The organism is Ekhidna lutea, from assembly GCF_900188325.1.
Taxonomy (GTDB): Bacteria; Bacteroidota; Bacteroidia; order Cytophagales; family Cyclobacteriaceae; genus Ekhidna; species Ekhidna lutea.
Genome location: NZ_FZPD01000005.1, coordinates 57,672 through 519,044, shown reverse-complemented (window position 1 = coordinate 519,044; position 461,373 = coordinate 57,672). Strand labels below are relative to the sequence as shown.

The following is a 461,373-nucleotide window of genomic DNA, read 5'->3' as shown; positions in this document are numbered from 1 at the left end:
TTCCCCCCATCTTTGATCTTCACTGTTTCCAATTGTTCGATGCTTTTCCGATCTTCTTTTGGATACCTCACCCATACTCTGATCTCATCATTGCCTTTCATGAATCGCTGAACTTCTTCTCCAAAGAAACCCTGACGTAATTGCTGTGTGATATCGCTATTGGTAAGACCAAGGAAGTAAGCCTGTGACATCAAATCCAACTGCACTTCTCTGTTCCCAATCGGGATATCATCGGTCACATCCTTTAAGGCAGGCATCTGATCCAGTTCCTCAATCAGGAATTCTTTGGCAACTGCCAGTTCCTCATAGTTTTTACCAAGGATTCTCACAGAAACGGGTTTTCCCCATCGGCTTCTGCCTCCTATAGCAAATTTTTCAGCTTCAGGTACCGGTCCTATCTCGGCTCGCATCTTATTGATGAGATCATATTGGTTGAGGTCAAATTCATCCAGCTCCTCATGAAAAATATTGACAAACCCAGTGTGTGACCCTGACTCAAACGATGAGCTTCCAATGCTTGTGAACGTATGTCTCACAATTGTCTTATCTGTACCCGCCTCCTTTTTCAGTTGGTCATTTACCCTCCATACAGCCTCTTCGAAGCGTTTAAGATAGGCCTCCACTTTATCTTCTCGCTCACCCGGCTTGAATGCGATCTCCACGTTCACACTATTAAATGCAATAGGTGGGAATAGTGTAGATGGGATAATACCCCCTTTCATCATTCCGACAATAATCAAAATGAATGCGATAACTATTGACACTGAAACGGCGCGAAATTTCATGGTAAACTGTAAGGCTTTACCATAAACTTTATATCGCAGGTAATCAATAATTCCATTTAAGAAAGATCTGATCCTAAAGCTTCTGGTATCCTCTTTTTTGACTGAGAGCACGTGCTTACTGGACAGGTGAGCCGGGAGTACAAAAAAGGCTTCTATAAGCGAAAATCCAAGACTGAAGATTACGACTATGGCCATATCTCTTAGCATTTCGAAACCACCTGTTAATAAAAGCAGTGGTGTGAATGCCACCATAGTGGTAAGAATGGAAGTGAAAACAGCCGGAACTACTTCCATGGTACCCTGCACTGCCGCTTTTATCGGGTTGCCATGCTTTTCAAAGTGGGAGTAAATATTCTCTGCAATCACAATCCCATCATCCACCAGAATGCCAATTACAAGGATCATCCCGAAAAGCGAAATCATGTTGATCGTTAGACCTACAAATGTTCCCAATATGAACATCCCAAGAAATGAAGAAGGTATACCCCATGCCACCCAAAAGGAAAGGCGAAGACTTAAGAAGAGACCCAATGAAATCAAGACCAAAAGCAGTCCGATCATCCCATTGGAAGTAAGCATGTCAAGGCGTTGATTGAGCATCGACATAAAGTCCCAGGTCATGGTCAGTTTAACTGCATCATTCCTTTCATTGAATTCCTCTACATAGTTATTGACCGTCAGAGAAATCTGCTCAAGATCTTCGCGTTCAAGCCTTCTCACTTCAACGAATACTGCTCTTTCTCCGCTTAAAAATGATTTATTGGGCTGATCAGCAAATTTTTCTTCAATAGTGGCTATATCTCTTAGTAATAGATTTTGACCATTATCATTACTTCTGATAACGATATCACCTATTTTGTCAGCATCGGTATCTTTTGACCGGGCGCGTATCAGAATCTCTTCCGTACTTGTTTTTACCGATCCGGCTGATACATCCCGGTTATTTACCCGAACCGCATTTGCTACTTCCGTAAATGTCAGGTTATACCTGCGTAGCACATCTTCTGCCACCTCAATTGAAATCTCAAGTGGCGGAAACCCTGATATCCCGACCTGAGAAATCACCCCGGTAGCCAACAGCTCATCTTCTATATCCTCCGCAAATTGTTTTAGTGTTGCTAGATCTACATCTCCGGTTAATGCCAGCCACTGAGCCGTGGTTCTTGATTTTTGCTTAACAATGATCGGCTTTTCCGCGCCTGCAGGAAACGAGCTGATGCCATCAACAGCGTTTTTCACATCCGTATAAAGCTCATCGATATCATACCCGTCAATTTTCTGAATATTGATATTCGCAAAGTTTTCCGAAGAAGTAGATGTCACCTGGTAGATCCCGATCACTCCTTTCAGGGCTTCTTCAATCTTAAGGGTTACCCCTTCTTCCATCTCATCCGGAGAGGCTCCAGGATAAGAAACGGATACCGTGATATTCTTGTCGGCCAGCGTTGGAAAGAATGATTTTTTGGTATTTATCAAGCTCACCACACCACCCACCAGGGTAAGTGCGATAAGGATATTCGCTAAAATCGGGTACTTTACGAAGTACTCTATGAGGCCCTTTATTGTACTCATGACTGTGTTTTTTAATTGGTGGATGCCTGATCAGCGCTCAGCTGCACATCCTTACTTTCACCTGTTTCCAGGTTGATGTCTTCCTGTTCTCTTTTGAATGCTTTCATATTATTGTAAGCACCTAGTAATGGTTCAATTACCAGCTCTTCACCGGAATCCAGCCCGTTGAAAATGGCGTCTTCCTCAGATAATCGAATCACATTGATACGCTTCTTTTTTAGCAGTGTGTCTTTCAATACAAAAACTTCATTTCCATTATAAATGGCATTCCTTGGCATAATCATACCGTTCTTAACCGTTCGGGCCGGAATTGCCGCCTGGAAAAATTGTCCGTCATAGATCTTTTGACCATTTGGAAAAATGGATACAAACACATCTACCGACTGGGTGTTTTGATTAACATAATCACTGATTCTGGTAACCTCACCTTTCCAATACTGCTGAGATTCTTTCGAGTAAATTTCCACTTCAGACCCTACCTGAATCCAGGGAATATCCCGTGTTTCAACAGCAGCTTTCATTTCATAAATGCCGGATCTCAATATTTTTCCTATCCTGGTTCCTGGATTGACATAAGACCCAGACTGCATTGCTACTTCCATGATACTACCAGAGAAGGGTGCAAAGTATTTGTGCTTGCTCAATCTGACTTCTGCGCTTTTAATGGAGTAATACGATGAGTAAATTCCTTTTGTAGCCAGGAAGGTCTTCTCTTTGGAAGTTTTGGTTTCCGGAAGATCTGGAAACGACTTGTTTATACTAAGCCCATCAAAATATTGCTGCCAGCGATCATAATTCTCACTAAAATCAATCTTCAAATCAGGCAGTATACCAGCTAAATCTCTTAGGAAATTACTTTTCTGAGACTTTAAATTCAATGAAGCTTCTTCATCGTCAACCTTATAGATAAGTTGTCCTTTATTAAAAGATTCACCTGCCTTCAATTTTACATTTCCTCTTGTCATTCGTCCGGAAACCTCAGATATTAAATCTAAAACCTGCGCGTTTTCTACCCGTCCGTAGGTGATAACATCCGTTTTGAGGTCGTTATACTTAACCGGTGTAGTTGTAACGTATTTTTTAGCCTGTGGTGGTTTCCGTATTTCAGGTTCCTCTTTTAGCGTACCCAGATATTCACTTAAGCCATAAGAGGCTAAAACAATTCCTACAGCAATTACAATAATAATTTGTCTCTTCTTCATTTGCGATTGTCCTTTTAAGAAAGGTTCCGAACTTTCTAATGCAAAATTGACTTACTTAGTTGCGTTTATTTGAAATTATTTGATGAAAGGAATTTTCCGTTCATAAGCAGTCAAATACCTAATTGAAATAATTATGGAAAAAATCAACAAATCTGAAGAGGAATGGAGAAAAGAGTTGTCGGATGAACAATATCACATTCTACGCGAAAAAGGAACTGAGCGGCCATGGACAGGTGCGCTTTTGGAAAACAAAGAAAAAGGGATTTACGAATGTGCTGCCTGCGGAAATGCACTTTATTCTTCAGAAACCAAATATGAATCTGGCTCAGGATGGCCGAGTTTTTATGACCCTATTTCTGCTGATGCTGTAGATTTTGAAACAGACAAATCGTTTGGTATGACGAGAACAGAAGTAAAATGTGGGAAATGCGGGGGGCACTTAGGTCATATTTTTCCTGATGGTCCGGAACCAAGCGGTCAACGTTACTGCATGAATTCAGGGGCTTTGAGTTTTAAGAAGAAGGATTAAGCGACGGTATTTAGCTTCGTAATCCGTACAAAATTTTCATCTATCATCCAGAGAAAATGAGGTGATATATTGACTACTACTCCATCCAATGTAGATTTCACAAAAAAGGCCGTTTCGTTTTGCTCATTCTCGTTTTCGAGGTAAGCATTTACAAGCTCTCCCTTCATATTTCTTACAATTGGAACCTCACCAGTGACTTCTACTCCCAGAAACTCCGAAAGAGCAGAAATAGACATGTTGGCTATCAGGTTTTCAATCTCAGCCATAAAGTCATTTCTCATCATTTTATGGTGTGAAGACCGGGAATAGGTGATGTCATCAGGAAGGTTCACCTGATTGATCAAATCCATCTCATGGCTGTTGATTATAAAGTAAAAAGCTCCATTAATCTCTCCTTTAAATGCCACTTTCATTAGGTTAACTTTAAACCTACCAAGGTCGTCAAACTCATGAAGTGGCTTAAGCACCCCTTCCCCGAACTGAATCAATTCAGGATTTACACGAATTCGAAGCATCTGCTCCATGGATTTGGCCGCTTTTGCTAGCGACTCTGAGATCATTTCCTCTATAATCTCCAAATGTATATCTGACAAACTCCCTCTGCTCACAACTGATCTATGGCGGTTTTTTTTACAAAATTATCAAAAGATAAAGTTAATCTGCTTAGAAAAGTTCATTCGATCCATCTAAACGATTAAAATACCTCTAGTGTAGTTAGGGCCTTGAGGATTGTCGTTGAAACATTAACTTCAAATAAACTAAAAACCTAAATGTATGAAGAAGATTTTCTTGGCGTTATTCATTATCGCCTTCATTTCCTTTGATGGAGAATCACAACGTAGACAAGGCAAATCATCCAACGTTTCACCAACCTACGATAGTAAACTCTACGATGGGATGCAGTGGAGAAACATTGGCCCCTTCCGAGGTGGAAGATCCGCTGCTGTAACTGGCGTTCCCGGTAAAACCAACCTTTTCTATATGGGATCAACCGGAGGAGGTGTATGGCGAACCAAAGACGGTGGCCAGACCTGGGGAAACATTTCTGATGGATACTTTGGAGGATCGATTGGAGCAGTAGCTGTGAGTGAGTGGGATAACAACGTGATCTATGTTGGAGGTGGAGAGAAAACGGTCAGGGGAAATGTTTCTTCAGGCTGGGGAATGTGGAAATCGGTAGATGCCGGCACTACCTGGCAAGAAATTGGAATGAAGAATTCCAGACATATTGCTCGGATCAGAATTCACCCTAAAAACCCTGACTTAGTGTATGCTGCGGTAATGGGAGACCTTTATAAATCCAGCTCGGAGCGTGGCGTTTACCGGAGTAAAGACGGTGGTCAAAACTGGGAAAGAGTTCTCTTTGCGAATGCAGATGCAGGAGCCGTAGATCTTACGTTTGATCCAAATAACCCTCGCATTCTATATGCGTCAACATGGCGAATCAGACGAACACCTTACAGCCTGGAAAGCGGTGGAGAAGGATCAGGACTATGGAAAAGTACAGACGGTGGCGACACCTGGACCAACATCTCTAAAAACGAAGGTTTACCTGGAGGAATCTGGGGTATTTCCGGAGTGACTGTATCGCCAGCGAATTCCAACAGGGTCTGGGCGATTATCGAAAATAATGACGGTGGTGTTTATCGCTCTGATGATGCTGGTAAAACCTGGAAGTTGATAAATAAAGAAAGGAAATTAAGACAAAGAGCTTGGTACTACACCCGAATCTATGCCGATTCGCAGGATGAGGATGGCGTCTATGTCTTGAATGTTAGATACCATAAATCAACCGATGGTGGAAAGACATATGAAACGTACAATGCCCCTCATGGTGATCACCATGACTTATGGATCGCACCAGAAGACAATCAGCGAATGATCATTGGTGATGATGGTGGCGCTCAGGTATCATTTGATGCCGGCGAAAACTGGTCAACCTATCATAACCAGCCTACTTCTCAGTTTTACAGAGTCACTACAGATGATTCGTTTCCTTACAGAATCTACGGAGCACAGCAGGATAACTCAACGGTACGCATCGATCACAGAACAAATGGCAGATATATAGATGAAGGTGACTGGGAATCAACAGCCGGTGGAGAAAGTGCACACATTGCACCTGATCCCGACAATAATGAAATTGTATATGGTGGTAGCTACGATGGATTTTTAACCAGAGTAGACCATGAAAATGAGCAAATTAGAGCGGTGAATGTATGGCCGGATAACCCGATGGGTCACGGTGCAGAAGGATTCAAATACAGATTCCAATGGAATTTCCCCATCTTCTTCTCACCCCACAATTCTGATAAGCTATATACGGCTTCAAACCAGCTTCATGTCACCACCAACGAAGGACAGAGTTGGGAGGTTATCAGTCCCGACCTGACCAGAAACGATCCAAGCAAACTTGGGCCTTCAGGCGGACCCATAACCAAGGATAATACGAGCGTAGAGTACTACTGCACCATTTTCGCAGCAGTTGAATCTTATCACGAAGAGGGTGTAATCTGGACGGGATCGGATGATGGATTGGTACATGTGACCAAAGATGGAGGAGAAAACTGGACGAATGTGACTCCATCGGGTATGCCGGAATGGATGATGATCAATAGCGTAGAGATTGATCCGTTTAACAAAGGTGGACTGTACATCGCAGGTACAAAATACAAATCCGGCGACTATGCTCCCTATCTGTATAAGACAGACGATTACGGACAGACCTGGAAGAAAATCACAAATGGAATTGCATCCGAGCACTTTACTCGGGTTCTAAGAGCTGATCCAAATCAAAAGGGATTGCTCTATGCCGGAACAGAAGCAGGAATGTATGTTTCATTTAATGATGGCGCCAGCTGGCAACCATTCCAGATGAACCTACCAATTGTTCCTATTACGGATTTAGCAATCAAAAACAATAACCTTATTGCAGCTACTCAGGGAAGAAGTTTCTGGATCATTGACGACCTCACTCCTCTTCACCAACTGAACGAAGTAAATGGTAAATCTCACCATCTATTTAAACCAATGGACAGTTACCGAATGGGCGGTGGAAATGGAAGGACTTCAAAGACTGCAGGCACCAATCATCCTGGAGGCGTTTTGGTTAATTACTTTGTGAAAGACACGGCGAGCACCGACACCATTGCAATTAGCTTCCATGATGCAAATGGTGCGATCAAAACCTACTCAACCCATCCCGATAAAGAAGCCAAGGAGGAAAAACTAGAAGTTAAGCCCGGATACAACACCATGAACTGGGACATGGAATATCCCGGAGCAAAAACCTTTGACGGAATGATCTTATGGTGGGCTGGCACTGGTGGACCGACTGCCACTCCTGGCGATTACAAAGTGAAAATGACGGTTAATGGAAATGAGGCAGAGCAAAGCTTCAAATTACTAGCTGATCCAAGAAGTGAATCAACGCAGGCAGATTATCAGGCCCAGTTTGACTTCCTGATCAAAGTAAGAGATAAACTCACCGAGACGCATGAGGCGATCATCAACATCAGAAAAGCAAAAGCACAAATCAGTGATGTGATGAAAAAGGCCGACAATGACAGTATTTCAAAACTTGGAAAAGAGATAGTCAAAGAAATGTCTGAGATTGAAAAGGCACTTTACCAAACCAAGAATGAAAGTGGTCAGGACCCACTGAACTTCCCAATCCGACTGAATAATAAACTCGGTCACCTGGGGTCTCTCATGGGTATGGGCAATAATCGTCCGACAGACTCAGCACTGGAATTCTATGATGAAGTGACTGCAATGATTGATGTACAACTTGATATGCTGAACACCATTTTTGATACCAGAATAGATGAATTCAATAAGGCAGTCAAAGAAGCTGAGGTGGATGCAGTGAAACTGGATGAGTAGAACCTTAACCACAGCGTAATGAGAGATTATTCGCGGAGAGCACAAGGCATATTAACTTGAAATTGATAGGCTCTGTGCTCTCTGTGTTTTTCTCAATGTTCTCAGCGATTAAATTATTCCATCTCGCTTATCCACTCCCGAATCAATTCCACTCCTTCTGTGTGGGTCATCTTCCTTCCCAATTCAGGCATCATCTCTCCGGGCTCTAAAGATTCAATGCGATGAATCAATATTGATTGATCAGGCTTTCCTGGAACAATACTGTACTTTAATCCCCCTGATCCCTTCCCTGCTGCAATAGGTGGCTTATTAACACCCAATCGATAAGGATCGGTTTGAGATGCAAGAAGATACAGTCCGGAGTTTTTAGCTGGGCCTTCCCTCCTGTGGCAGTGGGCACAGTTGACCTCAAGCCAGGCTCTCGCTCGATCTTCAAGTGCAGCATCTTTATTTTCGAAATTGGCAAGCTGAGGATAATGCACATTTTCAGGCACCTCCAGCCAGCCCTTTTCAACCCAATCTGTAAGCTGATTATCTCGATTCAACTGTCGTGCAGAAGGCCCGATAGGAACGAGCTTACCACCCAAATCATGGCAGCTTTTACATTGGGGTTGTGAAGGTATGGAATAGTCAATTCGTTGAAGCTCCCCGTATCGATCTGTCCATTCCACCGGAACTTTCTTCCCGAGAATGACGCGTTTAGCTTCCGTTTGCTCATCGTTCCACGCATACACAATCGCTTCCCACTTATTTTCCTCGCGTATGAGTAATCGGGTTTCTAAAATCCGTCTTTTACTTTTTGAATTCTTAAAATCTTCTGGATAGTAAAAATTCTTAATCAACAAGGTGCCTATCGGAAAATCCAGCACTTCACTTGAATCATAGGTAATGCCAGTATTCTCTGGGAGCATTATAAACCGAGCTTTAAAGGCATAGTCAGAGAATAATGCAGCATTTATTTCATAAGGAAACATCCGGTCATTTATCGGTATAAGCTCGTTCATTGGCTCCTTGTAAAGGTTCCAGTCACTAAGATATTTCGGGTAATCTTCGACCTCCGATACCCCAAGACTTACCTTCTCAACTAGAGCCGGCTGCTTTTTCTCCGGAGATGTGCATGCAGCAGCTACCAATATGAAGAGTAAATACCTCATGGATAAATGGGGTCTATGACTCCATATTCACAATCATAATCACGCCAATTAGTAGAACGGCCTTCTAAATCATTTGCTGCGTCAATGTTGGCGAAGTTGAACTCCCCATTGTTTTGCAGACACATTACGAATTCCTCGTCCTCTGGCCAGATGCCATCCATGGCGAAATCCGGTAGATTAAAGGTGAAGTACCTCAAGAAAAGCAATCCAAAATCATTCTCAAAAGTTGGAAACCAATGCTTGTTCTTGAACTCATTGTCATGGAAGTAGACATAGTTCGGATAAGGATCATATTCCTCATTGACTTTTGCATTGGCAGAATCAAGTTGTGAGCCTTCTTCTGCTCCAAATATTTCAACCAATACGTAGCTTATGAGAGCAGTTCCGATCGTTCGATTGTGATGAATGCGGTTATTGAACACCTCGATGTTACGTGTGGCCATCATCATAATTCCGGTACCCGGAGGGACAATAGCCACTACATTGCCTTCCGGCGCAAAATTTTCATGATTGTTGCTAATTACATCATTGTCATATACGCGTGTGGTATGTCCACTTTGGGTCAACCCTGGCAAATCAAAAATCAGGATTCCCCCGGTATTATGGTGTGCATTGTTGGCATAGATCTCAACCCATCTGCTATTCTCACTTTCAATTCCGGCTACATTGTGGTAGACTTCATTGTTTCGAATGATCACACTATCCGACTGCCCAACGTAAATCCCAGCATCTGATGAACCAATGGCAATGCAATTCTCAACTACTACATTTTTGCATAGCACCGGATAAAACGCATAAGCCCCATTTTCCTGGCTAGGCTCTCCTGTCCATTGTGATTTTACATTGGTAAACCGAATACCATTCGTATCTGTGATTTTGATGTTATCGCCCGCAGCATCTTGTACGGTAAAATCCTGAAAAACAAGATTTTTACAATTTGCAGCACGGATACCTTCGGCCCCACTCTCCTGCATTTCAAAAGAAAGAATGGTTTTACCCATTCCTGCTCCTTTGATAATCACATCTGATAGACCATCTAGTATTAATGGATTTTCAAACATGAAATTACCTTCCGGAATAGCAATGGTATCTCCATCCTGTGCCTGGATCAGCCAGGTTTGTAAGTCAGCCTCTATAGATTTCCATGAAAGGGGTGTTTCTTCTTTTTGACCACAAGCTACTGTGAGAGCCAAAGCAAAAATTAATAAGTACTTCATACTAGGTTGTATCTTATCAAATTTAGATGGTTTTAAGCTGGAATGAAATGAATCCATTTTCAATCAATACTTTTACCGACGATTATGGAAAAAACTCAAATAGAAATAGTACCGGGCATTGGATTAGGAGCACTTAAGTTCGGAATGAATCGTGAAGAAGTAAAATCAATTCTTGGTGAGCCCGATCATCAGGAAATTACCCATTATGGAGAGGATGATTCTGATCAAAGTGACGCCTGGGAATATCATCCATTACGTCTAGATTTAAGCTTCGAAGAAGCAGAAGATTGGCGATTAACCATCCTTTCGGTTTCTTCCGACGATTACTTATTAAAAGGCAGCTCCCTGATTGGTTTAAATCAGGAAGAGTTGATGGAAGAGCTCGAGCTATTAGGCGTAAAGGAGCTCGAAATGGAAGATTTGTCTTCTGAAGATCATCCGGAGCAACTGCTGATAGCCGCTGAAGAATTAGGTGTCAACTTTTGGCTACACAAAGGTATTTTAGAAGAAATACAGTGGGGGCCACTCTTTCAAGATGAACACACCATTAAGTGGCCTGAATAAGCCTTGCCTATCACGTGAAACCGTAACATCTTTGCAGCTGTCATTTAATCAGGTATATGTACAACGTTGTTGTGATTGGTGGTGGTATTGTTGGGCTTGCCTCCGCACTAAAGATCAAAGAAAAGAATCCTAACTACAAAGTAGCTGTCATTGAGAAAGAGCGAACCATCGCTCAGCATCAGACCGGTCACAATAGTGGAGTGATACACTCTGGGCTCTACTACAAGCCTGACAGCTTCAAGGCGAAGAATTGTGTGGATGGGTACAATATGCTGATTGACTTCTGCAACGAAGAAGAGATTCCTTATGAGCTATGCGGGAAAATAGTTGTTGCCACGAAAGAATCTCAGCTGGGAGCACTGAACACCTTGCATGAAAGAGGTCAAGCGAATGGCTTGAAAGGTATTAAAAAACTTACGGCGGAGGAACTTAAAGAATATGAGCCACATGTGGCTGGTGTAAGTGGGCTTTACGTTCCTCAAACGGGAATTATTGATTACAAACTCGTAGCAGATAAATACGCTGAAAAATTCAAGCATTTTGGAGGAGAAATCTTCTCTTCTAACAAACTAGTTTCCTTCAAAGAAGAGCGAGGATTCATCCACGTTCACACAGAAAATGAGCGTCTGACCACTCGCGTAGTTGTCAACTGTTCCGGGCTTTACACCGACAAAATTGCCAAACTTTCCGGGGCGAAAATTGATTACAAAATTGTACCATTCAGAGGCGAATACTATAAAATCAAGCCGGAGAAAGAACACCTGGTTAAAAACCTGATATACCCGGTTCCTGATCCAAGCTTTCCATTCCTTGGAGTGCATTTTACGCGTCACATCGATGGGGGCATTGAAGCAGGACCTAATGCTGTTTTAGCTTTTGCCAGAGAAGGGTACAAAAAGAGTCAGATCAATATGAAAGAACTGATGGGCACGCTCTTCTATCCCGGGTTTATGCGAGTGGCCTACAAGTACTGGAAAACTGGTTTTGGAGAAATGTATCGCTCGTATTCGAAGGGAGCCTTCACCAAAGCACTGCAAGAGCTAATCCCCGAAATTCAAAAGAGAGATTTGGTCAAAGGTGGAGCCGGTGTGCGTGCACAAGCCTGTGATCGAAAAGGCGGTTTGATTGATGACTTCCTGGTTGTAGAGCATGATAAATTCATCAACGTAGGAAACGCCCCCTCTCCAGCCGCTACATCTTCATTAGCGATTGGCGACCGTGTAGCACAGATGGCTATAGAAAGATTGAAGTGATTACCATCAAAGAAGCAAAAGTTGATGATGTAGACGAGATCATTGATCTCTTCGAATCCACTGTGAAAGCAGTAAATAAAAAAGACTACTCTCCTGAACAAATAGCCGTCTGGACTAGCGCCAAGGATCAGAATATCTGGTCTGAGAAGGTGAAAAGTCAGAACTTCTATCTCGCTAAGATTGGTAATGAGATTGTTGGCTTCTCCTCGATTGACAATTCCGGATATCTTGACTTTATGTATGTCCACAAGGACTTTCAGGGGCATGGCATTGCCAAGTCGTTACTTAATCAGATAGAATTGAAAGCCAGGGAGTTGGAACTGACAAAGATTCACTCTTCGGTAAGCAGCACCGCACAACCATTTTTTAAATCGCAAGGATTTGAGGTATATGATCAGGAGCACAAAAACATAAATGACATTGCATTCACCAATGCACTTATGCAAAAGGTGTTGTGATATGAACGAACATCAATCAATTATGAAATCAAAAATTCTATTCATCCTAATTCTATTGACACTTTCTTGTCAAAATAAAACAGAAGAATATGTGTGCAAACCTTGTGATTTATCTTGTGATGAATTGACTTTTAACGAATCTGGAATTTGTCCACATTGTAAAATGGACCTTATTAAAAAAAGTGATTTAATTCCAGAAAAAGAACTAACCATAAATGAAATAACGATTCAAGAAGGAAGTGGGAAATTTTTGATTGATGGAGGCTTACAAAAAGAAAAACAAATAATCATTCATTACTACAGACCTAAGAATCTAAAATCCGAAACGCAAGTTGTGATTGTATTACCTGGAGCCGGCCGAAATGGAGATGAATATCGGGATGCTTGGATTGAAAAAGCTGAAAAATATAATGTTCTTGTTCTTTCACCTGAATACTCAGAAAAATATTATCCTGAATTTTGGAGCTACAATTTGGCAGGAATGATTTCAGATGTGGAAATAAATGACGAAAGAACTACTATGACAGGATTTAAAATTAGCGTAAATCCTAATAAATGGATTTTCGACGATTTTGACCGAATTTTCGATTTAATAAAAGATAAACTGAATCTTAAAACAGATACTTACGATTTGTTCGGACATTCCGCTGGTGGACAAATTTTACATCGTCTTGCAATTTTTAAGTCAGATAATAAAGCCAATAGAATTTTGTCATCTAATTCTGGTTGGTACACAGTCCCAACAGATAAAGAAGAATTCCCAACAGGTTTAAAAGGCAGTTATATTACAGAAAAGGAAATGGTCTTCAGTAAAAACCTTGTACTCTTTCTTGGAGAAAAAGATGATGCCAATGAAACAAGAGGAGACTTAAGGCGATCACCAGAAGTTGACAAGCAAGGTATGCATAGGCTTGAAAGAGGGACATATTTTTATAATGAATCAAAGAAAATTGCATCTGAATTAGACTATGATTTCAATTGGAAACTAGAAATTATCCCAAATGTCGGGCACGATTATAAAGGAATGAGTAAAGCTGCTGCGGATTATTTATATGGGCTAAAAAAATAACTGCGTACAGCAAGCCCCCAACTGGCGTAAGCGTCCGCTTGTACCTATTCAATGATTAGAACATCAAGCAACCCTTTACCACCAGAATAATCAATTACATTACTCCAGTTCCAATGTGTAGGTTCACTGACAAACCCTGAAACCACTGGATTCATATGTAAGTAATCCAATCGCTGATCAAGCATTCATTATTATTCAATTCTATTGGATTTGTTTGGATTGTTTCTTTCAGCATTCTAGATGTATAACTTTTTCAAGTCACTTAAAATATCCTGCATTGGCTTATCAATGGTCCCTATGATCAAGTGAATATGACTTGGCATCAGACACCATGCTAAACCTCCCATCCTTTTTTTCTTCTGGCAATGCTTTAGTTATATATAAGGACTTCAGCGTATTCGGACCTTACGAATAAATCGATCCAATGTGATTTTAATAAGTTGGTTTTCTTAATGGGAAAGTGACTATTTTTATCAAAAAATCCCTATCACCGCCTTTTATGAAACTTATCCTAACCTTATTTTCCAGGCCAAAGAATGCCTCAGATGCTGTTATGCGTCTATGCTGGGTCCTCATCATTTTCACGGCTGTCACTTTTATCTTTAAAGATGTTCTGCCCTATTTTGGTTTTAATGAAAGCGCGATGGGCAGATGGTGGAACTATAAATGGTCACTGATCGGCCATATTTCCGGAGGGCTCATTGCAACCGTTGTTGGCCCTTTTCAGTTTTGGAAAGCCTTTAGAAATAAGTACCTGCAGCTGCATCGGCTACTGGGTCGGATTTATGTTATAGCCATTGTGATCGGATTTATTTCTTCTTCTTATCTGGCATGGACAAGTGGGTTTGCCTTAAACGTCAATTGGACTTTAGGTCTACAGGGATTAGGTATTGCCTGGATTGTGACTACAGCTATGGCATACATTTCCATCCGAAAGAAAAAGATTCAACAACATCAGGTATGGATGATCAGAAGTTATATTGTAACCTTTGGTTTCATCACATTTCGCATTTTAAATGACATCCCATTTGACACCTACTTTGGAGTTGATATAGCCGGATCTACATTGTTATGGGCATCATGGTCAGTTCCACTGTTAGTTGCAGAGGTGATTATGAGTCTGAGGAAAAGTTAATCCCGCCCCAAGCTATTCGGGACTACAAATTCGTCCCTTAAATCAACCTGTTATCCTCCTTGAGGAGGATAGGTAGACCTATGAGTCTCTGGAAATTTCAAGAAACTAAGATCCCAAGTCTATCTTCCCGTTGATCGCAAGGGAATATCGGGAAGTAAAAGACCCTGTATATCTTTAAGTATGCAATTCAACCTTAAAAAATCTATCCTTATTCTGGAGCGTACGCCAAGTGTACTTCAAGAAATTCTAAAAGACCTGCCTGAAGACTGGACTACTCCCAATGAAGGCGCGGAAACCTGGAGTCCGTTTGATGTGGTAGGACATCTGATCCATGGGGAACAAACCGACTGGATTGCAAGAACAAAAACCATTTTAGAGCACGGTGAATCCAGGCCTTTTGATCCATTCGATCGGTTTGCTCAATTTGAGAAAAGCAAGGGCAAAACCATCAATGAGTTGCTGGATGAGTTCGAACGACTTAGAGTAGCTAATCTAAAAGAATTACAGTCACTAAGTATCTCTGAGAATGATCTAAATAAAACAGGAATGCACCCAGGTTTAGGACCGGTAACACTTAGAAATCTACTTTCCGGATGGGTCGTACATGATTTGGGACACGTAGCTCAGATTTCCAGGGTTATGGCTAAACAATACACTGTTGAAGTAGGTCCTTGGACCGAATACATGAGTATTTTAAAGTAAGAAGAGGGATGATTTGGTTTGAAATAAAGTGTGTCTGATCGAATTATTTTGACTCTTAACAAAAGGATTCTTTGATTTGCTTCATACCTAATAATCACCTAATGATAAAAGAAAACGATCGCTTATCAGAACTTTTGAGTTATCAAATACTTGACACTCAACCTGAAAAGGAACTGGATGAAATTACATTTCTCGCGTCTACTATTTATGAAACACCCATTTCACTGGTTACATTCATTGATAAAAAACGACAATGGTTTAAGTCTTGCAAAGGTTTTGATTTTCATGAAACTCGTCGGGAAGACTCATTTTGCCGACATACGCTAAATAAACCAAATGAGCTATTTATTGTGGATGATGCAAAAAATGATCCCCTCTTTAAGGATAATCCTTTGGTTATGGGCAAAGAAAACATTGCTTTTTATGCAGGCGCACCATTGAAAACCGTGAATGGAAATGTGTTAGGAACCTTGTGTGTACTGGATACCAAACCCCACCAACCAACAAGCAAGCAAAAAAAATCCTTGTCAATTTTGGCAGAAAAAGTCATGAGATTTCTGGAGACGAGAAAATTAATTTAACAACAGCAATCGATTTTAACACAGCTTGGCTCCCATTTTGATCACATCACTGATCATTCACAGTTAATTCCTTTTCAATTGAAATTTCGTGGATTGAATAATTATTCATTTGATTTCATAGATAAGCCTGAACGACTACATCCAACACTGACAGAAGAGATTCTCAAAAATGACGCAAAACCATTTTTTAACTACATTCACTCTGATGATATAGACGATGTTAAAAATCATTTGAGATCTACGAAAAATGAGGTTTTAAACATTGATTTTCGCCTAACCGGAAGTCGATCAGTTAGATATGTTTCTTGTAAAGCGATTTCTAGTGAGAATGAAGATGGGAGCGTTTTTTTCAAGGGCTGCTTTGAAGACAACACAATAAGAATAAATCAAAAACAAATCTTAAATAAAATTCTTTTTGATTTCACTCATAGTATATCAAACAAGCTTGACAATATTATCTCACTAACAGACAATTTAAATTGCAAACCAGAAGATACATCCTCTAAGCAAATCATCGAAGAGATTAAAGGTTCATCCGCTGAATTAGCTGCCTATCTCAAAGAAGCTTCTGAAGAATATCGTACACTGCAAGCATAACTTAGTCGGTTCAATGACACATGCAATCTAAAAGGGAAACTAAATTGCATATTCATGTCGTTTATTACACATGAAAAATCTAATCGTACTCTGTGCAATCTTATTCTCAGGCACCTCTTGTGCCCAACAAGCAAAAGATGGAACCAAATCAACATTTCCTGCAGCTGAAAAAATCCAGAAACAAGAATCCGAATGGAAAAAAGAGCTAACAGAGTTAGAATACTATGTCTTACGCGAAAAAGGAACTGAGCGTGCCTTCACCAGCCCTTTAAACAACATTAAGGAGGATGGCCTGTTTATATGCGCTGCATGTAAGCTGCCACTTTTCGAATCCTCCACCAAGTTTAAATCCGGTACCGGATGGCCATCGTTCTATGAACCAATCAATAAAGTGAATGTGGCCGAAGAAGACGATCTTTCCTTTGGTATGGTGCGTACCGAAGTATTATGCGCCCGATGCGACGGGCATCTTGGCCATGTATTCCCTGATGGCCCTAAACCTACAGGTATGCGGTATTGCATCAACGGGGCTGCATTGAAGTTTGTGGAGAAAGAATAACTTCCTCAATAAACCTATCCGCAGCATATTCCATATAGCTCCATTCACTATTTGGGATCGTAAAACCCACATGCCCGCCTTTTTCAGGCATCTCAAGATAGATATTTTCACTTTTCTCAGCGAGTTCTATCGGATAGCATTTTTCGCCCAACATCGGGTCGTTGATGGCGTTGACAATCAGCAAAGGGATTTTAATGTCTGGTAAAAACTGATCACTCGTGATTTTTGAGTAGAAATCGTCAGCACTAGAATACTCCCGATGAACTTTTAGTGTAAACCGTTCATCCAGCTGCCTGAAGTTCTTTACATCTTTGATGCCATCAACATCCATTTCAACAATTTCAGCCTTTGCTAAAATCTTCTTTTTCAATTTGCTAACGAATCGATTCTCGTATATTCTAGCGGCACCTTTTCGAAGCATATTGGCACTGTCTTGTACGTTACAAGGCACAGAAAAAGAGATTGCACCTTTTATACGTTCATCAGGCAATCGTTCGCCCAAATACTTCTGTTGCATACCACCGCCCATGGAGTAACCAATTAATACCACCTCCTTATAGCCTTCTTCTAGTCCTCTATCGATTACAGCTGCAATGTCTTCCGTAGCTCCATGATGGTAAAATCGGGGCAGTCGATTCATCTCACCACTACAGCTCCTGTTGTTCCATGCCAGGATGTCCCAGTCTTTGTTTGAAAAAAGCTTTGCGGGGCGTTTTATATAATGTCTTTCTGAATTTCCTTCCAATCCATGGCTGAGTATAATCAGCCGATTATTGTTACCCTTGACCCAGTCAATATCAAGAAAATCACCATCTTGCAGCTCCAAACGCTCACGCGAATACTTGACACCATCAACTTCATAAAAAAGCGAAGGTAAAATCGTTTCAAAGTGACCGTTAAAAAAGTACCACGGCCTCTTATGGTAATTAGATTTTAAAATAGGCATGAACGGCGCAATTTTTGCTCTACAAAAGGACTTAAAAACATCAAAATCGAAATTAACGACTGAATGAGACTTAAACTCAAAATCTCTGTTCTTCTTTTCATTACTACCTTATTTTCTTTTTCACAAAACGCATTGATCGTAGATGAAGCATCCAGAAAACCCATTGTAGATGTCTTTATCTATCATGAAAATAAAGAGGATGTTGCCTATACAAATGAAAAAGGAATTGCAGATATTTCTGAATTTCCGAAAGGGTTGGTCTTTTTTCAGCATCCCTCCTTCCATCAACAGTCAGTTGCCTATCTTGGAAATGACCTCAAAATCGCGCTGGAAGAAAAGATCATGTCTTTTAATGAGGTGGTAATCTCTGCCAACAAATGGGAGCAAAATGAAGAAAGTGTCTCCCAGCAAATTATGACGGTTAACAGAAAGACGGTTGAGTTTCAAAACCCTCAAACTTCGGCTGATTTACTAGCTGGTTCAGGGCAGGTTTATGTTCAAAAAAGTCAGCTCGGAGGTGGTTCGCCTAAAATCCGAGGTTTTGCTGCCAACTCAGTACTCCTTGTCGTAGATGGCGTACGCATGAATAATGCGATATTCAGAAGTGGAAACCTTCAAAACGTAATAAATATTGACCCAAATGCGCTTGCAAGCTCAGAGGTGATTTTCGGCCCTGGATCAGTCATCTATGGAAGTGATGCTTTGGGTGGTGTCATGGACTTCCATACCATCGATCCAAAGTGGTCTTCAGATCACATCGCTGACGTTAGTGCCAATGCAATGGCACGATACAGTACTGCAGCAAATGAGCGAACCGGACATTTAGATGTGTCTGTAGCAAAAGAAAAATTTACCTTTTTTCATTCGTCTTCATTCACAGCATTCGGCGATTTGAGAGCCGGTGGTAAACGAACTGGTGGCTATGAAGGAGAGTTTGAACGGACGTTCTATGCTCAAAGAATAAACGGTGAAGATCAATTGGTTAGGAACTCTGATATCAATGTGCAGAAGTTTTCTGGGTACGATCTGTTTAATACTATTTCAAAAACTAAGTACCGAATCAGTAAGAATGCAGATATAAGCTACGGATTCTATTATAGCACCACATCTGATATACCTCGGTATGATAATCTGACAGAAACCATCCGACCTGGTTCTGATTCATTGGCTGCAGCAGAGTGGTACTATGGACCACAGAAATGGCAAATGCACAACCTCAAACTCAATTTTTACAAGCGTAACGCGTTGTTTGATCAAGGTAAAGTAACACTGGCCTATCAGGATTTTGAGGAAAGTAGAAATGACAGAAGGTTTGGTGATAACCAACTAAGGGTTAGAACCGAACAAGTGGATATGTATTCACTATCGTTTGATTTTGACAAAGAATTTAGTGCATCAAATCTCTACTATGGTATAGATTTCTATCACAACGATATTTCTTCCGATGCATTTAGAAGGAATATTGAGTCAGGAGAAATCACATCAACGAGCAGCCGATATCCGGACGGAGGAAGTGATTTCACTTCACTTGCTGCATATGCAAGTTTTGTAAATGAACTAACTGATCAGGTTACATTCAATAGCGGATTGCGTTTCAATACAATTCGTTTAAAAGCTAAGACAACAGAGGCGGAGGCTTTTTCAAATAACGCTTCAGAAATAGACCTACAGAACTCGGCTTTTAACGGATCTCTTGGGCTTGCTATCAATTTGAATGAAGAAAGTAAGATTAGCTACAATATTTCATCAGGATTCCGTTCACCAAATGTGGATGATGTTGGAAAAGTCTTTGATATAGGTAACAGCCTGGTGGTACCTAATCCGGATTTAAAACCTGAATACTCGTTAAGCTATGAGATAGCCTATCAAAGGAAAACAGACAGATCACTATTCAAAATAGTGGCTTTTCACAGTCGCTTGTTTGATGCCATTGTAGACGGGCCGTTTACTTTAAATGGAAGTAGTACTGCAAACATCAATGGAGAAACCTTGGATGTATTTGCTAAAGTGAATACCGGAGATGCTGAAATCTATGGAGGTAGCATGATGTATCGAGCAGAAATAGCTGACAATTGGGCACTCTCAAAGACCATAAGCTACACTGGAGGAAAGGACATTACTAATGAAGAACCATTAAGGCACACCACACCTGTGTTTGGCAAAGTATCGGTAACTCATCAGGACAAAAAGTTCAGATCAGAATTTTATATTGAATACAATAGCGACCGGGATAGAGATGAAATTCCTAGCGCAGAAATAGATCGTAAACCTTATTTATATACTGCCAATGGCAGCCCGGGATGGTATACATTAAATCTGAAATCCAGCTATCAGATCAATGAACACTTTAAAATAAATGGAGGTATAGAAAACATTCTGGATAAACACTACCGTCCGTATTCTTCTGGAATCAGTGCGCCGGGAAGAAATTTTATCCTGGCGGTGAGAGCGAACATTTAGATTACTTGAAAAATCTAAGACCTACTGTTAAATCAATTCTGTTTAAACCAAAATCTGCAGGCACTATTGTTCCATTGTTGTCAAATTCAGTTAGCCTGGCTATGTTGACTTCAGCTCCAACACCTATCCCAAAACTTTCAACCAAAATAAAGTCGTAGCTTACGCCTAGCCCAAGTCCAAAGGTGTCACCCTCCTGATAGAAAGGGAAACCATCAACTTTACCGTCTGTTTTATATGTTACTACCCCACCCGAAATGAAATACTGTACAACCTGATCATCATAAAGAAAATTTCTATACATCAGCGATACAGCTGCGTAAGAAAACCTTACTCTCTCATCCCGAATGGTTGAGATATTATATATCTGGGGGTCAAAATCTCCTTCAGCATTTGTAAAGATAAAGTTGTACTTAAGTCCCACCCCAAGGGTCTCAGATGGGAAATAGTGTACATCACTTCCTAAATACCATAACGATTGCAGCTGATTTTTGTATGCATCAGGCCAATAGTCATAACCTTCAAACTGATGGGTATAGCCTGTATTTAATGATAACCTAATTAAGGATGGCTCAAACTCATCCAATATTATTCTGTCTTCTACAGGTATCACAGGTGGACTCGGCTCCTCCTTTTGTTCTTCAGTGCTTTGCTCATAATGTTGAACATTTACCAAAGGAATCCTGGATCTCATGAGCAGTATTCCACTCTTATCAAAAACTGAAAAATGGATAAACTCATCTGTTACTCTTGTGATCTTGCAATCAATCGTATCACCTTTTGTCGTCACCACGGTATCCTGGGATATGGCGATGTGAAAGGCCAGAAAAAGAATAAGGAAAAATAGTACCTGTTTCATACACCTGATATACCTACAACAATGACGAGACTAAATAAACCTATTTTAGATCAATTTAATCTTTTTGATAGACTACAAAATAATAAGCCAATGTGAAGGTAGAAATATTACTGCCTATTAGGTCTGAGATCAAATACCCGTGTGATGTTAAACCCGTAGTGAATTTCACCATCCCAAAAATCATCAGTGGTCTCGCCAATGAAACCTTTCTCGTTCATTTGCACTGCATTTGTGAAATGAAGCTGAAAAACATGTCCTCCAGTTTCAATATCTACTCCAACAGCGAATGCATTTTGAAATTGGTCTGATTTATTGGAAAGTTGAGGGTAATATTCTGTTACAATCGCTATTCTATTAGACACCTTATACCTGCTTCCTATTCCAATTGCTATTAAGAGGTTGTCATCGGCATTAGTAGGCACCAAATTCCTTTGGATGAGTGTTGGAGAAATCTGAAGGCTAAAGTTTGAATTGAATTTTCTTCCTAAATGAACTTGGGCAGTGTAGTAATTTCTATCTAAACCATCTAACCCTACAATATCAGCTGTCTTACGTACCATGCTGGCAAATGCAGTAGCGGTAAAAGGGAAATCGTTAGACTGACGTACAATCCTGTATTTTGCAAAGAAGTCAACCGACTTATCAAAGGAAGCACGGCCTAGTCCTATGTTTAGGTTATCAGTCAAGCCATACTCCAATCCCAATCGGATAGTTGAAAAATCCAACCCATAAAAACCATCATATCCGGAATCAAGTGTACCAAACCGATGGCTAATAATAAATTCTAATACCCCATTTGACCTGGTCTCTATTGAATGTCCATTGATTACTCGTGTACTTTTAAATGTTGCGGTTGCATATCCTTTATCATCTCCTTGCTCAGACTCGAGTATCTCCAAAAGTTCATCCTGACTAAAAGCTTGGAGTGCAATTAATGTAAGAATGAATGTGCTAATTCTTTTCATATGGCTTGTAATCAAAAGTAGCCGTTACTTCCACTACCTCAGCAATATTATAAAAAACTGCTTTTGGTATTTTTATTTTAAAGTCCTCGAGACGGACTGGGAATGTGGTGTTTAAACGAATATTATCTCCCTGATAATTAATATCTCCGACAATTGACACCTCCTTAGTGATTCCATGTATTTCAAGTGTACCTTCAGCAGTAGCTTCGGTTTCTCCTACGGAACCATCCCATTCAACAATTTTTCCTTTGAATGTAGCATTCGGATATTTGTGAGATTCCAGGTAATTCTCATTGAAATGCTCCTGCATTAATTTCTTCTTGAATGAAAATGATTTGATTGGAACTACTATTACAATCGCCTTATTGTTGAGGTCAATTAAGCTACTTGCTGACTTATTTGATGCTGTGATATCCTCCAATGTAGCCTCAGAATAAAAGCTTATAAGTGACGAACTACTTTTAAATTTCTGACTAAGTCCAGCTAGACAACTGAACAAGAAGATAAGAAATACTATTTTTTTTATCATGTCTAGTTATCCTGAGCACCATCATCTACCCAGCAGGCAATCATATCAATTTGATCTTGTGTGAGCGTACCTGGAGAGCGTGGCATTGATCCATTTTGAGTTCTTGATTTTATGCCTTCTGCTTTATTCAATACATCATCCTTTTCCGTCCAGTTTCTATCTGAGCCATTATCTCCATTATGACACCCGGAAAACGTACATTGTGCCTGTAGAAGAGGCATAATATCATTGCTCAAGCTAATATTTGAGCTAACATAAATTGATTTTGTAGCGTTGCAACCCGAACCGTCTGTCACGGTAATTTCATGATCTCCTGTACTGACACCACTAAAAGTACTTTCCGTTTGACCACTTCCCTCATCTAATCTATAGGTGTATGCCCCATCTCCACCAGAAGCAGCTACTTCTATTGATCCTGTTGCATCAAGACAATCTGAATTTGTTGAAGAAAGAGTAATAGCAATACCGCCATCTGATTGTATAGTTGTATTTAGGTTGGCAGTACAGCCATCGGCATCCATAATTGTAACCGTAATATCTCCAGCCACCAATCCACTAAATTCTGTGGTAGATTGGAAGTTTGTTCCATCTATACTGTAGGTATAGGGAGTAGTTCCGCCAGAACCGCCTACTGTTATGCTCCCTTGTGTGCTACATGTTGGATTTACTAACGAAGCAATTGAAACTGATAAATCTGTTTGATCACAATCAATAGCGGGTTCCTCACTATTATTTGAGCAGCCCATGAATAGAAATAATGATCCCAAAAAAAGATAATTACATAAATTCTTCATACCCATTAGATCTTAGATGTTACATAAAGTTACATAATTAATGTAACAACATTAAAAGTAGATACCCATTAATTATTAGGTGCTCCGTCATCCGCCCAGCATGCTATGAGATCAATCTCCAGTTGAGATAAGGTTCCACCTCTTGGCATGCTACCTTCCTGAGTTTCAGATTTGATTCTGCCGGCATTTGAAATGATCTCGATATTAGTAATGAGAGTCGGAGAGCGAGATCCATTGTGACAATTGGTGATTGCGCAATTCGTTTCGATTATTGGCATAATATCTTTCTCAAGACTGACGTCCGTCTTTACAGAAACATCTTTGCTTATTATACAACCATCTTCATCCATAACAGACACTTCATGACTTCCGGCCGCTACATTCTCAAAAGAATTTTCCTCAGAAAAACTGCTTCCATCTAGTGAAAATTGAAGAATACCTACCCCTCCGGTTGCTTGTGCAGTAATAGAACCTGTTGCATTCGAACATTCTGATATGGTTGTACTAACACTCAATGAGATTCCATCAGGTTCTGACTCAAGTGTAAAAGGAATACTAGCTAAACATTCATTCTCATCTTTTACAAATAATTCAAAATCTCCTGCAAATAAATCCTCAAACACCGAAGATCTTTGAAAGGAAACTCCATTCAGGCTGTATAAATACTCCTCCTTACCTCCGATCGCCTCTACTGTAATTGAACCCGGCTTGCTACAATCAGACTTAACTGAAGATACCACAGTGAGGCTTAAATCTGAATTTGCACAATCAAAATCGGGTTCAGGTGAATTTGATTCACAAGCGACAAAAAACAGAACAACTAATATGAGGTAATACTTCATCAAAAATTCTTTCTACATAAACGAAATACGCTCTCAATTAGATTTATCAGAGCTTGACTTCAATAATTATAGGTTTCACTATTTGCTTTTATGATCTCCCATGTATGATCGGATAGTAACCTAACTTCAGCCTCAAAAGCTTCATAAGGAAAATTTTTACCCCACTCAGCGGGGCTCACCATAGAAAGCAAATCTGAGCCATCACTTTTATTATAGAGATAATAAACTTTACCGATAACCGGCTGAAACGGAACATGTGCCTGATAGATTCGCTCAGATACCTCCACTCTGTTTTGAAGATATTTGGCTTGCTCAATCAGTGTTTGCATTTGCTCATAAAGCTGTTGAAATTGTCGATCAGTTTGGTCATGCATTGCAGCAACAGCATTGCCTTTGATTCGACCCTTATCTTCGGGTTTTATAATGGCACTTCCAGCATGATGCGCATATTCAATTAACCCAGGAATATCAGAAATCTTTTCTCGTTCTTTCTCAAGATCAATTTTTGCTATATCAATCTTTTTATTACTCATCAGCTCGTTCGGTTTTGTCCTTTTGCCATGGTGCAACAGTGCGTGTGCTGAAATCAATAAGGATGAATATCATAATCAACACGAAAATGATGGCACCAATTAGAAAATATTTCTTCGACTTTGTCATTCCTGCAAATTGAACCATCAAATTTGTATAATAGTTTAGGTCTGAAGAAACGTTTTATTATAAAAAAACGTGAGCATTCATCGAATTGATCCTAACTTCGAGTTTTTTTCAGATTTTCTTGAATTGATAAAATCCTTATGATAGTAGAAGGCAAAATCGTAGAGAAGTACGACACACAAACCATCAAAGAGACATTTAAAAAACGGGAATTTGTATTGGAGTTTGCTGAAAATCCCCAATACCCGGAATTTGTGAAATTTGAACTGATTCAAAGTAATTGTGATCAGTTAGACTCCATCAATGTAGGTGATGATGTAACAGTAAATTTTAATCTGAAAGGCAGAAAGTGGACTGACCCTCAGGGACAGGTTAAGTACTTTAACAGCCTTCAGGCATGGCGAGTAGATCCCAAGTCTTCATCAGCAGGCCAGGAAACTCCTCCACCACCTTCTCAGGAATGGGCAAAGGAGGACTTTTCGCAAGATGATGATCTACCGTTCTAACGTTTTTTTCGGAAAGTAATTGGAATATAATCGTCAGTTGGTAATCCGATATGTGCAAGATCCCAATTCTTATCATATCCATTTACTAACTGGCGGATACATTCCACCCTGTCTTCAGTAGGATATGGGCAGTCATCCCAATGAAAAATCTCAACTCTGTATTGATACTGTTTTTTTATCCCATTTACACGTACCTCTACTTCAATATCCTGTTCTTCATTTAGCTGGGGTATTTCTATGCCTATGATTCCCATATGATTAATAGTTTTTATATTCAACTGGCAAATAATATACCCAAATCTGTAACCTACTATTTTTCAGTACGTTATCGTCTACCCACATGAAATCAGTATTCCAATATCGGACATTTTTTCGTTCAAAATCAGTCATAATTGTTTCATCTGCTTTAATTGCTTTAATCTGTGTGAACTGTACTTCTGATCCTGAAAAAAGGCCATCTCCATTACGATCCGATAGCACAAGCATTGGAGGTGTTGGTGCATACATTGAATTCAGTAGCCCGGGAGTCAAAGACAGAAAAATTTTTGGAGAGGGTGATGATTTTCTGGTACCCTACGATGAGCTTTGGAGAACAGGTGCTAATCACGCAACATTTATTGAAATTGCCGGTGATATGAAGATTGACTCATTTTTACTAGAAGCAGGAAAATACTCAATATTCACCATTCCAAACCGATACGAATGGACGCTCATTTTTAATAAGGAATGGGATCAATGGGGGAGCTATCAATACAAAGACAGCCTGGATGCCATACGAATGAAGATTACTCCCAGGTATGCAAATCAGTCCCAGGAGCGAATGCTATTCTACTTTGCTGATGATTCGTTAAAATTCAGATGGGATAAGGTACGATGGTCCGTCCCGATCACTAATCACCCTTAAGGGCCTCATTAACGACACGAATCTTTAATCGGGACATACTTGTGATAATGTCTTCACATTCGTGCAGCAGGAAACGTTTTTTCATCACTTTCGGATCAAAAAATCCAATATATACATCTTCGTCTTCTTGCCAAACAAGTATTTTCATTGGTAAGTCCAAAGCAGTTGTTTGCCTGCAAGAAACGAGCTCGATCATTAGATTAGGATCTTCGAACAATATCATTCTGGTAGGTGGGATTTCTACTCCATAATCAAGCGCAACCTTATCGTGCTCGACGGTCTCAAAGTAGACAAGTTTCTTCTTTTTAATAATCTCTACCAATCGCGTGACGGTTTCATCAACAGATTTGTTGCTGAGGTAGGTAGTTAAGTTTTGAGCATTGGCACTTACTATTACAATCAGGGCAAAGGCGGACAGAAGCTGTTTCATCAGTAGTTTTCGTTTGTGATGCTAAGATAATAGCTTCAATTTAAGAATGGAGCTATATTTATTCTATGGACTTATTGCATATATCACGTAGATTAGCAATGGGAACACATTATTTTTACTGCGCTAACGGATAACCCAATCTATGAACATATACGCCAAACTTACCATTCTCTGCCTATTCCTGGTTCTATTTACTGCTGGTGTTCTCTCGTTCTTCGCTGATCAAAAAGTAGAGCAGACCCTTAAGGAAGAGATTGTTAGAAGTATGACGCAGCAATCCAAAGGGATTAGTTCGGATATTGGAAGGTTTATGTATTCTCGTCTCAATGATGTGAGAATGGCAGCTCGAAATTTGTATTTTACAAATCCAAATGCGGACCCTGAAATATTAACTCAGCGACTTCAGGAATTGGAGGATATTAATAACCTGTATTACTCTTTTTCCTACTTTGACATGAACCGAGTTAGGATTGCAGATAGTAAAAGAATTTCAATAGGCAGACAACATCCCAACTCACTTTACTGGACCAAGTTAGGACCAGAGCAGAATGAAACAGTTGATGTGTCAAAATCAGAATCAGTTGGTAGGGTTATAATGCATTTTGCATCTAAGGTAAAGGCCTCTGATAATAGTGATATAGGTGTGCTTGTTGGCCGGATTTTGGTAGACGAGCTTTTTAAAATTGTAGACGAGTATACACTGAGTTCGGATACTACGCGAACTTTAGATATCCATCTAATTGATGGTGCAGGAACAGTACTATATTCCAATATCGACCCCTCTAATATTCTCAATACACAATACGAACAATTCGAGCTTATATCTTCATTGAATGAACCTGGAGTTAACTTTCTGGAAACACAGGACGCACTCTATTTTGTTACCCGAGAAACTAACTACCTGTCGTTTACGGGTAATGATTGGGCACTAATATTAAGTGTGCCTAAGGAGCGAGCTTACGCGCCGCTCAGTCAAATTAGAGAGCAGATACTCTGGGCCGTTTTGCCAGTACTGGCTCTTACTATCATATTAGCTTTGATAGCTGCTAACTTCTTCGTTAAACCAATTGTTAAACTTAGTCTTGCCGCAGAGGAATTGAGCAAAGGAAATTTGGATGTTGAGTTACCAATAGGAAGCAAAGACGAAATAGGTAAGCTTGCCAAACAGATGGCAAATACATCTCAAAGCCTTATCGGACAAATAGAAGAACAAAGACAAACAAATAAGCAGCTAATTGATCAAAAAACTCAAATTGAGATGCAGAAAAATCAGCTGGTTTCTGTTTCATCTCAAATCAGAGATAGTATTAGCTACGCAGAGCGTATTCAACGTTCAACGCTCCCACCTATTAGTACACTTAGAAGCATCTTCCCTGAATCTTTTGTAATGTACAGACCCAAGGATATTATCGGAGGTGATTTTTATTGGTTTGAGCGAGTAAGACGAGGGAACAATGAATTTATGATCGTGGCATGTGGTGACTGTACCGGACACGGTGTGCCTGGCGCTATCATGTCTATTATGGGAAGCAACCAGCTGACTAACATTGTCTACTATCAAAACTATCTTGATCCAAAGAAAATAATCTCACGCCTTGATAAAGTAATAAAATTTGAGCTTCAGCGTGAAACAGATGAAGTGAATAGAGACGGAATGGAAATCGGTATTTGTGTTATTGATCTTGACACCTTAAAAATGGAATATGCCGGAGCTGGTATACCACTTAGGCTCATGAAGCATGGTGATGACAAGCTGACAATATACAAAACTCCGAGAATGATGGTGGGAGGAATAGAGGGAGATGAACAAGAGGTGCATGCACAGCTGGTTAAAGAAGTGATCCAATTAGATGCAAAGGATAGAATCTTTCTTTCATCTGATGGCTATCAGGATCAATTTGGCGGAGAGAATGATAAGAAATTCATGTCTAAAAACTTTCATAAGTTAATTGAGGAATCTTCTGATAAGCCATTATTAGAGCAACAGAAAATCATAGAGAAAACCTTCAGCGAATGGTCGAAAAACACAAGTCAAACGGACGATGTTTGCGTGCTTGGCTTTGAGGTTAAATAGGGAAGTTGATCATATTAATGAGGAGCCAGTGAATCTTCATTTACTGTCATTTCATAAAGTTCGGATAAAGCAGTATTGAGGGACTCCATAAGGTCATCATCCATTTCTATATCTGGATTGAGGTCTTCCATTTCTTTTAATGTATGCCCCTTCTCCCTGATTTCATCTACCCTTTTTAAGCATATCCTTGTCCACGATTGCGGACTGATATTCACTGTACACCAATTCTTAAAACTACTCGCCTTTATAGCCATCCCAAATATTAGAGTTTAAAGCCTATGATAGAGATATCATCGTTTAGGCTCGATCCTGCTTTCCAGGTTTGCAGATTACTCATTAAAAATTCTCTCTGCTCTCCCATCGATTTGCCTTGCACGGATTTGAGCATCTCTTCAAATTTCTCGTAAGAGAATTTGACACCATCTTCATTCATCTGGTTGTAATATCCATTTGAATACATGTAATAAGACGCGTCAGGCTCAATGCCTATCTTATCCGCTATGGCATCTTCAAAATGATCGCCTTCATCACCTTTTAATAAGGTTGATTTAGTTCCATTGAAGACAATCATATCCTGATTGATCCCGCTAAATTGTAATGTATTTGCGTTATGATCAAATACTGCAACGGAAACTTTTAAATCACACTGAAGTTCGTCAGATCCCGCAGCATCCAGCTCATACTTGAGCTCATTTATTATTTCTCCTGAATGGAAGATTTTACGATCATGCGTGAGGTAATTTAGAACAGAATCCGCAATAAGCGTTTTCAATGACCCGACTATTCCTTTACCATCAAACTCGATCAAAGAGACAACAGTATAATCTTCCGACCTGAAATTTAGTCTGGTCGTCCATACAAACTCTTCACTAAAAAGATATTTCGTCTCAAAAATCACAAAGTGATCATGAAACTGTCTACTGAGGTATCTGTCATTTGGCAGCATACTTTGCTGGAGTAAACCAGCGTATCTAATGCTGTCAATCAATCGCTTGTTGATTTTATTTAACTCTTGGGTTCTTTCCCTTACCCTACTTTCCAACTCAACATTGCTATCCTCTAGTTCTTTGATGTGTTCTTCACTCTCAGCTGCCTGCTGATAGGTCTCAATGGCCCGCTCAAGCACACCTTTCATTTCATCAAAATTCCATGGTTTGGTGATGTATTTGAAAATACCACAACGATTAATTCCATCCTTAATTGCTTCAATATCTGTAAAGCCTGTAAGGATGATTTTTATAACATCAGGGTGATCAGGAAGTATCTTTTCCAGAAACTGAGTTCCGGTCATTTCAGGCATTCGCTGATCAGTAACGATCACCTGAATCTCTTCCTGATTTAAAATATCAATCGCTTCTATTGGGTTAGTGGAAGTGTAGACATTAAAGAACTTTCTAAAGTTCGCTTTAAAAACCCGAAGGTTTGTTGCCTCATCATCCACATATAAAAGTGAAAACTTTTTCTTTTTTGTTGGTCGATCAATCTGTTGCTGGTCATGAATCTCTTCCATCCTCACTTGGTCTTAAGTTGTTTAAATTAATTACTCTCTGCTACCTCTTGCTCTTTCTTCTTAATAGGGGTTATTTTCTTCGGTAGAGTTATGACAAACTCTGTTCCTTTACCAACCTCACTTGCAAGTTCAATTTTTCCACCATGCTTTTCAATAATACCATAGGTAATAGACATTCCCAAACCTGTTCCTACACCTACCTCCTTGGTCGTAAAGAATGGCTCCCAAATTCTATTTTTAATTTCATCCGGTATACCTACTCCGTTATCTTTTATTCTTACAAACACTTCATTGTCTGCCTCTTCGGTATAGATGGTTATTTCAGCATCTTTCTTTTCATCAGGCATTGCCTGCACAGCATTATTCAAAATGTTCATAAAAACCTGGTTAAGCTGTCCAGGGTAACATTCGATCTCATGCATGCTTTCATCGTAATGCTTGGTGATTTCGATCTTGCCTTTTGTTTTGTTACGAAGCAGTGTCAGTGTTGCATCAATGTTTTCATTGACATTTGCATTCTTAGCTTCCTCTTCATCCAATCTGGAGAATACTCTAAGTCCCTTAACGATTTCAATAGTTCTAGAAACTCCGTAATTGATGTCATTTATCAAATCATCTAGTTCATCCACTATCTCATCATATTCGTGTTCTTCTTTGAGCTCTCTCACTCCTTCCAGTACATCTTCCGGATCATCTCCGTCATCCAACCGAGTATACTCCTCTGAAATCTCTCTCATAGCCTCAATCGACATCTTCAAGGAAACCATACCACTCGAAATAAAGTTAATCGGGTTGTTAATCTCATGAGCAATACCAGCTGTAAGCTGACCTAATGATGCCATTTTTTCTGAGTGCACCAACTGAGATTGAGCTCCTTTCAGCGAGTCAAGTGCTTTTGAAAGCTCTTCTTTTGATTTTTGCTCATTTTCAAGCAATGATTGTAATTTTTTCTCTGCAAGGAAAAGCTTCTCATTATCTTGTAATTGCTTATCTGCCAGTTCCCTAATTTCAACTTCGGAATCCTGTAATTTCTTATACGCAAGGTTCAGTTCATCCTGTGCTGCAATCAGACGTTCATTAATTTTAATCTGCTCTTCTGATGATTTGAGCAACTTAGCCTCTGATTCCTCGAGCTTAAGGTTTTTCTCCTCGAGTTCTTTTCGAGATAAGTAAAGCTTCTTGTTAATAAGCTTTTGTTTTTGGAAGTTGATTTTCAGCTGCTGCTCAGATTTCTTCACTTTTACGAAAGCCTTGTTTGCTGACAAGTAATTCTCACTTGCAAGTTTAACCAGGGGTCTAAAAATGAAAAACCCTTGTATAAGGAAAATACCGACAAAAACTGAAAATCCTACATACTCTGCCAGCCCCAGACTAGCTCCCCTATTTTGTGCATTTTCAACAAAATAATCTGTTATATCAGTTGAAGCAGCGTCATATCTTCTCACTGTATTTACCAGTGCCTCGATTGACCTCCGAAGCGCAAGGAAATTTATACTTGTTCTATTATCGGTGAAGTTTACATCCAAAATATTGGATGTGTTTGTATTCATATCGAAGAACAGAAACTTTAGCTCTTCCTGCAAAGCCACGTACTCATCTGTTTGTGATGGTTGTGTAAGATTGAGGTCTGCATCGCCATTGATTAATGCCTGATGTCCCTTTTGCCATTGCGGGTACACCCTCCTCAATTCATTTTTGAAAAAATCAAAATTCTTTTGTGTTTCAGAGTAGCCCATTCCAAGAGCTGCCTTCACAATTTGTTGCCCCATGGTTGACTGATTTGCAGCAACCTGAACGACTTTAGGATCTTGATTAAATGAGTTGGTTATCTCTTTTTGGAGGACAAAGACGTAATATGCGACCGCCCCTATCAAGACCAATGCCGTTAGAATGTAGACATTGGCATATAAATCCTTCTTTAACATACCTTGATCATAGTTGGTTAAACTCTTAACTAGTTAATCTCTATTGCCTTAATGAATTAAAAAAATCCTATTAGCAAGTCCCTCAAATCTATAGTAAAAAAAGGTTTATTGGAAATATTACATTTTTATACATATTTTCCATTAGAAACAGCTAATCAAATTACCTAGTATCATTTTGGCGTTTACTTCCTATACTAAAATAATAAAGAAAACCTAATTTGCCTTTTCGTAATTTTTAATCCCGTAAGTCTAATAAAGATCATAGTTTTACATTTGGAATAATCGTGGGTTGGAGTGCTGACAACCTTAAACAATTGATAATCACCGTGAAGTTTTAGGTGATTAAACATTTGGTTTAATTAGTCATAAGTTCTTACTTTTCCAGCCCAAAGAAAATTACCCCTATTTATGGATTATCTGAGGAGCTACAAAAACATTTATGACCAAAACATTATTCTAATGTTCAAGGGTGAATTGACCTTTGATCTGGTAACTGCCATGATAGGGACATTGGAAGAAAGACTTGAGGAGTTAGAGGAAAACAGGAAAGTGAAGAAAAAATTCTACAATGTAGCTACAGAATGTATTCAAAACCTCTATTATCATTTGGATGAGGTGAATGCTGATGACATGAAAGTGAGTAGCTATGATTCAAATTCGGCCTTGATTATGATCTCCGCTCGTAAAAGATTCTATAGTCTTCAAACGGGCAACTATATACCTTCCTCTAAGACAAAAGAAATTCAAAAAAGACTTGATGATATCAATGCAGTAGATGCAGATGAATTAAGAGCATTATATAAAAAAGTACTTGCTGAGCAAGAATTTTCAGACAAAGGAACGGGAGGGTTAGGCTTTATAGATATTGCAAGAAAAACGGGTGGTCAGAAACTTAGATATAAGTTTCAACCGGTTACCGATAAAGTTAGCTACTTCACATTTCAAATTAGATTGCCAAGATTAGAAGCGTAGGACCAGAAAGTATAAACCAACAAACCGTAGAGAGATTTATGGAAAAAGTATTCATCGAACCAACAAGAACAACCCCATTGATCAATTTTGATCCTGATGAGGGTTTATTGGAAATGAGGGGTAGGTCAAGTCCTGAAAACTCTATTCAGTTTTATCAGCGTGTGCTTGACAACCTTGATGAATACGCCGTTTCTGGCGGGGATGAAATAACGACAAATATTGCATTTGAGTATTTTAATACGAGCTCTTCGAAGTGTCTCTTTGATGTCTTCAAGCGATTAAGTAAAATTGAAAACAGTGGAAGAAAGATTACTATAAACTGGTATTTCGAGGAAGGTGATGATGATATGATGGAGGCAGGCGAAGACTATAGCGATCTGCTTGATTTAAATTTTAACTTCTACGAAATAGAAGAAGATGACTTGTGACCGCAACTAAATAGATGAATAAAAACCATGAGCTTTATTATGACGAAATAGACAGTCTTAGAAAATTCAGATCTAAGATTGAAACGCATGCGATCTACAAAGAAGACCTGGATTCTTTTTCGGATGAATACGAGGAGCTCGTCGCTCAAGCCAAAGTAATTACCAGGGTTTCTGATCGATTACAGAAGAAACTGGATAATGCTAATATGCAAATCCGTGAGCAAAATGACGAAATCAAAGACAAGAACGTACAGTTAGCAGATACTGTAACCCAACTAGCGAAAGCTAAAGTTGGCAGAAAAGCTTCCACAATACTTCTTACGGTTGCCGTAGTGTTGTTTATTCTTGAACAACTTCTACTTGAACCAATCATTGATGAATATTTTGACACCCAATTTGTTAGTTTAGGAATTCTTGGCGCACTCTTTTTGCTTATCAAATTCTCTGAAGGTGCACTTGAAAATTACTTTATGAATAAAGAGAAAAGCAAAATCCTTCAGAAGGAAGAAAACGGACAATTTAATGCAACTTAATCCGAAGCAGCACAAGCTGGCCCGCCAGGTAACCAGTAATTTCAAATTTCCACTCTTTCTTGTAAAAAGTCTACCGATGGGTTGGATAGCCGGATTAAGGGTTAGAGAGCTGACTGGAAAGAAATGTGTAACATCAGTTCCCTTTAAGTATCTGACAAAAAACCCATTCAAGTCTACCTACTTCGCGGTACAAAGCATGGCTGCAGAGTTATCGACAGCTACGCCTTGCCTACTTGCCATCACGGGACAAAAACCTTCTGTAGCATTTATAATCGTTGATTTAAAAGCTACATTTAGCAAGAAAGCCACTGATAGAGTTTACTTCACCTGTGAAGATGGAGCTAAGGCTTTTGAAGCAGTTGAAAATTGTATCAAAACAGGTGAATCAGCCGAAGCTACATTTAAAACGGTTGGTAAAATGAGGGACGGAACGATTGTTTCAGAATTTGAATTTACCTGGTCATTTAAGCAGCGAAAATCATAAGTCTTTTAAAAGGACATTGCTTTCGCTTGATTTCCACTTGTCTTCAATCTTTTCTAATGCATCTTCGATCGCAACAAAAGCTTTCGTTTTACGAGGATCGAAATCCCCCATTCCCTCTTTTTCATACTTATCCAGAATAGTAAATAAATCCATCTTATGGATATCAAAACTTGGCTGATAAGCTACTTCTTCAGCTTCGACTCTAATTATAAGTCCTGATTTTTCAAGATCATAGCAGATATCAGCCAGGTATCTTCGCGGAATATTGACCATCCCACCAAGGTCATTTAATGTGAGAGGTCCCTGGCCATCGCGTTTCTCAAATTTCTTAACAATCCGATACAGTAAGAGAAGAACAAGTTTTTTTCGATGGCTCAAACTTATTTTTAGTTTCTCAGAGTTCATCTCCCACTGATTGATGTATTGAGCACCGTAGCAAATTTCCGCACCAAAGAGCACTATAAGCCAGCTAATTTGAAGCCAGATAAGAAACAAAGGAAGGAATGCGATGCTACCATAAATGGCATGGTAACGAGAAAAAGCAAACTGCAAGGAAATAAAGGCCTGTTGGTTCAACTGATAAAGTGTCCCTGCTACTATACCTGCAAAAAGTGCCGGCCAAAATTTAACACGTGTATTGGGGAATATTAGGTATATACCAAAAAGCAAGAACCACAATATGGTATAAGGCAACAACTTTAACAGAAAAATAATGCCCGATTTTAATTGCCCAAGAAACTCCAGGTTTGTAACGAACCCCTGTATAGCATCCTTTACAAAAAGGGTTGAACTACTTGCAACAATCAATAAAACCGGCCCTAACAAAATCACTGCCACATAATCTGATATTTTTCGCTCCCACCTCCTGTTTTTCTTTATATCCCACATATCATTGAATGCATTTTCAATGTTCATGAGTAGCCGAATAACAGTGTATATAAGAAAAACAGCGGAAGCTCCAACAACTATACCACCACTTTGTGTATCCAGCATTTTGTCTACAAAAGGCTGTACCTGATTAAGAACTTCAGTCTGGCCAGAGAAGTATCTTTCAAGCTCCTTTTCCATCAACTCTCGGATTCCAAATACTTTGGCGATTCCAAAAATTAGTGCAAGGACCGGAACCAATGAGAGCATTGATAAATAAGTGAGCGCAGAAGCTTTTTCAGCACACTTGTCAGCGATGAACTCCTTTATTGCTATTACCCAGACTCTGATAAATCCATATAAGAAGCGTTTTCTCTTAGGGAGAGATTTTAGTCTTAAACGCCATAGGTCAACCTCAATGAATTGTCGAACCTGATTCAGCTTTTTTGTCATTGAATCCTTGATTTTAGCGAAAAGATAAGGAAATCCATGGCAGTAACGCTCCGCCATTTAAAAGAAAAAGGGGCTGAGAGCCCCTTTTTCACCTAATCACCTGTAAAATCACCTATCATCCTATGACATGAAGATATACGTAATAACAACTCACTCCGTATCTCCCCTATCCTAAGTTCTTTTCAATTCTAAAATCGTAATCTCCGGAAGTATACCAATTCTTCCCGGATAACCAATAAACCCATAGCCTCGATTAACATAAAGTGATTGATTTCCTTCCTGATACAAATCAGCCCACTGCTTGTACCTGTACTGCACTGGACTCCACCGGAAATTCCCTATCTCCACCCCGAATTGCATGCCGTGTGTATGTCCTGCAAGCATAAGATCTATGTCCTGATATTCCTGTCTAATCTGGGCGTCCCAGTGGCTTGGGTCATGAGAAAGCAAAAGCTTGTATGGTTTTTCTTCTGCCCCGGCAATTGTCTGCTCCATATTGCCGTATTTTGAAAAGCGTCCTGCTCCCCAGTTTTCACAACCAAGTATGGCAATTTCTTCTCCATCCACTTTGATGGTTCGATTTTCATTGAGCAACAAGTCATAGCCCATGTACCTGTGCATATCATGGAGGTTTTTTATATCCTTTTGCTTAGCTGCCTCGGATGACCAACTAGTATAATCACCGTAATCGTGATTTCCCATCACCGAGTAAACACCAAGCGGTGCTCTCACTCGTTTGAAAATATCCAAATACTCCTTTGCCTCCTCGCTCTTATTATTCACCAGATCTCCGGTAAAAAAAGCCAAATCCGGCTTCTGGGCATTGAGTAGATCAATCCCTCCTTCCACTGCTGTTTTATTGAAAAAGCTACCCGTGTGTATATCTGAAATCTGAGCGACTCGTATACCATCAAAGGCTTTTGGTAGGTTAGGTGAATAAACCACCCGTTTTCGTACCCTGTAATCATGTGCGCCGGAAATAACTCCAAAGCTCATGGCGGCAATAGGAACTGCTCCTGCAATGATGGCTGACTTCTGCATGAACTCAGAGCGTGAGGTTGAATGCTTTTCTTCAACAAAGGGAAACAGATTCACAATCCAGGTAATCCCTCTTCGGATGTCTTCCAGCATCAAGAAGACCGTGGCAAACAGCTTTCCCATGAATAGAATGAAGAAGAATGTCGTAATGTAGAGCCTTAGATCTGCGAATACCTTAGGATTGATCTGACGATACAGAAGGACCCCAGCTAAAGACAGAATGCTTACCACCCAATAACTCACAAGAACCAACCTCCTCCAAATCGGAGACAACCCTTCAGCGAGTGAACGAACAGCTATGAAAACGTAGACATCCAATACCAGGTAAATGGAGACAAGAAATATGGCGAAGTATATGCGACTCATATTAACCTAATGCTTAAAGCCAGATATTTTCTCCTTTAATTCAGTCAATTGATTTTCAATTAACCTGATTCGTCTTATAATCTCTGCTCGATCAAGGAGTTCACTAGTATCTTCTTCGGTACCAGATGCAAGATCAGTTTCTAATAAAGAGTTGTAATCGACATTAAAGTATTTTGCAATTCGAATCAAAACGCTTACATCAGGTTCTGATTTTCCGGTTTCGTAATTTTGAATAGTATTCTTATTTACGTCCAAAATTTTTGCAATTGCAACTTGTGACTTGCCTCTTGACTTCCTTAGATATTTAAAATTATTAGAAAACATATCATAAAAAATCCCCTCAGAAACCCGAGGGGATTGTACTATTTAACTTAAACCTAACCGTCGATTAATTCTTGCGAAGAATAAATACATTACTGGTACGATTACTAACGTAAGGAAGGTCGCAAAGGTTAGACCAAAAATGATCGTCCAGGACATTGGGCCCCAGAACACCACATTATCACCTCCCATGTAGAAATCTGCGTTGTATTCCGAGAAGAATCTGACGAAATCGATATTTATACCGACCGCTAATGGAATCAATCCAAGCACCGTAGTGATAGCTGTCAGAAGTACTGGTCTCAGACGTGTTGCACCCGCTTCACGGATGGAAAGAATGATTTCTTCCATATCTAGTCTATCAACTCCCGTTTCCTGTCTTCTCGCTTCTCTTTTGAGCTCAATAAAGTCAATCAATACAATGGCATTGTTCACCACAATTCCAGCGAGGGATATAATTCCCAGCATGGTCATAATTACCACAAAATCCATATTGAAGAGTACCAAACCAAAGAACACACCTGTTGTACTTAAGAGTACAGAAGTCATGATGATAATAGGAGTAGTAACCTTATTGAATTGTGAAACGATAATGATAAAGATCAATCCCACTGCCAACATCAATGCATTGCTTAAGAATGCCATCTCTTTCGCCTGCTCTTCCTGCTCTCCACCAAACTTGTATGTATACCCATATGGCATTTCAAAATCCTGAAGGGCTACTTTCAACTCATCATTGATAGCAGTTGGGTTATAGCCTCCGAGTACATTTGAACTAAGCGTAATCATCCTGTCCAGGTCTTTTCGCTTCACTGAACCGTATGTGGTGCCCAATTCTACCTCGGCGACAGAGGATATCGGCACCATGTGGGTCTTCCCTGTGTTTTGATTTTTAAACGTGATGTTCTTGTTCATCAGGGCATCCACGTTGTATCGGTATTTATCCTCCAATCTTAGCTGGATTTCATAATCATCCTCTCCTTCTTTATAGGTAGATATCTCTTTACCAAAAAGAGCGGTACGAATCTCAGTACCAATCTGCCCGGTCGACAGACCGAAACGTCTTGCATTGTCTCGATCGATTTTGACAACCAATTCAGGCTTACCTGTCTCCAGATCTGCTTTTAGCTTTTCAATGCCTTGAATGCCCGTATCATTGATGAATTTTTTCAATCGTTCTGATATATCCACCAGTGTTTCAAATTCAGGACCACTGATTTCGATATTAATCGGTTTCCCCACCGGAGGGCCCGCTGCATCCTTATCAACCGTAATAGTTATACCAGGATACTGACCCACTTCATCTCGCAAACCGTTCATTATCTCTTCAGTATCTATATACTCACCAGCTTCCTCATCATATCGCTCTTTGTATTCCACAAAGTTTACGGTGATTCGAGATTTGTTCGGTGTATCACTTGCACCGAATGCGCTCGGATCATTCGGATCTGCCGTATCCTCACCAACCTTTGTAATCACTGACTCCACAATTGGCGAATACGGCTGAAGATAGTTGATCACTTTGGACTCAACATTTTCAGCAAATTCATTGGTCATCTCAATGTCGGTACCAATAGGATGCTCGATGAATACGTTGACATATTTCGGCTTATTCTCCGGGAAGTAAAGCACGTTTGGTGGAAACATGCCCATCAAAACGAAAGACAGAATCAATAAGAATACCGTTCCTGCGAAAAATACGTAAGGTTTTTTTCCACCTAGAACAAACTTTAAGAAGGATGAATACCCATTTTCTAACCTTGGTAGAAAGTTGGATTGGAACCTACGTGAAAGTGGCTCGAGTATGAATGTACTCACAACCATAATAAGACCCAATGCGATAAGTAGATTACCAAATGCTGTTCCACCTGCTAAAACAATCAATAAACCTAATCCCAACGCAATTCCAACAATTATCCAGAATCGCTTGAAGTTGATTTCAGGTTTTCCTTTTTGCACACGCATAAAAGTGGAAATCAATACCGGGTTGATGACCAACGCAACAAATAATGAGGACGATAAAGTGATGATCAAGCCCAAAGGAAGAAGCTTCATAAACTCTCCCATCATCCCCGGCCACATCATCAACGGCAGGAATGCTGCAAGGGTAGTCCCCGTAGAAGCAATAATAGGTAAGGCCACCTCACCTACTCCTTGTGCCGCCGCAACAAGTGGTTTCAGGCCTTCTTCCATTTTACGATATACGTTCTCAACCACTACAATTCCATTATCTACCAGCATACCCAATGCCATGATCAAGGAGAAAAGAATCATCATGTTGACGGTATAGCCCATAGCACCAATAATATTAAAGGCGATAAACATGGACAATGGAATCGCAATCCCTACGAAAAGGGCATTTCTTGATCCAAGGAAAAACAAGAGTACCAACACAACCAGAATTACTCCGGAAATAATGTTATTCTCTAATGAGCTTACCATGTCCCTGGTCATTTGAGACTGGTCATTGGTAATTACCACTTCAATATCTTTTGGAAGACGTTTTCTGGCTTCATCCAAAACAACGCTGATCTTATCAGTGGCAATCAACAGGTTTTCCCCGCTTCGTTTGATCACATCCACAGACACTACAGGCTTCTTCATCAGTCTTGCGTAACTGCTCTTTTCCTTGTAGTCAAAAGAAACATCTGCTATGTCACGTAAATAGACAATCGCATCGTTTTCACTTTTCACCACTACATCTAGTAGCTGAGCCGGAGCAGTAAATTCACCAACTACTCGAACCGATCTTCTCGTGCCATCAACCAACACGTCACCTCCTGAGAGGGTCATGTTTTCTTGTGCAATTGCTGATTCAATATCTCCAAAACTCACCTCACGTGCCTCCATTTTAAACGGATTCACTTTAATCTTTACCTCTTTCTCCTCTACTCCGGTGATCTCTACCTTAGAAACCTCAGAGATTTTCTCAATCTCATCCTTGATATCCTCCGCGTAGCTTTCCAACTCTTCTTTGGAATAATCTCCCGATAAGTTGACATTCATGATCGGGAACTCTGAGAAATTCATCTCAAAAACATTCGGATCTGTTGGTAAATCTGTTGGCAGTTCAGGTTTAGCTCTGTCTACAGCATCCTTTGCTTTTTGAAGGGCATCTTCAATGTCAGAATCTGCAGTAAACTCGGCGATAATCGTGGAATACCCCTGAACTGATGTGGACTTGATCTCATCAATTTCAGAAATCGTGTTTAGCTCTTTCTCAATGGGACGGGTAACCAAATTTTCCATATCCAATGGTGTATTTCCCGGGTATGGTGTCCCGATGTACACAATTGGCTGCTCAATTTCAGGATAACTATCCTTTGGCAAATTGAGATAGGTGGTAACTCCCATGATGGCGATCATCACCGTCAGGAAGAATACCGTGGTTTTATTGTTCAACGCCAGGTCGGTAAGACCAAACGTCTTTATTACCTTCTTTCTAGGTTTATCGTTAGTGTTTTCAGACATTCTACAATGTTTTAAATGACTTGAAAATTATTTTGAAGCAACTGAGGAAGTGCCTTTTCCATCGACTTTGACAGCAGCTCCATTGGAAACCTCTCGATATCCCTTGGTAATTACTGCTTCATTTCCAGTCAAACCGGAAAGCACTTCTGTCTGATTGTTTTGTGATTTACCAGTTGTTATAGACACTTTAGATGCTATGTTTTGAGCATTTCCGTTTTTCACTACATAGACAAACTTTCCATCGTTTCCGGACAAGATCACATTGGAAGGGATCACAACTGCGTCTTCACTTTTATAATCAGCAATGGTAAGAACCGTCACCTGATTTGGTCTGAACACGAATGATTCAGTCTTCGGCAATTTAGCCTCCAGCTGGAATGTTCTGTTGTTAGTGTTTAGCACGTTACTCACAGACTTCACGGTCGTTTTATACGACTTGTCTTCACCCGGAATCTCAACTGTCAATGGATCTCCAACCTGGAAACGTCCTAAATAAGCCTCTGAAACATCAGCTTTGATGTACATCTCACTTGGATTAACCAATCGAACCAACGGAGTGCCAGGTTGTACCATTTCACCGGTTTTAGCATTGACTAAATCAATGGTGCCCGAGAAAGGAGCTCGTACCCTAGCCTGGTTAAGTTGAGCTTGTAATGTGCTTTTCTTTCTTTGTAATGATTCATAATTGCTCTTGGCCTGCAGATACTGCATTTCAGTCCCAATCTTCTGCTTCCACAGTTTCGACTGTCTGTTGAACACCTCTTCCGCAAGCTCAAGTTGTGTTTCCACTTCTTTGATTGAATTAGTCAGAATATCTGCATCCATTGAAACCAACAGATCACCCTTCGATACCTTTTGGCCTTCGGTCACATATACATTCCTCACTACACCCATGGTTTCCGCGCTTAGCATCACATTTTTCTTAGACTCCACATTGGCTCTAAGCTGGAGGGTATGTACAAAGTCCTTCTTGCCGGGTACAGTAGTTGCCACGAGTATTTCATTGGCTCTTGCTTCCGGGTCTATTCTGGCAATTTCATCTTCCAATGTCTTGATATCCGTTCGAAGCGTAGAAAACTGCGTCTTCAAAGAATCAAGCTTGGCCTTTTTCTGTGCAAGGCTGCTATTGTCTTCTGATCCCCCACAGGCTACCATGAGAGTTGAAAAAATGGTTATTATGAGTATGTTGATCTTTCGCATGATCTTAGTTTTTATAAAGAGTTCCTAATGCTTTTTTAAGTTCTATTTGTGTTACTATCGCCTGGTACAAGGCATTTAAGTAATTAGTCTGAGCTTCTTTGAGGGATGCGTCAGCATCGATAACCTCAAGATTCGAGCCAACACCTTCCTGATATTTGATTTTGGTAATGTCGTACACTTCTTGTGCCAGCTCAACGTTTTGTTTCTGTACATCAAGAGTTTCCAATTGACTGTCTAGTGTAATCTCCGATTGCTCTATCTCCAGATCTATATTCTTTTTAAGAAATGACATCTGATTTTCAATCTGCTTTACCTGCAGTTTGTTTTGTTGAATTTTGTTGCTTTTTAAAAAGCCATCAAAAATTGGAATTGAAGCTGTCACGCCTAAAACCCCATTGCTCAACCATCGATCAGAATCGAAAAGCTGACTACTTTGAGATGTAGCTGTGTTCCATCCATACCCCAAGCGTGCATAAATTTTTGGCAGATACTGCACCTTGTTGTTTTTCATATCCAGAAAAGCCAAGCTACGATTCGTCTGTAATTGTGAAAATTCAATTCGCTGGCTGTAATCAAAACTCTCTGATGGAATCAATGGAATCGTAACTTCTACGTCTTCAAGATTTTCTGATAGTTGAATGGGTTGGTTTAAGTTCATTCCCATCTGAAATTTCAACAGTTTCCTACTGATATCCTTTAGTTGTTTCGTTCGACTGAACTCAACCTTGAGGTTATTGTAGTTCACTCTGATACGATCCACATCCACTTTCTCAGCAAATCCGGCTTCATACATTTGTCTTGTTTCTCTGAGAAGTGTATCCAGTCTGCCGATGTTTTTCTCTAACAGTTCAAGTTGTTCTTCAGCAATCAACGCATTGTAATATGCTTTGCTGACTGTTTCAACAATGTCAATTTGAGATTTATTGTGCTCCTTGGTAGACAATTCCTTATAAGTTCTTGCTGCCTGGAGTCCTACAAAGTACGAACCATCAAAAATGAGCTGATCAACCGATAATCCAATGTTTCCATCATAAGACTGAACAAATGAAACTTCCTGCTCAGTGCCCTCGGGTACACTAGGATCAAATGTGCTTATGTCAATTAAGCTTTTTTGCGGCTCGAAATTGTAATTCAAACCTCCGTTTACATTGGCTTGAGGTAAACCCATTGATACGGTTTTCCTAACCTCTGCGTCGGCAATTTCCCTTTCTAATTGCTTTATTTTCAACTGCTCATTATTCTCAAGCGCATAGTTGATACAATCCTCCAAAGAAAGGCTCTTGCTTTCCTGTGCTTTCACTATGAAAGAAAAGATTGTAAATATTAATAGTGTTAATAGTCCTCTCATAAAGTCAGATTATGTGATTCGTTTGATTCTTCTTGTTTTATGTATTCCTGATATTTCGATCTTCCCTTGTCAGTAAGTAGTCCATGAATAAAATGATCAAGGATTTGCAACTGTACGCTTGGGATATCAAATCCTTCCTGTATAAATGACCGGGTATTCAATGCCATTTGGACATTTTCTACACGAAGAATGGAGAGGATTTTTGCGTTAATTTCTTTTCGGAAGAAACCCTCTCTCTGACCTCTTTCGATGTTGTCCATGATGTGCCCACGAATAGTTGATTGCTTGAATTCAAGGTATTTGTCCCAGGCTGCTCCATGATACTTCTGCATATCGTATAGCAGTGATGGATTCATTCTAAACACGTGCTTTCTCAAACACTGAGATACAAGCAGTACCTCATGAATGGCATCTTTGGACTCCTCAAAAATTCCTTTAAACTCTTCTGTTTCTTTTTTGAAATGATCAACAGCTACATCCAACACCAATCCATCTTTATTATCGAAGTATTGGTAAAGTGTCTTTTTAGACATTGAGGCAGCTCTCGCAACATCGTCCATCGTCACACTCCTAATGCCATATTGGATAAACAACTCCTGCGCACTTTCCAGTATTTTCCCTTTTGCTTCCAAATTTTTCTTTATCGATCTGTTAATAAACTGATAATACAATGGAAACTTTGGTTGTTTTAAAAGTTTCCATCGTGCAAATCAACGAGAAAGGAGAGATATAGTTCATCTTTTTTAAAGATTTTTTCAGATACTAATATTCGCAGGTATTTTACCTTCCCAAATGACGAAAGTTGAATCAACCAATGGACAGTTACATTATTCCATCTATCCAGGAGGAGAAAGAATATTATTGGCTTTTCACGGATTTGGGCAGGATAATAAAATATTTGAAAGTTGGTCGAAAACTTTGGGTGATGATTATACAATCTATGCTTTTGACATCTTTTATCATGGCAAAAGCTCCCGAGACTATGGAAATCTAACCAAAAATGAGTGGGCACAATACCTGCAGAAATTCCTTCAAAACGAAAACATAAAGGAGTTTACAATTGTCGGGTTTAGTTTGGGTGGCCGATTTGCAATCTCTTCTGCACTTTCCTTTCCAACCCAAACCCAGGAGTTAATTCTCATTGCTCCTGATGGTGTTTTCCTAACTATTTGGTTTAAACTGGCAACAAATCCATCAACCCGCTGGCTCTTTAAGTATTTTATGCTAAATCCTAAAAAACTTGAACAGTTGCTTCGTTTTAATGATAAATACAAGATTGTAAGCAGCTACCTCAGAGATTTTGTTCAAAAAGAGTTGGGAAATCCTGAAAACCGAAAACGCGTTTACATTTCATGGAATCATTTCAAGACTTTAGGCTATGGCAAAAAACAATTGGCCAAAGAGTTTAAAACAGCGCAATTCAAGCGTAGAATTATCCTGGGAGAGAAGGATCACATCATCAAACCGGCAAAGATTTTGCCTATCATAAAAACAATGGGTGAATTTGAAGTAGATATTCTTCCGATGAAGCATCATCAACTTGTTAAACCTGAAATAGCTAAATTGATAATGAAAAATACAGTTTGAATAGAAAACTCAATTAATCCCCTCCTCCCAAGAGCCGGGGCAGTCCGCCGCAGCGGTGGGTTTTCATATTGTTTTCTGCCTAAAATTAATCTATTCAAAAATGATATCTTTTAGCTTACCCACCTCTTCTCCTCCCAAGAGGAGATTATGGGAATCATTTTTGAAAATATTGATTTACTAATCGCAGCTCATTTTAAATAAACCACCAAATGAAAAAATTACTTCTGCTAGCTGTAACCCTCCTCCCTTTGTTGATTACAGCACAACAACCAACGAAGGAACAAATCAAACAAGTAGCTGACGCTAAAAAAGAAGTAAAGCGAATGAAAGGCCAGCCCTTTCCAGAGTTCGAACTGGCAACCCTTGATGGAGAAACATTTACCAAAGAGCAGCTAAAGGGCAAGATATTCTTGGTAAACTTCTGGTTTACCCGATGCAGACCGTGTATCATGGAGATGCCAGAAATGAATGAAATGGTAGAAGAATTTCAAGATGAAGGTATCATATTCCTGGCTCCTACTTTTGACGATGAGTCTCAAGTACGTAAGTTTCTTGAAAAGCGTGAGTTTATCTATGAGTCCATTCCGGATGTCAAAGACTTTTGTGTGGAAATGAATGTCCGATCATATCCTACTCACTTTGTGGTGAACCGTGAGGGCATCATTGACAAGGTGGTGATCGGCTATTCAGTAATGACTGTAGGCACATTGAAAAAAAGCATTCGGAAATTGTTGAAGTAAAAAATATCGAAATACGATTAAGATTTTCGAAATGGTAATTCAGTTTGATAATACCCTTTAATTCCTGCCTTTGCCGATGCTTCGTGCAGGAAGGCCCTTTTTAGCAACACCCTTTAGGGATGGGGTGGTTTTGAAGCTTCCAGAAAATCTTAATCGGATGCTGTAATTAAAGTAAAAAGACCTGACAGGTTTTGAAAACCTCTCAGGTCAAATCCTTAATTTTGCGGACTTCAAAACGAGGTTCCTTCCATGATTCAATTCTTCCAAAATTCTGAAGACGCTGTAATTGCTGTAGGTGTTTCAGACAAACTCTCATCTGATCAAATTAACAAGCTGACCTGGTTGTTTTCAGGCGCCAAAGCAGTAAGCACAGATAACATATCTGGCAAATTCATTGGTCCAAGGAAAGAGATGATATCGCCATGGAGTACCAACGCTTCGGATATTGCGCATAATGCAGGAATTGAGACGATTTACCGAATTGAAACGTATATTTCAGAGACCTCATCCGGAGCTTTCGACCCGATGTTACAGCAAGTTTATGAAGGGCTGGATCAATCAATTTTCACACTGGATCGAGCGCCTCAACCGATTGAGCACATCCATGATATCGCTGCTTACAATCAGCAGGAAGGACTCGCTCTGAGTCAGGAAGAAATTGAATATCTGGACGGAGTTGCAAAAGAAATCGAAAGGCCACTTACTGATTCTGAAGTCTTTGGATTTTCCCAGATCAACTCGGAACACTGCCGACATAAAATATTCAACGGAACCTTTATTATTGATGGTCAGGAACAGGAGCTCTCCCTTTTCCAATGGATCAAAAAGACCTCAAAAGAGCATCCGAACTATCTGGTTTCAGCCTACAAAGACAATGTGGCCTTTATTCAGGGTCCGAAGATTGAGCAGTTTGCACCAGCCACCCAAGACAAACCGGATTGGTTCGACACCAAAGAATTTGAATCAGTAATCTCGCTTAAAGCGGAGACCCACAATTTCCCTACTACTGTGGAACCATTCAACGGAGCAGCCACAGGTTCCGGTGGAGAAATCAGAGACCGGATGGCCGGAGGACAAGGTAGTATTCCGTTAGCTGGAACAGCGGTGTATATGACCTCCTATTCCCGAACAGAGGAAGGAAGAGGGTGGGAAAAGTCCGCCAGGAAATGGCTTTACCAAACACCTCAGGAGATTTTAACCAAAGCATCAAATGGTGCCAGTGATTATGGAAATAAGTTTGGTCAGCCTCTCATTTGTGGTAGTGTGTTGACGTTCGAACATGAAGAAGGTGGAAAGAAATTCGGCTATGATAAAGTGATTATGCAGGCTGGAGGTGTAGGATACGGTAAGAAAAAAGATGCTCAGAAAAAGCATGTGAAGGCCGGCGAAAAGATTGTTGTGATGGGTGGCGACAACTACCGTATTGGTATGGGAGGAAGTGCGGTTTCTTCAGTGGATACAGGTGCTTTCAATCAAGCTCTCGAGCTGAATGCCGTGCAGCGATCCAACCCGGAAATGCAAAAACGGGTAGCCAATGCTGTAAGAGCGATGGTGGAACTTGAAGACAATACCATTACTTCCATTCATGATCACGGTGCAGGAGGACACTTAAACTGTCTATCCGAGTTGGTAGAGGAAACTGGTGGAACAATTAATCTGAAGAAGCTTCCTGTTGGTGACGAAACACTCTCAGCTAAGGAAGTGCTAGGTAACGAGTCTCAGGAACGTATGGGATTGGTCATCAAAGAACAGGATGCTGAATACTTAAAAAGGGTTTCAGAAAGAGAACGAGCGCCTTACTATGAGGTAGGCGAAGCTGGGGATAATAATGAGTTGAAGTTTGAGAACAATGGTGAGGCCTCTCCTTTTGATTTAAAGCTGCATCACCTGTTCGGTTCTTCTCCAAAGACAATACTGGAGGACAAAACACAAAGCTCTAGCTACGAAGAGGTATCATACGCTGAAAGTAAAATTGAAGAATACCTTGAAGCGGTACTGCAATTGGAGGCTGTTGCTTGTAAAGACTGGCTCACCAATAAAGTAGACCGATGTGTGACCGGAAGAGTTGCAACTCAGCAAACGTGCGGAGAACTTCAATTGCCACTCAACAATGTAGCTGTGATGGCGCTTGACTTTAAGTCGAATAAAGGGATTGCGACTTCTATTGGACACTCTCCTGTTCCCGGATTGATCAATGCAGGAGCTGGAAGCAGACTATCAATCACTGAAGCACTCGCCAATCTCGTGTGGGCGCCATTAACGCATGGACTAAAAGGTGTTTCACTCAGTGCTAACTGGATGTGGCCTGCTAAGAATGAAGGAGAGAATGCTCGTCTCTATGAAGGTGTAAAAGCCATTAGTGATTTTGCATGTGAGTTGGGCATCAATGTGCCAACCGGAAAAGACTCCATGTCGATGACTCAGAAGTATCCGGATGGCGAGAAAGTTTATGCACCAGGAACAGTGATTATTAGCTCTGTAGGAGAAGTTTCTGATATCAACAAAACGGTGAGTCCGACTATTGATTATCGTCAGAAGGATTCCAAAATCATTTACCTTGATTTTTCCGGATCTGATTTTGAGCTAGGAGGCTCATCGTTTGCGCAATCGCAATCGAAATTGGGAGTAAAAACTCCAGAGGCTAAATCAGAGGTTGTGGCTCTTGCTTTCAATACCGTTCAGGAATTGATCAATCAAGGTCTTGTTATTGCAGGTCATGATATATCCGCCGGAGGATTGATTACTGCCTTACTTGAGATGAACTTTCCTAATACCAAAGGAGGTCTTGATGTTGACTTGTCGTCACTCGGAGAATCGGATACGGTGAGAGTCCTGTTCTCTGAAAAACCTGGCGTTTTACTTCAGGTAGAAGAAGATGCAATCAAAACCATTGAAAACTCTGGTTTGAAATGGAGTGAAATCGGAAAATTGAAAGCTGAACGAAGTGTTTCGGTTACGAATGGGTCATTTACAAAGGAATTTGATATTAAAAAATATCAGAGTGCATGGTTTAAGCCTTCAGCGCTATTAGACCTGAAACAGACCAAACCTGAAGTTTCGCAAGAACGAACTAAAAATAGGTTCAGTCAGCCCCTATCCTATTCACTCCCAAAACAATTTGACGGAAAGGCTTCAACTTACAATTTAGACTTTAATCGAAAAGGAAAGTCAGGGGTGAAAGCCGCAATCATTCGTGAGCAAGGCGTAAACAGTGATCGCGAAATGGCGTATGCACTTTGGCTTGCCGGTTTTGATGTTAAGGACGTTCATATGACTGACCTGATCACTGGTCGTGAAGATTTGAGTGAAGTAAACCTGATCGTGTTTGTAGGAGGTTTCTCTAACTCCGATGTGTTGGGATCAGCAAAAGGCTGGGCAGGATCTTTCTTATTTAATGAAAAAGCAAAAGCAGCGCTCGATGCTTTCTATGCCAGAGAAGACACTTTGAGTTTGGGTGTTTGCAATGGCTGTCAGCTGATGATGGAACTTGGATTAATCTACCCTGAAATGGGTGACGACCATCCAAAAATGTATCACAACAGTTCCGAGAAATTTGAGTGTGGATTTGTAAGTGTGGATATCAAAAAAACAAACTCCATCATGCTGGAATCGATGGTTGGATCAAAGCTAGGCATCTGGCTTGCGCACGGAGAAGGACGATTCATGCTTGAAAATGAGAGCGATTATAAAATTCCAGTCAAGTACTCCTCTTCTGAATTTCCTGGTAATACCAATGGCAGTTCCTTTGATACGGCAGCCCTTTGTTCAGAAGATGGTAGACATCTGGCGATTATGCCACATTTAGAGCGTTCCTTATTTGCGTGGAACTGGCCATATAAGCAAGGATTGGAAAATGCAGAGGTATCTCCCTGGATGGAACCGTTTGCAAATGCATTTGAGTGGGTGAAGAATAAGTAGTCAATTGTAATTCTGACTTAGCCAATTCATAAGTTTCCTCTCTGAACCAACATTTCTTATCTGAGGAAAGTCATTAACTTCAGAATTATAAAAAGCTTTTTTTAGTGATACCTTATTGAACAGAAACTCAGTAAGAATATTTTTATTCCCCGCCATATAATAATCCTTTTCGTCAAACATAAACACTCCTTTGTGTTGACTAAGAGAAACCGAACCTATCTGCGCTACTTTCTTGAAATGATGCTTAACAATTACAAAGGATTCAGTTTCAAAAAGAATTTCTACGTAAGTGTTTTCATTCAATTCAGGAATATTGTAATCGGAATCAACATTGGCGATATTATCATGCGCAATCAAATAATTTCGAAACTTGAAGATGGTTTGTCTGGATTTAGTTTCCAATTCAATAGAGAGTTTATGGTTTAAGCCTCTTTTTTCGATTGTTAATGAGTTAAAAACTAGTTTATTATAATCAGAATAGTCTTTCAGATAAGATATAATGTCTTGATGACGAAGAGCAGTGGTGACTTCAATCAATCCCTGAAAAGGGAGACTATACCCCTTCCTAAATACCATTTCTCTTTGCTCCTTCTTAATGTTGAATCCCGCAATTGCATTATTGGACACTTTGTACCAAGCAACATTTTCATTTATGTAAACGCTGTTGTCAAATGGATTAAACTTCACTTTAAGTCCATCGATTTTATACCCTGATTTCAATACAATACTCCCATCAAACCAAATTGGTGAGTTACCATCAATCTCATGAGATAGAAATTGCCTAATATTTTCAATTAGCACAGCAGAATCTACCTCAGTAACGCTTCTTTGTATAAATCCAAGCTTTTCAGAAGCACCATCCTGACAAAACAGGAAGTAGTAGGATAATAGGAATAGAAATGTGAGATGAATTTTGAGAGACCGCATTTTACTATCTCCTAATTATAGAAAGCTCCAACTTGTATAGAAACAGACATGAATACATAGGCAAAGTGAAACAATACAAAAATTAACTCTTGAAATGATAGACCCTTTCTTATCCTTTAAAGAAATCCAACTCATTAATGACATTATCAAGGATATTACGGCAATAAAATATGCAATGTTATTGTATGGTTAGAATTTAACTGAATACCATAATCAACCTTATTCATATAAAATAGTAATAATTACTTTTGATCTTCATATGTTGTCATATACTAGAAACGGTCAATAACAAATCGAATCAAATAATCATCTTAAATTTCAAGACACAATTCTATCATATCGTTTTTATTTTTACTTTTTTGATCTAATTTTGCCGTCCGTTTAAACGGAAGTGAAGGACAAACACTTAAAAATTTTCCGGTATTGGCCTATGGTGTTCCCGATAGCTATCGGGAGGCAACACATTTTAAATGTGTTGAGTTAGGTAAGTACATAAGTGAGGTTGGCACTTCTAAAAAAGCAATCAACATTGGCCTATGGTGTAACTGGCAACACGTCTGGTTTTGGTCCAGAAGAGTCTAGGTTCGAGCCCTAGTAGGCCAACTAGTTCCGAAGGGAACACGATTTCAAATCCCGCTAACGAAGGCGGGATTTATTTTAGGTAAAGATGTCATCAGTAAAGATTTTCTCCGGATCAGCGCACCCAGAATTAGCTAATGCAATTGCTAATAACTACGGCAAGCCGCTGGGTCAGAGCGAAAAACAAACCTTTAGTGATGGTGAGATGGGTGTCTATTTCACAGAATCCGTAAGAGGATCAGACGTTTTCATCATCCAACCTACCGTCCCTCCTGCTGACAATGTCTGGGAACTCCTTTTAATGATTGATGCGGCTCGAAGAGCGAGTGCAAAATATGTCACTGTAGTAGTTCCATATTTTGGATATGCACGTCAGGATCGAAAAGACAAGCCAAGAGTTTCCATTGCCGCTAAGCTTGCCGCGAACGTTATTACATCAGCTGGCGCAGACCGAATCATGACTTGCGATTTACACGCTGGACAAATTCAGGGATTTTTTGACATTCCTGTAGACCATCTGGATGGTTCAGCGATCTTCTACCCCTACTTAAAAAGTCTCAAGCTGGACAACATGATTATTGCTTCTCCTGATGTAGGCGGAACTGCCAGAGCTCGGGCGTATGCCAAGTTATTTGAGGTGGATATGGTCATTTGCGATAAGCATCGGAAAAGAGCCAATGAAATTGCCTCTATGCAGGTCATTGGGGATGTAGAAGGAAAAGATGTTGTTCTGGTTGACGATATGGTCGATACAGCAGGCACCATCAGTAAAGCTTCTACTTTATTAAAAGAAAAAGGAGCAAACTCAGTGCGGGCAATTGCTACACATGGAGTGCTTTCAGGAAATGCCTACAAAAACATTGAAGAATCCGCTCTAGAGGAATTGATCATCACTGATACAATTCCGCAAAAGCAGGAAAGCTCAAAAATCAAAGTACTGACCGTGGCTGATTTGTTTGCAAAAGCAATTCGTAAGATCCACGATCACGAATCAATTAGTTCATTATTTATTAAATAAACATATTTAAATCAAATTCAATTATGAAAACTGTTGAGATTATAGGGTATAAAAGAGCAAATCTCGGCAAGACAGAAGCGAAGCGCTTAAGAGAAGAAGGAATGGTACCGTGTGTAGTATACGGCGGAGACCACCAGATTCACTTCTACGCTCCAATGATCTTGTTTCGAGACCTTGTATACACTGACGAAGCGCATTTCGCTATGTTAACAATTGAAGGGGAACCTGAGCCATTCGAGGCTATTATCCAGGATGTTCAGTTCCACCCGGTGAGTGAAATCATCATGCACGCTGACTTTTTGCAGCTATTCAGAGGTACACCTATCAAAATGAACATCCCTGTTCACCCGGTAGGTATCGCACCTGGAATCCAGCAAGGAGGTAAGTTGATCAGAAAAGTGAAATACTTGCAGATCAAAGCTCTTCCTAAGAATATGCCAGAATACATTGAGGTTGATGTATCTAAGCTTGGCTTAGGTAAATCAATCAAAGTAGGTGAGCTTGAAATAGGAGAATACGAAATTTTGAATAGCCCTCTTGTAACGCTTGCAGGTATCGAGGTACCAAGAGCACTTAAAGGAAAAGACACTGAGGAAGAGGAAGAACTGGAAGGTGAAGAAGGAGAAGGAGCAGTTGAAGGAGCTGAAGGTGGTGATGCGGCAGCAGCAGAAGCACCAGCTGAATCTTAATTCATTTCAAAATAATTATTTTAGTCCCCTGCCAGCTGGCAGGGGATTTTTTTTTGCATGTTAAATTATGAAGTACTTAATCGTAGGACTGGGAAATATAGGACCCGAGTATGAATTGACTCGTCATAACATTGGTTTTCTTGTATTGGATAGATGGGCTGATGAAGAAGGAGTAAAGTTTGAAATGAATAAGTTGGCTTATACTTCTGAAGTAAAGCATAAAGGCCGTACACTTCATTTGATTAAGCCTACCACCTATATGAACCTCAGTGGTAAAGCAGTAAATCACTACCTCCAGGAACACAAAATTCCAAAAGAAAACATGCTGGTCATCACTGATGACATTGCCTTACCTTATGGAAAGATCCGTCTCAAACCCAAAGGATCAGCCGGCGGTCACAATGGCTTAAAAAACATTGAGCAGTTGACAGGGGGTGCCAACTATCCCCGTTTGCGCTTTGGAGTAGGCGATGACTTTCACAAAGGTCAGCAAGTAGACTATGTCCTTAGTCCTTTTTCTAAACAGGAAATGGATGAGCTGGTTTTAAACATGGATCAAGCCATTGATGCAGTCAAATCATTTTGCACCATCGGATTGGAGCGAACGATGAATCATTTTAATTAGATTCCCAACCCTGTTAGGGTTAAAAACCCTAACAGGGTTGATCTTACAAATGTAACCCACACTCGGTCTTTCCCTGATTTAACCACCTCCCCTCTCGCTGGTCTCCTTTTTCGGTGCAATGCGTACAGCCCACTGATCCGTACCCCTGATAATAGAGTTTGTTCTGTGGTAACTCATAAATGGTGTGATACAAACTCACCTCCTCTGGAGTCATATCAATGATCGGGTGAAATTTGAGTAACTCATCTCTCGGTTCGAAGATTCGAAGGTGTTGGCGGTTTGCATTCTGAAACCTGAGCAGTCCCGAAATCCATATATCCTTCCCCTTCTTCAACTGGTCGGTCGGATCTACCTTATTGATAAAGCAGCATAAGTCATTTTGGTATTTCCAGGTTTGATTGTCCTGCGTGAACCGATGCTTATTTTCCTGAGCGCCAACCTCCACAATATTCAACCTAAGCTTTTGTTTGATCTCCTCTTTGTATTGAAGTGTTTCTTCAAATAAATATCCGGTATTGACCAAGTAGACCGGGTGATTCGGTGCAACCTTACTGATCATATCAAGAAGGATAGCCGAGGTGGTTCCAAAAGAAGAAGTCATTAGAATACGATCGTGATCAAATTCTGAAAAGAGGCGCTCCATCCGCTCAAGCGGACTTAAGGGATGGTAGCGCTCATTTAACCGAACCAAATTTTCTTGTTTACTAGACTTCATTTCTATCAATCAATGATTTCGTAATTCCATTTAATGCTTTCACTTTGAAAGAGAAGTCTCCTTTCAACCGATCACGAATGACCTTTAAGTTCTGAAGCAGCAAATCCGTTTCATCCGGCAATGTTTCATTCAACACTTCCTTCAATCGTTTTGAAAAAGTCGGAGACTTTCCATTCGTGCTGATTCCAATTTTTAAATCCCCTTTTTTGACGGTCGATCCTAAATAGAAATCACATAAGTGAGGAGTATCTGCCACATTTATCAATAGATGCTTCTTTCGAGCGATTGACCTAATCCGTGAATGAAGTCTTTGATCATCGGTAGCCAAAATGACCAGATCCTTCCCTTTCAAATCACTTTTTCTGAATGGGCGCTCTATCAATTTGATCTGCCTTGATAATCCTTGCCTCTGGCGTATTTCTCTGTTTATCTTTTTTGACACAATGGTCACCTGAGCTTCGTGATCGTTTCGAAGCAAGGCATCTAATTTTTCCAGCCCAACACTTCCACCACCTACAATAAGTGTGTGTATTTGATCCAGTTTTATAAAAACCGGGAATAAAGAATTTCCTGTTGTCATATTACTTCCGCTTTTTTAATAGTCTGATAATTGGTTCGGCCAGCATAAGCTGCACCTTCTCCAAAAATTAAGAGGGCCGGGGATGTTGGCTTTTGATCTCGGGCTTCATCGACAATCGAATTCACCGTACCAGCAATCACCTGTGCCTCAGCGAGCGAGCCATTGCTGATGATAGCAACAGGCAAATCTCCCCGACCTTCATTTAGATAGTGAGTAACTACCTCATCCAGCTTTGACAAACCCATAAATATCAAAGCGGTTGAGGCTGTTTTGGCCGCTTTTCCCACTTCCCCACTAACAGAACCATCTGCAGAGGTAGCAGTCAGGATTGAAAAACCCTGATTCACCCCTCGGCAAGTAAGTGGGATGCCATAAAGCCCTGGCAGCATGATGCTGCTAATCCCGATGACTACCTCTGTATCTATGCCATGTTGCTCTGCATACTGCAGCTCTTCAAACCCACGACCAAAGACAAATGGATCTCCGCCCTTTAGCCTCACGACATGTCCTTTATTCAATGCTTTATCTACAATTAAGCTGTTGATTGTTTCCTGAGAAAGGCTTGCTTTCCCTGCTCGCTTGCCAACAGGTATATGCTCCGCACAAGGAGCAAACCGTAGTAACTCGGGAGAAACCAATGCATCATACAGCACCACATCTGCTTGTTCGAGTGCTTTTACTCCTTTGATGGTGATCAGATCCGGATCCCCCGGGCCTGTCCCAACTAATGTTAGTTTGTGTTCACTCATAGTTATGCTTTGTAATAATCTTTAACCACTAATTTTTCATTGGCTCCTTCCTCTGACTGACGTCTGATCTTCAATATCCGATTGATGAAATCTTCTGCGCCAGTCAAATACACTCGGGCAAATGCCGCATTAGGCGCATACCTATTTATTCTAAGTACTTCCTTCGAGAATTGGGTTGCTACTGGCAATTCCGGATGACTTTCGAAATGCTTCTCAAAATCCTCGATAATGGCTTTATGGGTATTGCACTGAACATCTTCGCTGAGTAGCAAAGCTTTAGCTCCTATCACAAAAGCACTGTAGCTATGATAGATGGCATTTGCCCACTTCTCTTTTTCAAAATCTTCTCGAGCGTACTGAATCTTTTCCTTAGCATCACCGATGATCGTACTGACCAAATCCAAGACAACTCCGGCACATTCTCCCACTCCAACTTCCGGGGTAAACTCCTCCGCTCCTCCCCAATCCAGATATTCATTATTTTGAATGGAGGAAAGATCTGCAAGTGGCTTTAGCAACTCATAGAAATACTTCTTTCCTTCGCTTCTGAAATATTGATTGAAGTATTCGGTTTCCTCCGCATTGGCTTCAAAATCATCCAACAGAATGCGCACAGCATCAGGAATTCGCTTAGTCGGAAGCTTGATCACTTTCTCTGCGATGTACCCCTGATGGTCAGGTTCGATACCTCCTCCAATGACCACCTGCATGGCCGGCACCACATGATCTCCATTTTTGATACTGCTTCCATGAAATCCAATATTGGCAATCATGTGCTGACCACAGGAATTCATACATCCGCTTATCTTTATCTTGATCTGAGACTCGTCTATAAGGTGTACATATTCTGTTTGAATAACCTTTTCCAGCTCCGTAGCAAGTTGGGTACTATTCGTTACTCCTAAATTGCAGGTGTCTGTCCCCGGGCATGCGGTAACATCGGCCAGCGTATCAAAACCTGGTTTATTGAGATCCAACTCACCAAGTGCCGTATATAATGCTGGTAAACTTTCCACACTGACATATCGAAATAGTAGCCCCTGATTGATCGTGATTCTAATATCTGTAGATGCATAAGCTTCAGCAATTAATGCAATCTTCCTCGCAATCGTTGATGAGATATTTCCGAGAGGCACTTTGATTTTTACAGCGTAATATCCTTTTTGCTTCTGTTCAGTCACATTGGTTCGCTTCCAATTCCTAAATGCATCTACATCATCTATTTTAAAGTTGGCGTGTGGCCGCTTAAAAGCATGAAACGTTTCTTCCTCGTGAGATATCGGGTAAACCTGATTTGGTAAAGACTTATACTCCTCATCAATCAATCTGAGGAACTCATCTAAACCAATTCCTTTTTTCGGATCAAGCAGAAACTTCAATCGTGCTTTGTGCCTACGCTCTCTTTCACCGTGCCGGTCAAAAACGCGTAATCCGGCTTCAACGAATGGTATGATCTTCTCCTCGGGTAAAAACTCATAAGCTATCTGGCCGAAGAAGGTTTGTGCGCCAAGGCCCCCACCAACTACTACCTTAAAGCCTCGAATTCCACTTTTTATCTTCGGTATAAATCCAAAATCATGAATGTATGTGAAAGCATCATCCTGATCGCTGGAAGAAAAGGCAATCTTGATTTTTCTACCCATATCCTGGCAGACCGGATTTCTGAGGAAATATTTGAATGTAGCATCCGCATAGGGTGTCACATCAAATGGTTCATTAGGATCAATACCTGCTGTTGGCGATGCAGTAACATTCCTTACAGTGTTCCCACAAGCTTCTCGCAAGGTGACTCCCACACGCTCTAGTTTGTTCCAAATAGCAGGAGTATCGTCCAGTGGAATATGATGTAACTGAATGTTTTGCCTCGTGGTAAGATGCAGATTTCCATTGGTGTATTCATCTGAAATCTCCGCAACTACACGTAATTGATCCGGTGTGATTTTACCATAAGGAAGTTTTATTCTCAACATTTGTACTCCCTGCTGGCGCTGACCATAAACCCCACGTGTGAGGCGAAATGCTTTAAATCGTTCTTCAGGAATGAGCCCCAGATGAAAATTTCCAATCCTGGATTTTAGCTCTGAGATATCTTCCTGTGCTTCTTTTGATATGGATATGGTTGACATAGTTTTCTTTTTTTATTAGGTAATAAAAAACCCTGGTGTCTTCTTCAGTCACCAGGGTTTGTATTTTATTTTACAAATATCTCTTTTAAGGTGACATTTCAATAGGATTGATACGCATGTAAAAACACATGCAACAGAAACTGGTAATGGATTTTAGTTGCCTCATACTTTGATCAAATTTTCAATTCGTGGGTTTACCGTCTTTTCCTTGCTTGCCTGCAATGCTTGTTCTATATCACCCAGGATATCGTTTACATTTTCCAGTCCGACAGAAATTCGAACCAGTCCAGGTGCTATTCCAACACTTGCACGTTCCTCCTCCGTTAGTTTACTATGAGTGGTACTCGCCGGATGTGTAACGGTTGTTCGTGTATCACCTAGGTTGGGTGTTAGACTCAGCATATTCAAACTATCCAGGAATCTTACTCCTCTTTCCAATCCTCCTTTTACAATGAATGTAACGATAGCTCCACCATGCTTCATCTGTTTTTTGGCAAGCTCACACTGTGGATGGCTTTCCAAAAATGGATACTTCACCAATTCCAATTCTTCATGACCTTCCAGGTAGGAGGCGATTTTGAAGGCATTTTCACAATGCTTTTCCATTCTTACTGCCAAGGTCTCTAAGCTTTTACTCAGGACCCAGGCATTGAATGGTGAAAGACTTGGCCCTGTGTGACGAGCAAAGAATCGCAGTTCTTCAATCAAATCCTTTTTTCCAACAATGGCGCCTCCAAGCGTCCTACCCTGCCCATCGATGAATTTAGTTGCAGAATGAGTGACAATGTGTGCGCCCCATTCAATTGGGTTTTGTAGGTATGGAGTTGCAAAGCAATTGTCTACATTCAAAATCAGATTGTGCTTTTCAGCCAGTTGCCCCAGATACTCCAGATCCACAATATCCAATCCCGGATTGGAAGGTGTCTCCACAAAAATCATTTTCGTCTTCGGAGTAATTAGACTTTCCCACTTCTCAGGTCGATGCAGATTGAAATAGGAATGTTCAATGCCCCACTTTGGAAATACTTTGGTGAAAAGCTGATGAGTGGACCCAAACAAGGCTCTGGATGCCAACACATGATCTCCATGCTGAAGCAATCCAGCCATACTGGTGAACATCGCGGACATGCCTGTTGCGGTAGCTAATCCATCCTCTGCTCCTTCCAGCAGGCAAAGTTTCTGAATGAACTCGTCTGTGTTCGGGTTGGAATAACGGGAGTAAATATTCCCAGGAATCTCGTCATTAAATTTCGCTCTGGCCTCCTCGGCATTATCGAAGGTGAATGAGCTGGTAAGATAGACCGGTGCAGAATGCTCCTTCTGAGAAGCATTCGACAATTGTGTGCGAATTGCTTGCGTTTCAAAATTCATTTTGAACGGGATTTAAGAAATTGGTAAAAGAAAAATGTAGGGACGGACCTCTGTTTAGAGGCTAAAAATTAACAGCAGCAACAGCACATAGATCTTGTGTGCGTGTTGAGTAATTGGATGTCCTGAAAGTGTTTGTGTGCGTTTTTCATAATTTATATTCACTTTAAAAGTTCAGGAATTAGCACCTTGGTTTGGTTACCAGGTTGCTAGCACATCAACGAGCCTGTCTCTCCGTGCTTCTTTATAAATTTTACTCTTCATTTCTGAAAAGATGGGCCAAAGCTGAATCAAAGTTTTCGAACTTCCAAAAACTTTTTCAGAAAAAATATTCTCATCAGTTTGTAACCCAGGTCAAAAACCACAGTACAATTAGCATCAAAATGCAACTTTTCTTTATCTCAGTCATCTTTAATTAAACAGCCTGCCATGAAGCTCAAATATTACCTTAGAATCACCCTACGCAATTTTTTCCGTCACAGAGTATCTTCCCTCGTTAACCTTATTGGGCTAACAACCGGGCTCACTTGTGCCTTTTTCATCTACCTCTGGGTACAGGATGAATTGAGCATAAATAAATTTCACGAAAAGGATGACCGGCTCTTCCGGGTCATGGAATTTCAGACCTATTCCAATGAAATGTTTGCAACAAATTCTACTCCTGGAATACTTGCTGAGAATCTGAAAATTGATTTTCCTGACATCAAATATGCGGCAACAACCACCTGGGTTGGCAAGTCATTGCTTACTTACAATAACGATAAGTACTTCAAAGAGGAGAGCTTTCATGTTGGTGAGGATTATTTCAACATTTTCACGTATCCACTTTTGGCCGGAAATCCTGATGATGTTTTGAAAGACAAATCATCCATTTGCATTTCAAGAAACCTGGCAGAAAAATTCTTTGGTGATGTAGAGAGTGCAGTTGGTGAAACACTACGCTACGAAAACGATCGGGATTTTATTGTTACTGGAGTTTTCGAAAACATCCCCAAAAACTCCACTTACAGATTCGACTTTGTCCTACCATTTGAAGATTTCAAAGATGATAATGAATGGGTGAAAAGCTGGGGAAACAATGGTCCGCACACCTATGTAATTTTAGAAGAAGGAGCTGAGCAACAAGCAGTTACCGAAAAGATATCCGGATATGTAAAAAGTAAAAATGAGGACGGTGATAGCAATGTCGATCTATTCTTGAAAAAGTATTCAGAGCAGTATCTCTACGGAAAGTACACCAATGGTGTCCAGGATGGTGGTCGGATTGAGTATGTGAGGCTTTTTTCCATCATTGCCATTTTCATACTGGTCATTGCTTGCATCAATTTTATGAATCTTTCCACGGCTCGCGCTTCTAAACGCGCACATGAAGTAGGTGTAAGAAAAGCCATTGGTGCGGATAGACAAACGTTGATCAAACAATTCATTGGGGAATCTCTTTTAATCACCATTTTCTCGATGGTACTGGCATATCTTTTTGTGTTGCTTCTTTTGCCTCAATTCAACTTTATTACCGATAAAGAAATTTCGCTTGAGTTGACCCCTCAGATCATCACTTTTTCGATTGCAACGGTTATTATGACTGGTTTCTTAGCCGGAAGTTACCCGGCACTCTATCTCACCCATTTCAATCCGGTGAAAGTGCTTAAAGGAGAAATTAAAAGCTCTGCTGGTGAAATTTGGGCCAGAAAAGGACTGGTAATCTTTCAGTTTACCATCACCATCATCTTAATCGTGGGTGTAATTGTAATTCATAAGCAAACCAGCTATGCACTAACCAAAAACCTTGGATACGATCGTGATAATGTGGTCTTTTTCAGCCAGGAAGGTACGATTCAAGACAAAAGAGATGCCTTTTTCACTGAATTAAGAAAAATCCCCGGAGTAGCATCTGCAGCTGGCACCAGTCACACACTACTTCATCAAATGAACAATACTAGTGGATTGGATTGGCGAACGAAACAACCGGAAGAACGAATCCTATTCGAGAACATTCGGGTAGATCATGAATTCCAAAAAACCATGGGGATGGAGTTGATCGCTGGGCGATGGTTTGATAAGCAATTTGGGGCAGACAGTACGAAAATTGTGATGAACGAAGCGGCAGTAAAAGTGATGGGTTTTACACCGGAGGAAGCTATTGGAGAAACCATTAAACTTTGGGAGGAGCACGACTTGCAAATCGTTGGCGTGTTAAAGGATTTCCACTATCAGTCAATTCATCGTGAGGTTGATCCGGCATTCTTTTGGTTAGGGAATACCTGGAATACCGCTGTGCGTTTAGAAGCCGGCAAAGAAGTACTTGCCATGACCAAAGTGCAGGAATTATACGAAACCTTCTGTCCGGGATTCATTTTTGAGTATGAATTTTTGGATAAAAGCTATCAGGAATTATACGAATCAGAAACACGTATTGGGACACTCTCCTCCTACTTTGCGGGGTTCGCCATCCTCATTTCATGTCTTGGTTTATTCGGACTAGCCACTTTCACAGCAGAGCGAAGACTTAAAGAAATAGGCATTAGAAAAGTATTGGGAGCGTCTGTTTCAAATATTGTTATGATGCTTTCGAAAGACTTTACCAGACTGGTAGGTATTTCAATCATTATTGCCATCCCGATCTCCTACTACTTTATGGATAAATGGCTGGAAAGCTTTGCTTATAAAATTGATTTAAGCTTCTGGATCTTTGTGGGAACTGCCATTATCTCCCTGATGATTGCCTGGCTGACCGTGAGCTCTCAAGCTTTGCGAGCAGCAAATGTCAACCCATCCAAGTGCCTGAAAGATGAATGATTAGGCCTGGAGGTGGTCAGTAAATCGTTCCTGTATCTTTTTAGTTACAGAACCCACCTGACCATCTCCGACTTTCTGTCCATCAATTTTTACAATGGGTAGTACTTCTTTCAAAGTGCTGGTTAGGAATACCTCATCAGCATTTAAAAAATCCTGAAATGAAACATCTGTGATCAGGGTTGGAGAAATATCATTCGCAAAGCTCAACACATGTTTGCGTGTGATTCCGTCAAGAATCTGTTTCCCTGGGGTCATGATTTTGCTATCTTTCACGATAAACACACTACTTCTGGAAGCCTCACTAATTAGCCCATCCTTGTGATATACAACATCAATAGCACGAGCCTCTTTTTTCCTGACATGTAACATATTGCTTGTCAGGTAATTGATCGATTTGATTTCCGGATACGCACGCAGGTACTCATACGTGATTACATTGGATGATACCGGCATTTGGTGACTATTTAAATCAAGATGCAGAATGAAGAAGAGTGGCGTATATCTGTCATCCGAATCACTCCCATCTCCCAGGATCATCAGCTTAAATGCGGAATTGTTGAAATGATTTTTCTGCTGCAGTGAATGAACGGCTTCACGAATTTTATCTTTTGGAATAATTGAATCGAATCTCATAAGCTTCTGCCCGTTTTCAAATCGATCCAGGTGATCTTCCATAAAAGTCAGCTTTCCATCTCGCTCCCTGAAAAAATCAAACATCCCAAAGCCACGGTGTGCCCCTTGGTTGTTTATTGGAATGAAAGCTTTGGATTCTTCTACGATTTCTCCGCTGAAATAACAATAGGCCATATTCTTCAAATAAGTCCATGAATTTAATCTCGATTTACCACAATTACCTTTATTTGGTATGTGAAAGTAATCGTCATAGGAGGAGGCGCTGCAGGTTTCTTTACCGCCATTAATATTGCTGAAAAGCATCCGAATTATCAGGTCTCTATTCTTGAAAAATCAGGAAAGATTCTTCAGAAAGTGAAGGTCTCAGGAGGAGGCAGATGCAACGTAACCAATGAGCGGTCGCTCCCATCCGAGTTAGTGAAATTCTATCCCCGGGGAAGTAAAAAACTTCATTCACTTTTCAAGACATTTTCTACTGAAGACATGACGAGTTGGCTTGAAGAACATGGTGTACAGACGAAGGCAGAAGCAGACAAACGCATGTTTCCGGTTACGGATAACTCTCAAACCATCATTGATTGTTTTGTTAAAGCAGCTGAAAAACACAAAATAACTCTCCGTTTAAATGAAGGAGTAACCCAACTGGAACAAATCGAAAATCAATGGAAGATTACCACTTCCAAGCAAGAAATCTTTGCGGACAAAGTGGTAGTTGCCACCGGCTCCTCTCCTGCTACTTGGGAAGTGTTGGAAGAAGCAGGGCTGGAAATGACTGAAATAGTTCCGTCCTTGTTTACCTTCAATATCAAGGATGAACGAATTCAGGACTTACAAGGAGTGTCCTTTGAAAAAGCCTCTGTTAAAGTAGTCGGAACAAAGCTCGCCGAGGAAGGACCTTTGCTCATTACTCACTGGGGATTGAGTGGGCCTGCCATTCTGAAGCTCTCTGCATGGGGTGCTTATGAGCTGGCAAAGAAGAATTATCACTTTGAGGTTTTGGTGAACTTTATTGTAGCCATGAAACCGGAGGATATCAGAAGTCACATCCTCAGCTACAAACAGTCTAACCCCAAACGAAAAGTGGTCAACTACCCGCTATTTGATTTGCCCAAGAGATTCTGGGAACGAATGACGCAGTATTGTGAAGTAAGTGACCAAACCCCTTTCGGAGAACTCTCAAAAAAAATGATAAATAAGCTGGTGGAAGAGCTGGGACAGGGACGATACGAAGTGAATGGTAAGAGTACATTCAAGGAAGAGTTTGTAACGGCTGGTGGTGTAAAGCTGTCTGAGGTTGATCTGAACACATTTGAATGCCGGAGGTTTCCAAATCTCTACCTGGCTGGCGAAGTGTTGGACATAGATGCCCTCACCGGAGGTTTCAATTTTCAGGCCTGCTGGAGTGCGGGGTGGGTGATTTCGGAGAGTGTTTAGTGAGCTTTTGGAAAGTTTGAAACTTTCATAAAGTTGCAAATAACTATCTTTAGCTGATGGAGCAAGAGACACAGGTAGTCAATCTATCTGATAAATCACTTCTGATCGATTACTAAGGTTTTCATTAACCTTTTTAACCTTTTGAAAAGTTTTAAACTTTCCAAAAACTATAAGCTCGAAACATCACCCCAAAATATACCCCACCCCACTCGGCTGATAAAGCATCCAACCTGTCAGACTGTAGCGACCTACATTCGTTTTCATTACTTCGTGGGGTACATCCGCACTTTTGAACATGACACATCTACCAGCGATCGGATCAATGAGTAGCTCTTCGTCTTCTTTGTAGATCTTAAGTTCTCCCCCATCCCCTTGTTTCCATCCTTCATTGAGGTAGATAATTACCGAGATCATTCGGTTGCTACGATCTTGAAACTGATCTACATGACGCTTGTAAAAAGTCCCCGCAGGATAGCAAGCTAAATGGAATTCATACCCAGTTAAACTAAGAAAACAGTATCGATTGAGGGCAAACTTGATTTCTTCGATCAAATCAAAAGCTGGAGTCAACAATGTGTCCCTGTCTTTATCCAGCCAATAGGTAAAATCCCCTCGGATGGAAGTATCTTTCTGATTATTAAAAGCAGACCCAAGTCCTGCACGCTTGAATTCATCTACCTCAAGCTTTTGCAACAAAAACCCTCTAACCGCCTGATACAACTCAGGTGAGAGAAAATTGTCAATAACGACATAATCATTTAATGAAAGCTGATCAACCCAGTCAATCCACTTTTCTACCGAATAAAAATTCAATTTTCACAAAAAAGTATACGAAATTACATGAACATCACTTATCACCAACTATCATGGACACCACCATCCAGTCTATCCGACCATTTATTGGCGCACGAGATTATTCGCAATCGCGTAACTTTTATAAAGAATGGGGTTTTAATGAAATAATAACCTCACCCAAGCTTTCTTTCTTTCATATGAATAAAGTTGGATTCTATCTCCAGGATTTCTTTGTAAAGGATTGGATTGAAAATTCCATGCTGGTATTGCAGGTAGACAACCTCTCCGACTATTGGGAAGTATTAAAAGCGAAAAACCTTGATCAAAAATTTAAAGGAGTAAAGTTGGTTGAGCCAACTTCATTTGATTGGGGTCGGGAAGGATTTGTTTATGATCCATCCGGAGTTCTGTGGCATATTGCCGAATTTAATTCCTAGGCTATCACAACCTCGCCCCCTTCAAAAAGCACTTTATCTCCTTTGCGAAGCTTCTTTCTTCGTTGCTTTTCAACCTGTCCATTTACCTGAACCAGCCCTTCATCAATAAATTGCTTAGCCTCCCCTCCTGAACCTACCAACTGCATGATTTTCAGTAGTTTATTGAGTTCTATAAAGTCGTGTCCTTCCAGTTCGAATGTTTGCATGAAGCAAAACTAAAACCAATTTTCTGATATTTATTCTTAAAAACAGAAACATATCTATTAACCTTGCCGTATTATTAATTCTTAAAAGTAGAAAGTAATCTAACTTGTCACATTGAGCCTGTCGAAATGGACATTAAAATCAACCTATGAAAGGATACATCGGTGAATTTGAAGAACTGGTCTTACTGACCATCGCCAATCTGTCAAAAGATGCGTATGGCGTAGCTATACTCAATGACATTTCTAAACGAGCCAATCGAAAGTTGAGTATCGGTGCACTGCACTCTACACTCACCCGATTGGAAGAAAAAGGATACATCTCCTCTTACCTTGGTGAGCCTACCAACGAGAGGGGCGGCAGACGCAAGCGCTATTTCGAAATTACGGATAGCGCCAAAGCTGAACTCAGTAATATGAAAGCGCTCAGAGATCAGCTTTGGGCAGGATCTAAAGTCAACCTTTCTGTTAAATGAAACGCTCTTCAAACCCACCTATTCTTGCTGAAAAGCTACTAAAATGGCATGCTGGAAAGGCAGACCTGGAAGACATTCAAGGAGACCTGGATGAGGTCTATGGACTAACCCTTGAACAATCAGGCAAGCTGAAAGCAGGCATCAAATACTGGTATCAGGTACTTTCTCTACTTTTTTCTTATGGACTAAAAAAGCGGAAGTCAAAAGCCGCCTACTCCCCTTTCTATCACAAAAACTCAACTGCAATGTTCAAAAACTATTTCAAAATTGCTATTCGAAATTTCTCGAAGCACAAATTATTCACCTCGTTAAACATGCTGGGTCTGGCACTGGGTATGTCGATCTGCCTCTTAGCACTATCCATTTCTGTAGCTATCTACCAATCTGATTCATGGCAAGAAAATAAAGAGCGAATCTTCCAGATCAACACTTATGTAGCTGATCAGGAAGACAGCCGAACGTTTGCCTCCACTTTCTATGCGATGGGAGAGTATCTCGAAGACCAATATCCATTCGTCGAAAAGGCCGTAACCATCCGGCCGGGCTTTAGTCCTGAAATAAACCACCACGGCAACAAGATGAAGTTTCAGGGTTATTTCACCGAACAATCGTTTTTGGATGTCTTTAGCTTCAAGCTAATCAAAGGCGACCAGAAAACAGCCCTGGCCTCCCCCTCCAGCATCGTTCTTACACAAGAGGTAGCCGAAACACTTTTCAGAGATGAAGATCCTATTGGCAAAAGCCTGGAAACAGATTATGGGGTGTTCAATGTAACAGGTGTAATGGAAAACCCTAAACAAACACATTTCTACTTCCAGATACTTGGCTCAATTGATAATCACTCTCAGATGACAGCTCGCAATGCTGCAAACGAATGGATCGATTTCAAGTGGAATTATGCGTATGTGCTGCTCGATGAAGAACAATCAGAAGACAACCTAGAACAAGCATTAAATCAGGTCTCTACACATGCAGCTTCATTCAACCCGGAAAGAGAAATTGAGCTTGAATACATTAATCTGGAGGGAGTGGTGCCTCGCTGGAATATCAGCCAGGCACTCGGTATCGGCTGGGATGAGCCCTCCATGTTGTTTTTCCTTACCATCGGCCTTTTGGTACTTCTACCTGCGGTATTCAACTATACGAACATGTCAATAGCCCGCGCCCTAAAGCGTGCCAAAGAAATAGGGATACGTAAAGTGGTGGGTGCGGAGAAACATCAAATCAAAGCGCAATTTCTCATCGAAACCATCTTACTTTCTGTCATTGCCCTTACTGGCTCGTTGCTAATTCTTTATCCCATGAAGCAAGAGTTTTTGGGTATGATCATTGGTGGTGATATGCTGGACACCAATCCCAACCTTGCACAGATCCTCACATTTTTGATATTTTCCATCCTGGTTGGATTGATGGCAGGTCTTTTTCCGGCGCAATACTTTTCAAAACTCAACCCCATTCAAACTATGAAAGGAGAGATAAAAAATGGAAAGAACAATGTTTCTGGTTTCAAAAAGGGACTTTTCGTTTTTCAATTTTTTCTCTCACTGGTGTTTGTGATCGGCATAGCAGCCATGGCTCGACAACATACCTATGCACTCAATACCAACCATGGGTTTCAGTCTGAAAACATTCTATCCATCCCATTTGAAAGAATAGAAAAGCAGGTTGCAATCCACGAGCTTGGCAATCATCCGGACGTAAAAGCAATTACTACCGCATCCAGCCTTCCAGGTGTCTCACTTAATGGCTTCATAGATGTAACTTCCAATGATCAGGACACCATCCAGGCGAATGTAGTTTTCATTGGTGATCAATTCATCGAGAACCTGAACATGGAGCTAAAATGGGGAGAGAGTGAATCGTTGCAACGATCCAATCAAAATGAAGAGCTTGTGTTGGTTAATGAACAATTCATTGAAGCAATGAAAGTGTTCAATATTCAAAAAGACACCCTTCGGTTTACACTCCCTGATGGCACCAATTGCAGAATTGTGGGGATTTTAAAAGACTTCAATTACGAGCCGCTCAACGAGCTTATCAACCCATTAATGATGCGATATTCTGTAGCGAATAGTCATTTTGCATTGCTGACTGTGAGCTCATCAAACATTAAGCGAACCATTAGTGAGCTTGAAGCAATCTGGCAAGGGATAGACCAGGAAATTAACTTTCATGCATCATTCCTGGACGATGATATAGAAGATGCTTACTGGTTTCTTCGGGTACAAATGAAGTTTTTTGGTGTATTGAGTACCCTCGCAATAACCATTTCATGTTTGGGACTATTGGGAATGGTCACCTATACAACCGAAAACCGAACCAAGGAGATTGCGGTTCGCAAGATCATGGGCGCCACCAACTACAGTTTGTATTACCTGCTCACCAAGGATTTCCTGAAATTGATCATGATCTCGGCACTCATTGCCATCCCGGTCTCTTATATATTTTATGATAAAGTCCTGTTATACTTTCTTATCCGCTATGGAACAGGGCTAGGAATTCTGGAAATACTCGGAAGTGTTCTATTTCTATTCCTCGTTGGCCTGACATCCATCTATTGGCAAGCATCCAAAGTAACGAAGGCCAATCCGGCAACTAAACTGAGATACGAATAACCGATGAGAGCGGACAAACACCCACCGATTCTTGCCCAGCGGCTACTGAAATGGCACGCCGGAAAGGCTGACCTGGAAGACATTCAAGGAGACCTGGATGAGGTCTATGGACTAACCCTTGAACAATCAGGAAAACTGAAAGCGGACATCATATACTGGGTGCAGGTACTTTCTCTACTATTTTCTTATGGACTAAAAAAGCGGAAGTCAAAAGCCGCTTACTCTTCCTTTTATCACAAAAACTCAATGACGATGTTCAAAAATTATCTGAAAATCTCCCTTAGAAATCTTAAAAAGCAACGTGCGTTTACGCTTATCAATGTGCTGGGGCTATCAATAGGTATGTCCATTGCCTTACTGGCAATGGCCATGTATGTGGAACTCAAACAGTTTGACAACTATCACCCAAATGCAGAGGATGTGTACCGGGTAACCACCACGGTGGAACTTGAAGGAGATAGGGAAAAGTACTCCTCCTCTCCTCCCGCACTTACCTACCGAATGGATGAGGTGATTCCGTCCATCTACAAATCCGTTCATATCGATGAAAGTTTCACTGCACTGATTGACCATCATGGCAATAACATCCGAACTTATGGATATCATACCGAGCCCTCATTCTTTGATGTTTTTGCTTTTGAGATGGAGTCCGGCACTCCGGAAGTGCTGAATGAACCCGGGAAGGTGATCATTACCAAAGAATTGGCCACCAAGCTATTTGGTGAGCAGGAGGCCCTCGGAAAAACCCTGATGACAGAAGAATGGGGACAGCTGCAGGTAGCTGGTGTTCTCAAAGCATTTCCCAAAAGGACTCATCTAAGGTTTGATATAATAACTGGTTTTGCACTTTCTGAGAAGTTTGATGCCAACTATCAAACATCCATCTGGACCACTTTTACGCATAGCTATTACTATTTCGCCATTGAAAAAGGGAAAGCAGAAGAGGTGCAGAGCCGGATGAATGATATAGGTAAAGCAGGATTAATTGAATTCCAAAATGAAAACAGGGAGGCAACCTATCACCTGCAGTCCCTACTGGACATCACCCCGGGTGAGCTCCTCAATGACGGAATAGGTATTCAGTTTGATATGCCTACCATGCTGGTATTCTTTGGCATTTCATTACTCATATTGATACCTGCCTGCTTCAACTACGCCAACATGTCGATTGCCATAGCCCTCAAGCGCTCAAAAGAAGTGGGGATTCGAAAGGTGATGGGCAGCCATCGTAAACATATTATTAATCAATTCCTGGTAGAAACCACACTCATCTGTTTGTCTTCACTTTTCATCTCAGCATTCATCTTCAATGAGATCAAAACAGGTTTTGCAAGCATGGTCGCTGGAGGAAATGCATTGGTTTTTGATATCTCGCCAACACTCATTCTAGTTTTCATAGGCTTTGCAGTTCTTACCGGAATTCTGACAGGTCTTGGACCCGCTTTTTTTTTTGCGAAAATATCCCCGATACAGGCCTTGCGATCAGATGCTTCGAAAAAAGTATCTATCTCCGGTATACGAAAAGGGTTAATGGTCTTTCAATTTACGCTGACCCTCGGGTTCATGATCGGCATTGGCGTTCTCCTCAAACAGTACCATGAAAGCAGATCGTTTCAGTTGCCATTCACTACAGAAGATACCTTTATCATCTACACCCAGGGAATGGAAACTGAGCTGCTCAAAACAGAATTAATCACAGATTCACGGATTGAGGCGGTTAGCTTTAGTTCGAGTATCCCTGGAACATCTCTTTATAATCAGGTGTACGCTCATCACCCCGAAAATCAAGACTCTATGCGATTCAAGCAGGTATTTGTAGATGACCAATTCATCAATCACATGAATCTTGAGCTCCTCTGGGGAGAGTCGTTAACTACAGGTGCAAATACCCCTGAGAAAGTGGTGGTTAATGAAGAGATGATTAGAAGGCTAAAGCAAATGAATTTTACGGACACCTTGAATATTTTACTCAGTGGCGGGCATAGAGCTCACGTGGTAGGTATCATTGAGAATTACAATCATGAACCACTGAATGAAAGCATGGAACCCATGATGCTTCGTATTGATCCGGATCAACTCACCTATTGCATGGTAAAGCTTCCAATGGAAAACAAGCTAGCTGCTTCTAAGCTGTTGGCTAAGCACTGGGACCAGCTTTTTCCAAACGTCCCTTTTAAGGCCACCCTACTGGAGACCGAAATCGATAATGCCTACCATTTCTTTAGAGTTGGAATTCAAATATTCGGTTTTTTGGCCATCCTGGCTATCTCCATTTCCTGTTTGGGTTTACTGGGTATGGTGATTTATGCTACAGAGAATCGAACCAAGGAGGTGGCCATTAGAAAAACTCTGGGCGCAACCAAACGAAATTTGTATGGCTCACTGGCCGGTCTTTTTCTTAAATTATGGGCCATAGCCTTATTGATCGCCATCCCGGCCTCCTACCTGTTTTATGACAATGTATTGGTTTCGATATTCAACAAATACGGTGATGGTGTGGGAGTACTTGAAATCTTCCTCAGCATATCAGTCACTTTACTGTTGGGTGGAGCTGCCATCTACTGGCAGGTAAACAAGATCACACGAATTAATCCTGCAACAAACCTGAGAAATGATTAATTAACCGTCATTGCGAACGTAGTGAAGCAATCTTAATATCGAGATTGCTTCATTTCCTTCGTTACTCGCAATGACGTTGATATATCTTCGCTCCATGCCCAATACCTACTTTCAGTTCAAACAATTCCGAATAGAACAAGCTCAGTCAGGAATGAAGGTGACTACTGATGGATGTCTTTTTGGAGGTTGGGTAGCAAGTGAAATTCAGAAATTTAAAAAGGAGCCTTCTCAGATTCTCGACATTGGGACAGGAACAGGCCTCCTGTCTCTAATGCTGGCGCAGGTAAGTGAATTAAGTCGGATTGATACAGTAGAGATCAACGAACAAGCCTTCGGGGAAGCCACTCAAAATTTTAAGGAATCGAAATGGAGCGACAGACTATCCGGTCATCAAACTTCTATTCAGGATTTCCAAACAGATGAGAAATATGATCTGATCATTTGCAATCCTCCTTTCTTCAAGAACAGTAAGCAAGGTGCTGATAGCGGCAAGAATCAAGCGCTTCATTCAAGTAGCTTAGAAGCTGAAGATTTGCTTGATCACGCTATTCGCTTACTCGATCCGGATGGTAGTTTCTACCTCATCTACCCGGAGCAAGAGATGAAAGCATTCAAAACCATGGCATTAACCAAAGAACTCTTTCCTATCCGCCAGGTGATTGTAAGAAATCAAAAAAATCATCCTGTATTTCGGGTAATGACACATTTCAGGTTTTCAAAAGGGCAGGAATCAACTACTGAAATGATTATCCGGGATTCAGATCGCAAATACACAAAAGAAAGTTGGGAGTTGTTAAAGGATTATTATTTAGCATATAATTCACCTCTTTGAACTTTTTTAATCCGAGGTTACTTTTAGGTTAGAATCAGAATTAACAACCATGCTAGGACTACTCACAGGAAAAAGTAAAAAAATAAAACAATTCATTCAGGAAGACGCTACCATCATTGACGTTCGAACCAAAACTGAATATGAAGGTGGGCATCTCCGCACCAGTAAAAACATCCCTATGGACAGCATTCCCAGTTACATGGGCCAACTGGATAAAACAAAGCCTATTATCACTTGCTGTGCTTCAGGCATGAGAAGTGGACAAGTCAAACGCATGCTTAAAGCCCAAGGCTTTAAGGTGATGAACGGTGGTGGCTGGATGAGTCTGGAGAAATACGGACTTTAAATTCGCCTTTTTAGATTGAAGTATTGGGTAATGAAAGCTTTAATAAAATCTAGCTGAATCATTTCATACGTAGGTAGTCATATCTGTTACCAACATATTTCAAATGACAAATTCTGAAGGGAGAATAACCCTTGACCTGAATGCTCCGGCACCCGCATTTAAGCTTACAGACATCTTCGATCGAGAAATCGACCTTACGGATTACAAGGGGAAGAAAGTACTCATCGCATTCTTTCGACATGCCGGATGCCCATTTTGCAATACCAGAGTTCACAATTTGCTAAAGCATCATGAAGCGCTTAAGGCCAAGAGAATGGAGATGATCTTCTTTTTCGAATCAAAAAAAGAACTTTTGCTTTCAAGCAACTTTCACAAGACCATCTCTCCTATCCCACTCATAGCTGACCCTGACAAAGTTTGGTATGATGCATACGGCGTAGAAAATTCTGGTATTAAATCCGCAAAAAGTCATTTCACAAGCTTCTTCCAAAAAGTGTTCGAAGCGAAGAAAAAAGGACTTCCGATTCACTGGATGAGTGGGAATGAATCTATCAAAACCATTCCAGCCGAATTCCTGATGGATGAGCGAGGGATTATACGCAAGGTCCACTACGCAAATGGCCTAAGGGATCGGATGGCCATTGATGAAATTGTGCAGTTCGCGAATGGTTAAAATAGCATACCCGCTATCTGGCAAGTAACTAAACCGTTTTTATATATTTAAAGTGCCTGTTATAGCCTTGTGCAATCGACTACAAACACTTAATTGTCGCCTTAAGGTAGGTTTAATGGCTATGAGCACCTTAGACTAAACAAGATCCTAGACGCGCTGTGCGCATTACATTATTGTTGTGTATGCAATCGAAATGCAACAAGAACGAAAAAATAAAGATGAATTTAACGATACGTAAGGAAGAACCTAATGATTTTCATACCGTTTTTAACTTGATTGAAAAAGCATTTGAACCGGAACAAATGACCGACCACAAAGAGCAGTTTTTAGTGGATAGATTGAGAAAATCAGATGCTTTTATTCCCGAATTGTCATTAGTAGCAGAGTTTGAGAATAATATTGTTGGACATATTTTATTGACAAAACTGAAAATTAAAAATGGAGAAAATGAGTTCGACTCATTAGCACTTGCACCTGTCTCTGTCCTTCCGGAATATCAAGGAAAAGGGATTGGAGGAATGTTGATAAAAGAAGCTCATAAAAGAGCTAAAGAATTAGGGTATCAATCAATAGTTCTACTAGGTCACGAAAAGTATTATCCAAGATTCGGGTATAAACAAGCAGATAATTACAAAATAGAATTGCCGTTTGAAGTACCAAAAGAGAATTGTATGGCTATTGAATTAATCGAAAATGGACTAAAGGATGTAAGTGGAACTGTAGAATATCCTAAAGAATTTAATGAATAAAAATATGTCATTACCTTGCTTCATATCCACATGAAATGCATTCCAGGTTTGTGAAAATAAATTCACAGAACTTTATCATTTCCTCACTCGGAAATAGCGACATTAGCTTTCTTAAAATCAATAGAAACCATGGGAAAAGGACAAGACGCCAAAAAAGCTGTAAAAAAAGCTCCTGCTAAGACGGCCAAGGAGAAAAAAGCTGAGAAGAAAGAAAAGAAGAACAAGTACTGAGTTCTTCTTAACGCACTTTGTACACATCAATAGTGTTTGCCTGAAAGTTTCACCTTCTCGGGCAAACCTCAAACCACTTCTTTAACGGCAGCCAGTGCCTCTTTCAATCGCCAGTTCAATCAATCGATCTATCAAATCTGCGTAGCTCAGACCTTCTTCTTCCCAAAGTTTAGGATACATGCTTATGCTTGTAAAACCAGGAATCGTATTTATCTCATTCACCAGGATGGTTCCTTCTTCGGTTAAAAACATATCTACCCTTGCCAAGCCTTCACAATCAAGCACTTTGTAAGCTTTGACAGCTGTTTGTTTCAATGCAGGAAGATATTTTTCATCAATCTTAGCAGGAATTACAATCTCTGCATCAGACCCGGAAGCATACTTTTCCTCGTAAGAATAAAAATCGCCTGACTGCACCTCACCTACCCCTGTGGCTTTGGGATTATCGTTTCCTAATACTGCGCATTCTAATTCTCGGCCGTTAATGGCCTGCTCTACCAACACTTTTTTATCGTACGCCAATGCATCACTGATAGCGACATCCCACTCTTCTTTATTGGTCACCCGATGTACACCTACAGATGACCCCATATTGGCAGGCTTTACAAAAACTACTGATCCCAACTGCTTTTCTACCTCCTCAAAAGAAGGAGTTCCTTCTCCTTTATGTATTAGTATCCAGTTGGCTACCATCAGTCCTGAATCTCGCAAAAGTCTCTTAGTGACATCTTTGTCCATAGAAGCTGCAGAGGCAAGTACTGACGGACCTACAAAAGGGATATTCATCAAGCGTAGTAAGCCCTGAATAGTACCATCCTCACCATTGGGTCCATGCAAAATCGGAAAACACACATCAAAACCAGGTAGTTTCCCATGTTGAGTTTCGAAGCAATGAGAAGCTCCAGGCACAATCTTAACCCCCTCTCCCTGCTCATCTACGGTTTCTAAAAGCTGACCTTCGTCAAGATGTTTCCACATGCCGGCTTTAGAAATACCGATCAGTGTGATCGAATATTTAGAGCGGTCAATAGCAGCCAGAATATTCTTTGTAGACCGAACGGAAATTTCATGTTCGGGAGATTGGCCACCGCAAAGGATCAGAAGATTTCTCATAAATTCATTTCTAGATAATTAAATACCGTTTTAGTCATAGATTTCCCTAAGTTCAAAATCTTCACCCTTTCCATACTGAGTAAGGTCGCTCATTAGGTAGTTCTCCATCGAAAACAGATCCTTGAGCCGATAGTCATTTCTGCCCACCACCTCTATCAAGGTAAATTCACTCTTTTCACCATAGTTGACAAGTCGGTACTTTTTACCTACCCGCATACTCGAAAATGCCAGTCCACTCATATTCAAAGCAATATTATTCAGCCAATTTTGATTTACTTTTACTTTATGAAAAAATTTCTAACAGTTCTTGCAACAATCACGATAATCTTTACTCCCGGATGTAAGGATGATGACAGGTCAGGCTCATATGTAGGGGTCTGGGTAGGCACTAATGTGTCCGTTACAGAATGTGACACAAACAACTCGAGTAATAATCTGACATGCGATGAGACGCGGTGCTTCCGGCTGATTCTCAGTGCAGACGGAACTTACACCTACCAGGAAGGGCTTCCAATTCGTACAGGCACATGGAATACAGATGGTGGGTTGACGCTTTGTGTTGAAGAAGATGGTGAACTAGAATGTGAAACATTTGACGTCACTGTCAACAGCACTACACTGACTCTTTCGACCACCAATGAAGCTTCCGGCTGTATTACCACACATTCATTCGAAAGGCAGCAAGAAGATCCTGAAGAATCTGACGATCAGTAAAGCGAGCAATAATGGAAGGTTAGTTGAAGAGTGTAATTACTCTTCAACCAGCTGTCCCATATCATATTCGTACTCGATAGTTAAGTTCCCCTCCTGATCATACCACCGTGCAACGCCGTGGATTTTTCCTTTTTCATAATAGGACTCTTCCATCACCGTTCCATTTACATAAAATTTTTGCTGTATCCCATTTAGAATCCCACCGCTGTAATTTTTCCGCTCGATCAACTTTCTTCTGTTAAACATCAGGTACTCACCACTCAATTGATCATTGTGGTACGATGCTTTGGTCTGCACGTATCCCTGATTGTCAAAAATCAATTCAACACCATTCCTGGCACCCTCATAGTAGGTGGTGATAGATTGGACCTTTCCTTCAGAATCATAGCTGGTCCACGTTCCATGATACAGGCCATTAAGAAAATCTCCCTCACCAATTGTTACATCTCCGGCTTTAACTATAGCTTTTTGCAAATTGGGTATCGCAGCATAATCCTGCACAATTGCATCGACTGGAATTTGACTACCCTCAACAGACGTATAGGTAGAATTTGAATTTCCGCAAGCGCTTGCAACAATTGCTAAAACCCAAATAGATTTTTTCATTTTCGGTTCAAAATTTTAGGTAATACTTCATTAAAAATCTTTTCTCTATTGTTAAACACAACATAGAGACCGCAAAGAAATATGATCATAGCATAATAAAATAGCTGTCCTTTATCACCCATTACTTCTATTCCAAGTACGGTCAGGTGCATGCCAATAGCTCCAATCATAAGCCCAACAGCTAATGCCCCTCCAAGCCATGCGGTCCGTGGGATGACAAGCGTAACGGCTGCTACCAATTCAAGAATGCCCACCAGCCATCGTCCCCATGGTTCCATGCCTACAGTTGTAAAAATATAGATGGACTCAGGAGAACTTGTAAATTTGAAATAAAGTGTCTGTCCCATTATAATAGCAGCGGCAAATCGAGCAATAAAATAAGCGATCTTGGTTAGCATAGGCTTTGATTATTTCGGTGTGAAAATTATTAAAGATTTTGAAAAGGCTACAGAAGTTAAATAGAATCTATTGGATTTATGGTGGTGTCATGGGACTATTAATGGTTCTTCTTCAGGTCATTCACTACAAAGCAATGGTACGAGATATCCAAATGGAGCTTTTTGGTGGTATTATAGGATTGCTATTTCTCGTTTTTGGAATATGGCTGGGAATGAAACTTTTCAATAAAAATACCTCTGAAAAATACGATGGAAGTAAACTTGGATTGAGTAAACGTGAGGTAGAGGTGCTTGAGTTATTGGCCCAGGGGTTTTCCAATCAGGAGGTGGCAGATAAGCTTTTTGTTTCACTTAATACAGCCAAAACTCACATCTCTAATATTTATACTAAACTTAATGTCAAACGCAGAACGCAAGCAATTCAAAAGGCAAGAGATCTGGCGTTGATTCCTACTCCAAAAGGATGATTTTGATTAAATCACCCAAAAGAATGAAGTAAATCCGGACAAATAGCCGGTGATTTGAACCAAAAAAAATATGAATAAAAAAGTAGCACTTAAGTACGGATTGATCAGCGGTGGGCTGATTGTAGCGTCATGGTTCATCACACTTGGATTTGATTCGACAGATTTTGCAGGTGGTGAAATTGTAGGGTATGCCATTATGGTTGCAGCCTTAACTGCAGTATTTATGGGTGTCAAAAGCATTCGTGATGAAAAAGGATCACTATCATTCAAAGAGGGATTCTTAAACGGACTTGGAATAACCCTTGTAGCCTCCGTCATCTATGTGATCGGCTGGATGATTTATTTGCCTGCCTTCGCTCCGGATTTTGCAGATAAATATGGAGCCTCGCAAGTAGAGATGGTAGAACAATTGGATATTAGCGAAGAAGAAAAACAAAAGCAGATTGAGGACATCAATGAATGGATTGAGACCTACCAGCAACCACATGTGATGGCAGCAGTAACTTTCACAGAGATATTCCCTGTTGGGCTAATTGTGACACTAATTTCAGCTCTGATATTGAAGAGGAAATAGATTCTATCTAACTTTCCTCTATGATATCAAAATATTCTATTTGGGTAGTTGCAGGTCTGTTTTTGGCCTGCAGCTCCTCTGGTGGTGAAAGTCGCTCAACTAGTCTCAAACTAGAGAAAAGTGAATCCGGCACCTATATAAACGATGACGTTAAATCTAGCGTATCAAGTAAAAGAAGAGGCAAGTTGAACCGGCTTCAGGCCGATGGTCCTGCCTGGTTCAGCTTCAAAGTCCCTAATACATTTCAAAAACTGAATTTACAATTCTCAAACGGTTCTTCTATCACATGGAAGGTCGCAGGAACTGAAAACTTGGAAGATGATGACTCACTTCCGCTTAATATAAAGAACTCTGATTCTACAGAAACAATGATTGATGTAGTGATCACTCCTCCAACGGTAAAAATCTTTTTTAATGAAGGCGAGGAAAACTTCATTTTTAATGCTAGTAGTTTTTCTGTTGAGACCAAACTGGAGGTTTACTTAGACGAGGAGATATACGATACTCCGGGTATATTATATGACCTGGGGGATTAGTGTTATTAAATCCATAAAAGCATACTTTAAATCTTAAATCAAAGATTTATTAACGCAAAAACCATTAAACTTGAATAGAGAATCGATACACACACAACCTATGAAGTCATCTAACAAAGTACTTACTATTTTATCTCTTTTAATTTTCTTATCAGGATGTACCAGTTCATCGTCTGGAAAGGATGAAAAATCCAAAGAGGAGTTGGCCGAAGAGAAAACAATGCATGACCTGGAGCAGTTAATGGAAGATTTTCCTGATCCATCGTTAGTCCCTTTCACTTTAAAATCCATTGGTGCAGAATTTGACAGAGCACATATCAATTCACTGGATAACATAGAATCATATAAAAACAATAGAGATAAAATGGCCCTGAATATGGGTATTTACGCATCAGACATTAGTTATCTGGCAGCATATGGTCATGAAGAGGATTGCATAGATTACCTAAAGGCTTCCCACACCATTGCTGAATTCCTTGGTGACTCTGCAATCTATAATGAAGACGACCTTAACGAATTCAGGGGACACATCAGCTCACAAAATGAGGAAGAAATCGGGAGAATCTTAGGGAAGTTATTTCTGGAAACCAGTCTGAAAATGGAAGAAGACCATCACCTTACCATGGCTGGCCTTGCTCTGACAGGTAGTTTTGTTGAGGGGCTTTATCAGGCAGTAATAACACTGGAGACTTACCCAAACACTCCTGAAAATCAAAAACTACTGGAGCCATTAGTTGAAATTGTAATTGGTGAAGAACAGGCGCTTCTGGATATTCTACAGGTATTAAATGATCTTCCGTTTGATGACACCATTGCGGATATGATTACCGAATTGTCTATTTTAGACAGGCTTTACAAGGGTGACCTTCAGGACATTGAAGAAAAAATGGAGAGCGATCCCGATTTTATACTTACCAAAGATGTGATGCGAGATATTACACTTGAGGTGAAAAGAATAAGAGAGCGTATTACTCAAGAATAAATACACTTAATCTACCTAATCAGAGAAGCGTCGAATACTCGGCGCTTTTTTTATGCATAAAAAAAACCCCTGACGTTACCATCAGGGGAATGTTTGGCTTGATAATAAAGGATAATTACTTATCCTCTTTTTTCTTAGGAGCTGCTTTCTTCGGTGCAGCTTTCTTAGTTTCTTTTTTTTCAGCTTTAGGCTTAGCTTCCTTTTTCTCAGCTGCTTTTGGTTCAGCTTTTTTCTTAGGAGCAGCTTTTTTGGTTTCCTTTTTCGGTGCTTCAACCGTTTCTGCTTTAGCAGCTTTCGGTGTAGCTTCTTTCTTAGGTGCCTCAGCTTTTTCAGCTTTTGGGGCAGCTTTTTTAGACTTAGCTTTTTGCTCGAATTCTGCTTTTATCTCGTCTATGTCAACATTCTTGATAGTGGGAACCGAATTCAAACGTTTCATCGTGTTCACCCTATTCTTAGCGACATTTTTATTTTTTCTTCCTTTTCTTTCTAATCTTGTTACGGCCATTGCTCTGGTCTTCTTATGTGAAATGAGCCGCAAATTTAGGTTATTATGTAGTTTTGTCCAAAACGAAAATTGAATGTCTAAAAGTAAGCCCACTCTACCTCGAGGCACACGCGATTTCGGTCCTGAAGTTTCTGCGAAACGTACCTATATAATTGATAAAATCAAGCAGAACTTTATCAAATATGGATTCAGCCAGCTTGAAACACCATCCATGGAAAACTTATCCGTTCTGACAGGAAAATACGGAGATGAAGGTGACCAACTGCTTTACAAAATTTTAAACTCAGGAGACTACCTAAGTAAAACCAACCCCTCAGATTATGAACTGGGAAGTAAGCACCTGACAAACAAAATCGCGGATAAAGGCTTACGCTATGATCTCACGGTCCCTTTTGCAAGATATGTAGTGATGAATCAGCATGAGATTTCATTTCCTTTCAAGCGCTTCCAGATACAACCGGTATGGCGGGCAGACAGACCACAAAAAGGTAGATATAGAGAGTTTTATCAATGTGATGCCGATATTATTGGTAGTCGTGGTATCTGGAATGAAGCTGAGCTCACACTATTATTCAATGATGTCTTCAATGATCTGGGCTTAGAAGATTATGTAATAAAAATCAACCATCGAGAAATCCTTTTCATGCTTGCAGAATACGTGGAGCTAAAGGATCAGGCCGTGGCATTCTGTGCGGAGATAGACAAGCTGGATAAGATAGGTGAAGAACGAGTGATTGAGAATGTCCTTGTCCTTGGAGGGGACAATGTTAAAATGAGAGAAGTGATGGAACTACTAACCTCCAATAGCAGGGAGCACCTCATTGAAAAAGTAAGTGCCATTGACCCTGGCAACAAGGGCGTTAAAGAAATCATCCAATACTTTGAAGCGCTGGATCAATTTGCAGATAAAAATCTTAAAATCGAATTGGATTTAAGCCTGGCAAGGGGTCTCTCCTATTATACCGGGATGATCTACGAAGTGAAGCCTACAAGTGTACAAATGGGAAGTATTTGTGGAGGTGGTCGATACGACAATCTTACTGGTGTTTTCGGATTGCAGGGCATATCAGGTATAGGCATTTCATTTGGCCTGGATCGGATATATGATGTTATGGAAGAGCTTGATCTTTTTCCAGAGGAAATTACCCAAAGACTGGAAGTCCTCATTGTTCACTTCAGTGAATCAAACCTGCTTCACAGTCAAACCGTAGTAATGAAACTTCGTGAGGCTGGAATTAAGGCTGACCTGTATCCTGAATCAGATAAAATTAAAAAGCAATTCAATTACGCAGATAAAATTCAAACCCCATTTACACTGATTATTGGTGATGATGAAGTAAAAACAGGCAAATTCATGTTAAAAGACATGAAGTCTGGCAATCAAAAACCCATGACGCTGGATGAAATAATCCGGGAGTTTAAAGGTTAACTTTACGAAAGTTGTTCGTATATCTGATTGATGCACCGCTGGATACATATTATATGTTTGTTGTTTGTACCGCTAATGAACCATGCACAGGTTCTTAGCAGCAAAGGGCGGTTTTCTGTTGAATTTGATCGCGGTTGTAACCCGATGACAGTAAATATCACGGAGCTTGACTCTTTTGGAGATATTACAAGACAGTACTACTACTTTGATGGTGCTAGCATCACCAATAGCCAAACGTTCACCTACCAGGATCCAGGAGTATACCAGATTATTCAGATAGTTGGCCAGGATGGGGTTGACAAAAGAGATACTTTATTTGTGGAAGCGCTGGAATCAAGGAAGCCGGAGGTAGAAATTCAGAAATGTAACGGACAGCAAATTTCGGTCACTTCTATTGACAACTACTACGACAGTCTTCGGGTGTATTTCACCGCTACAGACTCAGTAACACTGCAGCAAAACGAAACAGCTGAATATACTTTTGGGAGTTCAAATGTAACTACCATCTCGCTCAAAGGCTTTTTTAATCATGCCGATGAGATTTGTTCGAGTTACACGGAAGATATTGTGCCAATCCCGACACTAGATGCTCCGGAAATCTTGGATGCATCAATAAAGGAAACCTGTAAGGATGTATTTACTTTATATTTAGAGTTAAGCAGCATCGATACGCTCACAAATTATCGGGTAAATATTATACAAACTGCTACCTCAACCATTTTTGATGGATATCTGGATCAGACCACACAGATATTTTATGATATACCATTTGAAAAGGCCTCTTTTTGTCTGAATGTAGAGGCTTATGACCCTTGCAACGATACCTCCGAATCCAGTTCGGATTTTTGTTCCGAATCTACCGATCTCTCATTATCTCCTTTTGAAGAGCTGTATTCAACATATGACTCTTCCGGTATTTATATCAATCTTGATGATGTTAATGTAGGCACATTCAAAATCTATCGACGGATTCAAGGAGGAACGTTTGAAGAGCGACCAGATCAAACCGGATCATTCACAGATCGTATTGGGTCCAATGGCAGGCAATATTTCTACAAAATTGATTACACTGACAGTTGTAATCAGATTCTCTATTCAGCAGAAACAAACCCACCACTCGTTGATGCTAAAGGAATTGAGACAAATGAATATAATGTTTCCTTTATTCCACCGACTAATTCCTTCACTGAAGCACCGCAAAATGCCTATCAGTCCGGAAATTCATTTTCTCAAACTTCAGAAGTTATTGCTACAGAAGAGTTCACCATCCGTCTCAACGCTCAAGATGGCAGCCCCAGGCAATTTATTACAGCTACATCTACGTATTCAAATGGAGTAACACTTCGATCAAATGCTGTTACAGTTAGACATGAATTGGTCATTTATGTTCCCAATGCTTTCACTCCAAATGGTGATGGACTTAATGATACCCTTGAATTATTTGGACTTCCAACGGAAATAGCAACAACTAACATCTATACGAGATGGGGTCAGCTCATTTATACCTCAGACCAACCATCACCCGGGTGGGATGGCACAATCAATGGCTCCTTGGCCAATGAGGGAACTTATCTGTATGAAATAATCTTTGAAACAGCAGACGGAGATATCCGGTCACAAAAAGGTACTTTTGCATTGATAAAAAAATAGAAGGATATGTTTGATATGATGAAAATGATGGGAAAAGTGAAGGAGATGCAATCCAAAATGAAGGAGGCTCAGGATCAATTAAAAGACATAACAGCTGAAGGAGAGTCCGGTGGTGGTCTTGTGAAAGCAACCGCTAACGGTAACAAAGAGTTAATCGGATTAGAAATTGACGATTCGCTAGTAAACAGCACAGACAAAAATATGATGCGTGACCTGGTAATTGCGGCAGTAAATAAAGCTGTAGGCGAAGCAGATGAAAAAGGGAAAGAGCACATCAAGAAATCAACAGAAGGCCTAATGCCTAACATTCCAGGCATGGATCTTTCAGGTATGATGTAAATGGCCACCACAGCAGTTGTCATACTTAATTATAATGGCAAGGACTATCTTGAAAAGTTCTTACCTACGGTAATAAACCATTCTACTGAAGCTGAAATAATAGTTGCTGACAATGCTTCAACAGACGACTCGATCAGCTTTCTTCAATCTCACTTCCCGCAGATTAAGCTTATAACGCTTGATAAAAATCACGGATATGCCGGAGGTTATAATGAAGCTTTAAAACAGGTTCATGCAGATTATTTTCTTTTACTCAATTCAGATGTGGAAGTAACGGAAAACTGGTTGCCGCCATTGATCCAATTCCTCGAAGAAAATGACGACTATGCTGCCTGTCAGCCTAAGATCAAAGATTACAATCATAAAAGCTTATTCGAATATGCAGGTGCCTGCGGTGGTTTTATTGACCTGCTGGGATATCCTTATTGTCGTGGGCGTATTTTTAATCACCTTGAAGCTGATTCAGGCCAATACAATGAGCAAATAGATATATTCTGGTCTTCAGGTGCATGTATGCTTATAAGATCAAAAACATTCATTGAAACAGGAGGATTTGATAGAGATTTCTTTGCCCATATGGAAGAGATTGACCTGTGTTGGCGAATACACAGTCTTGATTTTAAGATAAAGTCAATTCCATCGTCTACCGTTTACCACGTTGGTGGTGGTACGTTGGCAAAAGGAAGCCCATTTAAAACATATCTCAACTTTAGAAACGGACTTTACCTACTGATTAAGAACCTTCCATTGGCTAAACTGATACTGAGCTTACCTCCCAGGATTGTCCTTGATTGGGTAGCCGCTTTTAAATTTATGATTGGTGGTGAATTAGCCCACAGTTTGGCTATTTTTAAAGCTCATATCGCAGTACTATTCAATCTTATTAAAACGATACGAAAGCGCACAGTAACATCATCACCGTCAGTGTTAAAACTTATTGTTTTCGATTACTTTTTTCGAGGAAAAAGGAAATTTGATCAGCTTTAATAATACCAAAGTGTATTATTTCTCCTCCGCAAATGCTTTCTGAAATTCATAATGAAAGCCAGTCCAAGGTAAATAATAACGGGTGAGCCAAAGGTCAGAAATGAAGAATAAATGAAGAATAAACGGATGCTTGAGGTCGGAATACGCAATTTTTCCCCTAAACGGGTACACACTCCAAACGCATATTTTTCTATATAGTCTTGCATCGCTTAATTATTAACCACAAAGATAAACAATACATCTTTTAGATAGTTGGGTTAATAGTGCACTAAAATGATAATTTCGATTAATTTTGCCAGCACTATAACTAAGAATTATACTATTTATTGTTTGTACAATTAAAAAAACTGAATCAAATGAAAAAATTTAACCTAGCCATGGCATTTGCTGCCGGAGCGATTTTGCTTTCCGGTTGTAAGCTTGACAAGATGATAAAATTGGCTCAGGAGAATGACCTTCAAGTGAACCCTAACCCACTTGAAGTACACGGTGGTGACGTGCCATTCGAAGTGAGCGCAGTTCTACCTCCAAAAATTCTTCCATCAAACACCAGCTTTACACTTAATACAATTTATGTGTACGGTGATCAAGAGGTGAGCGTGGGAGCAATTGAGTTCCAAGCATCTGATTTTCCAAATAGCTCTTCAACAACTTCAAGAAAAGCAAGTAATTTCTCATTCCCTTATCAGGAAGGAATGAATCCAGGTACGCTATATGTGCAGGGAGTTGCTACCGACACCAGAAATGGTAAGTCTAAGCAGGGAGAGCGACTAGCTGTTGCTCAAGGTCTTATTATGACTTCCGGCTGGGTTAAAGATGTTGCAATGACATCTTATGCTGAGCACGGATACAATGATAAAGAAGAGCTGATTCCAACAAACGTTAGCTTCTACTTCGATCAGGGAAGATCCAACCTTAGAACTTCTTTGACTTATGATGGTAAGTCCAACAGAGCGAAGAGAGATGAGCTAAGTGGTTTCATTGCTGAGAAAAATGTAACAAGAACTGTAACCATCACTGGTACTCACTCACCTGAGGGTTCTGAAACAATCAACAGCGATCTTTCTGAGGATCGTGCGAAAGAAATTGAGAAGTTCTACAGAAACAGAATGGATCGATACGATTACAAAGGAGCTGCTGATTCGATTGATTTTATCCTTAAGCCTGTTATTCAGGATTGGGCTGCATTCAAAGCTGCATTAGCATCTTATGATGGCATCAGTGCTGACGAGAAGAAAGAATATAATAACATCATGAATGGTTCTGGATCTTTCGTTGAGAAAGAAAAAGAAATGCAAAAGCTTTCTACATATAAGAAAGTGTTCAATGATGTATATCCTGGTTTAAGATCAGCTAAAACAGAAGTTTTAACTGTAAAACCTAAAAAATCAAATGCAGAGATCGCTGTATTGGCTAAAGCAATTGTTAACGGTGATGCAGATGCAGACACCCTTACTATTGAAGAGTTGATGTTCAGTGCTACCCTTACTCCTTCTTTGGAAGAAAAAGCTTCTATATACAAAGCTGCTGCTGACAAGTCTGGAATGTGGCAAGCACACAACAACCTTGCAGCTACTCACATTGAGATGGCTTTAAAAGGTGACAAGTCTAAACTTGACGGAGCTTCTACTCAGCTTGAAATTGCTGCTAACAAAAATGGTAGTGCAGCTGAAGTGCAAGCAAATATGGCTGCTGTACAAGTACTTCAAGGTGACTATGATGCTGCTTACGAAACGCTTGGTGGTGTAAGCTCTTCTTCCAACGATATCAATGGCAAAGTAAGTGCTATGAAAGGTGCCGTTGAAGTAAGAATGGCAGAATACGACAAAGCAAAAGCATCTTTTACTTCTGCTAAAAACACAGAAAATGTAATGATCGACAGAGGCCTTGCTCACCTACTTAGCGGTGACTACAAAATGGCTGACGCTGAATTCAAGCAAGTTGAAAGAGCTGATGCTTACTATCTGTTAGCAGTTTCAGCTGCAAGACAAAATAACGCAGCTGACGTAGGATCAAACCTTAAGAAAGCCGTTGACGCTGAGCCTTCTTACAAGGACATGGCATTAAACGATCTTGAGTTTGCAAACTATGCTGACGCTGTAAACGAGGCGGTGAAGTAATTAAGTACATCAATAAAATTGAAAAGTCCTGCTTATCAGCAGGACTTTTTTTGTGCCTTTCATTCTACGTTTTAATGAAAAGGTTCCTTTAAATCCTCAATAATCAGCCATTCATCATTAATTTAGCAGACCGTAAAATCTAACTTAGACAATGAGAGAAATCCAGTTTAGAGAAGCATTAGGAGAAGCAATGAGTGAAGAAATGAGAAGAGACGAAGATGTCTTTCTCATGGGTGAAGAAGTTGCTGAGTACAATGGAGCTTACAAAGTAAGTCAAGGAATGCTGGATGAGTTTGGTGCTAAACGGGTAATCGATACTCCGATTACAGAACTTGGATTTGCTGGTGTAGGTGTAGGTGCTGCGATGAACGGCCTTAGACCGATTATTGAATTCATGACATTTAATTTCTCTTTGGTTGCAATTGATCAAGTCATCAACAGTGCGGCTAAAATGCTTTCAATGTCAGGTGGTCAGTACAATGTTCCAATCGTCTTTCGAGGGCCAACAGGAAACGCTGGACAGCTTAGCCAGCAGCACTCTCAAAACTTTGAAAACTGGTACGCAAATACCGCTGGACTAAAAGTGGTGGTCCCTTCTAATCCATATGACGCAAAAGGGCTTCTTAAAACTGCTATCAGAGATGACAACCCGGTAATTTTCATGGAGTCGGAACTCATGTATGGTGATAAGGGTGAAGTACCTGAAGAGGAATACCTTCTTGAAATTGGACAGGCCAATACCGTACGAGACGGTTCAGATGTTACCATTGTATCATTCGGTAAAATGATGAAGGTTGCAAGTCAGGCCGCTGAAGAATTAGCCAAAGAAGGTACAGAAGCAGAAGTGATCGATCTAAGATCCGTACGACCAATTGACTATCATGCTATTGTCGAGTCAGTGAAGAAAACCAATCGATTGGTCATTGTTGAGGAAGCCTGGCCCCTATCTTCCATATCATCTGAAATCAGCCATCATGTACAGCGAAATGCATTTGATTGGTTAGATGCTCCAATACATCGTATTACAAATAAAGATGTCTCTCTTCCTTATGCTCCAACGTTAATTGAAGAGGTACTTCCTAATGTTGCGCGAACTGTTGAAGCAGTTAAAGCTGTGACTTATCAGCTGTAAATATTAGAAGTAATTTTCCTGGCTAGCCGAATAGCTCCACTTAACTTTTGAATTGATGGTTCATTAGGCTATTTTAATCTAATGAAAAGGAATGCGATCGCATTTTTCATCCTTGCCTACTTTAACGCATTTAGTCAAATCAATTCAGATAGCATTCGCTCTGTTGCCGAAAATGCTAGCTCTGATTCCATAAAATTCAGTGCATACATTCAATTGGCTGATTTATCAGTTTATGATGAACCTTCGACATCATATGATTATGCTATGAGAGCATATCGTCTTGCGGTTGCTTTAAATTCACCAGATCTATTGAGTATTTCACTGAACCGAATTGGAAGCAGTTATTGGTCTGCTGGTGTACTTGATAGCTCGCTCTTTTACCTCAATAAATCATTGGCTCAGGCAAAAAAGATAAAGAGCAGATCCTTAATTGCTCGTAACAACGGCAACATTGCTAATGTATATGCTGCATCTGGAAATTATTTTGATGCTGTAAACTACTCAAAACAAGCTCTTGAAGAATTTAGAGTATTAAACAATCAGAATAGAATTTTTGCCATGCTCAACAATATTGGCAAATATTACCTGGATAATGGAGAGCTAGATTCAGCATCATATTATTTGAATCAGGCAGGAAATTCGATCAAACCTGAATTTGAATTCATGATCCCAATCTTTCTTTTCAATATGGCTGATTTAAAATTCAGACAGCTTAATTACTTTGATAGTGATTCTCTACTAAACGTTTGTGAAAAGAAAGCTACAAAATACCAGGACGAAAGAGCACTCATAAGAATTAAGCAAATGAAAGCTGAACTTTTCCTTTTAAACAACGAAGTTGATAAAGGGATGAAGTTAGCAACTGAAGCGTATGAAAGAGCTGTGAATACCAGGGTTAAAGACTTAATTCAAACATGTGCCGCTACGCTATCTAAAGCATTGGAGAAGGGTGGGCAGTATAAGGAGTCTCTTAAAATTTTAAATATTGGACTTGCCTACCGTGACTCACTTGAGAACAGACGGATAAAAAATCAATTGGCTATTGATAAGTTTAATAAGAAACAACTTGAAATCAGTAGACTCGAACATCGTAATTCACATTTGGTAACAGAATCTTCCTATTGGAAAAAAATCATTGTTATCCTATCGGTTTCTATTTTCATTTTTATTCTGCTGCTATATCTGATCTATAAAAGAAGGCAAGAGATAAAAAAACAGCACCAGGAATTGAAGGAGTTAAATAACTTTAAGAATAAGCTCTTTGCTATTATAGTTCATGACTTAAGGGCCCCCATCAATCAATTGATAAACGTAATTCAACTAATTGAGAACGGTGGCGATCAGCCAGAAATCTTAAAAATGGTGAAAGGTAAGGTTGAGAATCTTAACGACTTGATGAATAACCTTTTTGGTTTAGCCTATGAGTATGTGAATGAAGAATCTTTAAAAATTGAAGACATAAATCTCAACCAATTGATTGATGATGTAATCATGAGCCTATCAAGTCTTTATGAAGCTAAGGACATACAACTAATCAATCAGGTTTCAAAAAAGATACATACTAAAGCCGATGGGGGGTTAATCACAATTGTGCTCAGAAACTTGATAGTGAATGCGATTAAGTTTTCACATCAGGATTCATCAGTTTATATAATTGCCAATAAAATTCATGATACTGTTGAGGTTTCTGTCATCGATCAAGGGGTAGGAATGAGTGAAAAACAGATTAGTCGGCTCTTTACGACTGAAACAATTCATTCTACCGGCACAAAAGGTGAGCTAGGAAGTGGTTTGGGACTGATTCTATGCAAAGAGTTTATTGAAAGGAATGGAGGCACAATTAAGGTGAGTAGCATTCCAAAGGAAGGCTCTACTTTCTCATTTACCCTACCGTCTGCCTAAACCCTCCATTATTACTTTATCCCACCAAGCATATTCGCGAGCGCTCTCTTTCCTCCTGACTTATTCATCATTTTCATCATCTTGCGCATTTGCTCAAATTGCTTCAGCAATTGGTTCACTTCCTGAATTGAAGTTCCACTACCCTTTGCTATTCGCTGCTTACGAGTCCCATTCAACACTTCAGGCTGTGTGCGTTCTTTAGGGGTCATGGATTTTATGATCGCTTCAATTGGCTTAAGTGAATCGTCATCAATATCAATATCTTTGATGGCTTTTCCCATCCCCGGGATCATACCCAGCAAGTCCTTCATGCTCCCCATCTTCTTCATCTGCTCCATCTGAGCCAGGAAGTCATCAAAGCCAAATTGGTTCTTACGAATCTTCTTATTGATTCTTCTGGCTTCCTCTTCGTCATAGTTCTGCTGAGCACGCTCTACTAAACTGACAACATCACCCATTCCAAGGATTCGACTTGCCATCCTGTCCGGGTGAAACAGGTCTATGGCATCCATCTTCTCTCCTGTGGAGATATACTTGATTGGTTTTTCAACTTCCTTTCGAATGGAAAGGGCCGCTCCACCTCGAGTATCGCCATCCAATTTGGTTAATACTACACCATCAAAATTCAATCGTTCATTGAACGTGGCAGCAGTATTTACAGCATCCTGACCCGTCATCGAGTCAACCACAAAAAGAGTTTCTGCTGGATTCACTGCCTCTTTAAGATCAGAGATTTCATTCATCATCTGCTCATCCACAGCCAATCGACCTGCAGTATCAATGATCAATGTCTTCTTGCCGTTATCCTTCGCGAATTTTATGGCATTCTTAGCGATTTTAACAGCATCTTTATTTTCAGGTTCAGCATATACTTCTACCCCAATTTGCTCACCAAGAACTTTCAATTGATCAATTGCGGCAGGCCGGTAGATATCACATGCTGCCAACAATACAGTACGTCCCTGCTTCTTCATCAGGTTAGCGAGCTTCCCAGTAAATGTAGTCTTACCAGAACCCTGCAAACCTGAAATTAGGATGATGTTCGGATTACCTTCAAGACTAATAGGGACATTGGTTTCCCCCATGAGCGTGGTAAGCTCTTCAGAAACAATTTTGGTAAGAAGCTGCCCAGGAGAAACAGAGATTAATACATCACGTCCCAATGCCTCTTCCCTAATCTTATCGGTCACGTCTTTCGCGACCTTATAGTTCACATCGGCATCTACTAATGCTCTCCTGATCTCTTTTATCGTCGAAGCGATATTGATCTCGGTGATCTGCCCTTGTCCTTTCAGCGTTTTAAACGCCCTATCCAGCTTTACACTTAAACTATCAAACATAATTGCTCTTAAAAAAATCCGACTGCAAAGGTATAAAATAGTCTTTAGTGAATGATAGTTCAACCGAAATGAAACCTTTTAAAATCAATACAGTATAACTTAGTACCTTGCATAACAAAATACAACTAAAATGAAAAGGACTATTTTATCACTTGCTATTCTAATTAGTGCGTCATTTATTGTGGACGCACAAAAAGTAAAAGAAAAAGATATCATTGGTACATGGAAACTGGTGATAAACATCGAAGAAGAAATGGAAGAAGAAGCTGAAGAAGCGGATACCATGCTTGAGGAAGTGTTTATCAAGGCCATTTCCGGGTTTGTAGGCGGCATCATGGAGGATATTGAAATTTACTTTGAGTTTCAGGCCGACAATGATGTGAAGATTACGGTAAATGCATATGATGAAACAGAAACCGAGAGAGGTTCTTGGTACATCAATAAACGAGGTTATCTAGTTATAGAAGATATCGAAGATGATGACGATGACTTTCACATCAGTTCAGATGATGATGAGTGGAAGCTAATAGATGGCATTCTTGTTAGTGATGAAAATGAAAAAGATCGCTCTGTCTATATGACTAAAGTAGACAACTAAATAATCATTAATCAATAATCATTAATCACTATTTCTTTAAGGCAATCAACTTCTAGTTGGTTGCCTTTCTTATTTCATTCTCCAAACTAAAATCTCCCATCCCATACAAACTCATAAATATTGCCCCTGCCAGCATGGAAATTGCTGGATAAATATTTGGATATGGATCTTTTAAGTGAACTAGTAGAATAGCCACAATAAAATTGAATATCATGATAATTCCTGCAATCCTTACTTTCCAACCAATAATGAAAAGTATGCCGCAGATAAATTGGGCATAGACTGAAATAATCGCTGAAAATAATGGAAATGGAGCTCCAAATACTTCAAGAAAGTCTCTGAACTCCAACATTCGATCCCACGAAAAAACATTATCCTGAGTGCCATAAATCAAGTGAAATCCAACAGTCAACCGAATTGGCAAATCAGCATACTTTTTTAACTTATCCATTATCAAACAATGTTTTAACTATCACCTCAGCGGCAAGTCTGCTTCCTTTACGTGATGGGTGAAATCCATCCAAGCCGTATAAAGTGGAATCATCTGTCCGTTCAAAATAATCTTTCCATGCTTCGCCTACAGGGCAAAGTAGTGCTTCGTTCTCTATTGCAGCATCCCGATGGTTCTTTATGACACCTTCAAATGTGTGATAATTAGTCAGTGATGGCCATACCATAAAAAACACCAACTCAGTTTCATTCTGTTGACATAGCATCTGAAATTTTCTCCCGGCATCCAAAAGCATTTCTCTACCTTCCGATTGTGATGAAGGGCCCTGTTGGACGATCACATAATCGAATTTGCCACTTCGAATTCTTTTTTGAACTTCACCATCATCAAGGTGATCAATAAGTGCATAGTTTGGATATGCAATCATTGTTGTCTGTACTTTAAAGCCCTTTTTCCTGGCTTCATTTTTAACCAGTTCGGGAAGGTTATTCGTATACGTAAGGCTGTTGCCAACAAATAAAATCCTTGATTTTTGAGCAAGCGCTGATACTGATAAACTCAGCAGGAGCATGAATAATATTCGATTCATGCTCACAAAACAATCAATGAAATGATCTCCCTATCAATTGTCCAAAATGGATTTAAGATTTGCAGGTGAATAGTTAATGGACTTTAAAGTTTTATTGTCACCTACCCTATAGACGAGCCATTTGCCGTCTCTTTGTTCATAGTAAGCGTCCGTGTCTTTTTTAGTTTTGTAATGAGCTACTGTTTGTTTTGCTTCATCTTCTGTGTCACAAGCTTTGCTCATATTGGATCGTTGAACCTCTTCAAAAAGGGTTTTAAATTTATCACCCAGTCCAAACTCAAGGATTGCTCCTGAAAGTACGTATTGGATATCACATAGCGCATCCGCTATTTCAACCATATCCTTATCTTCAATGGCTTCCTGTAGCTCTTTGAGCTCCTCAGCAATCAATGACACACGGAGTTTACACCTATCTTCCGATGGTATCTGCGGTTCGGATAGAATGGGGTGTCGGAAAGTTTTGTGAAATTCTGCTACCTGATTTAAAGGGTCTATTTTATCCATTGATATTGCGTTCTTTTTTAATTGCACGTGTTAAGAAATAAATAAAGCCACCTACCACTACAGAAAGTATGATGACCATGCTCACAATTGCTCCAGTACTCATTGTTTTACAAACTTTTTATACAAGTATCCATTCAAAATTAATCCTACTACCATCACTAATGCCCATTGAGTGATTGTTGACGCATTACTATAAACACCAAATACATCCCACTGACCTTGTTCATTGAACCAGGTAGAGCTAAAATCCTGCGAAAGCCACCAGTAGATCAAAAAGAAACCCACTGCAATATTGAAGAAAATCGCGAACCTGAAAAAGCCGGAAGGCAATATCATATCTGAACCCACATCTATAGTTGAGGTTTTGAATGCGATAGGATTGTTCATAGCAACTCCAATCAATATGAAGAGACCTGTTACAATCAAGCCTACACCCCACACCCAATCCTGGTTAGAGAAATAATCAAGTGACCAGGCGGAAGGGAAGCCAAATATCACAAAGCACGCAATCACTACAATTAGTGTTTTTCGCTTAGATAAATTCAGATCAGCAACATTTTGAAGGAAAAGCTCAATCATTGGCAATAACGAGCTAAATGCTGCTACAAAAAGTGCGAGAAAGAAAAGTGCGGACAGATAGTCTCCACCCGGAACATTTGCAAAAAGCATTGGAATGATTGTAAATGTCAAGGCCTGGTTTCCAGACTGAAGGAAGGAAATTGCTTCTGCATCCGAAACTGAAAGAGCAAAAACGGCTGGTAAAATTGCCATTCCGGAAAGCAATGAAGCTGTATTATTTCCGAACGCTCCAATAAATGTATTAAGCGTGACGTCCTCGTTATCTCTTGAGAAAGCTGAGAGGGTCATCATTAAGCCCCACCCTGCTCCTGTACTCCATGCAGACTGGGAAAGGGCCTCAATCCAGATAGTAGGATTACTAAAAAGTGACCAATCTACAGCAAACATATATTCCAATCCTCTGACTCCACCATCCATATTTAAAGACACAAATACGATGATGACTAATAGAATAAACAGGGACGGGATTAAGAGCTTATTTGCCTTTTCAAGCCCATTTTTAACTCCACGTATGAGGATAAAAGCAGCAAGAAATATGACACATATATAAACGATTACAGTGATCCAATCTCCATTGGAGATGCTGCCCCAAAAATTAGCGAGGTAATCCGGGTTTGACTGAAGTGTTTCTTTCAAAGTCTCAGTCCTAAAAATATTATTGACTGAAAAAGAAAGGTATCTGAAAGACCATGCTGTAACAATGGAGTAATAAAAAGCGATACCTAGTGTACAGACGGTGATGAAGAAACCCATCCAGGTATACTTCTTCCCAGCAAATCTGGCGAAACTACCAACAACGCCGCTTTTAAATTTCTTACCAATAGCAAATTCTGATAAGAGTAATGGTATTGACCAAATGAAAAGGAACAGGATCCAAAGTAAAATAAATGACCCACCATACTGACCCGCAAGTCGCGGAAACCGCCAGAGGTTACCCGCTCCTATAGCCATTCCTAAGGCTGCAAGTACTATTCCCCACCGGTTGCTAAACTGTTCTTTACTCATAAATGACGCGTTGCAATTTTGCGATTCCGCCAAATATATGGAAAGTTTAGCAGGCTTATAGATCGATTTTTTATAAAGAGCAGTCTTGCTGATTGATAAGCAAGACTACCCAAAAAACTGAATTATTCATCTTTCAAAGTGGTGGCCGGATTGATTAGCGCCGTACTGATAGTTCTGTGGCTAACAGTAAGTGCTGCGATTAGCAAAGTCACTATAAATGCAACAGCGAAAAAACCTATTCCAATATCAATCCTAAATTGATAATCATTCAGCCATTGATTGAGAATGTAATATGCAGCAGGAGCAGCAATTAAAAATGCCACAATCACAAGCACAAAGACTTCTTTTGTGAATTTCCCAATGATACTCAGGATTGATGCTCCAAGCACTTTTCGTATCCCCACTTCTTTGGTGCGGTTAGCAGAAATAAAAGCAATAAGGCCATAGAGTCCCAAACATCCAATAATGATAGAAACGGCAGAAAAGGTAGTCATCAATGTAGCAACGCTCTGTTCCTGTTCATAATTTTCGGCCAGCTCTTCATCGTAAAACTGCCAGTCCATCACAAATTCCGGATAAACCTTTTCCCATGAATCTTCAAACTGAGTAATGGCTGTTTTCACGTTTGCTCCTTCTCGCGTTTTAAATGCCACTTCATAATACACATCAGGATCTCTAAGCAACAAGACATATTGAAATCCTTCACTTAAGTCCTGTGTATGAAAATCTTTCATGACCCCTATAACTTTGAGATTATAACCTCTCCACCCGGAAGTTAATCGTTCTCCTAAGGCTCCAGCATAATTATCCTTAAATCCCATCAGGTCTGCAATTTTCTGGTTAACAACCACATAATTGCTACTATCATTTTTACGGATGTTACGACCTGCCAATAACTCTAAGCCATAGAGCTTCATATACTCCTCATCGCACGTTTTAAAGCTTGCGTTAAAATCATCCTCCACATTTAAGGGTGGGTAATTAAAATTTGAATGAGAGTTCGAATTACCTGTTGGAGAGCTTAAAGAAAAGGTAATATTTTCGATAGCCGGATTTTCAAGCATCAATGATTTGAATCTTGCATTTTTCACCTCGTCTCTTTCAGGTAAATAGCTCTTTATGATCGCTTCCTTTTCAAACCCAAGATCTTTTTCCATAAAGTATCTCATCTGCGCAGAAATGATCACCGTACCAATAATCAAAAACTGAGAAATAGTAAACTGAGCAACCACCAAAGCCTTCCTAAGATTTAATCCTCCGGAATGCTCTTTTGCGGAAATCTTACTTTTTAATGCTTTGACCGTATTCATACCACTAAGTAAAATTGACGGATAAAAGCCCGATAAGAAGCTTACTAAAACCAGCAAAACCACAAGGAAGCCGATTGTTTCAAAACCTACAAAAAGATCAAGCGTAAGTCTGGTTCTAATTACGTCTTCAAGCTGAACAAACAGGAATTCTGCGATAGCCAACGAACAAAAAAGGGCGACAAGCGTAATCAATGTTATTTCAGTGAAAAACTGAATGACTAGCTGCCTGGAGTATCCTCCAATGGCTTTTCTAATGCCAATTTCCTTCGAGCGGCTTGCTGCTTGTGCAGTGGCCAAATTAATGAAATTGATACATGCCGTTAATACTAGAAAAATAGCTATTACTGCCAGTGCTTTAATCAGAGCAGGTGAAGTAGAGTAGACATAGTTTCCATATTCATCATCAAAATGAATTTCAGATAGCGGCTGAGAAACAAACCTTCGGCGTTCAGAAGCACCTTTTTCGTAGTTTTTCTCTACAAAATCAAGCATTTTGTTGTCGAAGGCATCTCGATGGAAGCCCGTTCCTGCCAGAAAATAGGTATTCGTGTTGGAGCTAGTGGAGTTCCATGAATTTCCTTCGTTGAAATAAGGATTCATCGCTTTCTGAGAAGTATATTCAAGCAAAATGGTAAACTTGAAATTTGTTGCTTCAGGTGGATCTGCTATTACCCCTACGATTTTGAAATCCTGCAGATTACCAACATTGAAGGTTTCTCCCATTACTTCAGCCTCTTCACCTTCTGATTTTCCAAATAGCTTTCGACTTTCAGAAGCTGAGATTACAGCAGTATTCGGTTCAGTGAGAACCGTCTCGGGATCTCCTGCTAAAAATTCAACAGTGAAAATATTGAAGAAGCTATTTTCGGTATAAACTACTCCCTCCTCCAGTAGAAACTTCTTTATATCTGTTCCATCCTTTACATTGATCTGATTTCCCCAATCATAATGAGTTCTTGCTACATGCTCTACCTCCGGAAAGTCTTGTTTAACTGACGGTCCGACAGGGTGTGGGGTACCCATGCCTTTCTCTACTTCACCAGCCCTTATGCTTTGGTGAACAATACGATATATCTTCTCAAAATTTTCCTGGTGCTTATCAAAGCTATTTTCAAAAACAATGACTTTGTAAATAACCAAAGCACAGCCGATTCCTAATGCAAGTCCTAGCACATTCAGAATGCTATACACCTTGTTTCTGGAAAGGTTCCGAAGAGCTGTTTTAAGATAATTCTTGAGCATGGTCGAAGGGTTTTCAAATCTATAGGGTTGAAAATCATGCCAGATTGACTAACTCATTGATTTACAAAAAAATACACCTGACCTCACATATAAATGTGAAGCCAGGTGTACACTTAAATCGTTCGTTATTGAACAGTTTATTCGTCGGATTTAGATACCTTAACTACCGTTTTATAGATAAAGTAGATAATCAGGCCAAAAATTATTAAACCAGGCCAGCTAGAAGTATCTTCAAATATTCTCATAGCATTAGGATCACCACCGGATTTCATCACACCCACTGTGAGCCCTGCTATTAAAATACCCATCAAGGCTTCTCCAGTGATAAGTCCAGAAGCCAATAATAAACCTGCGTTGTTTCCCTTTTCAATATTCTTGTTGGGTTTTGTTGCTTTAGTAAGCATATAAGCAAGCACACCTCCCACAAAAATGGATGAATCAAGTTCGAAAGGGAGATATAGACCAACAGCGACTGCAAGTACTGGCATTCTGAAGTTTGATCCTTTGGATTTTAAATATTGATCAAATGCAATTATAGCAGCTGCTATTCCTGCTCCGATATAAATAATATTCCATGGCAATCCGCCTCCAAAAATTCCTTGTGCAACACTCATCATCAAAGTGGCTTGTGGAGCTGCTAAAGCTTCTGGTTGCTCAGGGGTTGGCGCTCCAATACCATTTCCTATCAAAAGAATATTTAAAACTATTGGAATGGCAAGTGCTCCTGCTACTACACCTACTACCTGCATAATCTGCTGCTTGTAAGGAGTTGCTCCCAATAGATGACCTGCTTTTAAATCCTGCATGTTGTCGCCGGCAATTGCTGCTGCACAACAAACCACAGCACCAATCAAAATAGCTCCCGCTGCTCCAGCGAGTTCATTACCTGTTCCCATAAGTGTCAGCAATAGAATGGAAGCGAACAAAATGGTTGCAATAGTAACTCCAGAGATTGGGTTATTGGAGCTTCCAACAAGACCTGCCATATAGCCGGCTACCGCTGCGAACAAGAAACCTGCCACAACCATTATGAGCGTCATAGTCATTGAGACAGTTACATCCCCTATTGCAGATTGGTAAATAAGGTAAACGGGAACGATCATAACGCCAATTGCTATAATTACCCATGACATAGGTGTATCCATTTCAGTTCTTATCTGATCCTTCATGGATGTTCCTCCTTTTTTAAACGCTGAAATTCCAGCTTTAAAAGCAGTTCCTAATGATCCGGCAAGACTTAATAAAGCCCACAGCCCACCTACTACCATTGCGCCAACTCCTAAGTATCTCATTTTTGCGCTCCAAAGCGCACCGCCTAAATTATCAGCGTTTACATCACTTATTTTTTCAAAACTTCCTAAAGCAACCAGTTCTGCTGCTACTGCATCAAATCCATTTGAGCCAATGTAGATAGGCATGGCGATCCACCATGTAATAACCCCACCAAAAAACACCAGAAAAGCAATATTTAGTCCTACAATGTATCCAACTGCTACCAACGCAGGTGATAGGTTTAAACTGAAGTACCCATAAAACTTTTGTCCAACAAGCGCTGCTTTCTCAAAAAGACCACTCCATAAATTAAGAGCAGAATCCGCCAATTTGAAAAGGCCACCGATAATTGAACCCCACACTAGGTACTTTACCGCTTTTCCACCTTCTTCCCCTGTTTTCAATACCTCAGCAGTGGCAACACCTTCCGGGAATTTTAGATTTTCTTCTACTATCAGGGCTCTTCTTAAAGGAATAGTAAAAAGGATACCAAGGATACCCCCACACATTGCAATAGCCATTGTTTCAAAATAATTGAACTCTTCCCAGTAGCCCATGATAACAAGGGCAGGAATCGTGAAGATCACACCTGCAGCAAGTGACTCTCCGGCAGAGGCTGCCGTTTGCACCAAGTTGTTTTCCAGGATATTTGAATTTTTAAACACCCTTAAAAGTGCCATTGAAATCACAGCAGCCGGAATGGAAGCAGATACAGTAAGTCCTGCAAATAGTCCAAAATAAGCATTGGCTGCTGAAAGCACCACAGAAAGAGCTGCTCCCAGGAGTACAGCTTTAACGGTAATCTCAGGCAAGCTGGTGTTGGAATCGATATATGGTTTTTCCATCTAAAAAAAGGTTTGAGTTAGGTTGTATTGATTTCGATTGCCGACAAAAATGTCTATTTGTATTGGATTAAACAAAAACACATTCCATTCCCCTATTTCTAAGTTCCATCTTGCAAGTCAATATGCCTTCCATCGTCAAGCCTGTGACACATTGCCCACCAAAGTCAGTATTAAAGAACCAGCAAAACCCAGTCATGTTGTATGGTTGAAATCTTTTTTAAAACGAAAACCAAAAAAATAGAAATGAAAAACCTCGAACCTTTAAGTATTGACCAAGTGTCAGACGAAACAAAAGAAATATTCAATGGCCTAAAAGAAAAAATAGGCAATGTGCCAAACGTGTATGCTACAATTGGAAATTCTTCAAAAGCACTCGAAGGAGTGCTGGAGTTAAATCAAACCTTGTCTGAAGGGGAATTTTCAGGCAAAGAAGTAGAAACGATCGCACTATCATCAGCACAAGTAAATGAATGCAATTATTGCCTTTCTGCACATACAACCGTAGGTAAAATGCAAGGGCTTACGGAAGAAGAAACTGTAGAAATCAGAAATGGTGAAATCGAAGATAAGAAGCTAAAAGCACTTTCTGAACTAACTAAGCAAATGGTAGAATCAAGAGGTAACCCAGATCAGAAATTGATCAACAACTTTTTTGAAGTTGGGTACAATAAGGCCGCTTTGGCTGAACTGATTGGTTTAATAGCTGTCAATGCCATTACCAATTACACCAACCACATTGCTGAAACGGATATTGACTTTCCTGTAGCTCCTGAGTTAGTGCATGCTTAACAGATACGATAAGACGTCTACCAAAAATTAGGGCTGGATTATACCAGTCCTTTTTTTGTCTGAAAGGTTTCTTTTTATTTCACAAAAGACATAATCACATCCATAGAAATCCGATCCTTCAGGTTATTCCAGTAATTGGCTTTTCGCAAGACTCCTTTTTCATCAACTAAAAACTCTGCCGGAATGGTATTGAAAGACTCTTCCCCTGCCATCCAATGAACAGGAAGTTTTTTGAATTTAGCAACCAAAGTGGTTTGAATCAGAAATACAATGTGACTTTTAATTGATTTTGAACGGGAGCTTTCAACTCCAAATTTTGTATACCACACTCTTTTCGGATCAGAAATAATCGGAACCGGAGACATGTTTTCGTAGAAATGATTGGCAATCAAAACTTCCTTGGTAGATTCAAAAAAGAAGATCATTTCCATTCCCATCTTTTTCAAATGTGGATACGCCATTTGAAGTGTGTGAGCTCTAATGTTGCAAAATGGACATCCCACGTGCCTGAAAAATGCGATTAAGAGTTTTTTACCTTTTAAGGATTCCAGATCAACTTCATTGTCGAAAATATCAGTTGCTTGGATCCTCGGAACTGGCTCACTTTCTTTTAAAATATTTCTATTCAATGGGCTTTCGGTTATTTCTACTATTGCTATAATAGAAATACGAAATTATCTAACGCATTGGGTTTATAAATGAATTATTCATACTCCTGATCGCCGCTGGAAGTGGTACCAATCACCTTAACTCCTCCTCTATCAATAACCAACCTTTTTTCACCTGACCTGTTACCTACTTCCAGGTCTCCTGAAGTTGCAGTTAGATCAAAACTCAAATCATTCAAATCATTTACAAAATCAATTTCGATGTTCCCCGAGGTTGCATCAAAGTAGCAATTGTCATTTACCTCAATATCATAGCCATCAATCTCACCAGAAGAAGTCCTGACTTTAAGTGCTCCAACACCCTTTCTAATTTCTACATCTCCCGAAGTGGCTTGCACTTCAATTTTTCCATTGAAACCTGAGATAGTAATATCTCCTGAGCTTGCACGAGTTTCTATGTTTCCTTTAGAATTATAAATTTCCTGATCACCGCTTGTTGATTCAATCTCAGAATCACCAGTTAGTCCATCTATATCAATATCTCCGCTTGACGTCTCAACATCCAGATTTGCGACGATGCTTCTTAGTTTGATATCCCCACTGGTTGCTTCTATTTTGGATTCGCTGGCGCGAAGATTAGCGACATGCACATCACCAGACGAATTGTCAATGTCAAGTTTTACTCCATCAACAATCGTGATGTCTATCCTTGATTTGTCGATTCTATAGTTCTTCCAACTCCCCTTGTTTTTTCTTTCAACACGAATAACAAGTGTTTTACCCACTATGTCAGTGTCAAAACTATAATCACCCTCACCTCCATTCCCACGTATTTCTCCTTTAAAATACACTCGGTCGCCATTTGTAACATATACATCTACGAAGGAGCCTTCGACTCGCACTTCATCCACATTCTCTGCTTCAAGTTCAGACTGAGCTAATATGTTTTGAGCGTAGGTTGGAAACGCTACAATGATTGACATTATCAGGATTAATTTCTTCATGACTCTAATAGCTTTTCAATAAAGATGAAGAAATTTAGAAATAGTTGCTTAGCCCACCTTGAATTTCTTCATCGCGGCGAGAAGTTTTAAACTTTCTTTAAGATATGGATCCTTTTTGAGCTTTTCATCAATTTCATCTTTATCAACTACTTCGCCATCATCAACAGCAGTGGCCAGATCATCTTCATCATTATTTGTATTGGCTTTACGGGTCTCCAGATTTAATGAAACAGATTTTCGGTTTCGATTTTCTTTCGCTCTTTCGATATCTCTTACCAACTTTTGAAGATCCGGGTCTTTATTTAAATCTTCACGATAGAGCTCGTTTAAATAATCCAAAAGCTCTTCAGAGATAGTGTTAGTAGGGCTGTACTTTGCGCTGGCAATTTCATCCCAAGGCAAAGCATTTTCCCTGCTAGCCTCACCAAAGTTATCAGCATCATAAATAGACGGAAACTGCACATCAGGTGCAATACCCACACGCTGGTTGCTACTGCCAGTAACACGATAAAACTTGGCAAGGGTCATCTTAATCTGACCCAGATTCAATTCCGGATTTCTGATGTATCTGCTTAAATCAATGACGTTTTGGACTGTTCCTTTTCCAAAGGTGCTCTCACCAATGATGACACCTCTGCGATAATCCTGTATAGCACCAGAGAAAATTTCAGAAGCGGAAGCACTGCCCCTGTTTACTAATACTGCCAAAGGTCCGTCGTAAAACACTTCTCCTCCGTCTTCATCATCCATTTTATCTACAGACTGATCATAATTTCTTACCTGAACTACAGGGCCATCCGGAATAAACAATCCACTCATTTCAATGGCTTCTTGTAAAGATCCTCCTCCATTAAATCGAAGATCGATTAAAAGCCCGTCCATCCCCTGCCCTTCCAATTCTGTAATCAACTTCTTTACATCTCGGGTAGTACTTCGGTAATCTTCTTTTCCGGCACGCAGTTCTTCAAAATTCAAGTAGAAACTTGGCACGGTAATTACCCCAAGGTTATATGTGGTATTCCCTTCTGTTATTGGAATCATTTCAGATTTTGCCGCTTGCTGTTCAAGATTGATCTTATCCCGTACCAATCTAAGTGTATCAGGCAATGCGTTAATACCTTCACTCGCTTTCAATATCTGAAGCCTTACTACGGAACCTTTAGCTCCCCTGATTTTGGACACTACATCATCCAGTCGCCAGCCTATTACATCCAAAAATTCCCCGTCATCTCCTTGCGCTACGCCTATGATTTTATCGTCTTTTTGGAGCTGCTTACTTTTGTATGCCGGACCACCCGGAATGATTTCTGCAACCTGAGTATAGTCAAGGTTTTGCATCAACCTCGCTCCTATTCCTTCAAGGGAAAGGCTCATGTCAATTTGAAAATTTTCTGCATCCGGAGGCGAAAAATAATCGGTATGAGGATCATAGGAGTTGGTGTAAGCATTCATATAGCTTTGAAACACATCCTCACTATTGTATTGATAAATGGCTTTTTGAATACGTTGGTATCGCTTGGTTAAGCTCTCCGAAATATCATCCCACTCACGGCCTGCTAGCTTGTAGCTAAGTGCCTGGTTTTTAATAATCTTTCTCCAGACTTCATTCTGCTCCGCTTGATTTTTTGGCCATTCCACATCGTCTCTGTCAAACACATACGTTTCATCTTTTGAGAAATCAAACTCAGTCTGCAAAAGCTCAAAGACATGATCGATTTGAGATAGTGCTCGTTTACGATAGACATCAAACACATCGTAGGCAAACTGTAATTCGCCCTCGGGAATCTGATCATCTAATTCATATCGATACTTTTCAAACGCTTCAAGGTCAGAAGCATAGAAATAAGCTTTATTTGGATCAAGCGACTCAAAGTAGGTATCAAAAATCACCGATGAAATAGAATCAGAGAGTGGCAGCTTTCGGTAATGAATTCGCTTCAGCAAATTAGTAATCACATATGCTTCACTGGGATGTTCCTCTTTTGGCTCAAGAGTTTTTAGGGTGTCCCCTTCAATCAAAAATTGAATATCGTCTCCATATTCAGTGGAAACTCCAAATGAGGTGAGTAGTACAAACCCGGCAATCAACAGCAACTTGTTCATATATATGTATTTCTATTAGACGTACCTTTTCAACGCAATAATGAAAAGATTGATTTTAAAATTAGAAGTTTTTTTGTGAGTGGTAAACTCATAAAGATCAAACCATTATTTTTAAAGACCAATGAAGGAAATAATCAGATACATAGTTCCTTATTTAGGTTTTTTAACAATTCGCATTGTTTTAGGTGAACTTGGAATCAAAGTCGGGCAAACGGGATTGCTTATTCTCATTGGACTCATTTCCGTATATTATTTCATCCTTGACAACCCATATAAACCATTTAAAAAGTCTGTAATCATCCTGTTTATCGGCTTTTTGATCGTTTTAGGCTTTTCAAAAACTTATGGTTTGGGCACCTGGCTACCAGCCATTTTATCAGGAGCTTTAGCACTTGTCTATTTCAACCGATTTAAATCCAGACCAGATAAACATTGGGTGGATTACTTAAAAGTAATAGGTGTTTTTTCTATTATCCCAGCACTGTATTTTGATGTCGCTGTTATTGTATTCCCATTTCTTGCATCGATTTTTTTACTCGATAGATTAATAATTAGACCTGTTATGAATAAGACAACACAAATCATTATTTACTGCATCATATCATTGGTATGCATTACACTCTTATTATTTGCATATATCAAAGCGAATGATGCTGAAAAAAGGGCTTATGAAGCTCGAGAACTACAGATGCAGGTGATAGAACTGCAAGACCAGGTAGATGCCCTAAAGACCAAAGCTGAAGAAGCCGTTGCTGAAGCGCTAAGGCAATCGGATCTGGCAGCTCAAGCAATAGAAGATTGTGAAACCAAATAATAATAATAGTAAACAATGAAAAAGTACGTAGTAACATTGATCTTAATCATGATCACAATAACGTCCGTAATTTTCGCATATATAAAAGCAAGCGAGGCTGAAAAATATGCTGAACAAGTAGCTGTCGCTCAACAAGAAGCTGAAAGACTAAGAGATGAGGCTGTCAACCTTCAGGAAATGGCACAAGAAGCAGCTGCAGAAGCTACACTTCAGATGGCCCGAGCAGAAGAGGCTTTGAGGGATTGCCAATCTAAATGACTCACCCTTTCAGGTGATTTTTCAATTTCATTTTTAAGCCCTTTATTTTCTCGCTTTATTTGGTCTCAAATATCAAGCAACATGAAAAAACGAGTAACAGGAATTGGAGGTGTTTTCTTTAAGACACAAGACCCGGAAAAAATGAAAGATTGGTACAGAAACCACCTTGGCATTGAGTCCGATCAATATGGTGGACTCTTTAAGTGGCGGGATCATGAAGACAAAGAGAAAGAATGTACCACTGCATGGGGGCCTTTCAGTAAAGACACCACCTATTTTCAGCCAAGTGAAAAAGAATACATGTTCAATTATCGAGTTGAAAACCTTGTGGAGCTATTGGAAGCCTTGAAGAAAGAGGGCGTACAAATAGTGGGTGAAATAGAAGAGTTTGAATATGGAAAGTTTGGATGGATCATGGATCCTGAGGGACGCAAAATAGAGCTCTGGGAACCAATTGATGCCCCCTTCCTGACCTAAGTCTGCAACATCCGGTTCTTTATCAGCTTCTTATCCAGATATTGAATAATAATCACCATTACTCCAATCAAAACAGCAAGTGGGATAATTTGATCAGACATATTTTTTAATCCGCTAAAACTTTCAAACAGGGATGGTAAAAAATAGGATATTGTACCATACCCAAACCCGAAAATGACCAGCATACCAAGGGCCATTAAAAAATAAAGCTTACGCTGGTTAGACTTTTCCTTCTTACGCAGGACTAGTACAACACGATCTTTAAAATTACCACCAAGCTTAAATGATGGTTCAGTTTTTAAAGCCTCATCAATTAATTGTTCTATTTGTTTTGTCATAGCAATGCTACCTCCTTTCCGGCTTGTTCTTCTACTATTTTTTTGAGCTTCAGTCGAGCTCTATGTATATAATTCTTTACAGTTCCTTCCGGCATTCCGGTTACCTCTACAATCTCAGGATAACTAAATCCATCCAAATAAAACAACGTCAAAACCGTCTTGTAATTTACAGGCAATTGATCTACAAGCTTTAATATAAACTGCTTAGAGTCTTCTCTTTCGGTCATATCAAGTGTATCACCAACTTTAAAAGCAACACCATCCAGGTCAACCATTTCCAACTTCTTTTTCTTGGCAAAATTTACTGCTACCCGATACGCGATCGTAGCGATCCATGTTGAAAGTTTAGAATCAAAATGAAATGAGCCTAATTTATCAACCACTTTAACAAAAACATCCTGGCACAACTCTTCCCGATCCATATTATCGGGCACTACACGAGCAATCATATGAATCACTAGCCTCTCATATTTATCAATGAGCAGTCGAATTGCAGACTCGCTCCCGCTCATTACTTGCTTTACTAGTTGCTTATCATCCATGGACTAAATCATAAGTCAGGAGATGCCGGCTAAAGGTTGCAACAAAAAAAATATTTTTAACCTGCAACATTTCATTTGTTATGCATTGTCCTACGAGCAAAAGATGTTCAATTTAAAAATTACACGATATGCAAGATTTAATACCCATAGTAGCTATTATATCCGTATTTGGATCAACTATCCTTTTTGTGACGATTCTAACCAATTATTCACTGAAGAAAAAATTAATTGATAAAGACATGGTCAATACCCAAACTGCGAACTTGTTTAAAAAGCAAGACAACAAGCAAAGTGCGTTAAAATGGGGGTTGATTGTTTTGTTTGGTGGTTTGGGGCTAATTGTAATTGATTCCATGGGGCTTGATGGCGATGAGGCTATGCCTTACGGAATTGAAGCGGTCAGCATTGCAGTTGGCTTCTTAATATATTACGGGATAATGAAGAAGGAAATGGACAAAAACGAATAAAGACAATGGCGCAACTCAAAGGTCAATAAACTCAAATTCAAGAGCTTGCGCCATTTTATTTCATCTAACAAAACAATCATTTCATCTACTTATCATCGTTTTTCGCAAACGTTTTAAACCATTATTGACGAAGCTGTGTCTAAGAGGTCCTATGAAGTGGAAAATCCTAATCAAACTTCTGTACCTGGTCACCCTATTCGCCGTAGCAGCTTACAAATGGGATAAGGAATCACAATTAATTGATTCCGATCCTAAAATAGACACAAGCACTATTCAACAAGCCTACCACGAAGCGTGATCAAGCGTTTTCATTCCATCGAGTAGAAGTTATATTTGCAGCTTAAAATCTGTTATTAAACTTCAAACTCAATACAATGAAATTCAGACCTGGTGTACTTACCGGACAGGAGGTTACCGACCTTCTCAACTATGCCAATGAAAATAACTTTGCACTACCGGCAGTTAATGTAACTAGTTCAAGTACCGTAAATGCTGTGTTGGAAGCTGCCAGAGATATTAATTCTCCGGTAATGATCCAATTTTCAAACGGTGGAGCAGCGTTTATGGCAGGTAAAGGGCTTTCTAACGATGGTCAGGCAGCAGCAATAGCTGGAGGAATAGCTGGTGCTCATCATGTACATCAAATGGCTGAAGCATATGGTGTATCCGTAATCTTACATACCGATCATGCTGCAAGAAAATTGCTTCCGTGGATTGACGGATTGCTGGACGCTGGTGAAAAACATTTCGAGCAAACTGGAAAACCCCTCTATTCTTCTCATATGCTAGATCTTTCTGAAGAACCAATTGAGGAGAATATTGGTACCTGTGTTGAATATTTTAAGCGAATGAGCAAGATGGGGATGACGCTTGAAATAGAGCTTGGAGTTACTGGCGGTGAAGAAGATGGGGTAGATAATACTGGTATTGATAATTCCATGCTGTATACTCAACCGGAAGAAGTGGCTTATGCATACGAAAAGCTAAAAGAAGTGAGTGATAACTTCACCATTGCAGCTGCTTTCGGAAATGTTCACGGTGTATACAAGCCTGGAAATGTGAAGCTTACACCAATCATCCTCAAAAACTCTCAAGATCACATTGAGGAGAAACACAGTACAGACAAAAATCCGGTAAACTTTGTTTTCCACGGTGGTTCAGGATCTTCAAGAGAAGAAATCAGAGAAGCAATTGGTTATGGTGCCATCAAAATGAACATAGATACTGACCTTCAATGGGCATACTGGGATGGTGTGAAAAATTACTACCAGGCTAAAGAAGGATACTTGCAAGCTCAGATAGGCAATCCGGATGGTGATGATAAACCAAACAAAAAGAACTACGATCCTAGAGTTTGGATCAGAGAAGCTGAAAAGTCTTTTGTGGAAAGACTAAAAATCGCATTTGAAGATTTGAATTGTGTAGGCAAAAACGCTTAAAGATCAATAGAAGAAATCCCTGAACTTCCGCCTGCCGGACTGAGTTCAGGGTCTTTTTTTCCTTAAGAGTCATGGATTCTGAAACAAGTTCAGAATGACGTTTTTAAATAATCAACAAAGCATTAATGAAAAATATATCAGTTATAGGTAGTGGTACCATGGGCAATGGCATTGCTCATGTTTTTGCTCAGAGTGGGTATAATGTTTCTCTCATTGACATCAATGAATCAGCGTTAGAAGAAGCCATCGCGACAATCACGAAGAATTTGGATCGAATGGTTCAGAAGGAGAAAATTTCTGAAGCTGACAAGGAAGCTGCATTGAAGAATATTTCTACATTCACATCTACGGAAGAAGGGGTTAAAAATGCAGACCTGGTTGTAGAGGCGGCAACAGAAAATTTCGAAATCAAGAAGAAGATTTTCGAAAAGATGGACGCTCATTCACCAGAAGATGCTATCCTTTCAACGAATACGTCTTCAATCTCTATCACCAAAATTGCTGCCGCTACCAAGCGACCTGACAAAGTAATTGGGATGCACTTTATGAATCCGGTACCAGTCATGAAATTGATAGAGGTGATCAGGGGGTATGCAACATCAGATGAAACCACTTCCACTATTATGGAGATGAGCAAGAACCTAAAGAAGGTTCCTGTAGAGGTGAATGATTATCCTGGTTTTGTGGCTAACAGAATCTTGATGCCGATGATCAATGAAGCCATCATTACCTTGCATGAAGGAGTTGCTGGAGTTGAGGAAATAGATACAGTAATGAAGCTTGGAATGGCTCACCCTATGGGTCCTCTTCAGTTGGCAGACTTTATTGGGTTGGATGTATGCCTTTCTATCATGAATGTACTTTATGAAGGCTTTGGTAATCCAAAATATGCCCCATGTCCTCTACTGGTGAATATGGTGACTGCTGGGTATCTAGGCGCAAAAACAGGTGAAGGCTTTTACAAATACACCCCGGGTTCAAAAGAACTTGTAGTAAGTGGGATGTTTAATTAAAATCAAAAACACATTAAAGATGAGCAGTCTCATTTGAGACTGCTTTTTTTCATTATACCGGTTATATAATGCAATTAGGAAATTTTCATTTGAATTAGGAAATTGCCAGCCTAAATCACTTACAATGAAAACGATCAAATATCTCACCATCCTGGCTGTATTGGCAATGTCCTGTACGAATAAAAAAACAGAAGAAAAACCTATGAGACCTGATGCACCCATTGCTGCAAAGGCTGACACCTTATTGAAAGAGCACGGACAAACGCGTGTGGATCCTTATTTCTGGATGCGTCTAAGTGATGAGCAGAAACGAGCGGAAACACCTGATGCTCATACTAAAGAAGTATTGGCATACCTCAATGAAGAAAACGACTATACCAAAACGGTAATGTCTCACACAGAGGATCTGCAACAAAAGCTATACGATGAAATTGTAGGTAGAATTAAGCAGACAGATGAGTCTGTTCCTTATCTGTCCAACGGATATTGGTACTATACCCGATATGAAGAAGGTGGAGAATATCCCATCTATTGCAGAAAGAATGGTTCACTGGACGCTGAAGAAGAAATACTCATCGATGTAAACAAGCTGGCTGAAGGCTATGATTATTACGCAGCAGGAGGTTTAAATGTCAGTCCTGACAACAAGATATTGGCGTTTGCAGAAGATACGTTAAGCAGAAGGATATACACCATCCGTTTCAAAAATCTGGAGACCGGTGAGATGCTTGATGATCAGATCATAAACACGACTGGTGGTGGCGCATGGGCTAATGACAATAAAACTTTTTTCTACACGGCTAAAAATAAGGTTTCATTACTTTCTGAAAAGATTTACAGACACAAACTTGGTACCGAGCCTGAAGTAGATGTGATGGTTTATCATGAGAAAGACCCATCTTATTACATCGGTGTTTATAAATCAAAATCAGATGATTTTGTGATCATTTATAACAGTAGTACGCTGATCAGTGATTATCATGTACTCGATGCGAACAATCCTACTGGGGATTTTCAGCAGTTTATCCCTCGTGATGAAAAAGCGCATGAATACAGTATTGCTCACTTTGAAGACAAATGGTACATAGTTACCAATCGGGATGCGACCAACTTCAAGTTGATGGAAACATCTGTTAACGACACGAATGAATCTAACTGGAAAGAAGTGATTCCTCACAGAGACAATGTGCTCTTGGAGGGTGTTGAGCTTTTCAACGAATACATGGTAGTTGATGAACGAGAGAATGGCCTGACCAACCTTCGCATCATCAATCAAAAGTCAGGAGATGAGCACTACTTAGATTTTGGAGAGCCTGCTTATAATGCTTACATCTCCACCAATGCAGAGTTTAATACCAATGTCTTGCGATTTGGATATACATCCATGACCACTCCAAACTCCACATTTGACTACAACATGGAGACTAAAGAGAAGACTCTGATGAAGCAGCAAGAGGTCGTAGGCGGTCATAACCCGGAAGATTATATAACCGAGCGTGTTTGGGCTACAGCACGAGATGGCGAAAAAGTACCAATCTCTATTGTTTACAAAAAAGGCTTTGAAAAAGACGGGAATGGACCTCTGCTCCAATATGGATATGGTTCTTATGGAGCAACTATCGATGCAAGCTTTAGCTCGGTTAGATTAAGCTTACTGGATCGTGGGTTTGCTTTTGCGATTGCTCATATCAGAGGTGGCCAGTTGATGGGACGTCAGTGGTATGAGGACGGTAAGATGTTCAAGAAAATGAACACGTTCAACGACTTCATTGATTGCTCAAAATTCTTAATCGAGGAGAACTATACTTCTTCAGAGCATTTATATGCTCAGGGCGGTAGTGCCGGAGGTCTTTTGATGGGTGCCGTGGTTAACCTCGCTCCCGAACTATACAAAGGAGTTCTTGCGGCTGTTCCTTTCGTTGATGTGGTTTCTACCATGTGGGACGAAACGATCCCTTTGACCACCAATGAGTTTGATGAGTGGGGTAATCCAAAAGAACTCGAATCTTACGAGTACATGATGTCTTACTCTCCTTATGACAATGTTTCTGCGCAAGAGTATCCTAATATGCTTGTTACAACCGGGTTATTTGATTCTCAAGTTCAATATTGGGAGCCAGCAAAGTGGGTAGCCAAACTGCGAGATATGAAAACGGATAACAATACATTGATCCTGGATACAGACATGGAAGCAGGTCACGGTGGCGCTTCAGGTCGCTTCAAACGGTACAAGACAACTGCCCTTCAGTATGCCTTCTTGTTGGATTTGGAAGGAATTGAGGAGTAGCATAATCTTCTAAAAAAAAGAATCCCCGAGGCAACCTCGGGGATATTTTATTCGGTTAGTAATAATAAGAAATCTCCAATATCGATAAACTGTCCGCTATTTAAGTAGATCATAATTCGTCCCTCACTCTCATGCCTTTTGTGCGTAAAGGTTGATTGTTGTGCATCTAAATCAATTCCCTCGTAACCAGCCGCATAATACCTCCCAAATCCAACTTGACTACCTGGTGGTGAGACCATAAACACATAATCAGTTACTCCAAAAACTCCTCCGTTAAATAAATCACCTACATCGTACTGATCGCTTCCTATTCCATATGCTATTCTATGATCCAAAAATTGATCTGGAGTGTTTAAGTCCGGATAAAGCCGCTGTAGCTCCCTAAAATTAGTGACAAATACGTATTGAAAATTAACTGACAAATTTTCACCAGTTTCAATTTCCAAATCCAATTTTCCTTCAGATAATAATAGTTGATTGGCAGGGAAAATCAACCCACCATTATTTTCAACATAATTTGTTGAACCTGCCGAAGAATAATTTGTGGATGGAGTATTCGAAAATGCTGAAACAGAAAAATCAATCTTTAAGCCATCAGGCAGCTCTCCAACAAATTGAATTTTACTGGCCAGCTCTAATATTTCTTCAATTTCCGATCTTGGATTTGTAATTGAATGGGCTCCTTTTTCGTCATCACAAGAAATGAATACTCCAACAAGGATCGATATAAACAGTAGTCTAAAACGCATAGCCCAGCCTTATTTGAGCAACAATATTAGGACCCACATCTAATGCACTTCCTTGCTTTTCAGGCTCTGGCTCATTAAATCCGGCAATATCACTTTTGATCTTTGAAGGAAGATAACCAGTGTAACTAAATCCGAACCCAAACTCAGTACCGAGGTATAGTTTTTTAGCAACATAATAATCCATTCCGGCAATAGCATTGGCCCCTAATCGTACAAATCCTGATTGTGCTCCATTGATCAGCTTTGTATAGTTAACATCACTTCCATTCTGCTCTTCTACTTTTTGCGAAGAAGTCTGATAGGTTAAGTCTAGTTCGAGTCCAAAATATGGAGACATTCGCTCAGAAACTTGAATATGATTTTCAAAACCAGGACGTAAACTAATTACCAATTCGGATGTTCTTGCTTTCAACTCTTCCTGTCCTGTATCTTCCTGCTGAATAATATCGGTATCAGAATCAAGACCTAAAAAGAGATTTAGTCGTGTTACCTTGGATTCGGACTTAAACCATCTAACTCTTATTCCATTAATTCCTACAGGTGTATCCCCAAATGGAGTCAATTGAACTTCAAGTGTCTTTTCGCCTCCTATGGGTTTTATTTCACTTTCAATACTTTCCTGTCCAATTGCAAAAAAAGGAGAGACAAGCATTAGCAATACTAGTTTTCTGATCATAGTAAGTTAATTTATAGTTTGAAATAGCGCGCAAAATAGTAACTTTTAATACATCATAAGACGTTATTCAAGACCATTATAAGGTATACCACATTTAAGGGTTTGATTTAACTTTAAATCAGACAAAATTCAGGTTCGAACTCAAACTTTGTTTAGAATGATGAGCTAATGCTTTTTAAAACTCTTCAACTCTACACTTCACATATTCAAGAGCAAAAAGACTTCTATTCTGGTCTTTTGGGAACAGACATAATAGCGTCAGGAGCTGAGCAATTCGAAGTAAGAATTGGAAATACTGCCCTGATATTTAAAAAGTCCTCAGAAAACTGCTATTACCACTTCGCGATTAATATTCCTTCGTACCAAATCAAAGAAGCTCATCAATGGATCAGCGCCAAAACAAAAGTCCTTCCTTTCCATGGAGAAGAAATCGTAGACTTCAAAAACTGGAATGCTGAAGCGCTATACTTTTATGACCCCTCAGGAAATATTGTAGAATTCATTGCTCGAAAGAATCTGAATATACCTTCTGATTCAAAATTTGATTCAGGATCTTTTATGCACATCAGCGAAATTGGATTGCCAGTAAGTGATGTACGATCTACCTATGAATTTCTAAATCGTGAATGCGGACTTGCAAAATTTAGTGGCGATTACCAGCGGTTTTGTGCAATAGGCGAAGAAACTGGTCTTTTTATCACTATAGACTATAATCAAAAAGATTGGATTCCGAATGATGACAAAGCTTACCCTTTTCCTTTTGAGGCTGAATTTGTAAATCAAAACCGTTCGTTTCAAATGATTTTTGAAAATGCAGGGATCAAAATATATTAATTGTTGTATTCTCTAAAATATTCTCCCTTAATCATTCCTATTTGGTATAATTTTTGAGGAACTTTGCGTCATTCTATCGCGTGATTCTATTCGCCAGATAAATTGGTACAAATCACACCTCATAATACGATTAGGTTAAGTTATATTTAGAGTAGATAGAAGGAAGCCCCGATAACGTTCGGGGCTTTTTTTATTGAAATCAAATTGGGATTTCTTAATTCAGCCGGCATTATTATCTTACAAATACAAACCTAACCTTATTACCGATGAATTTAGAAATCAAGTATCAGGAGCGATACTCCCGAGGAGAGCTTTTGCTTCGTACCATCTTTGGCACAATTTACATAGCAATTCCACACATTTTCTTACTATTTTTTGTTTCGTTGTGGGGTATGATTCTTTCGTTTATTTCCTTTTGGATAATCCTGTTTACAGGAAAATACCCGCAAAGTTTTTTTGAATTTCAGGAAGGTCTTTATCGCTGGAATTTGCGTGTCAATGCACGGTTATACAACTTAAGTGATGGGTATCCTTCCTTTGGAATTGGAGGAACTGACGACTTAACAACACTAGAAATTCCATACCCTGAACGATTGAGCAGAGGAATTCTACTTCTGAGATTCTTTTTAGGAGGAATATATGTGATTCTACCACACGGATTTGTTTTAATTTTCCGAACAATTGCAACTTTAGTATTGCAATTTCTAGCATGGTGGGTAGTGCTTTTCACTGGTAATTACCCTCAAAGCTGGCATGAGTTCAACGTAGGAACATTAAGATGGGCCACAAGAGTAAATGTTTACATGTCAAATATGACAGATGATTACCCTCCATTTTCAGGCAAACCATGAGTAGCGAATATCACTCCATTCCACAACCAAACGAATTAAGCGATAGAGAAAAAGATGATGCCATGGGGTCTTACCTTATGATGTTTGCATCGGTGGCCATAGGCCTCCCTTTGCCGATCATTAACCTTATCGCTGCTATAGTTTATTACTTCACAAACAGATCGAAGGGTCTGTTTGTGCATTTTCACTCACTTCAATCACTGATTAGCCAGCTCCCAACAACTATCATCAATGCAATTGGGGTGTTCTGGGGAATCAGAATCTATTTCTTTGACTGGGAGCTTTCAGATTCATTCAAAGGATATATAATCATGGCTATAATCTTTAATCTGGCTTATTTCGTATTTAGCATTGTAGGAGCTGTGAAAGCCAAAAAAGGAAGAATGTATTATTTTCTCTTTTTTGGAAGACTATCCTATGAAGCTGTTTTTAAGAAGAAAGATGAAGATATGAGTGAAATTCAAAATTTGCCCCCTCGATGAAAATATGGCGTGAGCTTCTCATTTTAGTATTGGTTTTTGGGCTAATCTGGCTGGCATTCACCTGGAGACCCTTGAGTCTTCCAGATTCTGACTTTAACCTTAGCAGTGAGCGTGAGGAAGATTTAGCCGAACTGATATTGGACGACATAAAGAATCAGTATGAATTTTATGATGATTCAATAACTAATATGCTACTCTCTCCTATCACATCCAGGTTACTTGATTCTTTAAATCCAAAAAAATACGAATACAGGTTTCATCTCATTGACAGCAGTGGAGAAATTAATGCTTTTGCTACTATTGACGGACATATCTATGTATTCTCTGGCTTGTTGAAGTTTGTTGATAACCCTGAGCAACTTGCAGGCATCTTGGCTCATGAAATTGGGCATCATGAAAATGGCGATCTGGTGGATCGATTGATGAAGGAATTAGGACTTAGCGTACTTTTAGCAGTAATGACAGGAGGAGATGCAGTCATGGTTTCGGAAATCAGCAAGATTCTTATTTCTACCGGATTTGACAGAAAACAAGAAAGAGAAGCAGATGAATTTGCTTATAATTTGATGATCAAATCTCAAATAAATCCTGCTCGACTCGCCCACTTTTTTACAAAACTCAAAGCCGAAGAAAAAAGCTATCCAGACAACATGGAAATCATTGCTTCACATCCCAATTCAAAAAACAGAATAGAGGGTGCACTCTCCCACCCTCTTCCAAAGGCTTTTGAAGAAAGAGAATTTGAGATAGAGTGGAAGAAGTTAATTGAAGAAATCTTGTAATCATTCATCCTTTAACGAGTCTACAGGATTAGCCATAGCCGCTTTGGTGGATTGGAAACTGACCGTAATCAAAGCTATGAGAAGCGCTCCCACTCCTGCAAATACAAAAACCAGCCAGCTTACTCCTGTGGAATAAGCGAAGTTTTGAAGCCAGCTATCTGCCCAAAAATAGGCAGCAGGAATGGCGATCAATGTGGCAATAAGAATCAATTTGAGTATGTCTTTAGACAGCAAAAAAACGATCGAAAAAACGCTCCCACCCAACACTTTCCTCACTCCTATTTCTTTTCTTTTTTGATTGATAATGAAAGCAGACAAACCTAGCAAGCCAATACAAGCGACTATGATAGCTAATGAGGTGAAGGCTGTAAATAATTTACCTGATGTTTGCTCAGACTGATAAAATTGCTCAAGACTTTCATCCAGAAAATAGTACCTAAACGGTGCATTAGGAACAAAACGACCCCATACTTCTTCCATACTTGCAAGTGCTTGTTGAATATTATCACCATCGATTTTGATTGCATACTTGTTTACAAAACTTTGTGCTGATCCCATTTTTGTAATTATCATAGGTTCCACCTCCGTATGAAGTGATTCGAAGTGGAAGTCATCAACAACGCCAACAACCGTATAAGATACCTGTGAAGAATCGTCCACATGAATAATCTTCTTCCCGATCGGATCAGTAAATCCTAATTTATCTTTTGTAGTCAGGTTAATAATCACTGATAAAGAGTCATTATAATTTTTAGAAAAATTTCGACCTTCCAATATCTCCATATTCATATTGGTCAAAAAATCATCATCTGCAGAAATCATTCTGGTTACCAAACTCTCTTTCTCGCCATATCCGGGCACACGGACAATAAAACCCTGGAGGATATCTCCCGGAAGCGCAGATGTATAGCCGGCTCCTGCAATATTTGGTAAGCTAGCAATCTCATTCTTGAAGGTCTCAAAGCGCTCCCAGTTCGGGTTATTCGGATCGTTATTGATGCTGAAACCATTTTCAATCACCACTAACTGTTCCTTTTCAAAACCTAGTGGTTTCTTCAATAAATAATCCATCTGATTATAGATTAAAAGAGTAGCCGAGATTAAAGCAATAGATATAGTGAACTGCAAAACCACTAGAGCATTTCTAAGTCCAACCCCTTTTTTGGAAGTCTTTAGATTTCCTCTCATAATACCTATTGGTGAGTAAGAAGAAATAAAGAAGGCAGGATACAAGCCAGCTAAAATCCCGATAATCAGCACAGAAACAATGAGGATTATAATATTTGGAGTGGTTAAAAATTCGAGTAATGAAAGATTCTTTCCTGCAAGCTGTGCAAAGTTCCCTTCAGAAAGATACGTGATCAACAGTGCAATTACTGCGCTAATGACAGCAACGAAAGTCGATTCAGACAAAAACTGAGCAACCAGCTGTTTTTTATGAGAGCCCATAACCTTACGTATTCCTACCTCCTTCGCTCGTTCCACCGATCTCGCTGTGGCCAGATTCATGAAATTGATGCAGGCGATTAGTAAGATGAAAGCTGCAGCAATTGAGAATATATAAACATAAGTAATGTTCCCGTTTGGTTTAAGCTCTCCGGAAATATGGCTTATCAGATAAATATCTTTAATCGGCTGTAAATAATAGTTGTAGCCGTTTCCTGCAGCAATATATTCGTCGTAGGATATTCCATTTCGTTGTTGTATTTCCCCTTCCGCATATTGCTTAATAAATGCTGGTATCTTTTCTTCAAAATCATCCGGGTCAGCACCATCTACCAGTTCTATGTAAGTCAGGGTAGAAAATCCCGCCCAGTTACTTTGTCTGAAAAACGGAATGGAATGGAGTGGAATGATGGCTCCAAATTCAAAGTGAGATTTATTCGGATAATCAGCAACTATCGCTGTTACTTCCACACTATTTCCACCTGGTGTCCCAAGTATTTTTCCAATGGCCGATTGGTCTCCAAAAAACTTCTTCGCTGTGCTTTCCGATAGGACAATTGAATTATCCTCTACCAGTGCAGTTTTAGGATCACCTTCAATGAATTCAATGGACATAATTGAGAATATAGTAGAGTCCCCTATGACGAAATGCTCTTCCGTGAGTGTCTTATCTTCGTATTGAAAGGTTGCCACATTGTTCGGTTTAAAGAAACGCGCCTGACTTTGTACTTCAGGAAAATCCTTCACCAACTGTGGTCCGATGGAATGTGGGATAAAAGTGTAATCAACCTCTCTTTCAGGATACACACGGTTCAATGCTATCCTGTAAACATTATCCTTCTGGAATTCATCGAAGGAGATTTCATGATTAACGTAGAGTAAAATAGTTAAGCAGGTAGCCATGCCAAGGGCGAGTCCCAAAATATTAATGGCTGAAAAAGCAGGTTTCTTTCTTAAGCTTCTTAGCGCCGAAACTATCAGGTTTTTAAACATGGGGAAGAATTATAGTCTGATCCATTATACTCTAAAAATGCATTCGGGTTTCGTACAACTATCTCGACTTAGCAACATCCTAGGTATGTCTTATGTCATATTAATATCAGAAAACTCAAAAAGGATGATAAAGAACTACCTAACAATTGCGATTCGAAATCTATGGAAGCATAAGTTATTTACCGGCTTAAACATATTTGGACTTTCACTGAGTATGTCCATTTGCCTTGTCTTAATTCTGCTGGTTTATGATCACTTTCAATACGATAAGTTCCACCCACATGGCGATACCACCTATAGAATCACAACTTACACTGAAGGTCAGGAAGGGATGTTCGATGAGGGTTATGCAACATCCTCATTGCTTTTCAAAAAGCATCTGATTGATGATTACTCTTTCGTAAAAACAGGCACGAATCTAAATAGTGATTTCAGGGGAGAAATACGATCCCCACACAAAATTCTTAATACGCAATCACTATATGCCGATCATGATTTTTTTGAAGTTTTTGGTTTTAAACTGGATGAAGGTGATCCTAACAAGGCATTAAGTGATCCATTTAGTGTGGTACTGAGCCGTGAGCTGGCAGATAAACTGTTCCCTGATGAGTCGGCTTTTGGTCAAACTATTGAATTTGAGGACCATGGAAGCTATAAAATAACTGGTATTGTATCACCAGTAAATGAGCATACACACCTTGAGTTTGAGGCACTCGCTTCAATGTCTACCCTACCTATATTGGCAGAGAAAGATCTTATAAGCGATCGCTATGATGAGTGGGAAAACGTATGGGACAATTACAATTACCTGGTATTAAACACCACTTCTGATAGAGCAAAAACAGAACAAATCATAAATGAAATTGCACAGGCAAACCTTGAAATTCCGGAGGATAGACCCAATCGTGTTTTTCGGCTTCAGGCCCTAAATGAAATTGTTCCCGGACGAATAATGTCCAATGAAATTTCTTTTGCTCTCCCCTGGTTTATTTTAGCCTTTTTTGGACTCCTAGGTCTTATTGTCCTGATTACCGCTTCAATCAACTACACCAATTTGTCAATTGCCAAATCGCTAAGCAGAGCAAAGGAGATTGGAATTAGAAAGGTAAACGGTGCTAGCAGAAAACAGATCATCTTTCAGTTTTTAACAGAATCTATACTTACGGCTCTTATTTCACTCGTCATATCTGTCTTCATTTATCGGTATCTCATCAATGTATTTAATGAAATCTGGATATTTAACCAGGTTGGAATCACACTCCAGGATTCTATTGGTACATATGGTTATTTCATACTTTTCACGATTATTTTGGGACTTTTTACAGGCATAGGACCAGCCTTATTCTTATCTAGAATTAAAGCAGTTAATTCACTTAAAGGATCCCTTTCCAAATCATTCACTAAGCGAAAATCATTTGTCTCACTTTTCACAGGTAAAAGAACGCTAATAAGCATTCAGTTTTGCCTTTCAATTCTAATGCTTGTAACCATTTTAATTTTGCATAAACAGGCCAATTTTTTGGTAAATGCAAGCTATGGATTTAATGAATCGGAGGTGTTTTATGTAAACACACATGATCATGACCCAGAATTGATAAAGTCACATTATAGTAAGTTGGCTGGGGTGGAGCAAGTGTCATTCACATCACATCACCCTGCGGTTGGAAGATCTCATGGAAACCGGGCAAAATGGAAAGAAGATCAAGAACCAATAACGCTTTATCATTTTTCCGTTGACCCTAATTATGTAGACATAATGGAATTGGAACTTGTAGCTGGGAATAACTTCCCAAAAGCCAGTGATCAAAATGAAAAGTTCTTAATTATTAATGAGACCGCAATAAAGACCTATGGATTTGAATCAGCCAGTCAGGCTATTGGAGAAACGCTTCTATTAGATACGCTTGGACTTACAATTACAGGAGTTGTCAAGGATTACCATTGGGAGCCCCTGATGAAATCCATTCGGCCAATGGGATTAAGAATTCAGCCGGAGCGATATGAATATGCTTACCTTAAAGTCAAAAGTGATGACATGGTCAATGAAGCCAAGCGTTTTGAGAATGCGTGGATTGCTTTCGACCCCACAAGAGAGTTTGAAGGAGGATTTTTAGATGAGCAGTTGGATGAGTTTTACCAATTCTATTATGATTTTGGAGACATCCTAACGTACATCGCATTAATTGCTCTTTCCATTACCGGATTAGGGTTCTTGGGGATGGTCAGCTTTGAGCTAAAAACCAAGATAAAAGAAATAGGCATTCGCAAAGTTTTGGGTGCATCTTTCAAATCATTGACATTTTCAATGGCCAGGGGCTTTATTGTCATTATCATTATGAGTTCTATTATTGCGATCCCATTTGCTCTATGGGTCAACAGCTTATGGGTCAATGAGATAGCCTTTCATGCGCCAATAGATGCAACTATTATAATCCCGACCGTTGCAATAATTCTCAGCATCGCTGCTGCGACTATCATTTCGCAGGTTTGGGTAAATGCCAATAAAAATCCCACGGAAACATTACGGGCGGAGTGATCACTTAAAAATACACTCCCCGTTTTCTTTTGAAATTTGGATCACGGCTTCAGGAATTTCCTGATCGCTGAATGTATTTTTCATATCCTGAATTCGAATAAAAACAATTCCCGAATCTGCAATATCGCGCATGTTTTCTTCGGTCATCTGATAGGTGATTTCGTACCTTGTTATTTTACTTCCGAAATCATCAATGATTTCAGGGTTAGCACTTTCAATAGCTTTCATCCGGATAACCTCTCCATTTCCTGCTCTCATGATCAATTCGCTATCCTGTGGAATGGTATTATCCAGCTCCCCGTAATCTCCCACCTCCACATTAAACTTATAGTCATCTCCATTTCTGATATAAGAAAAGTAGTAGTAAGGCGTAGGCCCTGTCAGACGGGTTCTGACTGTCCGTATAATGTCATCTGTTAGTGGATCCTGTTCATTTACTACATACTTACAAATTTGAGAAGAGCCCTCAAAAGTCAATAAACAGAATAGTAGCAGTGGTAATAGCCTATTTTTCATATTCTATACTTATGTATGATAAAACTACAACAAATGAATTTTAGCAATAACTTAAGTAACCTAAAAATTCTTTTTTTTAGAATTACCCATTCTTTAATTTACAAATACCTCTTGTAATTAAATTGAATAAGTACTAGCTTGGAAAGTCATCTAACCAACCTAATCAATGTCAGAAATTAAAAACCTGATTTCGATACTGCCATGGCATCCTACCAGAAGATGGGGAGTACGGCAACTTTCGTCTATCAACAAAATCATTATTCACCAGGAACTTGGCGAAGCAGATGTGGAAGATGTGAATAATTACCACATCAAACCCAACCATATTTCTTCCAAAGGCTGTCCACATATATGTTATCATTATGCGATACGCAAAAATGGAGAGATCATACAAGCCAATGAGCTATCCAGTGTGACCTGGCATTGTAAAGGACAAAATATTGAAGCAGTTGGAATCATGGCTGTTGGAAACTTTAATGGACCCGGATACGATATGGGTAGTTCAGAACCTACGAAAGAGCAAATTGACTCGATCGACTTTTTGGTAAACTATCTTCAGAAGTCATTAAAACTTACAAACCAGGATCTATACGGTCATTATCATTTTGGTAAGCCTGCATGTCCCGGTTATGAACTTCAAAAATACGTGGAGTCCAAAAGAGAGAATATTGTTAGTGTCGAGTCCAAAGTGAATAAATCTATAAATGAAGTCCAGAAGAGACTCAATAAACTTGGCTTTGCTGCAGGTCCAGTAGATGGAGTCCACGGAATAAAGACGCTAGCGGCTATAAGAAAATTCCAAGCTGCTCAAGGCTTGCACGCAGATGGTATCGTAGGTCCAAAGACATGGAGCAGATTATTAGAACTCACTAAATAAACCACAATGGAGAAACCAGAAAAAGTATTTATCGGAGAAGATGGCTTTTGGTCCAAGTGGTTCTCAAAGCTACTTTTCACACTCATAAGCGTGAAGGTATGGGGGTTAGTAGCAGGAACCTGGATTTCCACCTATTTACTTCTGAACCAAAAAGTCATTGATATTGGAGGCAAGACCTTCGAACTGAGCTTTAGCAGTACACAGTGGGTCACTTTCAACACGACCATATGGGCGCTGATCTTTGGTATGAAAGAAGTCTTTCGTATCTCTGAAAAAAGAGATAAGAATGAGAAAGCTGCGCTTGATAAGCGCCTGGAGACCAAAGAAAAGGTGGCAGCCATGATACAGGCACCAAACCACCCGTCTACAGTGAAAGTGAACACAGATGGAACCGAAACTGTAGGATCAGAACCTGATTGATATGAGCAAGTCACTAAAAACAATTATAATAGTAGCGCTAGCTGTAGGAGTAGTGATTTTACTTGTGTTTAAAGGCGAGTCTGTTGGCGAGTATATCGGCCAAATCTTTGCTGTACTGGCAGGTGGATTTGCCGCCTTTAAAGCGAAACTCTTTAACTCTTCCAAAATCAATGTGGAAGAGGAAATTGAAGCAATAGAAACCGAACATGCAACTAAGCGTCAAAACTGGGAGCTCATCCGTGAGGAGTATGATAGCAAATTCAGAGCAATCAAAGCACGTATGGACTATCTCGATTACAAGTCAGCCACCATATCTAAACAACTAGGAAATCTCGATGCTGCTGAAAAAGAAGCGCTAAAGAAAAACACCGATCTCAGTGACGATGAGTTGCTAGACTGGCTCAGAAATTGATCTTATGAAGAATTTAATATTATTTGTCTTTGCGACATTGGTTTCGCTCCTCTCTTTTTCACAAAACACAACCGGAATGATCCGACCAGCAGAGAGTTTCAGAAACCCTTTTGACTTCAACCTGTTTTATATGCCTAGAGAAAAGGTAGTAGAATTCAAAAACCTTGAAACGAAAGCAGAATTTGATTCACTACGAATCGTACTTTATCAGGAAAAGCTTAAAACATACGAGGAGCGCATATTTCTTGCTGACAGTGCCACTCAACTTAGAAAAATGGAGGCTGACTTTTGGAACTCAAAGCTATTAGCAAATGATGCTATGCTGGAAGAAGAGCGAAAAACAAATGTTCATTTAAGAGCAGATATCCAACGAATCAGGCAATCCCGAATCTACTATTTCTTGGGTGGAATTATAGCCACTTCTGTGGTAGTTGGTGCTTTAAAATAAAAAAACTCTGGCCCGCCTATATCAAACCTCTTATTAGAAGGATTATGATGCAAGTCGATACATTCGATGATCCCCATAGTGGGCGTGATCTAGCGAATCGAACAAGCTCATTTATTGTTACATTCTCAGATTTGTATACTGCTGAACCAGAGCTGGGGTAAAGGTAGGATTTTGGATCAGAAATAGATGCTTTTAAACAAAAAAACCCACTCAAACGAGTGGGTTCTGAGAGCCTCCAGTCGGATTACTTATACCCACAGCCATACGCTTTGCCCCTCGTGAAGCTGCGCTTTCGAACCACTTCGTTGGTTCTCATCCGAATATAAAAACAAAAAACCCACTCAAACGAGTGGGTTCTGAGAGCCTCCAGTCGGATTCGAACCAATATAGCTTTATTTGTCATTAATTGGCTTTTAATTGATTTAAATGCTTTTTTTAAATTTTCGTTGACGTCTATACACTGCTATTGACGTCTATAAACTTGACCTATAACTTGACCTATTGTATTATATATTTGGGTCATGGCAACAGTAAAAGCACTCATAAGACAGAACAAGGTTAATAGCAACGGCCAGGCTGTTATCTACCTCAGATATGGACATCATCAAAAAGTAAAAGACATCAGCTCAGGCGTCAAAGTAGTGGCTTCTCAATGGGATGAAAAAAATCAAAAGGTAAATTCAACTAAAGGGATTCGTAAGACAAAACTGAATGAGGATCTCATTGAGTCCAAAAGACAATCAGACCTTATCGTCAATACAAAAATTGAACATGCTAAGTCCAGGATTCTGCAAATTGCACGGAAGCTCCAACTAAACAAGATTGATCCAGAAGTAGGTCTGGTCAAAAACAAGTATTTTGAAAAGGAGTCCCCTACACCTAGGGTTGATCTGGAGCTCATCCCATTGTTTGAAGATTTTGTTAAGAAAACTTCCAAAAGCGATGGAACAAAAGCAAACTATAGAACGGCTATCTATCATTTAGAAAAATACCAAACAGCTAAACTTAAATCGCCACTAAGGTTATCAAACATCAGTCTTGATTTAATAGATGATTTCAGAAGATTCCTACATAATGATCTTGTTAAACCAGGAGGAAAAGAAAAAGGCATTTCTGACAACTCCGCTGGCACATCCCTAAGGAATATAAAAGTGTTTCTCAACTACCTTATTGATAGAAATTATGATGTACCTGATATCGCCTCAAAAATAAAGGTGCCTCGAATTGACAAGACAATTATTTATCTCACAGAAAACGAAATAGATCAGTTATACTATCATACTTTCCAAAAAACAAAATATGAACGAGTTAGAGATGTTTTTGTATTGAACTGCTACACTGGTCTGCGCTACTCAGATTTACAAAGATTAAATAAAAATCATATCCATGATGAGGCCATTGTAATGAGAGCATATAAAAATCAGAACGATCTCTTTGTTCCATTGACAAAACGGCCACTTGAAATACTAGATAAATACAACTATGAGCTTCCTCAACTCTCGGAACAAAAATTCAATTCCTATATCAAAGAAGCTTGTGATATAGCCAAAATTCATAGTCAAGTAGAACTGATTAAAACATCCTCCGGAAATAAGTCATACAAGTATGAACCCAAATGGAAAACAATCACTTCTCACATAGCTATCAAGACCTTTATTTCATTGTGCGGAAAGAAAGGCATTTCTCCTAAAGCTGTATCAGAGATTACCGGTAAAAGCGTTGAGATCATCATCAAACACTATTATGGAATAGACAAGGAAACAATTAAGGAGCAGATGAGAAGCGCTTTTTCATAATTTCAAATACGATTAAATTGATAACTGCTTCTCTAGGTCAAGCCTAGTAAAATTCAGAGGTAATTCAAGGGAAGTTATTCACAATATCAGATATACCGGCTAGGTTGAAAGGCAAGAACCTATTTCATGGTCAAAATCACAAACATTCACTTGGAAATAAGTTGCTCATGACCTAGTTAAATCCTTCTTGTCCTAACCAATATACAAAGCACAACTGCTTGCATTAATACTTATAATATCTGATTTTTATAGGAGTGTTGCTTAAACATCTTAATAACAAAAATATCATTGCCTTTATTGTTACATCAATCTTAGGCACAGTACTATATTCATATTTAGGGGGGATCCCTCTTCACTCGATCAAGCTATCAGAAAAACGCATCAAAATAAATCCAAATAATAGCTCTTTGCTTCGTGACTTGGATGGTGATGGAATTACGGAGGAGATTCTGAAAAAGAATGAATTAGATAATCATGCATCTATACATATTATCACTGAATCTGGCGATTACCAAAGCAATTTTAGAATTAATTGGCTAGAATCAGAACCTTTATTTTTTGGTGATTACAACAAAAATCAAATTTTGGAAATCTATGGTTTTCAGTTTGCAAATGATAGTCTATTTATTAGTGGTTTAGAATATCCCAATAAAATAATTATAGACTCCGAATATATTACGTCGGGGTTTTCAGATCTCCCATCCTCACAATTCAAAGGAGAAATTTTATCTCTGAAAAAATCTGGAAAAGATCACTTAATCATTTCTGTAATGAGCGGATATGGAGCCAAGCCAAGGAACATCTTTATGTATGATTTTGCAGGGGACTTTTGGATCAAAACTCCGGATAGCTTGCAGAATTATCAGCAATTTTTTGGTAGTGATGACATCAACAATGATGGCAGGAATGAACTTATTACCTGGGGTAGAGCACCAGACAATAATCATGATGGAGCCAGATTTAGCGACCAGAACAGTTACATAATGGTCTATGATCAGGAGCTAAAGCTAATCGATTGGATGAAAGCTGAAGGATTACCATCTTATTCATTCTATATAAGTGACTCTATAAATAAATATATGGGTCTGTATTCCGGAAGATCTAAAAAAACGGAAATATATAGTTATCAGAGTTCTGGAAGAAAAGAACTAGTTGAGACACTCAACTCAAATAGAATTTTACAATACAGTAATGTACATAACTCTTCTGTTTTCCAAATGATTGAGGACGGAAACTTCTGTTGGATTAGCATTGGTGAAGAATTTGAGATTATCAATAAAATAGATTTGGCTGAAAATCATAATGTAATTAGGTTGTTAAAGGATCAAAGTATTATCTACTTTGATAGGAATAATCATGATTTGTATTATGCTGCCTCTGTAAATGCAATTCCGATCAAAATTGATGGGATTGAATACAAACCAGGGGTCCAATATAGTATTGGATTTAGGGAAAGTCAGCGCGTACTATTGGTCAGTCATCTATTTGAAAACTACTATTATACGATATCAGATATTCCTTTAATTAAGTACAGGTTTTGGGTTGCTATGCTATCAGTCTTATTAATCTTTGGAAGTTACTTACTTGTACCATGGCACCTGATCAAGTTAAAAAAAATAAAGAAGGTAAATACACTCCGCTTAAATACTCGCACAGGATTTGAGATAATTCCTCAAGATGAAATTTTGTTTTGCAAAGCTGATGGGAAATACACAGTCGTTCAGACCACAGATAATGGTGGTATCATTTCCAGTTCTAATCTAGGTGCAATTCAAACTAGTTTGAACAATCAAACCTTCATAAGGTTAGGCCGATCGATAGTTGTCAATAAGAAGTACATTAGGAAGGTAGATCGCAAGAACCCTAAAGTAATCTTTAAGACTCCAGCTGGAATCAAGGAGGTAAATCTCAGTGCCAATGAGGCAAGAGAGCTCGCTCAAAGCTTTTAAACTGTTTCGATTCGTTACTTATCTTATGGACTTGATTACTTAAACCACCCTAATTGAGTTTGAGATTACAAAAATATAAGCTGATTTCATCAAATTGTAGACGGCCTATTTTTTATCTTTATTATGAATCAAACTCTAAAATCCCTCGCTTTATTATTTACCACTGTCCTGATGTTTTCTTCATGCAAAGAAGAAACCCAACAATGTGAAGCCAATAATACTGGAAGTGTTGTATTTATAAATAATACTTCTACAGAATATGCCTATGTCTTTTTAGGAGATGAGGAGTTTGGCTTTTCAGTTGAAACGGAATATTTCCGTCAATTAACTCCAGATGAATATGTTTACAACTACAGAAATGCGGAAATAATTTCTTTCACAAATGGTTCATTTACTATAGCTCAATGTGACCGAATAGAAGTTAGGCTAAACTAGATGAAAACGATTTATTACTTATTCATTTGTATAATTTTTGTTGGTCCTTTATTCAGCCAACCGAGCGACCCAATAGATCCTATATATTCTAGATTTATTATCACAGATAATAAATCCCAGAAAATTGAAATGAAGTATTCGCAATCTAAACTTTTGACAGAAAGAATCATCTTTACTTTAGATTCTTCAATAAACAGATGGATACCTCAGAGTAAGGTCGAGAATGATTACAATGTTTATGATAGTGTTACAAACATTAGATATTATTATTATTCAAATGAGGCTGAAACATGGATTCAATGGAGGGATGACTCCTTTACATACGACGGAAGAAAATTAATATTAGAAGAGGTTTATACATGGGAAGAGTCTGGTAGATCTTGGCAGCCTCAATCAAAAATTGAATTAATTTATGATACATCAGGTTTGCTAATAGAGAATGCTAAATATTTTTATAGCTCTATAGATGAATTATGGTTACCAAGTTTTAAGACTGTTTATGAATTTGATTCAGTAGGCAATAGAAACAGGTGGCACTACTCTAGCGCATTCAATAACAAGTATGAATGGGGTGATCCAATAAGGTACTATGAGATATTTAATGAGCTAGGTCAAATCACTAAAATCGAGGATTATAATGGCTCAACACTATTCGGTACTGAAATTTATCAATACAATTCTTTAGGAAAAATCTCGCTTTTTGAAGAATATCATTATGATGACAAAACTGATAGAATTGAGTACTATTATGACGCACTAGGATTGTTATCAAGAGAAGTTAGATATAAATACGGAGAATTTAGATATCCCCATGAAGAAGAGCTTTTCGATTATTTCGAGAATACTAATCTTTTAGAGGAATATTACCTTTTAACATATGACTCCTTTTCCTACCCAAAGGATGCATATAGATTACTCAATCAGTATGATAATAATAATTTCTTGATTAAGAAATTACATATGACAACTGACAAAGAATATAATCAGTTTTATTATCGCGATACGAACATAATAACTCGAGAAGAGGAATTTGAATATGACCCTGTAGGCAGATTGGTGGAAGAAAAAAGCACCACGTATTTAGAAGATATTATAGGGGACTATTTAAAAAAATATTTTTATGATCCTCCCAAAACGCAAGAAATAGACTTTCCTTTACCAGAGTTCTTTTATGTGAATAGCAATCAAAAAATGGATGCAAATGCCACTTCAGAGTTACAAATTACCTATATAATAGAATCTGAAAATGCTGAGTTGATATCCAAGGATACTCTCTTAATAACAAATGAGGGTGAAGTTAAGATTACAGCCACACAAGAAGGCAACGGTTTTTGGCAAGAAGCAAATCCAGTTTCAATAACTTTTAACTCAACTATATTATCATCAAATTTTAAAAACAACAGCAAAATATACCCTAACCCTGCAAACAATAGTTTATCTATAGAAATAGAGGAGTTCCAAAAAGCCTCAATCTATGACTTAAAAGGAAAGGAAATTCAAACCAGTAATCGGTCTAAGTTTGATTTATATATACCTTCAGGTACTTACTTGCTTAGAATTAAGAAGACAAATGGTTCTATCATTTCTATTAAATTAGTTAAAAATTAAACTCTAATTGAAGAACTACCATCCGCCAATGACTCTCCGGATGGATCAAATTGAACCTCCCTCCCCTTACATCTTCACATCTATATTTTAGGAATGCTCTTTTTAATTCTTGAAGATGCAAAGACTCAAACTCCAGATCATAATTGACTGAAACTACTCTGATCAATCGTATGGGTTTGAAAATCCTGGTCCAGTCAGCCCCTCTACCATTCAGCTCACTAAGGATAGCAAGGTTTAAATTCTTTGTAGTACCTACAAAATACTTCTCATCTTCCAGTTCCAACGTAAACACACACCTTTCAATAGTGGATATATCAATACCATCCTTAACTTTAACAGGGCAAATACAGTTGCCTAGATTACTATCCTGAATAAGATGAAGGTAGTGTTGCTCCTCATCCACATAGATATAATCTCCACCCCTTACATTCTTCCATCCAAACTCATGAATACATCGTAGCGTGCATTCATTCTCATACTTAAGTGCTAAGTCCGGGTCATTCAAGCCGGTCCGGAAACGCCTAAGAATTTCGATCGGTCGGTGAAGTCTAGTCCATTCTGCTCCCGATGATTTGGAATGGTGATTCCTGAAACGACGTGTAAGATCATTTGTCTGTCCAACATAATACATCCCATTTTCAAGTCGTAATACATAGATGAAGATCTCATCTGCACTTTGGTTTTTCATCTGATTTAATGGTTACATGAAACAATGATTAATTGAGTCATGTACAGGTCACGAGGGTGTGCAAACCAAATGGAAGTCTGAGAGACGAGGATTTAAGGCGGGTTGAATCAGTAAGGTTAAACCGAGAAGCGAAGAAGCGATTTGGTAGACTGAGCTTGGCCGTGACCAACCTTTACTCAATTCATTCATTTTTCGAATTGAGTTCACCTACAGGTTTATCCCTTGCTCTTTACCTTTATCACCTTTCTGCAAACTATCAATATTGCTTTTGGCCAGTCTAAGTTCATCCATAAATAGGCTACCAACATCTCTCGTGAATTGTGATAAATCAGGGTTCTTTCCAGATGCTTGGGTTTGAAAAATGACCTGAAAAGAACGCTGAACTTTTAACCTCACCTCATCAAACCTTTTTAAAGTTTTCTTATCCTGCAATTGCTCATTCTTAAGTTCTTTGATTTCTTTTTGAAACTTAGTCAATAGAAGTTTTTGATCTTTTGTAGTTTGCTTGAGCAATTCAATGGTTGCTTCTTGATTTACCCTGTTTTTACCTAGTAAACCTTTCTCTGTTACTTCTAGTTTTTCCATTGACATATTGAGAAGTTTCTCCAACTCTTTACCTCTCTGTTCAATTTTATAAGTCAATGGATCCAAGTGTTTTCTGCTAGAGCTTCGTCCTCGTTCCATTTCTAACTCCTGAGAAACAATTGTCTGCATTTCCCGAAGGTCATTCTTTTTTAGGTCTATACTTTTACCAGTCTCGGAATTTGTCCAGTCAGCAACCAGGTGAGCGTGGTAATTTGGTAACCATACTGCATTGGGCTGAGGTTTTATGTGAGGAGTCTTCGTTTCTAAAGTAATATTTTCACGTTTAGGATCCACCCACCTTCCTTCATCTCTATGGATGTGAATTTGAAATACGTCAACATTTAATTCTCTCTCTAGTCGAGCAGCTACACGCCGACAATCCTCTATAGTATGATGCTCTTCCAAATTCATAACCGCTTCTCGAATTGGCTTTGAATTGGAAGGCATATTTCTACCTACCATTTTTTTATATTTTTCTCGAATTATTAAACCTCTTTGATGGATTCTCTGAATAACATAATGATCATTATTATCAATTAAATCTTTACGAACATAATCTGGTAATTTTTGATCTGACTTCCCTTCTTTAGTCATTGAAGCTTCTCTTTCATTATGGATTTCAGAGGATGCTTTCACACCTTGAAAGTTGATGCTTGATTTGCTCATGATTCTATTGTTAAATACTTATAACCCGAAGGGCGCACGGGGTTTGTACGACTTTCAGCTCTGCTGATTGGAGGGAGAACCCCTAGTGCGCTAGGGGATTAAATCTATCCCGCTGTAGTAGCCCGAACTAAAGCCTTGTTCGCTACAAACCAAATCCTTTCCCATGCTGATTATTCCTTTTAATCAAACGCGTTAAGTGATCATTCAAATCCTTGCTTAAATTGTAGCTATCTGATTTATCAATTACCCGATTACCACAAGCTTTCATGAATTTTTCAGACCCCATTCTGCCTGCTGAATCATTATCCAAATACAACTCAATATTGTGGCTTAGACCAGTACCTTTGAGGTATGAAATTGCTCGGTCGGTCATTGCAATTGAGTTCAAAATAAGATGCGTCTTATATGGTCTATTTGGGTATAATTCGAGGTAAGAAAGAAAGTCGAAAAAGCCTTCAAATACAGCAATGTCTTGACCTTCTCCATTCACAATAGAGATATCTTTATTACCCAGACAGATGGCCTTCTTCATGAGTTCATTTCTAATTTCGAAACCCGAACTTCGGTTTTCGAAAGCCAGTGCATAATAAACACCATTTGTATTCTTGTATCTAACCTCATTAATTAGTTCATACACTGTTCCTAAGTTGATTCCTCTTTTCTTCAAATACCTAATCAAAGGCTCTGATCCTACTTTTGTAACTGACAATATTTCATAGGATTTTTTAATTAAATCTACCGGTTTAGGATTAGATCCTATACTCGGAATAATACCATAGGTCCTGATCCTCTGAAGCATACTTAAAACCGATTTTTCTCCCATTATTCGCATCACTAGATCTACCATCTTACCTCCTTCTCCTGTACCATAATCGATCCATACCCTCTTTTTTCGGTTTAGAGAAAGAGAAGGATGGGAATCATCTCTATAAGGTGCTCTGTACAATAGTTCATTTCCATTACGACGAACCGGTTCATGCCCTAACTCACGAAGCAATATCTCTGGATCCATGTTATTCAATTGTTTACAGTTCATTGTTTAAGATTTTAGGAGTTTCGTGACAGGTTCTTAAATGGGCATTTCTAGCATGTATAGAGGGTAAGTCAGCATGACATCTTGGACATCTCTTTTTATCATGCTTTGCAATAAGCTCGCTGACGCTTGCTGAAAGCTTGCTCACTCTTACTTGTAGTTCGCTCTCTTTCTCTTTTAGCTGGCTAAGAGAAAAAGATAACTTGCTGAGGCTTTGCTTCTCTTTCCAGGCGGATATGAAAATATGATTAAAACCGTAATCAAAAATTCCAAGAAATAGGGTGATAGTGATCTTGAAGAAGATGCTTAGTTGATACGGTTCATTCTCCACACCACCCTCCCAGCAGCGCCAAAAGAAAAAGTTCACAGTGATTGTGAAAACAAACAGAGCAACTTTTATCCAGGATCCACTATCGTGTTGGTGAACCTTAAATCTGTCTAGATTGGCACTAAAGATTAATAAAGTAAATACTACTACAAAAGCAATGAGGTGAGATGCAATTTGAAGTATTGAATCACTTAGTGGCAGATACCTTTCAAATAGGGATTGAACTTCAAAAAATCTGTAGGAGAGGAAAATTAGTAATCCCATTACTACAGCATCGAAGCTTGTCAAGTAGTTGGATATTCTAGTCATTTTTGATGATTTTGATTAATAAGCGATTGGTTTTCAGATATATAGAAGATCATCTAATAGTCATCTTTTTATCATCTTTTGAGATTGCAGATGATGAATTTTCATCTTTCTATTTCTGATGAATCCTAGATGAACGATAGATGAATATTTAACAGGTTGATATTCAGTATCTTATAACTGACTCTCATCTGTCATCATCTTTCCTTCATCTTTTCGTTTAGTAGCTCTTTAGAGATGGTGTAGTATCTCCCTTTTTGCTGAGATCTGGCTACAATGGCACCTCCCACTAGCTCATATCGAGTGTAGGTATATGAGTTTTCTCTGCTTGAAAGATTCCATTCCCCTTCAAAAATCTGTTTAATTTCAAACCTTGAGGCTTTTATTGAAGATTGCTTTAAAAATGGCAGAAGATCCGTCAGGCAAACTTGAATCTCTTCCAACTCAAAGTCTTCAACAATTCCATTCAAAATCATGAGTACTTCTACTTGAAGATGAGTTCTGTTTCTATAGATAACCTTTTTTAACGCTTCGGTCCGTAGAATTGACTCCTCAAACCACATACGAGTCTTTCGTTTACTTAAAATCTTTCTATTGAGTAGATGAAATAGGAAAGCTGGTATTTCCTCTTTCAACCGTTGTAATAGGTTTATATCTTCTTTTTCAAATCGTGGTATTTTTCTAATCCAATATCTTGTCTCCCCCGAATCAATTTGAATGAAATTATCTTCATGATTACTGCAAAGAATGAACTTTCCGAAAAACTCAGACTCAACGCGATCTTTACCCTTCGCCTCAGATTTGAAAGAAGATGCTGTTGCTAGATTTTTAATTCGTTCACTGTCTTCTCTCCTATCCAGAAGAACCTCATCAACACAAATAAGTAGTTTTCCGGCCCAATCTGAATTAAACTGACTCCTGAAATCCTCGTTCGTATTATAGGTCATGTTCTCAGAAAAAATCAACTTCATAAAATCAATAAATTTGGTTTTACCTGTTTTTCTTTCTTTACTCACTAGACATAAAATGGGAAGCATTTGAGTAGGGTATCTATACAAAATTGTCAGGTAGTCTAAGCCAATTTCGTACTGCTCACCAAAAATGTGTTTAAGGAAATAAACTGTAGTTTCAAACATTCCTTCTTTTGGAAGGTATGGCACGCGCTTATATAAATTGAGGAAATTATTATGTTCCTCTTTATATTCTAAGTGATTCGGAATATTGCAAAAACCGTCAAACTTCTTGATCTTAGATAGGATTTTTGATGGATGATCATGAAGAATCGTCTGTCTACTCCAGGGAACAAGTCTTCTTATCTTATCTCCTGAAATTAATGGTATATCTACATACTTATAGTAGGTCGTACCAACTCTGATGTATTGAGTATCTTTAGACGAACTCATAAGACATCATCAGTTTGTTTCTCCAAAAAGATTTGATTGATCTGGTCAACTCTTAGAAATACCTTACCAGACGGTTCTCCCTTTTTGTTGACGTCCATATAGTACATTTTAAGACGTCCCTTTCTTGCCAACTTATAAGCCCATTCCTTACTGATTTGAAGCTCTTCAAGGACAGCCTGAAGCGGCATGTATTCTAATTTTCGTTCTGTATCTCGCATCGTGAATAGTTTTGTATAGATGCGAATGTGCACTGTAGTACAATAGAAAAAACGAAACTTACAGACCTGTCTAGAGTATCTAAAATACTAGATAGAGTATCTAATTTATTGAATCAAAAACCTTATCAAGTTTATCTCTATTCGTGGAGCTAATGATCTCACCAAATTGCTGAAACTTCTTATTGGAGGGTCCAGTGTAATCATATTTCCAGTTAAATAAGATCATTATGGACTCCCCTCTCATTTGATGATCTTTGGTCTTCAGTTCTAAAACACCATTATCCTCTAAAATATATTGGGAAATAGCTGCCAGCCTGATTATCTGTTGTTTAGGGACGTTATTATCAAAATGAAACAAATCATTTTGGCAGTCTATCCACCCAAGAACTTGAGCAACAGCCTTAATGAAATCAAAGTACTTGTTATAGATAAGATCAAAAAGCTGTTCGTGAAATTTATGATTTGAAAATTCAAATTTGTTGGGGTATTTCAGCTTACTTAGTAATTCATCTCTGGTTGGTGAGGAATGATCCTGAGAGGCGACCAATGATCTAATAGAATCATAAAGTTTATCGTAGTACTTAAATTGAATAAAGTGAAGTTCATAATTTAGTTCATCTAGCGATTTTTGACATTGATTTAAGAAAAACAGCCTATTCCTTTTAACTAGGTTAAGTTTAAGTTCCAGTAATTCGCCCCTATAGCTTTTGAGTTGTTTCTCTTTCTTTCTGAATCGTCTCCGATTTAGTATTTCGATACCAACATAATGACTCAATCTGTCAGCAGAAATTTGAAACTCCAAAAACTCTCTAAACCTTGAATGATTCTGACTTTCATCTAGTGGATCATAGAATTTCAAATACAACTTCTTAAGATCGAGTGTGCGAAAAATGTATATAATGTATGGGCTGAGTAGATAAATCAATAAAGTAAGTGCTACTATCAAACAACTAACAACAAAAAAGTCCATATGTATGATTATTTACATCAATGTTAAGACTCAGGAAATAAATGTTTACGTATTAGTGAATGTTTCAACCATTTAGCCTTGAAGCTTCTTGCCAGTCATCAGGGAATTTGTTCTTCCAGGCTCTATGCCATTCTGACTCACTTCACTATCAGGGATCACAATTTCAGTTTTTTTTATGTGACCAGTGATGTACTTTGAAATTACCACATTTTGTAATTAATGGTGACCCAATGCTCCTTTGGTTGCTTCAACTCTTACGTCATCTACTAATGCAACTTCATATCTCAAATAGTCTTGATGAAAACGATCAATACCTCAATAGAATGTTAAGTGATCTTGAACTACTCATATTTTGATTTTGCATCTGTAATCAATTCAATTATCCTATTTCGAAATGATTCTGGTTCCAATACCTCAACATGACTATGAAAAGAGAGTATTAGGTTTTCTAATTCATAATTAGGGATTACTTCTAACTCAACCAACAAGCTACCGTCATCCAAAGACCTTTCCTTTTGTGATCCGTGAATTGGTTTAGTCAGAATGTAATCTGACATCTTTTTGGAAAACTTTAATTTAACATTGATTGGCTTTACATCTTTCTCCTTCCAGATTCCAATCAAATCCTCAAAATAGTCTACGAAATCAAACCTTTCATTGTCTATAAAGCTATCATTCTTAACAACCTCAACTTTATTAATTCTATCAACGCCTAAGGTGATCAGGTCATCAATATGCGGTAAATAGCCTAAGATATACCACCTACTATCATATTCTTTTAAATGATACGGATGAACTTGATGAGTTTTCTCTTTGCTGCTTTTGAATTTTTGATACGATATTTTCAGAACTTTCTTTTTAACAATAGCATGGAATATTGGTCCAATAAAATTTTTACCCTTAAGAAATTCGCTTGAATCAAATGATATAACATTAGGATCACCAGATTCTTTGAATGTACCGATTTCAAGCTTTGATGTTATATCATGTATCCAATCAAACCCTGGAACACCAGAGAACTTACTAAGTATATTGGCTGCATCCCTCAAGTGTTCAATTTCTTCTTGATTTAGTGGTTGATTTCCGTAAGAATAATTAGGATCTGAATATTTAAAGTAGGTCCTATTCCCTTTTTGCACCTTCTCAATTGGGGCATTGAATTGAAATTCTAAATCATTTATATCTGTATATATAGTTGTTCTGCTTTTTATTGGTTCTACTCCCCTATCAATCAACTCTTCGTTAACTGCAGCGAGCAACTCAGACAACCCATAATCTCTTGCTGTGTTACGAATACAACGGTCAATTATTATGTACCTGATCGAAGGTTTTTTATTGTCGGGCATAGCTGAAAATTAATCAAAATCAAAAGTTGTTCACAATCATTGAACAACCTCCTATTAGTCTTGCTACATCAAAATAATTACCTGTCTCTAGGTGTTCCATTTGATCCTATCCAGGTAAACCACCCATTTAGACAAAGGCCGATTCTCAAGGAGTTTCGGTCTTTTTTTTATGTTTTTATCAGTTGTTCAGCATCACTGAACAGGTACGCTAAACATTTGTAGTATCAATAATTGTCTAAATGCTTAAAGGATAAGAAAATGGAAATATTAATTACATCAATTGTTTGGCTGGTGGTCTGCGGATTGATCAGCGTTCACCTATTGCGTAAGCAAAGTGTTTCCTTAACAGTAGTAACTGTTGAAAAGGAGTATGTCCGAAAGGATATTCATGAAACTGTCTTAGCCGACAGGAATGAGAAGGAATATGAGTTGACAAAACTGAGAACTGAAAACGCGGTTTTGGGAACCCAGTTAAAAAACGAGGTGGCCAACGTTGAGAAAGAAAAAGCGAGGCTAAAAGAAATACAAGCGGAGATGATGTCTCAATTCGAGTCAATGGCCTCTAAGATAGCTAGGACTAATTCCGACAACTTCAAAAAGGATTCGTCTGAGCAATTGGATCAAATCCTGAAGCCACTGGGTTCATCTCTGGAGAAGATTGAACGACAGATTAAGGAAACGAATGAAAGCAGAATTAAGGATACCACTTCATTGAGAGGTGAATTGCAGCAACTTGGCAAGTTGAATCACGAATTGCAAATGGAAGCAAGTAATCTAACCAATGCGCTGACTCTGAATCCTAAACATCAAGGAAACTGGGGCGAGCAAATTCTTGAAACGCTCCTGCAAAAAGCAGGTCTCGTGAAAAAGCTTCACTATGAAAGAGAAGTGGCTGGTGTAACTGATGAGCACCGACTAAGAGCGGATGTCATAATAAATCTACCTGATGATAGACATCTTGTTATTGACTCTAAGGTGTCGCTGAATGCATATACTCGTTTTTGCAGCACTAAAGGAGATGAGGCAAAAGCCGAGCTGAAGGATCATATCAAGAGCTTGCGAAATCATATAGACAAACTGGCCAAGAAGAGATACGAAGACCTCTATCAAATCAATTCACCAGATATGATCTTCATGTTCCTGCCCATTGAAGGAAGTTTGATTGCTGCAATCCAGGCTGATCCGGACTTATTTCAATATGCCATAGAACGAAATGTGATGATAACCACCTCTTCCACTTTGTTCGTGTCATTGAAAATTGTCTCTGACTTGTGGCAAAGAAATAAGCAGTATGAAAACGCGGAGCTTATAGCTGAGGAGGCAGGAAAACTACACGGTCAAGTCATGAAATTTCTGGAAGACATGCACACAGTTGGAAAAGGACTTGACAATGCTAAGACTGCTTATGAAAGTGCATACAAAAGGCTTTCTACTGGAAGGAATAATGTGATCAAGGTGGCAACAAGAATAGAAGATCTTGGAGCAAAAGTTAAGCCAGGAGGCGATCGACAAGAGCTTCTAAAGAAGATGGCGAGCTGAGAAATGATTAATTTGGTATAAAACGACTCGTTATGAGACCAAGGTATTTAACAAAGTCAAGGTTTAAGCAAGCACTGGAGTGTCCCACAAAACTCTTCTACACTGGTAAGAAGGATGAGTATGCGGATAATTCTCAGACGGATGATTTCCTAATGGCACTAGCCAAAGGCGGCTACCAAGTGGGTGAACTGGCTAAGTATTACTTTTCCGGAGGCCATGATATTGATTCACTCGATTATGAAGAATCCTTGAGTCAAACTGAAGAATTGCTAAAGCAAGAAAATGTCATCATCTATGAAGCGGCGATCAGGTTTGAAAATTTGTTTGTCCGTGTAGATGTGCTTGTGAAAAAAGGGAACCATGTGAAGTTGATTGAAGTAAAATCCAAGTCACTCAGAACGGTCGATGAATTTTATACCCAAACCGGCATCAAATCAGAATGGAAGCCATACTTATACGATGTTGCCTTTCAGAAACACGTTTTGACTAAAGCATATCCTGAGTTTACCGTGGAGGGAATGCTCATGCTTGCTGACAAAACAGTGAATGCTACCGTGGATGGCCTGTATCAACGATTTTTAATCAATGATACTGGCACTGGCAGATTATCCATTACTGCAAAAGATACGGATGATTTAGGTGTTCCGATCCTAAAAGCGGAGAATGTAGATCATGCCATTGAGCTAATCTGGAACGGAAAGGAAATGCTCGGTGATGAAGAACTTTCGTTCGCAGACTATGTGCATGCACTTTCAGAAGCCTATGCTGCTGATAAGAAACTCGAGTTTGGCGTTTCGGGAGCTTGCAAAAGCTGTCAATTCCGCTCAGAAAATGGCCTAAAAAGTGGATTTCATGAGTGCTGGACTTCTATGACGCCATTATCCAATGAACAAGTATCACAGCCATTGGTTACGAGTATTTGGAACTCCAGAAAAACAGATAGCTTCATAAAGGATGGGATATACCTCCAAAAAGATGTGGATCCTGAGGAGTTAGGGAATATCAAAGCAAATCCACCAAAATCAGGCCTTCAGTCAGCAGAGCGCCAACGCATGCAGGTCGAGAAATCACGCGAAAAGGACAACTCTATTTACTTGGATCGAGAGGGTTTGGCATTCGAAATGTCTCAAGTGACCTATCCTCTTCATATGATAGATTTTGAAACAACAGCTGTGCCTATTCCTTTTCACAAAGGAACAAGACCTTATGAGCAACATGCGTTTCAATTTTCTCATCACATTATTGAAAAAGATGGATCGGTGAGACACTCGACACAATGGATCAATGAAGTGCCTGGGAGATTTCCCAATTTCGAATTCGTTCGGGCATTGCGAGATGCTTTGGCCAACGATAGCGGCAGTGTATTCAGATACTCACACCATGAGAATACTATATTAAACGCCATACGGAGGCAGCTAGTGGTCTCGGATGAGACTGACAGTGATCGACTGATTAAATTCATTGATTCCATTACACATCGTACAGAAGGCAAGGGAAAGGATGCTGCAGAATTTGCCGGCCCAAGAGATATGATCGACCTGTGCGATTGGGTGCAGCGATTCTATTACGATCCGGAAACAAATGGCTCCAATTCGCTTAAAGCGATACTTCCTTCCATTCTCAATAGAAGTAAAAAGCTGCAAGGAAAGTACGGTGAACCGATCTATGGTAGTGAAATCGAAAGTTTGAATTTCAAGGATCATATCTGGCTGCAAAAGGATGGTGATTGGCTTTTAAGCCCATACAAACAGCTTCCCAAACTATGGGAAAAGCATGATAGAGATGAGGTGGATCGATTGATCAATCCAACGGATGAATTGGAAGACGGAGGAGCAGCGATGACCGCTTACAACTACATGCAGTTTGATGAAATGAGTGAAGTAGAAAGAAAAGCCACCATCGCGGCGCTTTACCATTACTGCGAGCTGGATACACTGGCCATGGTGATGCTTTGGGAGGGGTTTCAGGATTTAATAAGTAACTAATCAAGTACGAATATGGCAACAAATAAACCATACGGAGATAACGCCAGAAAAGGGGCAGTGAGAGGGAGATCTCAAACCCAAAACACCAAGACGCATCAGTGGGTAAAGCGGGATGTTGAAACAGGGAAGTTTATGGATGTAAAACAAGATGGCAAGCCCTTCAAGGGAGTTAGAAAGGAGAAGTGATGGAACGAAAAGAATGGAAAATTGTCATTTGGGTAATTGTAATCGTTGCAATAATCCTATTGGCCACCTACTTCTTGGCAAAGGCTCCTACTGATGCTGTATCAAGTAAAGTGAGTAGCTTAAAGAAAAAGATAAGTGATGATTTGATTCGGTTGAAATTAGCTAGAGAGAAACAAGCCCAGCTGGAGAAAAAAGCACAAACTATGTTTCGAATGATTGCATGCCTTGTCATAGTTGTTTTTCTGGGAGTCAATGGTTTTCTGATTTATTTTGGTATTCCTTGGATCAGTGCTCTGGAAGGAACGATGCTGGTGGTCACTCTTCTAACTTCTATATCATCCTTTATTGTTTTTAATAGATTAAGTGTCAATGCGCTTCTTGATCTTGTTCAAAAACAGGTCATGTTGTGGATTTATAAAAGGAATGGATTTTCAGCAGAAGTCATTAAAATGATAGAGCTGAGGATTGCATCAAAGCAAACAAAATTTAGTCAAACTGGAAATGGGTAGGATCAAGCAAAAATCTGATGGAAAAGGGAGTCTGAGAGACATTCAAATCTTGATTAACCATCATCCCGAATTTCTTAATAATGAACTTTCCAAGCAATTTCCAAAACTGAAGGAATTTGAATGGCTTTCACCAATAAAAGAAGATGAGTTTGCAGAGTATCGAGATGAGAATTTCATTCAAAAGATAGGTGTTCAGCCAACTCATCCGTTGAAAGAATTCTGGCCATCTAGAGGACCACAGTGGGATGCTCTTGGTAAATCAGGTTCTTCTCCAATTCTAGTTGAAGCAAAAGCAAATATCCCAGAAATCGTAAGTCCGGGGACGCAAGCAAGTGATGTGTCTTTTCAATTAATTCAAAAAAGCCTAGAAAGAGTAAAAGCAGATTTAAATGTCAAAAATGAGTATGACTGGACCAGCACCTTTTATCAATACACTAACCGTATTGCACATTTATGGTATCTGAGAACTCTTAATAATATTCCAGCTTATCTTATCAATGTTTATTTCATCAATGATGAAACTGTGAAAGGTCCAAAGACGAAAGAAGAATGGGAAGGTGCTATTGCACTCATGAAGTCTTTCCTTGGAATCCGCAGGCACAAATTATCGAAATATATGGCAGATATTTTTATCAATCTGGAATTAATGAAGGCTACAAAAGTTTTGTGGGATCAGAGATGTAGCTGAAGGAGAAATCTTTATTGATCGTAATACTACTCCTATCCATTATGGGTGACTTTGAAATTTGTTTTCTATTAAGTTGCGTTCCTGTACTGCCTAAATCATATAACCAAACATCATTTCTCTGATTGATAATTACCGCATGTCTACGGCTAACCTTGTTGGTTGGAAATTCCAAATCATTTTCATAATCTAATCGACCAATCCGATAGATGGCTTTTGATATTTCGCTGAGATGGCCTGTTGTACTTTCTGCAGACTTTGAAATCCAAAAGCTATTTGCTCCATCCCTTAATCGATCGAATCGATATTCTTGAAATAACAATTTGGACTTTAAAGATGGCTTACCATTCCGAGAAAAAGTTTCTTTATCTTCAGATATAAGTTTTAGATGGTATTGTATAAAAGGATTAGGAGATCTAAGTAGATGGTCGAAAGAACATTTCTCCCTCATTATTTCGCAAATCATTTTATTATTAACTAGGCAGTCCAATTTCATGGATTTTGTTGAAAGTAATTCGTTGGCTAAATCAATTGCATATTCATATCGTCCTGTCTCATAATAGCACCTAATTAGTGCATTATAAGCTTCCAGATCTAAGCCAGACCGAGATAGATGATCATTAATTAAGCTAATGGCTTTGGTATGATTTCCTAATTCCAATTGACAAAGTCCGAGCTCTTTTTGAATATCAACCCTTGGGTTAATCTTAACAGCCTTAGAAAGCGTTGAATATGCATTAGCTAAATCATTCCTTTTAAGAAAGAAGGCTCCAGATGCTCTTAGGACTGATACATCATCAGCATATTCTATCAGCCCGGCATCCACGACTGACCTAGCTTTAGCCCACTTTTTCTGACGTGAAAGATTATCTATTTTCTTCGCTAATGCTCCGGCAAGTAACTTTCTTTTATTTAAAATCGAGGGTATACTTTTTGCTTCTAGTGCTTCTGCAAATTCTAGTGTTGATTGAAACCTCAACTCCGGTATTCTATGCATAGACTTCAGAATAACTTCCTGCAACCACTCTGGGGTATCGGCCATCCAAATGTCCCCAGCTAAGTGCTTTTCAATAATTTGTTCTCTTTCAAGATCGTAAAAAGGATTAGTACCACACAGCAACTCCAAAAGTGTAAGACCCAAAGCATACACATCACGCCTTGGGTCCTGCAGTGTGGTGAATTCACCAGCAAGGAACTCAGGAGGCATAAATGCTATTGTGCCACGATAAAGGTTTGCACAACCAAAGTCGCTAATCTTAGCAATCCCATTATTAGAAATTAGAATATTACCTGGTTTCAGGTCATTATGAAACACTCCCTCATCGTGCAATTTTGACAAAGCATATGAGCAATCTGTAATCCATCTAATTATTTCTTGCTGTGTACCCTTCCCTTTATATAAATCTCCTCGTTCACAATATTCCATCACAAAGTGAATCTTATTATCATGAATTATTGGATGATAGTAATTCACAACATTGGGTTGATCAAGTTTTGCAATCAATTGAATTTCATCAATTAACTCTTGCTGAACATCAGGATCGTCATTTTTTAAAGACTTTATAGCGACGAGTCTTCCTGAAACATTTTCTTTGGCTAAATAGACATTACCAAAACCCCCTCCGCCTAATTTGGAAATGGTTGCATAACCGGGAAGATTTGGGAGCTGTGCCATGGTACTAACTTAAAATTTTCATTAACCTCTCCTCAATTAATGTCCAATGTTGATTTAGATCTACAGTCCTAATTTGAATTGGATGTTTATCGTATTGGTATACTAAATTATACTCCTTGTCTATGGTGGGGTATAATAAAATACCCTTTGTTTTTGACGACCCTTCCGTACCATCTCTCTGGTTTAGCAGATAGGAAAATATCTGATATAGGTTTACGGACTTGACCTTTTCAGTATCATAAAATGAGGACAAAGTCTCCTTGTAATACTTTGCATCAATGATTGTCTTTTGACCATTCCTTTCGATGGTAATATCCGTCTTCATTTGAGGAATGTATTTGTGATCGATATCATTGGTGGAAGTAAACTGCCATTTGATATGATCCCTTCTCACCTGACTTTTTGAATAATGTTGACGATAAAAATTGAATATAAAATGTTCAAAAAGCTGATTCATCTTTCGTTCATCCTTAGTGAAATCAATGAATGAGTATTCACCCTTGTTTTCCGCGGGGAGAATCGAATCGAAGATGATTTTGCATACATCTAGTAAGAAACCATAAAACTGATTGTTTCGATGTAACCGGACTGACTCAAAATGATTTTTGGATAGAGCGATATGAGATACTTCAGGAAAGCGCAAAATCAATCCTCTAATTTGTTTCTTGAGCTCTTTATCAACTGTTTCAATCCTTAGTATACTGTGCATTGTAGCTACCAAAATCTGGTTGGTAACTACATCAGAGGAAAACTCATCAAATTCACATGTAGCTTGGAGTTGAGCAAATTGGTTTCTTTTAAGGGAAGTGCCAAAATCAATCTTCCCTTTCACCCCATTTATCGTTTCTACTTTGGTCTTGTAATTACTATCCAGTCCTCTTTTTAAGAGTATTCTGGTTCCATTTATCAAAATCTTCGCAAATAAATCCACAAGATTAGTCAGATCATCTCCATCAACTTTGACATGATCTTTTTCATCTAGCTTGTTCCACGCATAGCATAGCAGATAATATATATTTTGAATAGGAATCACTATCAAGCAATGGTTAATGCGGATAACATCTTCGACACCTGATCTGAATCATCAAACCATATCTCGTCCAGCAATGGATGTATTTCGAATCTTATGATACTCTGAAACCATTCCTGCTCATTGGTAATATTTTCAGAGGGACAGAAATAACTATGACCAATTTGAAAACCATCACCTAAATTATCATCTTCTCTTATGGATTTATTTACTCCTTCAAGTGCTTGGGAAAGCTTCTTGCCAAAATCTGGACTCACATTCTTGCTTTTTAAGAATTCAAGAAATACTTCACCAAAATTGGGTTTAAGGCTGATAAACGAAAACCTTCTACGCAAGGCATAATCTACAATTGACAATGATCGATCCGCGGTGTTCATTGTCCCTATCAGATAAAGATTTTCTGGAAGATAAAAGGACTCTTCTTCGTCTTCAGCATAGGTGAGTTTGATGGCATTATTGGAAGATCGCTTATCATGCTCAATGAGCATCATCAACTCTCCGAAAATCTTACTAAGGTTACCTCGATTGATTTCATCTATGATGAAAAAGAACTTTCTATCAGGATGCGCATGTGCTTGCTTTGCAAAAGAATAAAAAATGCCATTTTTCCTTTTGAACCCTGATGTGGATGGCCGAAGGCCTTGAATAAAATCTTCGTACGCATACGACTGATGAAATTGCACCATTTCAATTTGCGAATCATTGGCCTCTTTCATGATTTCGTACGCAATCCGCTTTGCAACAAAGGTTTTTCCAACACCAGGAGGTCCCTGAAGAATAATATTCTTTTTTCTCAGGAGCAGCTGGGTAATCGAATGAAACTCATCAATAGGAATAAATGGTTTATCGGCATCTTCTTCATAGGTGTACGCCTTTTTCTTAGCCCCTACCTGTTTCTTTTCATACTCAATGTTACGGCTATCCACCAGGTCACGGATGATGTCAAACTCATCTTCTGTAAGCTTGAAAAGGCTGCCTTGATTGTTAATCAACACCTCGCATTCGATCAATCCTTTGATGTCAATTAACTCACTCCAGTCAATCGGAATTTCGAGTTTTTCCAGTAACTCAAACTCAATGACTTCTCCTTCTTCTTGGGTAGTATGCAGTCCTTTGGTGATCTGAAATAAGGCCTTCACTTGTTTGACAGGACTACTCTCATAACCTATCATCAAATCGCCGGGTTTCACCGCCTCAAAATGCTTATAAATTCTTCGCTTGTTCCCTCTCTCATTGCGAGAGGTATAAGTCTGGACATCACCCACATTATGAGAGGTAATGCTCCACATTTTGGGATTAGCATTCAACCACCAGAATGAAGCTTCCTCACCAACTTCCTCCTCAATTTCATCAACTTCCTCTTTCGCTTTCTCCGATGCTTTGGTGATTGGTTTCACTTCTATCTTGTCCTTGGCAAAAACAGTAGTGAGTTCTGGATATAGACGTACATACTCAGAAAGTAAAAAGTCCGAAATCAAAACCGGACTAAATGTGTCAGGTCTGAAAAGGTTTTTGTATCCCTTCAAGTCATTGGACTTATATTGGTAGACCTTATCCACTATCCATTTCACCTCTCTTGTATGTCGGTAACTATCGGTACTTGTATTGTACTCGTACTTACTGTCAATCACGCCGACTCCAAGACAAGTTGAAACTCCTCGTGTGGCAAATAGGACATCCCCTTTGTTGGCATTGAAGAAATGCCACAAATTCCAAGTCTTATTGGACTGACTGTCTTCCGGAAGCCCTGCTGCTACATTGAGTTCAGCCAGCGAGCCATACTGACTGATATCGCCCACCTCCAATTCGCTAAAGTCCAAGGCGGCTATGTTCTGAGATCGAAACGTTTCCCATTCAGCTGCCTGTGGACCCGGGGCGAACTTGAAGAAGTTTTTCAGCCCTTTGTTAATGGTAATCACCTCTTCCTTTACCGATTGAAAATAAGATAAGGCATCTTGGTAGCTGTCCACTTTCTTGAACTCAAACTTTTTAGGCTCTCGAACCTCACTACCTGCCACCACACTGATGTCAATGTTTGCACCAATAGTCATGAAAAATTGGTATGCGTTTTTGTGCGATTCCTTGACCTTCGGGTATAAGGCAATCCATGATCTGATGTCACCAAAATTATTTGAGCCGTAAAAATCTACCGTGTGATAATCGTAATCAATCACTTCTAGATCTTCTCTCAGAGTGCTTGCTATTTGTTCTAAATAAATATTGGTTGTTTCTCTGATAGTACCCTTAAAAAAGAACGGATGCAGTACAGTCCAGAGTCTCTGCCAGTTGGCAAAGACGTCTCGCTTTTTGTACTCATACGCCTGGAATTCCTGAATGTATTTTTCATCATACCCTTTGAATAGGTCTACTTTCTTAGCTCTGATGTTTTCCTTTATTTCTTCAATGGATTCTTCATTTACAGCACCTTCTGCCAAAAGTTTTTTGGCAATCTCTGCACGCAAAAGATTCACCGGTTTGAAACGATCGTTGGAGCTGCCATACTTTTCCTTTACTTCTGCTAGGTCTTGCTCACTTAATTGATTGAGATCATCAATTAGTTTAGATGGATCTTCGTTATAGCTATCGTAGGTCTTGGCTAAGTCGTGAATGTAGGATAGTTGTTTTTCCATTTTGATTTGAATGATTTAAGCAAGCGAGTGATGTCGATGATTTTTCAAAAGAGCGTCTAATTGGCCTCCTTTGGATTTGTAGCCAATGACCAATTCATCAGCTAATTCTATGATTTTATGATTCCTGATTTCAGCCGTTTTTCGAGAGACACGGGAGACAGAGGGTTCGAAAGGGGATAACACCAAAAGCCTTTTTTCATCAATAGCTTCAAGTACACGAGCATCCCATACCTTCATCATTCCTCTGGCTAACACCAATATCATTGGTTGAACTCCTCTGATCAGAATATCGAAAACATCTTTTTCTATTTGTGAATGATTACCAATGATCACACAGTGTCCTTTATCTCTTTGCACTTTGGCCCAATCAAAGCATGATATGACAGCACTTGCTGTGCATCTCTGGGAACATAAGAATCCAACTTTGTGATGTTTTAATATGTCTTGATTGCCATGGTAAATCATATCCTTTTTGTTCTATCGAACATCTCAACACCAACATCTTCGACCAATATATTGTGATGTGTTATTAATTCTTTATTCCTTCCATTCGGTGTTTTGTTTCTCATACACTGGCTGAATCCTTTTTATGTTCACTTACTAATTGGTTAAAGAAATCATCTTTCACGCCCCATTCTAAGAGATCATTATCTATTCGGTTTTTCAATTCTACCCTTTCAGATTCATTTTCAACACCGTATCCTCTTTTTAGTAAACGCTGGAAATACTCTCTCACTGGGTGAGGACCAATGCCATCAGTCAAATTATAGGCTAGATTCTTAATCATCGCGTAATCAAGAAAGTAGCTTAAATCATATTCAACTCCATTTTTTACAGTTTTCTTCTCGATAGTATTATCCCCCCACCAAATCTTTCCAGCTGTAAAAAAAGAATTATAATATATAAGGGTCTGCTCGTGATTGGATAGTTGAACTCTAATCAGTTTCACATACTCATAGCGATTCTTATACTCTATGCTCTTATCGATATTATCAAGAATTGAATCAGTAGTTGCCAGCTTTATGGCTTGATAAAGATGTCTGAAATAATGGGCCAGCTTAGATACATGGCCATCAAAGGGCTCAAAATTTACCTCCAGAATGTATTTTTCTGGCTCTTCAAATAGATTCTCTTCAAGTTCTGTCCATTCATCCTTTTTTAATTGTGCCACATGCTCCTGGTGTGCTTTCAATCGATCCAATACTTTCTTAATAAGGTCATTATCGAAATCTCCAGTGAAATACTCAATACCTTTATCGGAGATTTCTCCAACCCCGAAAAAGAAGATTATATAGGCGAGTTCAGTAATTTTTCGATCATCATACTCCATTAGTTTTTTCCCTGCAATCTTTCGATCAGAGTCAATGAGATCATGGTATGATTTACACAACCTATAGATGAAGCGGAATTCCTTATACATCCAAACAAAGGATTTTCTACCCCTATACTTGCCATCGATATCAACCTCAGACACATTCTCCTTATGCAGCTTAAGAAGCTCATAAAACTTTGTCTCGAAACGCTCATGTTTGAATTGATTCCGGATTTCGTCATTGGCTTTGTATTGCACCCAGAATGCCATAAAGGTCAGGCCTGCAGCTACAATTGCTATGTATGGCCCAAGGATTCCTCCGAAGGTATCACCCATCCAGCTTGTTGATTCATCAATAGATAATTGAAAGAAGCCAAGCCAACTTTTCTGCGTGAACCAAAGCGGGAAGAACATAATGATTCCCAAGACCACCAAAAAGGGTAGAAATACCCTCCAAAAGTCCCATCCGAAGTTCTTCATCCTTCCTCCCCCTCTCCATCATCTTCACCAAAGAGTGCCTTGCCCATGCGGTACTTGATGTCATAGTTGATAATGAAATCCAGCTCCTCCTCCGTAAACCCATAATGCTTCGCCAGCTCTTTGTCTATTTCATCTATGATGTGTTTGGATTTAGCCGGATAAAAACTGTCAAATTCTTGACTGCCACTATCCTTTGAGGATCTTTTATATCTTATTGAATTACTTTTCAAATCACGCATTAGCGCTAGACATAACCTCGACATTTCTTCAATTGGAAGGGTACTGCACTGAATAGGAAAGCCAAGTACTTCACGGTTTGTCAGATGCCAACAATCAGAAATTGAATAGAAATACCAGTAGAATAGATTGGAATTAAGTGTTGATATTATTTTATGTGAACAGTTCTCTTTTGTGCAAATTGTTTTGACTTGAACGCTTTGTTTAACCCCATCCCTATCACTGTAGAAATATGGTACGAAATCAAATACTTTATTCCAGTAAACCGGAGCATTGTGATAATGAACTTTTTCTTTTGATGCTTTAGTTGTGTAGTCAGATATTGTTTTAGGTTTCTTGTTTAGTTTCTCACTAATTGATCTTTCTAATTCAGATGACAATTTTGAATTGCTGGCCATGTAGGTGATTTTTGATTCAAATAAATGATTCCTTTCATTTGCTGACCATCTCAAAAAACTAGTATTATTCTGCTTCGTGCTTTCATCCTTCTTGTAAAGGATGATTGATAGTCTTTGTTTTACTCCATTAAACAAAGTTGAGGGATGAGCAGATGCAGAGTAATAACTAACAAATGAATTCATTCTTTGAATTATTTCAATCAAGGCCTTCATTCTAGGTGTTACAATACCACTTAGTGGAATGATCATTCCCAGATAAGAATTAAGATGTTGAATATTGGCTGATCTCTCAATACAAGGTGCGTATAGGTTTCCGCTTTGCTGAGTCTCATAATTTTGGAGTGAGTATATTTTCTCTATTTTGCTGTACTCAACATACGGTGGATTACCAATGATCACATCAAATCCACCATCAGCAGCTACTATTTGGTAAAAATCCGAGAACCAATGGAAGGGCTGGTGCGACATAAGCCACTCTTCATATTTCTTGGGTTTCTTTTTGGCATCTATGCCATAGTTGCTGGCCAGATAGACGTTCAGTTTGTTATTAAGTGCCTTCAGCCGTTCGTTAAGTTGCTCCTTGGCTTTTTTGAAGTCATCAGATCCCTGGTTATTGATCAGCTGAGCATCCTGAAAGCGCTGATAGGCTTTGCTTACCAGATCGCTTTCTTCTTTAAACTCATCCAGCTTATCCTGCGCAAAGAGGTTGTCATGCTTTTGGATGGTCGTCAGTAATTCCTCCTCAGTGGCAAAGCCTACCAGTGTATTGCCTGCTCGGATATTGAAATCTATATCCGGCAAGGGCTCCAGGCCAAAGTTGGGTTTTCGGGGGTTCACCTCCACTGTGCCCATCAGCTTGAGGAACAGCCTGAGTTTGGCAATCTCCACGGCTTCCTTCATGATGTCCACTCCATACAGGTTGTTGATGATGATGGACTTGTAGATAAAGTAGGGAAGATTGGGGTGTTCTTCACTGTTTACCTTGGCCAGCTCTTCTTCAAAGAACTTGTGCTTGCCAGGTGCCTCCGAGGTAAACTGCTCCATGCGCACAATACAGGCTTCATAGAGTGGCTCCAGTATATTGAGTGCCGCAAACAAAAAGGCACCAGAACCACAGGTAGGATCGAGGATGGTTACTGAGCGAATGGCTTTATAAATCTCCCTGATCGTGTCTGCATCGCGTGCATACTCTACATAGTCTTGTATAAACTGACGGATGTTGAGATTATAGGTAATGAAGTCATTGATACTGGTGAGCTCTCCGTTTTCAATCTTCTCCCTTACCACAAAGTAGCGTTTCCACCGCTCGATGGTTTCCCGCCATATCTCGGTAGGTAGTCCCAGATGTTCTGGAGTTTTGGTATTCCAGTCTTTTCTGCGCTCCAATAAATTTGGGCTCTCAGCATCAAGACCCATTTTGATATTGTCGGGAATGGCAAGATCTTCCATAGAAGCTGGATAGTTACCATCTTTTGAAGCCTCTTCGATCCCTTTTTTTACAGCATCGTAGATGTAAAGATCACTGCTATTTTGCAAGAACTGCCATAGATCACCATCAGCCTTGAATGGTTTAGCATGGTGCCGTTTCGTTTCGTCTAGTAAATAAGGAATGATGCAGTTTTTACTGATGTAATCGGTAATATCTTCTTTGGTGTAGTAGGCACCCATGCCCGATCGGTCATTGATGTATCGCTCGAAGATGAATCCAATCACATCGGGGTTGATGTCCTTACCCTCAGCTGCCGCACGATTGTCCAGGTGCCAGTTCCATTGATCGAAGAAATCAAAGATTTGCTTAAAGGCATCATCCGAAATCGTGATTTTATCAAACTGTTTTTCCAGCTCATGCACATCGAAAAGGCCACCGTTTAGGTAGGGTATTTTGCCCATATCTATGGTGACTTGCTTGTCTCTATTCGGCTCAGGGGTGCCAAGTGCATCGTGAAAGAGCTCGAGTAGAAAGCTGCGATAAAACCCGTAAAAATTATCGTCTCCCTCGTGTTTTTGGCATTCGGCCAGTTTGTCTTGGAGGTAGTTGAGATTCTGATCGAGAAATCCTTTCTTCTGTATGAAGTAACAGAACATCAGTCGGTTGAGCATGAGCGAAACATACCATTCTTTGTTCTTATTGTCCTTTTTGATGTGATCGTCTATTCCCTCAATGAAACTGAGAAATGAGGAATGCTGTTTTTTGAATTCTTTGTAGAAGTTGTTGGTAATCTTGTCGGTATTCTTACCTAAACCTGCTTCTACTTTTTTCTTAACATCCACGATAGTGAGGCCATCTTCTTCAGAAAGGGTGAAAAGCAAATTTTTCATTCGCTGAAAAAGCGCCTCAGTGTCCTGATGACTGTGCCATGTGACTTCCCGTGTCTGGCGTGGTTTGTTATCTTCTGTGACTACCAGCTGCCAGATTTGTTGTTTCTGAGCAGCGTCGGTATAGATAATCAGGTGCTCCTGGTAGCTATCAGTAACCTTCTTCTCTATCTGCTTTCGAATAGCACTTAAAGGCGGCTTTCTATTGGCCAATGGTGGGCAATGCAGGATCGCAAAACCTTTCTTTTCGGCTACTCCATTGAGGGTATAAATTTCATCACCGATCTTTTTAGGCAATGAATCATGGAAATTGTCCCAGCCTAACTCATTGAACAGTGTTTCAAAATTGAACTCCTTGATGAGCTTTGAAAAATGTGCTTTCTTCATATTAATCTACTTTCAAGCCCAGTGAACAAATAATTAACGGATCCTTACGCACCAGCTCATCTTCATTGATGATGCTGAGTTTGCCATCTTCACGCAGGCTCACCACAAGCATCGCCAGGTCTTCATCCGTTACGCCCATTTTGAGCTGCCGATTGATGGTTTCACGAGCATATTCTCTCATGGGATAGTCGTAAATGTCCTGAATTGCACGCTTCAATTCATCGGTGACCCAAAGTGTCCCTTCATTTCTGGTGATGTAGTTATTCAGCCTGTTATAGGCTCGATAGCGTGCACCTGATTTTTTGCCTAGTTGCCCACCGATCTTGGACTCTGTATCCTTGATGTGTTCAAGGCCAAACTTCACCAGTTCATGGTGTTGATCAAAACGGTCTAAAGCTGGTTCGGCGGGTCCACATTTCACCGACTTTAATATCTCAAATTGTGATTGCGTGACGATGTTTTTGTTTTGATCCACCCAGGCCAAAACGTCATTGTCACTCGAAGTTTTGGTGTAAACTATTGATCCATTCAGTTTTTGATCTGGTTCGGCTTTCTTGGCAGAGTAAATAACGTCAGGAAGGTCTGGTATTAGTTTCAGTAAGCTTGGATCGCTATCTGTTGCATTTTTCCAGATTTGGAACGCATAGGATGCCAGGTCTACTTCAATGTCTTCATCTTCATCAAGAATTCCGGATTTCTCGTTGTAGAGATCAGCTACATTGATAGGGTCGCCATCAAAAAACACTTCATCAGAGCCCACTGTTTCCGCATTCTCCCTGATCCTTTGAGTAAGCCTACCCCGGAGATTAATGATGTCTTCAATGCCATCTTCAGGTAAGAATGAATAGCAGAATATTTGGTCATGTTTCTGTCCAATCCTATCTACCCTACCTGCTCTTTGGATAAGTCTAATAATTGCCCAAGGCAGATCATAATTGAGGACGATGTGTGCATCCTGAAGGTTTTGCCCTTCGCTTAACACATCGGTAGTTATGAGAACTCGAATTTGCTGACTTTCAGGAAAATCTTTCTTATTGCTGACCGGGCTAAATCGATGAGCAAATCCAGTTGGGTTTTCATCTGCACCTGTAACGCAAGCAATCTTTTCAATACCCCGAGCATGAAGTGATTCGTACAGATAGTTGGCAGTATCTGAGAACTGGGTGAAGATCAATATTTTTTCATTACTGTGCTTATCATTGATCAGATCGAATAAGGCCTGCAACTGGCGGTCTTCACTCTGACTCCAGTTCTTGCCCATTTCTAAGATCTTCATGAGCTCAGTACTGTCCTGTTCCAATGTCTTTCGGAGTTTCTTATTGAAATGCTCACTCCTTATCCAATCGTATTTCTTTTCCTTCAACAAAAGGGATTTATAATATGATTCTGCCTGCTTCATATACTCCTCCGGTGTGAGCATCAAATCAATTTTATCGTCCCCATTTGGATCTTCATCAGAATACATGAAGTCATCTATAAGGCCACTTTCCTGCTTGCCAATGGGAAACCTCAGTCCTTTTTCTATGGCATAGATAAAGAGGTAGTTTCTAAGAATATGTCGACTGACTGAAAGTAAAAATGAGTACCCGCTACTTTCCAGTCGTTTGAAAAGGTTGGTTCGTGCAAACCCAATAAGCCGAGTACCTGCGCGACTCAGGTTCTCTCTAATTAAGCTTTCTTCTGCCGTTATATTTATTGATGGATTTTTCTCTTCATAGCTGGTCTGACCTATTCCATATCTTGGTAAAACAAGGTTATCTATTATATCAACTACTGACTGGCTATACAGCTTGGCATATTGATCCTCAGGATCATTTTTATCAAAAGCGTATTCTACTTTTCTTGGAAGTCTATCAGGGAAGTAGGAACGATCTCCATTGGGAAATTCCAAATAGGCTCTGTTCTTGGCAGGATCATTCTTGGCATAATTCGATTTAATAAAACTCCTGGTTCTTCTTACCAAAAATAGTCTCATCAATTCTGCCCAATCATCCGAAAAGGAACTCTTTTCAAATGCGCCCACTGAATGCTCTGGAACCTGATGGTTGGCCTGAAACTCAACTCTCCCACCAATATTTTCGATATATCTTTCTGGGCCAATTCCCAAGTTATAATCCTCATCCAGAAACAACCTTAGTTGGTTACTCAGGTCTAAATATGTTTTGTTGTAGGGAGTAGCAGTAAGTAGAATGACCTTACTGTCATTGAGCTGGATATATTCCTGAATCGCACGATAGCGTTTGCCATCTTTGTTTCGAAGGTTATGGCTCTCATCTATAATCACCAGTCTGTATCGCCGTTCATCGGATAGTTTAGTTTGAGCCTTAGTCACAGAAAGCACCTTTGCCCTTAATTGGTATTCATGGGCATAATCTTCCCACATTTCAACAAGATTCTTGGGACAGATGATCAATGTTTCCAAAAAGAAATCATCCTCAAACATCTTCGCAAGAGCTGTGGCTGTGATTGTTTTTCCTAAACCCACCACATCGCCAATAATAACTCCCCCTCTGTGATGTAAATGATGAGCTGCAACTTTTACTGCACTTTGTTGATAGGCTAGCAGCCTGTCCTGAAATACTTTTGGCAACTGAAATTCTGATATCCCCGCTCTGGCCTCCCTTGACAAGTGGTAAGCCATTTTGAGGTAGATATGATAAGGAGGGATCAGTTGAGTAGACGCCCAGCTATTCTCGAGTATTTCAATCAGTTCCTCTGTTATATCTATACTCCACCTGTCATCCCACCGATCTTGAAACCATTTGGCCAATTTATTAGCAGCATCTCCTTCTACAACGTCGACATTCAATTCAAACTGTTTTGAGATTCCAGCAAAGGTGAGATTGGAGCTTCCCACAAATCCAACCAAAGGCGTGTTATAATCTTCTCTATGGGCTAAGTAAAGCTTGGCATGTAATGTCTTCTTGAGATGTAGTTTAACAATTACTTTCTTGGATTTCAATTGATCCAATAATTTCTTTAATGCCTTTTCATCTTCATTAGTTGGGTTCCCAATAATCAACTGCTCTTTAAACTCGGCAGCAATTTTTGATTTCAAACGTTTAGCTTCTGCATTGTCCAAATTTCCAAAATCAACAGAATAGAATTGTCTTATTTCTTCCTGTGGAAGTCGTTGCATTCCGATCAGAACTCTGGTGTGGTAATGGGTGTCATCCTCAAATTCATCGGGAAGCACACCCCCTTTAAGTTGATCTACATTTTCAGCAATTTTTTTCCAACCTCTAAGATTGAAATAGCCAATACAAAAATCAGCTCGAAAAGATGTTTCCAGGGTTTTATTTAGACCTTCTTCGAGATGATTCTCTATGTTGTCGTATATAGTTGGCATTTGAGTGATTAGGACTAAAAAGAAACTGAAATTAATGAAATGGTATGAAACTGTTGGTGATTGAGCGTTTAACTTTTAGCAAACTCAATCAAAGGTGATAATTCTCCATTATCGGTAAGCTATTGAGGTGGGGCATGTTCTAGGTAAATGGTAGTTTGCCTGGAGCACTTACTTGGCTTGTCAATTGTCGTTCCTTCAAAAGAAATAAGATTACATGTTTCTCTCAATCTGCTTCTAACTCTGCTGCCTTAAAGCTTTTCAATTTCATCAGAGTCTTCTCCCTTTGAAAAGATCTAACTAACTTAAAATACGCATAAAATTTAAGCCATGGGATCGCACAGAAATTATAATTTAATGATAGAAACCTTGGTGATATTCAAAAGGTATTTATCAGGGGACAGTCCTTTAGAATCCAAACTAAGAAAGTTGGAATTTTCGTCGATGAATGAAGAGGATAATCTACCAACCAATCAGGAACTATCTAAAGAATTAGAAATTCCTAGGGTAAAACTCAATAAGGAATTAAGAGTTCTATATGAAAAATTTATTGAAGGCACCTGGGATAGTCCTCCCGAGATTAAAGAAGTCTTTCACACAATAGTGATTTCCATACCCTATGATGAACGAAAACAGAAACATGGAAAAAACTGGTATTATGAACCAGATGAGCGATCAACACATTTTCGTTTAAAGTTGACGCATACTCCACGAATTGGTGAACAACTAGACCTAAGTTTTATTGAGAGGAATGAAAAATTTAAAAGAGGGTACGTATATGACATAAGTCATTGCATTTATGGTGATGTCCATGATATTCAAGTGCATGTTCATCCATTTAAGAATTATTATCACCAATGGGAAAAGATGAAAGACGAACATGAATGGTGGGAACGACAAAGGAGAAATTGGTGAAGTTACAATGCCTACTATTTATTTATCATTCTAAATTAATAACTTGTATTTATGAATACACAAGTACATATAAGCGTAACATTAGTTCAAAGTGAAACTGAAAAAGTTGGAAAAGATCTAGATGAAGCTGCTGACAAGGTGTGGACTTATTCAATTTTAAACTCATAAGGTGCTATAATTCATCTTTTAGTATGGAATGATAGTCCTTTAAAGTACAACAAATAACTTGACCCATAACTTGACCCAAAAACAAAAAACCCGCTTCATTTGATTTGAAGCGGGTTTTTATTACTTATAAGAGCCTCCAGTCGGATTCGAACCAACGACCCGCGCATTACAAGTGCGCTGCTCTGGCCAGCTGAGCTATGGAGGCTAATACTTTTATAAATAACACCTCTCTTTTGAGGTGGGTTCTTCCAAGTGCGCTGCTCTGGTCGAAACGTCGAACCGCAGCTGAGCTATGGAGGCTAATACTTTGTTTCCCCAGTCAGGGTCAGCTCTTTTACTGAGCCCTCCTGCCGGCAGGCAGGTATGGAGGCAATACCTTTGATTTGTTGTTCTGCCGTTGCAGCTCTCAAAATCGGATTGCAAAAATAGCAGTGTCTAGCTATTTAGCAAATGTATTTATCAATTTTGTGCAGAAATTGCTGCCAGCTGTGACTTAAGATCCTCAAGCTCACTTTCTGCCTTATCAATCTTGTCCTGCATATCTGCTTTTAGCTTGTCTGCAGTAGCAGAATCAGCGAAAAATTCCATGTTAGTGTTCCAGGTAGATATATCGTTTTCAATAGAAGAAATCTTTCGCTTTATAGAGTGTTCCTTACGATGAAGCTTTCGGTCACCACCAGGCGTATTTTTCAATCGACCCATTTGTATGTGGTTTCTCAAATCAGTGCGATCATCTTCATGAATCGCCTCATTGGAAAGAATCATCTCTTTCACCTGATCAAAACGAGACCGAATTTTCTTTATCGCATTCTTTGGCACAAACCCAACCGAGGTGTAGTTGTCAACCAGATCATACAAATCATCCAGATTTACTTCATCAGCATTCGCCGCAGCTTCCAGTTGATCACATATCTGAAGTTTCAGTTTTAGGTTTTCTTCAAACTCCTTGAACTGCTCCTTATTCTGCTCTCGCCTTTTGTTAAAGAAATGATCACAAGCAGCTTTAAACTTTTTATAGGTTTCATTCCGCACCTTCTCAGGTACCGGCCCGATATCCTTCCAAACAGTTTGGAGGTGCTTTAGTTTATCTGCTGTCGAGTTCCAATCTTCGCTATCCTTAAGCTCGTTTGCCTTTTCAATCAGCTCCTTTTTCTTTTCAAGATTTTCCTCTCGCTTCGATTCCAGCTCTTTGAAAAACTGATTTTTATTTGCGAAAAACCCTTTGAAGGAATTCCAGAATGATTTATTGGTAGCTTTTGCCTTTTCTTTTGGAACACCACCAATCGCTTCCCATTTTTTCTGAATATCCAAAATCTCTTTTGTTTTGGAATTCCATTCAGTAATGCGATCAGAATTGAACTTGGTAAACTCTTCCACCTCTTTGATTAAGGCTTCTTTCTCTATCAGGTTTTTATCAAACTCCTCTTTTAAATGCTCAAAGTATTCTTTACGTTTCGCATAAATCGCATCGGAAGCAGCTTTAAACCTTTGCCATAATGGCTCTTGATTTTCTTTTGGTACAGGACCAATGTGCTTGTATTCATCATGAAGATCGTTTAGCTGGATGATGGCCGCCTTCATATCCTCAACCTTATTCAAAGCCTCGGCTTTTTCACAAAGCTCTTCTTTGAGCTTCATATTCTTTTTGCGGTCCAGGTCTTTTAGCTCAAAATAGATACTCCTATTGTCGTAATAACGATCAAGAAGCGCATTGTAATTGGCCCAAAGAGTCTTATTCATTGCCCCTGGAACAGGGCCTACTTTTTTCCATTCAGACTGTAGCTCACGAACAGAATTGATGCTATTTGAAGATTCCTCTCCATCTACAATCTCCCGAAGTTCATTGAGAAGTCGTTCCTTCTTCTTCAGATTGTCTTCCTTCTGATTTTCAAGGTCCTTGTAGTGTTTGTTACGTTTGGACTTAAGCTGTCCGTAAAGCGTACTAAATTCCTTGTCAATTTCATCCCCATGATATTCAAAGGCATCCGCCTCGTTACCTTCCGAAACAAATTTCTGTAATGCTTCATTTTTAGAGATTTCATAAAGTTCATCAAATCGAGGTTTGATGGCTTTTAAAACACGGTCCAGCGACCGAATATTATCTTCGTTTTTAATCTCGCGGATTTTGGAAATCAACTCTTCCTTATCAGCATGATCAAAATCCAATTCCTCCTCCTGATCATCATGATCTTCCTCCTCATGCTCCTCAGTACCTTCAGATGACTCATCTGATGACTTTTCATCAGCAGCTCCTTCAGTCGTGGTAGACTTTTCCGCCGATGAATTTGATTCCTTTTTCTTCTCAGCGGGTTTCTCTTCAACCGCTTCAGGAGATTCCTCTTCTACCTTTTTCTCTTCAACTTGAGACTTTTTCTCTATTTTTTCCTCCACTTCATCCACCTCCTTTTCCTCACTCTCGGGTTGGTTTTCATTACTTAATTCAGCTTGAATCTGAACTTCTTCAGGAGCTTCATTCGAAACATCCTGCAATTTCTCTGCATTATCCATTATGGAACCTGTTACTTTATCCTTTAAGACACAAAACTAACCAAATACCCTAATTCATTCGGGGATCTTTTGGATAGTTAGACATTAGGCGATACTTACCACCCATAGTGTTTAGACACGCTTTCCATAGATCTTGGTTGTCCCAATCAAAAATCATTTCTGGTGTTGGATTTTTTAGTACAATCCATGATTTAGCTTTCATTTCATCCATCAGCTGACCGGGAGCCCAGCCGGAGTAGCCAATAAAAAATCGAACATCCTCAGCGCGAATGGCTCTCGTATTCATCATTTCTGTCAATTTATTGAAATCACCTCCCCAATAAACTCCTTGAATAACTTCTCGAGAGGTTGGTATTAACTCTGCTTCCCGATGAATAAAATGAAGCGTGTCATGCTCCACTGGACCTCCAACAAAAAGATCGGCCGGATAGTCCCCTACCTCATCAATTACTTCTTTCAGCCCCACATTTGCCTTATTATTTAGTACAAAGCCAAACGTACCATTGTCATCGTGTTCGCATAGAAATACTACAGTCCGATCAAAATTTGGGTCGGGTAAATAAGGCTCTGATATAAGCAGGTCACCTTTTTCAGGTTTGACCAGTTTGTCTGTTGAAAAATAATCCATCTAATGCAATGCCGGTCTAATCTCAAGGTTGTTTAGGATAACTCCCTCTTTTTCTTTCATTTCTTCTAATCTATTGTATACGTCATCCTCCTCAAAATAATTGAGCGCCATTCGCACAAAGACTTCTCCGTGTCTGGCTTCAGATGCCCACAGTCTATGATAAAATTGCTTTAGTTCTTCATCCTCTAAGGCCTCATATACCAATCGAAATCGTTCAGCCCCACGTGTTTCTACAAGCGATGCTAAAAGCAATCGATCCATAAACCGTTCTTCTCTTCCATCCCTACATATCTTTAGTAGCTGTTGAATGTAAAGGTCTTTTGGTATTTCATGATTGAGTTGCAATCCTCTTCGCTGCATAATCGCATACACATCCCTGAAATGCTCCAGTTCTTCTACTGAGGTATCGATCAGTTCAGGAATGATTTCAGTCCTGTTCGGATACTTTGCAACAAGGCTCAATGCCATACCTGAAGCTTTTCTTTCGCAATCTGCATGGTCTTGCAGGAAAGCATTAAAGTCATTTAGCACAGCATCGACCCACTCTTTTTTTGAGTCTACCGTCAAGTCTATTCTAAACTTCATCGATTTTTGATTTTAACCTTTTTACCTTCGCTCATGATGAGTTTCAAAAGTAAAAGGAATAGGGAACATGAGAGAAGATATCGCATCATTACGGAATGAATACTCCAAAGAAGAGCTTGATGAACAATCAATAGAAGTAAATCCGTTCAACCAGTTTGATAAATGGTTTACCGAGGCAGTTGCTTCAGAAATATTGGAGCCTAATGCGATGGTGGTCAGCACAGTAAGTAAAAAAGGAGTTCCATCTCAACGAACCGTTCTTCTGAAGGATGCCGACAAGGAAGGTTACACGTTTTATACGAATTACGACAGTAAAAAAGGGCAAGAGCTTGAGCATAATGCCAACATCAGTTTACTTTTTCCATGGTACGAATTGGAGCGACAGGTGATCATTACTGGTAAAGCACAAAAGGTATTGAAAGAAAAGTCAGTCAAATATTTTCATTCGCGTCCCAGAGAAAGTCAGCTGGGGGCATGGGCTTCCAATCAAAGCAGTGAGATTACTGACAGATCTGTATTGGAGGAAAAACTCAAAATGCTTGAAGAACGCTTTCTCAACAAAGAAATACCACTACCGGAAAACTGGGGCGGGTACCTGGTTATCCCTGAAACATTTGAGTTTTGGCAGGGACGAAAAAGCAGATTACATGATCGCATCTTCTACCAAGATGAAATGGAAGGTACATGGAAAATTAGCCGTCTCTCTCCCTAATGTCGATATATCTGGAGCGGTATGCCTGGCCGCATAAACTCTTTCCTGAATATGAGCCACCTGAGAATTTATCGCTCATCGTGGTTATTCCGTGTTTTAAAGAACCGGATCTGATTGGGTCTTTGGACTCGCTCAATGCCTGTGATTTACCACAGGATGAAGTACTCATTATTGTTGTTGTCAATGAACCGGAAGATGCATCTTCAGAAATCAGATCCGCGAATGAAGAAACATTAAAGCAGCTGAAAAACTATCACTCCAATTTCCCTCTTCTCTTCACACATCAAAAACTTCCAACTAAGAAGGCGGGTGTAGGATTAGCCAGGAAAATTGGAATGGATGAGGCTGTAAGAATATTCAGAAAGTCCGGTAATGATGGAGGAATCATCTGTTACGACGCAGACTGTAGATGTGATGTTAACTATTTGGATGAAATCGAACTTGCCTATTCAAATCCAAACACAAATTCGGGAATTGTTTTTTACGAACACCACCTTCATCGTGAGCATCATCCAGCTATTGTGGACTATGAATTATACCTAAGGTATTACATCGGAGCGCTGCGCATTGCAAAGTTTCCTTATGCTCACCAAACCCTCGGCTCCTGTATCACTGTGAGAGCTTCGATGTATGAAAAAGTAGGCGGTATGAACACCCGAAAGGCTGGAGAAGATTTCTATTTCCTTAACAAAACCATTCCGCATGGAGGATTTGCGGAGATCAATACAACAACCATCCGCCCTTCTGATCGAGTGTCTGACCGAGTTCCGTTTGGGACAGGAAAGGCAGTAAATGAAATCATTCAGACCGATGATGAATATTACGTCTATCACCCAAATACATTTGAAGATCTGAAGCTTCTATTCAGTAAAGTTGATACAATCTGGAAAGAAGACACCTGGAGGCTTCCGATGACCGTCACAACTTTTCTAGGTGACGATTGGGAGGACCAAATCAATGAGATCAAGAACCAAGTAAGTTCATCTGAACAATTTCAAAAGCGCTTCTTCCATTGGTTTGATGCCTTCAAAATCTTGAAATTTGTCCATTTCTGTAGAGATGAGTTTTATCCGAATGTAGAATTGGTAGAGGCACTACAATGGTTAGGCACCTACCACTTTTTGCTCAAAGGCTCAAAAGAGTCTCAATTGATTCAACTGAGGTATCTGGATCGACAATACCAAGCTAATATTTAAACGAAATCTGAACCAACATAGCGAACGAAAGCGGGTTCATCAATTCCTGTTGTGTGGAGGGATTAATAACATATTGTACGTCAGGCTGAAGTAAAAACCAGGAAGCCAAAGGTAGTGAGTATGTAAATTCGATTACTGTTTCTGTTGTTTCAGAACTCCCCTGAATCTCCTGAAATTCTGCTCCATTGATGCCCGATGAGAATGCCAACCCAAAATTGTCGTCCATTGTAGTTATGGGATTGCTGACTACCACACCACCTGAAAGAGCTGACCCAAAGCGATTAAACCGTGAGCTTGCTACCCCATATCTACCAAAAAGAGAAGCAAAATCACCTTTTTCTCCTATAGGCATATATTTCTGAGCCCCTATATAAACCCCATAGTTTCCGTGTGAGGAAGATTGATCATTAATAGCTTCAAATTCACTCGTATAATACCATCCACCAATGTTGACCTTATCATTTTTGTAGACCTCATGCTCGCGCCCCACTTTTCTTCTACGTGTAACATAAGAACGTTCGATATTTAGATTATTTTCACTAAAACTTGCATCAGTATAAATGGAAACCTCACCGGAAATCAATGCTCCCTCCTTCCTGCTTAGGTGAATTTCATTGCTTTTGAGGTTTTCAGGATCACCGGATACAGCATCTAAAATGGCCAGCCGAACCCGTGTCCTATCACCTATAAAAGTGGCCATGCGAATACCTAAAGAGGAAATTGGGAAAATTGAAGGACCATTAAGCCCGCTCTGTGCGTATTCTGCACCTATTCCGAATGAGCTGTTAATGAACAAGGTGCCCGGCCGCAATACATCAAACTCAGAATTCAAGTCATATAAACCAACTAAAACAGAAAGTCTGTCATCCAAAAAATTATTCTGAATCCATAATTCAAAAACCCTCCACGCCTTTACTGCTTCAATATTGCTGGCGACTTGAAAATCTCCCATTAGATCGGTAGCTCTATCCCCATGATTACCTAATCCATAAACAAATAATGAAAAGTTGTCCTTGAGATTCAGGAGCTGATCAAAGTTGATCTTCGCTGTGACATCCGCATTGTCCATGTAAACAAATCCAGTTTCCAAACCTCCATGTGCATTAAACCACGGAAGAGCAGAATAAACAGCTTCCAACTCCAGCCACGATTTAGTGGAGTCAGATTGCGCATTGATGAAAAGGCTATACAATGATAAAATCGTGACTAGGACCTTTCGATTCAATTGGGTTAGATTAAGTTATTGAGTTGAAATATAAACCCAATTACGTCAAAAGTGTTTGAGTAACTTATTAAGGCTTTACAAGCTAAACTAAATCAAACAGGCTTTTCACTCCCAGAAAGTGCTTCACCTTAAATCCTTCAGCGTACTTAACCCCTATTCTGTGACCCCACTCTCTCGATCTGGCATCCAGCATAGTCATAAATCCCTCTGAGCTGATAAATGTCTCCGGCTCCTTGCTATTTGGATCAAAAAATTGAGACTTAAATGCGTGAATAGCGGCTCGTCTTTCTTCAATCACATCTGATATATCAACCAGAATATCTGGTTCATGAGCAATACTTTGGATCGAAAAATAAAGTTTATCGGGTCGGAAAGCATCCTGCTTCTCACCATCCCATGCTGTTTTAACTGCTTTTAATCCTGCAATAAAGCACGCTGTTTCCACTAACTGTGCTCCTCGGGTATGATCAGGATGGCGGTCATAAATGGCATTGGTGATGACCAATTTAGGCTTAAACCGACGTATTTGTTCTGCTATTTTTATTTGGTTTTCCTTATTATTCTCAAAAAAGCCATCAGGGAGTCCAAGATTCTCTCTCACAGAAAGCTGAAGAATCTCAGCGGCATCTTTTGCTTCCTGTGCACGGATTTCTGGAGTACCTCTTGTTCCGAGCTCTCCTTTGGTAAGATCCAGAATCCCTGTTTTATACCCCTGCTTCTGGTGTGCGAGAAGCGTTCCGCCAAATGATAATTCCACATCATCCGGGTGAGCTACTATAGCAAGTATGTCCAATTTCATTCCGTTAGATAGTTAAGAGCAGTCTCCGAGATTTAAACCACATGAGGCAAAGAAACACCATTCGTATAATAATGGTTTTCATGCTGCAGGAATTTCCTAAATTCCCTATCCATTTTAAACCTAAAGTAAAGAACCTATGCAAAAACGCAGCAGTTTATTTGGATGCGTTATCCTGCTTTTGCTTTTCGTCCTCCTACCGGACGTCAGTATCGCACAGGATAGCGATCTGAAGCCTGTTACGAATAAGTATGCTATTAAAAATGCGACAATCGTACAGGCACCAGGCAGAATCATTCAAAATGGTACTGTCCTAATCGAAAACGGAATCATTAAAGCAGTAGGATCTAGCATAGCTATCCCAGCAGATGCCTGGGTGGTAGATGCTGATTCGATGTTTGTTTATCCCGGATTTATCAGCGGTCTGTCCAATATTGGCGTAGAAAAACCTGAAGATAAAGACGAGGATGATGATCGTAAAAAAACAGGAAATCCATCAGATGAGCGAGCAGGCATTACTCCTGGAAACTCATCTCGAGAGATGCTAAACCCTGGTAACAAATCAGTAGAGGATTTTAGAAAAGTTGGATTTACAGCTTCCCACAGCGTTCCTCACAATGGCATGCTCCCTGGAATGGGTGCAATCGTCTTGTTAGGTGGTACAGACGGAGAGCGTATGGTTGTCAAAGACCAAACGTCCATGTTTGCACAGCTTTCTGGTGCCGGAGGAGTTTACCCAAATACTGTAATCGGGGTTATGGCAAAGTACCGAGACCTCTATCGGAAAGCCAGCCAGGCTAGGGACTATCAGGCCAAATACAACAGCAATCCTAACGGTATGGAGCGCCCGGCAACTGACGCAACACTTGAGTCGCTTTATCCAGTGATTTCAAAGCAAATGACAGTAGTATTTAAAGCAGAAAGTGTGAAGGATGTGATGAGAGTGATCGCACTTCAGCGAGATCTGGGCTTCAATTTGATGCTTGGAGAAGTGAAGCAAGGTTGGGATGCTATCCCTGCGATTAAAGCAACTGGAGCTCCTGTTTTCCTTTCGCTTGACCTCCCTGAATGGAAAGAAGAGGAAGAAAAAGAGGAAAAAGAAAGCGATGAAGAAGAAGAAGATAAGGAAGAAGAAGAGGAAAAAGAGCCAACCGAAGCTGAATTAGAGGAGAAAGCATTGAAGGAACGACAAAATTCGATGATTGAGAATTATTATACGCAAGCAGGGAAATTCAGGAGTAATGGAGTAAAGTTTGGTTTCTCAACTATGGAAGTGAAATCCAAAGACTTTAAAACGAATCTCCTGAAGGTGATTGAGAATGGACTATCCGAAGATCAGGCGCTGGCCGCATTGACAACAGAACCGGCATCTATATTAGGTGTATCCAATATGATGGGCACCATTGATGTGGGGAAAATGGCTAACCTGGTAGTTTCAGACACAGCATATTTCACAAAGGATGCTAATGTGCGATATGTGTTTGTAGATGGTGTGAAGTACGAGTACGAAGAGAAAAAGAAGAAAAAGAAGAAAAGTAATGGTGGTGAGCCTGTTGATGCTTCAGGCACTTGGAACTACACCACAGAAACACCACAAGGAAATGGTAGTGGCGTGATTACACTCAAAGGAACTCCCGGAGATTACAGTGGCACTATCACCGTGAGCTTCAATGACAGCACCAATGACATTGAGAATGTGACGGTGGATGGCAACAATGTTTCCTTTTCTTTCAAGCTTAATATGGGCGAAGAAATCACAGTTGATATCAGTATGGATATCGATGGCGATTCATTCGAAGGAACCTTATCTGTAGCACAGTTTGGCAGCTTCCCTATGGAAGGATCAAGAGACCCACAGTAAGGTGAACATATAAACGAAAATAAATATGAAGAAAATAAATATAATCATAGCTCTACTCCTCACCATCACGATAACGATGGCTCAGGAGAAAGGCAGTGTGCTAATCAAAAACGGAACGGTATTAACTGTAACGAACGGCACACTTGACAATACAGATGTCCTTATTCGGGACGGGAAAATCTCAAAAATAGGGCAAGGACTAAGCGCACCAAATGGTGCTAAAACCATAGACGCGAATGGTATGTATGTGATGCCCGGCATCATCGATGCGCATTCACACCTTGCACTTGACGCAGTGAATGAAGCCACCAACCCGGTTACTGCTGAAGTTTGGGTAGGCGATGCATTGGATCCTTTGGATGTTGGCATTTATCAGGCACTTGCGGGTGGTGTGACAACCGCACATTCTATGCATGGATCAGCTAACGCCATTGGCGGACAGTGTGAAACGGTAAAGTTTAGATACGGAGAAATCGACCCGGACAACATGCGCATGAATGGAGCTCCTCGAACAATCAAGTTTGCCTTAGGAGAGAATCCAACACGTGTGCATGGTGGTGGAAATGGAATTCTTCCCCGAACACGAATGGGAGTTGAACATGTAATAAGAAGTTCTTTCCAGCAAGCCAAAGAATACATGGAAGCGTGGAATGACCACAATTCCAACAAGAGCAAGAAAGGCTACAAAGGGAAAGCTCCGACTTACGACTTGCGATTGGAAACATTGGCGGACATCCTGAAAGGGAATATCATCATTCATTGCCACTCCTACCGCGCAGATGAAATCTATATGCTGATGCAAGTGTGTAAAGATTTTGGTGTGGACAAATTGGTATTTCAACATGTAAACGAAGGATTCAAAGTTGCGCCTGAACTCGCTAAGTTTGGAGCAGGAGCTTCTGTCTTTGCTGACTGGTGGGCCTATAAGTTTGAGGTGTACTACAGCACGGCTTACAATGCAGCAATCTTAACCAAGAATGGAGTAACTACTTCTATTAACTCGGATTCCGGAGAGCTAATTCGTCACCTGTATCATGAGGCCGCCAAGTCTCAGAAGTATGGTGGTTTGACTGATGACGAGGCACTTTCACTGATTACAATCAACCCTGCCAAGCAACTTGGAATTGACAGCCGTGTTGGATCACTTGAGGAAGGGAAAGAAGGTGACGTGGCGATCTTCAAAAATCATCCACTATCCATCTATGCAGTTCCAATGGTAACAATTGTTGACGGTATCGTACGATTTGATCGTGAAAACGACCCGGCTGATATGCGTCTCTATCCGGATCCGGAAGAGAAAATCGATGTGACATTCTGGGAAGCAGAAGATCACGATCGCTGCATGGCGAATACAGAATTTTTGTTCACTGATAAATAAGCTATCATGATTAAGAACATAAAAAACATATTGACATTAACACTTGTGGCGCTAGCCGGAATCGCTTTCGGTCAAATCCCAAGTGCAGAAGCAGGAACGTTTGCTTTAACCAATGCAACCATCGAAACGGTGACTAATGGAACCATTCAAAATGGAACCTTAATAATCAGTGACGGTAAAATTGGTGACGTTGGAACGAGCGTATCCATACCCGATGGAGCAAAAACAATTGATTGCTCTGGCCTGACAATCTATCCAGGAATGATTGATGGAGGTACACAGATTGGATTGGTTGAAGTAAGCTCTGACCCGAGAACAAGGGACAATAATGAGATTGGAGATGTAATCCCCCACATTCAAGCGCTTACTGCTGTAAACCCAAGTTCTGTTATTCATCCGGTGACCCGAGTGAATGGAGTTACGACTGCATTAACTATGCCTTCTGGTGGATTATTCCCAGGCACAGCTGCGTTAATTAATCTGCATGGATATACACCGGATCAGATGTATGCTGGTTTCAAAGGTGTGGTAGTAAACTTCCCTGCAACAGGTAGAAGAGGTCGCTGGGATCGTCGCTCCGATGAGGACATCAAGAAAGCTGCCGAGAAAGCGTTGAAACAATTAAATGAAGTATGGGCCAAAGCAGTACAGTACCATAAGATTGATTCAGCTACAGGCGGAAAAGATCAGCCATACTACCCGGAGATGGAAGCATTACTTCCAGCAGTAAGAGGTGAGATGAAGCTGTTGATTAACGTAAACTCTTCGAAAGACATCAAGTCAGCTTTAGAGTGGATCGATGAAAAAGGCGCGGATGCGATACTTTGTGGTGTATCTGAAGGTTGGAGAGTGGCGGAGGATATTGCTAAGGCCGATGTTCCGGTTATCACAGGCCCAGTGCTTAGCAACCCGACAAGACCGTATGATCGATATGATAGACCCTACGCCAATGCCGGCGCTATGCTGCAAGCAGGTGTAAAAGTAGCGATCAGAACCAATGAGGTTGAGAACACCCGAAACCTCCCGTACCATGCTGGTTTCGCTGCAACCTATGGAATGGGTAAAGAGGAAGCTTTGAAAGCGGTGACAATTGTGCCCGCTGAGATTTTCGGTGTTGCTGACAAATATGGCTCGATTGAAAAAGGGAAAGTAGCCAATGTGTTTGTGACGAATGGTGATCCATTTGAAACCAGAACGCAAGTGAAGTACGTATTTATTGATGGGTGGAATATCCCAATGGTGAGTAGACATACCCAACTATATGAAGAATATTTAAATAGAGCACCTGGTGTAGAAAAGTGATTTTCAGACACCACTAATTGAAAACCCCTTGAAATCTCGAGGGGTTTTTTATTATCTCATTAAATTTTAAAACCCTCATTTACCCGTTCAATGCCAGTTTAGCACTAATTTTATTTTATGTCTAAAGAAAATAAAAAGTACGACCTTGGAATTGCTCTTGGAGGCGGAGGTGCAAGAGGATTTGCCCATCTGGGAATTCTCAAAGCGCTGGAAGAGAAGGGGATAAAACCAGATGTAATTTCAGGAGTAAGTGCAGGTGCAATTGCCGGTGCATTTATCGCTTCAGGTCACTCACCTAAAGAGGCTTTTGACATCATAAAACAATATAAGTTTACCGGGATATCAGAATTTAACATTCCCAAAACGGGGCTACTTAGTTCGGCAAAAATGAAGTCTAGGCTCTTGAAAAAAATATCAAAAGAGCGGCTGGAGGATCTTGAGATACCGCTAATCATTTGTGTTACAAATATGCTGGATGGAAAAGCTGAATATTTAGATGAGGGACCATTAGCTGATATTATTCAGGCATCAGCTTCTATACCCGTACTCTTCAGTCCGGTAGAAATGAATGGAAAGCTATATTCTGATGGTGGAATCTTTGATAATGTGCCGGTAAGACCTTTAAAAAAGATTTGTAAAAAAGTGATTGGAGCTAGCATCAGCCCAATACAGCAAATTAACGAACTCACCAGCCTAATTCAAGTGACTACACGCATGTTTCAACTAGCCGTAAACCCCAGCAATGGTGAGTTGGAGAAGCAATGTGATCTTTTCATTGAACCAGTTGAGCTATGCAATTACGATATCATGGATACTAAACACGCTCAAGAAATATTTGATATTGGATATGAATATACCAAGCAAATGGATATCAAATTATAACGTATACTAAATCCTATACTTTATTCATACCTTAGAGCCTCTACGGGATTAGAAAGTGAAATCTTAGTTACTGCTGAAATAACACTTATCATAGCTACTACCATCAAAATGATTCCTGATAACAAGAAAGGCATAACACCAAAAGGAGCCTGATAGGAGAACTCTTTGATCCAACTTTGCATGAGAAAGTAAGAAACTGGCAATCCTAAAAGCATTGCTACCACTACAAGACGAGTAAGTTGACCCAAAATCATCCCCGTTATCTGAATTGTGGAGGCACCAAGTATTTTTCGCATTCCAACCTCTTTCACCCGCTGATTCATAACTGCGATGGCCATCCCAAGCAGACCCAGACTGGCCAAGAGCAAAGCGATCAAAGAAAAAACAGAAAAAATGGAAAGCGTCCGTACCTCCTGATCATATAATTCCGCCAACTGATTATCTAGAAATTGAAACTCAAACGCCACATCATTATCAATCTGAGAAGTATACACACGCTCTATTTCTGAAATAGTCTTTCCAAAATCTTGCCCTTCCAGCTTTACAAGAATATGACCTGCAGCAGGTGGCTGAACTGACATAACTAATGGTTGAATTTCCTCGTGCATTGATTGAAAGTGAAAATTTTCAACTACTCCGATAATGGTGGACTCATAAACATTTTCTCCAAAATGCTGTACAATGGTTTTCCCTAAAGGATCTTTTAGGTTGAATTGCTCAACTGTCGCCTCATTAACTAAAACGTTGTACAATGAGTCCCTGGCATAACTTCTGTCAAAAGTTCTTCCTTCTATGACTTCTATTCCCAACACTTTTTGAACATCATAGTCTACGACAAGACTTGAAATATCAATACGATTCTCGGGTTCGTGTTTCAGATAATATTGATGCTGGTTGAATTGCCCCCCTGGTACGCTTGATGTTAAAATAGTACCGGAAACACCATTGATATTATTCATTAAATTTTGAGCTGTTCTCAATGCTTCTACATCCACTCCACCTATTTCGATACTCATAGGAACATTCAGTGCAATGACTGCCTCCTGATCAAAACCCAGGTCTGTTGTTTTCATAAACTGAATTTGCTTGAATACAATAAATGAGCCGCTTATTAAAATTGCTGAAATGGTAAACTGAACAACTACCAGCAGACTTCTTAAGCCAACTTCTTGATTATTGGATTTGAGCTTGCCCTTAAGCACTTCAGTGGGTTGAAAACTGGAAAGTGTAATGGCTGGATAAAAACCAGCTAAAATTGAGACCGTAATACACAATAATAATGCGAAGAAAAGGTAGTCAGCGATAAACAAACTCTCGATAGAAAAGTTCTTTCCAGCCAGGTCGTTAAACCCATTTAGAAAAAGGGCGGCTAGTGAAAAGGAAAATAGTAGAGCAATCAGGCAGAATAAAAATGATTCAATAAAAAACTGAATTGAAAGATTTCTTGTAACAGCACCCATTGTCTTTCTCACTCCAATTTCCTTTGCTCGTTCAATTGCTTTTGCAGTAGTCAGATTAGCGTAATTAATCCCTACGATAATCAATATAAATAGCATTGTTCCGGTAAGAATGTAGATGTACAAGTTGTTGCCATTGTTCTCTAATTCCCATCTAATGTGCGAATTGAGATGAATGTCTTCAATTGGTTGAAGGGCAAATCTTAACTCACCGGATCTCAATCGTTCAATATCTGATTGATCCCAGTCGAGATAGTTTTCTACCCAGTCTGAGATTTTATCTTCAAGCATATGGGCATTCGCACCTTCCTGCAATTTGATGTAATTAAAATGTCCAAAATCACCCCATTTCATCCATGCATCATTCGGGTTGATTTGCTTGAGTGTTACATATGATATTATTGCATTGAAATGAAAGTGAGAATTCTTGGGCATTGGTTTGACAACAGCAGACACAACTATCGGCATTTGATTTACTCTTAACTCCTTACCTATTGCACTGGAGTCTCCGAAATATTTTTCAGCAAGCGACTCAGTAATCACAAAGGAAAAAGGCTTTTTAAGTGCATCTATATCTCCCTCCACCAATTCCAATTCAAATACATCAAAAAAGGTAGAATCAGCAAAGAAGAAGTCTGGTTCTTCGAAAATGATATTCTGTTTTTCATTTTCCACTCGAATAAAATCTTTACTGAGTCCCGGACCATACCACGGAGAAAAGCTTACAGCTTCCTCAACTTCAGGGAAGTCATTCACCATTGCCTGAGCCATTGGATGCGGTGTACGGGTTTGCGGATTGTCATTCATCCAGGCAATGCGATAAATCAGATCTGAATCAGGAAGTGACCGATCATAAGACAGTTCGTCCTGCACATACAAATAAATCAGAATGCTACAGGTAAAACCTACTGTAAGCCCCAATATATTGAGGAACGAAAACAGCGCATTGCGCTTTATATTCCGACTAAAAGTTTTGAAAAAATGCTGAATCATGCCACTTTTTATTTTGAGGTTAAAAACATGATTCAAATGAAATGAGCTATCTCCAACCAATGGTGCTTTCCGTTCGGATAGATGTTCTTCCCCATAAGTCCGAACGTTCTTCGCCTCACGGTATTCCGAGGGAGTTGAGCCTGTACGCTTTTTAAACGCCGTATTGAAGGCAGACTTGGAGTTATAGCCAACCATCGTGGCGATATTCTCAATTTTAACCTGATCCTGCCTTTCATCTCGGAGTAGCTTACATGCCTCGCGAACCCTGAACCTCGCGATCAGATCCTGAAAACTGATTTTAAGCGATTCATTCAATACCTGCGACAGGTGATGTGTAGTCGCACCAAGCTCCTTGGCTAATACTGTCAGTGAAGCATCATCTCTGCGATAAAAATGCTGCTCATCCATGATTTTATTCACCTTCTCAATAATCGTCGACTTAATTACTGGTGTCAGGGTAGACTTCTGGTACTTATTCCCAATTGGAATTGGAGATAGAAAAGACGACTCTTTAACTAGCGGATACAGTATGAAGGAAATGAACACAAAGTAGGCGATCGACAGCATCTCTATCGGCAATTGCAAGACCAATAGAATAATGAATAAGACATTCAGCATCACGAAGTTTCTCAGCCATGCAATCCGTGACCCAGCATTCTGAAAGTATGAAAAACCACGAATATTTTGTTCATTTAATAGCAGGCGGACGGTTAGTATTCCATACCCTATGATTATTAAACCACTAATTGCCCAATTGATCACTAGCCACTCCTTTGGCAGGATTCCAGCTCCAAATGGAAGAATTATTAAAAAATAATGAGCAGGACTGGTTCGATTCTTCTGATAAAAGAAAGCCCTTACATACAAAAAGAATGCGATTGGGATCATTGATAAAGAGGCAGGAACTAAATGCAAAATAGAACCATGCTGAAAAATTAATGCTGCCAGATAAGTGATGGACAAGAACCCCAACCACCTCCCGGATGGTGATTTACTAATCAGCAAAATCAATCCCATCAATCCTCCTATCAAAAGAGTGCTCATCAACAAGGTTTCAACCCATGGGAATTGTATCCATTGCTCCATCAACCAAAAATGAGGAAATAATTTAACTTTAAACAAAAACCTATCACCATGAAAAAGCTGACCTATCTCCTATTTACGATTACATTGATTGCATGCCAACCAGAAAATGCTTCCGAGTCACCAACAAACTCTTACCTCGACTATTCCAATCGGGACGATGAATTGTTCGGAGGGGTAAAAATGATCCCTATTCAGACAAAAGCAGGTGAATTTAAGGTTTACACCAAACGAGTTGGCAACAACCAGGATATGAAACTATTGTTACTTCATGGCGGACCTGGAGCTACGCATGAGTATTTCGAATGCTTCGATTCGTTCCTCCCAAAGGCCGGAATCGAATACTACTACTATGATCAATTAGAATCAGCATATAGCGATCAACCAAACGATTCAACGCTTTGGACCGTCGACAGATATGTAGATGAAGTAGAGCAAGTCCGAAAAGCGCTGGGCTTAAATAAAGATAACTTTTATTTATTGGGCAGTTCATGGGGTGGCATTCTTGCCATGGAGTATGCACTCAAATATCAGGATAACCTGAAAGGAGTGATCATTTCTAATATGATGGCATCAGTACCTGAGTACAACCAATATGCTGAAGAGGTCTTGGGGCCACAAATGGATTCGGCTGTTTTAGCTGAAGTCATGGCGCTGGAAGAAGCAGGCGATTATGGTAACCCACGATATGCTGAGCTTTTGTATAACAATTATTATACAGAGCATGTGCTAAGAATGCCATTGGACGAGTGGCCGAATCCTGTCAACCGGGCGTTTGCCAGCCTTAATTATGATCTTTACCTGACCATGCAGGGACCTAGTGAATTTGGAATCAAAGGCGGTGCAAAGCTCGAAAACTGGGATATTACGGACCAGCTTACGAACATCACAGTTCCTACCTTATCCATCGGAGGAGCCTATGATACCATGGATCCGGAACACGGAAATGATTGCTAACACAGTTCAAAACGGACAATACCTCCATTGTCCAAATGGCAGTCATTTGGCTATGTATGACGACCAGCAGACTTACTTTGATGGGTTGATTAAGTTCATTAAGGATGTAAATGCTCAGGAATAACTCGCTCTAAAATTACCTTAACAAAACCCTATCACTATGAAAAAGCTCACTCTACTCTCTTTCCTACTTTGTCTCCTTGTGGGAACAAAGTCAAATGCCCAATATGCCATCAAAAACCTTGAAGGCTACACTCCGCAAATGGGTGCTTTAGTAAGTATGATGGATGACCTAAAAGCCAGAGTAACGAGACAAGTCAAAGATTTGGATCAGGATGGGACTGACTTTCTACTTGATGATCAGGCTAATCGACTAGGAGCATTGATTCTACATTTGGCTGCAACTGAAAAGTACTATCAGGAGGCTACATTTTATGATGAAAAGCTAGATGAGGTAGACGATGAAGAGTGGCTGACAGCTCTGCGCTTAGGTGATAAAGCCAGAGAAGAACTGCAAGGTAAACCAATGTCCTATTACATGGATAAATGGGATGAAGTCAGAGCTAAAACGAAAGAGGTGCTGAAAACAAAAGATGACGATTGGTTATTACAACTACGTGATAATGCTCCCGGTAGTGCTGAATACAACTACTATTGGGCATGGTACCATGTCATGGAACATCAAGCCAATCATATGGGTCAAATTGCTCTGGTGAAAAAAAGAATGAGTGAAGAATGATTTCAAGAATAGAACTGCTCACAAATTAACATGAAATATAAAGATGTTGATTCATATATTGCTAGTACTGAACCTGTTTCTCATCCAATACTCAGGGAGCTTCGTGATATCATTCTAAACACGATCACTGATCCTAATGAGAGTATTAGCTATAATGTCCCTTTTTATAAGTTTGAAGGAGTGCATGTTGGGTTTGCGGCTTTTAAAAATCATGCCACTTTCGGAATTGGGGCTGATGTCTTATCTGATGAACGCAGGGAAGAACTTAAAAAGAAAGGATACCAAACCGGAAAGGAGACAATTCAAATTAAATACACCCAGGAAGTTCCGACTGAATATTTGAAACTACTGCTGAAAGAAAAAAAAGCAAAAGCAAAAGCAAAAAACATATGAGAAGGATTCTTTTTCTGATAATTACAACGCTACCAATGATTGCTTTAAGTCAACAATCATTTGAAAGAGCTGTCATTGAAACCGCCACTGGCGCATACATAGTATTCACGAATGACTCTAACTCGATGGTGATTTATTTAGATACCGCTGACATTGAACTAATGGATACTGAAAATAACTTCTTTATTCAAGTAGATAAAAAATGGACTTTGCAATTTTTCACTCTTAGTTTTCAAAATCCAAACAATAATGATTTATCAAATCTTGATAATCAAAAATCATCACTTTTTCAGTACATGAACTATGAGTTAGAATACATCAAGAACGAGATCAAAATGAATATTGAAAACGAGAAAGTATTTTGGGGTCCACTGGGAAACAAGCATTTCCTTTTATGGCACTTTGACACTCCGGATCTACCTGCTGTTCAAAAGCAACTCTACATGACAGCCATCTGCTTTAATAGTTTTCTCAACATTAACGTTCCTTTGATGAATGATCAAGAATATGTGGACGGAGTGGAGCTGCTCAATAGGGTTGGGAGAAATTTAGTACTCCATGACCATCCCATCGATATTGAAGAAATGTACAAGAAAGTCAATGGTTCGTAAGAACTAAAAAATCGCAAAAAACTATGAACCCGAAAGTCAATTGGTTTTTTGAGAAAGACACCCATTGGAAGGAAGAATACGCCCTGCTTCGAAGAATTGCACTGGATTGCGAACTAACCGAAGAGTTGAAATGGGGATGTCCGTGCTACACATTCAAAGGCGCTAATATTGTTCTCATTCATGGATTTAAAGAGTACTGTGCTTATCTATTTCACAAGGGTGCCCTTCTAAACGACTCAGAGAAAATCCTTATTCAACAAACAGAAAATGTACAGTCTGCCAGACAGACTCGGTTCACGAGTGTGAAGGAAATAGTAGATCAAGTTGATACTTTAAAAGCCTACATCTATGAGGCAATTGAAGTGGATAAGGCCGGACTAAAAGTTGAAATGAAGAAGACAAACGAGTTTCCTATGCCTGAAGAGTTGAAGACCAAACTTGAAGAAGATTCGGATTTCAAGGCTGCTTTTGAAGCTCTTACCCCAGGAAGACAAAGGGGCTATCTCCTCCATTTCTCTGAAGCTAAACAATCAAAAACACGCATTGCAAGAATTGAGAAAGCTATGCCAAAAATCTATGAGGGTAAAGGATGGAATGAGCGATAATTAGTACAAGTCAGCATTTGAAACTGAAGAGGTTTGATTAACCACTTCAGTTTCAAATCATTTATCTTCTATTCAACTACAAGTCGGCTCTTATAGATTATGTTCTCATCCTGTTTAAGTAAAATCATATAGATGCCGGTCTTTAGGTTACTTAAATCAATTTTCTGATTGTTTATACCTGATGTCTGAATTATTCTTCCATCCAATGAAAGAATCTGTGCCTCAACTCCATTTAGATTCTTCAGGTTTTCAAAATAAATAAACTCACTTGCAGGATTTGGATACATCAAAATGGATACCTCTTCATCTAATCCAAGTACAATTCCAATTACTTCAAATGAAACTATGGCATTGCTAGCCGCATTGAAATTCCGGTTTCCATTTTGTGAAGCTACTACCGTAACAATCCCAGCATCATTCATAATTAACATTGTCCCATCAAGTGATGCCGGTCCGCTAATTGAATAGCTTACCTCTAAACCGCTAGAAGTGGATGCGTTTAATTCAACAGGATCATTAGATGTGTTTAAATCATAATCAGGAATCTGTTCAAATGATATTTCCTGGTCTGCCTTTGAGATTGTTACCGATTCAATTTTTGTTGCATCAGCATAGTTCGCATTGCCAGACTGCTGCAATGTTAGAATAACATTGCCTGCTCCAAGAATTGTAGCCAAATTACCCGTGACCGAAATAATGGTTGTGTCTGAAGACGTTATTGTAACCGGATTACCAGAATCTCCACCTGTTGCTTCTATTGAAAAGGGCTCATCACCATATACTTTGTCAGGGATCTCATTTACAGTTATTTCCTGGTTGGACCTTTCCACATGCAACACTTGCTGCACATCGATTGCCGCATTATAGTTTTGATCCCCCTCCTGCACGGCAGTTATAATTGTTAAACCTGCATTTAACAATGAAACCACTCCATCATTAATTTTTGCAACACTTGTATCTGAACTCGATAAAGTGACCGGCAGTGACGAACTGCTACTAACGGATAGCTCAAAATCAGCCGATCCATAAAACTTTGTACTAATAGCATCAAATGATATCTGCTGGTTTGATTTATTTACAACTAAAGGCTCACTAATCGATTTGGCACTTTTATAGTTGTTATTTCCATCCTGAGTGGCTGTTATTGTTGCATTTCCAGCTCCAACTATATTCACGATATGGCCCTCAACCATGGCAACCGAGGTGTCAGAACTTGTGAGTGTAACGTCTAACCCTGAGGAAGACCAGGCATCTAATTCAAAAGGATCATCTCCATAAATTTTATCACTCATTGGCTCCATTGATAATTCTTGAGTGGCCTTTTCTACTACAACAATTCTTTCAATGGATTGAGCGTCTTGGTATAAATCATTTCCGGCCTGACTAGCAATTATTGAAACCTCACCGGCACTCATAATGATTGCTTCAGTTCCAGATATTGACACGATATCCGGGTTTGATGAAGTGAAAATAATTTCATTTCCAGAGCCTCCTCCGGAGGCAATTAGCTCAAAAGGTTCATCCCCATATATTTTGTTGTCAATTTCACTAAATACTATATCCTGAACTCCTTTATTGACAACAAGAGTTTGTTCGATACTTTCAGCAGCTTCATAATTTTCATCCCCACCCTGAGATGCTGTAATTATGGCAGAGCCAACGCCTGTAATGTTAATGATCCCATCCTCAATTATTGCAACACTTTCATCCGAACTGGAGTAAGATACTGCCAAGCCTGATGTAGATGAAGCGCTCAGGGATATGCTTTCGTCACCATAAGTTGCCAATTCCAGTTCATCAAAGGAAATCGATTGTTCGCCTTTACTTATAGTCAGTGTTTGCTGAACGTCTTCAGCTGCACTATATGTTTCATCACCGGGTTGTGAAGCGGTTATTATTGTCTCGCCAACACCAACAATTTGTACTGTATTACCTGAAATTGTAGCAATCTCAGTATTAGAGCTGGAGTACGCAATTTCTAATCCAGATGAAGCAGACGCTGTTAAGCTGAATTCGCTTTCACTGTACAACTTATCAGACAATGTACCGAATGTTATTGACTGAGATTTTTTACTCACATTCAAAGCAACCGGTATATCTATCACTCCATTAGCAGGGTCATTACTTTGGACTCTTATGGATGCATCATAATTTCCAGAGACTAATTCGCTTGCATTGATTGCCACATCAATAGATTCAGAAGAGCCTGCTGAGATAGTCCCTCCAGAAGAAGAAACTGACAACCAATTCCTGTCGTCGACGATATCTAAGAAAGAGGACATTATATTTCCAATTTCCGTATCATCGATATATCTGCCTGATTCTCCAGCAAATAGTAAATAATAAAGATTTGAATTTTCTCCAATATCTATTAACTGATGGAAGTCATCGTTGGTATTAAGACTAAATTCATGATTAGACACCCCATTATCTTCAATAATAATTAGATGATTAACTGAAGGATCAAATGCGTTATAAACCCTCTTTATGAATCCAAGGTAATTCACACCTCCAACCTCAATCGAAAGGACAGAACCATCTACAGAACCACCGCCATCTGCACCAAGGTTGCCATTAATTGAAAATGTATTTATGTCACTAACATCTCCAACAAACGCAAAAAGACCTGGATATTTAACGGTAAAGTATTGCGCATTATTTAAGTATGCACTTTCTAAGATTTCTCCATTAGTATATTGAATATTTCCACCTAGGTCAGTACTTAAATAATTCCCACCATCATACATATCTCCCCCGCCATCGCTAATACTAGTACCATACTCACCATCGTAAAAATTATACCTGTCTGGTATGAGGTCAGTAACTTCCAGGTATCGTTCATTCAATGAAAGTAATACTTGCTCAATATCTGCAGTGGTAAAATTCGATTTGGTTAAACTATTTGGATGAGAAATATTTGATTGATATGTATCTTCAGTATTTGTAATATTTTGCTCTTTTTTTCCAATCACACCCGGATTGCTTACTAATGCTCCAGTCGTATTTAGCGCAGTAACTGAAGTGTTTTCAAATATTACATCAATCGAGTATGTCAAATCACTTCCTCCGGATGTGTTATCAATCGTTAGTTCATGAACAGAAGTCTGATCTATTTCAAGTGCTTCTTCAATTGAAGACACAGAGGTGCCAATAACTGGTGGCAAGATACTTTCACCAGATAAGCTCATTTCAATAGTAGGTTCATCGTGATCATCACTAGTAATAGTTAGTGTCGAATTATGAATGCCAGCAGCCTGAGGATCATAAGTAATTGTAATTAGTTGTGTTTCACCCGGAGACAAGTCGAAAGAACTAATATCAATTCCAAAGTCAACATTATTAGAAAGTTCGGCACTAGCAACCTGCAATAAAGCAGTTCCCTCATTGTTAACCTCAAGTTCCATTTGGCTGGTTTGCCCTACAAATACTTCTCCCAAATCAAATGAAGATGATGAAACAGAAATATCTGGTGCCGCAGTAACTTCAAGAGTAATTGGCACTTCGATAACTGGATTCGATGGATCATTGCTTTGAATAAGCAACTCAGCAGTATGAGTACCCCCTTCTAGTGCAGTAGCATTAAAATTAATATTTACACTTTGAGTACTCCCAACTTCGACTGTTCCGTAGGAAAGTTCAGACGAAATCCAACTACTGTTTCCTTCATAGGTAACCGCATTAGAGATTAACAATGCTGCGTTATCATCGTAATCATAGAAATCGAATCCAATATAAATGATACTACCTCGACCTAACTCCTTCACAGCTACGACCATATTATCCTCATAACTAACAAGCGAGCTTGCTGATACATCAATAAGGTTCATTAGCATGGTGGCATTCTGTCCAGCAATTGATTCCGGTAAACCATTCGTAATAGGATGAGTTTGGTCTGTTACTTGTAAAAGTGGTGAAGACTGTTCTACAAAACTCATCGTCATCAGTCCATTGGCGTTCAATATCTCATGCGCTCCACTTGATGAACCACAAAGAATTATTTTCCCGCCATTGGAAACAAAATCATTTAATTCTCCTGACCAGGAAGTTGATAGGTTTTCATAATATGCATTGTAACCACCTTCTTGTTCAGGGATAAGGAATACATCAGATGCTCCCAATAGCGTGCCTAATTCAGTTGGATCTTCTGTATCGGTAGTTGTAACTGTATAGTCTGTGAAGTACTGAGAAATCGCATTAAGCGTATTTGGATACTCACGTGAAAAATCGGTATAACCTGTCCAAGCCAGGATATCGATGTTTCCAGCTAGAGAATTGATTTGGTCTATTGATAAAGGCCCTTTCTTAGCCAAACCTGTGTTATTATCACTTGATTTAAATGAAGAGCTTTCATATGTAACTAAATGCTCATTTTCTTTATACAAAACAGTCAGGGTTTCCGGGTAATTAAAATCAATTGTCCATGACAATGTGCTCCCTCCTTCTATGTTTTCAATATTAATTGATTGTATACTTGTCTCGCCCGTAAGTAAGCTTTCTTCAAGGCTTATTGGATCTACAGATATGATCGGTGGTGCAACTCCTATTCCTGTTAAATCTATCTCAATACTACCTTCATCAGAATCATTATTTTCAATAGTAAGGGTCGCCATGTCTTCTTCTGCGGTATCCGGAGCGTATGTGATTTTAATGGCAATTGATTCTCCCGGAGGCACTTTAAAAGAGGTTGTGTCTATTGAGTAATCCAGAGTATTTGATAATGATGCATTTGTAACAATCAATGAGTCTGTTCCTGAATTAGAAACAACAATTGAGTCCGTAACATCTGATCCTATGTAAATATTTCCAAAGTCAATAGATGTTTTGGATACCTCAACTTCCGGAATTCCAGTAACATTCATATTGATAGCAACCGTATCAGTATGATTCACAGGATCATTTGAAGTAAATACCAACCCAGAATTGTATATGCCTGCATTTAGACCAGATGCATTAAATGAAGCCTGGATTACATCAAGTTGTCCGGCTGGGACCACTCCGAATTCCTTCTCCAAAGTAATCCACCCAGAACTGGCAGGGGATCTTAAATAGGAAAAACCACCACCTTCTGTGTCCCCCTGATCCCAGCTCAGGAAGACTACATCAAAATAAATATCCTCATCAATTAGATGTAATGAGAATGTCTCATTCAAATGGCATGGCGGACAATATTCAACCGCTTGCCTCCAAGTCATATACTCCGAAGTTGGATTTTCGGTAGTCCCTCTCGCCCATTCGGTTCCAATAGGTGAGTTTGAGCTGAAAGATGTTTCAGCAGCAATGTTGAATAAACCTTGAGAATTTGCCCTTGTCAGGCACACATTTTCTGTAATGCAATCCTGATTTTCAGCTAAGGTCCAATCTGCAAATGATTCCTTTTCAAATTCAACATCAATATTTACTGAATCTATAATTTCAATTGCCCATTCCAGATCTGCACCGCCATCTGAGTTGTCTAAAAGAATACCTTCTATGGCTGTTTCTCCCGTAAATAAATCCAAATTGATCTCACTTGGTGATATTACCATTACCGGAGGTTCCTGACCTGTACCAGATATTGAAATTGTATTTGATGATGTTTCAGGGTCGTTACTTGTAATTGTTATCGTACCAGATTGAGTACCAACAGCATCCGGACTGTAGTTTACAATTAGATATCCTGATTCCTCGGCTGAAATCTCAGCATCCGACATGTAAGCAGAAAATACTAAGTTGTCACTGGTGACTTCAGTGATGGTTAGCAGATCAGTCCCCAGATTTTCAATCTCCAGAGAATCCATATACGTCCCTCCGATAAACTTAGACTCAAAATCTAATGACTCGATTGGAATATTAATATCAGGAATTCCAGTAACATCCAATGTCACAGGTATTTCTATGGAAGGATTAGATGGATCATTGCTATCAAATGAAACATTAAAATCATAAATACCACCATAAATACCTTCCGCATTAATAGACAAGTTCAAGGTAGCTGTAGAGTCAACTTTAATATTAAAATCACTATGATCTAAAGAAACCCACTGTGAGCTAGCCTGATCAATGCTAAATGCGATGATCTCACCTAATAATGGTGCTGAGTTGTAATCATTATTGTATAAAAACTCAACTGTCATTCCAGTTGCAATTACTGTCCCACTACCATATGAATACACCGCTAACGTAGTGTCTTGTGATATTTCATTTGTTACCAATGAGCGAGTTCCAGCCGGCAAATTTTCTAGATGGGTGTGATTGGCTGAGCTACCAAGAAGTTCAGTGGGCAAACCTTCAGTGATTGGATGAGTATCATCAATAACAATATTGGTATCCTCCAAATTTCCATAAACAACATTGGCGTCACCTACTATTTCAACATTGCTTCCTTGCGTTGCGAGAAGGTAGGCGATTACCCCTCCATTTTGAGCAAACTCTTCCAGCTGAGTTTTGTGATTAGAAATAGCGTTATAGTAAGTGCTACTCTGATCACCGGCTGTTAAAACAACATCGAACAAGCTCAAGTCAGTCGACGAAAGACTTGCAGAATTAATGACCGTGGGAGTTATCCCAAAATTATCGATGATGAATTGATTAAGATATACCCCCCATGCACTGTAATCCTGAATTACAAGAATATTAACCTCCTCTGATTCGCCTGAAACAGCCTGTATCATTTCGGGCTCATTAAAGGAATCAAATGATGAGGCGTTTGATGGTAGGCTCCTAGTAGCAGTATAATTATATGTATAAGCCGGAGTGATTTCGTTAACATTTATTGTTCCGATCAAATCACTATCTCCAGTATTACTAATTGTAATTACTGTACCAATTGAGTCTCCTGTAAATAATGATTCTGAAATACTTGCAGGGCTTACCTCTATTACGGGTGGATCTACAGCATTACCAGTCATTGTAATGGTATGGTCGCCCCCATTGCTAGTTAATAACAAACTTGCCGAATGGCTGCCTGTCAGTTCAGGTGTAAATGATACAACGAATGTTTCAGCAGATGATTCAGCAACATTTAATGTACTTGTCGAAGTTGTAAATTGAGCATCATTTGATGAAATTGAGCTAATACTTAGCAAAGCATTACCCTGATTGGTAACAGTAACTTCAACATCCATTGTGAAACCCACTGGTACCTGTCCAAAATCTATATTGTCTGTTGTTGCTAGAACAGGATCGGCTGAAGGTACACCTACAGCGTTCCATGCTTCTATTACAGCTAAATGCTCTGTGCTATTTTCACCATATAAATCTATTGCTGCTAGCTCTGATCCAACCCGAGCATCAACGTATTGTGACGTTGAAGTAAGATATACTGTAAGGTTACGGTAAGCAATCTGCTCTGCAGCTGATCGACCAATCGATGGGACATCATAGGCGTATCCATTGTCGTTTGTTCCGATACCACCATCTACGAGCAGAAAGTACCAGTAATTCATCACACCACTATTAATATGAACGCCACCATTATCAAAATCTCCAAATTCCCAATTATTACCTTGGTAAGTGTCAGGATCTCCTTGTGAATTTGGGTCACTCATTGAGCGAATCATGCTTATTCCGTCCGTATAAATCTGATCAGCCAGATTCCAGCTGGCTGTAGCAGGAAATGTTTCGAATTCCACTGACTGACCGAAAATATCACTGAATGATTCATTTAATGCACCGGATTCATAGGCATATACTAGATTGGCACTATGCTGAGTAACTGCATGCGTAATCTCATGACCAACAATATCAAGCGAAACCAATGCAGTAGCTGTAACTCCATCACCATCGCCATAAGTCATTCGTGAACCATCCCAGAAGGCATTAAAATAATTGGAACTATAGTGGACGAATGAATTGATAGCTGCCCCTGAATTATCATAGCTATTTCTGCCAAAAGAATTAAAAAAGTAATCATAGGTAGCTGCAGCTCCATAATGGGCACTCACTCCGGTTCTTTGATTTTCATCAATAAAATCTCCGTCTGAATCTATAAATGGTGTAGCTGAAGCATAATTCGTCCCATTACCCATGTTATAAGTATGGATTCCATCACCTCTAGTTAAATCTGATAATGAATATTCATCTACATTCAACTCGGTATCAATATCTACTGCACCATCATAAAGTGTATTTCCTTGTCCGGTACTTGCAGTCAGATGAAGCTTATTATAGAAGTTTACTATTTCACCAGTAATCGCATCGATCTCCACGTTATATTTTCCGATTGGTGCTTCGGCATAAATATCAAACTGGTAGACTAAAGCGAAAGGTGCGTTTGCGTTGTATCCCTTTTGACTAATTACCAATTTCCCCTCAGGGAAATAAGTTGTGTTTGGATCATTGCTAAATTGCTTTAAATACTTTTCGTTTTCTAAATTTTGCCACATATAGGTTTCTGCACCTATTTTTTTCATTGCAATTTCCAACGCTTGCTTTTCTGACAATTGTGGATCAGTGTTAACATGCAAGTTTTGAATAACCTTTCCGGTAGCTGTTTTAACTACCCCGTCTTTACAATGGAAAATCATTTCTCCACCCAGGACTTCATAACCCTTAAATTTTTGACTATACTTTAAATGCTCATATCCTATCTTATCTCTAACTTTTTTTGCAAATGCCAGATCATTTGCGCTTGATAGAGAAAGACTAGCATTAAAATCTTGAATTGATTCGAAACGTGTTTCACGATCGAATTTTACTTTTTTTATGACGTTCTCGTTTTGAACAAAAACTTCCTTAGCAAATTTTACTTTTTGCTTAGCAAGATCGCCAGAAAGTGATCGTCCTATTTGAGAAAAAGCTTGATTAAAACTTGCAGTAACACATAGAATTGATAATAAGAAGAAGGCCTTTAAGGGCCCATGGTGGTGATGCATGAATGGCTAAAATTAGGTTGAAAAAAATTTTCCCAAACTTATATTAAATACACCCCAAGGTTGGCATTTAACCAGTCTTTTTTAAGCAACTATTCAAACGACCTTCCATAAAAGATTAATCTGTGGTGACTAAGTGAAGTACATAAGGCATATAACTTAAGTACGATAACAAATAAGCTCCAGCATTTAGTTAATGAAGAAATACAATATAACTGTTAAATCGAATAATAGTGTAACTAATATTATGCAATATGATAATTAGTCAAAATTTTCAATTATAAAATAATATTTATGCGATATTTTAATTAACTTATAATTAAACTTATACCTAATCAAAATGAAATACACAGCGCATCTATTCATACTCCTGAGTCTTCTTGTTAATTGTAAACCGAAATCTCCTGCACTCCAGCAAACGGGCATGGAGGAGCAACTTCGCGATAAACTTACCGGTGCATGGAGAATGACCGATTATATGACCATATCAAATGAAGGCGATACCTCAACGGATGAAAGAGTTCAATTTAAAATGTATGTAGACGGGAGTGTGATGTGGGGGTTTGAATCTCCCGCTGAATATACGGAGTGGTATGGGTATGGAACCTATAACATTGAAGGGGACACATTATATGAAACAATGCTGTCCGGATCATGGGCATTTAGACAAGCAATTGCTAATAATGGTAATTTCTTCCGAATTGCAATTGATGTCACTGATAGCACATACACTCAGATAATCAAAGGGCCGGAAGAAACAACATACGAGTCTTATGAAAGGATAAGAAATTAACAGATCTTAAGAAGACCATATCCCACGGATTGAGAAAGTCATGCCTAAAATCTATGAAGGCAAAGGATGGAATGTGCGGTGATGTAACTTTCCTATAGCCTTATTAATCAACTATTTGAGGAGTTCAAACCCATGCAATATCTGACCGGAATTTTAACTGCATTATTTGGTCTATATCTGATCCTTTTATTGGTGATTACAGGCGTCAAAAAAGATGCTGCAACACGTTATTTCAGCACCTTTGCAAGCACAGCAAAAGCTCATTACCTGGAACAAATAATAAGAATTGCTATCGGAGCTTCCCTGGTTGTTTTTTCTTCCAAAATGCTAGGATCATGGTATTACAATTTTTTAGGATGGATTTTGATATGCACTTCTACACTTCTAATGACTATTCCCTGGAAAGTCCATCACCGATTCGGTAAATGGGCGATCCCTCTTGTTATCAAATACGTATGGGTATATTCAGCATTGGCCGCTGCACTAGGCATTACGATCCTAGTTTCAATTATTTATCCAATTTTTAATTGAACTCAATACGTATGATTTATGTGAATACAAAAAGAGCAATAAAATCAATTTTACCATTATTGATAATCATTCTTTTAAATGCATGTGGGGGCACAAAAGACACTTCTAAAGAAACTTCAAATACAAACCATATAAAGCAGCAAGTCCCTTTTGAATCGAGTAAATGGAAAATAAAGAAGGAGGATGAATATCCTCATCGTCTCAACATGTATAAGGAGGTGCTTTACAGCGATTCAGTACGAACCCTTTTAAAACCACAGGTAATTAGTATGCTTGGTAAGCCAGACCGGGAAGAAAATAATCACCTTTATTACCTGATAGAAGCAAACACCATTGGATCATTTACACTCAATCAAAAATCGCTCGTGATCAAATTCAAATCCAATGATGAAGTCGAGTGGATTAAGCTATATGGCGAAGACTAACGGAATTTTGGCTTCCTTTGAAAATCAAATAAAAAAGCCAACAAGTGAACAACTCCAAGCTAGTAGCTAATCCATTAAGAAAACTATTTCTGATTGACTCAATCGGCGCAATCCTATCAGCCATTCTGTTGGGTTACGTGCTGGTTGAATTTCAGTCGTTGATTGGAATGCCAGAGGATATCCTCAAAGTATTGGCAGGAATCGCAAGCTTGTTTTTTCTGTATTCCATCTCCTGCTTCCTTGTTAACCCAATGAATGCTGAAACCAGGCTTAGAACCATCGCAATAGCCAATCTCTTGTATTGCTTAGCCACGCTCATTTTAATCATCATCTACTTTGATCAATTGACTTTATTAGGTCTCAGCTACTTTTTGCTGGAGATTATCATCATCGTAGCAATTGCTCGCCTTGAACTTAGATCCGTATTAAACTAAATTTTAAACCTTCATCTGATTTCGTGGTTATGATTTCATGAAAAAACCAAACATAGTCATCGGTAGAAATACGGTTGTAATGCATGCCTCTGATATGGGTTTGTTCAAACCCCAATCAATTTCATAAGATGAAAATACTACTTACAGGTTCTACAGGCTATATCGGCCGTCGCTTGCTTCCCGAACTGGTGAAAGCTGGTCATGAGGTCGTTTGTCCCGTTCGGGATAAACGGAGGTTCGATTTTGAAGATTTCGATGACACTTTTCTGAAATCTGTCCATGTCATCGAATGTGATTTCCTGGATCGTCAAAGCCTTGAAAACCTCCCCAAAGACATTGATGCGGCCTATTATCTTATTCATTCGCTGACATCAAACAGTAACGAGTTCAGCACACTTGAAGCTAAAACCGCCGAGCACTTTGTCTCTTATCTGGCGTCAACCAAGGCAAATCAAATTATTTATCTGGGAGGGATTGCCAATGATGAAGAGCTTTCGGATCATCTTTCTTCACGGCAAAATGTAGAAGTAATTCTCAAAGAATCAAAAGTGCCGTTGACCGTGCTACGATCAGCCATTATCATCGGATCTGGGGGTGCCTCGTTTGAGATCATCCGGGATCTGGTAGAAAAACTACCCGTCATGATTGCACCAAAATGGCTGAATAGCAGGTGTCAACCCATCGGGGTTTATAATGTTTTAGAATACTTAAAAGGTGTTTTAGGAAATAAAAAATCCGATAATCGAACGTTCGATATTGGGGGAAAGGACATTCTCACTTACAAGCAAATGCTATTGCAGTTTGGAGAAGTCCGAGGACTTAAGCGGTACATTCTGACTGTACCTGTATTGACGATTAGGCTTTCATCACTCTGGCTATATTTAGTCACCTCCACTTCCTATCGGCTGGCCAGAAACCTGGTAGATAGCATGAAAAATGAGGTCATTGTTCGAGATGACAGCATTGATGAAGTCGTTCCCATTGAAAAACTGACTTATAAACAGTCTTTGGAACGAACCTTTCTTCGAATCAATCAAAAACAAGTGGTTTCTAGCTGGAAGGATTCTTTTTCAAACCCTGACTTTAACTACACTTTTCTGCTACAACTGGAAGCTCCCAAACATGGGTGTTTCATTGATTCGCGAACCTATCCGATAGATGGGAACGTGGATGATGTAATTGAAAACATCTGGAGCATTGGGGGCGATCGTGGCTGGTATTATGGAAATTTCCTATGGAAAATTCGTGGTTTCTTTGACAAATTAGTGGGTGGTGTTGGCCTGAGACGTGGACGAAGGAGTCCCAATGATTTGAAAGGTGGTGATGCCCTGGACTTCTGGCGGGTACTTTATGCGAATAAGGAAGAAAAACGATTACTGCTCTTTGCAGAAATGAAAGTCCCCGGAGATGCCTGGCTGGAATTTCGTGTTAAAAAGCATGAGGAAAGTTATCGCTTGATTCAAACAGCTACTTTCCGTCCACTAGGATTATGGGGAAGATTATACTGGTTTATCGTACTTCCCTTTCATGGCCCAATCTTTAGAAATATGGCGAAGAACCTGATCAACTTTAAAGAAACCAGTTCTCCTCCCGGGAGGAGTTAGAGGTGGGTTATCGTACATGAATAACTTAACCCAACCCCTCCAAGGAGGGGAGTAACTAAATAAAAATATTATGCCCAAACCACAAGTCACTATATTCTGGTTTAGAAGAGACCTCCGACTCGAAGACAACAGAAGTCTGTACCACGCACATCAGGAAGAATATCCGGTACAACCCATCTTCATTTTTGATTCAAATATTTTGGAAGACCTGCCGAAGAAAGACGCACGGGTTGAGTTTATTCATCAGGAACTAGTGCGACTTCAAGGAGAGATTGGTCACCAAGGTGGAACCATGGATATACGAATTGGTGATCCTATAGAAGTATGGAAAAACCTGTTGGATGATTACGCTATTCAAGCAGTTTGGGCCAACAAAGATTATGAGCCCTATGCCCGGGATCGAGATCAAAAAGTCCATGATTTATTGGTAGATCATGGAATCGAATTTCGAGTAAAGAAGGATCACGTCATTTTCGAAAAGGATGAAATTGTAAAGGACAATGGCGACCCTTATGTAGTCTATACACCTTATAGCAGACTCTGGAAAAAGACCCTGGAAGGTGGACATCTGAGTGCATACAAATCAGAGAAAGAATCTAACTGGTACCAAACCGATTCACTTGATTTTCCGAGTCTGGAAGAGGTAGGATTTGAACCGGCTGGTATTGAATTTCCTGATCGAAAACTGAACGAAAATATCGTTGCAAAATACCATGAAACACGAGACGTTCCGGCCATCAGAGGTACCAGCAGAATGAGCATTCATCTTCGCTTTGGAACAGTGAGTATTCGACATCTGGTGAAGGAAGCAAAAGGTCTAAATGAAAAGTATCTCAACGAACTGATTTGGCGCGATTTTTATCAGGCAATTCTATGGCATTTCCCTAAGGTTGTAGATGCCAATTTCAATCGAAAATATGACGCAATAAAGTGGCGAAATAACGAAGAAGAATTTGAGAAATGGATGAAGGGAAAGACCGGGTATCCGATCGTTGATGCCGGGATGAGAGAGCTCAATAAAACAGGATTTATGCACAACCGGGTGCGGATGATTGTTGCCAGTTTTTTGACCAAACATTTACTCATTGACTGGCGATGGGGAGAAGCCTACTTCGCAGAAAAATTGCTTGACTATGAACTAGCCAGCAACAACGGAGGCTGGCAGTGGGCAGCCGGGACCGGTGTGGATGCGCAACCCTATTTTCGGATTTTTAACCCATACTCTCAAACTGAAAAATTTGATAAGGATCGCACGTATATCAACAAATGGATTCCGGAAATCAACACTGAACATTACCCGGATCCTATCGTGGATCACAAGGAGGCAAGGGAGAGATGTTTGCATACCTATAAGCTTGCACTGAGCTAAAAAAAGACTAAATACTAAAAATATTAGCTAAAAACTAAAATTAAGTTTAATAAGCTGTTTATCAACTATTTAAATATGCTTATTACGGGTATTACTTTTACTCAAATGACCTGATTTAGGCATTTCACCACATCTGGTTCGGTGTATCCACAAAAATCATTTTTTAGCGCAAAATTTGTAGCTTACATGAGAAACGTATCTTATGAAACAGCAAAACCTCCTCCCTACTGTTATCCTATCACTGGCTATTGTTTTGGCAGGATACTTTGTCGGTCAAACCTATGTCGCAGGAAAGAAACTCGATCGAACAGTTGTTGTAAAAGGTTTGGCAGAGCGTAAGGTTGAAGCAGACATTGCCACCTGGCCATTGCAACTTACCGTCTCAGGAAATGAATTGGGTCAGCTTCAAAAAACGCTGGAGCAGCAAACCAAAATTCTTCAGGAATTTTTTACTGAACTAGCATTTACTGAAGATGAACTGACGGTGGGAGCACCAACGATACAAGACAACCGTGCGCTGCTTTACGGTGGACAAAATACGTACAACCAGGATCGCTACATTGCTAAGGCTGAATTTAATTTGCGAACAACGAAAATAGACAAGATGAGTGAGGCCATGTACAAGATGCCAACCATCATTGGTCAGGGTCTGGTTATTAGCTCAAAGAACACCTGGCAACCGGTACAATATTCTTTCACAAAACTCAACGAAATCAAACCTGAAATGATTGAGGAAGCTACCAAGAATGCACGCGAAGCAGCAGAGAAATTTGCACGTGATTCAGGCTCAAAAGTTGGGAAAATCAAGTCTGCGAATCAGGGGTATTTTTCGATTACCGATCTGGATCAAAATTCCGGTGTAATGAAAAAAGTTCGAGTTGTCTCTACCCTTGAGTTTTATATAGAAGATTAGGTTTAACTCACCAACTCAATCCTTAGCCCTACTCCCAACATCTTTTCCCCATTCACCCATTTGGCGGTGACATGGATCTCTGTTTGGTTATCCAGAGCAGGCTTGATGGTTTCTGCCATCTCTTTGTTGAGATAACCAATCTGATTGCCATTTTTTGAAAGCACCTGTACCGCATTGGAGTCGTACGGGTTTGTTGGTTCAGCTTCTAACTGAAGTTTATCATCTTCTGCGACCTCTCGCTTGATGATTTCCTGACGAGAAGATCCATCAGCATTATTTAGGGAAACACCTACCACCTTTGTTTCATAGACGAATACAGAAGGTATTTTGATAATTTTAGCCACAACTCAAATTTAAAACGCATGCGATTCATTTCTACATTTTTCATCCTAATCGTTTTTTCTACTACAGCTCAAGACATAAACAAGCTCACAGAGGAGCATATTCAGGAGAATGGTGTCCAGATTCTTCAGGATTTCAAAACACTACTTTCCATGCCCAATGTGGCATTCGACCTTCCAAACATTAATAAGAATGCAAATCATATTATTTCTGAATTAGAGAAACGAGAAGTAGAAACCAAGCTGCTTAGAATGGTGGGCACCCCTCCTATCGTTTATGGATACTACCCTGTTGAAAGTGCAACAAGAACAATAGCTTTTTATGTGCACTACGATGGTCAACCCGTAGATAAAACCAACTGGACCAATGATCCCTGGGAGCCGACCTATTACAGTAAAGCCATTTTCGAAAGTGGTGAACGCATGGAGTTTCCAACTTCATTTGATCAGATCAATGAGGAACATCGGATTTACGCACGTTCTGCAGGTGATGATAAAGCGCCTATCATTACCATTCTGACTGCATTGGATATGATTCAGTCAAATGAAATCAAGGTGACTTCAAATCTGGTGTTCTTCTTTGAAGGGCAGGAAGAGGCAGGATCCAGGCAATTGCAGCAATATCTTAATGACAATCGCGCCTTAGTAGATGAAATAGATCTATGGCTGTTTTGTGATGGCCCCATCCATCAGTCCAGAAGGCCACAGCTTGTCTTTGGTGTGCGTGGAGTTACCGGAATGGAGATTACCACCTATGGACCCAACAGACCCCTTCATAGCGGTCATTACGGAAACTGGGCACCAGTGCCTGGACAGCTACTGTCTGAACTCATTGCAAGTATGAAAGATGAGGAAGGCAATGTGATCATCGATGGATTTTATGATGATGTGGAGCCGTTGAGTGATCTGGAAAAGGAGGCACTAGCGAATATTCCTCCGATTGATGAAGACCTCAAGCGTGAATTGGGCATCAACAATCCGGAAGGTACAGAATCGTACAATGAGCGGTTGTTACGACCCTCTTTAACCATCAAGGGCCTTAGCAGTGGCAACACCGGTAAGCTTGCTCGTAATGTAGTGCCAGCCACTGCCACAGCTGCAATAGGAATGCGTTTGGTAAAGGGATGTGATCCGGAAAAACAGAAAGACCTGGTTGAAGCACACATCCTGAAGCAAGGCTTTCATATTGTAAGAGAAGATCCAGATCAGGAAACGCGCATGAAATACCCGAAAATCGCTAAAGTGACACGCTCAGGTGGATATCCGGCAGCCCGAACTTCGATGGACATCCCTATTGTACAGGATGTGATCGCTCGTTCCAAAGATGTCGCTGGTGATGATCTGATTTTAATGCCAACCCTAGGTGGCTCTCTCCCACTTTACCTCTTTACCGATGAGCTGAAAAAGCCGGCGATCATACTTCCGATTGCCAATCACGACAACAACCAGCATGCGGCTGATGAAAACATGCGCATTGGAAATCTTTGGTATGGAATCAAATTGATGAGTGCTTTGATGACGATGAACTAATTCCCAGCCTTGTGCCGGGATCTTCCCCTCTGGGTTTATGGAAGATGCCGGAATAAATCCGGCAGTTGGATTTTACTCGATTAATATTCCACACTTAGATAAAATTATTTCAGTGTCCCTCTGATGGGACTAGAAGCGATGAGCATAAGACATCCCCCTCCAACCCTCTTTCCTCCACACCGCCCTTCAAAGGGGGAATATAAAACATCAAATAGTCTATACAATTCCCTTACTTGTTGCGGAACTTCCTTCACCTCAAAAGAAGCTTCGTCCTCAGAATGACAGCACAAAAAATAAAGCTGAGCTGATCAAGAGTTCCCCGTCGATGAATTTAGATCAGAGTGTCATCCTGAACGCAGTGAAGGATCTTTAAAAGTAGGTGGCGAACAAGGTCAGTTAAGCGATGACATTTCTTTAATATCGCCTTCGACAGGCTCAGACTGACAATGGAGAGCACTACTTACACTTGGGCGTGTCACCCTGAGCTCGTCGAAGGGTGTGGGTGAAGCGTTGGTAAAAAGCTTGATTGCAACAATGTCATCTTCGACAGGCTCAGACTGACAATTGCAGAATGAGAGATCCTGAAATAAATTCGGGATGACTTACTAAATGAGATTAACAGCACCCACTATATTTGACAAAAAATTCAACCCATGTACAATTTCCTACTTCACCTTCACTCCGGCCTTCGATGGCTCATCCTTGTTGCAGTTGTTATTGCAATACTCAAATCACTGATCGGTCTCTTCGGTGGTGGTGATTACAAAAAGTTTGACAAGATAGTCGCAGTTGCTTTTGTTGGCATGATGCATCTTCAGCTACTCACCGGGTTGATTCTATACTTCATTTATAGTCCATTTATTACCTACAACATGGGCGATGATGTTTCCCGCTTCTGGTCAGTGGAACACATTGCATTGATGGTATTTGCGGTGGCAGCAGCTCAGATAGGTCGGTCCATCAGTAAGAAGACGCAGGATGCACAAGTGAAATTCCGCTTTCAAGCCATCTTCTTCACCATTTCGTTGGTGTTGATGTTGTTGGGTATCCCTTGGGATAGGGTTTAAGTTGCAAATTTTAGCGCTGGTGTCATCCTGAGCTTGTCGAAGGGTGTGGGAATGGCAAAGGAGTATTTTGTTTTGAGTAATGTCGTCTTCGACAGGCTCAGACTGACAATGTTATCCAATCAAATACTCATAAATCTCCTTCCAACCTTTCGGTTTCAACTCTGCCTCAGTTTCATTGTCTGAGTAGGCAGAGCTGAGATAGATCGCTTTACATCCCAGGTTTCGTGCTAATTGCACATCCGTCGCTCGATCTCCGATTACATAAGAGTTTTCCAGATCGTAATCATCAGTCATATATTCGGTTAGCATGCCTGTCCCCGGCTTGCGGTTGGGGTGATTATCCTTTTCAAAGTGCTCATCAATGTGAATTGCGTCAAAGTGAATGCCTTCGGTTTCCAGCAACCGCATTATGAAGTTGTGCACCGGCCAAAACTCATGATCCGGGAATGCTTCCGTGCCTAACCCGTCCTGGTTAGTGACCATCACAAACTTATAGTTTGTTTCCTCTTTAATTTTCTTCAGGTAGTACAGAGCTTCCGGTAAAAAGTCCAGCTTTTCGATGGTCTCAATTTTCTCATCATCCGTTTCCTGGATGATGGTGCCGTCACGGTCAATAAATAGAATGGGCTGCATGGGTGCGAAGATAAGCTGATGAAAATAGTGAATCCATTATGGATTCACTATTTTTAATTTGATCTACTAATACCGCTAGTGAATCAGTTTATAAAAAGAACATGGCAAAAAATATCCAATGTCGGAATTGATAAGATTTCTGATGCAGATAAAGCACGCAATGTAATTATCAGCAACAGACTCGTTTTTATCGTGTTCGTAATCATGTGGCTGCTGTTCCTGATTCATTATCAACACAATGGCTGGAACACCTTCAGTCAGTTTATCTTATTTGGCAATATCGGTGCTTTCTCTGTGATTTTATTACTCAACAAAATAGGCCTTTCCCTTTTGAGTAGAATAATCTTAAGCTGGATGTGTTCCGTCTACCCTTTCGTTTCTTCCATAGAGGTGAAACTGGAAAATGAAGTACCAATCGAAGAGCCCATGTATTTCATGCCAAGGCTCTTTATCATGACTACTTCTATCATTCCAATTTTAGTTTTCAATTTCAAAGAAAAAGGCGGCCTTACTCTTGGGTTGATGGGCAGCTTTGTTCCACTCGCATTTTTTGATCCCATCCATCAGTATTTAAATATTGGATACTTTCAGATGGGCTTTGATTCGATATCATATTTCACCTTCCATAGTGTGACTCTCTCAAGTTATGTGATATTTATTGTAGCAACCATCTTCTTCAAAAGAGAAAATGAAAAATATGAGCGTAAAAATCTTAGTCTTATTCAATCGCTGGAAAAGAAGAATGACGAACTTACATTAAAAAACACACAGATCGAAAACCAATCCAAAGAACTGGAGTCTGCTAATTATGAAATAAGACTTATTAACGCAAACCTGGAAAAGGCAGTCAATAAACGCACAAAAAAACTACTTGACCAGGCCACACAGTTTCAAATGTTTTCTTTCAAAAACTCACATGAATTACGAGCACCACTGGCTAATGTGATGGGGATTATTGAACTCCTGAAAGATGCAGAGTCTCAAGCGGAAATCAACGAATTATTGGTACTATTAAACAAATCCTGCGAAGACCTGGATAAGGTCGTCCATGAGATCAATGAAATACTGAATGAAACGTATTTAAAAGAATAACCACCTGTGCATATCAATAATTTACCTTCTCATGCATTGCTAGCCTGTGTCATTGCGCTTTACTCCTGCACATCACCATCTGATAAAGCTGAGAATCCTGTAGAACCGGTCAATATCTATAATGGCGATGTAAAAATTGACTACAAAAGCTATGGAAATGGTGAAATCGCTGTTCTCTTCGTTCATGGCTGGTGCATAAACCAAACGTACTGGGATAGCCAGGTTGATGCGTTGAAATCAGATTATCAGGTAATCACGATGGATCTGCCTGGATTTGGTCAGTCTGGAATGAATAAAGAGAAATGGACCATTGAGGGCTATGGTGAAGATGTGAATGCCTTGATCGATCAACTTAAACTTTCAAATGTTGTGCTAGTCGGCCACTCCATGGGCGGAAATGTGATTTTGGAATCGGCTGTTAAAAACAGGAAGGTGATCGCCCTGATTGGGGTCGATAACTTCAAAGATGTCGGGTCTGAATTAACCCCTGAAGTACAGGAACAAGTTGATGCATTCATGGTGATGTTGCAAGAAAATTTTAAAGAGATAGCTCCTGCATATGCAGAAGGTTCCCTTTTCCATAGCAGTACGGATAGTCTTGTGAAAAAGCGGGTAATGGAAGATTTTGCCTCCAGCAATCCGGAAAGCGCCATTGGTAGCTTAAAGGCACTGCTGGACTATGGTGTAAAAGAACAGACACTGCTCTCCCAACTGGAGCAGCCCCTCTACCTGATCAATAGCAACGCCTCTCCTACCAGTCGTGAAGGATTGGACTCCTTAGGCGTTTCCTATCAAGTGCTTGATATTGACTCTACCGGCCACTACCCGATGATCGAAAAGCCGGAGGTGTTTAATGAATTGCTTAAAAAAGTGCTGGATAGAATCGAAGTAAAAAGTCAGACAATATCACAACTACCATCAAAAAACGACAGCTACGACATACAAATCACAGCTACCTAATAATTAATCACAGCTACGGACTGATGAGTCACAGCTGCCGACTAAAAACTGCAGCTACCACCCAGGGATTGACAGCTACCACCAAAAAATCGTAGCTACCAGGTCAGGAACGACAGCTACCACCAAAAATATGACGGCTTCCAGGAATTTATTAGGAAAAAGGAAAAGGCGGGCCTCAAACCAAACGACGGAACGATGGAGTGAAACCGTTCCGTGACGGATTAGTAATTTTGTGGCGATCACTCGGATAGTTTTAGAAAACTACTCTCAACTACTGGAGATATTGGGTTTCTATCGTAGGGCCAAGTGATAAGTAAAGAGTGCGAGTTTACCACCACTAGCAGGTAAACTCGCACCCCGAATATATTTAAAAGGTATATAACGCCATATGGCATGAATATTTGCCATCAGAGTACTTGAAATGGTATTAGTAATGGCTTAAAAGACTATTCTATAACACTCACTAAAAAATTGCATTGCCAAAGTGTTTCTGGATTTTCATTTCACAAAGCAGTTCATTGTGAATACCGTTGCAGTAATATAGCAGTTTCGTTAGTTTAGTGCTTTCAAGTTAAATCTTGGACAAACACCGCTTACTACCTCAACTAAAATTTATAAACCAAAATGAAAAAAACTCTACCTATTTTATTCTTACTACTTTCTTTTAATCTCTTTTCACAATCCTACTCAGAGCTATCTAGTGCCGGTTTAGAAAACAAGAGTTTAGGCTCTATCGCCACCGGTGATTTGAATAATGATGGGTATTTAGATGCTATTACTACAGGAATTGATGAAAGTTCTGAATTGTCAACTAGTGTGTATATCAATGATCAAGATGGAAGTTTTACAAAACTTAACGTAAGCTTAACGCCGCTTTATAATGCAACAATTGCGCTAGGGGATTACAATAATGATGGATTTCTTGATGTTTTATTGGCTGGTGAAGGTTATGATCCTTTGGCCTCACTATGGAAAAATAATGGAGACCTAACCTTTACTGAAGTAGAGGCTGGTCTGACAAATCTAGGAGGAACCAATGCTGAGTTTGGAGATGTAGATAATGATGGAGACCTTGATCTATTACTCTCTGGATCAATAAAAAATGAGAACGGAAGCTACTCAAGTGATTTAAGGCTTTATTCTAATGAAGGCAATGATTCATTTATTGAGTTCGACCTATCTTTTACTTCGTATTCAGTGGTAGGGACATTGGGTGATTTTGACAATGATGGTGATTTGGATTTATTATCCGGTGGAGGAAGCTTAGAAATTTACCCTAACAATGGAGATGGAACCTTCTCACCACCACAAAACTACGGTTCTTTTCCTGCAGGTCAGATGAAGTGGTTTGATTTTGACAATGATGGTGATCTGGACTTCATCATCTCTGGACGTGGCTCTGGAGCGGATGAGTACTTCACAAAAATTTATCAAAACGTAGGAGCTGAAAATAATTGGTTCGTAGAGTTACAGGATACAGACTTTGCCAACCCCAGTAGAGGCAAACTGGATATTAGGGATTACAATAGCGATGGTTATTTAGATTTATTAATAACTGGAACATTGGATTTCTCAACCAACTCTTTTGTTACAAAAATTTATGATAATTCTGGTACTACTTTTTCAGAAAATTCAACTATTTCGCTTCCACAGTTGGGAAGTGGTGATGGTAACTGGTTTGATATTGATAATGATGGTGATTTAGACTTATTACTTACAGGAGAAGAAGATCAGGGATCTAATGTTAAAAAAACTGTCGTTTACAGGAATGATGAAAATGGCAACACATATTCAACAAATTCAACTCCCAATGCACCTTCAGAGTTGAGTTGGACTTGGACAAATGAAGTAACCTCCTTCTCATGGGGAGCAGGGTCTGACAATGAAACTCCTACTTTGGAACTATCTTATAATTTAGGAGTAGGGACTACTACTGAAGCATCTAATATTTTATTTCCAGAATCCAATAGTGACGGGAGTAGATTAGTTCAAAAACTTGGGAATGCTCAGAATAACACTGAGAAGTTATTAGCAAATTTAGAAGATGGTATTTTTTACTTTAAAGTGCAATCAATTGATGGTTCACTAGCAGGTTCAGAATTCAGTGAAGCAGAGAAATTTGCAGTAGGGATTCCTGCCTCTCCCTCCAGCGCTCAGGCTGCTATCAATTCGGATGATGATATTGAAATCACATGGACAGACAATTCTGTCAATGAGTTCTCTTTTGTGATTGAACAAAAATCAAATCTAAATGCAGATTACGTTGAAGTAGGAACTGTCGAAACTGATGTAAACAGCATCTCTATTTCAGGGCTTGTTGATGGCATCTATACATTTAGAATAAAGGCTATAAATCCTAATGGAGAATCAGAATATATTGAAACTAACGATGTTGCTGTTGGAATTCCTGCTGCTCCATCTGATGCTCAGGCTGCTATTAATACAGATGATATTGAAATCACATGGACAGATAATTCAGTCAATGAGTTCTCTTTTGTAATTGAACAAAAATCAAATCTAAATGCAGATTACGTTGAAGTAGGAACTGTCGAAACTGATGTAAACAGCATCTCTATTTCAGGGCTTGATGATGCCATCTATACGTTTAGAATTAAGGCTATAAATCCTAATGGAGAATCAGAATACATTGAAACTAACGACGTTGCGGTAGGAATTCCTACTGCTCCCTCTGATGCTCAGGCTGTCGTTAATACAGATGATGATATTGAAATCACATGGACAGATAATTCAGTCAATGAGTTCTCTTTTGTGATTGAACAAAAATCAAATCTAAATGCAGATTACGCTGAAGTAGAAAGTGTCGAAACTGATGAAAACAGCATCTCTATTTCAGGGCTTGATAATGCCATCTATACGTTTAGAATTAAGGCAATAAACCCTAATGGAGAATCAGAATATATTGAAACTAATGACGTTGCTTTTGGAATTCCTGCTGCTCCTTCAAATTTTTCTGCTACGCTTAACAATGATAGAAGTGTTTTATTAGCTTGGGATGATCTTGTTAATGAACGTACCTACAAGTTAGAGCGAACTTCCAATAATGGCGATTCTTATGTGGAGATTGCCATTCTTGAAATGGATATTCAAGAATATTTGGACGAAAATTTGATTCCCGGGACATATAGCTATCGAATCCAGTCGATTAATGAGAATGGGGAATCTGACTTTGTCAATTCTGATCTCTCAATTGAGATAGTTTTAGGAATTAGTGACTCTAACAAAAGTAATCTTAGCATTTATCCTAACCCGGTATTTGATGATTTTGTATATGTCAAAACACCAGATAATCATCTGCTATATGATATTCAAATAAGTGATTTAACTGGGAAGACATTGAATCCGCCTATAACCCATTTCAATGATTCATGGAGAATTGATTTCGCTGGTATTCAGTCAGGGGTTTATATTGTAAATGCTAAAAAAGGGAATGAAATATTATCTCAAAGAGTAATTATTGAATAACTACTTAATAAGGTGTAGAAATCACCATCAATATCCTTAATGACGTCACAAGCGAGGACGTATATAAGATACTCGTCCTCGTTTGCAACGAGGATGACTAAACAAAGGCCTTCACCCCTCCTCCACCCAAATAAAAAACAGTTTGGTATTCCTCAAATGGATGTATCTTTCGTGTGACTTTACCACCGTCACAAAGCCACATGATCAAATTCGTTGAGCATATTCTCAAGAATTTTCTGGAATCGCCTCGTTTTCAGAATTTCATCACCTTTATCATTATCCTCAATTCCATTCTAATCGGGTTGGAAACCTACCCGGAGATGATGAAAGAGTATGAGCCTATCATCGACACCTTCGATATGGTGATTTTGGTGTGTTTCACCATCGAGATCGCGCTGAAAATATTCATCTTTCGCAGGAAGTTTTTCACGAATGGTTGGGATGTTTTTGACTTCTTCGTCATTGGAATTTCCATCCTGCCGGCAGCAGGATCGTTCTCCATCTTTCGTGCCTTAAGAATCATTCGGACGCTACGCTTACTCAAGAGTCTACCAAAACTTCGCCTGATTATAGAGTCGCTTCTTCACTCACTCCCAAGCATTGGATGGATTGTAGTATTACTCACCATTGTTTATTACATCTATGCAGTAGTTGGTTACAACCTCTTTGCTCCTTTGTACCCGGAGTATTTTGGATCACTTCATAAGGCGTTTTTTACACTCTTCCAGATTATGACGTTGGAAAGCTGGTCATCGGCCATCGCTCGTCCGATTATGGATGGTGTCCCCTATTCTGCTGTCTACTTCGTTACTTTCATTCTCATCGCTACCTACACCACGCTCAATGTATTCATCGCTATTGTGGTCAACACCATGAACCAGCTTGCTTTAAAAGGAATGCATGAAGAGGAAGAACAGATGAAGCAATTTATGGCTGCTCAACACAAGGTGCTAAATCAAAAGTTGGACAAGCTTCAAAAAGAAGTAACGTCACTAAAGGAAAATCAGTAAACAAACTTTTTTTTATGATGCTGTAACAATCTCCGGTCTTTGGGTTCAAAGTGGAAATTGAAAACAAAACAGATATGAAAAAAATAGTAATCTTACTCAGCGCTCTCCTCATTGTACAGTTTGCATTTAGCCAGGCACCCATTCAGGTAGAAAAAAGCGGTGAGGGAAATCCAATTCTCTTTTTACCAGGCTTCACCACTCCGGGATCTGTCTGGAATGAAACCATCGAGCATTTGAATGGCACTTTTGAATCACACACTGTTTCGTATGCCGGTTTTAATGGATTAGCTTCCATTGGAACACCATGGTATGCTCCGATCAAAGATCATTTGATTGCGTACGTAAAAGAAGAAGAGCTTACCAATCTGACAGTAGTTGGTCACAGCATGGGTGGAAATCTGGCAACAGATTTGGCAGCAGCATTAGGGGATAATGTCACAGGTTTGATTCTGGTGGATGCGATCCCCTGCATGCGCGAACTAATGATGCCGGGAGTACCTGCTTCCACTCTTCAATACGACAGCCCATACAACAATCAGATGCTTGGGATGTCCGACGATGCATTTAAAAATACGGCATTAATGATGGCCAGAAATATGACCAATCAGGAAGATAAGGTCGAAATGATTGCTGGATGGTCAATGGAAGCGGATCGTAAGACCTATGTTTACGGATACACAGATTTGTTGAAGCTGGACCTTCGCCCTGCATTGGAAAACATTCAAACCCACACATTGATTCTTGGTGCCACATTTCCAACGCGGGAGATGTCTCAGCAAACGTTTGAAAAGCAGTATGAAAACCTGTCTAATAAAACAATCTCATTGGCCGACAACAGCAAACACTTTATCATGTTTGATCAGCCGGAGTGGCTATACTCACAAATCAATAACTATTTAGCAAAAAATGCCCAATAACACCGAGTTATTTGAAACCCTGCACGCTGATTACTATCCTATGGTCAATCAGATGTGCCTGGGTTTTATGAAGGGAAACAAAGCATTAGCTCAGGATCTTTCTCAAGAGACATTCATCAATACCTGGAGGGCTCTTGATAAGTTCAAGGGAGCTTCCAGCTATAAAACCTGGATCTATCGGATCACTGTGAATACCTGCCTGAAGTATATCCGAGACAATAAACTTAAAAACCAGGCTTCTATTGATGAGTACACACAACTGCCTGATGATTCAACTGATACCGAACAAGAACATCAAGCCCTCTATCATGCCATCGGTCAATTGGGTGAGGTGGACAGACTAATCATTATGATGGTGCTGGATGAGCTCGAGTATGGTGAGATAGCAGAAGTGGTGGGTATCAGCGAAGGAAATCTTCGTGTAAAAATTCACCGAATTAAAAAAAGCCTTAAAAAAATATTAGTATGAGTGATTTACTAGATGACTTAAAAAATAAATGGAGCGATGCAAAAGGGGGCAATCCCAAACATCCATCCGCTGAAGAGGTAATCAACCTCTCGAAAAAGAAAAAGAAGGGTGCGGTAAATATGCACATTGGAAACATTGCCATTCTGACGATTACGCTAATAGGCATATCTGCTTTCTTTATTTATGTGGCACCACTTCAAGAAATATTGAGCCATATTGGTATCGCACTGATGACGGGTGGGTTACTCCTCCGCATTTTGATCGAGTGCTATAGCACCTATCGGTCCACCAAGTTGGAAATCAGTGATTCGACAGCCGTTTCCAATGAAAAATTTTTAAAATTCTATGCGTATCGTAAGCGTATACATGGGCCGGTCACAATTTCCATATTGGTTGCGTATACGATTGGGTTTTATATTCTCACACCGGAATTTTCAACCTATTTTACTACAACACAGGTGGTGATTATGGATCTGTCATACCTGTTGGCGGCAGCTATTTTCGGCTTTTCTATCCGCAAGGGAATTAAAGATGAAATGAGGCTTTTAAATGAATGGAAGGGCTTAAATGAGGAAATTGCTAATGGGTAGCAATTGATTATTTGAAGAAAATCATTAATTTAATTTACTAAAATCACTTATTATCTAACCTATCACCATGAAAAAAGTATTAAAAATCCTGGGGTTGGGATTGGCCGCTATTGTGGTAATTCTGATCGTGACTCTAGTGGTCATCAACTCAAGCGACATTCCTTCGTACGAAGTAGAAACCATCGCATTTGAACACAAAAGTAGTCCCGAGGCAATAGCCAGAGGGAAAAAGCTTTCACAGATGCTATGCGCCAATTGTCACATGGACATGTCCACCAGAAAGCTTACAGGTAAGCGAATGAAAGATGTCCCGGCTGAATTTGGAGAGATTTTCTCACAAAATATTACGCAGGATGAAACCTATGGTATTGGCACCTGGACGGACGGGGAACTGGTTTATTTGCTCCGAACCGGTATAAAGAGAGATGGCCAATATGCGCCTCCCTATATGGCTAAGTTACCTCATATGGCTGATGAGGACATCAATGCGATTATCGCATTTCTTCGATCGGATGATCGGATGGTACAAGCTGAACAAAAAGCCGATATACCTCCAAAACCATCCCTTCTAACCAAAATATTATGTAAGGTGGCATTTAAGCCATTTCCTATGCCTGAGGAGACTATTCCTTTACCAGACACAGCAAATACGATTGAGCTTGGCAAGTACCTGGCTCATAATCTGGACTGCTACTCATGTCATTCTGCTGATTTCAAGAGCAATAATTATCTGGATCCTCCGCTAAGTACGGGGTATTTTGCGGGTGGAAATCCAACACTGGATATGGAAGGAAGGGTGAAGGTTACGCCAAACCTAACTCCCGATCAGGAAACCGGAATTGGAAGTTGGTCCAAAGAAAAGTTTATTCAGGCTGTGAGGTTTGGACAGAAAGAGGGAGAACAAGCCCTTACTTATCCCATGATGCCCTACATCCAACTCACAGAATATGAAGTGGGAGCTATCTATGATTACCTGATGACCATTCCTGCCATCAATAATAAAGTAGAGCGATCCATTTACAATTAAATAGAATGCAGTCTCAAAAGAAACCCTTTTGAGACTGCTTTATTTCTTACTCCCCTCCTTTTTCACATATCATGCTGATGACCTCATTGTTGGTTTCATTTCCCCATGTCGGCGCTAAAGGATTGTCAGCATTTTCTTCCTCAGCAAATAGCGCTTTTGCATTGGCAAAGCTTTCACAAGCTCCTCCGTCACCCGCGCCCATAAACTGAGCAGTACCATACTGCATTCTACCCAATAAGTAGTGTGCTCTTGGGTTTGTCGGATCCAGTTGAACGGCCTTCTGAAAAGAAGCGAATGCCATACCTGAATATTTCATGCCTCGAGTTGCAGGATCTACGACCAACCGCATCATGTGTACATAACCTCTCATAGCTTCCAGCTCTGAATCATTCGGCTTAATGTTCTCTGCCTTTTCTACTGCCTCCAGCGCTAAATCAAGGAACCTGTCTTTTTCCTCACCATTTTCATGCATATCACTCATACGGATATAACCAAATGCGATATAATAGTACGGCTCCCACCTGTTAGTTTCCGCTTCACCAATTCGGTTGAGCTGGTTGATCACTCCTTGCAAGGCTTCAGGTGTTTCGGCAGTAAACATGGCCGGAATATTTTTTCCCATGGCTTTCTCAAACTGTCCATTGGCAAGCACCGTGATTGAACATAGCGCTGTAAATAGTATGAATAGATTCTTTCTCATAATTGATAAGTGTTTAATTGATTTAAAGATTTGGTAATTGGTTAATGCCTTTGTTTTTGGAGAGTGTGATAAACACACCCAGAAATATGAACCTCCTGGCTGCTGGTGTGATTGCTCTACCAGCGTATACACCGTTTGTATCTGCAGTGTCTGCAAATTCATACCCATAGATATTGTTAATCCCCAGCACATTGTTGACCATGGCATGAACGATCACCTGGTTGCTATACAGGTAGCTAATATTAAAGCTAAGATCATGGTATGCTGGCGTACGACCTGAAAGGAATCGATCAGTGTTGGGATCATGATATGTACGTTCACTTGCAAATGCGTAAGTCAACCCAACCTGACTTTTGATCTCATCAATGAACTTTTTCACGACCACTGAAAAGTTGTGCGTTGATGCAAATGTTGGAGTGAAAGAACCCGGAAAGTCCTTAAAAGCTCTTTCGGTATCCAGGTAGGAATAGCTGACCCAATAGTCTGTGTTTTTAAACGTCTTGGTATCTCTCCAAAAAAGGTCCAATCCTCTTGCATAGCCATAGCCATCAAATGCATAGGTGGAAGGATCAAAAACCTGACTGTAGCGTGTCAGATTATCATATCGTTTATCGTAAGCCTCCACCCGAAAACTCTGACCTTCACTCAGCCATTGATAGTTGGCAATAAAGTGAGTAGCTTTTTCAGAACTTGCTGACGGTTGACTTAATATGATTTGTGTTTGTGGTGCCTGGTAAAACTGACCATAAGCCAATGAAACCTGGCTCTTATCGCCTGTCTTATAAGCTGCAGAAAGTCGGGGAGTTAAGGTGTTTTTTGAAGTAAGGCTATTATTTTCTGCTCGAAGGCCTGCTTTGAACCCCAAAGAAGACGATGCAAACCATTCCGCTTCTAAGAAGCTAGCTCCCAGTTGCTCATTAAAATCTTGCTCAAATGAACCACTCTCATCAGACAATATCTGATCAACATTTCTTCGGATTAGTTCTACGCCACCAAGGATGCCCAATCGATCTGAATACTGATAGTCGGCGACTACTTTACCATGAAACCCGGTAAGATTCTGGTCCCTACTTTCAGTATCTAACGCAGCAAAATCATCACTCTTAGTAAACGAAGCGCCCGTCTTAAGTCCCCAATTTTCTCCCAAAAGCTCACGGTAAGACACATTGAAATGCGCATAGTCATTTTGAACCTTTACAGGCAATTCCAATTCAGGATTGGCAATATCAGATTCATACAATTCCATGTCGGATCTGCTGGCATTCGAGTAGAATTTCAGCATTCCGGTCTCACTGGTTTTCACTCGGTAGGCCAGATTCGAATTGTACTCTTCCGGTGCTTTATCCCACTTCAGATTCTGATCTACTAACTTAAAGTAAGGTGTCAGGTTGGTGTACTGTACCTTTCCGGCAAAAGAGCTGTTTTCGGTCGCCTGAGTTGTCGATACATCTGCACCTACCGACATCAGTGAGATATCTGTTCGGTCATTTTCTGCAAGATCTTTGGATTGGAGAATCAAAGCAGAAGAAAGTGCCTGCCCGTACTCTGCTGAATAGCCACCCGTTGAGAAGCTCATTCCTTTAAACATGAATGGTGAGAAGCGGCTTCTTCCAGGCGTATTAGGAGCGGATGGACTGTATTCATTGTGCACGAGCATCCCGTCGATGAAGGTCTTGGTTTCTCTTCCATCACCTCCCCTAACAAATAATCTTCCGGTCTCTCCCACTGTTTGCGTGCCTGGCAAAGTATTCAAAGCACCAGGAACATCTGCAGTAGCACCCGCAGTAGTCACTATATCAAGCGGCTTTAATACTTCTCGCTTTCCCTCCTCTGAAGCATGGAAAGCGCCTGCGGTAATCACCACAGCATTCAACTCACTCACTTTCTCACGCATCCTGATTAACAAGGGCTCATTATCCTTTGATAGTGGGAGGTTTATCTCATGAAACCCAATGAACGAAGCGACAAGAATCAGGCTGTCTTCCTCATAAGTAGTAAATGAAAAATTACCATTGATGTCTGTGGTAGCTCCATCATAAGTTCCTTTTATATAAACATTAACCCCAAGCAAAGGCTCTCCGGATTTTTCAGCAACTCGTCCTGAAATAGTTGTTTGGGCAAAAAGAGATGAACAGATGAAAAGAAAAGGTAGTAGGATGATTGCTCGCATTTGTTTTTGACTTTTAGATTCAATCCAAAAGTCCCGCAGATCAATTGCCTACACCAATCATCCTGACCGAACTGTAGAAATATCCGGATGAGTTGTAACTTATGCTTCCAAAACCAGAATTATTATGAAAAAAACCTTTCTAACCTTATTTACAGTTGTATTTTCTATAACACTCTTTGCTCAAAATTTTGATAAGCAAATTGAGGAGATGGTAGCTCAAACAGAAGCTGAAGTTATTGAATGGCGCCATTGGTTTCATCAGAATGCCGAGCTCAGCAACCGAGAGTTTAAAACTGCTGAACGAATCACAGAAATTTTAAAAGAAATTGGCTATGAACCTCAAACCGGAGTAGCAAAGACCGGAGTGGTTGCTATCCTTGAAGGTGGAAAGCCCGGGCCAGTAGTAGGTCTTAGAGCAGATATTGATGGACTACCAGTAAAAGAGCGTGTAGAACTACCATGGGCATCTAAGCAGATGGGCGAATACAATGGCGAGCAGGTTCCTGTCATGCATGCCTGCGGACACGATACACACATTAGTATCCTGTTAGGAGTAGCTAAAATGCTGTGGGAAATGAAAGACGAAGTTCCGGGGACTGTAAAGTTCATCTTTCAGCCAGCTGAAGAAGGAGCTCCAAAGGGCGAAGAAGGTGGAGCCAAATTGATGGTGAAAGAAGGCGTACTAAAAAATCCGGATGTAGATGCCATTTTTGGTTTACATATCAACGCTCAAACACCTGTTGGAAAGCTTAAAGTGAGACCGGAAGGAATCATGGCGGCAGTAAACTCAATGCGTATAGACATCAAAGGAAAGCAGGCACATGGCTCAGCTCCCTGGGATGGAATAGATCCGGTGGTGACTGCCGCACAGATGATCAATAACTTTCAAACGATCATCAGCAGAAACATGCAACTTACTGAGGCACCTGCTGTCTTAACCATTGGGGCAATACATGGCGGTGTGCGATACAACATCATTCCTGAAGATCTGTATATGCTTGGAACCATCCGTACGCTGGATGAAGATATGCGCACACAAATCCTTTCACGAATTAGAGAAGTAGCTCAGAAAACGGGTGAATCAAATAATGCCGAAGTAGAAGTCTGGATTGATGAAGGATATCCTGTGACGTACAATGAACCTAACCTCTATGAGCAGATGCTTCCAACACTGAAGCGTGCAGCCGGAGAAGACAATGTCGAAATCATTAAGCCGATTACCGGAGCAGAAGACTTCTCCTTTTTCCAGGAGCAGATTCCAGGGCTGTACTTCTTTGTAGGCGGTTGTCCACCGGAAAACGACCCTGATGAAGTGGCGGGGCACCATACACCAGACTTCTATGTAGATGATGCAGGGATGAAACTGGGTATGAATGCGATGATGGGTTTAACCCTGGATTACATGAACAAATAGCCTATACAGATCCGATTCGCGCTTCTATATTTAAATATACAGATCCGATTCGCGCTTCTATATTTAAATAGTACAATTTATTAGCTAAATAATAATATTTTAATAAGCATTTTACCTACATTAATTTATGGTACAATACTTACATTAAATTGAATTATTCAAATCCATCTTTGAATCATAATTAAACGGAATAACAGCTATGATGAACCTATTTAAACTATTCGCCAAGAAGGATTCTATTAAGATGGCAAAGACAGATTCAGGAGAGTGGATTGTGAAAAAGAATCTTAAGATATTATATATCGGATCAAAAGAGAAGTGTCAAACCTATATGAACCAGCTACGGATGGCTTGAGTAAGCTATGGTAAGTTTCATCCAGGATTAGGTAGGTGTATGAACCCCGCTTCGGCGGGGTTTTGTTTTTTTAGTCTTTATCTCCCCAAAAACCGAAAAGCCAGTTTCCTGGTGACTTTTCATCACTTGACATGAAGAATTCATCTACTGCTTTCATCAACTCTTTCTTAGTGATAAAATCATCCCCGTCTCTATCTAGTTTGACAAATGCTTTTGCCGAATGCTTGATGGGGATGTGATAGCACATAAACATGTCAGAATACTCATTCACTGAGATTACGTCATCTTTATTTAGATCAAATGAATCAAATATGGAGCTGATCATGTACTTCACCCAGCTTTTGTAAACATGTTCATTTCCTGGTCTTAGCATCACTTCAAAAAAGTAGAGAAACTGTTCCTCATTCGCTACCCCTCCCTGCTTCTCGAAATACTTTTTGAACATTTTCCAGCTCTGGATGCTCTTGTCGATCACTTCCTCATATTCCTTTGTTCCCGGTTTGTACACCCAAAGAACGCATAAAGACTCACCAATTTCTCTAAAGTCATTTTCTTCTAGCACACCATTTCGGTCTTGATCTAAAACCACTCGGAAATAATGCGAAATTTTCTCTTTCTGTAATTCTGATAGCATGATTTTCAGTTTGAGGTGGCAAAAGATACGAGATAAATCTTAATACGCAACATTCAAAGCATCTGATGGCTTATGGCTGATCATACATCAAACAATTTAGGTACCTTTAATAAGCACAATATTCTAAGATGCAGGGGCTTTACACAGAAATTCATAATGAAAAGGAGATTGTGGTCATTGACTACTCAATCGTACCTCATGAGCTTGAATTTGATCTGATGAAATACTCTCTGGAGTATATCACTAAATATGAGCGTACTTCTGCCCTCGTCTTAGAAATCATCTCACGAGTAAAATTGAAACAAGAGATTTTAGACTACTTTCCACAATACTTTGATGAAATTAAAGGACATGTGAAAAGGTGGGGGTCTGTTGGTTTTGGTAAATTGATTTTTAAAGAAATGATAGATACCAAGCTGATTACTCCTCGACCGGGGGAAAACAGAAACATCGATTGGTTTGAAACGAAGGAAGAGGCACTTGAGTTTTTAATACAAGATTATCAATGAAAATTGATATTTATTCGCTCAATAGGCTTTCATGACACTCAACCAAATCAAAATTAATAAACAGAGCCACCTGGAACAGCCATGGCGAGTGCATTCCTTGCTGGAAGATTTTGATATTGAAGATGTCTGGCGTGTACCGGTAAAGCTCAAACAAGAGCACAGCCTGGATCTGTTTCTAAATCAGTTCATGGAATCGAATGAACAGGTGACACAAAAAGGACTAGCAGGATTTCTATTTCGTCTTAGACTCTTTCTTGGCAAAATCTTCAACTGGGATGAAAAACAGCAGATAGATCATTTGCTCCCCGGAAGTATCCGGGAACGATATGCGAAGGCAGAAAACCAGAAATTCAAAGACCTGCCTGATCCCGGTACCGGAGACTTTATTCCTGTTTATCAACTGGAGGATGAATATTTATCTGAAATTGAGAATAAGACCGTACATGCTGCCCTGCATATTGGGAGAGTGCAAATAGCTGGTGGTTATGGCATTCATATGGCTGTGTACGTAAAACCAAAGGGACTTTTTGGAAAAGCCTACATGAAATTGATCCAGCCGTTCCGTCATTGGATTGTATACCCTGCACTGATGAAGTCAGCAAAAAAAAGTTGGGAGCGGTATTACGGAAAAGTGCTGCTAGTTGATTCTTAGAAAGATTTTCACGCTTTCTAATTATCTTTCTACTGTCTATCATCAAATTAACCAACCATGAAAAAGATCAATTTTATTGTAATCGCATTAGTTGCTTTAGCTATGTCATGCACCCAGAGCAATGAAGGAACTCATTCTCACGGAGGCGAATCACACACTCACGACCAAACGAAGGAGACCTTCTCCATTGAAAAGTTAGTAGCAGAAGTAAAAACTGTTCCTGACTCAATTATGGAGTATTTACATGCCCAACATCATTCGCATAAAGTACTGGAGCGCAGAACCGTCCCTCCGGGCTATGAATCCAAAGAACTCAAAAACTGGAGTGAATACGTTGCGAAAGTGGAAGACCTGCCGGCCATCAATCCAGGACCCGGTGAATATGTACATGTTATGGAAGGATATAAACACGGATATAAGAATCTTGTTATCGGTATCACCGAAACCTTTCCTGGTGGTGCACCACCCATGCACACTCATAAAGGTGAAGAATCTCATGTATTGCTGGAGGGTACAATCTTATACGCACTGGGCGATACACTATTCACCATTGAGGCTCCATACATTGTTAATATCCCTCCTATGGTACCTCATGCGTTTAAAAACATAGGAGAAAAAACCGCCAATTTGGTGGTCATTTTTCCAACTAACATGTGGGAATACGATGTGCTTGATTTTTTTCCATTTAAGGAAGAAGAGTAGCAACTAAATTTGGATGGTGGTGGACTTCAAGACCCACCATCCATTTTTAAGCAATCGTAACAAACCAATGCACAGCATCCTCATCAATAATATCAAAGAACTCGTTCCTCTTTCTGAGAAAGAAGTGGCGTTGGTAAGCGATGCATTTAAGCCTCGACACCTAAAAAAGAAAGAACACCTGTTGCAAAAAGGAGACCCATCCAACCATATGCGTTTTGTTTCGGATGGATGCATGAAGGTTTATTCCGTTGATGAGGACGGGCAGGAACACATTCTTCAGTTTGGTATTTCCGGATGGTGGATCAACGATCTTTATGCCTTTCTCACGGAAACACCTGCCACTTTTTTCATGCAGGCCATTACGGAAAGCACCATGATGCAGGTGCATCGTGATCGTCTCAATCAGCTGTACGATGAAGTGCCCATGATGGATCGCTTCTTTCGCATCAAAACACAAAATGGCTATGTCGCTTTACAGGAACGAACCATCCGATCCATGAGTGTTAGCGCCGAGCTACGCTACTCCGAATTTATCAATCGATACAGAGACATGGAGCAGCAAATTCCTCAATATATGATCGCATCGTATCTCGGCATTACCCCTGAACATTTGAGTACCATCCGAAAAAAAATGAGCACTCAAAGCCTTTCTTAAGATACCTTAATGTTTTCGCTTTCGCTGGCTTGAAACTTTGTAATCAAAAAGTTAAAAAGCTATGAAAGCAACATTCTTTTCTATGTTATTACTTCTCACCGTGGCTGTCAAGGCACAGCACAAAGAGGTAGTTGGTACAAGTCCATGGGGACCGGAAGATGAAATCGGCACCCTGAACTTAATGACCGAAGCATCCAAGCTTCACGTTCTCTCTCAGATTAATTCGGGCAAGGCTTATGACCTCAGTGTCGACTACTTTGTGGGCATGCCCAGCTTCCATGCGTTGGGAGATCCCGGCTATCAGTATTGGCTCACTCATACCCCGCACGGAACCATCGTAGACAACCCTAACGGAATAGGTGAAACGATGAATCGCAAGGTGAGTTACACAGGGGATGCCATCTCTATGTACACGCACATGGGTACACACATTGATGCACTCAACCATTTTGGACTGAACGGAAAAATTTGGAATGGATTTACTCCGGAAGAACATCTGGGCGACAAAGGCTGGAAAAAAACCGGAGCAGAGACCATCCCTCCCATCATCGCTCGTGGAGTGATGATTGATGTAAAATCATCCAAAGGGACACTTCCCGCGAACTATCGGATTACTGCCAAAGACCTTCAGGATGCACTTAAAAAACAGCGAGTTGGGTTGGAGCCTGGCGATGTTGTCGTTATCCGCACAGGTCAGGGTGAGTTTTATCAGGATGCCAATCACTATCTCGACAACTATCCGGGTATCAGCCTTGATGCGGTAAAGTGGCTTATTGAAGACCAGGGCATCATGCTTCTGGGTGCAGACAACCTGAGTTTTGAAGCATTCCCTCCGGAGCGAGAAGATAATTGGGTACCTGTACACACCTATCTACTGGCTGAAAAAGGTGTTATGTTCATCGAGCAGATGTACCTGGAAGAGCTGGCCAATGATGAGGTGTATGAGTTTGCATTCATCGCAGCTTCACTGAAACTAAAAAGGTGCAAGCGGCTCTCCAATGCGTCCCATTGCCCTACCTATATCCAAATAATTCTGAAAAATTTAAACAACAAACAACATGTCAGCTTACATATTATTTGACAACCTCACGGTAACCAGTCCGGAGGATTTAGAAACCTACAAAAGCCAAGTGGCTGAAGTGGTGGAAAAACACCCGGGAAAGTACGTGGTACTGGGTGGTAAAACAAGAGTGGTTGAGGGATCGGTAACACCCAGTTACCTGGTCATGATTCAGTTTCCAAGTTTTGAAATGGCGGAAAACTGGTACGACTCGGACGAGTACAAAGATTTGAAGGCTCTTCGCATGTCCGCTACCACGTCTACCGGTGTGATTATCGAAGGACTTCCTGCCTGATAGCTATAAAGCGAATGGTTCCCTAGAGTCCCATTCGCTATTCAAATCAACATCAAAAACAATAAGACGATGAATAATCCAACATTGCTTCTTCTCTCCTTTTCGGTGGGAATTATGGTCGTGATCCAGGGCGGGGTAAATGCCCGCCTTGGTATCCTACTAAACAATTCCCTCTTGGCCACCTCCACAGCACTGACCATGAGTGCCAGCTTTACCTTGATTGCAGTGCTGGTCACTGTTAGGCAGTTTCCAAGTATGCATCAGCTCAGGGAAATACCGATCTATATGTGGATCACCGGAGGAGTCTTGAGCTTCCTGGCGGTAACGCTTTTCTATTACATCATTCCGAGGCTGGGTATCTCCACAGCGGTGACATTCGGTCTGGCCGGTCAACTCATTTTCGCCGCTATTGCCGGACATTTTGGGTGGTTTAATATGCCAATGGAACCCATCACGATGAAGAAGATTGCTGGATTAGTCGTGATGATATCAGGTGTCATTTTAATCAAATCATAATGGATTTAATCAAGGCAAATATTAACAACCTTACTGCTCTCTGGAAGGCCGGAGGTCAGTTGGCCGGACAATACATAAAAGAAGAAGGCTACTGTTTGAGCGTTGCAGGAAGTGGCGAGTGGCCAAACAAACTATGGTTTACTCAATCATTGGACATGCTGACACTCCATGACATTCAACTCAAATGGAATCTGGATGGCGTATCGATTCCCATTTGGGGAAATGATCTAGCAAAGCAAGAGTTAACACTTATAACCAGAGGTTTTGAAGAAAAACTAACACAAGTAGCCATGTCAATGGATCTGACGAATGCACCCGAGCGTATTGATCGGGTGGTCATTCAAAAAGTGACGAACGAAAAGATGGCAGTAACATGGTCCAATCTATTTCAGGAATCATTTGGTTATGAAGTAAGTGCTGAGACTGTAACAAAAACCATTGGATCTATTGAATACTTCATTGGCAAACATGACGGAGTTCCGGTAGGCACAGCAGTACTTTTTATGGATCAGCATGGCATTGCAGGCATCCACTCCATGGGGGTTATTCCAACGCAGCGCAGGAAAGGTTATGCGGAAGAACTACTCATTCACATGATGAATATCGCCCGAATGAAGGGAGCGAACTATGCTACACTGCAAGCTTCGGAAATAGGAAAAGGACTATACCTAAAGACCGGATTTAGAGAAGATTTCATCATTAAAACATTTATTAAACCCAAAAATTAAAAGGACTATGAATTTATTAGACAAACTAAACTGGCGCTATGCCACTAAAGTCTTTGACCCTAAAAGAAAGGTGTCAACTGACGACCTGGATTTCTTAAAGGAAGCTATCCGCTTATCCGTTTCCTCTTATGGCCTACAGATGTATAAGGTTTTGATCATCGAGAGTCCTGAGATACGAGAGGAACTACGGAAAGCTTCGTGGGATCAGGCGCAAATCACAGACGCTTCGCATCTATTTATATTCTGCAACTACACCGTAAACCATGATCAACATGTGGATGATTATATTCAGTTGATTATAGATACGCAAGATACTGTGGACACAAAAGGCTTGAAACAATATGGTGAGTTCATCAAATCAGATATTGCAAATAAGACATCAGCAGAGCGAAAAAGCTGGTCTGAAAAGCAAACGTATCTGGCTCTGAATAACCTCATTATAGCTTGTGCCGATCGCAAGATAGATGCATGTCCAATGGAGGGATTTGATAAACAGGCATACAATCGCATTCTCGGACTGGACGAGCTAGGACTCAATGCTTCGGTCATTGCTCCCATAGGATATCGTTCTGAAAATGATCAAACGCAAAAGCGTAAGAAAGTAAGGAAGCCAATGGATGAACTTTTTGAATTAGCTTAATTTTATTGTGATGGAAACTGACAATAAAAAAACAGCTCGACTGACAGGTATCCTGTACCTGTTGGTCATTATTTGCGCTGGTTTCAGCCAGGGCTATGTGCGAGGCACCTTGTTTGTACCTGGTGAACCGGAAAATACTTTGGCTAACATTGTGGCATCAGAAGGCCTATTCAGGCTAGGACTGACAACTGATCTCATTGCCTTTTTACTAGATGCAGTAATTGCTATTCTTCTGTATCAACTACTGAAAGGAGTAAATAAAACACTCGCCATCATTGCGGCTGTATTCCGCCTCTTGGCACATCCGGCGATTGCAAGCCTTAACCTATTAAATCATTACATGGTGATCGAAGCAGCGACTTCAGGTGGCTACCTCTCTGTGCTGGGAATGGAACAGCAAGAAACCTGGACCATGCTCTTTTTGCAGGCACACAATTATGGCTATTTGCTTGCTGGTGCATTTTTCGGGATACATTGTTTGCTGCTTGGAATTCTACTCAATCGATCCAATCTGTTCCCAAGTATTTTCGGAATCCTGATGGTATTCGCAGCTTTTGGGTACCTGATTGAGACCTTTGGTAATATCATGATTCCCGGAAATGAAGCTTTGTTAGCAAACATCGTGGGATTCTCAGCGGCAGTTGGTGAAGTTTCTCTTACTTTTTATTTATTGATTAAAGGTGTAAACGAACCTTCCTAAATCAGATATTAATATTTTGGGTCAATGCTAATTGACCCAATTTCTAAACCTCCTTATACAGTTAACAATGGAAAAAGTTAAAATATATGTATTCCTATTTGATGGTTTTTCAGACTGGGAAATTGCATATCTAACTCCTGAAATCAAACGAAACGAATTAGCAGATTTGATCTTCTTCTCAAAAGATGATAAGCCAATCAAAAGTATGGGAGGACTTACAGTGGTTCCGGATGAAGCACTTAAAAATATCAAACCGGACAACATTGATCTGTTGGTACTTCCGGGAGGCACGCATTGGGAAAAGGGACTAAACAATGAAATAGAGCCACTTACCAGAAAGGTTGCAGATTTAGATAAGCCAATTGCTGCCATCTGTGCTGCCACCACATTTCTTGGTCAGTTAGGGTTGTTGAACGAAACGATGCATACAAGCAATGACTTGAACTATTTAAAAGCTATAGCTCCCAATTATGCTGGTGAAGTTCATTATCAGGCTTCCCTTTCAGTTTCCGATAAGAAACTAATAACCGCAAACGGAATCGCTCCGATTGAATTCACCAGGGAAGTCCTCAAAATGATGGGGCTATACAATGAAGAAGAGCTAAACAAGTGGTATCAATTGTATAAACATGGAATTTGGGAAGAGTAGATGGCAATAACATTCACATCATCGAACGAAAACAATAATCACAAAATCGTTTATGGAGCTATTCGAACGGGAAGCATATCCTTCTAAAAACTGGTTGCCCCATGATGGCACGGTCAATTATTATGGCAAAATCTTTGAGTTGCTGGAAGCTGACCGATTATTTGAAATTTTTCTAGCTACCATAGACTGGCAGCCCGATCAGGCTGTCATTTTCGGTAAGACGATTGTGACCAAACGGAAGGTAGCCTGGTATGCGGAAAAGTCCTTTCCCTATCGCTATTCAGGTACCACCAAAGTAGCACTTCCATGGACAGAAGAACTCCGGTCTATCAAAGAGCTCGCTGAAAAGCACTCCGGTGAAACTTACAACTCTTGCCTGTTGAATTTGTATCATTCCGGCGAAGAAGGCATGGCCTGGCATAGTGATGGTGAGACTGAACTAAAGAAAGACGGATCGATTGCTTCATTAAGCTTTGGTGCCGAGCGGAAGTTTTCTTTTAAGCATAAGCAAACCAAGGAACGCATCGACCTACTATTGGAAAATGGTAGTCTATTGGTGATGAAAGGCACCACTCAAACCCACTGGCTTCATCGGCTCCCACCCACTAAAAAGGTGAATCAACCGCGAATAAATCTGACCTTTCGTCAGATGGAGGAAAATTGATATTCAATTATTAATGTTTGTAAATCTCACCTTCGTATTAGTATCTAAAGAACGATAGCTCTCAACGTGTAACTTTTAGTCCACGACACCCCTCTTCAGTTGTAATCAATTCAGATCACTAAAACACGTATCATGTCTAAGGCAAAAAAGATCATTAAACGGTCAGCAATCACCATTGTCATTCTAGTCATATCATTGACCGTATTTGGCTATTGGTTTATGGGGTTAATAGTAGCAGATAAACCGATGTATGAAGGCATCACCAAAACACGTCCTTCCGATCTCAATTACCTAACAAATGACTCAGTTGAATATCGGGGCCAAATACTAGCAGTGGTGACCAGCACTGCTGAAATGGGCACCAGTGGCAAATCCACAGGCTATGAATTAACAGAGCTGTCCCGAGCGTACTATGTTTTCATGGCTAATGGATTTGAAGTAGAGGTGGCAAGCCCACTTGGCGGCCAAACCCCGGTGGTTATTGATGATGACGATGTTGAGATGTATGATTATGCGTTCATGAATGATCCAGTTGCACAATACAAAGTCAACAATACCTTTGCCTTAGCTGATCTAAACCCTTCGGATTATGAGGCTGTCTATTTTGTAGGTGGAAAGGGAGCCATGTATGATTTTCCAGAGAATGCTTCAATTCAAAATATTGTAAGAGAACTCTACGAAAATGATAAAGTAGTTGGTGCCGTATGTCACGGTCCGGCGGCTCTCGTTAATGTTACTCTTAGTGATGGTCGCTCACTTCTGGATGAGAAGTCTGTCAGCGGATTCACCAATGAAGAAGAAATTTTCCTCATTCCAGATGCATCTGAAATATTTCCTTTTCTTCTTCAGGACAAGCTCATTGAATCGGGTGCATCTTTTCAGGAAGGTGCTATGTACTTGGAAAATGTGGTGGTGGATGGAAAACTTGTCACTGGTCAAAACCCATGGTCTACCTGGACACTTGCTGAATCTATGATTGAAGCAGTGGGGCATAAACCAAAGTCACGACCAATTACTGCAGAAGAAAACTCAGTAGCAATTTTGAACGCATATGCGCAATTGGGATATGATCCAGCTAAACAAATGTTAGAGCAAAACTTGAATGAAGAAATTCCTATTAAGAGGGAGCTTCTGGCCGTACATAGTATTGTTTCAGCCATGCAATGGAAGCTTGTAACTACAGTTGACCTCATTCGACTTTTGGCCCATGCGAAATCGAAGGAATAGCTTGAAAACCGCTTAATGCGTTAATTTAGTAGCTGTCATCACGCCTAAATTCTATCATTGTGCTCAGCCCAAAACAAAAACGTAACATCAGCCGCATTATCCCTTTTGGGATCATCTGGCTGGTGACCGGTTGGGTATTTTTATTAGCTGAAACAGTAGCAACGGGCAATCAAAACCTCAACCCTGATTCTGCGGTTAGTCTAACAATACCAGTTTTCATTTTTGCAAGTTTGGCTGTGACCTCTGTTGGTCTATTGGTTGGGTTAATCGAGCTTGTGATCCTTGAAAAGCGATTTCGACACTACAGTTTTAAAAGAAAAGTAGGATACAAATTCTTAATTTACCTGTTGCTCATGCTTGTGATTCAGGCATTATTCTTTCCCATCGCATCTGCAATTGAGCTTAACACATCAATCCTGAATCATCAGATTTGGAAAAAGACCCTACAGTTTTTCCAAAGTATTGTGTTCATCAATACAATGTTTCAAATTTCATTCCACCTGGCGATAAGCCTTTTGTACGCTGCAATTAGCGAAAATCTGGGTCATCAGGTAATGTTCAATTTCTTTACAGGAAAGTATCATAAGCCTCGAGTGGAAGAGCGGATATTTATGTTTCTGGACATGAAGCACTCAACTGCTATTGCTGAGAAACTGGGACACATTAATTACTTCAATTTTCTTCAACAATACTATGATGTAATGACAGATCCAATCATCAATCATCTGGGCGAAGTATATCAATACATTGGAGATGAAGTAGTCGTTTCATGGAAGCAAGAGCAAGGTTTAAATAAGAATCACTGCATTGAATGCTTCAAAGAAATTGCAAGTAGTATGAATAAAACGCGGAATCTATTTCATCAGAATTTTGGCATTTCTCCAGAATTTAAAGCCGGAATGCATCTCGGTGCGGTGACAACTGGAGAAATAGGAGCACTAAAAAAGGAGATTGTTTTTAGCGGTGATGTACTAAACACAACAGCCAGGATACAAGCCTTATGCAATGAGCATGGTGCGTCACTGATTATTTCAGAAGAACTTAAAAAACATCTTCCAAAGGAAATTAAGACCCGGGATCTTGGTGCAATCAAACTCAAAGGAAAATCTCAATCCACAAAGATTGTTGCAGTCGAAATGGGCTGAGTAGTTCTCTTCCTCAAATCATTTTTCGATGAAAGTATGTCTGCGGCTCAAAATCATACACATTCATGGCAATGTTCTCGGTATTAAGGAGCTCATCGAGTTTTTTAACAATCGCTTCAGAGAGTTTGCTTTTCTGAGCTGTGGATCTCCCTCCCATGATGTAGCCAAAAACATGAATAAAGTCATTATCTGGTTTTCCTGCTACCAATGATTTCTCAAATGGAACCAAACGAACCTTGATGTCATTTTCATCAAAAAGGCCGCTGGAAACAGCTTGTTTATGAACGGTCTTTAAAATGGTTTGCGCATCGACAGATTGAATCGCTTTCGTGTTTGTATGAATGATAAAGTGAGGCATTTTTCATGTTTATGTACCAACCCGAATAACCTCAATAAGAGTTCAAAAAACTTATAATTAAACAGTATGAATCTATCACAAAGAGTAAAAGCATTGGGTCTTTCATTACCAGAAGTCTCTACTCCAGGAGGAAACTACGTTTCAGTTAACAAACGAGGAGCTATTGCCTATGTAGCTATACAATTTCCTATTCTAAATGAGAAATTCTTGCATCAGGGTAAGCTCGGAGCTTCCATTTCTGACGAAGATGGTATAAAGGCCATGGAGCTATGCGCTTTGAACGTAATTGCACAAATTGACTCCAAAATTGGTTTTGATTCAGTTGAAGGACTGAATCATTTTGATGCTTACTATCAATCCACTGAAGGTTGGGATAATGCGCCAGTGATTGTAAATGGAGCATCAGATTTGTTTGTGAATGTCCTGGAAGAGAAAGGAACTCATTCCCGGGCAATTTTCGGGGTGGATCGGTTGCCACGCAACTTTAGTGTAGGCATTACTTCTAGTTTTACCTTAATACGCTAGCCAAACAAAAAACCCTGACATTACTGTCAGGGTTATGTGACTGTGCTCGGTTCGAATCAGAAACCTTATTAGCATCCGAATTCTATATTACGCTAAAATCTTATAAACCAGGATTGGAATCTTAGATTCATTTACTACATCTTCGGTAATGGAGCCACCGATCAGATGAGCTATTCCTTTCTTACCATGTGTCCCCATCACTATAAGACCAGCATTCACTTCATTGGCAAACTGTACAGCACCTTCGTCTACAAATTCAGCTTCAACCGTACTTATGCTATAGTCTTTTAGGTGGTTTCTTTCCGCAAACTGTTCCAGGCGTTTTTTTACCTGCACTTCTTCAAGCCAGTTGTAAGGAGTCTTTACTTTCACAACGTGCATATTCAAACCTAACAACTCCTGAATTTCCTTTGCCTTATACGCAATCAAATCCTGCTCCGCACTCAGATCTGAAGCGAAAGCCATGCTTTTCATGTCCTTTAAATGCGTTTCACCTTTGATTATAATCACGGGACATTCTGCATGTCGGATCATTCGCTCAGCATTCGAGCCAATGAAAACTTCCCGAATACCTGAAGCTCCCTTTGAGCCCATAATTATCCAGCCCGCATTTTCTTCTGCAATCAACTTACTAATGTTCGTAAAGGCATTTCCAGACTTCATGTGTACATGTACTTTATGGCCTGCATCCTTGGGGCGCTTTGCCCATTCATCCAATTTATTGTGGGTGGCTTTGAGGTATTCACCCGTGTAAAAGGACTCCATTCCGGAAGTATTTACTTCGCCCATAAAACTTAAATGTCCTACCGGCATTTCTACTACATGGACGAGGACAATCTCACCTTTTACCCGTTCGTTGAACTCAATTGCAAAATTCAGTGCATGGGACGCTTCCTCAGAAAAGTCTATTGGTACTATTATTTTTTTCATTTTGAATTTAATCTGTAGTTAAAACTTCTATTTTCTTATACTCTGGTTTTCCATAAGCCTCTTTTATACTTTTTAGGCTCAGGGATTTTTCATTTTTATCCATCTTAAAGGACCAAACAGGGATATCGATATGATTGACCGTATCTTCCGTTAGGCTACCGGATAGCCAATGAGAAATGCCTCTTCTCGCATGTGTTGGCATGGCAATCATATCCGCATTGGTTTCATCAGCGTGTAACAAAATCCCATCGGAAGGGAATACATTTTTTACCACAGTAAACTCATAGTCTTTGATATTAAACGATTCGGTGAATTCGCTAAGCTCAGCACTCACAACAATTTCGTTTTCTATGTTGTGAGGTGTTTTTACCCATAGAAATTCTATCTGTGCATCAAATTGTCTTTGCAAGTCTCCTATCTGTTTTAAAAAGCTACTCTTGATTTCTCTTATATCTATGGGCACTAAGATCTTCTTAATACCATCGACAGAACAACGAGAGGGAACAGATATAACCGGACATGGTATTTTCCGCACAATTTTTTCCGTATTTGAACCCACAAGAGCTTCCTCCAATCCTGAAGTTCCGTTTGTTCCGATGACCACCAGGTCATACCCCTGTTCTGTGACCATATCCTTAATGCCCATAACCAAATGCATTTCACTCACCATCGTATTGATTCTTCTTCTGGTTTGAAACAGCTTTACAAACTTTTTCATCTTCTCTTCCATGACCCCTTTAAAATCTGCCAATAAAGATTTTGCACTGGTAAATGATGTGAATTCGTAACCAGCATGATAATCAAAATGAAGACAGTTAAGTAGTGTGATTTCAGCATCATTCTTTTCGGCTAATTCGATAGCAAACTGAGTGGCATGCTCACTTACTTCAGAAAAATCGATGGGTACAAGTATTTTTTTCATGACTGTATTTTTTAAAGTTCCAATGCAAGCCAAAAGTAGGGATGAGAAACACCCGTGGTAATGACAAATAGTAGCTTCCCTGCTGATTTACGTCATCCGACTGATGAATCTCAGCTTGCCAAGTGGCAATTATCACAATTCCTTGTGGAGCTGACACCTAACTTGGCTTTAATCAAAAAATATTCGATTATGGAAACGATTAGAACAGTTGAGCAGCTGGTAAATGCTCTTAACAATTGCGTGGAATCAGGGAATCATGTGCTGGATGTAATGACCAATGTGGAGATACCTCGTGAAGAGTTTGAAAAATACTATTCATGGAGTGACGAGAAACAAGCAAGAAATGTGCTGGCACGAAATGATGATTTTGAGGTGCTACTGGTCTGCTGGGAAAAAGGCCAGTCCTCTCCTATTCATGACTTCAATGCCCAGGAGGCATGGATTCACCCGATTGAAGGGATGCTTAGAGAAGAGCGATTCAAGATCAATGTTGATGACGATCGATTGGAAAAAGTAAGTAATATGCTTTTGGGGAACGATGAGTTTTCATACATGAATCAAATCGGTATTCATCGGTATTCCAATGCCAACAAAGCCCGTTCCGTTAGCTTAAACATCTATCGTAAACCAGTCGCTGAGTGGCATGTGTATGACGAAGGGAGTTCTAGTAGTACCATGATGGAGACCTGGGAAAACAAGAACTACAATTTACTTAGACAGGAGGCTTAGCAGTCTCCTTTTTTTTGCCTCAAAAATCCTTTCTAAGCGATTTTCGAAGCATGAGCATCACAGGAATAAATATCCAAAGCAGCAGCACACCAACTGAAATGAGTATTCCTAAATTGGTGCCAAAAAATTTCTGAAACAATGCACCTGTGTATCCGAGAAGCGCTGAAATCTCCAGTTTGAGTAAAATCATGATACGACTCAAATCAATCGGATTAAAAAGCGAAGCTCCAAGAGCAAACTTGTCCAACGGATAGTCTCCAAAAACGATTAGTGAAATCATAAATAGTCCATCATAGATCACCGCAAAAAAGAGCCACATCAAAATGGCATAGCCAAAACCTTTGATTTTGTTAGAGTTACCAAGACCAATATTAAGGGACAAAGCCACGAAAATGAACGTGAGAAATGTGCCAGACGCAAGCAGTGTGATAAAGTTGCCAACCGCATCTGATTGAGTGATCCCATACATTAGAAAGGGTATGCCTAGCCCGATAATTAAACTCATGGAGAGTGAGAGTGACAGGCCCAGGTATTGTCCAAGAAAAATGGTGGAACGCTTCACGGGTTGTGAGAGCAATAGCTCCGTAAACTCACGGGAGTTATAGAAATACATAATTCCAAAGATGGTTCCGATCATGGGGGTAAGTACCACTATGATATTCATCAAGGTAATGGTTGCTTTCGATAGGTCTGAATTAAGGAAAAGCAAAACGAATCCCAAAAGCATGTAAAATGCCAGGTACACGTAGCTCCATCTGCTACGCATTAAATCGTAAAAGCTGTATTTTAATATTTTGATCATCGTATTCGTATTAAGCTCGAGACGGATAGCATTTAGTTCTAGCCATTTCTTTATCAATTCAATTCTCTAATGATTATGTGTGCCATTAGGCACAAGCATCGCTGCGATTGCGTGTTCCAAATCTTTTTCATTCGTCTGTTTTTGCATCTCTTCCAATGTTCCCTGAAAATGAATCTTACCATCCAGCAGGAAGATGATCTCTTCGGCCACCTCCTCTACCAGGCTCATAATGTGTGTGGTTATGAGTATGGTTTTACCTTTCTCACGTTCTTCTTCAATCAGCTTCTTTAACTCTATGAGTGCCACCGGATCCAGTCCGGCCGTAGGTTCATCCATGATGCAGATGTTTGCATCGAACATAAATGCCAACACGATATTCACCTTCTGTCTTGTACCCCCGGAAAGATCAGACAGTTTCTTATCCAGAAATTTCTCCAATCCAAAACGTTGAATTAGCTCAACCTCTCTACCCTTCCGATTTCGAATGTCTAAAATCATCTTGATAAGCTCATTGACTGTCAAGTTCTCCGGAAAACGAGCAATCTGTGGTAAGTAAGCTATGTCCTTTCGGTATTCCCAGCTTCTTTTAATGGCTGCTCCATTGACCTGAAGTTCGCCATTATTAGGAATGACCATACCCAAAATGGTTTTTAGTAGCGTTGTTTTGCCGGATCCATTGTGCCCAAGAACCGCGAAAACACCGGGACGATTAATTGAAAAGCTCACACCTTTCAATACCTCCAATTTGCCAAAGCTTTTATTTAGATCTGTAACTTGAATCATTTGAATGCGTTCATTGCCGGTGTTCGATCCACCAGGTTGTCAGGAGTAAAAACAGGCGAAACCTTTTCGGAAAAATTCATAATGTCTACAAAAAGGCTTCTGAGTAAAATGATGGTTTCCGGGGTTTTATTCACAATGTAAGAAAATAGCTTCACCGGTCTATACGGCACATCTCCCACACCATCTTTATCTAGATCGTATCCGGTATAATCCCCCCAGTAATTTCCATCAAACGTGTTATCATTCATCTTAGAGTTATAGGAAACATCAAAAGAGTTTCCTTTGAAATCATTTCCGGTGATCCGATTGGTGTAGCAACCTCCGGATACCTTAATCGCCCACCCATTTTTATTAAATACATTACCGACATAATTAATACGACTGGTACCATCTATAAAAACAGCCGTCGTGTTTTCGGTGAATTCATTATCCAAAACTTCCGCATCGTATATTTCTTTTAATAGCAGCCCATAACTCGCTGGTCCCCAGTTGTTAATAAAGACATTGCTTTTCATGATAATAAACTTAGAAAACATGACAGCCACACCTGCTCCATTGTGTTCAAATCGATTCCCGATATAATCATCATTATTGGAAAACATGAAATGTAATCCATATCTAACATTGTCATGTGCATAGTTTTCTTCAATAATGCTTTCATCCACAAACTCCAGGTAAATGCCATCCCTCATTTTGAATACTTCATTGTCATGGATCTGCAGGTTGGAGCAATGCCATGCGTGAATGCCATTGCCCGCTTCATCCTCTTTTACATTCTCTCCATAGACCAGATTATTCCTGATGATTCCATGTTTGGATTTTTCAATCAATAGTCCAAAAAATGGATCGACCACAATGTTGTTCTCTATAACCAAATGATTCGCTCTGGAGGCATAGATCGCAGCATAGTCTTTCGTGTAGCTTTTACCGGCATTGATGATTTTCAGCCCGGAAATATTAATACTGTCAGCGAGCAACTTTAACACATAGCTTTTATTCTGACCATCCAATATGGCACCCTTTTCACCAATCAGGGTCAAGGGTTTTGTTATTTCAAGATCAACTACGGGATAAACACCACTTTTTACAATGAGGGTATCGTGTGGCTCACTGAGGTTTACTGCTTGTTGTAAATCCTTGATCTCACAGCTTGGACAAACCATTATTTGTCCGCTAGACTGCAGAAAAATCAAAGCAAAAAATAAAGCCAGCAGTATTCTCATCTAACTCAATTAACTTCAAATTCTACTTTTAAAGCCTTCCAATCCAGGGCGGTCCCGGATACATCCTGCACTGTCTCGTTTCGTTTATCCTCACTTTCAAATGCCGTAAGGAATTCACCCATGGGGCTGGGGATTTCCTGAGATATCAAATAAGCAGCACCAGAGGCATCTGTCAATACGCCGGGATTGGCATAATCAGCAACGAGGTAGTGTTGAACCTCCGGATGTTCCCATTCCTTCAGATCATTGAGCATACACTCAATGGCATCATACTTAAAGGCCTTACCAGTTTTTGTGACCAGTTGTGCAGCATGTTGCTTATCCACAATGGTCATTTTGCAGAAAACACATGCGTCCTGTCCATAATATATGGGTTTTGGACCCGTGCTACAGGATAAAACAAAGAGTGACAACAGCATTGCATTTATTAATCTCATAGTGCTCATGATTTAGAAACTAATCTGGCTTTTCGACCCAGGAAAAAAGATACCAAACTCAGTAACATACCAAGCCCTAGTAATATGCCTCCTGTCCGTGGATACGAAAAGGCATCAAAATTTAGTAGCTTTTTATGCCCCAGTAGTGGAGGGTTATACTGCATCGGTGTACCATCAGGATTGACAAGTTTCAGTATTGCATTGGGATCCAGATCGGTACCATAATCCACCAGCCATAAATTAAAATCATAGATACCAAGTGCCCCAAGTATGCTCATCATTACAAACCATACAAGAAACAAGATCGGAGATATTTTTCCCATTAAACCCAGGATGCCAATAAGGATCCCAAGACCGGCCATTAACCATACTACTTTCGGAAACACGGAGAACTCCCACATATCATCAGGTTTTGGCAGTGTTTTCATACCAATGTAGTGATTGAGTCCATCAATGTTTTGAATATCGAACTCACTCTCTCCCTTCAATCCATTTACATGAATGTCAATTCCAAGTGGCTCAGGGTATTGAGGAGCTCCAAGCCGGATGTTCCACATCGGGAAAACAAATAATCCAAGCAGCATACTGCTACCTATGATCATAATAATTCCAGCACGTTTCATTTGTTTAACATGTTTTAAATGAGAAATTTGTATAAAACTGTAAGACTGAATCAATCATCAGTCTTACAGCTTTCATTTTAGATGTCGTCACCGTCCAGGGTATAACTCAACTCGATGTTTGAGTTTGCAGGTGATACTCTAATGTATCCTTGCATTTCCTGATGAAGTGCTGAGCAGAAGTCTGTGCAGTAGAATGGCCACACTCCAACTCTTTCTGGTTCCCAAAGTGAAGTTTTGGTCTGACCAGGCATTACAAGTATTTCAGATGTTCTCTGTCCGATCATGGAGAATCCATGGGGTACATCAAAATCCTGCTCATGGTTAGTGATATGGAAGTACACTTTGTCACCCACTTTGATACCTTCGATATTATCAGGCGTAAAGTGACTTCTGATGGTGGACATATAGATATGTACTTCTTTGCCATCTCTTTCTACCCTGGCTTCTGCCGGACTCTTAATAGCATATGGGTGATTGTTCTCATCGATTCGGTAAATTTTCTTAGAGTTATTCACCAAAAGTTCTGCATCACATCCAGCAGCATAGTGCGGTTCTCCATGCGTAGGAAAATCGTAAAGCAGCTCCATTTTCTCTCCTGAGATATCATAAATCTGTGCAGAGTGCTCCATTTCAGGACCTGTAGGTAGGTAGCGATCTTTCGTGATCTTGTTCATAGCTACTAGGTACTTACCATGCGGTTTTCTTGAGTTACCGCCTGGGATCATTAAGTGACCTACAGAGTAATAAGTTGGCTTTCTATCCACTACTTCCCAGGTTCCAAGTTTCCACTTTACTACCTCTGAGGAGATAAAGAAAGTAGTGTACGCATTCCCTTTTCCATCAAACTCGGTGTGCAGTGGGCCTAAGCCACCACTCTGTACGCTACCTGCCAATACATCGTCATAGTTCAAAATCGGAATACCATATGCATCGCCATCAAATTTTTCCGCATCAATAGCAGCCAACATTTTGTCGAATGAATGGACAGTTATGTTTGCTGATAGCTTACCTGAACCAATAATATACTCTCCATTAGGGTCTACATCACACCCGTGAGGTGATTTAGGAGTTGGTAGAAAGTAGATAGCACCTGGTACATCCACAGGATTAACAGTAAGCACCTCGTTCTTCATGGTAGAAGTAGCTGTATGTGTGGATTCATCGTATACATTGTGGGCAAATTTGGCAGGCATTTTAGTTCCACCTCCGTTGTTCACATATTCTTCTATTTTCTTCCAGTTAATCGCAGCAATGAAGTCCTTGTCATTCTGTGATGCATTTACTTCAAGCAGTGAATTGGCTTCTTCGGTATTATAAGTAGAGAAGAAGAACCAACCATGTGACTTGCCTCTGCCGGGGTGCGACAGATCATAGTTGAAACCAGGCATCAACAACTGAAACTTGATATCCATATGTCCATGCTCTTGATCAACTGCGATAAATGTCAGGGCTCCTTTGAAATTTGCCTTGTATTCACTGATTGGCATATCCTTTTGAGGTACAGGCACGGAAAACCGTGTTCCAGCTACTACATATTCAGTGTTTTCAGTAATGAAAGAAGAACTGTGATTACCGGCACTATTAGGTACTTCGATGATCTCCTCTGTCTCAAAGGTGGTCAAACTGATTCTTGCAATACGCGGAGTATTATTTCCGTTAGCAAAAATCCATCTTCCATCCAGTTCACCATTTGTTTGGGAAATATCCGGGTGGTGAAGATCATCCCATGGAATGAAACCAAACGAAGTATTTAACATAGGTTTAGTTTCTTCCGAATAGCCATAACCTGACGTTGGAAATTGAGAGAATACAGGGATCTCTTTAAAGAGTCGTCCTGAAGGCAGTCCGTAAACGGTCAGGTTGCCACTATAGCCTCCAGACAGGAAAGCGTATTGTTCATCCCTTTCGCCGGGTGCTACGTACACTTTTTCAGCAATATTACTGCTAAGCGCACCATTACCTCCTCTATCCCCTGCCTGACCACAAGAAAACAAGAAGGCAAGCGCGCTTATGAATAAAATATTTTTAATAATGTTAGTTTTCATTTTATTGGTTTTTTAAGGTAAAATCACTTTTTCTATTACATGGATGATTCCATTTGAAGCAGCCACTGTTCCGACAATTTTGGCTCCTCCAATGCTCACATTGTCTCCATCTACTGTTACTTCGAGGTAATCCCCGGTAGCCATGTAAATTTTTCTTCCCTTCTCAGCCTCACGTTTAAGAGCGTTTAAATCGAATGAACCAGGAGCAGCATGACGAGTGATTATCGTAGCAAGATCTCCCTTGTTCTCGGGCTTCAAAAGGTTGTCTAATGTGCCCTCAGGAAGTGCGTCGAAAGCTTCATTGACAGGAGCAAACACGGTAAGTGGCCCGGCATTGACAAGCACATGCTCAATTTGAGCAGCCTGAACTGCTGCGACTAACGTGCTGTGAGGCTCTGACGAAATAGCAACCTGCAGAATATTGGGATCAGACACATCGTCTACAACAGAGGCTTGCCCCATCGGATGGCTATCTGTCCCCGTGGAGGCTTCTGAAGAAGAATCACCCTCTTTCTGAGGTGTACACGACCATATCAGTGCAGAAAGCACCAATAAGGTCAAAGAGTTTAAAATTTTATCTTTCATAGTATTATAGGTTTGGTTTATAAGGTTCTGAAGTATTCCAAAATATCACGAGCCTGTTCTTCAGTCATGTTTTGGTTAGCCATAGCAGCTCCGTTAAACTCAACTAAAAGATCCTTGGCACATCTATCCTGCTCCACCATTAATTGAGGATCCAGGATCATATTCATAATCCATTCCGGACTTCTCCGTTTCATGATTCCTTTTGGTGAAGGACCAATGAAGCGTTTATCTATCTTATGGCAAGCGCTGCAGTTGGTACTGAAAAGTGTTTTTCCTCTCTCTACCATTTCCTGATCAATGGTCTCCGAAAGTGGTAAATCCTTAATTGGCCCTACCCCTTTGTTATCCAGTGTGATACGCTCACTAGCAGGAACATTGCTTTCTGCTTCTGTAGCTTCCATTTTGGACTGCTCTTTGATCTGATCGATCTTGCTTTTTCCGCCTCCGCCTCCACATGCTGTGATGATAAAAAGCGCGGCTATTAAAGTGATTGATAATACTCTATTCATGACATTTACTATTTAATGGTTCAAAGTTTTAAAGAATCGGATGTCTGAAACATGATCTTCTTCAGTCCTCTTTATGATTTATGTTGTTATTTTAAGATTAAAAGATCATTTTATCCTTTATTAAATAAAAATTAGGTCATTCCTATGCCTTTTGTTATTAATTCAGGATCTCTTATTTCAGTAGAAAGTAGGGTTTCCTTTAGCTGATCGCGTATTTCTATAAACTTGAAATGAACCGGACATGGGTTTTTTCCTGAACAAGTTTCAAGTCCAAGTACACAACTTTCCAATAGTTTGTTTCCATCTATGGCTTTCACAATATCTACCAGTTTGATCTGCTTGTTAGGAGCTAATTCAAAACCTCCTGTTGGCCCTTTGTAAGAGACTAATAATTCACTCTTAACAAGCTGCTGCAATATTTTCGCTGAAAAAGCCTCTGGTGAGTTTATGGCTTCAGATATTTCCTTTACTCCTGTTCTTCTTCCCTCCTGCTCATTACCAGCAATGTAGATCATGATTTTAATGGCATATTCACAGGCTCTCGAAAACATCTATTCCCTTTTCAAGCAAAAATAGTAATCCACCTAATAAAGGACAAACTAATCCTTTATTATATTTAAGTATTTACACCCAACAAAAAATCACGATTTATTACCTCTCACTCATTATTAAATATGACGTTAATTTATCCTATGAGATTGGCGATCATATCTATTCTTCTCTTTGGATCCATAAACATTTACGGTAATAAAAGTTATGAGCCTTATACTGTTGAGAAAAAGATACTGATCCTATCCATCCATTTGGATGCTGAAATGATGGACCTTTCTAAATACAAAAACCTTAAAGTCTTTTGTAATGATAATAGTTACAGGGAAACGATATTCAGCCTTCTAGATCAAATTCATACATATCACGATATGCTGGAAAAGGAACTACAGATTACCAGCTACAATCATTCCAAAAGGACTATCAGCAGAATCTTAAGACATATGGATCATCTTGATCGGAAATTCAATCCGGATGACTTCACAGGCTTTTTCAGGGAGCAATGTTCCATTCAATCTAAAATCGAGAAGTACTCTGATCACTATAAAGCGGGATTTGCCAGTCACTCTTACGGAAGCAAGGTATACGCTCAAGAGGTGGTGATGTACCGATATCTCAAACGATTAACCAAAAAAGTAAAGCGCATAAAAAGACATGTGGAGCACTTCTATATAAGGAGAAAAGTGTGGGAGCATTAATCCCATCAGAGGTTTCGATCATAAAAACATAAATAAAAAATGAAAAGTACGGCTAAAATCAAAAGCACAATGACCATGCTTGAGTACTGCAAGTTGCTACTAAACAAAATCAGTTTTAACGATGAATTGCTCAAAAAAGAGTATCAAAAGGGACTTAAATACCTAAACCCTAAAGATCAGGAAGAGCTAAAGCAATGGCTTCTCTTAAAAGGAAAAATGGTTGATAACAAAAACGATTAAAAAGATGAGGTGGAAATATATTCTAGATAAGAAAAGGAATGAGGCAATAGTATTGTTCTCAGTTCTACTAATGATTGTCATGATAGGTTATATGCATAAAAAGAATCTGTCAGACATGGAAGAAACGGTTACTTCTATTTATGAAGACAGGCTGGTGGCCAATGAATATATTTTTGAGCTATCACGAAAAACTGAGAGCAAAAAGTGGCTGATGGCTAATAATCAGGATGCAGCTCAAGAACTGGCTTTGTTAAATCATGAAATAGACATATTGATTGATGCATATGAAAAAACAGATCTCACAGTCGAAGAAAGTAAGCTTTGGGAGAAGCTCAAAAGTGAATTGGCTCTTGCTGATGAATTTGAAAACCAAATACTTCATAACCTGGCTTCAAAGCAAAGGATTCAATTAGAAAAACATCTTGACAGTCAATACGAACGTATTCATCGTGATTTAGTAGGGCTTTCACACATCCAACTAAAGGAAGGAAAAAGCCTGGTGGATAACTCGAAAAAAATATTGTCTTCAAATAATATTAGTAGTCGTTTAGAAATCGCTCTTATGATTATTGTGCTTCTTATTTTTCTCATGATTAATCCAACATTTAGAATGAAAAGAATTAAGAACTTCCATAATTCATATAACTAGCACTACATGCGTTGGAAACTTACTTTAGCACAAAGAATAAGATTGGGTGCTTCACTGGCTGTGGTTTTTCTTTTGATTTTAGCCACAAACCTGATAGACAAGAATCACTTTAGAATTGTTAAAGAAAACCTTACCACTGTTTATGAAGACCGATTACTAACCAAAAACTATTTGTACGGGATATCCAGGCAAGTCCAGCAAAAAAAGGAAATCTATGAGCACCTAGACATAGAAAGCAATAGCCTGAAAAAGCTGAATCTACAAATCAATGATTCCATCACGACACTCATTGATAAGTTTGGGGCTACTAAACTTACAGAAAATGAGAAGCTTCGTTTCGAATCTCTAAAAAAGAATATTGAATATCTAAATAAGCTTGAAAACAAGCACATCATCAAAGAATCAATTGCACCTGAGGCACCTTTTACATCCAGCAGCGAAAAACATTTTCAAGCTATATATCAGGATTTGGACGCTTTATTCAGAATTCAACTTGAAGAAGGTAGTAGAGTTATTCGAAATTCCACACAGACGATTGGAACCAGTAATTTTATTTCCAAATTAGAAATTGCAGCTTTGATAGCTATTGGAGTGCTGATCCAGCTTTTAATCTTTTTGAAGCCGATTAAGCACTAGCCGATTATTAAACTGCCTTACTAAACTGTTGCGCTCGATTGCTCCTGCTCATTCTTGCATCCAAGGCAGTACAAATCACGCGAATCACTTCACGGCCTTGAGGTAAGACCTTCATTCCGGTTTCATCATACATAATGAGTCCCTCCTCCTGCAGCTGATCAAGCAATTTGTAATTAAGCGCCACGCAATGTTCCAGGAATTCAGACTCATGCCATGTCGTTTCAAAATCACACATCAAATTCAAGATGTGCTTTCTGAAAAACAGATCTTGCTTGGTATGGATGTGTCCTTTAATAATTGGTTGCTGATTTTGATCCAGGTATTCATAGTATTTTGGGATACTCTTCTCATTTTGAGCAAAGCCTGACCAGCTATCGCTGATGGAACTCACCCCCAACCCTATAAGCAGCTTGCTGGTAAATGGCGTATAGCCCATAAAGTTTCTATGGAGCTCACCGTTTTTGCGAGCCTCCAGCAATTCATCGCCGTGCAACACGTAATGATCCATACCCACCTCTTCATAGCCTGCCTGAGTAAAAGCCTCTTTTCCCAGCTGCATAAATCTCCATTTTTTGTCTTCATCAGGTAAGTACTGCTCATACGATTTCTGTGCCGGTCGCATGGCAGGAACGTGCGCATAGCTGTAGTATGCAATACGTTCCGGCTTCAATTCAATAATTTGATTCAATGTATTCCGGACGGATTCAATGGTTTGTCCGGGCAAACCATAAACCACATCATAGTTTACCGAAGAATATCCTATCTCTCGTGCCTTCTCAGTAATCGCTTTTACCTGCTCAAATGACTGCATGCGGTTGATTAGTTTCTGAACATTCAGATCAAAATCCTGAATACCAAAGCTGACGCGATCAAAGCCCAGCTGATGTAAGGTCTCCAGATGTTTGGCTGTGGTGTTGGCCGGGTGCCCTTCGAACGACATCTGAAATTCTTTGGAGAGTGTAGCCTTTTCAATGATCCCCGAAAGCAATCGATTGAGGTTTTTCGGAGCGAAGAAAGTTGGTGTCCCGCCACCCAGATGAATTTCTCTAATCAATGGTTTTTCAGGAAGTCTTTCCAAATACAACTCCCACTCCATCAATAAATGATCAATGTATGGTTCTTCTACCTGATGGTTTTTAGTGATCCTGGTATTGCAGGCACAATACGTACACAAGCTCTCACAAAAGGGCAAGTGAATATAGATGCTCACCTCTTTGCTACTCTCCCAGAAAGCCGACTGCAATGTCTTTTCATAGGATTGAATAGAGAAGCTTTCCGGCTCCCAGAATGGAACGGTGGGATAGCTTGTATATCTTGGAACAGGTTGGTTGTATTTCTTCAGGTCTTGCATAAATCAAAATTTGACCCAAAGCTAGAGACGTGAAAAAGGGTTTGGTTTGATGAATGGAAGGGTCGAATATGATTTATATCAGGACCCATCCCTAACGGAGAATTAGAGTCCACAAACCGTAATTAATCCAGCTGCATTGGCTTGAACCAATTGATTAAATTGAGGGGAGGTGGTCAGTAGTCCTCTGGTAATCAAAAGCAGCCCGGAGGCAATAGCAATAATAGGAATGGATCTAGGGATAATTGATTTCAATCGGCTGGAAAATACATTCCCTGCGAAAGAAAGGGTGATCAAGGCAGGTAGTGTTCCAAGTCCGAATAGCACCATGAATGCAGCTCCTTCAAGAGAGTTTCCTATCGCGACTGCACCCGCAGCAGCGACATAAGTCAATCCACACGGAAAAAAGCCATTGGCGATTCCACTCAAAAACCAACGCCTTCGCATGGAAAGGTTCTTTGAAAGGAATGACTTCAAGAAATGATAAAATTTTGACTCGTAGTAAAAGCGCTCCAGCTGATGCCTAATTGATGGAATTCCGTAAAGGACAATCAAGCCAAAGCCCAGAACAAATGCTAAAATTTGCTGAAGTTGGAAAAGGGCTACTGTTGCTCCAATTAGTCCTAAAATCAGGCCAATCAAAACATAAGTGAGAATTCTACCTGAATGGTACATCACAAAACCTGTCTTAGATTGCCTAGGGCCCATAAAGGCCATCATCACCGGACCACACATGCCCACACAGTGCAAGCTCCCAAATAACCCGATGATGAATGCACCTATCATTGGATGTAAATGCTGGATTGCTGATAAAAATCTTCTTCTCCTGTCTGCCAGGTAATGTTGACTCGATAACTACCGGCTATCAATTCTGACCGATCGATCTTTTGGATCTGACTGTCTGATAAATCAATATCAAACGTACGATCAAACATCTTCCTCGACGGGTGATAGAAATGGATTGTCCCTGTTGTCCCCTTATCAGGGAAAGTCAGGTGTACTCCTCCGTCTTTTTGGCTAACCAATACCTCCTTTCCTTCCTCAGAAGCATTGGAAAGTCTGTTTAGTTTTTGCTGGTAATTGATTTCCTGTGCGTAGTAGTCTTCCGCTACCAGATCGAAATCCTCCTGAAACGCTTTGACTACCATGTAACCAATGAACGCTGCAAAGAGCACAAATGCTACTACAATTTTATTTCCCCAGTTCATATTCATCAATTCTTTAATTGTCAATTATTCATTATCAATTCTCAATTATCTAGTTCGTTGGTCCCAAAAATTTAGTCTCGACGGTTTCTACTAACTCATCACCTGAATACACCCCAATGGTTGCCATAGTGCTCATTTTCTCAATGTCTTTCGGATCCATGATGATGAAAAAAGCGCCCTCACCTATCCCCTGCTCTACTAAATCGATAGCACCTCCGATCATTTCTATTCTACCATTTGGTTCAATAAGCTCAAAGCGCACATCCATAGCGTCATTGGTTTTGTTCACCAATTTCACCTGGTACAGGTTCGTGATCATACCGTCTTCTCTTTCCTGATAAAGGATTCCTGGGGTTCTCAAAATGGTGGTTTCAAAATCAGAACGCACAAGCAATAATGTAATCAGCACACCAACCAAAAGGATAAGAACTCCCGAATAGGCTTTCATCCGCACTGTGAAGTGAAAGGGCTTTCTCTCGACTATGTTTTCTTCAGAGGCGTATCGAACCAACCCTCGTGGTTTGCCTATTCGATCCATGATTGAATCACATGCGTCGATGCATGCCGTACAGTTCACACACTCCAGTTGTGTGCCGTTGCGAATATCAATGCCAGTCGGGCATACGTACACACACTGATTGCAATCAATGCAATCACCTTTATCAACTACCTCACGGTCTTCTCCCTTTCTAAACTTGCCCCGCGGCTCACCTCGTACATGGTCATAGGCCACTACCACACTTTGCTTGTCCAACAATACGCCTTGCAGCCTTCCGTATGGACATATTGTCGTGCAAACCTGCTCTCGCATCTGACTAAAAACACCATAGAACAGTCCGGTAAATACGAACATTGCGATGAAGCCTGCAGTATTTTCTCCAGGTCCCTCCTCTATAATATTCCAAACCTCATCCACCCCTACCATATAGGCCATGAAGGTGTGCATGATCAACACACTTATCATGATGAAAAGCGTGTGTTTTACCGACTTTTTAACAAGTTTCTCCCTATCCCATGGTTGTTTATCCAGTTTTCGCTGAGCCATGTAATCCCCCTCAATCCAGTACTCTATCTTTCGAAAAACTCCCTCCATGAAAATGGTCTGCGGACAAATCCATCCACAGAAAATACGACCGAATACTACAGTGAAGAGAATGATAAATACCAGTGAGGCCAGCATGCCAATCACAAACAGAAAGAAATCCTGCGGCCAGAATACCTGTCCGAAAATGATGAACTTTCTTTGAAAAACATTAAAGAGCAGAAAAGGCTGACCATCTATTTTAATAAATGGTGCACCAAATAGTAACAATAGCAGGAGATAACTGACTAACGATCGATAGTTGGTGAACTTACCCCGCGGTTTTTTGGGGTACACCCACACACGTTTCCCCTCTTTATCCACCGTGGATAGGTGATCTCGAAACGTTTCCTCAGCGCTCTCCTGCTCCTGATATATATCTTTTACGTCAGCCATTTATATTCCCAATATTGGACTAGCAACACTCCCCTTCTTCCAGGTCTGCTTCGTCATCCACGGAATCCGGATTGGTGTCAGCATCCTCGTCACTTGTCTCTTCAGCATCATTTCGCTCAAATAAGTCGCCTTGAGGCTCCTTAGGATTTTCAGCTGCATTGCCCTCCATCATATATATGTAGCTGGCTACCTGTTGTATTTTTTTAGGCGAAAGCTGCGCTTCCCAGGCAATCATCCCCTTTGACGGAACTCCATATTTAATGGTTTTAAAAATGGATGACATATCTCCACCATGTAGCCAGTATTTATCGGTAAAATTGGGACCTACACCGCCACCGCCATCTGCTGCGTGGCACACTCCACAGTTTTGCTCATAAATAGCCTTACCTGCATCCAGATCTGCTGTTTCTGTTGTCAAAGTGACATTGCTTTCGTCCACTAATTCACTCAGTGATGCCAAATAGGTCTTTACATCTTCTTCTGCCTTTATCATCTCGGCCTGAAACTCTTCCTCTTGATTTTGACCGGTACCAAGTACCTCATAATTGATCAGGTAAAACACTGCGAAAACGATTGAGATATAGAAACTATAAAGCCACCAAGGTGGAAGTTTGTTGTCCAGCTCCCGTATGCCATCGTACTCATGGCTGGTTGCCACTTCATGCTCTTGTGCAACCGGAACAGAGGCATTGATCCTATTCCAGAACTTTCTCCAGAAACCAACATGCTCTTCCCCTTCTTTAGCTGGAATTAATTCCTTCTCCTCTTCCTCTATGCCCATTTCGGCACGTTTAAGTCTAAGTACAGCCTTTAATGCCATCAAGAGGATGAACATGGCAGACACCACTACTACACAAATCATGACAATGAGTGCAAGAATAATCTCCACCTTATATAGCTCAAAAAAGCTTTGCTGTGGAGCATCCTGCCCGAAAGAAAGTCCGGGCAGAGCTACCATTACTGTTATGAGTAAATACTTAAGCATCTTCATGATCGGTATCGTTTGAGTCCAAAGGAATATTTGAAATGTCATTGAAAAGCTTCTTGTCTACTTTCAAAACATAAATTGTCAATGCGATAAAAAAGACAAAGAAGATGACGAAGGAGATCACGGGATAGATCTCTATCCCTGCGATGGTCTCCATATGATGTTTGATAAATTTCAGCATAGTTGTACGTTTTTAGTTCCCTTCAGCTACTCCTTCCACATTTTTAATATCAGTGCCCAACCGTTGCAGGTAGGCAATCAGTGCAATGATTTCAGCATCACTGCTCATCTTGATTCCTTCAAGTTCCAGACCTTTAGAAATCAAAGCCGCCTGATTTTCGGCATCCGCCACCGCCTGTTGATCAAAACCCTCTGGATACGGAACACCTAGTGTTTGCATGGCGCGAATCTTGGCCGGTATTCGCTTCTTGTCCCACTCCTGCTCAAAGAGCCATGGATATGGTGGCATGATTGAACCCGGAGACATGCTTGTTGGATCCAGCATATGGTAGAAGTGCCAGCTATCCGGATATTTTCCTCCAAGTCTATGCAGGTCTGGTCCTGTTCGCTTGGATCCCCACTGGAACGGATGATCGTATACAAACTCTCCCGCTTTTGAGTATTCTAAATCCACAGGGTCATATCGCATTACCTCTGACCTGAATGGCCGTATCATCTGGGAGTGACAGGTGTAGCAACCTTCCCTTACATAGATATCACGTCCATTCAATTCCAGCGCTGTATATGGTTTCACAGTAGAAATGGTGGGTACATTGCTTTGTATTAAAAAGGTTGGTACGATTTCAATCACCCCTCCAATAGCTACTATGATCAAACTCCATACAAGCATTCGTACCGGCTTCCATTCAAATATTCTTCTATGCCAGTGCTCACTCTTTTCAGGTTTGTAGTCTTTCATCAATGGTGCAGCCTGTGCCTCGGTGCTAGGTTGGAATTTGCCTGAGCGAGCTGTCTTCACTAGGTTGAATACCATCACAAACACACCGCTGAGATAAAGCAAACCGCCGAATGCTCTCAGCGCATACATCGGGATGATCTGCGTTACAGTTTCAAGGAAGTTGCTGTATACAAGCGTACCATCCGGGTTAAACTGTTTCCACATTAAGCTTTGAGTAAACCCTGCCCAGTACATTGGGATTGCGTAAAACAAAATTCCCATTGTTCCGATCCAGAAATGAACATTGGCCAGTTTTTGTGAATGAAGCTTAGTGCCATACATCTTTGGAATCAGGTAATAAAGCATGGCAAAGGTCAGGAATCCATTCCAGCCCAGTCCACCCACGTGCACGTGCGCTACAATCCAATCGGTAAAGTGACCAATCGCATTCACATTTTTAAGTGACAATAAAGGACCCTCGAATGTGGCCATTCCATAACATGTAAGTGCAACAACCATGAATTTTAGGATGGCATCTTCACGAACCTTATCCCATGCTCCACGAAGCGTTAAAAGTCCATTTAGCATTCCACCCCAGGAAGGCGCCAGTAGCATTACTGAGAATACCACTCCCAGTGACTGTGCCCAGTCAGGCAAAGCATTATATAGTAAGTGGTGTGGGCCAGCCCAGATATAAATAAAAATCAATGCCCAGAAGTGAATGATTGAAAGTCTGTATGAGTAGATCGGTCGACCGGATGCTTTCGGGATGAAATAGTACATCAAACCCAGATATGGAGTGGTCAGGAAGAATGCAACTGCATTGTGACCATACCACCACTGCACCAATGCATCTTGTACACCAGCATACCAGGAGTAACTCTTCATGAAGTCAATTGGCAACTCAAATGAGTTGACAATGTGTAGCATGGCTACCGTCACGAAAGTGGCGATGTAGAACCAAATAGCTACATACAAGTGACGTTCTCTTCGCTTGACGATGGTCATAAACATATTAAGACCGAACACCACCCAGATCAAGGCAATTGCGATATCAATTGGCCATTCTAACTCTGCGTATTCCTTTCCCGAAGTAAAGCCCAAAGGAAGCGTAATAGCTGCCGAAAGAATGATCAACTGCCAGCCCCAGAAATGGATCTTGCTGAGCAGATTGCTATACATCCGTGCTTTGCACAATCGCTGAAGTGAGTAGTATACACCGGCAAAAATTCCATTCCCCACAAAAGCAAAAATCACTGCGTTAGTATGCAGTGGTCTTACTCTACCGAAGGTGGTATATTGCAATCCGAAGTTGGCTTCAGGCCACACGAACTGGCATGCAACAAGAAGTCCCACCGACATGCCGATAATCCCGAATACCGTGGTGGCAATTAGGAAATTTCGAACCGTGGTGTTGTCATAATGGAAGGTCTCCAGACCTACTTTTTGGCTGTTTTCTGACATTGGTCACTAGGTTTATTACTGATATTTTTGGAAGAGACCGAAGGTTCTTCATCTTCAAAAAGGATACGGACAGAGGGTGTATAATCATCCTCAAACTGCCCCGAGCGAGAAGCCCAGAGGAATGCTCCAAGGAAGGTACCTGCCAATAACAGGCTACATGCGATGAGAATAAATATGACACTCATAATCCAGTGACAAGATTAGCGGAGTGACGTAGGGTAGCTAATGAGGGGTGTTAGGGATTAGGATGATTTTTGTCATATCGAAAGTGGCGACAGGCATTTGTTTTTAGAATAAATTCTGAGAAATCTTGCAGAATAGATAGTAGAAAATTTTAAAAAAATATGAAGTTAAGTGACAAAATCAAATATCCAACAAATGGAAGATGGATGGTGAAAAAATCAGGTTTAGAAAGATTAGTCCATAGAATCCAAGGAACAAAAATCAAGATTTGAATTAACTTAATTTTCCAATTTGATAAAGGAATGTAGTACTGATGCGTCCCATCAGGAGTAGGTGCTTCTATATAATAATTTGTGACCTTCATTTTGCCATGTTCGCGATACTCATAAGATCCTTTGTAAATCCGATCTCTCTTAAACTCTCCGTTATTTCTTGTATTATTTATGAAGGCATGATCATATTTAAGTGGAAAGAAAATCTTAACCCATCTTAAAATATTATCCTCCCAAAACAGAAGTTGCTTATCAGCTTTAGAATGTGAAAAATACGCTTGTAAAAACCTAAAAGTATAAAACCCAAAAAAGAACCATATCCAATATATTATGAAATCAGGATTCCCAATCTTAAGTATAGCCTGTCCCAGATTTACACTTGCAATATCCAGATCTAAAGTATAATACAATAAGACAGATATTGTAGCTATGTTATTGTTCTTAGCCTTCTTTCTTAAAATGGGAAATGTTTCTTTAGAAGTATCTGGAGTGAACATCGTCTAAATTTAACACAAACCCCTATTTTGCTCAATATTCAATCAACTAAACTAGCATAAATATTGAACTGACTAATATCATGCTTCGATAAGACGATGCTCATTCTTTGATTCTGCATACCTCCAGATCATTGCAGCATGAAAGCAACCACAATGAATGAGGCGGTGGTGAAGAGCCCGCTACGGATCAGTGTCGTATTCCTTTGGATTGGATTTGTCTGTGCCATCAGCTTCATGGAAGCCTGGCTGAAGTTCCAGGCACCCGGCATTACATTATCGCTGGGATTGGGGATTGGGAGACTGGTTTTTGGAGCGCTCAATAAAGTAGAGATTGTGTTCGCACTTTCTTTACTGATTAGTATCATTTCAGATAGGGAAATCAAGACGACAGCTTCTAAGATTTTGATGCTTCCACTTCTTATCCTGTTGACCCAATCCGTCTGGCTGCTCCCAGCACTGGATGCGCGAGCCGAATTATACATGCTCAATCACCCACCTATGTCCTCTAATCTGCATGTTTATTACGTCGTTGCAGAAGTCATCAAAGTTTGCGGATTGTTTGCATACGGACTTCAGCTTTTTAGATCAAGAACTTTATAAATCAAATCAATATGTCAATAACAGCTAAACAAATTATCGGAGAGTTGGTAGCGGAAGATTACCGCACAGCCACTGTATTTAAAGAAAGAAACATAGACTTCTGCTGCAATGGTGATCGCACGATTGGTGAAGCATGTGCACTCAAGAAAATCGATGAGAATGAGGTATTGGGAGCACTTGAAGAAGTAATCCGTGGTAAAGACATCCCGACAGACCACCCGAGGGACATGGCTCCTGATGAGCTGGCGGATTATATTGTGGAAACACATCATACCTATATTGAGAGAAAACTACCTGAGCTCAAAACCTACCTGAAAAAAGTGGCTGTGGTGCACGGAGAGCACAATCCTGAAGTAGTGAAAATCCACGAGCTGTTCGAAGCGTCAGCAGGTGAATTGGCTATGCATATGAAAAAGGAAGAGATGATCTTGTTTCCCTTCATTAAGAAAATGATGAAAGCCAAAGAGACCGGAGAGCGGCTGGATCCCCCACACTTTGGATCGGCTGAAAACCCAATCAACATGATGCGTCATGAACATGCGACTGAAGGAGATCGATTTAGAGAAATTGCTGAGTTGAGCAATAACTACGCACCTCCCGTGCATGCATGCAATACCTATCGTGTGAGCTATGCCATGCTACGAGAGTTTGAAGAAGATTTACATAGACATATTCATCTTGAGAATAATATCCTTTTCCCAAAAGCTATCGCGTTGGAAAAAGAGTTGTTGTAAAAGAATGAAAGGTCATGTTAGCACATGACAGAGCTCATATTTTAGATCATGGAGTTTGGTCACTTTAGTGTAACTAAATAAAATGATCATGGAACTATCGATTTTTATAGCCCGTACCTTAGGTGTCATGTATGTCACTGTCGGTATTGGGCTTTTTCTTTTTCGGGAGACTTACATACTGGCTTTCAGAAAGATTTTAGAGAGCCCCGGTTATGCACTACTCGGAGGGTTTATGGCAATTGTTGGCGGAATGGCACTGGTCACCTACCACAATCTTTGGGTCAATGATTGGCGAGTGGTTATAACCCTCATAGGGTGGATAGCTTTGATAAAAGGTATCATCTTACTATTGGCTCCCACCTATCTGAATATGTTTAAAGGTATCCTACAGGTGAGAACAGGAAAAGGATTGACCATTGCGATCGTCTTATTGGGCTTGATATTTATTTACCTGGGCTTTTTCAGATAAATAAAAGAATGAGGTGTTCACCAAGATTCCGCTTGTTTGAACCCTCATTTTTCTACTCGGCTACTTCCAACACCTCAATATTTGGTGTCATGATCACCTCGGATTTAATGGAATTAGATATCAAACACGCCTTTTCTGATTTCTCCAAAACCCGCTCTGCTCTGCTCCTATCTTTTTCATTCAAAATCACCACTTTTGGTTCCAGGATAATTTGGGTCATCAGGTAACGGCCATCCACTTTTTCCAGCTTCCCTTTAGACTTACAGTTAAAGCTTTCAAACTCCAGATTCGAATTTTCGGCAATTGCCAGGAAGGTTGTCATCAAACAGCTACTAACAGAGGCCGTAAATAGATGCTCAGGAGACCAGATTCCCGGTATCCCTTTTGGAAACTCCGGCGGAGTAGCCACATCGATGCAGCTATTGGCATCCTTGTTCAACTCCGGCGAACACATCACTCCTTTTCGGTCAGCGTTCCAATTGATATCCACATTGTATATATGAGATTCCATAATAATAGAAGGTTTAATTTTTATGTACAAAGCACATTCATTTGCTCTGAATCTTCGCTGATTTTAGTCAGTTCAGAAGCGGATTATGATCATGTTTATCTCCTAAAATAGTCTGTTATTATTCACTAACTTCATGCCGTGGATATACGAATAAAGTTTCTGGGTGGTGCCGGATCGGTAACCGGTTCCAAGTTCCTTTTGATGATTGATGATTTCAACCTTCTGATTGATTGTGGGCTTTTTCAGGGGCTAAAAGAGCTTAGGCTTAGAAACTGGGATGATCTGCCGATCGATCCTGACTCAATCGATGCAGTCCTGCTGACCCATGCACACATCGACCACTCCGGCTACCTTCCACTCTTGTTTAAAAATGGTTTTGGAGGGAAAATTCACTGCACTGAACCCACCAGGGAATTAGCAGAAATACTTTTAACTGACAGTGCCAAACTTCAGGAAGAAGAAGCAGAGTTTGCTAATAGAAAAGGATACAGTAAACACAATCCGGCCAAACCTCTTTACAAAGTAGAGGATGCACTGGATGTCATGCATTCATTCGAATCACATCCTTTTGAAAAGACATTTCGAATTCATGATCAAATTGAAGTACGATTCTTCCATGCCGGCCATATACTGGGTGCAGCAAGTATTGAGGTCAAAATCTATACGAGTCAGGGAACAAAAAAATTGATTTTCTCTGGTGATCTAGGCCCTATGCACAGTCCACTTCATGTAGCACCTTCAAACCCACCTGATGTCGATATATTGTTCATGGAATCAACCTACGGGGCGCGGAATCACAAAGATCAAAACCTGGAAGCTGAACTTCGGCAATTGATCATGGAGAGTGATAAGCTTGGAGGCTGCATACTCATCCCGGCATTCTCTCTAGGAAGAACACAGCTTGTCTTGTATTACCTCTGGAAAATCTTCCAGAACATGAGGTCAAGACCGATTTATGTGGATAGTCCAATGGCAATCAGTGTGACACGCCTGTATAAGCAGTTCACAAGCTATCATCGACTGGAAAGCGATAGCGAATTTGGTCATCACATTTTTGATGCACCATTCGTACACTATGTAACCGAGCAAAGTAAATCCAAGATTTTGAACACCATTAAAGATCGGGCAATCATCATTTCAGCAAGTGGAATGGCCACCGGAGGTCGCATCTTACATCATTTATATCACCGGCTTCCAAATAAGCAGGACACGATACTATTCACCGGATTCTTGCCGGAAGGAACCCGGGGAAAAGACATTGCTAATGGAGAACCTAAAGTGAAAATATTTGGAGAAGACGTGGATGTAAGAGCAAATGTTCATGTGCTTGATGGCCTGTCAGCACATGCGGATCAGGATGAATTAATGGAATGGTCCGGGCACATAAAGAAGGCGCCTAAAATGACCTTTTTGATTCACGGAGAAAAAGAACAATCCAATATCCTGAAACAACGTATTGAGGGGAAAGGATGGAATGTAACCATTCCGGACTATCTGGAAACTTTTACACTCTATGATCATGTTTAAAGATGAAATCATGAACCATGTCAAAATTCAATGAATTAATTAATGGTGATCAACCTGTGTTGGTTGACTTTCATGCGACATGGTGCGGACCCTGTCACACAATGGCTCCTATCCTGGAAGAATTGAAATCTGAGATTGGGAGTAAGGCTAGAATCATCAAGGTGGACATTGATAAGAATCAGGCAGCCGCTCATAAATATAACGTGCGCGGTGTTCCTACATTCATTCTCTTCAAACAAGGAAAGCAAGTTTGGCGTCAGTCTGGAGCCATCCCAAAACATATGCTGGAACAGGCAATCAATCAGTCAGCTTAATAGGTCAGCTTCCTTCCAATCCAACCTACCATAAGTGTTACAAATCCAACAACCGTGACTGAACTGACAGGCATCAGGATTGCTGAAATCAATGGTGTTAAATGCCCTGACATAGCAAAAGTAAGTCCGACAATGTTGTAAAGAAATGAGATTCCAAAAGCGATGAATACAACATTTATGACTTGCTTCGAAAATTTCAAAATATTCGGAATGGAGGTAACTTTCTCAGAAGCAAGAATGGCATCACAAGCAGGTGAAAACTGGTGAATATCTTCAGAAATGGCGATACCAACAGATGCCTCATTGAGTGCCCCGGCATCATTTAGCCCGTCTCCTACCATCAGCTGATGCTTATCACTCTTTTTCAGGTATACCAATTTATCCATTGGTTTTTGATTGAAAAAAACATCATTAAAATATGGCTCAAGAATATGCTTTTCAGCTGAATTATCTCCGGATAACAAACTCAACAGGTACTTGTTTTTCAGATTATTTAGCATTTCGAAAACGCCCTTCCGGTAATTTGATCTTATCGTGAAAAAGCCTTTTTTACTTCCCACCAACACATATACTCTGGACTCATTGATGCCGGAATCATTGGTAGCCAAATCCAGGTACTCAGCGGAACCAACCTTGATAATCACCCCATCCACATTCGCCTCAAACCCTTTTCCAGTTATTTCTTCAAACTGACTGATTGGTCGTTTCTCACTTTGGGGCAATTCACAATGAATGATTCTGCTTAGTGGATGTGCTGAGTTACCGATTGCCGACTTAAGGCAAATCATCTCCCTTCCATCAATCACATCGCCCGAATAATCAATTCCAGCCTCTGTCGTCGTGAGGGTTCCGGTCTTATCAAAAACGATTGCATCTACTTTTGCTATCGATTCAATCACCTCTGCATTTTTTAGGTATAGTCCAAGTTTTCCCAGTTTGCGCATGGCATGACCGTACGAGAAGGGTAACACGAGCGCAAGGGCACACGGGCATGCCACAATCAAAACAGCCGTTACGGAGTTCCAGATGAGCGTCGGATCTTTAATCCACCAAAAAACTGCTGTTAAGACAGCAAGCAAAATGATGGTCATGGTGAAATACTTACTGATTTTATCCACCCAGTTATGCAGGTTGACTTTCTCATTTTCACCTGAAGCATTTGCGTTCCAAACACTTGTCAGCTCGCTATTGTTGACAGTCTCACTCAGCTCGATGACCAGCTCACCTCCCTTTTGTCTTCCTCCGGCGAATACCTTTTGTCCGGGCTCTTTGAATTCTGGTCGGGACTCCCCTGTCACAAAACTGTAATCTATGTTTCCCTTACCAGCTTTGATCATACCATCAGCCGGAATCAATTCATCATTATGAATGACAACTACATCTCCTTTTTTCAAATCTTTCAATGATCGTTGTATCTCCTCACCGTTAACCGAACAGGTAACAGAAACCGGAAAATAAGAAGTAAAATCCCGATCAAAGGAAAGTGCCTGGTACGTTTTTCCCTGATACCATTTACCAATCAATAGAAAGAAAACCAGACCAGCCAATGAATCTACATATCCTGCACCTACTGCGGATATAATTTCATAAGCACTCCTACCGAAGAGTGTCAGAATTCCCAAAGCAATTGGCACGTCAATATTCAGATTCCCAAATCGAATGCCTTTCCACGCTTTGCTGAAATAGTCGCTAGCTGAATAAAATAGAACAGGGAATGCAAGGGCTAAATTGATCCAGCTGAAGACAGATTTAAAATCGTTGGTCAATAGAAAATTGCTATCCAGGTACTCGGGCATGCTCATAAGCATAGCGTTTCCAAAACAGAATCCGGCCACAGCGATCTTTGTACCGATGCTGGATTTAATCACCTGCTTCTTAGTCTTGTCCAGACTATCAAGTGTAATCCCAGGAGCATAGCCTAATTGCGAAAGGAGAACTGCGAGGTTCTTTAATGACTTTTGATGATGATCAAAGGTGATTACTACCTCCCGTTTCACAAAATTCACCTCTGATCGAACGACTGCTTGATCCAGTTTTGGTAAATGCTCCAATAAATAAATGCATGAGCTACAATGGATGCTCGGAAGAAACCACTTCACTACTGATACTTCTTCGCTCCTGAATCTCAGTAACTGATTTTGAATATCCTCATTATCCAGAAAGGCGAATTTACGTTCGGCTTTTAGTTCCGATAATGATTTGTTTTCCTTTGACGTTTCCGAATAGTACTGATTGAGATTGCTTTGGTCCAGCAATTCATAAACTGCCCTGCAGCCGTAGCAGCAAAAATGGTGATCACTGGCTTGTATTGAATCATCACACAGATCCCCACAGTGTTCACACTTGATATCCTCAGCTTGCAATAGCTCCATGCGATGTGCGATTAGGTACGATCATCACCGGCACACCACTTTCCCTGATGACTTTGACGGTATGACTCCCAATTTCATTGGTTGACCCATTGCTATTAATTCCTACTATCACCAAATCGAATTGATGATCTTTGATAAACTGGAGTATGGTTTTCTCCACATTTCCTGTGAGCACTACATTCTGAATTTTGTCATCAGAAAAGTCAATCAAATTTTGAGATAGGTGATTCATTCGTTCTTTGAACTGTTGCAACTGACTTTCTGTAACATTTGGTAATTCCTTTCCTGAGTACCTTGAGGAATCGGGATAAACGTGCAAGAAAGAAATGGAAGCTTCTTTGTAATGCTGATATAGCTCTATTCCTACCTGTGTAGCATTCCAGGAAGCAGGAGAAAAATCTGTAGGGATTAATATACTCGTGATCACTCGCAGTTTATTTGAGATTCAAAACTAGAGAGCTTACAAAACCTTGAAGTTGATATTCGTCAATGCTAACATTGAATTTTGTCACATTGCTACTGATAGGCTTACTTAGCAGGAATGAATAAGATAAAACTCGGTAGTCAGGAGATTGTCTCAAATGAAGGACTAGAGCTTCTCAAGAGCCTGTTTGAGAGTTCTGGTGAAGGCATCATGCTTTTCAATCAAGAGGGAGAAGTTGTCATGGCTAACCCGAGAGCAAGAGAGATGTTCGGATATGATGAAGGAGAAGTGCTAGGCCAAAAAGTGGAAAAATTCGTTCCCAGAAATTCACAGAAAAAACACGTTGAAGACCGAAAAAAGTACATCGATCACCCAGAACCACGCAGAATGGGTGTGGGGAGAGATCTGGCTGGTCTTAGAAAAGATGGCACCATGTTTCCCCTGGAAATAAGTCTCAGCTATATGCAGTATGGAGAGGAGAAGCTTGTTGTTGCATTTATCACCGATATATCAGTTCGAAAAGAAAACGAAAAGAAGTTGGAGGAGCAACGAAAAAAGCTTGAAGAATACACCTCCGAACTTGAGCAGAAAGTAAAGGCTAGAACCAGTGAGCTGGAACACATGAACCTGGGACTTCAAAGCCAGATTCAGGAACGCAAGCTAGCTGAAGAAGCCTTGAAGCAAAGCCTGGAAGACCTTAAAAAAGCGGAGCAGGAAATCTTAAAATCTCTTGAGAAAGAAAAAGAACTGGGTGAGCTAAAATCCCGGTTTGTATCGATGGCCAGCCATGAATTCAGAACCCCTCTGACGACTGTCCTTTCATCCGCCAACCTGATTGCAAAATACACCGAATCGGACCAGCAGGAAGCAAGGGAAAAACACATCAATCGCATACGAAAAAGCGTTCAGAACCTAACTAACATTCTCAATGATTTCCTCTCGCTGGAAAAGCTGGAAAGTGGTGCGCAAAAAGCCTCTTTCCACGAAGTGGATGTCGGTGGACTTCTCAAAGAAGTGATTGAGGAAATGAGTGAGAATCTAAAAAAAGATCAAAAGATTATATTAAACGGAGAAGCTCCAGGCATACAGGCTGATGATCACATATTAAAAAATATACTTTTCAATTTGATTTCTAATGCAAGTAAGTATTCCAATGAAGGAGACGAAATTGAAGTAAATATTGAGTTAGGAAATCAACTTAATGTTCATATAATAGACCATGGCATTGGTATTCCGGAAACAGATCAGTCAAAAATGTTCGATCGCTTTTTCAGAGCTACCAATGCAACCAATATCCAGGGTACTGGTCTTGGATTGAACATTGTAAAGAAATATACGGACCTATTAAATGGGCAAATTTCATTCAAAAGTTCAGAAGGCGAAGGAAGTACATTTACCCTTTCGCTTCCTCTCCACCAGTTTCCACAATAGACCGTTTCCTGAATAAGTAACTTAATGGTCCAATCAGGGGAAGCAATACAATTATAGCGAACCATAACATTTTTTTATTATTCGAGGTACGTGCCCTTAAAACATCAATCATACCATACACAGCCACTGCTGCTGCGACTAAAGAAATAAACATCCAGTAATTCATCTTTGTATCTTTTTCTTCCAAAGTAATCTGATTTTATAACGGCATTTCATGAGTTAGCTTAGCCTTTCCGATGATTATCATCAGCCTTTTAGTAATTTGGAGGTGTTCAGAAATAACCGGAGAATATGAGCAAGCACAGGATACTAGTAATCGAAGATCAGGATGATGTCCGAGAGAATATTGTAGAATTATTGGAACTCTCCAATTACACTGTTTACTCTGCTCAAAATGGAAAAGAAGGCATAAAATCAGCTTTGGATTCTCCACCCGACCTGATTCTCTGTGACATCATGATGCCGGAAATGGATGGTTATGAGGTATTGTATCTCCTTTCCAAAAATCCGGAGACGGCTTCCCTTCCTTTTATTTTTCTGACTGCCAAGGCGGAGAAATCGGACTTCAGAAAGGGAATGAATATGGGGGCTGATGATTACATCACTAAGCCCTTCGAAGAAATGGAGCTCTTAGGAGCCATTGAGCGTAGGCTAAAGAAATATGAAGAACTCTCCAGCATTTCTGGTATGGACCAGTTGGTTGAACACGCGGCAAAGTATCAAAATATTCAGGAGCTGGAAAAAGAGCGAAAGGTTCAGACCTTCAAAAGGAAAGAGATTATCTATCGTGAGGGAGATTATGGGAATTTCGTTTACAAAATATTAAAAGGTAAGGTTAAGTCCTATCACATAAATAAAGATGGTAAAGAGTTTATTCATGACCTTCGAAAAGAAGGTGATTTTTTAGGTGAGCAATCTGTAATCCAGGATACCGCACGAACTGAGTTTGCTGAGGCATTGGATGATACAGAAATGATGCTGATCCCTAAAGATGACTTTCAGGAGCTAATCTTTAAAAACCGAGAGGTATCGGGTCAGTTTATCAAGATGCTTTCAAACAACCTGTCCCAACGAGAAAAAGAGCTGATGGAAATGGCTTATAACACCGTTCGAAAGCGCACCGCTGATTCCCTGATGAAGCTATACGAAACATATCAAGGTGACCAAAAAAATGTAACAATCGATGTTTCCAGAGCAGACTTAGCGGGAATGGTCGGAACGGCAACAGAGTCGGTCATCAGAATTCTATCTGAGTTCAAAAAGGATAAATGGATAGAGATAAACGGAAGCGCTATTTCGATTTTGGAGCCGGAGAAAATAAAAGCAATCAAATTCTAATAAGAAGAATTTTATCATAGGAATAAGCAACCACTTATTGCGGAGAGAAGGATTATTTCATGATCCCTTGAAACAAAAAACCCTGACATTTCTGTCAGGGTTATGTGATTGCACAGGGACTCGAACCCCGAACCTGCTGCTTAGAAGGCAGCTGCTCTATCCAGTTGAGCTATGCAACCATTTTGTTGCTGAGAGAGGGATTATTTCATGATCCCTTTTGGGGAGATGAAACAAAATGCTGATACTTCGTATCATACCAACCTCCTCAAAACCCTCATTCAAGTAAACTTGATTCGGATTTTCTCCGGATGCTGCTTTCGCAGCATTTTGTTGCGGAGAGAGGGGGATTCGAACCCCCGGTACGATTTCTCGTACGCATGTTTAGCAAACATGTGGTTTCAGCCACTCACCCACCTCTCCGTGGTTTTTAGCTAATGCTTAAAATTGACTCACATTTGAGTCAAAACCTTATCAAAAAAAGGCCCGTTAACCGGGTACATCCTGAAAAGGAGTGCAAATATAAAAGTTACGGTCAAAAATCCATTTCAAAGCTTTAATTCTTTAGTAATTTCATGAAATAAATCCTTGACATGAACAAAAATCAAATCGTTCTTTCTCTGGTGATCATTAGTTTAATAGGTATGAGCTCAGCATATCTGGATTTATTTGAGGTGATAACCAGAGATCCTGTAGCAGACAAAAAACCTAAAGTAAAGCATGGTGAGGTGCGACAGTATACGAAAGACAGTAGGCTAAAGACAGTAGTAAATTATGATCAGGGGATCAAGCACGGCACTTCATACCTGTATCATGATGATGGTGAAACCGTGTTATTAGCCATGCCCTACGAAAATGGCAAACGTGAAGGGGTATCAAAAAAATACTATGAGAACGGGCAGCTATACGCATCCACTTCCTACCAAAATGACAAACTTCATGGTATACGTACCATCTATTATTCTACCGGACAGATTAAAGCAGAAATTAATTATGGATATGGAAATCCCGGTACTGGCACCAAAGAATACCTGATTGACGGTGACTTAAAAGATGAAATCAAAATCACTTTCGAAAACGAAGGTTCAATTATTTGGCTGGAAACCTCTGAGCCTTGTGAGGATAAAACCTTTTACATAGGTAAGCTTATCGAGGACACTTACTTTGATCCCGTTGATTTAAACATCCGGCTCTTAACAAAAGAAAACGGGCGATACTTTGTGGACACAAACATTTACACGCCCAGTTACCTCAAGTATCAAGACATCATTTGCGCTTGTGAAAGCTCACAGGGCAACCCGCTTGTTCTAAAAACCACCCTCTTTTAGGCTACTTTACAACAACCGTAAAAGTTTTTGAATGACCAGCTACCTCCAGCTTTAAAGTATATCTACCTAGCGTAAGGTGACTCACGGGCACTTTAATTTGACTTCCAAACACAAAAGAATCCACTGGAAATTGTCTGCCTGAAATATCAGTAAGGCTCAATTGAAATCCTTCGCTAATGATTTGAGGATCAGACAAGCTAATATTTATTACATCACTGGATGGGTTGGGATATACCACCCAATCAGACGATGCATAGGCATCTACCATTATGATGTTTGAACTGGATGACTGGCCATCAAAATCTACCTGAACCAACTGATAATAATTTAATCCGCTAGTAGGCTTCTTGTCTACAAACTGATAGTCAATCGGATTTGATGAATCGCCCATACCAGGAATTTTTCCGATAGTTTCAAAAGATTCACCATCACTGCTCCTTAGAATCAGAAATTTTTCATTGTTCTGTTCAGTCAATGTTTGCCAAAACAGTTTAATCACCTGACCTTCCAATTTCGCTTGAAAGAAGTTTAGCTCAATGGGTAAAGGTGCATCGTCATTCCCAGGACTATAATGCGGAACAAATGAAGAGAATGAGTTAATCCCAAAGGTGAATGACTTACCCAGACTGCCGGCATCTGCCACCAATGGTTGATGTGAACTCCTTGTTCCCCCCGAAACAAAGGGATCAAGATCATCAATACCTGAAATTTTAGTGAAATGGATACTGTCCGCTTGAAATTCTTCCAAAGTATTCGGATTGTATCCATCTGAGACCGCTTTATCTCTTAAATCAATTGGATCTGCGTCTAAAGAGTAGAATCGAATATAAACATTGGAAGAAGGCTGAGTGGTTGGTGTAATCCACCAATTTCTATTCAACACATATTCATCCTGAACGCCCCCTACGGTTTGTTTCCGAACGTTGGCTTCACCACTGAGTATCCTCACGGCCCAGCAGGTACTTCCCAGGTCATTGCCAACCGGATTTATGGAAAACACCAGACTTCCGTTATTATCCGTCACGTGAATCCATTGATACCCATCCATATCAATACAGTTCCCCCCACTAACCTGATAATCAGCCTGCAATGATCGAACGTTTACAACTCCAGAAGGAAGTCCCGGGCTATCTTCATTAAAGGGATCAGTTTTAGTAAGTGCTTCGATAAAATCCGGAATACCATCTCCATCTACGTCTGAATTAACATCAATTGGTGCGTCTGCTCCTCCAGCTAGTAATATGGCTTCAAGTGCATCTGAAATTCCATCTGCATCTCCATCTGATCCTCCTGACACTGTAGGATCATTCACATCATTAGGGTCCGTGTCATTCAACACTTCGTAGTAATCAGGAATGCCATCACCATCTGTATCTGTTGAAAGATCTGGGTCAGCGGCACCTCCTTTACTCGTAATATAGCTCTCAAATGCATCGGGAATTCCATCATTATCCGTATCTGCATCACCAGTATTCGTAGGTTGATTTCCATTAAAAGGGTTCGTTCCATCCGCTACCTCCAGCCAATCAGGAATACCATCTCCATCGGTATCAGTGACTCTGGAAATAGGACCAGCAGCTCCATTGTCAATTAAAATTTGCTCTAGCGCATCCGTTATCCCATCACCATTGATCCCCGTATCATTGATCCCTTTATTAGGAGCAGCGTCAAGGTTGTCATCATCGCCTCCATTTGTAATCGGTGAATTCGCATCTGCTTCATTAGTTCCATAAGCCAATTCAAAATAATCAGGAATGCCGTCTGAGTCAGAATCTGTTGAAAGATCTCTCCCTGTGCCAATACTTATGTTAACAGCACCACTTAAGTCAATCCCTTCAAATGTCAGTGTCGTTCCATCAAAGCTTGCTGCTGAAGCGATCCTTATGGTTCCATTCGTAAAATCCGAATCATCATCTATGATAAGGGAGAAATCAGTAAGTGTGTATGCACCATACCCTCCCCCGGTAAGATCAAAAGACAAGTTCACTGTTCCTACATCTCCTGTTTCAGTAATACCCCAGATTCTTGTAGCTCTTTCTGTAACGGTTGAAGGTAGATTAGAGGTGGATGATGTAATCACTCCTCCATCATGACCCCAAAACAAGTAGTCCTCGCTATTTAAACTCGATGGGTTACTTATAGTTAATATGGCCGAGGCATCCAGGCTAGCATTGCTATTTATGCTTAGACCATGATCAGCATTGGCACCAATAGCAGCAATTGCATTGGGGTAACTAGTTAGGTTGTACAAGTTTGTGCCGTCATTGTAGGTATATCCGGTACTGCTTATATCCAATTCAATTCCATATTTGATAGCCAGATAAGAGGTAATATCTCTTCGCTCATTATCTGTAAGTCTGGCAGAGAAAGTCACAACTTCTGCAATTTTGCCATTCCACAATCCTCCTCCAGCACCCAGATCCTCGGCTAATCGATAAGCCTGATTAGACAAAGCTGTGTACGTTCCAGCATTCGCTTCAGCATTATTAACTCCTATCCCGTCAATGAACAAATCCTGACCATTATTGGTAGCATTTTCACTGGCATTAACAATTAATGCATCAGAATATGATACAGCAGTGGTTTCATAACCAGACCTGTAATTTCCCGCTCCTCTATAAAGATGCGTAACCACCTCATTAGTTAAGTCACTTGTGGCATCACCGCCAAGAGCCATACTTGTGAGCTGGCCGGATTCGAATCCTACGATGGTTCCAAATCCTGAATTATAGTTATAAGTAATATCCGGGTCTACTACGATAAAATAATCATGCGAATAGAACCCTCCTGAGCCGTCCATGATATCGTTTGTTCCATCAAAATCCAATGCGGGTTTATTACCAATTGCACTTTCTACATAAAGGGGACGATTTCCTCCTGCCCCGGTTGCATTGTTACTCCCAGCCTGATCTTCCCAAGTTGTCACAGCAGCACCGTTTGTAGTTGTACTTGTTCCTGCATCTGCTCTTAACCAAAGCGACATATTTGCATGAAGACTTGCTTCCACAGGCACACTGACTGTAAAATAGTCATTGTCCGAAAAGGTGACATTTGTGAACACAACGGTATCTCCTGAAAAATAGGAGCCTTCGTATGAAGTAGTAATAGTCGAAAAATCATTTGACGTATTTACCAGCAAATGATAGAGCCCTTCAGATTTAGCCCTTCTGTTAAAATTTGTAATTGCTCCAACGTATACCTTGACTGTTACCGGACCGGGTGAGCCTGTGACATCCACCTGCCATTCCGTTTGCATTCGTTCCTCAAAACCTGATGGCAACTCGGTTGATTTCACCAATGTTTTATCCGTTGCATCACTGCCCCACAAAACATAATCACCTGTGCCTAAATCCGTACCACCAGCTACATTCACTACTGCGTCAGCATTTCCGCTCATAGAAGAGGTCTGAATGAGGCCGTGATCCAAATTTATTCCGATCCCAGCTATATCATTTGCATAGGCAGTGTTGTTATAAATAGAAACACTAGAAGAGGTGTATGGATCAGAAGAAATATCGAGTGTAACTCCATACTTTAAGGCCAGATACGAAACGACATCCCTCCTGTCTGAATCACTCAAACGTGTATTGTAGCTAATTATCTCTGTAATCTTTCCATCGTAACTATCTGTGCTGTTGAAATTATTTCCAAGACGAAAGTAGGAATTGCTGCGATTAGCAAATGTTCCACCAGCACCATTGCCGACACTTAAATCATTTATCAAAATATCCTGAGCCGTAGGAGAAGCATCGACATCATTTCTGGAATTGAGGATAAAGACCGGATCAAGGGAAGCTGCGGCATCTATATATGCTGACCGATAACTATTGACAGCATGACCTACCAGGGTATCTCCTCCATTGATGCCAAGGTACATTCCATCAAATGCACCATTGCGTAACCCAAGCACAAACCCATTTCCGCTCCCGGACTGCACAGTAGCATCAGGTTTTAAGACCATAAAATAATCCTGTGTGTTGAACCCAGCTATCCCATCTAAAAAGTCATCAGAAAAATCGATTGCATCATTAAAGTTGACTTCATTTTCCAATAGAGTTGGTTTTTCATTGTCATCTCCCTGGTCAGCATCATTACCATTTCCACTAACATCTGCCCAACTAGTCACCTGATTGGAGCCATTTACACTCACTCCATCTTCAGGTCTCAACCATAATGTAAGACCCGCTGAAACCCCACCTGGAGCAATTGTTTGTACATCACCACCTAGTGTAAAGAAATCGCCATCACTCAAATCAACATTCTCAAACGAAAGAAGATCCTTACCTCCATTTCTTGTCACATTTCCGCCCAAAATCAAAGAAGATACTGCGTCATCTCCAAGGTCGGTTGGCATTGTAGCTGTTCCTGGTGCTACAATTAAGTTTAGTGTAGTATTGTCTTTGTCTACTGCCAGATTGGTTATATCAAACGTCAAAGTAATGGTTCCTACATCTCCCGTTTCTTTTACCTTCCATATCCGTTGCAATCGATGCGTAATCCCCGTAATCACATCTGATGTGGTAAAGGTATTCTCTCCATCATCGTTCCCCCATACCAGATACTCTCCGTCATCCAGGTCTGAAGCTGAGCCAACATTTACAATCGTAGCATCATTGATACTTTGACTGGTTTGTTGATTTAAACCCTGCGTGGTTACGTTTTTTCCTATTCCTGCAACATCATGATGATAAGATTGATAGGCTGTATTTGCCGTGCCCGGCCATATGATGGTTGAGCCATCTACCTGATAATCATAATTTGTTGCAGCGCTGGAAGGATCCTCATCTAACGTGATCCCATATTTAATTGCCAGGTAGGTTTCTACATCAACTCTATCGCTCGCACTGAGTTTGGAACTGTAAGAAATAACTTCCGCAATACCTCCTTGAAAATCGTCAGATAGGTCAAATCCATACCCAATGATGTATGCACCATCCGCAAAATCTGTATAATCTGTATCCGGATCTACTTCAATATTATCCACCTGTTCACCGTTTAAATAGAGGTTTTGACCATTATTTGTTGCATTCCATCTGTCATTGATAATGATTGGATTAGCCAAAACGTACTCTCCGCTGGCATCCTGAAATGCCGAACGATAACCCGTACTTGGCTGAATGGTGTGTGTTATTAGTTCATCATCAAACTGTACAGTTGAGGCCCCAAGTTCCAAACTTCCAACATCGCCTGGTTCATATCCAATGACATCTCCGGTCTCTGCAGAACTACTACTGATAAAGTCAGGATCTATTACTACGAAAAATTCCCGGGTGTAGAATCCTGCAGTTCCCTGAACATAAGAGTCATCATATTGCAAGGCTGGGTTTTCGTTTATTGCATCAGCTAAGAATCCAGGTCTGGATGCATCTGTTGTCTGTCTTGCATGATTTGCATTGCCGCTTTCATCTGCCCAAATTGCAATATTTCCGTTTTCCGTATAAATGGGACCATTTGCCCTTAGCCATAAGGACAAACCACTGCTGACATTTCCGGGTGATGTATTCGAGGTTTGATAACCTGTTACGGTAAAATTATCGAATCCAACCCCAACATCTGTAAATAACAAATCCGATGCAAAATTCACTCTGAAACGAACCTGATTATTGTTTTCCAATATTTCCGGAAGAGGTATGGATGCTGTAACCCAACCACCATTATCGCCTGACCACCCTTCTGTTCCTAAGCCATCATTACTTGCATCATTATACCAGTTTGAACCATCTGTTGCTGACCCGAGCAAATTCCAGTTGGTACCATTATTACTCGAATACTCAATATTGAATCCATCAAAATCTGCTTCAGTATTATAACTAATATCAACTTGGAGTATGAGACTGTAATGACCTGTCAAATCGATGGTTCCGCTAGTCGTTGTGACATTTGTATTACTGGAATAGTTATCGAAACTGGTAGGATGCAAATAGTTACCATCCGATCCTGGTAATGCTACATTGGCATCCCTGGTCCAGTCTGTAGATGACCAGCCTTCAAATCCCGCCTCAAAATCATCTGCGTATATGATGGTTTGTCCAGAGGTAGGTAAGTATAAAACAACTAATAAAGCTACCAGAATAACCTTATAAGCTTTGATACCTTGTAATTCAAGATTGTGAGTTTCCATAGTCCATAAATTTTTACTAAACTGATTGACCCAATCAGATCAGGAGTTTTCATATAACTTTAATCATTGTGTGACGATGGGAAATCTTTCTAATTGACCACTTTGGCTATAGTGGTTTGGACAACCATTTTTAAACGAATACTATAGAAAAATAGTAAACCTAATCATGGTGAAAATTCCATGTCATACACTTCTAATTTGAAAAAGTTTGGTAAAAATGAAACATCCAAAATCACTCACATGGACATCTCAGCTTGGTTCTTAATCAATGCATTAATAAATTTTATACCAACTTGTTCACGCTTATTGTAATATAACAATATCTAATATAACAATACGGTATAAGAAATGCAATATCATACCAGTAATCAGTATCTAAAATAATATTAATTTTAATACATACCTCTGTTATCAACGTATGTTTTTATCGTGATGACTGAGTTTTAAGTCCTATTTTCATTCATCATTAAAAAATGTTAATCTATAAAAATCTTATTCTTTAGAAAGGATTGATCTGTTAGCTTTGCCGGCCATGAAACAAGTCCGATGAAAACAAAACATTACTGTGTATGAAATGGGTGAATGCCATCAGCACATTTGAGTTGGTATTAATTTCAATTTTTGTAATCCTTTATCTGGCCTTCATCTGGCGTGTTATTAGCACAACACGAAGACTAGGACTTCCTGCTACCCGGGTTTTGATCAAAACAATCCTTCGCACAGTCTATTTTGCATTAATTATCACCGCTCTACTTGGCCCAAGTTTTGGTGATACATCCAGGGAAGTGAAAACCGTGGGGAAAGATATCTTCATATGCATTGACCTAAGCCAATCAATGAATGCCACCGACGTTCAGCCTTCGAGACTGGAAAAAGTTAAGTTCGAGCTTAAAAGTATTGTTGAGGCTTTCAGTTCAGATCGAATTGGATTAATCATGTTTAGCAGTGAGGCGTATATGCAATGCCCGCTCACCTACGACAACAACGCACTTAATCTTTTCATCCAAACACTTAATACGAACATGGTACCAAACTTTGGTACGGACTTTGGGCCTCCGTTAGAAATGGCAATCGAAAAACTCATAGCAGATGATACGGTAGTCACTCGATCAAAATCCAAAATCACAATACTAATTAGTGATGGCGAAGACTTTGGAGACAACACGGATGAAATTGCAAGCGACCTGGAAAATGAGGGCATTACACTATTTACCCTTGGGGTTGGCACAAAAAAAGGAAGTAAAATACCTACCCGAAATGGGTTTAAAACGGATAATAGTGGGAATGAGGTAGTTTCTCAACTTAATTCTACTTCGCTCGAAGACTTAGCTGAGAATACCGGTGGTGAATATTTTGAAATAAATGAATCAAGAAACGATGTTGCACGTTTGATAAGTGCCATCAACAATGTAGAGGGTGAAACGCGAGATTCGAAGCAAGTTGATGCCACCCAAAACAGGTATTTCTACTTTTTGGGTCTGGCATTTCTTTTGATGGTATTGGATGTGGTATTTAGCGTGAAACTAATCAAACTATGAAATTCTTATTGATCATATTAGCCTTAGTCATTACCGATCCTAAAGAGATCGCTAAAGTTAATACGCTCAAAAAACAAGCAGAAGAAGCTTACCTCAATGGTGACTATGAAGATGCAATTGATAAATACACCATGCTTCATGACTCACTGGACATTGAAGATGCAGCAGTGCAGTTAAACCTTGCACATTCGTATTATCATCTGGGAGATACATCCGGAGCTAAAAACAACTACAACAAGGTCTTCACATCCTCAAATAACAAGCTTAAATCTATTGCCTTACAGCAATTAGGGGTGATGAACAAAGATGCCGGACGATTGGAAGAGGCGTTGCAACAACTTAAATCTGCGATCAAGGCAGATCCTACAAATCAAAAAGCAAGATACAACTATGAAGTAGTGAAAAAATTGCTACAAGAGCAGGAGCAGCAGCAACAAAATCAGCAGAATCAGGACCAGGAGAACAAGGACGGAGAAGAACAGCAAGAGCAACAGAACAAAGACGAGCAGGAAAAGAAAGACGGTGATCAGGAAAACCAGGAGAATCAGAATGGTGAGCAGGATCAAGAAAAGTCTGACGAACAAAAAGAGCAAGAAGAACAGCAAAAACAAGATCAGCAAGAGGGCGAAGAACAGGAACAGGAAAAATCTCAGGATCAAATAACCAAAGAGAAATTGGAAGAGATGGGAATTAGTGAAGAAAAGGCTCGACAGCTGCTGGAGGCAATGCGTCAGAGTGAAATTAAATACCTACAACATCAACGCAGGAAGCCTACGAAGCGGCCTCCTAGTGGAAAACCTGACTGGTGATACCAACTCTCAATTTTATTGTCTTCCTGAAGGTCTCGAAGGATAACAATAAAATGGATCACGAGTACCTCAAACTGACAAAATTATTTTCTGTGTCGAAATGATCAGGGAATTTGATTAGGTCACATACAAGCAGCTTAATCCCATTACCATTTACTCCCAACTTTTACGATCTTTGCGGTTCCGAGTCCCAATAGTTATCGGGACTCGGGGCTTTTTATTGATTTTAATCACAAACGACAACAATATTTAATATGAAGGAAGTTTACATCGCATCTGCAGTACGTACCCCAATTGGAAGTTTTGGAGGCAAGCTCTCAGGCTTTTCTGCAACCCAACTTGGCACTTTTGCCATTAAAGGGGCCCTTGATAAATCGGGTGTTGCTGCTGATCAGGTTAACGAAGTGTTCATGGGAAATGTGCTTTCTGCCAACCTTGGTCAGGCACCTGCGAGACAAGCTGCAATCGATGCAGGAATTGGCACCAATGTACCATGTACTACAGTAAATAAAGTTTGCTCATCTGGAATGAAGTCTGTAATGCTGGGCGCTCAATCCATCATGCTGGGAATCAATGATGTGGTGGTAGCCGGTGGAATGGAAAGCATGTCAAACGTGCCTTACTACATTCCTAAAGCACGCTTCGGATACAAATACGGTCACGGACAGATGATAGACGGACTGATGCATGACGGCCTTTGGGAAGTTTATAACAAGTTCCCGATGGGTAACTGTGCGGACAATACAGCAAAAGAAATGAACATCTCCCGTGAGGCACAAGATGAGTATGCGATCAACTCCTACAAGAAAGTAGCGGCAGCTACCGAAGCTGGTGAGTTTAAAGATGAGATCGTCCCTGTGGAAATCCCACAGCGAAAAGGTGATCCTGTGGTGATGAACGAAGATGAAGAATTCACGAATGTGAACTTCGATAAGATTCCTTCATTACGACCAGTATTTGACAAAGAAGGGACTGTAACTGCAGCTAATGCATCCACAATCAATGATGGCGCCTCTGCATTGGTACTAGTAAGCAAGGAAAAAGCAGAAGAACTAGGACTAACACTAATAGCAAAAATCAAAGGATTTGGAGATGCAGCGCAAGAGCCAATCTGGTTTACCACTGCTCCTTCTCTTGCAATCCCTAAAGCACTTGCTCATGCAGGCATTGAACAGGAAGATGTAGATTTCTGGGAAGTAAACGAAGCGTTCTCAGCTGTTGCAATCGCTAACCAGCAGAAACTTGGACTGGATGCCGACAAACTAAACGTGTTTGGTGGTGCAGTAGCGATGGGACACCCACTGGGAACCTCTGGTGCCAGAATCATTGCAACACTTGTAAACGTTCTCAACAAGAAAGGTGGCAAAATCGGCTGTGCAGGTATCTGTAACGGTGGCGGTGGCGCATCTGCTATTGTGATTGAGAAAGTTTAGATAGACTTACCCTCAAGTGTAATACTTAAAAAAAAAGGGGCTTATAGCCCCTTTTTAGTTGTTTATTATTTGTTTAAAGTAATTGAAATTGAAATACTTAATTCATCATTTATACCATCTTCATCAATATCTTCTGAATCATCAACTTGAGTAAAAGATCCCACAAACATCGACTCTGTTAGAGAAACAATATTCACTTCAAGCTCATCTTCCGTTCCTTTATCAAAAAGAACTTTCGTATCATTACTTGTAAGCTCCCATGTGCCTGAGTCAGTTCCTTCACTATCTGTAGATGTATATGTGCCATCTGATTTAAATTCAATATCAATTTGGAAACCTTGCTCAATCTCACTTTCCAAAGCAGTCTCAATTTGTTCTATCAAATCTGGAGATATACCCAAATTTGTATAATAGGTGGCTAAGTCATCTCCGTTGATTGTAATGTCTGTTACAGCCACTGATCCTGAATTCCATGATCCAATTAGCTTTCCTGAAACACCCGCAGTAATACCCTCATCTTCAGAACAAGCTATGAATACCGACAAAATAACGAGAAGAAGCGATTGTAGTAGTGTTTTAGCAGTAGTTTTAATCATAGTTTTACTTTTTTTTCCCAAATATATATAAGGAAATTTCATGTATTTAGTAATGAAATTAACTTTTTAAAGACGGAAAACAATAAGAAATGGAACGGGATTTCCGCACGAAGTAGCTCTTGTACATACTCACGATTTTGTGCATTGAAAAATCCAGACTTAATAGCTACTAGCTACCCATTATGAAGGCTGCTAAATTTGCTTTGTCCATACGTAACTTGCTCCCTAGTAACCCCCCGAGCATTTCGCAACGCAACCATTGACTACTGCAGATATCATAATAACTAACGATGGCAACACACTTTACGAAGGTGACATTGAAGCGTTTACCAATGAAATAACTATAGCTGAGAGAGCTGCAGATCTATATCAAATTACAATCCAAAAAACAGGATACCCTGATTTAACAGAAGAATACACTAAAGCGCAACTCGAATCATTTGGTGAAGTACCACTCCTCCTGTATTTGGGAATATGAGGGAATTATTGGATGTTACTTTCCGGTAGGGGGCAGATCATCACTACAATTTATAAATTAGCTCTGCGTTTTCTCGTAGAGCTTTTTTTATCACCATGATCAGACAAATTGTTTTCCTATTTTCACTTTGCATTCTTTTTTGTGCGTTCACGCAAACGAAAATCGAAACCTTCTACCCAACCGGTCAAAAGAAGGAGCAGTATTTCATTTTAAATAATGATAGCTCACTGGTTGATGGGAACTACCAAATGTTTGATCCCAAGGGAAATGTAATTGTCAAGGGACAATTTGATCAAGGAAAGAAGCAAGGCATTTTTTATAATTACTATTCGAATGGAAACATTCAGCGTCAAACTATCTATGAGGAAAATCTCAGGGAGGGACTAACTCAAATTTTTTCTCCGACAGGTACACTTGTACAGGAAGCTACCTTTAACAATGATACACTTGTTGGCCAGATCAAACTATACAATGAATCCGGTCAACTTAAGGGTGCCACAACCTTCGAAAATGGAAAGCCGGATGGTCCGGTATACTCATACTTCGAAAATGGGGAAGTAAGGGAAGTGGTGAATTATAAAAACGGGAAGCCAAATGGGAAAACCATAAAATATTACCAAAATGGACAAGCCCAATTAGAAGCAAACTACGTTAATGGTCTGCTTGATGGAGACTACAAAACCTTTTATCCAACAGGTAAACTTGAAATGGAAGTAGTGAACAGACAAGGTGATAGAAGCGGATCTGTGAAAATGTATTATGAAAATGGTCAATTAAAAGCCACAGGTACGTATGGATCGGGGGCCCTTCAGGGTGATTACCTTGTTTATTTTGATGATGGTGACTTGAAGAGTGAATACAAGTATAAAGACGGATACCGAGTTGGAAAAAGTCTGGATTACCATGAAAATGGTGAGGTCAGACTGGAGTCCAGCTATTCCAATAATGGCCAAAATGCAACAATCAAAGAATACACCGATAAAGGCAAACTTATAGCTCAAAAAGAACTTATAAATGAACTCCCTGATGGAACCTGGAAATCATGGGACTCAAAAGGACAATTATTAACAATTGAACGATATGAAAAAGGAAAGCTTCATGGCAAACAGGAGACCTTCGAAAAAGGCCAAAAAATAGCAGAAACGAGTTTCCAGTTTGGTAATAAATACGGGCTATATAAAGAATACTATTTAAACGGTGACCTTAAAATTGAGGCCGCTTATGAGCTTAATAAGCTTCAGGGTAGCTACACGTCTTATTATAAAGGAGGTGGCATTGAGTATCGGGGAAAGTACATAAGAAATAGAAGGCATGGTGAGTGGGAATATTTTGATAAAAAAGGTCAGCTTACTAACAAAATCACATATAAACACGGAGTTGAGGTGACTGAAGAGGATTCAAATTAATTAGTGACTTTATTTGCCAATGATTTTCTTTCGAACATTAAAAGCATTCCTTTCAGATAAAGAATACCGAGACCTGCTTTTAACAGGAATTACAATTCTTATTATGGGCACTCTTGTCTATCATGAGCTTGAAGGCTGGACATACCTGGACGCTTTCTATTTTTCTTTTATCACACTCACCACCATTGGGTTTGGGGATTTTGCGCCACAAACAGATGCCGGGAAAATTTTCACCATCATTTACATAACCATTGGGGTTGGGATCATACTGGCTTTTATCAATACCCTTTACCATCATTACAGTACTCTAGTGAAAAGAAAGGTTAAAAAAAATTCCCGGGGTAAAAAAGAAGATTAAACTGAGCGAACGATTCATACGTATCACTTATGCATGAATGTGAAGTTGATCGCCACAACTATATGCATCCTACTGCTTCAAGGATGCAAAGAAGAAAAAGTACCAGAACGTTTTTACCCTCGAAATGACCATCACGCGTACTGGTATTCATTAAAGCAAGCCAATCTCCTGGAAACAGCCCTAGTAAAAGATTGGCTGGAAGCCGCAGAAAAACCTTTTGCTCAACAGATCGAAGTAAAGCTTCCGTATCAGGAATCATTTACTTTATCGGAAATAAAGCCGGAGGCCCTTGGGTATCGATTTGATGTGAAAAGGGGGCAGAAAGTATTAGTAGATATTCAACTCTTTTCACCTGATACGACTAGAGTGTTTGTTGATCTATTTCGTGTTGAAAACGACTCCCTTAGTGAATACTTGCAGGTAGCTTCTGCAGATAGTACACTTCAACTAGGCTTTGAACCTCGAAAAAATGCTTCATACATACTCCGGCTTCAGCCTGAGTTGTTAAGAGGTGGTCAATTCACTATTACCATTGAAAACGTACCAACGCTTGCTTTTCCTGTTGCTGGTAAAGATTATCGGGCGATTCAAAGCTTTTTCGGCGATCCCCGAGATGGTGGACGCAGAGATCATCACGGAGTTGACATTTTTGCAAAAAGGCATACGCCCATTATTGCTCCTGTCAAAGCTGAAGTTCGCTTTGTTGGTGTACGAGGCTTAGGAGGCAAAGTGGTTTGGTTATATGATCGAGAAAGAGGCAACAACCTGTATTTTGCTCATTTGCAAGATCAGAAGGTCAATAAATATCAAATGGTAAATCCAGGTGATACCATTGGCACGGTTGGCAATACAGGCAATGCGCGATATACCCCTCCTCACCTTCACTTCGGCATTTACCGAAATGGGCCCATGGATCCCTATTCCTTTATCGTTGAAGAATATCCCAGACCGCCAAAACTTATCCCGGATACAATGCTACTTGGAAAATTATTTGCGGTGAACAAGGCAATGTATTTAAAGTCAGCAATGAGCAATCAGTCCTTAAATCTTGATACCCTCGACACTGGAAGCTTTATCGCTGTTAATGCCGTTAATCATGAATATGTAAGGGTGGCAACAGAGAATGGAATAGTTGGATTTTTAGATAAATCTGAAGTTTACAGCTTTTTACCCTGAATGGGTAAATTCAATAAAAAAGCGGCCACATTGGACCGCTTTAAAATGAATAGGTGATTGGACAGAACTTTTAGTTTCCAAATTCCTTTTCGTATTCATTGATTTGCTCTTCTATTTTTTCCTTGTCTCCTACAATGACCAATTTCATATCCTCTGGCCGAATGTACTTTTTCACAAGCTCACTTACCTGCTCAGGAGTAACAGCGTAGATATTTTTTACTTTATCTGTCAGGAAAGACTCGGGTAAATCATATATATCCAGGTATGAAAGCTGGCCTATAATGCCTCCAGGTGTGGAATTTTGGAGCACATAGATGCCTGCCTCATAATTTTTGATTCCATCCAGTTCTTCTTTTGAAGGTGGTTCATCCTGAAGTTTAAACACCTCTTTTGTAATCTCACGAAGTGCAGGACCTGTGACATCAGTAGTGACATCTGCCATCTCATACCAAACGGCTGATTTATACTTATCAGAAATGGTGCTGTAAGGAGAATATGTATATCCTTTATCCTCCCTGATATTACTGGTAATTCGAGAGCCAAAAGAACCACCAAGAAGTGAGTTGGTGATGTCCAATGCGATATAATCCGGATTAGATGGGTCAGCAACCGGCAATCCAATCATAATTGTTGATTGAGGAGCATCCGGTCTATCAATCATCTGAATATTATCTGAAAGTTGAGGTTCAGCTATTGGGTAGTTCGCCTCCTCCCCTTCTATCCATCCACTCAAACTTTTTTCAATGGCTCCTTTTGCCGCCTCAGCGTCAAATTTTCCCGCTACATAAACAGTGGTTCGCTTTGCTCCAAAGTTTTCATTATAGAATGACTTGACATCATCAATGGTATAGCTATCCAACATTTCATCCGTTGGGAAAATTCTACCATAAGCATGATCCGGGTAAATAGATGCATAAAACTGAGCCATGGCTTGTGGTTGAGGCTGAGTCATACTCACGCTCAACTGTCTTTTTTGATCGTTAATCAACCGACCCAGTTCTTCTTCAGGAAATGCAGGATTTGTCAAAACATCGGCCATCAATTCAATGGCATCCGGCACATACTCATAAAGCACAGATGCTGTTAAGGTAGTTGTATGCTGACCTACTCCGATCGAAAGATCGCCACCCATGCTTGCTATCTCATCTGCTACCTCATTTCCTGTGCGGTTTAAGCTCCCCTCCTGCATTAAATCACCTACAAGATCACTCAGCCAAACCTGCTCCGGACCTTCATTGATATTCCCAGTTTTAACAACAATCTGGATAGTTGCTTTTGGGATAGAACCCCACGACACCATCACTCCCTTAAGTCCATTTTCAAGTGAAAAAGTCTCCTTTGCAGGAAGAGTAAATCCTTTAGGCTCACCACCTGGAGGTGGCGTTTCTTTTTCCTGTGCCAGACTCATAGCTGGAATCAGGTAGATGTAAAATATATATTTAAATATCGTCTTCATGATTCGTTTAGTTTTGAGTTTCAGCAGTTGGTTTTAGGGTAAGGATCGTACGGTTGGATGATCTCAGGTAATCCTTGATTGTTCTGTTTACATCTTCAACAGTAACCTTTTTAAATTCACTTTCGATATTGTTAATCCTGGAAGGATCATCATCAAACAAGGCAAAACTGCAAAGTAAATCTGCCCGTCCAAAGCCAAAGAAGCCTCCAAGATTATCGTACAGGCTTGATCTGATTTTAACAAGCGCATTGTCCAGCATTTCCTGTGTAACTCCATTTTCTTCCAATCCACTGATTACGTCATCTACTGACTGGATGATGCTATCTGCTTCCGTGGTGTTGTCATAGGTTAAATTAAACATCCAAAGCATTGGGCCTTTGTAGTTAAACATATTACCCAGATAGTTGATACCGCCATTCACATTGGCCGCATATCCATTTTCCTTTACCAACTCCTTATATAATAAGCTGTTATCTCCCTGAACTAAAATTTGATCCAAAAGTCCCATTGCATAGTATTCTGCGCTATTACGCTCCGGCATTTGATATGCAAGTGCGATGGCTGGTTTTGTGGCCAGTTTGTCTTCCTTTTCAAATCGCTTTTCCTCAGTTTGAGGCTTCTCGGAAATGTCCGGTGATTCCGGTAGCTCTGCTGATGGAATGTCACCAAAATATTGTTCAATCCATTTTTTGGCATCTTCAATTTCAAAATCTCCTACTACAGAAATCGCAGCATTGTTAGGAGCATAATAAGTGTCAAAGAAATTTTGAACATCAACCAATGTAGCCGCATCCAAATCTTCCAGGTCGCCATAAAAGTTGTGGGCGTTATACCAGTTTTCATTAGCGTACTGTGGCATATCCAACCATGGGAACCCGCCATAGGGTTGATTCAAGACGTTTACCTTTACTTCATTCTTTACTACGCCTTGCTGATTTGATAAATTTTCTTGCGTAATATCAAGCCCTCTCATTCGGTCAGCTTCAGCCCACAGCATGGTTTCCAACTTGTGTGCAGGGACTATCTCAAAATAGTTGGTAAAATCAAAACGAGTAGAGCCATTTAGAACCCCTCCATTTTGCTGCACCAGCTTGATAAACTCCATTTTGCCCAGATTTTCAGAACCTTGAAACATCATGTGCTCAAAAAGGTGCGCAAAACCGGTACGATCTTTTGGCTCAATTCGGAAGCCAATGTTGTAGTAAGCTGCTATCACAACGGTGGGTGATGTTTTATCCTGTGAAAGGATCACCTTCAATCCATTGTCGAGCTTATAATACTCGACCGGAACCTGAAATGATGCTGATTCTTGTTTTTCTTCTGTTGGTGTACAACCTGCCAGCCATGCCAGGCAGGTTGCCATCAGAAATAGCTTTTTGTATTTCATAGTGTATTTATTAGGTAATTATTGCAATAGAAAGAAAGTGATTTTCATCTGGAAAAAAGATGGCATTTACACCAAAGGCGAAAAAACAGCCGGTGACGGATGTCAATTGTTGTAAACAATTCGAAAAATAGTCTCGGCAAGGTCGTCAGATACCAACATTGCTCCATCAGCAGCAAAAACTATGTCCACAGGCCGTGCCCATGCGGTATTCGTTTCTTTGTTTAGGAAACCTGTTGCAAAATCTTCATAAGAAACACCTACACCATTCTCTTCGGTCACCATTGTGATTTTGTGACCGGTGTGACCAACCTCCGCATCCCTATTCCATGAGCCATGCTCTGCTATGAAAATCTTATGCTTATACTCGGATGGGAAAGCGTCACTCGTGCAAAACTTCAATCCGAGCGGCGCAACGTGTGGCCCTAAGTTTTGAGCAGGTTTCACAAAATCATCACAGGGTCTTTTATGCCCAAATTCCGGGTCTTTGAAGTAGCCTCCGTGGCAATAAGGATAACCAAAATGCTGACCTGATTCTGCTACCCGATTCAGCTCGCAAGGAGGTTCATCATTGCCCAGCCAGTCGCGTCCATTATCCGTAAACCACATCTCACCGGTTTCCGGATGCCAGGTAAAGCCAACTGTATTTCTAACACCATGCGCGTACACTTCTCTATTCGAGCCATCCGGATCCAAACGCGTGATGCTTGCATACATTTCATTTTTACTTTCGCAAATATTACAGGGAGCCCCTACCGGCACATAGAGTTTACCATCAGGCCCAAAAGCGATGTATTTCCATCCATGATGGCCATCGGTTGGATAATCATCATAAATCTTCACTGGTTTGGGAGGGTTATCCAGGTTGTTTTCGATATCATCAAAGCGCCAGAGTTTCGAAACCTCCGCTACAAACAATGAACCATCTCTGAATGCAATTCCGTTTGGCATCCGCATATCACTTGCTATAACATATCGTTCATCCGCTTTTCCGTCTCCATCAGTATCTTTCAACGCGTAAACCTTATCTCCTCCTCTGTTACTTACAAACAGAGTACCTTTTTCAGTTAAAACCATGGCTCGGGCATTGTTGACCCTTGCAAATACACTTATTTCAAAACCTTCAGGCAGTACCACCTGATCCAGATTCAGCCCCTCATTGGATGTAAGGTCAACCGTGGATTTATCATCCGTTTCAACAGGTGAATCGGCATTGTTTGATGAACATGATATACCAAAAATCAGTAAAACAAGAATTAAGCCCTTATTCATAATAATTTTTTCTTTAAGTTAAGAAATCTGAGATTAATCATTTTTGTTGCTTCAATCGAAGAATTAAGCAGTTAAATAGAATAATCTACAAAAGGTAGCTTTGTTTACATAGATTTCTCATTCAAATCTGAAGATTCAACTTGATCGCTAAAACGTCACTGTATATCTCACTATTTCTGGCTCTTGGTATTAGCTATTCGCAAGGACAACCACTTGCATTCAATGGCCAGCAAATCGAACTGGATGGTTCATGGAATTTGGTCATGGATGATTTTTTGAGTTATGATGAAATCAGTCAAAGACCTAAAAGTATTTCAATTAATGTCCCCAGCATTTGGAATGAGGTGCTTTGGGAAGGTAGTAAAGTAGGAGCTTATGGTTTTGGAACCTATTATCGTACGTTTATCTATCCACAAAACCTACGTGATACTACGCTGGCAATAGAAGTTTCAGAGGTCAGCCTTGCTTACAAACTTTATGCGAACGAAAAACTTATCGGACAGGTAGGTAATCCAGGCGCAGATAAAAACAAAGCAGAGCCTAGAATTGACTATCAAATATTTGATTTCTCTGTTCAGGCGGGAGATACAATCACACTCATTTTTCATATTAGCAATTTTGAACATAAGACTGGCGGTTTATGGTATGCTCCCACGATCGATTATGAAACAAGAATCATTAATAGGTATGAACAAGGTCGTACCATAAAACTCATTATTCTCGGCTGTATTCTTATAGGCGGTCTTTTTCAGTTTACCATCTTCATTCTTAATCCCAGGGAAAAATTCTGTATCTACTTTGCTCTGGTTTGCATGTCTCTGTCACTAATAATCATTACCAGAGGTGATCTCACTATCATGGATCTTTTTCCCGATACCTCCTGGATTACCTTAAAGAAAACATTGTACCTGGCTATTGCTATGACCGGTCCCGCCAACGCCTTATTTCTTAGAGAAATTTATCCAAAGTTCTATCCTACTAAGATCATTAACATTATGGCAATCATTGCCATTGCCCTTGTCCTATTTGTTATCGTAGTTCATCCAAGAATTACATATTCAATTGTCCCATTGCTTCATGGCTACAACATCATCATAGGAGTCTTCCTCCTTGTATGTCTTGTTCGGGCAGCTATCGCAAGAAAATATGGAGCCCGATTTTTACTCATCGGATACGCTGCGGTCTTCCTTACACTCGTCCATGACATGCTCAGCAGTCAATACATCCTCCCTTCCTATTCATTCGAGCTTATGTATTTAGGAATCACGATCTACATTATTCAACTGATGATTCTTTTATCAGGAAGGTATCTCTTCGCTTTGAAAGGGAAAGAGGAGTTATCAAATCATCTAAAAAAAGTAAACAAGGAATTGGAGGAAATGGTGGAGCGACGCACAAAAGCGCTGAAAGACAAAAATCAAATCATCGAAACCAAAAATGCTGAATTGCAAAAAGCCATCAAAGAAAAAGATCATCTAATGGCTGTGGTAGCACATGACTTAAAAGCTCCCCTTTCAAGCATTCAGGGGATAAGCGAAATGATGGGAACAGACCTGGAAGGACAGTCTGCACAATTTAATGAGATGATCAAAAAAGTGACAATGGATGGTCGTGCAATGATTGAGAACCTGACTGAACTGAAAGTGTTTGAGCAAGGTGATTATGAGGTTAAGCTGTTGTCAATTGACATTGGGGATTTTTTTGATCAAAAAAAGATGGAGTATAATGCAAGAGCTGAAAAAAAAGATATTGTCCTTAAAAGCCATCTGATTTCAAAACAAAAAATCGTAACAACAGATGTAAATATCTTAGGAAGAATAACAGATAATCTACTTTCAAATGCGATCAAGTTTACTCCAAAAGGTGGAGAAGTAAATTTCAACATCAATGCAAATGAAGAAAGTCTCACACTTGTTTTCAAAGACAATGGACCAGGCTTTAAGGAGAACGACAAAGACAAAGTGTTTAAAAAATTCCAACGCCTATCCGCCAGGCCAACAGCCGGAGAAAGTTCCACTGGTTTAGGGCTATCAATCGTAAAAACGCTTGTAAAACTATTAAACGGAACCATCGCCTTGGAGAGTGAAGAAGGAAATGGAGCTACTTTTACCGTTACATTACCTGTTTAATCAATAGTTTTTTGTTTGTTTTCATTCTCTGTCTTGCATTGCAATTACTTTTGCGCGCATGATCGATATTACGAATCTTTCTTACTACCTGGGGGACCGGGCGCTATACGATGAGGCATCTTTATTCATCGGTCCAAAAGACAAGATTGGACTGATTGGATTGAATGGAACCGGTAAATCTACCCTCCTTAAAATGATGGTGAATGACGCCCAGCCATCCGGTGGTAAAATATCGATGAGTAAAGACACTACAATTGGGTTCTTGAATCAAGACCTCCTCTCTTTTCAAACCCAGGACTCCATCTTATCGGTAGCTATGACAGCCTTTGCCGAATCAATGAAGATACAAAAAGAGATCGATAAGGTGATAAAGGAAATGGAGGAAAACTACCGCGATGAGTTGGTAGACAAATTAACAAAACTCCAGGAAAGATTTGAGGCAAATGAAGGATATACATTGCAGTCCAGAGCTGAAGAGATATTGGAAGGTATTGGTTTTAAGACTTCCGATCTGCAACGTCCATTAAGTGAATTCTCCGGAGGATGGAGAATGCGTGTTATGCTTGCGAAACTACTATTGGAGAAACCAAGCCTACTGATGCTGGATGAGCCGACAAACCACCTTGACTTACCTTCTATTCAATGGATTGAAAACTACTTACAATCGTATGAAGGCGCTTATATCATCGTATCTCACGATAGGGAATTTCTTAATCGAACGGTGAATAAGATTGTTGAGGTCACGCAAGCTGATCTTCATGTGTACTCCGGCAACTACGACTTCTATGAGGAAGAAAAAGAGCTCAGGAATGAACTTCAGCAAAATGCATTCGAAAACCAGCAGAAGAAGATCAAAGAAGCGGAGCGATTCATTGAACGGTTCAAAGCTAAAGCCACTAAAGCCAGTCAGGCTCAGTCCAAAATGAAAATGTTGGAAAAGATGGACCGGGTGGAAGAGGTTGTTGATGAAAACATGAAGGTGAATTTTCGATTCAACTTCAAAACCAAATCAGGAAGACATGTGAAAAGATTGGAAAATATATCCAAGTCATATGGAGACCTGGATATCCTCAAAAACAGTTCGATTGGCATAGAACGTGGTGATAAGATCGCTTTGATTGGGGCAAATGGAAAAGGGAAATCTACCTTGCTAAGAATCATTGCAGGAACAGAATCGCATGAAGGAAAAGTACAGACCGGCCACAACGTAATCAACTCATTTTATGCCCAGCATCAACTGGAATCGCTTCAGGTTCAAAACGATTTGCTAGAGGAGCTAAAGCAGGCAGGAACAGGTAAAACAGAACAAGAGCTAAGAAGTGTACTTGGCTGTTTCTTATTTTCCGATGACGAAGTGTTTAAGAAAATCAAAGTGCTTTCAGGGGGTGAGAAATCGAGAGTAGCGCTTGCAAAAACTTTAATTTCAGAAGCAAACTTCCTCCTACTCGATGAACCTACAAACCATCTGGACATGATGTCGGTGAGTATTTTGGTTCAGGCTCTTCAGCAATACGAGGGGACTCTTTTACTTGTTTCTCACGACAGGCACTTTATCACGCAGGTTGCTAATAAGATCTGGTACATAGAAGATAAAGAGGTAAAGGAATACCCGGGCACATACAAAGAGTTTGAATGGTGGTGGAATAAGAATAATAAAGGGCAAGAAACAGCAAAGAAGGAAGACAAGCCCAAAGAGAAAAAGCAAAACACTAAGCAGCGAACAAATGCAGAGGAACAGCAAGCTATTAAAGATTTGAAAAATGTAGAAAAAGAAATTGAAGCGCTGGAAAGCAACATTAAGTTGCTGGAAACACAAATGGCTGACCCTCAGGTTTACGAAAACCCTCAGGAGTACGAAAAGGTCAACATCGACTACAATAAGAAGAAAGAAGAGCTTGAGAGACTAATGGAAAAATGGGAAGAGTTGGCTTAACTTATTTTAAACCGGTTAAATATTCGTCCAACTTCTCCTTAACATCTTCAACTTTCTTTTTCACCTCTCCGTAAAATCCGTCTTTTGCGGTAAAAAGAAAACGGTACGCATAGATCATATTTTGAAATTCATTATTCCTTAAGAAGTCATCTGCGACAGTGGACCTGGAGGTAAACTTGATGTTTTTCATAAAAAATGGTTTAATAAAATCCCTAACATGCTCATTCAAAGCTTCATCATATTGATTGGTACCCCGATAGTACTGTTCATATAATTCAATAACCTCATTTCTAATTTCGAAATCAGAAATCTTATCGATCTGACCAGAAGATTTAATTGACTCGTAAACCGTTCGCTGCGGCACAAACGGTGGATTATACTGAATGGTCAAAATATCATTCCTGATCTGTGCAAAATCCTCATATTCCTTACCAGAAGTTGCCTCTGAAAGAGTAACGATTGATTTAGTGATCATCTGATTAATCTGCTGTAGAGTATCTAATGCTTCAAGATCAGCTTCAAGATCCTTGATTAAGCTTTCGAGGTATTTCTGCTCTCTCGCCCTGTTATTGGTCTCCTCCTTATACCCTTCCAGGTAGAAAGCAATACTAATACCGAGGATCACAACAAGTAAATTAGCAAAGTGATCCAGCCAATTAATCTTCTTCATGGATTAAAAATAATTGAAACTTGCCGTTCGCAACAAAAAGTATCTAAGGTTTCGCTAATCAATTTATCTTTCAAAAAATCATTTTTATGAATACGAAAATTCTGATGATAGCAAGCGCTATTTTCCTGGGTGGCATGGGCATTTCGCTCATATTTTTTCCACAGGAAATCTCGACCTTTCTAAACTCTGGTGATGCATTAATCCTCCAACTATTAGGTGCATTATATTTTGGCTTTGCCATGATCAACTGGACCGCAAAAGCCAATCTCATTGGAGGAATTTATGGAAGGCCTGTTTCCATAGGAAATTTCTGTCATTTTGGGATTGGTGGTCTTGCATTAGTAAAACCTGTACTGACTGATCTACTCACCGAACCCGAGTGGATCATTATTGCTATTGTTTATCTCTTCTTTGGAATTGCTTTCGGGTATATTTTTTTCAACCACCCGAAACTGAAAGAGAGAAACTCATCAGTTCTGGCATGACATTGGGTAGTAAAACGGAATCAAAAAATGAATCTAACGTTCTATTTTTGAAATAGAATTATCTTCATCCAAAATTGTTACTCATGAAACATAAGTTAGCTTCTCTATCCCTCCTTTTTCTTGCTTTGCTCCTATTCCAATGTGCCAATGTACCGATGAGCGGCAGGTCGCAACTCGCACTTATAGGTAATGATCAAATCTTTCCAATGAGTTTTGACCAGTATGAGCAGGTAAAAAAGGAAAGCAAAATTGTTACTGGAACAGATGAGGCGCGTATGGTGAAGCGCGTGGGAACGAGAATACAACGTGCGGTTGAGCAATACTTTGCAGATCAGGGGCAATCCAGCTATCTGAATGACTATAAATGGGAGTTTAACCTAATCGATGAAGAAACAGTAAATGCCTGGTGTATGCCTGGTGGGAAGGTTGCATTTTATACCGGCATAATGCCCATCTGCAAAGATGAGACAGGGGTGGCTGTAGTAATGGGACATGAGATTGCTCATGCCATCGCCAATCATGGCCGTGAACGAATCAGTCAGCAATATGCAGCTCAATTTGGACTTTCCGCAGTTAGCATCCTATTATCCGGTGGCAGTAGTGCACCATCCATTCCAACTGAAATCATCATGCAGGGAGCTGGTGCCGCAACTTCACTAGGAATACTCGCATTCTCCAGAAAACACGAATCAGAATCAGACAAACTTGGACTGTACTTCATGGCAATGGCTGGATACAATCCACAGGAGGCACCTAAATTTTGGGAGCGAATGGCTGCACAAAGTGGCGGGCAGTCTCCACCAGAATTCGTGTCCACTCACCCCTCACATGACACAAGAATTTCAGACCTGAAAGCCAACATGCCTAAAGCAATGGAATATTACAGAAAAAGCCAGTAAGTGAATAAATCCAGACCCGTTTTTAAATTTCTCAAATCGCTAAAAAATCTACTTGGTGGTAGAGGTGAAAAAATCAGCGACATCACACTTGCCCGTCAATCCATAGAGGTACGTGAACGAGTGAGCCGTTGGCTTAAAGAGTTTGTGTTTCTTGTATTAGGAATATTATCAGCAGGTTTTGGATTAAAGGGGTTCCTCCTACCTAATGACTTCATTGATGGAGGAGTTACCGGCATTTCACTACTTACCAGGGCCGTTACAGGATACCCATTGCCTATTTTAATTGTTGTAATCAACATCCCATTCATTGTACTGGGCTATTTCCAGATTGGACGATCATTTGTATTCAAAAGCATCCTTGCCATCATGGGATTGGCACTGGCACTAACCTTTATTGAGTACCCAATAATAACCTCAGACAAATTGCTGGTAGCTGTTTTTGGAGGATTTTTCTTAGGTGCTGGAATAGGATTATCAGTAAGGGGTGGTGGTGTGTTGGATGGAACCGAAGTGCTTGCGATTTACCTGGGACGTCTTACCGGATTGACCATTGGCGATTTGATTCTTGTATTCAATATTTTAATCTTCTCTACAGCGGCATACCTCCTTTCAATTGAAATTGCACTGTACTCAATACTTACCTACCTGGCTGCTTCCAAGACAATAGACTTTGTAGTGGAGGGTGTGGAAGAATATATTGGAGTGATCATTATTTCACACCGTAGTGAGGCAATAAGGGTGATGATTACCGATCAGATGGGTCGTGGCGTCACCATCTACAAGGGTACCAGTGGTTTTGGGCCAAAGGAAGACCTTCAGGATTCAGAAATTCTTTACTCTGTAATTACCAGGCTTGAAATTGCCAGTCTACAAAACAAAATCAAAAACATTGATCCAAAAGCCTTCATTGTGATGAATAGCGTGAAAGACCTGAGGGGTGGAATGATTAAAAAGCGGCAGTTTAAGGAGCATTAAGTTGTTTAACCGCAGAAGTCTCTGAGATTGAACTCAGAGATAACAGAAATTTCATCTACTAATTAATTCTCTGAGCCCCAGTGGATTCTCTGTGCTCTCCGTGGTTAAAGTTTACTTTTCAAACTGACTCAGCTCCAGCCCGGGTATAATCTTACACGCATTCTTGTAATAGATCTTTTTCAGTACCTCATCCGACAACCCCAATCCATACATTCGCCAAAATGCATGGTACTTTTTGTAATATGGAAAATATTCATCTTCTGTTTCCAAGACTCTGAAGTATGTGTAAAACTCCTCCGGATTGTATGCATCTTTTCCGAAAAGTAACCGATCCTGATACTTTTCAAAAAAGGCCTTGGCTCTTCGTGGTTGTCTTCCAAACTCTGCTATGACAGCACCTATACCAAAATATACATTTGGATACATTTCCAGGTGCTCACCAGCCTTATCCAGATCATTGGCCATCCAGCCCATATGTGCATTAACAAAGGTGGTGTTCGGATGCTTTTTGAAAATATTATGCTGCTCTGCGATGATCTGTTCAAATGGTGCCGGATCATTTGGTCCGCGCTTTCTGCCCGGTCTTAACTTCAGCTCCAACCATCGTTCATTATCAGCATTCATGTCATCCCAGAATGGTTTCGGATCTGCTGCATGAATGAGCACAGGTATTCCCAGCTCACCACATTTAGCCCATACAGGATCAATTCGTGGATCATCAATAGCTACTCTTTTTCCTTCAGTATCTTCATACCTTAGCCCCAGGCTTTTATAAATCTTCAGTCCTCTTGCGCCCGCAGCTACATCTTCCTCGAGCTCCCTTACCGCTTGCTCTGTCCAGCCATCTTCACCAATATTTTTAAACGAAACATTCGTAAAAACGATTATTCGATTGGGAGCTTCTCCTTCTACCCTTCTAACCATTCCAGCCAGGTATTCCTGACTTCCAATATCCCCGGCTTCTCTGTTAAAACCCCTTCCACTTAAATTAACCATGGCACCCATATTCAATTCATCCATTTCTTCCACCAAGGAAGCAATTCGCTCTTTCGTAAGATTCCATTGATGACTGTGAATATCCACAAAAGGAAACTTTGCTCTCTTTACCGGATTTTCAGGCACTACCAATGTCGAAATTGGATTGTATTCCTCAAAACTCATAGTTGGCTCAGCTTCTTGTGCCAGTAGCGAGGAAGAGAATATAAGCGAAAGGATAAAGATTGTTTTGCGCATACTTTTAGATTTTAAATCAATGACAATAATACGAATGTCAAACCGCATCGAACGAGTCATTTACTTATTTGGTTCTATTTCGGTTTGAGCAGGTTAATTTCGCAGTATGGAGCGACCGGAATTTGACGATATATTCATGGAATTGGCAGTAAACCTGGCCAAGAAATCTCACTGCATCAAACGCCATGTTGGTGCGGTACTTACCAAAGACACCAGAATTATTTCCATCGGGTATAATGGACCACCCTCCGGCACACACAATTGTGATCAGGAATGGCCGGAAGAAGGTTGCCCCCGAGACTCAAAAGGTAGCTGCTCTCTAGCACTTCATGCGGAGCAAAATGCTATTTTGTACGCTGTAAAAAACAAAACAGATGTAGAAGGCGCTACACTTTATGTTACCTTATCTCCATGCATTGCATGTGCGCGAATCATCTACACCATGAAGGTTGAAAAGGTTATTTATCTTAAATCTTATGCTGAGTATAAGGGCATCCCGACAGACGAAGGAATCGATTTTCTGAAACGATTTGGTGTAGCCGTTGAAAAGTATGAAGGTAACCTGGATAATGTAACCGAGCTGGTATAAGCTTAATAACTCAAAATCTTGTTTGCAAATACTTGAGTAGCTTTCCAGTATGAAAGTCCTTCTCATCTCGCTCATTTTTATAACCTTTCTTGCTCCAGCTCAACAAGCAGACGTTGCAGTAAATAAAGAAATCCTTCGTATTGCTTTTGGCTCATGTAGCAAGCAGGATCAACCGGAAAGTCAGCTGTGGGCTGAGGTAAATAAGACGAACCCGGACCTTTGGGTATGGCTGGGTGACAATATTTATGGTGACACGGAGGATATGGATGTGATGAAAGCAAAGTATGACCAGCAAAAATCACATACCGGCTACAAAACTCTCCTGTCTCGCTCCAGCGTCATCGGCATATGGGATGATCATGACTTTGGTGTAAATGATGGAGGTGCCGAATACCCAATGAAGGATCAAAGCAGGGATTTGCTTTTCGACTTTCTGAATGTAGACAAGAACAACCCGGCAAGAAAAAGACAAGGTGCCTACCAATCTTATACTTACAATAACAGTCAGGGGAATATCAAGGTAATCCTGTTGGATGCCCGCTATTTTAGGGATTCTTTGAAATGGGAAAATCCAGGAACGGATGACAAAATAGCGCTAAAGAATGAAACAGGTGATATTTTAGGCGAAACACAATGGAAGTGGCTGGAAAATCAACTTTCTGACAATGAAATAGATCTGTTTATTCTGGCTTCTGGAATTCAGGTTATTCCGGAAGAGCACCGCTGGGAAAAGTGGAGTAATTTTCCCATGGCAAAAGAGCGTCTGTTAAATACCATTAAAAAAATTGATACGCCTCTAATAATAATCTCTGGAGACAGACATTTGTCCGAAGTTTCCAAACTCGATTTGGAAGGATATGATTATCCTTTATATGAACTTACATCCAGCAGTCTCAATAGTCCATCTACTATTTCTGAAGAAAACAATCGCTTTCGATTGAAGAATAAAATCCATGAAAGAAACTTTGCTACTATGACCATTATCTGGATTGCAGGTAAACCATCAATCCAACTGAAATATATTGGTAAAGGCGGGAAGTCCTTAGCCTCTCATCAAATCCAGTTTAATTAAAAAACCCTCCCGCTTTGCAGCTAAGGAGGGTCACCAACTTACTCAAAAATAGTCTTTAAAAATCTCCTCCTTCAAAATCACCTTCGCCACCTTCACCGCGATCGCGGTTACGTTGCTTTTTCTGGTTTAGGCGATAGGTGAAGGAAAGTGTGGCAGTAGTTGATCGCCATTGAAATTCACTGTATTGAAACGAATTCGTGTTGAATGTTTCGCTTCTATGCTTCCGCGTGTTAAACAAATCCCGAACATTGAATGCCAGGGTTCCTTTGTTTTTCAGCACATCTCTTGACATACCTATATCCACAGAAGTAACCGATAATCTTTTACCTTGAACGGTATTACGTGGGGCTCGGTAATTGACATTTAGTTGGGCGTCAAACAAGTTGTTAAACTTAAAATTATTACTCACCCGAGTCGAAAGCGAAACTGCTTCCGCTTCATCATAGGTAAGTACTTCATCTCCAAAAGAGACAGACCCTCCCGGCACATAAGACCTAAAGAAATTTGCATTTCCACTTACCCGATACCAGTCTGTCAAATCCTGCGAGATATTAAATTCCGCACCGAAGGACCGCTCAATAGAAACATTATAAGGTCGAGTGAACGTAATCCCGTTTTCATCTGTGGTTCGCAGGCGCTGCTCTACGCCCTCAGTGTAGCGATAATAAACACCTCCGTAAAATGAAGCTTTCTCGAGGTTTAACAAATAACCAAGCTCATAAGAGTCGGTGAATTCCGGCTGCAGGTTCGGATTACCCACATAGAAATTCCTGTTGTCTGAAATAGAGCTGAATGGATTAAGTCTCCTACCTCTTGGTCTGCTGATTCTTCTGCTATAGCTAGCCTGAACAGCCCGTGTCTCCGTCAATTGATAGGTCAGAAAGGCACTAGGAAATAGGTTGCCATAGTTTTGCTCATTACGAATCGTGTCTGTTTTTTGAAAGGTGATCAATTTGGTTTGTTCATATCTGGCACCAATCTGCCATGACAGCTTATTGAATTTATTACTCACAATACCATATATTGCTAAGACATCTTCTTCGTATTCAAACTCATTGGAAAAACGAGGATCAGTTACATAATCCGCACTTTCGTTACGTTCTGTCACCAGGTAATCATTCCCAACCAAACGATCCGTGTATCGTGTTCCAAGCTCAAGCCTACCATCTTTTGCATAAGGATGAATATAGTCTGCTTGTAGCATGTACCGCTCTTCTATCTCGTCGTTTACTGCTTTTTGATAAAGGAATGGAACTTGATTATTGAAGTTGCTACCCTGGCTTTGTACAAGATCATTGCGCTCCTGCTCGTTATTGTTTTGGTACTGAAAATCAGCGGTAAACTTTTGTCCTTTTCTTTTGAAGTTTCGGGTATAATTCAATGCATACTCCAGGTTTTCATCTCCTTCTCCCTCCTGATCATTTCTGAGTGATACTGAGTCTGCACCCGATGGCTCATAAAAATCACGATATATAAGCCTAGTATCATTTTCTTCGTCTGAGTAACGGTACAAGAATGATAGAGTAAGTGTATTAAGATCATTAAAGTAAATATCTGACCCAAAACGAGCAGAATAACTCAGCCCCCCTCGATCATGCGAGCGATCTCTAAAGGTGAATGAAGGACTACTCGGGCTTGAATTGTAAAACTCCTGCTCTGAAAAACCAGACCCATTATATCTGCGATAGTTTACACCCACATTAGTAAAAAAATTGATCCAGTTTCTTCTTAGATTCATATTTACTGAACCCCCATGATTGGCCGGTGCTCCTGTATTGACCTGAAAGCTCCCATTCAATCCCTTATTTTTATCCTTTTTCAGAACCAGGTTAATAATTCCAGCCAGACCCTCAGCATCATACCTTGCAGACGGATTGGTGATTACCTCCACACTTTCGATGAGGTTACCGTTGAGCTGCCTTAGTGCATCGTTACTGCTTAGCCCCACAAGCCCTGATGGCTTCCCGTCTATCAGTATTCTTACGTTTTCACTTCCTCTTAAGCTTACGTTTCCTTCTACATCTACCTGTACGGAAGGAAGATTGTCTAAAATATCTGTCGCACTACCTCCGAGATTGCTTAGATCTTTACCAATATTAAAAACCTTCTTGTCCAGGGTTAACTCCATTTGCGTCCGTTCACCTTGTACAACCACCTCTTCCAGGAGGGTTTCATTTTCTTTAATCTCTACTTCCCCAGCATCATAGACCTGATTGTTTCTGTTTAGTCTTACGTCAGGAATAGTTACATCCAAAAAACCCATAAACTGGATTTTGATGTAGAATACACCTGGTCTCGTTGGGATTTCAAATCGTCCTTCAACATCCGTGAGTCCACCGGTGACCAGCGATGAATCTTTCGTAGCAAAAACACTCACAGTAGCAAACTCTACCGGCTGTTTATCTGACGCATTTACCAGCTGTCCTTTAATGGTAAATGTGGGGCGCTCCCCTCCTCGTTGTGGAACCTGAGCTAAGGTCATGGTCATCAGGCCTGTTAAAAATAGTATGAGTAGTCCTTTTTTATTCATGATACAAGATTAACACGCATATTTGATGCATGTTTGAGTGAAATTTGAAGCAATTCTGAAGATTTAAAATTCTTTCTACCGAAGGTCAAAACCGTATGTGAATGGTATGAAAATCGTCTTTGTATTCATACCCAATTTCATAATCATAATAATCACAGATCTTTTTCACAATAGCCAGACCAAGCCCCATCGAGTGGCTGCTTTGATTTGATTTTTTGAATCGCTCAAAAAGCTGATCTCCCGGAATGGTTAATTCTTGCCCGGTATTGCTTATAGTTAGTTCTGACCCATTGAGATCAACTTTAATTTTACCGCCCTCCCAGTTGTGTCGAATAGCATTGTTGATCAGGTTTGTAAGCATCAGCTCAATCAACACCTGATCAGCCTGAATTTTTGCTGTTTCAGTAATTGATTCATCTCGCTCGATTGACTTTAGCTCTATCAACTCTTTGAATTCTTCCAGCATTTTGGATAGCAGACCTGAGAGATCCACCTCCGATACATTTTCAAACTCTCTATTTTCAATTTTGGTAAGTAAAGCCAACGCATTACTGAGGTTACTCAATCGCTTTATGGCGCTTTGAACAAAGCTGATTTGTTCTAACTGCTCTTCCGTTAGGTTTTCTCCGTCCATCAGTACCTCCAGCTTACTTTGGACGATAGCAAGTGGGGTTTGTAGTTCATGTGACGCATTTTCAGAAAATTCCTTCAGCGATTGATAGTCAGAGCGAACCTTATTAGTCATTTCTTCCAAAAAATGGTTTAATCGATTGAATTCAATAACATTAGATTTTTGGAAAACAACTTGTTGATTAGAACCCGTTAGCGAGAAGTTTTTTATGATATCAAGTGTGACATTGAATGGCCGAAGGATGAAATAAGAAGCCATAAATCCAATAATTAAAACAGCCCCAAGCAGAATTAAATACATTGTCACCAATGACTCAACCAAACCGTCTCTTATATCATCCGGTTCGATGATGATATCATACAAGCTTATTTGGTAACTTACTCCATCTACAGTCCTGACAGCATCAAGGCGTAGGTGAGGCTCCAGTCGATCCAGTTGATTGTGCATCACCACCGTATCAGAAAAGGAGGTCCTATCCTCCATAAGCTCAGGCATCCGAATGATCTTTAGCTTAGTCCAGCTGGCTGTGTCTTTAACAGGTCTTCGCTCCAACCGCTTTTCCAAGCCATCTAGTCGTTCAATCAAAAACCTGCGTTGCTCAAAATTCACTTCACGCATCATTACATTGAAGCTGATCACTCCGCCAATAAGAAATACGACCAGCGAGACAAACACAAAAAGTATGGTTATACGTGCGATCAGATTCATTCGTCCTTCATTTTATATCCTGCACCATAAACTGTTTTTAAATAATCCTTGCCTCCTGCTTCCATAATCTTCTTTCTAAGGTTTTTAATATGCTGATACACAAAATCAAACGAATCCATTGTATCCATATAATCCCCCCAAAGATGCTCCGCAATGGCTTGCTTGGTTAGCAACCTGTTTTGGTTCACAACAAAGTAATGCAGCAACTCATACTCCTTTCGGGTCAGCTCAATCGACTTATCGTTCACCATTACCTCATGGTTATCCAGGTTAAGCTCTATTTCGTTAAAACTCAACGTTCGTTTTCCATCCTGCTTCCTTCTTCTGTACACAGCATTTGCTCTAGCATTTAGCTCAGCCAAATGAAATGGTTTAGGGAGGTAATCATCAGCGCCCAATTCCAGCCCTTTAAGCTTATCATTCAATGCGTTTTTTGCCGAAATTATAACCACACCCATATCTGTCCAGTTCTCTTTTATCACCCTCAAAAGGGATAGTCCATCCCCATCAGGCAGCATCAAATCCAACAAAAGGACATCATAGGAAAATGCATAGAGTTTCTCTGTAGCCTTTGCAAAGGAGTCGGCAACCTCGCACACATCACCTTCTTTCGAAAAATAGTTTCGAATGCTGGATGCGAGCTCTTCCTGATCTTCCACCAACAGTAATTTCATAAAGCAAACATAAAGTGCCTTTTTGAAGCAATTTTGAAATTGGGCTTTTGTACTAAGGGGAATTCCATTACACAAACGGTCAAAATCGAAGTTCTTTATTTTATAACTTCATGGATTCAATCAATTTAACAGCTGGATCATGAAACGTATATTAAATTATCTATCACTGGTTGCTTTGGGCGTGGGCTCCTTCGCACAAGGAGGTCTTGAGTATCAGGAACCACCCCAGGAGATCAAAGAGCTTATTGATGCTCCGCTCGCACCCTGGGTACGCATTGACAATAAGGGTGAAAACGTTGTGCTGCTTTACCGCAATGCATACAAGACCATCGCAGAACTTTCTGAAGAAGAACTGCGACTAGGTGGATTACGAATCAACCCGGTGACCAATATCGGGAGCCGTACCACTTTCTACAACAACATCAAGGTGAAAAAAGCCTTTGATGCGGATGCCAAGCAAGTGACCGGACTACCTGAAAACCCTCGACTGGCGTATTTCAGCTGGTCTCCGGATGAAAGCATGATGGCTTTCTCTCACACCACAACGACAGGCGTGGAAATATGGGTGCTGGATGTAGAAAAAGGTTCGGCCAAGAAGTTGACCAATGCTGGCGCAAATGCCAATATGGGTTGGCCGATGACCTGGTTTACCGACAACAAGGCTTTACTTGTAAAGATGCTCCCCGGAGACCGTGAGCCCCTTATTGATACAGAAACAGCCGTACCAACCGGACCAACAGTGACAGAAAGCACTGGCGCAAAAGCACAAAATCGTACCTATCAGGATCTACTAACAGATCCTACGGATGAAAAGAACTTTGAGCAGTTGGCGCGATCCGAGATACATAAAGTAACACTGGATGGCAACACGTCAAAGTGGATGGACACTGGTATGCACAGAGGAATGGACTTCTCACCTGATGGAAATTATGTGCTGATGACAACCATAAAGAGACCGTTCTCCTACCTGGTTCCATATTACCGTTTTGCTTCAGAAACATCCATCTATAGCAAAAATGGGGAGTTGGTGAAGCAGCTACTCGATATGCCGGTTGATGAAGTGCGTCCAAAAGGTTTTATGGCCACTACTGATAAAAAGCGATCATTTAGTTGGCGTGGGGATAAGCCAGCCACGATGGTTTGGGCGTTGGCACTAGATGGTGGCGATCCTGCCAACGAAATGGAATACCGGGATGAGGTATTTGAGCTTCCCGCACCATTCTCCGGGGAAGAACGATCCCTGCTGAAAACCAAAAATCGCTTCTCTGCGATCACCTGGGGAACCAATGAGGTCGCTGTAGCCTATGACTATTGGTTTGATAATAGAAACACAAAAACATACGTATTTAACCCATCGGATAATTCGAAAGAGGCTAAAATCATCTTCGATCGAAACTACCAGGATGCCTATAGTAATCCGGGGAATTTCGTAACTACAAAAAACAACTATAATCAGTCAGTCCTTTCTATTGACAATGGAAATGCTTACCTGATGGGTGATGGCTTTACTGATGAAGGTCAGTTTCCTTTTGTAGATCAAATAAACCTGGAAAGTGGTGAGACCAAAAGACTGTATCAATCTGCATACACAGACAAAGTAGAAGATCTGGTAGACGCGATAGATATGAAGAAGGGAGAAATCCTGGTTCGAATTGAATCTCCGACCGAGTATCCAAATTACTACTTACGCAACATCAAAAAGAAGATAGCCTTAAAACCTATCACACAATTTGAGAATCCATTCAAAAGCATTCAGGATGTGCACAAGGAAGTGATTACCTATAAACGTGATGATGGACTTGAGCTGACTGGTACGCTCTACCTACCGGTAGGATATGATAAAGAGAAGAAAGAAAAAATGCCTATGATCTTGTGGGCATATCCGGTTGAGTACAAAGACAAGTCCAGTGCCGGACAGAATACTACAAATCCAAACGAATTCATTTACCCATGGTACGGTTCGCCAATATTCTGGGTAACTCGTGGTTACGTGGTATTGGATGATGCTGCCTTTCCTATTGTTGGTGAGGGAGATGAAGAGCCCAACGATACATTCAGGAAACAGCTTGTAGCAAATGGTAAAGCAGCGATTGATGCTGTCGACGAACTGGGCTATATCGACCGTAATCGTGTAGGTGTGGGAGGCCACTCCTATGGTGCATTTATGGTGGCGAATCTTTTGAGTCATTCGAATTTGTTTGCAGCTGGCATAGCGCGGAGTGGTGCCTACAATCGAACACTCACTCCGTTTGGGTTTCAGCGAGAAGAACGATCCTATTGGGATGCACCCGAGGTGTACTACACCATGTCACCGTTTATGCATGCGGACAAAATGAAAACACCCCTCCTATTGATACATGGAAAAGCCGATAATAACTCCGGAACCTACCCGATGCAAAGTGAGCGTTATTTCAACGCACTAAAAGGTTTGGGTGCACCAGCACGTCTGGTGATGCTACCAAAAGAAAGTCACGGCTATCGTGCCAAAGAGAGCATCATGCATGTACTATGGGAGCAAGACAAATGGTTGGAGGAGAATGTGAAAAACAAAGACCCAATGGAAACAACCGTTGAAATGGAAGTGGATGAAGACTAACGTCTAATAACCAACCTGAAGGAAAGCCGGGCTGTAAGGTCTGGCTTTTTTTATTTTAAAATCAAAACAGGCTTTGACTTGGATATTTAAATTCCAAATCACCCACCCAAAATTCCTGCGACCAAAAAGCCAAGGTATGTTCCCAATCCATAACCCAGGGAACCGGCCAGGATAGATGGCAGGATCAAATCGTTTCGTTTTACACTTTTAGCGAGTGCCAGTGCGGTACTTGCACCTCCGATGTTTGCTTGAGAGGCCACAGCGATAATCGACCAGTCTGACTTTAACAGCACGCCACATATCAATAAAAACACCCCGTGAATTACTACAATCATAACAGTGAATAGCAGTATATCAAAAGCATGTGCGCCGACTGAAACAAGCGCTCCAATCTCACAATATGCCCCAACCACTACCAGAAAAAGATAAACCGCAAACATACCTAAAAGCTTCGCCCCGGCTATTCGCTGGACTGTCCCCACTTGTGCCAGAATCAATGCAATAGTGGTTAGTATTAAAATGGAAGGAATCCCGAAACCAGCGGCTTCCATCCAAGCTGAAAGCTCGTTAGATATCCAGATTGCAGCCACTCCAACAGCCAGCAAAATGGCCAGGTTTGAAGGATTGATGGCTTCTTCTTCCCGTTCTGCTTCACCGTCATGGTTGTCCCCTTTGATCACCTCCTTATGAGGGCGTATTTTTTGCATAAAGACCGGTATGCTGAGGGTGATCATCATCCAAACAGCCGTAACGATATTATCAGCCACTACCACTCCGGTGAAAATGGCACCTTCCCTAAAAACCTCATAGTGTAATGCCACCGCATTGAAATTGGCACTCCCACCAGTATAAGTTCCGGTCATCATACCCGCTATTGCTGCATAGTTTACCCCAAATACAGCTTGATAATCAATCAGTTGCAAGGCTACCACAACTCCAATCATTGTACCTGCCGAGCCTAGTACAAATGCTATGAGCATAGGAAGTCCTGCTTTTTTTAACTGTTTCAGGTTAACACCTAACAGCAAAAAGAAAATACTGGCTGGTGCTACATATTGAAATATGGCATCATAGACCGGGGTGGCATCTGATGCGGACGGAATCAACTCAAGGTTTGCTACAATCGCTCCCAATATGATCACCAGCAACGAGCTGCTGATGTGTTTTAGAAACGTGTGCTTACATAGGTACTCACTCAGGAATATCAAAAAGAAAAGGACTGCAAGGATGTAGAGGGGTTGCTCAATCATCCTCGAAAATAACCACATAAATATTTCTGCAATTCTTACCTCATTGCATTACTTTAATCGGAATATTGAAAAATATGAATCGATTGGAAGTTGAAAAACTAGATAAATCATTGCTACCGCAAGCGTATACTTTTTTGGAGTTGGTCTTCACGAAAGAGCAACACATTCCAAAAGAACTCATTCCACTCCCATTTGATGAACAATTTTGGTGGTGCGTCAGAAGTGAAGGAATTGTTGGAACAGTAGCCGCCTGGAAAGACGGTAAAGAATGGCACTGGGGGCGTCTGGCCGTAGGTTCAAACCAGAGAGGTCATGGGCTTGGAAAAAAGCTGGCCGTTCAATCCTTTTCAGATTTGTTTCAGACAGGGGTAGAAGAAATAGTAATTGATGCAAGAGACATTACCGTGAAGTTGCTCTTGTCATTGGGTGCAAAAGTCACTGGATCTACCTCTGAATTTTATAGTATTCCTATTACGCCAATGATCTTAACTAAAGAAGGGTTTGAAAAATCTCAATCGTGATCAAATCACATTCACTTCTCGCTCCAGCTCTATGCCAAACTGGTTGTGAATGGACTTCTGAATGTCTTTAGAAAGTTTGTAAAGGTCTTTACCACGTCCACTTCCATGGTTAACCAACACTAAGGCCTGTCGGTCATGAACGCCTACCTCCCCATTCTTGAAACCTTTCCATCCCGCTTTTTCAATCAACCATCCTGCAGGGATTTTAATAGACTCAGCGTTAATAGGGTAACTTTTAATATCAGGAAACTGAGCCTCAAGGGCCTCAAAATGTAGTTTTTCAATAATCGGGTTCTTAAAGAAGCTGCCTGCATTTCCAATATCCATTGGGTCAGGAAGTTTGGACTGACGAATATTAATTACTGCCTGGCTGACATTCTTTAGTGTCAGCTCCTGCACCCCCATCTCTTCCAATGTTTCTTTAATGGCCCCATAAGAAATATTGAATTTCGGCTTCTTAAATAGTTTGAAAAACACCTTAGTGATTACAAACTCATCCCTGAGTTCACCTTTAAAAATAGAAAAGCGATATCCGAACTTACAATCTTCTTTAAAAAAGGAAATGGTTTTACCAGTTTTGATCTCATAGGCCTCAAGCGAATGAAACACTTCCTTTAGTTCGACACCATATGCTCCAATATTTTGCATGGGAGCCGCCCCTACTGTGCCTGGAATCAAAGACAGGTTTTCAACTCCCCCATATCCTTTTTCCACGCACCAAAGCACAAACTGATGCCAGTTTTCACCACCACCTACTGAAACCAATACATCTTCTTCCGTTTCATTGAGAACCTGGATTCCTCTAATCTCATTTTTCGCAATGAGGCCCGTAAAGCCTCGCGTAAATAAGACATTGGAGCCTCCACCAAGGATCATTTTTTTCTGCGCTCTGAACCTCCCGGTTTGAAATATTTCATCCAGGTCTTCGATGGAATCAACGATAGCCAAAAAACCGGCATTCTCATCCAATCCGAAGGTGTTATAGGGTTTTAATGAAACGTTTTGCTGTACGATCAAGGTAATTTCCTGTTATTCAGCTTCATATACTATTTCACCACCAATGATAGTCATTGACACGTTGGTCTCCAGAATTTGATCTTCGGGGATGGTCATGATATTCTTATCAAGGATAGTTAAGTCTGCCCATTTACCTGTTTCTATACTCCCCTTTCTGTCTTCTCTGAATGCTGCATATGCAGCGTCAAGGGTATATGACTTTAGTGCCTGTTCTCTGGTCATTTTTTCGGCAGGCTCATAACCACCTTCGGGATTTCCCTGTAATGTTTTTCTACTTACTGAAGCATAAAAGCTGGCAAGGGGTGTTATTGGCTCGACTGGTGCATCCGTACCATTAACAATTCGTGCTCCTGACTGTAGAAGTGTCTGCCACATGTAAGCCCCCCATTCAATGCGTTGCTGACCGAGCCTGTCGATAGCCCATGGCCTGTCCGAAGACATATGAATAGCCTGCATGGAAGGAATAACGCCCATCTCTGCAAATCTTGGAATATCATCCGGATGAAAATGTTGCGCATGCTCTATTCGAAAACGAGGCTCCTTAGAGGCACTTTCAGGATACAATTTAAATGTGCGCTCATAAATATCCAGTACCTCGCGATTTGCTCTATCTCCAATGGCATGAACACATACCTGAAAGCCGGCCTTATATGCATTAGCTGTAATTGCTTCAATTTCATCCATCGGCATCACATTATGTCCATGTACGCCCGGTGCATCCGTATATTCTTCTAGCAGCCAGGCGCCTCTGGATCCCAAAGCTCCATCAGCATATAATTTTACAGACCGAACGGTTAACTGATTATCATACAGGTCCTCTTCTATGCCATTAGAAAAATATTCATTCAATAATGCCTCATCCCGACCATTCAACATGACATAGAGTCGAAGCTTTAAATCTCCCCTTTGTGCAAATTCTTTGTATAGGTTTATATGATCCGGACCAGAACCGGCTTGATGAAATCCGGTAATTCCGTATTTAAAGCACTGTTCAAGTGCAAGTTTTAAAGCCTGCTCATCGCTCTCTTTTGTGGCATCAGGAATTGATTTTGTTACCAACCCTTGGGCCGTTTCATTGAATATTCCGGTAGGCTCACCACTCACACTCATAAATATCTCTCCACCATCTGGTTGCGAAGTTTGGTTTGATATTCCAGCTACTTCCATTGCTTTTGCATTACCCAAAGCTGCATGCCCGCTGGCGTGTTTCAACCAGACCGGATGGTTAGGTACAGCTTCACTAAGTAAGTCGTGGGTGGGAAATCCATTGGTCATCTCCGGCTTTTCGGTCCACTTATCCTGATGCCACCCTCTGCCTGTTATCCATGTGCCTTCAGGGGTGTTTGCTGCACGTTCCGCAACCATATCCACAACCTCCTGATAACTTTTTGCTTCACGTAAATCCACATTCAATAGGTTGTAACCCACTCCCATTATGTGTGCATGGCCCTCTGTAAGTCCCGGCACCATCGCCTGCCCGTTTAAATCAATGATTCGGGTTGAATCTCCTAAAAAAGCATCTACACCGTCCCTTGAGCCAACATATAGAAAAGTATCCGCTTTGATAGCTACAGCCTCCACTGCTGGGTTTTTCACGTCCATTGTGTAAATAGGTCCATTAAAAATGATCTTGTCGGCCTGTATTTCTGGCCCTTCTGTCGTTTGATTACAACTAATAGTAAGTACGGTCAAAAGACACAGGTAAACGGTAAGGGATTTTTTCATAAGATTTATAAATTCGCTGCAAAAATTACTAATCACCAAAATTAGTCACATGAAAAGTTCTTCCATCTATTTAATTGTATTTCTACTTTCAGTTTTTTTCGCAAGTGCACAAGATCAAAGAAATTCTGAAATAAACAGCCCGGGTGAGAAACCAGAAGCCAGAACTGAAAGTAGCAGTTCAGAATCACTGAAAGAGCAATGTATAAGCCTGGAAAGTAAAATCGAAAGGAGAAAAGAAACAATTCAATCTTTTTACTTCATAGAAAAAGAAGTTTTTGTGGGGTATGGAGAAGGATCACAGGTAATGACTCAGGCAATTAAGAAACATATCTATAAAGCAGGGCAAACGTTAATTGATTATAGACAGGCCCAAATCAATGCCTTGGACGATAATAATTATACCGATAAGGTTGATTTGTTAAGAGAAATCGATCGAGTACATGATCAACTTATCCATTTCAGCAAACAGGAAAAAACACGTACGATTGAGAAAAAGCTCAGAAAACTAAAAACTCAGGATGAGATAGCTCCGGTTTTCTTCCTTGAAGAAGAATAACATAGTTTTTATTAACAAAAATCTATTTAAACATTATCTTTGCGCTCCGTTCCAAAATGGAGCGCTTTGATTTTATATCAAAGAATGTTTAATAGAAATGCTGGTCAGTTCTGACTCCAACTGACACAGTGTATTGATGGGAGTCATTTTTTATTATGGCAAAGAAAGAAGAAACTGCAAAAGCTGAGGAAAAAGAAACCAAAGCAAAAGCAACTGCTGCTAAATCCACAACTAAGAAAGCAGCAACAAAAAAAGCAGAGGATAAAAAAGAAGAAGTAAAAGAAGAAAAGAAAGCTTCGAAACCTGCTGCAAAAAAAGAAACCAAAGCAAAGGCTGAAAAGAAAGAAGACGCTAAAGCTGAAACTAAAAAGGAGGAAAAGAAAGAGGTGAAGGAAGAAAAGGTAGAGGCACAAGCGGAAAAGAAAGAAGAACCAAAAGCTAAGAAAGAAGAGAAAAAAGAAGTTCCTGCTCCAGTTATTGAAGAGCAAGATGACGATTTTGACTTTGACGCTGAGGGTGGCTTTGAAGATGAGTACTCTGAGGAAGATCGTAAAGCCATGGAGAAGCTTTATGAAGATACACTTACAGAGATTACTGAAAAAGAACTTATCTCAGGTACTGTAGTTGGTATTACGGATCGTGAAGTGATCGTAAATATTGGCTTCAAATCTGACGGACTGGTTTCTCTGTCTGAATTCAGAGATATGCCGGATCTTAAAGCTGGCGATGAAGTTCAGGTTTACATTGAAGAACAAGAAAACGCTAATGGACAGCTTGTTCTTTCGAGAAGAAAAGCAAAAATTGTTAAGGCATGGGAATCTATCCAAGGTGCACTTGACAATGACGAGGTAATTGAAGGGTTCGTGAAGCGAAGAACCAAAGGTGGTTTGATCGTGGACGTTTACGGTGTAGAAGCCTTCCTTCCTGGTTCACAAATAGATGTGAAGCCTATCAGAGACTTTGACGTATTCGTAGGGAAGTCTATGGAAGTTAAAGTTGTGAAGATCAACTACACGAACGATAACGTAGTTGTTTCACACAAAGTACTAATCGAGAAAGATCTCGAAGAGCAAAAAGCTGAAATCCTGAATAACCTTGAAAAAGGTCAGGTACTAGAAGGTGTAATTAAGAACATGACCAACTTCGGTGTATTCATCGACCTTGGTGGTGTAGATGGTTTACTTCACATTACTGACATCAGCTGGGGCAGAATCAACCATCCGGAAGAGGTGCTTAATCTAGATGAGAAAGTAAATGTTGTTGTTCTCGATTTCGATGACAATAAGCAACGAATCTCTCTAGGTATGAAGCAGCTTACTGATCATCCTTGGGATTCACTTGATAAGGATATCGATGTAGGATCTAAAGTGAAAGGTAAGATTGTGAATGTAGCAGATTATGGTGCATTCCTTGAAATCATCCCTGGAGTTGAAGGTCTTATTCACGTTTCTGAAATGTCATGGTCTCAGCACTTAAGAAATCCTTCTGATTTCATAAATGTAGGTGACGAGATAGAGGCTGTAGTATTGACTATCGACAGAGAAGAAAGAAAAATGTCTGTTGGCATCAAGCAGCTTACAGAAGATCCGTGGACAAAACAAGATGTACTTACGAATTATGCAGTAGGAACTGAGCATAAAGGAACTGTACGTAACCTTACCAACTTCGGTCTTTTCATTGAGCTTGAAGAAGGTATTGATGGTCTTGTTCACGTTTCAGATCTTTCATGGACGAAGAAAATCAAGCACCCTTCAGAATTTGTGAAGGTTGGCGAAGAGCTAGAAGTGAAGGTAATGGAGCTTGATGTTGAAAACAGAAGATTGGCATTGAGCCATAAGCACCTTGAGGAGAACCCTTGGGATACATTCGAAACAGTATTCACCAAAGGATCTACTCATAAGTGCACAATCACTAATATCGGTGACAAGTTTGCAACTATTGAACTTCCGTATGGTCTCGAAGGGCAGGTTATACCTAAAAACCTGAAGAAAGAAGATGGAACTAACGCATCTGAGGGCGAAACACTTGAGTTTAAAGTGTTAGAATTCTCGAAAGATGATAAGCGAATTGTTCTTTCTCATACTTCTGTTTGGGATAAGGATGCAGAACAGCCAAAAGCAGCTTCCTCTACAGCTAAGAAGTCTGGTGGTGGCAAGAAAGGTAACACCCTAGACAAGATCAACAAAGAAGTTGAAAAGTCTACACTAGGTGACCTGGATGCACTTTCTGCTCTTAAAGATAAAATGGAAGATGCAGGTAAGGCTACACCTAAGAAGACAACTAAAGCGAAAGCCAAGAAGGAAGAAGAAAAATAGATCATAAATTGAGTCATCTGCCGATTGGTAGGTGACTCTTTTTTTCTACTTTTGCAATCAATTTTTGGCGCTGTGGCCGAGTGGCTAGGCAGAGGTCTGCAAAACCTTCTACAGCGGTTCGAATCCGCTCAGCGCCTCTTAACAAGCAACCTCAAAAGGGTTGCTTTTTTTGTATTAATAAGCGGATGAGAACCGGAAGGTTCGAAATGCGAAGCATTCACGAGGGGTTGTGCGGTATGGTAGTGGGTATGAGTAATCCCTGCCTGCGGCAGGCAGGCGCTCAGCGCCTCTTAACAAGCAACCTCAAAAGGGTTGCTTTTTTTGTTTAAGAAATGGTGAGATCCAGAGGTTCGAAGCTTCCTACATTACTTTAGACTCTGTATACAAGTCATAGGCCGCAACAAATACATCTCCGACATTAGCTGGGTCATCAACGTATTTTTTAAGTTTAGCTCTTTCGGCCAGGAAAACCGGGCGATAATCCTTTTCCATTTCATCCCATAGTACAACCAGGTACTCAAATCTAATTTTGCTCTCCCTCCCCTCATCAAACCATTGGTCAAATCGGTTTTCGTCAAGAGGTTCATCAAAATTCAAGTTTTCAAACATGCCTTGTCAATCATTTAATTACAAAGAAAAACTATTGCATGATTTAGTGCCTTTTTTATAAGTAATTAAAAGGTGCACTTTGAATAAAATTGATTACCTCAAAAAGAGGTTATACTTTTGCACCTCAAAAATCAAAGCAAGATCACATGTCAACGAAAATTGGTATTAATGGATTTGGACGTATCGGGCGATTAAGTTTCCGTGCGCTCCTTGAAAAAGAAAATGTAGATGTAGTGGCGATCAATGATCTCACAGATACTCATACGCTAGCTCACCTGTTAAAATATGATTCCAATCATGGAAGGTTTCCAGGCACAGTAGAGGCGGACGATCACAACATTATCGTTAATGGAAAAGCAATTCCGGTAACTGCTGAGCGTGACCCAAAGAACCTACCTTGGAGCAAACTTGGAGTAGAGATCGTACTTGAGTCTACTGGCTTTTTCGTTGACGAAGCTGGTGCTGGTGGACACCTCGAAGCAGGAGCTAAGAAAGTAGTTATCTCTGCACCTGCTAAAGGTAATATTCCCACAGTAGTGCTTGGCGTAAACGAAGATACACTTACAGGTGATGAAACTATTCTTTCCAATGCCTCTTGTACTACAAACTGCCTCGCTCCTATGGCTAAAGTACTTGATGATGCATTCGGAATCGAAAAAGGATACATCACAACTGTACACGCTTATACGTCTGATCAGCGCTTACAAGATGCACCGCACAAAGATCTAAGAAGAGCAAGAGCAGGAGCAGTATCTATCATCCCTACATCTACCGGTGCAGCAAAAGCTGTCGGACTAGTGCTTCCTCACCTGAATGGTAAGCTAGACGGGATCGCTATGCGGGTTCCTACTCCTACTGGTTCATTGACAGATCTAACTGTAGTCGTGAAAAAGGATGTTACAGCAGAACAGGTAAATGCGGCAATGAAAGCTGCTGCTGAGGGTCCTATGAAAGGAATTCTTGAGTACACAGAAGATCCAATCGTTTCAATCGATATCGTTGGAAACCCACATTCAAACATTTTTGATTCTAAGCTTACTTCATGCCAGGGTAATCTGGTTAAAGTAGTAGGATGGTACGACAATGAAGCTGGATACTCTGCACGAGCAGCAGATTTGATCAGCCAGATAGCTTGAGATAATCATCAAATAAAAAAAGGGACTCACATGAGTCCCTTTTTTTTATGTTATTGATATAACCTTACACTTTATGCTATGTTGGTATAAACAGCCTGGACATCATCATCGTCCTCAATTTTATCAAGCATCTTCTCAATTTCCTCTAACTGCTCATCAGTAAACTCAACTGGGTTGTTTGAAATCCGTTTCAGATTGGCTTTTTTTACATCAATTTCTAAATCTTCCAGCACCTTACTCATTTCACCAAACTGTGTGTAATCAGCATAGGCATATATCATCCCCTCATTTTCTTCAATTTCCTCCAGCCCTCCGTCTATCAATGAAAGCTCCAGTTCTTCGATATCCATTCCTTCCGTCTTCTCGAATTCAAAAACGGCCTTTCGATCAAACATAAATTCCAAAGAGCCATTCGGTACAAAACTTCCTCCGGCCTTATTGAAGTATGACTTCACATTTGCTACTGTACGCGTTGTATTATCCGTTGCGCATTCCACAAACACCAAAACCCCATGAGGTCCTTTTCCTTCATAAGTGACCTCAGAGATTTCATCAATATCCTTTCCTGCCGCACGTTTGATTGCATTCTCAATGTTGTCCTTCGGCATGTTTTCAGCCTTGGCATTTTGAATAGCTGTACGAAGCTTTGGATTCATTTCAGGGTCTTCTCCGCCATCCCTGGCCGCTACGGTTATAGCTTTGGCCAGTTTAGGAAACACCTTACTCATTTTATCCCATCGCTTTTCCTTGGCTGCTCGCCTATATTCAAACGCTCTTCCCATGATTTAATATTTCATACGTGTGTAGACTGCAAATAAAGCTGAAGGGGTGCTTAAAATCAAGATCAATTGCGCTTCCAAAGCACATTCAGTACCACTCCAGTTAAAACAAGTGCCATACCACCATATGTGACCAGGTTATAAGTCTCATCAAATATGAAGAAACCAAAGGCCAGTGAATAAATAATACCAAGGTAGGTTAGAATCGAAACCTTGTTTAACTCCTCTTTCTGATAAGCTTTGGTCATTAAAAATTGGGCGATTTGAGTAGTGACTCCCACAAGAATTAATACCAACCAGTCATTACCTATAGGCTGCACCCATACAAAAGATGACCAAATAGCCGAGATTGGCAACATGATAAGCGGGAAGTAAAAAATAATCACCAGCGGATGCTCACTGGTTTTTAGCTTACGGATAAAGTTGTAAGCCAAGCCCATAAACAAGGAAGCACTGACTCCCATTACCAGGTGCCAAAAAGTGATTCGCGGGTCAAATCCCTGAATGATTAAAATCCCGGCAAAGCTCATGGCAAAGAATAGCCACTGTACATTCTTTACTTTCTCCCCTACCAGAAAAATGCCTAATACTGCCGTGAAAATTGGAGCTAAATACTGTAATGTTGAGGCTGTGGCCAACGGTATTTGCTGAAGCAGACTGAAATAAATAACAAGTGCAATTGCTCCTGAAACACCTCTACCGATTAAAACCAATTTATTATTCCCCCATATATTGACTTTCTGTCGGTTCAGGAAGAATAAACTAATAGCAAGTGAAATGACGGATCGGAATAATATGATTTCAATGGCCGGAATGTGAGGGACCAACTTCACGCACACCTTCATTAAAGTGAAAGTGAACGAAGCAAAAAGCATGTATCTAACTCCCTGACTCAATCTATCAAGTAGTTATGATTCCGTCCTTAATTTCTAATTTTCTATCCGCCATGCCGGCCAGCTCCATATTGTGAGTGACTATGACAAAAGTTTGTCCAATTTGGTTTCTTAGATCAAAGAATAGTTTATGCAGGTCATCAGCACTTTTAGAATCCAGATTACCACTAGGTTCATCTGCAAATACAATTGACGGATCATTGATTAATGCGCGAGCTACAGAGACACGCTGCTGCTCACCGCCAGATAGCTCAGAAGGCTTATGCTCTTTGCGTTCTTTAAGTCCCAAAATATCCAGTAGTTCCAAAGCTTTTTTCTCCGGATTCTTTGTGCCTTTGATGTAAGCAGGCATACAAATATTTTCTAGTGCAGTAAACTCAGGAAATAGATTATGAAACTGGAAAATAAAGCCAATCTGTTCATTTCTAAACTGGGCCATTTTTTTTTGGTTCAAACTAGAAACCGCTGTACCATTCAACCATACGCTCCCTGAATCAGGAGTATCTAATGTGCCGAGTATATGAAGTAGTGTGCTTTTTCCTGCACCGGAAGCTCCAACAATGCTAACAACCTCTTCTTTCGAAATTGAGAGTTCGACCCCACGTAGTACATGGAGACCATTATATGATTTATGAATTTTCTCGGCTTTTAACATGGCGGCAAAGATATGGTTATCAATCAGAAATAAGCCAACAGAAAAGGCTTCAGCTTGGTTATACGTGCCCAATGATTTAGCTTCGCAGAAAATTTTAAGCTCATGAACATTCACGAATACCAAGCCAAAGAAATTCTTAAATCTTACGGAGTTACTATCCAGGAAGGTGTAGTTGCAGACACACCTGACAAAGCTGTTGAGGCAGCTAAGGAACTGAATAGAGAAACAGGAACTGAATGGTATGTAATCAAAGCACAAATACATGCAGGAGGTAGAGGAAAAGGAAAGGTTAATGAGACCGGATCAAATGGAGTGGTATTGGCTAAAAGCCTCGATGAAGTAGGTCCTAAGGCTAAGGATATCCTGGGTGGAACATTAGTGACGCATCAGACTGGAGCTGAAGGCAAAAAAGTAAATAAGGTATTGATTGCACAGGATGTATACTATCCGGGTGAATCTGATCCTAAAGAATATTACCTGTCTATTTTGCTAGATAGAGGAACGGGCAAAAATGTGATCATGGCATCTACTGAAGGTGGCATGGACATTGAAACGGTTGCTGAAGAAACACCGGATAAGATTGTAAAAGAGTGGATTGACCCTGCTGTTGGGCTTCAGGGCTTCCAGGCTAGAAAAGTAGCTTTCTCACTTGGCCTGGAAGGTGATGCATTCAAGGGGATGGTTAAGTTCATCTTTGCCCTATACAAGGCATACGAAGCAACAGATGCATCTCAGTTTGAAATTAACCCTGTGCTAAAAACTTCTGATAATAAAATTTTAGCGGTTGATGCAAAAGTGAATATTGATGACAATGCACTTTATCGTCACAAAGATATTGCCGAGCTCAGAGATCTTACCGAGGAAGATCCTTTAGAAGTGGAGGCTGGCAAGTCCGGACTGAACTATGTGAAGCTAGATGGAAACGTAGGTTGCATGGTGAATGGCGCAGGTCTGGCAATGGCTACCATGGACATCATTAAACTTTCCGGTGGTGAGCCTGCAAACTTCCTGGATGTAGGGGGTGGGGCAAATGCGCAAACGGTAGAAGCAGGCTTCCGAATCATCCTTAAAGACCCTAATGTAAAAGCGATTCTAATCAACATCTTTGGTGGTATCGTAAGATGTGACAGAGTAGCAAACGGTGTGGTTGAGGCATACAAAAACATTGGAGACATCAACGTTCCAATTATCGTGAGACTTCAAGGAACCAACGCTGAAGAAGGAGCTAAAATCATTGAAGATTCAGGGTTAAAAGTGACCTCAGCAATTGTACTAAAAGATGCTGCTGAGAAGGTGAAAGAGGTGCTTTCATAAGTGTAAACTGTATTCAGCCTTTAGGGGTCAATAAATAAAAGCTTGCCATAGTTGTAAATCACTCAACTATGGCTTTTTTACGTTTAATCCTTTTATCCTTCATTGCTGTCAGCTGTATAGATAACAGTCCACGGCCTAAATCTCCTGGCGAGTTAATCTCAGGAACAGATGAATTTGGAAAAACCTATCAGGTAGACGAAATCGAAATCGAAATTGGAACGGTGACACCTCACAGGTGTGTAACTGATAATTTCATCACCTATTTCCCCAATGGGAACTATGAAATAAATGAAGGAGCTACCAAGTGTGAGCCACATGATCCTCCCGGAACCATTGGCCAATGGTATATGGATCGTTCGGAAGAACGTCTCATCGTTGAAATTGGTGACAGCTTACAAGTATGGGAAGTGGATGAAATCGATGATCAAACCCATCGTATTACTTCCTCATTTAAGGAGGGTCATCGAACATATACCTTTACTTTATCGAGATAATTGACTGATTCAAAGAATGAATTGGGGGTATCTAAGTCCACACTGGCCTTATCATTGACAACAAACAAAATCTATTATGAGTTACGTCAGGTTTATTCTTTCAGTTTTAACGGTGATTGTTTTGCTTGTCATGCTTAGCTAAAAAGAAAATCCAGTATATACAATCACCGCTAATAGAAAGCCCTTCAACAATCTTGTTGAAGGGCTTTCTTGTTTCAAGATAAACTATCAGTAAGATTTATGAATCTAACTCCAAGGTCCGTATCCCCTTGCAAACGAGGTACGAGTGAGACTTGGGGATCTCCTACCCATTCAGAAGTATATGGTGCAAGTAACGAGAATAGGAAAGCATAAAAAGCCTCCAAAAGGAGGCTTAAAGTACACTCGGAAGGATTACTCATACCCACAACCATGCGCCTTTCCCTTCGTGAATTTCGCTATGCTCCATTTATCTCATACCCACAACCATGCGCCTTTTCCTTTCGTGAATTTCGCTATGCTCCATTTATCTCATACCCACAACCATGCGCCTTTTCCTTTTGTGAATTTCGCTACGCTCCATTTATCTCATACCCACAACTATGCGCTCCTCCCCTCGTGAACCCTTCGGGTTTCGAACCTGAGATTCTCATCCTTCCTAACATCATTGTATTGATTTAATTAACTGTAAAAAGAAAAAGCACCTACTGTTGGTAGATGCTTAAAGTGCACTCGGAAGGATTCGAACCCTCAACCCCCAGAGCCGAAATCTGGTATTCTATCCAGTTGAACTACGAGTGCAGGTTGTTTTGGAAATCATCACTAACCCTGTCTACGACAGGCAGGCGCAAATATAGAATTAACCGGACTAAAACGAAATCTTATCGACAGAACTAAAGTTCATAGATTCCTTTTTACCCTCTTTGTTTGTACCCTCAACTTTTACAAGGTTTACCTCTACTTCCAACTTATCATTGTTCCTTTTAACTAAAATAGCTTTAAAGGTGGTAACCCCCTTTTTACGACCAAGGTTTTCCTTAAACGAAATCCGTTTTACTTCCTTAATATTCACCTTGCCCGGTGCACCCCGATAAGAATAGCTAATAACATCTGGTGTGCCTTTAGCTGTAGTTTGATATAGCAAAACGTTGGTGAGCTCGATTTCATCACCGTTATTTTTCACGATGGTGACAGGGCTTTGAAAAAATGAATACAGAATGGCGATAAATAAGAACTTCATGGTTAAATGCAATTTTAAATATCTAAGTTACAAAACATATTTCGGTCAGTTGACCATATTGCTTGCTATATTTATGCCAAAAAACAGATGGAAGAAACAGAATCGATGAAATTCACTGAGTGGGTAGACTCCTGGACCATTTCGGATGCCTCAAACGTTTTCCTTATGACCACATTTACAATTGTGATCATTTGGTTGGTTGTCAGAACTTTTAGAAATAAACCATCTGCCTAGAGCTTAGCAGAGCAATTTTTACAGAAAATTGCATCATCATCATGTCCCTTCTTACCACAGGCCACACAGACTCCACGACCTGAAGACTCCTCTTTTTTCTTATCCTTCTCTGCCTGTGCAATTTCAGAAGTCACAATACCTGTAGGCACAGCTATAATCGCATATCCCATAAGCATCAGCATGGACGCAAAAGACTGACCCAATACCGTTTGTGGAGCAATATCTCCATAGCCTACGGTTGTAATGGTCACAATGGCCCAATAGATACTTCTTGGAATGCTGGTGAAGCCACTCTCCCCTCCTTCGATCATATACATCAATGTCCCCATGATCATGGCCAGGGTAAAGACGGCTCCAAGGAAAATAAATATCTTATAGCGACTGGCTGCCAGCGCATTAGATAAGACAGAAGCTTCTCTTAAATATCTCCCGAGTTTGAGTATCCTGAATATTCTCAATAATCGAATGGAACGAATAACTATAAGATAGCTTCCACCAGCCACAAAAAGCGTGATATAGGTAGGAAGTGTTGCCAATAAATCTATAATACCAAAGAAGCTAAATGCATACTTCTTGGGTTTTGCCGTTATAGATAATCTTAGGATATACTCAACAGTAAACAAGATGGTAAAAAACCATTCAGAAATAAAGAATACCGTATCATAGGTCTCACTTATCTCCTTTACGCTTTCGAGCATTACACTCAAAACACTCAAAACAATCGCCCACAGCAGGATAATATCAAAGAGTTTACCCGCGCGGGTATCGGTACCGAAAACAATATGAAACAATTGATTTCTTAGCCGTGGAAAGTACTTGAAGTCGGGTTCTGACATAATTTTAATTATAGGTCAACGTTTTTCGGTAGAAATGTGTCTTGTAACCAAACATTTCGCAACTTAAGCGATTAATTAATTAATTTTAAATTCGTACGTTAACTTAAAACCAAATACAATGAAAAAATCGATTTTGAAGTATTTTAAAGCCTTTGCCCTTGTGGGTATTATGGCATCCTTGATAGCTGTCACAAGTTGTGGTGACGATGATGGAACTGAGCCTGTCGATGAGGTAACCGACTCAATTCTTGATATTGTAAATAATACCGAGGGATTGGATTCTCTTAAAAAATATCTAAATGTTTATCCTGAATTAACAGCGACACTTGGTTCTGAAGGAACATTTACATTTTTTGCTCCTAACAATGATGCCTTTATTGGTTTGCTTGAAACACCTGGATTCCCTGCTAGAATTGAAAGTATCAATCCTGAAATAATCAAAGGAGTACTAGCATATCATATTGTCGCTGGACAAGCTGTAGCAACTGCGGATTTCACAACTGACACTGAGCTCAATACACTATACACTGATGCTACATCAGAAACAGTTCAGACAATTAAATTCAATGCTGATGGAACGGTATTAACCGGGTCATCAAATAAAGAAATTAGTGTTGTGACTGGTGACATTCAAGCTACAAATGGTGTGGTTCACATTACTGAAAGTGTTTTAATTCCTGTTTCTGTTGAATCAACATTATCAGTTTTACTTGGCACTCTAGCCGGTAGCGTTATGTTAGGTACCGATTTTAGCATTTTGGCTGAAGGCATTACTAAAGCTGATGAAGGAAAAGCAGCTGAAGCTACGATTGTAGGTGCACTTGCGTCAGTTACTGATCTTACGGTTTTTGCTCCGACGAACGCAACATTTGAAGCGGCACAAATCACAGCAGCCTCATTAACTGCAGAGCAATGGGATGCATATATCAGAAATCACATTGTGATTGGGCAAGGTGGATCAACTGACGATGGTGTTAATACATTAGGTGCAGATGATCTTACTACTGGAGCAACTTACACTACCTTGAGCCAAGGAACGTTGACTTTTTTCAACAACACAGATGCAATTCCACCAAATAATGGAGTAGGAATATATATTGATAGCAATGGAGATGTAGATCTTGCAGATCAAACAACTTACGGTAATTTCGACGCTGAAGCTGCTCTTCTTGATGCTGTTACAATCAGTCAAGGAAGAATCCATGTGATTGCAGGAATTCTTGCACCAGCATCTCCTCAATAAGTAAATACATATACACAATAATTAAAAAAAGCTGCTCGTTGAGCAGCTTTTTTTACGCCAATCTGCCAAAGGATTCTATTAAACTACAGAATAATTTCTGCTAAAAAAGTAGCTGATGTCTTAATTAACTCCTTCTGGGAACCTTCATCATCATTGGTAAAATACCCAACATGCTCAGAAGCCCCTTCGTAGAATACAAACTCATTTTTTATACCTACTTCTGCAATTTGATTTTGCAATGCACAAGCACCATAAGCTAGAATTGGGAATGGAAACAAGACAGAAGCGCTATAGTCGCATGGAACCACAGGATCTAATTCCTCATGAACCATAAATATTGGCGGATCATTTTCATCAATCCAATGGGACCTTAACAGTGAACCTGAAAAACTAAGGACTCCACTTACTTCAGAAGAAACTGTCAGATCGTTTGTATCACCCTCAAATCCTCCATTATTATCAATATGATTTTGTAAGTAATCAGGGATAGCTGGGTCATTACTATCGAGCATTCCAGCATGGTTCGCTAATATTGCTCCAGCTGATATCCCTCCTGCAAACATTAACTCAGAATTAATACCGTAATCATTATTTCCATTGATTGCATTGTCTCTCAAATACCTAATTGCTCCTTTAAAATCTCCTAAGGCAATTACTACTCCTTCACTAAATCGAACAGAATCTGAAATAAATCTATCATCCAAAAGATTGTATCCCACACTTGCCACTGTATAACCCATACTTGCATATGAAATACAAAGAGTTTCAAGGTCAGATTTGTTTCCACCGATAAAAGCACCACCATGAGCTAATACTATTGTTGGTCGTTCGCTTAAAGTATCATTGTTTGGGGTATAGATATCTAAAAAGAGGTTTTTCTTATTTCCCGAAAGCGAATTGTTTGATCCATATTGAATATTCAATTCAATATTAATATCTGTAAAAACACTATCAATATACCTTTCTCCCATTAAGCTAGGAACTAAATCATCATCACTGTCGCATGAAACAAGAGTTACGACGACCAACATCCATATTATTTTTTTCATCATTCTTTTTTATTAATTGAAACAAAAAAACCACCAAGAGTATCTCGGTGGTTTTATTTATAGTATTGTATCTAAAATTTAGTTCATTAGTTCGTCGTAGGTAAGGGATACATAATAGATTGATCCAATGTTTGGTCCTCCAAGGCTCTGAATATATGAATCTCCAAAGAGGTTAGAGCCACCAATTTTTAAGACTGATTTAATTTCTTCAAGCTTAAGAGAAATCTGAGCATCAATTGTACTATACGATGGTACGTCTCCCACAGCAAATGAAGACTCCCAACGAAATGCCTCTTGCCATCTATAGGTAACATTAAATCCTAGCTTATCGGTTATTTTTCTATTTCCGAAGTTGACATTGAATTTATGTTCTGGAGTATTGAACTCATTTAGATTATTGTCAGTAAACCCGCCAATAAACTTGTTCCAGCTATAATTGCCTCCTACGGTATAACCCCTAGGTAAATTATACGTAAGCCCCAATGCAGCTCCTTGTGCTGTTGCATCATCTTCCAAGTTGGAATAAATCTGAGCTGTGTTTCCATTGAAACCATCTGGAGTTGGATCATCCGGATCCTCTATTACCGTTTCGCCATCGGCAATTGTAATAGCTGAACCACTGATTAATGTCAATGGATTCATAGACCCATCTGTAGCTTCATCAGCCACAACAACCTGAATTTGAGTTATAAAATCTGTGTAGGTATTGTGATAATATACCGCATCAACTAACAACTTATTCCCAATCAAACTCTTATATCCAAACTCAATGGACCTGACCTGTTCAGGAACAACCGGCTTAATATCAGAGGATGTAAACGGCGTTAATAAACCTACAGCCTCCGAAAGGTTGGTACCTCCGGACCCAAAAAATGACCTCTTGAATGCTTCTACAGAACCAGCAGTAAATGATAAATCAGCTCCAGTTCTGCTAGTTCGTGCAAGCTGGTATTTGTCGTAGTTCTCCTGCAATCCTCCAAGTAGCCTTGCTGAAATTACGCTCAAATCAATATACTGACCTTGAGTAGTAGGGTTTCTAAAACCAGTTTGATAGGAAGCTCTAAAATTGTGATTGCTTCCTGCGGTATAGACACCTGATATTCTTGGGTTCACCTGACCTTTAAAGTTCTCGTTTTTATCAAAACGTACAGATCCGCTTAATTTGAGATTATCTATAACTCTCTTACCAACCTGCACATAACCACCAAATTCATTAATCTGTATTCCGCCATCTTTATCTGGAAAAATAGTACCCTCCGATCGAAGGTCAAAAATTCTGTAGCTACCACCTACTTGTAGCTCCATAAAGTCGACCTCATTTTTAAAATCATACTGTGCATCGGCTTGATACATTGCTGATTTATCAGCAAATCCAGGACCCTCCGGAATAGTACCCTCTAGTGCTACTCTTTTTGCCTCTTCAAACTCTGGTGAGCCAGGTTCATACTGAAAAACATCATTCATGAACTGCCTGGCACGTTGATGTGCTGCTAAATCATACTGAGCTGCTAAAGTCGGATTATTTACCCTTAAAGAAGTGATTTCTCCTGGATCAAGTCCCGGCAAATCAGCATTTCCACTAGCTAAAAATTGTATATAGGCTTGTGAGTATGATACAAGCATGTTATTCACACTTCTAGCTGATGGAGCGAGTCTTGGCACATATCTTTGCCCATCGACACCATTAGAAGTATAGGCACGGCCTCCAGTGAAAGCTAGCTCTTCATTCATTCTTAAAGCCAAAAATTCTGTTATATATGAATCGCCTGAATTTTCGAAAGTACCGTATGCTCGCACAAAGAAGTTATCTCCTCTTAGCTGTAAACGACCTTGCTGTATTCCAAAGTTTGAAAGTGAGTAACGTTGAGCACCAGTATAAATACTTGTTCCAAAACCAGCATTATATAATGCACTGAGTTCCAAGTCATCGTTCAGCCTGTAATACAATCCAGTATTTATTTTCAAATTCTCAGCACCATAATCTATCAAATCAACCTCATCAAAGGGTGTTAGTGATACAGTATGACTTGGTAAATCTCTTGCATAATCCAGCATGGTATTGCCGTTATCAAGATTGTTATCTCTAAACAAAATTTCAAGTCCTTCATTCAATCCTTCTGCTGCTGCAATTCCAAGCAATGCAATATTTGCTGCCGCTTCGTCACCATGTTTATGTAGACGATCAGCACCTATATTAGGCTCATCCGGGAATGGATTATTATCTGCATTTCTATCAAAAGTAGAAGTTCCGTGCCAATCATCTGCGTATGAGTAAGTACCGTTAACCTTAAATGCTAGTTTATTATTGAAAGCCTTTGCATAGCGTAGTGAAAATGTGTTCATAATAGCTGGGTCTTGATCAGCATCACTGCTCACATGGTTAACCCCAGTTTTCACAAATGCACTAACTCCTTGGTATTCAAATGGATTTTTTGAATTAATTAGTAGAACCCCATTAAATGCATTTGCACCATATAAAGCCGAACTTGCCCCTGGTATTAGTTCTACACTTTCTACATCCAATACAGATGGACCATTTAGATTTCCTATTGGAAAGTTAAGTGCAGGTGCCTGCGTATCCATTCCATCGATTAGTTGAACGAATCTTGTATTTCCTGTTGAAGCAAAACCTCTTGCATTTAGAATTTGAAAGTTGATACTACTGGAAGCAACGTCAACGCCCTTCAAATTTGCAATCGCTTTATAGTAGGTATCAGCAGAAGTGTTTTGAACTGCCAGAATATCCATCTTTTCAATACTTACTGGGGATTGTAAAATATTCTCTTCAACTCTGGATGCCGAAACAACAACTTCCTGTCCTAGCAAAGTGGCCTCAGCAAGTTGAATATCTAATGATTGACCCGAAGATGTTACTTCAATTTCCTGGCGCTCGTAACCAACGTAGGTAATCACAAGCGTGATCGGAGGAGGGGATTGCACAGAAAGTGCAAAATTTCCGTTCACATCTGAGATGGTACCAAGAACGGTACCCTTTACTAAAATCTGCGTTCCAATTAATGGTTCACCTGTTTCGGCATCAATGATTGTTCCGTTCACTGCTGTTTGTGCATATGAATAACTCATTAATACGGTTAAACAGATGCCTAAAATCCATTTGTAAATATTTCGGTTCATAAGGGTTGATGTTTAAGCAAATAAAATTCGGCTTTTAAATAGAAAATTAACTATAAATTCCAGCAAAAGATAACGAAAGCCTAATGTTCGCTAAAATCTAGTATGCATGCATAATATTAATGATTTTTGGTGAATTAGCGCAGCTAAATGGTGCTATCAACCTTCATTTTTTACATGCTCAACCAACTTATCACATAAGTTAGCCATTTCCTGATTCATGTATTCATCACCGGTAGCATTCAAAACGCTTTGTGCCAATCCTCCCAGACAGTCAATATAGAAGTGTTTCATTTCATCTAGTGGCATGTCCTTTGACCATAAGTCAATACGCATGGTGTTCTTGTTGTCATGATCCCAAAGCGAAAGGCTAATGGATTTGGTTTCTGTCATTCCTGGCTGTTCTTTTTCATCCGCATCCCACATTATTTTCTCAGGAATATTTTCCTTGTCTAATTCTACTACGAACTTGATTTCTGACTTCTTCATTAATTATCGGTTTGATTTATGTTTTTCCTATTAGGGAAGTGAATTTCTAAATGATTGATAGCGAGAGGAAGAACCGCTATCTACAGTCGTATCGCACCCTCTCTCACCAGCAACAGCTTCAATATCTTCTACCCGTGTTTCAGCTCCATTATGTGCCCCTAAAAAGGCTGCCTGACGCTCAGGTTGGACATTTAATGTGCGATTAAAAAATAAAGCTGCACTTATGCAAGATTGGTCTGAACCTGATAGAAGCCCTACACTATGAAAATCGGCTTCAATTTCATGTGCTCGGTTGTAGGTAAGAAACTGATCATGCGTATCCAAATCATCTAAGATGGACAATAGCATTTCTTCATCACTACCATTAGCTATATTCTTCAGCCCATTGACGCCATACTCAAAAAATAAACGTTCAGTGATGTGAGACTTATCCGCATGAGCGACAAGATGGGCTATCATGCCGGCGAACTGATCTTCATTTTCCAGGTAGAATATCATTCCGGAATTGACATAAATATATCCTCCGGGAAGTACAAATGCCGTTCTGCTATCGTTTTCCAAAAGGGTTATGGTCCAGCTAAAGTCAGCGTTGACGAGTGAATCTGATGCAAGAATTTCGGAGAGTCTGCTTTCTACATACCCATAAGGAATTGGATTTCCTTCACTCGGGATAATGGTATAGCTTTCGTCATTAATTAATGCTTCAGCGAGCTTTTCTCCTAACAGCATTTCATCCTCCACGGTAAAGTCAACCAATGCCTCCGTTTTACTGCAGGAAGTAGTAAAACAAATAAATAACGCTATCGCTATGGTTACAGCCGGTTTCATTCTAGAATATTAAGGGCAGCCTCTTTGTCCTTATGTAATTGATTTTTTAGTTCATCAATACTGGAAAATTTCATTTCCTTTCTCAAACATCTTACAAATTCAACGATCAAATCTTTTTGATAGATATCCTCATCAAAATTAAAGAGATGTGCTTCAATCGTCCGCTTGGTTCCATCAACAGTCGGCTTAAAGCCTATATTTAACATCCCCTTGTACTGCTCACCATCTACGCTGGCTTCTATTGCGTAAGCTCCGTCTGCCGGCAAAAGTTTATATTTTTCAGGCACTTCAATGTTAGCTGTAGGATAGCCTATCGAGCGACCTCTTTTATTGCCATCTATCACTTTACCCCGGATACTGAAGCGTCTGCCTAGCAAAGAATTAGCCAGGTGTATTTCACCGCTTGCCAGCGTATCTCGTATTTTGGTGGAGCTTATTCCAATATGATCAATTTCTTGACGAGATATCTCATTTACTTCAAATCCATATTTATCAGCATGCGCATGAAGAAATTGAATATTCCCCTCCCTATTGTTTCCAAAATGATGATCATACCCAATAAACAGATGTTTTGTACCTACTTTATCAACTAAAATTTGTTGTACAAATTCATCGGCACTGAGGTTCGAAAATTCCGGAGTAAAAGCAATCTTTAAGAGATAATCTACTCCAAGGTCTTTTACCAACTCGGCTTTTTCTTCAAAAGTGGTTAATAGCTTTAGCTTGTCAGCGTCTTTGTTAAGAATAAAGCGTGGATGAGGCCAAAAGGTGATCAGTACGCTCTTGCCATTGTTTTTTCTAGCATCGTCAACCACCCTTTTTAAAATGGTTTGATGTCCAACGTGAACGCCATCAAACGTACCTATGGTCACAACCGCATAATCCGGCTTATCAAACGCATCAATATGATCAACGACCTTCATTGTGTTGTTTAATAAATTCGTCCAAATCTACTGCATCTGACAACTCATATTCTCCTACACTTGTTCGCACCAGTTTCTTTAAATATCCTCCAACTCCAATCAGCTGCCCAAAATCATGTGCCAGGCTTCTGATATATGTTCCTTTCGAACATGAAACCTTGAATTTTACTTCCGGCAGACTGGAATAATCAATCTGAAAGTCGTGAATTGTGAGCGTCCGGGGTTCGAGTTTTACAGCTTTATTCTTTCGTGCCTTTTTATAGGCCCTTTCCCCTCCTACTTTAATTGCAGAATGTGCGGGGGGAATCTGTTGAATATCTCCTGTTAATTGCTCTCGGGCAGTTTCCATCATTTCGTTGGTCACTCCACTCCAGTCCTTTTCAGAATCAAATGCTGTTTCAAGGTCATATGAGGGTGTGGTTTTTCCAATTTCTATGATCCCCTCATAGGTTTTATCAAGACCTTGCAGCTCATTTAGTTTTTTAGTGAATTTTCCGGTACCAATAATTAATAGTCCGGTAGCCAGCGGATCTAAGGTTCCCGCATGACCAATCTTCTTGACGTTTATCGTGTATCGAAGTTTTTTAACGACATCAAAAGATGTCCAGTCAACAGGTTTATTGATCAACAGTAGTCGACCTTCTTCGTAGGTATTTTGTGTCATGAGGCGACAATAGCTATCAACCCAACAACGAAGCAGTAAGCAGCAAAATAGGTGAGTTTTCCTTTTCTTACGATCTTAATCATCCATTTACACGCAACAAATCCGGCTATAAATGCAGCAACAAATCCAACAATTAAACTGATCAAATCAATCGAATGAGCCGTTGGATTTTCTGAGTAATCTAACAATTCAAGCAAGCTTGCTCCCAAAATGGGGATCAGTACCATCAGAAATGAAAAACGCGCCGCTTTGGATCTTTCTACACCTAATATTAATGCAGTGGCAATGGTTGAGCCCGAACGTGAAATACCTGGCAGAACGGCAAAAGCCTGTGCCAATCCAATCACCATGGCACCTAAAAAACCAACCGACCGATCTCCGTCCTTTTTGAAATGAGCAAAAAGTAGCAATCCTCCTGTAACAAGCAGCATGGAACCCACCAAAGCCAAATTACCGATAAACAGGGCTTCTATTTGATCTTTAAAGAAAACTGCCACGACAAAAACAGGCACCATCGATATTAAAATCTTTGTTGCAAATTGTGTTGACTCATTCCATTGAAACTTCAAAATATCCTTTAAAAGCTCAAGGATATCATTTTTAAAAACTGCGATGGTTGCCAACGCAGTTGCCAGGTGAACCACTACGGCAAAAAGTAGGTTGTCAGAGCTTTGAGCATCCAGAAGAACAGACCCAATCTCTAAGTGACCGCTGCTGCTGACGGGTAAAAACTCTGTAAGTCCTTGAATAATGCCCAGAATCAGGGCTTCAATCCAACTCATTCAGTATCTGAATTTGATTTTGGTTTATAGAAAATTGCTACAAACTGGATGATAAAACCCAGCATTACAACTATGGGTCCCAATGTAAGACCAAGGAAACCAAATCCATAAGGTTCTGTGTCCATTGTCATTATTATAAAGCCCAGAGCGAGTACCACCACTCCGGTAATCATGATGATGTAGTTGGCTTTGTTGAAAGCAAGTTTTCTTTTTTCTGACATTTTATTTTACTGTTTGTCTAACTAAATAACCTTTCAAATCAGTTCAATCTTACAATATACCAATAGATGATTTCAATCTATATTTCCCCTGTTATATGTAAGCTTTTTTATTCCCATTCTTCATTTTTTTTGCTAAAAAAACGGAGCAAAAAAATCAAGAAAGTTTTAAAGCTGCCTCTTTCATGTATCTATCCCACGCCCGCCAAACTTTCATACCTCCCCCTAGATGTATATTTCGCTTTTCAAATCTCTTGTAAGCATTAATAAAGTTCGTCTAACGACATTTTTAAATATTTTCTGATTGCTCTCAATGAGCTAAAGTAGCCTACGATAATCCCCATAATAAGGATTAGTGAAAACAGCATTAAAAATCCTTTGGTATCCTGCAACTCTGATAACCCCTCAATAATTGAGTTCATATATACAGTGAAGCCATAGATAATTCCACATGCTAAAATACCAGCTAACAACCCATAAAACATGGATCTGAATAAGAATGGACGCTGTATGAATTTGCTTGTAGCTCCCACTAATTGCATACTTCTGATAAGAAATCGCTGTGAGAACAGTGCAAGCTTTATGGTATTGTTAATCAGAATGATTACCACCAGTAGTGCGAAAATGGCAATTCCCAATAGTATAAATCCAATTTTGGTCAGGTTTTGATTGATGCTTTCGATCAGGCTTTCTTCATACTCTACCTCAAAAACACCTCTGAATTTTTCTATTTCCGCTTTGATCAGATTGAGGCTATCCAGCGATTGATAGCTTCCTTTTAGATTAACAGCAAAAAGGTCTCGCAGTGGGTTATCACCCAAAAAGTCTTTAAAATCTTCACCAGTAGCCTCTACGAATTGCTTTGCTGCCTCTTCTTTTGTGATCAGTCTGATCTGAGGCTCTTCCTTTACGAGCACATATGGCTTAGACGTAATAGCTGTGCGAATCTTGGTAATATCTGACTGTGAAAGGTTCTTGTTGAGATATACCTGTATCTCAACGCTCTCCTGGATGCGAGTACCTAACCTGGAGCTATGCAATAGTAGCCATCCAAATAAACCCAAAACCAACAATGCCACCGTAATACTAAATACTACGCTGGCAAAAGGATAGCTTCCAAGTTTTCGTTTTTTCCTGGTCTTTTTCTCTTCCATCAAGCCACGAATTTAGGCAAAATGGAGATGCTTTGAAATGGCTTATTTACTACTTATTTTCTCTTAGCAGGTTTAGCTCTTTTATTACCTCTTTGTCGTTTACTTCAGGAAGCGTTGTAAGCTTATCTGTGATACTAACAGTATAGTAATTTCCCAGGTAGTAAACATAGATTCGTCTACCTTTTGAGCTATTGATTTCAAGTATTTCGTATGGTGCCTTATTAAAGTCCCCATTTAAGAATAGTTTGCCATCGTAATACTTGTATTTGATCACTGTGCTCTTACTAATCTCCGTTTCAACATCAATTGGGTCATTAGAGGTAGCAGTAGCCGTGTTTTCCGGCAGATCATCCAGCCCGGATGCGGCGAACTGACTATCATCAGCAACATCTTGTGCATTTGGTGCCTCAAAAGAAGGCTTGAATGGTTTTATCGTTTCTTCTTTTGTAATTGCTTGATTAGCCGAAACAACCTCCTCTTCTTCTCCTGGATCCGGTTTTGTATTCTTTTCATCGGTATTATTTGCAATAGCAGGTCGCTCCAATTGATTGGATTGTGAAGGAGTTTCATCCTTACCAAGCTCCCAGACGTATTCGATAGACTCATTGGTTGGCGCGTCAATGGTGATTGGATCAGTATTTGAAACATCGTCTTCTTTCTCTCCAAGAAAGTATATGCCTGTTCCAATAATCGAAGCGACAATAACACCTCCCATTGATTTCATAAGTGCAGATTGTCCTACAAATTCCATCCAGGTAGGACCTACATTGATGGCATCCAATCTTGCTTTCAATTCCAGCTTACGGTATTCTTTTAGACCACCAACAATGTCTGCCTGTAAGTCGCTCTCAGCTTTTAATGCCGGATCAGACTCCAGTTGTTTTTCAAATGATGCCATTTCCGCATCACTCATTTGACCTGAATGGTAATTGTCTAGTTGCTCTTGGTTAATTTCTGTCATGTCTAATCAAAAAAGTCTTCGGTGGTGTATTTACTCTTTATTAAACTGTCTAATTTCTTCTTACACTTATATTTCTTTGTTTTTGCCGTATCTGTATTGGCAAAATTCATTTTCTTGGCTATTTCCTGCATGCCCATACCATCGAAATAGTAATGGGTGAGTACATTTTTACACACATCTCCCAACTGCTCGATGCAATCCATCACAATCTTCAATCGCTCCTTCGCATCATGTGTTTGATACTCTTCACGATCTACTTCTTCTGAGCTCAAGCGACTTTTGCGATCCAATTCCTTTCTCCACTGATTGAGACAGATGCTATACAGATAGGTGCTGATCTTGGATGTCAAAATCAACTTCCCACTGGCAGCTTTCTGCCAAAAAGCGAGTAAGGCCTCTTGGTATACGTCTTTCGCCTCATCCTCAGTCCCATTGTTGCTGAGCACAATTTTGGTCATCATCCTGTAATATTTCTTATACAGGTGATCAAGCATACGCTCATCGCCACGACTGATTCGCTCCAGTATCTCACTGTCCTTCATACACCTAGCCAGTTTTTAATACGATTAATATCCATTTAGTAACCCCTACCGATGAGTTTCGGGCTTTACAATTGTAAAATACGACAAAACTTACGTTAATTCAATGACACTTCCCTCTGCAATACCATACACCCGATCTTCCTTTTTAGGTCGGATTTTCTTGATCCCTGTAAATTGACCAAAGGCCGGAAGTACCCCATAATCTTTCGCAAAATAAAAGCATGGCATAGTTATACTCTGTCTGCCTTTTCCCCTGATTGAGACTCCTGGATGGATATGCCCTGAAATATTATACATGTCAGATGGTTCTTTTATATGAGTGAATGAAAAAGGGTGAAGCTCGAGTTTCAGCGTTCTGGTAAGTGTGGGAGGGTATTCCGTAAGAATATCATGATTGCCTTCGACAAGTATGAAATCTATAAACTTATACAGCTCCAAAAAACGCAGGAAATCATCCCACTCATTGTTTTCAGCGCTGTGGAATAAATCTCCTAAAAGAATCACTCTTTCAGGCTTGACACGCTGGATCATAGACTCCAGAATCTGAAAATCTGTAAAATGAATTTTCTTAGAAACAGGAATACCATGCTTACGAAAGTGACCTGCTTTTCCTAAATGCAGGTCGGACACCACGAGCAGTTTTTCCTTTTCCCAAAAAAGCCCTTTTTCCGGAAGAAGGATTATTTCTTCCTCAGCTATAAGAACAACAGTTTCACTCACCTGAATAAGGAAGCCAGGTTTGCGTGCGATAGAAAAACAACAAATAACCTCTTACCTTCAGATTCCCATCTTCAACCCATAGCTTACAATCATAGATATTGCCATTCTCAGGATCCAGAATTTCTCCTTTTCGGTATTCATTGTCACCCTTATCATATTTCATATCTGAAATTATCTCCATACCAATCACCTTTTGTCCAGCTCTATGGTCACCACATTCCTCACAAATTGGATCCGGATCTTCTCCCGGCTCTCTGTATAGCTTAACGATCTTGCCGAAATATTTGCCTCCCTTTTCATAAATCTCCACCACTGAGCGTGGCTTTCCGGACTCATCATCGATTGTTTTCCATTTTCCAACAATGGACTGACTGTAAAGTGTTGTTGCGGCAAATAATGCCAGAAGCGTTATTGATATTTTCATTGTGCCAAATTTAGTCTGACCCAACAGATCGTTCAAGCTGCATCTGCATTTTTAATATTCTATCCGTCACATCTTCTGAACTTAATCGTTCTCGTCTGATCATATCAACCAGGATCGGGAAAGCAAATGGTGTCGGCTTTTGCGTTTCCTTCAGAATGATTTGCTGTGAGTTGATTCTACGAATCGCTTCCATAAACCGTGACTGATCTAGTTGGAGCGTCATCACTTCTTCCATTGATTGTTTTAAGAGTAAATTGTTTTGATCATATTCTTTAAAAGCACGATATAATATTCCTGATGAAGCTTGTAGGTGCCGTGCTTTAATATTTTTACCCGGGTATCCCTGAAAAATCAAGCCAGCAATTGTTGCCACATCTCTGAATTTCCGCTGTGCCATCTCGGTCATATTGATAGACTCATTGATGTCCTGATAAATATTTTCTTCTGAGAAAAGATCAAGCTCCAGTGCTTCTTCAATTGCTATTTCCTGATCAGACAATAATTCAAATCCATAGTCATTCATGGATATCGAAAAGGTGATTTTTTGGAGTCTGCTTATTCGGTACGCAATAAGACCCGCCAGAACCTCATGAACGAACATTCCCTCAAAAGTGAAGAAGAATAGATGATGGCCGTGCTCTGTCTCTACTTTTTCAATAAGTAGAGAATCTTTATCAGGAATCATGGACATTTTGTTTTGAAGGTCAAGTATTGGTTTGATCTTTTGGAGTTCAACATCTGAATAATCACCTTCAACAGCACGTTGCAACTTGTCTCTGATTTGATCGGATAGCAGGGATGAAAGTGGTAGTCTTCCACCACCCCATGCTGGTGTCAGTCCGCTTTTTCGCTTTGATTTTTTTACTAAAACAGTCAAATCTTTGATACGAATGAATTCAAGATTTTGACCAGCAAACCAAAAGCGGTCTCCTGGATTCAGCTTGGATACAAAGCTTTCCTCGACCGTGCCCAGATGTCCTCCCGAAATCAATTTGACGCTCATGGCCGGATCACCTACTATGGTACCGATGGATAATTTGTGTCTGAGTGCTGCTTTGTTGTTGATGATCTTATAAACCCCATCATCATTGTACACACGCGAAAACTCATCGTACTCACCAAGTGTACTCCCACCTGTGGTGATGAATTCCAATGCCCAGTTCCATTCATCTGCGGATAGTAAGCGATAACAGTACGTTTGTTTGATTTCTTGCAGTATTTCAAGTGGACGAAATCCTCCACTTACTGAGAGTGTGACCAGATATTGGACAAGTACGTCCAGACATTTTTCCAGAGGTTTTCGCTGTTCGAACTTACCCTCTTTGATCGCTGATCTTAGTGCTGCTCCTTCAATTAGTTCAAGTGAATGAGTTGGTACAAAATAGATTTTGCTGACCTCTCCTGGCCCATGTCCACTCCTACCGGCACGCTGTTGAAATCGAGATACACCTTTAGGGCCACCGATTTGGATGACGGTATCAACCGGACGAAAATCAACTCCTAAATCCAGGCTTGATGTGCAGACAACTAATTTCAGCTTTCCTTCATGCAAAGCATCCTCCACCCATCCTCTAATATTTTGATCCATTGAACCGTGGTGCATAGCAATGATCCCCGCTAATTCCGGGGCTTCTTTCAGGATGGCCTGATACCAAAGCTCGGTTTGAGATCGAGTATTAGTGAAAAGTAGGGTTGTATTGCTCTGGTGAATAATGGGCAACACCTTATCAAGCAGCTTAATTCCCAGATAGCCTGACCATGGAAATTTCTCCACTTCTTCCGGCATGATAGACGTCACCTCTATTTTCTTTTCAATATTGGATTTGATGGAAACGGCATCTTTATAAAGGTCCTCACCTAGCAAGACACGTTTCGCTTGGGGTAAATTTCCGATGGTTGCTGAGATGCCCCAGACTTTCAATCTATTCTCTGTGAGCTTTTTTATTCTTGAAATGGCCAGCTCTGTCGCTACTCCACGTTTAGTACCAATTAGCTCATGCCACTCATCAACTATGATGCTTTTTATGTTCTTCAAATAGTTAGGGTAATCACTTTGGCTGAGCAAGACGTGAAGGCTTTCCGGGGTAATTACCAGTGCCTGTGGAGCAATCTTTTTTTGTCTTTGTCTTTCAGAGGTGGTTGTTTCGCCTGTTCGCAAACCAACTTTCCAACGGATATCCATTTCGTCGCAAACTAGCTGCATCGCTCGTTGAATATCCTTAGCTAAAGCTCTAAGCGGTGTGATCCAGAGAATTTGAAGCTCAGGTTTTACATCGTAAGGCTCATGATCTCTAAGGAACTCCAGCAAGCAAGGAATCCAAAGCGCAAATGTCTTACCGGAACCTGTTGGCGCATTGAGCAAGCCACTTTTGCCTTCCAAATAGGCAGACCATGCCTCTCGTTGGAAATCAAAAGTCTCCCAGTTCTTAGACTTAAACCAGTCTTCACCAATTTTGATAAGGGCTTTATCTGTCACAGTTGGAAGTTAAAATAAAGGCACAAAAAAACCCTGTCTGATCAGACAGGGTTCCTAATATTTCTAAAAACGAAGTTATTACTTCATTCCATCTATCTGCGCCTGTATTTCTGCTTTGGTGCCTCGTAGAGTATCAACCTTTACAACCTCTTCACCATTCTCAACAGTCTTTGAAGTTACAATTGCTTCGAGGGTATCTCCTTCTTTTCCTGTCATCTCAACCTTGATTTCCTTGTTGATCATTTTCTCTTTCACTGCTTCTCCATCTACTTCAACTACCTTTTCTCCTTTTTCATCAACAGAAACCACAACAGTTACATCCTCACCTGAGCCATGCGTTCCAGTTCCGTAAACTTCTCCTAAGATTGGAGCGATTACCAAACCTACCAGACATGTTAATTTTATTAGGATGTTCATAGATGGTCCGGAAGTATCCTTGAATGGATCACCAACTGTATCACCAGTTACAGCTGCTTTGTGAGCTTCAGAACCTTTGTACGTCATCTCTCCATCAATCATAACTCCGGCTTCGAAAGATTTCTTTGCATTATCCCATGCACCACCAGCGTTGTTTTGGAAGATCGCCCAAAGTACACCTGAAACCGCAACACCTGCCATATAGCTACCAAGTGCTTCTGGACCCATTAGGAAACCAATCAGGATCGGTGCTATAATGGTAATAGCTCCCGGGAGCATCATTTCTCTCAGAGCTGCTTTTGTAGAAATATCCACGCACTTGCCATACTCAGGCTTACCAGTTCCTTCCATGATACCAGGGATTTCTTTGAACTGACGTCTTACTTCTTTCACCATTTCCATGGCAGCTTTACCTACAGATCTCATAGCTAAGGCAGAGAAAACTACTGGAACCATACCTCCAATGAAAAGTGCGGCAAGCACATCAGCTTTGAAGATGTTAATTCCGTCAATACCTGTGAATGTTACGTATGCTGCGAAAAGAGCTAATGCAGTCAATGCTGCAGAAGCAATTGCAAATCCTTTACCGATTGCAGCTGTCGTATTTCCTACTGAATCAAGGATATCTGTTTTTTCTCTAACGTCATCGGGAAGTTCACTCATCTCCGCAATTCCACCCGCATTATCCGCGATCGGTCCAAAAGCATCAATTGCCAACTGCATAGCAGTAGTTGCCATCATAGCAGAAGCTGCGATACCTACTCCGTAGAATCCAGCTAGCTCATATGCTCCCCAGATCGCACCAGCGAAAAGAAGGATTGGAGCGAATGTCGAAATCATGCCCGTAGAAAGACCCGCAATGATGTTTGTTGCTGCTCCAGTTGCTGAATTTTGAACAATATCTAAAACCGGTTTCTTACCAAGACCTGTGTAATATTCGGTGAAGTAAGAGATCAATCCTCCCACTGCTAAACCAACCAACACTGCGTAGAAAACGCTCATTGAAGTAACCTCCAAAGTCCCTTCACCAAAGAAGACCATACTCATCTTGGCTGGAAGGATTAAGTCAATAAGGAAATAACATGCGACTGCAGTTAAAATAATTGATCCCCAGTTTCCTTTATTAAGTGCAGCCTGCACCTGAGATTCTTTTGCGTCATTTCCGGAAACTTTAATAAGCAAGGTTCCGAACAATGAGAATACAATACCCAAACCTGCAATAACCAAAGGAAGTAGGATTGGTCCAATACCATTGAATTCATCAGTAATAGAGCCACCCATATCTCTAATTACATAGTTTCCTAGTACCATTGAAGCAAGTACAGTAGCTACATATGAGCCAAAAAGATCGGCACCCATACCCGCAACATCTCCTACATTATCACCTACGTTATCAGCGATCGTTGCAGGGTTTCTTGGATCATCCTCCGGAATTCCAGCCTCTACTTTTCCTACCAGGTCAGCTCCAACATCGGCCGCTTTGGTGTAGATACCTCCTCCTACTCTGGCAAAAAGTGCAATAGATTCTGCACCCAAGGAGAATCCGGCCAGTGCTTCAAGCACTACCGTCATATCTTCAACTCCATTGACTGTCCATTGGCCACCCATGAAGAATTGAAACAAAAAGATGAAAAGCATGCTTAGGCCGAATACAGCAAGCCCGGCAACACCAAGACCCATTACTGTTCCGCCTGTAAATGATACTTTCAGCGCCTGAGGTAAGCTAGTTCGTGCAGCTTGTGTGGTTCGCACGTTGGCAGCAGTTGCTATACGCATACCAATATTTCCAGCCAATGCTGAAAAGAATGCTCCAATTACAAATGCAACGATGATAAACCAGTGAGTGGTTTCTACCATCATTGATATAACTCCTAATAGAGCTCCTGCCAAAACAACGAAGATGGCAAGTATTCTATACTCTGCACTTAGAAATGCTAATGCCCCCTCTCGTATGTGATTTGCAAGTGTTTGCATTTTCTCATCTCCTGCATCCTGCTTATTTACCCAGCGGGATTTGATGATCATCACAAGAAGCCCTAGAAGCCCTAGCGCAGGCACTAAATAGATTAATTTATCCATGATTTTTTAAATGGTTTTCAAAAACAGTGCGCAAAGATAGAACATCAGGCTTTTATAGAAAACCCGGATTCAAATCATCGACGAAAAGAAATAATTAGAGGTCAGAGGAATCGGTGTTGATGTAGTTCAAAAATTCATTTTTAATGTTCTGATCTTTGAATTTTCCATCGAAAAAAGCGGTTCCTGTTCGACTGTTTGTATCATTTACGCCTCTGGAAGAAACACACATGTGCGAGGCGTCCATCACGACCGCTACATCTTCCGTCTTAAGAATTGCTTTGAGCTCTTTGCCGATTTGGACTGTCAACCGCTCCTGAACCTGGGGTCGCTTAGCGAAATACTGAACAATTCGATTAATCTTAGAAAGCCCAATTACTTTTCCACTAGAGAAGTAGGCAACATGTGCTTTTCCATAAATGGGCACAAAATGATGCTCGCAGTGAGAGTAGAATGTAATATCTTTCTCAACCAGCATCTGATCATAATTGTACTTGTTATCGAAGAGTCGGATTTTTGGTTTGTTTTTAGGATTTAGGCCAGAAAAGACTTCTTCTACATACATCTTAGCCACACGCTTTGGTGTTCCGGCTAAAGAGTCATCTTCCAAATCCAGTCCTAAAATCTGCATAATCTCCTTGAAATGCTTAGAGATCAATTCAATTTTTAAGTCATCATCTTGTTCAAATGCATCCGGACGAAGAGGTGTATCGTATGAAGTACCTACATGATCATCGCCAAACTCATCTACCTCAACCTGGGTATTCAACGAAGTTTCTTTCTGTTTCATAAAGTGTTATTTTCATTTCGTATTGGTCCTCTATCTCCGGTCTCAATAGATCATAGATGACTTTGACGATGTTTTCTGCTGTTGGATTCAGATTTTTGAATTCGGTTACATCCAGATTCAAATTTTTGTGATCGAATCGACTAAGCACCCGCTCTTTGATCACATCACTCAATTTCTTCATGTCGTAAACATATCCGGTATCCGGATCTGGCTCACCTGTCAAGCTTACAACAATTTCATAATTATGTCCATGCCAGTTTGGGTTATTACACTTCCCAAAAATCTCCTCATTTTTCTCGTCAGACCATGACTCATTGTAGAGCCTGTGAGCTGCATTGAAATGCTCTTTCCTGTTTATTGTTACTCTTGGCATGTCGCAAAATTACTGGAACTCTTAACAACACGTTTTATAAAGATGTTTCCGAATGCTATGAATTTATTTTTGGCTGGTATTGTTTTGCCTCAAATTCATCCTATGGAGATTCACGCAATTAGAAAGAAAATTGAGGAATATAGAAGTGAGGGCAAACGGCTATTTACCACCTCTTCCTTTCAAACGCATAGTATTCCAATGCTCCATATCCTCAGTGAAATCGATAATTCTATCCCTGTCTATTTTATAAACACGGGGTATCTCTTCCCGGAAACGGTTTCATTTCGAGATGAGGTTGCAGACAGGTTGAAACTGAAAATCGTCGACCTTAAACCAAATACACCCAAGTACATGCAGCGAGAATCCAATGGTAAGTTGTTGTTTACTACCGACCCGGATCACTGCTGCTATCTAAACAAAACACAGCCTATGGAATCCGTTTTAGCCAGCCATGATGTGTGGATCAATGGGGTAAGAGGAGATCAAAGTGCGGTGCGGAAAGCCATGAAAGTTGAGCAACCAGCACCTTTTGATAGTATCCGCTTTCATCCAATGCTGGACTGGGACAATCGAAAAATATTTGCTTACATCAAAGAACATGATCTACCCAAACATGCGCTCGATGCTCAGGGATATATTAGTATTGGATGCGAGCCATGTACCCGAAAAATGGATCTGGATATGCAGGAACGCGAAGCACGATGGTTTGGATTAAATAAAGTGGAATGTGGGTTGCATACGGATTTAGTGAAGTAAATTTTGACAACAGTCGACAGCTAGTCAGTCGACAGTGGATATAAAAAACATGAAAGTACTAATCACCGGTGGAGCCGGATACGTTGGAACAAAGCTGGTAAAACACCTGGTAGCCAATACTGGAATTGAGCAAATAATCGTGTATGACAACCTGAGTAAGGGGCATCACAATTTCTTCTTGGGACAGGATTATAATAACAAGGAGAAAATCCAGTCCGTACGCGGAGATATTCTGGACACACGCCAGTTGAAAAAATTAATGAAGGATGCTGATGTGGTGGTGCATCTGGCCGCTATTGTCACTACTCCATTCGCCAATACCGATCCTCACTTTTATGAACAAGTCAATCACTGGGGAACAGCGGAGGTAGTTTACTGCGCAGAAGAATCTGATATATCAAAATTCATATACCTGAGTAGCACTTCCGTTTACGGAGCAAGTGAACAAGTAGCCAATGAAAGCACGACTCCCGCCCCTTCAACCTTTTATGGGATTTCTAAACTTCGAGGTGAAGAGCATGTTAACCGATTGGCTGAAAAGAAGAATGCTATCAACATACGGGGTGGTAACGTATATGGCTACAGTAAGTCCATGCGTTTCGATGCGGTTATCAACCGGTTCATGTTTGATGCAAACTTTACCAATCGTATTCAAATCAATGGTAATGGAAAGCAATCCAGGGCCTTTATTCATGTAGATTATCTCTGCAATGCTTTAGCACAAACAATTTCAAAGGAAGTGCCTAGCGGAACATATAACCTGGTGGACAAAAACCTGCAAATTTTAGATATCGTGGATGTACTAAAAGAAATCTACCCTTCTCTGGAATTCTTATTTACCAATCAACACATGAATTTGCGTGAACTGAAAATAGATGCCGATAGTATGCTTTTTGATTACATAGATCGATTTGAGTCAGATGAGTTAAAAGCTGAGTTGGAAGCATTTAAAGGAAGATTTGCTTTTTGAAACTATGATTGTAATTTTACGTACATATTTATGTAATTTTACATAACAATGAAATTCTACAAGATAAAAGAAGCCAAGTCTGATGAGGTAAAAGAAGCTGTAGCCGCTTATGGTTTTACAAAAGATGATATGGCAGGTATCTTAGGGGTTTCGGAAAAAACGTATTACAACATGATGCAAAAGCCTACACTTGGCCAGGAAAAATCGGATCGTTTTCATTTCATCCAGCAAATATTCGAATCAGGTGAGGAGGCTTTGGGTTCAAAAAATAGTTTATCTAACTGGCTCAAGACCCCACAGCCTATGTTGGATGGATATGTTCCACTTGACATGATGCGCACAATTACAGGCTCTAATCGTGTTCTTCAAATCCTTGGTAGAATCAAACACGGCATCACCGCTTGATAGTATACAGACTTACACTACCAAAATATGCCGATGATCTTAGTGGAATGGGAGCTGCACTTTTTGGAGGCAGATGGAATTCCATTGGAAACTTCATGCTTTATACCGCTCAAACCAGCTCATTAAGTATTTTGGAACACCTCGTTCACATTACCGGTGCGGATTCTTTTAAATACCTTCTTCTGGCATTGAATGTAGATGAAAATCAGGTTGAAGACTTGAGAACCTCACTACCGGAAAATTGGAAATCCGATGAAAATACAACGAGCAAAATAGGCGATCAGTGGATCAAAAATCAATTTTCTGCTATTTTGAAGGTGCCCTCAGCAATCAATCCACTAGAAAGTAATTTTCTTATTAACCCTAATCACCCTGACTTGAAAATGGAAATTGTAAACCAGGATTGGTTCGTTTATGATAGAAGGTTGATGAAGAGTTAATTTCAGAATTAGTCTAACCTCCCTATTCGCATAAATAAAGGAAAGCTAACGATCAGCTTTTCACCGTTCCAAACCGTCATCAGATTATGGTGAAGTCGATCAATGGGTGAATGGCCTTTGTCTTTCTTATAATGCTGTACAGCTGACCAGGTACTTATGTAGCCAACCAGCTCCACTAGCATCATTTCCTTCTTCATTTCAAACTGAGGAGCATCTTTGATTTCATCAAAGGGAAATGGAATGCTTTGATAAGCTACCTCAATGTGATCACGCTCCGGATCCCAATATGGTTTGGTGACATTCCAGTAAAACTCTTTGATGACCTCACCTACTCGTCCTTCAACCTGGACCAATCCGTACCCAATTAATGCAATCACTCCTTTTGGTTTAAGTATACGGTTTACCTCCTGATTAAACCGCTCATGATCGAACCAGTGAGCTGCCTGAGCGACAGTAATCAAGTCAAAATGCTGATTCGGAAAGTTGGTTTGCTCGGCTGGTTGTTTTGAGTATTCAATGTTTGTTTTTTGAATAGCATTAGATAGTTGCTTATCGCTGATATCAGTGGCGTAAACTTTCTGAAATGTCTCCGCCAACTTTACCGCCAACTGCCCATTCCCTGTTCCACAGTCCCAGCATGCCTTATGATTTTCACAAAGCGAAATGAGATAGTCAATTAACTCCTGAGGATAGACCGGGCGAAACTTTGCATAGTCAGCAGATTGGATGGAGAAATTATCTTTCATAATAATAGTCAACAGTTTTGAGTCGACAGTCGACCGATGGACTGTTGACTATTTAGCCCATCATCAACACTTTCCAGGCAGTATCCACTTCGCCTTCGTTTAGCAGATCAGCTGCAAGCTTATGAAGCTCCAATTGAATATTTTCCTCATCATCGAATGAGTCGAGGATGGATCTCACTTCAGGTTCATTTGCAAAATCATTTACCTCTTCTTCAGTTGGCAATGCTTCCACGTTTCCGAGCATGCCCAGATGGTTGCCCGTGAGTACAGTGCTTGTTCGTATCTGATCTGGTATTTGGTCAACACCTATTCCCATAGTTGTCAAAGGTTTGGTTACTTCAAATATAGCATCTCCGCTCGCTCTGGCATACCAATTACCACCCATTCTTGAGACCAAATCAATTTTGTTCGGATCGATCTTACCATCCTCACCCAATACCCGATCTGCAATGTGCATTAATTGAACTTCGCAGATCACCAACTGACCTGCGCCACCCTGCTCACCAAGCGACTTCACCTCAATCACTTTACATTCAAAGGATACAGGAGCTTCCTTCACTCTCGGTGGTTTCACTCGTTCTGACTTTACTTCTGTAAAACCAGCTTTTACAAACTCATTGACACCCTTTTCATATTCCGTGCTGCTTAACGACATCTGCTGGACCATGTCGTAAGACACTACATTCACTACAACTTCAGCATGCTCTTTCACATTTTCTAGTGTATGCTTTGTAGTGTTGTCTCTTCCTCTCCGTGCCGGTGAAAAGATCATGATTGGAGGATTCGCACTAAAGACATTGAAGAAGCTAAACGGACTCAGATTTACATTTCCATCCTTATCTACGGTACTTGCAAAAGCAATTGGCCTGGGGGCTACAGCGCCGAGCAGGTGTCCATGGAGTTGAGGAACTGGTATTTCTTTTGGGTCGATTGTCATAAAAATATTATCATTTAGTTGTCAGGTTGAGGCTCTCGAAACCTATCATTCAAATGTCTCCTTTCGACAGGCTCAGGATGACAATCTCATTTCGCTGGCAACACCTTCGTTGCTACCTCACCGAAACCAATACGAACGCCGTTTTGTTTAGCATGTCCTCGCATGATCACTGTGTCACCATCCTGAATGAACTTACGCTCACTGCCATCAGGCATTTTCACCGGCTTGGTGCCTTTCCAGGAAATCTCCAGCATAGAGCCAAACTGACTGGAATCCGGTCCCGAAATGGTTCCGCTACCGTACATGTCACCGGTCTTGATGTTGCAACCATTCACGGTATGATGCGCCAGCTGCTGCGCCATGTTCCAGTACATGTATTTGAAATTGGAATTCCCAACTACCTTCTCTTCGCTACCTTCCGGCTGGATGGCTACCTCTAAATCAATGTCAAAATGCTTGTTCCCTTCATATTTCAGGTACGGCAACACTTCAGGCTCTTGTTTTGGTCCGGCAATTCGGAATGGCTCCAAGGCATCCAGCGTCACGATCCAGGGTGAAATGCATGACGCAAAATTCTTAGCTAAGAATGGACCTAAAGGCACATACTCCCACTTTTGAATGTCTCGTGCAGACCAATCATTGAATAGCACCATTCCAAAAATGTAATCCTCCGCTTCTGCTGTTGTGATCGAATCTCCCAGATCATTACCTCCACAAGTAATGAAGGCAGTCTCCAATTCAAAATCCATCAGCTTACATGGTCCAAATACAGGAGGCTCGTCATCACTAGGTTTTTGTTGGCCTTTTGGTCGATGAATTGGTACACCGGATTCAATGATGGAAGATGCTCTTCCATGATAGCCCACTGGAATGTGTTTCCAGTTTGGCATCAATGCATTATCCGGATCACGAAACATACATCCTACATTGTAGGCGTGCTGTTCACTGGAATAAAAATCAGTGTAATCGCCAATCTGCACCGGCATACACATCTTCACCTTGCTTTGATCCAGCAATATCGATCCTAATGCATAGTGATTTTGTAATTCGTCGTTTCCTTCCTGCAGCAATTCTGAAATGCGATTTCGAACTACTCTTCCGGTCGCCTTTCCCAACTTTAAAAAGTCATTCAATACTTCTTTATCAAATATTCCATCCGGAAGTCCCAAACCATCAAACAACCCCTGAGATTGGAGTACAGCAAGGTCCAACACCTTATCGCCGATGGCTACTCCGGCTCGCTGAGCCCCACCTTCTTTAAAGATGCCAAAAGGCAAATTCTGAATCGGGAAGTCAGAGTTTTCTGGTACCTCTACCCATGATTTTAAGCTTGGATTATTAGCCGCTATTTCCATTTTTTCTTTTTTTATTCTGGTACTGCAAATATGCACGGCATAATTGCATCTGACAAAGACACAAAGAAGTCTAATTGCTACTAACTTTGCGGCTTCATTTTTCAAAAGAGATTTAAAGCACGCATGAGCATTTCCGCACAATACGACCCGACGAAAGTAGAGGACAAATGGTACAAGTACTGGATGGATCAAAACTTTTTCCATGCCACTCCTAAAACCGGCAAGGAAGCGTACACCATCGTCATCCCTCCTCCAAACGTCACTGGTGTTCTACACATGGGTCATATGCTCAACAACACTATTCAGGATGTATTGATTCGAAAAGCCAGAATGGAAGGCAAAGAGGCCTGCTGGGTGCCCGGTACAGACCATGCATCCATTGCCACAGAAGCGAAAGTAGTACGAATGCTGCGCGAAAAAGGAATCAAGAAATCAGATCTATCCAGGGAAGAATTCATGAAGCACGCCTGGGAATGGAAAGAGAAATATGGGGGAATCATACTGGATCAGCTTAAGAAACTGGGAGCTTCCTGTGACTGGGATCGAACTACGTTTACCATGGATCCTAACTATCACGATGCAGTGATTAAGCACTTTGTGGACCTGTTCAACAAAGGCTACATCTACCGTGGACTAAGAATGGTAAACTGGGATACTGAAGCACAAACTACCATTTCCAATGAAGAGGTGATCTACAATGAGGATGGAGAGAAAGCGATCCTTTATCATGTAAAATATCAGATCAAGGATTCGGATGAGTTTGTAACAATCGCTACCCAGCGACCGGAGACGATTCTGGGTGATACAGGTATTGCCGTTAATCCAAGCGATGAGCGATTCAAACATTTGATTGGAAAGAAAGCCCTAGTGCCATTCATCAACCGAGAGATTCCAATCATCGGCGATGATTATGTAGAGCTTGATTTCGGTACGGGCTGTCTGAAAGTAACGCCTGCGCATGACCCCAATGATTATGAAATTGGTCAGCGACACAACCTGGATACCATTGATACCATCAATCTGGATGGAACACTCAATGAAAAATGTGAGGTTGAAAAGTATGTGGGTGAAGATCGGTTCAAGGTGCGTAAAATGATCGTGAAAGATCTGAAAGCTGCTGAAATACTGGTTGATGAGGAAGAGTTCATCACCAAGATTGGTCGCTCGGAACGAACCAACTCGGTTGTGGAGCCGAAGCTTTCACTACAGTGGTTCATCAAAATGAAAGATATCTCCAAGCGAGCGCATAAAGCCGTGATGGATGATGAAATTCAGCTTTTCCCAGCGAAGTTCAAGAACACCTACAACCACTGGATGGAGAATGTGCGCGACTGGTGTATCTCTCGTCAGCTGTGGTGGGGTCAGCGAATCCCGGCCTACTACTACGGTCAAGATGAAGGTGATTTTGTAGTAGCAGAGAACATAGAAAAAGCAGTAGAAGAGGCGCGCAAGACGACCGGTAACAACAGCCTAACAGCAGATGATCTGAAACAGGACGAGGATGTACTGGACACCTGGGCTTCTTCCAACCTGTGGCCTATTGCCGCTTTTGGAGGATTTGATGAAAGCTGCTTTGATCCGGCAACCGGGAAAATTGACAAGAGCAAAAATGAAGAACTGAGCTTCTTCTACCCTACTCAGACATTAGTAACCGCACCAGAAATCTTATTTTTCTGGGTAGCACGAATGGTCATAGCCGGGTATGAATACCTGGATGAAAAGCCATTTGAAAATGTGTACCTGACCGGGATTGTTCGGGATAAACAGCGACGAAAAATGTCCAAGTCGTTGGGCAACTCGCCTGACCCACTTGATTTGATCAAGCAGTTCGGTGCAGACGGTGTGCGAACAGGAATGCTATTCAGTTCTCCTGCAGGAAACGACTTGTTATTTGACGAGAAATTGGTAGAGCAAGGACGAAACTTCTCCAATAAAATCTGGAATGCCTTCAGATTGGTGAAAGGCTGGGAGATTACCGAAACAGAACAGCCTGCGATCAATGCGCAAGCGATCAGCTGGTTTGAAAGTAAGCTTAACAAGGCATTGACTGAGCTTGAAGATCATTTCTCCAAGTTTCGAATGTCGGATGCGCTGATGACAGCTTACAAGTTGGTGTGGAACGACTTCTGTAGCTGGTACCTTGAATGGATCAAGCCGGAATACGGCAAACCGATCGATGCGGAGACGCATGCAGCAACTACTGAGTTGTTTGAAAAGGTGTTGAAGCTGTTGCATCCATTTATGCCATTCATTACTGAAGAGCTGTGGCATGAATTGAAAGAGCGCAAAGATGGTGAAGCGATCATTGTAGCAGAGTGGCCTAAAGCAGCAAGCTTTGATGACACAATCTTGAAAGAAGCAGATTTACTTTTTGAAATCACCTCAGCTGTGCGAAACATCCGAAGTTCAAAGGGTATCTCACCTAAGGAGACATTTGAGTTGACGACTAATAGCAGTGTTGTGGATTCCATTGACGAATCGTTGAAGAAGCTGGCAAACATTTCCGAAATTAAATCAGGAGATAAGCCAGCCAATGCATTCAGCTTTGTTGTGGGATCGGATGAGTTCTTCATTCCGGCAACAGAGAGTATCGACATTGAAGCGGAAAAGAAGAAGATCGAGGAAGAGCTGAACTACACGAAAGGCTTCATGAAGTCTGTGGAGAAAAAGCTCTCCAATGAGAGGTTCGTGAATGGTGCCCCTGAGCAAGTGGTAGCCATGGAGCGAAAAAAACTGGCCGATGCTGAGGCTAAAGTGAAGACGCTGGAGGAGAGTTTGGCTTCTTTATAGCTTGTCATCCTGAGCCTGTTGAAGGATAGACATCCCCCGCCAACACACATCCTCTCACCCCCCCCTTCAAAGGGGGAATAACCTCAATACTTTGTTCTGGATGTCATTCCGAGCCTGCCTGCCGACAAAGGCAGGGAACGAGGAATCTCTAATGGCTAGAAGTAAAGATTTCTCCTATCGTCGAAATGACAGGGCCGTCTCGCTTAGTATCTAAAAATATAAGGGTCAATCACAACTACCTCTGTTGAGATAAAATTCTTAACTTTAAGAAAACCTATAAAAGTTGAGAAATAAAATTTGGTATGAATTGGTTGACGCCAAGTACGGAGAACTATATCTAGCTAATTATATCAATAGGTGTAAGAATATTAAAAAAAATATAAAATTCTTACACTAATTTTTTCAGGAGGTGGTGTTTTTGGTTGGTCAATTTGGGAGCCTGTGGCTTTAATAGCATGTATAATAATAGCCTTAATACAATTGATTAATCTAATCGAAAATCAAATAATCAAATCAGATGAGGAGTTGTTAAAAATAAGCTCATTGAGAAATCTGTATTTAAAATACTTCAATCAATTAGAGAAACTATGGAGTGATTTTGAAAATAAAATCATGAATGAAAATCAGGCATCAGAATCATTTTTCGCACTCAGATCTGATATTAAAGAAAAAATTGAAGAACTTGATAACGAAGTACACGTTAGACAAATACCCAAATTATTAGAAAAAACTGATAGAGAAGAAAAATTATATTTTAATAACAGATATGGCTAAACAAAAACCATCAGGAAAACCATCCAATGTAGGTGGTACCGTAAAAAGAAGTGAAAGCGGAGTTATTAAAGGACAAGTTCCTACATCAAGAACACCTACATCTCCTCCTCCAAAAAAGAGTAAATAATTCTATTCATATCCTAGCCGCCATAAATAAACTGATATCCTTAAATGCCAGGTTGAAGCGCTTGGCGAGGGCGAGGTTAGTCAAGGTGCCTTTGTAGGAGTACACACCTTTTTGCAGCCAACGATGGGTGTAGATCATCTCGTCAAATCCTCCACAGTCTCCTGCTTCCAGTAAGATCGGGGTGAAGATGTTCGAGATCGCGAGTGATGCGGTTCTAGCTACCCGCGAAGCAATGTTAGGTACGCAGTAGTGTGTCACGTCATGCTTCACAAAGACCGGCTTTTTATGATTCGTTAGTTCAGATGTTTCGATGCATCCGCCATGGTCGATGCTTACATCTATGATGACCGAACCGGGTTTCATGCTCATCACCATATCTTCGGTCACCAGCATCTTACTTTTTCCTTTTTCAAAGCGTACGGCCCCAATTAGCACATCTGCTTCCTGAACTTCTTTCTTCAGCAATGCCTCATCATAGGTAGACGTATAGATTTCCTGTCCAAGGGAATGCTTCAGCCTTCGCATCTTGTAAATCTGATTATCAAAGACCCGAACTTCAGCTCCGTGACCCAATGCTGCTCTGGCAGCAAACTCAGCCACTGTGCCGGCACCTATGATCACTACGCGTGTGGGTGGCACTCCGGTGATTCCTCCCAGAATCACTCCTCTCCCATTGTTGGCGCTGCTTAAATATTCAGCCGCTATGATCATTACCGTACTTCCGGCCACCTCGCTCATCGCACGAACAAGAGGCAGTCCTCCCACTTTATCTTCAATGAATTCATAGCCAATCGCAATCAACTTTTTCTTGTTGATAGCCTCCAGGTATTTTGTGTTTTGCTTCCCAGCCTGAAACGCAGAAATAAGTGTGCTCCCCGGTTTCATCATTTCAATTTCCTTGATGGTTGGCGGCTCTACCTTAAGTACCGTCCGACACTCAAAGACCTCCTTGGCACTGTAGGCAATCTGTGCTCCCGCTTCGCTATACTCATCGTCTGAAAAATTAGCTGATTCCCCAGCTCCGGACTCTACCAGTACCTCATGACCATTTGCAACCAGTACACCTACTGATGAAGGTTTGATTGGCATGCGTTTTTCCTGATCAGCAATCTCCTGTGGTACTCCTATTTGCATTGATTGATGCTTCTTTGAGATTTTAGCGGGCGCTTCCTGAGGGTAAAGCGTTTGTTCTTGCGCAAGCTTTGCAAATCCGGATTTCGACGATTCGTTCATTTAGGTTGAGCAGTTAGTGATCGGGTATTATCACCTACTAATTTAATGTTTATTTGCAGGTATTCATCCGGCAATAGTGGTTCAATAATCTGAGGCCATTCCAGCAAACACAGATTTCCCGAAAAAAGGTAATCCTCCACACCAATATCCATGGCCTCTTCCATGTCCTTCAATCGATAAAAATCGAAGTGATAAATGTCCTGGTTTTTGTCCGTCAGGTATTCATTCACAATGGAGAAAGTAGGTGAACTCATCTCATCCTGCACCCCTAACTCTCTGCAAATTGCTTTCGTCAACGTGGTTTTTCCTGCACCCATCTCCGCATCAAAGCACCACACTTTGAGGTGTCCAAAGTTGCTGATTAGTTTTCGGGCTACCTCTTGTAGCTCTTCTTCATTGTAGTTTGGGATGGTCATTTATTAGCGAGCGTGATAAATGGAATCATAATCTCTTCCATGGAGATGCCTCCATGCTGAAACGTGTCTTTGTAGTGACGAACGTAGTGATTAAAGTTATTGGGATAAGCAAAAAAATGGTTGTCCTTAGCGAAAACGTATGCAGAACTAACATGCGGCTTAGGGAGTCCAAACCTTTCTGGTTCTCTTGTATAGAAAACAGATTTCTCGTCAAACGCCAGGTTTTTACCCACCTTGTACCTTAGGTTGGTGTTGGTATTGCGATCACCTACAATTTTTTGAGCCTTATTTACGCGAATCGTACCGTGATCCGTGGTGATCATAACCTTAACTTTCTGATTAGCCAGCACCCTCAATGTGTCAAAAAGTGAAGAATGTGTAAACCAGGACCTGGTGAGTGAGCGATAGGCAGATTCATCGGGGGCCAGCTCACGAATCATCTGCATGTCAGTTCGTGCATGTGATAACATGTCCACGAAATTGAATACGATCGCATTTAGCTTATTATTCATTAGATTAGGAATGTTCTCACTCAACTGTTTACCTTCTTCGGCTCTTAGGATTTTATGATAAGAAAATCGCTCTTTGATCTGGTTTCGAGCCATATTGGCTTCTAATAGCTCCTCTTCTTTCAAGTTCTTACCTTCATCTATTTCTTCTTCCACCCACAAATCAGGATATCTTCTGGCAATTTCAACAGGCGTTAAGCCTGCAAAGAGTGAGTTTCTTGCATAAGAAGTAGTTGTCGGCAAAATAGAGTAGTACATTTCCTCTGACTCAACACTAAAAAGCTCGGCTACTTCCGGCTCAATAATCTTCCATTGATCATACCTCAGGTTGTCAATCACGATCAGAAAGACAGGTTCATCACCTACTTCTGAAAACACCTTTTGCTTTAAGAGATTGTGTGAAAGTAGTGGTCGGTCTATATCCGGATTGGTGATCCAGCTTTCATAGTTGGAAGTAATAAAGGCAGAGAAATTCCCATCGGCCTCCACTTTTTGGGCATTGAGCACTTCCACCATGCTTTTATCTTCTGTCTCATCTATTTCCAGCTCCCAATACACCAATTTCTTATAAATCTCCATCCAGTCGTGATGATCTTGCGCATCCATCACCCCCATCGACAACTGCTGAAATTCCTTTTGATAACCTAGATTGGTCTTTTCGGAAATGATCCGTTTGTTATCAAGAATTTTCTTGACTGAAAGCAAAATCTGATTCGGATTCAGTGGTTTGATCAGGTAATCAGCAATTTTTGCCCCTATGGCTTCTTCCATGATTTCCTCGGCCTCATTTTTGGTGATCATCACCACAGGAAGATTTGGATGGGTTGACTTTATGTAGTTGAGGGTTTCAAGCCCACTCATTCCAGGCATATTTTCATCTAGAAAGACGATATCAAAATAGTTGTGGTCGATTTCTTCAAGTGCATCCGCCCCACTATTGACAGGAGTCAGTTGATACCCTTTCTGTTCCAGGAATAAAATATGAGGCTTGAGGAGTTCAATTTCATCGTCCGCCCATAAGATTTTAAATTGCTGCATTAATTCAGTTTTGGCATTAGTTTGCTAAGTAACTTGAGTTCGACGTAAGAATAAAAAAGAAAACGCATTATATCCCCTCTTCGGAGGGGGTTGGGGTGGGTTTTCAGAAGATCGTTTTCTTTTTGTCAAATTTCATTCAAAAATGACGGGTTTAAACCACCCACCTCTTCCTCCTCCCAAGAGGAGATTATAGGAATCATTTTTGAATAAAATCTGGATTCTTAAGTTTAGTTTAAATTAAATCACAAACGCTGTTGAACAAAAAGAAAATTCTCAATGATCCGGTATACGGATTCATCAATATACCCAACGATCTCATATTCGACATCATCGAGCATCGTTATTTTCAGCGGCTAAGAAGAATCAAACAGCTTGGTCTTACGGATTTGGTATATCCGGGTGCATTGCATACCCGTTTTCATCATGCACTCGGGGCAATGGACCTCATGCGAAGAGCATTAAACTCACTTCAGGATAAAGGAGTTGAAATTTCTGATGAAGAGCGACAGGCAGGAATGCTCGCAATTCTTCTGCATGATGTAGGTCATGGGCCATTTTCTCATACGCTGGAATTTTCTCTTTTTAAAGGGGTGCATCACGAGCAGGTAGGCTTATGGATGATGGACCGATTAAACAAAGAGTTTAATGGAGCACTGGATATGACCATTTCCATCTTCACAAATAAATATCATCGTCCATTCTTTCATCAGCTTGTTTCCAGCCAGTTGGATATTGATCGACTTGATTACCTTAAACGCGATTCCTTTTTTACAGGGGTTTATGAAGGCTCAATTGGGTCTGAACGGATCATCAAAATGCTGAATGTGGCAAGTGAGCATCTAGTAGTAGAAGAAAAAGGCATTTACAGCATTGAGAATTTCCTGAGCGCAAGAAGACTCATGTACTGGCAAGTGTACCTGCACAAAACAGCTGTCAGCGCTGAGATGATGCTTATTAAACTCATCCAGCGTGCGAAAGAACTCACACAACAGGGTGAAAAAGTACCAGCAACACCGGCATTATCTATCTTTCTTGAGCGAAATCTGGACGTAAAGGATTTCGGTGAGGACCAGGATATTTTGGAGGTTTATGCACTGTTAGATGACAGTGACATTTGGGGCTCTATTAAATTCTGGAGGGATCATAAAGACATTATTTTGCGAACATTGAGCGAAAGGCTACTCGATCGTAAGTTGCTGGGTATTTCTTTTTCCAACGATCCTATTGGCCGGATTATCACTGATGATCTAATGCAAAAAGTATCCAGTAAATACAACATCAATGATCATGAGGCTTCCTATTTGGTTCAGACAGGCTCTGTCAGTAATTCAGCTTATATAGCTTCAGGTCAGTCGATAAAAATTTTGCGCAAACATGGTGAGGTTGTTGATGTTGCAGAAGCTTCTGATCTTCCAAATATCAAAGCAATGAGTAAAATCGTGACGAAACATTATTTATGTGCTCCAAAAGAACTTTTAAAACATTGAATTTTTCCATAAGATGATTATTAAAGGGGAGGATATTGGAAAGAAATTCGGGAAAACCTGGATTTTTAGAAATCAATCATTTGAATTTCAATCGGGTGATTCTGTAGCTATTACCGGGAAAAATGGGGCTGGAAAATCAACACTTCTGCAGATCATTGCCGGCTACTTAACGCCATCAAACGGTAAAGTTTTGGTAGACGGTGTGCCTATTGATGAAAGTATACATAATGCCTGTTTCATTGGGCCATACACTGAAATCATTGAAGAGTTTACACTTAGAGAATTCCTGCAATTCCATCAAAAATTTAAAGAATCTATTAAATCCATTGAGGAAATGGCAGAATCCGCTTCTCTACCCCTTGATAAGCCTATTGCTGATTTTTCTACGGGAATGAAGCAACGAACGAAGCTTATTACAGCATTTTTCTTTGAAAATGATCTCATATGCATGGATGAGCCTACTTCAAATCTTGATGCGGAAGGGTTTAAATGGTGGAAATCCAGCCTGAGTCAACTATCCAACACACTATTGATTATTGCTTCTAACGATAATGAAGAAATAAAACAGTGCTCAAAACAGCTTAATCTTTAAAAAAAACAGAGTGGACGAATAATTTCTTTAGCAATTTTGAGTTTAGTAGGTATAAATGTGAAAAAGTCCTACTTTTGATTCATTCTTTTATCTAATCAGACAATATTTAATTTTATGAAACGATTATCAAACTTACTTGCTGCCTTAGTTTTTGCTTCCTTAGTTATTTTTATGTCGTGTGGTGGCGGTGGTGATGATCCAGCTCCAGACCCATTGGAAGAAGTGGCAACTGACTTAACAGCTTCTGCGTGGGCACAGCCTAGTACTGTTCAAACCGATGGAGGTACGCCTGATGGTGATTGGTCCGGCTTTAGTATTACATTTAGTGGTAGTAAAGATGGCGGATCTTACACGGTTAGTGGTGTTCCTGATGGTTTTAGTGACGTATGGTCAAATGGTACATGGTCGTTCGGAAATACTTCCGGTTCAGTAATTACCAAAACACATACTGGAAGCTCTGAATCTACAGATATGTCCGCAACAGTTTCAGAGGGAAGTCTTTCATTGACTTTTGATGTTGATGAGCCAACTGCCAGAACAAACGGTATCGCCGGCGAATGGACATTTGTTTTTTAATTATTCAACAAAAAAATAATTTTGAAGGGTAACTTTGTGTTACCCTTTTTTTATGCTCATCGAAGAAAAATATTTCGCTCAGGACAAGAATTATCTACTCAAGTCCGTGCAAGCCTTCTCTAAGGAAGTGCTACTCAACGAATGGCTCCAGCAAATTCTTCGCTCTTACTCTTTCCAGCACAATCCTATGGGTTTAGAGGATGATTTCATTATAGAGTTAAAGCAAAAAATTCATTTTGGTAAAGAGCTGCTTGAAGCGAACTATGACATCCTTGCTGCCATCTACCGTCACGATCATGCGGATAATCAACTAGAAATTATGTGGGATGGACGATCACACATGGAAGCTTATGATGCTGACTGGAAATCTATGTATCAGTCCTGGATCGAGAAATTATCTTTAGTGAAAGAGATCCAGCGTCCGATCATCAAATATGCTGTGAGTGAAGGCGATATTAATCATACTTTCCTTAAACAATCCATCAGACGTGCAATCCTTTCACATTTTGGTTTGAGAATGCGCTCTCAGACGCTTTACAGGGTGAGTGCTTGATTTTAACTATTTTTATTCTGCTGACGTTATAAGATCATGACAATCGATGAAATAAATAAGAAAGTAGAAAGACTTAGGATGATCACAGATGCCAAGTTGAAGTACTTGCAAGATCATTCTAAATTTATGGAACAAGCATTCCAGGAGCTGAAGGAAGTAAGTGAGGATGAGTTAGATCTTATTTATGATAAAATCCGAGAGCTGGACAATCGAATGGATAAGAACGGGGTATCTAAATAGGATTTTTTTTTTCGAATCACCCCCCTTGCCCCCTCAAGAGGGGAAATCTAATGTTTTATTTTGCAGACATTACAAAACTTTTGCTTCCCAGGCGGGCGTTTTTTGGGAGGTCGCTTATGTCCGTGAAACTTCTCTCCCTTTTTAGCTTCTCGCTTTTTCACCTTTTTCACCTTACGGTCAATTTTCGCATTCTCGGCATAAGCCTTGCTCACTCTTTTTCTGAATGCCAATGTTTCTTCCTGAGAAGTTTTTAAATCGGTGCTTTTCTTCTTTTTTAGAAAATCGAAAAAACCCTTCTTTTCCTTCTTTGCAGCTTGATATTGTGCACGGGGTGGTTTTGGTGTCTCAGCACTTCGCGTATTCTGAGCAAATGACGACACACCAAATAGTAGTATTACTAAGGATAAAATTATTTTTCGCATAAACACACTCTTACTCCTCACAACGATGCTGGTTTAAATTATTGCCAAAACTGTAAAAAGATTTCCAACGATCATAAAATTGGTTAATCTTTTGCATGAAAGCATCAGAAGCCGATCAAACCATTTTATTTTTCCGGTCGTTAGCAAACCTCGATGAAGAAACTAATTTTCACAATCACATTTCTCTTAATCATATCTTTCGATGGAAATGGTCAATTGATCAGAGAGTCTGAGTTAAGAACAAAAATGGATAAGGGTGCTGAGATGATGGCCTTAGGAAAGTACGATAGTGCTCAAATGCTTTTTCAGGAAGTATTGCAAAACATGGATAAGCTCCCATCTGAAATGGCATATTTCTTTGGTAGAAATAGTTTTCATCTTGGAAAGTATAAACAAAGTATCAACTGGCTCAACAAGTATATCCAGCTCAAAGGCACAAAAGGAAGATATTATGAACCTGCCATTCAATACCTCCAATTTGCTGAAGATGAATATTTGAGAATTCAGCGCTCACAGGCTGAAAGATTCGAAGAAGACTTAGCCAGCGCAGAGTATGATTGTGGTGGGCTTGAAAAAATGCTTTGTCCTGTTTGTCATGGGGCCGGTGTTGTAGTTCATCAGGGGCTCTTTGACGAAGTATATAAAACTTGTCCGTATTCTCTTGGAGAGGGTTATCTCTCTTGTGAGGAATATAACTTATTTATGCGTGGTGATCTGGAACCGAAGTTGAAGGATTGATTTGTTAAAAAGTTACCTTTTAGTGTCTTAAAAGGTCTGTCATCCTGAAGTTATGAAGGATCTCACCGGTAAAGACTACTAAACTTCTAAATACTGAGATTCTTCCTTCGTCAGAATGACAGTTAATATCTTTAAGACCTTTTGAAACACATGCTTATTTTCTCAGGAAAGGCGGTTTTTGAAGTCTTCGTATCCAAATTCCCTTATCAATTCAAAATTTCCATCTTTTCTTAGAATTCCAATTGATGGATGCTTCACTCCATTGAACGTGCTGGTTTTCACCATCGTATAGTGAATCATGTCTTTGAAAATGATGGCATCTCCTTCCTTTAGTGGCTTTTCAAACCAGTATTCATCCAGAAAATCACCAGCCAAACAGCTGACTCCACCCAGTCGATAGGCATGCCAGCCCTCTACAGGTTCATCAGAACCTTCTGCCAGCTTTGGACGATAAGGCATTTCAAGGCAATCGGGCATGTGGCACGTAAATGATCCATCAAAAATGGCCGTCTTCTGGCCTCCATTTTCGACTACATCCAAAACCCTGGTGTATAAATCACCCGTCTGCCATGCAAAAGCACTTCCGGGCTCCAAAATCACTTTCACCTGATGCTTTTCTCTAAAATTAGTTAGCAGGTCAATTAAGTGCTTCGTGTCATAATCTTCACGAGTCATCAAATGACCACCACCCATATTAACCCATTTTACCTGAGACAAGAAACCACCAAAACGATCTTCAAGTGACTCCAAAACTTTTTCAAGGGCATAGGAGTCTGATTCGCAAAGTACATGAAAGTGAAGCCCCTCTACCCTTTCAGGAAGGGATTCCAGATTTTCACTTGTCACGCCCAGTCTGGAAACGGGACTTGAAGGATTATACAGGTCCGTCTCAACATCGGACCACCGGGGATTGACTCTAAGACCGATACTTACATCTTTTGGCACCAGATCAATGTATTTATGATACTGCGCCAATGAATTGAATGTGATGTGAGAAGACCTGGAAACTATCTCTTCAAATTCATCCGAAGAATAGGCAACACAATAGGTATGTGATTTCACCCCCATTTCTTCATTGCATAATTTGACCTCATTGAGTGAGCTAGCGGTTGCTCCTTTGATGTATTGTTTTACAACCGGAAATGTACTCCACATAGCAAATCCTTTGAAAGCCAGAATGATCTCTATTCCGGCTTCTTTCTGAACTCTATCAATCAGCTCAAAGTTTTGGATCAGTTTGCTTTCATCCAAGACGAAGCATGGTGATGGAATTTTCACTTCGTATACCTTTCCTGAATGATCTCTAAATGGTGCTTCAAGTGACCTGAAATAATATATCCAATTGCTTCAACACTCATTTCTACGCCATTGGCCATGCCGGTCCGCTCGCGAATCTCTTGACTGAACGATGAAAAAAGATCAACTGAAGCAGCTCGTACATTTGTAAATTCTGTTAACAAGTTATGAATGGTACGATCATCGGCATTGGCCTCAGGCACATAATCATTTTGCTCAAATCCGGAAAGCTCATTGCTATCATTTCTTGCAAAGCGTAAGGCGCGATAAGCAAATACCCTTTCTGCATCAGTCACATGAAGGATAACATCCTTTATGCTCCATTTCCCATCTTCATAACGATACAGCCCTTGCTGCTCAGTGATTCTATTGCAATAGGAGATAAATTCATCTCCCGTCTTTAGTAGCAATGGCACTAATTCTCCTCCACCGAGTGTCTCAATATATCCTCGATAGAACTCCGGAACTTTCTGAATATCCACCATATCAATCCATTCCTAATTCTATATCATGCTTTTCATGCCAAGGTAAACCTGAAGTAGCAAGTTTTTCTAAAAATGGGTCCGAGTCAAATTCTTCAACGTTGAAAACTCCGGCTCCTGACCATTTTCCTGTCAGCATCATAGCAGCACCAATCATCGCCGGCACCCCAGTTGTATAAGATACACCCTGAGCTCCGGTTTCGTCAAATGCGGCTTTATGGCTGCAGTTGTTCCATATGTAGTAGGTTTTCTCCTTGCCGTCCTTCACTCCTTTAATTCGACATCCTATTGAAGTTTCTCCTTCATAGTTTTCACCCAAATCTCCCGGATTTGGCAAGACAGCTTTCAGAAACTGAAGTGGTACAATTTCTTTACCCTCATAATTGACAGGCTCAATAGAAGCCATGCCAATATTCTGAATCACTCGTAAATGGGTCAGGTATTCGTCTCCAAATGTCATCCAAAACCTGGCTCTCTTAATGGTTGGATAGTTTTTAACCAGCGACTCCAACTCTTCATGAAATAGCAAATAAGAAGGACGCTTCCCAATATTTGGATAGTCTAAATCTTTTCTGAATTCGAATGGATTTGTCTCAACCCATTTTCCATCTTCCCAATATTTGCCTTTCTGAGTGATCTCACGAATGTTGATTTCAGGGTTGAAATTGGTAGCGAAAGCTTTTCCGTGATCTCCGGCATTACAGTCTACAATATCCAAATAATGAATCTCATCAAAGAAATGTTTTGCGGCGCGGGAAGTGAATACGCCTGTTACGCCCGGATCAAAGCCACATCCAAGCACAGCAGTGAGTCCTGCTTCTTTAAATTTATCCTGATAAGCCCATTGCCATTTATATTCAAACTTAGCTTCCTCAGGCGGCTCATAGTTGGCTGTATCCAAATAATGAACACCAGCTTGCAGACATGCATCCATAATGGTAAGGTCCTGATATGGAAGCGCAACATTGATAACCATCTTAGGTTCATGCTTTTTGAATAACGCCACCACCTGATCTACATGGTCTGCATCGACCTGATCTGTCTTTATTTTTACACCTAGCTGCTTTTCTATATCTGCAGCTATAACATCGCATTTGGATTTGGTGCGTGAGGCTAGTACAATCTCTGAAAAGATTTCTTTATTCTGAGCACACTTGAAAGCGGTAACTCTACCCACTCCACCGGCTCCAATAATTACAACTCTGGACATATGGTTTATTTAAGGTTTGCCCAAAGTTAGCAGGAAGAATGGTTACAAAATAAATCGGTAGGTGTATTTGATAAGGAAAGTATTGCTTCCTGATAAATCGGTCAGTTGATTACTTAGGTCTCTAAAGCTATTACCCTGAGACTGATCAAAGTACGAGCCATTGCTTGACCAGACTGCAAACAACGTGGAGCCTGGAATGTATTCCCATCGCATCACAAAATTTGATCGAAATTGAACCATGTTAAAGTTTGGATTACTAAAAGTGTAATCCGGAACCTCACCTCCTGTCTCGAAAACCTGATATTCCTGGTTTTCTTTATCAAACATAATTTCAGCATTTTCATACATGGTAAACCTGCGATCGTAGGCTTCTGAACTGGGCTGATCTACACGCTTAAATTCGCTGTATTCACCCTTGGCAAGAAATGGTTGGCCCCAATATTCTAAAGTCAGATTAGGGGTGATGTTATAGTTTGCACGGATGGACATACTGTATGTTTCCTGAACCACTTTACCCAATATGTATCTGGTATCATTGTTGAAATCCCTCTGGGCAATGTATTGGAGATTATCTCTATTCCAGTTGATATTTGGAGAAATTGATAATTCCATAGCATCCGTCGGGCGTGCATTAATATTAACTGAGATACCAGAGCTTTTTGTGAAGTCTTTATCACCCCAGTTGAACCAATTGTTGAATGATACAGTGATTTTTTTTCTACTATTCGAACTCAACCTATACCAGTAATTTACATTGCCGGGATACCTAATGGATGGGCCTCCCCTAAGATCTGCATTAGAAAATCGGGTACCACCTACCCAAACTCCTTGTCCAAAACCCCAGTAATTATTGAACTCCCAATTCATATTGAAGTTCATACCTCTACCTGTTATAGCCCCTCCAAAGTCGTTGTTGTGCTCAGCATAAATATTGTAATTCTGCCATCTGAATAAATTGGTAACCTTGTTGATTCTGTATTGCGTCCAAAGCCAATTATTGATATCATCCGTTTGACGGAGGAATCCGGCATCATTTAACACAAGCTCAGGCGATTTAAAGTTCGACCCAATTCTCCATCTCCAATTTCCATTTTGCTTACCAAAAGAGAGTGTTGCAGCTGATCCTACCAAACTTGTTCGAGTGGTGTCTACCTCTTTGTGATTATTATCCGGTCGTTGGAAGAAACGTTGAGAGGATGTCTGAGTCCTGTAGATAGCTCCCTGAGTTCCTTCTACTTTGCTAAACATCGCTTTAAACTCCATTCCATACTCCCGATCCTTAAAATTGTGGTTCACATCTACTCCTGCACTTGTCGCATTGTCATGCAGATATTCTAGTCCGTTTCCACGATTATCAAATCGTTTGACATTTGTGGCGAGTGCTCCAATTACTGTCTTTCCACCATCAATGTCCTGCTGAACTCTTCCTACAAGGAAATTGGTGAATGGCTCTACTATTTCTTCGCCTTTGCCTCCACCTTCATAAATCACATCAGCCTTTTCTCTATTGGTTACTGACTCAAGAATGCCCCATGAAAAACCCTTTGCATTTTTTCCGGTAACCTTAGCCGCACCGATGATTCGCGTGTTATCAGGGTAGTCAATGTGCTCAACATTATCTGGGTAGCCATGAGGACGTCCCCCTACTCTCCTTGAGTAAAAAAGGTTGTTTGGACCGCCGCTTGTACGAAATGACAAAAGATTGCTCCCCTCCAAAAAGAATGGTCGTCTTTCCTGAAAGAACAATTGGAATGCAGATAGGTTTACAGTTGAAGGATCAGCATCTACCTGTCCAAAGTCCGGGTTAAAGGTCAAATCCAGTGTGATATCAGAGGTGATACCCACTTTAGCATCCAGTCCCACATTGCCCATATATTCTTTTCCTGTGTCCCTAAATGGATTCTCTTTCTCTCTTGGATATTTTTCATAAGATGTCAGCACATAAGGCTGTATCTCAAGTTGTTTTTGAGGTTTAATCCCTTTTATTCCTTTCAGTTCTCCAAAAAGATGTACCCATCCCGGTGCATTAGGGTCAATGGGCTGCCAGGTAGATCGCTCTTCCTCTCTAAAGATTCTTCTTGTAAATTGAATCCCCCAGGTATGCTCCTCCTGATTTGCAAATCTCAGCTGCGAAAGTGGTATTTTAAACTCAGCAATCCACCCTTTATCATCTACGCTTGTGCGTAGGTACCAGATTGGATCCCATGTTGAGTCCCAATCATCACCATTATTGGAAACATATTCATCACCCTTAACTCCTGAAACGGATGCGGTGAAGGAGAATGCTGTTCGTTTATCATTATAACTATCGATGTTGATCTCCACAAAGTCACCGTCAAATCCATCTCTTCTGGACATCCGCTTAACGATTTTTTCTGGCTCAGTATCATGCGCTCTTATTCCTACATATAAGAACTTTGCATCATATAGAATCTTAAACTGTGTTTCCTGATGAGGCTCTACATTGTATTCCGGCCTGTGACCAATAAAGTCACCTCCCCACTCAACCTGATTCCATGCATCATCATCCAATTTTCCATCAAGGACAATTTCCGTTTGCGCCCAAGCTGTGGTGTAAGATTTTTTTTCAGGTAATTCTGACTGTGAGTAGCCGTAAAAGCATAAGATTGACAATACGACATATATCAGTCCTCTGGAGTGCATGGTTTTTGAGTTAGTTGACGAGTAAAAGACCCAACGATAGTCCTAACGTTGCATCTACAAAGGAATACTGTCTATTTGACGAGAGGTTACATCTTTTATGTGAAACTGTCCATATTGATGATGGAAGGCTAGTTTAAGGTGTACCTAAACCCTGTCTGAACGACAAATCTGGAAGGAGAATTAACAGAATTGCTAATAGGTGTTATTGAGTGTCGATAATTTGGTTCTAAAGTCAAATCAACGTTATTAAAAATCGAGTAGCCTAATTCCAGCCCCCCAATTCCATCAAATGACCATTCATTGTATAAGTTGAGCTTATTTCCATTTAAAATCTGCTTGGAAGGATCTGATAGCTTTGATTCTACAAGGTAGTTGGCCGACAATCCTGCATTCACTCTCAGGCTGAATTTCCTATCCAACACAAAATAGCCTGCTTTCAATGGAATTGATGCAAACTGTACACTGTTCCTGATTTTAACCTTGTGATCATAAATTTTTTCTACCTCTATAGTTGCTTCTCTTGCATTGGCACCAACAACTGACCCATCCTCTATACCTGTATTATCATTAATGAAGTCATTATTATCAATGGTATAAACATCTAATACGTTAATGGACGCAGACCCTCTATTATCCATGCTTGTATAAGCTACCCCACTTTCCAACGTCCATTTATCGCTCAATTGCATGCCAAAGCCCACTCCTAATGTTGTAGCCACTCCCTCACTCATTTTTTGATCGATGCTTGTGGTAGGGTTAACAAAGCTACCAGAGCCAATTGCCGATGCTAACCCTGAAGGGTTTAGCGAGCTTGCCAGGGCTCCTGAACCTGCAAAATCTGCATTGAAGGTGCCAGCACCTGCTTCTAATCCCGCCCAAACTTTTTGATCATCAGATTGAGCCTTTCGTGAACGAGAGAAATTTCCGACCAAATAATAACGATGGATTTCAGGAGTTGTGTTTTCTGCTTCTAACGATGGTCGACGTGAGTTTACAAAAAATACTTCTGACCTTGTATTTATAATCATTTCACCGGAGGAATCTTCAGCATCATCTTGGACATTATCCAAAGGAGCAATACCAGTAAAAGATAAATCACCTGCCGATATACCAGAATTGCTGTGACTATAATAACTGTTATAATCAAAATCACTGGAAAGCAGAGCATTGTAAACCCCCTCATTATTTGCTTGCTGAGTCTCACTGTTTGATGGATACAGTAAGGCTCCAGTCATTAATACTGCAATAAAAACAGCTGCTACCGAAAGCCATTTATACATACTATGCTGGGAAGCATAGGTAGCTACCAATTGTGCATTTAGGCTACTTTCAATATTTGCCCATGTACCAACCGGTGCTTTTGTTGTTTGATTCTCAAACTTCTTCTGGATGTTATTTTCAAAGCTCTCCGGACCCATATCTTAACTTATCTCTCTGCGTTACCTTTTCTACAAGCAATGATTTAGCTCGTGAATACTGTGATTTCGAAGTTCCTTCGCTTATCTGCAGCTTCTCAGCTATTTCGTGATGCTTATACCCTTCAATTGCGAACAAGTTGAAAATGACCTGACAGCCTGTTGGGAGTTCTCTGATTAGTTGTAATAGTTCCTCATAACCCATACCAGAGATTACCGACTCTTTTGTACTCCAATCATCCAGATCATTTACATCTACCATCGGGTAGAGATAAAGTTTGCTGCGCTGATGATTAAGTGCCGTATTTACAACAATTCGCTTTATCCAGTACGCCAGCGAAGAGTCTTTTCTGAAGTTTTTGATGTTTTTAAACACCTTGATGAAAGCTTCCTGTAATATATCTTCTGCTTCCTGTTGTGCTTTAGAGTACCTTAATGCTACAAGAAACATCCCATCGCAATACTTGTCATACAAGGCTTGCTGATATTCTCGTTTGCCTTTCTGGCATCCTTTTATCAATTTTTCTTCAGTAACCGACATCTATGTTGGCATTTTAATAGACCCTATGCTGAATATTATAGTTGCAATCTCTAATTTGGTCTTTCGTACCTCTAAAGATATGAAGAACCTGGCGATAATTACAATTTGCTTTCTATTAGTACAATGTGAACCGGTCGTACCCCAACAATCATCGATAAATAAAAAAATAATTTTCGATAATTATGAATATGAAGACATAGTGGGATTCTCTAAATTATACCCCACTGAAAATGGTCAACTAAAAGAGCTCGAAAATCCAGTTATTAGTCTAAGACAAGAGGAACAATTAATACTGACCTTTGACCTATTGACAGATGAATTCGAAAATCTAAGCGCTAATATTTATCACTGCAATAAAGATTGGACAAGATCCGGGTTAAGAGACATGGAGTTTCTTTCCCAGATCAATAATTATAGAATTACAGATTTTGATTATTCAGTCAACACGGTTCAACCATATATCAATTATCGATTTAGCGTTCCTAAACCCACACTTTCAGGCAATTATATTCTCGCAGTGCATAGACGGGCAAACCCAGACGACTTGATCTTCACAAGAAGATTCATGGTTGTGGATGGAGCTGTTTCCATCGATCATACCGTAAGAGTCAGTACCACTATTGCCGAACGAGACGAAAATCATCAAATAGAATACAGTGTGAACTATGGTAACCTTATGGTAAATTCCCCTACCCAGGATATCGGCACGGTCTTACTCCAGAATCACAATTGGAGCACAGCCATTACAGATGTACAACCTACTTTAATTCGTGCCAATGAAGGCTATATGGAGTTTAGACATCTTGACCTAAAGACGAACTTTAATGGGTGGAACGAATTTCGCTTCGCTGATTTAAGAACCCTAAATGTAGCTGGCCGAAATGTAGGACGAATCACCAATACCGGGAGTAAAATATATGCTCCTTTGAAGTTGGATGGTACACGTGGTAACATTACCTATACACAGAATTTTCAGGATATCAACGGTAACTTCATCATCCAAAATAATGATCCGGGAGAGGGACAACTCAATGCAGATTATGCAAATGTCACTTTTGCATTAAAATCCGAACCAATCAATGGTGAGGTATATGTTATCGGGCAATTCAACAACTGGAGGATAACAGATATAAATCGTATGCGCTACACCAACCAAAATGGATTGGGTCGTTATGAAACTTCACTTTCGCTTAAGCAAGGATACTATGAGTACCTGTACTACGCCAAAAGTGATGAACTACCTCCTTACCATTTTGAAGGAAGCCATTTTCAGGCAGAAAATGAATATGAAATATTGGTATACTATCGAAAACCCGGCAATATCAATGATGAGCTAATCGGGTACAAACGCTTCAGATCAATTGAGCGCTAAATTAACGTGAGTTAAGCTAGCTGGCTTAATGTCCCCTTGAGGGGACGACAGGGGTGTTTTCATTCTATCAAAGTCAAATAATATCAAAATACACCCTCCTAGCCTCACTCAAGGGAGGAATTAGTTCATCGTTTTATATCAAATGTCTACTTCTTGAATCTATTGGAGGTTCTTATTACGAACTTACACCATAATTACACATTGAATCTAAAGTGCATCACATCTCCATCTTTTACTACATATTCTTTCCCTTCGATAGCTAATTTTCCAGCTTCTCTACAGCCTGCTTCTGATTTATATTGCTGGTAGTCTGGGATTTTAATCACTTCCGCTTTGATAAATCCTTTTTCAAAATCAGTGTGAATCACACCAGCAGCTTGTGGAGCTTTCCATCCTTTTTTGATCGTCCAGGCTCGAACTTCAGTTTCACCTGCTGTGAAGTAAGTGATGAGATCCAATAATGAATAGGAAGTCTTAATCAGACGGTTAAGTCCAGATTCCTTCAGTCCGTACTCTTCCAAAAACATTTGCTTCTCTTCCGGATCATCGAATTCCGCAATTTGTTCTTCCAATCCGGCAGATACTAAAATCAGCTGTGCGTCTTCATGTTTGATGTTCTCTTCCAGCTTTTTACTCCATTCATTGCCAGTGTTAATAGATTCTTCGTCTACGTTCGCAACATAAATAATGGGCTTACCAGTAAGCAACTGAAGTGGTTTTATCCACGCTCTTTGCTCTTTATCTATCTCAAGTGAACGAGCATTCTGCCCACTTTCAAGATGTGATTTGAATTTCACAAGAACTTCATACTCTGCTTTAGCATCTTTATCACCCGATTTAGCAATTTTCTGTACTCGTTCGATTCGCTTATCTACAGATTCAAGGTCTCTCAATTGAAGTTCTGTGTCAATAACCTCCTTATCTTCGATAGGGTCTACTTTTCCGGATACATGAACAATGTTATCGTTATCAAAGCATCTAACGACATGAATAATGGCATCTACTTCCCGAATATTGGCCAGAAATTGATTTCCAAGTCCTTCTCCTTTACTTGCACCCTTCACCAGCCCGGCAATGTCAACAAACTCCATCACGGTCGGTAATACCTTTTTGGGGTTTACCAAATCTGAAAGAATCTGAAGCCGCTCATCCGGAACGGTAATCACTCCGACGTTTGGTTCGATTGTACAGAAAGGAAAATTAGCCGCCTCCGCTTTAGCGTTGGAAAGCGCATTGAAAAGAGTGGATTTACCAACATTAGGTAATCCAACAATACCGCATTGTAGTCCCATATAATTTATTCTAGCCTATCTAAAGAGTGAAACTCTTTCGGGGCGCAAAACTAGTTTATTTATAAAATAAAAAAGCCTCCCGAAATTAATCAGGAAGCCTCTCTCTTCATACTTAAAAAAGTTATCTTGTCAATCCCACTTTAGTTCGGAATCAGATTCTGATACTCCGGCATTCGCTACGGCATGTTCATCATCATTCTCTCTGTCAAACTGTGTAAAATCCACTTCCGGCATCAATTCATCCTTTACGTGGTTTACTGTAGAATTTAGTGCATTCACAAACTTATGAAAATCTTCTTTATACAAGAAAATCTTGTGCTTTTCATAGAAAAAACCATCATCTTTAGGTTTTCTCTTGCTTTCCGTAATAGTTAGGTAGTAATCATTCGACCGTGTCGCTTTCACATCAAAAAAGTAAGTACGCTTTCCCGCCTTTACTCTCTCAGAATAGATCTCGTCTCTTCCTTTTTCGTTATTGTCTTCCACTTGCTTAAAATTTGTGTTAGGTGTTAGTTTTAACTAAAATCGGGGCTAAATATAGTGCTTTATATTTTTTATCTGCAAAACAAACTGGTGAATCCCCGTTGAATAACAACATATGACAACAAACATTTCAGAAATTAACCAATATGATAACCTCGGCTTAATTGCTAAGCAACTAGTCGACGGATTTATCACCGGACTTCATAAATCACCCTATCATGGATTCTCAGTAGAATTTGCAGAGCACAAACTGTACAATTTTGGAGAAAGTACCCGACATATCGACTGGAAGGTATTTGCCAGAACGGATAGACTCTATACCAAACAGTACGAAGAAGAGACAAACCTGAGATGCCGAATACTCATTGATAATTCTGCCTCTATGCATTATCCTGCGCCGGGGAAGGATAAATTGAAATTTTCGGTGTTTGCTGCCTCTGCCCTTTCCTATTTGCTGACAAAGCAACGAGATGTGGTTGGCCTTTCTGTTTTTTCAGACAAGATTGAGCATGAAACTGACCTTAGGAGTACTAAAGCTCATTTAAACACCATTTTAACCCAACTATCTGAATTACAAAATCAACCAACACCGGACACTTCGACCAACATTTCTTCTGTCTTGCATGAAATAGCTGATAAAATACATAAAAGATCATTAGTCGTGATCTTTTCTGACATGTTTCAAAATTCAAATGAAGAAGACTTATTGAGTGCTCTCCAGCACCTCAAACACAATAAACACGAAGTGATTTTATTCCATGTCTCGGACTATGCGAGTGAACTAAAATTTGAATTTGAAGATCGGCCTTACAAGTTTATTGACATGGAAACAAAAGAATCAATCAAAGTCAACCCACATGAGGTAAAGGATCTTTACAGAAAAGAAATGGCTCAATTTTATCAAGACCTGAAAATCAAATGTGGAATGATGAAAGTAGATTTTGTACCTGTTAACACCAATGATTCCTTTGATAAAATCTTGGGGGCTTACTTGATTAAGCGTAAAAAAATGAGATAACTACAAGTGTAACCACTCCTTTTTAGCAGTAAGCTCCTCCTCTGTTTCTACGTAATCTGGATCCGGAACACAACAATCTACCGGACATACTGCCGCACACTGAGGTTCTTCATGGAAACCGGTGCACTCTGTGCATTTACCGGGCACGATATAATAGAACTCATCCGAGACAGGCTCCTGTACCTCTTTGGCATCCACCTTAGACCCGTCTTCCATCTCAATATCCTGAAGATCGGTACCATCAGCCCACTTCCACTCTACTCCACCTTCGTAGATTGCCGTATTTGGGCATTCGGGTTCACATGCACCACAGTTGATGCATTCATCAGTGATCATTATAGCCATAGAAAATTAGCTTTTTGTTGTATTCTAAATGAGGGAACAAAATTAATCGCAATAAGTTTGCAGCCCAACCATCAATGGAGGACAATTTTAATTTTTTATGAAAATTCAGGACAAAATAACGGCATTCAGTCAACTTCAGAAGAAAATTGGCATGCTGACCGACGATGAACTACAGGATTTAGCTGCAAGAGCCAAACAAAAGAACGGTTGGTTCTCCTATGAGGGCGTAAAGAATGCATTGCAAGGCATTAGCTTCATGTTGGAAAAATCAAAACTTGAGAAGTGGGCGGGCGATTATAATCTGAATACAGACTCGCCGAAAATCGTTGGGATTGTAATGGCAGGGAATATCCCGCTCGTAGGATTTCACGATCTGCTTTCTGTTTTAATTTCAGAGCATTTTGCAGCAGTAAAGCCAAGTTCTGATGATGAATTCCTAACCAGGACTGTAATTGAATGGATCACTGAAATAGAACCTAGATTCAAGAAAAACATCGAAATTCGGGAGAAGCTTACAGGAATTGATGCAGTAATTGCTACCGGAAGCGACAATACAGCTAGATATTTTGAATACTACTTTAAAGACATTCCAAACATCATCCGGAAAAACCGCACCTCAGTAGCTATTCTGAATGGTGAGGAGTCAGATGAAGAATTTAAGGCTCTGGGTGATGATATTTTCAGCTATTTTGGTTTGGGATGTAGAAACGTATCAAAAGTTTTTACACCAAAGGGATTTGACATACGGACAGCATTTCCACATTTTGAAAATTATCAGGATATCGCAAATCACAATAAGTATCGCAACAACTATGACTACTACAAGTCCATCTATCTGGTAAACAAAACTCCCCATTTGGATACTGGTTTTCTTTTGATCAACTCTACTGATGAATTGGTGTCACCTATCAGTGTATTATTTCACCAGGAATATGATTCAATTGAGAAATTAAAAACCATTCTTGATGATCAGAAAGACAAAATCCAGTGCATTGTTGGGAAAGACTACATTCCTTTCGGCAAGGCTCAACGACCTGAATTGTGGGACTATGCGGATGATGTAGATACGCTTGCATTCCTAACCGACTTGAAGTGAGTTTTTGTTTTGACACATATCTTGATCAAACACGAAATCAATTATCTTTGCAGGCTTTTGATAGCAGGATAATGGTGGTATAATCATTGGCTTTGAAGTCTGCCTTTAACACTGAAAAAGATTTAGCACTGAAAAAGATTTAGAATGAATACATACAACGAATACATCAAGGAGATCGAAGAACGAAAAAGACAGGGTCTTCAGCCGAAACCGATTGATGGTGGTGAATTGCTAAGTGAGATCATTGAGCAAATCAAAGACACGAGCCATGCGCATAGAGAAGACTCGTTGAAATTCTTCATTTACAATACACTACCGGGCACTACTCCTGCGGCTGTTGTAAAAGCGAAATTTCTCAAGGAAATCATTCTTGGTGAATCGGATGTAGAAGAAATTTCTCCTTCTTTCGCCTTTGAATTACTCTCCCATATGAAAGGCGGTCCTTCTATCGAAGTACTACTTGATATTGCTTTGGGAAGCAATGAATCAATCGCCAAACAAGCTGCTGATGTATTGAAAACGCAAGTATTCTTATACGACGCAGATTATGATCGTCTGAAAGAAGCATTTGAAGACGGGAATGCAATCGCGAAGGAGCTATTAGAGAGCTACGCCAAGGCTGAGTTTTTCACCCAGCTTCCTGAAGTAGAAGAAGAGATTAAGATCGTTACGTTCATTGCAGGTACTGGCGATATTTCCACAGATTTACTTTCCCCGGGAGCCGATGCACACTCCAGATCAGATCGGGAGCTTCACGGACAATGCATTTTCGAGCACAACAAAGAAATGCAAAAAGAGCTTTCAGCCTTAAAAGAAAAGCATCCTGATAAGCGTGTGATGTTGATCGCTGAAAAAGGCACGATGGGTGTTGGTTCATCCAGAATGTCAGGTGTAAACAATGTGGCATTGTGGACCGGTATTGAATCGAGTCCTTATGTTCCGTTTGTCAACATTGCACCAATTATAGCTGGCACAAATGGCATCTCTCCTATTTTCCTAACTACAGTCGGTGTTACAGGTGGTATCGGGATTGACCTGAAAAACTGGGTGAAGAAGACAGATGCAGATGGCAATGTAATCGTAAATGAGGATGGCGAACCTGTGTTGGAAGAAGCTTATTCTGTGAAAACAGGAACAGTTCTTACCATCAACACCAGGAAGAAGAAATTATATAATGGTGATCAGGAGTTGATTGATATCTCTTCTTCACTGACACCTCAAAAAGTTGAGTTTATCAAAGCTGGTGGATCATATGCGGTAGTCTTTGGCAAAAAGCTTCAGACGTTTGCAGCGAAAACCTTAGGCATTGAAGCTCCGACAGTATTCGCTCCGTCGAAAGAGATTTCAAACGAAGGACAGGGACTTACGGCCGTTGAGAAAATATTCAACAAAAATGCGGTAGGTACTACTCCTGGCAAGACATTGCATGCCGGCTCTGATGTTCGCGTGGAAGTAAACATTGTAGGATCTCAGGATACAACAGGTTTGATGACAGCTCAGGAATTAGAGTCAATGGCTGCTACCATTATTTCTCCGATCGTAGATGCCGGATATCAGTCAGGCTGCCACACCGCTTCTGTTTGGGATAGTAAAGCACAGGCAAACATCCCGAAACTGATGAAATTCATGAACGACTTTGGGCTGATCACCGGACGTGATCCGAAAGGCGTTTACCCGGCTATGACTGATGTGATTCATAAAGTGTTGAATGATCTTACCGTTGATGATTGGGATATCACCATCGGTGGAGACTCACACACCAGAATGTCCAAAGGCGTTGCTTTTGGTGCTGATTCTGGTACGGTTGCTCTTGCACTTGCTACCGGAGAAGCTTCCATGCCGATTCCGGAATCAGTAAAGGTGATCTTTAAAGGAGCGATGAAGCCATACATGGACTTCCGTGATGTGGTTCATGCGACTCAACAACAAATGCTCAAGCAATTCGGCGGTGAAAATGTATTCCAGGGTAGAATAATTGAAGTGCACTTAGGCACATTAACTGCAGATCAGGCCTTCACTTTTACTGACTGGACGGCTGAAATGAAGGCAAAAGCTTCTATCTGTATCTCTGAAGATGAGACGCTGATCGAATCACTGGAGATTGCCAAAGGAAGAATTCAGATCATGATTGAAAAGGGCATGGACAATGATCTGCAAGTCCTGCAAGGTTTGGTTGACAAAGCGAACAAGCGAATTACAGAAATCAGATCAGGCGAGAAACCGGCTCTCACGCCGGATGCCAATGCGAGGTATTATGCGGAAGTGACCGTTGATCTCGATGTGATCGCAGAGCCGATGATTGCTGACCCGGATGTCAACAACGATGACGTATCGAAGCGTTACACGCACGATACCATTCGACCGCTTTCTTACTATGGAGGCACGAAAAAAGTAGATCTTGGTTTCGTAGGATCGTGCATGGTACACAAGGGTGACATGAAGATTTTGGCTCAAATGCTTAAGAACATAGAGCAGCAACATGGTAAAGTGGAATTCAATGCACCTCTTGTTGTAGCTCCTCCTACTTACAATATCGTGGATGAGTTGAAAGCTGAAGGCGATTGGGAAGTATTGCAGAAATACTCAGGTTTCGAATTTGATGATAACAATCCAAAAGCAGCGGCACGTACGAAGTATGAAAATATGCTTTATCTCGAGCGACCTGGCTGTAATCTTTGTATGGGTAACCAGGAGAAAGCTGAACCGGGTGACACAGTAATGGCTACTTCTACACGGTTATTTCAGGGGAGAGTGGTAAAGGATTCAGGTGAGAAGAAAGGAGAATCTCTACTTTCATCTACTCCAGTAGTAGTGCTATCAACCATCCTTGGTCGCACTCCTACCATGGATGAATACGAAGCGGCAGTCCAGGGAATCGACCTGACCAAGTTTAAGCCTTCCAGTAAGAAGCTTGTAGCAGCATAGCTTAACTGACATTTGAAAACAGAGCCCGGGTCGTTGATTCGGGTTTTGCTGTTTATAGCACCCGTATTTCCATACAAGACTGGGGTTCCCATGACTCGGAAGCTATCACTTTTCCTCCCAAGGGAATAGGGGTAGTTATTAAACAGATGATTTTTGAGTCGAAATTAAGACTTGGCTTATTCCATATTCCCTTGCGAGAGAGGAACGAACGAGACTTGGGAATCTCCATTGAGAAGCTGTAATTACATGAGATTCCTAAATTCCGCTACGCTGCATCAGGAATGACGACCAAAATAAATATGCAGCGTTTTGTCAATTCGAGTCATGGGAATCCTTAACCACCATAAGCACAAGGAAATTGTCCCAGAAACTAAACAACGTCAATTCCTGTTTATCTTTAGAATCGTAAACCTTAAAAACACTAAATACATGCCTCAGGATTTTTTAGGAATAGAAAAACAACTATCCACACAACTTGGCAATCACAAATACTTCAGTCTGAAGGATCTTGCCGAAAAAGAAGCAGTAGTTAAAAAGCTACCGTATTCCATTCGTATCCTTCTGGAAAACGTCATCCGGAACTATGATGCATTCGCTGTAACCGAAGATCACATTAAAACTGTATTAAACTGGAAGGAAACAGCGGGTAAAAAAGACATTCCTTATAGTCCTGCGAGGGTATTGATGCAAGATTTTACAGGTGTTCCTGCTGTAGTAGATATTGCGTCAATTAGAGCTGAGGTAGCAAGAAAAGGAAAAGACACAGGCAAAACAAACCCTGTTGTACCGGCAGATATGGTCATTGATCATTCAGTAGTGGTAGATCACTTTGGTACAGCAGATTCTTATCAGAAAAATGTAGACCTGGAATACGAACGTAACGATGAGCGATATAAGCTTCTCAAATGGGGGCAACAAGCATTCACAAACTTCTCAGTTGTTCCTCCGGGCATGGGTATTTGTCATCAGGTAAATCTGGAATACCTGGCAAAAGGGGTTATCGAGAGAGATGGCTATTTATTTCCAGATACGCTGGTAGGAACAGATTCCCACACACCGATGGTCAATGGTATTGGCGTACTAGGATGGGGTGTTGGAGGAATTGAAGCAGAAGCAGCCATGCTTGGTCAGCCGATTTATATGATCTTACCACAGGTAATTGGTCTGAAGATCACCGGTAAGATGAAAGAAGGAACAACTTCCACTGACCTTGTTTTGACCATTACGAAGTTGCTCCGAGACTATGGAGTAGTTGGAAAAATCGTTGAAGTATTTGGTCCCGGGCTTGAAAATCTGGCCGTTACTGACCGAGCTACAATCTCCAATATGTCACCAGAATTTGGATGTACCGATACCCACTGGCCAATCGATCAGCGAACGCTTGATTACATGCGAAATACCAGCCGTACCGATGAACATATTGATATGGTAAAGGCGTATGCACAGGAGAACATGCTGTGGAGAGACGACCATGCAGAGATTGAATATACAGACGTAGTAGAATTGGATTTAGGAACTGTAGAGCCAACCATCTCGGGTCCTAAACGACCACAGGACAAAATCCTTTTGAGAGAAGCCAAGAGCAAAATGGTTGAACTCCTTAAGCAACAGGGAAGAGAATACATCGCAATAAATGAAAGGGTGTCTGACTGGGCCAACGAAGGTGGTCAGCCTGCCCCTACGGTCAGCAATAAAAATGGAATAAGAAGTGTAGATGTTGAAATTGATGGTCAAACGCACTGTATATCAGATGCTTCTGTAGTAGTGGCTGCAATAACCTCTTGTACAAACACATCTAACCCGAGCGTTATGATAGGCGCAGGATTGGTTGCTAAGAAGGCATCTGAGTTGGGGCTTAAAGTAAAACCATGGGTAAAGACCTCTCTGGCACCCGGATCGCGTGTAGTTACCGAATACCTGGAGAAATCTAAACTGCTTCCTTACCTGGAAGACCTTAAGTTTTATACGGTTGGGTACGGTTGCACAACATGCATTGGTAATTCTGGAGATATGATTCCAACCGTTCAAAAGGCGGTAATAGAAAATGATTTGATTGTAAGTTCTGTGCTTTCCGGCAACAGAAACTTCGAAGCGCGTATTCACCCGAATATTAAGATGAACTTTCTCGCGTCACCGATGCTCGTGGTTGCTTATGCCCTGGCCGGTCATACCGACTTTGATATGAATAATGAGCCCCTTGGAAGGGACAAAGATGGTAATGAGGTTTATCTGAGAGATCTGTGGCCAACCTCACAGGAAATAGATGAGGTGATGACTTCTGTACTTAGCCCAGAAGACTATAAGAAAAATTACGAAACGATTTTTGCCGGTGATGATACGTGGAAAAATCTGGAAGCCCCTAAAGGACAAACGTACGAGTGGGACAGCAAGTCAACCTACATTCAGGAAGCGCCATTTTTTAAGAATATCTCGGAAGATGTACCAAACCCTGACGACATCAAAGGTGCGAAAGTATTGCTTCAGGTTGGTGACATGGTTACCACTGACCACATCTCACCAGCTGGTAAATTCTTACCTGAGCACCCGGCAGGTCAATACCTGGTAGACCACAATGTTGACAAGAAAGACTTCAATTCGTACGGTTCCAGAAGAGGAAACCACGAAGTAATGATGCGTGGGACGTTTGCAAACGTACGAATCAAGAACAAGCTGGCTTCCAGAGAAGGAGGCTGGACAACCTATCAGCCAAACGGGGAAGAAATGACGGTTTTCGATGCTTCCATGAAGTACCAGGAGGAAGGAACTCCTTTGGTTGTGATTGGAGGAAAAGAATACGGTTCAGGTTCATCCAGAGATTGGGCAGCCAAAGGAACAACGCTTCTAGGCGTGAAAGCAGTAATCACAGAAAGCTACGAACGTATTCATCGTTCAAATTTGGTAGGAATGGGAGTACTTCCACTCCAGTTCCAGGAAGGCGAAACTCAGGATACTTTAGGCCTGACAGGTGAAGAAACCTACGATATCTCAGGCATCTCAGATAATCTGACACCCGGAAAACTGGTGGATGTGACTGCAACGAAGAAAGAAGGCTCCAAAGTAGAATTCAAAGCATTAGTAAGGCTGGATTCCGGTGTAGATGTAGAGTACTACAAACACGGAGGAATTTTGAATTATGTGTTGAGAAACTTCCTGAAGGATAATTAGTCCTTTCAGATAAAATCAGCTTGAAAAAACGCGCAATGGTTTGTTCGTTTTTTAGGTGGATTTTTTTTGTCATTCTATATTTGGGGTGTGAGCAATAAGAACACAATAAGCATACCTGTAAAGATGTACTTTGAAGGAATCTTTTTTAGCCTTGGTTGGGTGATGCTTTTTTTAAGTCTATTCCTTTTTCTGATGGCTTGGTATATTGGATTGATATCAGCTTTCTTGGGCTATCTTTTTGTGTCGACTCATTATCGTTTGAGTATTGATCCCTCAAATCAAGAAATAGAAGATTACCTTTTTATTCTTGGCTTGAAAACAGAAAAAGAAATCTTCCAATACAAGGAACTTGATTGTGTTTTCATAACTGCAACAAAATATAATCAACAGCTAAACCATCAATCAATTTCAACTAATGTAAAAGGAGTGCTATTTAAAGCTTACTTAAAAACAGAGAAAAGAAAGATCTATTTGGGAGAAAATAGAAGTCTAAAACAACTTGAGTCAAAAATATCTCCAATTACAAGTAAACTAAAGCTTGAAATTCGTACGCCATAAGTTTTTCTTAAATCTCAAATAACCGGATCAAACCTCCGGTTTTTTTTGTTGTAAACCACAGACAGTAACTTTAAACAAACTGAAACAACCTGAATATGAAAATGAACAAGCTTGGATTAATAGCATTTTTAATGATTGCCCTCATCGGGTTTTCATGCACTAACACCAAAAAATCAGAGGAGAGCAGTGACGAGACCAGCGGTACAATGGAGGTGAAAGCTAACATCACACTCACCAAAGCCCCTCCTTCACCTGAGTTTCCAGCTGCCAATCTCATTAAAAGAGGTGACGCTGCAATCACACCTACAGATAGCTCTTTCGTGGTGAACTACACATTCGATGTGCAAAACTATGAACTTGGCAAACCTACGGATGACTATGAAACACGTGGTATTGCTAACTCTGGCAAAGGCCAACACATTCACTATATCGTGAATAATGGACCGTATGCCGCACATTACATGCCAGGTATCAATGACGAGTTAGAAGCTGGGAATTATGTAGTGCTTGCCTTCCTTTCACGTTCGTATCATGAGAGTGTGAAAAGTCCGGATGCTTATCACATTGAAAACTTAGTGGTTGGTGATGTAGAACCTGACTCTGCTGACTTATCAGCTCCACATCTATTCTACAGCAGACCAAAAGGAACTTATACCGGAGCAGATGCTAAGAAAGTAATGTTGGATTTCTACTTATTGAATACGGAGCTTTCAGCCGATGGAAACAAAGTGCGAGCCACCATCAATGGTAATGAATTTATGATTGATGAGTGGGCACCATATTATATGGAAGGACTGCCAATGGGTAGAAACGAAATCAAACTTGAATTGATTGACTCTGAAGGAAACCTCGTTCCCGGGCCATTCAATTCAGTAGAGCGAACGGTTACTCTGGAAGAGTAAGAAATGATATTCATCCCGGCCTTGTACCGGGATCTTCATAGCAGAAGTCGTCTCATCATTCGTGTGGTGAGACGACTTTTTTCTCATTAAGCCCCCAATCCCCTTGCGAAGAGACGAAGGAACGAGACTTGGGGATCTTAAAGCCCAACATCTTCCAATATAAGATTCCCATGACTCGAATTCCCTTCGGTCATTCTCCCAAGGGAATATGGTGAGTAAAAAAGAAATTGAGCCAAATCAACAACCATGGGAATATGGTTAATTATTGAGGCTTCTTGATGAAGAGAGTTATTGAGATTATATCCAATATAAAATTAGAATGTCATTCCGAGGAACGAGGAATCTTTAAACTTAGGTAAAGATTTCTCCTAGCGTCTAAATGACATATTAAAAATAATTTCTTAATCCACCCACTCAGCTACAAATAGATTCGTATCTCTATTGCCACCATTGTATCTGTTAGATGCCCAAACCAGATACTTACCATCCGGACTGAACATCGGGAAGGAATCAAAAGTTTTGTCGAAGGTGACTTGCTCCAAGCCTGTTCCATCCAGGTTAATCATAAAAAGATTGAAAGGGAATCCTCGCTTGGAAGAATGGTTGGAAGAGAATAAAATCTTCTTTCCATCAGGGGTGAAGAAAGGTGCCCAGTTGGCATTACCCAAATTGGTAATTTTCTTCTTATCCGTACCATCGGCATTGGCTACATACAACTCCATTTTAGTTGGCTGAACTAAACCCTGTTCCAACAACCCTTTGTATTCCGCAACTTCTTCATCCGTCTGTGGTCGTGATGCTCTCCAAACAATTTTGCTTCCATCCGGTGAGAAGAATGCACCCCCATCATAACCTAACTCATCAGTCAGTTGCACCACATCCGAACCGTCTAAATTCATGGTGTAAAGTTCCAAATCACCTGAACGGGTAGAGGTAAAAATGATTTGATCGCCATTCGGTGAAACAGTGGCCTCTGCATCATACCCTTCTTCTGAAGTCAATTGATCCACGATATTTCCTTCAAGATCCGCAACGAAAATATCATACCCCTCATAGATCGGCCAAACATATTTACCGCTGGTTCGCTCAGGAGTAGCGGGACAAAGGCTGTCTGCTAAATGGGTAGACCCATATACAATTAATGAATCTCCGGGCAGGAAATAAGCGCAGGTAGTTCTACCTAGGCCAGTACTCACCATGCTCGGTTGCTCACCTTTTTTCGGATCATTGACATCCAAAGTGAAGATTTGATCGCATTCCACACCCCATTCTGAGTAGTCTGATTGGAATACCAGACTTTTTCCATCAAAGCTCCAGTATGCTTCTGCATTGTTACCACCCCAGGTAAGCTGACGTACATTTTTAAGATGTACCTCCTGCTCAAATCTTAGCGAATCGGTATTCGTTGTTTCTTGTTCAGAATTGGAGGATTGCTGACATGAAATGATGGCCAGCGATAGAAATAAAATCGTAAAGTTCTTCATTCATTGGTATTTTCGAGATGCGAATCTAACTCACAAAGAATTTGTATGAAAAAGCATTTATCACCTCTTCTACTGACTTTCCTTATTTGCTCTTGTTCTCAAACAGAACAATACAACCCAATATCAGCTATTGAAGCTGACATTTCTATTCTTGCAAGCGACTCACTAGCCGGACGGGAAGTAGGAACCGAGGGGGAGAAAATGGCGGCAGATTACATTGCAGCTGAGCTCAAAGCAACTGGTGTTCAGCCCAAAGGAACGAATGGTTTTTACCAGTCCTTTTTTGTGAAAGATGCGGATAACCCGCACGCTCAACCATCTGAAGAGACTGGTGAGGATGGGATCACCGGATATAATGTGGTAGGCATGATTGATAATCCGGGTGATGAGTTGGTGGTCATTGGCGCCCATTATGACCATCTGGGGATGGGTGATTTTTCTTCACTTTATAGAGGTGAGAAAGCCATTCACAATGGTGCAGATGATAATGCAAGCGGCATTGCCGCAATGCTTCATTTGGCGAGAGTGTTATCTGATCAGGAATTAAATCGTGATATCCTTTTCATCGGTTTTTCCGGGGAAGAAAAAGGACTTTGGGGGTCGAATTACTTCACAAAAAATCCAACAGTTGATCTCACAAAAGTCAATTTCATGATCAATATGGATATGGTGGGACGACTGGATGAATCCAAAGGGCTGGCAGTAAATGGAACCGGCACCTCTCCTATCTGGAACTGGCTATTGGATGAAGTGAATGCGGATAGCTTGAAGCTCATCAAAGGTGAATCAGGTGTTGGTCCATCTGATCATACTTCCTTCTACCTTCAGGATATTCCGGTGTTGCATTTCTTCACCGGTCAGCATGAGGACTACCACAAGCCAAGTGACGATCCTGAGAAAATCAATGAAGAAGGCATCCTTAAAGTCGCTTCAATCATAGAACGGATGATTGTGCTCATGGATGATGATGAGAAAATCGCTTTCACGAAAACCAAAGACGAATCTGATAACCCTCGGTTCACAGTGACTCTAGGTGTCGTTCCTGACTACATGTTTGATGGTGAAGGCATGCGCATCGATGGAGTGAGTGAAGACAAGCCAGCAATCAAAGCAGGAATCCTTAAAGGTGATGTGGTTGTTCAGCTCGGTGACAGCACTGTCACTGATATGATGAGTTACATGCGAGCACTCTCCACTTTTGAGAAGGGAGACAAAACCACTGTGCTAGTTGATCGCGGTGGTGAGAAGTTGAGTTTTGAGATTGAGTTTTAATCAATACAAATCTCCTCCTCGGAGGGGCTGGGGTGGGTAAACATTCCCAATCCTTATCCCCTTGCGAACGACGCAGGAGTGAGACTTGGGGATCTCAAGAACCTACATTCTATCTCAGGGGGATTCCCATGACTCGGTTTCCCTTCGGTCACCTCCCAAGGGAATACGGTCTATCAAACTGGAATATTGTACGCTTTGATTGTAATGATGCAAATAATTATTGCTTAGCAACTTCTGATCCCACAGCCTCAAACAACGGCAGCCACAACGTAAAAGTCGTACCCTTTCCTTCTTCACTGGATACTTCGATCTTGCCATTGTTCATTTCCATGAACTCATGCACGAGCTGAAGGCCAAGACCCAGACCTTTCTCGCCGGAGGTGCCGTAGGTACTTTTCTTATCCTGTAATTGAAATAGCTTTCTGAGCTTGTCCTGTGGCATCCCTACACCGGTATCATACACCTCAATTTTGGCCGTACCGTTTTCTTCAGTAGCTTTTATTCCAACCTCCCCTCCTTCCGGAGTAAACTTCAGCGCATTGCTGACAAGGTTTCTTAAGATGGTCATCGTGGTGTTTTTGTCGCACCATAATTCTAATGCTTCCGGAACATCGGCACCCAACTCAATCGACTTTCCTTGTGCCATGGTAGACAATGTTTTCACCAGATCTTCAGCCATTTCTTTCAGACTGAGTTTCTCCGGCACATTAGGCACATGGCCCTGCTGTTGCATGGCCCAGTTTAGCAGGTTGTCCAGCAACTTGGAAAGTTGATCTACCGAAGAATCAATGTGTTCGGTCATTTCCAGCAGCTGATCCGTTTGCTTGGTTTGCACCATCATTTTGATCATCTGGCTGATACCATTGAAACCCGCGACCGGACTTCTTAAATCATGTGAGATAATGGAGAAAAATTTGTCCTTGGTACTATTCAGCCGCTCTAGCTCAGCTTTTTGCTCACCCAGGATACGATTGATTTTCGCTTTAGACCGATAGTATTTATAGATAATGGCCGCAAGAACAATGAGTATAAATGCAAAAGCCCCTACAGCAATGGTGATGATACGTTGCGTTCGCTTTTCAGCAGTCAACAAATCTACTTCTGCTTGCTTCTGACCTACTTCGAATTCGGTACGTAGGTCAGCCATTTTTTGAGTGGCTTCAATACTTTGTATGCTATCCTTTAAAGCGACAAATTGTTTGTGATATGTATAGGATTCTTTATGGTCTCCAATATCTTCATACAATTCACTTAACATCAATGAAGCATCCCTTGCCTGCTCCTTCAGGTTATTATTAAGTGACATTTCTAAGGCCTCTTGAGCTGCTTCTATCGATTGGCTAATTTTTTCCTGCTCAAACAACACCCTGGCCAGATTATGCAAATAATCAGCCATCGCATAATAATCTTTTACAGGTCTTAATTTTTCAATCGCTTTGTGAAGAAGATCTTCAGCTAGGAGATAGTCACCTTGTTTCCATCTAACCAATGCAGTGTTACCAATTGCGTAAGCAATTCCAACTTCAAATTCTAACTCCTCGAAAATTGATTGAGCTTTTTGCGTATAATACAGGGCGCTATCATATTCTTTGAGTTTATAATACTCATAACCGATGTTTAGGGAACCATACCCTATGTACTCGTAATCATTAACTTGCTCAAATAGTTTTAGAGACTTCTTTTTAAAAAGAAGTGAATTTCTCAAATCATTGTTAAGTGAATAAGTAGATGCTATTTGCCCATAGATTGCTCCAAGTTCTTCATGCATTTCAAGGGATTTAGCATATTCAGCAGCCTCAAATAATGCAACAAGGGATTTCTCAAGTTGCCCAATTTTTGAATGTGCACCTCCAATAACAATGTAAGACGTAATAATTAGCGAATGATTTTCAGTCTTAATTGCCTCAAGAAGTACTTGATTGGCATACTCGATTTTATCTTTAGGATCAGTAGAAAAAATAGATACCTTAGAGAGAATCTCAAGTCTTCTTTCCTCTTTTAGATCTTCATTTTGAAGAATATTTATTAAGCTATCCGCCTTACGTTGATTTTGACATTCAGCTTCTAAAACACAAAAAAGTGCCATTAATAAAATGGCACCTTTTATAAGTTTAATATTTCTAAATCTAAACTTCATATTAATTAATCACCGCCTTTGGGATAGGTCAAATCAGGATCAAAATCAGTATATCCTCCTCCATTAGCAGGTTTTACTGAAATGGTATACTTCTCCGTAATTGTACCGGTCAGACCTTGCTTTACTTTTCCCTTCGGCTTCTTTGTATCGTCATCATCGACACGATCAAGAATCCTATTCTTATTGGGTTTAATCTTTATCTTACCAATTGTATCATCTCCTGACCAATCTACCTCATCTCCCGAATCAACACCAGTGCTTGGGCTCCCCGCATCAACGGTTTGCCAGTTACCAGCATCGTCTTGATACTTAAGAACCCCTCCATCTAAAGTTAAGTTAATTGTGATTATTGCCATTTTTAATGTTTGGTTAAATGGTGACTAAATAATTGAATGCCCAATATATCAAATGATAATGTGATTATTCCAAATAGGTAATCAAAAATCGGATATCAGATTTCACATCCCAAAATTTCAGCATTTTTACAAATGGTTAATGGTTACCCGGTACAAGTCTGTTGTGCAGATGTAATGAAACAATTATCACTTCATTTATTAAACAGAAGAATTTGAACCATATCTGATAAAAGATTTTATTCAAAAATTCAAAATACCCCAGCCCTAAAGGTGTTGCTAAAAGAATCCCTTTAGGGAATGAAAGGGTGTGTTTTTGAGTGTTTCAATCCTCAAAATCTTTCTCGATGACTAGCAAAAACAATTATGAAAAAGACTATATACTCACTACTCATTCTTACTACTATCACTTCCAATGCCCAAAGCCTAAGAGAAATTTATCAGGCAGGTGTACAGGCTTATGAAGCACAAGATTATGAACTGTTTAATCGGAAAATGTTTACGATCGACAGCATGCGACCTAACTATCCGGCGGTCGTTTACAATCTGGCGGGAAGCTACGCACTCACAGGAAATGCTGAAAAATCGCTTGAAGTGTTGAATAAGTACATTTTGATGGACGCCACACAGGATTTTGCTAAAGACAGTGATTTTGAATCAATCCTGTCACTGGATGAGTTTAGCATGATTCAAGAGAGACAAAAAGAATTGACAACTCCCCTTTCATTTGAAAAGACATTTTCTTTTCCAATTTTAAAATCTCACCCTGAGTCCATCACCTATTCCACGAAACAGAAGTGTTACTTTTTTGGTGGTGTGCGGGATGGTAAAATTTGGCAGGCACGAGAAGGGAAAACCCCTGAGATATTTGCTAATTCTCCTAAAAACAGCTGGAGCGTCATGGGATTGGAAATAGCTCCTGATCAAAAAACGCTATGGGTTTGCACCGCTTCAATGAGTAACTATGAAAACTATGACCAAAATGAAGAGGGATATGCAAGCGTGCTTAAATACAATTTAAAATCCGGTGAATTACTGGAAACATATACTCTCCCCGGCGGACACATCTTTGGTGATTTGATTGTGGATCAAAATGGAAATGTGTTTATATCAGATGGAACTGCTAACACCCTTTACTGGATTAGCCAGGAAACAGGAGAATTGGAAGCGTTTGTTGATTTATCGGAACAGGTTTTTAACCTACAAGGTTTGACATTTGATGAAGATCAGCAAAACATCTTTTTGAGTGACTATATCGATGGCATTTACAAGCTAAACCTTGAAAGCAAGATTGCAACCAAGTTGGCTATAAAGGGCGAAAACATCCTAATCAAAGGAGTTGATGGACTCTATTTTGACAACAATACCCTTATTGGCCTGCACAACGGAACGAATCCAAACAGAGTGGTTCGATACGTTCTTTCTGAAGATGGGAATACACTTATGGACAAAGAGACATTGGCACAAGCAGGTGATTTGGGTGAGCCTACCCAGGGTGTTTGGATTGATGGTAAACTGCATATCATTGTTAATAGTCCATGGGCGGCCTATGACCAGGACGGTAATTTTGAACCGGAAGGCGAATCAGTTATTATTGGAGTTATTGAATGATGTCCATTTAAACCATCCACGATCGTTAGGAACATATGTCGGAATATCTAATTTTAATAGCTGCCGAAAACGAGCGGGAGCTCACCACTTCAGAAGAACAACATTGCATCACCGAATATGGTAAATGGGCTGAGGCGCTTGCAGAGAAACACATTGTTGCAAGACGTCTTTCGCTTGAAAGTGGAGAACTGATTCCAAGCAAAAATGCGGTAACAACAGACGGACCATTTGTGGAAGCAAAGGAGCTAATCGCTGGATTTGTATTGATTACTGCCACTGATTTGAATGAAGCTAAAAAGATTGCTGCTTCTTGTCCACTTAATGAATACTTTCATTTATATGTTAAAGCAGTGGCTTAACCCTATTTAACCATCTTTAGCGGCAATTAACAAACAAAAAATGTAAGATTGGTAATGAAAAAATCGATCCTATCTCTATTGATAATATTGCCGTTCGTACTTTTTGCACAATCCTTCCCAACCAAAGAGTCACATCGAATAGCAGAAATCCAACAGATTGCTGAAGAAGTAAAAGCATCATACTGGCCGGAATGGATGGAAGTTCCTTTCATTATCTTATTGGTTGATGAAGATTTTGAATACTTAGCCGGGCATCCCAATCCAGCTACGTTCTCACAAGCAAGTTATTTTGACTCCCTGCTTAACCAGAAAATATATTTTCGTAAGCGAACGTTCCCTAAAAACATGTCTGCCAGTTTTCCGCTTATTGATTCTAATCCAGTCATAGTGATGGGTAATATTATGAACTCTTATTTCGATGAAGAAAGGTGGGTTTGGACATTACTCCATGAGCATTTTCATCAATTTCAATACACCAGAGAAGGTTACTATCAAAAATCGAATGAACTGGATCTAGCAAAGGATTCCCTAGATGGTATGTGGCCACTAAACTATTCATTCCCGTATGAAAATGATACTGTAGATCAGATAATTGAAGAAATGAGTGGATTACTCCTAAAATCAATGGACGGAGAAAGTGTGCTCCCTAAGTATTGGGAAGCTAAGCGGCAACTAAAGTCTGTCATTTCTGAAAAGGACTACCGCTATTTCAATTTTCAGATTTGGCAGGAGGGATTTCCCAGGTTTTTGGAAATAGACCTTCTTCAGCATTGGAACCAAACCAATTCCAATGAGAATAGAATAAAACTTCTCCGAGAATATCGAGAAGAAATCCGAGAAGATTTAAGCGAGCCTAACCTGAAAGATCGTGGACGATTAATTTTTTATTCGCTTGGTGCCACTGAGTGGATACTCATCTCGTCAACAAACCATCAGTGGAAAAGAGGCTATTTCCAACACATGTTTAACTCTGACACCCTTCTGAAAAACTAATTATGTAAAAGCCATGCAACATAGCGAATACATATTCGTATGTACTATGCATTAACAAGTACCAACTAATACATATTAAAAGTAACCTTTGATGCAACCTTTTGTCATTAGACGGCATCAAACCCACAAGAAGACCTAAACTCAAAAAACTATGAAACGACTAACTATTTATTTAAAGCTGGCTTTTTCAGCCACAGCTATTCTATTTTTTACATCTATCTCTGCTCAGGATGAGGGATTCATCTATGGAAAAGTGACAACTGAAGATGGAGATGTATATGAAGGCCCGATCAGATGGGGCAAAGAAGAAGTTTATTGGACTGACATGTTCAACACTTCTAAAAGGGAAAATAAAAACCTTGACTACTTATCTAGTCGTGAGTTGGATAAACTGGAAGACCGCTATTATGATAACGATAATTTGATTTCTCGATTTATCAATATCTCATGGGATGATGATAATGATGGACGATTTGTGCATGAATTTTCAACTGAGTTTGGAAACCTGAAGTCACTTAGAATGCGATCAAGTAGTCGGGTTGAAGTGGAATTGAAGAATGGAGAGTATATCGAAGTGAGTGGTTCAGGCTATAATGATGTAGGTGCCAAACTACGGGTAATAGACTATGAATTGGGCACTATCCAGCTATCATGGAGCAATATTGAAAAAGTGGAATTCTTGCCCACTCCTTCAAATCTTGATGAAAAATTTGGGGAACCACTTTATGGTACAGTAATCTGTGACCTGGGAGAGTTCACCGGTTTCATTCAGTGGGATCATGATGAACGTGTGGGAACAGATGTTCTGGACGGAGAAGAAGATGGCGATGACTATGAAATCGCGTTTGAAAAGATCGCATCCATTGAGCGCGATGGATATAGTAGCAGCATTGTTACACTTAAATCAGGAAGAAAACTGGATCTAAGAGGCACCAATGATGTAGATGACGACAATAAGGGCATTATTGTTACTGTGAAGGGTTTAGGCCGTGTAGATATTGACTGGGACGAGTTTGACAAAGTGACATTTAAAGAAGCTCCCAATAGCGGACCAGCTTACAGTTCGTTCTCTACACCTAAAAAATTAACGGGAAAAGTGGAGGTAGACAATGGTGATATTCATACTGGGGAAATCATTTTTGATCTGGATGAAGAATACACCTTTGAGCTTCTCAACGGCGAGAATGATGACGTGAAATTTATCATTCCATTTTATAACGTTCGTGAAATTACACCAAGGGGATCCTATTCTTCCATTGTCACCCTTAACGATGGAAGTGAAGTGACTCTCGAGGATGGGCAGGATGTTTCTGATAAAAACCTTGGAACGTTAATTCGGACTAAATCAGATAGGGTTTATGTGCCATGGGACCGAATAAAGAAGATCACACTGGACTAAAACGTGATCAGGACGAACAAGGACTAACTCAAAAGGACAAAAACTCAAAATCATGATAAAGAACTATCTAAATGTTGCACTGCGCAACCTGTTTAAGCATAAGTTCTATTCGCTTATAAACATCTTAGGTCTATCAATCGGGCTTACCTGCTTTTTGATGATCTCGCTTTATGTAGTAGATGAACTTAGCTATGATACCTTTCACTCAGATGCCGATCGCATCTATCGGATGGATTTTACCGGAAACATCAATGGATCCGAGTTTATAACGGCTCTTGCCAGCGCACCGGCTGGTCCAACCATGCCGGTTGAATTTCCCGAAGTGGAAGCTGCTACCAGGCTGAGAAGTACTGGTAACTGGATTATCAAAGAGAAAAATACGGAAGATGCTTACAATGAAGATGCTGTAGTATATGCCGATCATAATTTCTTCCAATTCTGGGATTTCAATTTGAAGTCTGGTAATCCGGAAACCTGCCTCGAACGTCCGAATACACTCGTGATAAGTGAATCATTGGCGTCCAAGGTATTTGGCGAGGAAAATCCGGTAGGAAAAATTGTTGTCTTGGATAACAATGATGATTGGGAGGTTACAGGAGTCTTCGAAGACATGCCTACCAATTCTCATTTCAACTTCGAAATGATGCTCTCCATGGAAAGCAGAGAAGAAGCAAAATCTACCATGTGGATGAGTTTTAATTTCAACACTTACTTGAAATTGCAAGAAGGCTATGATCCAAATGACCTGGAAGCCAAATTTCCGGGATTGATTGAAAAGTACATTGGCCCTGAGATTCAAAACTTCATGGGTGCTTCTCTTGAAGAATTCTATGAAGCAGGAAATGACGCAGGCTTTTACCTCTTTCCTCTTTTAGATATCCATCTTAAATCGGATAAGTTGGGCGAGTTGAACGTTAATGGTGACGTGAAATACGTGCTGATATTTACTGCAATCGCTATGTTCATATTGATATTAGCTTGTATCAATTTTATGAATCTATCGACTGCCCGCTCAGCAGGACGAGCCAAAGAAGTAGGTGTAAGAAAAGTGATGGGCGCATATAAGAGTCAGTTAAGAAAGCAATTTCTAACCGAAGCTTTCTTAATTACTTTCATCTCAATTTTGATTGCATACGGGCTCTCCTTTCTATTGCTCAATCAATTTAATACCCTTGCAGACAAAGCAATGGTATTCAATAGCCTGCTCTCTCCCGCTTTTCTTTTGATTATGCTTGGTGTTTTGATTGTGGTGGGATTTCTGGCGGGGAGCTACCCGGCTTTCTTCCTATCCAAATTTCGGCCGGTTGAAGTTCTTAAAGGCAAACTAAATCTAGGACTCAAAGGTGGTGGCTTGAGAAGCACATTGGTAGTACTTCAATTCTGCGTGAGTATAATTATGATCATCGGAACGGCGATCGTATATCAACAGCTTTCTTACATCCAGAATAAGAAGTTAGGATATAGTAAAGACCACATTTTGATGATCCATGATCCATGGCTAATGGACGACAAGGCTGATTCATATAAAAATGAAGCGTTGCAACATTCCAACATATTGTCCGGAACCATGTCCAGCTTCTTACCCGTGAATACGGCAGATAACAATAATGCCTGGTTTCCGGGATCCAACTCTACCAAAAGTGAAACATATATTTTTCACGAATACCGAGTGGATCATGACTACATGGAAACACTTGACATTGAATTGAAGAGTGGTAGAAGCTTCTCGAAAGATTTCCCAAGTGATAGCCTCGCAGTGGTGCTCAATGAAGCTGCCATGCATAAAATAGGATGGACACTGGAGGAAACTATTGGAAAAACAATATCCACTTTCGATGGCTTTCAGGATAGCATTTATACGGTCTCATATAAAGTGATAGGTATTATGAAAGACTTCCATTTCACCTCACTAAAAGATCAAATCGAGCCGCTAATTTTCAAACTTGGGAGAAGCAGAGGGTTTGTTTCCTTCAAGATCACAAATGAGAATATTCCAGCAACCATCGGATTTCTGGAAGATAAGTGGAATGAGTTTGCGCCTAGCCAACCATTCGCGTACAGCTTCCTTGATGAACGATTTAATGAGATGTATGAGAATGAGCAGAAGCTTGGAAAAATATTCGGAGTTTTTGCCTTCCTGGCCATTTTCATTGCCTGCTTAGGTCTATATGGTCTGGCCGCTTTCACAGCAGAGCAGCGCAGAAAAGAAATAGGTGTTAGAAAAGTACTTGGTGCGTCTATATCTAGCATTATCACACTGCTCTCTAAAGAGTTTTTAAAGCTGGTTGGTATTGCATTTTTAATAGCTGCACCCATCTCCTACTACTTTATGAGTGAGTGGCTTCAAGATTTCGAAAACAGAACAAATATTAATCCTATGGTTTTCTTATTGGCTGGAATTATAGCTCTGGTGATTGCATGGGTCACCATGGGCTTCCAGTCATGGAATGCGGCCAGGATCAACCCTGCCAGATCCTTAAAGGATGAATAATAACTTCACCTACTCTACTATGGAAGCCCTGTCCGCCAATCGGCGGATGGGCTTTTTTATACCAAGCAACCATCAGATAAAAAAAGCATCATTACTATAACTAACTCCTACTATCATGCTTAAAAACTATCTCAACGTTGCGCTCCGAAATCTGCTAAAACACAAGTTTTATTCTTTCCTAAATATTTTTGGATTAGCCATAGGATTAGCCTGCTTCATGCTCATTTCTTTGTTTATCAAAGACGAGATGAGTTATGACACGCATTTATCAGACGCTGATCAAATCTATCGGGTTGATTTTGCAGCAACGCTAAATGGCTCTGATCATATTTCCGCGACCGTTGGTGCCCCCACTGGACAGGCACTCAAAAATGACTACCCGGAGGTAATAGATGCCATGAAGGTGCGCGAATCAGGGAATTGGTTTATCAAAAGAAAAGGACAAACCGAGACCTTCAAAGAGGAGCTTGTGCTCATGGCAGACTCTAATTTCTTTTCTTTTTTCGGAATTCCTCTGGTGTATGGTAATACGAAAAATACGCTGGCAAGACCAAACACACTGGCGCTGGATTTAAGTACATCAAAGAAAATCTTTGGTGACATCAACCCCGTTGGGGAAGTAGTTGTTCTGGATAACCAAACTGACTATGAAGTGGTGGCCGTATACGATGATCTACCAGCAAACACTCACTTTCGCCACAATATGTTGTTATCCATGACCTCTTTTGCATGGGCAAACAATCAAAACTGGCTTAGCACAAATTTTAATACTTACATTAAACTAAAGGAAGGATCGACCAAAGAAGAACTGGAAGCCAAATTTCCTGAAATGATCGAAACGTACTGCGGTCCACTCATTGAGCAGTTTTTGAATATGAATCTGCAGGAGTTCAGGAACAGCGGCAATGCCCTTGCTTTCCCATTGTTTCCATTAAGAGACATTCATCTTCATTCAAATAAGACGGATGAGTTGGGATCCAACGGAGATATCAAATACATCTACATATTTTCTGTAGTAGCCCTATTCATTCTCATTTTGGCCTGTATCAACTTTATGAATCTGGCAACCGCCAGGTCTGCCAACCGTGCCAAGGAAGTTGGAGTAAGAAAAGCCATGGGGGCGTTTAAAAAGCAATTGATCAATCAGTTCATTTCGGAGGCTATGGTGATCTGCTTTATTGCTTTTCTACTCGCATATGTTATCTCTCTTTTAGCCATTCCCGGATTCAATGCGCTGGCTGGCAAAGAACTTTCGTTTTACAGTCTCCTGGAGGAAGGATACATTCTGTTTATGATAGGAATCATGGTGTTGGTGGGGCTATTAGCCGGAAGCTATCCTGCATTTTACATGACCATGTTCAAACCGGTGGAAGTATTAAAAGGAACCATTCGTCAGGGATTAAAGAGCGGACCCATCCGAAGCACGCTGGTGGTCTTTCAATTTTCCATATCCATCATTATGATTATAGGAACGGCCATCGTTTTTGATCAACTTTCCTTCATTCAAAATAAAAAGTTGGGTTACGAAAAAGATCAGGTGCTGATGGTCAATGATGCCTGGATTTTACGTGATCAGGCCGAGGCGTTCAAAAATGAAGCTTCCAGAAACTCCAGTGTGATCAGCAGTTCGCTTTCGAGTTTTATCCCAACAGGAAATTACAACAACTCGAGTCTTTACTTTAAAAATGCCACAGCTGGTTCTGATGAAAGCCTGGTGATTGGTACCGCTACAGTAGATCATGATTACATGAATACGATGGGCATTTCCATGAAAGAAGGTCGATTCTTCTTTAAGGAATACGCAAGCGATTCAATGGCGGTGATCATTAATGAAACAGCAGTTCAGAAATTTGGCTATGAAAATCCGCTCGAATCAAAGCTTTATTCTCACGATGGACCGGATGACAGCCCGGATGTTGTCGGCTATCGGATCATTGGCGTTGTGAAAGACTTCCATTATCAATCACTGAGAAGCAATATTGAACCACTGGTACTTCACCTGGGACAAAACGCCGGATACGCCCTCTTCAAAATTCACATGGAAAATGTAGATGAGACCATAGCAGATCTGGAGTCAACATGGAATAAGTTCGTCCCCGGGCAGCCTTTCGGATACCAGTTCATGGATCAACGATTTGATCTCACATATCATGCAGAACAAAAGGTTGGACAAATATTCACCGTGTTTGCTGTTCTGACTATTCTTATTGCGTGTCTTGGTTTATTCGGGCTTGCCGCATTTACAGCAGAGCAAAAAAGAAAAGAAATTGGCATTCGCAAAACATTAGGTGCTTCGGTCACCAGTATTGTAAATCTCTTGTCGAGAAACTTCATTAAGCTGGTGGCGATATCTTTCATCATCGCAATTCCGGTTGCTTCAATTGCTATGAACTACTGGCTGGATGATTTTGCCTACAGAACAGAGCTCAAACCTTCAACATATATTGTATCAGGGATTGCAGCTATAACCATAGCATGGATTACCATAAGTTTTCAGTCCTGGAAGGCCGCACGGATTAATCCGGCTGAATCGTTGAAGGATGAGTAACATATCCACAAGTTATCCACAGCCCTGATTCTTCGGGGCTTTTTTTATTTTCATAGGCTGTGTTTGTGTTATTTTGAATAGCAATTTAAACCACCCCTATGTATCTCATTTTCGATACCGAAACCACCGGTTTACCACACAATAAAACTGCACCAGTTGAGCAGCTAGATAATTGGCCAAGGTTGGTACAAATTGCATGGCAACTGCACGATCATGGTGGTAAATTAATTTCCACCGGCAATCACATCATAAAGCCTGAAGGATTCACTATCCCTTTTAACGCCGAAAAAATTCACGGTATCTCCACCAAACGAGCATTGGAAGTTGGTGAAGATTTATCGGAGGTACTTGATAAGTTTTCAGAAGATGTCAAAAAAGCTGAAGTACTAGTCGGTCATAACATCGAGTTTGACAATAAGATCATTGGTGCGGAGTACCTGAGAACAGAAAAAGAGAACCTGCTTGCTGATGCAAAAAACATCGATACCTCAGAGGACACAAAAGAATTCTGCCAGCTCCAGGGTGGTCCCGGTGGGCGACTTAAGTCGCCAAGACTAATTGAACTTTATGAAAAATTATTTGGTGAGCCATTCGCAGATGCGCATGATGCCGCGTATGATGTAGATGCCACCGCTAAGGCGTTCTTCGAGTGCTTAAAACGCTCCATCATCCCAACCATCGATGATACCAACCCTGATGATATCATCTACGAAAGTCCGGATCTGGATGATGCCAACTTTGCTTCAAAGCGTGAAAAGTCTTCCGGTAAAATTGGAACAGAGGAGGTAAAAGCGGAGGACATCAAGGGTGCATTTTGTCACCTGCACGGGCATTCTCAATTTTCCGTTTTGCAAGCCACTCCGGATGTAGGAGCCATTATTGCTAAGGCCAAAGCATACGACATGCCTGCAGTCGCGATGACTGACCTGGGCAATATGTTTGGTGCTTTTAAATTCGTAAAGGCTGCTAAAGGTGCCGGCATCAAACCCATCATCGGTTGTGAGTTTTTCGTTGCAGAAGATCGATTAAAACTTCAGTTCACAAAGGACAACCCCGACAAAAGATTCAAACAACTACTGCTTGCAAAATCAAAGAAGGGGTATGAAAACCTGATCAAGCTTAGCTCCATTGCTTACAAAGAAGGGAACTATGGATTATATCCCCGAATAGATAAAGCACTTATAGAGAAGTACAAAGAAGATGTAATAGCCCTCAGTGGTAGCCTTGGAGGTGAAATTCCACACCTTGTTTTAAATGTCGGTGAAACCCAGGCTGAAGAAGCGGTACTCTATTGGAAAAACTTATTTGGAGATGATTTCTACCTGGAGATCAATAGGCACGGACTTGAAGAAGAGAACAGGCTGAACGAAATTCTTGTTGGCTTTGCTGATAAACACGACATAAAACTCATCGCTGCAAATGAGTACTTCTACCTTGACAAAGAAGATGCGAAAGCCCACGACGTTCTGATTTGCATCAAGGAAAACGAAAAGCAAAGCACCCCCATCGGAAGAGGGCGTGGATTCCGTCCCGGTCTCCCCAACGAGAACTACTACTTCAAAACGCAGCAGGAAATGAAGGAGTCTTTTGGAGATATTCCGGAGGCCATCGAAAACATTTCCGAGCTTGTCAACAAGGTCGAGACCTATAGTCTGGAGCGAGAGGTACTTCTCCCTGCTTTTGACATCCCTGAAGAATTCATCAATGCGGAAGACGAAGCGGATGGAGGCAAGCGAGGAGAGAACGCTTATCTACGTCACCTGACCTATCAGGGTGCTGAAAAACGATACGATGAAATCACGGATGAAATCCGTGAACGAATTGATTTCGAGCTAGAAACCATTGCCAATACCGGATATCCAGGGTACTTTCTGATTGTTCAGGATTTCACAGCCAAAGCCCGTGAAATGAACGTAGCTGTTGGTCCGGGTCGTGGGTCTGCAGCCGGCTCGGTGGTTGCTTATTGCATTGGAATCACCAATGTGGATCCGATTGCATATGATCTCCTATTTGAGCGTTTTCTGAATCCGGATCGGGTATCACTTCCCGATATTGATATTGACTTTGACAATGAAGGCCGTGAAAAGGTCATCAAATATGTGATAGACAAATACGGATTTGATCAGGTAGCTCAAATCATTACCTATGGTACCATGGCACCCAAATCTGCGATTCGTGATGCAGGTAGAGTGATGGAGCTTTCCCTACCGGAGACAGATGCCATCGCCAAGCTGGTTCCTGAACGACCAGGTACCAAGTTCACTAAGGTTTTTGAAGAAGTAAAAGAGCTGGAAGATCTGAGAAAAGGCAAAGACCTCCCCTCTCAGGTATTGAATCAGGCGGTTGTATTGGAGGGCTCTCTTCGTAACACAGGCATTCATGCATGTGGAGTGATCATTACTCCTGCTGACATGAGTAACTATGTGCCCCTGGCTAAGTCGAAGGATTCCGACCTATTGGTTACGCAATTCGACAACAGCGTAGTGGAGTCTGCGGGAATGCTGAAGATGGACTTCCTGGGATTGAAAACCCTTTCCATCATCAAAACTGCAGTGGAGAATGTGGAGAAACGGCACGGAATCAAAATTGATATCGATAAGATTCCGCTAGATGACCAGAAGACCTATGAACTGTATCAGCGTGGTGAAACCAACGGTACATTTCAATTTGAGTCGCCGGGTATGCAAAAACATCTTCGCGCACTAAAGCCGGATAAATTTGAAGATCTCATTGCCATGAACGCCCTGTATCGTCCGGGCCCGATGGAATACATTCCAAACTTCATCGCGAGAAAACACGGAAAAGAAGCGATCTCCTATGACATTCCGGAGATGGAAGAATACCTGGCAGAAACGTATGGCATTACGGTCTACCAGGAGCAAGTAATGCTTCTATCCCAATCCCTTGCCGGATTTACAAAAGGTGAGGCGGATGTATTGCGTAAAGCAATGGGTAAGAAAAAACGGGATGTTCTGGACGAGATGAAGCCCAAGTTCATCGAGCAAGCCAAAGAAAAAGGCCACCCAGAAGACAAGCTGGAAAAAGTCTGGACGGACTGGGAGGCATTTGCTGCCTATGCATTTAATAAATCGCATAGTACCTGCTACTCGGTGGTTGCCTATCATACCGGCTACCTAAAAGCAAATTATCCTGCTGAATACATGGCTTCTGTCCTCACCCATAATCAGAATAGCATTGACAAGGTAAGTTTCTTCATGGAGGAGTGTAAAAACAGAAGCATTAATGTGCTGGGTCCACATGTGAATGAGTCTGATAAGGACTTTGCAGTGAATGCCGAAGGTGAAATTCGATTCGGGATGGGTGCTATTAAAGGAACCGGTGAATCTGCTGTAATGGCGATCATCGAAGAGCGAGATGCAAAAGGACCATTTAAAGACATCTTTGATTTCGCTAAACGTGTCAATCTTAGAACAGTAAATAAAAAGTCGTTCGAAAGTCTTGCTAAGGCCGGTGGATTTGATTGTTTTGAAGAATTCCACAGACGTCAATATGTGGAACCGGATGAAGAGGGTAACTCTTTGATTGAAAAATCCATCCGGTATGCCAACCGTATGCAGGAGGAAGAAGCGAGCAACCAATCTTCTTTATTTGGAGGAGCATCAGGCACAGATATAGCCAAACCAAAGGTTGGAAGAATAGAACCTTACGGTGATATTGAGAAGTTGAATATCGAGAAAGAGATGGTTGGACTTTACATTTCCGGCCATCCTCTCAACCAGTTCAAATTTGAGATGGATCACCTTACCAATGCGGGCATTCATCAGCTTGCTGAGCCTGAAAAGCTTCAGGGTAGAGAAATACGAATTGGTGGTGTAGTCAGCGAAGTACAGCATCGAACATCAAAAAAAGGCAATCCTTTTGGTCAATTCACATTGGAAGACTTTAATGACAACTACACCTTCTATCTGTTCGGGCAGGATTACCTGAAATTCAAGCCCATGCTGGAGAAAGGCTGGTTTCTGTACTTATCAGGAAATATCCAGAACCGCTGGAACAGTGAAGAACTGGAATTTAAGATTCAAAACATTGAACACTTAAGCGAGATCCGAGAGAAGATGACGAAGGGATTGGAGCTAAAAATGCGCCTTGAAGATGTGAACTCAATAATCGTTGACGAAGTAGAGCGAATTGCTGAACAGCATCCTGGCAAGTCTTTGCTTAAGATGTCGCTTGTTGGTGTTTATGAAAATCGTGGGATCAATTTGGAGATGCTTAGTCGTAAGTTCACCATTGACCCGACGGATGAGTTGATTAAGGAGTTGGAAGGAATTGAAGAGTTGAGGTATCGGGTGTTACTTCAGAAAAACTAAACTTCTTTTAACCACAGTGGACACGGAGAATTCCACAAAGAGCACAGAGGTAATCCACAAAAAAAATATTATCATACTCCTCAGGTTTCTCTGTGATTAATCTCAGATATCTCAGCGGTTAAGGGCCAAGCTAATTGTCAATCACACAACAAATACCTCTTTTATCAAAAGAGAATAAACTATTCAAATTACTTTTGTGTTCGATTCACAAACAAGATAAAAACTTACAATCTTAATATAATGGCAAAAGCAGTAGAAATTACGGACAGCAACTTCGAAGAAATTATCAACTCAGATCAGCCCGTATTGGTTGACTTCTGGGCAGAGTGGTGTGGTCCATGTAAAATGATCGGCCCGGTAGTAGAAGAGCTAGCTGGCGACTTTGAAGGAAAAGCAGTAATAGGAAAAGTAGATGTAGATGCAAACCCAGAAGTATCTGCCAAGTTTGGTATCCGATCTATCCCAACCCTCCTTGTTTTCAAAAACGGAGAAATTGTAGACAAACAAATCGGAGCTGTTCCGAAAAACGTTTTGAGTGATAAGATTACCGCTCAAATGAATTAATAAAAAAGAAAATCATAAATTAAAGCCCTGATTCAAATTGAGTCAGGGCTTTTTTTGTTTGCTATGATTATAAATCTAATCTCCGGTCCTCGAAACATCTCTACTGCATTGATGTATTCTTTTTCACAGAATCCTAAAGTAAAAGTTGTGGATGAACCATTTTACGCTTACTATTTGGTCCACACTGGAATTGATCATCCGGGCAGAGAAGTAACAATTAGAAGCATGTCGGCAGACGTGAGGGTTGTGCTGGGTGAAATCAAGGCACAAGAAAATAAGCACGAGATTGTTTTTCTGAAAAACATGGCTCATCATCATGAAGGATTAGACTGGAGCTATTTGAAGAGCATGCATAATGTCTTTCTCATCCGTGATCCTAAGCAGCTCATTGCTTCTTTTGCACAGGTCATTCCAAATCCAACTATTCAGGATATTGGTTTAAAACATGAAGCGGACTTATTGGATTTCGTTATGGAAAATGGTAAGCATCAGCCAATCGTGATTGATTCAAATGATATTCTAGGTGATCCGGAAAAAGGATTGTCTAATTTGTGTGAGGTATTAGGAATACCTTTTGAGAATAAAATGCTTTCTTGGGAAAAAGGAGCAATCCCTGAGGATGGATCTTGGGCAAAATATTGGTATAGGAATGTTCACAACTCAACAGGATTTGTAAAACAGAAAACGAGTGAGCGACCATTACCAGATCACTGTAAGGAGCTTTATGAGGAAGCTTTGCCCTATTATGACAAGTTGAGGAAGTTTAAAACATCCTCCTCCCAACTGCGGTACCAACCGCACCCCCGAAACGTCGGGCCGCCTTCAAAGGGGGAATAGTTTAAAAATTGATTTTAGAATAAGAGAATATGCTACAGAAATACAATCCGAAGAACAAAGACATTCAAGTGTGGGTAGGTGATAAACTTTATCACCGAAATGAAGCTAAAGTTTCCGTATTTGACAGCACCGTGCAGGGTGGTGATGCGGTCTGGGAAGGCTTGCGACTTTATAAGGAAGGCATTCTGCATTTGGAGCAACACCTTGATCGCTTGTACGCTTCAGCGAAAGCGCTTGCCTTTGAGCATGTGCCTACTCGTACCTTCATCAAGGATGCGATCAAACAAACACTTGAAGCGAATGGAATGAAGGAAGATACGCTCATGCGATTAACCCTTAGTCGTGGTGAGAAAATTACCTCAGGAATGGACCCCCGTCTCAATCAAAAAGGAAGCTGTTTGATTGTGCTGGCTGAATGGAAGCCTCTGGTCTATGATAATGATGCTGGCATCCGTGTAATCACTTCCACACAACGTAGAAATGGTCCACAATTTCTCGATAGTAAAATCCATCACAACAACCTACTCAACAACATTCTGGCAAAAATTCAGGCAAACTTCGCAGGTGTAGATGCGGGAATTATGCTGGATGAACGAGGGTTCGTAGCTGAACTCAATGACACAAATCTATTTATGGTTAAAGATGGGATACTCTATACACCATATGCTAATGCCTGTCTTCATGGAATAACGAGAGGGTTTGTCATTGAATTAGCTCATAATAATGGCATTCCATGTCATGAAAAAAACTTGAGTCTGGTGGAGTTCTATGATGCAGATGAAGTATTTGCCACAGGAACAATGGGTGAGCTGACTCCAGTTATTGAGATAGATGGACGTAAGATTGAAAGCGCCATTGGTTCAGACATTCGAAACCAGCTGTCTATTTTTATGTTTGATAACTTAAAAGAGCGCTGTGTAAAGTTGTAGTCGCTACACGATCAGACTATTCTATAAAGTTTAAAAAATGAAAAGAGCATTCTTTTACCTCCCCTGCATTTTACTAATCGTGGTTGCATTGTCCCAAATCCTAATCACTCAAAGGCAAGGTTTTCTTACTCCCGCAAAAGGTGGTGGTTTTGGGATGTTTTCTACTGTTGATAAGCTAAACAATAGAGTTATATCTGTTTATGGATTATTCGGAGAAAAAAAAGTGAAAATCCGAATTGACCCAAGTGATCCTTCCTTTCAAAAGAATTTCGATAAAAAATGGCAAAGGGCCCGAGCGTATCCTTCTGACGAACATTTATTAGCGCTCGGTAAGGCATTGGGTAACTTGAAACTCTCACAAACACCCACACATCTATTTATTGAAGTAAAAAAATGTCACTTTGATTCGGAAAAAGCTGTTGTAGATTACCAGCAGGTAAACAGCTTATCCGTCCCATTTAGGAAAAGTAAATAGCATTACATTGAAGAAATCGATCCATCAATTCTATCAAAAGATCATTGGGCAAGACCCCATTGAGTTTGCCCTAAAAGCAACCCTGGTATTATTCCTTTTCTCTGAATGGGTAACGGGGGATGAATGGGTATATATGATGCCAATAATGATCCTTTCTGCTTTTGGCCTGATGGTTCCCGGATTGCATAAAAACCGGATCGTTTGGTACATTTTATCTATTGTATTTATTCTGAAGACCAATAGCCAATGGTGGACTCAGGATAATCATCTATTTGTCAACATGTACTGGGTAATCACAATTGCGTTTGTCCTTTCATTTAAGAATTGGCGTCAGCTACTCGTAAAAAATTCAAGAGCTATTATTGGACTTGTTTTTCTATTTGCAACGATATGGAAAGTATTGTCTCCTGATTTCATGTCAGGTTCTTACTTTCATTTCACATTTCTAACCGACTCACGTTTTGTGGAAGAATCTGATATTTTAGGAGATTTATCACAAGCTGATTTAGCTTCCAATATCAGGTCCTTAAAAGAAAGTGCGTTATCCAATGAGGCCACCCAGGCAGCACTTATCACAAATCAAAAAATACGATCGGTAACAAAATTGATCACCTGGCATACGATCATCATTGAATCTTTACTGGCATTGCTTTTTCTACTACCGCAGCGGTATAGCATAACCCGATATCGAAACTACCTGATTTTAGTTTTTGCGCTCACTACTTACCTGGTTATGCCAATCCATAGCTTCGCGTGGCTGTTAATTGCAATTACTATTTCACAGACAGGGGAAGATGAAAAAATGGATAGGTTTCTATTAATCCTGAGTTTGCCACTAATGCTTATTTACAAGCACATCCCATTTATGCAATGGATCGCTGATTTGATATAAAAAAAAGCGAATCAAAATTGATTCGCTTTTCTTAATGAGTATTCAATAATGATTAATAATCTTCATTATCAAATCTGTTATTTAATAAGTATCTAATTTCCAAAGTTGCCCCAGCATTAGAAATAGCCTGAAGCAGTTGCATTTTGGTATAAGACTGATAGATAATGGTAAAATCAAATACAGTACCATCTGCAGCGCTAAGCGTTAGCTGGCTTGTGGATGCAGTCCATGTTCCTGCAAAGAAAATTCCATTCTCATCTTCCAATACAAATGATCCATCTCTTTCCAAAATGAAACGAGTGAACAAGTCAGTACTACCTTGTGTCTGACCATTAACAAAAACTTCGGCAACTTCCCATTCTCCAGGTGCCATCTGAGTAGGCGTTGGAGCAGAAGTTTCAGAGCAAGAGTATGATAGAAACACTACTCCCGCTAACATTAACATTTTATATAATTTTTTCATTTTATTGATGTTTTAAGGGAAGCAGTAGGAAGTTTCCTTCCTACTGCTCTACTCTATTATTTTTTAACAATTCTAAAGCTCTGTAAAGTGTTTCCTTTGCTGATAATAAGCGTATAAATACCCTTATCAAGCGATCGGATGTCTACAGTCAACGCATCTTCTTCCTCGGTTTTCTCAAACTTCTCAGCAAGCATCACCTGACCAGAAAGACTGGCAATACTTACACTATAAGATCCAAGATCACCACCCTTCATATCCACATTAATATAATCTGAACTAGGGTTTGGATAGGTAGATGCTTCGAGTTCACCAAAGAACGTCTGAATCTGCGTACTTTCTATCGTTACAGAATTTGTAACGATAACGCATTCACCATCATTGAAAGTCACTTCAGCACTATACTCTGCAGCATCAGTTATAGTGATTTCATCATCACCACTTCGAGATTGAAGTCTGACTCCATTACGGAACCACTCTATTTCATCCCAACCAAAACCACCTGAGGTTACCGCATTAATGGTATTGCCTTCAAGTTCTAGTTCGACATTATAGAATGATACAGTGAATGTAGTTGATGGTTCCGGCGAAGGACATCCTTCACCTGAAGCATAACTAGAGATCACATAAAAATCAGTCTGTTCAGTCACATCGATATCAACAAATATAGATGCGTTGTTATTGTTACCCCTAAAGGCATTGCCAACAGGCGCATCCGTTTCATTGTTGTATATCTGATAGTTGTAATCATCAACGGTTCCTGTAATCTCATATCTGGCAGTACCAGGACCACAGAGCGTTCCAATTTGATTAACACTAACAGCATCAAATGCGTATTGTCTCACATTCACTTCAATCTCATTTGATCTATTACTGAAGCAACCAGTACCATCCGCTTCATTCGATACTTGTACCGAAAATTCGCCAGCATAGTCAACTGTAATTGAGTTATTGGTATTACCAAAACCATCAGCATTGGAATCTATTACACTTCCGTTATCCAACCATCTATACTGAGCAAAGCCTGCAGGAGCAGTGATTGTAACTGAACCTTCACCTTCACAGAAAGCAAGAGCATCAGTGGTCGTTATTGTCACAGGATCAGGAATCTCCAGAATGTTAAGTGTAAACTCTACTGAAGACGCAGTACAAGATGGTGCATCTATTGGAGCATCATCATTGATCCAATTGAAACTGTAAACCCCTGACTCTTCTAGTGTTATGAAAGAGCTCGTTGTAAATCCATCACTAACACCATCTCTGATTATTTCGATAGTTCCAGCATTGGCAGTCCATGATGTCTCATCAAAGAAGTAAATGGTTTCTGTTTCACATGCATCAATAACATCTCCTTCTGAAATCACATCTCCACCTGTTATACTGCTGGTTAGTGAAATTCCGAACTGAGATAGATTATATCGCTCAACATAAACTGCATTAGATGCTGGGCTTTCGCAGTTACCAGCAGAACCAAACGGTCTGTTAGAAACCTGAACAGTGTAGGAACCATCCCACTCTGCATTTATCACACGCTTAGTTTTGGTTCCATCAGGCGTAGACCATTGATAGTACGCAAAACCAGTTGGAGCTTCTAATACAACAGGATCATCTTCCTCACAACCTGCAAGATTTCCGCTAGCCACAGTAATAGTAGGCTTGTCTGCGCTAGGTATTACTGTAATGTCAATAGATTCAGTAACGTAAGAACAAACACCGTCTGTTACTCTTGCAAAGTACGTTCCGGTTTGATTGATCTGATCATCATCAAGGAATTGCACATCCTCTAAAGGAGTATTCAAGTCATTTCTAAACCATTCTATCTGTGCATTACTTGCAGAGCTTGTGCTTCCGTTCTCAAACAATCTGCGAACAGAAAGCTCAGTGAATTCATCTTCACAAATGGTGATTGTCTTGCCTGTTGAAACAATATCGTAATCACTCTTATTGTCATTGTAGAGATACAATTCATAATTCTGTAGAATTTCAACCTCCAGAACTTCAGTAGAAGTAATGGCACCACATGAAGTATTACCTGTGGAACTAGAAGCAGTAACACTTAATCCAAGATCAATATTGGCAGTTAAGGCTCCTAAATCAATTTCAGTTTCACCTTCTTCAGGGTCATATGTGAATGGATCACCCACATTACTACCATCAGCCAGGTCAATAACCTGATACGTAAAGTAATCTTGAGGATCATCTATGCTTACGATCAAGTTATCCGGGTCACAAACCAAATCTCCAGAAACAAGTGAAATACTTGCTGTCAAATCAACAGGTGCAATTACTTCAATGCTACCCTCACTCAATGGTTCAGAAGAGCTTGAATATGAAATTTCAAATTCTTCTTCATAGGTTTCATCATCATAATTGAGCTTGAATCTCAAATGCTTGTTAGACTCTCCTTCATTAAACACTTCACTTGGAAGCGTGAATGCTGGAAGATCTCCTGTACCGCTTACAAGATTGAACTCTTCAAAATCTATCTCTCCACCCGCATTTCCGTCAATCTCATCATATGTAACAGTAACCACATTTTCAGCACCGAAGCTTCCTCTTACTTCATAACTCAGTGTTATTTCATCCTCAAGGCAAGTTTCATCCGTACTAATTCCAGTTACCAATAACACCTGTGGTGCAATCGTTCGATTATCTGAGATATACTCGAATGGTAAAGATTGACCTGCTAAGAATGAGAAGTTCTCAATTTCCACTTCAATGTCATTTCTTTCTTCCTGTCGGAATCTGAAAATTGACGCATTATTTTTCATGTCATCTGTCACCTCAAATAAGAAGTTATCATCGTCCAATGTATTGTCTTCCTCCTCGGTATCCGGGAATGAAGAAATTTCATCGAACGTTGAACCCCCATCTGTAGAGTATTCAAATATTAAGAATTGATCAGCGGTGATATCCTCAGCCAATTCATCAAACGTTAGATCAAATGAAATAAGTGTTGAACCTGAGAGTTCACCCATTTCAAATTCTCTGGTAGTTATTAAACCACGTCCAAAATCATTGGCGAATTCTAATACACCAGGCCGTATATAGTCATTAGGACTTAGTTCCTCATCTTCAGCAACCACATTGCCATAATTTACATCACGCATTGCAAGTTCAGCTCCGTCACCTCCTCCATTTACTCTTAATCTGAACTGAACTGTATTATCACAACAAATTGTACCAAAATTGAAGCTTCTAAACTCGTTAGTTCTGGAATAAGAACCAAGGTTTTGCCACGTTACCCAGCCGCCTGTGTATTTATAATCCAGATAGACAGTATTACCATTCGATACATAGTCAAATCTAAATTCAATATTTCCATCAGTTAAATTTTCATCAGGAAAATCAGGGGTATAGATAGCGCCTTCATCCGATAGTTGCTCCTGATTAATGAAATTCATAGGATCATCTTCAAGGTTTAGCAAATCACTATCGCCTAGAATATCTCCTACTTCACCCAAACCGGCATTCTCAGAAAGTCTCACCTCAAAGTTATAATTACTTCTAAGGTATGGTGGTAGATCTAATGTGATTGGATCAACTCCTTCTTGAACTGCAAGAACAAGATCATCACCTCCTGAGAAGTTTTCAGCAACAAGCGTAGCATACAAACCACTAGTGCCCGCATCATTTGTCGCATCATTTTCCACAGTGATATTGAATGTTACATTACTTCCTGCATAAAGCACGTCATTATCCGGGTAGTCGAGGGTTGTTCTGACAGCTCTAAGGAAAATATCCAAATCACCTACATCTACACCACCGTCCTCATCTCCAACATAATAGTAGTCTCCATCAGGACCATCCGTTCTAGAAGCCACCAAATAAACATCATAGGATCCTTCAGTCACGTAGAATGGAATAGATCCTGTAAACGTACCTGCCGCACTTGCCATTGCAATACGAAGTGGTGCATTTGTTTCCGGATCAGTCACATAGTCTCCGGCCCCCGGATCATACAATAAGAATTCTAATGTAGTTCCAGTAGGAAAATCATCAGATGTCTCAAAGGTCTTTGTGAAAGATAAATCCACATCTTCTCCATTGAATACCGCATCTGTTGGATCAACCTGTGCAAAATCATAACCATCTTCATCCGGATGACTCAGCGTAATTGATTCTTCATCATTCTCTCTTAAGTAGAATGTTGAAATTTCGTTACCATTAGACATGATCAATTTTACGTTATCTATTGACCATCCATTTTCACCATCTCCCAGGTTCAATGCCTGATACCATCTAAAGTGTGTTGCACTTGTAAGAACAGATGAAGGAAGCTCTACAGAATAGGTTTTGTTTTCATATAGTGCTCCATCAGAAACCAAACTCGTTTCATCAACAGCAAGTACCTGGAATGATTCGCCATCGTCTGTAGATGTTTGTAAGAATGGTATTGTATTTACATTGTCTGTTACATCAACTCCGTATGGATTAAAGTCGAACTCCAGGGTTACAGAAGAAGAACCGGAAAGATCAAACGCCTGTGTTAACAAGCTTCTGTTTCCATCATCTGAGAAATCAAAATCATCAAATCCACCTTCACCATCTCCACCTTCAATGAGTAGCCACTGCTCTTCTTCTTCAATGTCGATTTCCTCATTTGGAACGTAATCTCCATCGGTCGCATCATATGCAATAACAACGATTTCGTCATATAAATCGACTCCATCACCCATCTCAGTAAATGCGAAAAGTGGTGCTGTTGCTGAGAATGTTCCGCTTCCCTCATCTGCAGAAGTACCGACGACTGCAATGTTGTCTCCATCGACTCCACTGCCTTCGAAAAGAAGCGCGAACTCTGTGTTTGCAGGGAACGTACCCTCCGTAGTATATTCTACTTCAAAAGACTCTCCTACTACAAAATCATAGCTATCAAGTACTTCTAGCGAAACTCTTGGTCTTCTAAACTGTCCATTAATATCAAATTCGGACGTATTTGCAGTGACTGATTCATTTGCTACAACATACATGTAATAAAGTTCGATTTCATTTTCGAACTCACCAGCAGCACCGTCTTCATTATAGATTATTCTAAATCTCGTCTCATCACCCCAGGAATCTGCGGAGATTGGAAGAAAGAAATCAGAGAAAAAAGTCCCCGTTCCAGTGTATTCAAGTATTTGCAATGTTTCCCAGGTGGTGCCGTCGCTTGAAGCCTGAATTTCTACTTCCTGATCAAAATCGTATGAAATTCCGTTCAAGCCAACATATACTCCGCCACCAAATGGCATCTCAAAAGGAATCGTTGTAGCTGACCGCTCTCCTGACCCTATCAATTTATCTATATCTGTTGGATCATTTCCTTCGATCAATTCCTCATCGAAAACGTCAAAAATGTAACCAGAGAAACCTTCCGCGGTTCCAATGAAATAATTGATATTATTTCCTGATAAGTCTTCAACAAGTACATCTGAAGAATTAGCCAACAATCCATTTCCAACTCTAATTCGAACTTTTGGATTTGAAGGATCATCATAGTTGATGTCTGTTGGAAGCGTACCTGAAATGGTTCCATTTATATCAGCTCCAGTTGCAGAGTTTAAGATTGTCCATTCATCGTCATCAGTGGTTGTTTCATCTCCCTGATCCCATACTTCAAAAAATAGCTCAGCGCCGGTTCCCAGGGAACCACTAATTTCATAATTAGCCGTAACAACATCACCAGGATAGATTACATCTACAGTTCCATCAAATACCCCATTGTCAGAATCAATACTTGTTATAGTGACCTCAGTATCAAAAACCGGAAAATCAATCGTGTTTGATTCAGGGTTTGTAGCAAGTTTTACACTATAAGTACCCCCTATAATCGGTGGGACTGTTACTGTAATCGTATGATCCTGATCATCACCCGGAGCAATATCTTCTGAATTTCCGATCATGTATTCAAAATCCGTTCCTTCTAATATTGCGGTTAGCATTGTTCCAGCAACAAACTGTCCTTCTGTAATATTATAAGTCAGCTCTATTTCATCTCCTGGATAGATAAGATCATCAGGAACATCTACTGCATCTAATACAATCACCGGAGCATCAATATCTATAGTAGTACCTTGATAATCAACTGGATCTCCATCACCCAAAAGTGTTCCGGCTGCATAGAATGAAAATTCATCAACATCCCAGGTATCCAGTTCCGAACCATTGTTGCTTAGCTGTCTAAGTCTAAACTGAGTTGTAGACGTGATTAAAGCGGAAATAGACGAAACGTCAAATGTATCTCTTTCAGAAAGATCAGCATTCAAACTAATTGCATCGCCGATTTGCGTAAACGACTCAAAACCATCTGTAGAGTATTCAAGTGCAATCTCAGTTCCGGATGGTGATAAGCCAGTGCTTGTTTTCACAAGGTCAACAAACACAGAGGCGTTAGTTACTGATTCAATTTTAAGTTCCGGAGATGTTAACATTCTATCTCCGTCATCATCAAAATCAGCTGAATAGCCTACATAAACTGCGTCTGTTTCTAAGTCTATATCGTTACCCAACGTAGGAGAAGAACCAGAATACGCTTCAATTGTAACGTTCCAGGTCTCATCAAATTCTACATCAACAGGAAGGAACCCTGAAACGGTAAAATCGTAATCAAATGAACCATCTCCATTATCAGAAGATATAATATTAGAAATATCTTCAGCCTCAAGTCTAAATGACTGACCACTGTATCTGAAAATTGCAGTGAAATCGTACTCAGAAACTTGATCTTCATATCCCGTAAAAGTTGCCAGGACATTTATTGAATCACCCGGGTAATAGGTGAAGTTTGAGTTACCATCTTCATCTTCGATATCTGCTACTGTTGTAGTAGGCAGGTCTACATCATAGTTATTAACGAAAACAGGAGTACCAATACTTTCAGAGCCAATACTTACATAAAAATTATCGGCATCTACACCCCATTCATCTTCATCTGCGACGTAATCGCTTCTAACTCCTTGTCTGATTCTAAAACTAGTAGTTGCCGTCTTAGCATTAACAGGTAGCTCAAATTCGATGGTTGTGTATCCATCGCCCAAATGCTCATCAGCATATTGGTTGTTGAAATAAGCAGAGTCAAGTACATCCTCCATTACAGTCCAATCCGTACCATTAGTAGAATATTCAACTAACAATGAATCTTCTGTACCAACGACATCTGCCAAATACATACCCACAAAAAGGCTTGCATCGTCAGACGTATTTAATTCCGGTATTTCTGGTGTAGTCAGTCTTCTAAAGCCAACCTCATCCATTTCATAGGTGTTGGTATAATAACTCACACCACCCGTCACATAATCCTGAGTTCCACCTAGGTTGATGTCTCCCGGATCAAATTCTATTTCCTGATTAGATCCAAAGTCAACTGCACTTGTTACATAGTAACTTTCAGTGAAGCCGTCCAAATACTCCCAATTGAAAACAATTGCGGTATCTGAACTAGACCCTATGACTTTGTCTGCATCCAATGTGAGATCATAGTGCAGGTAGAATACTGTGGAGGAACTAAAATCAGTTCCTGTAGTATCAATTATTACTGTATCCTGCCCATTCACGAAACGAAGATCAGCCGGATTTGGGCTTTGATTGATCGTAAATTGCGCATTCGCACTAAAAGCAAAAAGCCCGGTCAACATGACCAGCATCAATGCTCTTAGGTATAAAATATTGTTATATAATTTTTTCATTATTCTAGACGTTAGTTAAGTAGTTTGAATCCAATTCTGAATGAATTACTGGTTTTCACACCAGACTCGAAAAATTTGATTCCCTCTTGATAAAGGGCTCCATCAATCTCTACATCAGAACTTTTACCTGTGATAAAGTAGAATCCTATTTCTGCTCCCATGTAAAAACGAGAAGAGAAATGGTAGTCAGCTCCGACAGCTCCCATCGCGCCAATTCCAAAGTATCCTCTATTTTGGAATGAAAATGATTGATTAGGATCTGTAATTGACGATACATCTCCTGAAGGCAATGCTCCTGAGATATCAGAATCTGTTTCGCTAATTCTTTTAACTGACCTTCCAGATAAGATTACATCTAGTGCTGCATAAGAGGTAAATCCTCCTTCATTTGTGAAGTGGTACTCTATGCCCGGTGTAAACATAAACTGTGATATAGTCTCCGTCGCATCAGGTGTTGTCATTCCATCTCTATTATCGTCGATGGAAAACCAAATACCTAAGCGAGGTACAAGCGTCTCGTCCAGAAAATATCGTGCTCTGAACTGACCAAAATTTAGCAGAGTGTTATTACTACTCGATGAGTAGGTATTGCCATCTCTACCAAATGGTGAAGAGGTGATTTCAATTAATAATTCCCCTGACGTAGGACTGGTCCCTCCGGAATCGTCCTGCGCATACACGATGCTAGTCAAGAAAATCATTAGAGAAACCAAGAGAAGTTTCTTCATAATGATTGTTTTATGGGTTAGTAAACTATTTAATTAAGGCAAGAGCAAGCTAAAGAGACTTTTAAAATTCTGCAATAACTACTTTAGGGTATATTTCTAATTGAAGAAGAGTTTATTTTGCCTTAATACACCCATAATATTTGTTAAGGCGACTTTACAGTAGAATTTTCCGCCAACGATTGCGGGAAATTAGATTGTTTCAAAATCGATCAAACATGAAAAATCTTGGACGAATGAATTATAACACGCACAATAATTCAATTAAATCCAAGATTCAATCCAGTATTTACTTAGGATACCAATTTTTTAACCGCACTTCCACACCGATAGCTGCCTGATCAATCTGCTTTTTAAAAGATTCAACATCGCTCAACCCACCCTTTCCTCTGTAATGAAATGGGTAAACGATTTTTGGTTGAAACTCGATAACTGCACTGGCTGCCTGATCTACATCCATGGTATAAGGTACGTTCATGCAAACAAAAGCAACATCAATATCTTGGAGATTTCTCATCTCAGGAATATCCTCAGTATCTCCTGAGATATAAATTCGTTTGTCGCCTAAACTAAGTATGTAACCATTCCCTCTCCCTTTGGGATGGCGAGAGTCGTCAGTTTCTGGTAAATTGTACATGGGGATTGCTAATATTTCAATTCCCTCAAAAACAATTGTCTGGCCATTTTCGATCGCAGCAGTTCTTCGTTTCATTTCTTCAGGTAATTTCTCCTTTACTGCCAGAGGAGTAATAAACTGCGCTCTTTCCGTATCCAAAGCATCGAGCGTCTTTTGATTTAAATGATCCCCATGAATATCTGTAATTAAGATGAGCGTTGGGTCTGCTAATCCTTCAAATCGTTCAGCTCCACCATAAGGATCTATATATATAGTCTGATCATTCCATGAAAGAACCAATGTTCCATGTAAGATGGGTTGAATGATCACTTCTCCATCGTTGGTGGCAATTGTATCAGCTTCTGTCCTTTGCTGAGCAATTAGCCATGAGACATATAAGCAGGCTAATATCAAGGTGAGTATTTTCTTCATAGTCTTAAACATTTTAATACAATGAAGTTAAACGGATTGGAGTGAAACAAAAAAGGCTCACATTTCTGTAAGCCTCTCCATTTGTTCAATTTAATTTTATCCTGAAACAACCACTTTTTCCATCACATCGTCTTCTTTGATCTGGTCGATCACATCCAGGCCTTCCACCACTTTCCCGAATACGGTGTGGTTTCTATCCAGGTGAGCTACATTATCACGATTGTGGCAAATGAAGAACTGTGATCCACCGGTATTTCTTCCAGCATGCGCCATTGATAAAACTCCTTTATCATGGTACTGATTCCCACCATCCAGCTCGCAATCGATCTGGTAGCCGGGCCCACCGGTCCCGTCTCCTTTGGGACAGCCTCCCTGAATAACGAAGTTAGGGATCACGCGATGGAAGGTTAGCCCGTCGTAGTAACCATCATTTGCGAGATCAATAAAATTTTTCACTGTGTTAGGAGCATCTTTCTCAAAGAATTCGACTTTCATCACTCCCCTTTTCGTGTGTATTTCTGCTGTTTTCATATCTATAGACAAAGGTAGTTCATCTGTTAAAAAATCATAATTATGATGAATGGCTGAAACTATTGGCATTGAGCCGAGTATCTTAGATACGTCACAAAACTCAAACTCATGCTAAAGAATTACTTTCTGGTGGCCATACGTCACCTCAAACGCCAACCTGGCTATGCCCTTCTTAACATTTTGGGATTAACTATTGGCATTGCCTCCGCATTGCTTATCGTTTTATACCTCAATCAGGAAACCAGCTTTGATAAACATCATCCGAATGCTGAAAATATTTACCGCATCTCTGCAGATATCACTGAGCCTGACAATGCCTTCCGGTGGGCGGTAAGCCAGCCACCTCTCGGAAAAACTGTCAATGAAGAATTTCAGGAAATCAAACAATTCACACGGTTTGCGGGTGGCGGCAATTCACGATTCCGGTATGATGATCGTAATTATGAGGCAGAAAACTGGTACCTGGTGGACTCTACTGTATTTGAAGTTTTTGCTGTGAACTTCTTACAAGGCGATCCTGTCACAGCCCTCGATGCTCCCAACAGTGTAGCAATTAGCAAAACACTGGCAGATAAAGTCTTTAAAGGAGAAAACCCGATGGGAAAATTGCTGGAGACTGAGCGATTTTCCTACAAAGTAACGGGAGTCTACGAAGATATTCCGGTCACTTCTCATATCCGACCAGATGCCATGGCGTCATTTAGTACAAACGAGCGCTATGCGAATTCCCAAAGCTGGGGAGGCTTTGGCTTATATACCTATGTCGTATTAAACGAAGGTGTAGATCCTGCATATGTGGAAAAGCGACTCAATGATGAAATCATACCGAAGTATGTCGCTACCATATTTGATCAGTTTGATATCAAGGTCAAATATGAAATGATCAATATCCTTGACATTCACCTCTACTCTGATTTTCAGAATGAACCATCTGCTCTCGGAAACATTGACTATATCTACATATTTCTTGCGGTGGCCATCTTCCTTGTTCTGATTGCTTGTATCAACTACATGAACCTGGCTACAGCCCGGTCAATGAGAAGATCGTTGGAAGTGGGGATCAGGAAAGTGATGGGTGCGGTACGCACATCGCTAATTCGTCAGTTCATTATGGAGTCTGTGCTTATTGCTTTGGTTTCTATGGCAATAAGCATTTTAGTGTTGCTGGTGGCTGTGCCTTTGATAAATGATCAGCTTGGCACCTCGCTGATGTTGAGTGATCTTACTTCCAAAGAAATCATCATGACTTTGGTAGGTATTTTGATTTTCACAGGATTGGTGAGTGGCTCCTACCCTGCATTCTACCTCTCAGGGTTCAGTCCTATTAAAGCAATCAAAGGGGGCGCTGGAAGCAAAAGAACCGGGAATGTATGGTTGCGAAGAGTGCTTGTAGGTATACAATTCGCCGTTTCCATTTTTATGCTAATTGGCACACTTGTGATCTATCAGCAAATGCAATATGTACGAAATGCTGACCTTGGTTTCAACAAAGACCAGGTGATTAATTTTAGCCTAAACCGAGCTACCAGCGAACGGTGGGAAACTTTAAGAACCAAGCTTTTAGCTAATCCCAATATTGAAAATGCCTCAACATCTACCACTGTTCCGGGTAATGGTTTTGGCAAAAATGTAATGCAGGTTGAAACCAAAGAAGGTGTAATGGAAGAATATGGAGTGGATTGGTTTGGTGTAGACTATGACTATGTTGAGGTACTAGACATTGAGTTGGTAAAAGGCAGGAACTTTTCAAGAGATCATCTGAGTGATACAGCTACAGCAGTACTGGTGAACGAGGCGATGGTAGCACGATTCGATTGGGATGATCCGATTGGAAAGCGATTCCAGTTTGATCGGGATAGTACGGTATTTCATAAAGTAATAGGAGTAATCAAGGATTTTCATCATCAATCAATGTATAATCCTATAGAGTCTTTTATGATTTATCCGAACCTTAACAACAGACAGGCGATGGTGAAAATTTCCGGTGATCTGGAAGAGGGCATTGATCATATTCAGGCATCCTGGGAAGAGTTATTTCCGAACGCACCATTCGAATACCAATTTCTGGATCAAAATTTCATGCGTGATTATGAAAGCGATCAACTAAGGGGTCAGCTGTTCCTTGGATTTGCGTTGATGATGATCATCATTTCCGGTCTTGGATTGTTGGGTCTGGCTTCCTTTACTGCTGAACAGCGAACCAAGGAAATTAGTGTTAGAAAAGTGCTTGGTGCAGATGTGAAAGGTCTCGTTCTTCTATTAGTTAAAGACTTTATCTGGTTGGTTTTGGTGGGTGCACTACCTGCGTTCATTATTGGGTATAAAATCATGAATAATTGGCTAGGGGATTTTGAATATCACACCGAAATTAATCTGGTGATTTTTGTAGTTGTACTATTAATTGTTACAGCATTTGTGATGCTTACAACAGGCTTTCAGGCATACAAGGCAGCCTCCGTTAACCCTGCTGACAATTTAAAATACGAGTAAATAAAAAGCCCCTGTTGATATCAACAGGGGCTTAATTACAACTTTATCAATTACCTTAAAAATAACAATTCTCTGTACTTAGGAAGTGGCCAATCTTCATCATCCACCAGCAACTCCAGTTTGTCCACCGCGTATCTTAGCGGCTCAAAGTATTTCCCTTTCACACTGTCACAGTACTCAATGGCTCTTTCTCTGATATCTTCTATTTTGTTGATTCGCTTTCGCTCCTCCGTCATTTCGTGAGATAACCTCCTCACATTATTGATATGGGTAGATACCTGCTCAATTGTCTTCTTGATTTCTGTTGCGTCAAGCCCAAGTTCATTTAGCCCTTTTGCATTTTCTATCAATTGAGATTGATATTTAGTCGCAGTTGGGATGATCATGTTACTGGCAATATCTCCCATCATCCTGGACTCAATCTGCACTTTCATGATATAATTTTCCAAACGGATCTCATGGCGAGCCTCAATCTCTACCTTGGTCATCACTTTATGCTTTTCATAAAGCTTAACAACCTTGTCGGTGACTGAAAAATCCAGCGCTCTTGGTGTCTCTCTTTCGTTCGAAAGTTTTCGTTTCGCGGCTTCCTTTACCCAATCATCTGAGTAGCCATCTCCCTCAAACCTAATTGGCTTAGACTCTTTGATATAATCTCTCAGAATGTCGATGATTGCGAGTCGCTTTTCTCGTCCTCCATCTATTTTCTTGTTTACCTTCTTATAGAAATCTGCAAGCTGATCAGCCATGATTGTGTTAAGTACCATCATTGGGTCAGAAACATTCGCATCAGATCCAACTGCTCTGAATTCAAATTTATTACCAGTGAATGCAAATGGGGATGTTCTGTTTCTATCCGTGTTATCCAGAATAATTGGAGGAATCTGATCGATTCCCAGCTTCATGTATAAGTTCTCCCCTTTCTCTACCATGATATCACCAGACTTTTCGAGCTTATCCAACACTTTGGTAAGCGTAGATCCGATGAAAACCGAAATAATAGCCGGAGGTGCTTCATTTGCACCCAATCGGAAGTCATTTCCAGCCGATGCAATACTTGATCGAATTAGATCAGCATATTCATGAACTGCTTTGATTGTCGTAACGAAGAACGTAAGGAACAGTAAATTATCCTTTGCGCTGGAACTTGGTTGAAATAGATTGACGCCTGTATCAGTAACTAAAGACCAGTTGTTGTGTTTACCGCTACCGTTGAGTTCAGCGAATGGCTTTTCATGGAATAGCACGCGCAAGTTATGCTTGTTGGCTACCTTCTCCATCACATCTTTGAGTAGCTGATTTTGATCGGTTGCTTCATTTACCGGCCCGTACATTGGTGCAGCTTCATACTGTGCCGGAGCTACTTCATTGTGACGAGTCATCAAGGGTATACCTAACTTATGCGACTCAATTTCATAGTCTTTCATGAAATCATAGATACGCGAAGGAATAGAACCAAAATAGTGATCATCAAGCTGCTGGCCTCTTGCCGGGTTATGTCCGTACAGGGTTCTACCCCCCATAACCAAATCAGGTCTTGCATTATATAATGCCTTATCTACCACAAAGTATTCCTGCTCCCACCCTAGCGAAGCATTTACTTTAGACACATTCCTATCAAATAGTCTACAAACCTTGACTGCTGCTTTATCCACCGCTTCCAATGCCTTCAACAATGGCGCTTTATGATCGAGCGCTTCACCCGTATAGGCTACAAAAATGGTAGGGATACATAGCGTTTTTCCATAAATAAAGATTGGAGAGGAAGGATCCCATGCTGTGTAGCCTCTTGCCTCGAACGTGCTTCGAATTCCACCATTCGGAAAGGATGAAGCATCCGGCTCTTGCTGAACCAATGCTTCTGCACGGAAGTTTTCAATCCCTTTGCTCGGATCAAAGAATGAATCGTGCTTCTCAGCTGTAGCACCTGTCAATGGCTGAAACCAGTGGGTGTAGTGCGTAACCCCTCGCTCAAGCGCCCAGTTCTTTACCGCTGCTGCAACCGCATCTGCCGTTTCGATATCGACTTTCTTGCGATTTTTAATGCTGTCGGTAACTCGTTTGTATACTTCAGGTGACAGAGTGGTCTGCATCTGAGCCTTGGTGAAGGCCATTTCTCCAAAATACTCGGAGATGCGTTTGGAAGGAGCCTGTACCTCTACCTTCTCTCGTGTTTGAACTAAATTAAGCGCTTGGTGTCTTAGTTGTGCCATGGTTTATAGTTTTCGGAATACTTTTACATGACAAAATTAGCTATTTTATGCAAAAACGTGTGTAGCTGGGTGATTTTTAATCCAAAAAACATCCAATTTGCAAAATTTTAATGCTATTTAAATAAAAATAGATCTACAAATGACCATTTTTTACAAAAATGACATAATCGAGGGTCCAAATGCGCTATCAGAAGAAGAATCAAAGCATTGCGCTTTGGTTTTACGACATAAAAAAGGAGATGAAATACAGGTTTTTGATGGAAAAGGGAATAAACACGTTGCTGTTTTGACTCAAATTCACAAAAAAGCCTGCGAATTTGAAATAATCAGGTCTGAAACAAGCACAAAGAAGCCATTTAGCATTCATTTGGCGATAGCTCCCACCAAAAATATGGATCGAATGGAATGGCTCGTTGAAAAACTGTCAGAAACTGGAGTCGATGAAGTGACATTTATTCAGACGCAGAATAGTGAACGAAAGAAACTACGAATAGACCGATTGGAGAAGAAAGCGATTAGTGCAATGAAGCAATCAGGCAATCCGTTCCTTTTGAAACTAAACGATCTCACTCCATTTGATCAATTGATTGATGCTGAAAATAACAATTTGAAGCTGATTGCACATGTGGATCATAGTTATAAATATATCCAAGACATTCTGATTCCAAAGAAATCAACAACCATTCTAATTGGTCCTGAAGGAGATTTCAGTCTAAATGAAATTGAGCAAGCGAAAAAAGCAGGATTTCAAGCCACATCACTAGGGGAAAATACCCTTCGAACAGAAACAGCAGGCTTTGTGGCCTGCTGCGCTGTGAATTTGATTAATAAGTTTTGAACTCACCTTTTAATGACAATCTTTTGAACAGTACTTTGTTCAACACTATCCAGGTAAAGCAGGTAAAGTCCTGACGTTAATTTCGTGATGTCAATTCTTGTCTGAAAATCATATTGATCAGCTATAATCACTTTGCCCTTTAGATCAACCAAGCGATATTTCACAGTTCCTTTAGCGCTGTTTTCAATTATTAAATAATCTTCAGCGGGATTTGGGTATATGGTTACAGTCAAATTCGTAAAAGGCACTTCGATATCTATGATCTCAAACGTTTCGGAATGTCCATCAAAATCTGTTTGCTTCAATTGATAGAAACGGATACCGGCAGTATAATTACTATCTACCCATTCATATTCGATCAGTTCATTGCTATCGCCTGCACCATTTTTAACAACAACCTGCTCCCAGGACTTTCCATCGAATGATCGGTGGAGACTAAAATGATCATTGTTGGTTTCTGAAGCAGTAGCCCAACTCACCACAACACTGCTGTTATTTAATGTTGAATTAAAATAAAGCAACTCAACTGGTAATGGATTGGTCGATTCATTGTACAGGTAGTCAGGAATGGTGTTTGTGCTCTGCCCTTGGGTAAAATCATCAGACCAGTCTCCATTGGAATTATCATCTTCTGCGCTGGTGAGTGCACCATCATTATCATCATCGGTATCCTGCCAGTTTCTTTGGTCCCCTCCATCGGTGTTTATAACTGCTGCATTTGATCCGGTGGAATTTCCTGAGTTTCCTGAAGTGACAGTATCAAAAGAATCATCCAAACCATCCTGATCCAGATCTGATCCAATAGCTGTGCGATCTGCAACTCCATCCTGATCAGCATCATGTCCTTCTATACTATCCGGTATTCCGTCATCGTCTGAATCAGTATCCAGGTAGTCAGGTGATCCGTTAGAATCGGTATTGACAATGGTTATTACTGTTCCTCCATTATCCGTATCGTATCTATTATCCAGACCATCATTGTCATCATCCAGAAGGTTGGGCGCTCTATATGCAGATGATGCCTGTCCTTCTCTATTATCTGTGATTCCATCCCCATCGCTATCGATATCAATGTAATTTTCATACCCATCACCGTCCGTATCTACTGTTCCTTCGGTCGCATCAGGCAGTCCATCGCCATCACTATCTAAATCCAGGTAATCTGCTAGTCCATCGCCATCAAAATCATCCGGTAAGCTTGCAAATCCACCTTCATCTGGATCTACTGAGTCAAGTACTCCGTCATTGTCAGCATCGGTTGCTCCGTCAACAATGCCATTATCATCCGTATCTATGTCTGATGGAGCACGTTGTTCTTCTACTAAATCATATATGGTATCACCATCACTATCTAAATCAATGTAGTTTTCATTGCCATCTCCATCCTTATCACCTGGTATTAAATGGTCACCCGGGTTTTCGGAGTAATCCACAATATCTGCGAGTCCATCCCCATCGACATCTGCCGCATCGTCTACTTCTCCATCGCCATCACTATCTGCCCCGCCAGCCTCAATAATGTCAGGAATTCCATCGTTATCTGCATCTTTATCTATCCGATCCTCAAGTCCGTCAGAGTCAAAATCAGGATCTGACAATGGTGTTCCGTCCACATCATCGATTAGTCCGTCATTATCCCCATCATTTGCGACAGCATATGAAATGATAAAACGCCCTTCTGGAGTCATATTTGGAGGAAGTGTGCCCCCATTGGCTTCTATAGCATCCGGGATTCCATCATTATCAGAATCCAGGTCTAAATCATCAGTAATCCCATCACCATCTGTATCACCCGTTCCTTCTGTCACATCCGGGATACCGTCATTATCATCATCCTCATCGGCTCCATCAGCTACTCCGTCACCGTCAGTATCGCCTGCTACTGGTGTGTCAGTTTCCAGGTAATCATCTGTACCGTTGGTATCAGCATCATTAGTCTCATCAATTGTGTTTATAGTGTCATTGTCATCATCAGCATCCCGATAATCCGCTTCATCTGCTGAGTCAGTATTTTGTAATCCTGGTGCTGATCCACCATTGTCCGGATCGAATGCATCAAGTATACCATCATTATCTGTATCAACATTACCCTCACCCGGATCAAAAACATCATCTGAATTACCGTCCCAATCAGCAATTCCATCGCTATTAGCATCACTTCCTTCTATGACATCCAGAACCGAATCTCCATCACTGTCTGTATCTTGAAAGTCCGGCGTGCCATCACCATCGGTATCTACCTCAGAAATAGGCGTTCCTGCCGAATCTGAATCGTAATTATCATCGATTCCATCTCTATCTGCATCAGCTCCTGCTGGGGCCGTGAAACCCGCTGTGGTTTGGGCTTCTATATTATCACTGATTCCATCATTGTCACTATCGGCCTCCAGGTAATCATCAAATCCATCTCCATCCGTGTCAGCAATCGTAATAGCAGAGCCTCCTGAATCCGGATTGTAACGATCATCAAATCCATCTCCGTCTGTATCTGTAAATCCATCTAAACGACCATTTCCATCTGCATCTGCCTGGCCATTTTCAATTGCATCAACTACTCCGTCTCCATCTGCATCAGCATCAAACACGTTTGCGAGTCCATCCCCATCCGTGTCCGGTAAAGCAAGTGGAGTACCATCAAACAAGTCAACAATTCCATCACCATCTGAGTCTGTAAGGTCATCCGCAATTCCATTCCCATCTACATCTGTTCCTCCTGCTTCTATTAGATCAGACATTCCATCGTTATCTGAATCTCTGTCTTTTTGATTTGGAATACCATCCAGATCAGTATCAAAAATATCGTTGATACCATCACCATTTGAGTCAACAAATACCCCAAGTGTACCATGCACAAAATCCGGATCTAGATAGTTTGGAACACCGTCTGAATCAGCATCTGCACTCGGGTCTTCTCCAAATCCTTCATCAATATCCGGAACTCCATCATTATCAGCGTCCGGATCATTGCTATCTAACACCCCATCACCATCAAAATCTGTGTCTACATGCAGGTAATCAGGGCTGCTACCTCCTTGTGTGAAATCATCACTCCAGTTTCCGTTTGCATTATTATCTTCATTAGCTGTTGGAATACCATCACCATCGTCATCATTATCACGCCAATCCAGAATAGCGTCCGAATCTGAGTTTTGTAAACCAGCCTGGCTTCCGGTAGCATTACCAGATGCAGGTCCACTTACATTATCAAATGGATTTGTAAGGCCATCTCCATCAGAATCACCAAATCCGTTGAAATCTTGTGCGCCATCCTGATTCGCATCAGAACCCTCTATAACATCATAAACTCCATCTCCGTCCGAGTCCAGGTCTCGGTAATCGTAAGTTCCGTCACCATCTGTATCCTGTAGAGTTATTGCTGTTCCGCCATTATTTGCATCGTACTGATCATCGATACCATCACCGTCGGTATCAAGGTCTTGAGGAGCGTTATATCCGATTGTAGGTTGGCCTTCAATATTATCCACAATCCCATCGTTATCCGAATCAATATCCAGGTGATCTGGACTACCACCAAAATCAGTGTAAACTAAGGATAGGGCTGTGCCGGATGCATTGACATCTACAGCATCATTTAATCCATTAGCATTGGTATCTGTGAAGCTATCAAGGGCTCCATCTCCATCTGCATCCGTTCCGTTTGCTTCAATAGTATCTGTGAGGCCATCATTATCTGAATCTCTATCAAATGCATCAATTAATCCATCATTATCTGTTGACCTTGGCGTAATAGCAGTTCCACTATTATCAGGATCTACATCGTCAGCTATTCCATCATTATCCGTGTCATTTGCAGCAACATAAGCTGCAGAGAACTGTCCATTTGCAGTCATATTGACCGGGAGTGTTCCTCCCCCATTTTCCAAAGCATCGGGTAGACCATCATTGTCAGAATCCAGATCACTGCTGTTTGGAATGCCATCACCGTCTGAATCTGCATTTGCTAATTCTGTTGCGAAATCCGGATCATATGTATCATGAAGCCCGTCATTGTCAGTATCATTCGCAAAAACAATTCCTGGCGGATACGAGCCATCGGCATCCATATCCGTTGGAAGCACGCCTCCATTTGCTTCTACCGCATCCGGTACTCCATCGTTATCAGAATCCAAATCAAAATGATTTGGCACGCCATCCTGATCATTGTCGAAATTGTCATTGATCCCGTCTCCATTTCCATCTATGAAGCCTGCTATATCTGAATCAGCATAGTTTGGAATACCATCGGAATCTGCATCAGCGTTAGGGTCTGTTCCCCCACCCTCGTTGATATCTGTGATACCGTCATTGTCTTTATCCAAGTCCAGGTCGTTATTGGTTCCATCTCCATCCGTATCTCCTAAATAGATGTAATCAGGTACCGGAGAGCCTCCTTGTGTAAAGTCATCAGAAAAGTCAGCATTTCCATTGAAGTCTTCATTGGTGGTTAAAATACCGTCCGCATCATCGTCTGCATCTCTGTGATCTGCTTGTGAATCACCATCTGTATTTTGACGAGCTACATTGGAGCCCGCTTCATTTCCTGCAGCAGGACCTGCTACATTATCGAAATTATCATCTAAACCATCATTATCTGTATCTGTACCTGAAACAACTGCATCAGCTACTCCATCAGCATCCGCATCGTTTCCTTCGATTAGATCAGTGATTCCATCATTATCTGAATCTGTATCGAGGTAATCTGGAGTACCATCGGAATCGATATCAAAGGTTCCGCTTGCGATTCCAGCATTATCGGTATCATAGTTATTATCAAGACCGTCACCATCAGTATCTACATTGGCTGAAGCGGTATAGGAAGCTGAATTTTGTCCTTCGCGATGGTCTGTTATCCCGTCATTATCCGAATCGATATCTAAATAATCCGGAAATGAATCCGCATCGCTAGAAGTTATTGCAAGAGCCGTTCCATCCTCACTTGAGTCAAAGGTATCAATCAATCCATCATTGTCTGTATCTGTGGAACTATCAGCTCTTCCATCCCCGTCTACATCGACACCACCTGCCTCAACAACATCAGGAATACCATCTCCATCTGCATCTACATCAATTCTATCATCAAGGCCATCGCCATCTGTATCAGGGTTGGTTAAAGGGGTGCCAGAAGTATATGTTCCTCCCGTATCGTCAATATCATCAACCAGACCATCGTCATCTGAGTCATTTGCCTGAGCATAAGGAATATTAAATTGACCATCGGCGGTCATATTGGCTGGAAGAGTTCCTCCATTTGCTTCTACAGCGTCAGGGATTCCGTCATTATCAGAATCCAAATCCAAGTCATCCGTTACACCATCCCCATCCGTATCGCCCGTTCCTTCGGTGGCATCTGGTATTCCGTCATTATCAGAATCTGCGTCAGAAGCATCTAGTACACCATCCAAATCAGTATCAGTGGCACAATCATTGAAACTATAACTAACTGCATCTATACGTAAAGTTTGCTCAGAATCCAGGATTTCGGTCAGCTTAATATACCGTGCTCCTGGTGATACATTTACAGTAAATGCATAATCGGTATACGTACCACCGTTATTGAAATTAAGATCTATCGCAGATCCGTAACTCACATTATCATTAGAAAATTGGACGCGAATATCCGCACTTCCAGCCCCTGAGCTTCTTAACCTAACAGTAACATCTTCTCCAAACCTTACCTCATCGGTCATATCCAAAACGAGAATTGCATCTGACTCGTCTCCCATACGAGCACCTGTGCCGTCAGCAGCACCTAGTGCATTTGAACCTGGCTCCCCGGCATCTTCATTAAACGTTGAGACTACAGCATCTGCATTTCCAGAAATTAGTGGTCCGGTAGCTGAACATGTGGTATTCGTTTCCAGGTAGTTTGGTGTGCCATTCGGTTCTGAATCGGTTGGTTCTACAGAAGTGAGGATTCCGTCATTATCATCGTCATTATCCCTGAAGTCCGGCAAAAGATCTGAGTCAGTATCTTGTAAAGCAACGCTGGTTCCACAGCCATAACTCAATCCACCCTCATAGACAACCACAAGTATTGGATCATTTTCAACTGTTCTATTATTGTTAGACGCATCACCTGCATTTCGCTGAAGAATAAAGCTAAGATCATTACCAGATGTCCATGTTCCTTGTCCTATAATTTCTTCAATTACCAAGGAAAGATCAGGTGATCGTTGATTTACACCTCGCTCACCATTGGTATCCCATGTTGTATTAATTGTCCACGCCTCACTTGCGGAAGTTGGAGTTCTGTTACTGATATCATTATTCGTGCCCGTGTAATTCGATGCATCATCGACTAGTTCTCCGAAAATATCAACTATAACAGTACCTGTATGTGTGTTTTCATCAACCTCAAACTGTATATAAGCACTTAAAATATCAGCACCATTTGGTATCGGTAAGTTTGAAAATTTAATACCCACCAGTTGCTCATCTGGATCATCGTACATTAATTCTAAATCACTACTTCCTATGTCCATGACGCCAGTCGCAACTACTTCTTCACCATAATCCGATGAAACTTCATTTAAATAAGATACAGATGAGCAATCATTATCAAATACATTATCAATTCCGTTACCATTGTCATCATTACCAGTTACCGCATCATCTTCTGTACCATCATTATCGGCATCATTAGCCTCAATCAGGTCTAAAATGGAATCATTATCTGAATCTGTATCGTAATAATCAGGTGTACCATCTGAATCATGATCGTTCGGAGTAATTGGTGTTCCGCCAAGTGAGATGTCCCAAAAGTCGATTATTCCATCATCGTCACCATCTGTGATTAAACCCGGCCGATCTGTTTGTGAAGTGCTATATCCTTCATTGGTATCATCAATCCCGTCGTTATCGCTATCCAAATCCAAATAATTGGGTAGCTCAGTTAAGGCGTTTGCTGATTCGTATGCCTGATCTGTATTTAAAATAGTAAGTGGGCTGCTAAGTAGGGCATCTGAAATTCCATCTCCATTGGCATCAGAGAATGAATCGAGGATGCCATCTCCATTGGCATCAGTTCCGCCTGCTTCAATTACATCCAGGATTCCGTCATTGTCTGAATCCGGATCCCAATAGTCCTCAATACCATCGGTATCCTGATCGCCAACAGCAAGTATCGAAACACCGGAATCTGCTGAAGTTTCCGCTGCATCAGGAATTCCATTGGTACCAACCGAGCCAGTGATAGTAGCCGATGAACTGGAATAATTTGTAGGTTCTGCTCCACCATTTGCCTCTATTGCATCAGTGATTCCATCATTATCTGAATCCAAATCGAGATACTTTGGCACTCCATCGTAATCTAAATCCTCAGTTCCTTCATCTGCATCCAGTATTCCATCATTATCTGAATCGAGATCATTTCTATCTAACACTCCATCACCATCACTATCACCCGTTCCTTCTGTAAAGTCCATGATGCCATCTCCATCCGTGTCTGTAGATGCTCCCGCTCCGAAGTTGTTTCCGGAGTTTGTTTCTGAGAAATTTACATTGTCTGCAAATGTTGCTGTCTGAAGATTTGTAGTGGTTAAGGTATAATTGCTTGGAAGTGTGCTTTCATCTACTGTGATTAGCAACTCTGCGGTAGTGGCGATGTAGATAGAAAACTGGCCTAAGGAATTAGTGGTCACTCTTTGCAACAAATTATCTCCACCATCTAACGATCCATTACTATTATTATCCAAATAAAGATTAATAGTCACGTTCGCCAGACCAGGCTCCCCGTCTCGAATTCCATTTAGATTTTGATCATCGAAGAGTGTTCCTGAAACAGTATTAGCGTCCGCCACAAGAGCAGAGAGAGCTTCTGTATCCGGATTGCCTCCATTATCTCCTAAATCTACTCCACTAGTCATGCTGGCATCCGATGGATCAATCTCATAAAAATTCGGATTGTTTCCTGCACCCAGGGATCCATAAAGATTTCCATTATTGGCAAATGCCATTCCTTCTACATCCTGAAATGTAAGATTGCCTATTACGGTAATTGCTCCTGTCCATTTATTGATATTAATCAGCTGATCTACTGCTCCATTGTTACTAACAGCGAACATCAATCCTGTTGTAGGGCTAATAGCTATATCATCAACATCATCATAAATCCCGTCTCCATCTATGACAATATAATCTATGTTTGGGCCGAAGGCATCAGGCACATATTGCCCGGTAGTTTCATCAATCTGAAATATGACATCATAATCTCCATTAGTTCCACGTCGTTCAGAAGCCCACAATACGCCCGTAAACGGGTCAAAGGACAGTCCATCTACATCTGTAATTCCAATTGCACCGAGAGCCCCATTTAAGGTGCCTCCTCCATCAATTTCTGAAATTAAAGTATAGGTTCCATCAGAAGTATCCAGGGTTCCAAGATCATCTCCATTTGCGGCATACAAAATATTATTATTGGGAATTGGCCAAAATGCTATTGCCTCAATTCCGCCTACACTAATTGTTCCTATTTCAGAACTCACACCGGTACTGACATTTAATTGCCAAAGGGTGTTGTCCTCATCATTTACATAATAGAAAATATTAGGGTCACCTGCATAAACATATGTACAGAGAAGTATTAGCAGAGAACAAAGAAATCTCTTCATGATGATGGTTGTGGTAATGTCAATTATCTAAGCTTTACAAAACACACTTCAGTACACGCCTGAAAATAATTTCATAAAATATTATCAAATGATAATAAACATTATACAATAATATCGATAATAAATCAATAATAGATGTGATAAATCGAATCTATTTTTATACTAGACAAGTATGGTTAGTCGTTATTTGGAATCGAAATATCCTTGAAGTGATATAAAACTGCGGTAGAATTACATTATTTACATGTATAGAAATTCAGTGTCTTCTCTCATTGCTTGAATGAATAAGGCTTATCTAATGATAATCTTATGACGTTGCGTATTTCTTCCTTGCTGAACGATCATAAAGTAGATACCCGGAATCATTTTTCTTTTGATCTCCAATTTTTGATCAATGATTAAGGAGCCATTAAAATGGTTTTGAACATACGACCTGCCCGCCATATCAACAATTTCTAGTGTAATACCAGAATGATCATCTCCTGAAAGGATTCGGACATTCAGGTTTTCAGGGGAGGTAGGATTGGGATAGGTGGAAATATTTATCCCCTTCTGTTTGAAGTTATTGTCAACCTGAATGATTGGAAGATACTCTTCTGCACCATCAAAGTCCACTTGTCTTAATCGATAATAGCTAAGCCCCAAATATGGTTTCGAATCTCTGAAGGTATACTGAATCGGTTCATTGCTGTTTCCATTTCCCTTCACAACGCCAATGGCTTCAAATGAATTTCCATCCGCAGAGCGCTGAACTTCGAAGAAGTCGTTATTTATTTCGGATGCAGTTTCCCAAATTAGCTTTACCTGATTATTTTCTGCCACTCCTTTAAAGTACGTCAATTCGACAGGTAAAACGCTCATAGAATTTTCTGAGCCATATGAAAAATAGTTTTCACTAAATGCAGCTCCTATTGTTGATACTATAGATGCACTTGATGGTGTCCCTGAAGCAACTCCACCAAGGTCGTCCCACTCAGTGCCTGCATCATCCCAAATTAAGACCCTGAGCTCTTGGTCATCAATTTCATCCTGTGAAATGGTTGTGACAATTTCGCTCACTCTAAATGTTGCTCCATTGGCTGGAGAAGCAGTATTTACCCGCCAATATTCCTCCTCAATTATTGATTGCACATTACTTGAGGCTTCAACGTCGAAATTATCGACGGCAGCTTCATTACTTACAGGCGATACATTATAAAATTCAACCTCCCACACCTGCACACCCGATTGACCACTGGTTGAGTTGACCTGAAATGGTCTGTAAAGGTTATTTTTTCCTACAGGAAACGTAAATGACTGACTATTCCCCAATTCAACTAAAAGAGGGCCATTAATATGACCGCTTGTCCTGGTGTAATTACCAGATCCCGTTCCCACATCACATAACAGAATGGCTGCACTTGTTGAGTCTAAAGTATTAAACCTACCTGCTGTAAGTGTCAGAGTGTTAGCAATTGCAATAGTGTCCATATTCCCAATATAAACCTGCCCTGATGCTTTATTAATTTCAACATCATACATTTTATCAGGCTTAAAGTCTCCATTTACAACCTGGTTGTTTGTACCTTCAAAAACCACTTTACCGCTTCCGTTGTTAAAAATTCCTCCTGTATAATCAACATCACCATTTAAGCTTAAATCACCACTCCCAGCATTGAATGTGCCTCCGCTGATATTAAGATCACCAGATAAAGTAGCATTAACTCCATTTCCATTGTAGGTTCCAGAAGTTAAAATCAAATCATCTGCTGTTATGGAAGTAGAGCTATTTCCGGCGTTTAGTGTGCCATTTGAAATTGTGATTGGGCCTGTACTGCTAAATCCAACATTATTTGTATTTGAAAGTGTGGATCCATCCTGAATGGTAATTCCTCCTGCCCCAATAGTGTAAGCTATTGCAGGAATGTTTTTAGTACCACCATCACTAATGACTAAGCCTCTTACATCCGTGAAATCTGCCGGTATAGTAAAACTCCCCGAACCACCAAAATTGATGGTTCCACCGGTTGTAGTAAAGAAATCATCCAGGTTTCCACCAGGTAGCGTACCTGATTCTAATTTCATTGTACCTGTACCTGTCACATCACCAAAATTATGACCATCAGAATCTGCGATGTTAAGTGTACCTTCAATATCTACACTAAATATATTTTGATCATTGTCAGACGCTGATGACATTGTGATATCAGCATCACTTCTAATCTCAACTATAGAACCAGCTCTTGGTACTTCACCTGCTGCACTGAAAGACATTCCCCCATCATTGCTAACTTCCCAAAGAGCTGTACTGGACCAATTTCCATTAGCAGAAGTCACCGTTCTGTAAATCAGTAATTCATCCGGGATATCATCCGGGTCTCCAATGGTATACTCCCCAGTAAAATTATTATTACCTAAATCTGTATCATCCCATGTAATCGTTTTGGCTGCAGAACTTATTCCATTTCCGGAAATTGGTGGTTGCAATTTGGTCCAATTAGGAGTTTCCAGTCTTGCATTTGCATAATTGTTAATGTTTCCATTCACATCACTTCCTATATAATGAAATGTAATGGAGCTTCCCGCAAAACCTGTTATATCACTATCAGAAGTAGTAACAACCCAATAATAATCCAACACATCTGTTCCGGTGGCTGAAGGATGGGCTGAGTTAATTACTTTGAAGAGTATTGTGGCGGTTTCGCTGCTATTGATCACCACATCTATTGGAGTATACTTACCAGGTACTCCAAGCGGAATGGTAAAGCTGGTGCTTGAATTGAATTCCTTTTCTATTCCATCACTTTTCTTAACTCCATTCACAGATATCATGGTATTTTCATCAAATGAACCTGTGGTTGTTATCGAAGCATCTCCATCTATGAAAAGTCTATTATCTGATATATTAAACACACCATCATTCACCGCAATTTCATCGTCTACTGTAAGAGTGACTACTTCTCCTCCACCGGTTTGAGCCAGTGTAACTCCGTTGGAGTTATCAATAATCAGCTTACTAATTGTTCCTGCCCGATCGGATGATGTGATCTCCTGAGAAACAGAAGGACTATTCATCGTAAGACCACCTGAACCGTCATATGTTGTTACAATATCTACATTACCCTGGGCATTTGTTGGGACACCTTGATCATCAAAGGTTCCAGAGTTAACATTGAAGTCGTTTGTTACAATAATTCCTGAAGCCGGTACCGTTGCATTATCAATAGACAATGTTCCCGATGAATTCACAGTTAGGTCATAAAATGAGGTAGCTGTTGTTCCTGATATTTCCTGTGTAGATCCATCAAATACAAACAAGTTATTATTCGGAGTATAAGTACCGTCATTTTCCAGGTTGCCGGCTAGATTTATCTGAAAACCATTCGCATCAAGTGATCCGCTATTATGTATTTTAATATCACCAGAGACATCCAGGTCATTTACCACCAGTCTAGCAGAAGGTGATCCGGCATTTAAGCTGTCGATTCTTATATTCGAAAGACCTACGTAAGTATTAAGATCAAATCTTGGAGATCCTGCTGTGGTATAAGTTCCATCATTATATCCAAAATCTATGAACGATACATCGCTAATACTAACTGTTGGAGTTGTGATTGATGAACCAAGGATAAATGATCCATTAGTTGGATTGGCTTGTGCATCAACTAGGGCAAAAGCATCCGTTCCACTTGTGATATCTAGTGTGAATGACCCATCAGTCAATTCAAATACACCTCGATCATTCACGAAGGTCGCGCCTGTATTCACTCCAAATAAAGCTATACCGCCTGTTTGATTGTAGGTGAGTGTACCAGTAGAAGAAAGTGTCGACCGTCTAAGTTGCGAGCCAACGATAAGGTTTCCAGACGATAATTCTATTTCTGAAGATCCCCCACTACCATATTCAATATAGTTGTCGCCATTCGCTCCATCAGTAAAAACGGCATCACCACCATCAATGGTTAGTTTACCATTTAGTCTGACCCCATTGCCTGAACCAGTCCCTGTAGCGGAAATACGAGCTGTCCCAGCTGTTAAAGTTAAACCTCCTGAAGATGGGATAGTGAAGTCTCCGCCACCTGTATTTAGCTCTATATCAATCGCAGCATCATTCAGAATAAATGTTCCATTTTGAATTTCAAGGGCTTTTGTAGTTGTGTTGGTTGGCCCGTTTAGATCAAAATCATCATCAAATGAGAAGGAATTAGATTGGTCCGTACCCATATTCAATACAATGCGATATAAATCAGGATTGCTGGTACCTGATGTGATGCTGTATGAATGACTTCCAGTTCCATTCAATTCTAAGATTGCATTGTTGTTGGTGCCTGCACCGTTGTACAAATCGATGACATCAATAGGTCCCTGAATAATATCTCCCCCTACAATTAATCTGTGTTCCAATGAGGATGGAGTTGTGTTAAGAACAGTTATTTGATCACCATCTGATTCATCTTCTGCCCCCGTATCCATTGCTAAGTCATCTCCAATTGTAAGCGTCCTGGCTGTTCCAGTTGATGGAAACTCTATAAAATCAGCCTCGGCATTTACCACCATTCGGACATCATCCAATACAGTAATATCTCCATTGGCACCACTATTCAAACGGAGTGTACCACCACTTCTAATTATCAAGTCATAATTGACCTGAATATCCTCTGTAAATACAAAATATCCACCATCTCTAATTACAAGATCCGGATATTCATCTGGAAATGAAGTTGGTATTTCCACACCGAAACTAGATCCATCAAGAGTTCCCTGTGCATCGAAATAGAACTCGTTACCATCAATTTCCACAAAATCTCCTACATCCGCTGAGAAAGTAGCGATTTCAATAACGCTTGCGCTCGCGTCAGTATCACATGTGCTGCAGTCCACTAGAAATCTCAACCTTCCAGGGCCGCTGATCAAACCTGTAGTTAAATCCAGCACTCCTCCTCCGGAAGTTAATTCCTCAAAACGAACTTGTGGTCCAAATGCAACAGAACGTTGAGACCATGTACCTGTCCCATCATCAACGGAATCGGCAAAAACAATTTGAGCAACGGTGACATCATCATCAGCTGTAATCCAGTGTGAATCAGTGCCAGAAGCTTCATCCGGATCCCAGCCAATTACAGCAATATCTCCCGCCTGTGGATAGTCAGAAGCTGCAGCTGCCCCATTCCAGTGACCTTCAGTAGACCATGTGCTGTTTTGATCCCAGTCAGCAGTAAATCCTGTTCCAACATCATAAGCAGTGTAATAAATCTCAGGTAAACCATTCCATGCATTGCTACCCGCACTACTGAAGTTTGCATTAATAATTTCAAACCTATTTCCAGGGAAAGCGCCGTTGTTAGAAGTCCCATTAAATACTAATTCGTTATTGTTCCTATCATCATCATTCGCATCTTCCTCTGTTCTTGTAAATGGAAGTTCATCTAGTACATACCCTCCGTTGTAAGTATTCTCATTTCCAGTAATGTCTTCATCATCGTAGTTCATGCGAAGTGAAATATCTGGTTTTGTAGTAAATCCTGAATGATTTATCCTCCAGTAATATGTCAATCGAGCTGTCTCCGTCGGATCCATAGTTGGAAGAATTGCATCTGCAACACTTACTTTGATGTATCCATCATTTGAACTGCTTGACCCGGAAATAGATAGCTCTAAAGGTGTATACTTATCTGTTCCGGATTCCTGGTCTGTACCAATTGGAAATAAATAATCATCTCTATCGTTGGCTAAATACATCGAAATACCTTCATCCGAAGCATTTCCCGCCGTTCGAATATATTTCGTTGTGCCCGGGCTTGAGATCGATATTCCTGCAGAATCACTATTGAGTATGAGCCCATGAATATCAATATCCAGAATACCTGTAGTGAGTGTAAGTGTATCTACAATATTAAAATCGTTGATAAACAGGGCACCATTGGCATCATCTAATTCCAAGTTTGCAAACGTCCCATTACCGTCTCCGTTAATAGAATGACTAGCACCTCCGCCTGTCAGTTCAATCTTACCCTGACCGGTATGTGTCCCCGCATTATAAATATCACCATTTACTTCTACAGTAAATCCATTATCGTCAAATGTAACACCAGATCCAATTGCTAAAGAATCCCCAATTTCAAAAGGATCAAGTGTTCCCTCAATACGTTTTGTCCCAGAGCCACTCAACACCATTTGATAGAGACCACTGGATTTAGAACCCCCCGGACCATATTCCATTACTCCTTCTACAGAAATTCTCTGAACTGAAGACGTACCATCAAAAGTCATAGTGTTTTCATCAGTATCAATGAAAGTGTTGGATTCAATAAAAAATCCATTGCCAATAGTCATATTAGCACCATTCGTATCGAATCTTACCCTGTTATTATTGGTACAACCACATCCATTATCCAACATCCTAAAGTCATTCAAGACCACCAAATCTTGAATTGATGCTGCTGGAGTTGCAGTACCTCCTGCATTTACGGCCCTCAGTTTATGTTCTTGATTATTTGTAGAAATCTTATCAAGAGTCAAATTCCAAAAAGGAATAGTTGAATTTATAATACCATGATCTTGATCCACACTACTTTCGAGAATATTCACAGTAACAGTTCCTCCATTAACTATGTAATTGCCTTCTTCAATTCCAATTTGAATCAACACATCTTCACCGCTGGTCTGCTTTGGCCTGTCATTATCACCCTGATCTTCCATTTCTATATTTAGAATGGTCGGATTTGATGGATCCTCCTCTGTCATGGTGAAGTTCATTGTACTGAATGGCATACTAAATAATGCATGATCACCATTCGTTCCTGCATTTGTCGATAGTGAATTAACGGTAACAGTTCCGCCTGTGTGAATCCAGGCACCCTGAGGATCAATACCATTACTTTTTGTTCTTACCTGATTCACAGTAACTGTTCCACCAGTAATTTCTACAACCGCATTATCATCGAAAATAATTTGACATTTCCCGTCTCCTGTTTTGGAAATTTCTCCATTATCACTGACTTTCAATTTACCCATCACATGAAAGCCATTTTGATCCTCTGAGTTGACCACAGAAGTTCCAGCCACCCAAAATCTGGCATCTGGGAAAATGACATAATCACTGTTGCAGCTACCTGTACAAACTCTTGCTGAATTTCCGCCATAAGTACTAGGATCATTTCGACAGATTTCCGGAAGGTTAATATTGTCACCTAGTTTGAGTGTGCCTTTTTCTAATCCGAGTGCTCTGGGATTCTCATAGAGTGTCTCATCAGTTCCAAAATGCTGCTGAAAGGCTACCCTTCCGTATAAATTAAAATTAGCTTGTGAATTTGCATTGATCTCACAGATGTATGTATCATCAGTCCCTTTATCAATCTCTATTCTATAAAACGTACAAGCACCATTACAGGTAATGTCTTGATTTTCAGAATCATTGGTCATGAGAAGTTCAACTACCCCATACTCGGTTGCATCTAAAGGTCCTGCTCCATTATCATTATCCTGGTCACCAGCGGTAGGATATGCTTCATAAAACTCTTCATTTGTAACACTAGTGGCATTTATGTTTGTGAAAGTGATGGTACCTTCATTTGTGAAATCTCCTTTCAGATCAATTTGGTGAAAATCAAATACGCCTCGTACATTGGTTTCCCCAGTTCGATCGTTGGATGCATCACCCAAACCAACGGTGAATGAAGCGCCGCTACTTACAGTTACATCGCCGGCCACTTCGAGTCTGATTAAATCGGTTCCCGAATCATCGTTTATGCGAAAAGTACCGCTGCTTAATTCCAGGTTACCATTTAAGATTAGGCTATCCATCAAAGTTACTGTAGCACTGGTGACTGCAATATCAAGGTTATTAAATGTTGCTTTTCCTGCTGCATTGAACGTATAATCAGAGGAGCCAGATAATTGCACGGTTCCTCCTGAAGTAGAGACGAAATTATTGGTAGTGTTTATACTTGGAAAGTTATCACCCTCCATTACAAGTGTACCCTTCCCAGAAAAATTCTCAAAAGTATGACCGGAAGTTCCTTCAATATCTAAAATCCCACCTGCGTTGATAATAACATCTCCTATCGTATAGGATCCGCCATTTGATGTAACTGCATCAGCATCAATATCTATTTCATCACCATTAAGTATCGTGACATTATCGGTGGTTTGATTCGGGTACCGGCTGTCAGGGTTCACACGAATTGATCCGGACGGATCAGTGGTCCAGTTGAGAGGATCATCCCAATCACCAGATTTATATGAATAGAAATTGACTATTTCGGTTACCCCCAGTGTATAATACCCATCTGCTAGGTTAGCATCAGTGACAGTAAAAGTCACTTTATTATTGCCATCAGTAAATGATGCTGCAGGAGTGCCTGAAGCTTCAGTGAAATCAACTGACGAAGGGTCTGTAGAATAAAGGAGCTTAAAATCTCCAGTTGTGCCAATATCATCTGCAGGGCCAAAACCAGCTTCATCCGTATCGAATGAAAGTGTTATATCTACTGTTCCTGTTTTCTCTAAATACCAAACTCTTGCCCACCTGCTAAAGCCTGTAAGGCCTGCATCTACATCGCTTTTAGTAGTGCCATGACTCGTTCCATTATGTCCGGTAAAAACCCATTCATCATCTGAGTCCAGGGTTCCACCACTTTCATCAAAATAAATTTCACCTCCGGAACCTGAAATGGAAGTGTCTGTATTACCAGCGGTTTGCCTACCAATTCCAACAAGTTCGTTTTCGTATCCAGCCTGAGCGTACTCGTCATTGGATGTAAGGGTGATTCCGTACTTTTCACCTAAATAATTGTTGATAATTGTGATTTCCGCGTCATTTAAAGCAACATTATAATATATCGCTTCGGTAATTGTTCCGGTAAACCCTGCACCTCCATTCGTGATTGTTGAACCCCCACTAATTTGATTTCCATCTCCGCTATCTCCGAATGTTATGTCACCTGTTGTTCCTGTAACAGAAGCTAATGTTGAAGTATTCGTACCTAAAGAAGTATTATCAATGAATGCCTCAATAGTCGTAACTCCACCATCAAAAGTGAATGCCATTATATAATCAGTGCTTGTAGTGAGTACTCCGGACGTAATAAAATAGTCATTTGTAGAGTTGTAAACCCCGGCATTCAGCTGTCCAGACCCATCTAAATAAATAATTAAACCATCAGAACTATTTCCCTGCTCATAAAGAACCTGGCTTCCGGAAAAAGTAGATGGGGTTGTGAAAACAAGAAAAATTGTTCTGGTAGAAAAGTTGGAAGTATTGATGCTCCCTGAATTGGCAATCGTCAGCTCCTTTCCGGAAGAAAAAGTAACTCCCTCAATACCATTGATTGCCGGATCAGTGAATGCCGGTTCTTGAGTGGAAGGAGGGCTAGCGTTATTGGATGCAGCCTGATCTTCCCATAAGCTAACCAATCCGCCTGATTCGAATAAACCAACATCTCCTCTAAGCCAGAAAAGATTGGTGGAATTATCCCTTACCCCCCCTGGACCTTGAGAATAGGCCAATGAAGATGAGATAAATAATGTAAGAATAAATATGGCTAAATGGGTACGCATAATGACTCAAAGGGACTTGTATTAATACAATATACCTATGAAAGGTAATTATCACTGGAGGAATTCTTCGATCAACTGACCGTTTTTCAAAATAAAAGTACCCTTATTCAGATAAAAAAGGCTATTTCTTCGATTAAATTAATCAGCTAAATAGTCAATTTTACTTTCATCCCGAAAAATCGAGAGCATTTTAGAAGTGATTCCTTTCACTATCCAAAAATCACCATTTGAAAAAATGAGTGAGTCGGTAAAAAGGTCACTTTCCGAAAATTTTGAAGCATTTGCTCTCCCCAGATAGATTGTATCTAAGAAAACGCAAGTAGCTCCAGGATTTATTTGAGAGATATCAATGGAATCATTGACCAGTTCAAAGTAAAGCTTGACAGAATCTGCGCAATCTGATGAGTTTACCACCTCAGACCAAACTTTAGTACCTGATTCTCCTGATAGCAGCCTTTCAACCTGATAATGATAGATTCCACCGGGAAGATCCTCTTCCGAGCATGCAAGAACAAAGAAAAATACAATAACTGATAATAATTTACCTCGCATTACCAGTCCGATCGATCACCACATAGCCCAATTCATCAGAATCCAGTGGCAACTGCTCCTCAGGATACATCAAAATCGTCAGTTCCTGTGTGAGATCATCAAACTTAAAATCGACAGGCTTCTTAGGTATAGTGACAGTAGTTCCCCAATTGAGCTGTCCTTGTGGTGTATAGCTTACCACCACAAAGTTGTTTTCCTCGGCTGAGGTATTGTATATATAAAAACTTTCAGAGCCTTCAATTGTAGGTATGGAATCACTTTCATATTGCACCACATCAGTCCCGGGCAATTCAAATTCAAGTTTCCATTGAGAAAGTCTGTCAGGACCGAAAGAGGCCACATAACCTTTACCATCTGTCAAATTTGCTCCATATACCACTATCTCATTTGGGGTTTTAACCGGCACCCCCATTGTCATGAAGCCACTTTCAGGCGCATCCTGCACAAAAAGTGGATATCTAACTTCTTCATTTTCAGCATCTAAACCCCATCTATTTCGCTCTTCCCAAAACTCCACCGAGTTGCCTAACCATTCAACATGTCTACCTGCCCATATTTGCATGTCAGTGACATACTTAGAAGCTGTTACATACTTCTGGAAAAAACTATCAATGTAATCGGTGTATTTTTTCTTTGCAATCTCCAGGTCATCAGTTGTGATTGACTGAACCAGTGTATTCATGTTTTTAGCATCCTCGTAAGCCCCTTCGTATATTTCGAGTTGAGCTCCAATTAGTGATGAATCCATTAATGCCGGATTGAGCTGTAGGTCAACCTGCTTAATGATACGCGCCTCATACATTTCTACCTTCAGTAGCTTTTCCACTGTTGACTCAGGATCATATTCTTTAAATTGGTTCAATAAATTCGTTGGAAAATATCCTATGTCAGCATCTTGACTATTTTTTACTTTTTGCTTCTTTTCTCTGATTTCATCCGCATAGTTTTTCACCATTGTCTTAAACAAAGCAACTCCACCCATAATTTCGGATTGCGTGTCCCTTGCCCATTCTTCAAAGTTCCAAATTTCAATTTTACCCTTCCTAATGTTGGCCTGGTTCATTCCATCAACACCATACTGGTCGATGGATTTCATCACCGGTTCTTCCCTGTAATCGTATGAATCCAGTTTTTCCGCCAACTCCTTCACAGTTTCTGCGTTCTCAACACCTTTCTGACCATTCTCCTCAATGAATGCAAGCTTCTCCTGCTCTTCCTGTCCAGCTCCAATAAGCAGATTGTTATATTGTGAAAACTGCTGAGTTAATTCTCTATATGCTTCCATTGCAGCCTTTTGATTTTTCTCAACCCGGGCTACACTTCTATGAAGTTCTTTCACGTCAGCTATTCTACCCTCTATCGCCTTAATTTTATTTTCAATATCCAAATGAACGTCAGATACCTTAATGCCAAACTCCCCGGTTCTTAAATCACGTCTGAAAAACGATTGATAATATTCATCGCGCTTCTTTAGTTCTTTTTCATCTATTAGCGTTTTGGCCTTTTCCAAATAGAAGATTGCCGAATCGCCTACCATATAAACTTTTGACGAATCTACAACTACATCATACTTAAGAAACCGATCTTCCAGCCAAAGGCCCATTTGTAGATTTGGGTTAGCCTCATCCTGATTCTTCTCATCAGACAAGTATTGCTTAAGCTGTGGTCCTCCCTCTTCATAATTCTTTGCTGCCAAAATGGGATAAAGATCTTTATACTTAATCTTTTGGGCACTTGCTCCAATAGTAATTAATAAAAGGACAATTGTAGCTGTTGACTTAAATTTCATGCGCATGGTGAGATTTTTCAGATGCTAATTTATAAAAATACTAAGTGGATTTATAATTAATCTAATGATCCATTTGTGTGAGTAAAATAGGGAATCATTTACTCTCTTTGGGTGTAGTATGGTGCGAAACCCCTAATAATGAAAACGAAAATCAGAAGAGAGGTCATTGAATGGATATTGCTTCTAACCATAGTTGGGGCTATATATTTAACTGGCTGGCATACAGAAGTTATTGGAAGGGTTCAGCAAGTTGTTTTATCTACCGGAATCATATCTCCAACTATTTTAACGGAAGAAAAAAAAGCTTCTTATGATTTCTGGCTTGAAGATAAAAATGGAAAACAGATTCCATTCAATCAAATGAAAGGCGAGATCGTATTCCTTAATTTTTGGGCCACCTGGTGTCCCCCTTGCATCGCTGAGATGCCTGATATACAAAATTTATATAATAAAAAGGAAAAGTCTATTCAATTCGTGATGGTCTCACTGGATGAGAATGAACAGAAAGCACGTTCCTTTATTGAAAAAAAGGGATTCGATTTTCCCGTATACTTTCTTAGATCCAGACTTCCTTCTGTTTATGATACCCATTCGATCCCAACAACTTATGTAGTTGATTCAAAAGGTATTATTAGGGTTGAAAATCATGGTATGGCTAAATACAATACTGAAAAATTTAAAAACCTCTTGAAAGAATTAGAAGCTGCTCAAGAGGCATTTAAATAGCAATTAATCTTCCTGTTTAATAGCAGCTATTTTATTTTCAATGTCTAAATGAACATCAGAAACTTTGATGAGGAATTTGCCGCTTCGCAAATCTCTTCTGACAAAATCCTGATAATACTGCTTATTCTTCTTTAGCTCTTTTTCATCAATCAAACCCCTAGCCTTTTCCAAATAAAAAACGGCTGAGTCACTCAGCTCTTTTGATGGTGTCGAATTTGCAGACTTTGCATTAATATATCGCTCATGTAACCAAATCCCCATTTGTAAATTTGGATTAGCTTCATTTTCATTTCCGGAAATGCTGAGGAATTTCTTTAACTGCGGAATGCCAATGACGTAATTTTTTTCCACCAAATAGGGATAAACATCCTTGTACTTGATTTTTTGACCCACTGTAATGGAGGAAAACGAAATGAAAACTGATAGTAATAGCACCTTTTGAAGCATATTGATTTTAAATTGATAAGCGATAAAAATAAGATTTAATAAGAAATCAAGAAGAGATTTTTCAATTTTTGAATTGAAGTAACCCTTGAGATGTGCCGGTCATTACCGCAATTCGGTAAATAATCCTTGCAGCTACATTTGCATCCCAGGAATCATTTCCTGTCTCACACACATCAAAGCCAATAATCTTTCTACCTGATCTAACTACCTGCTCTATAAGATAAACCGCATCGTTGAATTGCATTCCACCAGCGACTGGAGTTCCTGTCTTAGGACAAAGCGATGGGTCTAATCCATCCACATCGAAGCTGATGTAAACATTAGCAGGAAGAGTATCTATGATTTTATCAACCTGATCTTTCCATAAAATGCCACTTAAACGATTTAGAAATAACTGCTCATCATAAAAGACATGAATTGGCTTTTCAGACTGTTTGATAAAATGCTCTTCCTCCTCACAAAAATCCCTAATTCCAACCTGAGTTAAGGAAGTGATGTTACCTTCTTTCAAGGCATTGTGCATTATGCTTGCGTGAGAATAAGTAAACCCTTCATATGCAGAACGAAGATCCATATGGGCGTCTACCTGTAAAATTCCAAATTCGTTATTTTTTGCCAGAGCCTTCATCAGACCTAAAGGTGATGAATGATCCCCACCGATTACAGCTACCATTTTATTTAGCGAAAGAAAGGAGGATGATATCTCTTCCACTTTTTCATGAGTCTTCTCGCAAAACTCATTCACAAATGCTAATTGATCTTTTTCAGGCTCTCTGCCAGCCTCAAGGGCCTGAATAACATTATATGCGCGTCCTCGGTGTATCTCATTTTGACTAGCAACCACTATACGGTCATACATAGCCATTTTAAGTAACCAAGGTTGACCAATACTAAATAAGGATAAATCTAATTGGGAAGACTCTTCAAGGATTAAATCCGGAGCTTTAGAAGTGCCTTGTCCATAAGACACTGTCACATCTAAATGAACAGGTAGCAATACGAGGCTAGATTCCTCCAGGTTATATGGCAAGCCAAAAATGCTCCCCTTCTTTCCTACATCACTTGGGTTATACATCTAATGGTTCGGATGATAGTAGCTTTCAAAATTACCGGTTCCCTGGGAGATCTCTACCCAATTTAAATCATCAAAATTAATGGTGACTACACTACACGGTTCCATGTTTCCAATCCCTGAGTTGGTTAAAAACTCTCCAAAATAGGAAATAGTAGGGTTATGACCAATGATTGCAATTTCAGGATAGTCAGCAGAAACAGCATTAACAACCTGTAGCAACTCCCGAACGGATGCATTATAGATAACTTCCATATATTCGACAACCTGCTCACTCATTTCCAACTCTTCAACCAGATTCATAGCTGTTTCTTTAGTACGTACAGACGTGCTACAAAAAATTATATCAGGATTAAAGTCTACGTTTATTAAATGTCTGCCCAATGAGCGAACAGTGCTTTGACCTTCATGAGTCAATTCGCGTTTTTCATCTGGTTTACCTCCCGAATTTTCTGCATAGGAGTGTCTGATAAGATAGAGTTTTCTTCTCATCGATTAGGATGGTTTGTCTTAAAGATAAGTCATTGTTTATAGGTCACCCAATTCTATCAATTTTAAGTTTTTTCATTTCTGTTGTGAACAGGATTTAAATACTCGTGTTATGTTTACGCGCTAATTGACAGTTTCAACTAGCAAAAAGGTTCGAAAAAATAACATGGGAAAAAATCTTGTCATCGTAGAGTCGCCAGCAAAGGCTAAAACAATTGAAGGGTATTTGGGTAAAGATTTTGAGGTTAAATCTTCTTACGGTCATGTGAGGGATTTGCCAAAGGATGATTCCGCCATTGATATAGAAAATGGATTTCAACCCACATATGAGATATCTAAGGACAAAAAAGACGTTGTAAAAGAGCTTAAAAAGCTTGCTAAAGCAGCAGAAACAATCTACCTCGCATCGGATGATGACCGTGAAGGAGAAGCGATCAGTTGGCATCTGTCTGAAGCATTGGATCTTGATGATGCTAAAACCAGAAGGATTGTATTTAGAGAGATTACCAAAAATGCCATTCAAAATGCTATCCAAAATCCAAGAGGAATTGATATAGATTTGGTGAACGCCCAGCAAGCAAGGAGAATTCTTGACAGGCTTGTGGGTTTTGAGCTTTCTCCTATTCTTTGGAAAAAAATTAAAGGAGGCCTATCCGCCGGACGGGTTCAGTCTGTTGCAGTAAGGCTTGTTGTTGAACGAGAGCGTGAGATCGCCAACTTCACTCCTGAATCTTCCTTTAGAATAACTGCTGAGTTTAACCTTGAAGGTGGCAAAATCCTAAAAGCTGAACTACCCAAGAAATTTAAAACGGAAGATGAAGCCATGAGCTTCCTTCAGAAATGCAACGGTGCTGATTTTTCTATAGAGAATCTTGAAACCAAGCCAGCAAAGAAGTCTCCGGCTCCTCCATTTACAACTTCAACCCTTCAACAGGAAGCAAGTAGAAAGTTAGGTTTTTCTGTAGCGCGAACTATGTCAGTTGCTCAGAAACTATATGAAGCTGGTAAAATCTCATATATGAGGACAGACTCGCTAAACCTTTCTGACGAAGCATTGAATGGTGCCGCGGCGGCTATTAACTCAAACTATGGCGAGAAATATGCACACAGGAGAGTTTTTAAAACCAAAAAAGCTGGTGCGCAGGAAGCTCACGAAGCAATTCGCCCAACTAACTTTGGAACACAAACCGCAGGAAAAGATGATGCTGAAAAACGGCTGTATGATCTGATCTGGAAACGAGCCATTGCCTCTCAGATGTCTGAGGCTCAATTGGAAAAAACGACTGCTACCATTGGTGTATCAACCGCTGATGAAAAATTAGTAGCAAAAGGGGAAGTTGTGAAGTTTGATGGCTTCCTTAAAGTCTACATTGAATCCACAGACGATGAAAATGGTGAAGAAGAAAACACCAATATGCTACCGCCATTGACCGTGGGCCAAGTGCTGGATTTGAAAGAGATTCTTGCCAAGCAAGGATTCACCAGACATCCACCTCGCTATACGGAAGCAAGTCTTGTGAAAAAACTCGAAGAAATGGGAATCGGTCGTCCATCTACATATGCACCGACAATCTCTACTGTGCAGAAAAGAAACTATGTAGAAAAAGATGCTCGAGAGGGCAAAGAGCGAATTTCCATCGAGTGCCGGCTGAAAGATGGTGACATCAAGCGCGTGGAAGCTACCGAAATTACTGGTGCGGAAAAGAACAAGCTTTTCCCAACCAACACCGCAATGGTGGTTAATGACTTCCTGGTAGATCATTTTCCAAATGTTATTGATTACAGCTTTACTGCGGATGTAGAGCAGCAGTTTGATGATATCGCTCAAGGCAAGACGGTTTGGAATAAAATGATTGACAACTTTTATGGCGGCTTTCATTCTACTGTAGAAAAATCAGCGGACCTTGATAGAGCATCTGTAAACCAGGTGCGAGAAATTGGGGAAGATCCAAAAAGTGGGGAAAAAATATATGCTCGTCACGGTAAGTATGGAGCGTATGTACAAAAGGGTGAGTTGGTTGAAGGTGAAGAGAAACCGCAATATGCTAGTTTGAAGCATGGTCAGTTCATGGATACCATTAACCTGGAGGAAGCCCTTGAGCTCTTCAAGTTACCACGTGAAGTTGGAACTTTTGAAGACAAACCAATGGTTGCTGCTGTGGGTAGATTTGGGCCATACATCCGTCACGACGGAAAGTTTGTATCAATCAAGAAAGAGCAAGATCCTTTAACTATCACGGAGGATGAGGCTGTTCAATTGATCCTTGACAAGCGAGAGGCAGATGCAAACAAATACATCAAGACCTTTGATGAAGATGAGAATGTGGCCGTATTAAACGGACGATGGGGCCCTTACATTAAGTTTGGCAAGAAGAATGTGAAGATTCCGAAAGATGTAGTACCGGAGGAGCTTACATTTGAGCAGTGCAAAGAACTCGCTGATAAAGCACCTGAGAAAAAAGGTAGGGGTGGAAAAAAGGCTGCTACTAAAAAACCGGCAGCCAAAAAGAAAAAGTAAATTAAAGGCCCAAGGAATTGGGTCTTTTTTTATTGCTCGTTCCATGCAGATTAAAACAGAACGTCTTTACCTCAGAGAAGCCACTTTGGGAGATGCTTCATTCTTCTTTGAACTTATGAATTCGGCCGAATGGATCAAGTATATCGGTGATCGAGGAATTAAATCACGGGATGACGCCAAAACTTATGTGAATGGTTTAATTGAAGGATATAAAAGCAATGGATTTGGACTTTATGTTTTAACAGCAGATGGGGTACCGGTTGGTGTCTGCGGTCTCCTTAAAAGGACTTACCTGGATCATCCAGATCTAGGCTTTGCTCTTCTTCCAGAATATACCGGCAAGGGATATATTCAGGAGGCTGGCGCTGCTGTGTTAAACATGGCTTTTAAAAAGCTCCAATTATCAAAAGTGCTAGCTATCACTTCAAAAGAGAATTTTGCTTCACAATCAACTTTGGAAAAGCTTGGATTTGAAAAAGTGAGGCTAATTAAAAATCCTGAAGGAGAAGAAGTGCTCTTGTATGAGAAATTAAAAGTCGTCTGATGAATTTCTAATTGAAAAACCTGAAATGCATATGGCTACTTAATTGCAAACAATTGAATCCTCTGACAGCTGTCAGTTACGTTTAATTACTATCATCTAAACGCTGGTCATTTCTAAAATAAGTGTTGTTCCAGCCTATTATGCTCAACCCCAATCCTTCTTTATTTGAAAGTTCGGAACTGTAATAAGTGTTAAGTAACTCTCCTGCCTTTGTCAAGTCGTCTGCATTCTTATATTCATAGTATTTTGCAGGTGCATTAAACCAATATCCTGACGAATTATCAGGGTAAGGCTTTTTGCCAATTGAAGGAAACGAGAATTCTTCCAGGGATAGATTATTAAGCAGTATTTGCTCAAATTCTTTGCAAACTATTGAATCTTCTTCTAAGGTTCCACAAAGAAATGCGAAGGAGTTTTCAGGATATCTGTGATAGCTGGAGTATGTAAAGGATGAAAAACTTGAAATGCTATTATCGATTGTCACGGATGATTCGCTTATTGAAATCAAATGCTCACCCTCCATGATATTGTTAAATAATACAATCTTTCTTATGCCTTCGTCAAGTTCAAAGGTGGTAGTCGCCGGGCCAATGGCTGTTAAGCATAAATCGCCAATTTCTGTACCTAATATTTGAATTTTCAGTTCATCGCTGGTTACACTTTTCTGAGTTACTATCTGATAATTGATGCACGGGTATAGCTCTTCAGTTTCAATTTTTAAGGTTAGCGTCGGTCTGGTGATTTCATTGTTTGGATATGTTTCTGCTACACTCAATATTAAATCCGATGTGATTTCATCGTAAATATCTTGTTCATTTTCACATGCGGTAAGTATTAGATATAAAATAACTGAAAGCAAAAGCTTATATCTCATCGAATTAGTATTTGATTGTATGACACAATTATCAATCAACAGGTTGGTGCAACTTACCTAAGGCCAGCCTGAGTATATATCACAAAGAAAACAGTCGAAAAGTCTCTAAGAAGAAGCTAGTATTATTGGTTAAGACCAACGATGGAATAGCCCAGAGGCTAATTAAAAATCCTTAAGGAGAAGAAGTGGTCTTGTATGAGAAATTAAAAGCCGTCTGATGAATTTCTAGATAATGATTTAGGTTTTGAGATCCCCAAGTCTGGCTCCTCCGTCGCTTCGCAAGGGGATATGGAAGAGGCTTTAAACAAAAAAAGTGATACTTCCCAGCATCACTTTAGATCTTAAGTTACCTATAGATTACACTTGATTATTCAACATTACAGGCATTACCAGCATCAGGATGTCTTCCTCTTCATCTTTATCATTTGGTGTAATAATACCGGCCTTATTTGGCGCACTAAGTTTGATTGTAATTTCATCTGAATCTATGTTTCCTAGCATCTCTACAAGGAACTTGGCATTGAATCCTATTTCCAGATCTTCACCATCGTGCTCACATGTAAGTCGTTCGTTTGCTTCATTAGAGAAGTCCAGATCTTCTGCTGAGATCATTAATTCACTTCCAGTGATTTTCAATCTAACCTGATGAGTGGTTTTATTAGCGTATATAGCAATTCGTTTCAATGAGCTTAAAAGCTCACCTTTTTTCACGACCACATTGTTGTTGTTATCCAATGGAATCACGTTATCGTAATCCGGGAAGCGCTCATCGATCAAGCGACAGATCATCTTCACTTGATTGAAATTGAAAAATGCGTTTGACGCATTAAACTCCACATTTACATTCGTTAACTCCTGTGGAAGAGTCGCTTTCAGCAACGTCAATGCTTTACGAGGGATGATCATGCTGTGCGCCATATCAGCTGCCACGTCTACCCTCCTATATCGTATCAGTCTGTGACTATCAGTTGCAACGAAAGTTGTGTTGGTCTCATCAAGCTTCACAAATACACCGGTCATTGCAGGTCTAAGCTCATCATTGGATGTAGCAAAAATGGTATTATTGATTGCTCTACTCAGAACTTCTGAAGACATGTTTACAGCGTACCCGTCAGACACTGTAGGGATTTTAGGAAAGTCTGTTGCATTCTCACCGGCAAGCTTGTATCGCCCATTGTCAGAATTGATCTCAATGCTATATGTGTTGCTATCGATCGAAAACGTAACCGGCTGCTCGGGTAAATTCCTCAAAGTCTCCAACAAAATCTTTGCAGGGATTGCAATGCTTCCATCCTCTTTTGCTTCTACCTGCAACTCGGTAATCATGCTTGTCTGTAGATCAGATGCTGTTACTGTTAGATTGCCATCGTTTATTTCAAACAGGAAATTTTCAAGGATTGGCACAACAGGATTCGTTGTAATCACACCATTGATGGCTGAAAGTTGCTTTAAAAGATAAGATGATGATACGATGAATTTCATATGTATGTAAAAGCTTAGTGATTTAGGACTGAGTCCCTGATTTTCGGGTGGCTAATTTAAACACAAATTATGAGATAATCAGTGCTGGTTTCACATCAGAAATGTCCCTCTACCTTTGTCGGCAGACAGGCTTGAGTGGACCATAGGGGTGTTGTTTGGCAAAAAAATAGTTAACACCCTCCTAACCTTCCTCAAGGGAGGAATTTCTACCTACAACAGAAAAACTGTCTGCTAGTTAGTGTTATTCGGATTTGTCAAAATTTGCTGCACCCTTCGTGAATCAATCACCATTTGCTGATTGTTCTGATCTACGACCAAATGATAGGGCTGACCATTCAAATTTGGATAAAAATTCAATCGAACAGGCTGTTCTAATTTGATATCATCTATGACCACACTTGCATAGGGTTCGGTCCCTGCCAGACTATCCATGTTTTCGAATCGCCCTTTTGAAAGCATTTCATTGGCCTGAAAGCCCTCAAACTGATTCAGGTAATTTACGACCGATGAGCTATCAGTAGGCTGCTTTTCATCTACAAGGAAAAAATTATCTACAAAAGTGATCTCAAAATCCTCTCCTCGTTTATTGACAACTTCAATTTTTTGAATCGTACGCCAGTTGCCGTCTACTACTACCCGATCTCTCCATTGATCAGAGTGTAAAGTAAATATGTCCACTACATTGTCTTTATAACCCGGGACGGCCACTTCTCTGGCCTTGCCATCCGCTATGAAATAAGACTTTGTTTTCATTGGATTGGAAGCAAATTGAAATCTGTATCTGGAATTAAAATCAAACTCAACTTCTACGCTACCCATAATATCCTGATCCCATTCTTCAATTGTTCTTCCTGCCTCCACTCTTTCTAAAATAGAAATTAAGGTATTAACAAAACCTTCATCAGCTTTATACTCATCATTCAGTGTCCAGCCTTGTTCTGATCGTTCTATTTGGGTTGTGTCGCCATTTAATACAAACAAAAATCTACTAACAGCTTCCATATCTTCTTCTTGAAAGTATTTTTCAGAAGTAGCTGTTTGATCAGTAGGGTCAGATAAAAACAACCATAGGTTAACTCCTAAAAGAGCGGTGATTGCTAGGATATATTTTACTGTCTTACTCATTACTTAGAATATTTCTGCTTTCTCATATACCACTTTGCCACACCAATAATCAAGATTAAAATCACAGGAACAACTAAATTAATCAGCTGCCATTTTGTGCGCTGTTCTGTTACTTTGACCCGATCCAAGGGTCTTATTTTCACTTCTCTGGAACGTGTCTCTATCAATCCAGATTCATCCACCATGTAATCAAGAATATTCAAAATAAATTCTTCATTGGCATATGTGGTCTTTGTGAATGGCTCCACTCCAAGTCCCAGTGGCTCACCTGTCTCCGGATCCAGATCATTTCTGATAATATCTCCATCTCCTATTACGATTACCTTTCCAGGTTCACCTCGCTCAATAAAGGAACCTTTGTTCATTCCTTTTGGAACAAGTCTGTTTGCATACAAAGAAGTAAAGCTTCCTTCCAGCAAATAGCCTACAGTCTTTGGCCCATCAGTGAATTTTTCCGGCCTAAGTTCATCTCGCAAATCATTGAAAGCTACACGAACAGGAGGGCCCAAAAGCTTTGTATACTGACTGGTGTTGATTAATGGTGTTTTACTGATCCCTTCAGCTTTTACTGTGTCTATTTCAGAAACGAACCGTCCAAGTATCGCATCGAGGTTTCTGACTGAAGGGTGCTTACTGAAGTTGGTCAATACTGGGAAGAACGGCCATGGGATCATTTGAATTTGCGGCTGATTACCCATGTTTCCCGCTACTACAGGAAACTGCCCGCTGTTCACATCCAGCACATAGTTTTGGTTGACTCGAACGCCGTATCTAAACAGTTGGTCGGTAAGGTTGGTCTCATACGGAATAGCCACTGTGCCTTCGCCAGAAGCACTGTCCATATTCACACTTAATGCGTCAATGAAAAAGATCAAATTACCTCCACGCATCAGGTACTGATCTACAAGGTATTTTTCCTTTTCTGTAAATGGTTGTGTTGGCTTACCAATAATAACAGCATCATATCCACTCAGCTCATTTCTACCGGCCAAGGAAACATTAAACAAATCAAATTTGGAAAGTACTGTCCTTCTAAACCCTGCGATATCTAAGGAGTCCGGAGAGCCATGTCCAGTGATATAAGCGATCTTTTTAGTACCTCCATCTATTAGCTGTGTTATTGCTGTGGCCAGCTCATATTCCAATCCTTCAATGCTTTGATTCAACATACCCTCAGGCCCGGCAGCACTATTTCCTTTGAGAAGATTAGCAGGAACTTCCCGTATTCCCTTTGACACCAATGCTCCGGGGAAAATGAGCTTTTCCATTTTGTCACCGTCTGCATTCTTGTAATTTAGGTTGGTCACCTGTACGCCCTTATCAATCAGTGATTGATAGAATTGATTTCGCGCCTGCAGATTTGTAGCCTGAGCCGGGTCAGTGAATTTATACTGAACTCGATTGTTGCTTTCTACTGCAAACTGATCCAGCATCTCACCAATCGATTTTTGAAATCGTTCAAAATTGGAAGGTAAATCACCATCCAGATAAACCTCAAAATAAACCTCTTCATCCAAAGATTGTAAAAGTCTTTTTGTGGCATCAGAAATGGTGTATCTCTTTTCTTCAGTCAGGTCAAACTGTACACGATACCGGTCAGCCAGTTGGTTTATTAACCAAACAGATAGGACAATTACTATCGTTTGAAGAAGTACTATTCTCTTTCCTTCACTCATCCCTTTTGCACATTTAAGATGATTTTAGTTAAGTACAAAAACAGCACGATCATGCTTAAAAAATAAATCACATCGCTTAAATCTATGAGACCCTTACTGAGCGTCTCATAATGTGAGAGAATGCCAATTTGTTCGATGATAAAAGAGGTCTCTAACCAGACATTTATAGAAGCAATGGAATCAAAGCCTGCATAGAAAGCAAAACATAAGAAGGCCGCCAAAATGAATGAAACAATCTGATTCCCTGTAAGAGCAGATGATAGAATACCAATAGCAGTAAAAATGCCTCCGAGCAGGATCAGCCCAATGTAAGAGCCCGTAATCCCTGCTGTGTCAATGTTGCCAACCGGATTTCCCAAATAGGAAAGCGAAAAGTAGTAGATCAGAGTTGGCAGCACCGAGAAAACAACCAGTAGAAACCCTGCCAGAAACTTTCCTATTACGATTTCAATGTCCCGAAAAGGGAGGGTGTAAAGCAGCTCTATTGTGCCGCTTCTTTTCTCTTCCGCGAATGCTTTCATGGTAATGGCAGGAATCAAAAACATAAAAACATAGGGTGCCAACGAAAAGAGCGTTTCCATGCTCGCATACCCATAGTCCAATACATTCGTATCAGGGAAGACCCACATCAAAAGCCCTATTCCCGTAAGGAAAATTCCGATCGCTACATAGGCAATGAGTGAATCTAGAAATTCGTTTATTTCTTTTTTTAGGATTGTGATCATGCCCCTTTTGTTAATTCCTGAAATACACCTTCAAGAGATTGTTCCACCTTCGAAATATTAATCAAAGGCAATGCATGATCTCCTGTTACCTTCATGATGACTTTCCTTGGGTCTTCATCAGCAGAAATCTGATATACAAAATTCTCCAAATTGGTAATCGTTAACCCTTCCTTTTCGAACAGCTTCTGATCTATACCCTCTTCAAATTCAACCTGATAGCTGATTTGATCTGACTTCATAGCCTTTAAATTCCCGACCTCATCGTCTGCCACAATCTTACCTTTATTGACTATCACCACCTTGTCGCAGAGTGCTTCCACTTCCTGCATGATATGCGTTGAAAGAATGACAGTCTTATCCTTGCTTGCCTCTTTGATAACCTTTCGAATCTCTACGAGCTGGTTGGGATCTAATCCACTTGTAGGTTCATCCAGAATCAGCACTTTTGGATCATGGATGAGCGCCTGAGCAAGCCCCACTCGCTGACGAAAACCTTTTGAAAGTGCACCAATCTTCTTATGTTGCTCCTGCCCCAACCCACACATCTCAATCATTGATTCTACTCGATTTTTTTTATCCTTCAAGCCATAAGAAGAGGCAATAAATCCAAGGTATTCTTTTACATACATTTCCAGGTAGAGTGGGTTATGCTCGGGCAAGTACCCGGTTATACGTTTTACCTGAAGTGGTTCTTTTGTAACGTCAATCCCATTTACAGAAACAGAACCTGAGGTTAATCCAATAAACCCTGTAGCAATTTTCATTGTGGTGGATTTACCCGCTCCATTTGGGCCTAAAAAACCGGTGATTCTCCCCTCAGAAGCTTCAAATGAAATACTATCTAGTGCTTTTTGGGAACCGTAAACTTTTGTAAGATTATCTACTACGATGGACATGTTGAACTAAAAGACGTTCTTGTGGTTTACAGGTTTATTGTTTCTTTGCGATCTAGACAGACCAGAAACGCAATTATCGGACAAATATTTCTATATGTGTCCACAACTACAATTTTGATTTAGAAATTCCTATATGATTACAATCATCAGCGGTACAAATCGTAAAAATTCTATTTCTATGCAGGTAGCCTTACAATATCAGGAGATTCTGAAAAGCGAAGGTGCTGACTCCACGATCATCGACCTGGAAAAGCTACCTAACGATTTCATCTCTTCTGCTTTATATGAAAATCAGGGCACGAATGTGGATTTTAATCCCATAAGGGATCATATGAAGGAAGCACAGAAGTTTGTTTTCATTGTACCTGAATACAATGGGTCCTTTCCTGGAATCCTTAAGACTTTTTTGGACGCACTTGAATTTCCTGGCACCCTAAAAGGTAAGAAGTGTGCGATTGTGGGCTTGTCTTCCGGAATGCAGGGTGCTGTGATGGCGATGAGCCATTTGACGGATATATTCAACTATTTAGGCATGCACGTCCTTGCCAATAAACCAAAATTGATGCGAATCAATGGAAAGATGGAAGCTGGCAAAATCACAGATGAATCGTATACGAAAAGATTGAAAGATCAGGCAAAAGCTATTATTAGTTTCTAGTTAGTAGCTTCATCGTTAAAGCACCTGTGTTTGTAGGAAAAGAGAATGGATAACCACCAGAATGTAATATCCTTGCTATCTTAAACTTAGCGAAGATTGTTGTTTATGCGTTTAGGACTAGCTATTACATTTTCCCTTCTTGGTGCCATCCTTTTTGGACAGTCTTGTCTTCAAAAACTTGACAGTGCCAACTACTTTAAATACAACTACCCATTAAAGGCTAAATTCTACGCAAATTCCTTGCTCACAGACCTGGATTCTGCTAATTGTGTGACTGAAATTGGGATTGCCGGAATGTATAATAATGTTGGCCTGATCCTGTGGGAAGTAAACGATAAGCAGAAAAGTCTCAATGCATTTAAAAGCGGAATTCAACAGGAGGTTCAGCAGAAAGACTCCATACATGCAGATCTTTTAGGTCTGTACTACAACCTATCTGCCCTCTATCAGGAGTTGGGTCGGTTTGATGAGGCAGGAGATTATTTAAACCTTGCGGGAAGGGTAACAGAAGCAGCATACGGCGGCAACAGAGATGCCAGGATCCGTTTTCTTTATCGTAATGGTGTCTATCACCGAGAAGTAGGTAATTTCCAGGAAAGTCTGGATGCGCTTAATCAAGCTTTAACCATTGGAAGAGGGTATAAAGATTCTGTTACTATTGCTCTACAGATAGAATTAGGAACGACATACCGACACTTTGGAGACCTCCAAAAAAGTGAATCTGAGCTGCTACGAGCAGTAGAAATGGCCAAAGGAAAAGATGAGATTCAATACTTCCGGGCGATCGACAGACTATCAGCACTAAAAATAGAACAGGGTGAATATTCAGACTCTGAAAATTACCTACTCCATAACCTGGAAAAGAAAACCAGTGGCTACCAGGATAACCAAATCATGATGCTGGAAACACTCAATGGTTTAAGTGTTCTCTATTATCGTTTGAATGACCTGAAGACGGCAAACGAATACATTGATCGGGCAATCAACACAGCCGGTGATATCCGCAACGTGCGCCCATATATGATCAATAACCTTGGTACCATCTACATGCGCCAGGGAAACATCGAGAAAGCCGAAGAATGCTTTAAAGAAAGTGCAGAAGGTTTTCTTGAACTGTTTGGGTCTATGAACCCAGACTATGCCAGTAGTCTGAATAATCTTGCAAGCATTTATAAAGAAAAAGGCGAGCTACCGAAAGCACTGGATTTGTATATGAAAGTGCTAGACATGGATAAAGTGATATACGGAACCGAGCATGCGAACTATGCCACTTCTCTTAACAATGTAGCCTTATTGTATCTCCAATTCGGCAACTACTCTCTGGCCGGAAAACTACTCCAGGATGCAAAGAGAATACGCGCAAATACACTAGGAAATTATCATCCACTATACATCAAGACTGTCAACGATCTCGGACTGTACTATATGATTGTTAAGGATTACCAATCTGCAATGGAATCGTTTGACCATGCACTTGATGCCGAGATCAAACACATGCAGGATATTTTTCCTGTACTTACAGATAATCAGCGCAAGCTTTATTTCGACGAAACCCGCTACAATATTGAGCGGTTTTGTTCTCTTGCATTTAAGGATGAAAACATATCCGGACCATACGCTGAAAACGCCTTAAATCACTTCTTAAACACCAGGGGTATCCTTTTTTATGCTTCTGAGAAAATGAGAAAGCTTATCCAAAACAGTGACGACAACAAAATAAAAAGAGATTACAATACCTGGCGGGAGAAAAAATACAGCTTGGCACAGGCCTATTTGTTGACAGAAGAAGATCGAAGAAAGAAAGGCATATCCATTACCGAATTGGAAGAGGAGTGTGCTGCTCTTGAAAAAGACCTATCCAGAAAATTCAAAGTTTTTGCCGATCAGGAAAAAACAACCTATCACCATTGGGCTGAGATTAGTAATGCCTTAGAAGATAGCACAGCAATGGTAGATATCATCCAATATCGTGATTATAAGGTTGATGTAATAGATGAGCGAATAGATCAGGCTTTTGAGGATGAATCTCATTATGTGGCGTTTGTCGTTAAGAAAGACAGTGTGCTGAAACCTGTAAAGCTGGCAGCTATGGACTTCACTAAAGGTTTTGCCACTTACAGAAATGCACTAAAATACGGTGTAAAGGATAAGAATAGCTATCAGATTTTCTGGCAACCTATAGATAGTACTTTGTCAGACGTGAATAAGATTTACTTGTCTCCAGACGGAATTTACCACAAACTGAACCCTGTGGTATTCTATGATGCTGTTGCCGATACCTATATGTCAGATAAGTATGACATTATCAACATCACAAGTGGAAAGGATCTGCTATACAGGGAGCCCACCAATCTGTTAAGGGAAGCTAAAATCTTTGGTAATCCAGATTTTTCTAAGATTGAGGGTTTTACCATGAAGCAGCTGCCAGGAGCTGAACGAGAAGCCAACGACATTACCGAAATCCTAAATGTAAGGCGATGGAAGACTGAAACCTTCTATTTTAAAGACGCCACAGAAGATCAGATCAAAAGTTTCTCGAATCCCGGAATCATTCACATAGCTACGCACGGATATTTTATTGATGATCCAAATCACGCTGATCCCTTACATAGCTCGGGCTTGTTTTTAAGTCGTGGAGATGGTAGCGAGAATGATGGCTTGCTTTCGGCATATGAAGCTATGAACCTGGTACTTGATCAAACAAATCTTGTGGTATTAGCGGCATGTGAGACAGGTCTCGGAAAAGTGCAAAATGGCGAGGGAGTCTTTGGTTTACAAAGAGCATTTCTTGTTGCCGGTGCTCAAAACGTTTTGCTTTCTCTAGTAAAGATCAATGACCAGGCAGCTAGGAATTTTATGAATTTATTCTATAAAGCGCTTCTGGAAGAAAGTGATCCACAACAGGCATTTTTTAATGCCCGAGCTCAATTCAGAAAAGTGGATAAGAATCCGTATAACTGGGGAGCTTATATACTAGTCTCAAAGGGTTAGCCTTGGTCTTTCGCTTGTTTTTCGAACAAGCTTAAATCCGTTTCATCAACTAATAATTTAATTGGTCTTTCAGCATCTCCTGATTCAACCAGACGAATGGTACTGCCGGCAGCTAGTTTTCCTTCCTGATTACCATTCCATTTTTTCAATTCGTTAAAATCAACTCCAATCTTACCAGCCAACTCCTGAAGTGACATACTTTGTCTTAGGATATATGTTTTGGCTAATGGTAAATCAATTGATTCGCTTGATTTGATAATAACTTCTACACGGCGTTTAAGAATGCGTTTATACCAATGATCACTATCCTTAGAAGGTATTTCACCACGTGGAAGTACATTGATCCGACTAGAATCAATTCCTAATGAAACCAGGAAATCTTTTGCGGAATTTCCGCGATTGTTACTCAACAAGAGATTCGCAGAGTCTGAACCAATACTGTCAGTATAAGCAAGAATATCTATTGACTCAAATGATCTATCTCCTAACTGGAGTCCTAATTCCTGCAACGCTACCTGAGACTCTGGACGTAAGGTTGCAGATGCGTAATCAAAATATAGATGCTCAAACTTAATTTCACCTAATTCACCTGATACGACATCCTCCAATATCTTCGGTTTTGGCTTTGAAGGTCTTATTGGCTCAAAGAGGTCATAACCTGCATAATCCTCTACCCTAAAAGTGACCAAATCGAGAGATTGTATGTCTCTGAACTTAGACACCAGCCTTGAATCTATGAGTGATTCTCCTGAAATCAACAAGGACAAAAAGAGCTTTTCATTATTTACAGAGAAACTGTATATGTTAAGCAATTCATGATCTACTCTATTGGAAGAAAGGAAGCCTACCGTATCAGAAATAGCAAAATAAGTGTCGTCCCATGTAGAGTTGAATGGATCGCCAAGATTATAAATTTCAGGTTCAAAAAATGATTCACCTTTTGCAGCATAGAGGTCAAAACCGCCATACCCAACATGCCCATCACTTGCGAACAATAAGCATTCATAAGCGGACGAATAGTATGGAGTGATTTCATTTTCAGGAGAATTGATTACCGCTCCCATGTTTATCGCTGGGGTCCACGATTCTTTTTCCAATCCCTTTAGACTCATCCAAATATCGCTACCCCCATTCCCTCCGATACGATTTGAAACGAAAAACAAGGTATCACCTGTAACTGAAATTGACGGATGCTTATTCTCAGAGTTAGGCTCGTTGATATAGTCATTCAGTAGTACAGGCTCACTCCAGTTTTCACCTTCCAGGTAGCTTACCATGATGCCACAGTCTGCACCTGATTCACCCCTGCATGAAGAGAAGTAAAATGTACGTCCATCCCCTGTGAATGATCCCGATCCCTCTGCCCATTGCGTGTTGAGATCGGAAAATCGCTGCTCAGATGATGACATTCGCCATCGATTGTTATTTCTACGTTCAAAAGAAGCCAAATCCGGAAGAAGTCCTTCGTATTGGCTTCCTTCATACTGAACGCCGGGGAGATTTCTGGTTGTGGCCAAAACCAAATGATCGCTGGACGGATTTAGCACCGCACCAAAATCATGAAAGTCGGAGTTGATATCCTCCATAAACGAAATTGAGAATCCTCTATCGGCTTTTTCTTGACGTAAGGCAAGCTGACATCCTTCACGCTGCTTTCTGGACAGCTCAACCAGATACGGCTCGGCATCAGGAACAGAAATCAGAAAAAAGTAAATGGAATCAGCCTCTTCGAACCTGCTCTCCTGCTTTAGCAGATTAGCGTAGCTATAAAGCGATCTTGCGCGATACTCATGATTGAGCGTATTGCTCAGGTTCAGAAAAGTTGATTTAGCCTTATCATACTGTAGTGTTCTATTATAGCATTGTGCCAGACGAAAGCGCGCCTGCTGATTTGTTTTGTCCATGCCCACAACCTTCTCATAAAATTCGATCGCATCCAGGTACCGGTCATTTTGATACAGCTCATCAGCCATTCCGAGTAGTTTAGGCACAGATTGGGCATAAGCAAACAAGCTCATTAACATGATCAAAACGTTGAGTACTTTCTTCATTTTAAAAATCAGAATATAGGACTTGAAATATTTCTGAGTGGACTGGTTAAGTCCAGGTTATAAGTTAACGAAACTTCATAAGTGGGAAGGTTGCCGCCCAATTCCTGGTTGATATCGAATGATTGTGTATTGAGATCAAAGCTAAAACCAATCTTCAGGTTTTCGATCTCGAATCCGGCCAATACAATAATGGAGTCTTCCAGTCTATACCAAGAGCCTAACTGCAACTGCACGGCAGTCTTTGATTTTGCAGAATTGATGAAGGTTGAGACATAGAGCCCTCCATTTATCTGGGTATTACCCTGAGAGTAAAGCACATAAGCGGAAGGATGCATATACCATCTAGCAGTTAATGGTAGCTTTGATGATACAAATCCTTTAAGCAATAGGCTTTTCCTCGCCCCTTCAAATCCATCAAATGAAACTTTAGGTCTGTTTAGGTTATCAGCGCTCAATCCAACAATCAAACTTCTGTCTCTTACATACCTGTTTTCATTGTCATAGATCGTATATATCACGCCAAAATTGAATGTGGGATATACGATTGGATTTGAGCCAACTTCCTCCCCAGTCAGGGCATTGTCATGACCAATGTACTTGTTCCATTGGGAACCCCATGTTAAGCTTGATCCGTCAATTCGGTGTTCCACTATTCCACCCTGCAAGCCAAAGATGATGGATTCATTCTTCAATCGGCTTAAACGCATGGCATAAGCTCCGGTCAATAATACCTTCTTGGAGTTATATATACCCTGAAATCCTCTTTTCTCCTGAAAGAAGGTGATTCCTGCACCCCCGGTCTGAAAGTCTTTACTCGTTGTTTTCTTAAAAGGATACGTGAAAGTCACTTGCATCAATTCAAGAAAAGATTCCTGACTTTTATCTCCTCCTCTTTTATAGTTCGTATTAAAAGAAAGGTTTGGAATAGTCCCCGTGAAGGCCGGATTTAAAATCGAAGAGCTTGCAAAATATTGAGAAAACTGCCCCTCTTGTCCAAAGGAAAACGAGCCAATCAAAAGAAACGCAATGACTATGTAATTTCTTCTCATTTTACCAGGAGGACTGCACCAGTTTTATTAATTACCTCTGCTTCTGACACTATGCGAATCTTATAATAATAGACGCCCTCAGGAGCTTCTAAACCAGATTTTAATGTTCCATCCCAGGTGTATTGGGATAAATCCAGGTTATCACCACCATCATTCGCGCTGAATATTAGTTTGTTAAATGAGTCGTACACAGCGATGGATATTTCCGTTACGATGGCACCAGAATAAAATGCTCTGAACACCTTATTATCTTCAATAGTAGCGCCGGGTGAAAATGCGGTTGGAATAAAGTTTTCCGGCTCCTTTATTAATGGGATAAACGCGAGCGCTAATTTCCTACCTGAGCTTCCGATCCAAAAAGACTCATTGATTGTTATACTCTCTTCAGTTGGCGGTAAAAATCCTCTATCTACATCTATTATGGTACCATTTAATGCGTGATAAAGTGAGTCATCTTTTGAAAAAAGAACGATAGCCGGTGAATACAAATCCGAGTTAATGGTTGTATCGCCCACAAGGCTCGTCCAATCAATGCCCGAATAGTCAATTGTTAATTGTATTTCAACAGAATCTTCTGAAGAAATAATCCACTCTACATCGTCACTTATTCCAATAATATCTTGATCCCGGATTAATGTGCTGGAATTAGGCAACTTACACTCAACACTTACCACCGTCTGATCTGGAAGATTTGAAATAGTCACATAATTCGGTGCTCCATTCACACCCATTGGGAATGTGACAGGGCCGCCTTTAGATTTACCAAAAAGCTTTCCTTGAACATATCCTGCTCCGTTCGTCTGACTGGATCCTGAAACCAGAATATCATCCTCTTTTTGTGTTTTAATTATTCCGTTATTTGCTCTTAGTTCTCCTGTAACTTCAATTTCATTCGTATTTAGAAAAAGAGTATCATCCTTATCTACAACAAAATCAATTACCATCAGTGTGGTGCCAAATATCGCTTGATCTTCAACTCCACTAAATGTTATGTTTCCAATGGACGTGTTTGAGCCCAGGTTGATGCTATCGTAGCTATCCAAAGTCCCTTCATTGTCGAGTGAACCACCTAGCGTGGTACTCCCACCAAAAAAGAAGTTGGTACCTTCCCCTACAAACAAGGTGGTTGAGTCTCCAAAATTGATGGATTGGGAGTGACCAAAATGACTCAATAGAACAATAAATACAAACGCTATCTTACTCATATTCACAGTTTATTGAGCTCCCCTTCCTACTTCCAGCCATCCAATAGTATTAGATACATATACAAGATGTAGTGTGCTATTTGGATTCATTACATAATCTATTGCAGCATTAAGCATGATTTTGGTGGCTGGCGCACCGGTATTATGTCGAATGGTAACTGCCGCTCCAGCTGTGGCGATCAAAATCACCTCTTTTCCAACTACGCCCCCATTTAGGTTATCAATAGCTCCTCCTGGAGAAAGCGTTACAATTCTAGATGCTGTATTTCCTCCTTCAGCAATCGGCCCTGTTACTGCGCTCACAAAATCACCTCCTATGCTTGTATTACCAGTCACATTCAAATCCACTTGAATATTGGCGTTACCGTTTACATCGAGGGTAGAGGCTGGTGAAGATGTACCAATTCCAACAAAGCCATCAGTAGTCAATGAAGCACCTGCACTATTTACGATCTCTATAGCAGGGTTGGCACTGCTTGAGTTCATATCTATTCGAATTCCACTTCCATTGGTAGCATTGTGAGAAATGTTTAAAGCACTTCCCGTACCAATGGTATTGATGTCCACGATGTTGCTTGTATTTGTACCGTTAATATTTTGGAAGGACACGAGTGCTCCTGTTGATGTTGCAGTGTTGTTTACCTGAAGTGCAGTGGCTGACCCATCCACCACAAACTCACCAGCACTTGCTGTAACATTACCCACTGCTTTGAAAGCCACAGAACCAGGCGCTCCGTTTGAAGAAGCCTCCAGCGCAGGCACTGAACTGGTACCATTATTTACCTGAAACCGCCCTGCGGCACCTGTACCTGTCTGGGCAATATCCAAGAGTGTAGCAGCATTGCCTAGTGATGCCGTAAAAGGCAAGTCAAAACCTAATTTTATCCATGCTGACCCATCATAACCTTCGAACAAAGTTTGGGTGTCATTAAAACGGATCATTCCTTTCATCTGAGCTGCTGTAAATGATGGCCTTTGCCCATCCAATCCTACTGGAAGTTTCAGAGCATCAGTTGCAGTTACATCAAGACTAACCAATGGAGTAGTTGTTCCAATTCCAACATTGACAGCATCAGCACCCGTACCACCAAGTACGAGAGAGTTACTCAAATTAACTGTTGCATTATAGCCAATGGCTATGGCGTTTTGTAAACCTGCAGCGCCAACGTCTGCATTTTGCCCAATGAGAACATTAAAGTTTCCGGTATTATTTCCAAGTCCAGACTGGCTCCCAATGAAAACATTGTTAGCACCGCCCGTATTTGCTGAACCAGCATTAAAACCTACGAAAACGTTTTGTCCCCCGGTTGTTGTAAGTCCGGTACGATAACCAACTAGTGTGTTGGAGGAAGCATTTGAGCCGTTCCCAGCTTCTCTACCAATAAATGTGTTGTTTTGACCGGTGGTTAAACTTGCCCCTGCATCTACCCCATATATGGAGTTATTGATACCGGTAATAGTTCCTGAAACTCCACTTCCTCCTATAATTGATGATGTATTGGGCTCAGTGACAACCAGTCTTGATTCAAAATATGCTGAATCAATGTCTAATTCACCCTCAAAGTATATCGAGTCTAATTGGACCTTAGAGAAGATGGCCGTAGAATCTGCAAAGCCAAATAACTTTGATTCAAAATAGAGTGAGTCGGCATCCAGTTCGCCCTCAAAGTATATCGAGTCTAATTGGACCTTAGAGAAGATGGCCGTAGAATCTGCAAAACCAAATAACTTTGATTCAAAATGGAGTGAGTCGGCATCCAGCTCACCCTCAAAGTATATCGAGTCTAATTGGACCTTGGAGAAGATGGCCGTAGAATCTGCAAAGCCAAATAACTTTGATTCAAAATGGAGTGAGTCGGCATCCAACTCGCCCTCAAAGTATATCGAGTCTAATTGGACCTTAGAGAAGATGGCCGTAGAATCTGCAAAGCCAAATAACTTTGATTCAAAATGGAGTGAGTCGGCATCCAACTCGCCCTCAAAGTATATCGAGTCTAATTGGACCTTAGAAAAGATGGCCGTAGAATCTGCAAAGCCGAGTAATTTTGATTCAAAATGGAGTGAGTCGGCATCCAGCTCGCCCTCAAAGTATATCGAATCTGACTGCACCTTTGAGTAAATAGTCGCTGAATCTACAGAGTTTAGTGCGCTAATTGATGAAGTATTTCCATCGATCAGTCCTCTTAAGAAAGTAGAATCAGTATCTAACTCAAAATCCAAAAATCCGAGCTCTCCCTCAAAATGGATAGAATCTGACTGCATCTTCGAGTATATAGCTGTAGAATCAGTTGATCCAGGCAAGTTTGTTATCCCACTCCCATCTCCAAAAATCACACCTCCCACATTTAGATCCCCATCAGTTACAATAGACGGCCCGTTTGAATTAATAATTTCTAACGCAGGATCAACACTAGCATTGCTCATGTTTATGAAAATTCCGCTACCGCTGGTTCCTGAGTGGTCGATTAGAATCCCATCGCCCATTCCAACAGTAACAGCTTCGATTACTGAAAATGGATTAGATCCATCGTTTATTCGGAAAATACCTGCAGTCCCTTGTGGACCACTTGCATTGAACTCTCCCGTAACAGAGCTACTTGTATTTCCGAATGCATTTACCCTCAGACCAATCCCTGCATCTGCGTTGGTATTTACGTCTAAAGCTGCTGAGGTATTTGTTGTGCTGATTACTGAAAAACTTCCAGCTCCACCAGCGCCCGTTTGCGAAACATCAAACAAATAACCTGCATCAGCCTGCGAAGCGAAAAATGGAAGTGTTAACCCTGATCCACCAGGACCGGCATCCCACCGGCCATTGGTATTATCCCATGTTAACACATCACCATCTAGAGGAGCGGTTACTGTATTTATAGCAGAAGCAGATAAATTAGTCAAGGCACTTCCATCCACTGCTGGTAAAATTCCCGAACCATCAAGTGAAATCAATTGATTTGGTGCTAAACCAACGTCGGCAGTAGTTAAATCATCTGACGCATCTGTATCGAGAGCTGTAGCCCCCAGAACAATTCCTGTAGCAGTAGCCACATCACCTGCAGTAGTTCCGCCAACCAAATCAACAAAAAGACCAGTTGCAAAATTTCCTGAAACATCACCCGTAGCAGGATTCACATTATTATCAATGAAGCCTAAATCATTCGTGAAATCACTGACATTAGCACCCGTTTTATCAATCTTGCTCCATGCGATATTTGCTCCTGCATTGATGTCTTCATTGGCAATTTCTCCATCCAGGATATCAGCACTTGTCACATCAGTAATACCGATATTACTATCCACATACCCTTTCGTTGCAACATCTGCTGGATTGACAGGAGTAGGTAAATTCGTAATGGTGATCGCTCCAGCGTCATTGCCTGAAGCCAATACACTAGAAAGGTTTTGATTGTCCGTGTTATCCAAATAAGGCGACAGGTCTACTGAAGTTGGATCATTTGTCAGCGTTAATGTATTTCCGGAGAGTTCCAAATCCTGTTCATCAGGAGTGGTTTGGCTATCTACATAATTTTTGGTGGCCACATCCTGAGGGTTAACAGGTTCACCCACATTTTCAATGACCAGGCCTCCTGCATTATTCCCTTGACCCAGCACATTGGCCAGATCCTGTTCATCTGTATTAGATGTGAGTATCCAGCCTGTACCATTTACCCAGAAGTAGAAAGCATTTTCATCACTATCAAAAACCAATAAGCCATTGTCTGCAGCTGTAAGATTCATCCCGGTCCGCTGCGATGTGCTGATTGAAGGAATTAATAATCCACGAGCCCTGCCATCTTCACCTGACTTTAGATGTAATACTGCATTTGGATTAATATCTGTTTTATCCACATTGATCCCGGCAGAAAAATCCTGCGAATGTCCGGAATAAGAAAGAATGACAAGGCCAAAAGTGATTATGGTGACTTTTAGGAAAGCTGAGAATTTCATAGACTATAGGCTTTTTTGAATCCATAAAAATAGCCAATTCGACCACCCTAAATCCCTCATTTTTTGGCTATTCGATATAGGATATGATTTGATAGACAGGGTGCTATTTCTACCCAATGAAATTCATTGGGATTTTTGTCAAAAATCGGATTCATGAAGTAGATACATACAATCGAAATACACCTTCCATACACCGTTCTCCATCCATAGCTGCAGAGACAATACCGCCTGCATAACCTGCTCCCTCAGCACATGGGAACAATCTTTTCACCTCTACATGTTCGCAGGTTTCTTTATCACGTGGAATTCGCACAGGTGATGATGTTCTGCTTTCCACTCCAACGATTTGAGCTTCATTGGTTAGGTAGCCTCTCATTTTTTGTCCAAAATATTGAAAGCCTTGTCGTAATCGCTTCCCAATAAAATCCGGGAGTACCTCCATCATATCCACCGAATGGAGCCCCGGCTGATAAGAAGTTTCCAGCAAGTCAGAAGATACTTTTCCATTCACAAAATCAACCATTCTTTGTGCAGGAGCCACTTGTGTTTCCCCACCCATTTTCCAGGCCTGCTTTTCCACATCAGCCTGAAATTCCATTGCGGCCAAATTGTCATATTTTCTGTATGAAACCAGATCTTCAACTTCTACAGCGGCGACCATACCTGAGTTTGAATATTTACTATCTCGGCGAGATGGACTCATGCCATTAACCACCAATTCACCAGGTGCCGTAGCTGCGGGAACAATGAATCCGCCAGGGCACATGCAAAAGGAAAAAACGCCACGTTTCGCACCCTTAAGCGTAGTTTGTGAAACGAGTGAATAAGCAGAAGCAGGAAGATACTCTCCCCGATCTTCACATTTATATTGAATCTTATCAATGAGTTGCTGAGGGTGTTCGATGCGGACACCTAGGGCAAATGGTTTGGCTTCAATTTTTACTGATCGCTCTTTACACAAGCGAAAAATATCCCTCGCTGAATGACCTGTAGCAAGAACAACGGCAATCCCATTTAGGGCTCCTCCATTTTCAGTTACAACGCCCTTCATTTCTCCATTTTCTATAATAAAATCTGTCACCTTCGTATTGAAGTGGACTTCTCCTCCGGCTACTTCGATGGATTCTCGAAGAGCCGTGACCAACTTTGGTAATTTATTGGTGCCAATATGTGGATGTGATTCAAACAAAATCTCAGATGTAGCACCATGCGCTACCAGAATTTCAAAAACGCGTCGGATACTACCCCGCTTTTTTGATCGGGTATACAATTTACCATCCGAATAGGTGCCTGCTCCTCCTTCTCCAAAGCAATAGTTACTCTCTGGATTCACTATATGTTCTTTATTGATAGCGGCCAGATCTCTTCGTCTGGACTGAACATCCTTCCCTCTTTCCAGCACAATTGGCTTTAACCCCCCTTCTATCGCTCTAAGTGCCGCGAAAAGTCCGGCAGGACCCGCACCCACAATGATGACAGGATCAGCATTGCGAACATTATGCGCTTTCTTTTCATATTCCACATACTCCACTTCAGGAGGAGTGTCCCTTACTTCTACCCGTAGGTTTACCTTGATGGTTTTTTGACGAGCATCTACAGATCGACGAAGAATGTCCACATACTGTCCTTCTTTGAACTGACCCGAAGATTTTAAATGATTTTCAAGTGCTGCAGAACTAAACCCAACTTCGGGGGGTACAACCAGATCGTGAATAGGCATGGTGCAAAAGTAGTCTTGAAGTCGATTGAATTTGATAGATTCTGAAACAAGTTCAGAATGACAGAATATAAAACTTAAGTCACCCTGAATTTATTTCAGGGTCTAAAAAGAACTCCAGCTATCTTTAAACCATGAATATTCAGGATCATTTATCAAAAGTTACCGACTACTTCTCACCCAAAGTCATTGGTGAAGTGAACGACGTTTATGTGAAAGTAGCCAAGATCAAAGGCGAGGATATCCCCTGGCACAATCATGCCAATGAGGATGAAGCATTCTTTATCCTGGATGGTGAGCTGCTATTTGAAGAAGAAGGAAAAGCTCCCTTTACGATGAAAAAGGGAGACTTCTATGTCGTTAAAAAGGCTGTTAACCACCGTGTCTCCTCTACTGAAGAATGTCAGATTATGCTCATTGAAAATAAATCCACAGCACATACAGGTGAAGTGGAATCTCATGTTACAAAGAGTATTGAGGAGCAGCTGGGATAAGTAAACTACAATTTAGCCAGGCGATCGTGGATGATTGCATTGGCTTCTTTCATCATCCGATCAATCAATTCCTTACAAGAAGGGATATCATGAATCAAGCCTGCTACCATGCCGCAGCTCCATGCGCCTGCATCCATGTTGCCATTTTTCATAATATCTCTGTATTTACTCACCACAAAAGGAGCAACTTCATCAAAGGTAATCTCCTCTCCTTTCGCTTTTTCTAATTCCACGAGCTCATCCACCGCGCTATTTCTCAAAACCCGCTCGGTGTTTGTGAGGTTACGCATGATCAACCGGGTATCCAGTTCCGAAGCATCTAAAATGGCTTGTTTCACATTTTCATGCACCGGTGCTTCCTTGGTAGCCAAAAAGCGCGTTCCCATGTTTATGCCCTCTGCACCTAATGCCAGCGAGGCGACAAGTTGTGAACCTGTACCGATACCTCCGGACGCAACAAAGGGAATAGATAACTCCTCCAATACCCGCGGCAAGAGGATGAAGTTGGGAATATCATCCTCACCAGGGTGACCGCCGCACTCAAATCCATCAGCGCTCACCGCATCACACCCTATTTTCTCTGCTTTTAATGCATGTCTTACACTTGTGCATTTATGTATTACTTTAATCCCAGCTTCCTTCAACGCCGGCATAAATTTCTCGGGGCTCCTGCCAGCCGTCTCTACAATTTTAACACCACCTTCTACTATCGCCTTTACATAACCTGGATAATCCGGGGAGTTTACCATTGGCAGAATCGTTAGGTTTACCCCGAAAGGCTTGTCGGTCATTGAATGGCATTTTTTTATTTCTGCAGCCAGATCTTCCGGGCTTCTTTGTGTCAGGCCAGTAATTATTCCCAGACCACCGGCATTAGAGACGGCAGCTGCCAGTTCCGCATAGCCAACATAATGCATACCTCCCTGAATAATTGGGTGCTCAATATTGAATAGTTCCGTAATTTTCGTTTTCATCAGTTTATGTTAGATGCTTCCAAGATAGGTTAATCGGGTAGATTTCGCTGATGAAAAAAAATATTCTCTGAAATGTAAGAAACCCGGCACTTCCGATACTAATGGGGTAACGATTCGAAAATGAAGGAAAGCGAACAACGTAAGATTTTCAATGAATGGCTTGATGAACATCGAGCATTACTTTTCAAAGTGATACGATCATACGCCTTTACTACTGAGGATCAGAATGATCTTTTCCAGGATGTATGCATGCAGGTGTACCGGTCTGTACCCAATTTTAAAGCAGCTTCAGCTGTTTCCACCTGGCTTTATCGCATTGCTTTAAACACAGCAATCAAATGGAGTACAAAGGAACGTAAGCATACGGACGGTCATCAGGAAGTGGAGAAAATGGGTAACCTGCTTATGGCTCAGAATGAATCATCCGATGAGCGGATAGGCTGGCTCTATGATGAAATCAAAAAGTTCAATGAAATTGATCGCTCACTCACGCTCCTTCTTCTCGATGGTTTTAGCTACAAAGAAATGTCCGATATGATGGGCATCACTGAGAGCAACATCGGGGTGAAAATTCACCGAATCAAAAAACAATTGACAGAAAACTCAAAACAGTACGAATATGGAGTTTGAGAAAATGCAAAAAATCTGGAACGAACAAAAAGGAGAAACGATGTACGCAATAGATCAACAAGCACTGCACAACAGCATCGGGCGTAAGAAAGATGCAGCCAGCAGAAGAATTAACACCGTAGAGATAGCACTTATGGCTATCAATAGCATCGTTGCTGTGATTTTGCTCGTGGATGCCATTACGGACAAAGAAGGATTGTGGGACTATGCCGGTGCAGGGATTATGGCCCTAACTGTCGCATTCCTTGCCTTCTTCCGCATCAGAAGAAAGAAAAAAGAAGACACGTTTGACCGATCATTAATGGGTGAGTTGGATCACGCAATTGCCAATAGTCATTCAATGATACAGATAGCAACCATGATGATCTATTACTACCTGATTCCTATTGGAGTTTTCGTACTTGGTAAAATGCTTTACTTCGGCGCATCAATGGAAAAATGGTTGTTTATGATTGGTATGTTTGCACTTGCCTTCTTTTTGGTAAGATGGGAGAGAAAAGCTTGTCACGTTCCTCGCCAGAGAAACCTATTAGCATTAAAAAGGAAACTTTTGGAAGATTAATTTAACATGAACTCCCCATCAAAGAGTATGGATAGCATCCAAATAAAAGAATTACTAGTTTCAGAAGCTAGAAACTACCGGAACCTGGTATTGAGCGCACTTGAGTGTGATCATGAGTGCTTTCGAATATCACCGAATGATGATCTGGACCTTCCTTTTGTTCAATCAAACACACCTGATAATTTTACTTTAGGTGCTTTTGATGACGCTAAATTAATTGGTGTTGTCACTTTCAAGAGGTTAGGTGAGAATCGAGAGAAACTGCGGCACAAAGGTTTACTTTCAAGACTAATTGTTTCTCAAGAATACAGAAAAAAAGGAGTTGGAAAACAACTGGTTGCTGAAGTCATTCTCCGTGCCAGAAAGATTGAAGGCATTGAGCAAATTAACTTAACTGTCATACCAACAAATGAACAGGCAAAAAAACTCTATGAGCAATTTGGTTTTAAAACCTACGCTTCAGAAGTCAATGCGATTAAATGGAAAGGGCAATACTTTAGAGAAGATCAGATGGTTCTTCACTTTTAATACCTTACACCAAATCAAAACATTTTATTTGCTTCACTTTCAACTACTTCCCCTCTGGTGTTAATCACCATTTGTACGTTTTTTATCTTATTATAAGCTGAGATATTGTGAAAAGGCCCGCAAATCACCCGGTAACCACCATACCCAAGATCCTTGTATGTCTTAAGTTTTAAATTTCTTTCCAACTCCCGTGCGAATGATGTCGGAATAAAAATCTTCGTTTCTTCCCGATCTTTCAGAGCATCTTGAAGAATAATTTGAACAAGGAACTTATTTAGTACTTGCTGGGCATCCATAATGAGTGATTGTGATAGTGAGTTTTTATTACATAACGATTTTATTGTAAGGAAGTTAACATGCGATTCCGCTATTTGAAATACCCGCTTTCGGGTATTTTTATTCGATTTCGACGAAAAGCAGGTTTTCACAAACCAATTTGAATCACCAATAAGCAGTTATCCCTTTTATCATCTCATTACATTTGTATAATGAGGTCAATCAATTTGCGGAGGCTTGAAATCATTGCAGTAGGTCTTACCGCGCTTGGTAAATTTCTTTTTTATGATGTGCTGAATCAACAATTGATCTTCATCCTTATCATGTTTATCTTTTGGGGAGTCTATATCACAAAACGTATCAAACAATCACCCGAAAGTTTAAGAGAATGGGGCTTTCGAATAGATAATTTCACAAGAGTTTTAAAAACTGTGCTTCCGTATGGAATTGTTGCGATAGTCGCCTGCGTCAGTATCGGGATGATCAGGGATACCATAAATATACATTGGCATATTATACCGATCCTTCTCCTCTACCCTATTTTCGGCACCCTACAACAGTTTCTATTGATGGCTTTATTTGCAGGCAACCTGGAAAGCACAGGTAGGTTTAGTAAGGTGTTTATTATAATTATTACTTCAACCTTGTTTGGATTACTGCACTACCCATATTGGTGGCTGGTGGTTGGAACATTTCTTTTAGCTATCCTCTATTCAATTATTTATTTAAGAGAAAGAAACCTTTACGTGCTTGGCGTCTTTCACGGTTGGCTTGGAGCAATCTTTTACTACACGGTTGTTGAAAAAGATCCTTTCATTGAAGTTTTTGGCTGGTTGATTAGGCAATAGATCGATAAAGTATAATTGTCATGTGAAATACAAACCACTGCATATTTCCATTTATGCAGTAACAAAATTCGTCTCAACCGTACTACCTATGTAGTAACCCACGTGCCATGATCAAAAAAGCACTATTCCTTATGAGCCTTACGTTTGCTATACCTACATTCAGTCAGGTCGCAGATACTACCACCATTTTTGATGAGTTCAATCAATTTTTATTGGACGAAATTGTATTTGGTTTGGTGGACTATGGAAAGCTTAGTGATAATCCTCAAAAACTAAATAATCTGGTGAATCAGATTGCTAGTTATGACTTAATTAATAAATCACAAGATCACAAAACAGCTTTTTATATCAATGCATACAACATTATGGTGATTAAGCAGATCACAGATAATTACCCTGTAAAAAGTCCAATGGATATTGCCGGCTTCTTTAAAGTGAAAACCTTCAATGTAGCCGGTGAGCTTCTCACGCTAGATGCAATTGAATTCACTAAGCTTATTGGTCCGACCATCGATCCCAGAATACACTTTGCTTTAGGCTGTGGGGCCAGGAGCTGCCCATTCTTAAATGACAATGCATTCTTTCCTGATAAGCTTCAGGAGCAACTGGATTTCAGAGCGGGCCTTATCATAGATCGACCAAACTATGTACATGTGGATCAAAAGAATGAAAAAGTTATCCTAAACAAAATATTTGATTGGTATGGAGACCAATTTATCAGCAATGCCGGTTCGTTGATAAACTACGTCAATAAATATCGATTCTATAAGGTACCGGAAAATTACAAAGTAGAATTCCAGGAGTACGATTGGTCGCTTAATGACCGATAAATAGTAAGGGTAGTTGTTGGTTGGGTTTTTATACTAAAAACTAAACCTAACCTTGAAAAACCGGAAACAAATATGGATCCTTTTGGGAGGTATAGCTGTGGCAGTTTTGCTTCTTTTATCAACTCCAAAACTGCTGAATGTGATGCAGCTAATTTCTTTGTAATGATTTAGTCGATTTCTGAATTAATCGCTGAAACGAAAAAGGGTATAGCCAATTGAAAATTGATAGACCCAGCCCTTAAAACCATCGTCTACCGGCATTCTTGTTAATCCAAAAATATATTTTGTACTGAATTGAAAGCCTGAAGGTGTATCCCATCCTACACCAAGAACTGAAGATAATTTAAGCTTTTCATAGGATGCTTTAATATCAGACCCATCCTCATCATTAGCACTTAATAGATAGCCAACTTCTGGTCCTAAGTGAATATTAAATCCACTTTGTGAATTAAGTTTAAGTAATATTGGAATATCTAGATAGTTTAAATTTATTCCAAAACTTCCTTCCTTAGAATATAGGATCTCCGGCTGCAAGCCTATTTTTTCGGACAATCGCACGTAACCATATGCGCCAAAATGAATGCCTTTATTTGCATCTGTTATTCCAGTTTCCGCGTAATTTAATCCTGCCCTTATTCCAATGCCTTCGGGGGTTTGACTGATTACTTTGGTTGTAAAAATCAGCGAAATAATGAGTATTAGATAGCTTTTCATGCTGCACTGCAATTTTAACTCCAAAAAAAAGCCAGAGCAAAATAGCCCTGGCCAATAATCAATTTCGGTTTCTTGTCCTTAGTTTCCTAGCTTAAAAAGCGTATATCCTATAGATATTTGGAATGTTTTGTTCTTGAATTCTCCTCCAACTCCTTCGTCATTGATGTCTGATAGTCCAATAACATATCTTGCTGTGAATTGAAGACCAAACGGCGCATCCCATCCAGCACCTAATGCAGCACTTAAATCACTATTCTTAAAAGATTCTTTTACGTCCTCACCATCGGTATTTTCAGCCGTTGTTAACATACCGAATTGGGGTCCCGCCTGAAGGTTAATTCCAGCAGGAAGATAAAACTTTAGCATAACAGGAATATTGACATAGCTGAGATCAAGATCATCACCATCAATACTAGTACCTTGTTTCGAGAATAATAATTCTGGCTGAATACCAATATTTGTTAATTTAATCAAACCATATGCCCCTACATGATATGAAGTAATTCCATCAGTATCAAAATCAGAACTAGCATTTGCAAAGTTAGCTCCGCCCTTAAGGCCAATACCAACTGACGCCTGGCTAAATGCCACTGCTGAAATAAATACAAGTGATAGCGTTAATAATGTCTTTTTCATTGTTATTTTAATTTGTTGTGCAACACTTAAATATAGACACAAAAAAAGGGTGAAAGCCACCCCTTTTTCAATAATTTCATAAAAATCTTACAGCGCAACCCCGATAAATGACTTAAACGCCAGTCCCATCAAGCCCGTTATCAACATTGTAATTCCAAGACCTTTGAGACCATCCGGCACATGTGAATACTTGAGTCGCTCGCGGATAGCTGCCAATGCAATAATTGCCAAAAAGAAGCCTGTACCGGAACCGAATCCAAACGCTGTTGCTTCAACGATTGTGTAGTCTCTCTGAACCATAAATAGTGACGATCCCAGTATTGAGCAGTTTACTGCTATCAATGGAAGGAAGATTCCCAGTGATCCATATAAAGACGGAGAAAACTTCTCAATGATCATCTCTACCAGCTGTACCATTGCCGCAATTACCGCGATAAAAATGATAAACTGAAGAAAGGTTAAATCTATGGTTGCAAAATCAGTCCCTATCCATGCCAGGGCTCCCTCTTTCAATACTTTTTCCTGAATCAACCAGTTGATAGGTACAGTAATCGTCAACACGAAAATCACTGCCATACCCAAACCAAAAGCTGTTTTTACTTTCTTAGATACCGCCAAGAACGAACACATTCCTAAGAAGTAAGCAAAGATCATGTTGTCAATGAAAATTGCCTTTATCGCTATATTAATTGCTTCCATAATTTCTAATCTCTTTTAGCTATCAGGTTAGTGCTCTACGTAACCGTTTTTAGTTCTCTGAATCCAAATAATTACGCCCAAAAGGATAAACGCTCCAATCGAGTCTACCATCAGTCCATTCGTTTGCAATGAAGTACCCATTAGCCCTCCTATTGATCCATATACATCAAACTCTAGTGGAGTACCAACGAAAACCGTTCCTCCTCCAAATAGCTCTCTAAAGAAGGCCACTACGAGGATGATCCAAGCATATCCAAAGCCACTACCAAAACCATCAAGGATGGAATCGTACGGCTTGTTGGCCATTGCAAATGCTTCCAAACGACCCATTACGATACAGTTTGTAATGATCAGCCCTACATATGCTCCGAGTACCTTGTACATGTCATAGCTATATGCTTTCAACACTTCACTTACCAGAGTTACGAGCGTAGCTATAATCGCCAGCTGTACGATAATCCTGATTCGATTCGGAATCATATTTCTCATCAAAGAAGTGATGAGGTTTGCAAAGACGATTACGAATATTACCGCAATCGACATAATCATTGTCGGCTTAAACTGTACTGTCACTGCCAAAGCTGAACAAATACCCAGTACCTGTACGGTAATAGGGTTATCTTCATTCAAAGGATCAGAAACGATTCGTTTCCTTCGCTTTGAAAATAAAGGCTCTGCAGGTTCTTTTGTCTTTAATGCTACAGCTGACTCTTCTGACACTTCTGCTAATTCAGTACTCATATTTTAGCTGTTTTGAGATTTCGTTTTTTCAATGAATGCTCCATAGCATTCCAAATATTTTTCAAGCATGGAGTTGACTCCTTTTGCTGTCATTGTTGCTCCCGAAAGACCATCCACCTCATGCTCTGAAAGGCCGGTATTTCCTTCTCCTTTCACCATTGTGATACTTACCAACTCTCCTTTATCGTTGTAGATTTCTTTTCCTATAAATCTATTCTGAACGGTTGCTTCAGTTATTCTGGCTCCCAGCCCCGGGGTTTCACTTTTATGGTCAAATGCAATTCCTTTCACTGTATTCAAGTCTGGGCCAAAGGCTACATAACTTGATATCCAATCCCAAAGCCCTGCGCCAAAAGTTGGAAAAATGTAGGCGTCTACTCCTTCACCGCTACCACTAAATATAAAAACAGGATAAAGTCGCTCTTGAGGATCAAGCTTGTAGTTCTTCTGAATGTTTACCTTCTCAGCAACTATTGGATTTCCCTTATCATCGGTCTCTACAATATTCCCATTGATATCTACCACGATTGCATTTACCTTCTCGTCGTACATACTCAGGATTTCATTCGGATCCACGATGGTTGAAATATCCATTACTGCACCCAAAATCTTCTTTTTGGTATCCAATTCTACCTGCTTGTCTTGCAGTGGCTTTAACCCTACTGAGGTAAGGGAAAGTGCACCTCCAAATACCACTGTTAACCCAATGGCAAATAGGATTACATATAAATTAGACTGTCGCACGCTTTAATCTCCTTTTTTTGTTTGCTTCTACTACGTAAAAATCAATAAGTGGCGCAAATACATTCATGAATAAGATCGCCAACATAATACCTTCAGGATATGCAGGGTTTATCACTCGGATCAATACGGTTATTACACCTATCAGGAATCCATAAATCCATTTGCCTGTTTCTGTATGCGCTGCGCTAACAGGGTCTGTGGCCATAAACACTGCACCGAAAGCCAGACCTCCAATCACCAAGTGATAATGAGCTGGCATTTCCATAAAGCTATTACCTCCTGTCAAGTTGAACAGTCCGCCCATCGCCAATGTTCCAAGTACTACGCTCAACATTATTTTCCAGCTGCCTACCCCTGTTGCTATCAACACTATCGCACCAATCAAACACATCAAAACAGATGTTTCACCGATACTTCCCGGGATAATACCCATGAACATATTCCAAAAATCGAACATGCCTGAATACCAATGGCCTGCAGCCAATTCCATCATATTTGTATTGTTTGCAGCTGCTTCTGCACCGTATGCAAGGATTGTTGCTCCTGAAAATCCGTCTACCGGAGTTTTATCTCCTAAATACGTCCATACATCTCCTGAGATTTGTGATGGATACGCGAAGTACAGGAACACCCTGGCGGTCAATGCCACATTCAAAATATTCATTCCTGTACCGCCAAAAACTTCTTTTCCAATTACCACAGCAAAAACTGTAGCCATCGCAACCTGCCATAGTGGTATGGTTGCAGGCATGACTAGTGGGATCAGCATCCCCGTCACTAAGAAGCCTTCTTCAACTGGTCTTTGGTAAATCACACAGAATGTAAACTCCGTTAAAAGACCAACACCGTATGATACTGCTATAATTGGAACTACTTTAAGTATTCCGATCCAAAACTTGTCCAAAAGAGTGGCTTCTACTCCGGTTGCAATAAAATGTTGATGTCCAACATTCCACATTCCGAAAATCAGACAAGGAATCATGGCAATGATAACCGTCATCATTAAGCGCTTCAGGTCAGTTGCGTCTTTTATTTGAGCTCCTTTTTTTCCGGTAATTATGTCGGGAGCAAAAAATATGGTTCTGTGACCCTCATAGATAGGATAGAACTTTTCGAATTTCCCTCCTTTTTCAAAAAGAGGTTTTAACTGATCAAATTTTTTCTGCAAAAATTTCATGTGTGCCTTATCCTTCTTTAATTAATTCGATTCCTTCTCTAAGTATTTCCTGAAGAGGGTTTTTAGAAACATCTACAAATTCACATAGTGCTACGTCCTCTTCAATTACTTCGTAAATACCCAAGGCTTCCATGTCATCATAATCTTCTGCCAATATTGCCTTGAATAAGTAAGTTGGTAAAATATCCATCGGCATCACTTCTTCAAAGGTGCCTGTCACCACAAAGTTTCTTTCTTCGCCGTGGGTGTTGGTATCTACCTTAAATTCTTTGTTTTTACCATTAAGGAAAGTAAGCATACCAAATGCACGATGGAAGCTAAGTTTATTAGTAGAGGGCAATATCCATCCCATAAACTCCTCGTATTTTCCTTCTGGAATAACGGTGATTTGATTGTGGTAGTAGCCAAGGTAACCCTCTGCTCCAACACCTTCACCACTCAGCACATTTCCTGAGACAAACCTGTTTTCAGTTCCCTCCACATTTTCAGCAAGTTTATTCAGGCAAGCACCTGCATACATTTTGGCGTAACCCCGTTCTTTCATTTGAGATCCGGTAAGCGCTACTAGCCTTGAGGTGTCGTAAACACCTTCAATGAAAAGTTTACCAATCAAAGCAACGCCTACAGGGTTTACAGTCCATACAATGTCGCCCTTTGAAATTGGATCTAGGTGGTGAATCTGAACACCTACATTGCCAGCCGGATGAGGCCCGGATACTTTATTTAGCTGTACGTTCTTTGTCTGAGAGAACAGTTGAGATACTTCAGCTTTCCCATCCACATTCATATGAATGGTTCCAGCGGTAAATTTCTTTAGAATATCAACACCGGCTTGAAAATATTGCTCCTGCCCCTGAAGGACAAAGGCATAATCTGGCGCAAGTGGGCTGGAATCAAAAGTGGAAATGAAAATAGCTTTTGGGGTATCAGTAGGATCAGCAACACATCCATATGGTCGCTGGATCACATTAGTCCATCCACCAGACTTTTTCAGTTGCTCCAGGGCATCCTCTTTAGATATACCGTTAATATCTGATGGAGAATACTTTTTGAATTTTTCAAATTCAATTTCTTTATCTGCAAGGATTTTCACTTCAAGCACCTTACGTTTTTCACCACGTTTGATTTCTACTACCTCTCCACTCACAGGTGAAGTGTATAGAATATCTTCAACGTTTCGTTCGAAAAACAATGGCGAACCGGCTTTCACATTGTCACCTTCTTTCACTATCACCTTCGGTCTGTTTAGACCATTAAAATCTGTAGGCTTTAATGCGTAGGTATCCGGTTTCGGTACTTCTATTGTCTTATTTTCTGCCTTTCCGGCCAGGTTTAAATCAAACCCTTTTTTCAGCTTAATTGTCTGAGACATATTTCTTACTTGGGAGAACGTCTAAAAAACGAGGCAAACTTAATCAATCTAGTTTTTAACGCCCGTCAAAAGTTCAATAAAAAAGCGGTTTAGTCTTGTTTGAATTGATAACCAGGTGGCTTCACCAATATTTGATGAATTAAGCAGGAATTGGTTCGTTATCTTTCAGGAAATCTGCAACCTGCTCCATCAACCATGTTGGTGTAGATGTAGCACCACAAATTCCGATGGAATCACCCGGATTTATCCATTCAAGATCGATTTCTTTCTCGCTTTCTACAAAATAACTTCTCGGATTATTGCTTAAGCATACATTATAAAGTGCTTTTCCATTTGAGCTTTTTCTACCCGCTACAAATATGATCACATCGTGCTTCTGAGAAAATCTTTCCATGTGTGGCTCTCGATTAGAAACCTGTCGGCAAATGCTGTCATTGGCATTAAAGTCTTCAGATACAGTAAGTAGCCCTTTGGACTCAATCCGATTTTCGATCTGCTCTTTTAGCTGGTAAAAGCCTTTGGTGCTCTTTGTTGTTTGTGAGTAAAGCGTAATTGGTCTGGAAAAATCTATCTTATCTAAATCCTCCTCTGTAGTTACAATGATTGCATCATTTCCGGTTTGACCAGTCAAACCAATTACCTCAGCGTGACCCGGTTTTCCATAAATGACAAGCTGTCCGTTTTTATTTTTCACAACATCGTATGCATTCTTCACTCGGTTTTGGAGTTTGAGAACAACCGGACATGAAGCGTCAACAAGTTCAATATTGTTTTTAATTGCTATCTGATAAGTCTCAGGCGGTTCACCATGTGCACGGATTAGGACTTTACAGTCTTTTAGGTCTTTAAGTTCATCTCTGGTGATTGTCCTTAAGCCTTTATTGTAAAGGCGCTCCACCTCCATTGAATTGTGTACAATATCTCCAAGGCAATAAAGCTCCTGACCTTCGGCCATTTCATCTTCAGCCATTTGAATGGCGAATTCAACACCGAAACAATATCCAGAATTTTCGTCTATCTCAACCTGCATAAATTATCGATTCAGCTAATGCAACAATTTTATCAATCTGTTGATTCAAAGTTAGATGAGAAGTGTCAATTTCTTTTGCATCTTCCGCTTGCTTCAATGGACTATATTTTCTCGAACTATCAACCCTATCCCTCTCTTTGAGATTTTCCTTGATCTTTTGTAGTGATTCATTGATTCCTTTTACATCCAGTTCTTTCTTCCTACGTTCTGCTCTTATATCCATATCTGCAGTCATAAAAAGCTTGAGCTCAGCATCTGGAAAAACTACAGTCCCAATATCTCTACCGTCCATCACAACTCCTTTTTCCTTACCCATCTCACGTTGCTGATCTACTAACTTTTCCCTCACTTTCTCTATGGTGCTAACCGAACTTACGTGGTTATTCACCTCCATAGTTCTCAACTCTCCATCAAGAGGTTGGTTATTCAATAAGAGCTTCTTGCCTTGAAATTCAATGTGGCATTGCTCCAGACCTTTGACTAATTCTTCGTTATTAGAGTAGTCAATCTTGTTTTGAATGAAAAACCATGCTACCGCCCGATACATCGCTCCACTATCAATGTACGTGTAACTAAGCCGACTGGCCACTTGTTTGGCTGTAGAGCTTTTTCCAGTACCAGAATAGCCATCAATAGCGATTACAATCTTCTTCATTAACAATCTTTGATCGGGCAAGGGATGGGCTTACCTCTTTTAATTTTCTTTTTGTTTTTGTTGTGGGAAGAAGAAGGTCCCTTCCTGCACCCTTCAGATCCAATTAAAATGACTCCAAGAATCAACATCAATATGGTCTTTGAAATTCTCACGATATTCCTGAAACTTCCATTGCTCTGTCTACTTTTTTAACTAAACCCTGTAACACTTTTCCTGGTCCACACTCTGTAAAGCTTGAGGCACCATCAGCCATCATGTTTTGCACAGATTGTGTCCACCTTACAGGAGATGTTAATTGGAGCACAAGGTTCTTTTTGATATTGTCAACATCAGAATAACCTTTTGCATCCACATTTTGATAGACAGGACATTTTGGATCACTGAAGTTAGTATTTTTAATGGCCTCTGCTAATTCCTCCCGTGCTGGCTCCATCAAAGGTGAATGAAAAGCACCTCCAACAGGGAGCACTAACGCTCTTTTTGCTCCAGCTTCCTTTAATTTTTCACAAGCTGCATTAACTGCCGCGACCTCTCCACTTATCACCAATTGTCCAGGACAGTTGTAATTTGCTGCAACAACCACTCCGTCAGTCTCTGCACACACTCTCTCTACAACTTCATCTTCCAGTCCGAGAACTGCCGCCATGGTAGATTCCTGCATCTCACAGACTTTCTGCATAGCCATTGCCCGTTTAGAAACCAGAGATAATCCATCTTCAAAACTCAAAACACCATTAGCAACCAAGGCTGAAAATTCCCCTAACGAATGACCTGCTACCATGTCCGGATTGAAATCATCTGAGGTGAGTGCTGCAACCACGCTATGAATAAAAATAGCTGGTTGGGTCACTTTTGTTTGCTTCAACTCTTCATCCGACCCTGAAAACATGATGTTTTTAATATCGAAACCGAGAATGTCATTCGATTGATCAATTAAGGCTTTTGCTGATGAATGGTTATCATAAAGTTCCTTGCCCATTCCTGAAAATTGGGCTCCCTGGCCTGGGAAAACGTATGCTTTGCTCATAGGTATTTGTTTATACAGCTACAAAAGTAGCCAATCCATTTAATCGAGAAACCGACTTTTCAATTCAGGTGATGGAATCATGCATTGATCCTTTTTACCAAACCATTTGTAGCGGTTTTTCGCAATGATATCATAAACCCAATCCCTTAAGAATTTGGGGATAATGATGAAGGCGTACATTATTGGCCATCCTCCTGAAATGTTCTTAGCAATAGTCAGAGCTGCACTACTTTTCGTCTTGATGCCAGATCGTTGTTTTAATACAATGCTTTGAATTGAATCTTCACCAGTAAAGGTTGAGGGTAGGTTTTCCTGCGCATACTTTGACTGCAATGAGGCAAATAAGAATTTTTCTTTTGGATCTCTTTTGATAACAAAAAGAACAGAAGAGTTGCACAGGTTACAAACTCCGTCAAAAAAAATGATTGGTTTTTCTACCGAATAATCTGCACCCATCCGTTTATGACTTCAACTTCATCTTCGGGATTTAATCTGGTGAATCTAACTTCTGCTGAGTAATAGTATACACCAGCAGGTAATTCCTTGCCAGATTTATTCGTGCCATTCCAATTGATAAAAATGGTCTTTTCTGTGTCTTTTGAATCGTGCTCAAATACTTCAGCCCCTGCCCTATTGAAAACTTTAAACACCACAGATTCAACGAATCTATTGCAGTTATCAGCATCTTTTAGAGGTCTGAAGACATCATTTTTATCATCACCATTGGGCGTTATTACATTCGGTAAAACATATCGTGGGCAATTATCATTACAGATTACCTCAGATAGTTGGCTTTCATTACCTGACCGGTCCACTGCGGTAATCATATAACAACCTGCCAGGGAGCTTAACCCACCATGTATATAACCCATTTGATTTGTTTGATCCAGTAACGTAAATGTCCCTTCATCACCACTCCTGGAAAAATAGATGCGATAGAATTGGATATCATCATCACATTCAGCCGCGCCATCCATTTGCCAGGTAAACTCATTGGCAAACTGATCTGTTATCCCACATGGGATAGATTCTAGCTGCTGCTCACATGTTAATGAAGCATTAAATGTTATTGATATTGGTGGACAAGGAGGTATGGTATCATTGGGCTGAGCACAGATGATCTGTGAACTGTTAATCAATGGCTCTGGTAACAAATCATTGTCATAGGAACCTTGTGTGGTGATGTAATAACAATATTCTATTTCCTCATCCA

The 461,373-nt window shown here is 40.3% G+C and carries 407 protein-coding genes, 6 tRNA genes and 1 riboswitch (2 of these 414 running past the window's edge); of the genes, 206 read left to right on the top strand and 207 right to left on the bottom strand.

Annotation, left to right across the window (positions count from 1 at the left end):
* Positions 1-2,357, bottom strand: partial view of an efflux RND transporter permease subunit gene (locus CHB71_RS16285; RefSeq protein WP_089357998.1) — the 5' portion only. Its footprint begins 847 nt before the window's first position; 2,357 of the gene's 3,204 nt are visible here — the first part of the coding sequence; the start codon lies at positions 2,355-2,357; its stop codon lies beyond the left edge, outside the window.
* Positions 2,358-2,368: 11 nt separating this feature from the next.
* Positions 2,369-3,559: an efflux RND transporter periplasmic adaptor subunit gene (locus CHB71_RS16280; protein ID WP_089357997.1), complete on the bottom strand. Its 1,191-nt coding sequence runs from the start codon at positions 3,557-3,559 to the stop codon at positions 2,369-2,371.
* Positions 3,560-3,692: 133 nt separating this feature from the next.
* Between CHB71_RS16280 and msrB (CHB71_RS16275) the strand changes: the two genes are divergently transcribed.
* Positions 3,693-4,088 (top strand): peptide-methionine (R)-S-oxide reductase MsrB, encoded by a 396-nt coding sequence (msrB, locus tag CHB71_RS16275; RefSeq protein ID WP_089357996.1) that lies wholly within the window; start codon positions 3,693-3,695, stop codon positions 4,086-4,088.
* Here the strand turns inward: msrB (CHB71_RS16275) and CHB71_RS16270 are convergent.
* The gene (locus CHB71_RS16270) at positions 4,085-4,648 is read right to left on the bottom strand and encodes a hypothetical protein (RefSeq protein WP_089357995.1); all 564 of its coding nucleotides are present in this window, start codon (positions 4,646-4,648) and stop codon (positions 4,085-4,087) included. The genes msrB (CHB71_RS16275) and CHB71_RS16270 overlap by 4 nt on opposite strands.
* Before the next feature lie 214 nt (positions 4,649-4,862).
* Between CHB71_RS16270 and CHB71_RS16265 the strand changes: the two genes are divergently transcribed.
* The gene (locus CHB71_RS16265) at positions 4,863-7,973 is read left to right on the top strand and encodes a WD40/YVTN/BNR-like repeat-containing protein (RefSeq protein WP_089357994.1); all 3,111 of its coding nucleotides are present in this window, start codon (positions 4,863-4,865) and stop codon (positions 7,971-7,973) included.
* Between the two features lie 113 nt (positions 7,974-8,086).
* On the opposite strand, the gene CHB71_RS16260 is transcribed toward CHB71_RS16265, so the two are convergent.
* Both CHB71_RS16260 and CHB71_RS16255 read right to left on the bottom strand, forming a co-directional pair.
* Positions 8,087-9,127, bottom strand: a complete 1,041-nt coding sequence (locus tag CHB71_RS16260) for an SO2930 family diheme c-type cytochrome (protein ID WP_089357993.1) — start codon at positions 9,125-9,127, stop codon at positions 8,087-8,089.
* The gene (locus tag CHB71_RS16255; RefSeq protein ID WP_179213452.1) at positions 9,124-10,344 is read right to left on the bottom strand and encodes a parallel beta-helix domain-containing protein; all 1,221 of its coding nucleotides are present in this window, start codon (positions 10,342-10,344) and stop codon (positions 9,124-9,126) included. The genes CHB71_RS16260 and CHB71_RS16255 overlap by 4 nt, the downstream gene beginning before the upstream one ends.
* A gap of 84 nt (positions 10,345-10,428) precedes the next feature.
* Here CHB71_RS16255 and CHB71_RS16250 point away from each other — a divergent pair, with 84 nt between their 5' ends.
* From CHB71_RS16250 to CHB71_RS16235, 4 genes are read left to right on the top strand one after another with little or no spacing between them, the layout of a single operon-like run.
* Positions 10,429-10,908 (top strand): hypothetical protein, encoded by a 480-nt coding sequence (locus tag CHB71_RS16250; RefSeq protein ID WP_089357991.1) that lies wholly within the window; start codon positions 10,429-10,431, stop codon positions 10,906-10,908.
* A 56-nt stretch (positions 10,909-10,964) separates the two neighbouring features.
* Positions 10,965-12,161 carry an L-2-hydroxyglutarate oxidase gene (lhgO, locus tag CHB71_RS16245; RefSeq protein ID WP_089357990.1) on the top strand — a complete coding sequence of 399 codons (1,197 nt, stop codon included), beginning with the start codon at positions 10,965-10,967 and terminating at the stop codon, positions 12,159-12,161.
* The gene (locus CHB71_RS16240) at positions 12,158-12,619 is read left to right on the top strand and encodes a GNAT family N-acetyltransferase (RefSeq protein ID WP_179213451.1); all 462 of its coding nucleotides are present in this window, start codon (positions 12,158-12,160) and stop codon (positions 12,617-12,619) included. The genes lhgO and CHB71_RS16240 overlap by 4 nt, the downstream gene beginning before the upstream one ends.
* Before the next feature lies 1 nt (position 12,620).
* Complete coding sequence (locus CHB71_RS16235) at positions 12,621-13,688, top strand: hypothetical protein (RefSeq protein ID WP_221406746.1); 1,068 nt, start codon at positions 12,621-12,623, stop codon at positions 13,686-13,688.
* 44 nt (positions 13,689-13,732) lie between these two features.
* Here the strand turns inward: CHB71_RS16235 and CHB71_RS18880 are convergent, their stop codons facing one another.
* A complete protein-coding gene (locus CHB71_RS18880; RefSeq protein WP_179213450.1) occupies positions 13,733-13,873 on the bottom strand; it encodes a hypothetical protein in 141 nt (46 codons plus the stop codon).
* Positions 13,874-14,187: 314 nt separating this feature from the next.
* Between CHB71_RS18880 and CHB71_RS16230 the strand changes: the two genes are divergently transcribed.
* From CHB71_RS16230 to msrB (CHB71_RS16210), 5 genes are all read left to right on the top strand, one after another.
* Positions 14,188-14,823, top strand: coding sequence for a DUF2306 domain-containing protein (locus tag CHB71_RS16230; protein WP_089357987.1), 636 nt, complete (start codon positions 14,188-14,190; stop codon positions 14,821-14,823).
* A gap of 180 nt (positions 14,824-15,003) precedes the next feature.
* Complete coding sequence (locus tag CHB71_RS16225) at positions 15,004-15,525, top strand: DinB family protein (protein WP_089357986.1); 522 nt, start codon at positions 15,004-15,006, stop codon at positions 15,523-15,525.
* A gap of 101 nt (positions 15,526-15,626) precedes the next feature.
* Entirely contained in the window at positions 15,627-16,106 is a 480-nt protein-coding gene (locus tag CHB71_RS16220; protein ID WP_089357985.1) for a GAF domain-containing protein, read from the top strand.
* Positions 16,107-16,199: 93 nt separating this feature from the next.
* Positions 16,200-16,703: a hypothetical protein gene (locus CHB71_RS16215; protein ID WP_144017457.1), complete on the top strand. Its 504-nt coding sequence runs from the start codon at positions 16,200-16,202 to the stop codon at positions 16,701-16,703.
* A gap of 70 nt (positions 16,704-16,773) precedes the next feature.
* Positions 16,774-17,262: a peptide-methionine (R)-S-oxide reductase MsrB gene (gene msrB / locus CHB71_RS16210; protein ID WP_089357983.1), complete on the top strand. Its 489-nt coding sequence runs from the start codon at positions 16,774-16,776 to the stop codon at positions 17,260-17,262.
* Here the strand turns inward: msrB (CHB71_RS16210) and CHB71_RS16205 are convergent.
* Complete coding sequence (locus CHB71_RS16205) at positions 17,225-18,208, bottom strand: YheT family hydrolase (RefSeq protein ID WP_089357982.1); 984 nt, start codon at positions 18,206-18,208, stop codon at positions 17,225-17,227. The genes msrB (CHB71_RS16210) and CHB71_RS16205 overlap by 38 nt on opposite strands.
* A gap of 63 nt (positions 18,209-18,271) precedes the next feature.
* Between CHB71_RS16205 and CHB71_RS16200 the strand changes: the two genes are divergently transcribed.
* Positions 18,272-20,668: a TonB-dependent receptor gene (locus CHB71_RS16200; RefSeq protein ID WP_089357981.1), complete on the top strand. Its 2,397-nt coding sequence runs from the start codon at positions 18,272-18,274 to the stop codon at positions 20,666-20,668.
* A 1-nt stretch (position 20,669) separates the two neighbouring features.
* On the opposite strand, the gene CHB71_RS16195 is transcribed toward CHB71_RS16200, so the two are convergent.
* The 7 genes from CHB71_RS16195 to CHB71_RS19110 all read right to left on the bottom strand — a co-directional run bounded on the left by CHB71_RS16195 (position 20,670) and on the right by CHB71_RS19110 (position 25,314).
* Positions 20,670-21,524 (bottom strand): hypothetical protein, encoded by an 855-nt coding sequence (locus CHB71_RS16195; protein ID WP_089357980.1) that lies wholly within the window; start codon positions 21,522-21,524, stop codon positions 20,670-20,672.
* A gap of 107 nt (positions 21,525-21,631) precedes the next feature.
* Positions 21,632-22,489 carry a DUF5777 family beta-barrel protein gene (locus CHB71_RS16190; protein WP_089357979.1) on the bottom strand — a complete coding sequence of 286 codons (858 nt, stop codon included), beginning with the start codon at positions 22,487-22,489 and terminating at the stop codon, positions 21,632-21,634.
* On the bottom strand, positions 22,476-23,018 hold the full coding sequence (locus CHB71_RS16185; RefSeq protein ID WP_089357978.1) for a YceI family protein: 543 nt from the start codon (positions 23,016-23,018) through the stop codon (positions 22,476-22,478). The genes CHB71_RS16190 and CHB71_RS16185 overlap by 14 nt, the downstream gene beginning before the upstream one ends.
* Positions 23,019-23,020: 2 nt before the next feature.
* The gene (locus tag CHB71_RS16180; protein WP_179213449.1) at positions 23,021-23,812 is read right to left on the bottom strand and encodes a SprB repeat-containing protein; all 792 of its coding nucleotides are present in this window, start codon (positions 23,810-23,812) and stop codon (positions 23,021-23,023) included.
* A 68-nt stretch (positions 23,813-23,880) separates the two neighbouring features.
* Complete coding sequence (locus CHB71_RS16175; protein WP_089357976.1) at positions 23,881-24,654, bottom strand: hypothetical protein; 774 nt, start codon at positions 24,652-24,654, stop codon at positions 23,881-23,883.
* A gap of 59 nt (positions 24,655-24,713) precedes the next feature.
* Positions 24,714-25,187: a DUF2452 domain-containing protein gene (locus CHB71_RS16170; RefSeq protein ID WP_089357975.1), complete on the bottom strand. Its 474-nt coding sequence runs from the start codon at positions 25,185-25,187 to the stop codon at positions 24,714-24,716.
* Positions 25,180-25,314: a hypothetical protein gene (locus CHB71_RS19110; protein ID WP_262485929.1), complete on the bottom strand. Its 135-nt coding sequence runs from the start codon at positions 25,312-25,314 to the stop codon at positions 25,180-25,182. The genes CHB71_RS16170 and CHB71_RS19110 overlap by 8 nt, the downstream gene beginning before the upstream one ends.
* A 137-nt stretch (positions 25,315-25,451) precedes the next feature.
* Between CHB71_RS19110 and CHB71_RS16165 the strand changes: the two genes are divergently transcribed.
* Positions 25,452-25,817: a DUF3127 domain-containing protein gene (locus CHB71_RS16165; protein ID WP_089357974.1), complete on the top strand. Its 366-nt coding sequence runs from the start codon at positions 25,452-25,454 to the stop codon at positions 25,815-25,817.
* On the opposite strand, the gene CHB71_RS16160 is transcribed toward CHB71_RS16165, so the two are convergent.
* Entirely contained in the window at positions 25,814-26,071 is a 258-nt protein-coding gene (locus tag CHB71_RS16160; RefSeq protein WP_089357973.1) for a hypothetical protein, read from the bottom strand. The two genes, CHB71_RS16165 and CHB71_RS16160, sit on opposite strands and share 4 nt — an antisense overlap.
* Positions 26,072-26,157: 86 nt before the next feature.
* On the opposite strand from CHB71_RS16160, the gene CHB71_RS16155 reads away from it, so the two are divergent.
* Complete coding sequence (locus CHB71_RS16155; protein WP_089357972.1) at positions 26,158-26,721, top strand: DUF2911 domain-containing protein; 564 nt, start codon at positions 26,158-26,160, stop codon at positions 26,719-26,721.
* On the opposite strand, the gene CHB71_RS16150 is transcribed toward CHB71_RS16155, so the two are convergent.
* Entirely contained in the window at positions 26,708-27,151 is a 444-nt protein-coding gene (locus CHB71_RS16150) for a DUF302 domain-containing protein (RefSeq protein ID WP_089357971.1), read from the bottom strand. The two genes, CHB71_RS16155 and CHB71_RS16150, sit on opposite strands and share 14 nt — an antisense overlap.
* A 142-nt stretch (positions 27,152-27,293) precedes the next feature.
* On the opposite strand from CHB71_RS16150, the gene CHB71_RS16145 reads away from it, so the two are divergent.
* Positions 27,294-29,225 carry a SpoIIE family protein phosphatase gene (locus CHB71_RS16145; RefSeq protein ID WP_089357970.1) on the top strand — a complete coding sequence of 644 codons (1,932 nt, stop codon included), beginning with the start codon at positions 27,294-27,296 and terminating at the stop codon, positions 29,223-29,225.
* A 14-nt stretch (positions 29,226-29,239) separates the two neighbouring features.
* Here CHB71_RS16145 and CHB71_RS16140 read toward each other — a convergent pair whose 3' ends face one another.
* The 3 genes from CHB71_RS16140 to CHB71_RS16130 are packed head-to-tail and all read right to left on the bottom strand — an operon-like array spanning position 29,240 to position 32,660.
* Positions 29,240-29,479 carry a hypothetical protein gene (locus tag CHB71_RS16140; protein WP_089357969.1) on the bottom strand — a complete coding sequence of 80 codons (240 nt, stop codon included), beginning with the start codon at positions 29,477-29,479 and terminating at the stop codon, positions 29,240-29,242.
* 8 nt (positions 29,480-29,487) lie between these two features.
* On the bottom strand, positions 29,488-30,735 hold the full coding sequence (locus tag CHB71_RS16135) for a response regulator (RefSeq protein WP_089357968.1): 1,248 nt from the start codon (positions 30,733-30,735) through the stop codon (positions 29,488-29,490).
* Positions 30,736-30,761: 26 nt separating this feature from the next.
* Positions 30,762-32,660 carry a sensor histidine kinase gene (locus CHB71_RS16130; RefSeq protein ID WP_089357967.1) on the bottom strand — a complete coding sequence of 633 codons (1,899 nt, stop codon included), beginning with the start codon at positions 32,658-32,660 and terminating at the stop codon, positions 30,762-30,764.
* A 408-nt stretch (positions 32,661-33,068) separates the two neighbouring features.
* Here CHB71_RS16130 and CHB71_RS16125 point away from each other — a divergent pair, with 408 nt between their 5' ends.
* Genes CHB71_RS16125 through CHB71_RS16110 form a run of 4 tightly spaced genes read left to right on the top strand, consistent with a single transcriptional unit; the run spans position 33,069 to position 35,077 of the window.
* Entirely contained in the window at positions 33,069-33,632 is a 564-nt protein-coding gene (locus tag CHB71_RS16125; protein ID WP_089357966.1) for a SiaB family protein kinase, read from the top strand.
* 38 nt (positions 33,633-33,670) lie between these two features.
* Positions 33,671-34,060, top strand: coding sequence for a DUF1987 domain-containing protein (locus CHB71_RS16120; RefSeq protein ID WP_089357965.1), 390 nt, complete (start codon positions 33,671-33,673; stop codon positions 34,058-34,060).
* A 14-nt stretch (positions 34,061-34,074) separates the two neighbouring features.
* Positions 34,075-34,593, top strand: coding sequence for a hypothetical protein (locus CHB71_RS16115; protein ID WP_089357964.1), 519 nt, complete (start codon positions 34,075-34,077; stop codon positions 34,591-34,593).
* The gene (locus CHB71_RS16110; RefSeq protein WP_089357963.1) at positions 34,583-35,077 is read left to right on the top strand and encodes a hypothetical protein; all 495 of its coding nucleotides are present in this window, start codon (positions 34,583-34,585) and stop codon (positions 35,075-35,077) included. Before CHB71_RS16115 ends, CHB71_RS16110 begins: the two co-directional genes overlap by 11 nt.
* Here the strand turns inward: CHB71_RS16110 and CHB71_RS16105 are convergent.
* The 7 genes from CHB71_RS16105 to CHB71_RS16075 all read right to left on the bottom strand — a co-directional run bounded on the left by CHB71_RS16105 (position 35,072) and on the right by CHB71_RS16075 (position 44,773).
* Complete coding sequence (locus CHB71_RS16105; RefSeq protein WP_179213448.1) at positions 35,072-36,397, bottom strand: YihY/virulence factor BrkB family protein; 1,326 nt, start codon at positions 36,395-36,397, stop codon at positions 35,072-35,074. The genes CHB71_RS16110 and CHB71_RS16105 overlap by 6 nt on opposite strands.
* Before the next feature lie 171 nt (positions 36,398-36,568).
* On the bottom strand, positions 36,569-37,801 hold the full coding sequence (locus tag CHB71_RS16100; RefSeq protein ID WP_089357961.1) for a metallophosphoesterase: 1,233 nt from the start codon (positions 37,799-37,801) through the stop codon (positions 36,569-36,571).
* A 6-nt stretch (positions 37,802-37,807) separates the two neighbouring features.
* Positions 37,808-38,125, bottom strand: a complete 318-nt coding sequence (locus CHB71_RS16095) for a helix-turn-helix domain-containing protein (RefSeq protein ID WP_089357960.1) — start codon at positions 38,123-38,125, stop codon at positions 37,808-37,810.
* Between the two features lie 42 nt (positions 38,126-38,167).
* Positions 38,168-41,593 (bottom strand): efflux RND transporter permease subunit, encoded by a 3,426-nt coding sequence (locus CHB71_RS16090; protein ID WP_089357959.1) that lies wholly within the window; start codon positions 41,591-41,593, stop codon positions 38,168-38,170.
* Positions 41,594-41,620: 27 nt separating this feature from the next.
* Complete coding sequence (locus CHB71_RS16085) at positions 41,621-42,793, bottom strand: efflux RND transporter periplasmic adaptor subunit (protein ID WP_089357958.1); 1,173 nt, start codon at positions 42,791-42,793, stop codon at positions 41,621-41,623.
* Positions 42,794-42,797: 4 nt separating this feature from the next.
* Complete coding sequence (locus CHB71_RS16080; protein WP_089357957.1) at positions 42,798-44,141, bottom strand: TolC family protein; 1,344 nt, start codon at positions 44,139-44,141, stop codon at positions 42,798-42,800.
* Positions 44,138-44,773 carry a TetR/AcrR family transcriptional regulator gene (locus tag CHB71_RS16075; RefSeq protein WP_179213447.1) on the bottom strand — a complete coding sequence of 212 codons (636 nt, stop codon included), beginning with the start codon at positions 44,771-44,773 and terminating at the stop codon, positions 44,138-44,140. Before CHB71_RS16075 ends, CHB71_RS16080 begins: the two co-directional genes overlap by 4 nt.
* A 160-nt stretch (positions 44,774-44,933) precedes the next feature.
* On the opposite strand from CHB71_RS16075, the gene CHB71_RS16070 reads away from it, so the two are divergent.
* From CHB71_RS16070 to purL, 3 genes are all read left to right on the top strand, one after another.
* Positions 44,934-45,728: an alpha/beta hydrolase gene (locus CHB71_RS16070; RefSeq protein WP_089357955.1), complete on the top strand. Its 795-nt coding sequence runs from the start codon at positions 44,934-44,936 to the stop codon at positions 45,726-45,728.
* A gap of 209 nt (positions 45,729-45,937) precedes the next feature.
* The gene (locus tag CHB71_RS16065; RefSeq protein WP_089357954.1) at positions 45,938-46,468 is read left to right on the top strand and encodes a TlpA family protein disulfide reductase; all 531 of its coding nucleotides are present in this window, start codon (positions 45,938-45,940) and stop codon (positions 46,466-46,468) included.
* A gap of 249 nt (positions 46,469-46,717) precedes the next feature.
* Positions 46,718-50,386 (top strand): phosphoribosylformylglycinamidine synthase, encoded by a 3,669-nt coding sequence (gene purL / locus CHB71_RS16060; protein ID WP_089357953.1) that lies wholly within the window; start codon positions 46,718-46,720, stop codon positions 50,384-50,386.
* Here purL and CHB71_RS16055 read toward each other — a convergent pair whose 3' ends face one another.
* Positions 50,387-51,313 (bottom strand): hypothetical protein, encoded by a 927-nt coding sequence (locus tag CHB71_RS16055; RefSeq protein ID WP_089357952.1) that lies wholly within the window; start codon positions 51,311-51,313, stop codon positions 50,387-50,389.
* Positions 51,314-51,843: 530 nt separating this feature from the next.
* Here CHB71_RS16055 and CHB71_RS16050 point away from each other — a divergent pair.
* The 4 genes from CHB71_RS16050 (at position 51,844) to pth (ending at position 54,224) form a co-directional block, all read left to right on the top strand.
* A tRNA-Gln gene (locus CHB71_RS16050) sits at positions 51,844-51,916 on the top strand.
* 64 nt (positions 51,917-51,980) lie between these two features.
* The gene (locus CHB71_RS16045; RefSeq protein ID WP_089357951.1) at positions 51,981-52,910 is read left to right on the top strand and encodes a ribose-phosphate pyrophosphokinase; all 930 of its coding nucleotides are present in this window, start codon (positions 51,981-51,983) and stop codon (positions 52,908-52,910) included.
* 23 nt (positions 52,911-52,933) lie between these two features.
* Positions 52,934-53,599, top strand: coding sequence for a 50S ribosomal protein L25/general stress protein Ctc (locus CHB71_RS16040; protein ID WP_089357950.1), 666 nt, complete (start codon positions 52,934-52,936; stop codon positions 53,597-53,599).
* Positions 53,600-53,666: 67 nt separating this feature from the next.
* On the top strand, positions 53,667-54,224 hold the full coding sequence (pth, locus tag CHB71_RS16035; protein WP_089357949.1) for an aminoacyl-tRNA hydrolase: 558 nt from the start codon (positions 53,667-53,669) through the stop codon (positions 54,222-54,224).
* A gap of 43 nt (positions 54,225-54,267) precedes the next feature.
* Here pth and CHB71_RS16030 read toward each other — a convergent pair whose 3' ends face one another.
* The 5 genes from CHB71_RS16030 to CHB71_RS16010 all read right to left on the bottom strand — a co-directional run bounded on the left by CHB71_RS16030 (position 54,268) and on the right by CHB71_RS16010 (position 59,765).
* Positions 54,268-54,939: a phosphoadenylyl-sulfate reductase gene (locus CHB71_RS16030; protein WP_089357948.1), complete on the bottom strand. Its 672-nt coding sequence runs from the start codon at positions 54,937-54,939 to the stop codon at positions 54,268-54,270.
* On the bottom strand, positions 54,929-55,519 hold the full coding sequence (locus CHB71_RS16025; RefSeq protein WP_089357947.1) for a precorrin-2 dehydrogenase/sirohydrochlorin ferrochelatase family protein: 591 nt from the start codon (positions 55,517-55,519) through the stop codon (positions 54,929-54,931). Before CHB71_RS16025 ends, CHB71_RS16030 begins: the two co-directional genes overlap by 11 nt.
* A complete protein-coding gene (cobA, locus tag CHB71_RS16020) occupies positions 55,516-56,268 on the bottom strand; it encodes a uroporphyrinogen-III C-methyltransferase (RefSeq protein WP_089357946.1) in 753 nt (250 codons plus the stop codon). Before cobA ends, CHB71_RS16025 begins: the two co-directional genes overlap by 4 nt.
* 2 nt (positions 56,269-56,270) lie before the next feature.
* A complete protein-coding gene (locus CHB71_RS16015; protein WP_089357945.1) occupies positions 56,271-58,394 on the bottom strand; it encodes a nitrite/sulfite reductase in 2,124 nt (707 codons plus the stop codon).
* A gap of 162 nt (positions 58,395-58,556) precedes the next feature.
* Positions 58,557-59,765 (bottom strand): trans-sulfuration enzyme family protein, encoded by a 1,209-nt coding sequence (locus CHB71_RS16010; RefSeq protein WP_089357944.1) that lies wholly within the window; start codon positions 59,763-59,765, stop codon positions 58,557-58,559.
* 149 nt (positions 59,766-59,914) lie between these two features.
* Positions 59,915-60,015: riboswitch (SAM riboswitch) on the bottom strand.
* A 176-nt stretch (positions 60,016-60,191) separates the two neighbouring features.
* Here CHB71_RS16010 and CHB71_RS16005 point away from each other — a divergent pair.
* On the top strand, positions 60,192-62,558 hold the full coding sequence (locus tag CHB71_RS16005; RefSeq protein WP_089357943.1) for an ABC transporter permease: 2,367 nt from the start codon (positions 60,192-60,194) through the stop codon (positions 62,556-62,558).
* Here the strand turns inward: CHB71_RS16005 and CHB71_RS16000 are convergent, their stop codons facing one another.
* Positions 62,559-63,365, bottom strand: coding sequence for an aminotransferase class IV (locus tag CHB71_RS16000; protein WP_179213446.1), 807 nt, complete (start codon positions 63,363-63,365; stop codon positions 62,559-62,561).
* 60 nt (positions 63,366-63,425) lie between these two features.
* On the opposite strand from CHB71_RS16000, the gene CHB71_RS15995 reads away from it, so the two are divergent.
* On the top strand, positions 63,426-64,625 hold the full coding sequence (locus tag CHB71_RS15995; RefSeq protein ID WP_089357941.1) for a BaiN/RdsA family NAD(P)/FAD-dependent oxidoreductase: 1,200 nt from the start codon (positions 63,426-63,428) through the stop codon (positions 64,623-64,625).
* A gap of 183 nt (positions 64,626-64,808) precedes the next feature.
* On the opposite strand, the gene CHB71_RS15990 is transcribed toward CHB71_RS15995, so the two are convergent.
* A complete protein-coding gene (locus CHB71_RS15990; protein WP_089357940.1) occupies positions 64,809-65,438 on the bottom strand; it encodes a 2OG-Fe(II) oxygenase in 630 nt (209 codons plus the stop codon).
* 53 nt (positions 65,439-65,491) lie between these two features.
* On the opposite strand from CHB71_RS15990, the gene CHB71_RS15985 reads away from it, so the two are divergent.
* Positions 65,492-65,857 (top strand): VOC family protein, encoded by a 366-nt coding sequence (locus CHB71_RS15985; RefSeq protein ID WP_089357939.1) that lies wholly within the window; start codon positions 65,492-65,494, stop codon positions 65,855-65,857.
* On the opposite strand, the gene CHB71_RS15980 is transcribed toward CHB71_RS15985, so the two are convergent.
* Positions 65,854-66,063: an RNA-binding S4 domain-containing protein gene (locus tag CHB71_RS15980; RefSeq protein WP_089357938.1), complete on the bottom strand. Its 210-nt coding sequence runs from the start codon at positions 66,061-66,063 to the stop codon at positions 65,854-65,856. The two genes, CHB71_RS15985 and CHB71_RS15980, sit on opposite strands and share 4 nt — an antisense overlap.
* A gap of 146 nt (positions 66,064-66,209) precedes the next feature.
* Here CHB71_RS15980 and CHB71_RS15975 point away from each other — a divergent pair, with 146 nt between their 5' ends.
* The 7 genes from CHB71_RS15975 to CHB71_RS15945 all read left to right on the top strand — a co-directional run bounded on the left by CHB71_RS15975 (position 66,210) and on the right by CHB71_RS15945 (position 74,370).
* Positions 66,210-66,536 (top strand): PadR family transcriptional regulator, encoded by a 327-nt coding sequence (locus tag CHB71_RS15975; protein WP_089357937.1) that lies wholly within the window; start codon positions 66,210-66,212, stop codon positions 66,534-66,536.
* Complete coding sequence (locus CHB71_RS15970) at positions 66,533-69,151, top strand: ABC transporter permease (RefSeq protein ID WP_089357936.1); 2,619 nt, start codon at positions 66,533-66,535, stop codon at positions 69,149-69,151. Before CHB71_RS15975 ends, CHB71_RS15970 begins: the two co-directional genes overlap by 4 nt.
* A gap of 3 nt (positions 69,152-69,154) precedes the next feature.
* Positions 69,155-71,770, top strand: coding sequence for an ABC transporter permease (locus CHB71_RS15965; protein WP_089357935.1), 2,616 nt, complete (start codon positions 69,155-69,157; stop codon positions 71,768-71,770).
* Positions 71,771-71,864: 94 nt separating this feature from the next.
* Positions 71,865-72,602: a tRNA1(Val) (adenine(37)-N6)-methyltransferase gene (locus tag CHB71_RS15960; RefSeq protein ID WP_179213445.1), complete on the top strand. Its 738-nt coding sequence runs from the start codon at positions 71,865-71,867 to the stop codon at positions 72,600-72,602.
* A gap of 49 nt (positions 72,603-72,651) precedes the next feature.
* Positions 72,652-72,948, top strand: coding sequence for a rhodanese-like domain-containing protein (locus tag CHB71_RS15955; RefSeq protein ID WP_089357933.1), 297 nt, complete (start codon positions 72,652-72,654; stop codon positions 72,946-72,948).
* 103 nt (positions 72,949-73,051) lie between these two features.
* Positions 73,052-73,621, top strand: a complete 570-nt coding sequence (locus tag CHB71_RS15950; protein ID WP_245811330.1) for a redoxin domain-containing protein — start codon at positions 73,052-73,054, stop codon at positions 73,619-73,621.
* A 218-nt stretch (positions 73,622-73,839) separates the two neighbouring features.
* Positions 73,840-74,370, top strand: a complete 531-nt coding sequence (locus CHB71_RS15945) for a GNAT family N-acetyltransferase (RefSeq protein ID WP_089358076.1) — start codon at positions 73,840-73,842, stop codon at positions 74,368-74,370.
* A 312-nt stretch (positions 74,371-74,682) separates the two neighbouring features.
* On the opposite strand, the gene CHB71_RS15940 is transcribed toward CHB71_RS15945, so the two are convergent.
* Together CHB71_RS15940 and CHB71_RS15935 are read right to left on the bottom strand one after the other, a co-directional pair.
* Entirely contained in the window at positions 74,683-75,714 is a 1,032-nt protein-coding gene (locus tag CHB71_RS15940) for a D-alanine--D-alanine ligase family protein (protein ID WP_089357932.1), read from the bottom strand.
* Between the two features lie 30 nt (positions 75,715-75,744).
* A complete protein-coding gene (locus tag CHB71_RS15935) occupies positions 75,745-75,954 on the bottom strand; it encodes a hypothetical protein (protein WP_089357931.1) in 210 nt (69 codons plus the stop codon).
* Between the two features lie 45 nt (positions 75,955-75,999).
* Between CHB71_RS15935 and CHB71_RS15930 the strand changes: the two genes are divergently transcribed.
* The gene (locus tag CHB71_RS15930; protein WP_089357930.1) at positions 76,000-76,428 is read left to right on the top strand and encodes a hypothetical protein; all 429 of its coding nucleotides are present in this window, start codon (positions 76,000-76,002) and stop codon (positions 76,426-76,428) included.
* Positions 76,429-76,464: 36 nt separating this feature from the next.
* On the opposite strand, the gene CHB71_RS15925 is transcribed toward CHB71_RS15930, so the two are convergent.
* Positions 76,465-77,034 (bottom strand): toxin-antitoxin system YwqK family antitoxin, encoded by a 570-nt coding sequence (locus tag CHB71_RS15925; RefSeq protein WP_089357929.1) that lies wholly within the window; start codon positions 77,032-77,034, stop codon positions 76,465-76,467.
* A complete protein-coding gene (locus CHB71_RS15920) occupies positions 77,031-77,432 on the bottom strand; it encodes a DoxX family protein (RefSeq protein ID WP_089357928.1) in 402 nt (133 codons plus the stop codon). Before CHB71_RS15920 ends, CHB71_RS15925 begins: the two co-directional genes overlap by 4 nt.
* 38 nt (positions 77,433-77,470) lie before the next feature.
* Between CHB71_RS15920 and CHB71_RS15915 the strand changes: the two genes are divergently transcribed.
* From CHB71_RS15915 to CHB71_RS15900, 4 genes are all read left to right on the top strand, one after another.
* Positions 77,471-77,899: a response regulator transcription factor gene (locus CHB71_RS15915; protein ID WP_245811328.1), complete on the top strand. Its 429-nt coding sequence runs from the start codon at positions 77,471-77,473 to the stop codon at positions 77,897-77,899.
* Between the two features lie 70 nt (positions 77,900-77,969).
* Entirely contained in the window at positions 77,970-78,473 is a 504-nt protein-coding gene (locus tag CHB71_RS15910) for a DUF4199 domain-containing protein (protein WP_089357926.1), read from the top strand.
* Between the two features lie 20 nt (positions 78,474-78,493).
* Positions 78,494-79,009 carry a hypothetical protein gene (locus CHB71_RS15905; RefSeq protein ID WP_089357925.1) on the top strand — a complete coding sequence of 172 codons (516 nt, stop codon included), beginning with the start codon at positions 78,494-78,496 and terminating at the stop codon, positions 79,007-79,009.
* Positions 79,010-79,109: 100 nt separating this feature from the next.
* Positions 79,110-79,991: a hypothetical protein gene (locus CHB71_RS15900; protein ID WP_089357924.1), complete on the top strand. Its 882-nt coding sequence runs from the start codon at positions 79,110-79,112 to the stop codon at positions 79,989-79,991.
* A 115-nt stretch (positions 79,992-80,106) separates the two neighbouring features.
* Here CHB71_RS15900 and CHB71_RS18740 read toward each other — a convergent pair whose 3' ends face one another.
* On the bottom strand, positions 80,107-80,589 hold the full coding sequence (locus CHB71_RS18740; RefSeq protein ID WP_144017456.1) for a histidine biosynthesis protein HisIE: 483 nt from the start codon (positions 80,587-80,589) through the stop codon (positions 80,107-80,109).
* Here CHB71_RS18740 and hisS point away from each other — a divergent pair.
* The 4 genes from hisS (at position 80,570) to CHB71_RS15875 (ending at position 84,901) form a co-directional block, all read left to right on the top strand.
* A complete protein-coding gene (gene hisS, locus CHB71_RS15890; RefSeq protein WP_089357923.1) occupies positions 80,570-81,925 on the top strand; it encodes a histidine--tRNA ligase in 1,356 nt (451 codons plus the stop codon). The two genes, CHB71_RS18740 and hisS, sit on opposite strands and share 20 nt — an antisense overlap.
* Positions 81,926-82,000: 75 nt before the next feature.
* Positions 82,001-83,575, top strand: a complete 1,575-nt coding sequence (locus CHB71_RS15885; RefSeq protein WP_221406745.1) for a gliding motility-associated C-terminal domain-containing protein — start codon at positions 82,001-82,003, stop codon at positions 83,573-83,575.
* A 6-nt stretch (positions 83,576-83,581) separates the two neighbouring features.
* Positions 83,582-83,914 carry a YbaB/EbfC family nucleoid-associated protein gene (locus CHB71_RS15880; protein ID WP_089357921.1) on the top strand — a complete coding sequence of 111 codons (333 nt, stop codon included), beginning with the start codon at positions 83,582-83,584 and terminating at the stop codon, positions 83,912-83,914.
* Positions 83,915-84,901, top strand: a complete 987-nt coding sequence (locus CHB71_RS15875) for a glycosyltransferase family 2 protein (protein ID WP_089357920.1) — start codon at positions 83,915-83,917, stop codon at positions 84,899-84,901. It abuts the gene before it with no gap.
* Here CHB71_RS15875 and CHB71_RS19030 read toward each other — a convergent pair.
* A complete protein-coding gene (locus tag CHB71_RS19030) occupies positions 84,898-85,107 on the bottom strand; it encodes a PspC domain-containing protein (RefSeq protein WP_089357919.1) in 210 nt (69 codons plus the stop codon). The genes CHB71_RS15875 and CHB71_RS19030 overlap by 4 nt on opposite strands.
* A gap of 150 nt (positions 85,108-85,257) precedes the next feature.
* On the opposite strand from CHB71_RS19030, the gene CHB71_RS15865 reads away from it, so the two are divergent.
* The 3 genes from CHB71_RS15865 to CHB71_RS15855 all read left to right on the top strand — a co-directional run bounded on the left by CHB71_RS15865 (position 85,258) and on the right by CHB71_RS15855 (position 90,055).
* Positions 85,258-87,021, top strand: a complete 1,764-nt coding sequence (locus CHB71_RS15865; RefSeq protein ID WP_089357918.1) for a tetratricopeptide repeat protein — start codon at positions 85,258-85,260, stop codon at positions 87,019-87,021.
* 151 nt (positions 87,022-87,172) lie between these two features.
* Positions 87,173-88,153 carry a pyruvate dehydrogenase complex E1 component subunit beta gene (locus tag CHB71_RS15860; RefSeq protein ID WP_089357917.1) on the top strand — a complete coding sequence of 327 codons (981 nt, stop codon included), beginning with the start codon at positions 87,173-87,175 and terminating at the stop codon, positions 88,151-88,153.
* 81 nt (positions 88,154-88,234) lie between these two features.
* A complete protein-coding gene (locus tag CHB71_RS15855) occupies positions 88,235-90,055 on the top strand; it encodes an ATP-binding protein (RefSeq protein WP_089357916.1) in 1,821 nt (606 codons plus the stop codon).
* Between the two features lie 11 nt (positions 90,056-90,066).
* Here the strand turns inward: CHB71_RS15855 and ffh are convergent, their stop codons facing one another.
* On the bottom strand, positions 90,067-91,395 hold the full coding sequence (gene ffh / locus CHB71_RS15850; protein WP_089357915.1) for a signal recognition particle protein: 1,329 nt from the start codon (positions 91,393-91,395) through the stop codon (positions 90,067-90,069).
* Positions 91,396-91,525: 130 nt separating this feature from the next.
* On the opposite strand from ffh, the gene CHB71_RS15845 reads away from it, so the two are divergent.
* Complete coding sequence (locus CHB71_RS15845) at positions 91,526-91,993, top strand: hypothetical protein (RefSeq protein ID WP_089357914.1); 468 nt, start codon at positions 91,526-91,528, stop codon at positions 91,991-91,993.
* Between the two features lie 52 nt (positions 91,994-92,045).
* On the opposite strand, the gene CHB71_RS15840 is transcribed toward CHB71_RS15845, so the two are convergent.
* The 7 genes from CHB71_RS15840 to CHB71_RS15815 all read right to left on the bottom strand — a co-directional run bounded on the left by CHB71_RS15840 (position 92,046) and on the right by CHB71_RS15815 (position 99,790).
* The gene (locus CHB71_RS15840) at positions 92,046-92,444 is read right to left on the bottom strand and encodes a DoxX family protein (protein WP_089357913.1); all 399 of its coding nucleotides are present in this window, start codon (positions 92,442-92,444) and stop codon (positions 92,046-92,048) included.
* Positions 92,437-93,033, bottom strand: coding sequence for an SGNH/GDSL hydrolase family protein (locus CHB71_RS15835; protein WP_089357912.1), 597 nt, complete (start codon positions 93,031-93,033; stop codon positions 92,437-92,439). The genes CHB71_RS15840 and CHB71_RS15835 overlap by 8 nt, the downstream gene beginning before the upstream one ends.
* 33 nt (positions 93,034-93,066) lie before the next feature.
* Positions 93,067-93,537 (bottom strand): pyrophosphohydrolase domain-containing protein, encoded by a 471-nt coding sequence (locus CHB71_RS15830; protein ID WP_089357911.1) that lies wholly within the window; start codon positions 93,535-93,537, stop codon positions 93,067-93,069.
* Positions 93,530-93,640, bottom strand: a complete 111-nt coding sequence (locus CHB71_RS18735; RefSeq protein ID WP_144017455.1) for a MetS family NSS transporter small subunit — start codon at positions 93,638-93,640, stop codon at positions 93,530-93,532. The genes CHB71_RS15830 and CHB71_RS18735 overlap by 8 nt, the downstream gene beginning before the upstream one ends.
* Positions 93,637-95,121 carry a sodium-dependent transporter gene (locus CHB71_RS15825; RefSeq protein ID WP_089357910.1) on the bottom strand — a complete coding sequence of 495 codons (1,485 nt, stop codon included), beginning with the start codon at positions 95,119-95,121 and terminating at the stop codon, positions 93,637-93,639. Before CHB71_RS15825 ends, CHB71_RS18735 begins: the two co-directional genes overlap by 4 nt.
* Before the next feature lie 122 nt (positions 95,122-95,243).
* On the bottom strand, positions 95,244-97,673 hold the full coding sequence (locus CHB71_RS15820) for an ABC transporter permease (RefSeq protein WP_089357909.1): 2,430 nt from the start codon (positions 97,671-97,673) through the stop codon (positions 95,244-95,246).
* Positions 97,674-97,810: 137 nt separating this feature from the next.
* A complete protein-coding gene (locus tag CHB71_RS15815; RefSeq protein ID WP_089357908.1) occupies positions 97,811-99,790 on the bottom strand; it encodes an OPT family oligopeptide transporter in 1,980 nt (659 codons plus the stop codon).
* Positions 99,791-100,033: 243 nt separating this feature from the next.
* On the opposite strand from CHB71_RS15815, the gene CHB71_RS15810 reads away from it, so the two are divergent.
* Positions 100,034-100,579 (top strand): carboxymuconolactone decarboxylase family protein, encoded by a 546-nt coding sequence (locus CHB71_RS15810; protein WP_179213443.1) that lies wholly within the window; start codon positions 100,034-100,036, stop codon positions 100,577-100,579.
* A 74-nt stretch (positions 100,580-100,653) separates the two neighbouring features.
* Here CHB71_RS15810 and CHB71_RS15805 read toward each other — a convergent pair whose 3' ends face one another.
* The 3 genes from CHB71_RS15805 to CHB71_RS15795 all read right to left on the bottom strand — a co-directional run bounded on the left by CHB71_RS15805 (position 100,654) and on the right by CHB71_RS15795 (position 104,294).
* The gene (locus CHB71_RS15805) at positions 100,654-101,208 is read right to left on the bottom strand and encodes a redoxin domain-containing protein (RefSeq protein ID WP_245811326.1); all 555 of its coding nucleotides are present in this window, start codon (positions 101,206-101,208) and stop codon (positions 100,654-100,656) included.
* A 74-nt stretch (positions 101,209-101,282) separates the two neighbouring features.
* Entirely contained in the window at positions 101,283-102,191 is a 909-nt protein-coding gene (locus tag CHB71_RS15800) for a DUF4097 family beta strand repeat-containing protein (protein WP_089357906.1), read from the bottom strand.
* 48 nt (positions 102,192-102,239) lie between these two features.
* Positions 102,240-104,294 carry a carboxy terminal-processing peptidase gene (locus CHB71_RS15795; RefSeq protein WP_089357905.1) on the bottom strand — a complete coding sequence of 685 codons (2,055 nt, stop codon included), beginning with the start codon at positions 104,292-104,294 and terminating at the stop codon, positions 102,240-102,242.
* A gap of 121 nt (positions 104,295-104,415) precedes the next feature.
* On the opposite strand from CHB71_RS15795, the gene CHB71_RS15790 reads away from it, so the two are divergent.
* The 3 genes from CHB71_RS15790 to CHB71_RS15780 all read left to right on the top strand — a co-directional run bounded on the left by CHB71_RS15790 (position 104,416) and on the right by CHB71_RS15780 (position 105,843).
* Positions 104,416-105,108, top strand: a complete 693-nt coding sequence (locus CHB71_RS15790) for a cell envelope integrity protein TolA (RefSeq protein ID WP_089357904.1) — start codon at positions 104,416-104,418, stop codon at positions 105,106-105,108.
* Positions 105,109-105,123: 15 nt separating this feature from the next.
* Positions 105,124-105,366 (top strand): hypothetical protein, encoded by a 243-nt coding sequence (locus CHB71_RS15785; RefSeq protein ID WP_089357903.1) that lies wholly within the window; start codon positions 105,124-105,126, stop codon positions 105,364-105,366.
* A gap of 81 nt (positions 105,367-105,447) precedes the next feature.
* Positions 105,448-105,843, top strand: coding sequence for a VOC family protein (locus CHB71_RS15780; RefSeq protein ID WP_089357902.1), 396 nt, complete (start codon positions 105,448-105,450; stop codon positions 105,841-105,843).
* Here the strand turns inward: CHB71_RS15780 and CHB71_RS15775 are convergent.
* Both CHB71_RS15775 and CHB71_RS15770 read right to left on the bottom strand, forming a co-directional pair.
* Positions 105,840-106,181 carry a hypothetical protein gene (locus CHB71_RS15775; RefSeq protein ID WP_089357901.1) on the bottom strand — a complete coding sequence of 114 codons (342 nt, stop codon included), beginning with the start codon at positions 106,179-106,181 and terminating at the stop codon, positions 105,840-105,842. The two genes, CHB71_RS15780 and CHB71_RS15775, sit on opposite strands and share 4 nt — an antisense overlap.
* Positions 106,178-106,723, bottom strand: coding sequence for an RNA polymerase sigma factor (locus CHB71_RS15770; protein ID WP_089357900.1), 546 nt, complete (start codon positions 106,721-106,723; stop codon positions 106,178-106,180). The genes CHB71_RS15775 and CHB71_RS15770 overlap by 4 nt, the downstream gene beginning before the upstream one ends.
* Before the next feature lie 128 nt (positions 106,724-106,851).
* Here CHB71_RS15770 and CHB71_RS15765 point away from each other — a divergent pair, with 128 nt between their 5' ends.
* The 5 genes from CHB71_RS15765 (at position 106,852) to CHB71_RS15745 (ending at position 111,929) form a co-directional block, all read left to right on the top strand.
* Entirely contained in the window at positions 106,852-107,190 is a 339-nt protein-coding gene (locus CHB71_RS15765; RefSeq protein ID WP_089357899.1) for a DUF6249 domain-containing protein, read from the top strand.
* Positions 107,191-107,341: 151 nt separating this feature from the next.
* A complete protein-coding gene (locus tag CHB71_RS18875) occupies positions 107,342-107,488 on the top strand; it encodes a hypothetical protein (protein WP_179213442.1) in 147 nt (48 codons plus the stop codon).
* A 76-nt stretch (positions 107,489-107,564) separates the two neighbouring features.
* Entirely contained in the window at positions 107,565-108,629 is a 1,065-nt protein-coding gene (gene fbaA / locus CHB71_RS15760; RefSeq protein WP_089357898.1) for a class II fructose-bisphosphate aldolase, read from the top strand.
* Positions 108,630-108,754: 125 nt separating this feature from the next.
* Positions 108,755-109,642, top strand: a complete 888-nt coding sequence (locus CHB71_RS15755) for a 3-hydroxybutyryl-CoA dehydrogenase (protein ID WP_089357897.1) — start codon at positions 108,755-108,757, stop codon at positions 109,640-109,642.
* A 124-nt stretch (positions 109,643-109,766) separates the two neighbouring features.
* Complete coding sequence (locus tag CHB71_RS15745; protein ID WP_089357895.1) at positions 109,767-111,929, top strand: S9 family peptidase; 2,163 nt, start codon at positions 109,767-109,769, stop codon at positions 111,927-111,929.
* Between the two features lie 47 nt (positions 111,930-111,976).
* Here CHB71_RS15745 and CHB71_RS15740 read toward each other — a convergent pair whose 3' ends face one another.
* The gene (locus tag CHB71_RS15740) at positions 111,977-112,678 is read right to left on the bottom strand and encodes a hypothetical protein (protein WP_089357894.1); all 702 of its coding nucleotides are present in this window, start codon (positions 112,676-112,678) and stop codon (positions 111,977-111,979) included.
* Positions 112,668-113,354: a hypothetical protein gene (locus CHB71_RS15735; protein WP_089357893.1), complete on the bottom strand. Its 687-nt coding sequence runs from the start codon at positions 113,352-113,354 to the stop codon at positions 112,668-112,670. Before CHB71_RS15735 ends, CHB71_RS15740 begins: the two co-directional genes overlap by 11 nt.
* Positions 113,355-113,522: 168 nt before the next feature.
* Here CHB71_RS15735 and CHB71_RS15730 point away from each other — a divergent pair, with 168 nt between their 5' ends.
* The 4 genes from CHB71_RS15730 (at position 113,523) to CHB71_RS15715 (ending at position 116,303) form a co-directional block, all read left to right on the top strand.
* A complete protein-coding gene (locus CHB71_RS15730; protein WP_089357892.1) occupies positions 113,523-114,188 on the top strand; it encodes a VOC family protein in 666 nt (221 codons plus the stop codon).
* Between the two features lie 266 nt (positions 114,189-114,454).
* Positions 114,455-115,039 (top strand): DUF4389 domain-containing protein, encoded by a 585-nt coding sequence (locus CHB71_RS15725; RefSeq protein ID WP_089357891.1) that lies wholly within the window; start codon positions 114,455-114,457, stop codon positions 115,037-115,039.
* Positions 115,036-115,521, top strand: coding sequence for a DUF4870 domain-containing protein (locus tag CHB71_RS15720; RefSeq protein WP_089357890.1), 486 nt, complete (start codon positions 115,036-115,038; stop codon positions 115,519-115,521). The genes CHB71_RS15725 and CHB71_RS15720 overlap by 4 nt, the downstream gene beginning before the upstream one ends.
* The gene (locus CHB71_RS15715; protein WP_089357889.1) at positions 115,518-116,303 is read left to right on the top strand and encodes a M48 family metallopeptidase; all 786 of its coding nucleotides are present in this window, start codon (positions 115,518-115,520) and stop codon (positions 116,301-116,303) included. The genes CHB71_RS15720 and CHB71_RS15715 overlap by 4 nt, the downstream gene beginning before the upstream one ends.
* Here CHB71_RS15715 and CHB71_RS15710 read toward each other — a convergent pair whose 3' ends face one another.
* Positions 116,304-118,742, bottom strand: coding sequence for an ABC transporter permease (locus CHB71_RS15710; protein ID WP_089357888.1), 2,439 nt, complete (start codon positions 118,740-118,742; stop codon positions 116,304-116,306). It abuts the gene before it with no gap.
* 124 nt (positions 118,743-118,866) lie between these two features.
* Here CHB71_RS15710 and CHB71_RS15705 point away from each other — a divergent pair, with 124 nt between their 5' ends.
* Entirely contained in the window at positions 118,867-121,278 is a 2,412-nt protein-coding gene (locus tag CHB71_RS15705; RefSeq protein WP_179213441.1) for an ABC transporter permease, read from the top strand.
* On the opposite strand, the gene CHB71_RS15700 is transcribed toward CHB71_RS15705, so the two are convergent.
* The gene (locus CHB71_RS15700) at positions 121,279-121,794 is read right to left on the bottom strand and encodes a hypothetical protein (protein ID WP_089357886.1); all 516 of its coding nucleotides are present in this window, start codon (positions 121,792-121,794) and stop codon (positions 121,279-121,281) included.
* 166 nt (positions 121,795-121,960) lie between these two features.
* On the opposite strand from CHB71_RS15700, the gene CHB71_RS18940 reads away from it, so the two are divergent.
* From CHB71_RS18940 to CHB71_RS15660, 8 genes are all read left to right on the top strand, one after another.
* Positions 121,961-122,671 (top strand): peptidoglycan recognition protein family protein, encoded by a 711-nt coding sequence (locus tag CHB71_RS18940; protein WP_221406744.1) that lies wholly within the window; start codon positions 121,961-121,963, stop codon positions 122,669-122,671.
* Positions 122,672-122,677: 6 nt separating this feature from the next.
* Positions 122,678-123,091 (top strand): hypothetical protein, encoded by a 414-nt coding sequence (locus tag CHB71_RS15690; RefSeq protein WP_089357885.1) that lies wholly within the window; start codon positions 122,678-122,680, stop codon positions 123,089-123,091.
* Position 123,092: 1 nt separating this feature from the next.
* Positions 123,093-123,503, top strand: a complete 411-nt coding sequence (locus CHB71_RS15685; protein ID WP_089357884.1) for a hypothetical protein — start codon at positions 123,093-123,095, stop codon at positions 123,501-123,503.
* Positions 123,504-123,507: 4 nt separating this feature from the next.
* Positions 123,508-123,951 carry a hypothetical protein gene (locus tag CHB71_RS15680; protein ID WP_089357883.1) on the top strand — a complete coding sequence of 148 codons (444 nt, stop codon included), beginning with the start codon at positions 123,508-123,510 and terminating at the stop codon, positions 123,949-123,951.
* Positions 123,952-124,472: 521 nt separating this feature from the next.
* Positions 124,473-125,747: a site-specific integrase gene (locus CHB71_RS15675; protein ID WP_089357882.1), complete on the top strand. Its 1,275-nt coding sequence runs from the start codon at positions 124,473-124,475 to the stop codon at positions 125,745-125,747.
* 407 nt (positions 125,748-126,154) lie between these two features.
* Complete coding sequence (locus tag CHB71_RS15670) at positions 126,155-127,696, top strand: LytR/AlgR family response regulator transcription factor (protein ID WP_144017454.1); 1,542 nt, start codon at positions 126,155-126,157, stop codon at positions 127,694-127,696.
* A gap of 123 nt (positions 127,697-127,819) precedes the next feature.
* The gene (locus CHB71_RS15665) at positions 127,820-128,131 is read left to right on the top strand and encodes a hypothetical protein (RefSeq protein WP_089357880.1); all 312 of its coding nucleotides are present in this window, start codon (positions 127,820-127,822) and stop codon (positions 128,129-128,131) included.
* The gene (locus CHB71_RS15660; protein ID WP_089357879.1) at positions 128,132-129,739 is read left to right on the top strand and encodes a T9SS type A sorting domain-containing protein; all 1,608 of its coding nucleotides are present in this window, start codon (positions 128,132-128,134) and stop codon (positions 129,737-129,739) included.
* Here CHB71_RS15660 and CHB71_RS15655 read toward each other — a convergent pair.
* The 8 genes from CHB71_RS15655 to CHB71_RS15620 all read right to left on the bottom strand — a co-directional run bounded on the left by CHB71_RS15655 (position 129,729) and on the right by CHB71_RS15620 (position 137,282).
* Positions 129,729-130,427, bottom strand: coding sequence for a GIY-YIG nuclease family protein (locus CHB71_RS15655; protein ID WP_089357878.1), 699 nt, complete (start codon positions 130,425-130,427; stop codon positions 129,729-129,731). The two genes, CHB71_RS15660 and CHB71_RS15655, sit on opposite strands and share 11 nt — an antisense overlap.
* 207 nt (positions 130,428-130,634) lie before the next feature.
* On the bottom strand, positions 130,635-131,678 hold the full coding sequence (locus CHB71_RS15650; protein WP_089357877.1) for a hypothetical protein: 1,044 nt from the start codon (positions 131,676-131,678) through the stop codon (positions 130,635-130,637).
* A 142-nt stretch (positions 131,679-131,820) separates the two neighbouring features.
* Entirely contained in the window at positions 131,821-132,714 is an 894-nt protein-coding gene (locus CHB71_RS15645; protein ID WP_089357876.1) for a toprim domain-containing protein, read from the bottom strand.
* On the bottom strand, positions 132,704-133,348 hold the full coding sequence (locus tag CHB71_RS15640) for a hypothetical protein (protein WP_144017453.1): 645 nt from the start codon (positions 133,346-133,348) through the stop codon (positions 132,704-132,706). The genes CHB71_RS15645 and CHB71_RS15640 overlap by 11 nt, the downstream gene beginning before the upstream one ends.
* Positions 133,349-133,542: 194 nt before the next feature.
* Positions 133,543-134,748 carry a primase-helicase family protein gene (locus CHB71_RS15635; RefSeq protein WP_089357874.1) on the bottom strand — a complete coding sequence of 402 codons (1,206 nt, stop codon included), beginning with the start codon at positions 134,746-134,748 and terminating at the stop codon, positions 133,543-133,545.
* Positions 134,745-134,966, bottom strand: a complete 222-nt coding sequence (locus CHB71_RS15630) for a hypothetical protein (RefSeq protein WP_089357873.1) — start codon at positions 134,964-134,966, stop codon at positions 134,745-134,747. Before CHB71_RS15630 ends, CHB71_RS15635 begins: the two co-directional genes overlap by 4 nt.
* 100 nt (positions 134,967-135,066) lie before the next feature.
* Positions 135,067-135,936 carry a hypothetical protein gene (locus CHB71_RS15625; protein ID WP_144017452.1) on the bottom strand — a complete coding sequence of 290 codons (870 nt, stop codon included), beginning with the start codon at positions 135,934-135,936 and terminating at the stop codon, positions 135,067-135,069.
* Between the two features lie 341 nt (positions 135,937-136,277).
* Positions 136,278-137,282, bottom strand: a complete 1,005-nt coding sequence (locus CHB71_RS15620) for a helix-turn-helix transcriptional regulator (RefSeq protein WP_089357871.1) — start codon at positions 137,280-137,282, stop codon at positions 136,278-136,280.
* A gap of 258 nt (positions 137,283-137,540) precedes the next feature.
* Here CHB71_RS15620 and CHB71_RS15615 point away from each other — a divergent pair, with 258 nt between their 5' ends.
* From CHB71_RS15615 to CHB71_RS15600, 5 genes are read left to right on the top strand one after another with little or no spacing between them, the layout of a single operon-like run.
* The gene (locus tag CHB71_RS15615) at positions 137,541-138,821 is read left to right on the top strand and encodes a DNA recombination protein RmuC (RefSeq protein ID WP_089357870.1); all 1,281 of its coding nucleotides are present in this window, start codon (positions 137,541-137,543) and stop codon (positions 138,819-138,821) included.
* A 32-nt stretch (positions 138,822-138,853) separates the two neighbouring features.
* Positions 138,854-140,806 carry a DUF2779 domain-containing protein gene (locus CHB71_RS15610; protein ID WP_089357869.1) on the top strand — a complete coding sequence of 651 codons (1,953 nt, stop codon included), beginning with the start codon at positions 138,854-138,856 and terminating at the stop codon, positions 140,804-140,806.
* A gap of 12 nt (positions 140,807-140,818) precedes the next feature.
* Complete coding sequence (locus CHB71_RS18865; protein ID WP_179213440.1) at positions 140,819-140,992, top strand: hypothetical protein; 174 nt, start codon at positions 140,819-140,821, stop codon at positions 140,990-140,992.
* Positions 140,992-141,501, top strand: a complete 510-nt coding sequence (locus CHB71_RS15605; protein WP_089357868.1) for a hypothetical protein — start codon at positions 140,992-140,994, stop codon at positions 141,499-141,501. Before CHB71_RS18865 ends, CHB71_RS15605 begins: the two co-directional genes overlap by 1 nt.
* 49 nt (positions 141,502-141,550) lie before the next feature.
* A complete protein-coding gene (locus tag CHB71_RS15600; protein ID WP_144017451.1) occupies positions 141,551-142,189 on the top strand; it encodes a hypothetical protein in 639 nt (212 codons plus the stop codon).
* Here CHB71_RS15600 and CHB71_RS15595 read toward each other — a convergent pair.
* The 7 genes from CHB71_RS15595 to CHB71_RS15565 all read right to left on the bottom strand — a co-directional run bounded on the left by CHB71_RS15595 (position 142,155) and on the right by CHB71_RS15565 (position 156,000).
* Positions 142,155-143,861, bottom strand: coding sequence for an FHA domain-containing serine/threonine-protein kinase (locus tag CHB71_RS15595; RefSeq protein ID WP_089357866.1), 1,707 nt, complete (start codon positions 143,859-143,861; stop codon positions 142,155-142,157). The genes CHB71_RS15600 and CHB71_RS15595 overlap by 35 nt on opposite strands.
* Positions 143,862-143,865: 4 nt before the next feature.
* Positions 143,866-144,894 (bottom strand): 5-methylcytosine-specific restriction endonuclease system specificity protein McrC, encoded by a 1,029-nt coding sequence (gene mcrC / locus CHB71_RS15590; protein ID WP_179213439.1) that lies wholly within the window; start codon positions 144,892-144,894, stop codon positions 143,866-143,868.
* A 2-nt stretch (positions 144,895-144,896) separates the two neighbouring features.
* Positions 144,897-147,521, bottom strand: coding sequence for an AAA family ATPase (locus CHB71_RS15585; protein WP_144017450.1), 2,625 nt, complete (start codon positions 147,519-147,521; stop codon positions 144,897-144,899).
* Positions 147,522-147,536: 15 nt separating this feature from the next.
* A complete protein-coding gene (locus tag CHB71_RS15580) occupies positions 147,537-147,878 on the bottom strand; it encodes a hypothetical protein (protein ID WP_221406743.1) in 342 nt (113 codons plus the stop codon).
* Positions 147,879-148,086: 208 nt separating this feature from the next.
* Positions 148,087-149,313, bottom strand: a complete 1,227-nt coding sequence (locus CHB71_RS15575) for a putative phage abortive infection protein (protein ID WP_089357863.1) — start codon at positions 149,311-149,313, stop codon at positions 148,087-148,089.
* Entirely contained in the window at positions 149,310-152,651 is a 3,342-nt protein-coding gene (locus CHB71_RS15570; RefSeq protein ID WP_089357862.1) for an Eco57I restriction-modification methylase domain-containing protein, read from the bottom strand. Before CHB71_RS15570 ends, CHB71_RS15575 begins: the two co-directional genes overlap by 4 nt.
* A gap of 1 nt (position 152,652) precedes the next feature.
* Positions 152,653-156,000 (bottom strand): helicase-related protein, encoded by a 3,348-nt coding sequence (locus tag CHB71_RS15565; protein WP_089357861.1) that lies wholly within the window; start codon positions 155,998-156,000, stop codon positions 152,653-152,655.
* Between the two features lie 354 nt (positions 156,001-156,354).
* Here CHB71_RS15565 and CHB71_RS15560 point away from each other — a divergent pair, with 354 nt between their 5' ends.
* Positions 156,355-156,912, top strand: a complete 558-nt coding sequence (locus CHB71_RS15560; protein ID WP_089357860.1) for a hypothetical protein — start codon at positions 156,355-156,357, stop codon at positions 156,910-156,912.
* A gap of 299 nt (positions 156,913-157,211) precedes the next feature.
* On the opposite strand, the gene CHB71_RS15555 is transcribed toward CHB71_RS15560, so the two are convergent.
* The 4 genes from CHB71_RS15555 to miaE form a co-directional block, all read right to left on the bottom strand.
* Positions 157,212-157,285 (bottom strand) — tRNA-Thr (locus CHB71_RS15555).
* A gap of 254 nt (positions 157,286-157,539) precedes the next feature.
* Positions 157,540-159,588, bottom strand: a complete 2,049-nt coding sequence (locus CHB71_RS15550) for a DUF349 domain-containing protein (RefSeq protein ID WP_089357859.1) — start codon at positions 159,586-159,588, stop codon at positions 157,540-157,542.
* Between the two features lie 49 nt (positions 159,589-159,637).
* Positions 159,638-160,216: a YqgE/AlgH family protein gene (locus CHB71_RS15545; RefSeq protein WP_089357858.1), complete on the bottom strand. Its 579-nt coding sequence runs from the start codon at positions 160,214-160,216 to the stop codon at positions 159,638-159,640.
* Positions 160,217-160,801, bottom strand: coding sequence for a tRNA-(ms[2]io[6]A)-hydroxylase (gene miaE, locus CHB71_RS15540; protein WP_089357857.1), 585 nt, complete (start codon positions 160,799-160,801; stop codon positions 160,217-160,219).
* 67 nt (positions 160,802-160,868) lie between these two features.
* Between miaE and pdxH the strand changes: the two genes are divergently transcribed.
* Both pdxH and CHB71_RS15530 read left to right on the top strand, forming a co-directional pair.
* Positions 160,869-161,513, top strand: coding sequence for a pyridoxamine 5'-phosphate oxidase (gene pdxH, locus CHB71_RS15535; protein WP_089357856.1), 645 nt, complete (start codon positions 160,869-160,871; stop codon positions 161,511-161,513).
* Positions 161,513-162,709, top strand: a complete 1,197-nt coding sequence (locus CHB71_RS15530; protein WP_089357855.1) for a glycosyltransferase — start codon at positions 161,513-161,515, stop codon at positions 162,707-162,709. Before pdxH ends, CHB71_RS15530 begins: the two co-directional genes overlap by 1 nt.
* Here CHB71_RS15530 and CHB71_RS15525 read toward each other — a convergent pair.
* Together CHB71_RS15525 and bshB1 are read right to left on the bottom strand one after the other, a co-directional pair.
* Positions 162,699-163,934: a carbohydrate porin gene (locus CHB71_RS15525; protein ID WP_144017449.1), complete on the bottom strand. Its 1,236-nt coding sequence runs from the start codon at positions 163,932-163,934 to the stop codon at positions 162,699-162,701. The genes CHB71_RS15530 and CHB71_RS15525 overlap by 11 nt on opposite strands.
* 82 nt (positions 163,935-164,016) lie before the next feature.
* Positions 164,017-164,733 carry a bacillithiol biosynthesis deacetylase BshB1 gene (gene bshB1, locus CHB71_RS15520; protein WP_089357853.1) on the bottom strand — a complete coding sequence of 239 codons (717 nt, stop codon included), beginning with the start codon at positions 164,731-164,733 and terminating at the stop codon, positions 164,017-164,019.
* Positions 164,734-164,869: 136 nt separating this feature from the next.
* On the opposite strand from bshB1, the gene CHB71_RS15515 reads away from it, so the two are divergent.
* The 4 genes from CHB71_RS15515 (at position 164,870) to CHB71_RS15500 (ending at position 170,153) form a co-directional block, all read left to right on the top strand.
* Positions 164,870-166,591, top strand: a complete 1,722-nt coding sequence (locus CHB71_RS15515) for an amidohydrolase family protein (protein ID WP_089357852.1) — start codon at positions 164,870-164,872, stop codon at positions 166,589-166,591.
* A 25-nt stretch (positions 166,592-166,616) separates the two neighbouring features.
* Entirely contained in the window at positions 166,617-167,969 is a 1,353-nt protein-coding gene (locus tag CHB71_RS15510; protein ID WP_089357851.1) for an amidohydrolase family protein, read from the top strand.
* Between the two features lie 6 nt (positions 167,970-167,975).
* On the top strand, positions 167,976-169,271 hold the full coding sequence (locus CHB71_RS15505; RefSeq protein WP_089357850.1) for an amidohydrolase family protein: 1,296 nt from the start codon (positions 167,976-167,978) through the stop codon (positions 169,269-169,271).
* A gap of 117 nt (positions 169,272-169,388) precedes the next feature.
* Entirely contained in the window at positions 169,389-170,153 is a 765-nt protein-coding gene (locus CHB71_RS15500) for a patatin-like phospholipase family protein (RefSeq protein ID WP_089357849.1), read from the top strand.
* 20 nt (positions 170,154-170,173) lie between these two features.
* Here the strand turns inward: CHB71_RS15500 and CHB71_RS15495 are convergent, their stop codons facing one another.
* Positions 170,174-173,647 carry an ABC transporter permease gene (locus CHB71_RS15495; protein WP_179213438.1) on the bottom strand — a complete coding sequence of 1,158 codons (3,474 nt, stop codon included), beginning with the start codon at positions 173,645-173,647 and terminating at the stop codon, positions 170,174-170,176.
* A gap of 90 nt (positions 173,648-173,737) precedes the next feature.
* Here CHB71_RS15495 and CHB71_RS15490 point away from each other — a divergent pair, with 90 nt between their 5' ends.
* The 6 genes from CHB71_RS15490 to CHB71_RS15470 are packed head-to-tail and all read left to right on the top strand — an operon-like array spanning position 173,738 to position 176,991.
* A complete protein-coding gene (locus CHB71_RS15490) occupies positions 173,738-174,643 on the top strand; it encodes a proline iminopeptidase-family hydrolase (protein WP_317043991.1) in 906 nt (301 codons plus the stop codon).
* Positions 174,633-174,767: a hypothetical protein gene (locus CHB71_RS19145; RefSeq protein ID WP_317043990.1), complete on the top strand. Its 135-nt coding sequence runs from the start codon at positions 174,633-174,635 to the stop codon at positions 174,765-174,767. The genes CHB71_RS15490 and CHB71_RS19145 overlap by 11 nt, the downstream gene beginning before the upstream one ends.
* A gap of 36 nt (positions 174,768-174,803) precedes the next feature.
* Entirely contained in the window at positions 174,804-175,382 is a 579-nt protein-coding gene (locus tag CHB71_RS15485) for a DinB family protein (protein WP_089357847.1), read from the top strand.
* Positions 175,383-175,412: 30 nt separating this feature from the next.
* On the top strand, positions 175,413-175,775 hold the full coding sequence (locus tag CHB71_RS15480; protein WP_089357846.1) for an iron chaperone: 363 nt from the start codon (positions 175,413-175,415) through the stop codon (positions 175,773-175,775).
* Entirely contained in the window at positions 175,772-176,386 is a 615-nt protein-coding gene (locus CHB71_RS15475) for a hypothetical protein (protein ID WP_144017448.1), read from the top strand. Before CHB71_RS15480 ends, CHB71_RS15475 begins: the two co-directional genes overlap by 4 nt.
* 23 nt (positions 176,387-176,409) lie before the next feature.
* Positions 176,410-176,991 carry a YdeI/OmpD-associated family protein gene (locus CHB71_RS15470; protein ID WP_089357844.1) on the top strand — a complete coding sequence of 194 codons (582 nt, stop codon included), beginning with the start codon at positions 176,410-176,412 and terminating at the stop codon, positions 176,989-176,991.
* A gap of 68 nt (positions 176,992-177,059) precedes the next feature.
* Here the strand turns inward: CHB71_RS15470 and CHB71_RS15465 are convergent, their stop codons facing one another.
* Positions 177,060-185,843, bottom strand: coding sequence for an Ig-like domain-containing protein (locus CHB71_RS15465; protein WP_089357843.1), 8,784 nt, complete (start codon positions 185,841-185,843; stop codon positions 177,060-177,062).
* A gap of 337 nt (positions 185,844-186,180) precedes the next feature.
* Here CHB71_RS15465 and CHB71_RS15460 point away from each other — a divergent pair, with 337 nt between their 5' ends.
* The 7 genes from CHB71_RS15460 (at position 186,181) to CHB71_RS15430 (ending at position 191,909) form a co-directional block, all read left to right on the top strand.
* The gene (locus CHB71_RS15460) at positions 186,181-186,633 is read left to right on the top strand and encodes a hypothetical protein (protein WP_144017447.1); all 453 of its coding nucleotides are present in this window, start codon (positions 186,181-186,183) and stop codon (positions 186,631-186,633) included.
* Positions 186,634-186,765: 132 nt separating this feature from the next.
* A complete protein-coding gene (locus CHB71_RS15455) occupies positions 186,766-187,164 on the top strand; it encodes a hypothetical protein (RefSeq protein WP_089357841.1) in 399 nt (132 codons plus the stop codon).
* A gap of 59 nt (positions 187,165-187,223) precedes the next feature.
* Positions 187,224-187,589: a hypothetical protein gene (locus CHB71_RS15450; protein ID WP_144017446.1), complete on the top strand. Its 366-nt coding sequence runs from the start codon at positions 187,224-187,226 to the stop codon at positions 187,587-187,589.
* 44 nt (positions 187,590-187,633) lie between these two features.
* Entirely contained in the window at positions 187,634-188,023 is a 390-nt protein-coding gene (locus CHB71_RS15445) for a hypothetical protein (RefSeq protein WP_089357839.1), read from the top strand.
* A gap of 128 nt (positions 188,024-188,151) precedes the next feature.
* Positions 188,152-189,627, top strand: a complete 1,476-nt coding sequence (locus CHB71_RS15440) for an SDR family oxidoreductase (RefSeq protein ID WP_089357838.1) — start codon at positions 188,152-188,154, stop codon at positions 189,625-189,627.
* A gap of 70 nt (positions 189,628-189,697) precedes the next feature.
* Positions 189,698-190,996, top strand: coding sequence for a cryptochrome/photolyase family protein (locus tag CHB71_RS15435; RefSeq protein WP_089357837.1), 1,299 nt, complete (start codon positions 189,698-189,700; stop codon positions 190,994-190,996).
* Between the two features lie 202 nt (positions 190,997-191,198).
* Complete coding sequence (locus CHB71_RS15430; protein WP_089357836.1) at positions 191,199-191,909, top strand: SIMPL domain-containing protein; 711 nt, start codon at positions 191,199-191,201, stop codon at positions 191,907-191,909.
* Between the two features lie 2 nt (positions 191,910-191,911).
* Here the strand turns inward: CHB71_RS15430 and CHB71_RS15425 are convergent, their stop codons facing one another.
* Entirely contained in the window at positions 191,912-192,253 is a 342-nt protein-coding gene (locus CHB71_RS15425) for an HIRAN domain-containing protein (RefSeq protein WP_089357835.1), read from the bottom strand.
* Positions 192,254-192,271: 18 nt separating this feature from the next.
* On the opposite strand from CHB71_RS15425, the gene CHB71_RS15420 reads away from it, so the two are divergent.
* Together CHB71_RS15420 and CHB71_RS15415 are read left to right on the top strand one after the other, a co-directional pair.
* Positions 192,272-193,780 (top strand): M20/M25/M40 family metallo-hydrolase, encoded by a 1,509-nt coding sequence (locus CHB71_RS15420; RefSeq protein ID WP_089357834.1) that lies wholly within the window; start codon positions 192,272-192,274, stop codon positions 193,778-193,780.
* A gap of 653 nt (positions 193,781-194,433) precedes the next feature.
* Positions 194,434-194,847 carry a hypothetical protein gene (locus tag CHB71_RS15415; protein ID WP_089357833.1) on the top strand — a complete coding sequence of 138 codons (414 nt, stop codon included), beginning with the start codon at positions 194,434-194,436 and terminating at the stop codon, positions 194,845-194,847.
* A 111-nt stretch (positions 194,848-194,958) separates the two neighbouring features.
* On the opposite strand, the gene hisB is transcribed toward CHB71_RS15415, so the two are convergent.
* Positions 194,959-195,480 carry a histidinol-phosphatase gene (gene hisB, locus CHB71_RS15410; protein ID WP_089357832.1) on the bottom strand — a complete coding sequence of 174 codons (522 nt, stop codon included), beginning with the start codon at positions 195,478-195,480 and terminating at the stop codon, positions 194,959-194,961.
* A gap of 78 nt (positions 195,481-195,558) precedes the next feature.
* Between hisB and CHB71_RS15405 the strand changes: the two genes are divergently transcribed.
* From CHB71_RS15405 to CHB71_RS15370, 8 genes are all read left to right on the top strand, one after another.
* Positions 195,559-196,572 carry a histidine kinase dimerization/phospho-acceptor domain-containing protein gene (locus CHB71_RS15405; protein WP_089357831.1) on the top strand — a complete coding sequence of 338 codons (1,014 nt, stop codon included), beginning with the start codon at positions 195,559-195,561 and terminating at the stop codon, positions 196,570-196,572.
* A 6-nt stretch (positions 196,573-196,578) separates the two neighbouring features.
* Positions 196,579-197,532: an alpha/beta fold hydrolase gene (locus CHB71_RS15400; protein WP_089357830.1), complete on the top strand. Its 954-nt coding sequence runs from the start codon at positions 196,579-196,581 to the stop codon at positions 197,530-197,532.
* Between the two features lie 624 nt (positions 197,533-198,156).
* Positions 198,157-201,015: an FG-GAP-like repeat-containing protein gene (locus tag CHB71_RS15395; RefSeq protein ID WP_089357829.1), complete on the top strand. Its 2,859-nt coding sequence runs from the start codon at positions 198,157-198,159 to the stop codon at positions 201,013-201,015.
* A 200-nt stretch (positions 201,016-201,215) separates the two neighbouring features.
* Entirely contained in the window at positions 201,216-202,025 is an 810-nt protein-coding gene (locus tag CHB71_RS15390) for an ion transporter (RefSeq protein ID WP_089357828.1), read from the top strand.
* Positions 202,026-202,099: 74 nt separating this feature from the next.
* A complete protein-coding gene (locus tag CHB71_RS15385; RefSeq protein ID WP_144017445.1) occupies positions 202,100-202,942 on the top strand; it encodes an alpha/beta fold hydrolase in 843 nt (280 codons plus the stop codon).
* The gene (locus CHB71_RS15380) at positions 202,932-203,411 is read left to right on the top strand and encodes an RNA polymerase sigma factor (protein ID WP_089357826.1); all 480 of its coding nucleotides are present in this window, start codon (positions 202,932-202,934) and stop codon (positions 203,409-203,411) included. Before CHB71_RS15385 ends, CHB71_RS15380 begins: the two co-directional genes overlap by 11 nt.
* Positions 203,408-204,001 (top strand): hypothetical protein, encoded by a 594-nt coding sequence (locus CHB71_RS15375; protein ID WP_089357825.1) that lies wholly within the window; start codon positions 203,408-203,410, stop codon positions 203,999-204,001. The genes CHB71_RS15380 and CHB71_RS15375 overlap by 4 nt, the downstream gene beginning before the upstream one ends.
* Positions 204,002-204,068: 67 nt before the next feature.
* Positions 204,069-205,028, top strand: coding sequence for a c-type cytochrome (locus CHB71_RS15370; protein ID WP_089357824.1), 960 nt, complete (start codon positions 204,069-204,071; stop codon positions 205,026-205,028).
* Between the two features lie 46 nt (positions 205,029-205,074).
* On the opposite strand, the gene CHB71_RS15365 is transcribed toward CHB71_RS15370, so the two are convergent.
* Positions 205,075-205,728 carry a tetratricopeptide repeat protein gene (locus CHB71_RS15365; RefSeq protein WP_089357823.1) on the bottom strand — a complete coding sequence of 218 codons (654 nt, stop codon included), beginning with the start codon at positions 205,726-205,728 and terminating at the stop codon, positions 205,075-205,077.
* A 22-nt stretch (positions 205,729-205,750) separates the two neighbouring features.
* Positions 205,751-207,898 carry a TonB-dependent receptor gene (locus CHB71_RS15360; RefSeq protein WP_089357822.1) on the bottom strand — a complete coding sequence of 716 codons (2,148 nt, stop codon included), beginning with the start codon at positions 207,896-207,898 and terminating at the stop codon, positions 205,751-205,753.
* 124 nt (positions 207,899-208,022) lie between these two features.
* On the opposite strand from CHB71_RS15360, the gene CHB71_RS15355 reads away from it, so the two are divergent.
* Positions 208,023-209,312: an amidohydrolase gene (locus CHB71_RS15355; protein ID WP_089357821.1), complete on the top strand. Its 1,290-nt coding sequence runs from the start codon at positions 208,023-208,025 to the stop codon at positions 209,310-209,312.
* A 199-nt stretch (positions 209,313-209,511) separates the two neighbouring features.
* Positions 209,512-209,667, top strand: a complete 156-nt coding sequence (locus CHB71_RS18860; protein WP_179213437.1) for a hypothetical protein — start codon at positions 209,512-209,514, stop codon at positions 209,665-209,667.
* Between the two features lie 70 nt (positions 209,668-209,737).
* Here the strand turns inward: CHB71_RS18860 and CHB71_RS15350 are convergent, their stop codons facing one another.
* On the bottom strand, positions 209,738-210,301 hold the full coding sequence (locus CHB71_RS15350; RefSeq protein WP_089357820.1) for an EF-hand domain-containing protein: 564 nt from the start codon (positions 210,299-210,301) through the stop codon (positions 209,738-209,740).
* 128 nt (positions 210,302-210,429) lie between these two features.
* On the opposite strand from CHB71_RS15350, the gene CHB71_RS15345 reads away from it, so the two are divergent.
* The 14 genes from CHB71_RS15345 to CHB71_RS15280 all read left to right on the top strand — a co-directional run bounded on the left by CHB71_RS15345 (position 210,430) and on the right by CHB71_RS15280 (position 220,443).
* A complete protein-coding gene (locus tag CHB71_RS15345) occupies positions 210,430-210,810 on the top strand; it encodes a hypothetical protein (protein WP_089357819.1) in 381 nt (126 codons plus the stop codon).
* A gap of 31 nt (positions 210,811-210,841) precedes the next feature.
* Positions 210,842-211,462, top strand: coding sequence for a DUF2867 domain-containing protein (locus tag CHB71_RS15340; protein WP_089357818.1), 621 nt, complete (start codon positions 210,842-210,844; stop codon positions 211,460-211,462).
* Positions 211,463-211,519: 57 nt separating this feature from the next.
* Positions 211,520-212,164 carry a cupin domain-containing protein gene (locus CHB71_RS15335; RefSeq protein WP_089357817.1) on the top strand — a complete coding sequence of 215 codons (645 nt, stop codon included), beginning with the start codon at positions 211,520-211,522 and terminating at the stop codon, positions 212,162-212,164.
* A 67-nt stretch (positions 212,165-212,231) separates the two neighbouring features.
* The gene (locus CHB71_RS15330; RefSeq protein ID WP_089358071.1) at positions 212,232-212,819 is read left to right on the top strand and encodes a Crp/Fnr family transcriptional regulator; all 588 of its coding nucleotides are present in this window, start codon (positions 212,232-212,234) and stop codon (positions 212,817-212,819) included.
* A gap of 61 nt (positions 212,820-212,880) precedes the next feature.
* Positions 212,881-213,900, top strand: a complete 1,020-nt coding sequence (locus tag CHB71_RS15325) for a cyclase family protein (RefSeq protein ID WP_221406742.1) — start codon at positions 212,881-212,883, stop codon at positions 213,898-213,900.
* Positions 213,878-214,174: a DUF1330 domain-containing protein gene (locus CHB71_RS15320; RefSeq protein ID WP_089357816.1), complete on the top strand. Its 297-nt coding sequence runs from the start codon at positions 213,878-213,880 to the stop codon at positions 214,172-214,174. The genes CHB71_RS15325 and CHB71_RS15320 overlap by 23 nt, the downstream gene beginning before the upstream one ends.
* Before the next feature lie 69 nt (positions 214,175-214,243).
* Positions 214,244-214,690, top strand: coding sequence for a DMT family transporter (locus CHB71_RS15315; RefSeq protein ID WP_089357815.1), 447 nt, complete (start codon positions 214,244-214,246; stop codon positions 214,688-214,690).
* Positions 214,690-215,418, top strand: coding sequence for a GNAT family N-acetyltransferase (locus CHB71_RS15310; protein WP_089357814.1), 729 nt, complete (start codon positions 214,690-214,692; stop codon positions 215,416-215,418). Before CHB71_RS15315 ends, CHB71_RS15310 begins: the two co-directional genes overlap by 1 nt.
* Before the next feature lie 7 nt (positions 215,419-215,425).
* Positions 215,426-216,058 (top strand): NAD(P)H-dependent oxidoreductase, encoded by a 633-nt coding sequence (locus tag CHB71_RS15305; protein ID WP_089357813.1) that lies wholly within the window; start codon positions 215,426-215,428, stop codon positions 216,056-216,058.
* A gap of 10 nt (positions 216,059-216,068) precedes the next feature.
* Positions 216,069-216,758, top strand: a complete 690-nt coding sequence (locus CHB71_RS15300) for a DUF4386 domain-containing protein (RefSeq protein WP_089357812.1) — start codon at positions 216,069-216,071, stop codon at positions 216,756-216,758.
* Positions 216,759-216,825: 67 nt separating this feature from the next.
* On the top strand, positions 216,826-217,407 hold the full coding sequence (locus tag CHB71_RS15295) for a type 1 glutamine amidotransferase family protein (RefSeq protein ID WP_089357811.1): 582 nt from the start codon (positions 216,826-216,828) through the stop codon (positions 217,405-217,407).
* Between the two features lie 52 nt (positions 217,408-217,459).
* Positions 217,460-218,071, top strand: coding sequence for an alpha-ketoglutarate-dependent dioxygenase AlkB family protein (locus CHB71_RS15290; RefSeq protein ID WP_089357810.1), 612 nt, complete (start codon positions 217,460-217,462; stop codon positions 218,069-218,071).
* A 132-nt stretch (positions 218,072-218,203) separates the two neighbouring features.
* Positions 218,204-219,298 carry a type 1 glutamine amidotransferase domain-containing protein gene (locus CHB71_RS15285; protein ID WP_089357809.1) on the top strand — a complete coding sequence of 365 codons (1,095 nt, stop codon included), beginning with the start codon at positions 218,204-218,206 and terminating at the stop codon, positions 219,296-219,298.
* Positions 219,299-219,357: 59 nt separating this feature from the next.
* A complete protein-coding gene (locus CHB71_RS15280; RefSeq protein WP_089357808.1) occupies positions 219,358-220,443 on the top strand; it encodes an adenylate/guanylate cyclase domain-containing protein in 1,086 nt (361 codons plus the stop codon).
* Between the two features lie 13 nt (positions 220,444-220,456).
* Here the strand turns inward: CHB71_RS15280 and CHB71_RS15275 are convergent, their stop codons facing one another.
* The gene (locus CHB71_RS15275; RefSeq protein ID WP_089357807.1) at positions 220,457-220,801 is read right to left on the bottom strand and encodes a 5-carboxymethyl-2-hydroxymuconate Delta-isomerase; all 345 of its coding nucleotides are present in this window, start codon (positions 220,799-220,801) and stop codon (positions 220,457-220,459) included.
* Positions 220,802-220,867: 66 nt separating this feature from the next.
* On the opposite strand from CHB71_RS15275, the gene CHB71_RS15270 reads away from it, so the two are divergent.
* Positions 220,868-221,326 carry a RidA family protein gene (locus CHB71_RS15270; RefSeq protein WP_089357806.1) on the top strand — a complete coding sequence of 153 codons (459 nt, stop codon included), beginning with the start codon at positions 220,868-220,870 and terminating at the stop codon, positions 221,324-221,326.
* 87 nt (positions 221,327-221,413) lie between these two features.
* Here CHB71_RS15270 and CHB71_RS15265 read toward each other — a convergent pair whose 3' ends face one another.
* Together CHB71_RS15265 and CHB71_RS15260 are read right to left on the bottom strand one after the other, a co-directional pair.
* Positions 221,414-222,256 carry a universal stress protein gene (locus tag CHB71_RS15265; protein ID WP_089357805.1) on the bottom strand — a complete coding sequence of 281 codons (843 nt, stop codon included), beginning with the start codon at positions 222,254-222,256 and terminating at the stop codon, positions 221,414-221,416.
* Positions 222,257-222,263: 7 nt separating this feature from the next.
* Positions 222,264-223,178, bottom strand: coding sequence for a universal stress protein (locus CHB71_RS15260; RefSeq protein ID WP_089357804.1), 915 nt, complete (start codon positions 223,176-223,178; stop codon positions 222,264-222,266).
* Between the two features lie 60 nt (positions 223,179-223,238).
* Between CHB71_RS15260 and CHB71_RS15255 the strand changes: the two genes are divergently transcribed.
* Positions 223,239-223,907, top strand: a complete 669-nt coding sequence (locus CHB71_RS15255) for a cysteine dioxygenase (RefSeq protein WP_089357803.1) — start codon at positions 223,239-223,241, stop codon at positions 223,905-223,907.
* 19 nt (positions 223,908-223,926) lie between these two features.
* Here CHB71_RS15255 and CHB71_RS15250 read toward each other — a convergent pair whose 3' ends face one another.
* From CHB71_RS15250 to CHB71_RS15210, 9 genes are all read right to left on the bottom strand, one after another.
* Complete coding sequence (locus CHB71_RS15250; protein WP_089357802.1) at positions 223,927-224,709, bottom strand: ABC transporter permease; 783 nt, start codon at positions 224,707-224,709, stop codon at positions 223,927-223,929.
* Positions 224,710-224,775: 66 nt separating this feature from the next.
* Entirely contained in the window at positions 224,776-225,492 is a 717-nt protein-coding gene (locus CHB71_RS15245; protein WP_089357801.1) for an ABC transporter ATP-binding protein, read from the bottom strand.
* On the bottom strand, positions 225,489-226,715 hold the full coding sequence (locus CHB71_RS15240; protein WP_089357800.1) for a nitrous oxide reductase family maturation protein NosD: 1,227 nt from the start codon (positions 226,713-226,715) through the stop codon (positions 225,489-225,491). The genes CHB71_RS15245 and CHB71_RS15240 overlap by 4 nt, the downstream gene beginning before the upstream one ends.
* Positions 226,716-226,720: 5 nt before the next feature.
* The gene (locus CHB71_RS15235; protein WP_089358070.1) at positions 226,721-227,152 is read right to left on the bottom strand and encodes a nitrous oxide reductase accessory protein NosL; all 432 of its coding nucleotides are present in this window, start codon (positions 227,150-227,152) and stop codon (positions 226,721-226,723) included.
* 5 nt (positions 227,153-227,157) lie between these two features.
* Positions 227,158-227,775, bottom strand: coding sequence for a hypothetical protein (locus CHB71_RS15230; RefSeq protein WP_089357799.1), 618 nt, complete (start codon positions 227,773-227,775; stop codon positions 227,158-227,160).
* Between the two features lie 77 nt (positions 227,776-227,852).
* Positions 227,853-229,820: a Sec-dependent nitrous-oxide reductase gene (nosZ, locus tag CHB71_RS15225; RefSeq protein WP_089357798.1), complete on the bottom strand. Its 1,968-nt coding sequence runs from the start codon at positions 229,818-229,820 to the stop codon at positions 227,853-227,855.
* Between the two features lie 12 nt (positions 229,821-229,832).
* Positions 229,833-230,405, bottom strand: coding sequence for a fasciclin domain-containing protein (locus tag CHB71_RS15220; protein ID WP_089357797.1), 573 nt, complete (start codon positions 230,403-230,405; stop codon positions 229,833-229,835).
* Positions 230,406-230,422: 17 nt separating this feature from the next.
* On the bottom strand, positions 230,423-230,914 hold the full coding sequence (locus CHB71_RS15215) for a c-type cytochrome (protein ID WP_089357796.1): 492 nt from the start codon (positions 230,912-230,914) through the stop codon (positions 230,423-230,425).
* Between the two features lie 131 nt (positions 230,915-231,045).
* Positions 231,046-231,465, bottom strand: a complete 420-nt coding sequence (locus CHB71_RS15210) for an RrF2 family transcriptional regulator (protein WP_089357795.1) — start codon at positions 231,463-231,465, stop codon at positions 231,046-231,048.
* A gap of 141 nt (positions 231,466-231,606) precedes the next feature.
* Here CHB71_RS15210 and CHB71_RS15205 point away from each other — a divergent pair, with 141 nt between their 5' ends.
* Genes CHB71_RS15205 through CHB71_RS15190 form a run of 4 tightly spaced genes read left to right on the top strand, consistent with a single transcriptional unit; the run spans position 231,607 to position 233,686 of the window.
* Positions 231,607-232,161: a hypothetical protein gene (locus CHB71_RS15205; protein WP_089357794.1), complete on the top strand. Its 555-nt coding sequence runs from the start codon at positions 231,607-231,609 to the stop codon at positions 232,159-232,161.
* Between the two features lie 39 nt (positions 232,162-232,200).
* Entirely contained in the window at positions 232,201-232,401 is a 201-nt protein-coding gene (locus CHB71_RS15200) for a hypothetical protein (protein WP_089357793.1), read from the top strand.
* Positions 232,402-232,405: 4 nt separating this feature from the next.
* Positions 232,406-233,050, top strand: a complete 645-nt coding sequence (locus CHB71_RS15195) for an MCP four helix bundle domain-containing protein (RefSeq protein ID WP_089357792.1) — start codon at positions 232,406-232,408, stop codon at positions 233,048-233,050.
* Between the two features lie 6 nt (positions 233,051-233,056).
* On the top strand, positions 233,057-233,686 hold the full coding sequence (locus tag CHB71_RS15190) for an MCP four helix bundle domain-containing protein (protein ID WP_089357791.1): 630 nt from the start codon (positions 233,057-233,059) through the stop codon (positions 233,684-233,686).
* 7 nt (positions 233,687-233,693) lie between these two features.
* Here the strand turns inward: CHB71_RS15190 and hemN are convergent, their stop codons facing one another.
* The 9 genes from hemN to CHB71_RS15145 form a co-directional block, all read right to left on the bottom strand.
* Positions 233,694-235,037, bottom strand: coding sequence for an oxygen-independent coproporphyrinogen III oxidase (gene hemN, locus CHB71_RS15185; protein WP_089357790.1), 1,344 nt, complete (start codon positions 235,035-235,037; stop codon positions 233,694-233,696).
* A 102-nt stretch (positions 235,038-235,139) separates the two neighbouring features.
* Complete coding sequence (locus CHB71_RS15180; protein ID WP_089357789.1) at positions 235,140-235,820, bottom strand: sulfite exporter TauE/SafE family protein; 681 nt, start codon at positions 235,818-235,820, stop codon at positions 235,140-235,142.
* The gene (locus CHB71_RS15175; RefSeq protein WP_089357788.1) at positions 235,817-236,248 is read right to left on the bottom strand and encodes a FixH family protein; all 432 of its coding nucleotides are present in this window, start codon (positions 236,246-236,248) and stop codon (positions 235,817-235,819) included. Before CHB71_RS15175 ends, CHB71_RS15180 begins: the two co-directional genes overlap by 4 nt.
* 43 nt (positions 236,249-236,291) lie before the next feature.
* Entirely contained in the window at positions 236,292-237,719 is a 1,428-nt protein-coding gene (gene ccoG, locus CHB71_RS15170) for a cytochrome c oxidase accessory protein CcoG (protein WP_089357787.1), read from the bottom strand.
* Positions 237,720-237,738: 19 nt separating this feature from the next.
* On the bottom strand, positions 237,739-238,710 hold the full coding sequence (locus CHB71_RS15165) for a cbb3-type cytochrome c oxidase N-terminal domain-containing protein (protein WP_179213436.1): 972 nt from the start codon (positions 238,708-238,710) through the stop codon (positions 237,739-237,741).
* Positions 238,697-238,888: a CcoQ/FixQ family Cbb3-type cytochrome c oxidase assembly chaperone gene (locus CHB71_RS15160; RefSeq protein WP_089357785.1), complete on the bottom strand. Its 192-nt coding sequence runs from the start codon at positions 238,886-238,888 to the stop codon at positions 238,697-238,699. Before CHB71_RS15160 ends, CHB71_RS15165 begins: the two co-directional genes overlap by 14 nt.
* Positions 238,889-238,900: 12 nt before the next feature.
* Positions 238,901-241,069 carry a cytochrome-c oxidase, cbb3-type subunit I gene (ccoN, locus tag CHB71_RS15155; RefSeq protein ID WP_089357784.1) on the bottom strand — a complete coding sequence of 723 codons (2,169 nt, stop codon included), beginning with the start codon at positions 241,067-241,069 and terminating at the stop codon, positions 238,901-238,903.
* Entirely contained in the window at positions 241,045-241,254 is a 210-nt protein-coding gene (ccoS, locus tag CHB71_RS15150; RefSeq protein WP_089357783.1) for a cbb3-type cytochrome oxidase assembly protein CcoS, read from the bottom strand. The genes ccoN and ccoS overlap by 25 nt, the downstream gene beginning before the upstream one ends.
* 149 nt (positions 241,255-241,403) lie before the next feature.
* Complete coding sequence (locus CHB71_RS15145) at positions 241,404-242,021, bottom strand: hypothetical protein (RefSeq protein ID WP_089357782.1); 618 nt, start codon at positions 242,019-242,021, stop codon at positions 241,404-241,406.
* 138 nt (positions 242,022-242,159) lie between these two features.
* Between CHB71_RS15145 and CHB71_RS15140 the strand changes: the two genes are divergently transcribed.
* The 3 genes from CHB71_RS15140 to CHB71_RS15130 all read left to right on the top strand — a co-directional run bounded on the left by CHB71_RS15140 (position 242,160) and on the right by CHB71_RS15130 (position 243,824).
* Positions 242,160-242,621 carry a hypothetical protein gene (locus CHB71_RS15140; RefSeq protein WP_245811324.1) on the top strand — a complete coding sequence of 154 codons (462 nt, stop codon included), beginning with the start codon at positions 242,160-242,162 and terminating at the stop codon, positions 242,619-242,621.
* Positions 242,622-242,632: 11 nt separating this feature from the next.
* The gene (ric, locus tag CHB71_RS15135; protein ID WP_089357781.1) at positions 242,633-243,355 is read left to right on the top strand and encodes an iron-sulfur cluster repair di-iron protein; all 723 of its coding nucleotides are present in this window, start codon (positions 242,633-242,635) and stop codon (positions 243,353-243,355) included.
* A gap of 88 nt (positions 243,356-243,443) precedes the next feature.
* Entirely contained in the window at positions 243,444-243,824 is a 381-nt protein-coding gene (locus CHB71_RS15130; RefSeq protein ID WP_144017444.1) for a hypothetical protein, read from the top strand.
* 52 nt (positions 243,825-243,876) lie between these two features.
* Here CHB71_RS15130 and CHB71_RS15125 read toward each other — a convergent pair whose 3' ends face one another.
* Positions 243,877-244,335 (bottom strand): OsmC family protein, encoded by a 459-nt coding sequence (locus tag CHB71_RS15125; RefSeq protein WP_179213435.1) that lies wholly within the window; start codon positions 244,333-244,335, stop codon positions 243,877-243,879.
* A gap of 138 nt (positions 244,336-244,473) precedes the next feature.
* Here CHB71_RS15125 and CHB71_RS15120 point away from each other — a divergent pair, with 138 nt between their 5' ends.
* Together CHB71_RS15120 and trxA (CHB71_RS15115) are read left to right on the top strand one after the other, a co-directional pair.
* Positions 244,474-245,862, top strand: a complete 1,389-nt coding sequence (locus tag CHB71_RS15120; RefSeq protein ID WP_089357779.1) for an MBL fold metallo-hydrolase RNA specificity domain-containing protein — start codon at positions 244,474-244,476, stop codon at positions 245,860-245,862.
* Between the two features lie 17 nt (positions 245,863-245,879).
* Positions 245,880-246,176 carry a thioredoxin gene (trxA, locus tag CHB71_RS15115; RefSeq protein WP_089357778.1) on the top strand — a complete coding sequence of 99 codons (297 nt, stop codon included), beginning with the start codon at positions 245,880-245,882 and terminating at the stop codon, positions 246,174-246,176.
* On the opposite strand, the gene CHB71_RS15110 is transcribed toward trxA (CHB71_RS15115), so the two are convergent.
* Together CHB71_RS15110 and CHB71_RS15105 are read right to left on the bottom strand one after the other, a co-directional pair.
* Positions 246,173-248,548, bottom strand: coding sequence for a heavy metal translocating P-type ATPase (locus CHB71_RS15110; RefSeq protein ID WP_245811323.1), 2,376 nt, complete (start codon positions 248,546-248,548; stop codon positions 246,173-246,175). The genes trxA (CHB71_RS15115) and CHB71_RS15110 overlap by 4 nt on opposite strands.
* Positions 248,529-248,975: a universal stress protein gene (locus tag CHB71_RS15105; protein WP_179213434.1), complete on the bottom strand. Its 447-nt coding sequence runs from the start codon at positions 248,973-248,975 to the stop codon at positions 248,529-248,531. Before CHB71_RS15105 ends, CHB71_RS15110 begins: the two co-directional genes overlap by 20 nt.
* A gap of 114 nt (positions 248,976-249,089) precedes the next feature.
* On the opposite strand from CHB71_RS15105, the gene CHB71_RS15100 reads away from it, so the two are divergent.
* Positions 249,090-250,403, top strand: coding sequence for a PAS domain-containing sensor histidine kinase (locus tag CHB71_RS15100; protein WP_089357775.1), 1,314 nt, complete (start codon positions 249,090-249,092; stop codon positions 250,401-250,403).
* On the opposite strand, the gene CHB71_RS19235 is transcribed toward CHB71_RS15100, so the two are convergent.
* A complete protein-coding gene (locus CHB71_RS19235; RefSeq protein ID WP_369073805.1) occupies positions 250,366-250,557 on the bottom strand; it encodes a PLD nuclease N-terminal domain-containing protein in 192 nt (63 codons plus the stop codon). The genes CHB71_RS15100 and CHB71_RS19235 overlap by 38 nt on opposite strands.
* A 137-nt stretch (positions 250,558-250,694) precedes the next feature.
* Here CHB71_RS19235 and CHB71_RS15090 point away from each other — a divergent pair, with 137 nt between their 5' ends.
* A complete protein-coding gene (locus CHB71_RS15090) occupies positions 250,695-251,741 on the top strand; it encodes a response regulator (RefSeq protein WP_089357773.1) in 1,047 nt (348 codons plus the stop codon).
* Between the two features lie 105 nt (positions 251,742-251,846).
* Here the strand turns inward: CHB71_RS15090 and CHB71_RS15085 are convergent.
* Both CHB71_RS15085 and CHB71_RS15080 read right to left on the bottom strand, forming a co-directional pair.
* Positions 251,847-251,920, bottom strand: a tRNA-Arg gene (locus tag CHB71_RS15085).
* 154 nt (positions 251,921-252,074) lie between these two features.
* Positions 252,075-252,161 (bottom strand) — tRNA-Ser (locus tag CHB71_RS15080).
* A 170-nt stretch (positions 252,162-252,331) separates the two neighbouring features.
* Here CHB71_RS15080 and CHB71_RS15075 point away from each other — a divergent pair.
* Positions 252,332-253,066, top strand: coding sequence for a toxin-antitoxin system YwqK family antitoxin (locus CHB71_RS15075; RefSeq protein WP_089357772.1), 735 nt, complete (start codon positions 252,332-252,334; stop codon positions 253,064-253,066).
* A gap of 1 nt (position 253,067) precedes the next feature.
* On the opposite strand, the gene CHB71_RS15070 is transcribed toward CHB71_RS15075, so the two are convergent.
* Complete coding sequence (locus CHB71_RS15070) at positions 253,068-259,187, bottom strand: T9SS type A sorting domain-containing protein (protein WP_089357771.1); 6,120 nt, start codon at positions 259,185-259,187, stop codon at positions 253,068-253,070.
* Positions 259,188-259,756: 569 nt separating this feature from the next.
* Here CHB71_RS15070 and CHB71_RS15065 point away from each other — a divergent pair.
* The 3 genes from CHB71_RS15065 (at position 259,757) to CHB71_RS15055 (ending at position 262,967) form a co-directional block, all read left to right on the top strand.
* Positions 259,757-260,725: a vWA domain-containing protein gene (locus tag CHB71_RS15065; RefSeq protein WP_089357770.1), complete on the top strand. Its 969-nt coding sequence runs from the start codon at positions 259,757-259,759 to the stop codon at positions 260,723-260,725.
* Positions 260,722-261,534: a tetratricopeptide repeat protein gene (locus CHB71_RS15060; protein WP_089357769.1), complete on the top strand. Its 813-nt coding sequence runs from the start codon at positions 260,722-260,724 to the stop codon at positions 261,532-261,534. The genes CHB71_RS15065 and CHB71_RS15060 overlap by 4 nt, the downstream gene beginning before the upstream one ends.
* Before the next feature lie 254 nt (positions 261,535-261,788).
* Complete coding sequence (locus tag CHB71_RS15055) at positions 261,789-262,967, top strand: acetyl-CoA C-acyltransferase (protein WP_089357768.1); 1,179 nt, start codon at positions 261,789-261,791, stop codon at positions 262,965-262,967.
* 65 nt (positions 262,968-263,032) lie between these two features.
* Here the strand turns inward: CHB71_RS15055 and CHB71_RS15050 are convergent, their stop codons facing one another.
* Entirely contained in the window at positions 263,033-263,563 is a 531-nt protein-coding gene (locus tag CHB71_RS15050) for a hypothetical protein (RefSeq protein ID WP_144017442.1), read from the bottom strand.
* Positions 263,564-263,822: 259 nt separating this feature from the next.
* Between CHB71_RS15050 and CHB71_RS15045 the strand changes: the two genes are divergently transcribed.
* The 4 genes from CHB71_RS15045 (at position 263,823) to CHB71_RS15030 (ending at position 266,981) form a co-directional block, all read left to right on the top strand.
* Positions 263,823-264,041, top strand: coding sequence for a hypothetical protein (locus CHB71_RS15045; protein ID WP_089357766.1), 219 nt, complete (start codon positions 263,823-263,825; stop codon positions 264,039-264,041).
* Positions 264,042-264,136: 95 nt separating this feature from the next.
* Entirely contained in the window at positions 264,137-265,447 is a 1,311-nt protein-coding gene (locus CHB71_RS15040) for a toxin-antitoxin system YwqK family antitoxin (protein ID WP_089357765.1), read from the top strand.
* A 19-nt stretch (positions 265,448-265,466) separates the two neighbouring features.
* Positions 265,467-265,805, top strand: coding sequence for a potassium channel family protein (locus CHB71_RS15035; protein ID WP_089357764.1), 339 nt, complete (start codon positions 265,467-265,469; stop codon positions 265,803-265,805).
* Between the two features lie 33 nt (positions 265,806-265,838).
* On the top strand, positions 265,839-266,981 hold the full coding sequence (locus tag CHB71_RS15030) for a M23 family metallopeptidase (RefSeq protein WP_089357763.1): 1,143 nt from the start codon (positions 265,839-265,841) through the stop codon (positions 266,979-266,981).
* A 70-nt stretch (positions 266,982-267,051) separates the two neighbouring features.
* On the opposite strand, the gene CHB71_RS15025 is transcribed toward CHB71_RS15030, so the two are convergent.
* From CHB71_RS15025 to CHB71_RS15015, 3 genes are all read right to left on the bottom strand, one after another.
* The gene (locus tag CHB71_RS15025; protein ID WP_089357762.1) at positions 267,052-268,437 is read right to left on the bottom strand and encodes a M16 family metallopeptidase; all 1,386 of its coding nucleotides are present in this window, start codon (positions 268,435-268,437) and stop codon (positions 267,052-267,054) included.
* A gap of 7 nt (positions 268,438-268,444) precedes the next feature.
* The gene (locus CHB71_RS15020) at positions 268,445-269,824 is read right to left on the bottom strand and encodes a M16 family metallopeptidase (protein ID WP_089357761.1); all 1,380 of its coding nucleotides are present in this window, start codon (positions 269,822-269,824) and stop codon (positions 268,445-268,447) included.
* Positions 269,825-269,926: 102 nt separating this feature from the next.
* On the bottom strand, positions 269,927-271,093 hold the full coding sequence (locus CHB71_RS15015; RefSeq protein WP_089357760.1) for a PQQ-dependent sugar dehydrogenase: 1,167 nt from the start codon (positions 271,091-271,093) through the stop codon (positions 269,927-269,929).
* Positions 271,094-271,233: 140 nt separating this feature from the next.
* On the opposite strand from CHB71_RS15015, the gene CHB71_RS15010 reads away from it, so the two are divergent.
* The gene (locus CHB71_RS15010; protein WP_089357759.1) at positions 271,234-273,222 is read left to right on the top strand and encodes a sensor histidine kinase; all 1,989 of its coding nucleotides are present in this window, start codon (positions 271,234-271,236) and stop codon (positions 273,220-273,222) included.
* A gap of 58 nt (positions 273,223-273,280) precedes the next feature.
* Positions 273,281-275,155, top strand: a complete 1,875-nt coding sequence (abc-f, locus tag CHB71_RS15005) for a ribosomal protection-like ABC-F family protein (protein WP_089357758.1) — start codon at positions 273,281-273,283, stop codon at positions 275,153-275,155.
* Position 275,156: 1 nt separating this feature from the next.
* Here abc-f and CHB71_RS15000 read toward each other — a convergent pair whose 3' ends face one another.
* Positions 275,157-275,825: a DUF6090 family protein gene (locus CHB71_RS15000; RefSeq protein WP_089357757.1), complete on the bottom strand. Its 669-nt coding sequence runs from the start codon at positions 275,823-275,825 to the stop codon at positions 275,157-275,159.
* Between the two features lie 86 nt (positions 275,826-275,911).
* Between CHB71_RS15000 and CHB71_RS14995 the strand changes: the two genes are divergently transcribed.
* The 3 genes from CHB71_RS14995 (at position 275,912) to CHB71_RS14985 (ending at position 278,184) form a co-directional block, all read left to right on the top strand.
* Positions 275,912-276,310 carry a hypothetical protein gene (locus CHB71_RS14995; protein WP_089357756.1) on the top strand — a complete coding sequence of 133 codons (399 nt, stop codon included), beginning with the start codon at positions 275,912-275,914 and terminating at the stop codon, positions 276,308-276,310.
* Positions 276,311-276,393: 83 nt separating this feature from the next.
* Positions 276,394-277,209, top strand: a complete 816-nt coding sequence (locus tag CHB71_RS14990; RefSeq protein WP_089357755.1) for a M48 family metallopeptidase — start codon at positions 276,394-276,396, stop codon at positions 277,207-277,209.
* Positions 277,210-278,184: a YitT family protein gene (locus CHB71_RS14985; RefSeq protein ID WP_089357754.1), complete on the top strand. Its 975-nt coding sequence runs from the start codon at positions 277,210-277,212 to the stop codon at positions 278,182-278,184. It begins immediately after the preceding gene.
* Positions 278,185-278,295: 111 nt separating this feature from the next.
* On the opposite strand, the gene CHB71_RS14980 is transcribed toward CHB71_RS14985, so the two are convergent.
* A complete protein-coding gene (locus CHB71_RS14980; RefSeq protein ID WP_089357753.1) occupies positions 278,296-279,417 on the bottom strand; it encodes an amidohydrolase family protein in 1,122 nt (373 codons plus the stop codon).
* Positions 279,418-279,523: 106 nt separating this feature from the next.
* Between CHB71_RS14980 and CHB71_RS14975 the strand changes: the two genes are divergently transcribed.
* Positions 279,524-280,006 (top strand): deoxycytidylate deaminase, encoded by a 483-nt coding sequence (locus tag CHB71_RS14975; RefSeq protein ID WP_089357752.1) that lies wholly within the window; start codon positions 279,524-279,526, stop codon positions 280,004-280,006.
* Positions 280,007-280,055: 49 nt separating this feature from the next.
* Positions 280,056-281,078: an alkaline phosphatase D family protein gene (locus tag CHB71_RS14970; protein WP_089357751.1), complete on the top strand. Its 1,023-nt coding sequence runs from the start codon at positions 280,056-280,058 to the stop codon at positions 281,076-281,078.
* A gap of 55 nt (positions 281,079-281,133) precedes the next feature.
* Here the strand turns inward: CHB71_RS14970 and CHB71_RS14965 are convergent, their stop codons facing one another.
* The 3 genes from CHB71_RS14965 to CHB71_RS14955 all read right to left on the bottom strand — a co-directional run bounded on the left by CHB71_RS14965 (position 281,134) and on the right by CHB71_RS14955 (position 285,621).
* Positions 281,134-283,608: an outer membrane beta-barrel family protein gene (locus tag CHB71_RS14965; protein ID WP_089357750.1), complete on the bottom strand. Its 2,475-nt coding sequence runs from the start codon at positions 283,606-283,608 to the stop codon at positions 281,134-281,136.
* Positions 283,609-283,693: 85 nt separating this feature from the next.
* The gene (locus CHB71_RS14960) at positions 283,694-284,947 is read right to left on the bottom strand and encodes a sensor histidine kinase (protein WP_089357749.1); all 1,254 of its coding nucleotides are present in this window, start codon (positions 284,945-284,947) and stop codon (positions 283,694-283,696) included.
* Positions 284,944-285,621, bottom strand: coding sequence for a response regulator transcription factor (locus tag CHB71_RS14955; protein ID WP_089357748.1), 678 nt, complete (start codon positions 285,619-285,621; stop codon positions 284,944-284,946). The genes CHB71_RS14960 and CHB71_RS14955 overlap by 4 nt, the downstream gene beginning before the upstream one ends.
* A gap of 139 nt (positions 285,622-285,760) precedes the next feature.
* On the opposite strand from CHB71_RS14955, the gene CHB71_RS14950 reads away from it, so the two are divergent.
* Positions 285,761-288,217, top strand: coding sequence for a S9 family peptidase (locus CHB71_RS14950; RefSeq protein ID WP_089357747.1), 2,457 nt, complete (start codon positions 285,761-285,763; stop codon positions 288,215-288,217).
* Positions 288,218-288,315: 98 nt separating this feature from the next.
* Here the strand turns inward: CHB71_RS14950 and CHB71_RS14945 are convergent, their stop codons facing one another.
* Entirely contained in the window at positions 288,316-289,467 is a 1,152-nt protein-coding gene (locus CHB71_RS14945) for a DUF819 family protein (protein ID WP_089357746.1), read from the bottom strand.
* 74 nt (positions 289,468-289,541) lie between these two features.
* On the opposite strand from CHB71_RS14945, the gene CHB71_RS14940 reads away from it, so the two are divergent.
* Positions 289,542-289,988 carry a GNAT family N-acetyltransferase gene (locus tag CHB71_RS14940; RefSeq protein WP_089357745.1) on the top strand — a complete coding sequence of 149 codons (447 nt, stop codon included), beginning with the start codon at positions 289,542-289,544 and terminating at the stop codon, positions 289,986-289,988.
* Here the strand turns inward: CHB71_RS14940 and murB are convergent, their stop codons facing one another.
* A complete protein-coding gene (murB, locus tag CHB71_RS14935) occupies positions 289,989-291,005 on the bottom strand; it encodes a UDP-N-acetylmuramate dehydrogenase (protein ID WP_089357744.1) in 1,017 nt (338 codons plus the stop codon). It lies immediately after the preceding gene.
* 12 nt (positions 291,006-291,017) lie between these two features.
* Positions 291,018-292,730, bottom strand: coding sequence for an amidohydrolase (locus CHB71_RS14930; RefSeq protein ID WP_089357743.1), 1,713 nt, complete (start codon positions 292,728-292,730; stop codon positions 291,018-291,020).
* A 49-nt stretch (positions 292,731-292,779) separates the two neighbouring features.
* On the opposite strand from CHB71_RS14930, the gene CHB71_RS14925 reads away from it, so the two are divergent.
* The 3 genes from CHB71_RS14925 (at position 292,780) to CHB71_RS14915 (ending at position 295,738) form a co-directional block, all read left to right on the top strand.
* Positions 292,780-293,286, top strand: a complete 507-nt coding sequence (locus CHB71_RS14925) for a hypothetical protein (RefSeq protein ID WP_089357742.1) — start codon at positions 292,780-292,782, stop codon at positions 293,284-293,286.
* Positions 293,287-293,441: 155 nt separating this feature from the next.
* A complete protein-coding gene (rpsA, locus tag CHB71_RS14920) occupies positions 293,442-295,601 on the top strand; it encodes a 30S ribosomal protein S1 (RefSeq protein ID WP_089357741.1) in 2,160 nt (719 codons plus the stop codon).
* 66 nt (positions 295,602-295,667) lie between these two features.
* Positions 295,668-295,738: transfer RNA gene (locus CHB71_RS14915), tRNA-Cys, on the top strand.
* Between the two features lie 223 nt (positions 295,739-295,961).
* On the opposite strand, the gene CHB71_RS14910 is transcribed toward CHB71_RS14915, so the two are convergent.
* Positions 295,962-296,210, bottom strand: a complete 249-nt coding sequence (locus CHB71_RS14910; RefSeq protein ID WP_089357740.1) for a hypothetical protein — start codon at positions 296,208-296,210, stop codon at positions 295,962-295,964.
* 146 nt (positions 296,211-296,356) lie between these two features.
* On the opposite strand from CHB71_RS14910, the gene gap reads away from it, so the two are divergent.
* Positions 296,357-297,346: a type I glyceraldehyde-3-phosphate dehydrogenase gene (gap, locus tag CHB71_RS14905; RefSeq protein WP_089358067.1), complete on the top strand. Its 990-nt coding sequence runs from the start codon at positions 296,357-296,359 to the stop codon at positions 297,344-297,346.
* 71 nt (positions 297,347-297,417) lie between these two features.
* On the opposite strand, the gene CHB71_RS14900 is transcribed toward gap, so the two are convergent.
* The 3 genes from CHB71_RS14900 to CHB71_RS14890 all read right to left on the bottom strand — a co-directional run bounded on the left by CHB71_RS14900 (position 297,418) and on the right by CHB71_RS14890 (position 299,673).
* Positions 297,418-298,128 carry a YebC/PmpR family DNA-binding transcriptional regulator gene (locus CHB71_RS14900; RefSeq protein ID WP_089357739.1) on the bottom strand — a complete coding sequence of 237 codons (711 nt, stop codon included), beginning with the start codon at positions 298,126-298,128 and terminating at the stop codon, positions 297,418-297,420.
* A 62-nt stretch (positions 298,129-298,190) separates the two neighbouring features.
* Positions 298,191-299,021 carry a DMT family transporter gene (locus tag CHB71_RS14895; protein WP_317043988.1) on the bottom strand — a complete coding sequence of 277 codons (831 nt, stop codon included), beginning with the start codon at positions 299,019-299,021 and terminating at the stop codon, positions 298,191-298,193.
* 4 nt (positions 299,022-299,025) lie between these two features.
* Positions 299,026-299,673 (bottom strand): ABC transporter ATP-binding protein, encoded by a 648-nt coding sequence (locus CHB71_RS14890; protein ID WP_089358066.1) that lies wholly within the window; start codon positions 299,671-299,673, stop codon positions 299,026-299,028.
* A 102-nt stretch (positions 299,674-299,775) separates the two neighbouring features.
* Here CHB71_RS14890 and sucC point away from each other — a divergent pair, with 102 nt between their 5' ends.
* Together sucC and CHB71_RS14880 are read left to right on the top strand one after the other, a co-directional pair.
* Entirely contained in the window at positions 299,776-300,987 is a 1,212-nt protein-coding gene (gene sucC, locus CHB71_RS14885) for an ADP-forming succinate--CoA ligase subunit beta (RefSeq protein ID WP_089357737.1), read from the top strand.
* A 68-nt stretch (positions 300,988-301,055) separates the two neighbouring features.
* A complete protein-coding gene (locus CHB71_RS14880; RefSeq protein ID WP_089357736.1) occupies positions 301,056-301,481 on the top strand; it encodes a hypothetical protein in 426 nt (141 codons plus the stop codon).
* A 706-nt stretch (positions 301,482-302,187) separates the two neighbouring features.
* Here the strand turns inward: CHB71_RS14880 and CHB71_RS14875 are convergent.
* Together CHB71_RS14875 and CHB71_RS14870 are read right to left on the bottom strand one after the other, a co-directional pair.
* Positions 302,188-302,261 (bottom strand) — tRNA-Arg (locus CHB71_RS14875).
* 67 nt (positions 302,262-302,328) lie between these two features.
* Positions 302,329-302,700, bottom strand: a complete 372-nt coding sequence (locus CHB71_RS14870) for a hypothetical protein (protein ID WP_089357735.1) — start codon at positions 302,698-302,700, stop codon at positions 302,329-302,331.
* Positions 302,701-302,787: 87 nt separating this feature from the next.
* On the opposite strand from CHB71_RS14870, the gene CHB71_RS18855 reads away from it, so the two are divergent.
* A complete protein-coding gene (locus CHB71_RS18855; RefSeq protein WP_179213433.1) occupies positions 302,788-302,934 on the top strand; it encodes a hypothetical protein in 147 nt (48 codons plus the stop codon).
* On the opposite strand, the gene CHB71_RS14865 is transcribed toward CHB71_RS18855, so the two are convergent.
* Positions 302,931-303,770, bottom strand: a complete 840-nt coding sequence (locus CHB71_RS14865) for an ion transporter (RefSeq protein WP_089357734.1) — start codon at positions 303,768-303,770, stop codon at positions 302,931-302,933. The genes CHB71_RS18855 and CHB71_RS14865 overlap by 4 nt on opposite strands.
* A gap of 118 nt (positions 303,771-303,888) precedes the next feature.
* Here CHB71_RS14865 and CHB71_RS14860 point away from each other — a divergent pair, with 118 nt between their 5' ends.
* Positions 303,889-305,013: a fasciclin domain-containing protein gene (locus CHB71_RS14860; protein WP_089357733.1), complete on the top strand. Its 1,125-nt coding sequence runs from the start codon at positions 303,889-303,891 to the stop codon at positions 305,011-305,013.
* Positions 305,014-305,096: 83 nt separating this feature from the next.
* Here the strand turns inward: CHB71_RS14860 and CHB71_RS14855 are convergent, their stop codons facing one another.
* From CHB71_RS14855 to CHB71_RS14775, 17 genes are all read right to left on the bottom strand, one after another.
* Complete coding sequence (locus CHB71_RS14855) at positions 305,097-306,065, bottom strand: alpha/beta hydrolase (protein WP_089357732.1); 969 nt, start codon at positions 306,063-306,065, stop codon at positions 305,097-305,099.
* A 75-nt stretch (positions 306,066-306,140) separates the two neighbouring features.
* Positions 306,141-309,197, bottom strand: coding sequence for a TonB-dependent receptor (locus CHB71_RS14850; RefSeq protein ID WP_089357731.1), 3,057 nt, complete (start codon positions 309,195-309,197; stop codon positions 306,141-306,143).
* A gap of 156 nt (positions 309,198-309,353) precedes the next feature.
* Complete coding sequence (gene gldC, locus CHB71_RS14845; RefSeq protein ID WP_089357730.1) at positions 309,354-309,683, bottom strand: gliding motility protein GldC; 330 nt, start codon at positions 309,681-309,683, stop codon at positions 309,354-309,356.
* A 30-nt stretch (positions 309,684-309,713) separates the two neighbouring features.
* A complete protein-coding gene (locus CHB71_RS14840) occupies positions 309,714-310,511 on the bottom strand; it encodes a M48 family metalloprotease (RefSeq protein WP_089357729.1) in 798 nt (265 codons plus the stop codon).
* Positions 310,508-311,434 carry a bifunctional riboflavin kinase/FAD synthetase gene (locus CHB71_RS14835; RefSeq protein ID WP_089357728.1) on the bottom strand — a complete coding sequence of 309 codons (927 nt, stop codon included), beginning with the start codon at positions 311,432-311,434 and terminating at the stop codon, positions 310,508-310,510. Before CHB71_RS14835 ends, CHB71_RS14840 begins: the two co-directional genes overlap by 4 nt.
* Positions 311,421-312,098 (bottom strand): tRNA pseudouridine(55) synthase TruB, encoded by a 678-nt coding sequence (gene truB / locus CHB71_RS14830; RefSeq protein WP_089357727.1) that lies wholly within the window; start codon positions 312,096-312,098, stop codon positions 311,421-311,423. Before truB ends, CHB71_RS14835 begins: the two co-directional genes overlap by 14 nt.
* The gene (locus CHB71_RS14825; RefSeq protein WP_089357726.1) at positions 312,095-312,880 is read right to left on the bottom strand and encodes an undecaprenyl-diphosphate phosphatase; all 786 of its coding nucleotides are present in this window, start codon (positions 312,878-312,880) and stop codon (positions 312,095-312,097) included. The genes truB and CHB71_RS14825 overlap by 4 nt, the downstream gene beginning before the upstream one ends.
* Complete coding sequence (locus CHB71_RS14820; protein ID WP_089357725.1) at positions 312,877-313,101, bottom strand: DUF3098 domain-containing protein; 225 nt, start codon at positions 313,099-313,101, stop codon at positions 312,877-312,879. The genes CHB71_RS14825 and CHB71_RS14820 overlap by 4 nt, the downstream gene beginning before the upstream one ends.
* A 260-nt stretch (positions 313,102-313,361) precedes the next feature.
* Positions 313,362-314,252 carry a cell division protein FtsX gene (locus tag CHB71_RS14815; protein WP_179213432.1) on the bottom strand — a complete coding sequence of 297 codons (891 nt, stop codon included), beginning with the start codon at positions 314,250-314,252 and terminating at the stop codon, positions 313,362-313,364.
* Between the two features lie 49 nt (positions 314,253-314,301).
* The gene (locus CHB71_RS14810; RefSeq protein ID WP_089357723.1) at positions 314,302-315,213 is read right to left on the bottom strand and encodes a hypothetical protein; all 912 of its coding nucleotides are present in this window, start codon (positions 315,211-315,213) and stop codon (positions 314,302-314,304) included.
* Between the two features lie 2 nt (positions 315,214-315,215).
* A complete protein-coding gene (locus tag CHB71_RS14805; protein WP_089357722.1) occupies positions 315,216-315,755 on the bottom strand; it encodes an RNA polymerase sigma factor in 540 nt (179 codons plus the stop codon).
* Between the two features lie 90 nt (positions 315,756-315,845).
* A complete protein-coding gene (gene pdeM, locus CHB71_RS14800; RefSeq protein WP_179213431.1) occupies positions 315,846-316,475 on the bottom strand; it encodes a ligase-associated DNA damage response endonuclease PdeM in 630 nt (209 codons plus the stop codon).
* A complete protein-coding gene (locus CHB71_RS14795) occupies positions 316,468-316,899 on the bottom strand; it encodes a DUF2147 domain-containing protein (protein WP_089357720.1) in 432 nt (143 codons plus the stop codon). The genes pdeM and CHB71_RS14795 overlap by 8 nt, the downstream gene beginning before the upstream one ends.
* 10 nt (positions 316,900-316,909) lie before the next feature.
* A complete protein-coding gene (locus CHB71_RS14790) occupies positions 316,910-319,375 on the bottom strand; it encodes a ligase-associated DNA damage response DEXH box helicase (protein ID WP_089357719.1) in 2,466 nt (821 codons plus the stop codon).
* A 78-nt stretch (positions 319,376-319,453) separates the two neighbouring features.
* Positions 319,454-321,871, bottom strand: a complete 2,418-nt coding sequence (locus tag CHB71_RS14785; RefSeq protein ID WP_089357718.1) for a sodium-translocating pyrophosphatase — start codon at positions 321,869-321,871, stop codon at positions 319,454-319,456.
* 94 nt (positions 321,872-321,965) lie between these two features.
* On the bottom strand, positions 321,966-322,658 hold the full coding sequence (folE, locus tag CHB71_RS14780; protein ID WP_089357717.1) for a GTP cyclohydrolase I FolE: 693 nt from the start codon (positions 322,656-322,658) through the stop codon (positions 321,966-321,968).
* Positions 322,621-323,031, bottom strand: a complete 411-nt coding sequence (locus tag CHB71_RS14775) for a 6-pyruvoyl trahydropterin synthase family protein (RefSeq protein WP_089357716.1) — start codon at positions 323,029-323,031, stop codon at positions 322,621-322,623. The genes folE and CHB71_RS14775 overlap by 38 nt, the downstream gene beginning before the upstream one ends.
* A gap of 102 nt (positions 323,032-323,133) precedes the next feature.
* On the opposite strand from CHB71_RS14775, the gene CHB71_RS14770 reads away from it, so the two are divergent.
* Genes CHB71_RS14770 through CHB71_RS14755 form a run of 4 tightly spaced genes read left to right on the top strand, consistent with a single transcriptional unit; the run spans position 323,134 to position 325,602 of the window.
* The gene (locus tag CHB71_RS14770) at positions 323,134-323,787 is read left to right on the top strand and encodes a phosphoadenylyl-sulfate reductase (protein WP_089358065.1); all 654 of its coding nucleotides are present in this window, start codon (positions 323,134-323,136) and stop codon (positions 323,785-323,787) included.
* Between the two features lie 49 nt (positions 323,788-323,836).
* A complete protein-coding gene (locus CHB71_RS14765; protein WP_089358064.1) occupies positions 323,837-324,757 on the top strand; it encodes an NAD-dependent epimerase/dehydratase family protein in 921 nt (306 codons plus the stop codon).
* 48 nt (positions 324,758-324,805) lie between these two features.
* The gene (locus tag CHB71_RS14760) at positions 324,806-325,162 is read left to right on the top strand and encodes an antitoxin Xre/MbcA/ParS toxin-binding domain-containing protein (RefSeq protein WP_089357715.1); all 357 of its coding nucleotides are present in this window, start codon (positions 324,806-324,808) and stop codon (positions 325,160-325,162) included.
* Positions 325,159-325,602, top strand: a complete 444-nt coding sequence (locus CHB71_RS14755; RefSeq protein ID WP_089357714.1) for an RES family NAD+ phosphorylase — start codon at positions 325,159-325,161, stop codon at positions 325,600-325,602. Before CHB71_RS14760 ends, CHB71_RS14755 begins: the two co-directional genes overlap by 4 nt.
* Before the next feature lie 8 nt (positions 325,603-325,610).
* Here CHB71_RS14755 and CHB71_RS14750 read toward each other — a convergent pair whose 3' ends face one another.
* The 3 genes from CHB71_RS14750 to fahA all read right to left on the bottom strand — a co-directional run bounded on the left by CHB71_RS14750 (position 325,611) and on the right by fahA (position 328,640).
* Complete coding sequence (locus tag CHB71_RS14750; RefSeq protein ID WP_089357713.1) at positions 325,611-326,348, bottom strand: class I SAM-dependent methyltransferase; 738 nt, start codon at positions 326,346-326,348, stop codon at positions 325,611-325,613.
* A 52-nt stretch (positions 326,349-326,400) separates the two neighbouring features.
* Positions 326,401-327,285 (bottom strand): flavin reductase family protein, encoded by an 885-nt coding sequence (locus CHB71_RS14745; protein ID WP_089357712.1) that lies wholly within the window; start codon positions 327,283-327,285, stop codon positions 326,401-326,403.
* Positions 327,286-327,371: 86 nt separating this feature from the next.
* On the bottom strand, positions 327,372-328,640 hold the full coding sequence (gene fahA / locus CHB71_RS14740; RefSeq protein WP_089357711.1) for a fumarylacetoacetase: 1,269 nt from the start codon (positions 328,638-328,640) through the stop codon (positions 327,372-327,374).
* Positions 328,641-328,763: 123 nt separating this feature from the next.
* Here fahA and CHB71_RS14735 point away from each other — a divergent pair, with 123 nt between their 5' ends.
* From CHB71_RS14735 to CHB71_RS19105, 3 genes are all read left to right on the top strand, one after another.
* Positions 328,764-331,430: a valine--tRNA ligase gene (locus tag CHB71_RS14735; RefSeq protein WP_089357710.1), complete on the top strand. Its 2,667-nt coding sequence runs from the start codon at positions 328,764-328,766 to the stop codon at positions 331,428-331,430.
* 441 nt (positions 331,431-331,871) lie between these two features.
* Positions 331,872-332,204, top strand: a complete 333-nt coding sequence (locus CHB71_RS14730; protein ID WP_144017441.1) for a hypothetical protein — start codon at positions 331,872-331,874, stop codon at positions 332,202-332,204.
* On the top strand, positions 332,197-332,331 hold the full coding sequence (locus tag CHB71_RS19105) for a hypothetical protein (protein WP_262485928.1): 135 nt from the start codon (positions 332,197-332,199) through the stop codon (positions 332,329-332,331). The genes CHB71_RS14730 and CHB71_RS19105 overlap by 8 nt, the downstream gene beginning before the upstream one ends.
* A 6-nt stretch (positions 332,332-332,337) precedes the next feature.
* Here the strand turns inward: CHB71_RS19105 and CHB71_RS14725 are convergent, their stop codons facing one another.
* The 3 genes from CHB71_RS14725 to porX are packed head-to-tail and all read right to left on the bottom strand — an operon-like array spanning position 332,338 to position 335,527.
* A complete protein-coding gene (locus CHB71_RS14725; protein ID WP_089357708.1) occupies positions 332,338-333,564 on the bottom strand; it encodes an alanine dehydrogenase in 1,227 nt (408 codons plus the stop codon).
* Complete coding sequence (tsaE, locus tag CHB71_RS14720) at positions 333,561-333,980, bottom strand: tRNA (adenosine(37)-N6)-threonylcarbamoyltransferase complex ATPase subunit type 1 TsaE (protein WP_089357707.1); 420 nt, start codon at positions 333,978-333,980, stop codon at positions 333,561-333,563. The genes CHB71_RS14725 and tsaE overlap by 4 nt, the downstream gene beginning before the upstream one ends.
* Complete coding sequence (gene porX, locus CHB71_RS14715) at positions 333,977-335,527, bottom strand: T9SS response regulator signal transducer PorX (protein ID WP_089357706.1); 1,551 nt, start codon at positions 335,525-335,527, stop codon at positions 333,977-333,979. Before porX ends, tsaE begins: the two co-directional genes overlap by 4 nt.
* Before the next feature lie 254 nt (positions 335,528-335,781).
* Here porX and CHB71_RS14710 point away from each other — a divergent pair, with 254 nt between their 5' ends.
* The 5 genes from CHB71_RS14710 (at position 335,782) to CHB71_RS14690 (ending at position 338,975) form a co-directional block, all read left to right on the top strand.
* Positions 335,782-337,014, top strand: a complete 1,233-nt coding sequence (locus CHB71_RS14710) for an HD domain-containing protein (protein ID WP_089357705.1) — start codon at positions 335,782-335,784, stop codon at positions 337,012-337,014.
* Positions 337,015-337,027: 13 nt separating this feature from the next.
* The gene (locus CHB71_RS14705) at positions 337,028-337,606 is read left to right on the top strand and encodes an ABC transporter ATP-binding protein (RefSeq protein ID WP_089357704.1); all 579 of its coding nucleotides are present in this window, start codon (positions 337,028-337,030) and stop codon (positions 337,604-337,606) included.
* Positions 337,607-337,720: 114 nt separating this feature from the next.
* Complete coding sequence (locus CHB71_RS14700) at positions 337,721-338,182, top strand: hypothetical protein (protein ID WP_089357703.1); 462 nt, start codon at positions 337,721-337,723, stop codon at positions 338,180-338,182.
* Positions 338,183-338,234: 52 nt separating this feature from the next.
* Positions 338,235-338,735 (top strand): hypothetical protein, encoded by a 501-nt coding sequence (locus CHB71_RS14695; protein ID WP_089357702.1) that lies wholly within the window; start codon positions 338,235-338,237, stop codon positions 338,733-338,735.
* 36 nt (positions 338,736-338,771) lie between these two features.
* Positions 338,772-338,975 (top strand): hypothetical protein, encoded by a 204-nt coding sequence (locus CHB71_RS14690; protein WP_089357701.1) that lies wholly within the window; start codon positions 338,772-338,774, stop codon positions 338,973-338,975.
* A 47-nt stretch (positions 338,976-339,022) separates the two neighbouring features.
* Here the strand turns inward: CHB71_RS14690 and CHB71_RS14685 are convergent, their stop codons facing one another.
* On the bottom strand, positions 339,023-339,397 hold the full coding sequence (locus CHB71_RS14685) for a hypothetical protein (protein ID WP_089357700.1): 375 nt from the start codon (positions 339,395-339,397) through the stop codon (positions 339,023-339,025).
* Between the two features lie 153 nt (positions 339,398-339,550).
* On the opposite strand from CHB71_RS14685, the gene CHB71_RS14680 reads away from it, so the two are divergent.
* Positions 339,551-340,135, top strand: coding sequence for a hypothetical protein (locus tag CHB71_RS14680; protein WP_089357699.1), 585 nt, complete (start codon positions 339,551-339,553; stop codon positions 340,133-340,135).
* A 162-nt stretch (positions 340,136-340,297) separates the two neighbouring features.
* Here the strand turns inward: CHB71_RS14680 and nspC are convergent, their stop codons facing one another.
* The 6 genes from nspC to CHB71_RS14650 all read right to left on the bottom strand — a co-directional run bounded on the left by nspC (position 340,298) and on the right by CHB71_RS14650 (position 347,743).
* On the bottom strand, positions 340,298-341,413 hold the full coding sequence (gene nspC, locus CHB71_RS14675) for a carboxynorspermidine decarboxylase (protein WP_221406741.1): 1,116 nt from the start codon (positions 341,411-341,413) through the stop codon (positions 340,298-340,300).
* Positions 341,410-341,916, bottom strand: coding sequence for a DinB family protein (locus CHB71_RS14670; protein ID WP_245811322.1), 507 nt, complete (start codon positions 341,914-341,916; stop codon positions 341,410-341,412). Before CHB71_RS14670 ends, nspC begins: the two co-directional genes overlap by 4 nt.
* A gap of 1 nt (position 341,917) precedes the next feature.
* Positions 341,918-343,123, bottom strand: coding sequence for a saccharopine dehydrogenase family protein (locus CHB71_RS14665; protein ID WP_089357696.1), 1,206 nt, complete (start codon positions 343,121-343,123; stop codon positions 341,918-341,920).
* Between the two features lie 42 nt (positions 343,124-343,165).
* Positions 343,166-345,787: a DUF5916 domain-containing protein gene (locus CHB71_RS14660; RefSeq protein WP_089357695.1), complete on the bottom strand. Its 2,622-nt coding sequence runs from the start codon at positions 345,785-345,787 to the stop codon at positions 343,166-343,168.
* A 128-nt stretch (positions 345,788-345,915) separates the two neighbouring features.
* Entirely contained in the window at positions 345,916-347,205 is a 1,290-nt protein-coding gene (locus CHB71_RS14655; protein ID WP_089357694.1) for an outer membrane beta-barrel protein, read from the bottom strand.
* On the bottom strand, positions 347,186-347,743 hold the full coding sequence (locus CHB71_RS14650; protein ID WP_089357693.1) for an RNA polymerase sigma factor: 558 nt from the start codon (positions 347,741-347,743) through the stop codon (positions 347,186-347,188). Before CHB71_RS14650 ends, CHB71_RS14655 begins: the two co-directional genes overlap by 20 nt.
* 25 nt (positions 347,744-347,768) lie before the next feature.
* On the opposite strand from CHB71_RS14650, the gene CHB71_RS14645 reads away from it, so the two are divergent.
* Positions 347,769-349,115 (top strand): type IX secretion system plug protein, encoded by a 1,347-nt coding sequence (locus tag CHB71_RS14645; RefSeq protein WP_089357692.1) that lies wholly within the window; start codon positions 347,769-347,771, stop codon positions 349,113-349,115.
* Between the two features lie 194 nt (positions 349,116-349,309).
* On the opposite strand, the gene ychF is transcribed toward CHB71_RS14645, so the two are convergent.
* Both ychF and CHB71_RS14635 read right to left on the bottom strand, forming a co-directional pair.
* Positions 349,310-350,407: a redox-regulated ATPase YchF gene (ychF, locus tag CHB71_RS14640; RefSeq protein ID WP_089357691.1), complete on the bottom strand. Its 1,098-nt coding sequence runs from the start codon at positions 350,405-350,407 to the stop codon at positions 349,310-349,312.
* Positions 350,408-350,536: 129 nt separating this feature from the next.
* Positions 350,537-350,893 (bottom strand): DUF3276 family protein, encoded by a 357-nt coding sequence (locus tag CHB71_RS14635; RefSeq protein WP_089357690.1) that lies wholly within the window; start codon positions 350,891-350,893, stop codon positions 350,537-350,539.
* 112 nt (positions 350,894-351,005) lie between these two features.
* Between CHB71_RS14635 and CHB71_RS14630 the strand changes: the two genes are divergently transcribed.
* Positions 351,006-351,908: a DUF58 domain-containing protein gene (locus CHB71_RS14630; RefSeq protein WP_089357689.1), complete on the top strand. Its 903-nt coding sequence runs from the start codon at positions 351,006-351,008 to the stop codon at positions 351,906-351,908.
* On the opposite strand, the gene CHB71_RS14625 is transcribed toward CHB71_RS14630, so the two are convergent.
* The gene (locus CHB71_RS14625; RefSeq protein WP_089357688.1) at positions 351,909-352,253 is read right to left on the bottom strand and encodes a 4Fe-4S dicluster domain-containing protein; all 345 of its coding nucleotides are present in this window, start codon (positions 352,251-352,253) and stop codon (positions 351,909-351,911) included.
* A 97-nt stretch (positions 352,254-352,350) separates the two neighbouring features.
* On the opposite strand from CHB71_RS14625, the gene CHB71_RS14620 reads away from it, so the two are divergent.
* From CHB71_RS14620 to CHB71_RS14600, 5 genes are all read left to right on the top strand, one after another.
* Positions 352,351-353,349 carry an acyl-CoA reductase gene (locus CHB71_RS14620; RefSeq protein ID WP_089357687.1) on the top strand — a complete coding sequence of 333 codons (999 nt, stop codon included), beginning with the start codon at positions 352,351-352,353 and terminating at the stop codon, positions 353,347-353,349.
* A 144-nt stretch (positions 353,350-353,493) separates the two neighbouring features.
* Positions 353,494-356,274: a bifunctional aconitate hydratase 2/2-methylisocitrate dehydratase gene (locus CHB71_RS14615; protein ID WP_089357686.1), complete on the top strand. Its 2,781-nt coding sequence runs from the start codon at positions 353,494-353,496 to the stop codon at positions 356,272-356,274.
* Positions 356,275-356,703: 429 nt separating this feature from the next.
* Positions 356,704-359,439 (top strand): aconitate hydratase AcnA, encoded by a 2,736-nt coding sequence (gene acnA, locus CHB71_RS14610; RefSeq protein WP_089358063.1) that lies wholly within the window; start codon positions 356,704-356,706, stop codon positions 359,437-359,439.
* Positions 359,440-359,562: 123 nt separating this feature from the next.
* Positions 359,563-359,997: a hypothetical protein gene (locus CHB71_RS14605; RefSeq protein ID WP_144017440.1), complete on the top strand. Its 435-nt coding sequence runs from the start codon at positions 359,563-359,565 to the stop codon at positions 359,995-359,997.
* 95 nt (positions 359,998-360,092) lie between these two features.
* Positions 360,093-360,899 (top strand): phosphopeptide-binding protein, encoded by an 807-nt coding sequence (locus CHB71_RS14600; RefSeq protein WP_245811321.1) that lies wholly within the window; start codon positions 360,093-360,095, stop codon positions 360,897-360,899.
* Between the two features lie 401 nt (positions 360,900-361,300).
* Here the strand turns inward: CHB71_RS14600 and CHB71_RS14595 are convergent, their stop codons facing one another.
* Positions 361,301-362,383, bottom strand: coding sequence for a TolB family protein (locus CHB71_RS14595; protein ID WP_089357684.1), 1,083 nt, complete (start codon positions 362,381-362,383; stop codon positions 361,301-361,303).
* Positions 362,384-362,428: 45 nt separating this feature from the next.
* Here CHB71_RS14595 and CHB71_RS14590 point away from each other — a divergent pair, with 45 nt between their 5' ends.
* Positions 362,429-363,655 (top strand): M20/M25/M40 family metallo-hydrolase, encoded by a 1,227-nt coding sequence (locus CHB71_RS14590; protein ID WP_089357683.1) that lies wholly within the window; start codon positions 362,429-362,431, stop codon positions 363,653-363,655.
* A 217-nt stretch (positions 363,656-363,872) separates the two neighbouring features.
* On the opposite strand, the gene CHB71_RS14585 is transcribed toward CHB71_RS14590, so the two are convergent.
* Together CHB71_RS14585 and CHB71_RS14580 are read right to left on the bottom strand one after the other, a co-directional pair.
* Positions 363,873-365,792, bottom strand: coding sequence for an ATP-binding protein (locus tag CHB71_RS14585; RefSeq protein ID WP_089357682.1), 1,920 nt, complete (start codon positions 365,790-365,792; stop codon positions 363,873-363,875).
* Positions 365,793-365,797: 5 nt separating this feature from the next.
* Positions 365,798-366,148: a hypothetical protein gene (locus tag CHB71_RS14580; protein ID WP_089357681.1), complete on the bottom strand. Its 351-nt coding sequence runs from the start codon at positions 366,146-366,148 to the stop codon at positions 365,798-365,800.
* A 363-nt stretch (positions 366,149-366,511) separates the two neighbouring features.
* Here CHB71_RS14580 and CHB71_RS14575 point away from each other — a divergent pair, with 363 nt between their 5' ends.
* The 12 genes from CHB71_RS14575 (at position 366,512) to CHB71_RS14520 (ending at position 383,574) form a co-directional block, all read left to right on the top strand.
* Positions 366,512-367,756 carry a TPR end-of-group domain-containing protein gene (locus CHB71_RS14575; RefSeq protein ID WP_089357680.1) on the top strand — a complete coding sequence of 415 codons (1,245 nt, stop codon included), beginning with the start codon at positions 366,512-366,514 and terminating at the stop codon, positions 367,754-367,756.
* Positions 367,757-367,791: 35 nt separating this feature from the next.
* A complete protein-coding gene (locus CHB71_RS14570) occupies positions 367,792-368,115 on the top strand; it encodes a YciI family protein (RefSeq protein WP_089357679.1) in 324 nt (107 codons plus the stop codon).
* A gap of 54 nt (positions 368,116-368,169) precedes the next feature.
* The gene (locus tag CHB71_RS14565; protein WP_089357678.1) at positions 368,170-369,108 is read left to right on the top strand and encodes a hypothetical protein; all 939 of its coding nucleotides are present in this window, start codon (positions 368,170-368,172) and stop codon (positions 369,106-369,108) included.
* A gap of 151 nt (positions 369,109-369,259) precedes the next feature.
* Positions 369,260-370,507, top strand: a complete 1,248-nt coding sequence (locus CHB71_RS14560; RefSeq protein ID WP_089357677.1) for a hypothetical protein — start codon at positions 369,260-369,262, stop codon at positions 370,505-370,507.
* 52 nt (positions 370,508-370,559) lie between these two features.
* Positions 370,560-372,998 carry an ABC transporter permease gene (locus CHB71_RS14555; protein ID WP_089357676.1) on the top strand — a complete coding sequence of 813 codons (2,439 nt, stop codon included), beginning with the start codon at positions 370,560-370,562 and terminating at the stop codon, positions 372,996-372,998.
* A 115-nt stretch (positions 372,999-373,113) separates the two neighbouring features.
* Positions 373,114-375,546 carry an ABC transporter permease gene (locus CHB71_RS14550; RefSeq protein WP_089357675.1) on the top strand — a complete coding sequence of 811 codons (2,433 nt, stop codon included), beginning with the start codon at positions 373,114-373,116 and terminating at the stop codon, positions 375,544-375,546.
* Positions 375,547-375,644: 98 nt separating this feature from the next.
* Complete coding sequence (dnaE, locus tag CHB71_RS14545; protein WP_089357674.1) at positions 375,645-379,877, top strand: DNA polymerase III subunit alpha; 4,233 nt, start codon at positions 375,645-375,647, stop codon at positions 379,875-379,877.
* Between the two features lie 240 nt (positions 379,878-380,117).
* Complete coding sequence (gene trxA, locus CHB71_RS14540) at positions 380,118-380,441, top strand: thioredoxin (protein ID WP_089357673.1); 324 nt, start codon at positions 380,118-380,120, stop codon at positions 380,439-380,441.
* Between the two features lie 63 nt (positions 380,442-380,504).
* The gene (locus CHB71_RS14535; RefSeq protein WP_089357672.1) at positions 380,505-381,278 is read left to right on the top strand and encodes a sulfotransferase-like domain-containing protein; all 774 of its coding nucleotides are present in this window, start codon (positions 380,505-380,507) and stop codon (positions 381,276-381,278) included.
* A 29-nt stretch (positions 381,279-381,307) separates the two neighbouring features.
* Positions 381,308-382,207, top strand: a complete 900-nt coding sequence (locus CHB71_RS14530; RefSeq protein WP_089357671.1) for an aminotransferase class IV — start codon at positions 381,308-381,310, stop codon at positions 382,205-382,207.
* A 37-nt stretch (positions 382,208-382,244) separates the two neighbouring features.
* Positions 382,245-382,682 carry a hypothetical protein gene (locus tag CHB71_RS14525; RefSeq protein WP_089357670.1) on the top strand — a complete coding sequence of 146 codons (438 nt, stop codon included), beginning with the start codon at positions 382,245-382,247 and terminating at the stop codon, positions 382,680-382,682.
* A 7-nt stretch (positions 382,683-382,689) separates the two neighbouring features.
* Positions 382,690-383,574 (top strand): hypothetical protein, encoded by an 885-nt coding sequence (locus tag CHB71_RS14520; RefSeq protein ID WP_089357669.1) that lies wholly within the window; start codon positions 382,690-382,692, stop codon positions 383,572-383,574.
* Between the two features lie 52 nt (positions 383,575-383,626).
* Here the strand turns inward: CHB71_RS14520 and CHB71_RS14515 are convergent, their stop codons facing one another.
* The 5 genes from CHB71_RS14515 to CHB71_RS14495 all read right to left on the bottom strand — a co-directional run bounded on the left by CHB71_RS14515 (position 383,627) and on the right by CHB71_RS14495 (position 394,005).
* Positions 383,627-384,037 (bottom strand): hypothetical protein, encoded by a 411-nt coding sequence (locus tag CHB71_RS14515; protein ID WP_144017439.1) that lies wholly within the window; start codon positions 384,035-384,037, stop codon positions 383,627-383,629.
* Between the two features lie 56 nt (positions 384,038-384,093).
* A complete protein-coding gene (locus CHB71_RS14510) occupies positions 384,094-391,701 on the bottom strand; it encodes a T9SS type A sorting domain-containing protein (RefSeq protein WP_089357667.1) in 7,608 nt (2,535 codons plus the stop codon).
* A gap of 11 nt (positions 391,702-391,712) precedes the next feature.
* The gene (locus tag CHB71_RS14505) at positions 391,713-392,429 is read right to left on the bottom strand and encodes a hypothetical protein (RefSeq protein WP_089357666.1); all 717 of its coding nucleotides are present in this window, start codon (positions 392,427-392,429) and stop codon (positions 391,713-391,715) included.
* Between the two features lie 286 nt (positions 392,430-392,715).
* Positions 392,716-393,474 carry an MBL fold metallo-hydrolase gene (locus CHB71_RS14500; protein ID WP_089357665.1) on the bottom strand — a complete coding sequence of 253 codons (759 nt, stop codon included), beginning with the start codon at positions 393,472-393,474 and terminating at the stop codon, positions 392,716-392,718.
* 96 nt (positions 393,475-393,570) lie between these two features.
* Positions 393,571-394,005 carry a peptidylprolyl isomerase gene (locus tag CHB71_RS14495; RefSeq protein ID WP_089358061.1) on the bottom strand — a complete coding sequence of 145 codons (435 nt, stop codon included), beginning with the start codon at positions 394,003-394,005 and terminating at the stop codon, positions 393,571-393,573.
* Positions 394,006-394,113: 108 nt separating this feature from the next.
* On the opposite strand from CHB71_RS14495, the gene CHB71_RS14490 reads away from it, so the two are divergent.
* Positions 394,114-396,495 carry an ABC transporter permease gene (locus CHB71_RS14490; RefSeq protein ID WP_089357664.1) on the top strand — a complete coding sequence of 794 codons (2,382 nt, stop codon included), beginning with the start codon at positions 394,114-394,116 and terminating at the stop codon, positions 396,493-396,495.
* Between the two features lie 50 nt (positions 396,496-396,545).
* Here CHB71_RS14490 and CHB71_RS14485 read toward each other — a convergent pair whose 3' ends face one another.
* Entirely contained in the window at positions 396,546-398,708 is a 2,163-nt protein-coding gene (locus CHB71_RS14485; RefSeq protein ID WP_089357663.1) for a glutamine synthetase III family protein, read from the bottom strand.
* 139 nt (positions 398,709-398,847) lie between these two features.
* Here CHB71_RS14485 and CHB71_RS14480 point away from each other — a divergent pair, with 139 nt between their 5' ends.
* Complete coding sequence (locus tag CHB71_RS14480; protein ID WP_089357662.1) at positions 398,848-399,546, top strand: 16S rRNA (uracil(1498)-N(3))-methyltransferase; 699 nt, start codon at positions 398,848-398,850, stop codon at positions 399,544-399,546.
* A 2-nt stretch (positions 399,547-399,548) separates the two neighbouring features.
* Here CHB71_RS14480 and CHB71_RS14475 read toward each other — a convergent pair whose 3' ends face one another.
* From CHB71_RS14475 to CHB71_RS14460, 4 genes are all read right to left on the bottom strand, one after another.
* Complete coding sequence (locus tag CHB71_RS14475) at positions 399,549-408,155, bottom strand: T9SS type A sorting domain-containing protein (protein ID WP_089357661.1); 8,607 nt, start codon at positions 408,153-408,155, stop codon at positions 399,549-399,551.
* 291 nt (positions 408,156-408,446) lie between these two features.
* The gene (locus tag CHB71_RS14470) at positions 408,447-417,692 is read right to left on the bottom strand and encodes a T9SS type A sorting domain-containing protein (RefSeq protein ID WP_089357660.1); all 9,246 of its coding nucleotides are present in this window, start codon (positions 417,690-417,692) and stop codon (positions 408,447-408,449) included.
* A 138-nt stretch (positions 417,693-417,830) separates the two neighbouring features.
* Complete coding sequence (locus CHB71_RS14465; RefSeq protein WP_089357659.1) at positions 417,831-418,244, bottom strand: hypothetical protein; 414 nt, start codon at positions 418,242-418,244, stop codon at positions 417,831-417,833.
* Positions 418,234-420,033 carry a hypothetical protein gene (locus CHB71_RS14460; protein ID WP_089357658.1) on the bottom strand — a complete coding sequence of 600 codons (1,800 nt, stop codon included), beginning with the start codon at positions 420,031-420,033 and terminating at the stop codon, positions 418,234-418,236. Before CHB71_RS14460 ends, CHB71_RS14465 begins: the two co-directional genes overlap by 11 nt.
* 138 nt (positions 420,034-420,171) lie before the next feature.
* Here CHB71_RS14460 and CHB71_RS14455 point away from each other — a divergent pair, with 138 nt between their 5' ends.
* Positions 420,172-420,759, top strand: a complete 588-nt coding sequence (locus tag CHB71_RS14455) for a TlpA family protein disulfide reductase (protein ID WP_089357657.1) — start codon at positions 420,172-420,174, stop codon at positions 420,757-420,759.
* A 3-nt stretch (positions 420,760-420,762) separates the two neighbouring features.
* Here CHB71_RS14455 and CHB71_RS14450 read toward each other — a convergent pair whose 3' ends face one another.
* The 3 genes from CHB71_RS14450 to CHB71_RS14440 form a co-directional block, all read right to left on the bottom strand.
* Positions 420,763-421,206 carry a hypothetical protein gene (locus tag CHB71_RS14450; protein ID WP_089357656.1) on the bottom strand — a complete coding sequence of 148 codons (444 nt, stop codon included), beginning with the start codon at positions 421,204-421,206 and terminating at the stop codon, positions 420,763-420,765.
* Positions 421,207-421,267: 61 nt separating this feature from the next.
* Positions 421,268-422,281: an agmatinase family protein gene (locus CHB71_RS14445; protein WP_089357655.1), complete on the bottom strand. Its 1,014-nt coding sequence runs from the start codon at positions 422,279-422,281 to the stop codon at positions 421,268-421,270.
* Positions 422,282-422,770, bottom strand: a complete 489-nt coding sequence (locus CHB71_RS14440) for a SixA phosphatase family protein (protein ID WP_089357654.1) — start codon at positions 422,768-422,770, stop codon at positions 422,282-422,284. It lies immediately after the preceding gene.
* A gap of 163 nt (positions 422,771-422,933) precedes the next feature.
* On the opposite strand from CHB71_RS14440, the gene topA reads away from it, so the two are divergent.
* Together topA and CHB71_RS14430 are read left to right on the top strand one after the other, a co-directional pair.
* Complete coding sequence (topA, locus tag CHB71_RS14435) at positions 422,934-425,285, top strand: type I DNA topoisomerase (RefSeq protein ID WP_089357653.1); 2,352 nt, start codon at positions 422,934-422,936, stop codon at positions 425,283-425,285.
* A 43-nt stretch (positions 425,286-425,328) separates the two neighbouring features.
* Complete coding sequence (locus tag CHB71_RS14430) at positions 425,329-425,829, top strand: GNAT family N-acetyltransferase (protein WP_089357652.1); 501 nt, start codon at positions 425,329-425,331, stop codon at positions 425,827-425,829.
* Between the two features lie 82 nt (positions 425,830-425,911).
* Here the strand turns inward: CHB71_RS14430 and CHB71_RS14425 are convergent, their stop codons facing one another.
* From CHB71_RS14425 to gldA, 6 genes are all read right to left on the bottom strand, one after another.
* On the bottom strand, positions 425,912-426,703 hold the full coding sequence (locus CHB71_RS14425) for a hypothetical protein (protein ID WP_089357651.1): 792 nt from the start codon (positions 426,701-426,703) through the stop codon (positions 425,912-425,914).
* 357 nt (positions 426,704-427,060) lie between these two features.
* Positions 427,061-428,185, bottom strand: a complete 1,125-nt coding sequence (gene dnaN / locus CHB71_RS14420; protein WP_089357650.1) for a DNA polymerase III subunit beta — start codon at positions 428,183-428,185, stop codon at positions 427,061-427,063.
* A gap of 231 nt (positions 428,186-428,416) precedes the next feature.
* Positions 428,417-429,310 carry a DUF4340 domain-containing protein gene (locus tag CHB71_RS14415; RefSeq protein WP_089357649.1) on the bottom strand — a complete coding sequence of 298 codons (894 nt, stop codon included), beginning with the start codon at positions 429,308-429,310 and terminating at the stop codon, positions 428,417-428,419.
* Positions 429,310-430,986: a gliding motility-associated ABC transporter substrate-binding protein GldG gene (gene gldG / locus CHB71_RS14410; protein ID WP_089357648.1), complete on the bottom strand. Its 1,677-nt coding sequence runs from the start codon at positions 430,984-430,986 to the stop codon at positions 429,310-429,312. The genes CHB71_RS14415 and gldG overlap by 1 nt, the downstream gene beginning before the upstream one ends.
* Complete coding sequence (gldF, locus tag CHB71_RS14405) at positions 430,983-431,711, bottom strand: gliding motility-associated ABC transporter permease subunit GldF (protein ID WP_089357647.1); 729 nt, start codon at positions 431,709-431,711, stop codon at positions 430,983-430,985. The genes gldG and gldF overlap by 4 nt, the downstream gene beginning before the upstream one ends.
* A complete protein-coding gene (gldA, locus tag CHB71_RS14400; protein WP_089357646.1) occupies positions 431,708-432,607 on the bottom strand; it encodes a gliding motility-associated ABC transporter ATP-binding subunit GldA in 900 nt (299 codons plus the stop codon). The genes gldF and gldA overlap by 4 nt, the downstream gene beginning before the upstream one ends.
* A gap of 133 nt (positions 432,608-432,740) precedes the next feature.
* Between gldA and CHB71_RS14395 the strand changes: the two genes are divergently transcribed.
* Positions 432,741-433,265: an NADPH-dependent FMN reductase gene (locus CHB71_RS14395; RefSeq protein ID WP_089357645.1), complete on the top strand. Its 525-nt coding sequence runs from the start codon at positions 432,741-432,743 to the stop codon at positions 433,263-433,265.
* A 105-nt stretch (positions 433,266-433,370) separates the two neighbouring features.
* Complete coding sequence (locus CHB71_RS14390; RefSeq protein WP_089357644.1) at positions 433,371-436,256, top strand: CHAT domain-containing protein; 2,886 nt, start codon at positions 433,371-433,373, stop codon at positions 436,254-436,256.
* On the opposite strand, the gene CHB71_RS14385 is transcribed toward CHB71_RS14390, so the two are convergent.
* From CHB71_RS14385 to CHB71_RS14365, 5 genes are all read right to left on the bottom strand, one after another.
* Positions 436,253-438,307 (bottom strand): OmpA family protein, encoded by a 2,055-nt coding sequence (locus CHB71_RS14385; protein WP_089357643.1) that lies wholly within the window; start codon positions 438,305-438,307, stop codon positions 436,253-436,255. The genes CHB71_RS14390 and CHB71_RS14385 overlap by 4 nt on opposite strands.
* An 8-nt stretch (positions 438,308-438,315) precedes the next feature.
* Positions 438,316-439,356 (bottom strand): PorP/SprF family type IX secretion system membrane protein, encoded by a 1,041-nt coding sequence (locus CHB71_RS14380; RefSeq protein WP_089357642.1) that lies wholly within the window; start codon positions 439,354-439,356, stop codon positions 438,316-438,318.
* A complete protein-coding gene (locus tag CHB71_RS14375) occupies positions 439,353-440,561 on the bottom strand; it encodes a flagellar hook assembly protein FlgD (RefSeq protein WP_144017438.1) in 1,209 nt (402 codons plus the stop codon). The genes CHB71_RS14380 and CHB71_RS14375 overlap by 4 nt, the downstream gene beginning before the upstream one ends.
* A 9-nt stretch (positions 440,562-440,570) precedes the next feature.
* Positions 440,571-444,506, bottom strand: a complete 3,936-nt coding sequence (locus CHB71_RS14370) for a beta strand repeat-containing protein (RefSeq protein WP_089357640.1) — start codon at positions 444,504-444,506, stop codon at positions 440,571-440,573.
* Between the two features lie 151 nt (positions 444,507-444,657).
* Positions 444,658-446,226, bottom strand: a complete 1,569-nt coding sequence (locus CHB71_RS14365; protein WP_089357639.1) for an NAD(P)/FAD-dependent oxidoreductase — start codon at positions 446,224-446,226, stop codon at positions 444,658-444,660.
* 131 nt (positions 446,227-446,357) lie between these two features.
* Here CHB71_RS14365 and CHB71_RS14360 point away from each other — a divergent pair, with 131 nt between their 5' ends.
* Positions 446,358-446,717 (top strand): cupin domain-containing protein, encoded by a 360-nt coding sequence (locus CHB71_RS14360; RefSeq protein WP_089357638.1) that lies wholly within the window; start codon positions 446,358-446,360, stop codon positions 446,715-446,717.
* 5 nt (positions 446,718-446,722) lie between these two features.
* Here the strand turns inward: CHB71_RS14360 and CHB71_RS14355 are convergent, their stop codons facing one another.
* Positions 446,723-447,691, bottom strand: a complete 969-nt coding sequence (locus tag CHB71_RS14355) for an NAD(P)H-dependent flavin oxidoreductase (RefSeq protein ID WP_089357637.1) — start codon at positions 447,689-447,691, stop codon at positions 446,723-446,725.
* A gap of 120 nt (positions 447,692-447,811) precedes the next feature.
* Between CHB71_RS14355 and CHB71_RS14350 the strand changes: the two genes are divergently transcribed.
* The 3 genes from CHB71_RS14350 to CHB71_RS14340 are packed head-to-tail and all read left to right on the top strand — an operon-like array spanning position 447,812 to position 449,411.
* Positions 447,812-448,321 (top strand): RNA polymerase sigma factor, encoded by a 510-nt coding sequence (locus CHB71_RS14350; protein WP_089357636.1) that lies wholly within the window; start codon positions 447,812-447,814, stop codon positions 448,319-448,321.
* Positions 448,311-448,883 carry a hypothetical protein gene (locus CHB71_RS14345; protein ID WP_089357635.1) on the top strand — a complete coding sequence of 191 codons (573 nt, stop codon included), beginning with the start codon at positions 448,311-448,313 and terminating at the stop codon, positions 448,881-448,883. The genes CHB71_RS14350 and CHB71_RS14345 overlap by 11 nt, the downstream gene beginning before the upstream one ends.
* 6 nt (positions 448,884-448,889) lie before the next feature.
* Entirely contained in the window at positions 448,890-449,411 is a 522-nt protein-coding gene (locus CHB71_RS14340; RefSeq protein WP_089357634.1) for a GNAT family N-acetyltransferase, read from the top strand.
* Positions 449,412-449,425: 14 nt separating this feature from the next.
* On the opposite strand, the gene CHB71_RS14335 is transcribed toward CHB71_RS14340, so the two are convergent.
* The gene (locus CHB71_RS14335) at positions 449,426-449,707 is read right to left on the bottom strand and encodes a hypothetical protein (RefSeq protein WP_089357633.1); all 282 of its coding nucleotides are present in this window, start codon (positions 449,705-449,707) and stop codon (positions 449,426-449,428) included.
* A 192-nt stretch (positions 449,708-449,899) separates the two neighbouring features.
* Here CHB71_RS14335 and CHB71_RS14330 point away from each other — a divergent pair, with 192 nt between their 5' ends.
* Positions 449,900-450,535, top strand: coding sequence for a CPBP family intramembrane glutamic endopeptidase (locus CHB71_RS14330; RefSeq protein WP_089357632.1), 636 nt, complete (start codon positions 449,900-449,902; stop codon positions 450,533-450,535).
* A 107-nt stretch (positions 450,536-450,642) separates the two neighbouring features.
* The gene (locus tag CHB71_RS14325; protein WP_089357631.1) at positions 450,643-451,365 is read left to right on the top strand and encodes a DUF547 domain-containing protein; all 723 of its coding nucleotides are present in this window, start codon (positions 450,643-450,645) and stop codon (positions 451,363-451,365) included.
* Between the two features lie 183 nt (positions 451,366-451,548).
* Here CHB71_RS14325 and CHB71_RS14320 read toward each other — a convergent pair whose 3' ends face one another.
* The 12 genes from CHB71_RS14320 to CHB71_RS14265 form a co-directional block, all read right to left on the bottom strand.
* Positions 451,549-452,079 carry a porin family protein gene (locus CHB71_RS14320; protein ID WP_089357630.1) on the bottom strand — a complete coding sequence of 177 codons (531 nt, stop codon included), beginning with the start codon at positions 452,077-452,079 and terminating at the stop codon, positions 451,549-451,551.
* Positions 452,080-452,157: 78 nt separating this feature from the next.
* A complete protein-coding gene (locus CHB71_RS14315) occupies positions 452,158-452,715 on the bottom strand; it encodes a porin family protein (protein ID WP_089357629.1) in 558 nt (185 codons plus the stop codon).
* Between the two features lie 87 nt (positions 452,716-452,802).
* Positions 452,803-453,414, bottom strand: coding sequence for an NADH:ubiquinone reductase (Na(+)-transporting) subunit E (gene nqrE / locus CHB71_RS14310; protein ID WP_089357628.1), 612 nt, complete (start codon positions 453,412-453,414; stop codon positions 452,803-452,805).
* A 27-nt stretch (positions 453,415-453,441) separates the two neighbouring features.
* A complete protein-coding gene (locus CHB71_RS14305; protein ID WP_089357627.1) occupies positions 453,442-454,155 on the bottom strand; it encodes an NADH:ubiquinone reductase (Na(+)-transporting) subunit D in 714 nt (237 codons plus the stop codon).
* Between the two features lie 3 nt (positions 454,156-454,158).
* Complete coding sequence (gene nqrC, locus CHB71_RS14300) at positions 454,159-454,899, bottom strand: NADH:ubiquinone reductase (Na(+)-transporting) subunit C (protein ID WP_089357626.1); 741 nt, start codon at positions 454,897-454,899, stop codon at positions 454,159-454,161.
* Positions 454,886-456,076: an NADH:ubiquinone reductase (Na(+)-transporting) subunit B gene (locus CHB71_RS14295; RefSeq protein WP_089357625.1), complete on the bottom strand. Its 1,191-nt coding sequence runs from the start codon at positions 456,074-456,076 to the stop codon at positions 454,886-454,888. Before CHB71_RS14295 ends, nqrC begins: the two co-directional genes overlap by 14 nt.
* 7 nt (positions 456,077-456,083) lie before the next feature.
* Entirely contained in the window at positions 456,084-457,448 is a 1,365-nt protein-coding gene (locus tag CHB71_RS14290; protein WP_089357624.1) for a Na(+)-translocating NADH-quinone reductase subunit A, read from the bottom strand.
* Positions 457,449-457,587: 139 nt separating this feature from the next.
* Positions 457,588-458,478 (bottom strand): 4-hydroxy-3-methylbut-2-enyl diphosphate reductase, encoded by an 891-nt coding sequence (locus tag CHB71_RS14285; protein ID WP_089357623.1) that lies wholly within the window; start codon positions 458,476-458,478, stop codon positions 457,588-457,590.
* Complete coding sequence (gene cmk / locus CHB71_RS14280; RefSeq protein ID WP_089357622.1) at positions 458,468-459,133, bottom strand: (d)CMP kinase; 666 nt, start codon at positions 459,131-459,133, stop codon at positions 458,468-458,470. Before cmk ends, CHB71_RS14285 begins: the two co-directional genes overlap by 11 nt.
* Before the next feature lie 148 nt (positions 459,134-459,281).
* Positions 459,282-460,160 carry an ACP S-malonyltransferase gene (gene fabD, locus CHB71_RS14275; protein ID WP_089357621.1) on the bottom strand — a complete coding sequence of 293 codons (879 nt, stop codon included), beginning with the start codon at positions 460,158-460,160 and terminating at the stop codon, positions 459,282-459,284.
* 39 nt (positions 460,161-460,199) lie between these two features.
* Entirely contained in the window at positions 460,200-460,616 is a 417-nt protein-coding gene (locus tag CHB71_RS14270) for a thiol-disulfide oxidoreductase DCC family protein (RefSeq protein ID WP_089357620.1), read from the bottom strand.
* Positions 460,595-461,373, bottom strand: the final stretch of a protein-coding gene (locus CHB71_RS14265) for a T9SS type B sorting domain-containing protein (RefSeq protein ID WP_089357619.1). 2,035 nt of this gene lie beyond the right edge of the window; only the last 779 of its 2,814 coding nucleotides appear in the window; the start codon falls outside the window, past its right edge — the gene reads right to left on this strand; it ends in the stop codon at positions 460,595-460,597. Before CHB71_RS14265 ends, CHB71_RS14270 begins: the two co-directional genes overlap by 22 nt.

Coding starts and splice junctions, on each gene's coding strand:
- CHB71_RS16280 (WP_089357997.1), bottom strand. CDS start 3,559: ATGAAGAAGAGACAAATTATTATTGTAATTGCTGTAGGAATTGTTTTA.
- msrB (WP_089357996.1), top strand. CDS start 3,693: ATGGAAAAAATCAACAAATCTGAAGAGGAATGGAGAAAAGAGTTGTCG.
- CHB71_RS16270 (WP_089357995.1), bottom strand. CDS start 4,648: ATGATCTCAGAGTCGCTAGCAAAAGCGGCCAAATCCATGGAGCAGATG.
- CHB71_RS16265 (WP_089357994.1), top strand. CDS start 4,863: ATGAAGAAGATTTTCTTGGCGTTATTCATTATCGCCTTCATTTCCTTT.
- CHB71_RS16260 (WP_089357993.1), bottom strand. CDS start 9,127: ATGAGGTATTTACTCTTCATATTGGTAGCTGCTGCATGCACATCTCCG.
- CHB71_RS16255 (WP_179213452.1), bottom strand. CDS start 10,344: ATGAAGTACTTATTAATTTTTGCTTTGGCTCTCACAGTAGCTTGTGGT.
- CHB71_RS16250 (WP_089357991.1), top strand. CDS start 10,429: ATGGAAAAAACTCAAATAGAAATAGTACCGGGCATTGGATTAGGAGCA.
- lhgO (WP_089357990.1), top strand. CDS start 10,965: ATGTACAACGTTGTTGTGATTGGTGGTGGTATTGTTGGGCTTGCCTCC.
- CHB71_RS16235 (WP_221406746.1), top strand. CDS start 12,621: ATGAACGAACATCAATCAATTATGAAATCAAAAATTCTATTCATCCTA.
- CHB71_RS18880 (WP_179213450.1), bottom strand. CDS start 13,873: ATGCTTGATCAGCGATTGGATTACTTACATATGAATCCAGTGGTTTCA.
- CHB71_RS16230 (WP_089357987.1), top strand. CDS start 14,188: ATGAAACTTATCCTAACCTTATTTTCCAGGCCAAAGAATGCCTCAGAT.
- CHB71_RS16225 (WP_089357986.1), top strand. CDS start 15,004: ATGCAATTCAACCTTAAAAAATCTATCCTTATTCTGGAGCGTACGCCA.
- CHB71_RS16220 (WP_089357985.1), top strand. CDS start 15,627: ATGATAAAAGAAAACGATCGCTTATCAGAACTTTTGAGTTATCAAATA.
- msrB (WP_089357983.1), top strand. CDS start 16,774: ATGAAAAATCTAATCGTACTCTGTGCAATCTTATTCTCAGGCACCTCT.
- CHB71_RS16205 (WP_089357982.1), bottom strand. CDS start 18,208: ATGCCTATTTTAAAATCTAATTACCATAAGAGGCCGTGGTACTTTTTT.
- CHB71_RS16200 (WP_089357981.1), top strand. CDS start 18,272: ATGAGACTTAAACTCAAAATCTCTGTTCTTCTTTTCATTACTACCTTA.
- CHB71_RS16195 (WP_089357980.1), bottom strand. CDS start 21,524: ATGAAACAGGTACTATTTTTCCTTATTCTTTTTCTGGCCTTTCACATC.
- CHB71_RS16190 (WP_089357979.1), bottom strand. CDS start 22,489: ATGAAAAGAATTAGCACATTCATTCTTACATTAATTGCACTCCAAGCT.
- CHB71_RS16185 (WP_089357978.1), bottom strand. CDS start 23,018: ATGATAAAAAAAATAGTATTTCTTATCTTCTTGTTCAGTTGTCTAGCT.
- CHB71_RS16180 (WP_179213449.1), bottom strand. CDS start 23,812: ATGAAGAATTTATGTAATTATCTTTTTTTGGGATCATTATTTCTATTC.
- CHB71_RS16175 (WP_089357976.1), bottom strand. CDS start 24,654: ATGAAGTATTACCTCATATTAGTTGTTCTGTTTTTTGTCGCTTGTGAA.
- CHB71_RS16170 (WP_089357975.1), bottom strand. CDS start 25,187: ATGAGTAATAAAAAGATTGATATAGCAAAAATTGATCTTGAGAAAGAA.
- CHB71_RS19110 (WP_262485929.1), bottom strand. CDS start 25,314: ATGACAAAGTCGAAGAAATATTTTCTAATTGGTGCCATCATTTTCGTG.
- CHB71_RS16165 (WP_089357974.1), top strand. CDS start 25,452: ATGATAGTAGAAGGCAAAATCGTAGAGAAGTACGACACACAAACCATC.
- CHB71_RS16160 (WP_089357973.1), bottom strand. CDS start 26,071: ATGGGAATCATAGGCATAGAAATACCCCAGCTAAATGAAGAACAGGAT.
- CHB71_RS16155 (WP_089357972.1), top strand. CDS start 26,158: ATGAAATCAGTATTCCAATATCGGACATTTTTTCGTTCAAAATCAGTC.
- CHB71_RS16150 (WP_089357971.1), bottom strand. CDS start 27,151: ATGAAACAGCTTCTGTCCGCCTTTGCCCTGATTGTAATAGTAAGTGCC.
- CHB71_RS16145 (WP_089357970.1), top strand. CDS start 27,294: ATGAACATATACGCCAAACTTACCATTCTCTGCCTATTCCTGGTTCTA.
- CHB71_RS16140 (WP_089357969.1), bottom strand. CDS start 29,479: ATGGCTATAAAGGCGAGTAGTTTTAAGAATTGGTGTACAGTGAATATC.
- CHB71_RS16135 (WP_089357968.1), bottom strand. CDS start 30,735: ATGGAAGAGATTCATGACCAGCAACAGATTGATCGACCAACAAAAAAG.
- CHB71_RS16130 (WP_089357967.1), bottom strand. CDS start 32,660: ATGTTAAAGAAGGATTTATATGCCAATGTCTACATTCTAACGGCATTG.
- CHB71_RS16125 (WP_089357966.1), top strand. CDS start 33,069: ATGGATTATCTGAGGAGCTACAAAAACATTTATGACCAAAACATTATT.
- CHB71_RS16120 (WP_089357965.1), top strand. CDS start 33,671: ATGGAAAAAGTATTCATCGAACCAACAAGAACAACCCCATTGATCAAT.
- CHB71_RS16115 (WP_089357964.1), top strand. CDS start 34,075: ATGAATAAAAACCATGAGCTTTATTATGACGAAATAGACAGTCTTAGA.
- CHB71_RS16110 (WP_089357963.1), top strand. CDS start 34,583: ATGCAACTTAATCCGAAGCAGCACAAGCTGGCCCGCCAGGTAACCAGT.
- CHB71_RS16105 (WP_179213448.1), bottom strand. CDS start 36,397: ATGACAAAAAAGCTGAATCAGGTTCGACAATTCATTGAGGTTGACCTA.
- CHB71_RS16100 (WP_089357961.1), bottom strand. CDS start 37,801: ATGAGTCGCATATACTTCGCCATATTTCTTGTCTCCATTTACCTGGTA.
- CHB71_RS16095 (WP_089357960.1), bottom strand. CDS start 38,125: ATGTTTTCTAATAATTTTAAATATCTAAGGAAGTCAAGAGGCAAGTCA.
- CHB71_RS16090 (WP_089357959.1), bottom strand. CDS start 41,593: ATGTCTGAAAACACTAACGATAAACCTAGAAAGAAGGTAATAAAGACG.
- CHB71_RS16085 (WP_089357958.1), bottom strand. CDS start 42,793: ATGCGAAAGATCAACATACTCATAATAACCATTTTTTCAACTCTCATG.
- CHB71_RS16080 (WP_089357957.1), bottom strand. CDS start 44,141: ATGAGAGGACTATTAACACTATTAATATTTACAATCTTTTCTTTCATA.
- CHB71_RS16070 (WP_089357955.1), top strand. CDS start 44,934: ATGACGAAAGTTGAATCAACCAATGGACAGTTACATTATTCCATCTAT.
- CHB71_RS16065 (WP_089357954.1), top strand. CDS start 45,938: ATGAAAAAATTACTTCTGCTAGCTGTAACCCTCCTCCCTTTGTTGATT.
- purL (WP_089357953.1), top strand. CDS start 46,718: ATGATTCAATTCTTCCAAAATTCTGAAGACGCTGTAATTGCTGTAGGT.
- CHB71_RS16055 (WP_089357952.1), bottom strand. CDS start 51,313: ATGCGGTCTCTCAAAATTCATCTCACATTTCTATTCCTATTATCCTAC.
- CHB71_RS16045 (WP_089357951.1), top strand. CDS start 51,981: ATGTCATCAGTAAAGATTTTCTCCGGATCAGCGCACCCAGAATTAGCT.
- CHB71_RS16040 (WP_089357950.1), top strand. CDS start 52,934: ATGAAAACTGTTGAGATTATAGGGTATAAAAGAGCAAATCTCGGCAAG.
- pth (WP_089357949.1), top strand. CDS start 53,667: ATGAAGTACTTAATCGTAGGACTGGGAAATATAGGACCCGAGTATGAA.
- CHB71_RS16030 (WP_089357948.1), bottom strand. CDS start 54,939: ATGAAGTCTAGTAAACAAGAAAATTTGGTTCGGTTAAATGAGCGCTAC.
- CHB71_RS16025 (WP_089357947.1), bottom strand. CDS start 55,519: ATGACAACAGGAAATTCTTTATTCCCGGTTTTTATAAAACTGGATCAA.
- cobA (WP_089357946.1), bottom strand. CDS start 56,268: ATGAGTGAACACAAACTAACATTAGTTGGGACAGGCCCGGGGGATCCG.
- CHB71_RS16015 (WP_089357945.1), bottom strand. CDS start 58,394: ATGTCAACCATATCCATATCAAAAGAAGCACAGGAAGATATCTCAGAG.
- CHB71_RS16010 (WP_089357944.1), bottom strand. CDS start 59,765: ATGAATTTTGAAACGCAAGCAATTCGCACACAATTGTCGAATGCTTCT.
- CHB71_RS16005 (WP_089357943.1), top strand. CDS start 60,192: ATGAAGCTCAAATATTACCTTAGAATCACCCTACGCAATTTTTTCCGT.
- CHB71_RS16000 (WP_179213446.1), bottom strand. CDS start 63,365: ATGGCCTATTGTTATTTCAGCGGAGAAATCGTAGAAGAATCCAAAGCT.
- CHB71_RS15985 (WP_089357939.1), top strand. CDS start 65,492: ATGGACACCACCATCCAGTCTATCCGACCATTTATTGGCGCACGAGAT.
- CHB71_RS15980 (WP_089357938.1), bottom strand. CDS start 66,063: ATGCAAACATTCGAACTGGAAGGACACGACTTTATAGAACTCAATAAA.
- CHB71_RS15975 (WP_089357937.1), top strand. CDS start 66,210: ATGAAAGGATACATCGGTGAATTTGAAGAACTGGTCTTACTGACCATC.
- CHB71_RS15970 (WP_089357936.1), top strand. CDS start 66,533: ATGAAACGCTCTTCAAACCCACCTATTCTTGCTGAAAAGCTACTAAAA.
- CHB71_RS15965 (WP_089357935.1), top strand. CDS start 69,155: ATGAGAGCGGACAAACACCCACCGATTCTTGCCCAGCGGCTACTGAAA.
- CHB71_RS15960 (WP_179213445.1), top strand. CDS start 71,865: ATGCCCAATACCTACTTTCAGTTCAAACAATTCCGAATAGAACAAGCT.
- CHB71_RS15955 (WP_089357933.1), top strand. CDS start 72,652: ATGCTAGGACTACTCACAGGAAAAAGTAAAAAAATAAAACAATTCATT.
- CHB71_RS15950 (WP_245811330.1), top strand. CDS start 73,052: ATGACAAATTCTGAAGGGAGAATAACCCTTGACCTGAATGCTCCGGCA.
- CHB71_RS15945 (WP_089358076.1), top strand. CDS start 73,840: ATGAATTTAACGATACGTAAGGAAGAACCTAATGATTTTCATACCGTT.
- CHB71_RS15940 (WP_089357932.1), bottom strand. CDS start 75,714: ATGAGAAATCTTCTGATCCTTTGCGGTGGCCAATCTCCCGAACATGAA.
- CHB71_RS15935 (WP_089357931.1), bottom strand. CDS start 75,954: ATGAGTGGACTGGCATTTTCGAGTATGCGGGTAGGTAAAAAGTACCGA.
- CHB71_RS15930 (WP_089357930.1), top strand. CDS start 76,000: ATGAAAAAATTTCTAACAGTTCTTGCAACAATCACGATAATCTTTACT.
- CHB71_RS15925 (WP_089357929.1), bottom strand. CDS start 77,034: ATGAAAAAATCTATTTGGGTTTTAGCAATTGTTGCAAGCGCTTGCGGA.
- CHB71_RS15920 (WP_089357928.1), bottom strand. CDS start 77,432: ATGCTAACCAAGATCGCTTATTTTATTGCTCGATTTGCCGCTGCTATT.
- CHB71_RS15910 (WP_089357926.1), top strand. CDS start 77,970: ATGAATAAAAAAGTAGCACTTAAGTACGGATTGATCAGCGGTGGGCTG.
- CHB71_RS15905 (WP_089357925.1), top strand. CDS start 78,494: ATGATATCAAAATATTCTATTTGGGTAGTTGCAGGTCTGTTTTTGGCC.
- CHB71_RS15900 (WP_089357924.1), top strand. CDS start 79,110: ATGAAGTCATCTAACAAAGTACTTACTATTTTATCTCTTTTAATTTTC.
- hisS (WP_089357923.1), top strand. CDS start 80,570: ATGTCTAAAAGTAAGCCCACTCTACCTCGAGGCACACGCGATTTCGGT.
- CHB71_RS15885 (WP_221406745.1), top strand. CDS start 82,001: ATGAACCATGCACAGGTTCTTAGCAGCAAAGGGCGGTTTTCTGTTGAA.
- CHB71_RS15880 (WP_089357921.1), top strand. CDS start 83,582: ATGTTTGATATGATGAAAATGATGGGAAAAGTGAAGGAGATGCAATCC.
- CHB71_RS15875 (WP_089357920.1), top strand. CDS start 83,915: ATGGCCACCACAGCAGTTGTCATACTTAATTATAATGGCAAGGACTAT.
- CHB71_RS19030 (WP_089357919.1), bottom strand. CDS start 85,107: ATGCAAGACTATATAGAAAAATATGCGTTTGGAGTGTGTACCCGTTTA.
- CHB71_RS15865 (WP_089357918.1), top strand. CDS start 85,258: ATGAAAAAATTTAACCTAGCCATGGCATTTGCTGCCGGAGCGATTTTG.
- CHB71_RS15860 (WP_089357917.1), top strand. CDS start 87,173: ATGAGAGAAATCCAGTTTAGAGAAGCATTAGGAGAAGCAATGAGTGAA.
- CHB71_RS15855 (WP_089357916.1), top strand. CDS start 88,235: ATGAAAAGGAATGCGATCGCATTTTTCATCCTTGCCTACTTTAACGCA.
- ffh (WP_089357915.1), bottom strand. CDS start 91,395: ATGTTTGATAGTTTAAGTGTAAAGCTGGATAGGGCGTTTAAAACGCTG.
- CHB71_RS15845 (WP_089357914.1), top strand. CDS start 91,526: ATGAAAAGGACTATTTTATCACTTGCTATTCTAATTAGTGCGTCATTT.
- CHB71_RS15840 (WP_089357913.1), bottom strand. CDS start 92,444: ATGGATAAGTTAAAAAAGTATGCTGATTTGCCAATTCGGTTGACTGTT.
- CHB71_RS15835 (WP_089357912.1), bottom strand. CDS start 93,033: ATGAATCGAATATTATTCATGCTCCTGCTGAGTTTATCAGTATCAGCG.
- CHB71_RS15830 (WP_089357911.1), bottom strand. CDS start 93,537: ATGGATAAAATAGACCCTTTAAATCAGGTAGCAGAATTTCACAAAACT.
- CHB71_RS18735 (WP_144017455.1), bottom strand. CDS start 93,640: ATGAGTACTGGAGCAATTGTGAGCATGGTCATCATACTTTCTGTAGTG.
- CHB71_RS15825 (WP_089357910.1), bottom strand. CDS start 95,121: ATGAGTAAAGAACAGTTTAGCAACCGGTGGGGAATAGTACTTGCAGCC.
- CHB71_RS15820 (WP_089357909.1), bottom strand. CDS start 97,673: ATGCTCAAGAATTATCTTAAAACAGCTCTTCGGAACCTTTCCAGAAAC.
- CHB71_RS15815 (WP_089357908.1), bottom strand. CDS start 99,790: ATGGAAAAACCATATATCGATTCCAACACCAGCTTGCCTGAGATTACC.
- CHB71_RS15810 (WP_179213443.1), top strand. CDS start 100,034: ATGAAAAACCTCGAACCTTTAAGTATTGACCAAGTGTCAGACGAAACA.
- CHB71_RS15800 (WP_089357906.1), bottom strand. CDS start 102,191: ATGAAGAAATTAATCCTGATAATGTCAATCATTGTAGCGTTTCCAACC.
- CHB71_RS15795 (WP_089357905.1), bottom strand. CDS start 104,294: ATGAACAAGTTGCTGTTGATTGCCGGGTTTGTACTACTCACCTCATTT.
- CHB71_RS15790 (WP_089357904.1), top strand. CDS start 104,416: ATGAAGGAAATAATCAGATACATAGTTCCTTATTTAGGTTTTTTAACA.
- CHB71_RS15785 (WP_089357903.1), top strand. CDS start 105,124: ATGAAAAAGTACGTAGTAACATTGATCTTAATCATGATCACAATAACG.
- CHB71_RS15780 (WP_089357902.1), top strand. CDS start 105,448: ATGAAAAAACGAGTAACAGGAATTGGAGGTGTTTTCTTTAAGACACAA.
- CHB71_RS15775 (WP_089357901.1), bottom strand. CDS start 106,181: ATGACAAAACAAATAGAACAATTAATTGATGAGGCTTTAAAAACTGAA.
- CHB71_RS15770 (WP_089357900.1), bottom strand. CDS start 106,723: ATGGATGATAAGCAACTAGTAAAGCAAGTAATGAGCGGGAGCGAGTCT.
- CHB71_RS15765 (WP_089357899.1), top strand. CDS start 106,852: ATGCAAGATTTAATACCCATAGTAGCTATTATATCCGTATTTGGATCA.
- CHB71_RS18875 (WP_179213442.1), top strand. CDS start 107,342: ATGAAGTGGAAAATCCTAATCAAACTTCTGTACCTGGTCACCCTATTC.
- fbaA (WP_089357898.1), top strand. CDS start 107,565: ATGAAATTCAGACCTGGTGTACTTACCGGACAGGAGGTTACCGACCTT.
- CHB71_RS15755 (WP_089357897.1), top strand. CDS start 108,755: ATGAAAAATATATCAGTTATAGGTAGTGGTACCATGGGCAATGGCATT.
- CHB71_RS15745 (WP_089357895.1), top strand. CDS start 109,767: ATGAAAACGATCAAATATCTCACCATCCTGGCTGTATTGGCAATGTCC.
- CHB71_RS15740 (WP_089357894.1), bottom strand. CDS start 112,678: ATGCGTTTTAGACTACTGTTTATATCGATCCTTGTTGGAGTATTCATT.
- CHB71_RS15735 (WP_089357893.1), bottom strand. CDS start 113,354: ATGATCAGAAAACTAGTATTGCTAATGCTTGTCTCTCCTTTTTTTGCA.
- CHB71_RS15730 (WP_089357892.1), top strand. CDS start 113,523: ATGCTTTTTAAAACTCTTCAACTCTACACTTCACATATTCAAGAGCAA.
- CHB71_RS15725 (WP_089357891.1), top strand. CDS start 114,455: ATGAATTTAGAAATCAAGTATCAGGAGCGATACTCCCGAGGAGAGCTT.
- CHB71_RS15720 (WP_089357890.1), top strand. CDS start 115,036: ATGAGTAGCGAATATCACTCCATTCCACAACCAAACGAATTAAGCGAT.
- CHB71_RS15715 (WP_089357889.1), top strand. CDS start 115,518: ATGAAAATATGGCGTGAGCTTCTCATTTTAGTATTGGTTTTTGGGCTA.
- CHB71_RS15710 (WP_089357888.1), bottom strand. CDS start 118,742: ATGTTTAAAAACCTGATAGTTTCGGCGCTAAGAAGCTTAAGAAAGAAA.
- CHB71_RS15705 (WP_179213441.1), top strand. CDS start 118,867: ATGATAAAGAACTACCTAACAATTGCGATTCGAAATCTATGGAAGCAT.
- CHB71_RS15700 (WP_089357886.1), bottom strand. CDS start 121,794: ATGAAAAATAGGCTATTACCACTGCTACTATTCTGTTTATTGACTTTT.
- CHB71_RS18940 (WP_221406744.1), top strand. CDS start 121,961: ATGTCAGAAATTAAAAACCTGATTTCGATACTGCCATGGCATCCTACC.
- CHB71_RS15690 (WP_089357885.1), top strand. CDS start 122,678: ATGGAGAAACCAGAAAAAGTATTTATCGGAGAAGATGGCTTTTGGTCC.
- CHB71_RS15685 (WP_089357884.1), top strand. CDS start 123,093: ATGAGCAAGTCACTAAAAACAATTATAATAGTAGCGCTAGCTGTAGGA.
- CHB71_RS15680 (WP_089357883.1), top strand. CDS start 123,508: ATGAAGAATTTAATATTATTTGTCTTTGCGACATTGGTTTCGCTCCTC.
- CHB71_RS15675 (WP_089357882.1), top strand. CDS start 124,473: ATGGCAACAGTAAAAGCACTCATAAGACAGAACAAGGTTAATAGCAAC.
- CHB71_RS15665 (WP_089357880.1), top strand. CDS start 127,820: ATGAATCAAACTCTAAAATCCCTCGCTTTATTATTTACCACTGTCCTG.
- CHB71_RS15660 (WP_089357879.1), top strand. CDS start 128,132: ATGAAAACGATTTATTACTTATTCATTTGTATAATTTTTGTTGGTCCT.
- CHB71_RS15655 (WP_089357878.1), bottom strand. CDS start 130,427: ATGAAAAACCAAAGTGCAGATGAGATCTTCATCTATGTATTACGACTT.
- CHB71_RS15650 (WP_089357877.1), bottom strand. CDS start 131,678: ATGAGCAAATCAAGCATCAACTTTCAAGGTGTGAAAGCATCCTCTGAA.
- CHB71_RS15645 (WP_089357876.1), bottom strand. CDS start 132,714: ATGAACTGTAAACAATTGAATAACATGGATCCAGAGATATTGCTTCGT.
- CHB71_RS15640 (WP_144017453.1), bottom strand. CDS start 133,348: ATGACTAGAATATCCAACTACTTGACAAGCTTCGATGCTGTAGTAATG.
- CHB71_RS15635 (WP_089357874.1), bottom strand. CDS start 134,748: ATGAGTTCGTCTAAAGATACTCAATACATCAGAGTTGGTACGACCTAC.
- CHB71_RS15630 (WP_089357873.1), bottom strand. CDS start 134,966: ATGCGAGATACAGAACGAAAATTAGAATACATGCCGCTTCAGGCTGTC.
- CHB71_RS15625 (WP_144017452.1), bottom strand. CDS start 135,936: ATGGACTTTTTTGTTGTTAGTTGTTTGATAGTAGCACTTACTTTATTG.
- CHB71_RS15620 (WP_089357871.1), bottom strand. CDS start 137,282: ATGCCCGACAATAAAAAACCTTCGATCAGGTACATAATAATTGACCGT.
- CHB71_RS15615 (WP_089357870.1), top strand. CDS start 137,541: ATGGAAATATTAATTACATCAATTGTTTGGCTGGTGGTCTGCGGATTG.
- CHB71_RS15610 (WP_089357869.1), top strand. CDS start 138,854: ATGAGACCAAGGTATTTAACAAAGTCAAGGTTTAAGCAAGCACTGGAG.
- CHB71_RS18865 (WP_179213440.1), top strand. CDS start 140,819: ATGGCAACAAATAAACCATACGGAGATAACGCCAGAAAAGGGGCAGTG.
- CHB71_RS15605 (WP_089357868.1), top strand. CDS start 140,992: ATGGAACGAAAAGAATGGAAAATTGTCATTTGGGTAATTGTAATCGTT.
- CHB71_RS15595 (WP_089357866.1), bottom strand. CDS start 143,861: ATGGCACAGCTCCCAAATCTTCCCGGTTATGCAACCATTTCCAAATTA.
- CHB71_RS15585 (WP_144017450.1), bottom strand. CDS start 147,521: ATGGAAAAACAACTATCCTACATTCACGACTTAGCCAAGACCTACGAT.
- CHB71_RS15575 (WP_089357863.1), bottom strand. CDS start 149,313: ATGAAGAACTTCGGATGGGACTTTTGGAGGGTATTTCTACCCTTTTTG.
- CHB71_RS15570 (WP_089357862.1), bottom strand. CDS start 152,651: ATGAAGAAAGCACATTTTTCAAAGCTCATCAAGGAGTTCAATTTTGAA.
- CHB71_RS15565 (WP_089357861.1), bottom strand. CDS start 156,000: ATGCCAACTATATACGACAACATAGAGAATCATCTCGAAGAAGGTCTA.
- CHB71_RS15560 (WP_089357860.1), top strand. CDS start 156,355: ATGATAGAAACCTTGGTGATATTCAAAAGGTATTTATCAGGGGACAGT.
- CHB71_RS15550 (WP_089357859.1), bottom strand. CDS start 159,588: ATGGATAATGCAGAGAAATTGCAGGATGTTTCGAATGAAGCTCCTGAA.
- CHB71_RS15545 (WP_089357858.1), bottom strand. CDS start 160,216: ATGGATTATTTTTCAACAGACAAACTGGTCAAACCTGAAAAAGGTGAC.
- miaE (WP_089357857.1), bottom strand. CDS start 160,801: ATGAAGTTTAGAATAGACTTGACGGTAGACTCAAAAAAAGAGTGGGTC.
- pdxH (WP_089357856.1), top strand. CDS start 160,869: ATGAGAGAAGATATCGCATCATTACGGAATGAATACTCCAAAGAAGAG.
- CHB71_RS15530 (WP_089357855.1), top strand. CDS start 161,513: ATGTCGATATATCTGGAGCGGTATGCCTGGCCGCATAAACTCTTTCCT.
- bshB1 (WP_089357853.1), bottom strand. CDS start 164,733: ATGAAATTGGACATACTTGCTATAGTAGCTCACCCGGATGATGTGGAA.
- CHB71_RS15515 (WP_089357852.1), top strand. CDS start 164,870: ATGCAAAAACGCAGCAGTTTATTTGGATGCGTTATCCTGCTTTTGCTT.
- CHB71_RS15510 (WP_089357851.1), top strand. CDS start 166,617: ATGAAGAAAATAAATATAATCATAGCTCTACTCCTCACCATCACGATA.
- CHB71_RS15505 (WP_089357850.1), top strand. CDS start 167,976: ATGATTAAGAACATAAAAAACATATTGACATTAACACTTGTGGCGCTA.
- CHB71_RS15500 (WP_089357849.1), top strand. CDS start 169,389: ATGTCTAAAGAAAATAAAAAGTACGACCTTGGAATTGCTCTTGGAGGC.
- CHB71_RS15495 (WP_179213438.1), bottom strand. CDS start 173,647: ATGAGCACTCTTTTGATAGGAGGATTGATGGGATTGATTTTGCTGATT.
- CHB71_RS15490 (WP_317043991.1), top strand. CDS start 173,738: ATGAAAAAGCTGACCTATCTCCTATTTACGATTACATTGATTGCATGC.
- CHB71_RS19145 (WP_317043990.1), top strand. CDS start 174,633: ATGATTGCTAACACAGTTCAAAACGGACAATACCTCCATTGTCCAAAT.
- CHB71_RS15485 (WP_089357847.1), top strand. CDS start 174,804: ATGAAAAAGCTCACTCTACTCTCTTTCCTACTTTGTCTCCTTGTGGGA.
- CHB71_RS15480 (WP_089357846.1), top strand. CDS start 175,413: ATGAAATATAAAGATGTTGATTCATATATTGCTAGTACTGAACCTGTT.
- CHB71_RS15475 (WP_144017448.1), top strand. CDS start 175,772: ATGAGAAGGATTCTTTTTCTGATAATTACAACGCTACCAATGATTGCT.
- CHB71_RS15470 (WP_089357844.1), top strand. CDS start 176,410: ATGAACCCGAAAGTCAATTGGTTTTTTGAGAAAGACACCCATTGGAAG.
- CHB71_RS15465 (WP_089357843.1), bottom strand. CDS start 185,843: ATGCATCACCACCATGGGCCCTTAAAGGCCTTCTTCTTATTATCAATT.
- CHB71_RS15460 (WP_144017447.1), top strand. CDS start 186,181: ATGAAATACACAGCGCATCTATTCATACTCCTGAGTCTTCTTGTTAAT.
- CHB71_RS15455 (WP_089357841.1), top strand. CDS start 186,766: ATGCAATATCTGACCGGAATTTTAACTGCATTATTTGGTCTATATCTG.
- CHB71_RS15440 (WP_089357838.1), top strand. CDS start 188,152: ATGAAAATACTACTTACAGGTTCTACAGGCTATATCGGCCGTCGCTTG.
- CHB71_RS15435 (WP_089357837.1), top strand. CDS start 189,698: ATGCCCAAACCACAAGTCACTATATTCTGGTTTAGAAGAGACCTCCGA.
- CHB71_RS15430 (WP_089357836.1), top strand. CDS start 191,199: ATGAAACAGCAAAACCTCCTCCCTACTGTTATCCTATCACTGGCTATT.
- CHB71_RS15420 (WP_089357834.1), top strand. CDS start 192,272: ATGCGATTCATTTCTACATTTTTCATCCTAATCGTTTTTTCTACTACA.
- CHB71_RS15415 (WP_089357833.1), top strand. CDS start 194,434: ATGTACAATTTCCTACTTCACCTTCACTCCGGCCTTCGATGGCTCATC.
- hisB (WP_089357832.1), bottom strand. CDS start 195,480: ATGCAGCCCATTCTATTTATTGACCGTGACGGCACCATCATCCAGGAA.
- CHB71_RS15395 (WP_089357829.1), top strand. CDS start 198,157: ATGAAAAAAACTCTACCTATTTTATTCTTACTACTTTCTTTTAATCTC.
- CHB71_RS15390 (WP_089357828.1), top strand. CDS start 201,216: ATGATCAAATTCGTTGAGCATATTCTCAAGAATTTTCTGGAATCGCCT.
- CHB71_RS15385 (WP_144017445.1), top strand. CDS start 202,100: ATGAAAAAAATAGTAATCTTACTCAGCGCTCTCCTCATTGTACAGTTT.
- CHB71_RS15380 (WP_089357826.1), top strand. CDS start 202,932: ATGCCCAATAACACCGAGTTATTTGAAACCCTGCACGCTGATTACTAT.
- CHB71_RS15375 (WP_089357825.1), top strand. CDS start 203,408: ATGAGTGATTTACTAGATGACTTAAAAAATAAATGGAGCGATGCAAAA.
- CHB71_RS15370 (WP_089357824.1), top strand. CDS start 204,069: ATGAAAAAAGTATTAAAAATCCTGGGGTTGGGATTGGCCGCTATTGTG.
- CHB71_RS15365 (WP_089357823.1), bottom strand. CDS start 205,728: ATGAGAAAGAATCTATTCATACTATTTACAGCGCTATGTTCAATCACG.
- CHB71_RS15360 (WP_089357822.1), bottom strand. CDS start 207,898: ATGCGAGCAATCATCCTACTACCTTTTCTTTTCATCTGTTCATCTCTT.
- CHB71_RS15355 (WP_089357821.1), top strand. CDS start 208,023: ATGAAAAAAACCTTTCTAACCTTATTTACAGTTGTATTTTCTATAACA.
- CHB71_RS18860 (WP_179213437.1), top strand. CDS start 209,512: ATGATGAACCTATTTAAACTATTCGCCAAGAAGGATTCTATTAAGATG.
- CHB71_RS15350 (WP_089357820.1), bottom strand. CDS start 210,301: ATGCTATCAGAATTACAGAAAGAGAAAATTTCGCATTATTTCCGAGTG.
- CHB71_RS15345 (WP_089357819.1), top strand. CDS start 210,430: ATGCAGGGGCTTTACACAGAAATTCATAATGAAAAGGAGATTGTGGTC.
- CHB71_RS15340 (WP_089357818.1), top strand. CDS start 210,842: ATGACACTCAACCAAATCAAAATTAATAAACAGAGCCACCTGGAACAG.
- CHB71_RS15335 (WP_089357817.1), top strand. CDS start 211,520: ATGAAAAAGATCAATTTTATTGTAATCGCATTAGTTGCTTTAGCTATG.
- CHB71_RS15330 (WP_089358071.1), top strand. CDS start 212,232: ATGCACAGCATCCTCATCAATAATATCAAAGAACTCGTTCCTCTTTCT.
- CHB71_RS15325 (WP_221406742.1), top strand. CDS start 212,881: ATGAAAGCAACATTCTTTTCTATGTTATTACTTCTCACCGTGGCTGTC.
- CHB71_RS15320 (WP_089357816.1), top strand. CDS start 213,878: ATGTCAGCTTACATATTATTTGACAACCTCACGGTAACCAGTCCGGAG.
- CHB71_RS15315 (WP_089357815.1), top strand. CDS start 214,244: ATGAATAATCCAACATTGCTTCTTCTCTCCTTTTCGGTGGGAATTATG.
- CHB71_RS15310 (WP_089357814.1), top strand. CDS start 214,690: ATGGATTTAATCAAGGCAAATATTAACAACCTTACTGCTCTCTGGAAG.
- CHB71_RS15305 (WP_089357813.1), top strand. CDS start 215,426: ATGAATTTATTAGACAAACTAAACTGGCGCTATGCCACTAAAGTCTTT.
- CHB71_RS15300 (WP_089357812.1), top strand. CDS start 216,069: ATGGAAACTGACAATAAAAAAACAGCTCGACTGACAGGTATCCTGTAC.
- CHB71_RS15295 (WP_089357811.1), top strand. CDS start 216,826: ATGGAAAAAGTTAAAATATATGTATTCCTATTTGATGGTTTTTCAGAC.
- CHB71_RS15290 (WP_089357810.1), top strand. CDS start 217,460: ATGGAGCTATTCGAACGGGAAGCATATCCTTCTAAAAACTGGTTGCCC.
- CHB71_RS15285 (WP_089357809.1), top strand. CDS start 218,204: ATGTCTAAGGCAAAAAAGATCATTAAACGGTCAGCAATCACCATTGTC.
- CHB71_RS15275 (WP_089357807.1), bottom strand. CDS start 220,801: ATGCCTCACTTTATCATTCATACAAACACGAAAGCGATTCAATCTGTC.
- CHB71_RS15270 (WP_089357806.1), top strand. CDS start 220,868: ATGAATCTATCACAAAGAGTAAAAGCATTGGGTCTTTCATTACCAGAA.
- CHB71_RS15265 (WP_089357805.1), bottom strand. CDS start 222,256: ATGAAAAAAATAATAGTACCAATAGACTTTTCTGAGGAAGCGTCCCAT.
- CHB71_RS15260 (WP_089357804.1), bottom strand. CDS start 223,178: ATGAAAAAAATACTTGTACCCATCGATTTTTCTGAAGTAAGTGAGCAT.
- CHB71_RS15255 (WP_089357803.1), top strand. CDS start 223,239: ATGACAAATAGTAGCTTCCCTGCTGATTTACGTCATCCGACTGATGAA.
- CHB71_RS15250 (WP_089357802.1), bottom strand. CDS start 224,709: ATGATCAAAATATTAAAATACAGCTTTTACGATTTAATGCGTAGCAGA.
- CHB71_RS15245 (WP_089357801.1), bottom strand. CDS start 225,492: ATGATTCAAGTTACAGATCTAAATAAAAGCTTTGGCAAATTGGAGGTA.
- CHB71_RS15240 (WP_089357800.1), bottom strand. CDS start 226,715: ATGAGAATACTGCTGGCTTTATTTTTTGCTTTGATTTTTCTGCAGTCT.
- CHB71_RS15235 (WP_089358070.1), bottom strand. CDS start 227,152: ATGAGATTAATAAATGCAATGCTGTTGTCACTCTTTGTTTTATCCTGT.
- CHB71_RS15230 (WP_089357799.1), bottom strand. CDS start 227,775: ATGAAACGTGCTGGAATTATTATGATCATAGGTAGCAGTATGCTGCTT.
- nosZ (WP_089357798.1), bottom strand. CDS start 229,820: ATGAAAACTAACATTATTAAAAATATTTTATTCATAAGCGCGCTTGCC.
- CHB71_RS15220 (WP_089357797.1), bottom strand. CDS start 230,405: ATGAAAGATAAAATTTTAAACTCTTTGACCTTATTGGTGCTTTCTGCA.
- CHB71_RS15215 (WP_089357796.1), bottom strand. CDS start 230,914: ATGAATAGAGTATTATCAATCACTTTAATAGCCGCGCTTTTTATCATC.
- CHB71_RS15210 (WP_089357795.1), bottom strand. CDS start 231,465: ATGTTTTCGAGAGCCTGTGAATATGCCATTAAAATCATGATCTACATT.
- CHB71_RS15205 (WP_089357794.1), top strand. CDS start 231,607: ATGAGATTGGCGATCATATCTATTCTTCTCTTTGGATCCATAAACATT.
- CHB71_RS15200 (WP_089357793.1), top strand. CDS start 232,201: ATGAAAAGTACGGCTAAAATCAAAAGCACAATGACCATGCTTGAGTAC.
- CHB71_RS15195 (WP_089357792.1), top strand. CDS start 232,406: ATGAGGTGGAAATATATTCTAGATAAGAAAAGGAATGAGGCAATAGTA.
- CHB71_RS15190 (WP_089357791.1), top strand. CDS start 233,057: ATGCGTTGGAAACTTACTTTAGCACAAAGAATAAGATTGGGTGCTTCA.
- hemN (WP_089357790.1), bottom strand. CDS start 235,037: ATGCAAGACCTGAAGAAATACAACCAACCTGTTCCAAGATATACAAGC.
- CHB71_RS15180 (WP_089357789.1), bottom strand. CDS start 235,820: ATGATAGGTGCATTCATCATCGGGTTATTTGGGAGCTTGCACTGTGTG.
- CHB71_RS15175 (WP_089357788.1), bottom strand. CDS start 236,248: ATGAATATGAACTGGGGAAATAAAATTGTAGTAGCATTTGTGCTCTTT.
- ccoG (WP_089357787.1), bottom strand. CDS start 237,719: ATGGCTGACGTAAAAGATATATATCAGGAGCAGGAGAGCGCTGAGGAA.
- CHB71_RS15165 (WP_179213436.1), bottom strand. CDS start 238,710: ATGAAGATGCTTAAGTATTTACTCATAACAGTAATGGTAGCTCTGCCC.
- CHB71_RS15160 (WP_089357785.1), bottom strand. CDS start 238,888: ATGCTGAAATTTATCAAACATCATATGGAGACCATCGCAGGGATAGAG.
- ccoN (WP_089357784.1), bottom strand. CDS start 241,069: ATGTCAGAAAACAGCCAAAAAGTAGGTCTGGAGACCTTCCATTATGAC.
- ccoS (WP_089357783.1), bottom strand. CDS start 241,254: ATGAGTGTCATATTTATTCTCATCGCATGTAGCCTGTTATTGGCAGGT.
- CHB71_RS15145 (WP_089357782.1), bottom strand. CDS start 242,021: ATGTTCACTCCAGATACTTCTAAAGAAACATTTCCCATTTTAAGAAAG.
- CHB71_RS15140 (WP_245811324.1), top strand. CDS start 242,160: ATGAAAGCAACCACAATGAATGAGGCGGTGGTGAAGAGCCCGCTACGG.
- ric (WP_089357781.1), top strand. CDS start 242,633: ATGTCAATAACAGCTAAACAAATTATCGGAGAGTTGGTAGCGGAAGAT.
- CHB71_RS15130 (WP_144017444.1), top strand. CDS start 243,444: ATGGAACTATCGATTTTTATAGCCCGTACCTTAGGTGTCATGTATGTC.
- CHB71_RS15125 (WP_179213435.1), bottom strand. CDS start 244,335: ATGGAATCTCATATATACAATGTGGATATCAATTGGAACGCTGACCGA.
- trxA (WP_089357778.1), top strand. CDS start 245,880: ATGTCAAAATTCAATGAATTAATTAATGGTGATCAACCTGTGTTGGTT.
- CHB71_RS15110 (WP_245811323.1), bottom strand. CDS start 248,548: ATGGAGCTATTGCAAGCTGAGGATATCAAGTGTGAACACTGTGGGGAT.
- CHB71_RS15100 (WP_089357775.1), top strand. CDS start 249,090: ATGAATAAGATAAAACTCGGTAGTCAGGAGATTGTCTCAAATGAAGGA.
- CHB71_RS19235 (WP_369073805.1), bottom strand. CDS start 250,557: ATGTTTATTTCTTTAGTCGCAGCAGCAGTGGCTGTGTATGGTATGATT.
- CHB71_RS15090 (WP_089357773.1), top strand. CDS start 250,695: ATGAGCAAGCACAGGATACTAGTAATCGAAGATCAGGATGATGTCCGA.
- CHB71_RS15075 (WP_089357772.1), top strand. CDS start 252,332: ATGAACAAAAATCAAATCGTTCTTTCTCTGGTGATCATTAGTTTAATA.
- CHB71_RS15070 (WP_089357771.1), bottom strand. CDS start 259,187: ATGGAAACTCACAATCTTGAATTACAAGGTATCAAAGCTTATAAGGTT.
- CHB71_RS15065 (WP_089357770.1), top strand. CDS start 259,757: ATGAAATGGGTGAATGCCATCAGCACATTTGAGTTGGTATTAATTTCA.
- CHB71_RS15060 (WP_089357769.1), top strand. CDS start 260,722: ATGAAATTCTTATTGATCATATTAGCCTTAGTCATTACCGATCCTAAA.
- CHB71_RS15055 (WP_089357768.1), top strand. CDS start 261,789: ATGAAGGAAGTTTACATCGCATCTGCAGTACGTACCCCAATTGGAAGT.
- CHB71_RS15050 (WP_144017442.1), bottom strand. CDS start 263,563: ATGATTAAAACTACTGCTAAAACACTACTACAATCGCTTCTTCTCGTT.
- CHB71_RS15040 (WP_089357765.1), top strand. CDS start 264,137: ATGATCAGACAAATTGTTTTCCTATTTTCACTTTGCATTCTTTTTTGT.
- CHB71_RS15035 (WP_089357764.1), top strand. CDS start 265,467: ATGATTTTCTTTCGAACATTAAAAGCATTCCTTTCAGATAAAGAATAC.
- CHB71_RS15030 (WP_089357763.1), top strand. CDS start 265,839: ATGAATGTGAAGTTGATCGCCACAACTATATGCATCCTACTGCTTCAA.
- CHB71_RS15025 (WP_089357762.1), bottom strand. CDS start 268,437: ATGAAGACGATATTTAAATATATATTTTACATCTACCTGATTCCAGCT.
- CHB71_RS15020 (WP_089357761.1), bottom strand. CDS start 269,824: ATGAAATACAAAAAGCTATTTCTGATGGCAACCTGCCTGGCATGGCTG.
- CHB71_RS15015 (WP_089357760.1), bottom strand. CDS start 271,093: ATGAATAAGGGCTTAATTCTTGTTTTACTGATTTTTGGTATATCATGT.
- abc-f (WP_089357758.1), top strand. CDS start 273,281: ATGATCGATATTACGAATCTTTCTTACTACCTGGGGGACCGGGCGCTA.
- CHB71_RS15000 (WP_089357757.1), bottom strand. CDS start 275,825: ATGAAGAAGATTAATTGGCTGGATCACTTTGCTAATTTACTTGTTGTG.
- CHB71_RS14995 (WP_089357756.1), top strand. CDS start 275,912: ATGAATACGAAAATTCTGATGATAGCAAGCGCTATTTTCCTGGGTGGC.
- CHB71_RS14990 (WP_089357755.1), top strand. CDS start 276,394: ATGAAACATAAGTTAGCTTCTCTATCCCTCCTTTTTCTTGCTTTGCTC.
- CHB71_RS14980 (WP_089357753.1), bottom strand. CDS start 279,417: ATGCGCAAAACAATCTTTATCCTTTCGCTTATATTCTCTTCCTCGCTA.
- CHB71_RS14975 (WP_089357752.1), top strand. CDS start 279,524: ATGGAGCGACCGGAATTTGACGATATATTCATGGAATTGGCAGTAAAC.
- CHB71_RS14970 (WP_089357751.1), top strand. CDS start 280,056: ATGAAAGTCCTTCTCATCTCGCTCATTTTTATAACCTTTCTTGCTCCA.
- CHB71_RS14965 (WP_089357750.1), bottom strand. CDS start 283,608: ATGAATAAAAAAGGACTACTCATACTATTTTTAACAGGCCTGATGACC.
- CHB71_RS14960 (WP_089357749.1), bottom strand. CDS start 284,947: ATGAATCTGATCGCACGTATAACCATACTTTTTGTGTTTGTCTCGCTG.
- CHB71_RS14955 (WP_089357748.1), bottom strand. CDS start 285,621: ATGAAATTACTGTTGGTGGAAGATCAGGAAGAGCTCGCATCCAGCATT.
- CHB71_RS14950 (WP_089357747.1), top strand. CDS start 285,761: ATGAAACGTATATTAAATTATCTATCACTGGTTGCTTTGGGCGTGGGC.
- CHB71_RS14945 (WP_089357746.1), bottom strand. CDS start 289,467: ATGATTGAGCAACCCCTCTACATCCTTGCAGTCCTTTTCTTTTTGATA.
- CHB71_RS14940 (WP_089357745.1), top strand. CDS start 289,542: ATGAATCGATTGGAAGTTGAAAAACTAGATAAATCATTGCTACCGCAA.
- CHB71_RS14930 (WP_089357743.1), bottom strand. CDS start 292,730: ATGAAAAAATCCCTTACCGTTTACCTGTGTCTTTTGACCGTACTTACT.
- CHB71_RS14925 (WP_089357742.1), top strand. CDS start 292,780: ATGAAAAGTTCTTCCATCTATTTAATTGTATTTCTACTTTCAGTTTTT.
- rpsA (WP_089357741.1), top strand. CDS start 293,442: ATGGCAAAGAAAGAAGAAACTGCAAAAGCTGAGGAAAAAGAAACCAAA.
- CHB71_RS14910 (WP_089357740.1), bottom strand. CDS start 296,210: ATGTTTGAAAACTTGAATTTTGATGAACCTCTTGACGAAAACCGATTT.
- gap (WP_089358067.1), top strand. CDS start 296,357: ATGTCAACGAAAATTGGTATTAATGGATTTGGACGTATCGGGCGATTA.
- CHB71_RS14900 (WP_089357739.1), bottom strand. CDS start 298,128: ATGGGAAGAGCGTTTGAATATAGGCGAGCAGCCAAGGAAAAGCGATGG.
- CHB71_RS14890 (WP_089358066.1), bottom strand. CDS start 299,673: ATGTTAAAAGCCGAGAAAATTCATAAATCATATAATGGTCTCCATGTA.
- sucC (WP_089357737.1), top strand. CDS start 299,776: ATGAACATTCACGAATACCAAGCCAAAGAAATTCTTAAATCTTACGGA.
- CHB71_RS14880 (WP_089357736.1), top strand. CDS start 301,056: ATGGCTTTTTTACGTTTAATCCTTTTATCCTTCATTGCTGTCAGCTGT.
- CHB71_RS14870 (WP_089357735.1), bottom strand. CDS start 302,700: ATGAAGTTCTTATTTATCGCCATTCTGTATTCATTTTTTCAAAGCCCT.
- CHB71_RS18855 (WP_179213433.1), top strand. CDS start 302,788: ATGGAAGAAACAGAATCGATGAAATTCACTGAGTGGGTAGACTCCTGG.
- CHB71_RS14865 (WP_089357734.1), bottom strand. CDS start 303,770: ATGTCAGAACCCGACTTCAAGTACTTTCCACGGCTAAGAAATCAATTG.
- CHB71_RS14860 (WP_089357733.1), top strand. CDS start 303,889: ATGAAAAAATCGATTTTGAAGTATTTTAAAGCCTTTGCCCTTGTGGGT.
- CHB71_RS14855 (WP_089357732.1), bottom strand. CDS start 306,065: ATGATGAAAAAAATAATATGGATGTTGGTCGTCGTAACTCTTGTTTCA.
- CHB71_RS14850 (WP_089357731.1), bottom strand. CDS start 309,197: ATGAACCGAAATATTTACAAATGGATTTTAGGCATCTGTTTAACCGTA.
- gldC (WP_089357730.1), bottom strand. CDS start 309,683: ATGAAGAAGTCAGAAATCAAGTTCGTAGTAGAATTAGACAAGGAAAAT.
- CHB71_RS14840 (WP_089357729.1), bottom strand. CDS start 310,511: ATGAAACCGGCTGTAACCATAGCGATAGCGTTATTTATTTGTTTTACT.
- CHB71_RS14835 (WP_089357728.1), bottom strand. CDS start 311,434: ATGAAGGTCGTTGATCATATTGATGCGTTTGATAAGCCGGATTATGCG.
- truB (WP_089357727.1), bottom strand. CDS start 312,098: ATGACACAAAATACCTACGAAGAAGGTCGACTACTGTTGATCAATAAA.
- CHB71_RS14825 (WP_089357726.1), bottom strand. CDS start 312,880: ATGAGTTGGATTGAAGCCCTGATTCTGGGCATTATTCAAGGACTTACA.
- CHB71_RS14820 (WP_089357725.1), bottom strand. CDS start 313,101: ATGTCAGAAAAAAGAAAACTTGCTTTCAACAAAGCCAACTACATCATC.
- CHB71_RS14815 (WP_179213432.1), bottom strand. CDS start 314,252: ATGGAAGAGAAAAAGACCAGGAAAAAACGAAAACTTGGAAGCTATCCT.
- CHB71_RS14810 (WP_089357723.1), bottom strand. CDS start 315,213: ATGACAGAAATTAACCAAGAGCAACTAGACAATTACCATTCAGGTCAA.
- CHB71_RS14805 (WP_089357722.1), bottom strand. CDS start 315,755: ATGAAGGACAGTGAGATACTGGAGCGAATCAGTCGTGGCGATGAGCGT.
- CHB71_RS14795 (WP_089357720.1), bottom strand. CDS start 316,899: ATGAAAATATCAATAACGCTTCTGGCATTATTTGCCGCAACAACACTT.
- CHB71_RS14785 (WP_089357718.1), bottom strand. CDS start 321,871: ATGGATAAATTAATCTATTTAGTGCCTGCGCTAGGGCTTCTAGGGCTT.
- folE (WP_089357717.1), bottom strand. CDS start 322,658: ATGAAACAGAAAGAAACTTCGTTGAATACCCAGGTTGAGGTAGATGAG.
- CHB71_RS14775 (WP_089357716.1), bottom strand. CDS start 323,031: ATGCCAAGAGTAACAATAAACAGGAAAGAGCATTTCAATGCAGCTCAC.
- CHB71_RS14770 (WP_089358065.1), top strand. CDS start 323,134: ATGGAGATTCACGCAATTAGAAAGAAAATTGAGGAATATAGAAGTGAG.
- CHB71_RS14765 (WP_089358064.1), top strand. CDS start 323,837: ATGAAAGTACTAATCACCGGTGGAGCCGGATACGTTGGAACAAAGCTG.
- CHB71_RS14760 (WP_089357715.1), top strand. CDS start 324,806: ATGAAATTCTACAAGATAAAAGAAGCCAAGTCTGATGAGGTAAAAGAA.
- CHB71_RS14750 (WP_089357713.1), bottom strand. CDS start 326,348: ATGAAAGATAATTTCTCCATCCAATCTGCTGACTATGCAAAGTTTCGC.
- CHB71_RS14745 (WP_089357712.1), bottom strand. CDS start 327,285: ATGACAATCGACCCAAAAGAAATACCAGTTCCTCAACTCCATGGACAC.
- fahA (WP_089357711.1), bottom strand. CDS start 328,640: ATGGAAATAGCGGCTAATAATCCAAGCTTAAAATCATGGGTAGAGGTA.
- CHB71_RS14735 (WP_089357710.1), top strand. CDS start 328,764: ATGAGCATTTCCGCACAATACGACCCGACGAAAGTAGAGGACAAATGG.
- CHB71_RS19105 (WP_262485928.1), top strand. CDS start 332,197: ATGGCTAAACAAAAACCATCAGGAAAACCATCCAATGTAGGTGGTACC.
- CHB71_RS14725 (WP_089357708.1), bottom strand. CDS start 333,564: ATGAACGAATCGTCGAAATCCGGATTTGCAAAGCTTGCGCAAGAACAA.
- tsaE (WP_089357707.1), bottom strand. CDS start 333,980: ATGACCATCCCAAACTACAATGAAGAAGAGCTACAAGAGGTAGCCCGA.
- porX (WP_089357706.1), bottom strand. CDS start 335,527: ATGCAGCAATTTAAAATCTTATGGGCGGACGATGAAATTGAACTCCTC.
- CHB71_RS14705 (WP_089357704.1), top strand. CDS start 337,028: ATGATTATTAAAGGGGAGGATATTGGAAAGAAATTCGGGAAAACCTGG.
- CHB71_RS14700 (WP_089357703.1), top strand. CDS start 337,721: ATGAAACGATTATCAAACTTACTTGCTGCCTTAGTTTTTGCTTCCTTA.
- CHB71_RS14695 (WP_089357702.1), top strand. CDS start 338,235: ATGCTCATCGAAGAAAAATATTTCGCTCAGGACAAGAATTATCTACTC.
- CHB71_RS14690 (WP_089357701.1), top strand. CDS start 338,772: ATGACAATCGATGAAATAAATAAGAAAGTAGAAAGACTTAGGATGATC.
- CHB71_RS14685 (WP_089357700.1), bottom strand. CDS start 339,397: ATGCGAAAAATAATTTTATCCTTAGTAATACTACTATTTGGTGTGTCG.
- CHB71_RS14680 (WP_089357699.1), top strand. CDS start 339,551: ATGAAGAAACTAATTTTCACAATCACATTTCTCTTAATCATATCTTTC.
- CHB71_RS14670 (WP_245811322.1), bottom strand. CDS start 341,916: ATGGTGGATATTCAGAAAGTTCCGGAGTTCTATCGAGGATATATTGAG.
- CHB71_RS14665 (WP_089357696.1), bottom strand. CDS start 343,123: ATGTCCAGAGTTGTAATTATTGGAGCCGGTGGAGTGGGTAGAGTTACC.
- CHB71_RS14660 (WP_089357695.1), bottom strand. CDS start 345,787: ATGCACTCCAGAGGACTGATATATGTCGTATTGTCAATCTTATGCTTT.
- CHB71_RS14655 (WP_089357694.1), bottom strand. CDS start 347,205: ATGGGTCCGGAGAGCTTTGAAAATAACATCCAGAAGAAGTTTGAGAAT.
- CHB71_RS14650 (WP_089357693.1), bottom strand. CDS start 347,743: ATGTCGGTTACTGAAGAAAAATTGATAAAAGGATGCCAGAAAGGCAAA.
- CHB71_RS14645 (WP_089357692.1), top strand. CDS start 347,769: ATGCTGAATATTATAGTTGCAATCTCTAATTTGGTCTTTCGTACCTCT.
- ychF (WP_089357691.1), bottom strand. CDS start 350,407: ATGGGACTACAATGCGGTATTGTTGGATTACCTAATGTTGGTAAATCC.
- CHB71_RS14630 (WP_089357689.1), top strand. CDS start 351,006: ATGACAACAAACATTTCAGAAATTAACCAATATGATAACCTCGGCTTA.
- CHB71_RS14625 (WP_089357688.1), bottom strand. CDS start 352,253: ATGGCTATAATGATCACTGATGAATGCATCAACTGTGGTGCATGTGAA.
- CHB71_RS14620 (WP_089357687.1), top strand. CDS start 352,351: ATGAAAATTCAGGACAAAATAACGGCATTCAGTCAACTTCAGAAGAAA.
- CHB71_RS14615 (WP_089357686.1), top strand. CDS start 353,494: ATGAATACATACAACGAATACATCAAGGAGATCGAAGAACGAAAAAGA.
- acnA (WP_089358063.1), top strand. CDS start 356,704: ATGCCTCAGGATTTTTTAGGAATAGAAAAACAACTATCCACACAACTT.
- CHB71_RS14605 (WP_144017440.1), top strand. CDS start 359,563: ATGTACTTTGAAGGAATCTTTTTTAGCCTTGGTTGGGTGATGCTTTTT.
- CHB71_RS14600 (WP_245811321.1), top strand. CDS start 360,093: ATGAAAATGAACAAGCTTGGATTAATAGCATTTTTAATGATTGCCCTC.
- CHB71_RS14595 (WP_089357684.1), bottom strand. CDS start 362,383: ATGAAGAACTTTACGATTTTATTTCTATCGCTGGCCATCATTTCATGT.
- CHB71_RS14590 (WP_089357683.1), top strand. CDS start 362,429: ATGAAAAAGCATTTATCACCTCTTCTACTGACTTTCCTTATTTGCTCT.
- CHB71_RS14585 (WP_089357682.1), bottom strand. CDS start 365,792: ATGAAGTTTAGATTTAGAAATATTAAACTTATAAAAGGTGCCATTTTA.
- CHB71_RS14580 (WP_089357681.1), bottom strand. CDS start 366,148: ATGGCAATAATCACAATTAACTTAACTTTAGATGGAGGGGTTCTTAAG.
- CHB71_RS14575 (WP_089357680.1), top strand. CDS start 366,512: ATGAAAAAGACTATATACTCACTACTCATTCTTACTACTATCACTTCC.
- CHB71_RS14570 (WP_089357679.1), top strand. CDS start 367,792: ATGTCGGAATATCTAATTTTAATAGCTGCCGAAAACGAGCGGGAGCTC.
- CHB71_RS14565 (WP_089357678.1), top strand. CDS start 368,170: ATGAAAAAATCGATCCTATCTCTATTGATAATATTGCCGTTCGTACTT.
- CHB71_RS14560 (WP_089357677.1), top strand. CDS start 369,260: ATGAAACGACTAACTATTTATTTAAAGCTGGCTTTTTCAGCCACAGCT.
- CHB71_RS14555 (WP_089357676.1), top strand. CDS start 370,560: ATGATAAAGAACTATCTAAATGTTGCACTGCGCAACCTGTTTAAGCAT.
- CHB71_RS14550 (WP_089357675.1), top strand. CDS start 373,114: ATGCTTAAAAACTATCTCAACGTTGCGCTCCGAAATCTGCTAAAACAC.
- dnaE (WP_089357674.1), top strand. CDS start 375,645: ATGTATCTCATTTTCGATACCGAAACCACCGGTTTACCACACAATAAA.
- trxA (WP_089357673.1), top strand. CDS start 380,118: ATGGCAAAAGCAGTAGAAATTACGGACAGCAACTTCGAAGAAATTATC.
- CHB71_RS14535 (WP_089357672.1), top strand. CDS start 380,505: ATGATTATAAATCTAATCTCCGGTCCTCGAAACATCTCTACTGCATTG.
- CHB71_RS14530 (WP_089357671.1), top strand. CDS start 381,308: ATGCTACAGAAATACAATCCGAAGAACAAAGACATTCAAGTGTGGGTA.
- CHB71_RS14525 (WP_089357670.1), top strand. CDS start 382,245: ATGAAAAGAGCATTCTTTTACCTCCCCTGCATTTTACTAATCGTGGTT.
- CHB71_RS14515 (WP_144017439.1), bottom strand. CDS start 384,037: ATGAAAAAATTATATAAAATGTTAATGTTAGCGGGAGTAGTGTTTCTA.
- CHB71_RS14510 (WP_089357667.1), bottom strand. CDS start 391,701: ATGAAAAAATTATATAACAATATTTTATACCTAAGAGCATTGATGCTG.
- CHB71_RS14505 (WP_089357666.1), bottom strand. CDS start 392,429: ATGAAGAAACTTCTCTTGGTTTCTCTAATGATTTTCTTGACTAGCATC.
- CHB71_RS14500 (WP_089357665.1), bottom strand. CDS start 393,474: ATGAAGAAAATACTCACCTTGATATTAGCCTGCTTATATGTCTCATGG.
- CHB71_RS14495 (WP_089358061.1), bottom strand. CDS start 394,005: ATGAAAACAGCAGAAATACACACGAAAAGGGGAGTGATGAAAGTCGAA.
- CHB71_RS14490 (WP_089357664.1), top strand. CDS start 394,114: ATGCTAAAGAATTACTTTCTGGTGGCCATACGTCACCTCAAACGCCAA.
- CHB71_RS14485 (WP_089357663.1), bottom strand. CDS start 398,708: ATGGCACAACTAAGACACCAAGCGCTTAATTTAGTTCAAACACGAGAG.
- CHB71_RS14480 (WP_089357662.1), top strand. CDS start 398,848: ATGACCATTTTTTACAAAAATGACATAATCGAGGGTCCAAATGCGCTA.
- CHB71_RS14475 (WP_089357661.1), bottom strand. CDS start 408,155: ATGAAGAGATTTCTTTGTTCTCTGCTAATACTTCTCTGTACATATGTT.
- CHB71_RS14470 (WP_089357660.1), bottom strand. CDS start 417,692: ATGCGTACCCATTTAGCCATATTTATTCTTACATTATTTATCTCATCT.
- CHB71_RS14465 (WP_089357659.1), bottom strand. CDS start 418,244: ATGCGAGGTAAATTATTATCAGTTATTGTATTTTTCTTTGTTCTTGCA.
- CHB71_RS14460 (WP_089357658.1), bottom strand. CDS start 420,033: ATGAAATTTAAGTCAACAGCTACAATTGTCCTTTTATTAATTACTATT.
- CHB71_RS14455 (WP_089357657.1), top strand. CDS start 420,172: ATGAAAACGAAAATCAGAAGAGAGGTCATTGAATGGATATTGCTTCTA.
- CHB71_RS14450 (WP_089357656.1), bottom strand. CDS start 421,206: ATGCTTCAAAAGGTGCTATTACTATCAGTTTTCATTTCGTTTTCCTCC.
- CHB71_RS14445 (WP_089357655.1), bottom strand. CDS start 422,281: ATGTATAACCCAAGTGATGTAGGAAAGAAGGGGAGCATTTTTGGCTTG.
- CHB71_RS14440 (WP_089357654.1), bottom strand. CDS start 422,770: ATGAGAAGAAAACTCTATCTTATCAGACACTCCTATGCAGAAAATTCG.
- topA (WP_089357653.1), top strand. CDS start 422,934: ATGGGAAAAAATCTTGTCATCGTAGAGTCGCCAGCAAAGGCTAAAACA.
- CHB71_RS14430 (WP_089357652.1), top strand. CDS start 425,329: ATGCAGATTAAAACAGAACGTCTTTACCTCAGAGAAGCCACTTTGGGA.
- CHB71_RS14425 (WP_089357651.1), bottom strand. CDS start 426,703: ATGAGATATAAGCTTTTGCTTTCAGTTATTTTATATCTAATACTTACC.
- dnaN (WP_089357650.1), bottom strand. CDS start 428,185: ATGAAATTCATCGTATCATCATCTTATCTTTTAAAGCAACTTTCAGCC.
- CHB71_RS14415 (WP_089357649.1), bottom strand. CDS start 429,310: ATGAGTAAGACAGTAAAATATATCCTAGCAATCACCGCTCTTTTAGGA.
- gldG (WP_089357648.1), bottom strand. CDS start 430,986: ATGAGTGAAGGAAAGAGAATAGTACTTCTTCAAACGATAGTAATTGTC.
- gldF (WP_089357647.1), bottom strand. CDS start 431,711: ATGATCACAATCCTAAAAAAAGAAATAAACGAATTTCTAGATTCACTC.
- gldA (WP_089357646.1), bottom strand. CDS start 432,607: ATGTCCATCGTAGTAGATAATCTTACAAAAGTTTACGGTTCCCAAAAA.
- CHB71_RS14395 (WP_089357645.1), top strand. CDS start 432,741: ATGATTACAATCATCAGCGGTACAAATCGTAAAAATTCTATTTCTATG.
- CHB71_RS14390 (WP_089357644.1), top strand. CDS start 433,371: ATGCGTTTAGGACTAGCTATTACATTTTCCCTTCTTGGTGCCATCCTT.
- CHB71_RS14385 (WP_089357643.1), bottom strand. CDS start 438,307: ATGAAGAAAGTACTCAACGTTTTGATCATGTTAATGAGCTTGTTTGCT.
- CHB71_RS14380 (WP_089357642.1), bottom strand. CDS start 439,356: ATGAGAAGAAATTACATAGTCATTGCGTTTCTTTTGATTGGCTCGTTT.
- CHB71_RS14375 (WP_144017438.1), bottom strand. CDS start 440,561: ATGAGTAAGATAGCGTTTGTATTTATTGTTCTATTGAGTCATTTTGGT.
- CHB71_RS14370 (WP_089357640.1), bottom strand. CDS start 444,506: ATGAAATTCTCAGCTTTCCTAAAAGTCACCATAATCACTTTTGGCCTT.
- CHB71_RS14365 (WP_089357639.1), bottom strand. CDS start 446,226: ATGCCTATTCACGATCTGGTTGTACCCCCCGAAGTTGGGTTTAGTTCT.
- CHB71_RS14360 (WP_089357638.1), top strand. CDS start 446,358: ATGAATATTCAGGATCATTTATCAAAAGTTACCGACTACTTCTCACCC.
- CHB71_RS14355 (WP_089357637.1), bottom strand. CDS start 447,691: ATGAAAACGAAAATTACGGAACTATTCAATATTGAGCACCCAATTATT.
- CHB71_RS14350 (WP_089357636.1), top strand. CDS start 447,812: ATGAAGGAAAGCGAACAACGTAAGATTTTCAATGAATGGCTTGATGAA.
- CHB71_RS14345 (WP_089357635.1), top strand. CDS start 448,311: ATGGAGTTTGAGAAAATGCAAAAAATCTGGAACGAACAAAAAGGAGAA.
- CHB71_RS14340 (WP_089357634.1), top strand. CDS start 448,890: ATGAACTCCCCATCAAAGAGTATGGATAGCATCCAAATAAAAGAATTA.
- CHB71_RS14335 (WP_089357633.1), bottom strand. CDS start 449,707: ATGGATGCCCAGCAAGTACTAAATAAGTTCCTTGTTCAAATTATTCTT.
- CHB71_RS14330 (WP_089357632.1), top strand. CDS start 449,900: ATGAGGTCAATCAATTTGCGGAGGCTTGAAATCATTGCAGTAGGTCTT.
- CHB71_RS14325 (WP_089357631.1), top strand. CDS start 450,643: ATGATCAAAAAAGCACTATTCCTTATGAGCCTTACGTTTGCTATACCT.
- CHB71_RS14320 (WP_089357630.1), bottom strand. CDS start 452,079: ATGAAAAGCTATCTAATACTCATTATTTCGCTGATTTTTACAACCAAA.
- CHB71_RS14315 (WP_089357629.1), bottom strand. CDS start 452,715: ATGAAAAAGACATTATTAACGCTATCACTTGTATTTATTTCAGCAGTG.
- nqrE (WP_089357628.1), bottom strand. CDS start 453,414: ATGGAAGCAATTAATATAGCGATAAAGGCAATTTTCATTGACAACATG.
- CHB71_RS14305 (WP_089357627.1), bottom strand. CDS start 454,155: ATGAGTACTGAATTAGCAGAAGTGTCAGAAGAGTCAGCTGTAGCATTA.
- CHB71_RS14295 (WP_089357625.1), bottom strand. CDS start 456,076: ATGAAATTTTTGCAGAAAAAATTTGATCAGTTAAAACCTCTTTTTGAA.
- CHB71_RS14290 (WP_089357624.1), bottom strand. CDS start 457,448: ATGTCTCAGACAATTAAGCTGAAAAAAGGGTTTGATTTAAACCTGGCC.
- CHB71_RS14285 (WP_089357623.1), bottom strand. CDS start 458,478: ATGCAGGTTGAGATAGACGAAAATTCTGGATATTGTTTCGGTGTTGAA.
- cmk (WP_089357622.1), bottom strand. CDS start 459,133: ATGAAGAAGATTGTAATCGCTATTGATGGCTATTCTGGTACTGGAAAA.
- fabD (WP_089357621.1), bottom strand. CDS start 460,160: ATGAGCAAAGCATACGTTTTCCCAGGCCAGGGAGCCCAATTTTCAGGA.
- CHB71_RS14270 (WP_089357620.1), bottom strand. CDS start 460,616: ATGGGTGCAGATTATTCGGTAGAAAAACCAATCATTTTTTTTGACGGA.